At 65.3% G+C, this 438,252-nt stretch carries 446 protein-coding genes, 7 tRNA genes and 3 riboswitches (2 of these 456 running past the window's edge); of the genes, 187 read left to right on the top strand and 266 right to left on the bottom strand.

Annotated features, from left to right (window positions below; translation table 11 throughout):
* The 9 genes from JLK41_RS09065 to JLK41_RS09025 form a co-directional block, all read right to left on the bottom strand.
* On the bottom strand, positions 1-907 hold the 5' end (the start) of the coding sequence (locus JLK41_RS09065; protein ID WP_210390813.1) for a phage terminase large subunit family protein. The gene continues 1,118 nt to the left of window position 1, outside the view; only the first 907 of its 2,025 coding nucleotides appear in the window; the start codon lies at positions 905-907; the stop codon falls past the left edge of the window.
* A complete protein-coding gene (locus JLK41_RS09060; protein ID WP_210390812.1) occupies positions 843-1,352 on the bottom strand; it encodes a hypothetical protein in 510 nt (169 codons plus the stop codon). The genes JLK41_RS09065 and JLK41_RS09060 overlap by 65 nt, the downstream gene beginning before the upstream one ends.
* 125 nt (positions 1,353-1,477) lie before the next feature.
* Positions 1,478-1,822: a phage holin family protein gene (locus JLK41_RS09055; protein WP_210390811.1), complete on the bottom strand. Its 345-nt coding sequence runs from the start codon at positions 1,820-1,822 to the stop codon at positions 1,478-1,480.
* A 615-nt stretch (positions 1,823-2,437) separates the two neighbouring features.
* Entirely contained in the window at positions 2,438-2,803 is a 366-nt protein-coding gene (locus JLK41_RS09050) for a PA0613 family protein (protein ID WP_210390810.1), read from the bottom strand.
* A complete protein-coding gene (locus tag JLK41_RS09045) occupies positions 2,800-5,040 on the bottom strand; it encodes a virulence-associated E family protein (protein WP_210390809.1) in 2,241 nt (746 codons plus the stop codon). The genes JLK41_RS09050 and JLK41_RS09045 overlap by 4 nt, the downstream gene beginning before the upstream one ends.
* Positions 5,041-5,219: 179 nt before the next feature.
* Positions 5,220-5,561 (bottom strand): hypothetical protein, encoded by a 342-nt coding sequence (locus JLK41_RS09040; RefSeq protein WP_210391273.1) that lies wholly within the window; start codon positions 5,559-5,561, stop codon positions 5,220-5,222.
* Positions 5,554-6,114 (bottom strand): hypothetical protein, encoded by a 561-nt coding sequence (locus JLK41_RS09035; RefSeq protein WP_210390808.1) that lies wholly within the window; start codon positions 6,112-6,114, stop codon positions 5,554-5,556. The genes JLK41_RS09040 and JLK41_RS09035 overlap by 8 nt, the downstream gene beginning before the upstream one ends.
* A gap of 204 nt (positions 6,115-6,318) precedes the next feature.
* Positions 6,319-6,840: a phage regulatory CII family protein gene (locus tag JLK41_RS09030; protein WP_047584246.1), complete on the bottom strand. Its 522-nt coding sequence runs from the start codon at positions 6,838-6,840 to the stop codon at positions 6,319-6,321.
* A gap of 429 nt (positions 6,841-7,269) precedes the next feature.
* Positions 7,270-7,497, bottom strand: a complete 228-nt coding sequence (locus JLK41_RS09025; RefSeq protein WP_210390807.1) for a helix-turn-helix transcriptional regulator — start codon at positions 7,495-7,497, stop codon at positions 7,270-7,272.
* A gap of 104 nt (positions 7,498-7,601) precedes the next feature.
* Here JLK41_RS09025 and JLK41_RS09020 point away from each other — a divergent pair, with 104 nt between their 5' ends.
* The 15 genes from JLK41_RS09020 (at position 7,602) to JLK41_RS08950 (ending at position 15,349) form a co-directional block, all read left to right on the top strand.
* Positions 7,602-8,285 (top strand): XRE family transcriptional regulator, encoded by a 684-nt coding sequence (locus JLK41_RS09020; protein WP_210390806.1) that lies wholly within the window; start codon positions 7,602-7,604, stop codon positions 8,283-8,285.
* Positions 8,285-8,731, top strand: coding sequence for a hypothetical protein (locus tag JLK41_RS09015; protein ID WP_210390805.1), 447 nt, complete (start codon positions 8,285-8,287; stop codon positions 8,729-8,731). Before JLK41_RS09020 ends, JLK41_RS09015 begins: the two co-directional genes overlap by 1 nt.
* Positions 8,685-9,317 (top strand): BRCT domain-containing protein, encoded by a 633-nt coding sequence (locus JLK41_RS09010; RefSeq protein WP_210390804.1) that lies wholly within the window; start codon positions 8,685-8,687, stop codon positions 9,315-9,317. The genes JLK41_RS09015 and JLK41_RS09010 overlap by 47 nt, the downstream gene beginning before the upstream one ends.
* 93 nt (positions 9,318-9,410) lie before the next feature.
* Complete coding sequence (locus tag JLK41_RS09005; RefSeq protein ID WP_210390803.1) at positions 9,411-9,632, top strand: hypothetical protein; 222 nt, start codon at positions 9,411-9,413, stop codon at positions 9,630-9,632.
* Positions 9,629-9,919: a hypothetical protein gene (locus tag JLK41_RS09000; RefSeq protein WP_210390802.1), complete on the top strand. Its 291-nt coding sequence runs from the start codon at positions 9,629-9,631 to the stop codon at positions 9,917-9,919. The genes JLK41_RS09005 and JLK41_RS09000 overlap by 4 nt, the downstream gene beginning before the upstream one ends.
* Positions 9,916-10,518, top strand: coding sequence for a hypothetical protein (locus tag JLK41_RS08995; protein WP_210390801.1), 603 nt, complete (start codon positions 9,916-9,918; stop codon positions 10,516-10,518). Before JLK41_RS09000 ends, JLK41_RS08995 begins: the two co-directional genes overlap by 4 nt.
* Positions 10,519-10,526: 8 nt before the next feature.
* A complete protein-coding gene (locus JLK41_RS08990) occupies positions 10,527-10,817 on the top strand; it encodes a phage antirepressor KilAC domain-containing protein (RefSeq protein WP_210390800.1) in 291 nt (96 codons plus the stop codon).
* Between the two features lie 156 nt (positions 10,818-10,973).
* Positions 10,974-11,447, top strand: coding sequence for a hypothetical protein (locus JLK41_RS08985; RefSeq protein ID WP_210390799.1), 474 nt, complete (start codon positions 10,974-10,976; stop codon positions 11,445-11,447).
* Positions 11,444-11,767: a pyocin activator PrtN family protein gene (locus JLK41_RS08980; RefSeq protein WP_210390798.1), complete on the top strand. Its 324-nt coding sequence runs from the start codon at positions 11,444-11,446 to the stop codon at positions 11,765-11,767. The genes JLK41_RS08985 and JLK41_RS08980 overlap by 4 nt, the downstream gene beginning before the upstream one ends.
* A gap of 2 nt (positions 11,768-11,769) precedes the next feature.
* Positions 11,770-11,991, top strand: coding sequence for a hypothetical protein (locus JLK41_RS08975; protein ID WP_210390797.1), 222 nt, complete (start codon positions 11,770-11,772; stop codon positions 11,989-11,991).
* Between the two features lie 84 nt (positions 11,992-12,075).
* Positions 12,076-12,762, top strand: a complete 687-nt coding sequence (locus JLK41_RS08970; RefSeq protein WP_210390796.1) for a hypothetical protein — start codon at positions 12,076-12,078, stop codon at positions 12,760-12,762.
* On the top strand, positions 12,759-12,983 hold the full coding sequence (locus JLK41_RS08965) for a hypothetical protein (protein ID WP_210390795.1): 225 nt from the start codon (positions 12,759-12,761) through the stop codon (positions 12,981-12,983). The genes JLK41_RS08970 and JLK41_RS08965 overlap by 4 nt, the downstream gene beginning before the upstream one ends.
* A 1-nt stretch (position 12,984) precedes the next feature.
* Positions 12,985-13,704 carry a phosphohydrolase gene (locus tag JLK41_RS08960; protein WP_210390794.1) on the top strand — a complete coding sequence of 240 codons (720 nt, stop codon included), beginning with the start codon at positions 12,985-12,987 and terminating at the stop codon, positions 13,702-13,704.
* Positions 13,701-14,444 carry a hypothetical protein gene (locus JLK41_RS08955; RefSeq protein WP_342357369.1) on the top strand — a complete coding sequence of 248 codons (744 nt, stop codon included), beginning with the start codon at positions 13,701-13,703 and terminating at the stop codon, positions 14,442-14,444. Before JLK41_RS08960 ends, JLK41_RS08955 begins: the two co-directional genes overlap by 4 nt.
* Positions 14,441-15,349 (top strand): hypothetical protein, encoded by a 909-nt coding sequence (locus JLK41_RS08950; protein ID WP_210390793.1) that lies wholly within the window; start codon positions 14,441-14,443, stop codon positions 15,347-15,349. Before JLK41_RS08955 ends, JLK41_RS08950 begins: the two co-directional genes overlap by 4 nt.
* A gap of 284 nt (positions 15,350-15,633) precedes the next feature.
* On the opposite strand, the gene JLK41_RS08945 is transcribed toward JLK41_RS08950, so the two are convergent.
* Positions 15,634-15,897, bottom strand: coding sequence for a hypothetical protein (locus JLK41_RS08945; RefSeq protein ID WP_210390792.1), 264 nt, complete (start codon positions 15,895-15,897; stop codon positions 15,634-15,636).
* Between the two features lie 56 nt (positions 15,898-15,953).
* Here JLK41_RS08945 and JLK41_RS08940 point away from each other — a divergent pair, with 56 nt between their 5' ends.
* Both JLK41_RS08940 and JLK41_RS08935 read left to right on the top strand, forming a co-directional pair.
* Complete coding sequence (locus JLK41_RS08940; RefSeq protein WP_210390791.1) at positions 15,954-17,024, top strand: phosphoadenosine phosphosulfate reductase domain-containing protein; 1,071 nt, start codon at positions 15,954-15,956, stop codon at positions 17,022-17,024.
* Entirely contained in the window at positions 17,021-17,308 is a 288-nt protein-coding gene (locus JLK41_RS08935) for a hypothetical protein (protein WP_210390790.1), read from the top strand. Before JLK41_RS08940 ends, JLK41_RS08935 begins: the two co-directional genes overlap by 4 nt.
* Here the strand turns inward: JLK41_RS08935 and JLK41_RS08930 are convergent, their stop codons facing one another.
* Entirely contained in the window at positions 17,309-18,892 is a 1,584-nt protein-coding gene (locus tag JLK41_RS08930) for a recombinase family protein (protein WP_425321857.1), read from the bottom strand.
* A 48-nt stretch (positions 18,893-18,940) separates the two neighbouring features.
* On the opposite strand from JLK41_RS08930, the gene rimO reads away from it, so the two are divergent.
* The 5 genes from rimO (at position 18,941) to JLK41_RS08905 (ending at position 22,893) form a co-directional block, all read left to right on the top strand.
* Positions 18,941-20,275, top strand: a complete 1,335-nt coding sequence (gene rimO / locus JLK41_RS08925; protein WP_210390789.1) for a 30S ribosomal protein S12 methylthiotransferase RimO — start codon at positions 18,941-18,943, stop codon at positions 20,273-20,275.
* Between the two features lie 74 nt (positions 20,276-20,349).
* Positions 20,350-21,063, top strand: a complete 714-nt coding sequence (locus JLK41_RS08920) for an rRNA pseudouridine synthase (protein ID WP_210390788.1) — start codon at positions 20,350-20,352, stop codon at positions 21,061-21,063.
* Positions 21,064-21,106: 43 nt separating this feature from the next.
* Positions 21,107-21,313 carry a hypothetical protein gene (locus JLK41_RS08915; RefSeq protein ID WP_037056885.1) on the top strand — a complete coding sequence of 69 codons (207 nt, stop codon included), beginning with the start codon at positions 21,107-21,109 and terminating at the stop codon, positions 21,311-21,313.
* Between the two features lie 10 nt (positions 21,314-21,323).
* Entirely contained in the window at positions 21,324-22,022 is a 699-nt protein-coding gene (gene tsaA / locus JLK41_RS08910; protein WP_175253527.1) for a tRNA (N6-threonylcarbamoyladenosine(37)-N6)-methyltransferase TrmO, read from the top strand.
* A gap of 97 nt (positions 22,023-22,119) precedes the next feature.
* Positions 22,120-22,893 (top strand): SDR family oxidoreductase, encoded by a 774-nt coding sequence (locus JLK41_RS08905; protein ID WP_210390787.1) that lies wholly within the window; start codon positions 22,120-22,122, stop codon positions 22,891-22,893.
* Positions 22,894-22,947: 54 nt separating this feature from the next.
* Here JLK41_RS08905 and JLK41_RS08900 read toward each other — a convergent pair whose 3' ends face one another.
* Positions 22,948-23,250 carry a putative quinol monooxygenase gene (locus JLK41_RS08900; RefSeq protein WP_037056892.1) on the bottom strand — a complete coding sequence of 101 codons (303 nt, stop codon included), beginning with the start codon at positions 23,248-23,250 and terminating at the stop codon, positions 22,948-22,950.
* A 61-nt stretch (positions 23,251-23,311) separates the two neighbouring features.
* Here JLK41_RS08900 and JLK41_RS08895 point away from each other — a divergent pair, with 61 nt between their 5' ends.
* Entirely contained in the window at positions 23,312-23,725 is a 414-nt protein-coding gene (locus JLK41_RS08895) for a VOC family protein (RefSeq protein ID WP_037056894.1), read from the top strand.
* A gap of 23 nt (positions 23,726-23,748) precedes the next feature.
* On the opposite strand, the gene JLK41_RS08890 is transcribed toward JLK41_RS08895, so the two are convergent.
* The 8 genes from JLK41_RS08890 to JLK41_RS08855 all read right to left on the bottom strand — a co-directional run bounded on the left by JLK41_RS08890 (position 23,749) and on the right by JLK41_RS08855 (position 32,909).
* Complete coding sequence (locus JLK41_RS08890) at positions 23,749-25,698, bottom strand: HAMP domain-containing methyl-accepting chemotaxis protein (RefSeq protein ID WP_037056898.1); 1,950 nt, start codon at positions 25,696-25,698, stop codon at positions 23,749-23,751.
* 319 nt (positions 25,699-26,017) lie between these two features.
* Positions 26,018-27,478 carry a sodium-dependent transporter gene (locus JLK41_RS08885; RefSeq protein ID WP_134678297.1) on the bottom strand — a complete coding sequence of 487 codons (1,461 nt, stop codon included), beginning with the start codon at positions 27,476-27,478 and terminating at the stop codon, positions 26,018-26,020.
* Positions 27,479-27,569: 91 nt separating this feature from the next.
* A complete protein-coding gene (maiA, locus tag JLK41_RS08880) occupies positions 27,570-28,220 on the bottom strand; it encodes a maleylacetoacetate isomerase (protein ID WP_134678298.1) in 651 nt (216 codons plus the stop codon).
* 99 nt (positions 28,221-28,319) lie between these two features.
* On the bottom strand, positions 28,320-29,306 hold the full coding sequence (locus tag JLK41_RS08875) for a fumarylacetoacetate hydrolase family protein (protein ID WP_134678299.1): 987 nt from the start codon (positions 29,304-29,306) through the stop codon (positions 28,320-28,322).
* 78 nt (positions 29,307-29,384) lie between these two features.
* Positions 29,385-30,524, bottom strand: a complete 1,140-nt coding sequence (locus tag JLK41_RS08870) for a homogentisate 1,2-dioxygenase (protein WP_037056909.1) — start codon at positions 30,522-30,524, stop codon at positions 29,385-29,387.
* A 4-nt stretch (positions 30,525-30,528) separates the two neighbouring features.
* Positions 30,529-31,614 (bottom strand): 4-hydroxyphenylpyruvate dioxygenase, encoded by a 1,086-nt coding sequence (gene hppD / locus JLK41_RS08865; RefSeq protein WP_037056912.1) that lies wholly within the window; start codon positions 31,612-31,614, stop codon positions 30,529-30,531.
* A gap of 234 nt (positions 31,615-31,848) precedes the next feature.
* Entirely contained in the window at positions 31,849-32,175 is a 327-nt protein-coding gene (locus JLK41_RS08860) for an antibiotic biosynthesis monooxygenase family protein (protein WP_047587832.1), read from the bottom strand.
* Entirely contained in the window at positions 32,172-32,909 is a 738-nt protein-coding gene (locus JLK41_RS08855) for a CTP synthase C-terminal region-related (seleno)protein (RefSeq protein WP_134678301.1), read from the bottom strand. The genes JLK41_RS08860 and JLK41_RS08855 overlap by 4 nt, the downstream gene beginning before the upstream one ends.
* A gap of 95 nt (positions 32,910-33,004) precedes the next feature.
* On the opposite strand from JLK41_RS08855, the gene JLK41_RS08850 reads away from it, so the two are divergent.
* Positions 33,005-33,868, top strand: coding sequence for a LysR family transcriptional regulator (locus JLK41_RS08850; RefSeq protein ID WP_210390786.1), 864 nt, complete (start codon positions 33,005-33,007; stop codon positions 33,866-33,868).
* A 581-nt stretch (positions 33,869-34,449) separates the two neighbouring features.
* On the opposite strand, the gene JLK41_RS08845 is transcribed toward JLK41_RS08850, so the two are convergent.
* The 6 genes from JLK41_RS08845 to JLK41_RS08820 all read right to left on the bottom strand — a co-directional run bounded on the left by JLK41_RS08845 (position 34,450) and on the right by JLK41_RS08820 (position 39,906).
* Positions 34,450-36,231 carry an ABC transporter ATP-binding protein gene (locus tag JLK41_RS08845; RefSeq protein WP_210390785.1) on the bottom strand — a complete coding sequence of 594 codons (1,782 nt, stop codon included), beginning with the start codon at positions 36,229-36,231 and terminating at the stop codon, positions 34,450-34,452.
* Positions 36,224-36,856: a DsbA family protein gene (locus JLK41_RS08840; RefSeq protein ID WP_150609012.1), complete on the bottom strand. Its 633-nt coding sequence runs from the start codon at positions 36,854-36,856 to the stop codon at positions 36,224-36,226. The genes JLK41_RS08845 and JLK41_RS08840 overlap by 8 nt, the downstream gene beginning before the upstream one ends.
* 3 nt (positions 36,857-36,859) lie before the next feature.
* Complete coding sequence (trhO, locus tag JLK41_RS08835) at positions 36,860-37,798, bottom strand: oxygen-dependent tRNA uridine(34) hydroxylase TrhO (protein WP_047587840.1); 939 nt, start codon at positions 37,796-37,798, stop codon at positions 36,860-36,862.
* Positions 37,799-37,990: 192 nt separating this feature from the next.
* On the bottom strand, positions 37,991-38,938 hold the full coding sequence (locus JLK41_RS08830) for an IS481 family transposase (protein ID WP_210390415.1): 948 nt from the start codon (positions 38,936-38,938) through the stop codon (positions 37,991-37,993).
* A gap of 165 nt (positions 38,939-39,103) precedes the next feature.
* Positions 39,104-39,397, bottom strand: coding sequence for a BolA family protein (locus JLK41_RS08825; RefSeq protein WP_037056937.1), 294 nt, complete (start codon positions 39,395-39,397; stop codon positions 39,104-39,106).
* Between the two features lie 11 nt (positions 39,398-39,408).
* Positions 39,409-39,906 carry a DUF2059 domain-containing protein gene (locus tag JLK41_RS08820; RefSeq protein ID WP_047587844.1) on the bottom strand — a complete coding sequence of 166 codons (498 nt, stop codon included), beginning with the start codon at positions 39,904-39,906 and terminating at the stop codon, positions 39,409-39,411.
* A 275-nt stretch (positions 39,907-40,181) separates the two neighbouring features.
* Between JLK41_RS08820 and JLK41_RS08815 the strand changes: the two genes are divergently transcribed.
* The 3 genes from JLK41_RS08815 to JLK41_RS08805 all read left to right on the top strand — a co-directional run bounded on the left by JLK41_RS08815 (position 40,182) and on the right by JLK41_RS08805 (position 43,282).
* Positions 40,182-41,192, top strand: a complete 1,011-nt coding sequence (locus JLK41_RS08815; RefSeq protein WP_210390784.1) for a DUF2804 domain-containing protein — start codon at positions 40,182-40,184, stop codon at positions 41,190-41,192.
* 85 nt (positions 41,193-41,277) lie between these two features.
* Positions 41,278-42,672: a class II fumarate hydratase gene (locus JLK41_RS08810; protein ID WP_210390783.1), complete on the top strand. Its 1,395-nt coding sequence runs from the start codon at positions 41,278-41,280 to the stop codon at positions 42,670-42,672.
* Positions 42,665-43,282: an NAD(P)H-dependent oxidoreductase gene (locus JLK41_RS08805; RefSeq protein WP_210390782.1), complete on the top strand. Its 618-nt coding sequence runs from the start codon at positions 42,665-42,667 to the stop codon at positions 43,280-43,282. Before JLK41_RS08810 ends, JLK41_RS08805 begins: the two co-directional genes overlap by 8 nt.
* A gap of 422 nt (positions 43,283-43,704) precedes the next feature.
* On the opposite strand, the gene phnP is transcribed toward JLK41_RS08805, so the two are convergent.
* The 13 genes from phnP to phnC all read right to left on the bottom strand — a co-directional run bounded on the left by phnP (position 43,705) and on the right by phnC (position 54,477).
* Positions 43,705-44,454, bottom strand: a complete 750-nt coding sequence (gene phnP, locus JLK41_RS08800) for a phosphonate metabolism protein PhnP (RefSeq protein WP_210390781.1) — start codon at positions 44,452-44,454, stop codon at positions 43,705-43,707.
* Positions 44,445-45,023: a phosphonate metabolism protein/1,5-bisphosphokinase (PRPP-forming) PhnN gene (gene phnN, locus JLK41_RS08795; protein WP_210390780.1), complete on the bottom strand. Its 579-nt coding sequence runs from the start codon at positions 45,021-45,023 to the stop codon at positions 44,445-44,447. Before phnN ends, phnP begins: the two co-directional genes overlap by 10 nt.
* Complete coding sequence (locus JLK41_RS08790) at positions 45,023-46,168, bottom strand: alpha-D-ribose 1-methylphosphonate 5-triphosphate diphosphatase (RefSeq protein ID WP_210390779.1); 1,146 nt, start codon at positions 46,166-46,168, stop codon at positions 45,023-45,025. Before JLK41_RS08790 ends, phnN begins: the two co-directional genes overlap by 1 nt.
* On the bottom strand, positions 46,158-46,874 hold the full coding sequence (gene phnL / locus JLK41_RS08785) for a phosphonate C-P lyase system protein PhnL (RefSeq protein ID WP_047587856.1): 717 nt from the start codon (positions 46,872-46,874) through the stop codon (positions 46,158-46,160). Before phnL ends, JLK41_RS08790 begins: the two co-directional genes overlap by 11 nt.
* A 170-nt stretch (positions 46,875-47,044) precedes the next feature.
* On the bottom strand, positions 47,045-47,854 hold the full coding sequence (gene phnK / locus JLK41_RS08780) for a phosphonate C-P lyase system protein PhnK (protein ID WP_150609004.1): 810 nt from the start codon (positions 47,852-47,854) through the stop codon (positions 47,045-47,047).
* Entirely contained in the window at positions 47,851-48,720 is an 870-nt protein-coding gene (locus tag JLK41_RS08775; protein WP_037057161.1) for an alpha-D-ribose 1-methylphosphonate 5-phosphate C-P-lyase PhnJ, read from the bottom strand. The genes phnK and JLK41_RS08775 overlap by 4 nt, the downstream gene beginning before the upstream one ends.
* Entirely contained in the window at positions 48,720-49,796 is a 1,077-nt protein-coding gene (locus JLK41_RS08770) for a carbon-phosphorus lyase complex subunit (protein ID WP_037057155.1), read from the bottom strand. The genes JLK41_RS08775 and JLK41_RS08770 overlap by 1 nt, the downstream gene beginning before the upstream one ends.
* Positions 49,796-50,407 carry a phosphonate C-P lyase system protein PhnH gene (gene phnH / locus JLK41_RS08765; protein WP_037057147.1) on the bottom strand — a complete coding sequence of 204 codons (612 nt, stop codon included), beginning with the start codon at positions 50,405-50,407 and terminating at the stop codon, positions 49,796-49,798. Before phnH ends, JLK41_RS08770 begins: the two co-directional genes overlap by 1 nt.
* Entirely contained in the window at positions 50,407-50,856 is a 450-nt protein-coding gene (gene phnG, locus JLK41_RS08760; protein WP_150609000.1) for a phosphonate C-P lyase system protein PhnG, read from the bottom strand. The genes phnH and phnG overlap by 1 nt, the downstream gene beginning before the upstream one ends.
* An 11-nt stretch (positions 50,857-50,867) precedes the next feature.
* Positions 50,868-51,590 (bottom strand): phosphonate metabolism transcriptional regulator PhnF, encoded by a 723-nt coding sequence (gene phnF, locus JLK41_RS08755; RefSeq protein ID WP_210390778.1) that lies wholly within the window; start codon positions 51,588-51,590, stop codon positions 50,868-50,870.
* A 20-nt stretch (positions 51,591-51,610) separates the two neighbouring features.
* Complete coding sequence (gene phnE, locus JLK41_RS08750; protein WP_037057140.1) at positions 51,611-52,402, bottom strand: phosphonate ABC transporter, permease protein PhnE; 792 nt, start codon at positions 52,400-52,402, stop codon at positions 51,611-51,613.
* Positions 52,403-52,596: 194 nt separating this feature from the next.
* Positions 52,597-53,598 carry a phosphonate ABC transporter substrate-binding protein gene (gene phnD / locus JLK41_RS08745; RefSeq protein ID WP_037057138.1) on the bottom strand — a complete coding sequence of 334 codons (1,002 nt, stop codon included), beginning with the start codon at positions 53,596-53,598 and terminating at the stop codon, positions 52,597-52,599.
* A gap of 54 nt (positions 53,599-53,652) precedes the next feature.
* Positions 53,653-54,477, bottom strand: a complete 825-nt coding sequence (phnC, locus tag JLK41_RS08740) for a phosphonate ABC transporter ATP-binding protein (protein ID WP_037057134.1) — start codon at positions 54,475-54,477, stop codon at positions 53,653-53,655.
* 386 nt (positions 54,478-54,863) lie between these two features.
* On the opposite strand from phnC, the gene JLK41_RS08735 reads away from it, so the two are divergent.
* Positions 54,864-55,190, top strand: a complete 327-nt coding sequence (locus JLK41_RS08735) for an Arc family DNA-binding protein (protein WP_037057131.1) — start codon at positions 54,864-54,866, stop codon at positions 55,188-55,190.
* A 70-nt stretch (positions 55,191-55,260) separates the two neighbouring features.
* On the opposite strand, the gene JLK41_RS08730 is transcribed toward JLK41_RS08735, so the two are convergent.
* From JLK41_RS08730 to mgtE, 4 genes are all read right to left on the bottom strand, one after another.
* Positions 55,261-56,397 carry a sodium ion-translocating decarboxylase subunit beta gene (locus tag JLK41_RS08730; protein ID WP_037057128.1) on the bottom strand — a complete coding sequence of 379 codons (1,137 nt, stop codon included), beginning with the start codon at positions 56,395-56,397 and terminating at the stop codon, positions 55,261-55,263.
* A 10-nt stretch (positions 56,398-56,407) separates the two neighbouring features.
* Entirely contained in the window at positions 56,408-58,186 is a 1,779-nt protein-coding gene (gene oadA, locus JLK41_RS08725; RefSeq protein ID WP_150608996.1) for a sodium-extruding oxaloacetate decarboxylase subunit alpha, read from the bottom strand.
* A 23-nt stretch (positions 58,187-58,209) separates the two neighbouring features.
* Positions 58,210-58,461 carry an OadG family protein gene (locus tag JLK41_RS08720; RefSeq protein WP_047589573.1) on the bottom strand — a complete coding sequence of 84 codons (252 nt, stop codon included), beginning with the start codon at positions 58,459-58,461 and terminating at the stop codon, positions 58,210-58,212.
* Between the two features lie 482 nt (positions 58,462-58,943).
* Entirely contained in the window at positions 58,944-60,386 is a 1,443-nt protein-coding gene (gene mgtE / locus JLK41_RS08715) for a magnesium transporter (RefSeq protein WP_037057120.1), read from the bottom strand.
* Positions 60,387-60,708: 322 nt separating this feature from the next.
* Between mgtE and JLK41_RS25350 the strand changes: the two genes are divergently transcribed.
* Positions 60,709-61,197: a hypothetical protein gene (locus JLK41_RS25350; RefSeq protein ID WP_244976486.1), complete on the top strand. Its 489-nt coding sequence runs from the start codon at positions 60,709-60,711 to the stop codon at positions 61,195-61,197.
* Between the two features lie 44 nt (positions 61,198-61,241).
* Here the strand turns inward: JLK41_RS25350 and JLK41_RS08705 are convergent.
* The 29 genes from JLK41_RS08705 to gspE form a co-directional block, all read right to left on the bottom strand.
* Positions 61,242-61,318 (bottom strand) — tRNA-Arg (locus JLK41_RS08705).
* Between the two features lie 70 nt (positions 61,319-61,388).
* A tRNA-Arg gene (locus JLK41_RS08700) sits at positions 61,389-61,465 on the bottom strand.
* 110 nt (positions 61,466-61,575) lie between these two features.
* A tRNA-Arg gene (locus JLK41_RS08695) sits at positions 61,576-61,652 on the bottom strand.
* Positions 61,653-61,723: 71 nt separating this feature from the next.
* Positions 61,724-61,814: transfer RNA gene (locus JLK41_RS08690), tRNA-Ser, on the bottom strand.
* Positions 61,815-61,875: 61 nt separating this feature from the next.
* The gene (gene csrA, locus JLK41_RS08685) at positions 61,876-62,061 is read right to left on the bottom strand and encodes a carbon storage regulator CsrA (RefSeq protein ID WP_003244478.1); all 186 of its coding nucleotides are present in this window, start codon (positions 62,059-62,061) and stop codon (positions 61,876-61,878) included.
* 185 nt (positions 62,062-62,246) lie between these two features.
* The gene (locus tag JLK41_RS08680; protein ID WP_047586507.1) at positions 62,247-63,485 is read right to left on the bottom strand and encodes an aspartate kinase; all 1,239 of its coding nucleotides are present in this window, start codon (positions 63,483-63,485) and stop codon (positions 62,247-62,249) included.
* 102 nt (positions 63,486-63,587) lie between these two features.
* A complete protein-coding gene (gene alaS, locus JLK41_RS08675) occupies positions 63,588-66,212 on the bottom strand; it encodes an alanine--tRNA ligase (protein ID WP_210390777.1) in 2,625 nt (874 codons plus the stop codon).
* Positions 66,213-66,495: 283 nt separating this feature from the next.
* Positions 66,496-67,500, bottom strand: a complete 1,005-nt coding sequence (ltaE, locus tag JLK41_RS08670) for a low-specificity L-threonine aldolase (RefSeq protein WP_210390776.1) — start codon at positions 67,498-67,500, stop codon at positions 66,496-66,498.
* 244 nt (positions 67,501-67,744) lie between these two features.
* Complete coding sequence (astE, locus tag JLK41_RS08665; RefSeq protein ID WP_210390775.1) at positions 67,745-68,758, bottom strand: succinylglutamate desuccinylase; 1,014 nt, start codon at positions 68,756-68,758, stop codon at positions 67,745-67,747.
* Positions 68,759-68,825: 67 nt separating this feature from the next.
* Positions 68,826-69,101 (bottom strand): topoisomerase II, encoded by a 276-nt coding sequence (locus tag JLK41_RS08660; RefSeq protein ID WP_210390774.1) that lies wholly within the window; start codon positions 69,099-69,101, stop codon positions 68,826-68,828.
* A 19-nt stretch (positions 69,102-69,120) separates the two neighbouring features.
* Positions 69,121-70,467, bottom strand: coding sequence for an N-succinylarginine dihydrolase (gene astB / locus JLK41_RS08655; protein ID WP_150608984.1), 1,347 nt, complete (start codon positions 70,465-70,467; stop codon positions 69,121-69,123).
* Entirely contained in the window at positions 70,467-71,930 is a 1,464-nt protein-coding gene (astD, locus tag JLK41_RS08650) for a succinylglutamate-semialdehyde dehydrogenase (protein WP_150608982.1), read from the bottom strand. The genes astB and astD overlap by 1 nt, the downstream gene beginning before the upstream one ends.
* 63 nt (positions 71,931-71,993) lie before the next feature.
* The gene (gene astA / locus JLK41_RS08645) at positions 71,994-73,010 is read right to left on the bottom strand and encodes an arginine N-succinyltransferase (protein WP_037048419.1); all 1,017 of its coding nucleotides are present in this window, start codon (positions 73,008-73,010) and stop codon (positions 71,994-71,996) included.
* A gap of 81 nt (positions 73,011-73,091) precedes the next feature.
* The gene (aruF, locus tag JLK41_RS08640) at positions 73,092-74,108 is read right to left on the bottom strand and encodes an arginine/ornithine succinyltransferase subunit alpha (protein WP_150608980.1); all 1,017 of its coding nucleotides are present in this window, start codon (positions 74,106-74,108) and stop codon (positions 73,092-73,094) included.
* Between the two features lie 135 nt (positions 74,109-74,243).
* Positions 74,244-75,464, bottom strand: a complete 1,221-nt coding sequence (locus JLK41_RS08635) for an aspartate aminotransferase family protein (RefSeq protein WP_037048432.1) — start codon at positions 75,462-75,464, stop codon at positions 74,244-74,246.
* 337 nt (positions 75,465-75,801) lie between these two features.
* Positions 75,802-76,782, bottom strand: coding sequence for a transcriptional regulator ArgR (gene argR, locus JLK41_RS08630; protein ID WP_037048434.1), 981 nt, complete (start codon positions 76,780-76,782; stop codon positions 75,802-75,804).
* A gap of 98 nt (positions 76,783-76,880) precedes the next feature.
* Positions 76,881-77,645, bottom strand: a complete 765-nt coding sequence (locus tag JLK41_RS08625) for an ABC transporter ATP-binding protein (RefSeq protein WP_037048436.1) — start codon at positions 77,643-77,645, stop codon at positions 76,881-76,883.
* Positions 77,646-77,673: 28 nt separating this feature from the next.
* Complete coding sequence (locus JLK41_RS08620) at positions 77,674-78,372, bottom strand: ABC transporter permease (protein ID WP_210390773.1); 699 nt, start codon at positions 78,370-78,372, stop codon at positions 77,674-77,676.
* Positions 78,373-78,382: 10 nt separating this feature from the next.
* Positions 78,383-79,072 carry an ABC transporter permease gene (locus JLK41_RS08615; RefSeq protein ID WP_037048443.1) on the bottom strand — a complete coding sequence of 230 codons (690 nt, stop codon included), beginning with the start codon at positions 79,070-79,072 and terminating at the stop codon, positions 78,383-78,385.
* A 186-nt stretch (positions 79,073-79,258) separates the two neighbouring features.
* On the bottom strand, positions 79,259-80,032 hold the full coding sequence (locus JLK41_RS08610; RefSeq protein WP_037048446.1) for an ABC transporter substrate-binding protein: 774 nt from the start codon (positions 80,030-80,032) through the stop codon (positions 79,259-79,261).
* Between the two features lie 475 nt (positions 80,033-80,507).
* Positions 80,508-81,014 (bottom strand): type II secretion system protein M, encoded by a 507-nt coding sequence (locus JLK41_RS08605; RefSeq protein WP_425321844.1) that lies wholly within the window; start codon positions 81,012-81,014, stop codon positions 80,508-80,510.
* 11 nt (positions 81,015-81,025) lie between these two features.
* Positions 81,026-82,165, bottom strand: a complete 1,140-nt coding sequence (gene gspL / locus JLK41_RS08600; RefSeq protein ID WP_210390771.1) for a type II secretion system protein GspL — start codon at positions 82,163-82,165, stop codon at positions 81,026-81,028.
* Positions 82,162-83,136 (bottom strand): type II secretion system minor pseudopilin GspK, encoded by a 975-nt coding sequence (gspK, locus tag JLK41_RS08595; RefSeq protein WP_150608978.1) that lies wholly within the window; start codon positions 83,134-83,136, stop codon positions 82,162-82,164. Before gspK ends, gspL begins: the two co-directional genes overlap by 4 nt.
* Positions 83,133-83,810 (bottom strand): type II secretion system minor pseudopilin GspJ, encoded by a 678-nt coding sequence (gspJ, locus tag JLK41_RS08590; RefSeq protein ID WP_037048454.1) that lies wholly within the window; start codon positions 83,808-83,810, stop codon positions 83,133-83,135. The genes gspK and gspJ overlap by 4 nt, the downstream gene beginning before the upstream one ends.
* Positions 83,807-84,193 (bottom strand): type II secretion system minor pseudopilin GspI, encoded by a 387-nt coding sequence (gene gspI / locus JLK41_RS08585; protein WP_210390770.1) that lies wholly within the window; start codon positions 84,191-84,193, stop codon positions 83,807-83,809. The genes gspJ and gspI overlap by 4 nt, the downstream gene beginning before the upstream one ends.
* A complete protein-coding gene (gene gspH, locus JLK41_RS08580) occupies positions 84,190-84,753 on the bottom strand; it encodes a type II secretion system minor pseudopilin GspH (protein ID WP_179553868.1) in 564 nt (187 codons plus the stop codon). The genes gspI and gspH overlap by 4 nt, the downstream gene beginning before the upstream one ends.
* Before the next feature lie 7 nt (positions 84,754-84,760).
* Positions 84,761-85,186, bottom strand: coding sequence for a type II secretion system major pseudopilin GspG (gene gspG, locus JLK41_RS08575; protein WP_210390769.1), 426 nt, complete (start codon positions 85,184-85,186; stop codon positions 84,761-84,763).
* A gap of 3 nt (positions 85,187-85,189) precedes the next feature.
* Positions 85,190-86,407, bottom strand: a complete 1,218-nt coding sequence (xcpS, locus tag JLK41_RS08570; protein ID WP_210390768.1) for a type II secretion system inner membrane protein GspF — start codon at positions 86,405-86,407, stop codon at positions 85,190-85,192.
* A 120-nt stretch (positions 86,408-86,527) separates the two neighbouring features.
* On the bottom strand, positions 86,528-88,015 hold the full coding sequence (gene gspE / locus JLK41_RS08565) for a type II secretion system ATPase GspE (protein WP_134676203.1): 1,488 nt from the start codon (positions 88,013-88,015) through the stop codon (positions 86,528-86,530).
* Between the two features lie 227 nt (positions 88,016-88,242).
* Between gspE and JLK41_RS08560 the strand changes: the two genes are divergently transcribed.
* Together JLK41_RS08560 and gspD are read left to right on the top strand one after the other, a co-directional pair.
* Entirely contained in the window at positions 88,243-88,893 is a 651-nt protein-coding gene (locus JLK41_RS08560) for a type II secretion system protein N (protein ID WP_244976484.1), read from the top strand.
* Positions 88,894-88,897: 4 nt separating this feature from the next.
* Positions 88,898-90,841, top strand: coding sequence for a type II secretion system secretin GspD (gene gspD, locus JLK41_RS08555; protein ID WP_150608968.1), 1,944 nt, complete (start codon positions 88,898-88,900; stop codon positions 90,839-90,841).
* A gap of 123 nt (positions 90,842-90,964) precedes the next feature.
* On the opposite strand, the gene JLK41_RS08550 is transcribed toward gspD, so the two are convergent.
* Together JLK41_RS08550 and JLK41_RS08545 are read right to left on the bottom strand one after the other, a co-directional pair.
* Complete coding sequence (locus tag JLK41_RS08550) at positions 90,965-92,668, bottom strand: amidase (RefSeq protein ID WP_210390766.1); 1,704 nt, start codon at positions 92,666-92,668, stop codon at positions 90,965-90,967.
* A gap of 146 nt (positions 92,669-92,814) precedes the next feature.
* Positions 92,815-93,006 (bottom strand): hypothetical protein, encoded by a 192-nt coding sequence (locus JLK41_RS08545; protein ID WP_047591223.1) that lies wholly within the window; start codon positions 93,004-93,006, stop codon positions 92,815-92,817.
* Between the two features lie 167 nt (positions 93,007-93,173).
* Between JLK41_RS08545 and JLK41_RS08540 the strand changes: the two genes are divergently transcribed.
* Positions 93,174-93,563, top strand: coding sequence for a GFA family protein (locus JLK41_RS08540; RefSeq protein ID WP_150608964.1), 390 nt, complete (start codon positions 93,174-93,176; stop codon positions 93,561-93,563).
* A 25-nt stretch (positions 93,564-93,588) separates the two neighbouring features.
* Here JLK41_RS08540 and JLK41_RS08535 read toward each other — a convergent pair whose 3' ends face one another.
* On the bottom strand, positions 93,589-94,293 hold the full coding sequence (locus tag JLK41_RS08535) for a class I SAM-dependent methyltransferase (RefSeq protein ID WP_210390765.1): 705 nt from the start codon (positions 94,291-94,293) through the stop codon (positions 93,589-93,591).
* A gap of 203 nt (positions 94,294-94,496) precedes the next feature.
* On the opposite strand from JLK41_RS08535, the gene JLK41_RS08530 reads away from it, so the two are divergent.
* Both JLK41_RS08530 and JLK41_RS08525 read left to right on the top strand, forming a co-directional pair.
* Positions 94,497-95,558, top strand: coding sequence for an AI-2E family transporter (locus JLK41_RS08530; protein WP_134676352.1), 1,062 nt, complete (start codon positions 94,497-94,499; stop codon positions 95,556-95,558).
* A gap of 87 nt (positions 95,559-95,645) precedes the next feature.
* Entirely contained in the window at positions 95,646-96,458 is an 813-nt protein-coding gene (locus JLK41_RS08525; RefSeq protein ID WP_175253418.1) for an alpha/beta fold hydrolase, read from the top strand.
* 124 nt (positions 96,459-96,582) lie between these two features.
* Here the strand turns inward: JLK41_RS08525 and JLK41_RS08520 are convergent, their stop codons facing one another.
* Both JLK41_RS08520 and JLK41_RS08515 read right to left on the bottom strand, forming a co-directional pair.
* Positions 96,583-96,792: a tautomerase family protein gene (locus tag JLK41_RS08520; protein WP_037048481.1), complete on the bottom strand. Its 210-nt coding sequence runs from the start codon at positions 96,790-96,792 to the stop codon at positions 96,583-96,585.
* A 69-nt stretch (positions 96,793-96,861) separates the two neighbouring features.
* Positions 96,862-97,596, bottom strand: a complete 735-nt coding sequence (locus JLK41_RS08515; protein ID WP_210390764.1) for an SDR family NAD(P)-dependent oxidoreductase — start codon at positions 97,594-97,596, stop codon at positions 96,862-96,864.
* A 115-nt stretch (positions 97,597-97,711) separates the two neighbouring features.
* Here JLK41_RS08515 and JLK41_RS08510 point away from each other — a divergent pair, with 115 nt between their 5' ends.
* Positions 97,712-98,632 carry a LysR family transcriptional regulator gene (locus tag JLK41_RS08510; RefSeq protein WP_210390763.1) on the top strand — a complete coding sequence of 307 codons (921 nt, stop codon included), beginning with the start codon at positions 97,712-97,714 and terminating at the stop codon, positions 98,630-98,632.
* A 12-nt stretch (positions 98,633-98,644) separates the two neighbouring features.
* Here JLK41_RS08510 and JLK41_RS08505 read toward each other — a convergent pair whose 3' ends face one another.
* Positions 98,645-98,953 carry a chorismate mutase gene (locus JLK41_RS08505; protein WP_210390762.1) on the bottom strand — a complete coding sequence of 103 codons (309 nt, stop codon included), beginning with the start codon at positions 98,951-98,953 and terminating at the stop codon, positions 98,645-98,647.
* A gap of 102 nt (positions 98,954-99,055) precedes the next feature.
* A complete protein-coding gene (locus tag JLK41_RS08500) occupies positions 99,056-100,756 on the bottom strand; it encodes a sensor domain-containing diguanylate cyclase (RefSeq protein WP_175253416.1) in 1,701 nt (566 codons plus the stop codon).
* A 335-nt stretch (positions 100,757-101,091) separates the two neighbouring features.
* Here JLK41_RS08500 and JLK41_RS08495 point away from each other — a divergent pair, with 335 nt between their 5' ends.
* Entirely contained in the window at positions 101,092-103,140 is a 2,049-nt protein-coding gene (locus JLK41_RS08495) for a TonB-dependent receptor (protein ID WP_210390761.1), read from the top strand.
* Positions 103,141-103,234: 94 nt separating this feature from the next.
* On the opposite strand, the gene JLK41_RS08490 is transcribed toward JLK41_RS08495, so the two are convergent.
* From JLK41_RS08490 to JLK41_RS08455, 8 genes are all read right to left on the bottom strand, one after another.
* Positions 103,235-104,374 (bottom strand): acetyltransferase domain-containing protein, encoded by a 1,140-nt coding sequence (locus JLK41_RS08490; RefSeq protein ID WP_210390760.1) that lies wholly within the window; start codon positions 104,372-104,374, stop codon positions 103,235-103,237.
* An 87-nt stretch (positions 104,375-104,461) separates the two neighbouring features.
* Complete coding sequence (locus JLK41_RS08485) at positions 104,462-104,785, bottom strand: low molecular weight protein tyrosine phosphatase family protein (protein ID WP_134676215.1); 324 nt, start codon at positions 104,783-104,785, stop codon at positions 104,462-104,464.
* Entirely contained in the window at positions 104,782-105,312 is a 531-nt protein-coding gene (locus tag JLK41_RS08480; RefSeq protein WP_150608948.1) for a GNAT family N-acetyltransferase, read from the bottom strand. The genes JLK41_RS08485 and JLK41_RS08480 overlap by 4 nt, the downstream gene beginning before the upstream one ends.
* Positions 105,313-105,334: 22 nt before the next feature.
* Positions 105,335-105,904, bottom strand: a complete 570-nt coding sequence (locus JLK41_RS08475) for a DUF1285 domain-containing protein (protein ID WP_134676217.1) — start codon at positions 105,902-105,904, stop codon at positions 105,335-105,337.
* Between the two features lie 112 nt (positions 105,905-106,016).
* On the bottom strand, positions 106,017-106,619 hold the full coding sequence (locus tag JLK41_RS08470; RefSeq protein ID WP_047591245.1) for a DUF4823 domain-containing protein: 603 nt from the start codon (positions 106,617-106,619) through the stop codon (positions 106,017-106,019).
* A gap of 73 nt (positions 106,620-106,692) precedes the next feature.
* Complete coding sequence (locus JLK41_RS08465; protein WP_210390759.1) at positions 106,693-107,586, bottom strand: radical SAM protein; 894 nt, start codon at positions 107,584-107,586, stop codon at positions 106,693-106,695.
* 98 nt (positions 107,587-107,684) lie between these two features.
* Positions 107,685-108,653, bottom strand: a complete 969-nt coding sequence (locus JLK41_RS08460) for a GTP 3',8-cyclase MoaA (RefSeq protein WP_210390758.1) — start codon at positions 108,651-108,653, stop codon at positions 107,685-107,687.
* A gap of 79 nt (positions 108,654-108,732) precedes the next feature.
* Positions 108,733-109,356 (bottom strand): TetR/AcrR family transcriptional regulator, encoded by a 624-nt coding sequence (locus JLK41_RS08455; RefSeq protein WP_037048515.1) that lies wholly within the window; start codon positions 109,354-109,356, stop codon positions 108,733-108,735.
* A 75-nt stretch (positions 109,357-109,431) separates the two neighbouring features.
* On the opposite strand from JLK41_RS08455, the gene JLK41_RS08450 reads away from it, so the two are divergent.
* The gene (locus JLK41_RS08450; protein WP_210390757.1) at positions 109,432-110,565 is read left to right on the top strand and encodes an aminotransferase class V-fold PLP-dependent enzyme; all 1,134 of its coding nucleotides are present in this window, start codon (positions 109,432-109,434) and stop codon (positions 110,563-110,565) included.
* A gap of 256 nt (positions 110,566-110,821) precedes the next feature.
* On the opposite strand, the gene JLK41_RS08445 is transcribed toward JLK41_RS08450, so the two are convergent.
* From JLK41_RS08445 to JLK41_RS08385, 13 genes are all read right to left on the bottom strand, one after another.
* Positions 110,822-111,604, bottom strand: a complete 783-nt coding sequence (locus JLK41_RS08445) for a TatD family hydrolase (RefSeq protein ID WP_037048521.1) — start codon at positions 111,602-111,604, stop codon at positions 110,822-110,824.
* 99 nt (positions 111,605-111,703) lie between these two features.
* The gene (locus JLK41_RS08440; protein WP_003245164.1) at positions 111,704-112,060 is read right to left on the bottom strand and encodes a PilZ domain-containing protein; all 357 of its coding nucleotides are present in this window, start codon (positions 112,058-112,060) and stop codon (positions 111,704-111,706) included.
* A 125-nt stretch (positions 112,061-112,185) separates the two neighbouring features.
* Positions 112,186-113,178, bottom strand: a complete 993-nt coding sequence (locus tag JLK41_RS08435) for a DNA polymerase III subunit delta' (RefSeq protein ID WP_175253411.1) — start codon at positions 113,176-113,178, stop codon at positions 112,186-112,188.
* Positions 113,171-113,803: a dTMP kinase gene (tmk, locus tag JLK41_RS08430; protein ID WP_210390756.1), complete on the bottom strand. Its 633-nt coding sequence runs from the start codon at positions 113,801-113,803 to the stop codon at positions 113,171-113,173. The genes JLK41_RS08435 and tmk overlap by 8 nt, the downstream gene beginning before the upstream one ends.
* Positions 113,804-113,812: 9 nt before the next feature.
* Positions 113,813-114,868: an endolytic transglycosylase MltG gene (mltG, locus tag JLK41_RS08425; RefSeq protein ID WP_134676222.1), complete on the bottom strand. Its 1,056-nt coding sequence runs from the start codon at positions 114,866-114,868 to the stop codon at positions 113,813-113,815.
* A gap of 3 nt (positions 114,869-114,871) precedes the next feature.
* A complete protein-coding gene (gene pabC, locus JLK41_RS08420) occupies positions 114,872-115,687 on the bottom strand; it encodes an aminodeoxychorismate lyase (RefSeq protein WP_210390755.1) in 816 nt (271 codons plus the stop codon).
* Positions 115,687-116,931: a beta-ketoacyl-ACP synthase II gene (fabF, locus tag JLK41_RS08415; RefSeq protein ID WP_037048531.1), complete on the bottom strand. Its 1,245-nt coding sequence runs from the start codon at positions 116,929-116,931 to the stop codon at positions 115,687-115,689. Before fabF ends, pabC begins: the two co-directional genes overlap by 1 nt.
* A 111-nt stretch (positions 116,932-117,042) precedes the next feature.
* Complete coding sequence (acpP, locus tag JLK41_RS08410) at positions 117,043-117,279, bottom strand: acyl carrier protein (RefSeq protein ID WP_003245177.1); 237 nt, start codon at positions 117,277-117,279, stop codon at positions 117,043-117,045.
* Between the two features lie 196 nt (positions 117,280-117,475).
* On the bottom strand, positions 117,476-118,219 hold the full coding sequence (gene fabG, locus JLK41_RS08405; RefSeq protein WP_037048534.1) for a 3-oxoacyl-ACP reductase FabG: 744 nt from the start codon (positions 118,217-118,219) through the stop codon (positions 117,476-117,478).
* Positions 118,220-118,243: 24 nt separating this feature from the next.
* Positions 118,244-119,182, bottom strand: a complete 939-nt coding sequence (gene fabD / locus JLK41_RS08400) for an ACP S-malonyltransferase (RefSeq protein WP_150608901.1) — start codon at positions 119,180-119,182, stop codon at positions 118,244-118,246.
* 125 nt (positions 119,183-119,307) lie between these two features.
* Complete coding sequence (gene plsX, locus JLK41_RS08395) at positions 119,308-120,318, bottom strand: phosphate acyltransferase PlsX (protein WP_081876437.1); 1,011 nt, start codon at positions 120,316-120,318, stop codon at positions 119,308-119,310.
* A gap of 3 nt (positions 120,319-120,321) precedes the next feature.
* Positions 120,322-120,504, bottom strand: a complete 183-nt coding sequence (rpmF, locus tag JLK41_RS08390) for a 50S ribosomal protein L32 (protein WP_037048542.1) — start codon at positions 120,502-120,504, stop codon at positions 120,322-120,324.
* 13 nt (positions 120,505-120,517) lie between these two features.
* Entirely contained in the window at positions 120,518-121,045 is a 528-nt protein-coding gene (locus JLK41_RS08385) for a YceD family protein (protein ID WP_037048544.1), read from the bottom strand.
* Positions 121,046-121,154: 109 nt separating this feature from the next.
* On the opposite strand from JLK41_RS08385, the gene JLK41_RS08380 reads away from it, so the two are divergent.
* On the top strand, positions 121,155-121,736 hold the full coding sequence (locus tag JLK41_RS08380; protein WP_210390754.1) for a Maf family protein: 582 nt from the start codon (positions 121,155-121,157) through the stop codon (positions 121,734-121,736).
* 59 nt (positions 121,737-121,795) lie between these two features.
* Here the strand turns inward: JLK41_RS08380 and sppA are convergent, their stop codons facing one another.
* The 3 genes from sppA to rluC are packed head-to-tail and all read right to left on the bottom strand — an operon-like array spanning position 121,796 to position 124,404.
* A complete protein-coding gene (gene sppA / locus JLK41_RS08375) occupies positions 121,796-122,773 on the bottom strand; it encodes a signal peptide peptidase SppA (protein WP_037048549.1) in 978 nt (325 codons plus the stop codon).
* Entirely contained in the window at positions 122,763-123,458 is a 696-nt protein-coding gene (locus JLK41_RS08370) for an HAD-IA family hydrolase (RefSeq protein ID WP_047591275.1), read from the bottom strand. The genes sppA and JLK41_RS08370 overlap by 11 nt, the downstream gene beginning before the upstream one ends.
* The gene (rluC, locus tag JLK41_RS08365) at positions 123,451-124,404 is read right to left on the bottom strand and encodes a 23S rRNA pseudouridine(955/2504/2580) synthase RluC (RefSeq protein ID WP_037048561.1); all 954 of its coding nucleotides are present in this window, start codon (positions 124,402-124,404) and stop codon (positions 123,451-123,453) included. Before rluC ends, JLK41_RS08370 begins: the two co-directional genes overlap by 8 nt.
* Before the next feature lie 578 nt (positions 124,405-124,982).
* Here rluC and rne point away from each other — a divergent pair.
* Positions 124,983-128,021, top strand: coding sequence for a ribonuclease E (gene rne, locus JLK41_RS08360; protein WP_210390753.1), 3,039 nt, complete (start codon positions 124,983-124,985; stop codon positions 128,019-128,021).
* A 107-nt stretch (positions 128,022-128,128) separates the two neighbouring features.
* On the opposite strand, the gene murB is transcribed toward rne, so the two are convergent.
* The 8 genes from murB to JLK41_RS08320 all read right to left on the bottom strand — a co-directional run bounded on the left by murB (position 128,129) and on the right by JLK41_RS08320 (position 134,928).
* Positions 128,129-129,148, bottom strand: a complete 1,020-nt coding sequence (gene murB, locus JLK41_RS08355) for a UDP-N-acetylmuramate dehydrogenase (protein WP_210390752.1) — start codon at positions 129,146-129,148, stop codon at positions 128,129-128,131.
* Positions 129,145-129,609: a low molecular weight protein-tyrosine-phosphatase gene (locus JLK41_RS08350; protein ID WP_134676230.1), complete on the bottom strand. Its 465-nt coding sequence runs from the start codon at positions 129,607-129,609 to the stop codon at positions 129,145-129,147. Before JLK41_RS08350 ends, murB begins: the two co-directional genes overlap by 4 nt.
* Positions 129,609-130,373, bottom strand: coding sequence for a 3-deoxy-manno-octulosonate cytidylyltransferase (gene kdsB, locus JLK41_RS08345; protein WP_210390751.1), 765 nt, complete (start codon positions 130,371-130,373; stop codon positions 129,609-129,611). The genes JLK41_RS08350 and kdsB overlap by 1 nt, the downstream gene beginning before the upstream one ends.
* On the bottom strand, positions 130,374-130,559 hold the full coding sequence (locus tag JLK41_RS08340; protein ID WP_003245207.1) for a Trm112 family protein: 186 nt from the start codon (positions 130,557-130,559) through the stop codon (positions 130,374-130,376).
* 20 nt (positions 130,560-130,579) lie between these two features.
* On the bottom strand, positions 130,580-131,584 hold the full coding sequence (gene lpxK / locus JLK41_RS08335; RefSeq protein WP_210390750.1) for a tetraacyldisaccharide 4'-kinase: 1,005 nt from the start codon (positions 131,582-131,584) through the stop codon (positions 130,580-130,582).
* Entirely contained in the window at positions 131,585-132,013 is a 429-nt protein-coding gene (locus JLK41_RS08330) for an ExbD/TolR family protein (RefSeq protein ID WP_037048577.1), read from the bottom strand.
* Positions 132,010-132,642 carry a MotA/TolQ/ExbB proton channel family protein gene (locus JLK41_RS08325; protein ID WP_037048580.1) on the bottom strand — a complete coding sequence of 211 codons (633 nt, stop codon included), beginning with the start codon at positions 132,640-132,642 and terminating at the stop codon, positions 132,010-132,012. Before JLK41_RS08325 ends, JLK41_RS08330 begins: the two co-directional genes overlap by 4 nt.
* A gap of 72 nt (positions 132,643-132,714) precedes the next feature.
* Positions 132,715-134,928: a DNA internalization-related competence protein ComEC/Rec2 gene (locus tag JLK41_RS08320; RefSeq protein WP_210391203.1), complete on the bottom strand. Its 2,214-nt coding sequence runs from the start codon at positions 134,926-134,928 to the stop codon at positions 132,715-132,717.
* A 138-nt stretch (positions 134,929-135,066) separates the two neighbouring features.
* Here JLK41_RS08320 and JLK41_RS08315 point away from each other — a divergent pair, with 138 nt between their 5' ends.
* The 3 genes from JLK41_RS08315 to JLK41_RS08305 all read left to right on the top strand — a co-directional run bounded on the left by JLK41_RS08315 (position 135,067) and on the right by JLK41_RS08305 (position 137,182).
* Positions 135,067-135,591 carry a DUF2062 domain-containing protein gene (locus JLK41_RS08315; RefSeq protein ID WP_150608886.1) on the top strand — a complete coding sequence of 175 codons (525 nt, stop codon included), beginning with the start codon at positions 135,067-135,069 and terminating at the stop codon, positions 135,589-135,591.
* Between the two features lie 40 nt (positions 135,592-135,631).
* Entirely contained in the window at positions 135,632-136,441 is an 810-nt protein-coding gene (locus tag JLK41_RS08310; RefSeq protein WP_150608884.1) for an AraC family transcriptional regulator, read from the top strand.
* A gap of 132 nt (positions 136,442-136,573) precedes the next feature.
* Entirely contained in the window at positions 136,574-137,182 is a 609-nt protein-coding gene (locus JLK41_RS08305; protein WP_210390749.1) for a LysE family translocator, read from the top strand.
* Positions 137,183-137,189: 7 nt separating this feature from the next.
* On the opposite strand, the gene JLK41_RS08300 is transcribed toward JLK41_RS08305, so the two are convergent.
* Genes JLK41_RS08300 through JLK41_RS08290 form a run of 3 tightly spaced genes read right to left on the bottom strand, consistent with a single transcriptional unit; the run spans position 137,190 to position 140,387 of the window.
* Positions 137,190-138,434, bottom strand: a complete 1,245-nt coding sequence (locus JLK41_RS08300; RefSeq protein ID WP_210390748.1) for a lipoprotein-releasing ABC transporter permease subunit — start codon at positions 138,432-138,434, stop codon at positions 137,190-137,192.
* Entirely contained in the window at positions 138,434-139,120 is a 687-nt protein-coding gene (gene lolD / locus JLK41_RS08295) for a lipoprotein-releasing ABC transporter ATP-binding protein LolD (protein WP_371923236.1), read from the bottom strand. The genes JLK41_RS08300 and lolD overlap by 1 nt, the downstream gene beginning before the upstream one ends.
* Before the next feature lie 19 nt (positions 139,121-139,139).
* Complete coding sequence (locus JLK41_RS08290) at positions 139,140-140,387, bottom strand: lipoprotein-releasing ABC transporter permease subunit (protein WP_047589830.1); 1,248 nt, start codon at positions 140,385-140,387, stop codon at positions 139,140-139,142.
* Between the two features lie 234 nt (positions 140,388-140,621).
* On the opposite strand from JLK41_RS08290, the gene JLK41_RS08285 reads away from it, so the two are divergent.
* From JLK41_RS08285 to JLK41_RS08275, 3 genes are read left to right on the top strand one after another with little or no spacing between them, the layout of a single operon-like run.
* The gene (locus JLK41_RS08285) at positions 140,622-141,188 is read left to right on the top strand and encodes a PilZ domain-containing protein (RefSeq protein WP_037049118.1); all 567 of its coding nucleotides are present in this window, start codon (positions 140,622-140,624) and stop codon (positions 141,186-141,188) included.
* Between the two features lie 19 nt (positions 141,189-141,207).
* Positions 141,208-141,516, top strand: a complete 309-nt coding sequence (locus JLK41_RS08280) for a hypothetical protein (protein WP_047589832.1) — start codon at positions 141,208-141,210, stop codon at positions 141,514-141,516.
* Positions 141,513-142,232 carry a glycerophosphodiester phosphodiesterase gene (locus tag JLK41_RS08275; RefSeq protein ID WP_037048598.1) on the top strand — a complete coding sequence of 240 codons (720 nt, stop codon included), beginning with the start codon at positions 141,513-141,515 and terminating at the stop codon, positions 142,230-142,232. Before JLK41_RS08280 ends, JLK41_RS08275 begins: the two co-directional genes overlap by 4 nt.
* A gap of 183 nt (positions 142,233-142,415) precedes the next feature.
* Here the strand turns inward: JLK41_RS08275 and sthA are convergent, their stop codons facing one another.
* The 10 genes from sthA to JLK41_RS08225 all read right to left on the bottom strand — a co-directional run bounded on the left by sthA (position 142,416) and on the right by JLK41_RS08225 (position 152,862).
* The gene (gene sthA, locus JLK41_RS08270) at positions 142,416-143,810 is read right to left on the bottom strand and encodes a Si-specific NAD(P)(+) transhydrogenase (RefSeq protein ID WP_037048600.1); all 1,395 of its coding nucleotides are present in this window, start codon (positions 143,808-143,810) and stop codon (positions 142,416-142,418) included.
* Positions 143,811-143,907: 97 nt separating this feature from the next.
* Entirely contained in the window at positions 143,908-144,138 is a 231-nt protein-coding gene (gene nqrM / locus JLK41_RS08265) for a (Na+)-NQR maturation NqrM (RefSeq protein WP_037048601.1), read from the bottom strand.
* Positions 144,135-145,058, bottom strand: coding sequence for an FAD:protein FMN transferase (locus tag JLK41_RS08260; protein WP_210390747.1), 924 nt, complete (start codon positions 145,056-145,058; stop codon positions 144,135-144,137). Before JLK41_RS08260 ends, nqrM begins: the two co-directional genes overlap by 4 nt.
* A gap of 104 nt (positions 145,059-145,162) precedes the next feature.
* On the bottom strand, positions 145,163-146,386 hold the full coding sequence (gene nqrF, locus JLK41_RS08255; protein WP_037048607.1) for an NADH:ubiquinone reductase (Na(+)-transporting) subunit F: 1,224 nt from the start codon (positions 146,384-146,386) through the stop codon (positions 145,163-145,165).
* Positions 146,387-146,401: 15 nt separating this feature from the next.
* Positions 146,402-147,010: an NADH:ubiquinone reductase (Na(+)-transporting) subunit E gene (gene nqrE, locus JLK41_RS08250; RefSeq protein ID WP_037048611.1), complete on the bottom strand. Its 609-nt coding sequence runs from the start codon at positions 147,008-147,010 to the stop codon at positions 146,402-146,404.
* Complete coding sequence (locus tag JLK41_RS08245; RefSeq protein ID WP_172979207.1) at positions 147,010-147,684, bottom strand: NADH:ubiquinone reductase (Na(+)-transporting) subunit D; 675 nt, start codon at positions 147,682-147,684, stop codon at positions 147,010-147,012. The genes nqrE and JLK41_RS08245 overlap by 1 nt, the downstream gene beginning before the upstream one ends.
* Positions 147,681-148,469 carry a Na(+)-translocating NADH-quinone reductase subunit C gene (locus tag JLK41_RS08240; protein WP_047589840.1) on the bottom strand — a complete coding sequence of 263 codons (789 nt, stop codon included), beginning with the start codon at positions 148,467-148,469 and terminating at the stop codon, positions 147,681-147,683. Before JLK41_RS08240 ends, JLK41_RS08245 begins: the two co-directional genes overlap by 4 nt.
* On the bottom strand, positions 148,462-149,673 hold the full coding sequence (locus tag JLK41_RS08235) for an NADH:ubiquinone reductase (Na(+)-transporting) subunit B (protein WP_037048619.1): 1,212 nt from the start codon (positions 149,671-149,673) through the stop codon (positions 148,462-148,464). The genes JLK41_RS08240 and JLK41_RS08235 overlap by 8 nt, the downstream gene beginning before the upstream one ends.
* 3 nt (positions 149,674-149,676) lie before the next feature.
* Complete coding sequence (locus tag JLK41_RS08230; RefSeq protein ID WP_037048622.1) at positions 149,677-151,014, bottom strand: Na(+)-translocating NADH-quinone reductase subunit A; 1,338 nt, start codon at positions 151,012-151,014, stop codon at positions 149,677-149,679.
* A 381-nt stretch (positions 151,015-151,395) separates the two neighbouring features.
* A complete protein-coding gene (locus tag JLK41_RS08225) occupies positions 151,396-152,862 on the bottom strand; it encodes a glyceraldehyde-3-phosphate dehydrogenase (protein WP_047589845.1) in 1,467 nt (488 codons plus the stop codon).
* Between the two features lie 131 nt (positions 152,863-152,993).
* On the opposite strand from JLK41_RS08225, the gene mfd reads away from it, so the two are divergent.
* Complete coding sequence (gene mfd, locus JLK41_RS08220) at positions 152,994-156,431, top strand: transcription-repair coupling factor (RefSeq protein WP_037048627.1); 3,438 nt, start codon at positions 152,994-152,996, stop codon at positions 156,429-156,431.
* Between the two features lie 11 nt (positions 156,432-156,442).
* Complete coding sequence (locus JLK41_RS08215) at positions 156,443-156,964, top strand: CsiV family protein (RefSeq protein WP_037048640.1); 522 nt, start codon at positions 156,443-156,445, stop codon at positions 156,962-156,964.
* Between the two features lie 61 nt (positions 156,965-157,025).
* Here JLK41_RS08215 and JLK41_RS08210 read toward each other — a convergent pair whose 3' ends face one another.
* The 4 genes from JLK41_RS08210 to JLK41_RS08195 are packed head-to-tail and all read right to left on the bottom strand — an operon-like array spanning position 157,026 to position 160,068.
* Positions 157,026-157,763, bottom strand: coding sequence for an S-methyl-5'-thioinosine phosphorylase (locus tag JLK41_RS08210; RefSeq protein ID WP_037048642.1), 738 nt, complete (start codon positions 157,761-157,763; stop codon positions 157,026-157,028).
* Between the two features lie 10 nt (positions 157,764-157,773).
* Positions 157,774-158,772, bottom strand: coding sequence for a beta-N-acetylhexosaminidase (gene nagZ, locus JLK41_RS08205; protein WP_037048643.1), 999 nt, complete (start codon positions 158,770-158,772; stop codon positions 157,774-157,776).
* Between the two features lie 11 nt (positions 158,773-158,783).
* Complete coding sequence (locus tag JLK41_RS08200) at positions 158,784-159,311, bottom strand: L,D-transpeptidase (protein WP_134676240.1); 528 nt, start codon at positions 159,309-159,311, stop codon at positions 158,784-158,786.
* Between the two features lie 49 nt (positions 159,312-159,360).
* A complete protein-coding gene (locus JLK41_RS08195) occupies positions 159,361-160,068 on the bottom strand; it encodes a TetR/AcrR family transcriptional regulator (protein WP_037048647.1) in 708 nt (235 codons plus the stop codon).
* Between the two features lie 227 nt (positions 160,069-160,295).
* Between JLK41_RS08195 and lexA the strand changes: the two genes are divergently transcribed.
* Complete coding sequence (gene lexA / locus JLK41_RS08190) at positions 160,296-160,910, top strand: transcriptional repressor LexA (RefSeq protein ID WP_037048649.1); 615 nt, start codon at positions 160,296-160,298, stop codon at positions 160,908-160,910.
* Positions 160,911-160,919: 9 nt separating this feature from the next.
* Entirely contained in the window at positions 160,920-161,381 is a 462-nt protein-coding gene (gene sulA, locus JLK41_RS08185; protein WP_037048651.1) for an SOS-induced cell division inhibitor SulA, read from the top strand.
* Between the two features lie 64 nt (positions 161,382-161,445).
* Here the strand turns inward: sulA and JLK41_RS08180 are convergent, their stop codons facing one another.
* The 6 genes from JLK41_RS08180 to fadB form a co-directional block, all read right to left on the bottom strand.
* A complete protein-coding gene (locus JLK41_RS08180) occupies positions 161,446-161,682 on the bottom strand; it encodes a hypothetical protein (RefSeq protein WP_210390746.1) in 237 nt (78 codons plus the stop codon).
* A gap of 80 nt (positions 161,683-161,762) precedes the next feature.
* Entirely contained in the window at positions 161,763-162,281 is a 519-nt protein-coding gene (locus JLK41_RS08175; RefSeq protein ID WP_210390745.1) for a DUF6586 family protein, read from the bottom strand.
* Positions 162,282-162,360: 79 nt separating this feature from the next.
* Complete coding sequence (topA, locus tag JLK41_RS08170; protein ID WP_037048654.1) at positions 162,361-164,967, bottom strand: type I DNA topoisomerase; 2,607 nt, start codon at positions 164,965-164,967, stop codon at positions 162,361-162,363.
* Between the two features lie 242 nt (positions 164,968-165,209).
* Complete coding sequence (locus tag JLK41_RS08165) at positions 165,210-165,452, bottom strand: DUF1653 domain-containing protein (RefSeq protein ID WP_037048657.1); 243 nt, start codon at positions 165,450-165,452, stop codon at positions 165,210-165,212.
* 76 nt (positions 165,453-165,528) lie between these two features.
* Positions 165,529-166,704 carry an acetyl-CoA C-acyltransferase FadA gene (gene fadA / locus JLK41_RS08160; RefSeq protein WP_037048660.1) on the bottom strand — a complete coding sequence of 392 codons (1,176 nt, stop codon included), beginning with the start codon at positions 166,702-166,704 and terminating at the stop codon, positions 165,529-165,531.
* Between the two features lie 30 nt (positions 166,705-166,734).
* Positions 166,735-168,882 carry a fatty acid oxidation complex subunit alpha FadB gene (fadB, locus tag JLK41_RS08155; protein ID WP_037048661.1) on the bottom strand — a complete coding sequence of 716 codons (2,148 nt, stop codon included), beginning with the start codon at positions 168,880-168,882 and terminating at the stop codon, positions 166,735-166,737.
* A 467-nt stretch (positions 168,883-169,349) separates the two neighbouring features.
* Between fadB and JLK41_RS08150 the strand changes: the two genes are divergently transcribed.
* Both JLK41_RS08150 and JLK41_RS08145 read left to right on the top strand, forming a co-directional pair.
* On the top strand, positions 169,350-170,171 hold the full coding sequence (locus JLK41_RS08150; RefSeq protein WP_150608862.1) for a hypothetical protein: 822 nt from the start codon (positions 169,350-169,352) through the stop codon (positions 170,169-170,171).
* Positions 170,172-170,315: 144 nt separating this feature from the next.
* Complete coding sequence (locus tag JLK41_RS08145) at positions 170,316-170,765, top strand: universal stress protein (RefSeq protein WP_037048672.1); 450 nt, start codon at positions 170,316-170,318, stop codon at positions 170,763-170,765.
* 60 nt (positions 170,766-170,825) lie between these two features.
* Here the strand turns inward: JLK41_RS08145 and JLK41_RS08140 are convergent, their stop codons facing one another.
* Complete coding sequence (locus JLK41_RS08140; RefSeq protein WP_037048674.1) at positions 170,826-171,512, bottom strand: DUF6901 family protein; 687 nt, start codon at positions 171,510-171,512, stop codon at positions 170,826-170,828.
* A 17-nt stretch (positions 171,513-171,529) separates the two neighbouring features.
* Positions 171,530-173,455, bottom strand: coding sequence for an ATP-binding cassette domain-containing protein (locus tag JLK41_RS08135; RefSeq protein ID WP_210390744.1), 1,926 nt, complete (start codon positions 173,453-173,455; stop codon positions 171,530-171,532).
* A gap of 234 nt (positions 173,456-173,689) precedes the next feature.
* On the opposite strand from JLK41_RS08135, the gene JLK41_RS08130 reads away from it, so the two are divergent.
* Positions 173,690-175,618, top strand: coding sequence for a transglycosylase SLT domain-containing protein (locus tag JLK41_RS08130; protein WP_210390743.1), 1,929 nt, complete (start codon positions 173,690-173,692; stop codon positions 175,616-175,618).
* A gap of 74 nt (positions 175,619-175,692) precedes the next feature.
* Here JLK41_RS08130 and JLK41_RS08125 read toward each other — a convergent pair whose 3' ends face one another.
* The 3 genes from JLK41_RS08125 to yegS form a co-directional block, all read right to left on the bottom strand.
* The gene (locus tag JLK41_RS08125; protein ID WP_210390742.1) at positions 175,693-176,499 is read right to left on the bottom strand and encodes an MOSC domain-containing protein; all 807 of its coding nucleotides are present in this window, start codon (positions 176,497-176,499) and stop codon (positions 175,693-175,695) included.
* Positions 176,500-176,673: 174 nt separating this feature from the next.
* Positions 176,674-177,606 (bottom strand): chemotaxis protein CheV, encoded by a 933-nt coding sequence (locus JLK41_RS08120; protein ID WP_037048692.1) that lies wholly within the window; start codon positions 177,604-177,606, stop codon positions 176,674-176,676.
* A 98-nt stretch (positions 177,607-177,704) separates the two neighbouring features.
* Positions 177,705-178,619 (bottom strand): lipid kinase YegS, encoded by a 915-nt coding sequence (gene yegS / locus JLK41_RS08115; protein WP_210390741.1) that lies wholly within the window; start codon positions 178,617-178,619, stop codon positions 177,705-177,707.
* Positions 178,620-178,794: 175 nt separating this feature from the next.
* Between yegS and JLK41_RS08110 the strand changes: the two genes are divergently transcribed.
* Complete coding sequence (locus JLK41_RS08110) at positions 178,795-179,493, top strand: pirin family protein (RefSeq protein WP_210390740.1); 699 nt, start codon at positions 178,795-178,797, stop codon at positions 179,491-179,493.
* A 36-nt stretch (positions 179,494-179,529) separates the two neighbouring features.
* Here the strand turns inward: JLK41_RS08110 and JLK41_RS08105 are convergent, their stop codons facing one another.
* From JLK41_RS08105 to JLK41_RS08095, 3 genes are all read right to left on the bottom strand, one after another.
* Entirely contained in the window at positions 179,530-181,113 is a 1,584-nt protein-coding gene (locus JLK41_RS08105; protein ID WP_394346194.1) for an FGGY-family carbohydrate kinase, read from the bottom strand.
* 95 nt (positions 181,114-181,208) lie between these two features.
* On the bottom strand, positions 181,209-182,786 hold the full coding sequence (locus JLK41_RS08100) for a glycerol-3-phosphate dehydrogenase/oxidase (protein ID WP_210390739.1): 1,578 nt from the start codon (positions 182,784-182,786) through the stop codon (positions 181,209-181,211).
* A 2-nt stretch (positions 182,787-182,788) separates the two neighbouring features.
* Positions 182,789-184,384: an FAD-binding oxidoreductase gene (locus JLK41_RS08095; protein ID WP_210390738.1), complete on the bottom strand. Its 1,596-nt coding sequence runs from the start codon at positions 184,382-184,384 to the stop codon at positions 182,789-182,791.
* A gap of 137 nt (positions 184,385-184,521) precedes the next feature.
* Here JLK41_RS08095 and gliR point away from each other — a divergent pair, with 137 nt between their 5' ends.
* A complete protein-coding gene (gliR, locus tag JLK41_RS08090) occupies positions 184,522-185,556 on the top strand; it encodes an AraC family transcriptional regulator GliR (protein WP_152488308.1) in 1,035 nt (344 codons plus the stop codon).
* Here gliR and JLK41_RS08085 read toward each other — a convergent pair.
* The 7 genes from JLK41_RS08085 to JLK41_RS08055 all read right to left on the bottom strand — a co-directional run bounded on the left by JLK41_RS08085 (position 185,553) and on the right by JLK41_RS08055 (position 190,306).
* Positions 185,553-186,161, bottom strand: coding sequence for an HvfX family Cu-binding RiPP maturation protein (locus JLK41_RS08085; protein ID WP_037048706.1), 609 nt, complete (start codon positions 186,159-186,161; stop codon positions 185,553-185,555). The two genes, gliR and JLK41_RS08085, sit on opposite strands and share 4 nt — an antisense overlap.
* 5 nt (positions 186,162-186,166) lie before the next feature.
* The gene (locus tag JLK41_RS08080) at positions 186,167-186,877 is read right to left on the bottom strand and encodes an HvfC family RiPP maturation protein (protein WP_210390737.1); all 711 of its coding nucleotides are present in this window, start codon (positions 186,875-186,877) and stop codon (positions 186,167-186,169) included.
* A complete protein-coding gene (locus JLK41_RS08075; protein WP_134676254.1) occupies positions 186,874-187,716 on the bottom strand; it encodes an HvfB family MNIO-type RiPP peptide maturase in 843 nt (280 codons plus the stop codon). Before JLK41_RS08075 ends, JLK41_RS08080 begins: the two co-directional genes overlap by 4 nt.
* A gap of 16 nt (positions 187,717-187,732) precedes the next feature.
* Positions 187,733-188,026 (bottom strand): HvfA family oxazolone/thioamide-modified RiPP metallophore, encoded by a 294-nt coding sequence (locus tag JLK41_RS08070; RefSeq protein WP_210390736.1) that lies wholly within the window; start codon positions 188,024-188,026, stop codon positions 187,733-187,735.
* A gap of 257 nt (positions 188,027-188,283) precedes the next feature.
* Positions 188,284-188,517, bottom strand: coding sequence for an anti-sigma factor family protein (locus tag JLK41_RS08065; RefSeq protein ID WP_037048717.1), 234 nt, complete (start codon positions 188,515-188,517; stop codon positions 188,284-188,286).
* Positions 188,511-189,113, bottom strand: a complete 603-nt coding sequence (locus tag JLK41_RS08060; RefSeq protein ID WP_037048720.1) for an RNA polymerase sigma factor — start codon at positions 189,111-189,113, stop codon at positions 188,511-188,513. The genes JLK41_RS08065 and JLK41_RS08060 overlap by 7 nt, the downstream gene beginning before the upstream one ends.
* A 71-nt stretch (positions 189,114-189,184) precedes the next feature.
* On the bottom strand, positions 189,185-190,306 hold the full coding sequence (locus tag JLK41_RS08055; protein WP_037049126.1) for a beta-ketoacyl-ACP synthase III: 1,122 nt from the start codon (positions 190,304-190,306) through the stop codon (positions 189,185-189,187).
* A 241-nt stretch (positions 190,307-190,547) separates the two neighbouring features.
* Between JLK41_RS08055 and JLK41_RS08050 the strand changes: the two genes are divergently transcribed.
* The 3 genes from JLK41_RS08050 (at position 190,548) to JLK41_RS08040 (ending at position 193,977) form a co-directional block, all read left to right on the top strand.
* Positions 190,548-192,158, top strand: a complete 1,611-nt coding sequence (locus JLK41_RS08050; RefSeq protein WP_210390735.1) for an FMN-binding glutamate synthase family protein — start codon at positions 190,548-190,550, stop codon at positions 192,156-192,158.
* 8 nt (positions 192,159-192,166) lie between these two features.
* Positions 192,167-192,946 carry a substrate-binding periplasmic protein gene (locus JLK41_RS08045; RefSeq protein ID WP_210390734.1) on the top strand — a complete coding sequence of 260 codons (780 nt, stop codon included), beginning with the start codon at positions 192,167-192,169 and terminating at the stop codon, positions 192,944-192,946.
* Between the two features lie 83 nt (positions 192,947-193,029).
* Positions 193,030-193,977 (top strand): IS481 family transposase, encoded by a 948-nt coding sequence (locus JLK41_RS08040; protein WP_210389071.1) that lies wholly within the window; start codon positions 193,030-193,032, stop codon positions 193,975-193,977.
* Here JLK41_RS08040 and JLK41_RS08035 read toward each other — a convergent pair.
* Both JLK41_RS08035 and pnuC read right to left on the bottom strand, forming a co-directional pair.
* On the bottom strand, positions 193,974-195,005 hold the full coding sequence (locus JLK41_RS08035) for an AAA family ATPase (RefSeq protein ID WP_210390733.1): 1,032 nt from the start codon (positions 195,003-195,005) through the stop codon (positions 193,974-193,976). The two genes, JLK41_RS08040 and JLK41_RS08035, sit on opposite strands and share 4 nt — an antisense overlap.
* Before the next feature lies 1 nt (position 195,006).
* Entirely contained in the window at positions 195,007-195,579 is a 573-nt protein-coding gene (gene pnuC / locus JLK41_RS08030; protein WP_210390732.1) for a nicotinamide riboside transporter PnuC, read from the bottom strand.
* A 141-nt stretch (positions 195,580-195,720) separates the two neighbouring features.
* Between pnuC and JLK41_RS08025 the strand changes: the two genes are divergently transcribed.
* The 4 genes from JLK41_RS08025 to JLK41_RS08010 all read left to right on the top strand — a co-directional run bounded on the left by JLK41_RS08025 (position 195,721) and on the right by JLK41_RS08010 (position 198,965).
* Positions 195,721-196,473, top strand: coding sequence for a tetratricopeptide repeat protein (locus JLK41_RS08025; RefSeq protein WP_134676259.1), 753 nt, complete (start codon positions 195,721-195,723; stop codon positions 196,471-196,473).
* Between the two features lie 148 nt (positions 196,474-196,621).
* The gene (locus JLK41_RS08020) at positions 196,622-198,097 is read left to right on the top strand and encodes a hypothetical protein (protein WP_244976483.1); all 1,476 of its coding nucleotides are present in this window, start codon (positions 196,622-196,624) and stop codon (positions 198,095-198,097) included.
* A complete protein-coding gene (locus tag JLK41_RS08015) occupies positions 198,094-198,498 on the top strand; it encodes a hypothetical protein (protein WP_210390731.1) in 405 nt (134 codons plus the stop codon). Before JLK41_RS08020 ends, JLK41_RS08015 begins: the two co-directional genes overlap by 4 nt.
* A 41-nt stretch (positions 198,499-198,539) precedes the next feature.
* Entirely contained in the window at positions 198,540-198,965 is a 426-nt protein-coding gene (locus JLK41_RS08010; RefSeq protein ID WP_210390730.1) for a hypothetical protein, read from the top strand.
* A gap of 35 nt (positions 198,966-199,000) precedes the next feature.
* On the opposite strand, the gene JLK41_RS08005 is transcribed toward JLK41_RS08010, so the two are convergent.
* Together JLK41_RS08005 and JLK41_RS08000 are read right to left on the bottom strand one after the other, a co-directional pair.
* Positions 199,001-200,284, bottom strand: coding sequence for an FAD-dependent oxidoreductase (locus JLK41_RS08005; protein WP_210390729.1), 1,284 nt, complete (start codon positions 200,282-200,284; stop codon positions 199,001-199,003).
* A gap of 81 nt (positions 200,285-200,365) precedes the next feature.
* Positions 200,366-201,124, bottom strand: a complete 759-nt coding sequence (locus JLK41_RS08000) for an SDR family NAD(P)-dependent oxidoreductase (protein WP_210390728.1) — start codon at positions 201,122-201,124, stop codon at positions 200,366-200,368.
* 120 nt (positions 201,125-201,244) lie between these two features.
* On the opposite strand from JLK41_RS08000, the gene JLK41_RS07995 reads away from it, so the two are divergent.
* Positions 201,245-202,150, top strand: a complete 906-nt coding sequence (locus tag JLK41_RS07995; protein ID WP_134676264.1) for a LysR family transcriptional regulator — start codon at positions 201,245-201,247, stop codon at positions 202,148-202,150.
* Between the two features lie 24 nt (positions 202,151-202,174).
* On the opposite strand, the gene JLK41_RS07990 is transcribed toward JLK41_RS07995, so the two are convergent.
* Complete coding sequence (locus JLK41_RS07990) at positions 202,175-202,600, bottom strand: hypothetical protein (protein WP_037048744.1); 426 nt, start codon at positions 202,598-202,600, stop codon at positions 202,175-202,177.
* Positions 202,601-202,784: 184 nt separating this feature from the next.
* On the opposite strand from JLK41_RS07990, the gene JLK41_RS07985 reads away from it, so the two are divergent.
* Complete coding sequence (locus tag JLK41_RS07985) at positions 202,785-203,051, top strand: DUF2790 domain-containing protein (protein WP_210390727.1); 267 nt, start codon at positions 202,785-202,787, stop codon at positions 203,049-203,051.
* A gap of 57 nt (positions 203,052-203,108) precedes the next feature.
* On the opposite strand, the gene JLK41_RS07980 is transcribed toward JLK41_RS07985, so the two are convergent.
* On the bottom strand, positions 203,109-203,546 hold the full coding sequence (locus JLK41_RS07980; RefSeq protein ID WP_047585016.1) for an HIT family protein: 438 nt from the start codon (positions 203,544-203,546) through the stop codon (positions 203,109-203,111).
* 173 nt (positions 203,547-203,719) lie between these two features.
* On the opposite strand from JLK41_RS07980, the gene JLK41_RS07975 reads away from it, so the two are divergent.
* The 3 genes from JLK41_RS07975 (at position 203,720) to JLK41_RS07965 (ending at position 206,466) form a co-directional block, all read left to right on the top strand.
* Positions 203,720-204,421 carry a glutathione S-transferase N-terminal domain-containing protein gene (locus tag JLK41_RS07975; RefSeq protein ID WP_210390726.1) on the top strand — a complete coding sequence of 234 codons (702 nt, stop codon included), beginning with the start codon at positions 203,720-203,722 and terminating at the stop codon, positions 204,419-204,421.
* A gap of 224 nt (positions 204,422-204,645) precedes the next feature.
* Positions 204,646-205,845 carry an MFS transporter gene (locus JLK41_RS07970; RefSeq protein WP_210390725.1) on the top strand — a complete coding sequence of 400 codons (1,200 nt, stop codon included), beginning with the start codon at positions 204,646-204,648 and terminating at the stop codon, positions 205,843-205,845.
* Positions 205,846-205,908: 63 nt separating this feature from the next.
* Positions 205,909-206,466 carry a COG3904 family protein gene (locus JLK41_RS07965; protein ID WP_210390724.1) on the top strand — a complete coding sequence of 186 codons (558 nt, stop codon included), beginning with the start codon at positions 205,909-205,911 and terminating at the stop codon, positions 206,464-206,466.
* A gap of 48 nt (positions 206,467-206,514) precedes the next feature.
* Here the strand turns inward: JLK41_RS07965 and JLK41_RS07960 are convergent, their stop codons facing one another.
* Together JLK41_RS07960 and JLK41_RS07955 are read right to left on the bottom strand one after the other, a co-directional pair.
* Positions 206,515-207,816 carry an SLC13 family permease gene (locus JLK41_RS07960; protein WP_047585022.1) on the bottom strand — a complete coding sequence of 434 codons (1,302 nt, stop codon included), beginning with the start codon at positions 207,814-207,816 and terminating at the stop codon, positions 206,515-206,517.
* Positions 207,817-207,848: 32 nt separating this feature from the next.
* Positions 207,849-208,670, bottom strand: coding sequence for an amidohydrolase family protein (locus JLK41_RS07955; RefSeq protein WP_210390723.1), 822 nt, complete (start codon positions 208,668-208,670; stop codon positions 207,849-207,851).
* A gap of 179 nt (positions 208,671-208,849) precedes the next feature.
* On the opposite strand from JLK41_RS07955, the gene JLK41_RS07950 reads away from it, so the two are divergent.
* Positions 208,850-209,587, top strand: coding sequence for a GntR family transcriptional regulator (locus JLK41_RS07950; RefSeq protein ID WP_175253371.1), 738 nt, complete (start codon positions 208,850-208,852; stop codon positions 209,585-209,587).
* A 68-nt stretch (positions 209,588-209,655) separates the two neighbouring features.
* Here the strand turns inward: JLK41_RS07950 and JLK41_RS07945 are convergent, their stop codons facing one another.
* The 5 genes from JLK41_RS07945 to JLK41_RS07925 all read right to left on the bottom strand — a co-directional run bounded on the left by JLK41_RS07945 (position 209,656) and on the right by JLK41_RS07925 (position 213,825).
* Entirely contained in the window at positions 209,656-210,966 is a 1,311-nt protein-coding gene (locus JLK41_RS07945; protein WP_210390722.1) for a CitMHS family transporter, read from the bottom strand.
* Positions 210,967-211,123: 157 nt separating this feature from the next.
* Positions 211,124-211,867 (bottom strand): SDR family NAD(P)-dependent oxidoreductase, encoded by a 744-nt coding sequence (locus JLK41_RS07940; protein ID WP_210390721.1) that lies wholly within the window; start codon positions 211,865-211,867, stop codon positions 211,124-211,126.
* Positions 211,868-211,927: 60 nt separating this feature from the next.
* Complete coding sequence (locus tag JLK41_RS07935) at positions 211,928-212,275, bottom strand: hypothetical protein (RefSeq protein WP_047585030.1); 348 nt, start codon at positions 212,273-212,275, stop codon at positions 211,928-211,930.
* 324 nt (positions 212,276-212,599) lie between these two features.
* The gene (locus tag JLK41_RS07930) at positions 212,600-213,130 is read right to left on the bottom strand and encodes a DUF3087 domain-containing protein (RefSeq protein WP_210390720.1); all 531 of its coding nucleotides are present in this window, start codon (positions 213,128-213,130) and stop codon (positions 212,600-212,602) included.
* An 86-nt stretch (positions 213,131-213,216) separates the two neighbouring features.
* Positions 213,217-213,825 carry a DJ-1/PfpI family protein gene (locus JLK41_RS07925; protein WP_210390719.1) on the bottom strand — a complete coding sequence of 203 codons (609 nt, stop codon included), beginning with the start codon at positions 213,823-213,825 and terminating at the stop codon, positions 213,217-213,219.
* A gap of 86 nt (positions 213,826-213,911) precedes the next feature.
* Between JLK41_RS07925 and JLK41_RS07920 the strand changes: the two genes are divergently transcribed.
* Positions 213,912-215,246, top strand: coding sequence for an aminotransferase-like domain-containing protein (locus JLK41_RS07920; protein ID WP_210391202.1), 1,335 nt, complete (start codon positions 213,912-213,914; stop codon positions 215,244-215,246).
* On the opposite strand, the gene JLK41_RS07915 is transcribed toward JLK41_RS07920, so the two are convergent.
* Positions 215,240-216,097 (bottom strand): AraC family transcriptional regulator, encoded by an 858-nt coding sequence (locus JLK41_RS07915; RefSeq protein WP_218875747.1) that lies wholly within the window; start codon positions 216,095-216,097, stop codon positions 215,240-215,242. The genes JLK41_RS07920 and JLK41_RS07915 overlap by 7 nt on opposite strands.
* A 96-nt stretch (positions 216,098-216,193) precedes the next feature.
* Here JLK41_RS07915 and JLK41_RS07910 point away from each other — a divergent pair, with 96 nt between their 5' ends.
* The 3 genes from JLK41_RS07910 to JLK41_RS07900 all read left to right on the top strand — a co-directional run bounded on the left by JLK41_RS07910 (position 216,194) and on the right by JLK41_RS07900 (position 218,915).
* A complete protein-coding gene (locus JLK41_RS07910) occupies positions 216,194-216,712 on the top strand; it encodes a carboxymuconolactone decarboxylase family protein (protein WP_210390718.1) in 519 nt (172 codons plus the stop codon).
* A gap of 17 nt (positions 216,713-216,729) precedes the next feature.
* Positions 216,730-216,984: a glutaredoxin 3 gene (gene grxC, locus JLK41_RS07905; RefSeq protein ID WP_175253365.1), complete on the top strand. Its 255-nt coding sequence runs from the start codon at positions 216,730-216,732 to the stop codon at positions 216,982-216,984.
* A 284-nt stretch (positions 216,985-217,268) separates the two neighbouring features.
* Positions 217,269-218,915, top strand: a complete 1,647-nt coding sequence (locus JLK41_RS07900) for a methyl-accepting chemotaxis protein (RefSeq protein WP_037048785.1) — start codon at positions 217,269-217,271, stop codon at positions 218,913-218,915.
* A 42-nt stretch (positions 218,916-218,957) separates the two neighbouring features.
* Here JLK41_RS07900 and JLK41_RS07895 read toward each other — a convergent pair whose 3' ends face one another.
* Positions 218,958-220,406, bottom strand: coding sequence for an alpha/beta hydrolase (locus JLK41_RS07895; RefSeq protein WP_210390717.1), 1,449 nt, complete (start codon positions 220,404-220,406; stop codon positions 218,958-218,960).
* A gap of 155 nt (positions 220,407-220,561) precedes the next feature.
* Between JLK41_RS07895 and JLK41_RS07890 the strand changes: the two genes are divergently transcribed.
* From JLK41_RS07890 to JLK41_RS07870, 5 genes are all read left to right on the top strand, one after another.
* Complete coding sequence (locus tag JLK41_RS07890) at positions 220,562-220,918, top strand: metalloregulator ArsR/SmtB family transcription factor (protein ID WP_037048789.1); 357 nt, start codon at positions 220,562-220,564, stop codon at positions 220,916-220,918.
* A gap of 9 nt (positions 220,919-220,927) precedes the next feature.
* On the top strand, positions 220,928-222,211 hold the full coding sequence (locus JLK41_RS07885; RefSeq protein ID WP_210390716.1) for an arsenic transporter: 1,284 nt from the start codon (positions 220,928-220,930) through the stop codon (positions 222,209-222,211).
* A 17-nt stretch (positions 222,212-222,228) separates the two neighbouring features.
* Positions 222,229-222,699 carry an arsenate reductase ArsC gene (locus JLK41_RS07880; RefSeq protein ID WP_210390715.1) on the top strand — a complete coding sequence of 157 codons (471 nt, stop codon included), beginning with the start codon at positions 222,229-222,231 and terminating at the stop codon, positions 222,697-222,699.
* 10 nt (positions 222,700-222,709) lie between these two features.
* Positions 222,710-223,399, top strand: coding sequence for an arsenical resistance protein ArsH (gene arsH, locus JLK41_RS07875; RefSeq protein WP_210390714.1), 690 nt, complete (start codon positions 222,710-222,712; stop codon positions 223,397-223,399).
* A gap of 79 nt (positions 223,400-223,478) precedes the next feature.
* The gene (locus JLK41_RS07870; RefSeq protein ID WP_210390713.1) at positions 223,479-224,033 is read left to right on the top strand and encodes a nucleotidyltransferase family protein; all 555 of its coding nucleotides are present in this window, start codon (positions 223,479-223,481) and stop codon (positions 224,031-224,033) included.
* Between the two features lie 737 nt (positions 224,034-224,770).
* Here JLK41_RS07870 and cyoE read toward each other — a convergent pair.
* The 8 genes from cyoE to hrpA form a co-directional block, all read right to left on the bottom strand.
* Positions 224,771-225,727, bottom strand: a complete 957-nt coding sequence (gene cyoE / locus JLK41_RS07865; protein ID WP_047585551.1) for a heme o synthase — start codon at positions 225,725-225,727, stop codon at positions 224,771-224,773.
* Positions 225,727-226,062, bottom strand: coding sequence for a cytochrome o ubiquinol oxidase subunit IV (cyoD, locus tag JLK41_RS07860; RefSeq protein ID WP_037048819.1), 336 nt, complete (start codon positions 226,060-226,062; stop codon positions 225,727-225,729). The genes cyoE and cyoD overlap by 1 nt, the downstream gene beginning before the upstream one ends.
* Entirely contained in the window at positions 226,063-226,689 is a 627-nt protein-coding gene (gene cyoC, locus JLK41_RS07855) for a cytochrome o ubiquinol oxidase subunit III (RefSeq protein ID WP_037048821.1), read from the bottom strand.
* A 2-nt stretch (positions 226,690-226,691) separates the two neighbouring features.
* Positions 226,692-228,680, bottom strand: a complete 1,989-nt coding sequence (gene cyoB, locus JLK41_RS07850) for a cytochrome o ubiquinol oxidase subunit I (protein WP_037048823.1) — start codon at positions 228,678-228,680, stop codon at positions 226,692-226,694.
* A gap of 2 nt (positions 228,681-228,682) precedes the next feature.
* The gene (gene cyoA, locus JLK41_RS07845; RefSeq protein WP_175253360.1) at positions 228,683-229,600 is read right to left on the bottom strand and encodes a ubiquinol oxidase subunit II; all 918 of its coding nucleotides are present in this window, start codon (positions 229,598-229,600) and stop codon (positions 228,683-228,685) included.
* Positions 229,601-230,886: 1,286 nt separating this feature from the next.
* On the bottom strand, positions 230,887-231,462 hold the full coding sequence (locus JLK41_RS07840; protein ID WP_037048830.1) for a DUF6436 domain-containing protein: 576 nt from the start codon (positions 231,460-231,462) through the stop codon (positions 230,887-230,889).
* Positions 231,459-231,722, bottom strand: a complete 264-nt coding sequence (locus JLK41_RS07835; protein WP_037048833.1) for a hypothetical protein — start codon at positions 231,720-231,722, stop codon at positions 231,459-231,461. Before JLK41_RS07835 ends, JLK41_RS07840 begins: the two co-directional genes overlap by 4 nt.
* 77 nt (positions 231,723-231,799) lie before the next feature.
* The gene (hrpA, locus tag JLK41_RS07830; RefSeq protein WP_210390712.1) at positions 231,800-235,843 is read right to left on the bottom strand and encodes an ATP-dependent RNA helicase HrpA; all 4,044 of its coding nucleotides are present in this window, start codon (positions 235,841-235,843) and stop codon (positions 231,800-231,802) included.
* Between the two features lie 215 nt (positions 235,844-236,058).
* Between hrpA and JLK41_RS07825 the strand changes: the two genes are divergently transcribed.
* Both JLK41_RS07825 and JLK41_RS07820 read left to right on the top strand, forming a co-directional pair.
* Positions 236,059-236,361 (top strand): type II toxin-antitoxin system RelE/ParE family toxin, encoded by a 303-nt coding sequence (locus tag JLK41_RS07825; RefSeq protein ID WP_150608788.1) that lies wholly within the window; start codon positions 236,059-236,061, stop codon positions 236,359-236,361.
* On the top strand, positions 236,354-236,644 hold the full coding sequence (locus JLK41_RS07820; RefSeq protein WP_037048838.1) for an addiction module antidote protein: 291 nt from the start codon (positions 236,354-236,356) through the stop codon (positions 236,642-236,644). Before JLK41_RS07825 ends, JLK41_RS07820 begins: the two co-directional genes overlap by 8 nt.
* A gap of 105 nt (positions 236,645-236,749) precedes the next feature.
* Here JLK41_RS07820 and JLK41_RS07815 read toward each other — a convergent pair whose 3' ends face one another.
* A complete protein-coding gene (locus tag JLK41_RS07815; RefSeq protein ID WP_037048840.1) occupies positions 236,750-237,247 on the bottom strand; it encodes an Lrp/AsnC family transcriptional regulator in 498 nt (165 codons plus the stop codon).
* A gap of 134 nt (positions 237,248-237,381) precedes the next feature.
* Here JLK41_RS07815 and JLK41_RS07810 point away from each other — a divergent pair, with 134 nt between their 5' ends.
* A complete protein-coding gene (locus tag JLK41_RS07810; protein WP_210390711.1) occupies positions 237,382-237,867 on the top strand; it encodes a LysE family translocator in 486 nt (161 codons plus the stop codon).
* Between the two features lie 164 nt (positions 237,868-238,031).
* Here the strand turns inward: JLK41_RS07810 and JLK41_RS07805 are convergent, their stop codons facing one another.
* Positions 238,032-239,198, bottom strand: coding sequence for an MFS transporter (locus tag JLK41_RS07805; protein WP_037048844.1), 1,167 nt, complete (start codon positions 239,196-239,198; stop codon positions 238,032-238,034).
* A gap of 95 nt (positions 239,199-239,293) precedes the next feature.
* On the opposite strand from JLK41_RS07805, the gene JLK41_RS07800 reads away from it, so the two are divergent.
* Positions 239,294-240,187 (top strand): LysR family transcriptional regulator, encoded by an 894-nt coding sequence (locus JLK41_RS07800; protein ID WP_210390710.1) that lies wholly within the window; start codon positions 239,294-239,296, stop codon positions 240,185-240,187.
* 38 nt (positions 240,188-240,225) lie between these two features.
* Here the strand turns inward: JLK41_RS07800 and JLK41_RS07795 are convergent, their stop codons facing one another.
* Together JLK41_RS07795 and JLK41_RS07790 are read right to left on the bottom strand one after the other, a co-directional pair.
* A complete protein-coding gene (locus tag JLK41_RS07795) occupies positions 240,226-240,897 on the bottom strand; it encodes a hypothetical protein (RefSeq protein ID WP_210390709.1) in 672 nt (223 codons plus the stop codon).
* A 476-nt stretch (positions 240,898-241,373) separates the two neighbouring features.
* Positions 241,374-241,886: a MarR family winged helix-turn-helix transcriptional regulator gene (locus JLK41_RS07790; protein ID WP_150608780.1), complete on the bottom strand. Its 513-nt coding sequence runs from the start codon at positions 241,884-241,886 to the stop codon at positions 241,374-241,376.
* Positions 241,887-241,971: 85 nt separating this feature from the next.
* On the opposite strand from JLK41_RS07790, the gene JLK41_RS07785 reads away from it, so the two are divergent.
* Together JLK41_RS07785 and JLK41_RS07780 are read left to right on the top strand one after the other, a co-directional pair.
* Entirely contained in the window at positions 241,972-242,874 is a 903-nt protein-coding gene (locus tag JLK41_RS07785; RefSeq protein WP_210390708.1) for a DMT family transporter, read from the top strand.
* On the top strand, positions 242,871-244,043 hold the full coding sequence (locus tag JLK41_RS07780) for a cyanate transporter (RefSeq protein WP_210390707.1): 1,173 nt from the start codon (positions 242,871-242,873) through the stop codon (positions 244,041-244,043). Before JLK41_RS07785 ends, JLK41_RS07780 begins: the two co-directional genes overlap by 4 nt.
* Before the next feature lie 12 nt (positions 244,044-244,055).
* Here JLK41_RS07780 and JLK41_RS07775 read toward each other — a convergent pair whose 3' ends face one another.
* The 3 genes from JLK41_RS07775 to fadD2 form a co-directional block, all read right to left on the bottom strand.
* Positions 244,056-245,741, bottom strand: a complete 1,686-nt coding sequence (locus JLK41_RS07775; protein ID WP_210390706.1) for a methyl-accepting chemotaxis protein — start codon at positions 245,739-245,741, stop codon at positions 244,056-244,058.
* A 313-nt stretch (positions 245,742-246,054) separates the two neighbouring features.
* On the bottom strand, positions 246,055-247,743 hold the full coding sequence (gene fadD1, locus JLK41_RS07770; protein WP_037048860.1) for a long-chain-fatty-acid--CoA ligase FadD1: 1,689 nt from the start codon (positions 247,741-247,743) through the stop codon (positions 246,055-246,057).
* A 404-nt stretch (positions 247,744-248,147) separates the two neighbouring features.
* The gene (fadD2, locus tag JLK41_RS07765) at positions 248,148-249,836 is read right to left on the bottom strand and encodes a long-chain-fatty-acid--CoA ligase FadD2 (protein WP_037048861.1); all 1,689 of its coding nucleotides are present in this window, start codon (positions 249,834-249,836) and stop codon (positions 248,148-248,150) included.
* A 217-nt stretch (positions 249,837-250,053) separates the two neighbouring features.
* Here fadD2 and JLK41_RS07760 point away from each other — a divergent pair, with 217 nt between their 5' ends.
* The 5 genes from JLK41_RS07760 (at position 250,054) to codA (ending at position 255,418) form a co-directional block, all read left to right on the top strand.
* Complete coding sequence (locus tag JLK41_RS07760; RefSeq protein WP_210390705.1) at positions 250,054-251,004, top strand: alpha/beta hydrolase; 951 nt, start codon at positions 250,054-250,056, stop codon at positions 251,002-251,004.
* On the top strand, positions 251,001-251,471 hold the full coding sequence (locus JLK41_RS07755; RefSeq protein ID WP_037048873.1) for a MaoC family dehydratase: 471 nt from the start codon (positions 251,001-251,003) through the stop codon (positions 251,469-251,471). Before JLK41_RS07760 ends, JLK41_RS07755 begins: the two co-directional genes overlap by 4 nt.
* A gap of 207 nt (positions 251,472-251,678) precedes the next feature.
* Positions 251,679-252,950: a cytosine permease gene (gene codB / locus JLK41_RS07750; protein ID WP_037048875.1), complete on the top strand. Its 1,272-nt coding sequence runs from the start codon at positions 251,679-251,681 to the stop codon at positions 252,948-252,950.
* Positions 252,947-254,170: a PucR family transcriptional regulator gene (locus JLK41_RS07745; protein ID WP_210390704.1), complete on the top strand. Its 1,224-nt coding sequence runs from the start codon at positions 252,947-252,949 to the stop codon at positions 254,168-254,170. Before codB ends, JLK41_RS07745 begins: the two co-directional genes overlap by 4 nt.
* Before the next feature lie 12 nt (positions 254,171-254,182).
* Positions 254,183-255,418, top strand: a complete 1,236-nt coding sequence (codA, locus tag JLK41_RS07740) for a cytosine deaminase (protein WP_210390703.1) — start codon at positions 254,183-254,185, stop codon at positions 255,416-255,418.
* 242 nt (positions 255,419-255,660) lie between these two features.
* Here the strand turns inward: codA and JLK41_RS07735 are convergent, their stop codons facing one another.
* From JLK41_RS07735 to ccoM, 4 genes are all read right to left on the bottom strand, one after another.
* Complete coding sequence (locus tag JLK41_RS07735) at positions 255,661-256,512, bottom strand: efflux RND transporter periplasmic adaptor subunit (protein ID WP_047587558.1); 852 nt, start codon at positions 256,510-256,512, stop codon at positions 255,661-255,663.
* Between the two features lie 10 nt (positions 256,513-256,522).
* Positions 256,523-256,726 carry a DUF1656 domain-containing protein gene (locus JLK41_RS07730; protein WP_037048889.1) on the bottom strand — a complete coding sequence of 68 codons (204 nt, stop codon included), beginning with the start codon at positions 256,724-256,726 and terminating at the stop codon, positions 256,523-256,525.
* Positions 256,713-258,701 (bottom strand): FUSC family protein, encoded by a 1,989-nt coding sequence (locus JLK41_RS07725; RefSeq protein ID WP_210390702.1) that lies wholly within the window; start codon positions 258,699-258,701, stop codon positions 256,713-256,715. The genes JLK41_RS07730 and JLK41_RS07725 overlap by 14 nt, the downstream gene beginning before the upstream one ends.
* Before the next feature lie 207 nt (positions 258,702-258,908).
* Entirely contained in the window at positions 258,909-259,025 is a 117-nt protein-coding gene (gene ccoM, locus JLK41_RS25440; protein WP_017361612.1) for a cytochrome c oxidase subunit CcoM, read from the bottom strand.
* Positions 259,026-259,287: 262 nt separating this feature from the next.
* Here ccoM and JLK41_RS07720 point away from each other — a divergent pair, with 262 nt between their 5' ends.
* From JLK41_RS07720 to JLK41_RS07705, 4 genes are read left to right on the top strand one after another with little or no spacing between them, the layout of a single operon-like run.
* Positions 259,288-259,929, top strand: a complete 642-nt coding sequence (locus JLK41_RS07720) for a TetR/AcrR family transcriptional regulator (RefSeq protein ID WP_037048895.1) — start codon at positions 259,288-259,290, stop codon at positions 259,927-259,929.
* Entirely contained in the window at positions 259,919-260,881 is a 963-nt protein-coding gene (locus JLK41_RS07715) for an HlyD family secretion protein (protein ID WP_210390701.1), read from the top strand. Before JLK41_RS07720 ends, JLK41_RS07715 begins: the two co-directional genes overlap by 11 nt.
* Positions 260,874-261,812, top strand: coding sequence for an ABC transporter ATP-binding protein (locus JLK41_RS07710; protein ID WP_197738827.1), 939 nt, complete (start codon positions 260,874-260,876; stop codon positions 261,810-261,812). Before JLK41_RS07715 ends, JLK41_RS07710 begins: the two co-directional genes overlap by 8 nt.
* Positions 261,809-262,894 carry an ABC transporter permease gene (locus JLK41_RS07705; RefSeq protein WP_047592088.1) on the top strand — a complete coding sequence of 362 codons (1,086 nt, stop codon included), beginning with the start codon at positions 261,809-261,811 and terminating at the stop codon, positions 262,892-262,894. Before JLK41_RS07710 ends, JLK41_RS07705 begins: the two co-directional genes overlap by 4 nt.
* 13 nt (positions 262,895-262,907) lie before the next feature.
* Here the strand turns inward: JLK41_RS07705 and JLK41_RS07700 are convergent, their stop codons facing one another.
* Genes JLK41_RS07700 through JLK41_RS07690 form a run of 3 tightly spaced genes read right to left on the bottom strand, consistent with a single transcriptional unit; the run spans position 262,908 to position 263,993 of the window.
* Positions 262,908-263,069 carry a hypothetical protein gene (locus tag JLK41_RS07700; protein WP_167494330.1) on the bottom strand — a complete coding sequence of 54 codons (162 nt, stop codon included), beginning with the start codon at positions 263,067-263,069 and terminating at the stop codon, positions 262,908-262,910.
* Entirely contained in the window at positions 263,066-263,665 is a 600-nt protein-coding gene (locus tag JLK41_RS07695) for an alpha-ketoglutarate-dependent dioxygenase AlkB family protein (protein ID WP_175253339.1), read from the bottom strand. Before JLK41_RS07695 ends, JLK41_RS07700 begins: the two co-directional genes overlap by 4 nt.
* A gap of 34 nt (positions 263,666-263,699) precedes the next feature.
* Positions 263,700-263,993 carry a hypothetical protein gene (locus tag JLK41_RS07690; protein WP_037048908.1) on the bottom strand — a complete coding sequence of 98 codons (294 nt, stop codon included), beginning with the start codon at positions 263,991-263,993 and terminating at the stop codon, positions 263,700-263,702.
* A gap of 324 nt (positions 263,994-264,317) precedes the next feature.
* Between JLK41_RS07690 and rapA the strand changes: the two genes are divergently transcribed.
* Positions 264,318-267,161, top strand: coding sequence for an RNA polymerase-associated protein RapA (rapA, locus tag JLK41_RS07685; protein WP_210390700.1), 2,844 nt, complete (start codon positions 264,318-264,320; stop codon positions 267,159-267,161).
* Between the two features lie 138 nt (positions 267,162-267,299).
* On the opposite strand, the gene JLK41_RS07680 is transcribed toward rapA, so the two are convergent.
* Positions 267,300-268,535: an RNA polymerase sigma factor gene (locus JLK41_RS07680; RefSeq protein ID WP_210390699.1), complete on the bottom strand. Its 1,236-nt coding sequence runs from the start codon at positions 268,533-268,535 to the stop codon at positions 267,300-267,302.
* A gap of 154 nt (positions 268,536-268,689) precedes the next feature.
* Between JLK41_RS07680 and JLK41_RS07675 the strand changes: the two genes are divergently transcribed.
* The 3 genes from JLK41_RS07675 (at position 268,690) to cmoB (ending at position 271,128) form a co-directional block, all read left to right on the top strand.
* Positions 268,690-269,328 carry a lysoplasmalogenase gene (locus tag JLK41_RS07675; protein ID WP_037048916.1) on the top strand — a complete coding sequence of 213 codons (639 nt, stop codon included), beginning with the start codon at positions 268,690-268,692 and terminating at the stop codon, positions 269,326-269,328.
* Positions 269,329-269,419: 91 nt separating this feature from the next.
* Positions 269,420-270,163, top strand: coding sequence for a carboxy-S-adenosyl-L-methionine synthase CmoA (gene cmoA / locus JLK41_RS07670; protein WP_210390698.1), 744 nt, complete (start codon positions 269,420-269,422; stop codon positions 270,161-270,163).
* On the top strand, positions 270,160-271,128 hold the full coding sequence (gene cmoB, locus JLK41_RS07665; protein ID WP_210390697.1) for a tRNA 5-methoxyuridine(34)/uridine 5-oxyacetic acid(34) synthase CmoB: 969 nt from the start codon (positions 270,160-270,162) through the stop codon (positions 271,126-271,128). Before cmoA ends, cmoB begins: the two co-directional genes overlap by 4 nt.
* 3 nt (positions 271,129-271,131) lie before the next feature.
* Here cmoB and JLK41_RS07660 read toward each other — a convergent pair whose 3' ends face one another.
* Positions 271,132-271,416 carry a hypothetical protein gene (locus JLK41_RS07660; RefSeq protein WP_134676303.1) on the bottom strand — a complete coding sequence of 95 codons (285 nt, stop codon included), beginning with the start codon at positions 271,414-271,416 and terminating at the stop codon, positions 271,132-271,134.
* Positions 271,417-271,533: 117 nt separating this feature from the next.
* Here JLK41_RS07660 and JLK41_RS07655 point away from each other — a divergent pair, with 117 nt between their 5' ends.
* On the top strand, positions 271,534-272,418 hold the full coding sequence (locus JLK41_RS07655; RefSeq protein ID WP_134676304.1) for a LysR substrate-binding domain-containing protein: 885 nt from the start codon (positions 271,534-271,536) through the stop codon (positions 272,416-272,418).
* 76 nt (positions 272,419-272,494) lie between these two features.
* Here JLK41_RS07655 and pdxJ read toward each other — a convergent pair whose 3' ends face one another.
* The 12 genes from pdxJ to rpoE form a co-directional block, all read right to left on the bottom strand.
* Positions 272,495-273,241, bottom strand: coding sequence for a pyridoxine 5'-phosphate synthase (gene pdxJ / locus JLK41_RS07650; RefSeq protein WP_037048930.1), 747 nt, complete (start codon positions 273,239-273,241; stop codon positions 272,495-272,497).
* Positions 273,234-273,923 (bottom strand): DNA repair protein RecO, encoded by a 690-nt coding sequence (recO, locus tag JLK41_RS07645; RefSeq protein WP_210390696.1) that lies wholly within the window; start codon positions 273,921-273,923, stop codon positions 273,234-273,236. Before recO ends, pdxJ begins: the two co-directional genes overlap by 8 nt.
* Positions 273,924-273,977: 54 nt before the next feature.
* The gene (gene era, locus JLK41_RS07640; protein ID WP_175253335.1) at positions 273,978-274,883 is read right to left on the bottom strand and encodes a GTPase Era; all 906 of its coding nucleotides are present in this window, start codon (positions 274,881-274,883) and stop codon (positions 273,978-273,980) included.
* Positions 274,870-275,559, bottom strand: coding sequence for a ribonuclease III (gene rnc / locus JLK41_RS07635; protein ID WP_210390695.1), 690 nt, complete (start codon positions 275,557-275,559; stop codon positions 274,870-274,872). The genes era and rnc overlap by 14 nt, the downstream gene beginning before the upstream one ends.
* Complete coding sequence (locus tag JLK41_RS07630; protein ID WP_037049139.1) at positions 275,556-275,933, bottom strand: DUF4845 domain-containing protein; 378 nt, start codon at positions 275,931-275,933, stop codon at positions 275,556-275,558. Before JLK41_RS07630 ends, rnc begins: the two co-directional genes overlap by 4 nt.
* Before the next feature lie 88 nt (positions 275,934-276,021).
* A complete protein-coding gene (lepB, locus tag JLK41_RS07625) occupies positions 276,022-276,876 on the bottom strand; it encodes a signal peptidase I (protein WP_210390694.1) in 855 nt (284 codons plus the stop codon).
* A 6-nt stretch (positions 276,877-276,882) separates the two neighbouring features.
* The gene (lepA, locus tag JLK41_RS07620) at positions 276,883-278,682 is read right to left on the bottom strand and encodes a translation elongation factor 4 (protein ID WP_210390693.1); all 1,800 of its coding nucleotides are present in this window, start codon (positions 278,680-278,682) and stop codon (positions 276,883-276,885) included.
* A gap of 155 nt (positions 278,683-278,837) precedes the next feature.
* Positions 278,838-280,262, bottom strand: coding sequence for a DegQ family serine endoprotease (locus JLK41_RS07615; protein ID WP_037048949.1), 1,425 nt, complete (start codon positions 280,260-280,262; stop codon positions 278,838-278,840).
* Between the two features lie 41 nt (positions 280,263-280,303).
* A complete protein-coding gene (locus JLK41_RS07610; protein WP_037048951.1) occupies positions 280,304-280,750 on the bottom strand; it encodes a SoxR reducing system RseC family protein in 447 nt (148 codons plus the stop codon).
* Positions 280,747-281,709, bottom strand: a complete 963-nt coding sequence (locus JLK41_RS07605) for a MucB/RseB C-terminal domain-containing protein (protein ID WP_037048954.1) — start codon at positions 281,707-281,709, stop codon at positions 280,747-280,749. Before JLK41_RS07605 ends, JLK41_RS07610 begins: the two co-directional genes overlap by 4 nt.
* Before the next feature lie 8 nt (positions 281,710-281,717).
* On the bottom strand, positions 281,718-282,290 hold the full coding sequence (locus JLK41_RS07600) for a sigma-E factor negative regulatory protein (RefSeq protein WP_150608740.1): 573 nt from the start codon (positions 282,288-282,290) through the stop codon (positions 281,718-281,720).
* Between the two features lie 30 nt (positions 282,291-282,320).
* Positions 282,321-282,902 carry an RNA polymerase sigma factor RpoE/AlgU gene (rpoE, locus tag JLK41_RS07595; protein WP_037048967.1) on the bottom strand — a complete coding sequence of 194 codons (582 nt, stop codon included), beginning with the start codon at positions 282,900-282,902 and terminating at the stop codon, positions 282,321-282,323.
* Between the two features lie 507 nt (positions 282,903-283,409).
* Between rpoE and nadB the strand changes: the two genes are divergently transcribed.
* Positions 283,410-285,041: an L-aspartate oxidase gene (nadB, locus tag JLK41_RS07590; RefSeq protein ID WP_210390692.1), complete on the top strand. Its 1,632-nt coding sequence runs from the start codon at positions 283,410-283,412 to the stop codon at positions 285,039-285,041.
* Here the strand turns inward: nadB and JLK41_RS07585 are convergent.
* The gene (locus tag JLK41_RS07585) at positions 284,995-285,462 is read right to left on the bottom strand and encodes a protein YgfX (protein ID WP_210390691.1); all 468 of its coding nucleotides are present in this window, start codon (positions 285,460-285,462) and stop codon (positions 284,995-284,997) included. The two genes, nadB and JLK41_RS07585, sit on opposite strands and share 47 nt — an antisense overlap.
* Entirely contained in the window at positions 285,446-285,700 is a 255-nt protein-coding gene (locus JLK41_RS07580) for an FAD assembly factor SdhE (protein ID WP_037048972.1), read from the bottom strand. Before JLK41_RS07580 ends, JLK41_RS07585 begins: the two co-directional genes overlap by 17 nt.
* Positions 285,701-285,844: 144 nt before the next feature.
* Between JLK41_RS07580 and ygfZ the strand changes: the two genes are divergently transcribed.
* The 3 genes from ygfZ to JLK41_RS07565 all read left to right on the top strand — a co-directional run bounded on the left by ygfZ (position 285,845) and on the right by JLK41_RS07565 (position 288,486).
* Entirely contained in the window at positions 285,845-286,786 is a 942-nt protein-coding gene (gene ygfZ, locus JLK41_RS07575) for a CAF17-like 4Fe-4S cluster assembly/insertion protein YgfZ (protein WP_210390690.1), read from the top strand.
* A 45-nt stretch (positions 286,787-286,831) separates the two neighbouring features.
* Positions 286,832-287,668, top strand: coding sequence for an HDOD domain-containing protein (locus JLK41_RS07570; protein WP_037048978.1), 837 nt, complete (start codon positions 286,832-286,834; stop codon positions 287,666-287,668).
* Between the two features lie 65 nt (positions 287,669-287,733).
* Entirely contained in the window at positions 287,734-288,486 is a 753-nt protein-coding gene (locus JLK41_RS07565) for a substrate-binding periplasmic protein (protein WP_210390689.1), read from the top strand.
* On the opposite strand, the gene JLK41_RS07560 is transcribed toward JLK41_RS07565, so the two are convergent.
* Together JLK41_RS07560 and JLK41_RS07555 are read right to left on the bottom strand one after the other, a co-directional pair.
* Complete coding sequence (locus tag JLK41_RS07560; RefSeq protein WP_037048984.1) at positions 288,472-289,866, bottom strand: sensor histidine kinase; 1,395 nt, start codon at positions 289,864-289,866, stop codon at positions 288,472-288,474. The two genes, JLK41_RS07565 and JLK41_RS07560, sit on opposite strands and share 15 nt — an antisense overlap.
* The gene (locus JLK41_RS07555) at positions 289,863-290,534 is read right to left on the bottom strand and encodes a response regulator (RefSeq protein ID WP_047592876.1); all 672 of its coding nucleotides are present in this window, start codon (positions 290,532-290,534) and stop codon (positions 289,863-289,865) included. Before JLK41_RS07555 ends, JLK41_RS07560 begins: the two co-directional genes overlap by 4 nt.
* Before the next feature lie 259 nt (positions 290,535-290,793).
* Between JLK41_RS07555 and JLK41_RS07550 the strand changes: the two genes are divergently transcribed.
* The 5 genes from JLK41_RS07550 (at position 290,794) to JLK41_RS07530 (ending at position 296,140) form a co-directional block, all read left to right on the top strand.
* Positions 290,794-292,056 carry an OprD family porin gene (locus JLK41_RS07550; RefSeq protein WP_037048987.1) on the top strand — a complete coding sequence of 421 codons (1,263 nt, stop codon included), beginning with the start codon at positions 290,794-290,796 and terminating at the stop codon, positions 292,054-292,056.
* A 32-nt stretch (positions 292,057-292,088) separates the two neighbouring features.
* On the top strand, positions 292,089-293,066 hold the full coding sequence (locus JLK41_RS07545; RefSeq protein WP_037048989.1) for a Bug family tripartite tricarboxylate transporter substrate binding protein: 978 nt from the start codon (positions 292,089-292,091) through the stop codon (positions 293,064-293,066).
* A gap of 102 nt (positions 293,067-293,168) precedes the next feature.
* The gene (locus JLK41_RS07540; protein ID WP_037048992.1) at positions 293,169-293,612 is read left to right on the top strand and encodes a tripartite tricarboxylate transporter TctB family protein; all 444 of its coding nucleotides are present in this window, start codon (positions 293,169-293,171) and stop codon (positions 293,610-293,612) included.
* A 1-nt stretch (position 293,613) separates the two neighbouring features.
* Positions 293,614-295,134, top strand: coding sequence for a tripartite tricarboxylate transporter permease (locus tag JLK41_RS07535; protein ID WP_037048995.1), 1,521 nt, complete (start codon positions 293,614-293,616; stop codon positions 295,132-295,134).
* Positions 295,118-296,140 carry an AbrB family transcriptional regulator gene (locus JLK41_RS07530; RefSeq protein ID WP_037048998.1) on the top strand — a complete coding sequence of 341 codons (1,023 nt, stop codon included), beginning with the start codon at positions 295,118-295,120 and terminating at the stop codon, positions 296,138-296,140. Before JLK41_RS07535 ends, JLK41_RS07530 begins: the two co-directional genes overlap by 17 nt.
* Positions 296,141-296,191: 51 nt before the next feature.
* Here the strand turns inward: JLK41_RS07530 and JLK41_RS07525 are convergent, their stop codons facing one another.
* A complete protein-coding gene (locus tag JLK41_RS07525; RefSeq protein ID WP_047592867.1) occupies positions 296,192-297,073 on the bottom strand; it encodes an RluA family pseudouridine synthase in 882 nt (293 codons plus the stop codon).
* Between the two features lie 124 nt (positions 297,074-297,197).
* On the opposite strand from JLK41_RS07525, the gene JLK41_RS07520 reads away from it, so the two are divergent.
* From JLK41_RS07520 to JLK41_RS07510, 3 genes are all read left to right on the top strand, one after another.
* Positions 297,198-297,866 (top strand): COG3650 family protein, encoded by a 669-nt coding sequence (locus JLK41_RS07520; protein WP_210390688.1) that lies wholly within the window; start codon positions 297,198-297,200, stop codon positions 297,864-297,866.
* 147 nt (positions 297,867-298,013) lie between these two features.
* A complete protein-coding gene (gap, locus tag JLK41_RS07515) occupies positions 298,014-299,033 on the top strand; it encodes a type I glyceraldehyde-3-phosphate dehydrogenase (protein ID WP_037049004.1) in 1,020 nt (339 codons plus the stop codon).
* A gap of 130 nt (positions 299,034-299,163) precedes the next feature.
* A complete protein-coding gene (locus JLK41_RS07510; protein WP_134676314.1) occupies positions 299,164-300,780 on the top strand; it encodes an NAD(P)/FAD-dependent oxidoreductase in 1,617 nt (538 codons plus the stop codon).
* Between the two features lie 18 nt (positions 300,781-300,798).
* On the opposite strand, the gene JLK41_RS07505 is transcribed toward JLK41_RS07510, so the two are convergent.
* The 14 genes from JLK41_RS07505 to JLK41_RS07440 all read right to left on the bottom strand — a co-directional run bounded on the left by JLK41_RS07505 (position 300,799) and on the right by JLK41_RS07440 (position 313,709).
* Positions 300,799-301,182, bottom strand: coding sequence for a hypothetical protein (locus tag JLK41_RS07505; RefSeq protein WP_210390687.1), 384 nt, complete (start codon positions 301,180-301,182; stop codon positions 300,799-300,801).
* Positions 301,179-301,688, bottom strand: a complete 510-nt coding sequence (locus JLK41_RS07500) for a GNAT family N-acetyltransferase (RefSeq protein WP_210390686.1) — start codon at positions 301,686-301,688, stop codon at positions 301,179-301,181. The genes JLK41_RS07505 and JLK41_RS07500 overlap by 4 nt, the downstream gene beginning before the upstream one ends.
* Positions 301,689-301,796: 108 nt before the next feature.
* A complete protein-coding gene (locus JLK41_RS07495) occupies positions 301,797-302,129 on the bottom strand; it encodes a Na+/H+ antiporter subunit G (protein ID WP_037049012.1) in 333 nt (110 codons plus the stop codon).
* Positions 302,130-302,141: 12 nt separating this feature from the next.
* Positions 302,142-302,411: a K+/H+ antiporter subunit F gene (locus JLK41_RS07490; protein ID WP_037049014.1), complete on the bottom strand. Its 270-nt coding sequence runs from the start codon at positions 302,409-302,411 to the stop codon at positions 302,142-302,144.
* Positions 302,396-302,899 (bottom strand): Na+/H+ antiporter subunit E, encoded by a 504-nt coding sequence (locus JLK41_RS07485; RefSeq protein WP_037049016.1) that lies wholly within the window; start codon positions 302,897-302,899, stop codon positions 302,396-302,398. Before JLK41_RS07485 ends, JLK41_RS07490 begins: the two co-directional genes overlap by 16 nt.
* A complete protein-coding gene (locus JLK41_RS07480; RefSeq protein ID WP_175253325.1) occupies positions 302,896-304,401 on the bottom strand; it encodes a monovalent cation/H+ antiporter subunit D in 1,506 nt (501 codons plus the stop codon). Before JLK41_RS07480 ends, JLK41_RS07485 begins: the two co-directional genes overlap by 4 nt.
* Positions 304,398-304,727, bottom strand: a complete 330-nt coding sequence (locus JLK41_RS07475) for a Na+/H+ antiporter subunit C (RefSeq protein ID WP_037049020.1) — start codon at positions 304,725-304,727, stop codon at positions 304,398-304,400. The genes JLK41_RS07480 and JLK41_RS07475 overlap by 4 nt, the downstream gene beginning before the upstream one ends.
* Position 304,728: 1 nt before the next feature.
* A complete protein-coding gene (locus tag JLK41_RS07470; RefSeq protein WP_150608718.1) occupies positions 304,729-307,521 on the bottom strand; it encodes a monovalent cation/H+ antiporter subunit A in 2,793 nt (930 codons plus the stop codon).
* 359 nt (positions 307,522-307,880) lie between these two features.
* On the bottom strand, positions 307,881-308,342 hold the full coding sequence (locus tag JLK41_RS07465; protein ID WP_037049026.1) for an outer membrane lipoprotein: 462 nt from the start codon (positions 308,340-308,342) through the stop codon (positions 307,881-307,883).
* A gap of 114 nt (positions 308,343-308,456) precedes the next feature.
* Complete coding sequence (locus JLK41_RS07460; RefSeq protein WP_037049029.1) at positions 308,457-309,590, bottom strand: glycerate kinase; 1,134 nt, start codon at positions 309,588-309,590, stop codon at positions 308,457-308,459.
* Positions 309,591-309,645: 55 nt separating this feature from the next.
* On the bottom strand, positions 309,646-311,013 hold the full coding sequence (locus JLK41_RS07455; protein ID WP_175253324.1) for a GntP family permease: 1,368 nt from the start codon (positions 311,011-311,013) through the stop codon (positions 309,646-309,648).
* Between the two features lie 175 nt (positions 311,014-311,188).
* Complete coding sequence (locus JLK41_RS07450; RefSeq protein ID WP_175253323.1) at positions 311,189-312,322, bottom strand: sugar diacid recognition domain-containing protein; 1,134 nt, start codon at positions 312,320-312,322, stop codon at positions 311,189-311,191.
* A 97-nt stretch (positions 312,323-312,419) separates the two neighbouring features.
* On the bottom strand, positions 312,420-312,953 hold the full coding sequence (locus tag JLK41_RS07445; RefSeq protein WP_210390685.1) for a ProQ/FinO family protein: 534 nt from the start codon (positions 312,951-312,953) through the stop codon (positions 312,420-312,422).
* A 237-nt stretch (positions 312,954-313,190) separates the two neighbouring features.
* Positions 313,191-313,709: an SRPBCC family protein gene (locus JLK41_RS07440; protein ID WP_037057524.1), complete on the bottom strand. Its 519-nt coding sequence runs from the start codon at positions 313,707-313,709 to the stop codon at positions 313,191-313,193.
* 108 nt (positions 313,710-313,817) lie between these two features.
* On the opposite strand from JLK41_RS07440, the gene JLK41_RS07435 reads away from it, so the two are divergent.
* Positions 313,818-314,708 (top strand): LysR family transcriptional regulator, encoded by an 891-nt coding sequence (locus JLK41_RS07435; RefSeq protein WP_037057526.1) that lies wholly within the window; start codon positions 313,818-313,820, stop codon positions 314,706-314,708.
* A gap of 124 nt (positions 314,709-314,832) precedes the next feature.
* On the opposite strand, the gene pdxH is transcribed toward JLK41_RS07435, so the two are convergent.
* The 4 genes from pdxH to dinG all read right to left on the bottom strand — a co-directional run bounded on the left by pdxH (position 314,833) and on the right by dinG (position 319,747).
* Positions 314,833-315,480, bottom strand: a complete 648-nt coding sequence (gene pdxH, locus JLK41_RS07430; protein ID WP_047591956.1) for a pyridoxamine 5'-phosphate oxidase — start codon at positions 315,478-315,480, stop codon at positions 314,833-314,835.
* A gap of 89 nt (positions 315,481-315,569) precedes the next feature.
* Complete coding sequence (locus JLK41_RS07425) at positions 315,570-316,223, bottom strand: OmpA family protein (RefSeq protein ID WP_037049048.1); 654 nt, start codon at positions 316,221-316,223, stop codon at positions 315,570-315,572.
* Positions 316,224-316,306: 83 nt separating this feature from the next.
* Entirely contained in the window at positions 316,307-317,452 is a 1,146-nt protein-coding gene (locus JLK41_RS07420) for a serine hydrolase domain-containing protein (RefSeq protein WP_210390684.1), read from the bottom strand.
* 150 nt (positions 317,453-317,602) lie between these two features.
* The gene (gene dinG, locus JLK41_RS07415) at positions 317,603-319,747 is read right to left on the bottom strand and encodes an ATP-dependent DNA helicase DinG (RefSeq protein ID WP_037049053.1); all 2,145 of its coding nucleotides are present in this window, start codon (positions 319,745-319,747) and stop codon (positions 317,603-317,605) included.
* A gap of 140 nt (positions 319,748-319,887) precedes the next feature.
* On the opposite strand from dinG, the gene JLK41_RS07410 reads away from it, so the two are divergent.
* Complete coding sequence (locus tag JLK41_RS07410; RefSeq protein ID WP_037049055.1) at positions 319,888-320,352, top strand: CopD family protein; 465 nt, start codon at positions 319,888-319,890, stop codon at positions 320,350-320,352.
* A gap of 40 nt (positions 320,353-320,392) precedes the next feature.
* Here the strand turns inward: JLK41_RS07410 and JLK41_RS07405 are convergent, their stop codons facing one another.
* The 4 genes from JLK41_RS07405 to JLK41_RS25540 form a co-directional block, all read right to left on the bottom strand.
* A complete protein-coding gene (locus JLK41_RS07405; protein ID WP_210390683.1) occupies positions 320,393-321,154 on the bottom strand; it encodes a collagen-like protein in 762 nt (253 codons plus the stop codon).
* A complete protein-coding gene (locus JLK41_RS07400; protein ID WP_037049061.1) occupies positions 321,147-321,452 on the bottom strand; it encodes a DUF1145 domain-containing protein in 306 nt (101 codons plus the stop codon). The genes JLK41_RS07405 and JLK41_RS07400 overlap by 8 nt, the downstream gene beginning before the upstream one ends.
* Before the next feature lie 158 nt (positions 321,453-321,610).
* The gene (locus JLK41_RS07395; protein WP_051800543.1) at positions 321,611-322,345 is read right to left on the bottom strand and encodes a PA1041 family peptidoglycan-binding anchor lipoprotein; all 735 of its coding nucleotides are present in this window, start codon (positions 322,343-322,345) and stop codon (positions 321,611-321,613) included.
* Positions 322,346-322,482: 137 nt separating this feature from the next.
* Positions 322,483-323,109, bottom strand: coding sequence for an OmpA family protein (locus tag JLK41_RS25540; protein ID WP_037049064.1), 627 nt, complete (start codon positions 323,107-323,109; stop codon positions 322,483-322,485).
* A 163-nt stretch (positions 323,110-323,272) separates the two neighbouring features.
* Between JLK41_RS25540 and JLK41_RS07385 the strand changes: the two genes are divergently transcribed.
* The 3 genes from JLK41_RS07385 (at position 323,273) to JLK41_RS07375 (ending at position 325,437) form a co-directional block, all read left to right on the top strand.
* Positions 323,273-323,770: a DUF6231 family protein gene (locus JLK41_RS07385; RefSeq protein WP_210390682.1), complete on the top strand. Its 498-nt coding sequence runs from the start codon at positions 323,273-323,275 to the stop codon at positions 323,768-323,770.
* A 2-nt stretch (positions 323,771-323,772) separates the two neighbouring features.
* The gene (locus tag JLK41_RS07380; RefSeq protein WP_037049069.1) at positions 323,773-324,255 is read left to right on the top strand and encodes a YchJ family protein; all 483 of its coding nucleotides are present in this window, start codon (positions 323,773-323,775) and stop codon (positions 324,253-324,255) included.
* Positions 324,256-324,321: 66 nt separating this feature from the next.
* On the top strand, positions 324,322-325,437 hold the full coding sequence (locus JLK41_RS07375) for a hypothetical protein (RefSeq protein ID WP_210390681.1): 1,116 nt from the start codon (positions 324,322-324,324) through the stop codon (positions 325,435-325,437).
* A 33-nt stretch (positions 325,438-325,470) separates the two neighbouring features.
* Here the strand turns inward: JLK41_RS07375 and JLK41_RS07370 are convergent, their stop codons facing one another.
* Positions 325,471-326,043: a hypothetical protein gene (locus JLK41_RS07370; protein WP_037049073.1), complete on the bottom strand. Its 573-nt coding sequence runs from the start codon at positions 326,041-326,043 to the stop codon at positions 325,471-325,473.
* Positions 326,044-326,235: 192 nt separating this feature from the next.
* Between JLK41_RS07370 and JLK41_RS07365 the strand changes: the two genes are divergently transcribed.
* From JLK41_RS07365 to JLK41_RS07345, 5 genes are all read left to right on the top strand, one after another.
* On the top strand, positions 326,236-326,733 hold the full coding sequence (locus JLK41_RS07365) for an LEA/WHy family protein (protein WP_080756995.1): 498 nt from the start codon (positions 326,236-326,238) through the stop codon (positions 326,731-326,733).
* Between the two features lie 5 nt (positions 326,734-326,738).
* Positions 326,739-326,933 (top strand): SEC-C metal-binding domain-containing protein, encoded by a 195-nt coding sequence (locus JLK41_RS07360; protein ID WP_037049080.1) that lies wholly within the window; start codon positions 326,739-326,741, stop codon positions 326,931-326,933.
* Between the two features lie 7 nt (positions 326,934-326,940).
* Positions 326,941-327,405, top strand: a complete 465-nt coding sequence (locus JLK41_RS07355; RefSeq protein ID WP_037049082.1) for a DUF2489 domain-containing protein — start codon at positions 326,941-326,943, stop codon at positions 327,403-327,405.
* Positions 327,406-327,500: 95 nt separating this feature from the next.
* The gene (locus JLK41_RS07350; protein WP_210390680.1) at positions 327,501-330,014 is read left to right on the top strand and encodes a penicillin acylase family protein; all 2,514 of its coding nucleotides are present in this window, start codon (positions 327,501-327,503) and stop codon (positions 330,012-330,014) included.
* Between the two features lie 324 nt (positions 330,015-330,338).
* A complete protein-coding gene (locus tag JLK41_RS07345) occupies positions 330,339-331,541 on the top strand; it encodes an ISL3 family transposase (RefSeq protein ID WP_179553486.1) in 1,203 nt (400 codons plus the stop codon).
* 33 nt (positions 331,542-331,574) lie between these two features.
* Here JLK41_RS07345 and JLK41_RS07340 read toward each other — a convergent pair whose 3' ends face one another.
* Positions 331,575-332,267, bottom strand: coding sequence for an NUDIX hydrolase (locus JLK41_RS07340; protein ID WP_037049091.1), 693 nt, complete (start codon positions 332,265-332,267; stop codon positions 331,575-331,577).
* 141 nt (positions 332,268-332,408) lie between these two features.
* Here JLK41_RS07340 and JLK41_RS07335 point away from each other — a divergent pair, with 141 nt between their 5' ends.
* The 3 genes from JLK41_RS07335 to nadE are packed head-to-tail and all read left to right on the top strand — an operon-like array spanning position 332,409 to position 335,087.
* On the top strand, positions 332,409-333,053 hold the full coding sequence (locus JLK41_RS07335) for a nicotinamidase (protein ID WP_210390679.1): 645 nt from the start codon (positions 332,409-332,411) through the stop codon (positions 333,051-333,053).
* Complete coding sequence (pncB, locus tag JLK41_RS07330; RefSeq protein WP_210390678.1) at positions 333,050-334,249, top strand: nicotinate phosphoribosyltransferase; 1,200 nt, start codon at positions 333,050-333,052, stop codon at positions 334,247-334,249. The genes JLK41_RS07335 and pncB overlap by 4 nt, the downstream gene beginning before the upstream one ends.
* A 10-nt stretch (positions 334,250-334,259) precedes the next feature.
* Complete coding sequence (nadE, locus tag JLK41_RS07325; protein ID WP_210390677.1) at positions 334,260-335,087, top strand: ammonia-dependent NAD(+) synthetase; 828 nt, start codon at positions 334,260-334,262, stop codon at positions 335,085-335,087.
* Positions 335,088-335,143: 56 nt separating this feature from the next.
* Here nadE and dcd read toward each other — a convergent pair whose 3' ends face one another.
* Positions 335,144-335,710: a dCTP deaminase gene (gene dcd / locus JLK41_RS07320; RefSeq protein WP_013714599.1), complete on the bottom strand. Its 567-nt coding sequence runs from the start codon at positions 335,708-335,710 to the stop codon at positions 335,144-335,146.
* A 301-nt stretch (positions 335,711-336,011) separates the two neighbouring features.
* Between dcd and JLK41_RS07315 the strand changes: the two genes are divergently transcribed.
* A complete protein-coding gene (locus JLK41_RS07315; RefSeq protein ID WP_037049100.1) occupies positions 336,012-336,224 on the top strand; it encodes a cold-shock protein in 213 nt (70 codons plus the stop codon).
* A gap of 380 nt (positions 336,225-336,604) precedes the next feature.
* Here JLK41_RS07315 and apbC read toward each other — a convergent pair whose 3' ends face one another.
* Positions 336,605-337,693, bottom strand: coding sequence for an iron-sulfur cluster carrier protein ApbC (apbC, locus tag JLK41_RS07310; protein WP_037049102.1), 1,089 nt, complete (start codon positions 337,691-337,693; stop codon positions 336,605-336,607).
* A gap of 171 nt (positions 337,694-337,864) precedes the next feature.
* Here apbC and metG point away from each other — a divergent pair, with 171 nt between their 5' ends.
* The 10 genes from metG (at position 337,865) to JLK41_RS07260 (ending at position 348,160) form a co-directional block, all read left to right on the top strand.
* The gene (gene metG / locus JLK41_RS07305; protein WP_210390676.1) at positions 337,865-339,901 is read left to right on the top strand and encodes a methionine--tRNA ligase; all 2,037 of its coding nucleotides are present in this window, start codon (positions 337,865-337,867) and stop codon (positions 339,899-339,901) included.
* A 21-nt stretch (positions 339,902-339,922) separates the two neighbouring features.
* Positions 339,923-340,690 (top strand): DUF4349 domain-containing protein, encoded by a 768-nt coding sequence (locus JLK41_RS07300; RefSeq protein ID WP_210390675.1) that lies wholly within the window; start codon positions 339,923-339,925, stop codon positions 340,688-340,690.
* 124 nt (positions 340,691-340,814) lie between these two features.
* Entirely contained in the window at positions 340,815-341,399 is a 585-nt protein-coding gene (gene rsxA, locus JLK41_RS07295; RefSeq protein WP_210390674.1) for an electron transport complex subunit RsxA, read from the top strand.
* Positions 341,396-341,971, top strand: a complete 576-nt coding sequence (rsxB, locus tag JLK41_RS07290; protein ID WP_134676336.1) for an electron transport complex subunit RsxB — start codon at positions 341,396-341,398, stop codon at positions 341,969-341,971. Before rsxA ends, rsxB begins: the two co-directional genes overlap by 4 nt.
* Positions 341,968-344,619, top strand: a complete 2,652-nt coding sequence (gene rsxC, locus JLK41_RS07285; protein ID WP_244976482.1) for an electron transport complex subunit RsxC — start codon at positions 341,968-341,970, stop codon at positions 344,617-344,619. Before rsxB ends, rsxC begins: the two co-directional genes overlap by 4 nt.
* 136 nt (positions 344,620-344,755) lie before the next feature.
* The gene (locus tag JLK41_RS07280; protein ID WP_037055498.1) at positions 344,756-345,787 is read left to right on the top strand and encodes an RnfABCDGE type electron transport complex subunit D; all 1,032 of its coding nucleotides are present in this window, start codon (positions 344,756-344,758) and stop codon (positions 345,785-345,787) included.
* A 2-nt stretch (positions 345,788-345,789) separates the two neighbouring features.
* The gene (rsxG, locus tag JLK41_RS07275; protein ID WP_047584479.1) at positions 345,790-346,425 is read left to right on the top strand and encodes an electron transport complex subunit RsxG; all 636 of its coding nucleotides are present in this window, start codon (positions 345,790-345,792) and stop codon (positions 346,423-346,425) included.
* Positions 346,422-347,129, top strand: a complete 708-nt coding sequence (locus JLK41_RS07270) for an electron transport complex subunit E (RefSeq protein WP_037055495.1) — start codon at positions 346,422-346,424, stop codon at positions 347,127-347,129. The genes rsxG and JLK41_RS07270 overlap by 4 nt, the downstream gene beginning before the upstream one ends.
* Before the next feature lie 100 nt (positions 347,130-347,229).
* Complete coding sequence (nth, locus tag JLK41_RS07265) at positions 347,230-347,868, top strand: endonuclease III (protein WP_037055492.1); 639 nt, start codon at positions 347,230-347,232, stop codon at positions 347,866-347,868.
* Between the two features lie 112 nt (positions 347,869-347,980).
* Complete coding sequence (locus tag JLK41_RS07260) at positions 347,981-348,160, top strand: PA3496 family putative envelope integrity protein (protein WP_004423730.1); 180 nt, start codon at positions 347,981-347,983, stop codon at positions 348,158-348,160.
* Between the two features lie 52 nt (positions 348,161-348,212).
* Here JLK41_RS07260 and gloA read toward each other — a convergent pair whose 3' ends face one another.
* The 3 genes from gloA to JLK41_RS07245 all read right to left on the bottom strand — a co-directional run bounded on the left by gloA (position 348,213) and on the right by JLK41_RS07245 (position 351,029).
* Positions 348,213-348,605 carry a lactoylglutathione lyase gene (gloA, locus tag JLK41_RS07255; RefSeq protein ID WP_037055490.1) on the bottom strand — a complete coding sequence of 131 codons (393 nt, stop codon included), beginning with the start codon at positions 348,603-348,605 and terminating at the stop codon, positions 348,213-348,215.
* 92 nt (positions 348,606-348,697) lie between these two features.
* Positions 348,698-349,915: an argininosuccinate synthase gene (locus JLK41_RS07250; protein WP_037055488.1), complete on the bottom strand. Its 1,218-nt coding sequence runs from the start codon at positions 349,913-349,915 to the stop codon at positions 348,698-348,700.
* 178 nt (positions 349,916-350,093) lie between these two features.
* Complete coding sequence (locus JLK41_RS07245) at positions 350,094-351,029, bottom strand: flagellar protein MotY (protein WP_037055486.1); 936 nt, start codon at positions 351,027-351,029, stop codon at positions 350,094-350,096.
* A gap of 152 nt (positions 351,030-351,181) precedes the next feature.
* Between JLK41_RS07245 and pyrC the strand changes: the two genes are divergently transcribed.
* The 3 genes from pyrC (at position 351,182) to JLK41_RS07230 (ending at position 353,299) form a co-directional block, all read left to right on the top strand.
* Entirely contained in the window at positions 351,182-352,228 is a 1,047-nt protein-coding gene (pyrC, locus tag JLK41_RS07240; RefSeq protein ID WP_210390673.1) for a dihydroorotase, read from the top strand.
* Positions 352,225-352,899 (top strand): ribonuclease T, encoded by a 675-nt coding sequence (rnt, locus tag JLK41_RS07235; protein ID WP_037055482.1) that lies wholly within the window; start codon positions 352,225-352,227, stop codon positions 352,897-352,899. The genes pyrC and rnt overlap by 4 nt, the downstream gene beginning before the upstream one ends.
* 181 nt (positions 352,900-353,080) lie before the next feature.
* A complete protein-coding gene (locus JLK41_RS07230; protein WP_037055480.1) occupies positions 353,081-353,299 on the top strand; it encodes a bacterioferritin-associated ferredoxin in 219 nt (72 codons plus the stop codon).
* Between the two features lie 107 nt (positions 353,300-353,406).
* Here the strand turns inward: JLK41_RS07230 and JLK41_RS07225 are convergent, their stop codons facing one another.
* Together JLK41_RS07225 and JLK41_RS07220 are read right to left on the bottom strand one after the other, a co-directional pair.
* Complete coding sequence (locus tag JLK41_RS07225; RefSeq protein WP_047584483.1) at positions 353,407-353,775, bottom strand: DUF5064 family protein; 369 nt, start codon at positions 353,773-353,775, stop codon at positions 353,407-353,409.
* Positions 353,776-353,866: 91 nt separating this feature from the next.
* Complete coding sequence (locus JLK41_RS07220; protein WP_210390672.1) at positions 353,867-354,184, bottom strand: DUF2288 domain-containing protein; 318 nt, start codon at positions 354,182-354,184, stop codon at positions 353,867-353,869.
* A 294-nt stretch (positions 354,185-354,478) separates the two neighbouring features.
* On the opposite strand from JLK41_RS07220, the gene JLK41_RS07215 reads away from it, so the two are divergent.
* The 6 genes from JLK41_RS07215 to JLK41_RS07190 all read left to right on the top strand — a co-directional run bounded on the left by JLK41_RS07215 (position 354,479) and on the right by JLK41_RS07190 (position 360,411).
* Positions 354,479-355,600, top strand: a complete 1,122-nt coding sequence (locus JLK41_RS07215) for a branched-chain amino acid ABC transporter substrate-binding protein (protein WP_037055470.1) — start codon at positions 354,479-354,481, stop codon at positions 355,598-355,600.
* 117 nt (positions 355,601-355,717) lie between these two features.
* Positions 355,718-356,641 carry a high-affinity branched-chain amino acid ABC transporter permease LivH gene (gene livH / locus JLK41_RS07210; protein ID WP_037055468.1) on the top strand — a complete coding sequence of 308 codons (924 nt, stop codon included), beginning with the start codon at positions 355,718-355,720 and terminating at the stop codon, positions 356,639-356,641.
* Complete coding sequence (locus JLK41_RS07205) at positions 356,638-357,906, top strand: high-affinity branched-chain amino acid ABC transporter permease LivM (protein WP_037055465.1); 1,269 nt, start codon at positions 356,638-356,640, stop codon at positions 357,904-357,906. The genes livH and JLK41_RS07205 overlap by 4 nt, the downstream gene beginning before the upstream one ends.
* Positions 357,903-358,670 carry a high-affinity branched-chain amino acid ABC transporter ATP-binding protein LivG gene (gene livG / locus JLK41_RS07200; protein WP_037055463.1) on the top strand — a complete coding sequence of 256 codons (768 nt, stop codon included), beginning with the start codon at positions 357,903-357,905 and terminating at the stop codon, positions 358,668-358,670. The genes JLK41_RS07205 and livG overlap by 4 nt, the downstream gene beginning before the upstream one ends.
* A gap of 3 nt (positions 358,671-358,673) precedes the next feature.
* Positions 358,674-359,375 (top strand): ABC transporter ATP-binding protein, encoded by a 702-nt coding sequence (locus JLK41_RS07195; RefSeq protein ID WP_037055462.1) that lies wholly within the window; start codon positions 358,674-358,676, stop codon positions 359,373-359,375.
* 175 nt (positions 359,376-359,550) lie between these two features.
* A complete protein-coding gene (locus JLK41_RS07190) occupies positions 359,551-360,411 on the top strand; it encodes a DUF6279 family lipoprotein (RefSeq protein ID WP_210390671.1) in 861 nt (286 codons plus the stop codon).
* A 16-nt stretch (positions 360,412-360,427) separates the two neighbouring features.
* On the opposite strand, the gene ung is transcribed toward JLK41_RS07190, so the two are convergent.
* Positions 360,428-361,117: a uracil-DNA glycosylase gene (gene ung, locus JLK41_RS07185; RefSeq protein WP_037055458.1), complete on the bottom strand. Its 690-nt coding sequence runs from the start codon at positions 361,115-361,117 to the stop codon at positions 360,428-360,430.
* 140 nt (positions 361,118-361,257) lie between these two features.
* On the opposite strand from ung, the gene JLK41_RS07180 reads away from it, so the two are divergent.
* Together JLK41_RS07180 and JLK41_RS07175 are read left to right on the top strand one after the other, a co-directional pair.
* Positions 361,258-362,070, top strand: a complete 813-nt coding sequence (locus tag JLK41_RS07180; RefSeq protein ID WP_037055457.1) for an HDOD domain-containing protein — start codon at positions 361,258-361,260, stop codon at positions 362,068-362,070.
* A 96-nt stretch (positions 362,071-362,166) separates the two neighbouring features.
* On the top strand, positions 362,167-362,580 hold the full coding sequence (locus JLK41_RS07175) for a PaaI family thioesterase (RefSeq protein WP_210390670.1): 414 nt from the start codon (positions 362,167-362,169) through the stop codon (positions 362,578-362,580).
* A gap of 10 nt (positions 362,581-362,590) precedes the next feature.
* On the opposite strand, the gene JLK41_RS07170 is transcribed toward JLK41_RS07175, so the two are convergent.
* Entirely contained in the window at positions 362,591-363,472 is an 882-nt protein-coding gene (locus JLK41_RS07170; RefSeq protein ID WP_210390669.1) for an AraC family transcriptional regulator, read from the bottom strand.
* Positions 363,473-363,596: 124 nt separating this feature from the next.
* Between JLK41_RS07170 and JLK41_RS07165 the strand changes: the two genes are divergently transcribed.
* The 6 genes from JLK41_RS07165 (at position 363,597) to mmsB (ending at position 370,637) form a co-directional block, all read left to right on the top strand.
* Complete coding sequence (locus tag JLK41_RS07165; RefSeq protein ID WP_037055452.1) at positions 363,597-365,093, top strand: CoA-acylating methylmalonate-semialdehyde dehydrogenase; 1,497 nt, start codon at positions 363,597-363,599, stop codon at positions 365,091-365,093.
* Positions 365,094-365,190: 97 nt separating this feature from the next.
* Entirely contained in the window at positions 365,191-366,438 is a 1,248-nt protein-coding gene (locus JLK41_RS07160; protein WP_210390668.1) for an ABC transporter substrate-binding protein, read from the top strand.
* Positions 366,439-366,444: 6 nt separating this feature from the next.
* Positions 366,445-367,608: an isobutyryl-CoA dehydrogenase gene (locus JLK41_RS07155; protein WP_210390667.1), complete on the top strand. Its 1,164-nt coding sequence runs from the start codon at positions 366,445-366,447 to the stop codon at positions 367,606-367,608.
* Between the two features lie 19 nt (positions 367,609-367,627).
* On the top strand, positions 367,628-368,446 hold the full coding sequence (locus JLK41_RS07150) for an enoyl-CoA hydratase (protein WP_047584493.1): 819 nt from the start codon (positions 367,628-367,630) through the stop codon (positions 368,444-368,446).
* 100 nt (positions 368,447-368,546) lie between these two features.
* Positions 368,547-369,650, top strand: coding sequence for an enoyl-CoA hydratase/isomerase family protein (locus JLK41_RS07145; RefSeq protein WP_210390666.1), 1,104 nt, complete (start codon positions 368,547-368,549; stop codon positions 369,648-369,650).
* A 102-nt stretch (positions 369,651-369,752) separates the two neighbouring features.
* Positions 369,753-370,637 carry a 3-hydroxyisobutyrate dehydrogenase gene (mmsB, locus tag JLK41_RS07140; protein ID WP_210390665.1) on the top strand — a complete coding sequence of 295 codons (885 nt, stop codon included), beginning with the start codon at positions 369,753-369,755 and terminating at the stop codon, positions 370,635-370,637.
* A gap of 99 nt (positions 370,638-370,736) precedes the next feature.
* On the opposite strand, the gene JLK41_RS07135 is transcribed toward mmsB, so the two are convergent.
* A complete protein-coding gene (locus tag JLK41_RS07135) occupies positions 370,737-370,982 on the bottom strand; it encodes a DUF1145 domain-containing protein (RefSeq protein ID WP_037055439.1) in 246 nt (81 codons plus the stop codon).
* A 124-nt stretch (positions 370,983-371,106) separates the two neighbouring features.
* Positions 371,107-372,894, bottom strand: a complete 1,788-nt coding sequence (locus tag JLK41_RS07130; RefSeq protein ID WP_210390664.1) for an alkyl/aryl-sulfatase — start codon at positions 372,892-372,894, stop codon at positions 371,107-371,109.
* Positions 372,895-372,990: 96 nt separating this feature from the next.
* On the opposite strand from JLK41_RS07130, the gene JLK41_RS07125 reads away from it, so the two are divergent.
* On the top strand, positions 372,991-373,911 hold the full coding sequence (locus JLK41_RS07125; RefSeq protein ID WP_037055437.1) for a LysR family transcriptional regulator: 921 nt from the start codon (positions 372,991-372,993) through the stop codon (positions 373,909-373,911).
* A 6-nt stretch (positions 373,912-373,917) separates the two neighbouring features.
* Here the strand turns inward: JLK41_RS07125 and JLK41_RS07120 are convergent, their stop codons facing one another.
* From JLK41_RS07120 to JLK41_RS07110, 3 genes are read right to left on the bottom strand one after another with little or no spacing between them, the layout of a single operon-like run.
* Complete coding sequence (locus JLK41_RS07120; RefSeq protein ID WP_037055434.1) at positions 373,918-374,346, bottom strand: hypothetical protein; 429 nt, start codon at positions 374,344-374,346, stop codon at positions 373,918-373,920.
* A 43-nt stretch (positions 374,347-374,389) separates the two neighbouring features.
* Complete coding sequence (locus tag JLK41_RS07115; protein WP_167494331.1) at positions 374,390-374,542, bottom strand: hypothetical protein; 153 nt, start codon at positions 374,540-374,542, stop codon at positions 374,390-374,392.
* Positions 374,542-374,721: a hypothetical protein gene (locus tag JLK41_RS07110; RefSeq protein WP_037055432.1), complete on the bottom strand. Its 180-nt coding sequence runs from the start codon at positions 374,719-374,721 to the stop codon at positions 374,542-374,544. The genes JLK41_RS07115 and JLK41_RS07110 overlap by 1 nt, the downstream gene beginning before the upstream one ends.
* Positions 374,722-374,924: 203 nt before the next feature.
* A riboswitch (guanidine-I (ykkC/yxkD leader) is annotated at positions 374,925-375,041 on the top strand.
* Between the two features lie 52 nt (positions 375,042-375,093).
* Here JLK41_RS07110 and JLK41_RS07105 point away from each other — a divergent pair.
* The 3 genes from JLK41_RS07105 (at position 375,094) to JLK41_RS07095 (ending at position 378,278) form a co-directional block, all read left to right on the top strand.
* Positions 375,094-376,155: a putative urea ABC transporter substrate-binding protein gene (locus tag JLK41_RS07105; RefSeq protein ID WP_210390663.1), complete on the top strand. Its 1,062-nt coding sequence runs from the start codon at positions 375,094-375,096 to the stop codon at positions 376,153-376,155.
* Positions 376,156-376,328: 173 nt separating this feature from the next.
* Positions 376,329-376,429: riboswitch (guanidine-I (ykkC/yxkD leader) on the top strand.
* Positions 376,430-376,608: 179 nt separating this feature from the next.
* Complete coding sequence (locus JLK41_RS07100; RefSeq protein ID WP_037055426.1) at positions 376,609-377,424, top strand: ABC transporter permease; 816 nt, start codon at positions 376,609-376,611, stop codon at positions 377,422-377,424.
* A gap of 41 nt (positions 377,425-377,465) precedes the next feature.
* On the top strand, positions 377,466-378,278 hold the full coding sequence (locus tag JLK41_RS07095) for an ABC transporter ATP-binding protein (RefSeq protein ID WP_150610223.1): 813 nt from the start codon (positions 377,466-377,468) through the stop codon (positions 378,276-378,278).
* A gap of 409 nt (positions 378,279-378,687) precedes the next feature.
* On the opposite strand, the gene JLK41_RS07090 is transcribed toward JLK41_RS07095, so the two are convergent.
* The gene (locus tag JLK41_RS07090; protein WP_150608660.1) at positions 378,688-379,623 is read right to left on the bottom strand and encodes a hypothetical protein; all 936 of its coding nucleotides are present in this window, start codon (positions 379,621-379,623) and stop codon (positions 378,688-378,690) included.
* On the bottom strand, positions 379,620-380,645 hold the full coding sequence (locus JLK41_RS07085) for an isopenicillin N synthase family dioxygenase (RefSeq protein WP_150608658.1): 1,026 nt from the start codon (positions 380,643-380,645) through the stop codon (positions 379,620-379,622). The genes JLK41_RS07090 and JLK41_RS07085 overlap by 4 nt, the downstream gene beginning before the upstream one ends.
* A gap of 333 nt (positions 380,646-380,978) precedes the next feature.
* Positions 380,979-381,078: riboswitch (guanidine-I (ykkC/yxkD leader) on the top strand.
* Positions 381,079-381,145: 67 nt separating this feature from the next.
* On the opposite strand from JLK41_RS07085, the gene JLK41_RS07080 reads away from it, so the two are divergent.
* From JLK41_RS07080 to JLK41_RS07010, 15 genes are all read left to right on the top strand, one after another.
* Positions 381,146-382,213, top strand: coding sequence for a putative urea ABC transporter substrate-binding protein (locus tag JLK41_RS07080; protein WP_047584504.1), 1,068 nt, complete (start codon positions 381,146-381,148; stop codon positions 382,211-382,213).
* 71 nt (positions 382,214-382,284) lie between these two features.
* Entirely contained in the window at positions 382,285-383,013 is a 729-nt protein-coding gene (locus JLK41_RS07075; protein WP_210390662.1) for an urea amidolyase associated protein UAAP1, read from the top strand.
* 10 nt (positions 383,014-383,023) lie between these two features.
* The gene (locus JLK41_RS07070) at positions 383,024-383,659 is read left to right on the top strand and encodes an urea amidolyase associated protein UAAP2 (protein ID WP_210390661.1); all 636 of its coding nucleotides are present in this window, start codon (positions 383,024-383,026) and stop codon (positions 383,657-383,659) included.
* A gap of 192 nt (positions 383,660-383,851) precedes the next feature.
* Positions 383,852-387,478 carry an urea carboxylase gene (gene uca, locus JLK41_RS07065; RefSeq protein ID WP_210391200.1) on the top strand — a complete coding sequence of 1,209 codons (3,627 nt, stop codon included), beginning with the start codon at positions 383,852-383,854 and terminating at the stop codon, positions 387,476-387,478.
* A 439-nt stretch (positions 387,479-387,917) separates the two neighbouring features.
* Positions 387,918-389,384: a sensor domain-containing diguanylate cyclase gene (locus JLK41_RS07060; RefSeq protein WP_210390660.1), complete on the top strand. Its 1,467-nt coding sequence runs from the start codon at positions 387,918-387,920 to the stop codon at positions 389,382-389,384.
* On the top strand, positions 389,384-389,590 hold the full coding sequence (locus JLK41_RS07055) for a cysteine-rich CWC family protein (protein ID WP_210390659.1): 207 nt from the start codon (positions 389,384-389,386) through the stop codon (positions 389,588-389,590). Before JLK41_RS07060 ends, JLK41_RS07055 begins: the two co-directional genes overlap by 1 nt.
* Before the next feature lie 3 nt (positions 389,591-389,593).
* Positions 389,594-390,286, top strand: a complete 693-nt coding sequence (locus tag JLK41_RS07050) for a pseudouridine synthase (RefSeq protein ID WP_037055403.1) — start codon at positions 389,594-389,596, stop codon at positions 390,284-390,286.
* Between the two features lie 393 nt (positions 390,287-390,679).
* Positions 390,680-391,567 carry an alpha/beta fold hydrolase gene (locus tag JLK41_RS07045; protein WP_210390658.1) on the top strand — a complete coding sequence of 296 codons (888 nt, stop codon included), beginning with the start codon at positions 390,680-390,682 and terminating at the stop codon, positions 391,565-391,567.
* Positions 391,568-391,652: 85 nt separating this feature from the next.
* A tRNA-Gly gene (locus JLK41_RS07040) sits at positions 391,653-391,726 on the top strand.
* Between the two features lie 104 nt (positions 391,727-391,830).
* Positions 391,831-393,047 (top strand): IS3 family transposase gene (locus JLK41_RS07035; protein ID WP_210390657.1). Its coding sequence is split into 2 segments (ribosomal slippage): positions 391,831-392,179 and positions 392,179-393,047, totalling 1,218 coding nucleotides; the frame shifts between segments, so codons are not numbered across the junction.
* 870 nt (positions 393,048-393,917) lie between these two features.
* On the top strand, positions 393,918-394,865 hold the full coding sequence (locus tag JLK41_RS07030; protein ID WP_210389341.1) for an IS481 family transposase: 948 nt from the start codon (positions 393,918-393,920) through the stop codon (positions 394,863-394,865).
* Between the two features lie 179 nt (positions 394,866-395,044).
* Positions 395,045-395,272 (top strand): hypothetical protein, encoded by a 228-nt coding sequence (locus JLK41_RS07025; RefSeq protein WP_210390656.1) that lies wholly within the window; start codon positions 395,045-395,047, stop codon positions 395,270-395,272.
* A 143-nt stretch (positions 395,273-395,415) separates the two neighbouring features.
* Positions 395,416-396,549, top strand: a complete 1,134-nt coding sequence (locus JLK41_RS07020) for a mechanosensitive ion channel family protein (RefSeq protein ID WP_037055395.1) — start codon at positions 395,416-395,418, stop codon at positions 396,547-396,549.
* 408 nt (positions 396,550-396,957) lie between these two features.
* A complete protein-coding gene (locus JLK41_RS07015; protein WP_210390655.1) occupies positions 396,958-398,415 on the top strand; it encodes a high affinity choline transporter 1 in 1,458 nt (485 codons plus the stop codon).
* A 112-nt stretch (positions 398,416-398,527) separates the two neighbouring features.
* The gene (locus JLK41_RS07010; protein WP_134677416.1) at positions 398,528-399,226 is read left to right on the top strand and encodes an endonuclease; all 699 of its coding nucleotides are present in this window, start codon (positions 398,528-398,530) and stop codon (positions 399,224-399,226) included.
* Positions 399,227-399,354: 128 nt separating this feature from the next.
* On the opposite strand, the gene JLK41_RS07005 is transcribed toward JLK41_RS07010, so the two are convergent.
* Positions 399,355-399,552 (bottom strand): hypothetical protein, encoded by a 198-nt coding sequence (locus tag JLK41_RS07005; protein ID WP_210390654.1) that lies wholly within the window; start codon positions 399,550-399,552, stop codon positions 399,355-399,357.
* Between the two features lie 76 nt (positions 399,553-399,628).
* Here JLK41_RS07005 and JLK41_RS07000 point away from each other — a divergent pair, with 76 nt between their 5' ends.
* Entirely contained in the window at positions 399,629-401,149 is a 1,521-nt protein-coding gene (locus tag JLK41_RS07000; RefSeq protein ID WP_037055373.1) for a sigma-54-dependent transcriptional regulator, read from the top strand.
* Between the two features lie 153 nt (positions 401,150-401,302).
* On the opposite strand, the gene sodC is transcribed toward JLK41_RS07000, so the two are convergent.
* Positions 401,303-401,842, bottom strand: a complete 540-nt coding sequence (gene sodC, locus JLK41_RS06995) for a superoxide dismutase family protein (RefSeq protein WP_037055370.1) — start codon at positions 401,840-401,842, stop codon at positions 401,303-401,305.
* 343 nt (positions 401,843-402,185) lie between these two features.
* Between sodC and gcvH the strand changes: the two genes are divergently transcribed.
* From gcvH to gcvT, 4 genes are all read left to right on the top strand, one after another.
* The gene (gene gcvH, locus JLK41_RS06990) at positions 402,186-402,569 is read left to right on the top strand and encodes a glycine cleavage system protein GcvH (RefSeq protein WP_037055368.1); all 384 of its coding nucleotides are present in this window, start codon (positions 402,186-402,188) and stop codon (positions 402,567-402,569) included.
* Between the two features lie 9 nt (positions 402,570-402,578).
* Positions 402,579-405,431, top strand: a complete 2,853-nt coding sequence (gene gcvP / locus JLK41_RS06985; RefSeq protein ID WP_210390653.1) for an aminomethyl-transferring glycine dehydrogenase — start codon at positions 402,579-402,581, stop codon at positions 405,429-405,431.
* A 124-nt stretch (positions 405,432-405,555) separates the two neighbouring features.
* Positions 405,556-406,809 carry a serine hydroxymethyltransferase gene (glyA, locus tag JLK41_RS06980; RefSeq protein ID WP_152488183.1) on the top strand — a complete coding sequence of 418 codons (1,254 nt, stop codon included), beginning with the start codon at positions 405,556-405,558 and terminating at the stop codon, positions 406,807-406,809.
* Between the two features lie 69 nt (positions 406,810-406,878).
* Positions 406,879-408,003 (top strand): glycine cleavage system aminomethyltransferase GcvT, encoded by a 1,125-nt coding sequence (gcvT, locus tag JLK41_RS06975; RefSeq protein WP_037056998.1) that lies wholly within the window; start codon positions 406,879-406,881, stop codon positions 408,001-408,003.
* 90 nt (positions 408,004-408,093) lie between these two features.
* On the opposite strand, the gene JLK41_RS06970 is transcribed toward gcvT, so the two are convergent.
* Positions 408,094-408,708 (bottom strand): NADPH-dependent FMN reductase, encoded by a 615-nt coding sequence (locus JLK41_RS06970; protein ID WP_230622741.1) that lies wholly within the window; start codon positions 408,706-408,708, stop codon positions 408,094-408,096.
* Between the two features lie 42 nt (positions 408,709-408,750).
* On the opposite strand from JLK41_RS06970, the gene soxR reads away from it, so the two are divergent.
* Positions 408,751-409,209, top strand: coding sequence for a redox-sensitive transcriptional activator SoxR (gene soxR, locus JLK41_RS06965; protein ID WP_037056995.1), 459 nt, complete (start codon positions 408,751-408,753; stop codon positions 409,207-409,209).
* Between the two features lie 18 nt (positions 409,210-409,227).
* Here soxR and JLK41_RS06960 read toward each other — a convergent pair whose 3' ends face one another.
* Positions 409,228-409,581: a 5-carboxymethyl-2-hydroxymuconate Delta-isomerase gene (locus JLK41_RS06960; protein ID WP_210390652.1), complete on the bottom strand. Its 354-nt coding sequence runs from the start codon at positions 409,579-409,581 to the stop codon at positions 409,228-409,230.
* 480 nt (positions 409,582-410,061) lie between these two features.
* Here JLK41_RS06960 and JLK41_RS06955 point away from each other — a divergent pair, with 480 nt between their 5' ends.
* A complete protein-coding gene (locus JLK41_RS06955; protein WP_037056988.1) occupies positions 410,062-411,321 on the top strand; it encodes an OprD family porin in 1,260 nt (419 codons plus the stop codon).
* Positions 411,322-411,455: 134 nt separating this feature from the next.
* Here the strand turns inward: JLK41_RS06955 and JLK41_RS06950 are convergent, their stop codons facing one another.
* Positions 411,456-412,583, bottom strand: a complete 1,128-nt coding sequence (locus JLK41_RS06950) for a M14 family metallopeptidase (protein ID WP_210391199.1) — start codon at positions 412,581-412,583, stop codon at positions 411,456-411,458.
* Between the two features lie 144 nt (positions 412,584-412,727).
* Here JLK41_RS06950 and JLK41_RS06945 point away from each other — a divergent pair, with 144 nt between their 5' ends.
* The gene (locus JLK41_RS06945) at positions 412,728-413,264 is read left to right on the top strand and encodes a tetratricopeptide repeat protein (RefSeq protein WP_210390651.1); all 537 of its coding nucleotides are present in this window, start codon (positions 412,728-412,730) and stop codon (positions 413,262-413,264) included.
* Between the two features lie 66 nt (positions 413,265-413,330).
* Here JLK41_RS06945 and JLK41_RS06940 read toward each other — a convergent pair whose 3' ends face one another.
* The 4 genes from JLK41_RS06940 to JLK41_RS06925 all read right to left on the bottom strand — a co-directional run bounded on the left by JLK41_RS06940 (position 413,331) and on the right by JLK41_RS06925 (position 415,778).
* Positions 413,331-413,753, bottom strand: a complete 423-nt coding sequence (locus JLK41_RS06940) for a YybH family protein (RefSeq protein ID WP_210390650.1) — start codon at positions 413,751-413,753, stop codon at positions 413,331-413,333.
* Positions 413,754-413,769: 16 nt separating this feature from the next.
* Positions 413,770-414,558, bottom strand: a complete 789-nt coding sequence (locus tag JLK41_RS06935; protein ID WP_210390649.1) for a DUF899 domain-containing protein — start codon at positions 414,556-414,558, stop codon at positions 413,770-413,772.
* A gap of 31 nt (positions 414,559-414,589) precedes the next feature.
* Positions 414,590-414,952, bottom strand: coding sequence for a YciI family protein (locus JLK41_RS06930; RefSeq protein ID WP_037056978.1), 363 nt, complete (start codon positions 414,950-414,952; stop codon positions 414,590-414,592).
* Positions 414,953-415,061: 109 nt separating this feature from the next.
* Positions 415,062-415,778, bottom strand: coding sequence for a UTRA domain-containing protein (locus JLK41_RS06925; RefSeq protein ID WP_037056975.1), 717 nt, complete (start codon positions 415,776-415,778; stop codon positions 415,062-415,064).
* 316 nt (positions 415,779-416,094) lie between these two features.
* Between JLK41_RS06925 and JLK41_RS06920 the strand changes: the two genes are divergently transcribed.
* From JLK41_RS06920 to JLK41_RS06895, 6 genes are all read left to right on the top strand, one after another.
* Positions 416,095-417,153, top strand: a complete 1,059-nt coding sequence (locus JLK41_RS06920) for an ABC transporter substrate-binding protein (RefSeq protein WP_210390648.1) — start codon at positions 416,095-416,097, stop codon at positions 417,151-417,153.
* 186 nt (positions 417,154-417,339) lie between these two features.
* A complete protein-coding gene (locus JLK41_RS06915; protein WP_037056972.1) occupies positions 417,340-418,146 on the top strand; it encodes an alkaline phosphatase family protein in 807 nt (268 codons plus the stop codon).
* On the top strand, positions 418,143-418,988 hold the full coding sequence (locus JLK41_RS06910) for an ABC transporter permease (RefSeq protein ID WP_047587656.1): 846 nt from the start codon (positions 418,143-418,145) through the stop codon (positions 418,986-418,988). Before JLK41_RS06915 ends, JLK41_RS06910 begins: the two co-directional genes overlap by 4 nt.
* Positions 418,975-419,772 (top strand): ABC transporter permease, encoded by a 798-nt coding sequence (locus tag JLK41_RS06905; protein ID WP_047587654.1) that lies wholly within the window; start codon positions 418,975-418,977, stop codon positions 419,770-419,772. The genes JLK41_RS06910 and JLK41_RS06905 overlap by 14 nt, the downstream gene beginning before the upstream one ends.
* Positions 419,769-420,755, top strand: a complete 987-nt coding sequence (locus JLK41_RS06900; protein ID WP_037056963.1) for an ABC transporter ATP-binding protein — start codon at positions 419,769-419,771, stop codon at positions 420,753-420,755. Before JLK41_RS06905 ends, JLK41_RS06900 begins: the two co-directional genes overlap by 4 nt.
* Positions 420,755-421,408 (top strand): HAD family hydrolase, encoded by a 654-nt coding sequence (locus JLK41_RS06895; protein WP_037056961.1) that lies wholly within the window; start codon positions 420,755-420,757, stop codon positions 421,406-421,408. Before JLK41_RS06900 ends, JLK41_RS06895 begins: the two co-directional genes overlap by 1 nt.
* Here the strand turns inward: JLK41_RS06895 and JLK41_RS06890 are convergent.
* Positions 421,395-422,273, bottom strand: a complete 879-nt coding sequence (locus tag JLK41_RS06890) for a LysR substrate-binding domain-containing protein (RefSeq protein WP_175254368.1) — start codon at positions 422,271-422,273, stop codon at positions 421,395-421,397. The two genes, JLK41_RS06895 and JLK41_RS06890, sit on opposite strands and share 14 nt — an antisense overlap.
* 142 nt (positions 422,274-422,415) lie before the next feature.
* Here JLK41_RS06890 and JLK41_RS06885 point away from each other — a divergent pair, with 142 nt between their 5' ends.
* Positions 422,416-423,258, top strand: a complete 843-nt coding sequence (locus JLK41_RS06885) for a bifunctional allantoicase/(S)-ureidoglycine aminohydrolase (protein WP_037056954.1) — start codon at positions 422,416-422,418, stop codon at positions 423,256-423,258.
* A gap of 190 nt (positions 423,259-423,448) precedes the next feature.
* Here the strand turns inward: JLK41_RS06885 and ahpF are convergent, their stop codons facing one another.
* From ahpF to JLK41_RS06870, 3 genes are all read right to left on the bottom strand, one after another.
* Positions 423,449-425,005, bottom strand: coding sequence for an alkyl hydroperoxide reductase subunit F (gene ahpF, locus JLK41_RS06880; RefSeq protein WP_037056949.1), 1,557 nt, complete (start codon positions 425,003-425,005; stop codon positions 423,449-423,451).
* A 255-nt stretch (positions 425,006-425,260) separates the two neighbouring features.
* Entirely contained in the window at positions 425,261-425,824 is a 564-nt protein-coding gene (gene ahpC, locus JLK41_RS06875; RefSeq protein ID WP_037004971.1) for an alkyl hydroperoxide reductase subunit C, read from the bottom strand.
* A 155-nt stretch (positions 425,825-425,979) separates the two neighbouring features.
* Complete coding sequence (locus tag JLK41_RS06870; protein WP_210390647.1) at positions 425,980-426,942, bottom strand: NAD(P)H-quinone oxidoreductase; 963 nt, start codon at positions 426,940-426,942, stop codon at positions 425,980-425,982.
* 128 nt (positions 426,943-427,070) lie between these two features.
* Between JLK41_RS06870 and JLK41_RS06865 the strand changes: the two genes are divergently transcribed.
* Positions 427,071-429,152, top strand: coding sequence for a carboxy terminal-processing peptidase (locus JLK41_RS06865; protein WP_167494368.1), 2,082 nt, complete (start codon positions 427,071-427,073; stop codon positions 429,150-429,152).
* A gap of 101 nt (positions 429,153-429,253) precedes the next feature.
* On the top strand, positions 429,254-431,011 hold the full coding sequence (locus JLK41_RS06860; RefSeq protein WP_037057446.1) for a bifunctional diguanylate cyclase/phosphodiesterase: 1,758 nt from the start codon (positions 429,254-429,256) through the stop codon (positions 431,009-431,011).
* Here JLK41_RS06860 and JLK41_RS06855 read toward each other — a convergent pair.
* From JLK41_RS06855 to JLK41_RS06825, 7 genes are all read right to left on the bottom strand, one after another.
* A complete protein-coding gene (locus tag JLK41_RS06855; RefSeq protein WP_210390646.1) occupies positions 431,000-431,485 on the bottom strand; it encodes a tetratricopeptide repeat protein in 486 nt (161 codons plus the stop codon). The two genes, JLK41_RS06860 and JLK41_RS06855, sit on opposite strands and share 12 nt — an antisense overlap.
* Positions 431,478-431,843 (bottom strand): hypothetical protein, encoded by a 366-nt coding sequence (locus JLK41_RS06850; protein ID WP_037057444.1) that lies wholly within the window; start codon positions 431,841-431,843, stop codon positions 431,478-431,480. Before JLK41_RS06850 ends, JLK41_RS06855 begins: the two co-directional genes overlap by 8 nt.
* Positions 431,840-432,163: a helix-turn-helix domain-containing protein gene (locus JLK41_RS06845; protein ID WP_175254371.1), complete on the bottom strand. Its 324-nt coding sequence runs from the start codon at positions 432,161-432,163 to the stop codon at positions 431,840-431,842. Before JLK41_RS06845 ends, JLK41_RS06850 begins: the two co-directional genes overlap by 4 nt.
* Positions 432,164-432,306: 143 nt before the next feature.
* The gene (locus JLK41_RS06840) at positions 432,307-432,738 is read right to left on the bottom strand and encodes a YkvA family protein (RefSeq protein ID WP_037057442.1); all 432 of its coding nucleotides are present in this window, start codon (positions 432,736-432,738) and stop codon (positions 432,307-432,309) included.
* 326 nt (positions 432,739-433,064) lie between these two features.
* The gene (bamJ, locus tag JLK41_RS06835) at positions 433,065-433,799 is read right to left on the bottom strand and encodes a BamJ family beta-barrel-assembly machinery protein (protein WP_134677383.1); all 735 of its coding nucleotides are present in this window, start codon (positions 433,797-433,799) and stop codon (positions 433,065-433,067) included.
* A gap of 188 nt (positions 433,800-433,987) precedes the next feature.
* Positions 433,988-434,064 (bottom strand) — tRNA-Asp (locus JLK41_RS06830).
* Positions 434,065-434,079: 15 nt separating this feature from the next.
* Positions 434,080-434,155, bottom strand: a tRNA-Val gene (locus JLK41_RS06825).
* 295 nt (positions 434,156-434,450) lie between these two features.
* Here JLK41_RS06825 and rdgC point away from each other — a divergent pair.
* Positions 434,451-435,371, top strand: coding sequence for a recombination-associated protein RdgC (rdgC, locus tag JLK41_RS06820; RefSeq protein WP_210390645.1), 921 nt, complete (start codon positions 434,451-434,453; stop codon positions 435,369-435,371).
* Positions 435,372-435,453: 82 nt separating this feature from the next.
* Here rdgC and edd read toward each other — a convergent pair whose 3' ends face one another.
* Positions 435,454-437,277 carry a phosphogluconate dehydratase gene (gene edd, locus JLK41_RS06815; RefSeq protein ID WP_175253155.1) on the bottom strand — a complete coding sequence of 608 codons (1,824 nt, stop codon included), beginning with the start codon at positions 437,275-437,277 and terminating at the stop codon, positions 435,454-435,456.
* Between the two features lie 130 nt (positions 437,278-437,407).
* Here edd and gap (JLK41_RS06810) point away from each other — a divergent pair, with 130 nt between their 5' ends.
* A protein-coding gene (gene gap / locus JLK41_RS06810) for a type I glyceraldehyde-3-phosphate dehydrogenase (protein ID WP_175253154.1) crosses the window boundary here: on the top strand, positions 437,408-438,252 show its 5' portion. The gene runs 157 nt beyond the window's last position; 845 of the gene's 1,002 nt are visible here — the first part of the coding sequence; its start codon is at positions 437,408-437,410; its stop codon lies off the right edge, out of view.

Genomic DNA, 438,252 nt, shown 5'->3' with positions numbered 1-438,252 from the left:
GGTCACCGCGCTCGACGGCCTCATACACCGTGCGACGGATGTTCTCTTTGCGCTGGTTGTCGTCCCACATCTCACCGCAGTGAGGGCAGGCATACCGAGCTGTCTCGGGCCTGGCGTAGCCGTACACCTCATGCGGCACGTCACCTTTATCAGGATCACCACTCAGGTAGGTGATGTGCTCGAAGTCGAGCACGTGACTGTCCCCGCAGCCGTGGCAAATGATGGGCAGTACCCGTTGATCGGTCTGCTTCAGCCGCTGCTCGGTTTTCGACAGCCCTTTGAGCGATGGCGTACCGCCGACGACAGTCTTCGACCCAGGGTAGCGCTTGACGCGCTCCTCAAGCAGGCCGATAGCATCGCCCTGCCCCTTCACGTCGTCGCTGGTGTCGTCAGGCTCTTCCACCACGGCTAAGCCAACGCTCGACGTCGACTTCACGTTACCGGGCGAGTTGGACGCGACCAGCTTGAGGAATCCTCCAGGGAAGCCCTTGTGATTCCAGCGGTTGCCGGACTTCTTCGCCGTCTCGACATCCACCAGGCGACCAACTGGCTCGTTCGCACGAATGGCCGGCACCAGCTTCTCATCATGGAAGTTCTTGCCGTCCATTTCCTTTGCGAACAGCACCATGATCGGCATCGGTCGACCAGTGATGCGCTTGAACAGCACCGCGATCATGAAATAGGTCCAGCCGATCTGAGCCGCCTTCATCAGGTCGACTTCTTTGACGTCTGGATCATCCAGGGCAGCAGCAACGCCCAGGAAGTAGGGTGTGTAGTAGAACTCGTAGAGCCCGTGCAGCACACCAGCCTCGGCCGGCAGGTAGAACTCGCTCTCGATGTACTCAGCCGTCGGCTGATCCTTCGGCGGGTTGAACTGCTGGGCCGCGTCCAGCAATACGACGGCCAAGTTTATCCGCATAGCCTGCAATTCGGCTGACTGTAGATCCAGCAATGCGGTTCACCCCGTCGCGGTCGACCGTCACCTGGTGCTCGGCCTCGATCTGCTGGACGATCTTCTCGACACCGCTCTGATACTCGCGGTTGGCGAAGCCTGCCCAGTCCTTCAAAGCCAGCGCAGCGTCTGCAGCCGGTACCAGCGTTCCCAGTTTCTCGTGATATGTCAGGCGCCCATTGGCAGCCTTGACCGTGGATTCTTCAATGCGGGCGTTGTTCAGAGCCTCGACCTGGCTGCCGCCGCGCCCCGCTGCCTTCTCGCGCAGGTCGCGGATGTAGGCGATGCGGATCTCATCGAGGCTCGACACCGTCCAATCGATGTCCAGCGCCTTGAGCACGTCGCGGCAGTTACGCTCGCTCATGTCCAAGTGCTGAGCAATCTCTTTCTGTGAAGGCATGAACGACTCCCAAGCACCGGAATAGACAGGCCCGGAAGCGGAACCCCCTATGCGCCCGTCTATCTGCAAAAACATCGCGGTCTACGTCGCCGCATGGCGAGGGGGTGCCAGGAAGGACCCGCCCCTCACGGCGCATCATCCGGACTGCGCACCTCGCCAACACCCGCACGCTTGGCCAGCCAGCGTTCGTACAGCCCACTGGCTACGTCGGCGCCCATGGTCGCCACCACGAAGCCCACCGCAGCAGCCACCAGCACATGCGCGCCGGCAGCCCAGATCAGGAGCAGCGTGCTAAGCCCGAATACCACCGAAGCCCCAGCACGAAGCACAACCCGATGCACCAGGTCCCAGCCGCGCAGCCCTGCCTTGTCGGCTCGCCACATCTCGCCCGAGAACCCCGCGACAACCGAGATAACCACGACCACCCACAGCGGAAGTTCTGCCAGGGCCTGCTGTTGCTCCTGCGTCATACCGCACCTCGAATAAAACGCCCGACACGTCACCGGGCTGGCCAGCAGCTCTGCCTACCGCCGACACAAACAAGAAAGCCCCGGCAACTGCCGAGGCTCGTGATAGGTAGCCCGTCCCTGGGCAAGGCGCCACGACCACCGGGGCGCCATAAACAAAAAACCCGGCGCGGTGGCCGGGTTTGTTGAGAAGCCGCCTAAGCGCACTTCTTCGAAGATGGCTGATTTATACCCCTCCATTCTCATGGCAGCAAGCGGGACGCCCTGCCACCCCTGCAATCGGCGGCAACGCACCGGAAAAAAACGGACATATACCGAAACTGGCTACAGCGCCGCAGGCCAACGACCTACCGGACTCACTACCGCACCAGCAGGCAGGACGCAAAACCCCCAGCAAAAACAAGGCGCTGCCCACCGTCCCACTTATTTTTAATCTTCTCGTGTATAGAGAGAGATTAATAAACGCTGCGCGTAACGCGCGCGCGTGCTCCTGCCTGCCCGCCTCATGTGCGGGTGTGTGTGGGAGGTGGGACGGAGAGACAAGCCCAGCAGGGGCGCGGGCTGTAGAAGTCCCGCCAGCAAAAACGCGGGCGGGACAAGCCGGGGCGGTGCGACAGATCACGCCGCCCGCTCCAGCAGCATACCTGCAATCGCCACGTGTGCGGCATGCAGATGACGATAGAACTGCGCCTGGCTGCACCGGCACGCCCTGTACTTCTGGCTATCCATTCGATGCGGGTCACGCACCAGGTAGTGCTCACGCACCACCACGGCAAGCTGCGCGTCCAGATGCTTGTTCACGATCAGCTCGATGTCGGCGCTGTACGGCAACAGCATGCGCGACCCACCCCGCGATCCACGGATCAGCTCGCCCTTGCAGTCCATCAACTGCCCCAGCACTGAGCCGCCCGAGCCACCACTAGGCGGCCCGCCATGCATATCCAGCGCCCACAGCTTCAACATGTCATCCATTTCAGGAATCAAAATGCGGTCTCCTGTCGAGGTGGCTGCGGCTTGGCGCCCTTCTTCCACTCGGGCGGCCGCATGTACACATAGCCACGCGAGCCCGTTGGCCTGTCCGGCTTGCTCTGCCGGCGCCGTGGCCACTTGAGCCGATGCATGATCTTGCCCACCCGCATCTGCTCCGGCTTACCCCAATGGCTCGGGTCGATGTTCAACGCCTTCTCAAGGATCTGCGCCCCCGTCACGCTCTCGCCGGCAGTCGGCTGGCTCAGATACGCGATGATGGGTTCCTCCCACATATCCGCCTGATAGCGCTGGTCCTGCTCGACTGCGAACAACTCAGCCTCATCACGCTCCACCCACCAAGGGTGCCCGGCGCGATAACAAGCTACCGCCTCGGCCCAGATCTGATCGCGCTCGGCCCGGAGGCCGTCCAGTGCCACCTTCGTACACATCACCGGCCAGTAACGCCGGTTGCCCGTATCGTCTTTCAGGTATTCATCTTGGTTCGTCGTACCCACGAACACGCACTGGCGCGGCACATCCAGCACCCGTCGCCCATAGCTCTCCCGGTACGTATCCACCGAGGCCGAGAAAAACTGCTTGGCGCGCGTCGACTCTGCCTTGTTGAACGCATCCAGCTCGCCCAGCTCCACGATCCACTTCCCCCGGATCGCCTGATAGCCATCCTTGTCGCCCAGGTTGAACGGCGTATCCATGAACCACAGCCCGCCAAGGATCGACATCGAGGTCGACTTACCCGCGCCCTGGGCACCCTCAAGGATCAACACCGAGTCCGCCTTGCAGCCCGGCTGAAACACCCGAGCCACCGCAGACAACGGCCAGCGCTTACTCACCTTGCGCGCATACTCGCCATCAGCCACACCAAGGTGCCGCTGCAGCCAGGTCTCCAGCCTCGGCGAGCCATCCCACTCCAACCCATCAAGGAACTCGCGCACCGGGTGAAACGCATTGTCATGCGCCACCGCGTTCACCGCCTCCACCACATGCGCAGTCTTCACCCGCAGGCCGTAGGTCTCGGCCAGCCAGTTCATCACCTTGATGTCATCGAGGTCGCTCCAGTCCCCGGCGCTGCCCCCATACGGCGGCGTGCGCAACTTGCGGATCTTCGAGCTGAACGAATCGAACGCAATCACCTTGTTCCAGCGATCATCGTTCCCCAGGATCAACGCCACGTTGTACGGGTGAGCGATCATCCCGCCCTTCTCCGCATACTGCAGCTTCTCCCGCCAGGGCGCGTCAGTGGCAGGCCGCACAACCGCCTCCACCTGGCGCTTCACAGCCTCAAGCCCCTCGGCGCAGTGCAGGTCGTTGAAGTCCGTCCACTTGTCCTCGCGCTCGCTATCGAACACCGGCAGCACAACCCGGCCGCCCGTGATATGCGCCGCGTTCTCGGCCTTGATCCGCCCCACGTTCACCAGCTTGCCCTGAATGACCGTCTTCCAGTCATCGTCAGCGCAGAACACCAGCGGCCGGCCCGGATAGCGCACCCGCAGCCCCTGCGCCACCGGCAACAGGTTGCCCGCATCGAAGCACACCGCCACCGTCAGCGAAGTGGCCATGTACAGGCTTGCGCCCGTCGCGTAACCCTCGCATACCAGAATGGTGTCGCCCGGCTCAGGCTCCGGGCCGAGCAGGTGCACAGCCCCTTCCTTTTCCAGGCCATACGGCCAATAGGTCTTGTTCCGCCCCAGCTTCGGCACCACAGCCGGGAACAGCACCTGCAGGCCGACGATATCCCACGTCTTCACACTGCGCATGGGCACCAGCGCCGTGCCTGACTTACGCTTGTAGCGCAGGCCAAAGCCGCCTACGCGCTTGGCGTCCAGGTACGCGCAGTGCCCCTTCTCCTCCAGATACTTCCAGATGCCAGCGGCACGGCGCGCCGCCGTGCGATGCTTCTTCTGCTCGGCCTCGGCAGCCTTGCGCTGGCCTTCCTCGGCGCGGGCCTTCATGACGGCGCGATCCTCGGCCGAGATCTTGCCGCCCTTCGGCTTGATCTTCTGCCAGCTGCCCTTCTCGCCCGAGCGCCAGTCACCGAAGGCGCCGCAGTAGAAGGTCTCGCCCTTCGAGCCCATATGCTCATAGATCACATACCAGCCCGTCTTTTCCGGTGCCTTGTCGCCCTCGACCTCGCAACGGGTGCGCTTGCCGATCACCAGCGGCGTTTCCGGCTTGAGGTCGCCGGCCTGCAGCTGGGCCAGCACGTCATCGAGTAGTTCGTGACGGTCAGTCATTGAGCACCTCCCTATCAGCGCAGTAGGCACGCCAGTTCGCGGCGTCAACGCGCAGAGACACTTCGCTCTCAAGCCGGGCTTTCTCTTGCTGCGCACGCCTTACGCGCCACTCACACGGCTCAACCAGGTACAGAGCAACGCGCTCATCGTCGCCACATTGGTTCAGGCAGTCGCACTGCTCAGCCATTGGCCACCTCCTCCAGCAGCTTGCGCCGCCACGGGTAGTCCGTGATCTTGCTCAGCAGCACACAGCCCTCATGATGAGTAACCGGCGTGCGGGTCATGTAGGTTTTTTCGCCCGTGCTATCGCGCACGACGATGACGTGATAGCGCCGGCTAGAATCGGACTGCTCCACGCGCTTCGGAGTGAATCGCGACGGCGACCAGTCGCAGGACTCATCAGCAGGGATATGGCCGAACATCGCAGTGCAACGGCCGCAATGCACGCAGTCAGCGCAGGTCTTACCCTCAGGCAGATCCATATCGTCGCCGGTTCTCGGCAGAGGATCACGATCAGTCATTGGCCACCTCCCCATCACCCGCGGCGGCCGGCCCACCAAAGACAGCGCCAGGCGCATCTAACGACTCAAGCATGGAGCGGATCGAGCCGCTGCTACGCAGCGCATCACCTGCAGCCTTGATACAGGCAAGCGTTTGGGCGTGAGGATCAGTGCGACCGCAAGCACAGGCTGAGCACCTAGCTGCGCCCTCATCGAACTCATCGTTCAACCCTTCCTCATGAGCGATCCGGCCATAGTCGGTGTTGTCCCAGGTCGCACCCAAGCCACCGCACTCGCTGCAGCCGCTGCCCAGCGAGCACTGCAGAACGCTGCTGTAGGCATAACTGCCAACCGGGTGGCCGTCCTCGGTTTCATGGCAACCGGAGCAGCTGCGCCAGAAGCCATGCCCCTCGGCCAGCACTTCGGAAACACCCTCAAGCTCGGCCGGGCCGGCGTACAGCTCGTGAACACCTGGGCCGATATCGTCCAGCGTGTCCCATTGACGAATACGCAAGCCGCCATGGGCGCGCTCACGCACCAGGTGCAGCCGCACAACAGGGTTCGCCGCCTTCATCGCCCACCCCCTTTCCGCTCCAGCAGCTGCTGGCAGTCGATACAGGTCACGCAGTCATGCCCTGCCAGCGCCTCACGGCGCGCGAGCGGAATGGCACCACCGCACCAGTCGCACTCAAGCCGATGCACAGGCGCCACATTCACACGGGAAGCGGCGCGGGCCTGTTCGTGTACGGCGTATTCATCCGCCGCGCGATCAGCGTTATCAGCCATCAGCCTGCCCCTCCTCATGCTTGAGGCGCACCGCAGCGCGCAACCGGAACACCGCCTGCAGCATGCGCACGGCCAGCATCTCGAACTGAGCCAGCTCATCGTCATCCACATGGTCATCGGCCAGCGCCTTCGCCAGCTGCTCGCTCAGGTTGTTTTCGCTGCGCAGCATCTCGGTGATGCCCGTCAGCAAGGATTTCGGCGTGTCAGTTTCGTGAAGCTCAGACACATCAACGCCCACCCAGCCAATCGGCTGCAGCAGCGCATCAACAATGCGCGGGTCGCGGGTCAGGTCGAGAATCAGCTGCAGCTCATCGACGTTCACCCGGTGTTTCGGGTTGGCGCCGGTGCGGCTCAGCTTGTGATTGAGGGTCGAGGGGCTGATCACCCCGTCGACTGCGGCAATGGCAGTGGCACCGCCTGGGTAATCGTGCGCCGCGTGGTACAGCGCCTGTTGTAGCGTCAGGATCGAACGCTGGGCGCGCTCGACACTGTTCATGCGTGGTCGGAAAGACATGGACAACTCCCGGAGCCATGCCCGAAGGCACGGGCTCCCTTAGTCAGGTGGTCGCATGCAGCCGGCGAACCGACCGCACCCCAGGCAAGGCCCGTGCTCCGCACAGGCCCTGCCCTCAACAGCCCGCCCGCTGGTGGTGACAGCGAACGGGCAACCCCAGGCATCCCGGCCCAGGTACGGCGCGTGGTGGTGGCACGCGCCAGGAGGTGGCAGCCGCCGGAGCAAGCTGCCATTGGCCGTGGCGAGGCGTGTTGCTATAGTCCTCACCACGGTGCCCCCTCGTCAGGTGGTCCGTAGCGCAACGGCCGTGAGGTCGCTGCAAAGCCTGCTGATCTGTGGTGGAGAGGCAGGCAACACAGAGCCCTAGGGCTCTGGCGGCCACCGCTACAACGGCGGCCGGGAAACAGGGCGCCTAACGGCGCCTTTTTTCTAAGCAGCAGCCGGAATCTGTGCAGGCTCAGGCGGGAAAACGTCATCAAGCGTGCAGCAGGCGCCAAGCTCATTAAGCCCGCGCACAATGGCTCGACACTCAGCCAGCCCAGGCACGCGCCGACCCGCTTCATAGTTGCTCAGGCGCCCCTGCGACCAGCGAAGCTGGTCAACAAGCGCGAGCTGCGAGATTCCAGCAGCTCGACGAATCTCGGAAATGCGGTTCATCTAGCGACCTCCAGTTGGTACGGCAAGAAAACTAACAACGTATCGTTGTTTTTGCAACACGTTTAGTCGTCACCGAATTAAACGGAGCGTGATATTTTTTCGCAATGGAAAGTCTCGGCACACGAATCGCACGCCTGCGAAAGGCAAAAAACCTCTCTCAAACTCAGCTCGGCAACGAGTGCGACTGGGAGAGAGGTCAAGCGCGCGTCAGTAATTATGAAAACGGACTGCGCGAACCCAGCCTGGCCGATCTGCGTACGCTTGCAGCAGCACTCGACGTTTCGCTGATGGAATTGATCGAAGGCGAAAAGATCCAAGCCGCCGAAACACCCGCAACCTATGGTCACGTACCCGACGCCACTGAATACGCACTGGTGCCCCAGTACACGGCACACGGCGCCGCAGGCAATGGCCAGCTAAATGACCACGTTGAAGTCAAAGGCGGCCTAGTATTCAAGCGCGCATGGCTCTCCCGCATGAGCCTCAGAGAACGCAACCTGCACGTGATATATGTCCAGGGGCACAGCATGGAGCCGACCGTGTGCGATGGTGACGTGGTGCTGCTCGACGAAAGCCAGACTCAACCACGAGACGGCCGCATCTTTGCGCTCCGCAAGCCAGACGGCGAACTGATCATCAAGCGCTTGATCCAGTCCCTGACCGGCGGCTGGATCATCCGCAGTGACAACGAAGACAAGCGCGCCTACCCCGACCAACCCGTCTCTGACAGCGACATCGAGCAGCTATCCATCGTCGGCCGCGTTGTATGGCATGGAGGCGCCCTGTAATGGCTCGCATATCCCGCAGCATCAATGAGCAGATCCGCACAGTACTGAGCTGGGAAGAACGGTGGCAAGCAGACGACAAAGGCCTGATCAGCTGCTGGGAGACGGGCCGAGAGCTGGCCAGTGCTAAGCCTGAGCTGGCCGAGGCTGCCCGGAATGGCGAACTTCCTGTTACCCACTGGAAAGGCGGGGTCAGCCGCACCCTCAAGAAGCTGGATAAGTACGGCGCACTGCAGTACCTCGCTCAATGGCAAGGCTTGCGCGGCGAAGATCTCGAGATAGACCCTGCACAAGAAGTGACGATCACCTGTAGCAAAACCAGCATGGTGATCACCTTCACAGCGGATATCAGCAAGCTGATAGACGCCAACACGGACGAAACCGCAGAGGAAGCTGAGCAAGATGGTAGACCTGCACCAGGAATTCCAGAACAGTCGCTGCTTTCATGAGGCTCGCATTGACCGCAGATCAGCCGACGCACTAATCGGCCTGGCAGCAGGCATCACCGCAGACGGCACCATCAACCAGGCAGAGGCCGAATTCCTCAAGCGCTGGATTGAGACCAACCTGAACCACCTGGCCGACCCGGTGGTGAACATCCTTTATCGCCGCCTGGCGGACATGCTCAGCGACAACGTCCTAGACGCGGATGAAGCCGCCGAACTGCTCGACATGCTCCGACAGTTCACCGGCCTGGAACTCAGCAAGGCCCACCCCTTCCAAGCTCCGACCACCCTACCTATCGACCAGCCAGCCCCTAGCCTGTTTTGGGATAGCCGCCTATTCCTGTTCACTGGCGTCATGGCATACGGGCCTCGTAAAGACTGCGAAGCGCTGGTCACCGAGCGCGGCGGCCTAATCGCGCCGAGCGTGAGCAAGAAAGTTCATTACCTAGTGGTCGGCAGCATCGGCAATGACCAGTGGTTGCACAGCAGCTACGGCACCAAGATCAAGAAAGCCGTCGAACTACGCGAGAGCGGCATTCCCCTCGCTATCGTGACCGAGGAGCACTGGCAGAAATCCATATTCGGCTAGCTGTTTTCTCGCAATACAACAATTCGTTGTTGACATAACAACAACGATACGTTTTATTTGCCTCGTCTCTCCACCACAGAGCCGAGGTAAACCATGTCAGCATCTGTTCACGCGCTCCCGTCTTGCCAGGCAGAGCGCATCTTTGAACTACGCCGCGCCGCCGAGGCCACCGGCTGCCAGTTCTCCCGCGTAAAACCCAAGTTCCTGTTCTCCACCGGTCACGTCGACTTCCTGCCCAAGGAAGCCACCGGCCGCCGCTTCACCGTGGCCGATCAGCCGCCCTTCGATCCGAACGATGGAGGGCACGCGGCATGATGCGCACACCAACCCCCCAAGCCGCACACCCGCACCAGCAGCTGCTGAGAACCATCCTGGGCGAGATCAAGCGCCTGCGTGAGTCCAGCAACCGCTTCGTAGTCGAAGATCAGTCAGGCCGCTGCCACGGAATGATCTACGCGGGCTTCATCCTCGGCGCTATCACTGATGACCAATACGACCGGCTTTCCGACCTGACCATCAGCGCGGCCTACTACCGCCGCATGGAGCAGGAGCAGCCGCCCTACACCTGGCTGGTCGCTCCAGACAAGAAGGTGGCCGCATGAACTTCGCCCTCCCCGAAGACAACCTGCTGCGCCTGCTGGCCCAGCTCAACATGACCGGCACCTTCAACCACACCGTTTCGCGCATGCCCTACAGCCGCGAGCAGGTGACGTTCCGCATCCGCATCGAGCGCGGTAACCCGGCGACCGCCGTGCGCATCGAGATGGGCGAGATGGTGCACTGCATGGACGTGAAAACCGACGATCCCGAGAAGCACCTGAAGGTCGCTGACTTCATCGACGCCATTGCCAATGGCCGCGTAGACGGCGGCGAGCCTGCCCCGCCCCGCGTCACTCGCCAGCCCCTGTTGCCCGAGCCGGACGCCCTGCTCTCCACCGACCAGACCAACCGGCTGCGCTACATGGTGCGTCACGGCGGCTTTGCCAGCCTCGAAACCGGCCTGGCGCTGCCCATCAACGTCGCCGTGCACCGTACCCGCCCGGCCGAGGGCGTGACGATCATCGCCAGCATTGGCACCGCGAAGCCACGCACCAAGTGCTTCACCGTTCGCGGCGATCAGCACGAGTGCCTAAAGCGCCTGCTCAGCAGCATCGAGCACCTTCACATCATCGCCACGCCCCAGCGCGCGGCCGCAGCGTAGGAGGTGACATGAGCCATTCACTCAAAGACACCGCCGAGCGCCTGGGCCTCAAGCACCGCGACATGATGAAGCGCATGCGCGAGAAAGGCCTGCTGGACAAGTTCAACCGGCCGGCCAATCCCGAGCTGACCAAGCTCTATCTGGTCACGCGTGAATTCCGCTACCACCACCCGGTGCACGGCGTGCAGTACCCGCGCACCACCCGCGTCACCGATGCCGGTATCCCCTGGCTGGCCGACAAGCTCGGCATCGAGCGCCAGATGCCAGAACCCCAGGCAGATCCGCGCGATGTCGCCTGACACCTCGCTCCGGCCCCGCCAGTACGCCGCTCAGATAGTCGCGCTCAAGAGCAAAGACGAACGCCGCGCGGCACTGGCTGGCGTGCCGGAGCACCTGCGCGACCTCGTGCGTACCCACGTCGAAATCGCCTGGAACCACCCACAAAGGACAGACTGATGGACACCCGACTGATTGAGTCCCTGCTGATCGAGCTGCTGAAGCTCGGCCCCGAGCGCTTCACCCAGGACAAGATCCTGGCCAACCTCACCCTGGCCGCCACCGCAGCCGGCCTCTCCCTCACCACCGAAGGCAGTACCCTGCAGCGCGAACACCTGCAGTTGGCCGCCGCGCTGGAGCACCTGGCCGCCGACCTCGGCAGCCAGTACCGAGCCCGCGCCACGTTGCGCCTCGGCGCCGGCCTGGACGGCATCGAGCTGGGCGCCGTCATCGAGCCGGTGGACAGCACCGCCCCGCTACCGCGCTTTGTCGCGTTCGGCTCCACCGCCCGCGCCACCCTGGCCGGCATCAACGCCGAGCTGCGCAAGACGCTCCAGCCACACACCAAACCAGCCCCGCCACGCATCGCTGGCCGGGTCAGCCTCAAGCGTCTGGCTGACCAGCTCGCTGACGACCAGGCGACTGCCGCATGAGCCAGGCCAACCAGCGCGAGCTACGCCTACTCACCGCCCCGCGCGCGCAGACCGTCGAGCTGCTGTTCCGGGTGTTCGGTGACCTGCTCGTGCCCGTCGAGCGGCTGCGCGCGCAGTACTTCGACAAGCTCAACGACGACAACTTCACCCGCGCCCTGCGCGAGCTGCGCGTGCCGCTACCCGTCACCAAGCTCGACGCCAGCGCCAAGGGCACCAAGTTCGTCGACATCCGCCACCTGGCCGTACTCATCGACACCCAGGCCGAAGCGGCCGACGCCGAGCTAGCCGAGAAGATCAGACCAGCAGAACAGGAGGAATAGCCATGGGATTCATCACCTACGTCATCCGCATGCCCGAGGCAGGCGACAAGAAGAAGGCCATCACCGAAGCCGTACGCGCCCTAGCGAATCAGCACAGCGCCGAGATCACGGGAATCTCGGCCAATGACGAAATGACCCTGGCTGAAATGTACGAGAAGCGACTGAGCGAATGGGACGCAACGGATGCCCGTAAAGAAGCCGAAGCGCTCTGGGCTGAATCCTGATCGCCACACCGAGCAACACCAAAACCACCTGACAGCCGAACCCGCTGCCACCACCAGCGCCCGGCCAACACGAGGAAGACCACCATGGAACTCACCACAGCACAACAGTGCGCTCTGCTTGTCATGCTCGCCACCAGCGCGCTGGCCTGCTTCATCTTCTACAGCATCGGCTTGCGCACAGGCCGCGACGCCGGCAAGAAGCAAGGCGCCGACAGCGCAGCCGCTACCTGGGAAAAGCTGCTGCAAGCCAAGAACGTCGCCAATGAGGATCTGCAGGCCCAGCTCGACGCCCGCACCCGCGAGGCCATGACCCTGCGCAGCAATATCAGATCCGAAGCCGACGACCACGCCCAGGTCGAACGCGGCCTACTCAACCGTCTGGCCGCCACCTCGCCGTTGAGCGATGAAGACCACGCCGTGCTGATCGATGTAGTCGCCAAGCTGGAGCTGGCAGCCGACACCTTCGCCGGACTCAATGCACACGACCACGCCCGTTTCAGCCGCCACCTCCAAGCCCAGGTGCTGGACATGGCCGAGCGCATCAAGAAAGCCCAGGCCAACACCCAGCCCCACCCCGACAGCGAGCTGATCGACTGGCTGGACATGGACGCCGGCTTCAGTTTCGACTTCCAGACCGCCCATCTGTACTTCGACTGCAACCCCGAAGGACTGAATCCGGTCACCAACAGCCTGCGTGAGATCGTGCGCCGGGCAATGGACCAGGCAGCTCGCGAAGACTTCGACGCCGCAGACATGGAGGACGCAGCATGATCCGCCGTCACTTCCCCCTGCTGCGTCTCACGCCCGAGGCGGCCGGCAAGCTACAGCACGACCACAACCGCGCCCTCGCCAAGCTCGCCCAGCTGGAGCGCGAGCACGCCGAGCTGCAGCACCAGATCCGTGCCCAGCTCGGCACCGAAACCCTCTGGAAGCTGCGCACCGACGCCCGCAATGCGGTGCTGCTGGTCGACCTCAAGCAGGAGGCCGCCTGACATGAGCTGGATTCTCACCCAAAGCGCCACCCAGGTGGACATCCTCAAGCCCCAGGCCAAGCAGATCCGCATTGACGACATCTGCCACGGCCTGGCCTTCGTCTGCCGCTTCAATGGCCAGACCCGCCACCACTACTCGGTCGCACAGCATTCCCTGATCGTCGCCGACATCGTGCCGCAGGAGCACAAGCTGGCCGGCCTGCTGCACGACGCCACCGAGGCCTACCTGGCCGACATTGCCCGCCCCATCAAGCTGTTGATGATTGAGGCCGCCGAGCGACGCAACGACGCATGGACCCAGGTACTCAACCTGCACGCCTTGAACGCGCGCGACGCCTGGAGCTATGCCAGCTCGCTGCGACTGTTCAAGGCCGAAGAGTTCAGCGGGCTGTCGCTGCTGATCGACACCTACAAGCAGCTTGAAGAACGCCTGTGGCTGGCCATCTGCGAACGTTTCGACCTTGACCCGGTGCTGCCCGACTGCGTGCACGAGGCGGACATGATCGCCCTTGCCACCGAACGCCAGCAACTCATGCCCCCGCACCCCGAGCCATGGGCATGCCTCGAAGGCGTCGAGCCGCTGAACAAGGCGATCCCCGAGTGGACGCCTACCCACGCCCGCCAGGCCTACCACCATCAGCTGATGGAACTGCTGGCCACCACCCACCGCGCCAAGGCGCACGCCCAGGCCGAGCGCGAGCTGCAGGAGGTGAACGCATGAGCGCTGCCCATGACCCAATGAAGGCGCCTATCAGCCTGCACGGCCTCGGCTTCATTCAGGTGCAGCTCCAGGCCGGCCAGCGCCTGCACGTCTGGCACCCGGAACTGCCGCGCCGTAGCTGCTTCGAGTTCTCTGCCATCCATAGCCACCGATTCGACTTCACCAGCACCGTGTTGGTGGGTACGCAGGTCAATATCGACTACGGCGACATTCCCGAAGGCACCTATCACAACGTGCCGCCTACCCACGTCCTGTACCTGCACGAAGGCCCCCGCTCACCCAGGGGCGGCCGGCCCTGGACTCCCAACGGGAAGGCACACATGAGCGAGCTGGAACGCACCGAGATCCACGCCGGCAGCAGCTATCAGATGAAGGCCTACAGGTTCCACCGAACCGAGCCAGGCGGCGACGGCAAAGTGGCCACCATCATGACTAAGGGCCGGGAAGGTCAGAAGGGCGCGCAGTCGAGTTGCCTGATCGGCATCGAGCCGGACACCGACTTCGACCGTTTCCAGCTCACCCCGGCCCAGCTTTGGGCCTACGCCATCGACGTACTAAGCGGCAGCACCGCCGCCAACCTGATCGCCCAGGCCGAGCTGGAGCTACTGGGCAAGGTCGAACAGATGGCCGCTTACTACGAAGGGCCGAATGGCTTTTTCGACTGGATCGACCAGCAGAGGTCACTGCGCAACGGCTCGACACTGCCGATGCCTGGCGACGCACAGGAGGCCAGGCCATGAGCTGCGAACAGTACATCGCAAAGTCGTTCAGCAAGCGCAACAGCCAGTTGATCGACTACATGAACGACCTGATCGAAGACTACCAACGCCAGGGCTATGTGCTCACCGTCCGCCAGCTGTACTACCAACTGGTAGCCCGCGACGTGATCGAGAACACCCTGCAGTCGTACAAGCGCACCGCCAACCTGATCAACGACGCCAAGCTGGCCGGGCATATGGACTGGGACGCCATCGAGGACCGCACCCGCGAGTTTCTGACCAATCCGCATTGGGACGCCGGCAGCTCCATCCTGCGCAGTGCTGCCCAGAGCTACGGCCAGGACATGTGGGCGAATCAGGAAACCCGCGTGTTCGTGGTGATCGAGAAGGAAGCCTTGATTGGCGTGCTGACCGGCACCTGCCGCAAATGGGACGTGCCCATTCTGGCTGCGCGCGGCTACCCGAGCGGGTCTGTCCTGCGCGGGTTCGCCGAGGACCACCTATTGCCGGCCCTATATGCAGGCCAGCGGGTGCGCGTGCTGCACCTGGGCGACCACGACCCGAGCGGCATCGATATGACGCGCGACCTGATCGAGCGGCTATCGCTATTCACTCGCCACGAGATGGACGATAGCGACCTAGACCGCATCGCCCTGACGATGGACCAGATCGACGAGATCAAGCCGCCAGAGAACCCGGCCAAAACCACGGATTCGCGCTTCGCCGCGTACCGACCCCAGTACGGCACGAGCAGCTGGGAGCTGGACGCACTGTCGCCGCAGTACCTCAACAACCTGCTCGAAGGCCATATCGAAGACCACGTGGACCCGGACGCATGGGCAGAGAAGTCGGCCGAGGTTGACGCCGTGCGCAACGACCTACACCACCTGGCTCGCTCCCAAGAAGAGAAGGAGGCTCGGTCATGACCCAAGCCCCCGCCACCACCGTAGCCACTGCCGTGCGACAGCACGGCGGCGGCCGTCACCCGCTGAACCTGCTGTGCACGGTGCTGGCCGGCCGCCTGCAGGACTCGCGCGGGGGCGCTATAGACCGCCGCGCCGAAGGCGCGACATCATCCAATACCCTGCCCGCCAGCTGCGCAGCAGCTGCACACCCCACGACAGGCGTGCGCCGCGCCCGCGAGTTGAGCCCATCGCTCCGCTCTCAAAGTTGCCAGCACGCGCAGCTTGTCGAGGGGTATACGCCCCCCTCAGTGGGCGTCCCTGAGCTTCCTGATTATCTGTTCGGTAGTCATATCAGCACGCAGTTCCGCACCCTGCTGCTGAGCCAGGATGGCAACAGCCAGCAGCAACTGACCCTGAGCAAACGAGCTGAGCGTTTCCCAGTCCTCAACCAGCGCCCTGAACACTGCAGAGCCAGCAGCATTGAGATCTGTCGGTATAGGCATGGGCGGATTCTGCATCAAGTCGCTCAACGACTCGACCAGAACACGGGTTTTGGTATCTCTGTCCATTGCATCCTGCTCCTGTCGCTGTTCGGAACCATGACTTTAGCAGGGAGAGCCCAGCCATGACCGCCCCAACCCAAATCGACCTGGCCACGGCGATCCGCTGGCCGTTCCACCCGACCGATTCCCTGCAGGGCGATCTGCACAACATCGTCAGCGTCTCGGGCGGCAAGGACTCCACCGCCCTGCTGCTGCTCGCCATCGCTCAGGGGGCGCACAACCTGCGCGCCGTGTTCGCGGACACCGGCAATGAGCACGAGTTGACGCTGGAGTACATCGACTATCTGGAGCAATCCACGGGCGTCACCATCGAACGGCGCCGTGCGGACTTCTCCCGCCAGATCGCCCGCAAGCGCGAGTTCATCGCCACCAAGTGGCGCGACCAGGGTGTGGCAGAAAGCATCGTCGAAGCCGCACTGCAGGTGCTCCAGCCGACCGGAATCCCGTTCCTCGACCTGTGCCTTTGGAAAGGACGGTTCCCCAGCCGCAAAGCCCAGTTCTGCACCGAGGAACTCAAGCGCAACGTCATCATCGAGCAGGTCATGCTCCCCCTGATGGACGGCCAGAACATGATCATGAGCTGGCAGGGCGTGCGCCGCGACGAATCTGACGTGCGCCGCTACCTGGCCGAGTGCGACGAAGTGGGCGGTGGCCTCTACAACTACCGGCCAATCCTCAAGTGGGACGTGGCCGCCGTGTTCGAGTCCCACCGCTACATGGGCATCAAGCCGAACCCGCTTTACACCCTCGGCGCCGGTCGAGTGGGCTGCATGCCCTGCATCAACTGCCGCAAAGGCGAGCTGCGCGATATCGCTGCACGCTGGCCCGAGGTCATCGACCGCCTCGAGCACTGGGAAAACCTCGTGGGCCAGACCTGCAAGCGCCAGGGCGCCACCTTCTTTGCAGGCAGCAATGCCAAGCACCAGCAGGGCTCTATCAAGGAAATGAGCGCACAGCAGATCGTAGATATCGCCAACATCCGCCAGGCCGTTGAGTGGTCGCGCACCACGCGCGGCGGCATCCAGTACGACCTGATCGCCAGCGACGGCGAAGCCGACGCCACTGCATGCAGCAGCGCCTATGGCCTGTGCGACAGCGACTGGCAGCCGGTGAAGATTGAGGAGGCAGCATGAAAGACTCTGTACCAAACCCCGAGCTGCCAGCAGCACGCATCAGCGCAACGGTCAGCACCGGTTTCAGCTGCACCACGGCAGACGGAAAGCCTGCACGCCTGGCCATTGTCGATGAAGCAGGCAACGTGATCGAGGCCGGCGCCAACGTGGCGTGGGCGGCCTGGCGGGTGTGCATCGAGGTGCAGGAGAACTACTGGGAGGGCATGGGCCACCTGGTGGTTCACAGCAGCCCACCCGGCGACCCTGAGCTGGCGGCAATCCTGATCGGTAAGAAAGCCGCCTGATCACCCTCGGCGGTCGCGGCCAGCCTTCCAGGCCCCCGACCGCCGATCAACATCCAGCGCGACACGCTGCCCCGAACGCGACACTAGCACCAAGTGGATCACCTTCGACTTCGGATCAGGCACCACCCCTCGCGTGTAAACCGTAATGCGGCTGAACGTATCGAGCACGAGCTGCCGCAGATGCTCACGCGCCGAGCTATGCACGTCCTGCCCATCAACCGCCAGCTTCCGCCATAGCTCAGAGCCTGCAGGCGTTTGCACTTGCCCCACCAGCGCCTGTTCACGCTCCAGCTGGGTCACCTCAGCCTGTATCCGCTGTAGATCTGCTTCAAGCTCGCGGGCCTTGCGCACAAATGCCAATGGCGCAGCGCCCTGGTCGTCAGCCAACAGCGCCTCGGTAATACGCTGCAGCTGCCGCTCGATGTCCGCTTCCTTTCGCCGACAGGCCTGCAAGCGCTGCCGCACCTGATGACCATCGTCAGCCGGCTCCAGCAGCCGCGACAGGTTCATCTGATCCGAACAGTAGGACAGTAGCGCCTTCTCGATTGGCACAACGCTGCAACTAGCCGACTTACACCCTGCACCATTGCTGTATGACGTGCAGTGCAGGCGCCTATGGCCATCGGCCAGGCTGCCATCATCGCGCTTGCGGCTGACCAGGTTCTGCGCAACCAGGGCAGTGCCGCAGTACCCGCACCAGGTGATGCCAATGCCGGTCACAATACCGACGATGTCGCTGGCACCACGACGACCATGCCGCGTCTCGGTGGCGGCCTGCAGAGCTTCATACTCCACATCGGCAAGCACTGGCGGGTAGTAGCCCTCTAGCAGGTAATCCTCACCATCGAGACTGATGCGCTTCGCCCCTCGCAACGCCGGCAACTTCACAAGACGGTAGATCTGCTGGCCAGAAATGCTCCAGTCCCCCAGGTCATACCCACGCTCAGCCAACTTGCGCACAGCTCGCGTGGCCCCCTCGCCCTGCTTGTACAGCTCAATGGCGTAGCGCACCGCCTCGACGCGCTCTGGTATCAAATGCCAGGCCTGGCCATCCCATCTGAGCCATTGCGGGTCCTGGCCATTTCGGATCAAACCACGGTAGGTGCCAGCCACCCAGCCTTCGCATTGGCGCCTGATCGCAGCCTTGACCCGCTTGCTCTTCGTGTCGGACTCCTCGTGAGCGCGGATCATCACTAGCAGGCTGTAGACCAGGTCCATCGGCTGCGCTTTCAAGCCGGCCCGGTTGTACTCACGCCCATCGCTGGCGGTAACCACCGTAATGCCGGCATTGATGATCTGAGCCAGCTGCGCCTGTGCTTGGATCGGCTCGGCCCGACTCAGTCGGTCAAGCCCCTCTACGATCAACACCGAGCCGTCAGGTATACGTCCCTCGTCGACGGCACGCAGAAACGTACCGAGTGCCCCTTGCTTGACGTGATTCTGGTGGTAAGCCGACAGCCCCTCGTCGCGCAGCGACAATGATTCATCGAGCGTCAGGCCACGATCAGCAGCCCACCGCTGCGCATACTGCAACTGACGGTCGGCACTGCTGCCGGTCGCCTGCCGGGGATCGGAAAACCTCAGATAGCTGTATACTCGCGCGCTAATTTTTGCTCTCTCCCGTGATCAGTGATGACAACTACTCAAACTAAGAAAGCTCCTAGTGTAGGGTTTATTTCCTTAGGGTGCCCCAAGGCGACCGTCGACTCCGAACGCATCCTGACCCAGCTGCGCATGGAAGGTTACGAGATCGTGCCGACCTACCAGGATGCCGACGTGGTGGTGGTCAACACCTGCGGCTTCATCGACAGCGCCAAGGCCGAATCCCTGGATGCCATCGGCGAGGCGATCGCCGAGAACGGCAAGGTGATCGTCACCGGCTGCATGGGCGTGGCCGAGAACAGCATCCGTGACGTGCATCCCAGCGTGCTGGCCGTGACCGGCCCGCAGCAGTACGAGCAGGTGGTCAGTGCGGTGCACGAGGTGATTCCACCGAAAACCGAGCACAACCCGCTGATCGATCTGGTGCCGCCGCAGGGCATCAAGCTGACACCGCGTCATTATGCGTACCTGAAGATTTCCGAAGGCTGCAACCACAGTTGCAGCTTCTGCATCATCCCGTCGATGCGCGGCAAGCTGGTCAGCCGCCCGGTCGGCGACGTGCTCAGCGAAGCCGAGCGCCTGGTCAAGGCTGGCGTGAAGGAGCTGCTGGTGATCAGCCAGGACACCAGCGCCTATGGTGTGGACCTGAAGTACAAGCTGGACTTCTGGAACGGGCAGCCGGTCAAGACCCGCATGCTCGAACTGTGCGAGGCCCTGTCGGCCATGGGTGTATGGGTGCGCCTGCACTACGTCTACCCCTACCCCAACGTTGACGACGTGATCCCGCTGATGGCGGCCGGCAAGCTGTTGCCCTACCTCGACATTCCTTTCCAGCACGCCAGCCCGAAAGTGCTCAAGTCGATGAAGCGCCCGGCCTTCGAAGACAAGACCCTGGCCCGTATCAAGAAGTGGCGCGAGATCTGCCCCGAGCTGACCATCCGCTCCACCTTCATCGTCGGCTTCCCGGGCGAGACCGAGGAAGACTTCCAGTACCTGCTCGACTGGCTGAGCGAAGCCCAGCTCGACCGCGTCGGCTGCTTCCAGTACTCGCCGGTGGAAGGCGCCCCGGCCAACGACCTGGGCCTGGAGCCGGTGCCGGACGACGTCAAGCAGGAACGCAGGGAGCGCTTCATGGCGCACCAGCAGGCCATCAGCTCGGCACGCCTGCAGGCCAAGATCGGCCTGGAGATGGACGTGCTGGTCGACGAAGTGGACGGCGAAGGCGCCGTCGCCCGTTCCTGGGCCGACGCTCCAGAGATCGACGGCAGCGTGTTCATCGACGCCACCAACGTGAAGCCCGGTGACAAGGTGCGCGTGCGCATCGTCGATGCCGATGAATACGACATGTGGGGCGAGCTGGTCTGAGCCTACTGCCTGCAAGCCCCGCTCCGGCGGGGCTTTTTCTTTCTATCTGTCCCCCTCCCTGCCAGAGCCCTGCCATGAGCGAACCTACCCGCCTGTCCAAACGCGTCATCGAACTGTTCGGCTGCTCGCGCCGCGAAGCCGACCTGTACATCACCGGCGGCTGGGTCAGCGTCGACGGCCAGGTAATCGAGGCGCCGCAACACAAGGTGGACGAGCAGCAGCGGGTGGAACTGCTGCCCGGTGCCAGCCTCGATTCGGTCGACCCGGTCAGCCTGCTGCTACATGTGCCGGCCGGTAGCAGCGCCGCCGCACTGCAACACCAGCTCGGTGCCGCCCAGCACTGGGCGGACGACCCGCATGCCCAGCGCATCCTGCACGGTCACTTCCTGCGCCAGGAACAGAGCCTGCCGCTGCAGAACGGCGCCAGCGGCCTGGTAGTGCTCAGCCAGGACTGGCGTGCCCAGCGCAAGCTGCGCGAGGACGGCGCCAGACTGGAACAGGAATACCTGGTCGAGGTCAGCGGCGAGATGCCCGCCAACGGCCTGGAACGCCTGAAGAAAGGCCTGCTGCACAAGGGCGTGCAATACCCGCCGTGCAAGGCCAGCTGGCAGAGCGAGCAACGCCTGCGCTTCGCCCTGAAGAACCCGGCGCCGGATCTGCTGCGCACGCTGTGCACCGCGCTTGGCCTGCAGGTACGGGAGATGAAGCGCATCCGCATCGGCGGCGTGCCGATGGCCAAGCTGCCGCTCGGGCAGTGGCGCTACCTGGGCGACAAGGAACGCTTCTGAGGCCGTGTTAGGCTGTGCCCATCACGCTCTGGAGACCACCATCATGCGTACCCTGCTCCTCATCGCCCTGCTCGCCCTGAGCCTGCCCGGCTTCGCTGCGCCAGCGCCGTTCTTCCTCTGGCAGAGCAAGAGCGACGGCCACCTGACCTGCGCCCAGACCAGCCCGGGCGAAGGCTGGATCCGCTTCACCGGGCCGTTCCGCGATGCGGGCTGCCGGGTGGCATACGACGCCCCGGTCAGCAGGCGCTGAGAGTCGGGCCATGCAGCATCTGGTTTCCCCGGTCGGTATCGTCCACTCCTGCTTCAAGGAAAAGTTTGCCATCCCGCGCCAACCGCATCTGGCCCCCGCTGCGCGCGGCGTGCTGGAGCTGCTGCCGCCCTTCGATCAGGGTGATGCCGTGCAGGGGCTGGAACAGGTCAGCCATGTCTGGCTGCTGTTTCTCTTTCACCAGGCACTGGAAGACAAGCCGCGCCTGAAGGTGCGCCCACCGCGCCTGGGCGGCAACCAGTCGGTGGGCGTGTTCAGCACCCGCGCCACCCACCGCCCGAATGGTATCGGTCAGTCGGTGGTGCGCCTGGAACGGGTCGAACCAGGGCGCCTGCACCTGTCCGGCATCGACCTGCTCGACGGCACACCGGTGCTGGATATCAAGCCCTACGTGCCCTACGCCGACAGCGTGGCCGAGGCGCACAACGGCATGGCCGACGCGCCACCGCCACTGATTCCGGTGGACTGGCAGGACGCCGCCCTGCGGCAGGCACAGCAGCATGCCCTGCGCCTTGGCGAACCCCTGGTGCAGCTGATCGAACAGTGCCTGGCCCAGGACCCGCGCCCGGCCTACCAGCAACCCCAGCCGGACCGGCGCTACGGCGCGCGCTTCTGGGACCTGGACGTGCACTGGCACTACCCGGAGCCGGGGCGAATTCGGGTACTCGATGTGCAGACGGCCGCCACCTGATCAGACACATGAGCAGGCATTTCGGTTGGCAATGATGCCTGCTTTACCTGCTGCAACGCCCTAGGGTGAAGGCCTCAATATCCTGCGAGGCCTTTTCATGCATCCGTACTTTTCTCTTGCCGGGCGTACCGCCCTGGTCACCGGCGGCACCCGCGGCATCGGCCTGATGATCGCCAAGGCCTTCGTCGAAGCCGGCGCCCATGTCTATGTCTGCGCGCGTGACGGCGAGGCCTGCGCACAGACCGCCGCCGAACTGTCGCAGCTCGGCCAGTGCACCGGCATCGCCGCCAACCTGGCCAGCGAAGAAGGCGTGCAGGCGCTGGCCCAGGAGCTGGGCGAACGCATCCAGCGCCTGGACATACTGGTCAACAATGCCGGCACCACCTGGGGCGCGCCGCTGGAGAGCTACCCGGCCAAGGGCTGGGAGAAGGTCATGCAGCTCAACGTCACCTCGGTGTTCGGCTGCATCCAGCAGATGCTGCCCCTGCTGCGCGAGGCTGGCTCGGCAGCGTGCCCGGCGCGGGTGATCAACATCGGTTCGGTGGCCGGCATCAGCGCCATGGGCGAACAGGCCTATGCCTACGGACCGAGCAAGGCCGCCCTGCATCAGCTGTCACGCATGCTGGCCAAGGAACTGGTGAGCGAGCATATCAACGTCAACGTGATCGCTCCGGGGCGCTTCCCGAGCAAGATGACCCGCTTCATCGCCGAGGATGAAGCCGCCCTGGCCGCCGATACCGCCGTGATTCCGATGCAGCGCTGGGGCCGTGAGGAAGAGATGGCCGCCCTGGCCCTGACCCTGGCCGGCAGCGCAGGTGCCTACATGACCGGTACGGTCATCCCCATCGACGGCGGTTTTCACCTGGGCTGAAGGCTGTGCCGGCGGCCGCGCTGCGCATCACGCCCGCGGCTGGCCGTGCGCCCTTCAGCGCGACGGATTGAGCGCCAGCATATCGGCCTCGATAGCGTCCTGACGCTCGATCAGTGGCTCCACCAGCGGGCGGCTGGCCAGGAAATGCGCAGTGTGCGTATGCGCCTGGAAAGCCGCCTCGTCGACATACACCTCGTACAGCCAGACCAGATCGGGATCGCTGCGGTCACGCATCAGGTCGAAGGTCAGGCAGCCCGGCTCATCACGCACCGAGGCGGCGGCATTGACCTGCATGGCAGACATGAACGCGTCGAACCGGCCAGGCTTGAGTCTGGTCTTGAGCAATAGCACGTACACTGCACCCTCCAATATGTTTTATATTTGAAGAATTATTGTATACATAATGGAGTACAAAGAAATGCTCGAACGCCCGTCCCGTCTCAATGGCCTGCGCCACCTGGCCCTGCTGGTACCCAACCTGGAAGCCTGCGAGCGTTTCTATGTGGATGTGCTGGGCATGCAAGTGCTGCACCGCGCCAACGAGGATCTGGTCTACCTGACCTGTGGCAACGACAACCTTTCGCTCGGCCGCGCCTACGCCGAGAGCCATGGCGTGCCGCTGGTCGATCATTACGGTTTCATCGTCGACAGCGTCGAGGAGCTGGATGCCTGGTACCACTACCTCAAGGCCTGCGGCGTGACACTGCTGGACAGCCCGTTCGAGCATGGCGACGGCGCGCGCAGTTTTCACCTGCTGGACCCTGCCGGCAACAAGGTCCAGCCGCTCTATCACCCGGCGATATCGGGCCAGCGCTTCAGCCCGGCCGCCTGATCAGGCAGCCGCAAGCGGGTCACTCAGGTACGGAACTGCCCGACCAGTCCCTGCAGTTCCACGCCCAGGCGCGCCAGCTCGGCACTGGAGGAAGCGGTCTGCTCGGTCGCCGTGGCGCTCTGCTCGCCGATGTCGCGCACCCGGGTGACGCTCTCGTTGATCGCCTCGGCCACCGCGCTCTGCTCTTCGGCAGCCGCGGCGATCTGCTGGTTCATCTGCTCGATGGTGCTGACCGCCTGCGTGATGCGCCCCAGGGCATCCCCCGCCTCGCCGGCCAGCTCCACGGTGCGGCGGGTCAGGTCGCGGCTGCTGTCCATCTGCTGCACGGCGTCCTTGGCCATGCGCTGCAGGCTGGCGATCAGGGTCTCGATTTCCTCGGTGCTGTCCTGCGCACGCTTGGCCAGCGCCCGTACCTCATCGGCGACCACCGCGAAACCGCGCCCCTGCTCGCCGGCACGCGCCGCCTCGATGGCGGCATTGAGCGCCAGCAGGTTGGTCTGCTCGGCGACGTTGCGGATCACCTCCAGCACGCTGCCGATGCGTGCGCTCTCCTTGTTCAGCGCGGCGATGGCCTCAGCGGAGTGCTCCACTTCACCGGCCAGGCTGTCGATCTGCTCGACGGCCTGCTGCACCACGCGATTGCCCTGCTGCGCCTCCAGGTCCGCGTCACGTGCGGCCAGCGAGGCCTGCTCGGCGTTCTGCGCCACTTCCTGTACGGTGGCAGCCATCTGGTGCATGGCCGTGGCGGTCTGCTCGGTTTCCAGCTTCTGCGTCTGCACACCGGCGCTGGTCTGCGCGGTGATCGCCGACAGCTGATCGGCCGCTGCAGCGATCTGCCCGACGCCACCGCCGATGCGGCCCACCAGATTGCGCAGGCTCAGGGTCATGTCCTGCATGGCCGCGAGCAGTTGCCCAACCTCGTCGCGGCGGTCCTGCGGGATGTCCTGGCTGAGGTCACCGGAGGCGATACGCTGGGCGAAGCTCACGCTCTGGCGCAGCGGGCCGACGATCAGGCGGGTGATCAGCAAAGCGGCACAGATACCCAGCACGATGGCCGCAGCGCCCATGACGCCGAGCATCAGCAAGGCGCGCTGGCTGCCACCGAGCATGCTCTGCTCAGCGCTGACCTGGGCCGACTCGGCCAGGTCGACCACCGAGCGCGCACGCTCGATCATGGCCTTCTCGGTCGTATGGTTCTGTTCGCGCAGCTGCTGGTAGTAGAGGAAGGAGCGCTGGTACAGGGTCAGTGCCTGCAAGGCGGTATCGATGGCCGCCTTCTGATCGTCGTTGAGCCAGACGGTGAGGCTGCGGGCGACGGTCTGCAGGTCTTCGCTGACGTACTCCCACTCCTCCAGCGCCTTGGGTGAGCCGTCGATGATGTAGAGGCTTTCCTGGCCGCGCAGATCGAGCATGCGCTTGCTCAGGCCGGAGGCAGTTTCCGCCAGGGTCAGCGGATCGCTGCCGCGCAGCCGGTCACCTTGCAGGCGCAGTTCGCGCACGGCGTCATACATGTCCAGTTCGATCACTTCGAACTGGTCGCGCGCCTCGGCGGCAGCGGTGCGCATGTCCTGGCGGGCCTCGCGCGCCTTGCCCTGCTGTTCGACGTAATTGTCGAACTGCTTGAGGTATTCGGCGGTGGCCTGCTGCATGGTCTGTACGCGGCTGCTTTCCACGCTCTGCTGCGCCAGTTGCTCGAGCATGCCCTGCACCTTGCGCAGGCTCTCGCGCACACGCTCGGCGCTCTCCGGGCTCTGCTCGATGGCGAAGTTGCGCTCCAGACGACGCGCCTGGAGGATTTCCTGATTGACCTGCGCCAGCTGGCCGACCTGCGCGTGCCCCTGGAGCACGGCCTGGACGGCGAGATAACCACTGCCGGTCATGGCGGCGGTGAGCAGCAGCACGAGGCCGAAACCGATGAGGAGTTTCTTGCCCACGGCAAGGTTGGCAAACAGACGCGCGGCAGGCTTGAACATATGGGGGTCGCTCCAGTTCTTCTTATTGCAGCCGCACCTCGTGGGTGCGACCTGATCGACTGAACAGGCAACTGCTGTGCCATGCCGAGAACAACGTATCGGCAGGTACCTGGCACCGCTTGAGTGCTGGCAATTGGCCAAACGAACAGTCTGAGGATAGCCACTGCCCGCTCGCCAGCAGGCGCATTTCGGCAAATATCCGCTTACTGGCGCCGTATAACTGGCGACTTCCCGCCCCCTGCCGCGCGCCATACGGCAAATGAAAAAGGCGCAGCTCCATCAGAAGCTGCGCCTTGGCTGACACCCTACCCGCCTGTGTTCAGCGGCCGGCAAGCACCGGCATCACGCGTGGACGCAATACCTCACCCACCACGGCCAGAGCGCCGATGGCACCGGCGATCCAGTACCACTGCGCGACCGGGTCGAACAGCAGCCAGCCCAGCGCATGCAGGAACACCACCATGATCAGCACGGGGCTGACGTAGCGCACCATGAACAGCCACAGCGCATAGCCGGCCGGCGGCAGGTCGAGCTCATCGCGCATGATCTCGCCGCGCAGCGCATAGCCCGCGAGAATCACCATGAAGATACCGCCCAGGGGCATCATCCAGCGCGAGGTCAGGTAGTCCAGCCAGTCGAAGAAGTTCTTGCCCAGCGGCGTCCAGCCGGACAGCAGGTTGAACGACAGCATCGCCAGCAGGCTGATCAGCAGCAGCACCGCCCCGGACACCAACGCGGCACGCAGGCGGCTGACGCCGTGCTTCTCGTTCAGGTAGGCCACGGTGGCCTCGATCATGGAGATCGCCGAGGTCAGCGCAGCGATCGACACCATGGCGAAGAACAGCACGCCGAAGGCCGTGCCGAACGGCATCTGCTGGAACGCCAGCGGCAGGCTCATGAAGATCAGCCCCGGGCCCGCACTCGGGCTCATGCCGTTGGCGAAGATGATCGGGAAGATCGCCAGGCCGGCGAGCAGCGCCACGCAGGTGTCGCAGATGGCCACCATGAAGGTGGTGCGGGCGATGGACTGGCCGTCAGGGATGTAGGAGCCGTAGGTGAGGATCGCCCCGGAGGCCAGGCTCAGGGTGAAGAAGGCATGGCCCAGCGCCGCCAGCAGCGCTTCGCCCGTGATCTTCGAGGCATCGAAATGGAACAGGAAACCGAAGCCGGCGCTGAAGCTGCCGCTGGTCAGGGCATAGCCGACCAGCACGATGAGCATCAGGGCCAGGCCCGGCATCATCCAGCGCACCGCATTCTCGATGCCCTTCTGCACGCCCTTGGCCACGATCCACAGGGTCAGCAGCGCCACCAGCACGCTCCAGCCACCCAGCTGCCAGGGGTTGGCGTTGTGCGCCTCGAACACCCCACCGAGCGCTTCCACACTGGTGGCCGCCAGGGAGCCGTCGAGCATCTTCCAGGTGTAGGCGAAGGCCCAGCCAGCGACGACCACGTAGAAACACAGGATCATGAAGCCGGCGAGCATGGACATGCCGCCGACGGCCTTCCACAGCGGGCTGCCGTTGTTCTCGCGCACCACGCGGCCGATGGCGTCGATGGGGCTGCCACGGCCACGCCGGCCGATGGCGATCTCGGTCATCATCACCGGAATGCCGATGGCCAGGATGCACGCCAGGTACATCAGCACGAAGGCACCGCCGCCGTACTCACCGGTGATATAGGGGAATTTCCAGATGTTGCCCAGGCCGACGGCCGAGCCGGTTGCTGCGAGGATGAAGCCCCAGCGCGAGAGCCAGAGATTCTTCGGTTTTTCACGAGTCATGCGTCACCTGTTTGTTTTTATCTGTGACGGGATCGGACCCGCCGTGCTTGTGGCACGGCGGAATGCAAGGCTTGGATGAAAGCCGGAGGTGTCACTGAGCGTCGGGCTGCACCTCCGGGGCGGCCAGTCGGAAGGCCTCCAGGGGTTCGCAACGCGCCGCCATGGCGACAATGCGTGGGTACGCGGCAAGGTCACAGTTAAAACGCCGCGCATTATACAGCTGCGGGATCAGACAGGCTTCCAGATAACCCGGATGCGCGCCGAGCGACAGGCGCCCATCGAACGGCGCCAGCCCCTCCTCCACCGCGGCCAGGCCCAGCGCGACCCAGTGCCGGTACCAGGCGTTCTTCGCCGCGTCGTCGGCGCCCAGCTGGTTGCCCAGGTATTGCAGCACGCGCAGGTTGTTCAGCGGATGCACGTCGCAGGCGATGTGCAGGGCCAGCGCCCTGACCTGCGCACGTTCGGCCGGATCGGCGGGCAACAGCGAGGGTACCGGGAAGATCTCTTCCAGGTACTCGAGGATCGCCAGCGACTGGGCGATGCGCACGCCGCCATTCTGTTCGTCGACCAGCAGCGGCAGCAGGCCCTGCGGGTTCAGTGCGCGGTATTCGGCGGCATGCTGCTCGCCACCGTCACGCAGCAGGTGCACCGGCAACTGCTGGCAGGCCAGGCCCTTGAGATTGAGGGCGATACGCACGCGGTAGGCGGCGCTGGAGCGCCAGTAGCCATAGAGTTTCAACATTGCGAATTCCTTTCGAAACGCAACCTGCGTGGGAGCGGCTGCAGCCGCGATTCAACCGAACATCGCGGCGAAAGCCGCTCCTGCAGTCGCGCCGATGGATCAGCGGGCGTCGTAACGCTCCACCACCTGATCGATGGCACCGAAGATGGTCTGGCCGCTGGCGTCGAACATCTCGATGCGCACCCGGTCACCGAAGGCCAGGAAAGGCGTCTTCGCCTCGCCCTGTTCGACGATCTCCAGCATGCGTTTTTCCGCCAGGCAGGAAGAACCGGCGCTGCGGTCGTAGTTCGACACGGTGCCCGAGCCGATGATGCTGCCGGCCCCCAGCGGACGGGTCTTGGCGGCATGGGCGACCAGGGTCGGGAAGTTGAAGGTCATGTCCACGCCGGCGTTCGGCTGGCCGAACAGCGCGCCGTTGATGTGCGACACCAGCGGCCGATGCACCTTGCCATCCCTCCAGCTGTCGCCCAGTTCGTCCGGGGTCACGGCCACCGGCGAGAAGCTCGACGACGGCTTGCTCTGGTAGAAACCGAAGCCCTTGGCCAGTTCGCCGGGGATCAGGTTGCGCAGCGACACGTCGTTGACCAGCATCAGCAGGCGGATGTGGCCCGCCGCTTCGGCCGGCGTGGCACCCATCGGCACGTCGTCGGTGACCACCGCCAGTTCGGCCTCCAGATCGATGCCCCAGGCTGCGTCGGCCAGGCGAATCGGGCTGTGCGGTGGGATGAAGGCATCGGCACCGCCCTGGTACATCAGCGGGTCATGCCAGAAGCTTTCCGGCATCTCGGCGCCGCGGGCCTTGCGTACCAGCTCCACGTGATTGACGTAGGCACTGCCATCGGCCCAGTGGTAGGCACGCGGCAGCGGGCTGTGACAGGCCGCCTGGTCGAAGGCGAAGGCGCCCTCCTCCATACCGTCGTTGAGACGCTGATAGACCGCCTCCAGCCTGGGCCGCAGCGCGTTCCAGTCGTCCAGTGCGGCCTGCAGGGTGGCGGCGACCTGCGGCACGCGCACAGCGCGGCTCAGGTCACGGGAGACCACGACGAGAACACCGTCGCGACCCTGATTCAGTGATGCGAGTTTCATGCTTGCTACCTATTCGTCTGTTGGCGTGCGGGCAGCCCCGCTCCCTCTCGTGGGAGCGGGGCGATCGATGCCCGCCCCTTAACCCTGGGTACCCGGCGCGCGCCAGGAATTGACGTACTCGGGCACGTCCACGGCTGCGGCGGCCTCGCCCACCTCCAGCGCACGACGGGTGTCGATCATCACCGCCACCTCGTCGATGAAGGTCGCCGGATCCACCTGGCTTTTCTTCAGCGCCTTGGGATGCGGGCCATGGGGGAAGCCGCACGGGTGCAGCGTGACCATGCCCTGCTCGATGTTGTCGCGGCTGAAGAAGTTGCCACGGTGGTAGAACAGCACCTCGTCGTAGTCGTCGTTGTTGTGGAAGAACGGCACCTTGAGCGCGCCCGCATCGGACTCCACCGGGCGTGGGGTGAAGGTGCAGATCACGAAACCGTTGGCCACGAAGGTGGTGTGCACCGACGGAGGCAGGTGGTAGCGATGGCTGATCAGCGGGCGTATGTCGCGCCAGTTGAGACGCACCACGGTGTTGTCGCCATGCCAGCCGACCACGTCCAGCGGGTTGTAGGGATAGGTCACGGTACTGATCTGGTCGCGCCGCTTGATGCGGATCTGCCAGGTGTTCTCGTCCTGCTGCGCCTTGAAGGCATCGTCGATGTGCGGATGCTCCAGCACCGCCGGGTCGAAGATCGCCTGCGGACCGAGCAGGCCCTTGTCCGGCAGCTGGTAGGCACCGTCGGTGTTCTCGATCAGCAGGAAGTAGCTCGGCGTGCTCGCCTCGATGCGCCAGGCGGTACCGCGCGGGATCAGCAGGTAATCGCCGTCACGGTACGGCAGATGGCCGAAGTCGCAATACAGGTGCCCGGCCCCTTCATGGACGAACAGCAGCTCGTCGCCATCGGCGTTGCGCACCAGGTGGCGCATGGCGCCGTGGGTACGCCAGACGCGCAACTTGACGTCGGCATTGTGCAGGGTCAGCGGCGCAGCCAGCGGGCAGTCTCGCTCGCTGGGCACCTCGTTGAAGTCGAAGGCGTGCGGGCGCAGCGGCCCTTCCCAGTCGATCCAGCCCGTCGGCGCATGCTTGTGATGCAGGTGCGCGGTAGGGCCGAAGAACCCCTCGCGGCCCATCTCGCGCTCGTAGGTGTCCTGCGGCAGGTCGCAATGCGCCTGCCGCGAACAATCACCCTCACGCAGGGGAAAGCTGATCCATTTGCGGCTCATGGGATCACTCCTCGGCCTTGATCACGCCGCGCCGCAGCTGGTCCTCTTCGATGGATTCGAACAGCGCCTTGAAGTTGCCCTCGCCGAAGCCCTGGTTACCCTTGCGCTGGATGATCTCGAAGAAGATCGGGCCGATCACCGTGTTGGTGAAGATCTGCAGCAGGATGCCGTCATCGCCCGGTGCGCCATCGATCAGCAGGTTCAGCTCGCGCAGCTGGTCCAGTGGCTCGCCATGACCGGCGACGCGGCTGTCGACCTTCTCGTAGTAGGTCTGCGGGGTGGTCATGAAGTCCACGCCATTGGCGCGCAACTGGCGCACGGTGGCGTAGATGTCGTCGGTGCTCAGGGCGATGTGCTGGATACCCTCGCCATGGTATTCGCGGATGAATTCCTCGATCTGCGACTTGTCGTCGGCCGACTCGTTGATCGGGATGCGGATCTTGCCGCAAGGCGCGGTCATGGCGCGGGAGAACAGGCCGGTGAGCTTGCCCTCGATATCGAAGTAGCGAATCTCGCGGAAGTTGGCGATGCGCTCGTAGAAACCGGACCACACGTCCATCTGGCCGCGACGCACGTTGTGGGTCAGGTGGTCGATGCACTGCAGGCCGACAGCATTGTCGTTGGGGCTACGGCCTTCGATGTACTCGAAGTCGACGTCGTAGATGTTCTTGTCGCCATAGCGATCCACGAGGTACAGCAAGGAGCCGCCGATACCCTCGACACAGGGGATGTTCAGTTCGCCGAAGTTGGCGTGACTGCCGACCAGCGTGGCGCCCTGCTGCTCGACGTAGGCAGCCGCCTGAGCCGCATTCTTCACGCGGAACGCCATGGCGCAGGCACTCGGCCCGTGTTTCTCGCCGAAGGCACGGACATGGCCGGTAGGGCTGCCATTGAGGACGATGTTGATGTCGTTCTGCTGGAACAGCCAGACTTCCTTCGAACGATGCTTGGCGGTTTCGGTAAAGCCCATGGCCGTGAACAACTGACGCAGTTGCTCGATGCCTTCGGCGCTCGGCGCGGTGAATTCGACGAACTCGAAACCGTCGGTCCCGATGGGGTTGTGCTGCTCGATCTTGGCCACGGCGTTCATTCTGCCTCCTGATTGTCATTGTTATGGCAAGCGCACGAATGCGTTGCGGACAACCTCATGACAACCGAGCGCAGAGCCGCTCTCAAGATGGCTTGCGGCATCTCGCCGCGGTGGCCGGGTGCAGCAATGGCAATTATTCCTTACAGCCCTGAAAACCTGGCGGGCGAAGCATCCATAGCCCTGTAAAACGTAAGCTTTTCTTTACAGCCTGGCGAGTGGGCTTGCCGCTGGCCGTCAGTCCGGGCGCGCGAAAGCGTAGGCGCGCTCCACCTTGGCCACGCGCGTGACGAAAGCCGAGTACCAGGTGCTGCGTCCCTGCTCGCGGACCTGCGTGTGTTCGGCATGCTCGCGCCAGGCGCGAATGGCCTCCTCGCTCTGCCAGTACGACAGGGTGATCCCCAGCCCGTCGCTGCGCGCCGACTCCACGCCGAGAAAGCCAGGTTGCCGGGCGGCCAGTTCGAGCATGCGTTGCGCCGCCTCGGCGTAACCGGCATCGACCGGCGTCCGCTGCGAGGTGAACATCACCACGTAATAGGGAGGCTCCGGCGTGGCCGCGATCACGAAGCCTGCTCCAGATGAGCCTCGTGCACCGATTGCACGGCACAGGCCCCGACCAGCCCGGCCACCAGCGGCGGCAGGCGCCCTTGCAGCGCGGCCCGCTCGGGCTGGAACAGGGTCGCGATGAAGAACGGATGGTCCTCCAGCTCGATGGCGCGCACCGCGCCGGCCTCGTCATGCCCGGAGGCCTTCAGCGCCTGCGCCATCAGCGGCTCGACGAAGGCATCGACCAGGCCATAACGGCACAGGTACTGCTCGCTGATTTCGCGCACACCGTACAGCTCGGCGATACGCGATCCCGAAACCAGGTGCACACGCTCGCTGACATCCTGCAGGGCACAGGCCAGCGGTGCGATCAACGGCGTCTGCGCCTGCGGCGACAGCTCGGCGTGTTCGGCATCCGCCCAGCCCAGGCGATTGCGCGCGTATTCGAGCAGCGCATGCTGGAAACCGCCGCAGGTGCCGAGGAACGGTACGCCCTGCTCACGGGCGAAGCGGATCGCACGCAATGCCCCATCGGCACTGACATAGGGGCTGCCCGGTACGCACCAGATGCCGTCATAGGTCATCAGGGCCGCATCGTCGACGATGCTGTCGGTGCCCAGCCAATCGTGTTCGACCGCCACGCCCAGGGCTTCGGCAGCTAGCCGCAGCGCCTCGGGAATGGCCCGGTGCGCGGTGATCGCCGCATTGAATTCACCCACCAGGGCGACCCTGACTCGACACTTGCTGTACATGCGCATCTCCCCCTCTTGCATGGCGGTTTACCTGCCACTATAAGAGGGCGCTTACGCAATAATAATTGGCAAACTGACAAGCAGGAATTGCAGCGATGCAATATCAGATCGACCACGCCGACCTTTCCCTGGTACTCGCCCTGGTGCGTGGCCGCTCCCTGGCCCGTGCCGCCGAACTGCTGCAGGTGGACGTCTCGACGGTGTTTCGCGCCGTACGGCGGCTGGAGGCCGCACTGGGCGTGGCGCTGTTCGAGAAAAGCCGGCGCGGCTACGAACCCAGCGAGACCGCGCGGGCCCTGGCCGAGCAGGCCGAGCACGCCGAACAGGCTCTGGACGCTGCCCGCGTGGCCCTGGAACAGGGCAAGCACGTGGTCAGCGGCACGGTGCGCCTGACCTGCACCGACGCGGTCCTGAGCAGCCTGCTGCTGCCGGCACTGGCGCGCTTCATGCCCAACTACCCGGCGCTGTCGCTGGAGCTGGTGACCTCCAACGACTTCGCCAACCTGAGCAGGCGCGATGCCGACCTGGCGCTGCGCCTGACCAACCAGCCACCGGAGCACCTGGTTGGCCGGCGGCTGGCGCAGGTGTCCTACGTGGTCTGCGCACGTGACGACGGGCAGGACCGCAGCGACCTGGCGCGGCAGAGCTGGATCGCCCCGGACGAGTCGATGCCGGACCACGCCACCGTGCTCTGGCGCCTGCGCGAATTGCCCGGGGTCATGCCCAGCTACCGCTGCAGCAGCATGTACGCCGTGTCTCAGCTGACCCGTGCCGGGCTCGGCGTTGCCGCCCTGCCCGACTTCGTCCTGCGCAGCCAGCCCGACCTGCGGGCGCTCAGCGAACCCCTGGCCGGCTGCGACACCGAACTCTGGCTGCTGACACGCCCCGACTGCCGCGCCTTGCGCTCGGTGCAGACGCTGTTCGAGGAACTGGGCAAGGCGCTGAAGAGCAGCGCCTGAGACAAGCACTCGCAGATACCCGCCTGCACCGCACCCCGGATTGCATCCGGGCTACGAAGCGATAGCCCGGATGCAATCTGCGGGGATCGGGTGCGCAAAAGAGCATCGCGGCTGAAGCCGCTCCTACGACGTTCCTGAACGAAACAGAGCAGCCGGACACCCCACGTGGGAGGGGCTTCAGCCGCGACAGGTCAGTGCCCGCGGGTATCTGCCCGCACGGCACCCCGGATTGCATCCGGGCTACGAAGCGGTAGCCGGATGCAATCTGCGGGGATCGGGTGCGCAAAAGAGCATCGCGGCTGAAGCCGCTCCTACGACGCTACTGAACGAAACAGAGCAGCCGGACACCCCACGTGGGAGGGGCTTCAGCCGCGACAGGCCAGCGCCCGCGGGTATCCGCCTGCACGGCGCCCCGGATTGTATCCGGGCTACGTGATTCGAGCCGCGCTGCAGCCCGGATGAAATCCGGGGCCTCAGTGGCAGCGCTCAGTCAACATCGCCCATCTGCAGGAGCGGCTGGGCGGCATTCCGCCGCAGTCGCGAAACCCCGCTTGCTGCACTGCGCACAAAGCTTCTACGGCTCAGCCCTGCTGCAGGTGCCCGTACAGCTTGGCGTACAGCCCGCCCTCGGCGATCAGCTGCTGGTGGTCGCCATCCTCGGCGATGCTGCCACCATCGAACACCAGCACGCGGTCGGCCTGCTTCACCGCACTCAGGCGGTGGGCAATGATCAGCGTGGTGCGCCCCTCGAGGAACTGCGCCAGGGCTTCGTGCAGGGCATATTCGGTCGCAGCGTCCAGCGCCGAGGTGGCTTCGTCGAGGATCACCACCTTGGGCTCGGCCAGCACCATGCGGGCAATCGCCAGGCGCTGGCGCTGCCCGCCGGACAGGCGCACGCCGCTGCGCCCGACCACGCTGTCGAGGCCCTGCGGCAGCAGCGCGATGGTGTCGGCCAGCTGGGCGATACGCAGCGCCTGCCAGCAGGCTTCGTCGCTGCGCTCGCGACCCATCGTCAGGTTGGCGCGCACCGTATCGTTGAACAGCGCCGGATGCTGCAGCACCACGGCGACGTTGTCGCGCACGCAATCCAGGCCGATCTCCTCCAGGCTGCTGCCGCCGAAGCGAATGGTGCCGGCCTGCGCCGTGTACAGGCCGAGCAGCAGCTGCACCAGGGTACTCTTGCCGCCGCCCGAAGCGCCGACAATGGCCACCTTCTCGCCGGGGCCGATGGACAGGTCGAGACGGTCCAGCACCGGTTCGTCACCATAGGCGAAGGTCAGCCCCTGTGCCTTGATGCCGACGGTGTCGCGGCCCTTGAACGGGTCGACCTGGCCGACGTACTGCGGCTCGTCCTGGCGCGCCAGCAGCTCGTTGATGCGCGTCAGCGCACCGCCCGCGGCATAGAAGGCGTACTGCAGGCTGAGCAGCTGCTCGACCGGGCCGATCATGAACCACAGGTAGCTGAACACGGCGAGCATCTGGCCGATGGACAGGTCGGAGAACAGCACGGTGAGCATCGCCGCCGCGCGGAACACATCGATACCGAACTGGAACAGCAGGCCACTGGCGCGGCTGGACGCATCGCTCTTCCACTGCGAGGCCACGGCATAGTCGCGCACCTCGCGGGCACGGCCGCCGAGGCGCCCGAGGAAATACCCCTGGCGGTTGCCGGCGCGCACTTCCTGAATCGCTTCCAGGGTTTCGGTCAGCGCCTGGGTGAAGCGCGAGGTGCTGTCATTCTCCAGTTTCTTCAGGTGCTTGACGCGCTTGCCCAGCAGCACCGTGGCGTAGATCACCAGCGGGTTGAACAGGAGGATCAGCAGCGCCAGCTGCCAGTGCATCCAGATGAGGATGGCCGACGTGCCGACCAGGGTCAGCATCGCCACCAGAAAGCGGCTCAGGGTCTCGCCGACGAACTTGTCCAGGGTGTCCAGGTCGGTGACCAGGTGGGTGGTCACGGTACCACCGCCCAGGCTCTCGTACTCGCCGAGGGAAATGCGCTTGAGGCGCTCGATCAGACGCACGCGGATGCGATAGACGATGTCCTTCGACAACCTGGCGAACAGGCGTGCCTGCAACACGTTGAAGATCAGCGCGGAGCTGCGCAGCAGCAGGGTCAGCAACAGCATCAGGCCGATGTAGCCGGCCGCCGTTTCCCAGCCGGCCGGCAGGAAACGGTCCATCACTTGGAGCGCGGCGTTGCCATCATGCAGCAGCACTTCGTCGACCAGCAGCGGCAACAACAGGGGAATCGGTACGCTGCACAGGGTCGCCAGCACCGCCACCAGGTTGGCCAGCAGCAGCGCCTTCTTGTGACGCAGGGCCAGGCGCCGAATCTGCGCCCAGCTCAACCTATCAGGCATGGCCGGCACGCTCCAGCCAGCGTCCCAGCAGGGGTGACAGGGCTTCCAGCGGCTGATAGCCGTTGGTCAGCAGCGCCAGCTGGCCGTCGCGCTCGGCGAGCAGGGTGGGAAAGCCGGCGATGCCGAGGTCCTGCACCCAGGTGAAGTCGGCCAGGGTGGCATCGTGCATCGCCTGGCTGTCGAACGCCTCGGCGAACTCGATGCGCGGGATGCCCGCCTGCTCCGCCAGTTGCACCAGCACGCCGGCCTGGGTGACATCGGCACCCTCGGTGTAGAAGGCCTGCTGGATCAGCTTGAGCAGTGTCCAGGCACTGTCCGCATCCAGGCTGCGTGCGGTGACCAGGGCGCGACAGGCCGGTTCGGTGTCGTACACCAGCCCTTCCGGCAGACCGCGCTCGAAGTCGAACAGCTGCCCGGTGCTGGCATTGACCGCCTGCCAGTACCCCAGGTAACGCACCCGCGCTGCCGCATCGACCGCAATCTGGTCGCGCCGCAGGCCACCTACCACGATCTGCAGCGCCACACCGGCTGCGGCGGCCTGCTCGGCAAGCGCTTCGGCGACGGGCGCAAAGCCCCAGCACCAGGAACACATCGGGTCCATCACGTAGAGCAGGCGGCTGGTCATGCATCAGGCCTCGTTCAGTTGGCGGGGGTCTCGGCCAATCGGGTGCGGCTGGTTACGCTGACGCGCCAGCTCGATCTGCTTCTGCCGCTCGCGCGCGCCTTCACGGGTCTTCTCCGGCAGCGAGTCCCAGCAATGCGGGCAACTGACGCCAGGGCTGTAGAACTCGGACTGGCGCTCTTCCACGGAAATCGGCGTGCGGCAGGCATGGCACTGATCGTAGTCGCCTTCCGACAGGTCGTGGCGCACGGTCACGCGGTTGTCGAAGACGAAGCAGTCGCCCTGCCACTTGGTCTCTTCCTGCGGTACGTCCTCGAGGTATTTGAGGATGCCGCCCTTGAGGTGGTACACCTCCTCGAAACCTTCGCCGAGCATGTAGCTGGAGGCCTTCTCGCAGCGGATGCCGCCGGTGCAGAACATCGCCACCTTCTTGTGCTTGCTCGGGTCGAAGTGCTGGCGGATGTACTCGGGAAACTCGCGGAACGTCTTGGTCCTGGGGTCGATCGCGCCCTCGAAGGTACCGATCGACACCTCGTAGTCGTTGCGCGTATCGATCAGCAGCACCTCGGGGTCGCTGATCAGGGCATTCCAGTCCTTGGCCTCGACGTAGGTACCGACACGCTGGTTGGGATCGACGCCCGGCACACCGAGGGTGACGATCTCCTTCTTCAGCTTGACCTTGGTGCGATAGAACGGCTGTTCGTCGCAGTAGGATTCCTTGTGATCGATATCGGCCAGGCGGGCATCCTGGCGGAACCAGGCGAGCAGCGCATCGATGGCCGCGCGGGTGCCGGAAACGGTGCCGTTGATGCCCTCTTCGGCGAGCAGCAGGGTGCCCTTGATGCCGTTGTCGAGCAGGGTTTGCAGCAGAGGCTCGCGCAGCGCCTGATAATCCGCCAGGGAGACGAATTTATACAGCGCCGCCACGACGATCTTGTCAGTCATGAACAGTTCTCTCAGTAGTCGCCCACGTAAAGGGCGGACCGGGTGACATGAAAAACGCCGGCATGGGCCGGCGCGGGGGCGATTGTAGCAAAGCGGCCAATCAGCGGGGAAAGTTGGCGACAGGGCGCGACAGCCTGCCGCGTAGCCCGGATGCAATCCGGGAACGCTCGCCGCCCCGGATTGCGTCGTCGGCTAGCTGTGTAAACCCAGTACGTTGTTCAGTGGAAGCGGTGCTCTGCTGATCGGGGGCAGGTATCCGAGGCTGGCGTGCAGTCGGTGCCAGTTGTAGTGATGCAGCCAGGGCAGCAGGTGCGCTGCTCGCTGCTGTGAAGTGTCGTAGCTACGGGCATAGGCCCATTCACGCAGGCTCGTTTGGATGAAGCGCTCGGCCTTACCGTTGGTGCGTGGCGTATAGGGCTTGGTACGGATGTGTTTCAGCCTGAGTCGAGCACACAACCGTTGAAACGCCCGGGACCGATAACAGGCGCCGTTGTCTGTCATGACGCGCCGAAAGCAGATGTTCAGCCCGCGGTAGTAGCGCAGTGCTTGCAGCAAGGCCCGGCAGGCGCTGCTGCCGCGCTCATCTGGATGCAGGCTGGTGAACGCCAGTCGGGGCGCATCGTCGATAGCCACGTGCATGAACTCCCAGCCGGCGCCGTCGGAGCACTGCTGACGGTCGCCAGTGACTCGATGCCCGGGTTTCCAGAAGCGGCCAAGCTTCTTGATGTCCAAGTGCAGGAGATCGCCAGGATTGGCGTATTCATAACGCACCACCACAGGAGCGGGTTCCAGCTCAGCCAGCCGATGAAAGCCGGCCTGCTTGAGGCGGCGGGCCACGGTACTGACGGCCAGGCCGAGTATCTGAGCGATCTGCCGGTAAGTCTTGCGAGAGCGACGTAGCTCGATCAGTTGCTCGACCAGAGCGATTGCCGTGGCATGGGGGCATGAGTGCGGACGTGATGAACGATCCATCAGGCCAATCTCACCTTCCTCACGAAAGCGTTTGAGCCACTTGTAGGCTGTACGCACACTGACGCCAGCGGCTTGTGCCGCATCTTCGACTCGCAGACCGTTGAGCATGCGCTGCACGAGAAGGGCTCGACCTCGCGGGGTAAGACGGGCATGTTTATGCAGGTTCATCCGGGGCTCCTGGAAGGCTGTGTTGGTCGCGCTTCCAGAATTCCGGGAATGCCCCGGATGAACAACCTACTGAGAGATCACAGCTAGCCCGGCATTGACCTGATTGAGCGCAGCGCCGCCCGAGAAATCTGCGGCAATGCTGCTGCAGGTTTCATCCGGGCCAGGTCAATGCCCGCCGCGGCAGGTCGGCGAAGCGGGCGCCGTGCCCTGCGCAGCCCACTCCTCCGGGGTGTAGGTGTGCAGCGCCAGGGCGTGGATCTGGCCCATCAGCTCACCGACCGTGGCATAGACCTTCTGATGCCGCTTGACCGCGTTCAACCCGGCGAACGCCGGGCTGACGATCACCGCCTTGTAGTGGGTTTCCAGGCCACGGCTGTGCATGTGGCTCTCGTCCAGCACCTCGAGGTGCTCGGGCTGCAACCCGGCCAGGGCGGTGACGATCAGGTCTTGCTTGGACATCTTGGGCTCCATCAGGGCTGTTTCGGCAGGCCGAGCTCGTTGCTCATGTCGGCCAGCAGCTTGTTCACTTCAGGCACGGCGGTTTCCAGCTTGCCCTGGGTGATCTGTGCCGATTGCGCCGTCAGCATCGGCATCTTCTGCAACACCTTCTGCCCCAGCGGCGACTCGTAGAAGCGGATCAGCTCCTTGAGCTCCTTCTCGTCGAAGTTGCTGGTGTAGAGCTTGACCATGTCCGGCTTCAGCTTGTCCCAGCCCACGGCCTTGTCCAGTGCGGCATTGGCCTTGGCCTGGTAGCTCTCCAGCACGGCCTGCTTGCCTTCCGGCGCCTGGGCGAAACGCTGGGCGAACATCTGCTGCACCTGGCCATACACCGGCACGGTCAGCTTGTCAGCGTGGGCCAGCTTGAGGAAGCGCTCGGCATCGGCGGCATGGCTGGCGGCATCGGCCATGGCCAGGGACGAGCCGGCGGCGAGCAGTACGGCGGCACACAACTGGTGGAAACGGGGCATGAGAGGTTCCAACGGTGATGAATGAGTCTGGGTAGACTACGGTGCCGGCATTTTGTGCCCTGCGCCGATTTCGCTCAAGCGTCGCGAACTGTGCGCTGGCTCACAGCCGTGTTGCCCACCGGCGCACCCACTGGTCAGTTGCCAAAGTGCCAGTACTTGCTCATGCTTGGGCAGGCTCGGCATTCTTCATGCCTTCAGCCATTATTTATCAAGGCGTGCGCACCCTACGACCCGGCAATTGATCGCCAGCCCGCGCACAAACATGGATGTGCTCGATGAACAGCTTCGCCTCACATGCGCCCTTTCGGCTCCAGCCGCTCTGCGACAGCAAGGGCAAGCTGCTGGACGAAGCCATTGGCTGGTCCAATCGCCCCCTCGTCGACTGCGCCCTGCGGGGCCACGCCGGACGGCGCAAGCGCTGGAATCACTGGTGCATCACCACCCCGCAGTGGATGCTCTCGCTGACCCTGGCCGATCTCGACTACCTCGGCTACGGCGCCGCCTACTTCCTCGACCTGGAAAGCGGCCAGGCAGTGGCCCACACCCAGCTCCGCCCCTTCGCCCTCGGTTGCCAACTGCCCGACCTGCCCCTGGAAAGCCATTCCTTCAGCCACTCCCGGCTGCAGCTGCGCATCGATGAGCACTCCGGCCGCCTGCGCCTGACCGCTGCGGCGCCCGATATCGGTGGCCAGCCCATGCAGGTGGCTCTGGATATCCAGCGCCCGGCCCACCTGGAATCGGTCAACCTGGTCGCGCCCATGCAGAATGGCGGCTTCCACGCCACCAGCCGGCAACTGGGACTGCCCACCGCCGGCAGCCTGCAGCTGGGGCGCAAGCACTACAGCTGCACGCCGGGGCAGAGTTTTGCCGCCCTCGATTTCGGCCGGGGCGTCTGGCCGTTGAACAGCTACTGGCAACGCGCCGCGTTCGCCGCCGCTGGCGGCATCGCCGGCAACTTCGGCTCGGGCTGGCTGGAGCACAGTGGCCTGTCGGAAAACTCGCTGTGGTTCGGCGGCGAAGTGCAGCAACTGGGCAGCCCGATGCATATCGAGCGGACCTCCCACGCGCCCCTCACCCCCTGGCGCCTGGACAGCGAAGACGACCGCGTATCCCTGCGCTTCGCTCCACGCCAGCTGCACAAGGCCTGCCCCAAGATCGGCCCGTTCCATGCCAACACCATCCAGCACTTCGGTCATTTCACCGGCGTGCTGCGCGGGCCCAAGGGCGAGCGGGTGCCGGTGGACGGCGCACTGGGTTGGCTGGGAGAGACTCACGCCCGCTGGTAATCGGGGCGATAGAGAAGTTGCGGAACCAGTCTCCGGCAGCGCGACCTAAACTGCCAGCACCCTCGCATTTGCCCCGGAGAACGCCATGAGCCGCACCGAAACCGACAGCATTGGCCCCATCGAAGTCCCCACCGACGCCTACTGGGGCGCGCAGACCCAACGCTCGCTGATCAACTTCGCCATTGGCCAGGAGCGCATGCCGCTGGCCGTGCTGCATGCCCTGGCCCTGATCAAGAAGGCCGCTGCGCGGGTCAACAGCCGCAACGGCGAACTGCCAGCCGACATCGCCCGGCTGATCGAGCAGGCCGCCGACGAAGTGCTCGAAGGCCAGCACGACGCGCAGTTCCCGCTGGTGGTCTGGCAGACCGGCAGCGGCACGCAGAGCAACATGAACGTCAACGAGGTGATCGCCGGCCGCGCCAACGAACTGGCTGGCGGCCAGCGCGGCGGCAAGACCCCGGTGCACCCCAACGATCACGTCAATCGCGCGCAGAGTTCCAACGACTGCTTCCCCACCGCCATGCACATCGCCGCGGTGCAGGACGTTCGCCATTGCCTGCTGCCGGCCCTGGCCGAACTGCGCGACGGCCTGCAGGAGCAGGCGCAGCGCCACGCCAGCCTGGTCAAGACCGGGCGCACGCACATGATGGACGCCACGCCGATCACCTTCGGCCAGGAGCTGTCCGCCTTCGTCGCCCAGCTCGGCCACGCCGAGGCCGCCATCCGCGCGGCGCTGCCTGCGGTGTGCGAACTGGCCCAGGGCGGCACCGCCGTCGGCACCGGCCTGAATGCCCCGGCCGGCTTCGCCGAGGCGATGGCCGCCGAACTGGCGGCGCTGTCCGGCATGCCGCTGACCAGCGCCCCGAACAAGTTCGCCGCCCTCGCCGGCCATGAGCCGCTGGTGCAGCTTTCCGGCGCGCTGAAGACCCTGGCCGTGGCCCTGATGAAGCTGGCCAACGACCTGCGCCTGCTGGGTTCCGGGCCGCGCGCCGGTCTCGCCGAGGTGCGCCTGCCCGCCAACGAACCGGGCAGCTCGATCATGCCCGGCAAGGTCAACCCGACCCAGTGCGAGGCGCTGTCGATGCTCGCCTGCCAGGTGCTGGGCAACGACAGCACCATCAGCTTCGCTGCCAGCCAGGGTCATCTGCAGCTCAACGTGTTCATGCCGGTGATCATCCACAACCTGCTGCAGTCGATCCGCCTGCTGGCCGACGGCTGCCGCAACTTCCAGCAGCACTGTGTCGCCGACCTGCAGCCGGACGCCGCGCAGATGGCCGCCCACCTGGAGAACGGCCTGATGCTGGTCACCGCGCTCAACCCGCACATCGGCTACGACAAGGCCGCCGAGATCGCCAAGAAGGCCTACAACGAAGGCAGCACGCTGCGCCAGGCCGCGCTGCAGCTCGGCTACCTGAACGACGAACAGTTCGACCAGTGGGTACGCCCACAGGACATGCTCGGAGCCGGCTGGCATGAGTGAGGGCAAGAGCGGCGCAACGCCGCTGGAAGGAGACGGCAAGCGCATCCTGCTGGTTCTCGGCTCGCCGAAGCAGGACAGCCTCTGCCACGCCCTGGCCGAAGCGTTCAGCCACGGCGCACGCGGCAAGGGACACGTGGTGCGCCAGCTCAGGCTCGGGGAAATGCAGTTCGACCCGATACTGCGCGACGGTTATGACCAGAGCCAGAACCTGGAACCGGACCTGCTCGAAGCGCAGCGCCTGATCCACTGGGCCGAACACCTGGTGTTCGTCTATCCCGTCTGGTGGGGTGGCGTGCCAGCCTTGCTCAAGGGCTTCTTCGACCGCGTGTTCCTGCCCGGCTTCGCCTTCAGGTATCGCAATCGCTCGCAGCTCTGGGACAAGCTGCTCAGCGGACGCAGCGCCGACCTGCTGGTGGCCATGGACACGCCGCGCTGGTATTTCCGCTGGATCTACGGCGCCCCGGCGCATCGGCAGATGGTGCGCACCATTCTCGGTTTCTGCGGCATCAGGACCCGTCGCCTGAGCGAGTTCGCCCCGGTGCGGCCATCCACCGAAGAGCAGCGCCAGGGCTGGCTGCGCAAGGCCGAAATGCTGGGCGCCCGAACCTAGGGTGGATGACGCTCCACCCATCCACCACAGCGTTTCACTGCCGGACACCCGCACATCCCCGGATTGCATCCGGGCTACGCGCACGATTTGCGGATGTATCAGACCGTAGGGTGGATGACGCTCCACCCATCCACCACAGCACTTCACTGCCGGCCCCCCATACCTCGCACATCCCCGGATTGCATCCGGGCTACGCGCACGACTTGCGGATGTATCAGACCGTAGGGTGGATGACGCTTCACCCATCCACCACAGCGCTTCACTGCCGGACACCCACACCCCGCATCCCCCCGGATTGCATCCGGGCTACGCGCACGATTTATGGATGTATCAGGCCGTAGGGTGGATGACGCTTCACCCATCCACCACAGCGCTTCACTGCCGGACACCCACACCTTGCACATCCCCAGATTGCATCCGGGCTACAGCACCAGGCCGTCACTGGCCAGGCTGACGCCTGCCGGCAAGGCATCGGGGCGGTCCAGCAGCCAGGCATCGAAGCTGTGACCGATGTGCGTCAGCACCGCATGGGCCGGCTGCAGGCGAGCGATGATCTCCAAGGCACGGGTCAGGTCGTTGTGATTGCGCGGCGCCACCGGTTGCGGCGCGGTGGAGCAATCGAGCACCAGCAGATCCAGCGGCGCCCGCTGCAGCTCGGCGCAACTGGCTTCGGGCACTCCGACGGTGTCGGTGAGGTAGGCGATGCGCCTGCCCTGCCCCTGCAACAGGTAGCCGAAGGTCGGCCTGGAGTGGGTCAGCGGCACGGCAGTGACGGTCAGCTCGCCCAGCTGGCGACGCTCGAAGGCCGCGAAGGGCTGGCTGAAATCGAGGATGCCGGGGTGCTTGTACAGGTCGGCCAGCCCCTCCGGGTCATCCGGGCCATGCACCGGAATCACCAGGCCCTGCCCCCAGCGCAGGTGCAGCAGCCCCTGGGCGTGGTCGGCGTGGTAATGCGTCTGCAGGATGCCGTTGAAGCTGTGCGGCGGAAAGCGCTCGGTCAGGTCGCTCAGGCCGCTGTCGATCAGCCAGCGCTGCGCCCCACATTCGATCAATGCCGAACAGGGCCGGCGGCGGCGTGACGGGTAGACCTGCGCCGCGTCGCAGGCCGCGCAGCTGCAGTTGTACACCGGCACCTGGCGGGCATCGCCGGTGCCGAGCAGGGTCAGGCGCATTGGCGCGCCTCGTCCAGCAGTTGCAGCAGGCGGCTGACGGTCTGTGGCAACGGCCCGGAGTTGTCCAGCACGCAGAGCGGTTGCCCTGAGCCCGCAGCGCCGTCCTGGCCCCCGGCGGCGAAGCTGCGGCTGCGCGCCAGGCGCTGCTCGATCTGCTCCGGCGTCTCCCGGCCACGGGCCAGCAGGCGTTGGCGCAGTACCGACTCATCGACCCGCAGGAGGATCGCCAGCAGTTGCGGGTAGCGCTGACGGGCAGCCTCGAGATGGCCGCGCGAACCGTTGATCAGCACGTCCTGCCCGCTGTCCAGCCAGGCGTCGATCTCAACCGGGATGCCATAGGCCAGGCCGTTGGCACGCCAGCTCAGGGCGAAGGCGCCCTCGCCTTCCAGGCGCTCGAATTCGGCCGGGGTCACGCCCACGGCGTCCTCGCCCACCGACTCGGCGCTACGGGTGATCACCCGCCTGGCGAAACGGCAGCCGTGCGCCTCCAGCGGCGCACGTGCGGCCTGCAACAGGCTGTCCTTGCCCGAGCCCGAAGGCCCCATCAGATAGATCAACCTGCCCTGCATCAGAACACCCTTCGTGCTTGCCGCCATACCTGCTGGATCACCGGCTGTTCGCCATGCGCCCTGGCCTGCAGCAGGTCGGCGCGCAACCCTACGCGAATCTCGCCACGGTCGTCCAGGCCGGCCGCCCTGGCCGGTGCTCGGCTCACGGTGGCGATGGCCGCAGGCAGATCATAGTCGTTGTCCTGCCCCGCCAGCAGCCAGGCGGCGTGCAGCAGGCTGGCCGGATAGTAGTCACTGGAAAGGATATCCAGCACACCGTGACGCGCCAGTTCGGCGGCGGCGATATTGCCGGAGTGCGAACCGCCTCGCACCACGTTCGGCGCCCCCATCAGCACCTTCAGGCCCAGTTGGTGGCTGGCCTCGGCCGCCTCCAGGGTGGTCGGGAACTCGGCGATGGCCATGCCGAAGTCGGCCGACTCCTGCACATGGGCCAGGGTGGCGTCGTCATGGCTGGCCACCGAGATGCCCCGGCCATGGCAGTCCTCGACGATGGCGCGGCGCTGGCGGTCGCTGTACTGGCGCGAATTGGCGATCTGCTCCTGGAGGAACTCCTCCATCTCCGCCGGGCTCAGGTGGTACTTGCCCATGTAGTACTCGCGGTACTTCTCCACCTTGGCGAACTGGCGCTGGCCCGGCGAGTGATCCATCACCGACACCAGCGACACCAGCGGGTACTCCACCAGATCGCGATAGAGGCTCAGCGCATCGGGGTGGCACAGCTCGCAGCGCAGGTGCAGGCGGTGCTCGGCGCGGGTCTGCCCGGCCGCCTCGGCGGCGGCGATGGCCTCGATCATCGCCGGCAATTGCTGCATGCGTCGACCACGCGGGTTGATGTCACCGATGGACAGCGCATCGAACACCGTGGTGATCCCGGCGGCCACGATCTGGGCGTCGTGGGTGAGTACCGCCGACGCCGACGGCCAGTCCACCCCGGGGCGCGGGCTCATGTGTTTCTCCAGGTTGTCGGTGTGCAGTTCCACCAACCCCGGCAACAGGTAGTCACCCCCCAGGTCCTGGGCCTGCGCCAGCTGGCTGGCACCCTCGTCGACGGCGGCGATCAGCCCGTCGCGCAGCAGCACGGAGCCGAGGAACTCGCGATCGGCGGTGACGATGCGGGCATTGCTGAGAATCTGTTCAGACGACATACACGTACTCCGGTTGCGCCGCAGCGGCGCTCATGTCCAGGTAACGATCGGCCACCGCCTCGCGGGCAGCACGGTCGTGGAAGATGCCGATCAGTGCACTGCCGGCGGCCTTGGCCTCTGCGATCAGTTGCAGCACCACCTGGCGGTTGGTCTCGTCCAGCGAGGCGGTGGGCTCGTCGAGCAGCAGCAGCGGCCACTCGACCATGAAGCCGCGGGCGATATTGACGCGCTGCTGCTCGCCGCCGGAGAAGGTACCCGGCGCCAGTTGCCAGAGCGCCTCGGGGATGTTCAGCCGGCTCAGCAGCGCCTTGGCCCGCGCCTCGGCATCGCTGCGCGCCCAACCGCGCGACAGGGCCGGCTCCATCACCACGTCCAGGGTCGAGACCCGCGGGATGACCCGCAGGAACTGGCTGACGTAGCCCAGGCTCTGCCGGCGTACCGCCAGCACCTGGCGCGGCTCGGCGCCGACCAGCTCCACCGCTTCGCCCTGATGACGGATGCGGATGCTGCCGCCGGCAGCCAGGTAGTTGCCGTACAGGGTGCGCAGCAGGGTCGACTTGCCCGCGCCGGACTGGCCGTGCAGCACCAGGCACTCGCCGCCGCGCACGCTGAAGTTCAGGTCACGCAGCACCTGCAGGACGACGCCGTTCTGCTGGTGCAGGGTGAAGGTCTTGCTGAGGCCGGTGACCTCGATCAGGTTGTTCATAAACACCTCGAATACGCTAGGCACGGTCTGCCCCCTCCCCCAGTCGCGGGAGAGGGGAGAAACGCCCATCTGTCGTAGGGTGGATGGCGCTCTATCCATCCACCGGTGGTGATTCGCTGGTGGATGAGAAGAGCGTCATCCACCCTACGTTTCCCCAGTGCGCGGTACGTTCAGGGCTGCAGCACCGACGACACCAGCAGCTGCGAATAGGGATGCTGCGGATCGTCGAGGATCTGGTCGGTCAGCCCCGCCTCCACCACATGCGAGCGGCGCATCACCATCAGTCGGTCGGCGAGCAGCCGCGCCACCGCCAGGTCGTGGGTGACGATCACCACCGCCAGGTCCAGCTCGCGTACCAGGCCGCGCAGCAGGTCGAGCAGGCGAGCCTGCACCGACACGTCCAGCCCGCCGGTCGGCTCGTCCATGAACACCAGGCGCGGCGCGGAGACCAGGTTGCGGGCAATCTGCAGGCGCTGCTGCATGCCACCGGAGAAGGTGCGCGGCAGGTCGTCGATGCGTGCCGGGTCGATCTCCACCTGGCTCAGCCAGTCGAGCCCGGCGGCGCGCAGCTCGCCGTAGTGGCGCACGCCCTGGGCCATCAGCCGTTCGCCGATGTTGGCGCCGGCCGACACCGCCATGCGCAGGCCGTCACGCGGGTTCTGCTCGACGAAGCCCCACTCGGTGCGCAGCAGGGTGCGCCGCTCGGCTTCGCTGGCGCTGTAGAGGTCGAGCCATTGCCCCGTGCGACCGCGATAGCGCACCGCGCCGCGATCCGGCAGGCAGCGCCCGGACAGCAGACTGAGCAAGGTGGACTTGCCCGAGCCGGACTCGCCGACGATGCCCAGCACTTCACCGGGATAGAGGTCGAAGCTCACGCCCTGGCAGCCCTTCTCCGGGCCGTACAGGCGGGTCAGGTCACGCGCCGAGAACAGCGGCTCGGCCGTTTCCAGGGCAGGTTGCAGACGTTCGGCGGCGCTCATTGCAGGCTCTCCTCAGTGCGCTGGCGGCAATAGTCGGTGTCGGAGCAGACGTAGCGTTTGCTGCCGGCGTCGTCGACGATCAGCTCGTCGAGGAACGACTCGCTGCTGCCACAAAACGCGCAGCACTCGTCCCACTGCTGCACGGCGAAGGGGTGATCCTCGAAGTCCAGGCTGACGACACGGGTATAGGGCGGCACCGCGTACAGGCGCTTCTCACGGCCGGCACCGAACAGCATCAGTGCCGGGCTCATGTCCAGCTTGGGGTTGTCGAACTTGGGGATCGGCGACGGATCCATCACGTAGCGCTCGTCCACCGTCACCGGGTAGGCGTAGGCCGTGGCGATGTGGCCGAACGTGGCGATGTCCTCGTACAGCTTCACGTGCATCACGCCGTAGTCCTCCAGCGCATGCATGGTGCGCGTCTCGCTCTCCGACGGTTCGATGAAGCGCAGCGGCTCGGGAATCGGCACCTGATAGACCATGATCTGTCCGGCAGCGAGCGGTGTTTCCGGAATGCGGTGACGGGTCTGGATGACGCTGGCCTCCCGCGTGCGCTCGGTGGTGGCGACGCCTGCGGTACGCGCGAAGAAGCGACGGATCGAGACCGCGTTGGTGGTGTCGTCGGCGCCCTGGTCGATGACCTTGAGCACGTCGTCACGACCGAGAATGGCGGCGGTCAGCTGCATGCCACCGGTGCCCCAGCCATAAGGCAGCGGCATCTCGCGGCCGCCGAACGGCACCTGGTAGCCGGGGATCGCCACGGCCTTGAGCAGGCCGCGACGGATCATGCGCTTGGTCTGTTCGTCCAGGTAGGCGAAGTTGTACGCGGACGCCTCGCGGGCGCCGCTGGTGGTCGAAGGGTTCATCAGCGGTTCTCCTCTGCCGGCGCCTGGCGACGCAGCTTGCGGATCAGTTCCAGTTCGGCCTGGAAGTCGACGTAGTGCGGCAACTTCAGGTGCGAGACGAAGCCGGCGGCCTCGACGTTGTCGCAGTGCATCAGCACGAATTCCTCTTCCTGCGCGGGGCCCTGCACCTCCTCGCCGTACTCGCCGGCGCGCAGGGCACGGTCGACCAGCGCCATGCCCATGGCCTTGCGCTCGGCGTAGCCGAAGGCCAGTCCGTAGCCACGGGTGAACTGCGCCTGCTCGGCGCTCTCCCCGACGAACTGGTTGACCATCTCGCACTCGGTCACTTCGATGTCGCCCAGCGGCACGGCGAAGCCCAGCTCGCCCGGCGTCATCCACACCTCGATGTCACCGATGCGGATCTCCCCGGCGAAGGGGTGGTTGCGCCCGTAGCCGCGCTGGGTGGAATAGCCCAGCGCCAGGAGGAAGCCCTCGTCACCCCGCGCCAGTGCCTGCAGGCGCTCGGCGCGGCTGGAGGGGAACGCCAGCGGCTCGCGGGTGATGTCCGGCACCGGCGCGGCATCGTCCTGTTCGCGTGCCATCAGCCCCTCCTCGGCAAGGAAATCCAGCACCCGCGGGCAGGGCCTCGGCTCGTCCTGCGCGCCGGACGGCGGCGGCGGATACTCGCCCTCGGCCAGCAGCGCGAAGTCCAGCAGGCGATGGGTGTAATCGAAGGTCGGGCCGAGCAGCTGGCCGCCGGGCAGGTCCTTGAAGGTCGCGGAGATGCGTCGCTCCAGCTGCATCTGCGTGGTGTTCAGCGGCTCGCTGGCACCGAAGCGCGGCAAGGTGGTGCGGTAGGCGCGCAGCAGGAAGATGGCTTCCATCAGGTCACCTGCAGCCTGCTTGATGGCCAGCGCGGCCAGCTCTTCGTCGTACAGCGAGCCTTCGCTCATCACACGGGCGACGGCCAGTGGCAGTTGCTGGCGAATCTGCTCCACCTCCAGCTCGGCGATGCTGCTATCACCGCGACGGCGGCTGGCCAGGAGCTGGTGAGCGTTATCGATGGCGCGTTCGCCACCTTTGACGGCGACATACATCAGGCTGCCTCCTCGGTTTCGATCAGCACATGGGTGCTGCGCGGCAGGCCGATGACCTCGGCGCCTGCAGCGAAGAAGCAGTCCAGCCCGCGCGGGAATGCGCTACGGGCCTGGCGCTGCGGCCAGAAGCCGGCCGGCAACTGCAGGCTGACGCTTCGCACGTCCTTGATGCCCGGCCCGCGCCAGCGCAGGGCTGCGCCGGCGTGCAGGTCATCGAGCTGGATCAGCAGCGTGCAGGACTGGTCGGGGTAACGCTCGCTGCCGTTGTCGAAGTCGGACAGGTCGACCAGCTCGCTCTCGTCGAGCAGGGCGAACAGGGCGATCTCGCGGTCGTCGACGATCGGGCAGCCGCAGTGAAAGGCCAGGTTGGCGCGAATCAGCGGCGTATCGAAACGCGGCGCCAGCCACAGCGGCGTGTCGCTGTCGAGAAAGGCCAGGCACAGGCCATAGGTGGCCGGTGCCAGGTCACCGAGTGGGTGAGCGCGATCCATGGTGCGCGGCTGTCCTGGCTCGGCCAGGGCATTGAGTGCGGCGCGAAAACTGACCTGGGCATCCAGCACCGGGTCATCGAAAGCCGGTTGCAGCCAGTGCGAGCTGTGCGGCGTGTTCATCAATCCTCTCCTCTGACCAGGGTGAAGAACTCCACCTGGGTGGTGGCGGTGCGGGCGGCCCGGGCCAGGCGCTGTTCACGCTGCTGGCGGGCCAGGGGTTCGATCAGGTCGCTGAGCCAGCGGGCCTGGTCGCTGCCCTGCAGATGGGCATCGGCCAGGGCCGCCAGCTCGGCGCGGCGCTTGTCGCGGCCGGCCAGGTAGCTGTAGCCGGTACGGCCGTCAGCCAGGCGCACCACGCAGCGCGTGACGGTCATCTCGCCCAGGTTGAAGGCGCTGCCGGTGCCGCCCATGCGCCCGCGCACCAGGGTCATGCCCACCTCGGGCGCGCGGATCAGTTGGTAGGCGCTATCCCTGAGCGCCGCTTCATGGGCATCGAGGGCCTGGCCGGCGCGGGCCAACACCCCCATCCAGCGCTGGCGCGCGACGGTGTTCGAGTCAAGGTCGTTCATGCGGGTCTCCATCAGGTCGCTACCTGGTACTGGAAGCGGTCGGCGCGGCTGCTGGACTGCGCCAGCTCCACCGCTCGACCAGAAGGATCGCGGGACAGGGTGAGCACGCTGAGCAGCGGCGCATGGCGCGGCATCAGCAGGTGCGCGGCCTCCTCGCGGCTGGGCAGGCGCGCGCCGATCAGGCTGAAGGTGCGCACCAGCGGCAGGTCGCGTTCGGCCAGGTACTGGCGCAGCGAGCCACCCTGGTAGCCCGCCAGCAGCGGCGCCAGGCTGGCGCAGAAGCGGTGGCGAATCAGGCTCAGCGGCTGGCCGTCGAGCAGGCGCAGGGTGGCCAGTTCGATCAGCTCGCTGCCATCGGGCAGCTGCAGATGACGGCACTCCTCGCTGCTGCCGGTACGGCACAGGCGCTCGATCAGGCGTGCCTCGACCCGGTGCCCGAGGGCCGACAGCGACTGGCTGAAGGCGCTGCCCGCCTCCACGGGATAGACCAGCGGCCTGGCCAGCACCTGGGTACCCTTGCCCTGACGGCGCAACAGGCGGCCTTCGAGGACCAGTTCGTCCACCGCCCGGCGCAGGGTATGGCGGTTGACGGAAAAGCGCGCGGCCAGTTGCATCTCACCCGGCAGGTAGTCGCCCGGGCTCATGCGCTGCAGTTCCTCGCGCAGCACGCCAGCCAGTTCGCGGTACAGCGGCTCGTTTTGTCTAGACAAGTTCATCGTTCGAAAAGGGCGCACACAGGCGCCCTCCTTCTCCTTCAGATAAAGAGCTTGCGCAGGCGTTGAGAGAGGATGTCGATGGAGCTCACTACCAGGATGATCACGATCAGCACGGCGCAGGTCTGGCCGAACTGGAAGCCGCGGATGGCCTCCCAGAGGATCACGCCGATACCACCGGCACCGACCATGCCGACCACCGTGGCCGAGCGCACGTTGGACTCGAAGCGGTACAGCGAGTAGGAGATCCACAGCGGCAGGACCTGCGGGATGACCCCGAAGATCACCTCCTGCAGCGCGCTGGCACCAGTGGCACGCACGCCTTCCACCGGGCCCGGGTCGATGGCCTCGACCGCCTCGGCGAAGAGCTTGGCCAGCACCCCGGTGGTGCTGATGAACAGCGCCAGCACGCCGGCGAAGGGGCCGAGGCCGACCGCGACGACGAAGAGCATGGCGAAGACCATTTCGTTGATCGAACGGCAGGCGTCCATCACCCGGCGTACCGGCTGGTAGACCCACCAGGGCACGATGTTCTCGGAACAGAGGATTCCCAGCGGGATGGCGCAGACGATGGCCAGTACGGTGCCCCACAAGGCGATCTGTACGGTGACCACCATCTCCTTGAGATAGTGCCGCCAGTTGCTGAAGTCCGGCGGGAAGAAATCGGCGGCGAAGGTGGACATGTTGCCAGCATCGCGCACCAGCGCCAGCGGGTTCATTTCCGCGCCCTGCCAGGACCAGGCAAGCACGGCGAAGAACAGCCCCCAGCCGATCAGCTGCAGCCAGCTGCGCTTGCCATCGGCGATCGGGGTGGCGGTGGTCAATGTAGTCATGGGTAACTCTCGATCACTCATTCAGAACCTGTTCACAACCTGCTGCGCGTCGGCCCTGTTGCTGCAAAACCGGGCTCGTAGTGCTCTCGCCTGTATCTGCGGGGCCGCCATCGGTGTTGCAGGGTGCCAGCTCGCGAGGTGATGGACAGATTCACGGAACGAGCCGCCCCGCCAGGGCGGGACGGCTCTCGGGGTCAGCCGGCGCTGGCGCCACTCTTCTTCTCGAGTTCGGCCATGCGTTGCTGCAGCTTGGCCAGCTCGGCATCCAGCTCCTTGAGCTGAGCCTGCTTGTCGGCCTCGTTGAGCGTGGTGCTGTTGGCCACTTCGGTGCGCTTCTTGAACAGCTCGAGCTGACGGATCGGCAGCAGCTGGTCGTTGTCCGAAGCGCGGAACTGACCCCACTGCAGACCGGCGAGCACCTTCTTCTCCTCCGGCTTGGCGCCGTAGGTCATGAAGAAATTGCGCAGCTTGTCGCGGGTTTCCTGAGGCAGGTTCTTGCGCCAGACGATGGGGTCGGACGGAATCAGCGGCGACTTCCAGATGACCTTCAGCTGTGCGGCCTTGTCCGGTGCGGTGACTTCCAGGCGCTCCATCCCTTCGCTGTTGAAGGTGCCGACATCGACCTGCTTGTTGGCGACCGACAGGGCATTGACCTCATGGCTGCCGTTGAGCGAGCGCTTGAAGATCTTGCCGGCGTCGGCGTTGTTCTGGGCGAACACGTAGTAGCCCGGCACCAGGTAGCCGGAGGTGGAGTTCGGATCACCGTTGGCGAAGGTCAGGTTCGCGGCATTCTTGAGCATGTCCTCGACCGAGTTGATCGGGCTGTCCTTGTGCGCCACCAGCAGGCTGTAGTAGCCCTGGGCGCCATTGGCCGCGACGGTCTGGGCGAAGATCTCGCCACCGGCGCGGTCCACCGCTTCCATGGCCGACTTGTTGCCGTACCAGGCCACGTCGACCTTGTCGAAGCGCATGCCCTGGATGATCCCGGCGTAGTCAGGAGCGAAGAAGGCGTTGATCTTCACGCCAGTCTGCTTGCTCATGTCGGCCAGGAAGGGATCCCACATGGATTTCAGGTTCTGCGAGGACTCGGTGGAGATGATGCCGAAGTTGAGTTCCTCGGCAGCCTGGGCCGAGCCCAGCAGGGAACCGGTTACGAGCGCAGAGGCAGCCAGCACCTGGCCGATGCGTTTGAACATGGAGCACACTCCTGTTGCGGGTTGGCGTTGTTGTTTCGAATGGAGGCAGCGGCGTCAGGCCTTGGCCAGTGCCAGGGGACGCTCCAGAGCACGCGGGCGCTGGCCTTGCGGCAGCAGCAGACTGATGTCGAGGTCGCCGCCGTAGAGGTCGTTGAGGAAATCGGGGTTGAAGTCCTGGGTCGGGCCGTCGAAATGAATGCGCCCGCCCTTGAGGGCCACCGCGCGCTGGCAATAGCGCACGGCGTAGTCGACTTGATGCAGGGTCACCACCACGGTCTTGCCGTCGCGGCGATTGATGTCGGCGAGAATCTCCATCACCTTGCGCGCCGACTCGGGGTCGAGCGAGGCGATGGGTTCGTCGGCGAGAATCACCTCGGCCTGCTGGCACAGCGCTCGGGCGATCGCCACCCGCTGCTGCTGGCCACCGGACAGGGTCGAAGCCCGCTGCGCGGCGAATTCGGCGAGGCCGACGCGCTCCAGCGCGTCCATGGCCCGCTGCTTCTCCTCGGCGCTGAACAGGCTGAGGCTGCCACGCCAGCGCGGCATGCGCCCCAGGCCGCCGAGCAGCACGTTCTGCAGCACGCTGAGGCGACCGACCAGGTTGAACTGCTGGAAGATGTAGCCGATGTCGGCGCGCAGACGGCGCACATCGCCGCTCAGGCGACCTTCGGCCTGCACCTGGCGGCCGAGCACCTCGATGCAGCCATCGTCGCCACGCGCCAGGCCGGCCAGGTGCCGCAGCAGGGTCGACTTGCCCGAGCCGGACGCCCCGATCAGGGCGACCATCTCCCCTGGCTGCACGGAAAGCGCCAGGTCGAACAGGGCCTGCTTGCGCCCGAAGGTCTTGTTGAGACGGTCGACTCGAATGGCTGCGCTCATATGCTGGCTCTCTACTATCATTGTCGATATGAGAAGGCAGCACCCGGCTGCCATCTGGTGTAGACCAAGGTAGCCAGAGCCTGTGTCAGCCCAGTGAACCGGGGATGACAATTGAGTGACCGAAACTTTAAATTTCAAATACCGAGCACAGCACGAACGCGACTTCTGCCGAATACTGCGCAATTCTGACAGTCGGTGCTGGCATAAAGCCTCCACCTGCACCACAATGCGACACGTATTTGGCGTCAAGGAACTGTTCAGATGACCGAATGGTCATAACGACGCAGAACGCGGTACCGGTTGAACGGCTAGTGCGAAACACTGTCAAACCGGTGACAATCTCGACACTGACCACCAGTATCGCTCCCTGAACTAACCGGTAATGTATGCGCCCTATGAAACAGGCTACTTATTCCAGCCGCACGGCTGACAAATTCGTCGTTCGCTTGCCAGATGGCATGCGTGAGCGTATCGCTGACGTAGCACGCAACCATCACCGCAGCATGAACTCTGAAATCATCGCCCGTCTGGAGCAGAGCATGCTTCAGGAAGGCGCTCTGGATGAGGATCTCAGCCTGCGTCTCGACAGCCCCGAGCTGAGCCTGCACGAGCGTGAGCTGCTGCAGCGCTTCCGCCAGCTGTCGCGCCGTCAGCAGAACGCCCTGGTCGCGCTGATCGCCCATGACGTGGAAATGGCCGCTGAAGAAGCCTGAAGCGAACCCATGAAAAAAACCGGCCTTGAGCCGGTTTTTTTATGCCTGCGACACGACGGTCGCCTGTCGGTCAGCCGACGAAGCTGAGCAGCACCCCCGCCGCCACCGCCGAACCGATCACCCCCGCCACGTTCGGCCCCATGGCGTGCATCAGCAGGAAGTTCTGCGGGTTGGACTCCAGCCCGACCTTGTTCGAGACCCGCGCAGCCATTGGCACTGCGGATACCCCGGCCGAACCGATCAACGGATTGACCTTGTTGCTGCTGAACAGATTCATCAGCTTGGCCATCAGCACACCGGCCGCGGTGCCGGCACAGAAGGCGACCATGCCCAGCAGCAGGATGCCCAGGGTCTTGAGCTGCAGGAAGGCTTCCGCCGACAGCTTGGAGCCCACGGTCAGGCCAAGGAAGATGGTGACGATGTTGATCAGCGCGTTGCGCGAGGTATCGGCCAGGCGTTCGACCACACCGCATTCACGCAGCAGGTTGCCGAGGGCGAACATGCCGATCAGCGGCGCTGCGTCCGGCAGCAGCATGCCGATCAGGATGCACAGCACGATGGGGAAGATGATCTTCTCGGTCTGCCCCACCGGACGCAGCTGCTGCATCACGATCGAGCGTTCTTCCTTGGTGGTCAGGGCGCGCATGATCGGCGGCTGCAACAGCGGCACCAGGGCCATGTAGGCGTATGCCGCGACGGCGATGGGGCCGAGCAGGTCAGGCGCCAGCTTGGAGGTGACGAAGATCGAGGTAGGCCCGTCCGCCCCGCCGATGATGGCGATGGACGCAGCCTCCTTGAGGGTGAACTCCATGCCCGGAATACCCAGCGCAGTGATCGCCAGCGCCCCCATCAGGGTGCCGAAGATGCCGAACTGCGCCGCGGCGCCGAGCAGCAGGGTCTTGGGGTTGGCCAGCATCGGCCCGAAGTCGGTCATGGCACCGACACCGAGGAAGATCAGCAGCGGGAAGATGCTGGTCGGCAGGCCCACTTCGTAGATCAGGTGCAGGAACCCCGCGCCTTCGGCCATGTTGGCCACCGGGATGTTCGACAGCAGCCCGCCGAAGCCGATAGGCACCAGCAACAGCGGTTCGAAGCCCTTCTTCACGGCCAGGTAGATCAGCAGCAGACACACCGCGATCATGAAGGCCTGGCCGGGTTCCAGATGGTACAGGCCGGTGCTCTGCCAGAGCTTGAGCAGCTTTTCCATGGCGCGCCCCTCAGCCGATGGTCAGCAGGCTGTCGCCCACCGCCACCGCATCGCCGACCTTGACGTTGACCGCCCCGACCGTGCCGGCCTTGAAGGCGCGGATTTCGGTTTCCATCTTCATCGCTTCGAGGATGATCACCAGTTGCCCCTCCTCCACGGCCTGGCCTGGCTGCACCAGCACCTTGAAGATGTTGCCGGCCAGTGGCGCCGCCTGCGGCTCGCCGGCGCCGGCAGTCACCGCTGCTGCTGCCGGCGCGGCGCTCGACGCGCCACCGACGGGCTTGAGCCCCTCGATGTCGCCGCCTTCGTTGACCTGCACGACGAAGGCCTTGCCGTTCACCTCGACGGTGTAGACCTCGGGCTTGCCCGGCTCGCGGGCCAGGCTTTCCTTGCCGGTCGGCACCGGCTCGAAGGCGGCCGGATTGCCACGGTTCTCCAGGAACTTCAGGCCGATCTGCGGGAACAGGGCGTAGGTCAGCACATCGTCGATGGCGTCGGCGGCGAGCTTGATGCCCTTCTCCTGAGCGATGCCCTTGAGCTCGGCGGTGAGCTTGTCCATCTCGGCGTCGAGCAGGTCGGCGGGACGGCAGGTGATCGCCTCGGCCCCATCGAGCACACGCGCCTGCAACTCGGCATTGAAGGCGGCCGGCGCCGCGCCGTACTCGCCCTTGAGCACACCGGCGGTTTCCTTGGTCACGGACTTGTAGCGCTCGCCGGTGAGCACGTTGATCACCGCCTGGGTGCCGACGATCTGCGAGGTCGGCGTCACCAGCGGAATGAAGCCGAGGTCTTCGCGTACCCGGGGGATCTCGGCCAGCACCTGGTCGAACTTGTCCTGGGCGCCCTGCTCCTTGAGCTGGCTCTCCATGTTGGTGAGCATGCCACCCGGCACCTGGGCGACCAGGATGCGCGAGTCGACGCCCTTGAGGTTGCCCTCGAACTTCGCGTATTTCTTGCGCACCTCGCGGAAATAGGCGGCGATTTCCTCGAGCAGCTCTAGGTCGAGCCCGGTGTCGCGCTCGGTGCCCTGGAACATCGCCACCACCGATTCGGTAGGCGAATGGCCGTAGGTCATCGACAGCGAGGAGATTGCCGTGTCGACGTTGTCGATACCGGCCTCCACCGCCTTGAGAATGGCCACCGAGGACAGCCCCGCCGTGGCGTGGCACTGCATGTGGATCGGGATGGCCAGGCTGCTCTTCAGGCGCGACACCAGCTCGAACGCGGTATAGGGCGTGAGAATGCCGGCCATGTCCTTGATGGCCACCGAGTCGGCGCCCATGTCCTCGATCTGCTTGGCCAGGTCGACCCACATCTGCAGGGTGTGCACCGGGCTGGTGGTGTAGGAGATGGTGCCCTGGGCATGCCGCCCCTGCTGCTTCACGGCCTTGAGGGCCGTTTCCAGGTTGCGCGGGTCGTTCATCGCATCGAAGACACGGAACACGTCGACGCCATTGACCGCCGCACGTTCGACGAACTTCTCCACCACGTCGTCGGCATAGTGCCGGTAGCCCAGCAGGTTCTGCCCACGCAGCAGCATCTGCTGACGCGTATTGGGCATCGCCTTCTTCAGCTCGCGGATGCGCTCCCAGGGGTCTTCGCCGAGGTAACGAATGCAGGCATCGAAGGTCGCGCCGCCCCAGGACTCCACCGACCAGAAGCCGACCTGATCCAGCTTGGGCGCGATCGGCAGCATGTCTTCGAGGCGCAGGCGGGTCGCGAGGATCGACTGATGGGCGTCACGCAGCACCACATCGGTAATGCCGAGTGCTTGTTTTACGGCTGTCATACAGGTACTCCCTCTGAACCTGATCAACCGCGACGCGCGCGGTGCTGGGCAATGGCGGATTGAATGGCGGCCAGCGTCTGCGCATCCGGCTCGTGACTGGCCGGCCTGGCAACGGATACCGGGGTGGGGGCTGCGGCAGCGGGCGCGGCGAAGACGCCGATCATGCGTGACATCAGGCTGACCACGCCGACCAGCAGTACCAGAAAGGCAAACACGAAGCCCATGCCGAACAGCATGAGCTCGACACCCTCGAGAAGAAGTTCACTGGGGGTCATCTTGGCTCCTTTTGGCCAGCAGCTCATGGGCTGCATTCGTTATCGATTAGGAGCGTCCGGGGTCAGCGCCTGGACAGAGCTGCCGAACCTTAGCCTGAAACGCGCGTTTGAGGCAAACCTCCAGACGGCCTGAAATGCCTGATATGTAGTGTTTTTCTCACAAGCACTACCAAAGGAGGAGAAGCGCCCCGAAACGCCGCCTGAACCAGGCCACCCCACCTCCCGCGCCACGCCGGGGATGGACGAGCAGAAGCGCATGACCGAGGTGCAACCCGGGCAGTGCATCGCCGCGCATCCAGGCAGCGACAATCTGACGCCGGGCGCCACTGCCGGCGACGGCCCATGTCAGGCTGCCAGGGGCAGCCAGTGCCTCAGGTCATCGCTCGATGGGAGTGGCAAGCGACTGCCAGGAACGGCAATCGCGGCAGGGGCAGACGGCTCGCAGAACACGAACCGTCCGAATGGCCGGGCGGTGGCGCGATCTACAGCAGGAAGATCGACGCCATGCCCAGGAAGATGAAGAAACCGCCGCTGTCGGTCATGGCGGTGATCATCACGCTGGCGCCCATGGCCGGGTCGCGCCCGAGGCGCGCCAGAGTCATGGGGATCAGCACCCCCATCAGCGCCGCCAGCAACAGGTTGAGCGTCATCGCCGCCGTCATCACCACACCCAGCGACCAACTGCCGTAGAGGGAGTAGGCGACGCCGCCGATCACCCCACCCCAGAGGATGCCGTTGATCAGGGAAACCCCCAGCTCCTTGCGCACCAGCCGCGCGGTGTTGCCGGTGCTGATCTGCCCCAGCGCCATGGCGCGCACGATCATGGTGATGGTCTGGTTACCGGAGTTGCCGCCGATGCCGGCCACGATGGGCATCAGCGCCGCCAGCGCCACCAGCTTCTCGATGGAGCCCTCGAACAGGCCGATCACCCGCGAGGCGAGGAAAGCCGTCACCAGGTTGATCGCCAGCCAGGCCCAACGGTTGCGGACCGACTTCCACACCGAGGCGAAGATGTCTTCCTCCTCGCGCAGACCGGCCATGTTCAGCACTTCGCTTTCGCTTTCCTCACGGATCAGGTCGACCATCTCGTCGATGGTCAGACGGCCGATCAGCTTGCCGTTCTTGTCCACCACGGGCGCGGAAATCAGATCGTAGCGTTCGAAGGCCTGAGCGGCGTCGTAGCCGTCCTCGTCCGGGTGGAAGCTCACCGGATCGTCGGCCATGACTTCGCCGACCTGCTTCTCCGGATCATTGACCAGCAGACGCTTGATCGGCAGGACGCCCTTGAGCACGCCGTCGTAGTCGACCACGAACAGCTTGTCGGTATGGCCCGGCAGCTCCTTGAGACGACGCAGGTAGCGCAGCACCACCTCCAGGCTGACGTCCTCGCGGATGGTGACCATCTCGAAGTCCATCAGCGCGCCGACCTGATCCTCTTCGTAGGACAGGGCCGAACGCACGCGCTCACGCTGCTGCGCATCGAGCGATTCCATGAGTTCATGGACGACGTCACGCGGCAGTTCGGGGGCCAGGTCGGCCAGCTCATCGGCGTCCAGATCCTTGGCCGCCGCGAGAATCTCGTGATCGTCCATGTCGGCGATCAGGGTTTCCCGTACGGCGTCGGAGACTTCCAGCAGGATGTCGCCATCGCGCTCGGCCTTGACCAGCTGCCAGACGGTCAGACGGTCGTCGAGCGGCAGGGCCTCGAGGATGTGGGCGATGTCGGCGGGGTGCACATCGTCGAGCTTGCGCTGCAGCTCGGCGAGATTCTGTCGGTGTACCAGGCTCTCGACCCGGTCATGGTGCTGGCCTTCCTGACGGTGGGTCAGGTCCTCGACCAGCTTGTGCCGATGCAGCAGTTCGACCACCTGTGCCAGGCGATCCTGCAAGCTTTCCTGCGGCTTCTTGGCTTCTACTTCAGTCATAGCGCGCTCCACCCCCAGTTGGCGGGCACGCCAAAGGGGATCAATCAGGTGTTACACGATTGTGCGATGGGAGTATTGAGTAACTACTGGGTAAGTCCATGGTGGTATTCCACAAGCCCCGGCGGGGCTGACGCGGCGAATGATAACACCGCAGAACCGCTTTGTACGTGACAAAAGCGCGGCAAGAACAATTGCTTGCATCGCAAACTTCGATCCCGCGTGAAAACCTGAGTCAGTGACGCCAGTCACTAGGCCCAGGACACCCTGACGAAAGAGAAATAACCGCTTAAGCTGGCCCGGTGAACGTCAAGGAGGACGAATCATGCGAGGACTGCACATCGCGGCGCTGTGCGCTGCCGCCCTGCTCCACCCTATTCAAGACAGCTCGGCCAGCAGCGTGTTCCGCTGCGAAGACAGCAACGGGCAGATCACCTTCACCCGCCACGGCTGCGCCCCCGAGCAGACGCAGTACAGGCAGGAGGTGCGCAACCACTCCCCCGGCAGCGGCAAGCCCATCCCCCTGGCCGTCCCCAGGGCGCGCACCGCGACACCCACGACGCGCTCCAGGGCGCCCGTGATCGTCGGCGAGCAGGATGACGGCTGCGGCAACCTGCTCAGCAGCAGCGAAAAGCGCCAGGCGATCATCCGCCGCGAGGTGCGCAGCGGCATGAGCAGCGCCGACGTGGAAAGCAGCCTGGGCAAGCCGGACAGGATCACCCGGCAGAACGGCAGGCAGCGCTATCACTACCGCGACAAGAGCGGCGACAACCAGCTGATCAGCTTCGACGAGGCCGGCTGCGTGAAGAAATGACGCGCAAAGAAAAAGGGCCTGCATCGCTGCAGGCCCTTTTGGTATGGCGGACTCAGGAGGATTCGAACCTCCGACCGCTCGGTTCGTAGCCGAGTACTCTATCCAGCTGAGCTATGAGTCCGGTCGGTGCTTTTATACCAGATCACCTCTGGTTGACGCATGACCCCGCATCGCTGCAGTGCCATTCGATATGGCGGACTCAGGAGGATTCGAACCTCCGACCGCTCGGTTCGTAGCCGAGTACTCTATCCAGCTGAGCTATGAGTCCGTTGCAGATCACTCGAAAGCCACTGCGCTTTCGTGCGACCTTTGGCGCTTTTAGACCAGATCACCGCTGGTTGAAACAAAATGGCTTGCAGCGATGCAAGCCATTGAATATGGCGGACTCAGGAGGATTCGAACCTCCGACCGCTCGGTTCGTAGCCGAGTACTCTATCCAGCTGAGCTATGAGTCCGGTCGGTGCTTTTATACCAGATCACCTCTGGTTGATTCGCCAGCCCGGCTTGCGCCCGACTCGCTGAATAATGGCGGAGAAGGGGGGATTCGAACCCCCGACACCCTTTTGAGGTGTACTCCCTTAGCAGGGGAGCGCCTTCGGCCACTCGGCCACCTCTCCGCAACACGGGGCGCATGATAAACATGTTTTCCCCGTTTGCAAACAAAAATTTGTAGAAAAATTAGTGGCTTGGTTCGTCACCCTTCTCTTTCTGGATACGTTGGTAGATTTCCTCACGGTGCACGGCAACCTCTTTCGGCGCATTGACGCCAATGCGCACCTGGTTACCTTTCACGCCCAACACGGTGACAGTCACATCATCACCGACCATCAGGGTCTCTCCGACCCGGCGAGTCAGAATCAGCATTCCTTTCTCCTCACGGATTACATTTTCAGGACAACAGTCTGCAAAAAAGAAAATGGTGCCAGCTTCCTGCTTGTTCAAGCCTGGAAACCTCCACCCAAGTATTGACCAGCCCGCGCAGAAAGAAAGTTCCCGCCTGCCAGTCAAAAAAACGAAAGGCGCGGAACCAGCCGCGCCTTTCGGATAGATCACTCGCCCTGTCGAGCCGGGGCGTCGAGCTCGAAAGCCGTGTGCAGTGCACGCACGGCCAGCTCCAGGTACTTCTCTTCGATCACCACGGAAACCTTGATCTCGGACGTGGAGATCATCTGGATGTTGATGGTTTCCTTGGCCAGTGCCTCGAACATGCGGCTGGCCACGCCTGCGTGGGAGCGCATGCCGACGCCGACGATGGACACCTTGGCGATGTCGGTGTCGCCGACCACTTCGCGAGCACCCAGCTCGTCCGCAGTCTTCTGCAGGACGTTCAGGGCATTGTTGTAGTCGTTGCGGTGCACGGTGAAGGTGAAATCGGTGGTGTTATCGTGCGCCACGTTCTGCACGATCATGTCGACTTCGATGTTGGCAGCGCTGATCGGGCCGAGAATCTTGAAAGCCACGCCCGGCAGGTCCGGCACGCCACGGATGGTCAGCTTGGCTTCGTCGCGGTTGAAGGCGATGCCGGAAATGATCGGCTGTTCCATGGATTCCTCTTCATCAAGGGTAATGAGGGTGCCCGGCCCCTCCTGGAAGCTGTGCAGGACGCGCAGCGGGACGTTGTACTTGCCGGCGAATTCCACCGAACGGATCTGCAGCACCTTGGAGCCCAGGCTGGCCATTTCCAGCATTTCTTCGAAGGTGATCTTTTCCAGACGCTGGGCCTTGGGCACCACGCGCGGGTCGGTGGTGTAGACGCCATCGACGTCGGTGTAGATCTGGCACTCGTCGGCCTTCAGGGCCGCAGCCAGGGCCACGCCGGTGGTGTCGGAACCGCCACGGCCGAGCGTGGTGATGCTGCCGTGCTCGTCGACACCCTGGAAACCGGCGACGACGACGACACGCCCGGCCTTGAGGTCAGCGCGAATCTTCTGGTCGTCGATCTGCAGAATGCGCGCCTTGTTGTAGGCGCTGTCGGTGAGGATGCGCACCTGGCTGCCGGTATAGGACACCGCCGGCACGCCGCGCTTGATCAGCGCCATGGCCAGCAGAGCGATGGTCACCTGCTCGCCGGTGGACACCATGACATCCAGTTCGCGCGAGACCGGTTCGCCGTCGGTGATCTGTTTGGCCAGATCGATCAGGCGGTTGGTTTCACCGCTCATGGCGGAAACCACCACGACGATGTCGTCACCGTTCTCGCGGAATTTCTTCACCTTGTCGGCCACCTGCTGGATACGCTCGATGGTGCCGACGGAGGTGCCCCCAAACTTCTGTACGATCAAAGCCATTTCAAAAAGCCGCCTGAATCCTCGAAGGGCGCCCATTAAACCCGCATCGGGTCATACTGCCAAGGCCCGCCGGACGCACTGCGGGCCCCGCTTTCTCACTCGTTACGAAGCCTGCTCGACCAGGGCAGCGGCCAGGGCCAGGGCCTCGTCCAGTTTGCCGGCATCGACGCCACCGCCCTGGGCCATGTCCGGACGACCACCGCCCTTGCCGCCCACGGCTGCTGCGGCCTGACGCATCAGGTCACCGGCCTTGAGCTTGCCGGTCAGGTCCTGGGTGACACCGGCGACCAGCACCACCTTCTCGTCGAACACGCCGCCGAGCAGGATCACCGCGCTACCCAGCTTGTTCTTCAGCTGGTCGACCAGCGCCAGCAGCGCCTTGCCATCCAGGCCGTCGAGACGCGCCGCCAGCACCTTGGTGCCCTTCACGTCCACCGCCGAGGCAGCCAGGTCGTTGCCCGCCGCGCTGGCGGCCTTGGCCTTGAGCTGTTCCAGCTCCTTCTCCAACTGACGGTTGCGCTCCAGCAGTGCGGACAGCTTGTCCAGCACGTTGTCGCGATTGCCCTTGACCAGGGAAGCGGCTTCCTTGAGCTGCTCCTCGGCACCGTTCAGGTAGGCCAGCGCTTGCGCGCCAGTGACCGCTTCGATACGGCGCACGCCGGCGGCCACACCGCCTTCGCTGACGATCTTGAACAGGCCGATGTCGCCGGTGCGAGCCACGTGGGTACCACCGCACAGCTCGACGGAGAAGTCGCCGCCCATGCTCAGTACGCGCACCTGGTCACCATACTTCTCGCCGAACAGGGCCATGGCGCCCTTGGCCTTGGCCGTCTCGATATCGGTGATTTCGGTTTCCACCGCCGAGTTCTCGCGCACCACGCGGTTGACGATGTCCTCGAGCTGCTTGAGCTGCTCGGGCTTGATCGCCTCGAAGTGGCTGAAGTCGAAGCGCAGACGCTGGCTGTTGACCAGCGAGCCCTTCTGCTGCACGTGATCACCGAGCACGATGCGCAGGGCTTCGTGCAGCAGGTGGGTGGCGGAGTGGTTCAGTGCCGTGGCCTGGCGCACCTCGGCCTCGACTTCGGCCTTGACGCTGGTGCCGACGTTGAGTCCGCCGCGTACCACCACGCCGTGATGCAGGAAGGCGCCGCCAGCCTTGGTGGTGTCGCGCACGTCGAAGCGCACGCCGGCACCTTCGAGGTAGCCGCAGTCACCGACCTGGCCGCCGGACTCGGCGTAGAACGGGGTCTGATCCAGCACCACCACGCCCTCCTCGCCCTCGGCGAGGCTGTCGACGGCAGCGCCGGCCTTGAACAGGGCGATGATCTGGCCGCTGCCGCTGGTGCCTTCGTAACCGAGGAAATGGGTGTCGGTGTCGACCTTGACCAGGCTGTTGTAGTCCATGCCGAAGGCGCTGGCGGAACGGGCGCGCTCGCGCTGCGCTTCCATCTCGCGCTCGAAGCCTGCTTCGTCAACCGACAGCTCGCGCTCACGGGCGATGTCGGCGGTCAGGTCGACCGGGAAGCCGTAGGTGTCGTACAGCTTGAACACCACGTCGCCGGGAATGACCTTGCCTTTCAGCTCGGCCAGGTCCTGCTCGAGGATCTTCAGGCCCTGCTCCAGGGTCTTGGCGAACTGTTCTTCTTCGGTTTTCAGCACGCGCTCGATGTGCGCCTGCTGCTGCTTGAGTTCGGGGAAGGCCTCGCCCATCTCGGCCACCAGGGCGGCGACGATCTGGTAGAAGAAGCTGCCCTTGGCGCCCAGCTTGTTGCCGTGACGGCAGGCGCGGCGAATGATGCGGCGCAGCACGTAGCCACGGCCTTCGTTGGACGGCGTCACGCCATCGGCGATCAGGAAGCTGCAGGAACGAATGTGGTCAGCCACCACCTTCAGCGACGCCTCGCCGGCGTTGGCGCAGCCGATGGCCTTGGCGGAAGCGGCCAGCAGGTTCTGGAACAGGTCGATCTCGTAGTTCGAGTTGACGTGCTGCAGCACGGCGCTGATGCGCTCCAGGCCCATGCCGGTGTCCACGCTTGGCGCCGGCAGGGGGTGCAACACGCCATCGGCAGTCCGGTTGAACTGCATGAATACGTTGTTCCAGATCTCGATGTAGCGGTCGCCGTCTTCCTCGGGCGAACCGGGCGGGCCGCCCCAGATGTGCTCGCCATGGTCGAAGAAAATCTCGGTGCACGGACCGCACGGGCCGGTGTCACCCATCGCCCAGAAGTTGTCGGAAGCGTACGGCGCACCCTTGTTGTCGCCGATGCGGATCATCCGTTCGGTGGGAACGCCGACTTCCTTGGTCCAGATGTCGTAGGCCTCGTCATCGGTGGCGTAGACGGTGACCCAGAGCTTTTCCTTGGGCAGTTTCAGCCACTTCTCGGAGGTCAGGAACTCCCAGGCGTAGTGGATGGCATCGCGCTTGAAGTAGTCGCCGAAGCTGAAGTTGCCCAGCATTTCGAAGAAAGTGTGGTGGCGCGCGGTGTAGCCGACGTTTTCCAGGTCGTTGTGCTTGCCGCCGGCACGCACGCACTTCTGGCTGGTGGTGGCGCGGGTGTAGGCACGCTTCTCCAGGCCCAGGAAGCAGTCCTTGAACTGGTTCATCCCCGCGTTGGTGAACAGCAGGGTCGGGTCGTTCGCCGGAATCAGCGAGCTGGAAGCGACACGGGTGTGCCCTTTTTCTTCGAAGAAGCTCAGGAAGGCTTCACGGATTTCTGCGCTTTTCATAGGGGTCATCCACGGAATCAGGCGGCCACGGCAGAGCCGGCGAAGCAGACGACGCGAGAACGTGGCGAGCGACGGTCAGGCAAGGTAGGAAACGACAACGCATGCAACGTCGCCCCATCCGTGGTTGCGGATGCCGAACGAGCATTTCGATGCCGTTTCCAACGCAGCATGGCCGAGCGCGGCCGTTGTCACGCAGTCTGCAAAGGGACGCATTATATCGGTCCATTCGCCCGCGGCTAGTGCCTTGTTGATAGCCGACCGCTATGGGCGGTCGGCAGCAGGATCAATGATCGCGGAAAGCGGCGAATGCCTCGATCACCCGCTCGACGCCCTCGGAACCGACATCCAGATGGGTAACCAGGCGCAGACGCGGCGCCGCGCTGACGACAATGCGCCGCTCGGCCATGAAGGCGCCGACCTGGCTGGCACGCTCGCCGAGCTGCACGTAGACCATGTTGGTCTGCACCGGCTCGACGCTGTAACCCAGCGCACGCAGCGCCTCGCCCAGGTGCGCCGCCTTGGCGTGGTCCTCGGCCAGGCGCTCGACCTGATGCTGCAGCGCATAGAGGCCGGCTGCCGCCAGCACGCCGGCCTGGCGCATGCCGCCGCCGACCATCTTGCGCAGGCGCCGCGCCCTGGCGATCAGCGCGGCGCTGCCGCACAGCACCGAGCCGACCGGCGCCCCGAGGCCCTTGGACAGGCACACCGAGACGGAATCGAAGTGCTGGGTGATCTCGCGCGCCGGCACGCCCAGCTTGACCGCCGCGTTGTACAGGCGGGCGCCATCCAGATGCAGGCTAAGGCCCCGCCGGCGCGTCAGTTCACGCGCCGCCGCCAGGTAGTCGAGCGGCAGCACCTTGCCCTGCATGGTGTTTTCCAGGGCCAGCAGGCGCGTGCGGGCGAAATGGAAGTCATCCTGCTTGATCGCTGCCTCGACCCGGTCCAGGTCCAGCGAACCATCGGCCTCGCCCTCGATCGGCTGCGGCTGGATCGAACCGAGCACGGCGGCGCCGCCACCTTCGTACTTATAGGTGTGCGCCTGCTGGCCGACGATGTACTCGTCTCCGCGCTCGCAGTGCGCCATCAGGCCCAGCAGGTTGCTCATGGTCCCGGTGGGAACGAACAGCGCCGCCTCGAAGCCCAGCTCCTTGGCCAGCCAGGCTTCCAGATGGTTGACGCTGGGGTCTTCACCGTAGACGTCATCGCCCAGTTCGGCGGCCATCATGGCTTCGCGCATGGCGGCGGTGGGTTGGGTAACGGTGTCGCTACGCAAGTCGATCAGGGGCATGGCAGGCTTTCCCGTTCATTGGCGAAAGGGCCATGCTAAAGAGGTCACGAAGGGGGCCACAAGATACAGTTGGCGCAAAATCCGGCGGAACGGCGAGCGAGCCGACTGTCCTTGCTGACAGTCGGCGTGTGGCCAGAGGGAGAGCTGTATCGCGGCTGAAGCCGCTTCTACGGGATGGGGCGTTTGACGCAGGTGCGGCTTCAGCCGCGATGCCACCCGGATACCCAGGCAGCTGGCGCGCTGGCTACACCAGGCTGGCGCCGTCGTCCGGGACGATGAGGATGCCGGCGCGCAGGCCGTTCTTGACCCTGGGATTGGGGAAGATGATGCGGGCGCCCTGCTCTTCCACCAGCCAGCGGGTGTCGGCGATGTCCTCGGCGAGCAGATAGCCCGGCTTGAGCTCGGTGAAGTTCTCGATATCCGCAGGCAGGTGCAACTGGAAGCTGTCGCTGTGCTTGATGATCTCCCGCGACACGGCGAACAGCTGCAAGCCATCCAGGGTCGGTTCGCCGCTGACCACCTCACGCCCCTCGATCAGCGCCTGCAAGGCGTTCTCCAGCAGATCGAGATTGACCAGCTGGTTCTGCCCGAACGCACGCGCCTTGCCCAGTTCCAGGGTAAAGGCCTCGGCCCCGAGCTGCGCATAGGTGTAGGCGCTGAAGGTGATCGACGGCTTGTTCTGCAGCAGCACGGCCTCGATCCCGGCGGCGCGCAGACGCTCCAGCTCTCGCCGCGAATGAGCGCGACCTTCCTGCCAGGGGTAGAGGGCGAACTGCTCGATCTTCGAGCCGCGAATCGCGGTATGCAGGTCGTAGTGCAGGCGCGTGCGGCCCGCTTCCTTGCCGAAGAAGGTGGCCGACAGATGCTCCAGGTCGCAGGCACGAATGGCCTCGAAACCACTGGATTGCTCATGGCGACCGCTGAACAGGCGGTTGATGTCCTGCTCGACGAAACGCTCGCCACGGCGCATGGCCTCGGGATTGCCGAACAGGAAGAGAATACGCGCGGCCGGGCGCAGCTCGTTGCGTGCGATGCCGCGCAGCAGGCGATCGAGCATCTCGATCGGCGCGGTCTCGTTACCGTGAATACCGGCGGACAGCAGCAGGTCGAGGCCGTTGTCACGCGCCGCTGGCGGGGTCACCTCCAGCGCGCCTTCATCCAGCCAGCGCAGGCGCGTGCCATCGGGGGTCAGTTGAATCTTCGCCGACGGCTCGTGGCCGGCCAGGGTCAGTTCAAGCAGTTTGCCGAGGACCAGCATGGCGACTCCTTGCTTTACAGCACTTCGTGCAGGCGCGAGCGGCAGCCGCGCCTACATGGCTCGACGATCAGTGGTGGCAGTCGGGGCCATGGACATGATCTTCATCATCGTCCACCGGCTCCATTTCCAGCTGCAGGCTGACCAGGTTGGTGGCCTGTGGGCGCAGCAGCAGGTTGGCATACTCGGTATCCCCCTCCTCCACGTCGACGCCGATCAGCAACTGATCGCCAACGGCCTGAACCCAGAGTTCCTTGCCCTGCCAGACCACCGCAAAGCGGGTGCAGGACGTCTCCAGCTGGGTGCCGTCGTTATCTTCGAGAATCAGTTGCAGCGCGTCGCTCATAAAATCTCCGGGGTTGGGGTCAGTTCAGTTGGAAAGGATAGACCGAGCCCAGTTTAAGGATCTGCGTCAGTTCATCCAATGCCGTGCGGCATTCGCCGAGCAATTGCGGATCGGCAAGATCGGCCTCGCTCAGGCGATCGCGATAGTGCTTGTCGACCCAGGCCACCAGGGTGTCATGCAGCGCGTGGCTCATCACCACGCCCGGATTGACCGCCGCCAGCTCCTGCTCCTTGAGCGCCACGCGCAAGCGCAGGCACGCCGGGCCGCCACCATTCTGCATGCTCTGCTTGAGGTCGAACACGCGCACCTCGCGAATCGGCCCGCCGCTGGCGGTCAGTTGCTCGAGGTAGCGCCAGACGCTGGCATTGTTGCGACATTCTTCCGGCACCACCAGCAGCATGCTGCCATCGGCGCGCGTGAGCAGTTGGCTGTTGAACAGGTACGAGCGCACCGCATCCTGCACGCTCACCGCCGAGCCCGGCACGCAGACGGCCTGGAAGTTGCCGCCGCGCCGCGCCAGTTTGTCGCCCAGTTCGGCCAGCACCTTGTCGGTCTCGAGGAAGGCGTCCTGGTGGTAGAACAGCACCTCGCCGTTGCCCACCGCGATCACATCGTTGTGGAACACGCCCTGATCGATCACCGCTGGGTTCTGCTGGGCGTAGACCACGCCCGCGTCGCTCAGGCCGTGCAGGCGCGCGACCGCCTGGCTGGCTTCCAGGGTCTGCCGCGCCGGGTAGCGCGCCGGCGCCGGATAGCGCATATCGAAGGCACTGCGCCCGTAGACGAAGAACTCCACGCCGGCGTCGCCATAGCCCTTGCAGAAACGCGTGTGGTTGGCCGCGCCCTCGTCACCGAACTGCGCCACCGCCGGCAACGCCGGGTGGTGGGCGAAGTGCGCGTCGTTGGCGAACATGGCCTGCAGCACGCGACTGGTGGTCGGGTGCTCGATACTGCGGTGGAACTTGCAGTTGAGGTTGGCAGCGGTGAAGTGCACGCGACCATCGGCCGTGTCGGCACTGGGGCTGACGGTGCAGGAGTTGGCCGTCCACATGCTCGATGCCGAGCAGCTCGCCACCAGCAGCGGCATGGCCTCGCGCGCGGCGCGGGCGATGACCTCGGCGTCGCTGCCGGTAAAGCCCAGGCGCCGCAACGCGCCGACATCCGGGCGCTCCTGCGGGGCCAGCACGCCCTGCTTGAAGCCCATGTCCATCAGCGCCTTCATCTTGGCCAGCCCTTGCTTGGCGGCCTCCCTGGGGCTGGATACCACCTGGCTGTTGCTCTGCGATGCCACGTTGCCGTAGGACAGACCGCCGTAGTTGTGCGTCGGCCCGACCAGGCCGTCGAAGTTCATTTCATAGGCGGACATCACAGGGTCACTCCCGGGGTCAGGGTCGCAGGCAGGGCCAGGGTCTCGCTCTCCAGTGACGCCACCGGGTAGGCACAGTAGTCGGCCGCATAGTAGGCACTGGCGCGATGGTTGCCGGAGGCGCCGATGCCGCCGAACGGGGCGCTGCTGGCAGCGCCGGTGAGCTGCTTGTTCCAGTTGACGATGCCGGCACGGCTATGCAGCCAGAACTGCTCGTAGCGGGCCCGCGAATCGGACAGCAAACCGGCAGCCAGGCCATAGGCCGTCGCGTTGGCTTCCTCGATGGCCGCGTCGAAATCGGCGTAGCGGACCACCTGCAGCAACGGGCCGAAGAATTCTTCGTCCGGGCGTTCGGCCACGGCGGTGACATCGACGATGCCGGGCGTCAGCAGTGCCGCATCGGCCTGCGGCTGCGTCATCGCCAGCAGCACGCTGGCGCCCTTGGCCTGCAGATCGGCCTGCGCCTGCATCAGCTGTGCGGCGGCCTGCAGGGAAATCACCGAGCCCATGAAGGGCGCCGGCTGCTCGTCGAAACGCCCCACCCGGATCTGCCCGGCGACCTGCACCAGGCGCGCCAGCAGGGCATCGCCCCAGGCGCCCTGCGGCACCAGCAGGCGGCGCGCGCAGGTGCAGCGCTGACCCGCACTGATGAAGGCGGATTGAACGATGGTGTAGACGGCGGCATCGACATCGGCCACCTGATCGACGATCAGCGGGTTGTTGCCGCCCATCTCCAGCGCCAGGATCTTGTCCGGGCGCCCGGCGAACTGCGCGTGCAGCAGGTTGCCGGTGCGGCTGGAGCCGGTGAAGAACAGGCCATCGATACCGGGATGCCCGGCCAGGGCCACGCCGGTTTCACGGCCGCCCTGCAACAGGTTGAGCACGCCTGCCGGCAGACCGGCTTCGATCCAGCATTGCAGGGTCAGCTCGGCAACCTTGGGCGTCAGTTCGCTGGGCTTGAACAGCACGCAGTTACCGGCCAGCAGCGCCGGCACGATATGCCCGTTGGGCAGGTGCCCGGGGAAGTTGTACGGACCGAATACCGCCACCACGCCATGCGGCTTGTGCCGCAGCACCGCCGTGGCATCGGCCAGCGGACCACTCTTCTCACCGGTGCGCTCGCGATAGCTCTGGATGGAAATGGCCACCTTGTTGACCATGCTGGTCACCTCGGTAGCGGCCTCCCACAGGGGCTTGCCGGTCTCTTCACCGATCGCCCGCGCCACCTCGTCGGCACGCGTCTTCAGGCAGGCAGCGAAACGCTCCAGCACGGCGATGCGCCCGTCCAGCGAATGCGCGGCCCATAGCGAGAACGCGCCACGCGCGGCACTGACGGCCGCATCGACCTGTGCGGCAGTGGCGCCCTGGCCTTCCCAGACGACGGCCTGGCTGACCGGATCGAGCGACTGCAGCGGCTCGCCCTGACCGGGCTGCCACTGACCTGCGATGTAATGAGTGTTCATCTTGTTCTACCACTCCCAGCATTCAGCGGCGGCCGTCGAGAGCCACCGCGCAAAACAGAAATCTCAGCCGTGCGCCGCCAGCGGCACGGCGCGCACCTGATCGCCCGCCGACAGGCGCAGACGCTTGGCCGTCAGCGGATCGACCACCAGGGTGCCGGCCGCCAGGCGTGCCGGCGCGGCGGTGATGCGGCAGTCCTGGCGCTTGCGGTTGTGCACCAGGAAGGGTTCGGCGTCGTCCCCCGGCGTGCCGATGGCCAGCACCAGGTTCTGACTGTCGCGTACGGCGCGGATCTTCGCGGTTTCCGCCTCGATGGCCGGCCCGGCATCGAAGATGTCGACGTAGCCCTGGTAGCTGAAGCCCTCGGCCTTGAGCATGGCCAGTGCCGGCTCGGTGTCCGGGTGCACGCGACCGATCACGCCGCGCGCGTCCTCGGAGAGGAAGCAGGCGTAGAGCGGGAACTTGGGCATCAGCTCGGCGATGAAGGCCTTGTTGCCGACACCGGTGAGATAGTCCGCCTGGGAGAACTCCATCTTGAAGAAGTGCCGGCCCAGGCTTTCCCAGAACGGCGAACGCCCACGCTCGTCGGACACACCGCGCATCTCGGCGATCACCTTGTCGCCGAACAGCTCGCGGAATTCGGCGATGAACAGAAAGCGCGCCTTCGACAGCAGGCGGCCGTTGAGGCCAGTGCGGTAACCGGCATGCAGGAACAGCGAGCACAGCTCGGAGTTGCCGGTCAGGTCGTTGGCCATGAACAGGGTCGGCACCTGGCGATGGATGTTCAGCTCCTGCGAGGCACTGACGGTCAGGCCCACACGGTAGTTGTACCAGGGCTCGCGCAGGCCCACGGCGCCGGCGACCGCCGAGATGCCCACCACCTTGCCGGCATCGTCCTCGAGCACGAACAGGTAGTCGGCATCGGCCCGTTCGGCCTCGCCGCGAAAGGCCTTCTCCGCCCAGCCGACCCGGTGCGCCAGGCGCGCCTCGTTGGCCGGCAGCGTGGTCAGGCCAGCGCCGGTACTGCGAGCCAGGTCGATCAGGGCCGGCAAGTCGGCACTGCGCACGGGACGAACGATCATAAATCCTCCAGATTCCTCGAGAGTACCGACGGCACCCTCACCCGCCCCGAAGGGCGCCCTCTGCTACCGGAGCAGGGCCTGTTAAACCGCGACCAACCTGACGCTGGCACCTTCACCGACGCCCAGTGCCTCGGCCGCCTCGGCACTGAGCAGCACGGGCTTGCCGGGCACCCAGTCGAGATCGGCGACGATGGCGCGGAAATCCTGCAGCTGGCCGTTGCTCACCAGGTACTGGCGCCCGCCGCCCTCGGCCTCACCGATCTTCACCGGCACCAGGCGGCTCTGCGCGATGCTGCGAATGCCCGAAGTGCGCGCGTGCAAGGTCGGGCCACCGTCGAAGATGTCGATGTAGTGGTCCGTCTCGAAGCCTTCACGCATGAGGATGTCGAAGGTGATCTGCGCACGCGGATGCACCTGGCCCATCGCCTCCTGCGCCTCGTCCGAGAGCAGCGGCACGTAGATGGGGTAATGCGGCATCAGTTCGGCGAGGAAGGTGCGGCTTTTCAGCCCGCACAGGCGCTCGGCCTCGGCGTAGGTCATATCGAAGAAGTTGCGCCCGACCGCATCCCAGAACGGCGAATCACCGCCCTCGTCGCTGTGGCCGACGATCTCCACCACCACCGCGTCGGCGAAGCGCTCCGGGTGGCCGGCCATGAACAGCAGGCGACCGCGCGAATTGAGCTCGGCGAAGGCGCTGCCGACCAGCGGCCGCTCGACGTAGAAGCTGGTGAGCAGGCTGTTGCCGGTCAGGTCGTGACAGAGCGACAGCACGTGGATCTTGTTGTGAATCTTCAGCTCGCGCGAGTTGTGCACGAAGGTTTCGTTGCGAAAGCTGTAGAAGGGTTCGGAATAGCCGGCCGACGCGACGATGCCGGAGCAGCCGACCAGGCGACCGCTCGCGCTGTCTTCGAGCACGAAGAAATAGCTTTCTTCACCGTTGAAGCTGACCTCGGCGGCGAAGGACGCCTCCGAAGCGGCGATCTTGTCGCCCAGCCGGCCTGCGTCGTCCGGCAACGAAGTGACCCCCACCGGACTGTCAGCAGCCAGTCGCTGCACATCCGCCAGGTCCGCCATTTGCGCAGGGCGCATCACCAGCATGGGTCACTCCTTCTAAACACAGAATCGTTGCGACAGGCAGGCCGACGACCTGCCCGACGGATCGGCGATGAAACGGGAGGGTCCTGGCCAGCCGCTGTCGCGACCAGCCCCCTCCCGGTATCAGCCCGCAAACACTCAGGCCGCCGGCAGTTTGCTCAGCGCTCGTTCGAAACGCGCCAGGCCTTCCTCGATGTCGGCATCGTCGACCACCAGGCTCGGGGCGAAGCGCACCACATCCGGCCCGGCCTGCAGAATCATCAGGCCTTCGGCCGTGGCGGCGTCGAGCACCTGCTTGGCCTTGCCCTTCCAGGCGTCGTTGAGCACGCAACCGAGCAGCAGGCCCATGCCACGTACCTGCTCGAACAGGCCGTACTGCTTGCCCAGCGCCTCGAGGCGGACCTTGAACCGTTCGCTCTTGGCCTGCACGCCGTCCAGGGTCTGGCGGGTATTGACGATATCCAGCACAGCCTCGCCGACCGCACAGGCCAGCGGGTTGCCGCCATAGGTGGTGCCATGGGTGCCGGGAACGAAGTGCTTGGCCAGGTCGGTGGTGGTGAGCATCGCCGCGATGGGGAAACCACCGCCCAGGCTCTTGGCGCTGGACAGGATGTCCGGCACCACGCCGTAGTTCATGTAGGCGAACAGCTCGCCGGTACGGCCCATGCCGCTCTGCACCTCATCGAAGACCAGCAGCGCGTCGTGTGCGTTGCACAGCGCGCGAGCGCCCTCCAGATAAGCCTTGTCCGCCGGCAGCACGCCGCCCTCACCCTGCACGGGCTCCAGCACCACGGCGCAGGTCTTGTCGGAAATGGCCGCCTTCAGGGCGTCCAGATCGTTGTAGGGGACATGGGTGATGCCCTGGATCTTCGGCCCGAAACCATCGGAATACTTCGGCTGGCCGCCCACGCTGACGGTGAACAGCGTCCGCCCGTGGAAGCTGTTGGTGGCGGCGATGATCTCGTGCTTCTCCGGACCGAAACGGTCATGGGCGACACGCCGGGCCAGCTTGAACGCGGCCTCGTTGGCCTCGGCGCCGGAGTTGCAGAAGAACACGCGCTCGGCGAAGGTCGCCTCGACCAGCTTCTTGCCCAGGCGCAGCGCCGGCTCGTTGGTGAACACGTTGGAGATGTGCCACAGGGTATTGGCCTGCTCGGTCAGAGCCGCGACCAGCGCCGGGTGGCAATGGCCCAGCACGTTGACCGCGATGCCGCCGGCGAAGTCGATCAGCTCTCGCCCGCTCTGATCCCAGACTCGCGAACCCAGACCACGCACGGGCACGAAGGCGGCAGGGGCGTAGTTGGGAACCATGAACTGGTCGAAATCGGCGCGTTGCACCGCATCGTGCTGAACGGACATCAAAGCTCTCCTGATGAGAAGTACCAGTCGCAGACCGGCGACAAAGCGCCCGAAACGACAGGGAATGCAAGGATTGTAGGGACTGAAACGGGGGCGGCATTGCCGCCATGCGACAACTTCTTACAGCGCCACCCCGGGTTTTCCGCGGGTTGTCGCCCAAGCGACAGAAAGCATCGGAAAGGCGCAGTTTAATCGCAGATCGTCGCCCGGAGCACGTGGCCGGAAAAAATCTCCGCAGGCTGACCGGCCGGTATCGACATCCTCGCCGGCGTGGCCACATGAGCACCCGGCAAGCGCCCTGGAGATCGGCCCGGATGCCTCCGGGCGAGCGCCCGTGTCAGCCGCGCTCGACCGGGGTGGAGGTCAGCTCGAAGGGGCTGTTGCTGCGGCGCTGGTTGCGATCGTCACGCGGCGTGGCGCCGAAAAAGTTGCGGTAGGCGCTGGAGAAATGCGGCCCCGAGGAAAAGCCGCAGGACAGGCCGATCTGGATGATCGACTTGCTGGTCTGCATCAGCAGCTGGCGCGCCTTGTTCAGGCGCAGCTCCAGGTAGTACTGGCTGGGCACGCGATTGAGGTACTGCTTGAAGATGCGCTCCAGCTGCCGACGCGAGACGCAGACATGCTGAGCGATCTCGTCGGTGGTCAGCGGCTCCTCGATGTTGGCCTCCATCAGCAGCACGGCCTGGGTCAGCTTCGGATGGCTGGAGCCGAGGCGATTCTGCAGCGGAATGCGCTGGCGCTCGCCCCCTTCACGGATGCGCTCGACCACCAGCTCCTCGCTCACCGCACCGGCCAGTTCGGCGCCGTGGTCGCGCGCCAGCACCGCCAGCAGCAGGTCGAGCACCGCCAGGCCGCCACACGCGGTGAGCCGGTCACGGTCCCAGTCGAACAGGTGACTGGTGGCGATGACCTTGGGGAAACGCTCGGAGAAATCGTCCTGCCAGCGCCAGTGCACCGCCGCACGGTAGCCGTCGAGCAGACCCAGCTGGGCCAGCGGATAGACCCCGGCGGACAGGCCGCCGATCACGCAGCCACCACGCACCTGCTGCTTGAGCGCAGCGGCCAGGCCGGCAGAGACCTGGGCCGGCGGCGTATCGGCCAGCAGAAACAGCTTGTCCAGTCCGTCCAGATGCCCGGCCCAGGGCTCGCCCGGCAGGCGCCAGTCACCCGCGACCAGTGGTTCGGCCTGAAGGAAAACCAGCTCGTACACCACTTCCGGGTGGACGCGCTGGGCGACACGCAAGGCTTCCTCGGCCAGGGACAGGGTCAGGGCCTTGGTGCCGGGCCAGTAGAGAAAGCCGATTCGATGGGGGGTCATGGGTCTATGTTCAGGTTTGCCTTGCACCAGTTCAGGGCGTCTGCAAAAACCGGCAGCGGTCTCGAGCGCACCCTAAAAGGGCAAAGTCTAGCTGCTTATTATTTGAGGCTACCGGAAAGGAACTGCTTGAGACGCTCGGATTGTGGATTGACCAGCACATCCTTCGGACAGCCGCGCTCTTCCACCAGGCCCTTGTGCAGGAATACCAGCTGGTTCGACACCTCGCGGGCGAAGCCCATTTCGTGGGTCACCACCACCATGGTGCGACCTTCGGTCGCCAGGTCCTGCATCACCTTGAGCACTTCGCCGACCAGTTCCGGATCGAGTGCCGAGGTCGGCTCGTCGAACAGCATCACCTCCGGCTCCATGGCCAGGGCACGGGCGATGGCCACGCGCTGCTGCTCGCCGCCGGACATGTGCGCCGGATAGGCATCCTTGCGATGGGCCACGCCCACCTTGGCCAGGTAGTGCTCGGCCTTGTCGCGGGCCTCGGCCTTGCTCACGCCGAGCACGTGCACCGGCGCCTCCATCACATTCTCCAGGGCACTCATGTGCGACCACAGGTTGAAATGCTGGAACACCATGGCCAGGCGCGAGCGCATGCGCTGCAACTGCCTGGCATCGGCGGCGCGCAGCGAACCGTCCTTGGCCGGCACCAGCTTCAGCTCTTCGCCGTTGAGCAGGATCTTGCCGGCATGCGGCTGCTCCAGCAGGTTGAGGCAGCGCAGGAAGGTGCTCTTGCCCGAACCACTGGAGCCGATGATGCTGATCACGTCGCCCGCCTTGGCCGACATCGACACGCCCTTGATCACCTCATGGCTGCCGTAGCGCTTGTGCAGGTCCTGAACTTCGAGTTTGTACATGTTCGGGTTCTCTTGAATCGTCATGGCATCAGCCCTTGCGCGGGGCCATGTAGGCCAGCCAGCGGCGCTCGGCCAGCTTGAACAGGCGCACGAGGATGAAGGTCAGCACCAGGTAGAACAGGCCGGCGGTGATGTAGGCCTCGAACGGCAGGTAGTACTGCGAGCTGACGGTCTTGGCAGCGCCGGTGATGTCGATGAGGGTCACCACCGAGGCCAGGCTGGTGGTGTGCAGCATCATGATCACTTCATTGCTGTACTGCGGCAGCGCCCGTCGCAGTGCCGACGGCAGCAGGATGCGCCGATACAGCTTGCCGCGCGACATGCCCATGGCCTTGGCCGCCTCGATCTCGCCGTGCGGCGTGGCCTTGAGGCTGCCTGCCAGGATCTCGGCCGTGTAGGCGCTGGTGTTGATGGCGAATGCCAGGCAGGCACAGAAGGTGGCGCTGGACAGGTAGGGCCACATGAAACTCTCGCGCACGGCCTCGAACTGGGCCAGGCCGTAGTACAGCAGGTACAGCTGCACCAGCATCGGCGTGCCACGGATCACGTAGGTGTAGAGCCAGGCCGGAAAGTTGACCAGCGCCTGCTTGGACACCCGCATCACCGCCAGCGGCACCGCCAGCAGCAGGCCCACGACCAGGGCGATGAGCAACAGCTTGAGGGTCACCAGCACGCCACCGAAATACAGCGGCAGGCTGTCGAGTACCACGTTGTAATCGAAAAGCATGGTGACTCCCTCAGATCTCGGCGGCTTTGACGCCGACCGAATAGCGGCGCTCGAGATAGCGCAATACCAGCAGCGACACGCTCGTGATCACCAGGTACACCGCCGCCGCCAGGAGAATGTAGGTGAACGGCTCACGGGTCGCGTCACCGGCGCTCTTGGCGCGGGCCATCATGTCCTGCAGACCGACCAGGGAGATCAGCGCAGTGGCCTTGACCAGCACCAGCCAGTTGTTGGTCAGACCGGGAATCGCCAGGCGGATCATCTGCGGCACGAGGATGCGGAAGAACACCCGCAGCGGGCTCATGCCATAGGCCATGCCCGCCTCGCCCTGCCCCTTGGGGATGGCCATGAAGGCACCGCGGAAGGTCTCCGACAGGTAGGCACCATAGATGAAGCCCAGCGTGCCGACACCCGCCACGAAGGGATTGATGTCGATGTAGTCCTCATAGCCCAGCAGCGGGGCGATGCGGTTGACCAGGTCCTGGCCGCCGAAGAAGATCAGCAGGATCAGCACCAGCTCGGGAATCCCACGGATCACCGTGGCGTAGGTCTCGCCCATCAGCGCCAGCCACCTCACCGGCGACAGACGGAAGGCCGCACCGAGCAGGCCGAGCGCGATGGCGACCGCCATCGACAGCAATGCCAGCGACACGGTAAGCCAGGCACCCTCGAGAATGGTCGAGCCGTAGCCTTGAAGCATGCGCCAATACCTCTCAGGCACCACGATGGCGCCATCTAGCACAAAGGAAATTCATGTCGCCCGAGCGACCGACAACGCCTGAGCGCCAGCACGGGCGAGCCGCCAGCCGGTCGCTACAGGATGAACCAAGAAAAAAGTGGCACAACCTCCGGGAAGGTTAGTGCCACTTTGTCCATCTGCGATCGCTTACTCGCCGTAAACGTCGAAGTCGAAGTACTTGTCCTGCACGGCCTTGTACTTGCCGTTGGCGCGAATGGCCAGGATGGCAGCACTGATCTTGTCGGCCAGCGCCTTGTCGCCCTTGCGCACGGCGATGCCCTGGCCTTCGCCGAAGTATTTCACGTCGGTGAAGTCCGGGCCGGTGAAGGCGAAGCCCTTGCCGGCGTCGGTCTTGAGGAAGCCGTCATCGATGTTCACCGAGTCGGCCAGGGTGGCGTCCAGACGACCGGACTGCATGTCCAGGAAGATTTCGTTCTGCGAGCTGTAACGCACGACCTCGATGCCCGCCGGAGCGAACAGGTCGGTGGCGTAACGGTCGTAGACGGACGAGCGCTGAACGCCGACCTTCTTGCCTTTCAGGTCGACCAGCGGGTCCTTGACCTCGGTGCCGGCCTTCATCGCCAGCTTGGCCGGCGTTGCATAGTACTTGCCGGTGAAATCGACGGATTTCTTCCGGTCTTCGGTGATCGACATGGACGACAGCACGGCGTCGAACTTGCGGACCTTGAGGGCCGGGATCAGGCCATCGAACTCCTGCTCGATCCACTTGCACTCGACCTTCATCTCTTCGCACAGGGCGTTGCCGATGTCGTAGTCGAAGCCGGAGATCTGGCCATCGGGAGTCTTGAATGCGAAGGGAGGGTAAGCCGCTTCGATACCGATGCGCAGCGGTTTCTCGGCCATGGCCAGAGGCGACATCAGGGACAGCGCCAGGGCGCCGAGCAGTGCGATCTTCTTCATTCTTTGCTCCTTCGAATTGGGTATGGCATCGATGGCAGTGAGGGGCCCGGGCCTTGTAAGGATTGTAGAAGGCGGTGCAGCGTCATCCGTGTAGGACGAGCGACGAAAGGGCCTTGGCTGGGTGAGCGGCATTCTAGCGGCAGCCAATGAGGCGATATTTCCTTAATGCGACAAGTAATTACAGAAGCACAGGAAGCGCCCGGGGCAGATATTGACAGCTCGCAAAAGGAGTGATCAAGCAGAAAAGGGTAAACGGATAATCTCAGCAAGACTCAGGCCAGAAAGCATCAAACGCCCACAGCATGGGCACTGGAGACGCCGCGCAGTTTTCCCGCACGCCCGCGACGGCACCTTATCGGCGCATCGGCGTTTCCTATGCGCCCAATCGGGTGCGCGATGTTACCTGTCGGGACAACGGGCGTGCCGACTGCGCCATCAAGCCCTGCCGGCACGCGCGAGCGAACCCGCGCCGCCGTCACTCGCCGGCACGCAGGCTCAGCCGCGCCATCACGCGATTCTCCTCGGCGCGGTCCAGCCCGGCCTCCTCTACGCGCACGCCCTGCCCCTCCAGTGTCTCGATCCAGCGCAGCAGCTGGGCAAAAGCCACCGGTTGCAGGTTGACCTGCACGGCGCCGTAGCCCTCGGCATCCAGGCGCTCGATCACCACGCCCTGCTCCGCAGCCGTTGCCGTGACCAGGCCCTGCAGGCGCTCCGGGTCGAGGCTCGCGTGCGGTTGCAGGTCACGCCCGCGCAGCTGTGGCGCACGGCTCTGCAGGTAGGCATACAGCGCTCGCTGCTCCTCGAACGCGGCACGCGCCGCCTGCGCATGGCGCTGCGCGGGCTGCCACAACGCCAGGTAGAACAGCACCAGCAGCAGGAACAGGCCCAGCGCCAGCAACGCCAGGCGATCACGCGACGGCAGCACCTGCCAGCGCTGCGCCAGGGGTGAACGCTGCCAATGCTGCTGCAACTTCTCGCTCATCGCCATGCCGCTCATCCTCCGATCACCACACGTGCGCTGACGCCTTGCGCCTCACGACTGGCCGAGCCCATCTGCACCGACAGACCGGCCTGCTGCAGGCGCTCGCGCAGCCCTTCCAGTTCGGCGAAGCCGGGCGCCTGCAATTGCAATGACAGGTCGCCACGCACCGCGCTGTAATCGAGCTGATTGACCTGCACCTGCGGCTCTCCCTCGGCGTACAGCGCGGCAGACACCTCGCCAAGCAGACCGAGCAGCGCGCTGCCTGCGGTCGACGACTGCGCCAGGTGCTGATCCAGCTGCGCCCTCAGGTTGATCAGCTTGCTGTCCTGCGGAAACAGCTCGCGATACAGCGCCTCACTGGAGGCCGCGTAGGCATCGGCCTCACGCTGCAGGTACCAGCCCTGCGCCAGATTGAACCCCCATTGCAACAGCACACAGAGCGCCAGCACGGCCGCCAGCGGGCGCCAGCGCTGCCAACCGTCATCACCCTGGCGCAGCGCGAACGCCCCCTGAGCCAGGTCGATACCGCCGCCCTGCTCGACCAGCCACAGGTGCGCATCCTCGAGCGGGTGCTGCTCATCGTGCGGCTCGGGCGCCGACTGCTCGGCCGTCGCCCTGACCATTCGCGGCTGCGGGCACGACTCGGCCAGCGCAGACCAGTCGGCGGCCTGTACTGCCAGCCGCCAGGGTGCCTCGCCCCCCAGCACCCAGCGCGACTGCAGCCACAGCAGCTGGCTGCCCTGATGCGGCAGCATGTCGGCATCCATGCGGATCGCCTGCGGCGGTTGCGCGGCGAACAGCGCCAGGCAGTCACGCAGCCAGTCTGCACGCAGCGCATAGACGCGATGACGACCATCGGCCAGTTGCTCGCCCAGCGCCAGATGCATCGATTCGACATCCTCGGCGAGCAGCTCCTCCACCGCGAACGGCAGCGCCTGGCGTACCCAGCGCGCCTTCTGCGTGGGCAATTGCACGGCGCAGGCGGTCACCGCCTCCACCGGCAGCACCAGCTGCCAGTGCGCCGGCAGGTCCGGCAAGGCATCGGCCAGGCTCAGCGTCCGGCTCTCGCCGGGCGTGACCCACTGCACCGGCAATTCCGGCGAGAGTCCCTGGCAGGCCTCGGGCGGCAGAAATATCCATAACGGCTTCATTCTTGTTCTTCCTCAACGGGCTCCGGCGGCATGCCGCCCTGCCCCAGATCACGCGCCAGGACACGAACCTGGCCATCATTGCCGCGCTGCAGCAGGCTGCGCAAGACCACCCTGCGCTCTCCCAGGCTGACCTCGCTGAACACTTCGAAATACTGGCTGCCGACCGCCAGGCCCTGCGCCACCTGCTCCCCCAGCCCGGCAAGCGCAGGCTGGGCAGCGAAGACAGCCGGGCTGGCGTAGCCCTCCGAGCCCCGCGCCGCGATCAGCGACATTGCCGCATCCGGGCTGAGGCCATCGGACAGGGTAGAAAGCACCATGGCGCTGGCGGTGTTGACGTTGAGCAACGTGCCGCTGGGCAGCGCACTGACGAAGGGCAGCAGGCGGCGATAGTCGGCCTCGTCCATCTCCAGCAACAGGCGCAACTCGGAAACGTCACTGATTTCGCGATTGGCGCTGCGATAAGGCGGTGCAGCCAGGAGGTACTGAGCATCCTCGGCGCCGTTGCCACCCAGCGTCTCGCTGTCGCGATCCAGCCAGTCGAGCAAGCGCTCGGCGTAAGGCTTGCCGATGTCCAGGCGCAGCAACAGACGGCGCAAGCGCATGACCGCCAGCTCGTTGGGCCGGCCCTGACTCACCAGGTTATTGAGATTGAAGCGGCCGCTGGGGTCGACGATGCGCACACGCAGCTCCCCGCCCTCATCCAGCGGAAAGGGCGGCAATGGCCTGGCCCAGGGTTCCAGCAGGTGGTCCACCGGTTGCCGCGGATCACCCTGGCGCAGATCCCGTTCGAGCATCGCCTTGGCCAGGGTCTCGCCACCCAGCGCGTAGTGCCAGGCCTGGGTCACGTGCAGCTGATTGGCGCTGCTGCGGATCGACAGCTGCTGACGGGCGATCAACCCGGCACAGACCACCGTGACCACGGCCACCACCAGCAGCACGGTAATCAGCGCGACACCCTGCTGCCGCCTCATGACTGCGGCTCCTCGCCCTGCTCGCCTTGCTCCCCCTGCGGCGCCGCCGGCTGCTCCTGCGCCGGCAGATCCGGCAGGCGCAACAGACGCCGCAACTCGCCATAGCGCCGGTGCTGCAGGCGCAGCTCCAGCGCACGCGGCAGCTCGGTGAACGACGCATCGCCAGTGGCATTGGCCGGCGGCCAATCAGGCTGCCACTGGCCGTCCTTGTCCAGGTAGCGCAGGCTCAGCGACTCGACGCCGTCGAGCGCCTGCTGCACCTGTGGCGCACTGTCCTGGGCACGGTCGAGCACCCGCCAGTAGCGACGCTGCCATTGCTCGCCACTCAGTTGCCAGCGCACCCGCTGCACTTCGGCACGCGGCTGGCCCAGTGGATTGCGCCAGCCGGCACGGCTCAACTCCAGCGCCGTGGCATCGGCCAGGTCGCTGTGCAGCGCCGGCTGCGGGTCGCCAAAGGCATCTCGAATCGGTCGCACCGTGACCTGCCGCAGGTCACGCTCGAACGCCGACAACGCCCGCGTCAGCTCACGGAGCTGACGCTCGTGTTCACGGGTCACGGCATCGGCACTGAGCACGCTGTCGAGCATGCGGTAGGTCGCCAGCCCCAGCAGCGCGAAGATGGCGATGGCGATCAGCAGCTCCAGCAGGGTGAAACCGCGCTGCCCGTACCTCATCGCGGCGCCCCGAGAAAACCGCTGAGGCTGACCACGGCCCGCTCGCGCAGATCACCCCGGGCGCCGCGCTCATCGACCGCGACCCACAGCGTCACGCGACGCATGGCCGGCTCGCTGGTGGCCTCGATCTCGCTTTGCCACGACCAGCGGCGTCCGGCGAACTCCACCTGGCCCTGATCACGGCCGTCGGCAGGCGGTGTTTCGGCCAGTTGCAACTCCGTCATACGGTTGTCGGCCACCCACATGGCCAGGGTCTTGTCCTCCAGCTGGCTGGCGGTGCGCACGCTGCGCGCACTGGCGGTCAACACGCTGGCAGCGACCAGGGCGAAGATGGCCAGGGCCACCAGCACCTCGAGCAGGGTGAAGCCTCGTGCCGATTTCATCCGGCACGCCCCGCGCCCAGTTCCTCGACACGTGGCAGCGTGAAACCGTCGCTGGAGAGCTGCATACGCAGGCCATCACGGCGTCGTTCGGCGAGACGCAGGCGGAACGGGGTCAGCTCGCCACTGGACAGGATCAGCAACTGCGGCGCCGCCGCATCCGCCTCGCCCGGCAGCGCAGGCTCCTCGCCCTCCAGCTCGAGCGTCAGCTCGGCCCACTCCGGCAGACGATGGGCCTGGCGGTCCAGCGCCTGCCATTCGGCGCGTTGCGAGTCGTAGCGCAGCACACGGTAACCTTCGCGGGTAAAGCTCAGGCCATACTCGCGGTTATCCAGCACCGCCTCGTCGAGCAGCACGCCGATCAATCCACTGAGGCGCTCGGCCTCGCCACGCAGTTCACGCGCCGGACCGGCGATGCCCGTGCTGAACACCGCGAGGCCGATCAGGCTGCCGAGAATCACCAGCACCACCAGCAGCTCGATCAGGGTGAACCCGCGCTGGCCATGCGCCGTGAGCGCCAGCGCGCTGCGCGTGCGAGGGCGCCAACAGGTGAAGGCCAGCATCGGCAGGTCAGAGCTCCCAGTTACCGATATCGGCGTTCAACTCGCTGCCGCCCTGCTTGCCATCAGCGCCGAGCGAATAGAGATCGAAGGCCCCCTTGGTGCCAGGCGCCAGGTATTGATAGGGATTGCCCCAGGGGTCGATGGGCAGGCTCTTGAGGTAGCCGTCCTTGTTCCAGTTCTTCGCTGGCGGGTTGCCGCTCGGCTTGCTCACCAGCGCCTCCAGGCCCTGCTGGGTATTGGGGTAGCTGTGATTGTCCAGCCTGTACATGTCCAGCGCGGCACCGATGGCGCGGATGTCGTTCTGCGCGGCAGTGACCTTGGCCTGGTCCGGACGGCTCATCACCTGCGGCACGATCAGCGCCGCCAGAATGCCGAGGATGACCACCACTACCATGATTTCGATGAGCGTGAAGCCCGCCTGAGATTTTCTCACCTGCTATCCCACCATTTGGTTCAAAGAAAGAATCGGCAACAGGATGGCCAGCACGATCACCAGCACCACTGCCCCCATGAAGACCAGCATGAACGGCTCGAACAACCCGACCAACAAGGCGATCTGCGCGCTGAGGTCGTTTTCCTGGTTCTTCGCCGTACGCGCCAGCATCTGATCCAGCTCCCCGGAGCGCTCGCCGCTGGCGATCATGTGCAACATCATCGGCGGAAACTGCCCGGTCGCCTCCAGCGAACGGGTCAGGCTACCGCCCTCACGGACCTTCTGCGCCGCCACCAGCACCTCGGCGCGAATCACCCGGTTGCCGATCACCTCGCCGGCAATCGCCAGCGCCTCCACCAGCGGCACGCCGCTGCGGGTGAGGATCGCCAGGGTCGAGGCGAAGCGTGCGCAATCGGTGGCGCGGCCCACCCCCCCCAGCAGCGGGATGCGCAACAGGAAACGATGCCAGCGCAGGCGAAATGCCTCGTCTCGCAGCGCGGCACGCAAGGCGATAACCGCCAGTACCAGCGCCACCACCGCCAGCAGCCCCCAGGCCTTGACCCAGTCACTCAGGGCGATGAGCCCACGGGTCAGTGCCGGCAGGGTCTGCCCGGAGTCGACGAAGACCTTGACCACGTCCGGCACCACGTAGCCGAGCAGAAAACCGACGATCAGCAACGACGCGCACATCAGGATCACCGGATAGAGCAGCGCCAGCTGCACCTTCTGCCGCGACTGCTGGCGCTGCTCGGTGTAGTCCGCCAACTGTTCCAGCACCGGCCCGAGATGCCCGGCGTGCTCGCCAGCGGCCACCGTGGCGCGATACAGCTCGGGAAACGCTGCGGGAAACTCCTTGAGGCTGGCGGCCAGGCTGTGCCCCTCCAGCACCCGCGCGCGCACCGCCAGCAGCATGCCCTGGATGCGCGAACGGGTGGATTGCGCGGCGGCGGCGCGCAACGCCTCTTCGATAGGCAGCGCCGCCTGGATCAGCGTCGCCAGCTGGCGAGTAACCAGTGCCAGGTCACGTGCCGACAGACCACGGGCAAAGCCCAGGCGCACCTGGCCAGCACCCTGCTCGCGACTGCGCGTGGCCTTGACCTCGAGCGGCGCCAGCTGGCGTTCACGCAGCAGCTGCCGCACCTGCCGAGCACTGTCGGCCTCCAGCACGCCCTTCTGCTGGCGGCCACTGCCGTCCAGGGCGATGTATTCAAAGGCCGCCATCGGCAAACCGCTCCCGTCGTTCCCGTGGAAGCGGCTGGGCGGCATTCCGCTGCAGCCGCGATCCGTGCCGCCCCGCAGCCGAAGCCGCTGCTACAGCCGATGCCCATATCACGCTCGCCATCATTCCTCTCGCGTCACGCGCAACACTTCCTCGACCGTGGTCACCCCTTCCAGCACCTTGCGCCGACCATCGTCGCGAATGCTCGGCCCCAGGGTGCGGGCGTGGCGGATCATGTCCTGTTCGGCAGCGCGACTGTGCACCAGGCTGCGCATGGTCTCGTCGAACACCACCAGCTCGTAGATACCGGTACGCCCACGATAGCCCTGCTGATGGCAGTGCGCACAGCCGCGGGCGTGGTACAGCGTCGGCGCCTGATCGAGCGACGCCCCCAGCAGCGCGCACTCGGCCGCATCGGCGCTGTAAGGCTCCTTGCATGCCGGACAGAGCACCCGCACCAGGCGCTGCGCCAGCACGCCGAGCAGCGATGACGACAACAGGAAGGGCTCCACGCCCATGTCCACCAGACGGGTGATCGCGCCGATGGCACTGTTGGTGTGCAGGGTCGAAAGCACCAGGTGACCGGTCAGCGACGCCTGCACGGCGATCTCGGCGGTTTCCTTGTCGCGAATCTCACCGACCATCACCACATCCGGGTCCTGGCGCAGGATGGCGCGCAGGCCACGGGCGAAGGTCATGTCCACCTTGGTGTTGACCTGGGTCTGGCCGATGCCTTCGAGGTGATACTCGATGGGGTCCTCGACGGTGAGGATGTTGCGCGTGTGGTCGTTGAGGCTGACTAGGCTGGCATACAGCGTGGTGGTCTTGCCCGAGCCGGTGGGCCCGGTGACCAGCAGGATGCCATGCGGCTTGCGCACGGTGTCTTCCATCAGCGCGCGATCTTCGCTGCGCATCCCCAGGTGCTGCAGCGACAGGCGCCCGGCCTGCTTGTCGAGCAGGCGCAGCACCACCCGCTCGCCGTTGGCCGACGGCAGCGTGGACACGCGGATGTCCACCTCGCGCCCGCCCACCTTGAGCGAGATACGCCCGTCCTGCGGGATGCGTTTCTCGGCGATATCCAGCCGCGCCATCACCTTGACCCGCGAGACCAGCAAGGTCGCCAGCTCGCGCTTGGGTTCGAGCACTTCACGCAGGATACCGTCCACGCGAAAACGCACCACCAGGCGCTTCTCGAAGGTTTCCAGGTGAATGTCGGAGGCGTTCTCCTTGATCGCTTCGCCGAGAATCGCGTTGATCAGGCGGATGATCGGTGCGTCGTCCTCCTGTTCCAGCAGGTCCTCGGTTTCCGGCACCTGATCGGCCAGCGACGCCAGATCGAGACTGCCGCCGATGTCCTCGGCCAGCTGCATGGATGCGGAGTCATGCTGATAGGCCGCCCCCAATGCCTGGGCGAACTCGCTGGCGCTCATCGCCTGCAGCGGCAGGCTGCGCCCGGCGAAACGCTGCGCCTCGGCCAATGCCACCGGGTCGCAGCCGAGGCGATAGCCCAGGCCGGCGCGGCCGTCATGCATGACGAACACCACGCCATGGCGCTTGGCGAAGCTGAAAGGCAGGCGGCGCAGCGGAGTGTCGTGCAGCGAAGCGTTCATGCGTGACCTTAGAACGGAGTCTTGTCTCGGTAGCACAGCCTAACCTGACTGTTCGCCCCAATGGGCCACCTCAAGGACGGTCTTTCTTTAACAATCGATCGATTATCTTTAACACATTGCCCAGCACAGCACACCCACCCTATTTGGGGGATGCCAACATCACGCGGGCTGCTATGATCAGCGCGCGACGCCCCGCACATAAGAAGAGCTAGAACGTCGTTTCCGGAGTGATACCTTTGCCCATCTCGGCCCTTTCCCAGCGGCTCAAGGACAATACCCCGAGCCTGATCGGCATGCTCGTGCTGATCGCCCTGAGCGTCAGCCTGGCGTGGCAGAGCGCCGACCTGCTGCGCCTGGTCCGCGGCCAGGTGCAGCCCGCCCCTGAGCAGGCCGACTCCGGCCAGGTGCAGCACGGCCAGGCCCCTGTCGGCCAACTGTTCGGCGCCCCTCGGCAGGCAGATAGCGGCCCGGCGCCGACCACCAATCTGCAACTGACCCTGCTCGGCAGCTTCGTGCACAGCGACCCGCAGCGCTCCAGTGCGCTGATCCAGCCCCAGGGCGAGCATGCCCAGCGTTATGCCGTCGGCATGGAAGTGAGCGATGGCGTGCGTGTGGACGCCATCTATGCCGATCGCGTCGAGCTGCTGCGCAACGGCCGCCGCGAGAGCCTCGGGTTCCCGCGCCAGCAGAGTGGGCAGTACAGCTATACCCCACCGTTCGAAGCGACGCAGGAAGACCCGCAACAACAACTCGAACGACTCGACCAGGACAACCTCGAACAACTGCGCCAGCGCATGCAGATGCTGCGCGAACAGATGGAAGCCTCCGGCACACTGCCCGAAGAAACGCCCCCCGATCAGCCCATGGAAAGCGACTGAACCGATGCCTGTTCTCCGAAGCCGACTGACACTCGCCCTGATAGCCGCCAGCCTGGCCAGCACGCCCTTGCCGCTGCTTGCGCAGATCGAACAGGTGCCCAGCAGCGCTAACCAGCAGGAAGAAAGCTGGACCATCAACCTCAAGGGTGCGGACATCCGCGAGTTCATCGACCAGATCGCCGCCATCACCGGGCAGACCTTCGTCGTCGACCCGCGTGTGAAGGGCCAGGTCAGCGTGGTGTCCAGCACCCCGCTGGGCCTCTCCGAGGTGTACCAGCTGTTCCTCTCGGTGATGGCCACCCACGGTTTCAGCGTACTGACCCAGGGCGACCAGGCGCGCATCGTGCCCAATGCCGAAGCCAAGGCCGAAGCCGGTGAAGGCCGGGCCGCACCGGACCGCCTGGAAACCCGGCTGATCCAGGTACAGCACGTGCCGGTAGCCGAGCTGATCCCGTTGATCCGCCCGCTGGTACCGCAGTACGGTCACCTGGCTGCCGTCACCTCGGCCAACGCGCTGATCATCAGCGACCGCAGCGCCAACATCGCACGCATCCAGGACCTGATGCGCCAGCTCGACCAGAGCGGCGCGCAGGATTTCAGCGTGGTCACCCTGCAACATGCCTGGGTGATGGACGCCGCCGAGGTCCTCAACACCGCCATCGCCCGTGGCCAGGCCAAGGGCAGCGGCGCTACCCAGGTGGTGGCCGATGCCCGCACCAATCGCCTGATTCTTCTCGGCCCGCCGGACGCCCGCGCCAAGCTGGCCGACCTCGCCCGCTCGCTGGATACGCCCACCAGCCGCTCGGCCAACACGCGGGTGATTCGCCTGCGTCACAACGACGCCAAGGCCCTGGCCGAAACCCTCGGGGAAATCTCCGAAGGCTTGAAGAGCCAGGAGACCGGCGAGACCAGCGGCAAGCAGTCGAACATCCTCATCCGTGCCGACGAGAGCCTCAACGCCCTGGTGCTGCTGGCCGACCCGGATCAGGTCGCCACCCTCGAGGACATCGTCCGTCAGCTCGACGTGCCGCGCGCGCAGGTCATGGTCGAGGCGGCCATCGTCGAAGTCTCCGGCGACATCACCGATGCCGTGGGCGTGCAATGGGCGGTGGATGCACGTGGTGGCCGTGGCGGCCTGGGCGGGGTCAACTTCGCCGGTACCGGACTGTCCGTCGGTTCGGTGCTGCAGATCCTGCAGAACGATGAAATACCGGAGAACACCACACTCCCCGACGGCGCCATCATCGGCGTTGGCAGCGACCGCTTCGGCGCGCTGATCACCGCGCTGTCGGCCAACAGCAAGAGCAACCTGCTGTCGACGCCGAGCCTGCTGACCCTGGACAACCAGAAGGCGGAGATTCTCGTCGGACAGAACGTCCCCTTCCAGACCGGCTCCTACACCACCGACGCCTCTGGCGCGGGCAACCCCTTCACCACCATCGAGCGCAAGGACATCGGCGTCACCCTCAAGGTCACCCCGCACATCAACGAAGGCGCCACCCTGCGCCTGGAGATCGAACAGGAGATCTCCTCCATCGCGCCGAGCACCGGGCTCAATGCCCAGGCGGTGGACCTGGTGACCAACAAGCGCTCGATCAAGAGCACCATCCTCGCCGACGATGGCCAGGTGATCGTGCTCGGCGGGCTGATTCAGGACGACGTCACCGAAGCCGTTTCCAAGGTGCCGTTGCTGGGTGACATTCCACTGATAGGCGGGCTGTTCCGCTCCACTCGCGAGTCGCACATCAAGCGCAACCTGATGGTCTTCCTGCGTCCCACCGTGGTACGCGACGGCGCCGGTCTGGCCGCACTGTCCGGCAAGAAGTACAGCGATATCCGCATCATCGGCAATGGCAGCAGCAACGGCGGCCGCCCCAGCATCCTGCCCAGCCAACCTGCGCAACTGTTCGATGGCCAGGGCGCGCCGGCGGTGGACTTGCGCCAGTAAGGGTATCGCCTGCCACGTTAGCGCCGGCAGCTTCTAAGGCCATCGCGGCTGAAGTCGCTCCTACGACCAGCGGTGCCGCCCCCCTCTCCCGCTTGCGAGAGAGGGGCCTCCCGGCACCGCGTATCACCCCAGCGGCGGCGTGCGCGGTGGGACCTGGCGTTTGCTGCCAGTGGACTCGTAAGCAGCCGCCAGCTGCAGCAAAGCCGAGTCGTCATAGGCGCGGCCTGCGAAGGTCAGGCCCACTGGCATGCCGATATCGGCCATCACGCCCATGGGTACGGTCACGGTCGGCACACCCAGGTGACGAATCGCCAGATTGCCGTTGGCCACCCACACGCCATTGCTCCAGGCGATGTCGGCGGATACCGGGTTCACATCGGCATCCGCCGGGCCGACATCGGCAACGGTGGGGAACAGCACGGCATCCAGCCCCTGTTGTGCCATCCAGTCCTCCAGATCGATCTTGCGCGTGTGTTCCAGGCCACGCAGTCCATCAGGCAGCGTGGCGATCTGGTCCCAGGGCTTGATGCCGCGCTTGGCCATCTTGACGTACTCGTCCATGCCCGCCGCCAGGTCGCCCTCGCGATTCGGCAGCGTACCGGGGTCATGCGGGAAGATCTGCGGCCCATCGACATCGGCCAGGCGCTGCAGCTGCGGGTCGCCGTTGGCCTGCAGGAAGTCGTCGAAGGCCCAGCCGCTCAGCTCCCACAGCTCGTCATGCAGGAATTCGGGCGTGACGATACCCCGGTTGAACACCGTCGGTGCCCCCGGGCGATCCCCTTCGCAGTTGGACACCAGCGGGAAGTCCACCTCCACCACTTCGGCGCCGGCAGCTTCCAGCGCCTGGCGGGCCGCCTCCCACAGGGCGATCACCGTTGGCCGGGTGTGGATGCGCTGGCCGGTCGGACCACCGATGCCCGGCGACTCGCTGGTGCCCGCTGCCTCGTCCTTGTTGATGAACATGCGTGGCACACCCAGGCGCTTACCTGCCAGCGCATCGGCCTTGGCTGCCAGCGCCAGGTAGGATTGCGGGCGCACAGCGGAGGCTTTCGGGATCGGCACCCAGGGCTGCAAACGCCACAGGTCGCCACGCGTGTCGGCGTCATCGGCCACCACCACGTCGAGTACCTCGAGCAGGTCGGCCATGGTCCGGGCATACGGCACCACCACGTCCATGGTCGGCGTCAACGGCCAGTTGCCGCGCACCGAGATCACCCCGCGCGACGGCGTGTAGGCGCACAGGCCATTGTTCGACGCCGGGCCGCGCCCGCTGGACCAGGTCTCCTCGGCCAGGCCGAACGCGGCGAAACTGGCAGCGGTCGCCGTACCGGCGCCGTTGGACGAGCCCGAGGCGAACGGCGCCGTCAGGTAATCCGCGTTGTAGGGACTCTCCGCGCGGCCGTATACCCCGCGCTGCATGCCGCCGTTGGCCATCGGCGGCATATTGGTCTTGCCCAGGCAGATGGCGCCGGCGGCACGCAGACGCTCGACGGTGAACGCATCACGTTGTGCCACCAGGTCCTTGAAGGCCGGGCTGCCGGAAGCCGCCGTCAGCCCCTTGACCAGGTAACTGTCCTTCGCGGTATAGGGAATGCCGTCCAGCGGGCCGAGCGTTTCACCACGCGCACGGCGCGCATCCGACGCCTCGGCTTCCTGCAGTGCATCCGGGTTGCGCACGACCACGGCGTTGAGCCGGGTCGCCGTGGCGGGCCCGTCGTAGGCCTCGATACGCGCCAGATAGGCCTTGACCAGTTCGACCGCAGTGGTGCGGCCGGACTCCAGCGCGGCACACAGCTCGGCGATGGAAACTTCGGTTACCTCGATCATGCTGTCATCTCTCGCAGAAGGCGGGACCTGCCAGCAGCATGGCCCCGTTACGCAATACGACGTGTCCACGGTCAATGCTGAAACCGCGACACTCTGCCGCCGATGATACAGGGCAACGGATTGCGACAGGAGCGGACCGGCAGAACTCAGTCTCCGCCGCCGCCACCATCACCGCCACCACAGTCGCCACCGAAATCGCCGAAGAAGCTGCCGCCGCCATCCACACCCGGGCCTCCCCCATCGCCCGAGCGGTTCGCGCCTGAGGACTTCCTGCGCATGGCCCGCAGCAACAGCAGCAGAAAGACGATGAACGCGCCGATCACCAAGTAGAACCCCATCAGCCTGCCTCCATGTCCCTGTTCAGCACTGGATGATAGCCCATGCGCCTGCCCGCTCGGCGGACACGTTGAGACGCTGGTCGCAGAAGCGCCGAGCCATTGCGCACGTCGGTTGCCTGCAGCTTTGCTAGGGTCACAGACGATAGCCAACGAGCGGAGACCCTCACATGCCACAGATCACCGGCGGCTGCCTCTGCGGCCAGGTACGCTTCAGCACCAGCGCCCAACCCTACCGGGTCGGCGTCTGCCACTGCATGGACTGCCGCAAGTACCACGGCGCGCTCTTCCATGCCTCGGCAATCTTTGCCCAGGACGCCGTGACCCTGAGCGGCGAAACCGGCCAGTATGGCGGCCGCCATTTCTGCCCGCGCTGCGGCTCATCGGTGTATTCGCGCACGGCGGATGAGATCGAACTGAACCTGGGCTCGCTGGATGCGCCGGACCAGTTCACCCCCACCTACGAGCTCTGGACCATTCGCCGCGAAGCCTGGCTACCGCCCTTCCCCTTCGCCCGACAGTACCCGCGCGACCGCGAGAGCAGCACCCGCCACGAATAGCGTCGAGCGCTCATGAGCCGTGCCTTCAGGCATCCGCAGCGCGCTGGCAGCCCCAGCCGTGCATCAACCCGGCCTGGAAGAACTGCACCGGCGCCGCGAAGCCGGCGGCCTGGATGATGCCGGCCACCTGCTGCGCCGGCAGCACTGCCACGTCTCGCGCGTAGGCAATGCGTACACGCTCGAGCATCTGCGGCTGAACGCCGGCACCGGACATCAGCGTCATCCAGTTACGCAGCAGCACCTCGTAGGCCGGCGCGTGGATCTCCGCGGCCAGGTCCGCATTGGCCAGCAGACCGCCCGGCTTGAGCCGCTGCGCGATCTGGCGGAAGAAGCGCGTGCGTGCCTGCGGCTCCAGCAAGAATTGCGAGGCCAGGAAGCAGGTCGCGCCGTCATGCAGCGGCTCATCCGCCAGCGTGTCGAGATAGCCCGCATGAAACTCGCAACGATGCGCAAAGCCCTCGCGCTGCGCACGCTGGCGACAGACATCGAGCATCGCCTCGGAAGGGTCCAGCGCCGTGAACCGCCAGCCGGGAAAGCGCGCGGCCAGGTGGCCGATCTCCGCACCGGTACCCGCGCCCACGCAGAGCACCCGCGCATCGGCCGGCAGCTCGGCGAACAGCGCATCGAGCAGCAGATAGAGCGCCTCGCGAATCGGCGCCATCCCAGCCCATTGCTGGTCATAGCCAGCCGCCTGTTGATCGAACAACGCCCTGAGTTCCTCGTCGCGCATGGCAAACCCTCCGTTTGGCCTGATGAATGATCGCGCTCACACCTTCCAGTATCCCAGAGCTGTCAAGCCCCCATGGCCATGCGCCTTGGCGGCAGTCGTACGCAGCCGTGGCAAGGCAGCAAGACCGGTCAACAGTGGATTCGCGGGCACTTTGCCGGCGTTTGCGGGGACTAACTGGCATGCCTCCGCTGAACGAAACCAAGATGCGCAACCCGACCTTCGAACAGAAAGCCTTCATCCTCCTGCTCGCGCTGGTGACCATCGCCTTCTTCTGGATACTCCTGCCGTTCTACGGCGCCGTGTTCTGGGCGATGGTGCTCGCCGTGGTGTTCGCCCCGCTGCAGTCACGCCTCAATCAGCGCTGCAACGGCAGGCGCAACCTGACCGCCCTGCTGACGCTGACCATCTGCCTGCTGGTGGCGATCCTGCCGGTGATCTTCATCACCTCTGCGGTGGTGGCCGAGGGCACCAGCCTGTATGAACAGCTGGAGTCCGGCGAGCTGGATTTCGGTGCCTACGTGACCAGCACCCTGCGCGCGCTGCCGCCGCCCATGCAGGAGCAACTGCAGCGCTTCGGCATCGCCAACCTCGACGGCCTGCGCGAGCAGATATCCAAGGGCGCCACGACCGGTAGCCAGTACCTGGCGACCAAGGTCTTCGCCATCGGCCAGGGCACCTTCGAGTTCTTCATCAGTTTCGGGGTGATGCTGTACCTGCTGTTCTTCCTCCTGCGCGACGGCCAGGAGCTGGTGCGCAACATCCGCGTCGCCATCCCCCTGGCCGACAGTACCAAGCGCCGCCTGCAGATCAAGTTCACCCGCGTGGTACGCGCCACGGTCAAGGGCAATGTCCTGGTCGCCGCAGTCCAGGGCGCGCTCGGTGGCTTCATCTTCTGGGCGCTGGGCATCTACAGCCCGCTGCTGTGGGGCGTGCTGATGGCCTTCCTGTCACTGCTGCCAGCCGCTGGCGCCGGCATCGTCTGGGCCCCGGTCGCGCTCTACCTGCTGCTCAGCGGCAGCCTGTGGCAAGGCATCATCCTCACCGCCTTCGGCGTGCTGGTGATCGGCCTGGTGGACAACATCCTGCGCCCCATACTGGTGGGCAAGGACACCCGCCTTCCCGACTATCTGATCCTCGTCTCCACCCTCGGCGGTCTCGCCCTGCTGGGTCTCAACGGCTTCGTCATCGGCCCACTGGTGGCCGCACTGTTCGTGGCCAGCTGGAATCTGCTGGGGACGAAGAAGAAGGTCAGGTTGCCGGAGTGAAGACATCGTCGCAGTGCGGCCATTCGCCCTGGCGCACAGTCTTCACGACAGTGATAAAAAGGGTTCTCACACTGTCCGGTACTCGAAATGGAATTCACGGAATACGGAACACCTGCTGGCAAACCCGTCGTTTACTTCCATGGGGTGCCCGGCTCACCGTACGAGAGTGCGATCCTCGAGGCACCGGCGCGCGAACTGGGGCTGCGTGTTCTCTGCTTCGATCGCTTCGCTATCGACCGCTCGACAACCGGCACCGACTACTACCGGCAGATCGCCCAGTCGATTGACGAGACCGTGCAGGGCGCCCCAGTCGACTTCATCGCGTTCTCCCTCGGGGCTCATGTCGCACTGGAGGTCAGCGCGCTCATGTCCGGACAGGTTGCTCGGCTGCATCTCGTTGCGGCGGCGGCTCCTCTTGATGCCGGGGATTTCGTCGATGAGATGGCCGGCAAGGCCGTCTTCTCGCTGGCCAGGCACAGCCCGATCTTGTTCCGCTGGCTGGCCAGGTGGCAGGCGCTGCTGGCCAGGCGAGCACCGCACATGCTGTTTCGAATGCTGTTCGCCAGTGCCCGAGGCCAGGACGAAGCGCTGGTGCAATCGCCAGACTTCAGCGTATTCATCCAGCGCGTGCTGCGGCGAGGCTTCGCCTGGGGCGTCACCGGCTACACACGGGATGTTCGGCAGTACCTGCAACCCTGGTCAGCCAATCTCTTCGCCCGCCAGGGAACTGTGTTCCTGTGGCACGGCACGGAGGACAACTGGGCGCCCATCGGCATGGCGGAATATCTGGCCGAGCGCTTTCCGAAAGGGGCACAGGTCGAGCGCCTGGATGGGCTGTCCCACTATTCCTGCCTGTACGCCGCTGCACCGAGAATCTGTGCGCAACTCGCCCACGAGTGACGCCGCTGCGAACGAGCAGCCTGTCTTGTGGCCGTCAGATGAACAGTGCCGGTCATACGACCGGCACTGTCTGCTCGCAGGCGCGCTGGCCAGGACCGCCAAGCTCCTGGCCAGCGCGCCTGGATCACGTCCGGGATAACCCGGCGCGGTACTCGGTGGTGGTGATTCCGGCATAGCCCCAGTTATCGGTGTCGACTTCCTCGATCACGATATGAGTGAGCTCGGGCTTCTTGTTCAGAACGCGCTCCAGGGTCTCGGTGATTTCCTTGATGACCTGGGCTTTCTGTTCGCGGGTGACGCCATCGCGGGTAATGCGTACGCTGACGAAAGGCATGGTGATGCTCCTGTGGTTGGGGAAGGGATCTGCTGGCGGTGGCACGGCAGTGGCCGCGTCATCCGCCCGTTACCATTTGCCGCTGCTCATGCCGCCATCGACCGGCAGCACCACGCCCGTGGTGAAACTGGCGCCAGCCAGGTACAGCACGGCCTCGGCGATGTCTTCGACCTGCCCGATGCGTCCTGCCGGTTGCAAGCCCTTGAGGAAATCATGAGTCGCCGGATCGTGCATCGGTGTCTCGATGATGCCAGGTGCCACCGCGTTGACCTGGATGTTGTGCGGCGACAGCTCCAGCGCCAGTGCGCGGGTGACCTGGTTGAGGCCGCCCTTGATCAGCACCGGCAGCGCGGCGGGCACGTCGATATTGGCCTGCAGCGCGATGGCGGCGGTGATGGTGATGATCTGCCCCTGACGACGCTCGATCATGTGCGTGGCAGCCGCCTGGGAGGCATAGACCACGCCCTTGAGGTTGGTCTCCAGCAGGCTGTCGATATCCTCCGGGCTGTAGTCGAGGAAAGGCTTGGGCAGGAAGAAACCGGCGTTGTTGACCAGCACATCGACCTGGCCGAACGCTTCGATGCCGGCATCGATCAACTGGCGAGCGGTCTGCGGCAGGGCGATATCGCCTGCCACGCCAACGAAACCGGCGGGGCTGCCCAGTTGCGCCCTGGCCTGCTCTAGCCGCTCGGCGCTGCGCGCGTTGCCCACCACATTGAACCCCTGGGCGAGGAAGGCCTTGGCCAGGCCGAAGCCGATGCCGCTGGAGGCACCGGTGATCACTACCGTTCTGTTGTTGCTCATGTCGTTTCTCCCGCTGAGAAGGCGCCCTGGGCGCCGTTGGGAGAACTATATTTTTGCCATGAAAGCAGATAAATATGACTTCAATAACTTCAGTTGATACATGGTGTAATCAATCATGCCGCGCCAATTCGACGATGTACTGCTTGGCAGCATCGAACTGTTCTGCCTCGCTGCCGAGCTGGGCAGTTTCACCGCGGCAGGGCTGGCCGCGGGCGTGACGCCGGCGGCGGTCAGTCGCTCGATCGGCCGGCTGGAGGAACGCCTGGGCTCCAGACTGTTCGTGCGCACGACCCGCAGCATTCGCCTGACCGAAGGTGGCCGTGGCTACTACGAGCAGTGCCGCCAGGCGTTGACCCAGCTGGTCGAGGCGGAGCGCGCGGTCAGCGGCCAGCAGCAGGAACCCTCGGGGACGCTGCGCATCAGCCTGCCCACCACCTATGGGCACCACCGCATCCTGCCGCTGATGCCGGAGTTTCGCCGCCGCTACCCCAAGGTGCAGGTCGATATCCACCTGGGAAATCGCAACATCGACTTCGTCGCTGAAGGTTACGACCTGGCCATCCGCGTGCGCGCGCAGCCGGATTCGAGCCTCATCGCACGGCCGCTGGAAGACGCCCGCCTGGTGGTGGTGGCCACTCCCGACTACCTGGCACGCGAAGGCGTCCCACAGACGCTGGACGACCTCGAGCGGCACGACTGCATTCAGTTCGAGCTGCCCAGCAGCGGACGGCGCATCACCTGGCTGTTCAACGATGACGGCGAGGAGCGGGAGGTCGTCAGCGCCGGGGGCTGCACCTGCTCGGACGATGTGCTGGGTGGCGTGACCCTGGCCAAGCACGGCGCCGGGCTGTTCCAGACCTACCGCTTCATCGTCGAACGCGAACTGGACGAGGGCTCTCTGGTCGAGGTGCTGCAAGCGTTCGCCGGGCACTCGCGGCCCTTCACCCTGCTCTATCCGAGCGGCAGGCACATGCCGTTGCGTCTGCGCGCCTTCATCGATTTCATCATGGACAAGCAGCGCCAGTGGAGCGCCTGAATCTTGCCCGCCTCAGACGGCGCCGCCCTCGGCGCCGAGCGCGGCATGCGTACGCAGTTCCTCGTCGATGAATGCGGCAATCATCGCGCGGTACACCTGCTCGACCACCTCGGCCGAGGCCCCGCGCTCACTGGCGAGCGCCCGCACCTTGGCGATGACCTGCTCGACGCGTGCCGAGGCACGTACATCGGCACTGTCCTTCTTGAACCGCGCCGCCTGCGCGACGAAACCACCGCGCCGGGCGATGAGCTCGACCATGGCGCGGTCGATCTCGTCGATACGCTGGCGCACGTCCTCGAGGGAGCTGCATTGCACGTCCATATGATGATGTCCTGTGGTGATTCACGTCGGGGCCATCACGTTAGTGAGCTGACGGCCAGACGTCCAGCGCAACGCCCTGCGACGCGACACCGACAGCCGGCTTCAATGGTACTCGATGCGGTTGCGCCCGCCGCGCTTCGCGCAGTACAGGGCGATGTCGCTACGTGACAGGGCGGCCTCGACGTTGCTGTCGTTGGCGGTGAGCGATGAGATACCCACGCTGACGGCCAGGAATATCTGCTCGCCGGCATGCAGGATCGGCGTCCTGGCCAGCTCGCTCTGGATGCGGGTGGCGAAATGCGTGGCCTGTTGCTGGTCGGTCTCGCTGAGCACCACGGCGAACTCTTCGCCGCCCAGGCGTCCGGCGGTATCGCTCTTGCGCAGCTGCGCGCAGAGGATGGTGGCGAAGTGGCGCAGTGCCTGGTCGCCGACGTTGTGCCCCCAGCGGTCGTTGATGGTCTTGAAGTAGTCCAGGTCGAACATCAGTATCGCCGCACTCTGGCCCGAACTGCGTTGCAGGCGCGCCAGTTCGATCTCGAGCTGGCGCATGAAGTGACGGCGATTGGCGAGCTGGGTAAGGAAGTCGGTGGTGGCGAATGCCTGCAGCTCGGCCTCGATCTGCTTGCGCTCGGTCACATCGGTCATGAAACCGTGCCAGAGCACGCTGCCGTCGCCCTGGCGACGCGGGCAGGCCTCGACCTCGCACCAGACCACGTCGCGCCCCGGTACCTGCACGCGGAATTCGTGGTGCCAGGGCGTCAGCTGTTCGGCGCAGCGCGTGAAGGTGTCCAGGAAGGCGTCCTGATCATCCGGATGGACGACCGTCGTCAGCGCCTGGGCATCCTGCATCAACTGCGTGGCGCTGAGGCCGCAGATCGCTTGCGCACCGGCACTGACGTAAGTGAAGGCAGGCTCGCCCTGCAGCGGGCGCAGGAACTGGAAGACCATGCCGGGTATCTCGTTGGTGAGGTCCGTCATCAGCTCGACGGTCTGCTGCACCTGATCGGACAACCGGCGTATGGCGGTGATGTCGGTGGTGGTGCCGATCATCCGCAACGGCTGGCCATCGCTGTCACGCTCGACCACCTTGCCACGGCTGCACACCCACTTGTACTGACCATCCCGGCAGAGCAGCCGGTGCTCCACTTCATAGGCCTCGGTGCGGCGCTCGAGGTGCGCCTGGATGGTCGCACGCACGTAGTCGAGCTCGGACGGATGAACCCGCGTGTAGCTCTCTTCGATGCGGTTGCCGATTTCATGGTCGGCATAGCCCAGCAATGCCTTCCAACTGCTGGAGTAGTGAATCTCGCCGCTGCTGACATTGCGGTCCCAGATGCCGGTGCCACTGCCGGCGATGGCCAGCGCCATGCGCCGTTCGCTCTCGCGCAGGGCCGCCAGTTCATGCCGTTGCCTGACGTCCTTCGCCTCCCGCTCCAGCAGATCGAGCGCCAGCCAGGCGAACTCCTGCAGGGCCTGTTCCTGGCTGGCGTCCAGCAGCCGATGGGTCTCATCGAGCAGATAGAGGCAACCGAGCTGCCCGCCCTGACACGCCAGCAACGGCCAGACCACCAGGATGCGCAGGTGTTGGATCTCAGCGAGTGGACCGGCCTCGCGGGCATCCGCGATCTGCCGTCGTTGCGTATCGCTCAACCCGGCACTGGCCCAGATACGGCGCGTGCGCCCCTCGCCCGCGACCAGCACGCAGGCCGGTACAGCGAAGTGGGCACAGATCAGGCGGACCATTCCGTCGAACCGCTCGTCATTGGCGCTGGCAGTTGTATTGATCGACCCCAGGGGCTGCATAGGACGTCTGCTTCGCTTGGACCGCACAAGACATTGATAGTGATACGCCATTAGTGCGCTGGCGTCTAATCGTTCGTCACGCGCCGGCCCGGGGAGCATTCCCGCGCCAGGCACTCGCCGAGTGGCCATGGACGCGGAGCGGCCCCCTGCCCCGAGCAGGAAAGCGCTCTATCTCGGCTATTGCACCGATGCTGGGAGATTCATGGATGGTCGAGCGAAGATTATTTGTTATGGTATAACATCTACATTCGCACACTTCAGCGAACGCACCGAACGGCCCATCCGTGATCGGCCATGCGCACCTCCCTCCCAGAAACGCAGTACTAGGATCCCCGATGAAAACCACCTCGGCCTCCCTCGCCGTTCTGTCGGCGCTGGTATCGACCGACCTCCACGCCGCTCGCCCCAACGACGCCAGCGTCTCCCTCGGCGCCGTCTACGTGACCCCCGAGAAACGGAATGTCCTCGGCACCGAACGCATCCTCACCTCGGTGGACGTGATGGGCAGCGAGCGCATCGAACAACAGAACGTGAGCAACAGCTGGGAACTGCTCGGCCAGATGCCCGGCATCCAGCTGACCGAAACGCGCATGGGCGCCGAGTCTGGCAAGGCGACCTTGCGCGCCTTCAATGGCGAGGGCTACATCAACGGCATCAAGGTGCTGATCGACGGTATCCCGAGCAACGTCAACAGCGGCAACCAGCGCTTCATCGACATGCTGTTCCCGCTCGACATCGACTACATCGAAGTGGTGCGCGGCACCAACGATCCGCGCTACGGCCTGCACAACATCGGTGGCAACATCAACTTCGCCACGCGCCAGGGCGGCAACTACACCGACGGTCGCGTCACCTACGGCAGCTTCGATACCCGGGAGGTGCAACTGGCACTGGGCCGCGAGGAAGGCAACTTCGCGCAGAACTACATCCTCGCCAAACAGGACAGCGAAGGCTTCCGTGACCACAGCCGCTCCAACAAGTACTCGCTGGGAGGCAAGTGGTTCCTCAGCGACGACACGCAGGCCTTCAGGCTCGGCCTGGTCGCCCGCCTCTATCACCACCAGGCCGAAGAGCCAGGTTTTCTCACCGCCAGCCAACTGGCCGCCAGCCGCACGCAGTCAGCGGAGAAGAACGGCAACGACGACAGCGACCGCGACATGAAGCACCTGAGCCTGCATGCCGACGTCCGCCTCGCTGACACACTCGAGCTGAGCAACAAGCTCTACTACAACAGCTACGACGATGACCGCCGGGTAACCTTCAGCGACTACCAGCCCGGCAACGCCCCGCGCCAGCGCCGCCTCTGGAACGAGCGCCAGACAGGTGTGCTGAGCAACCTGACCTGGCGCGCCAATGACCTGCTGACGCTCGACGGCGGCATAAACCACGAGCAGCAGAACAACGAGTACCAGCGCTATCGATTCAACCATGGCGTGCCCACGAACTTCGATGCCACGCCAGCGCGCGTGCAGAATGACGAGCGCTACACGCTGTACAACAGCGGTGCCTACGTGCAGGCGATCATCCAGGCCAGCGAAAAGCTGCAGATCATCCCTGCCTACCGGGTGGACCGGTTCTCCGGCAACAGCGAGATGCCCGGCGGGGTGAAGGCCGAGCTGCAGGACTACGGCTGGATTCGCCAGCCCAAGCTGAGCGTCGTCTACAGCCTGAGCGAGGACATCAACCTGTACGCCAACTGGGGGCGCACCTTCCAGATCCTCACGGGCTCGACCAACCCCGCCTACCTGACCGCCGGACAACCGCGCTACAGCCCGTCGATCAACACCGGCAAGGAAATCGGCATCAAGTTCAAGCCATTCGCGGACAGCGAAGCGCGCATCGCCGTGTGGCAGCAGGACGCCACCGACGAAGTGGCCAACATGCCGGCAACCGGCACCAACGTCGGCCTCGGGGAAACCCGCCGGCGTGGCGTCGACCTGCAGATCAATGCCTCCCTGACGGATCGCTGGAGCGTCTGGGCATCCCATTCCTATCAGGAAGCCAAGGTGATCAGCGCGTACTCCGGCGGTGAATCGCTGGCCGGCAAGGAGGTGTTCTCCACGCCGCGCTACATCAGCAACCTGGGCACCGACTACCAGTTCGACCACGCCTGGCGCATCGGCCTGCAAGCCCGCGCGCAGGGTGACTACTACATCGACGAACACAACGCCCAGGGCAAGTACGGCGGCTTCGCGGTGCTCGATGCCAGCATCCACTACCAGCTCGACGACAGCACCAGCCTCGACTTGCAGCTGAAGAACCTGACGGACCGCGAATACGAGTACGTGTGGTTCGACAACTTCTTCTGGGGCGGTGACGATCAGGCGATGTTCTCCCCGGCACCAGGTCGCTCGGCGTACCTGTCGGTGAACATCAAGCTGTAGCGCCGCGTGCCGGAATCGCCGATCCGCAGGGTCGGCTTGCCGGTGCCTGCGATACGTGCCGCCTCGCACCGCCGCCCGCTGACGGCGTGGGCGATCAGAGATACTTGAGCCAGCGCATGTCCCGCCGCCGCGCCTTGAGCCGGGCGAACCAGCGCGTCGGGGCGAACAGCAGCAGCGCGAGCGCCAGCGTCATGAGCCAGATCCAGTGCACCGCAGCAAAGCCGAAGTAATGGCCCTGGTTGCTCCCCCAGATCGCCAGGGCCGCGATGTAGAGCAGCTTCAACACGTACAGGTGCAGCAGGTAGAAGAACATCGGCGCACTGCCGAACACGGCCAGCGTGCCCACCATGCGCCCGTCGTTGCGCCGCTCGAAGGCCGCCAGCAGCAACAGACCAAGCCCCAGCGTCAACGCCAGGAACAGCAGTGACGGCGGGTACTTGGTGAGGTTGAACAGGCTCATCAGGGTCTGCATGCCCGTCGCCTCGACCGCCCAGGGTTTCTCGCCGTAACCATTGAGCAGACGCAGCACCACGAACAGCCCCAGTGCGGCGCAACCGGCGACGCGCAGGTAGCGGCTCCGCTGCTGCGGCGTGCAGGTGCCGCGAAACCAGGGGCCGAGCGCATAACCCAGGGCGATCACCCCGATCCACGGCAGCAGCGGATAGGACGTGCGCAGGCGCACGGAGTCGGCCAGCTGGATCCAGCCACGCTCATGCAACACCGCCCAGGGAATGTGCAGCGCCGACTGCGGGTCGACATGCAGCCCATCGAGCAGGTTGTGCCCCGCCACCAGCAGCAGCCCCAGGCCCGCCAGCCAGGCCCTGGGCAGCCACAACAGCAGCGCCAGCGCCAGCATGCTCAGGCCGATGGCCCAGATGACCTGCAGGTAGATGACCGTGGGCGGAAACTGGAAGGTCCAGGCAAAATTGACCAGGGTGAACTCCAGCACCAGCAGAAAGAGTCCGCGCTTGAACAGGAAGGCACTGGTCGCCGCCCGGCTCATCTGCTTCTCGCCGTAGAGAAACGCCGAAAGCCCGGTCAGCAGAATGAACACCGGCGCACACAGGTGCGCCAGGGTGCGGCTGAAGAACAGCGCCGGATCGGTGCTGCTCACGTCCATCGGGTCTGCGACCTGCTGATGCAGGTAAAAGGTTTCGCGAACGTGATCGAGCAGCATGAGAAGGATGACCAGGCCGCGCAGGGCGTCGATCGAGTGCAGACGTGAGGAGGACATGGACGGCTTCGGCAGGGGCTGAATGAAACGTAATACTGTAACTTTTCAACCACTCCCGGTGCCAGCGAAACCGTCAGGCCTGCTCGATCAACGCAGCAGTGCCGGTACCTTGCGCTGCAACAGCTCGATCAGCTCTGGCTGCATGTAGGCATAGTCGTCGGGGATATCCAGGCAGATCACCCGCTTGCCCGCCAGCGCCTGCCGGTACTGGCGCGTCAGCTTGCTGCGGTGGTTCTTCTCCATCACCAGGATCACCGTCGCCCAGTCGAGCTGCTCCGCCGAGACGCGCACCTCGGCGTCGGGAGCCAGCCCGGCCGAGTCGGTCTCGATGTCCGGCCAGTCAGCGAATACCCGTTCGGCCGTGGGGCTGCGCAGACGATTGCGGCTGCAGATGAACAAGGCACGGATCACTCGCCGGACACCTGCTCGTAGAGTTCGACCGGTTCCACCTTGCCCTGGCTACCGCAGGCGGCGTGGCCCAGACCGAGGTGACGAAAGCCGGCCTTGAACAGCACGCGCCCGGACTGCGGGTTGCGCGCCAGGTGGCTGGCATGCAGACGGCGCAGGCGCAGGTGGCGAAAGGCGAAGTCCACCAGCGCATTGCACGCTTCGCTGGCATAGCCGCGACTCCAGTACGGTACGCCGATCCAGTAGCCTACCTCGGCCTCGCCACGGCTGATGTCCTTCAGCGCCATGCAGCCGACCAGCTTGCCGCTGTCGGCCTCGGTGATGATGAAGTTGGCCGCAGCTCCGCTGGCCCACTCCTCTGCGCAGCGCTCGATCCAGCGTTGCGCCAGCTCGGGCGGATAGGGATGGGGAATGCTGCGGGTGACGTCGGCGATACGAAAGTCGCCGGCCAGGCGCTGCACCTCGCTGGCATCCTCGGGTTGTGGCGTGCGCAGCAGCAGGCGCTGGGTTGCGATTCGCGGCTCATCCATTTTGCCACCTCGTCAGGACTGTTCAGGCCGGCACGGGGCCGATGGGGTAGAACTGCCCATCACTCCACACGCCCAGCCAGGGCTCTCCGTCGACCTCGCGCTCGACCGCCAGTTCCACCAGCTGGTAGAACACGTTGCGGTGAATCAGCGCCTCGAGGTTACGCCGTACCAGAATGTAGGGCGAGGGCTCGAGTGTCGCAGGATCGATCTCCACGCGAATGGGGTGCTCGGCGCCGCCAACCACCTCATCCTCGACGTTGGTGGTGAAGCGCAGGCGCTGCGACTCGCCCTCCCCCTCGACCTGCAGGGTGACGGCCACGAAGGGCGCATCCTCGACCTGGATGCCGACCTTCTCCACCGGCGTGATCAGGAAATAATCGTCGCCATCGCGGCGAATGATGGTGGAGAACAGCCGCACCATCGGCTTGCGGCCGATTGGCGTGCCCAGGTAGTACCAGGTGCCGTCGCGGGCGATGCGCATGTCGATGTCGCCGCAGAAATCCGGGTTCCACAGGTGCACGGGCGGCAGGCCCTTGCCTTCGCCCTTGGGAATCTGCGCCAGCAGGTCGCCCGCCTTGCCTGGATCGCTCATGCTCTCTCCTCGTCCGTTTCCGCGAACGGTCAAGGATACACCCTGGGGCCGGCTTTGACCTCGAAGGCCTGCGCCTGACTGGCAGGGCGCGCCCGGCGCCCTGTGCAACGGATCAGCGGCCGAGACCGATCAGGCTGCGCGCATAGTCGTGCAGCGGCGGGCCGATCAGGTCCTGGGGCTGGGCGTCATAGAACGTCAGGAAACCGCCACGACTGCGGATGCGCGCGGTGTCCACCAGGTAGCGGGTGTTGGTCTCGATCAGCATCAGCTGGATCGACGCGCGGTCGGTGCCAAGGCGATCCAGCGCCTCCTGATCCGCCCATTCATCCTCGTTGCCGATGCGGTCGTCGCTGTAGGCGAAACGGCTGTAGAGCAGGTAATGGGCGCCTGCCGCACGGGCCTCGGCCATGGCCTCTTCCAGGCCCAGCGGCTGTTTGGCGCGACGCACCAGCGGGAAGTATTCGACGAAGCCCTTGAAGGCCTCCTCCGCCACCACGTTGGGACGCGGATAGCCATGCCCCGGCGGCACGAAATGGCCCTGGGCGATGTAGATGAAGGAGTCCTGCTGCAGGCGCCGCGAGGCCATGCGCTCGGTGCGGCCGTGGTCGAGAACGCCGGCATCGCGCAGGTGGTACTCGGCGCCATCGGCCAGGTCACTCACCTTCATGCAGCCAGCCAGGCCCAGCAGCGCCACCAGTAGAAACAGGTTACGCATGAATCGATCCTCCTCATGCCGGTGACGGAAAACCGGCGGATGAGGCATAGATGCAGATTCTGCGCCAGGCTGTTCAAAGCCCCCGCTGCCACTCCTGGCGCAAGTTCGCCTGCTGCGGTTGCTCGATGGCGCTGCGCACCTGGGCCAGCAGGCGCGCCTTGTCACGACCGAGGTTGCCCTTGAGCACCAGGTAGTTGGAGGCATGATCACTGCGAAACACCGTGTGCTGCAGCTCGAGCCCGGCGAGCAGACGCTCGACCTCACCGAACAGCTGCAACTGGCTCAGCGGGCGGTAATCGGCGAACTGCTCACGAAAGCGCGCCTCGCCCATGGGAAAGCTGACCACCAGGGTGGACAGGTATTCGGGCTGCGCCTCGTTCATCAGTCGCGCCGAATTGTCTGCGTGCTGATCGCTGAGCGCCTGGCCGCCGAGCCCGTTGAGAATCATCACCGAGCGGGTGATGCCGGCCTGGCCGAGCTTGTCCAGCGCGCTGAGGCTGGAGTCGAAGGTTTCCCCCTTGTTGACCCGCGCCAGCACCTCGTCATCGCCGGACTCGCAGCCGACATAGGCCATCTTCAGGCCGGCATCGGCCAGCTCCTTGAGTTCCTCGACCGATTTCTTGCGCAGGTTGCGCGGCAGGCAGTAGCTGGAAACCCGACGCACCTCGGGCATGTGCTCGCGGATGGCCTGCAGAATGGCCAGCAGGCGCCTGGTCGGCAGCACCAGGGCGTCGCCATCGGCGAGGAACACCCGGTTGACGATCAACTGCTCGCCTGCGCGACGGATCTCCTCCAGCACCTGTGCCTCGTCCCGCGCGCGGAATTTCTTCTGCGGAGCGGTGTACATCTCGCAGAAGGTGCACTGGTTCCAGGAGCAGCCGTTGGTGACCGGCAGGATCAGTGACTGCGCCTCGCTCGGCGGACGGAAAACCGGCTCGATGTAATCGATGGGGAAACGGGCAGACATTCGCGGCACACTCGCAAAGGGAAAGCCCGCACAGTCTATATGGCTGCGGCGTGACTGCCGAGCCACGCCGCGCGCAGCGGTTCAGCGGCGGCGGCGTGTCAGCCGCCGATGATCTTCATCACCGTGACGCCACCGGAAAACGCCAGGTCCTGCTTGTCGCCCAGCGCCTTGACCAGCAGCCGCTGCAAGGCCGGCAAGGCCTGGTGACGCGGCTTGTCCAGCAGATCACCGACGAAGTGGCGGTTACTCGACGACAGGCAGCCATGCAACCAGCCGGTGGACGACAGGCGCAGGCGCGAGCAGGTCCGGCAGAACGGCACGCTTTCGTTGGCGATCACCCCGAAATGACCGGCGCCAGGAATGGCATAGCGCATCGCGGTGGCATCCACCGGCGCACTGGCCTGCACGTACTGGTGGCGGCCGCCGATCAGCTCGAGCAACTCGGGCAGCCCCACGAACTGCTGGTTGAAGGCATTGGGGTCGCGCGCCAGGTGGCCCATGCGCATCAGTTCGATGAAACGCAGCTCGAAACCTCGCTCCAGGCAGTACTCCAGCAACGGCAGCACCTGATCGAGATTCTGTCCGCGCAGCGGCACCATGTTGACCTTGATCTTCATCCCGGCGTCACGCGCAGCTTCCATGCCGGCGAGCACCGTGGCCAGGTCGCCGCCCCGGGCAATGCCACGGAACGCATCGGCATCCAGGGTATCGAGCGAGACGTTGAGACGACGAATGCCGCACTCGACCAGCAGCGGCAGCTTGCGCTCCAGCAACTGGCCATTGGTGGTCAGGCTGATGTCGTCGAGGCCGAACTGGCTGACCTGACGCAGGAAGGGTTCCAGGCGCGTGCTGACCAGCGGCTCACCACCGGTGATACGCAGGCGCTCGATGCCGGCGGCTTCGATCAGGTAAGCCACGCCGCGCGCCATGGCGTCGGCAGAGAGTTCGTCCTGTGCGGCGACCAGGCGCTTGCCATTCGGCACGCAGTAGGTGCAGGCATAGTTGCAGGCGGCGGTCAGGCTGACGCGGAGGTTGCGGAAGCGTCTGCCCTGGCGATCGACGATCATGGAGAACTCCAGTGGAGGAATGGGCTGGAGTATATCGCCATGTCGGCCACGGGACATTCCCATGGCCGACATGCAGGGGTCAGGCGTCGCGCTTGCGCTTGTTGCCCATGCGCACGCCGATGTCCATGAGGAACTGGAAGAAGCCTTCCTGATCCTCGAGCACGTTGCTCCAGAACGGCGAGTGATACAGCGCCACGGCGCCGTGCACCAGCGCCCAGGCGGCGCAGTAGTGGAAGTACGGCGGCACGTCTTCCAGCTTGCCTTCGGCGATGCGGCCCTTGATCAGCTGGGTCAGGCGCTCGAAGTTGGAAGCACGGATCTTGTGCAACTGCTCGACCATGTCCGGCACCTGGTTGCCCTTGACCACCTTCTCTTCCAGGCGGTCGAACAACCGGTAGCGCTGCGGATCACGCATGCGAAACTCGAAGTAGGCACGCGACAACGCTTCCTTGTCGCGATCGACATCGGCCGAATGCAGCAGCTCGTTGAGATCACGCTCGTAGTCGAGCATCAGGCGCAGGTAGATCTCCGCCTTGGACTTGAAGTGCTTGTAGATAGTGCCTTTGCCGATACCGACCGCGTCAGCGATCATCTCGACGGTAACGCTGTCTTCACCTTGCTCGAGGAAGAGTTTCAGCGCGGTATCGAGAATTTCTTGTTCGCGGCGACGGAATTCGCGGACCTTACGGGGTTCTTTCTGCATAAAGGGACTACGGGGTCAAAAATCGAAGCGGCCTATTATGCCCAAATGTAGCCAAATTGCACGGATCATCCGACCATGTACGTGTTTCATGATGAGTTTCCCCAGGAAGAAGGGCTGCGCTATCTCAACCATGCGGCGGTCGCACCCTGGCCGAAACGCAGTGCTGAAGCGGTTCGGCGGTTCTCGGAAGCGAACGTGGCCCACGGCGCGCGTGACTATTCCGACTGGCTGAAAGTCGAGCGTAGTCTGCGCGAACGCCTGGCGCGCCTGATGAACGCACCGAGCACAGGCGATATAGCCCTGGTCAAGAACACCTCCGAGGCGCTGTCCTTCGTCGCCTTCGGGCTGGATTGGCGCGCAGGCGATCAGGTGATCATCAGCGACGAGGAGTTTCCCTCCAACCGCATCGTCTGGCTGGCCCTGGCCTCCCGGGGCGTCGAAGTGATCGAGGTCGGCCTGAGCGGCGGCGACCCGGAAGGCGCCCTGCTCGCGGCCATCGGCCCGCGCACCCGCCTGCTCTCAGTCAGCGCGGTGCAGTTCGCCAGCGGCCTGCGCCTGGACCTGCCGCGCCTGGGCCAGGGCTGCCGCCAGCACGGCGTGCTGTTCTGCATCGATGCCATCCAGCAGCTCGGCGCCCTGCCCTTCGACGTGCAGGCCTACGACTGCGATTTCGCCATGGCCGACGGGCACAAGTGGATGCTCGGCCCCGAAGGCCTGGGCGTGTTCTATTGCCGCACGGCGGTACGTGATCGTCTGCAGCTGCACGAGTACGGCTGGCACATGCTGGAACACGCCGGCGACTACACCCGCCAGGATTGGCAGCCGGCGCGCAGTGCCCAGCGCTTCGAATGCGGCAGCCCGAACATGCTCGGCGCCTTCGCCCTCGACGCGAGCCTGTCGCTGCTCGAGGCGGTCGGTATGCAACGGGTCGGCGAATGCCTGGAACAACGCGTGCAGCAGTTGAGCGAGGGCATTGCCAGACTGCCGGGCGCCACGCTGCACAGCCCGCTCGTGGCACAACGCCGGGCCGGCATCCTCAACTTCAGCCTGGCCGGTTGGGACAATGCGGCGCTGTATCAGCGTCTGCGCGAGGATCAGGTGATCTGCGCGCAACGCGGGCTCGGCGTGCGCCTGTCGCCGCATTTCTACACCTCGCAGCGGGTCATCGAGGAGACCCTGAACCTGCTGGCCCAGCTGGCAAAAGGGTGAGGACTCAGCAGCGCCCGGGGTATTCCAAATCTGTTTAAAAAACACACGATTTGCTCTGGACGCCCGGCCAGCTTGGCCAATACTGAAAGTTACTGACGCGCGGCATCTCCCCCCAAGTGCCCCGTCAGCCGAGGTACCGTGGACCGCGTACCTTGATTTACTCCTAATGGTCTTGACCCGGATTCATCCCCCAGAGTCCGGGTTTTTTTTGTCTGGCGTGCGGCCGCCGCGCAGGCGCTCCGGCCAAGCCTCGACCTCAGGCGACGCCGGCCAGCGGGAACAGTCGCTTGAAGTTGCTGGAGGTCTGCTCGGCCAGGGTCTCGTAGCTCACGCCACGCAGCACGGCCAGGTACTCGGCAACCTCGCGCACGTATTGCGGCAGGTTGGGCTTGCCGCGATGCGGCACCGGCGCCAGGTAGGGCGAGTCGGTCTCCACCAGCAGGCGATCGGCCGGCACCTGACGGGCGACCTCGCGCAGCGCTTCGGCATTGCGGAAGGTGACGATGCCGGACAGCGAGATGTAGAAGCCGATGTCCAGCGCCGCCCTGGCCATTTCCCAGTCTTCGGTGAAGCAGTGCAGTACGCCGGCCTGCGGCAGCGCGGCTTCGCGCAGCAGCGCCAGGGTATCGGCACGGGCCTCGCGGGTATGCACGATGACCGGCTTGCCGGTGATACGCGCCGCCTCGAGGTGCAGGCGGAACGAGGCCTGCTGCAGGCCGGCGGACTCGGGCTCGTAGTGATAGTCCAGCCCGGTTTCACCGATGGCCACCACCTTCGGATGCGCCAGTTCGCCCAGCAGCCAGTCGAGTGCTGGCGCCGCGCCCGGCTCCAGGTCCAGCGGGTGTACCCCCACCGAGCAGTCGACATCCGCGTAGCGCTCGGCCAGGCCTTTCACGGTCGCGGCGTTGTCGGCACTGACGCCGATGCACAGAAAATGTCCCACGCCAGCGGCGCGCGCCGCGTCCAGGGCAGCATCCAGCGAACCGCCATGGGCGGCGAGGTCGAGACGATCAAGGTGGCAGTGGGAGTCGATCAGCATCAGGAAAAGCCTCGAGCAGCAAGCTTCAAGCCCAAGTAAAAAGCGAGCGGGAGCGCTGCCGCATTCTTGTCGCTTGTGGCTTGCCGCTTGCGGCTGCTGTTACATCGTGTGGGTCGGGCGGTCGGACTTCAGCGCACCGGCGAGGTAGGTCTCGATCTTGTTGCGTGCGGTGTTGTCACCGTCATTGAACTGCACCCCGACCCCAGCAGCGCGGTTGCCCTGGGCGCCTTTCGGGGTGATCCACACCACCTTGCCGGCGACCGGGATCTTTTCCGGCTCATCCATCAGGTTGAGCAGCATGAACACTTCGTCACCGAGCTTGTAGCTCTTGTTGGTGGGGATGAAGAGACCGCCATTCTTGATGAAAGGCATATAGGCCGCATACAGCACGGACTTGTCCTTGATGGTCAGGGACAGGATTCCGTTACGGGGCCCAAGATTGGGTGGCAGGCTCATCAGCGCATTCCTAGCGTTTATTGCTTAATGGTTGATTCTAGGGCCTGTTCATGCTGCTACGCAAACCAGCGCATGGCCCACAGCCAGCAGAATGTGACGCCCTGCCGAATCCGACGGCTGCCGGGTCAGCCACGCCCCGTGGCAGGTAGCGCGGCCCACTGCACCAGCAGAGCCTCGAGCAGCAGTACGCGATTGAGGTTGGCCTTGCCCATCACCTTCTGCCGCTGCGCCAGCAACCACTCCTGGATGGCCAGCACCTTGTCCTGCGCGGTCTTGTCCGCCAGATATTGCACCACCTTGCGCATGTCGGCCTGGCCCAGCCCCTCCTCGTCCTGGGTCAACTGGTAACGCAGCATGAGCTGCGCCCAGTCGCAGAACCAGTCGAACAGCAGATTCAGCGGCAGCGCGTTCCAGCTCTCGGCCAACTGGCTGGGCGATACCTGCTGCTTGAGCAACTTCTTCACGCCCTCCACCGCCTGGGCGCGCTGCTCGCGCACGCCCTGCGCGTGCATGCGCAGCGCCGCCAGGGGCGAGCCCGCGGCGAGGGTCAGCAGATCGGCACGTTCCTCGTCGCCCTGCTCGGGCAACGCCTGAGCCAGCCAGGCCAGGCTCACGGCCTCGCTCGGCAACGGACAGGCCTGCTGCACGCAGCGGCTCTTGATGGTCGGCAACAGGCGGCTGGGCTGGTGGCTGATCAGCAACAGCACGGTGTTGCCGGACGGCTCTTCCAGGCTTTTCAGCAGTGCGTTGGCAGCATTCAGGTTCATCGCCTCGGCCGGCTCCAGCAACACCACCTTGCGCCCGCCGAGCTGCGCGGTCTGCACCACGAACTCGACCAGCTCGCGAACCTGGTCGACCTTGATCGGCTTGTCCGCCTCCTCGGGTTCGAGGACGAAGTTGTCAGGATGGGTGCCCGCCGCCAGCAGGTGACAGGACTTGCAGTTGCCGCAGGCATCCAGCCCGTTCGGGCTGAGGCACAGCAGCCGCGCCATCAGCCGCTCGGCCAGGGCGCGCTTGCCGATCCCGGCCGGACCATGCAGCAGATAGGCATGGGCATGCTGTGCGCGCCCGGCCAGCTGCTGCCAGAGATTCTCCTGCCAGGGGTAGACCTCAGCCACGGTACGCCTCCAGCAAACTCGGCAACAGGGCATCTATATCAGCCTGTACCTGCGCCAGGCTCTTCCCGGCATCGAGCACCCGATAGCGCTGTGGCGACTGTTCGGCACGCGCCAGGTAGGCGTGACGCACCGACTCGAAGAAACTGCGCTGCTCCTGCTCGAAACGATCCAGGCGACCACGGGCAGCGGCGCGGGCCAGGCCGACCTCCACGGGCAGGTCGAAGATCAGCGTCAGGTCAGGACGCAGCTCACCCTGCACGAACTGCTCGAGCTGCGCGATGCGCTCCGTGGACAGACCGCGCCCACCGCCCTGGTAGGCGTAGGTGGCGTCGGTGAAACGGTCGCACAACACCACACTGCCCCTGGCCAGGGCCGGGCGAATGACCTGCTGCAGATGCTGGGCGCGCGCGGCGAACACCAGCAGCAGCTCGGTATCGGCCGCCATCGGCTCGTCACTCGGCGCCAGCAGCAGTTCGCGAATGCGCTCGGCCAGCGGTGTGCCGCCCGGCTCGCGGGTGAGCAGCACGTCGACGCCCTGCTCGCGCAGACGTTCGGCGAGGTACTCGCGGTTGGTGCTTTTACCGGCACCTTCCGGGCCTTCCAGGGTAATGAACAGACCGGTCACGGATTGCCCTTATTCAGTTTCGGCCGCCGCGCTGGGCGCGGGGCTGGAGCGATAGTCGGCGCGGCGCTTGAGCTGGTACTCGCGCACGGCGCGATTGTGCTCGGCCAGGCTATTGGAGAACACGTGGCTGCCGTCGCCCCTGGCGACGAAATACAGCGACTTGCCTTCACGCGGGTTGAGCGCGGCATGAATGGCCTCGCGGCCGACCATGGCGATCGGCGTCGGCGGCATGCCGTCGATGGTGTAGGTGTTGTAAGGCGTCGGGGTACGCAGATCGGCACGGGTGATCCGCCCCTTGTAGCGCTCGCCCATGCCGTAGATCACGGTAGGGTCGGTCTGCAGCCGCATGCCGATGCGCAGGCGCCGGACGAACACGCCGGCGATCTCGCCACGCTCTTCGGGTACGCCGGTTTCCTTCTCGATCATCGAGGCCATGATCAACGCATCGTAAGGCTCGCGATAGGGCAGCCCCTCCGCGCGCTGCTGCCATTCCTCGGCGAGCACGGATTCGAGGCGGGCATTGGCCTGCCTGAGCAGGTCCTCGTCACTCATGCCACGCACGAAACGGTAGGTATCGGGGAAGAAACGCCCTTCCGGGTTCTGCCCGCCGAGGTCCAGGCGCTCCATCAGCTCGTCGTCGGAGAGATCGGCCAGGCGCTGCTGCAGACGCTCCTGGCGCGCCAGTGCGGCGCGGACCTGGCGGAAGTTCCAGCCCTCGACCAGGGTCATGCTGTACTGCACCACCTCGCCGCGCCGCCACAGGTTCAGCACATCCTGGGCCGTCTGCTCGGGCAGCAGGCGGTATTCGCCGCTGTGCAGCGCCGGAGCACGCAGGTTGAAGCGCCAGTACAGGCGCAGCCAGAAGGCATTGTCGATCACCCCCTCGGCTTGCAGGCGATTGAGCAGGCCGCCGGGTGTCGCGCCCGCAGGCACTTCCAGCAGCAGCTCGTCATTCAGATGCAGGGGTTGCTCGAGCGCCCTCTGCTGTTGCCAGGCGGCAACCACTACCAGCAGCGCAGCCAGTAGCACGCCGCACTCGAGCAGCACCAAGATCTTGCGTAGCACCAGTTATTTACTCAATAGGTCGCGAACGATGGCCTGCAGTTTACGGGTGAGCGGCCCGACCGGCCAGTATCGTTCCTGCAACGCCCGTACCGGCCAGATGCCGTAGAGGCTGTTGCAGAGAAAGACTTCGTCCGCCGCCAGCAGTTCGTCGTAGGAAATGTCCCGTGATTCGATGGGCAGACCGAGGCGCTCGGCCTGATGCAGGATCTCGGCGCGCATCACCCCCGCCACGCCGCAGCGCGACAGCTCGGCGGTCAGCAAGCGCCCCCCGATGACCAGGAACAGGTTGCTGTAGACGCCCTCGATCACCCGCCCCGTACAGTCACGCATCAAGCCTTCGGCGCAGTCGGCATCCTGCCATTCGGCACGAGCCAGCACCTGTTCGAGGCGATTGAGGTGCTTGAGCCCGGCCAGCAGCGGCTGCTCGGCCAGACGGGTCGCGCAGGGGAACAGGCGCACGCCCTGCTCGGCATGCTCGGCTGGGTAGTGCGGCATGGGCGCCGCCTGCAGGATACGCAGAGGCTGGCAAGGCTGTGGCGGCGCATAACCGCGCTGCCCCTGGCCACGGGTAACGGTGAGCTTGGCCACGCCGTCACCGAGCTGCGCGGCGAACGCCTGCAGCTCGTGCTGCATCAGGGTCATGTCGAGCGCGATGGACAGGCGCTGACAGCCTTGCGCAAGACGCGCCATGTGCCGCGCCAGCAGCGCGATCTGCCCGCCACGCACGGCAATGGTCTCGAACAGACCATCGCCGTAAGCCAGGCCACGGTCGCGAACCGACAACTGCTCGCCGGGCGCGCCGTTGACCCAGCTCAGCATCAACCGTGGAACCGACGGAACAGCAGCGAGCCGTTGGTGCCGCCGAAACCGAAGGAGTTCGACAGGGCGATCTCGATCGGCATGGCCTTGGCCTGATGCGCCACAAAGTCCAGGTCGCAGCCTTCGTCCGGCTCGTCCAGGTTGATGGTCGGCGGTGCGACCTGATCGCGCAGCGCGAGGATGCTGAAGATCGCCTCCACCGCACCGGCGGCGCCCAGCAGGTGGCCGGTCATCGACTTGGTCGAGCTGACCGACAGCTGATAGGCATGCTCGCCGAACACGCTCTTCAACGCAGCCGCTTCGGCGAGATCGCCGGCCGGGGTGGAAGTGCCGTGAGCGTTGACGTACTGCACCTGGTCAGCGTTGATACCGGCATCGCGCAGGGCGTTGGCCATGCAGCGGGCAGCACCGGCGCCATCCTCGGGCGGCGAGGTCATGTGGAAGGCGTCACCGCTCATGCCGAAGCCGATCAGCTCGGCATGGATGGTGGCACCGCGCGCCTTGGCGTGCTCGAGCTCTTCCAGCACCAGCGCACCGGAGCCATCGGACAGCACGAAGCCGTCACGGCCCTTGTCCCAGGGACGACTGGCCCTGGTCGGCTCGTCGTTACGCGTGGACAGCGCACGCGCCGCGCCGAAGCCGCCCATGCCGAGGCCGCAGGCCGCCATCTCGGCACCACCGGCGACCATCACGTCGGCTTCGCCGTAGGCGATGTTGCGCGCCGCCATGCCAATGCAGTGGGTGCCCGTGGTGCACGCCGTGGCGATGGCGTAGTTCGGCCCCTGCAGACCCAGGTGGATCGACAGGAAACCGGAAATCATGTTGATGATCGAGCCCGGCACGAAGAACGGCGAAATGCGCCGCGGCCCCTGCTCGTGCAACGATTTGCAGTTGTTCTCGATATTGGTCAGGCCGCCGATGCCGGAGCCCATGGCCACACCGATGCGCTCGCGATTGGCGTCGGTGATATCCAGGCCGGAATCACGCACGGCCTGGAAGCAGGCAGCGAGACCGTACTGGATGAACAGGTCGAGCTTGCGCGCCTCCTTGGCGGAGAGGTACTCCTCGACGTTGAAGTCCTTGACCGACCCGCCAAAACGGGTGGAGTAGGCGGACAGGTCCATGTGTTCGATCAGACCGATGCCACTGCGCCCGGCCAAAATGCCCTGCCAGCTGCTCGGCACATCGTTACCCAGCGGCGACAGCATGCCCATACCGGTAACCACGACGCGTCTACGCGACACAGCAATCTCCTCTTGTTCTACTCAGGCGCTGCATGCGCCCTGCACGTAAAGAAAAGCCGCACGCCTGTTTAGGGCAGTGCGGCTTTTCTCGGTCAGAAAGCTGACGGTGACTTATTGCGCGTGGGCAGTCACGTAGTCGATGGCTTCCTGAACGGTGGTGATCTTCTCTGCTTGCTCGTCCGGGATCTCGGTCTCGAATTCTTCTTCGAGAGCCATCACCAGCTCAACGGTGTCAAGAGAGTCGGCACCCAGGTCTTCGACGAAGGAAGCGCTGTTGGTAACTTCCTCTTCTTTAACGCCAAGTTGCTCGGCAACGATTTTCTTGACGCGTTCTTCGATGGTGCTCATACCTTGTTTTCACTCCTAATTGGACAAATCCAGGCAGCTGGTAGCGGCCAAGTGTATAGAAAGGGTTTTTAGCATTTCAAGCTGAATGCCGGGGAGCCCCCAGGAACACTTCAACGATCTGTCTATAAACCTGTTGCAGCTTTATAACGGATTTTAGACAGCGACTATGACAGTTTTCTGATGGCTCGCGTCACATTCAGCTCATGTACATACCGCCATTCACCGGGATAGTAGCCCCGGTGACGTAACCTGCGCCATCGGAAGCCAGGAAACCGACCACCTTGGCGATCTCTTCGGCCTGCCCCAGACGACCCAGCGGAATCTGCGTCAGCAGCGCATCGCGCTGGGCTTCCGGCAGCTCGCGAGTCATGTCGGTGTCGATGAAACCAGGAGCCACCGAGTTGACCGTGATACCACGGGAACCCACTTCACGCGCCAGTGCGCGGCTGAAACCTTCCAGGCCGGCCTTGGCAGCAGCGTAGTTGACCTGCCCGGCGTTGCCCATGGCCCCAACGACGGAACCGATGTTGATGATGCGCCCGAAACGCGCCTTGGTCATGCCACGCAGCACGGCCTTGGACAGGCGGTAGAGGCTGTTCAGGTTGGTATTGATGACGTCGAACCACTCGTCGTCCTTCATGCGCAGCATCAGGTTGTCACGGGTGATGCCGGCGTTGTTGACCAGGATCAACGGCTGGCCAAGATGTTGCTGGATATGTTCGAGGGTGCTGGCAACGGATTCGTCGTTGCTCACGTCGAGCACCAGGCCGGCGCCTTCGACACCATTGGCCTTCAGGGTTTCGGCAATACGCTCGGCGCCCGAGGCGCTGGTGGCGGTACCGATGACGATGGCGCCCTGACGGCCCAGCTCCAGAGCGATGGCCTGGCCGATACCACGGCTGGCGCCGGTGACCAGCGCGACTTTACCTTGCAGACTCATGTGCTTCTCCTTTCCAAAACCGTTTCAAGCCAGCGCAGCGCGAGCGGCAGCGAAGGCGTCGGGGGTATCCAGGTTGTGGGTATTGATACCCTTGACGCAGCGCTTGTTCAGACCACCGAGCACCTTGCCCGGGCCGCACTCGACCAGATCGGTCACGCCCTGCTCGGACAGACGCACCATGGACTCGACCCAGCGCACCGGGCTGTACAGCTGAGCCAGGAGGTCGGCCTTCAGGGTCGCCAGATCGGATACCACGGCAGCACTGACGTTCTGCACCAGCGGAATCTGCGGGGCCTGCCAGCTCAGCGCCTCGACCGACTCGGCAAAACGCTCGGCGGCGGGTTTCATCAGCGCGCAGTGCGACGGCACGCTGACTGGCAGCGCCATGGCGCGCTTGGCGCCACGTGCCTTGCAGGCCTCGATGGCGCGCTCGACGGCAGCGGCGCTACCGGCAATCACCACCTGACCCGGGGCATTGAAGTTGACCGCGCTGACCACGTCACCCTGCGCCGCCTCGGCACAAGCGGCCAGCACGTCGGCGTCCTCCAGACCGAGAATCGCCGCCATGCCACCCTGCCCGGCCGGCACGGCCTGCTGCATCAGCTGACCACGGCGCTCGACCAGCTTCACGGCATCGGCGAACGCGATGCTGCCAGCGGCGACCAGCGCGGAGTACTCACCCAGGCTGTGACCGGCGACGAATGCCGGCTTGGCGCCGCCCTCGGCCTGCCACAGACGCCACAGGGCGATGGAAGCCGTGAGGATGGCCGGCTGGGTCTTGTCGGTCTGGTTCAGTTGCTCTTCCGGACCTTGCTGGGTCAGCGCCCAGAGGTCGTAGCCGAGGGCTTCGGAAGCCTCGCCGAAGGTATCGAGCACCAGCTTCTGCTGGGCACCGTGATCGGCGAGCATGGCCAGGGCTTGCGAACCCTGACCGGGGAAGACGAATGCGAGGGATGCAGACATGAATAAGTCCCTTGAGTCGAAAAACCAGCGCCAGGCGAGCCTGGCGCAGCAAACTGACAGTTGGATGACAGGCTACGCGCCGCGGTCACATTCCGGCCCCGTCACACAGCGAAAACGCGACGAGTCTACAACAACAAGTCCTCGAGTCGACCATGCAGTCGCTGCGGCAGATTCTCCTGCACCTCGCGCAGCGCGCAGCGAATGGCGCTCTGGAAACTCTCCTGGCCGGCGGCGCCATGGCTCTTCACGACGATGCCCTGCAGCCCGAGAAAACTCGCGCCATTGTGCCGTGCCGGCGCCAGATCGGCCTTGAGGCGACGCAGCAGCGGCATCGCCAGGGCACCGATGGCCTGGGCGAACAGCCCCTCCCTGAACAGCGCCTCGACCCGCCCGGTAACCATTCGCGCGAGGCCCTCGCTGGACTTGAGCAGGATGTTGCCGACGAAACCGTCGCACACCACCACGTCAGCCTCGCCGCGATAGACACCGTCACCTTCTATGTAGCCGACGAAGTTCAGCCCATGCGCCTGCTGCAGCATGCTGGCGGCGAGCTTGACCTGCTGGTTGCCCTTGATGTCTTCCGTGCCGACATTGAGCAGCGCCACCCGTGGCCGCGCGATACCCAGCGTCTCGGCCGCGACCGCGCCCATGATGGCGAACTGGTAGAGGTGCTCGGCGCTGCAGTCGACGTTGGCGCCCAGGTCCAGCAGGTAGCAATGGCCCCGCTCGGTGGGTATCGGACTGACCATGGCCGGCCGATCGATCCCCGGCAGGGTCTTGAGCAGATAGCGCGACAACGCCATCAGCGCACCGGTGTTGCCGGCACTGACGCAGGCGTGCGCCTGACGCTGCCGCACCAGCTCCAACGCCACGCGCATCGAAGCATCGGGCTTGCCGCGCAGCGCCTGAGCCGGACGCTCGTCCATGGCGATCACTTCACTGGCGTGATGAACCTGCAGGCGCGCGCGATCGACGCCGGACTGGCGAGCGAGCTGTTCTTCGATGAGGGGAGCTTGACCGACGAGGGTCAGGTGTAGCGAGGGGAACTCGGCCAGCGCGGAAATGCAGGCCGGAACAATGCAGTGGGGACCGAAGTCCCCACCCATTGCATCAATCGCGATGATCGAGGCGGACAAGGATTACTCGTCAGCGCCCTTGTCGATCACTTTACGACCGCGGTATACGCCTTCCGGAGAAACGTGGTGGCGCAGGTGAACTTCACCGGTGCTCTTCTCTACGGACAGGGCGCTGGCCTCGAGTGCGTCGTGCGAACGGCGCATATCGCGGGCGGAACGGGATTTTTTGTTCTGCTGAACAGCCATAACTCATTAACTCCTAAACGTTTGGGTCACGCTTTAACTGCGCCAATACACTGAACGGGTTGGACCGCGATACCTCGTCCTCGCCCGGCTCGGGCTCATCGAGACCGTCCGGCTGCTGGCAATCACCTGGGGCGTGAGCAGGAACGATCGGCAGGGCGAGAAGCAATTCATCCTCGACCAGACCGAGCAGCTCCAGCGGCTCCTCACCCACTTCCAGCACGTCGTAGCCCTTCGGCAAGGACTGAGTGTTCGCTCCAACCCGGACCACCGCGTATTCACATTCGCTGCGGATGGGTAGCGCGACCAGCTCCAGACAACGCTGGCAGACCATTTTGACCTCAACCTCGAGCTCACTGCGGATTACCACAGTTTTCTGCTCGTCACGCCCGAAGTGAAACTTCGCCTGCACCGCGCCCGCCGTATCGGCAAGCGGGTCGCAGAGACGCGGCAGACTGGCCAGTTCGAGCTGCCCTTCAAGGGTAGCTTCGCGGTCGGCGAGCTTGCGCGGATCAACGTGAGGTGGAATCGGCCCATTCAACATAGGCGCAGCATTCTAGGGATGCACCCTGCCCGTGTCAAAGGAAATTGAGCCTGTATTCACCCAGGCACGACCAGTAGAATTTCTCGCCCACTTATATAAGGAAGAGAACATGCCCGCGCTGCTGCTCGCCTCCAGCTCGCCCTACCGCCGCGAACTGCTCGACCGCCTGCAACTGCCCTTCACCTCGCAGTCGCCGAGCATCGACGAAACCCGCCAGGCAGGCGAAACCGGCATCGACCTGGTCAGGCGCCTGGCCGAGACGAAGGCCCGCGCATTGGCCGACCAGCACCCCGACCACCTGATCATCGGCTCGGATCAGGTCGCCATCCTCAGCGACGGCCAGATTCTCGGCAAACCCCATGACCTGCCAAGGGCCCAGCAGCAACTGCGCGCCGCCAGCGGCAGCAGCGTCACCTTTCTCACCGGCCTGGCCCTGCTCGATACCGGCAGCGGCCGATGCCAGGTCGACTGCGTTCCCTTCACCGTGCATTTTCGCCCGCTCGATGACGGACAGATCCTGCGCTATCTGCAGCGCGAGCAACCTTTCGACTGCGCCGGCAGCTTCAAATCCGAGGGCCTGGGCATCAGTCTGTTCCGCAGCACGCAAGGCGAAGACGCCACCAGCCTGATCGGCCTGCCGCTGATCCGCCTGGTGGATATGCTGCTCAACGAGGGCGTGGAGATACCGTAGGGCGGGTGCAACCCGCCGACCGAGACTGGCGGATTACACCCGCCCTACGGGAGCATTCCTCAGCGCAGCGTCGGCCCCTGGAAGCCCATCCACAGCGCGATGCGATCCGCCACACTGGTACCCAGGCGCTTGGCGAAGCGATCGAACGGCGTGTCCCGCTGGGTGTAGTCGACCATTTCCTTCTCGCCGATCACCTCGCGCGCCACATAGCTGGCACTGCCCAGGGCATCGATCAGACCCAGCTGCAGAGCCTGCTCGCCGGACCAGATCAGGCCGGAGAACAGCTCGGGATGCTCATCCGCCTTGAGTCGCTCACCCCGCCCCTTCTTCACGCTGTCGATGAACTGACGGTGCGTGGTTTCCAGCACGGTCTTCCAGAAGCGTGTTTCCTCTTCCTTCTGCGGCTGGAACGGATCGAGAAAGGCCTTGTGCTCGCCGGAGGTGTAGACGCGACGCTCGACACCCAGCTTCTCCATGGTATCGACGAAGCCGAAGCTGGCCGCCGTGACCCCGATCGAGCCGACCAGACTGGCCTTGTCGGCGTAGATCTCGTCTGCCGCACTGGCGATGTAGTAGGCGCCGGACGCCCCGAGATCACTGATCACCGCGTAGACCTTGGTCTGTGGGTACTCGCCACGCAGGCGACGAATCTCGTCATAGATGTAGCCCGACTGCACGGGACTGCCGCCCGGGCTGTTGATACGCAGGATCACACCCTTGGTGTTGCTGTCCTCGAACGCCGCACGCAGGCTGCCCACCACCTTGTCGGCGCTGGCTTCCTCACGGTCGGCGATCATGCCGCGAATCTCGATCAGCGCCGTGTGCGCCGTCGTGGTCGAGGCCGACTTCAGGTCGAGCGCCGGCAACACCAGCGCCAGCGCACCGAACAGATAGATGAAGGTCAGCAGCTTGAAAAAGATCCCCCAGCGCCGGGACCGACGCTGCTCCTGCACGCTTGAAAGCAGGGTTTTCTCAAGCAGTTTCCAGCTCTTGGCATCCTCGCCCGACGACGACGATGACTTCCACTCATCCGACATGCTCACTCACCTCTGAAGGATGCTGCGCAGGGCGGCCTTCCAGCCACGCGCGCAGCTCATTGAACTCGTTGATTGCCAAACGCGGCGCACATTCACGCAGAACCGACAATGGCTGGGCACCGAAACCGACCGCTACCGCGTCCATTCCGGCATTGCGCGCCATGAGCAGGTCGAAGGTCGAATCCCCCACCATCAACGCCCGCTCGGGCTGCACCCGGCAATGCGCAAGAATCTCGTGCAGCATCAGCGGATCCGGCTTGCTCGCCGTCTCGTCAGCGCAGCGGGTGATGTCGAAGTAGTCCAGCCAGCCCTTGTCCGCCAGCACCCGATGCAGCCCCTTGCGCCCCTTGCCGGTCGCGACCGCCAGACGATAGCCCTGCTCGCGAAAGACTTCGAGCGACTCGCGCACGCCGTCGAACAGCGGCGACGGCTCGGTTTCCAGCGCCAGGTACTGCTCGCTGTAGGCACGCCGAATGGCTTCGATGCGCAACGGTTCATCGAGTTCCGGATAGAGCGTGCCGATCGCCACCCCCAGCTCCAGACCGATGATGCCGCGCACCGCCACATCGCTGCAGCGCGGCACACCGGTGATATCGGCAGCGCGATGCATGGCCTCGACGATGCGGCCGATGGAGTCGACCAGCGTGCCATCCCAATCGAAGACCAGCAGTTGATAGTCAGGCACTCAGACGCTCCAGGGTCCTGGCCCACATCTCGTCCACCGGCGCCTCGAGCTTCAGCACACCGCCATCCGGCAGCGGCACATGCAGCTCGTAGGCATGCAGGAACAGGCGCTTGCCGCCCAGCTCGCGAATCTCGCGCGTGAATTCGTCATCGCCGTACTTGGAGTCACCGGCGATGGAGTGCCCGGCATGCTTGGCATGCACACGGATCTGGTGGGTACGCCCGGTGACCGGCTTGGCCTCGACCAGGGTGGCGAAGTCACCGAAGCGGCGCAGCACGCGGAACAGCGTCAGCGCCTCCTTGCCTTCACCATCGACCTCGACCATGCGCTCGCCGGAACGCAGATTGCTCTTCTGCAGCGGCGCATTGACCTGTTTCTTGGCCGTCGCCCAGTGACCGCGCACCAGCGCCATGTAGCGCTTGTCGACACCATCACCGCGCAGCGCTTCATGCAGATGACGCAGCATGCTGCGTTTCTTGGCGATCATCAGCAGACCCGAGGTATCACGATCCAGGCGGTGCACCAGCTCCAGATCCTTGGCATCGGGGCGCAGCTGGCGAAACGCCTCGATCACCCCATAGTTCAGGCCGCTGCCACCATGCACGGCGATACCCGCCGGCTTGTTCAGCACGATCAGCGCCTTGTCCTCGTAGACGATGGCCGCTTCGAGGCGTTCCAGCAGGCCCTGAGCCAGCGGCTCGGGCTCATCGCGCTCGGCCAGGCGCAACGGCGGCACCCGTACCACGTCACCAGCCTGCAGCTTGTACTCGGGCTTGATGCGCCCCTTGTTCACGCGCACTTCACCCTTGCGCAGGATGCGGTAAATCAGGGTCTTGGGCACGCCCTTGAGCTGTGTCCGGAGGAAATTGTCGATGCGTTGGCCGGCGAGTTCCGGTGCAACCTCGATCAGCTGGACGCCGGAGGTTGGAGAGGCAGGAGTAGTCATCGCGCAATCATAACAATTTTTTATGGAATTGAAGCACTTAATCATTGCTGCTATAGTCGCGAACGCCGCCAAAAGTGGCCTGGCTTGCGGATGATCGCCAAACTTGCCATCCCCTGCCCGCGCAACCCTTTCAGGACGTGAGGCCGTCCGACGGATTGTTCAGTGTTAGAAGGCCGCAAAAGGCCGTGAAGAATTCGGAAACAACGCCTTGAGTATGATGCGCGACTCGCCCAGTGGGGCGGTCGCGGTAACTGACAACCGCTGCGGAATCCGCGCGCGGCACCCGATTTTCAGCGATACGTGTAGGGTGGAGATGTACAACTGTCGGACTGCGTAGCTCATAGCTTGATCAAAGACGCCTCATCTCGTCCGCTTCCGCCAGTTGATTCCTCCTCCTGACTGAGTGCTTTCTGTCACCACAGCAAGCAGGAGACGTCCGTCGCGACCGCGGCCTTCGATGGCCGACCGTCGCTAGACAGTGGAACGATTTACGACCGTTTCTGACGCGCCTGACACCGACTCTGATAGTCGTGTGTGCCTAACGTGGCTTCCGCTAGCCCGGAGCCCATTGGTACCACATGAAAAGAATGCTCATTAACGCGACTCAGCCCGAAGAGTTGCGTGTTGCCCTGGTAGATGGCCAAAAACTCTACGATCTGGACATCGAGTCCGGTGCCCGCGAACAGAAGAAGGCCAACATCTACAAAGGCCGCATCACCCGCGTCGAACCCAGCCTTGAAGCCGCCTTCGTCGATTTCGGTTCCGAACGCCACGGCTTCCTTCCCCTCAAAGAAATCTCTCGCGAATACTTCTCCAAGGCCCCTGAAGGCGGCCGCGTCAACATCAAGGACGTACTCAAGGAAGGCCAGGAAGTCATCGTCCAGGTCGAGAAGGAAGAACGCGGCAACAAGGGCGCGGCCCTGACCACCTTCATCAGCCTGGCCGGCCGCTACCTGGTCCTGATGCCGAACAACCCGCGCGCAGGTGGCATCAGCCGTCGCATCGAAGGCGAAGAGCGCAACGAACTGCGTGAAGCGCTCAATGGCCTCGACGCTCCGGCCGACATGGGCCTGATCGTGCGCACCGCCGGCCTGGGCCGCTCCAGCGAAGAAATGCAGTGGGACCTCGATTACCTGCTGCAACTGTGGAGCGCCATCAAGGAAGCCTCCACCAGCCGCCCTGCCCCGTTCCTGATCTACCAGGAATCCAACGTCATCATCCGCGCCATCCGCGACTACCTGCGCCAGGACATCGGCGAAGTGCTGGTCGACAGCGTCGAAGCCCAGGAAGAAGCCCTGTCCTTCATCCAGCAGGTGATGCCGCAGTACGCCAGCAAGATCAAGCTGTACGAAGACAGCGTGCCGCTGTTCAACCGCTTCCAGATCGAAAGCCAGATCGAAACCGCCTTCCAGCGTGAAGTGAAGCTGCCGTCCGGCGGTTCCATCGTCATCGACCCGACCGAAGCCCTGGTGTCCATCGACATCAACTCGGCGCGCGCCACCAAAGGCAGCGACATCGAAGAAACCGCCCTGCAGACCAACCTGGAAGCGGCCGAGGAAATCGCCCGCCAGCTGCGCCTGCGTGACATCGGCGGCCTGATCGTCATCGACTTCATCGACATGACCCCGGCGAAGAACCAGCGCGCCGTGGAAGAGAAAGTGCGCGAAGCCCTGGAAGCCGACCGCGCCCGCGTTCAGGTTGGCCGCATCTCGCGCTTCGGCCTGCTGGAAATGTCTCGTCAGCGCCTGCGTCCGTCCCTCGGCGAGACCAGCGGCATCGTTTGCCCACGCTGCAACGGTCAAGGCATCATCCGCGACGTCGAATCCCTGTCGCTGGCCATCCTGCGCCTGATCGAAGAAGAAGCGCTGAAGGATCGCACCGCCGAAGTCCGCGCCCAGGTACCGATCCCGGTCGCCGCCTTCCTGCTCAACGAGAAGCGCAACTCGATCACCAAGATCGAACTGCGTACCCGCGCGCGCATCGTGATTCTGCCGAACGATCACCTGGAAACGCCGCACTTTGAAGTCCAGCGCCTGCGTGACGACAGTCCGGAAGCCCTGAGCAGCCAGACCAGCTACGAAATCGCCGCCACCACCGAGGCCGAGGACGCAGCCGCCCACCCCGCCGCCGCCACCCGCACCCTGGTTCGCCAGGAAGCCGCGATCAAGGCCGCACCGCGCAGCAACGCGCCGGTCGCCGCCGAGCCGCAGGCGCAGGCGCCGCTGGCCCCCGTCAGCGCACCGGAGCCGAGCCTGTTCAAGGGCCTGGTGAAGTCGCTGGTCAGCCTGTTCGCCGGCAAGGAAGAAGAAGTCCAGCCGGCGGTGGTCGAGAAGAAGAGCAAGGAGCGTCCGCCGCGCGAAGAGCGTCGCAACGGTCGCCAGCAGAGCCGTAACCGCGGCGGTCGCCGTGGTGACGACGAGCGCAAGCCTCGTGAAGAGCGCGCTCCGCGTGAAGAGCGTCAGGCCCGCGAGCCCCGTGAAGAGCGCCAGCCGCGCGAAGAGCGTGCTCCGCGTGAAGAACGCGCACCGCGCGAAGGCCAGGAGAACCGTCGCGAGCGCAAGCCGCGCGAAGAGCGTGCCCCGCGTGAAGAGCGCGTGCGCGAACTGCGCGAGCCGCTGGACGCTGGCAACGAGCAACGCGACGAGCAGCGCGCCGAGCGCCAGCCACGCGGCGAGCGCCAGGAGCGTCAGCGTCCGCCACGCGAGGAGCGTCAGCCGCGCGCCGAGCAGGCCGAGGCCGTACAGGACGAAGCGCTGCCGAACGAAGAGCAGCTGCAAGACGACGAGCAGGGTAACGCTGAAGGCGAGCGCCCGCGTCGTCGCTCTCGCGGTCAGCGTCGCCGCAGCAACCGTCGCGAGCGTCAGCGTGATGCCGATGGCAACCTGATCGAGAGCGCCGAGAACAGCGAAGCCGCTGGCAACGACGCCCAGGCCGCCCCCCCGGTCGCAGTCGCCACTGCCGCTGCGGTCGTAGCAGAAAGCGTCGACAGCAGCGAAGCCGTCGCCAGCGAAGCGCCGGCCACTGAAGCGCCAGCAGTCGAGGCCGTCGAGGCTGAAGCGCCGGCTGCACAGCCGGTCGAGGCGCCAGCCGAAGCCCCAGCGAGCGACGTGGTCGAGAGCGCTGTGGTCGCCGAAGCGGCGGTCGAGGCAGCCCCTGCTGCTGCAGCCGAAGAGCCGGCAGCCGTCGAAGCACCTGCTGTCGAGCCGGTTGCACAGCCCGAGCCGGTCGTCGAAGCCGCCCAGGAACCTGCTCCGGCAGTAGCCGAAGAAGTCGCTCCGGCAGCGGAAGCAGTCCCGGCCAATGCCACCGGCCGTGCCTCGAACGACCCGCGCGAAGTGCGTCGTCGTCAGCGCGAAGCCGAGCGCCTGGCCCGTGAAGCCGCCGAAGCTGCCGCCGCCGCACCGGTCGAGCAGAACGAGCCGGTAGTCGCGGAAAGCGCCCCGGTTGAAGAGCCGAGCGCCACTGCAAGCGAAAGCGAAGAGGCAGCCCCTGCCGTCGAGCCGAGCGCTGAAGCAGCCCCTGCTGCCAGCGAGCAGGTTGCGAGCGAAGCGGTAGAACAGGCACAGCCGGAAGAAGAAGCGGCCGCAGAGAAGGAGGAGATCAAACCTCAGGTTTGATCCTCCGGCGGTACGCAAAAAGGGGATGCCTAGGCATCCCCTTTTTCATGTCCGCTTTCCGTCACCGCGAGTGAAGTGCCTGGAGCCGCGCGTGCTCCCGGAGCGCATCAGAGAACGTTGGGTTCGATTTCCAGGGCGACGCCGAATCGCGCCAGCACATCACCCTGGATGCGCTGCGCCAGGGCCAGCAGTTGCGCGCCCGTGGCACGGCCATGGTTGACCAGCACCAACGCCTGCAGGCGATGCACTGCGGCATCCCCGTCACGAAAGCCCTTCCACCCTGCCCGCTCGATCAGCCAGCCGGCCGCCAGCTTGACCAGGCCATCGCCCGCCGGATAGCTGACCAGATCGGCGTGCTGCGCACGAATGCGCTCGGCCAGCTCGAACGACACCACCGGGTTCTTGAAGAAGCTGCCGGCGTTGCCCAGCTCGGCCGGATCCGGCAGTTTCTCGCTGCGAATGGCGCAGATCGCCCGACTGACATCGCTCGCCGTCGGCGCCTCGACCCCCATTTCGACCAGGCGCTGACGCACCGGGCCATAGTCCAGACGCAGCGCGGCCTGGCGAGCCAGGCGAAAACGAACGCGCAGGATCAACCAGCGCCCGGCCTCACGCTTGAACAGGCTGTCGCGGTAGGCAAAGGCACACTCCTCCAGCGCGAACTCGCGCAGCTCGCCGCTGTGGCGATCCAGCGCGGTCAGCCCGGCGAACAGGTCCTTGACCTCCACGCCATAGGCACCGATGTTCTGCATCGGTGCAGCACCGACGGTGCCGGGAATCAGGCTGAGGTTCTCCAGGCCGCTGAAGCCCTGCGCCAGGCTCCACTGCACGAACGGATGCCAGGGTTCGCCGGCCTCGGCCTCGACCAGCACCTGCTCGCCAGCATCGTCGAGAACCCGCAGGCCACGACTGGCCATACGCAGCACCAGCGCCTCGACATCGCCCGTCAGCAGCAGGTTGCTGCCACCGCCGACCACCAGCAGGGGCAGGCCCCGTTGTTCGGCCAGGCTCAGCGCCTCGCGCACCTCGGCATCGTCATGCGCCTCGGCGAACAGCCGCGCACGCACATCGACGCCGAAACTGTTGAACGGCTTGAGCGACATGTCGCTCTGCAGGTTGAGTGTCACAGACGCCCCTTGATCTCGATCAGCAATGCATCGCTGGCCTGCTCGATCAGGTCCAGCACCTGCTCGAAGCCATCCTCACCGCCGTAGTACGGGTCCGGCACCTCGTCCAGGGCCAGGTCGAAACGACGCAGGTACAGATCGAGGTCGGCACGGGCGCCGGCCGGACGCAGCGCCTGCAGATTGCGCAGGTTGCTCTGGTCCATGGCCAGGATCAGATCGAAGCGCTGGAAGTCCGCGGCCTCGACCTGGCGTGCACGTTGCGCCGACAGGTCATAGCCGCGACGCTGCGCCGCCTGGCGGGTGCGGCTGTCCGGCGCCTTGCCCACGTGCCAGTCACCGGTTCCGGCGGAGTCCACCTGCACCTGCCCTTCCAGACCGGCTGCGCGCAGCTTGTGACGGAAGACGCCTTCGGCGGTGGGCGAGCGGCAGATGTTGCCCAGGCAAACGAAGAGAACCTTCATCAGGCCCCCAGCAGGTGACGAACCCGTTCCAGGTCTTCGGCGGTATCCACGCCGGCGGCCGGCGCTTCGAGGGCATCGGCGACATGGATCCGCACGCCGTTGTAGAGCGCGCGCAGCTGCTCCAGGCACTCGGTGTCTTCCAGCCAGCACGGGCCCCAGGCGACGAAGTCATGCAGAAAACCGGCACGGTAGGCGTAGATACCGATGTGGCGGCGGTACGGCACGCCTTGCGGCAGCACGTCGCGGCTCCTGGCGAAGGCATCGCGCGCCCAGGCCAGCGGCGCACGGCTGAAGGTCAGGGCCAGACCGTTCTTGTCGGCCACCACCTTGACCACATTGGGGTTGAACAGCGCCGCGACGTCCTCGATCGGCTCCGCCAGCGTGGCGATGCCGGCTTGCGGATTGGCCGCCAGGTTGGCCGCCACCTGATCGATGATCAGCGGCGGAATCAGCGGTTCGTCGCCCTGCACGTTGACCACGATGGCATCGGCGGACAATCCGAGCTGGGTGGCGACCTCGGCCAGGCGGTCGGTACCGGAGTTGTGATCCTCGCGGGTCAGCAGCACCTCGGCGCCGAACGCGGTACAGGCCTCGACGATGCGGGCGTCGTCGGTGGCGATCACCACCCGGCTGGCCGAACTCTTCCGCGCCTGCTCCCAGACATGCTGGACCATGGGCTTGCCGGCGATGTCCTGCAGCGGCTTGCCTGGCAGGCGGGTGGAGGCGTAACGGGCGGGAATGACGACAGTGAAGGCAGCGCTCATTTACTTGTCCAGACGCTCGTCAGTGGTCAGGGTACGGGCTTCGCTCTCCAGCATCACCGGAATGCCGTCGCGAATCGGGTAGGCCACGCCGGCGCCCTTGCTGATCAGTTCGGTCTTGTCTTCGGAGAGCTGCAGCGGGCCCTTGCAGATCGGGCAGGCGAGGATATCGAGCAGTTTGAGGTCCATGACGCAGTCCTTGGATGGGGTTACGAAGACCCCGGTATGAGACGGGTCAGCTCCGCATCCAGCCAGTCGACGAAGGCCTGCGTGGGCACGGCATCGACAGCCAGATACCACCAGTCGGCGGCGGCGAAGGCCCGGCATTTCACCGCATCCTTCTCCGTCATCAGCAGCGGCAGCGATGGCTCGAAGCTGAGCTGCGCCAGATCGTACTGGGCATGGTCGGCGAAGGGGTGCGGAACCGGCCGCCAGTTTAGCGCTTCGAGGGTGTTGAAGAAACGCTGCGGATTGCCGATGCCGGCCACTGCGTGCACCACCTGTCCCGCCGGAAAATGCTCGAGCGCGACGCGCTCGCCGCTGGCCAGGTTGACCAGCGCACTGGGCTGCAGCTGGAACGCGTAGCCGTCGGCGCGATCCGCCTCGGCGCCGTTGTACAGCACCGCATCGACCGCCTGCAGACGCTCGGCAGGCTCGCGCAGCGGCCCCGCCGGCAGGCAGCGGCGATTGCCCAGGCCACGTGCGGCATCGATCAGCACCAGCTCCAGGTCGCGCGCCAGGCGATAGTGCTGCAGGCCATCGTCGCAGAGGATCAGGTCCAGCGGCTCCTCGGCCAGCAGCGCCCGCACCGCACGACTGCGGTCCGGGTCGATCATCAGCGGCACATCCGTGCGCTGCACGATCAACAGCGGCTCGTCACCAGCCTGCGCCGCAGGCTGCTCGGCACGCACACGCCAGGGCAGGCTCGGCGGCGTGGCGCCATAGCCACGGCTGACCACACCGACCCTGAGGCCGCGAGCCCGGCAATGTTCGATGAGAAAGAGGATCAGCGGGGTCTTGCCGGTGCCGCCGACGGTGACGTTGCCCACCACCAGTACCGGCACCGGGGCGCGATAGATGTCACCCTCGCCCGCCAGGAAACGCGCGCGCTTGCCCTGCACCACGCGGCGGTACAGCCACTCCAGCGGGCGCAGCAGCGCCAGCGCCGGGTGGCCGCGGTACCAGGCCTCGAGCAAGCGATCGGCGGCGCTCAATCAGGGCGCTTCCTGTGCTTCCACCGTGGTCATGCGCAGGTGTGCGAAGCCCAGCTTGCCGGCGGCATCCATGGCCGTGATCACCGCCTGATGCGGGGTCTTGCCATCGGCGCTGATGATCAGCGGCAGGCTGTTGTCACCGTCGGACTCTTTCTGCAGCGCCGCCATCAGGTTGCTCAGGTTGCTTTCCAGCAGGGCCTTGCCGTTAACCGAGTAGGCGCCGTCGGCAGCGATCAGCACTTCGACCTGCTTGAGCTCGGTCTGCTCCGGTGGCGTGCCACTGACCGCCTCGGGCAGGTCGACCTTGAGCTGGGTCTCACGGGTGAAGGTGGTGGTGACCACGAAGAACAGCAGCAGGATGAACACCACGTCGATCAACGAGGCCAGGTTGATCTCGACGTTCTCCCGCGGTTTGCGCCGGAATTTCACGCCTTGCCCTCGCCCAGGTCGACGTCACGGTCACCTTGCACCATCTCCACCAGCTTGATCGCCTCCTGCTCCATGCCCACCACCAGCTCGTCGACACGACGTTGCAGGTAGCGGTGGAAGAACAGCGCCGGGATCGCCACGATCAGGCCTGCTGCAGTGGTGATCAGCGCCTTGGAGATACCGCCGGCGAGCATCGGCGCATTGGCCATGCCCGCGCCCATGAAGGAGCTGAAGATTTCGATCATGCCCAGCACGGTACCGAGCAGGCCGAGCAACGGTGCGATGCCGGCGATGGTGCCGAGGGCATTGAGGTAGCGCTCCAGATCATGAATGACGCGGGCGGCAGCCTCTTCGATGCACTCTTTCATGATCTCGCGACCATGCTTGGAGTTGGCCAGGCCAGCAGCCAGGATCTGCCCGAGCGGCGAATGCTCACGCAGCTCCTTGAGCTTCTGGTTGTTCAGTTTCTTGTCCTTGATCCAGCGCCATACCTGGGCCAGCAGATTGGCCGGCGTGACGCGGGCGGGCCGCAGGGTCCACAGGCGCTCGGCAACGATACCGGCAGCAGCGATGGAACAGAGAATGATCGGCAGCATCATCCAGCCGCCAGCTTTGACCAGTTCCCACACGGTAGAGATTCCCCCTCGAAAAAGTGGCGCCACTCTAGCATAGGGTGGGTCACCCGCCGACCGCCGCCGTTCTCATTTTTCCCGCCAGAAGCGTGCCTCGCTTCGCAACCCGCGCGGTGCGAGCCACTTGCCCAGGCGTAGATGCAGCGCACCGGTATACGCGGTGTCATGCACCGCCACGCCCGCCGCCCGGTAACGTGCCAGCACCTGCGGGTGCGGATGGCCGAAAGCATTGTGCCGGCTGCGCGTGATCAGCACGTGCTGCGGCCCGACCGCGTCGATGAAGGGCTGGCTGGAGGAACTGCGGCTGCCGTGGTGCGGAGCCAGCAGCCAGTGCGACGCCAGCGGGAAGCCCGATTGCACCAGTTCCTGTTCGGCCGCGGCATCGATGTCGCCGGTCAACAGCAAGCGCTCCCCCCCAGCCTCCACCTGCAAGACGCAGGAACGCGGGTTGCCTGGCGCCGCCTGCGGCCATTGCCACAACCTGAAGGTCACGCCATCCCACTGCCAGCTGCGCCCGGACTCGCAGGCCTCGGCAGCCAGGCTTCGCGCGAGACGCGCCGGCTCGCCACTGATGACCCGCGCCACCGGCATGCCAGCCGCCACGGCCGTCGCCCCTCCGGCATGATCGTTGTCGGCGTGGCTGACCAGCAGCAGGTCGAGCCGTCGGAGGTTCAGCGCGCGCAGCGACGGCAGGACGATACGTTCGCCGCTGTCGAAGTCACCGAAGCGCGGCCCGGCGTCGTACAGCAGGCTGTGCTCGCGGGTCCGCACCAGAACCGACAAGCCCTGGCCGACATCCAGGACCCAGACGTCGGCCTGCCCGTCCTCGGGTCCTTGCGCCGGTACCAGCAGCGCGGGCAGCAGCAACGCCAGCCCCGGCAAGCGCAGCGGCACGCCGGCAGGCAGCAACAGCAACGCGGCCCCCAGCGCCGCCAACGACCAGACCCACCACGGCAACTCGCTGGGCAGCCAGGCGGGCAACCAGCCGGCGATCAGTCCGAGCAGCGCGAAGAGCAGCTGCAATGCCCCGCCGGCCAGCCACAGCAAGCCCTCGCCGAGCAGAGGTACCGGCAACAGCAGCGTACCGAACAGCGCCAGCGGCACCACCACCAGTCCTACCCAGGGCACGGCGAGCAGATTGGCCAGAGGCCCGCTGCTGCTGACCGGCAGCCCGAGGATCAACATCATCGGCAACAGGCCGATCGCCGTGGTCCATTGCGCACGCGTCAGCCCGCGCCACCAGCCCCATGCCCCCAGCCGCCCGGCAAAGGCCAGCGCAAGCACGGCGACCGCCGAGAACGACAGCCAGAAGCCCGGCTGCAGGGAAGCCAGCGGCTCCAGCAACAGCACCACCAGCAGGGCCGCCAACAGCGGCCAGGCAGGGCCCAGGTGACGAAAGCGCAGGCGCCACAACAGCACCAGGGCAACCATCACGCAGGCCCTGCGCACCGGCACCTCGAACCCGGCCAGCAGGCCATAGATCAGCGCGCCGCCCAGGGCCAGCGCGCAGGCGCAAGGCAACCACGGCAGACGCTGCGGCCAGGAACCGAGCCTGGCCAGCAGCGCCACCAGGCCATAGAGGAAACCGGACAGCAGGGCGATGTGCTGCCCGGAGATGACCATCAGGTGCACGGTGCCGGTGTGCTGCAACAGACGCCAGTCCTCCGCCGTCAGGCCGGAGCCATCGCCGAGCACCAGTGCGGCGATGCCGCCCTGCCGTCCCCAGGCGGGCACCGCCAGCAGGCGCTGGCGCAGGGCGTCGCGCCAGCCGCCCAGGTCAGTGGCTGGGGCCAGGCGCTCACCCGCCTTGATCGTCCCGGTGGCGCCGATGCGCTGGGCCAGCAGCCAGGCTTCGTAATCGAAACGCTGCGGATTGACCAGGCCATGGGGACGCTTGAGATTGACTGCCAGACGCCAACGCTCGCCGGCCAGCACCGGAGGCCCGCCATACCAGGCCAGGCGCATCCTGGCGGGCAGTTCGGCACGCCGTGAACGGGCGTCCTGCAACTGGAAGCGAAGCACACCGTCGGCCGCTTCCGGCAAGCCGACCACCTGCCCTTCCAGCCACAGGGTGCGCCCATCCAGCGCCACGCCCAGGCGATCATCCAGTGCCCATTGCGCGGAGCAGCAGGCCCAGGCCAGCCCCAGCAGGAAGAAGCCCAGGGGATAGCCCCGCGAGAACAGCAGCGCGAGCGCGCAACCGGCCATGAGCAGCAGCACCGCGGCGGACGGCAGGCCCGGCAGAAAGCGCAACGCCAGCAAACCCAGGGCCAGCGCCAACATCCCTGTACGCATCGAGCCTCCCTGCCCGTCGAGCTCAGCCGAGCGCATCCGGCGCTCAACTTAGGTCACAATATGGAAACGCTGACGATGACGAATCCGTGCATAATATCGGCGCTTTTGCCTGCCCAGAGACTCTTCATGCCGCGTCGTTTATTCAAGCGCTACTTGCCCAACCCCGACAGTATCAAGGGTAACAAGTCCCTGCGCTTTCTCGGCAAGCTCATCCACGACCCCAATCTCTGGCACCTCAACCGCCATTCGGTCGCCCGTGGCATGGCCATCGGCCTGTTCTGGGCGATGATCCCCATGCCCATGCAGATGCTGGCCGCCGCTGCGGTGGCGATTCCCCTGCGGGCGAACCTGCCCATTTCCATCGGCCTGGTCTGGCTGACCAACCCGATCACCATGCCGCCGGTGTTCTACTGCACCTACAAGTTCGGCGCCTGGCTGAGCAACTCACCCGCCGTGCGCATGCCCAGCCACCTCAGCCTGGAGTGGATCACTGCCGAGCTGTCGATGCTGTGGAAACCGTTGCTGTTGGGCTCCTTCGTGGCGGGCCTGATCCTCGCCGTACTCGGTTACGTGCTGACCATGGCGTACTGGCGCTGGTGGGTGCAGCGCAGCTGGCGCAAACGCCAGGAACGTCGCCGCCTGCAGCAGTAACCTCAACCAGGCGCAGCATGGCGCCAGGAGACGGATACGCATGAACGAGCCGGGCTTTCGCATACGACGTCTGAGCGGCCTGGGCGTGGAGATCGTCGAGGCCGACTCCGACCGCAGCTTCGCACGCCATATCCACGAACAGTTCGGCATCGGCCAGATCCTCCAGGGCGCCCAGCGCTCGGCCAGCGGCCGGGGCCAGGTACAGGCGCAAGCCGGCGACCTGATCTCGCTCAACCCCGGTGAAGTCCACGATGGCGCACCACTGGGTGGCAACGCCCGGCGCTGGCGGATGCTGTACTTCGAGCCCGAGCGGATCGCCCAGGCCTTCGCCGACATGGCCAGTGACGGCGGCCCGACGCCCAGCGAACTGGCCTATCCGGTGCTGCGCAAGCGCCAGGCCAGCCATGCCTTCGCGGCGCTGTACCGGGCCATCGCCCAGCCAGGCATGCCAGCGGCGCAACTGGCCGGCGAGCAGACCCTGCCGGTGCTGCTCGCGCACCTTCTGGAACAGCGTCCGGGCAAGCCTCTGGCCGCCGGAAACGGTGCCAGCCGAGCCAAGACGCTGATCGACGACGACCCCATGGCACCCCTGACGCTGGCGCTGCTGGCGGAACAGGCGCAGCTCAGCCGCTTCCAGCTGGTGCGCGCCTTCTCCCGCCTGACTGGACTGACGCCCCACGCCTACCTGCTGCAACGACGCCTGCTCAAGGCGCGCCAGCTGGTAGCCGCCGGCCTGCCACTGGCCGAGGCTGCGGCCACTGCGGGCTTTGCCGACCAGAGCCACATGAGCCGCCACTTCGTGCGCTGCTTCGGCTTCACCCCAGGACTGTACGCCCGCCCAGGACGCTGAGCCCCCCTGCAATTTCGTTCAAGATCGTCCGGAACACGACTCGACAGACTGCGGGCTCACTCGTCACAGGGAAAGCCCCATGCACAGCCACGATCGCAACACAGGCCCGAACGACCAGGGAGGGCCTGCGGCATGAGTCTCGAATTTCTTCTCACCTCGCTGCTGGTGGTGGCCTCACCAGGTACCGGCGTGGTCTACACCATCGCCGCCGGCCTGGCACAGGGCTGGCGCGCCAGCCTGGTAGCGGCCTTCGGCTGCACCCTGGGCTGCGCGCCACATGCCTTGGCCGCCGTCAGCGGGCTGGCCGCCCTGCTCTACGCCAGCCCCCTGGCGCTGCAAGCACTCAGTTACGGCGGCGCGCTCTACCTGTTGTGGATGGCCTGGGGCATGTTGCGTGAACAGGGTCCGCTGCGGCTGCAGGCGCATCAGGGCGCACGCTCGAACGCCACGCTGATACGCTCAGGCGTCGCGCTCAATCTGCTCAACCCCAAGCTGTCGATCTTCTTCCTGGCGTTCCTGCCGCAGTTCCTCGAGCCTGGCCAGGCGCATGCCATGCAGCACCTGCTGACACTCAGCGGGCTGTTCATGGCAGTGACCTTCGCCGTATTCAGCGTCTACGGGCTGTTCGCCGCAGCGCTGCGCCAGCACCTGCTGCAGCGCCCGGCGGTGCTGCGCACGCTGCGCTACCTGTTCGCCGTCGCCTTCGCCGTGCTGGCGCTGCACCTGGCCGGGTGGTGGTGAGACAGCCTCACTCGTAGCGCAGGGCTTCGGCCGGCTGCACCTGGGCGGCGCGCCAGGAGGGATAGAGCGTGGCAAGGAAGCTGAGCAGCAGCGCGGCGGAACAGATCAGCGCCACGTCCAGCCACTGCAACTCCGAAGGCAGGCTGCTGATGAAATACACGTCGGAACTCAGCACCTGCTGCCCGGCGAAGGATTCCAGCCAGGCCACCAGCGCACTGACGTTCAGTGCGGCCAGCACGCCGAACACGGTGCCGAACAGGGTTCCGACCAGGCCGATCACCGAACCCTGCACCATGAAGATCGCCATGATCTGCCGTGGCGTGGCGCCCAGCGTACGCAGGATGGCGATATCGCCGCCCTTGTCGGCGACCACCATGATCAGCGTGGCGATGATGTTGAACGCCGCCACGGCGACGATCAGCAGCAACAGCAGGCCGATCATGGTCTTCTCCATCTTCATCGCGCTGAACAGGCTGCCCTGGGTGTGGGTCCAGTCATCGGCGCGGTAGCCACTGCCCAGCTCGGCCACCAGTGCCTTGGACACCTGCGGCGCCTGGTAGAGGTCCTTCAGCGCCAGGCGGATACCCGGCACCGTGCCCTCCGGCAGGCGCTGCATGCTGGCGGCATCGGCGACGTTGATCAGCGCCAGCGAGCTGTCCAGCTCGGCGCCGACCTTGAAGATCGCCGCCACGTTCAGACGCTGCATGCGCGGCGTGACGCCACCCGGTGCGCTGCTCAGCTCGGGAATGATCAGCGTCAGCTTGTCGCCGACCTGCAAGCCGAAACGGCGCGCGGTGATATCACCGATCACCACGCCGAACTCGCCGGGCTGCAGGTTGTTCAGGCTGCCCTGGCGGATGTGGCCGGGCAGGATCGACACCTTGCCCTCCTGCGCCGGATCGATGCCGTGAATCTGGATTGGTTGCATCACCCCACGGTGCGAGAGCATGCCCTCCAGCTCGGCATAGGGCGCAGCAGCCAGCACCTGCGGATTGGCCATGGTCTTGTCCGCCAGCGCCTGCCAGTCGGCCACCGGCTGCTCACCGTAGAGCATGGCGTGCGGCACCATGCCGAGGATGCGCGAGCTCATTTCCCGCTGGAAGCCGTTCATCACCGAGAGCACCACGATCATCGCCAGGACACCCAGGCCCAGGCCGATCATCGAGGTCAGCGAAATGAAGGAGATGAAATGATTGCGGCGCTTGGCCCGTGTGTAGCGAGCGCCGATGAAGATACTCAGCGGACGAAACATCAGATGCTCACCAGTTTGCCGTCCTGCAGGCTCAGCACGCGATCCATCTGCCGGGCCAGCTGCATGTCGTGGGTCACCACCAGGAACGCGGTGTTGGAGTCGCGGCTCAGCTCGCGCATCAGCTCCTGGATACCTTCGGCGGTGTGCTGGTCGAGGTTGCCGGTGGGCTCGTCGAGCAGCACCAGGCCCGGACGGTTGACCAGCGCACGGGCAATCGCCACACGCTGGCGCTCGCCGCCGGACAGTTCGGCCGGCTTGTGATTGAGGCGATGGCCCAGACCGACGCGTTCGAGCAGCTGGGTAGCACGCTCACGCGCCTCGGCGATCGGCGTCTTGCCGATCAGCAGCGGCATGCAGGCGTTCTCCAGTGCGGTGAACTCCGCCAGCAGGTGGTGAAACTGGTAGACGAAGCCCAGGGCGCGATTGCGCAACAGGCCGCGTGCCGTCTCGCTCAGTGCTGACAGCTGCTCGCCGGCCAGCCAGACGCTGCCCTCGCTCGGCGTATCCAGGCCACCGAGCATGTTCAGCAGGGTGCTCTTGCCCGAACCGGAGCTGCCGACGATGGCGACGCGTTCACCGGCCAGCAGCTCCAGCTCCAGACCATCGAGCACGACCACCGACTCGGGGCCCTCGTCGTAGCGCTTGCTCAGGTTGCGGCAGCTGAGCACGGCATTTTGCTGTTTCATGGCGTTCTGACTCATGGACTCACTCATAACGCAGGGCCTCGGCGGGCTGGGTACGCGCGGCGCGCCAGGCCGGATACAGGGTGGCGAAGAAGCTCAGCAGCAGCGCCGCGGCACAGACCATGACCACGTCGGCGCTCTGCAGCTGCGAAGGCAGGTAATCGATGAAATAGACATCGGCGTTGAGAAACTTGATGCCCAGCAGCTTCTCGATGGCAGCGATCAGGCTGCTGACGTTGAGTGCGGCGACGATGCCCAGTAGGGCACCGATGAGGGTGCCGACCACGCCGATGACCGTGCCCTGGACCATGAAGATGGCCATGATCTGCCGTGGCGTGGCACCGAGGGTGCGCAGGATGGCGATGTCGGCCTTCTTGTCGCTCACCACCATCACCAGGGTGGAGATGATGTTGAACGCGGCCACCGCGACGATCAGCAGCAACAACAGGCCGATCATGGTCTTCTCCATGCGGATCGCCTGGTAGAGGTTGCCGTGGGTGCGGGTCCAGTCGCGTGCATAGAAATCGCCGTCGAGGGTCTGGGCGATCTCCCACGCGCTGCGTGGCGCCTGGAACAGATCATCGAACTTCAGGCGCAGACCCTGCACCTGGCCGGGCTGCCAGCGGTGCAGGCGGGCCAGGTCACTGATGTTGGCCAGCGCCAGCGCGCCGTCGATCTCACCGGCGCCGACATGGAAGATACCGGTGATGGTGAAGCGCTTCAGGCGCGGGAACATGCCGGCTGGCGTGACCGTCACCTCGGGCGCGACGAAGGTGATCTTGTCCCCCAGTTTCACCCCCAGCTTGGCCGCCGCCTTGTCGCCGATGACCATGGCGAAATCGCCGGGGCGCAGGCTGTCCAGGCTGCCCTGCTGGAAGAAGCCGTCGATGATCGACACCTTGCGTTCCTGCTCGGGGTCGATGGCATTGATCAGCACCTTCTGCACCTTGCCGTCATGCGTCAGCAGGCCCTGCATCTGGGTGAAAGGCGCCAGCGCCTCGACCCGCGGATGCTGCTTGACCTGGCTCGCCAGGGCCTGCCAGTCGCTGACCGGCGTCGCCGACTCGATGGTGGCATGGGGGATCATGCCGAGTACGCGCGTACGCATCTCATGGTCGAAGCCATTCATCACCGACAGCACCAGGATCATCACCATCACCCCGAGGGTGAGGCCGAGCATGGACGTCAGGGAGATGAAGGAGACGAAGTGGTTGCGTCGCTTGGCCCGCGTGTAACGCGTACCGATGAATACGAACAGAGGTCTGAACATGTCGGAGAGATTCGGGAGAAAGAAAAACGTCCTTGTGGCGGGGCCTGATCAGCGGCCTTACACTCAGAAACAAGTCAAAGTCCGCTGCGCAACGAGCCTGCTGCGTTGAAGTCGACTCGGGGCGCCGGTTTACCCAAGTAAACGGCACGACCTCGGCGACTCTCGCCTTGCATGCATCCAGCTCGCGAGACTTTCAACAGGGTCTTCGACCACCACTGCTTTCATGGGTTCGCCATGTCGACAAACGATGTAGATGATCGCCGCGAATACTATCGCATCGAAGATACGATCGCACTGGAATTCACCCTGCTGGCAGGCGCCGAAGCCCAGGCCAGCGACGAACTTCACGATCCGTCGCCGCTGTTCAACCTGCTCAGCGACCTGCACCTGATGGACTTCGAGTCGCAGCACCTGCTGCGTCACATCAGCGAGCGCGACCGCACCCTGGCCAACTACCTGAAGGTGATCAATAAGCGCATCGACCTGCTCGGCCAGGCCGTGGCGCAAAGCCTGCTGCGCGATATCGGCGCGCCCCGCCAGGTCTCGTTGTCCGAGGGTGGCATCAGCTTCAACCATGCCCAGGCCGTCGCGCCGGGCAGCCACCTGGCGATCAAGATGGTGCTGATGCCCCAGGCCCTCGGCCTGTTGCTGCGGGCCCAGGTCGTGCACTGCAGCCAGCGCGCCAATGGCCAGTACGAGATCGGCACGGAGTTCGAAGCGTTGACCGACGCACAGCGCCAGTTGCTGGCCCGGCATATCCTGCAGAAACAGGCTCTGGAACGTCGCCAGGCCCGCGAATGAACGCCGCCAAGGAATCCCTATGTACCGTCTTGCCCTGCTGATCGCCCTGCTCGCCCCCGTTACCCTTCACGCCGAAACCCTGGCCATTCCCGTCGGCAGCCAGGGCAGCGACATCGACGCCCGCAACCTGCCGAAGCTGGGCGAGTCCAAGCGCTCGGTACTGGAACGCTTCGGCCTCGCGGACGAGGAGCACAAGCCCGTCGGCCAGCCGCCCATCACACGCTGGGATTACCGCGATTTCAGTGTCTATTTCGAATACGATCACGTGATCGACAGCGTGCGCCATCACCAGCCGCGCTCCCCTGACACTGCCAAGGAGCAACAGTGACTCTCATCTACGGCCATCGCGGCGCCAAGGGCGAAGCCCCGGAAAACACCCTCGCCAGCTTCCAGCGCTGCCTGGAGCATGGCGTCAGCCGTTGCGAACTGGATCTGCACCTGTCACGCGACGGCGAGCTGATGGTGATCCACGACCCGACTCTCAAGCGCACCACGGGCCTGCGCGGCAAGGTGGTCGAGCACGATGCCGCCGAACTGGTGAAGTACGATGCGCGCAAGGGCGGCCCGGGCTGGGTGCGCCCCTGCCCGATTCCGCGCCTGGCGGAGCTGTTCGAGCAATGCCCGTTCGAACACTGGCAGCTGGAGGTGAAAAGCGCCTCGAAAGTACGCTCGGCACGCACCGTACTGGCCATCGCCGAACTCGCCGAACGCTTCGGCCTGCGCGAGCGCATCACCATCACCTCCAGCTCGCGCGAAGTGCTCAAGGCCGCTCGCGAGCTGACTCCGCAGCTGCAGGTGGGCCTGGTCGCCGAGTACGCCTGGCTCGACCCGCTCAAGGTGGCGGCGCACTACGACTGCCACCTGCTGGCCCTGAACTGGACGCTGTGCACCCCGGAGCGCCTGCTCAAGGCGCAGAAGCAGGGCCTGCACGTGTCGGTGTGGACGGTCAATGAAGCCGCCCTGATGCGCCGTCTCGCCGACTTCGGCGCCGACAGCATCATCACCGACTTCCCGGAACTGGCGGTACAGACGCTGCGCAGCTGAAGCGTAAGATGGCGGGTTGCACCCGCCCTACATTGAGACCGACATGAAAAAACCGGCCCATGAGCCGGTTTTTTCGTTGCTGCCGCCTGAGACGCTAGAAGCTCTCCCGATTCGGCCAGCGCCACTCGGAAGCCACTACCCAGCCTGACTCCCCGACCGGCTCAGGCCGCCGGCCGGAGCCGCTCAAAAAAGCCGGTTGAGGCCGTCGAACGCTGCGACGCGATAGGCCTCGGCCATGGTCGGGTAGTTGAAGGTGGTGTTGATGAAGTACTTGATGCTGTTGGCTTCACCCTTCTGGTTCATGATCGCCTGACCGATGTGGACGATCTCCGAGGCCTGGTAACCGAAGCAGTGCACACCCAGCACTTCCAGGGTTTCACGGTGGAAGAGAATCTTCAGCATGCCCACCGGCTCGACCGAGATCTGCGCACGGGCCATGCCCTTGAAGAAGGCCTTGCCCACTTCGTACGGCACCTTGGCCTGGGTCAGTTCACGCTCGTTCTTGCCGATCGAGCTGATCTCCGGAATGGTGTAGATACCGGTCGGCACGTCATCGACGAAACGCCAGCTGCCATTGTCGACGATGCTGCCAGCGGCGGAACGGCCCTGGTCGGCGGCGGCACTGGCCAGGCTCGGCCAGCCGATCACGTCGCCCGCGGCGTAGATGTTGCTCACCTCGGTGCGGTAGTACTCGTCGACCTGGATCTGACCACGGCTGTTGACACCGATACCGATGTTCTCCAGCCCCAGCTGATCGGTATTGCCGGTACGGCCGTTACACCACAGCAGGGCATCGGCCTTGATCTTCTTGCCCGACTTCAGGTGCAGGATGACGCCGTTCTCCAGCCCCTCGATGCGCTCGTACTCCTCGTTATGACGAATCAGCACGTTGTTGTTGCGCAGGTGGTAGCTCAGCGCATCGGAGATTTCCGAGTCGAGGAAGCTCAGCAACTGGTCGCGGTTGTCGATCAGGTCGACCAGCACGCCCAGACCGCTGAAGATCGAGGCGTATTCGCAGCCGATCACCCCGGCTCCGTAGATGATCAGGCGGCGCGGGGTATGCCCGAGGCTGAGGATGGTGTCGCTGTCATAGATGCGCGGGTGGCGGAAGTCGACGTCCGCCGGGCGGTACGGACGCGACCCGGTGGCGATGACGACCTGCTTGGCGACCAGTTTCTCCACCACGCCATTGAGGCATACCACCTCGATGGTCTGCTCGTCGGCGAAGCTGGCCGTGCCGAAGTAGGTGTCGATACGGTTGCGTGCGTAGTAGCCGGTGCGCGAGGTGACCTGCTTGGCGATGACCTTCTCGGCGCTCTTCAGCACGTCAGGGAAGGAGAACCAGCGCGGCTCACCGATCTGGCGGAACATCGGGTTGGTGTTGAACTGCATGATCTGCCGCACCGAGTGGCGCAGCGCCTTGGACGGGATGGTGCCCAGGTGGGTGCAGTTGCCGCCGACCAGCGGACGGTTGTCCACCACGGCCACCTTGCGCCCGGCCTTGGCCGCGTTCATCGCCGCGCCCTCGCCTGCAGGCCCAGAGCCCAGCACCACCACATCGTAGTTGTAGACCGCCATGTTTACTCCTTCAGATCAGGCCGGAGCGCTTGTGGCGCACCCTCGGCGGGGCCGGCAGTGGATAACGGCTGCCGGCTGTCAATCCATACCGCCTGGCTCAACGCTTGCTTGCGTCGTAAGCCAGGTCGGTGTTCGGCGCATCGGCCTTGTCGCGGTTGACCTCTTCGCACTTCTCGCGGCTGCCACCACAGATCGAGCATTCTTTCTCGATGCCCAGGTTGGCGATGCCGCCGCAGGAACCGGCGATGGGTTTGCGCCCCATGATCACACCGACGGCCATCATGCCGACGACCAGAACCATGGTCAGAAATACAACCAGAAACGTCATTGCTCATCTCCTGCAGCGAATAGCTGCTCGAATGCGGCCGTGCCATGTGTGACGAAGCCCTCGCCCTCACGCGTCACGAAAAACGCCGCGATACCGTTGCGCTCGGCGAACGCCATGCCGGCGTCGGGCCCAAGCACCATCAATAGGGTAGACAAGCCATCGGCGCGCAAGGTCGATCGGTCGGCCACGGTGACCGCAGCCAGCGTATGGCTGACGGGACGCCCGGTGAGCGGATCGAGCGTATGCGAGTAGCGCTGCCCATTCTCCTCGAAGTAGTTGCGATAATCACCCGACGTGGAGACACCGTAACCATCGAGTTGCAGCACGCGCTGGGCCACGCGCTTGTCGTCACGCGGTGCCTCCAGGCCGATGCGCCAGTGGCTGCCATCGGGCTTGAAGCCAGCCGCCTTGAGCTCACCCGTGGCTTCGACCAGGTAGCTGGTGACGCCCAGCTCGCGCAGGCGCGCGACGATGCGTTCGACCGCATAGCCGGCGGCGATGCTGTTGAAGTCGACCTGCACGTCGGCGTCCTTGCACAGCTGCTCGCCATCAATGCGCAGGTGCTGCTGACCGACGCGCTGACGCACCTCGGCGAGCTTCTCCTCGCTCGGCACGGCCTCGCCCTGCCCTCTCGGGCCGAAGCCCCAGAGGTCGAGCAGCGGTTCGAGGGTCAGGTCGAAATAGCCCTGGCTCTCTTCGTGCAGGCGATCACCGGCGCGCACCAGGTCCAGCACAGCCTGCGGCATGGCCTGACAGGCCCCGGCCGGTGCACGGTTGAACTGCTCGATCAGCGAGTCGTCACGGTAGGTGGACATCTGCAGGTCGATCTCGGCGAGGATCGCCTCGGTCGCGGCCTTGAGTTCGGCTTGTGGCGCGACGCCTTCACTGCGGACGTATTTGATCGAATAGGTGCTGCCCATGGTCGGGCCACCGAACTCTTCGATCCGTTCAGAATGCAAGCAGCCCGTTAGGGCTGCCGCCAGGGCGACAGCGATAACGGGCTGAAGTACAGCTGACCTCATGCTTAGCCGCCGAAGTCGTCGAGGAGGATATTCTCCGGCTCGACACCCAGGTCGGTCAGCATCTTGATCACCGCAGCGTTCATCATGGGTGGGCCGCACATGTAGAACTCGCAGTCTTCCGGAGCCGGGTGGTCCTTCAGGTAGTTCTCGTACAGCACGTTGTGGATGAAGCCGGTGAGGCCGGTCCAGTTGTCTTCCGGCTGCGGATCGGACAGCGCCAGGTGCCACTGGAAGTTCGGGTTCTCCGCCTGCAGCTGGTCGTACTCTTCGTTGTAGAAGGACTCGCGCATGGAGCGCGCGCCATACCAGAAGCTGATCTTGCGCGTGGACTTCAGGCGCTTGAGCTGGTCGAAGATGTGCGAACGCATCGGCGCCATGCCGGCACCACCACCGATGAAGACCATCTCGGCATCGGTGTCCTTGGCGAAGAACTCACCGAAAGGTCCGTACACGGTGATCTTGTCGCCCGGCTTGAGGCTGAACACGTAGGAAGACATCTTGCCCGGCGGCAGATCGTCCTTGCCCGGAGGCGGCGAGGCGATACGGATGTTGAACTTCACCAGGCCGCGCTCTTCCGGGTAGTTGGCCATGGAATAGGCACGGATCACGGTCTCGTCGACCTTGGACACGTACTTCCACTGGTTGAACTTGTCCCAGTCGCCGCGGTACTCCTCCTGGATGTCGAAGTCCTTGTAGTTGACGGTGTGCGGCGGGCATTCCAGCTGCACGTAACCACCGGCACGGAAGTCGACGTTCTCGCCTTCCGGCAGTTTCAGCGTCAGCTCCTTGATGAAGGTGGCGACGTTGGGGTTGGACTCGACGGTGCACTCCCACTTCTTGACGCCAAAGACCTCTTCAGGGACTTCGATCTTCATGTCCTGCTTGACCGGGGTCTGGCAGGACAGACGCCAGCCCTCGCGGGCCTCGCGCCGGGTGAAGTGCGACTCTTCGGTGGACAGCATCTCGCCGCCGCCGGACTCGACGACGCACTTGCACTGCGCGCAGGTGCCGCCGCCGCCGCAGGCGGAGGACAGGAAGATGTTGTTGTCGGCCAGGGTCTGCAGCAGCTTGCCGCCGGCCGGTACCACGATGGTTTTTTCGCCGTTGATCTCGATGCTCACGTCACCGCTGGACACCAGCTTGGCGCGAGCGGCGAGAATGATCAGCACCAGCGCGAGGACGATGGCGGTGAACATGCCGATGGCGAGGAAGATTTCGTAATTCATCTGTTCATCCTTTCCTTACAGCTGCACGCCGGAGAAGGACATGAAGCCCAGCGACATCAGACCGATGGTGATGAAGGTGATGCCCAGACCCTGCAGGCCAGCCGGTACATCGCTGTACTTGAGCTTCTCGCGGATGCCCGCCAGCGCGGCGATGGCCAGCGCCCAGGACACGCCCGCACCGACACCGTAGACGGTGCTTTCGGCCAGGTTGTAGTCACGCTCGACCATGAACAGCGAGCCACCCATGATGGCGCAGTTCACGGTGATCAGCGGCAGGAACACCCCCAGGGCGTTGTAGAGCGACGGCACGTACTTATCCAGGGTCATTTCCAGGATCTGCACGATCGCCGCGATCACGCCGATGAAGGTCAGCAGGCCAAGGAAGGACAGGTCGACGTCAGGCAGACCGGCCCAGGCCAGCGCACCGTCCTTGAGGATGTTGGAGTAGATCAGGTTGTTCACCGGCATGGTGATACCCAGCACCACGACCACGGCGATGCCGAGGCCGATGGCGGTTTCCACCTTCTTGGAGATGGCGATGAAGGTACACATGCCGAGGAAGAACGCCAGCGCCATGTTCTCGACGAACACCGCACGGACGAACAGGCTGATGTAATGTTCCATTAATAGGCCTCCTTGCTGGATACCTGAGGCGCCATCTTGTAGGCATTGGACTCGACCTGGTCCTTCTTCCAGCTACGAATGGCCCAGATGAACAGGCCGATCAGGAAGAACGCCGAAGGCGGCAGCAGCAACATGCCGTTGGGCTGATACCAGCCACCGTCGTTGACCACGGAAAGGATCTCGTAGCCCATCAGCTTGCCGGCACCGAACAGCTCGCGGATCACGCCCAGGGCGATCAGCATGGCGCTGTAGCCCAGACCGTTACCGATACCGTCGAAGAACGACAGCACGGGCGGGTTCTGCATGGCGAATGCTTCGGCACGGCCCATCACGATGCAGTTGGTGATGATCAGGCCGACGAACACCGACAGCTGTTTGGACAGGCTGAAGGCATAGGCCTTGAGCACCTGATCGACCACGATCACCAGGGAGGCAATGATCACCATCTGCACGATCATGCGGATCGAGCCGGGGATCTGGCTGCGGATCATCGAGATGAACAGGTTGGAGAACGCCGTGACCAGGGTCAGCGCGGCAGACATCACCAGCGCGGTCTGCAGGTTGGACGTGACCGCCAGGGCCGAGCAGATCCCGAGGATCTGCAGACCGATGGGGTTGTTGTTGAAGATCGGGTTGAGCAGGACTTCTTTAATAGTCGGCTGCGACATGATCAGGCCTCCCCTGCGCGCAGGTTAGCGATAAACGGACCGAAGCCGTTCTGGCCGAGCCAGAACTTCAGCAGATGATCCACCCCGTTGCTGGTGAGCGTGGCACCGGCGAGCGCGTCGACCTGATGGGTCGCTTGCGGGCTCTGCGGGTCGACACCACCCTTGACGACCTGCACGGCGAGCTTGCCGTCTTCGTCGAACAGGGTCTTGCCCGGCCACTGGCCTTTCCATTTCGGGTTGTCGACTTCACCACCGAGGCCCGGCGTCTCGCCGTGCTGGTAGAAGCCCATGCCGACCACGGTGTTGAGGTCGCCCTTGACCGCGATGAAGCCGTGCAGGGTCGACCACAGGCCGTAGCCACGCACCGGCAGGATCAGGGTTTCCACCTGGCCATCCTTCTCCACCATGTACACGGTGGTGTAACGCTCCTGGCGCTTGATCCCGGCGATGTCCTCGCTACCGCTGAGCACGGTGGACAGCTTGGGATCCTTGGCCGCCTTGAGCGGGTCGAAGGTGATCGGGTCGAAGGCGTCGGAGAACTTGCCGGTTTCCAGGTCCACCAGCTTGGCGGTGATGGCACCGTCGAACACCTGCTTGACCTGGGCCGAAGACATGCCCGGCTGGGCCAGACCGGCGATCGCCAGGATGCTGCGCTGCTTGTCCAGCAGGCGGTTCTCGACCTGGGTCGGCTTCAGTGCGATGGCCGCGCCGGCAACGAATACCGAACACACGAGGCACACCAGCACGGCCACCGTCAGCGTGCGGACGGTGGATTCTTTTTGACTAGACATTGCGTGCCAGCCTCCGCTTGATATTGGCCTGAACGACGAAGTGGTCGATCAGCGGTGCGAACAGGTTGGCGAACAGGATCGCCAGCATCATGCCCTCGGGGAAGGCCGGGTTGACCACACGGATCAACACCACCATCACGCCGATCAGGGCACCGAAGATCCACTTGCCGGTGTTGGTCATGGACGCCGATACCGGATCGGTGGCCATGAAGAACATGCCGAAGGCGAAGCCGCCGACGACCAGATGCCAGTACCACGGCATGGCGAACATCGGGTTGCTGTCCGAGCCAATCAGGTTGAGCAGCAGACTGAGACCGATCATGCCCAGCATCACGCCGACGACGATGCGCCAGGAAGCGATGCGGGTCAGCAGCAGCACCAGGCCGCCGATGGCGATGGCCAGGGTGCTGGTCTCGCCCAGCGAACCGTGAATGGTGCCGACGAAGGCGTCCATCCAGGTGATGCCGTTGTTGATCACGTTCTCGATGCCGCCGGACGCCGCCAGGCTCAGCGAGGTCGCGCCAGCGAAACCGTCGACGGCGGTCCAGACCGCATCACCCGACATCTGCGCCGGGTAGGCGAAGAACAGGAAGGCACGACCGGTCAGCGCCGGGTTGAGGAAGTTCTTGCCGGTACCGCCGAACACTTCCTTGCCGATCACCACGCCGAAGCTGATGCCCAGGGCGACCTGCCACAGCGGAATGCTCGGCGGCAGGATCAGGGCGAACAGCACGGAGGTGACGAAGAAGCCTTCGTTGACCTCATGACGACGGATCGAGGCGAACAGCACTTCCCAGAAACCGCCGACGATGAAGGTCACCGCGTAGACGGGCAGGAAGTAGGCAGCGCCCTGGATGAAGTTGTCCCACAGGCTGCCCGGATCGAAGCCGGCCAGCGAACCGATCAGCGCGAAGCGCCAGCCTTCCTGGGCCGCCAGCAGCTCGGGGCTCTGGGCGAAGATCAGGTTGGCCTGGTAGCCGGTGTTCCACATGCCGAAGAACATGGCCGGGAAGGTGCACAGCCACACGGTGATCATCATGCGCTTGAGGTCGATGCCATCACGCACGTGAGCGGTGGTCTTGGTCACGCTGCCAGGACGGTAGAAGAAGGTGTCGATGGCTTCGTAGAGGGCGTACCACTTCTCGTACTTGCCGCCCTTCTCGAAGTTGTGCTCGATCTTGTCGAGGAATGCACGAATACCCACGGATTAACCCTCCTTCTCGATACGGGCGAGGTTGTCCCGCAGGATCGGGCCATATTCATACTTGCCGGCGCACACGTAGGTGCACAGCGCCAGGTCTTCTTCGTCGAGTTCGAGGCAGCCGAGCTTCTGCGCCATCTCGGTATCACCGACGATCAGGTAGCGCAGCAGCTGGGTCGGCAGGATATCCAGCGGCATCACGGCTTCGTAGTTGCCCACCGGCACCATGGCGCGCGGGCTGCCATTGGTGGTGGTGGTGAAGTTGAACAGCTTGGCGCCGGCCAGTTTGGAAACGAAGATGTTCAGCACCGAGTGCTTGTTCACCCCGGCACGCAGGTAGTGCAGCATCTCGCGGTCATTGCCCTCGCCCAGGCAGGACACCTGGTTGTGGTAGCGACCGAGGAAGGCGAACGCGCCCTGGGCGGTACGCCCACCGAACACGGAGCCGGAAATCACCCGGTTGAAGCCGGGCTTGAGTTCACCAGCGGTGAGCTCTTCCAGGCTGGCGCCCAGGCGGGTACGCAGCAGACGCGGCTGCTCGGCGACCGGACCACCCAGCGCGACGACGCGCTCGACGAACAGCTGCCCCGTGGTGAACAGCTTGCCGACGGCGATCACGTCCTGATAGCCGATCTGCCAGACGCTCTTGCTGGCGCTGACCGGGTCGAGGAAATGAATGTGGGTACCTGGCAGACCGGCCGGGTGCGGGCCGGCGAAGGCCTCGCTCTGCACCTTGGCCAGGCTCTCGCCGGGCAGGCTGACGCCATCGGCCTTGCACAGGAAGACCTTGGCCAGGTTAGCGAGAACCTTCAGGCCATTTTCGAAATCAGCGGCATATTCGCCAATGATCACCGCAGGATCGGCGGCCAGCGGGTGAGTATCGACCGCAGTCACGAAGATCGAACTGGGCACCGCATCCAGGGCCGGCACCTTGCTGAACGGACGGCTACGCAGCGCAGTCCACAGGCCGGACTGCTGCAGGTTCTCGCGAACCTGCTCGTCACTCAGCGCTTCGAGCTGGTCGGCAGCGTACTGGGCGAAGGTTTCCTGCTCGTCGCCGTCGATATCGATGACGACCGATTGCAGGACACGCTTCTCGCCACGGTGAATGGCACTGATAACGCCAGCAGCGGGGGCGGTGTAACGCACGCCGGGTGTCTTCTTGTCGGTAAACAGCAACTGACCGAGCTTGACTCGGTCACCGACCTGCACTTCCATCGTCGGCTTCATCCCGTGATAGTCGAAGCCGATGACGGCGACACTGCGCACGGGCCTTGCGGCCTCGATACGCTGTGTCGGCGCACCCGTTATGGGCAAATCGAGCCCATGCTTTAGTTTGATCATAGGTTTGCCTAACCACTGATTTAGAAAGCTTTTTATAAGACAGGGGGCAACGCCCGCAGACCCAATAGGATCAACCACCTCAGCATGTCGCTGAGGTGCATAAGGGTGCCGGTCCTGGGTAAAAAATCTGCTCGATTATAAAGATGGCCCCCTGGACTGGCCACCCAAGTGCTTGCTTTTTTTGACCCTCCGGTAACAGCAAGCAACACTTCACGTGCCGCCAGGCATCAACCAGACGCAGCGGACAGACGATGTACATACGACCATCGTCCAAGCGCCGCCACCTGCCCCACCCTCGAATACGCGCCGTGAGCAACCAGCCAGCGGCAGCCGCGCATAAAAAACGGGAGCCGAAGCTCCCGTCTTGTCACACCCCGGCGCTTAGCGCGGGAAAGCAGGCGGGTTGACCCCGGCCATGTCTTCCATCACGCGCACCACCTGGCAGCTGTAACCGAACTCGTTGTCGTACCAGACGTACAGAACGACGCGGTTATCGTTGGCGATGGTCGCCTCGGCATCGACCACACCGGCATGACGCGAGCCGACGAAGTCAGTGGACACCACTTCCTGCGAGCTGACGAAATCGATCTGCTTCTGCAGGTCCGAGTGCATGGCCATCTGGCGCAGGTACTCGTTGATCTCTTCGCGGCTGGTGGCCTTCTCCAGGTTCAGGTTGAGGATGGCCATCGACACGTTCGGCGTCGGTACGCGAATGGCGTTGCCGGTCAGCTTGCCCTTCAGCACCGGCAGTGCCTTGGCGGCAGCGGTGGCGGCGCCGGTCTCGGTGATCACCATGTTCAGCGCAGCACTGCGACCACGACGACTGCCCTTGTGGAAGTTGTCGATCAGGTTCTGGTCGTTGGTGTACGAGTGAACGGTCTCGACGTGGCCGTTGACGATGCCGAACTTGTCATTGACCGCCTTGAGCACCGGCACGATGGCGTTGGTGGTGCAGGATGCGGCGGAGATGATCTTGTCGTCCGCGGCGATTTCGCCGTGGTTGATGCCGTGCACGATGTTCTTCAGCGCGCCCTTGCCCGGCGCGGTCAGCACGACGCGGTCGACACCCGGGCACTTCAGGTGCTGGCCGAGGCCTTCGGCATCACGCCATTTGCCGGTGTTGTCCACCAGCAGGGCGTTCTTGATGCCGTACTGGGTGTAGTCGATGGACGCCGGATCGTTGGAGTAGATGATCTGGATCAGGTTGCCGTTGGCAGTCAGGGTGCTGCTGGCTTCATCGATGGTGATGGTGCCATTGAACTTGCCGTGCACCGAGTCGCGGCGCAGCAGGCTGGCGCGCTTGACCAGGTCGTTCTCGGCGCCCTTGCGCACGACGATGGCACGCAGACGCAGGCCGTCGCCACCACCGGTCTTCTCGATCAGGATGCGCGCCAGCAGGCGGCCGATGCGACCGAAGCCGTAGAGCACCACGTCGGTGCCTTCACGGGCAGCGCCGTTCTGCTTGCCCACGACCTCTTCCAGCTCGTCCTTGACGAACTGCTCGACGCCGCGGCCAGCGCCTTCGGCCTTGAACTTGGCAACCATCTTGCCCAGGTCCACGGAAGCGGCGCCCAGCTTGAGCTCGCTCATGGCCTTGAGCATCGGGAAGGTGTCGTGTACCGACAGTTCGGCCTCGTCAGCCAGGCGGTGACGGGCGAAACGGTGAGCCTTGAGGATGTCGATGACCGAACGGTTGATCAGGCCACGACCATAGATCGAGGTCACCACATTGTTGTTGCGATAGAGCTGACCAATCAGCGGAATCATCGCTTCCGCGAGGGCTTCACGATCGATCCATTCACCGAGACACTGGTCGGGCTTCTGAGTCACGGGCAGTACCTTCCACATGTAGGGGCTGAAAAAAGGGGCTACATTATGACGGCGCTCGCGTGCGGGAGCAATGCGCGCCTGTCGCGACTGACATTGACCCCAAAGCCCCGCTACAATTCCCGGCCTTTTGTCACGACCGCGAGCCGCCCGTGTCCGTACTGCGTCTTCCGTCTCTGCCGGCCAGTGCCGGCAAACAGCAATGGGGCAACCTGCCTGGCGCCGCCCTTTCCCTGGCGATTGCCGAGGCCGCCAGCACTGCCGAGCGCTTCACCCTGGTCCTGACCGAGGGCAGCCAGAGCGCCGAACGCCTGCAGGAAGAACTGGCCTTCTTCGCCCCCAGCCTGCCGGTGCTGCATTTCCCCGACTGGGAAACCCTGCCCTACGACGTCTTCTCGCCCCACCAGGACATCATCTCCCAGCGCGTCGCCACCCTGTATCAGCTGCCGCAGCTGAAGCGCGGGATACTGGTAGTGCCGATCAGCACTGCCCTACACCGCCTGGCGCCGAAGAACTTCCTGCTCGGCAGCAGCCTGGTGCTGGATGTCGGCCAGAAGCTGGACGTGGAGCAGATGCGCACGCGCCTGGAGGCCGCCGGCTACCGGTGCGTCGACACGGTCTACGAACACGGCGAGTTCGCCGTGCGTGGTGCGCTGATCGACCTCTACCCGATGGGCAGCGAAACGCCCTACCGCATCGACCTGTTCGATGACGAGATCGAAACCCTGCGCACCTTCGACCCCGAGACGCAGCGCTCGGTGGACAAGGTCGAGTCGATTCGCCTGCTGCCGGCACGCGAGTTCCCGCTGGAGAAGAAGGCCGTCAGCGATTTTCGCGGGCGCTTTCGCGAACGCTTCGACGTCGACTTCCGCCGCTGCCCGATCTATCAGGATCTGTCTTCCGGCATCACCCCGGCAGGCATCGAGTACTACCTGCCGCTGTTCTTCGAGGCCACCGGCACCCTGTTCGACTACCTGCCGGGCGACACTCAGGTGTTCTCGCTGCCGGGCATCGAGAAAGCCGCCGAGCAGTTCTGGCTGGACGCGCGCAACCGCTACGAGGATCGCCGCGTCGACCCGGAGCGCCCGCTGCTGCCGCCCGCCGACATCTTCCTGCCGGTGGACGACTGCTTTGCCCAGCTGAAAAGCTGGCCACGGGTGGTGGCCAACCCCGAGGACATCGAACCCGGTGTCGGCCGCACGCGCTTCGACGCCCGCGCCCTGCCCGACCTGGCGATCCAGGCCAAGGCCGGCGAGCCGCTGGCGGCGCTGCGCCGCTTCATCGAGGAGTACCAGGGCCGTGTGCTGTTCTGCGCCGAATCGGCCGGGCGCCGCGAAGTGCTCCTGGAGCTGCTCGCCCGCCTCAAGCTCAAGCCCAGGGAGGTCGACGGCTGGCCGGCCTTCGTCGCCAGCGGCGAACGCCTGAACATCTGCATTGCCCCGCTGGACGAAGGCCTGCTGCTCGATGACTTGGCGCTGATCGCCGAAAGCCCGCTGTTCGGCCAGCGCGTGATGCAGCGTCGCCGCCGCGAGAAGGGCCGCGAAGGCGGCGACAACGTGATCAAGAACCTCACCGAGCTGCGCGAAGGCGCGCCGGTGGTGCATATCGACCACGGCGTCGGCCGCTACCTGGGCCTGATCACCATGGAATTCGACGGCCAGGCCGCCGAGTTCCTCGCCCTGCAATACGCCGACGAGGCCAAGCTCTACGTTCCGGTGGCCAGCCTGCACCTGATCGCCCGCTACAGCGGCAGCGACGATGCCCTGGCGCCGCTGCACCGGCTGGGTTCGGAAACCTGGCAGAAAGCCAAGCGCAAGGCTGCCGAGCAGGTACGCGACGTCGCCGCCGAACTGCTCGACATCTACGCCCGCCGCGCCGCCCGCGAAGGCTTCGCCTTCCAGGACCCGGCGGTGGACTACGCCACCTTCAGCGCCGGCTTCCCCTTCGAGGAAACCCCGGACCAGCAGGCGGCGATCGATGCCGTGCGCGGCGACATGCTGGCCGGCAAGCCGATGGACCGCCTGGTCTGCGGCGACGTCGGCTTCGGCAAGACCGAGGTGGCCATGCGCGCCGCCTTCATCGCCGTGCACAGCGGCAAGCAGGTGGCGGTGCTGGTGCCTACCACCCTGCTCGCCCAGCAGCACTACAACAGCTTCCGCGACCGCTTCGCCGACTGGCCGGTGAAGGTCGAGGTGATGAGCCGCTTCAAGAGCGCCAAGGAAGTCGAAGGCGCCGTGCAGCAACTGGCCGAAGGCAAGGTGGATATCGTCATCGGCACCCACAAGCTGCTGCAGGACGACGTGAAGTTCCACAACCTGGGCCTGGTCATCATCGACGAGGAACACCGTTTCGGCGTGCGCCAGAAGGAACAGCTCAAGGCCCTGCGCAGCGAGGTGGACATCCTCACCCTCACCGCCACGCCGATCCCGCGCACCCTGAACATGGCCGTGGCCGGCATGCGCGACCTGTCGATCATCGCCACCCCGCCGGCGCGGCGCCTGTCGGTGCGCACCTTCGTCATGGAAGAGAACAAGCCGACCATCAAGGAAGCGCTGCTGCGCGAACTGTTGCGCGGTGGCCAGGTGTATTACCTGCACAACGATGTGAAGAGCATCGAGAAGTGCGCCGCCGACCTCGCCGAGCTGGTACCGGAAGCGCGCATCGGCATCGGCCACGGGCAGATGCGCGAGCGCGATCTGGAACAGGTGATGAGCGACTTCTACCACAAGCGCTTCAACGTGCTGGTGGCCTCGACCATCATCGAGACCGGCATCGACGTGCCCAGCGCCAACACCATCATCATCGAGCGCGCCGACAAGTTCGGCCTGGCCCAGCTGCACCAGCTGCGTGGCCGCGTCGGCCGCAGCCACCACCAGGCCTATGCCTACCTGCTGACGCCGCCGCGCAAGAGCATGACCGAAGATGCGCAGAAGCGCCTGGAAGCCATTGCCGGCGCCCAGGACCTCGGCGCCGGCTTCATCCTCGCCACCCACGACCTGGAAATCCGTGGCGCCGGCGAGCTGCTCGGCGACGGCCAGAGCGGGCAGATCCAGGCAGTGGGCTTCACCCTGTACATGGAAATGCTCGAGCGTGCGGTCAAGGCCATCCAGAAAGGCGAACAACCCAACCTCGACCAGCCACTGGGCGGCGGCCCGGAGATCAACCTGCGCGTGCCCGCGCTTATCCCCGAGGACTACCTGCCCGACGTGCACGCGCGCCTGATCCTGTACAAGCGCATTTCCTCGGCCTCCGACGAAGACGGCCTGAAGGAACTGCAGGTCGAGATGATCGACCGCTTCGGCCTGCTGCCCGAGCCGACCAAGCACCTGATGCGCCTGACCCTGCTCAAGCTGCAGGCCGAGAAGCTGGGCATCACCAAGGTCGACGCCGGACCGCAGGGCGGCCGCATCGAGTTCGCCGCAGAGACCTGCGTCGACCCGCTGACGCTGATCAAGCTGATCCAGGCCCAGCCCAAACGCTACAAGTTCGAAGGCGCCACCGTCTTCAAGATCCAGGTGCCGATGGAGCGCGCGGAAGAGCGCTTCAACACCCTGGAAGCCCTGTTCGAGCGCCTCGCGCCCACCACCTGAAGGACCTGACCATGCGCCCACTGCACCTGATCGCCCTGCTGCTCTGCCTGTTGGCACCGAGCGCTTTCGCCGAACGCCTCTACCAGGTCGAGCTGCTGGTGTTTCGCCAGGCCGGCGAACCCGTGATCGCGCCGAAGATCGCCCCCGACGACTGGGCCGGCACCGCCCTGCCGATCGACGGCAACGAACGCGCCACCGCCCTCAACAACGAGGCCGCCAAGCTCAACCCCGGCAACGGTTATCAGGTCCTGTTGCACAAGGCCTGGAGCCAGACGCTGGGTGGCACCCCGAGCCGCGTCGCCGTCAGCACTGGCGACGGCCACTTCGGCCACTACCCGGTCGAAGGCACGCTGACCTTCACCCAGGAACGCTTCGCCGACCTGGACCTGGAGCTGTGGATCAACCACTTCAGCGCCGACGGCCTGCTCGACAGCAGCGAGCACATGAAAGTCGCCCAGCGCCTGAAGGACAACAGCCTGACCTACCTGGACCACGGCAGCCTCGGCGCGCTGGTACGCATCAGCCCGCTTTGAAGGCATGACGCAAAAGGGCCGCTGAGCGGCCCTTTTTTCATTGCAGCGATCGAGGCAGCAGCTAGGCGCTCAGCACACGCGCCAGCACGCCCTTGACCGTGCCCATCCCCTGCTCCAGCACGCGCTCGATCTCGGCCATGGTGATCAGCCCCGGCGCCTTGCCCGCAGCCGGATTGACCACCAGCGCCAGGCAGGCATAGGGCAGCGCCAGCTCACGCGCCAGGGCTGCCTCGGGCATACCGGTCATGCCGACCAGGTCGCAGCCATCGCGCTCCATCCTGACGATTTCCGCCGCAGTCTCCAGGCGTGGCCCCTGGGTGCAACCGTAGACGCCCTGACTGCTGCAGGCCGCCCCCTCGCTGCGCAGCGCCGCGATCAGGCGCTCACGCAGGGCCTCGTCATAGGGATGACTGAAATCCACATGGGTCACATGCTCCAGCTCACCCTCGAAGAAGGTGTGCGCGCGCCCGGCGGTGTAATCGATGATCTGGTGTGGCACGCAGAAATGCCCGGCGCCCATCGCCGCGTGAATGCCGCCGACCGCGTTGACCGCGACGATGGCACTGGCGCCGACCTGCTTCAGCGCCCAGAGATTGGCGCGGTAGTTGATCTGGTGCGGCGCAATGCGGTGTGGTTGGCCATGACGGGCGAGAAACAGCACGTCGCGCCCGGCATACTCGCCCCGCAGGATATCGGCCGAAGGCGCCCCGTAAGGCGTCTCCACGGAGACCGCCTGACGGATCTCGAGGCCCGGCAACTGGGTCAGGCCAGTGCCGCCGATGATGGCAAGAACGCTCATGGTGCCCTCCTCAATCCAGCAACTGGGCGGTTCTGAGTGCAGCCACTGCCCGCGACCAGCGCGGCGCCTGGCGATAATCGGTGCACGCATGAGCACGCCCGCGCATCCGCTGCAGCCGTTCGGCCGGCTGCACCTGCAGACGCTGCAGCGCGGCGAGGGCCAGCTCGGCCGAGCCACGATCGTTGCACACCAGGCCCATGTCGCAACCGGCGCTGAGCGCCGCCTCGATACGCTTGCCCGCATCCCCGGCGGCATGCGCCCCGGCCATGGACAGGTCGTCGCTGAAGATCACCCCGTCGAAACCCAGCTCACCGCGCAGGATGTCCTGCAGCCAGCGGCGGGAGAAGCCGGCCGGCTGCTCGTCCACCTGAGGGTAGATCACATGCGCCGGCATCACCGCATCGAGCTGGCCGGACAACCGCCGGAACGGCTGCATGTCACAGGCACGAATGTCCTCCAGGCTGCGCTCGTCGACGGGAATCGCCACGTGGGAGTCGGCCTCGGCCCAGCCATGCCCGGGGAAGTGCTTGCCGGTCGCCGCCATGCCCGCCTGCTGCATGCCACGGATGAACGCCGCAGCCAGCTGCGTGGCACGCTGCGGGTCTCCCTCGAAGGCACGACTGCCGACCACCGCGCTGCGCTGATGATCGAGGTCGAGTACCGGCGCGAAGCTGAGATCCAGGCCGACGGCCAGTACCTCGGTCGCCATCAGCCAGCCGCAGTGCTCGGCCAGCTCCTCGGCGTTGTGATTGTCGGCGATGGCGCGCATCGCCGGCAGACGCAGGAAACCCTGGCGCAGGCGCTGCACCCGCCCGCCTTCCTGATCCACAGCCAGCAGCAGGTCCGGGCGCACGGCACGAATGCTCTGGCACAGCTCGCGCACCTGGCGCGGCGATTCGATATTGCGGGCAAAAATGATCAGGCCACCCACCTCGGGCTGGCGCAGCATCTGGCGATCCTCGGCGGTCAGCCAGGTGCCAGCGACATCCATCATCAATGAGCCTTGCATGCAGGTATTCCTTACTGAAAATCGTGGTCCGCAGCCCACTGCGGGCATGGCGCCTCGTCGATACGCACCCGGCAATGCACGGGCACACGCTCGAACAGCGCCAACATGTCGGTATTGCGCAGCCGGACGCAGCCATGAGACAGCGGCGTGCCCATGGGTTCCGTATCCGGCGTGCCATGCAGATAGATATAGCGGCGAAAGCTGTCCACCTCACCCAAACGGTTGCGCCCGGGCTCCAGGCCGCTGAGCCAGAGAATGCGGGTGAGAATCCAGTCGCGGTCGGGAAACTGCTGATGCAGCTGCGCGGACCAGACCTCACCGGTCCAGCGTCTGCCGCGCAGCACGGCGGCCAGCGGCAGGCCAGCGCCGATCTTCGCCCGCACCTGGTGCAGGCCACGTGGCGTGCAGCCGGAGCCGTTGCGCTCACCGGGGCCGTTCAGCGCCGTGGAGACAGGCAGGCGCAGCAGCAGCTGGCCGGCGCCAAGGCCATAGAGGGTCTGGTCAGCGAGAGAGATATGCAGCAGATCGAGATCGGACATGGGCCGCTAGCTTAGCCGAAGGGCCAAGCCAAGCCCACCTGCCCCGGCATCAAACCTTGGGCGTAGCGCTGGGCGTCTTGCTGCGGGGCTTGAGCTGAGCCCCCGCCAGCGCGGGATCGTCCACACCGGAGTCCGAGCGCATGCCGGCGGCCAGGAACGGCACCATCATCCTCATCACCTGCTCGATGGAGGTATTGACGCCGAAATCGGTCTCGGCCATGGCGCGCAGCGCCTTGATCCCGGACATGCTGAACGCCGCCGCGCCGAGCATGAAGTGCACGCGCCAGAACAGCTCCAGCGGCGGGATGCGCGGCGCGGTTTCATGCACCAGCAGCATGTAGCGACGGAACACCTTGCCGTAGACCTCTTCCAGGTACTTGCGCAGGTGCCCCTGGCTCTGGCTGAAGGCCAGGCCGAGCAGACGCATGAAGATGGAAAGGTCGTTGCCGCTGCGCGGCTTGACCGCCAGTGCCTGCTCGACGAGCAGTTCCAGCAGCTCCTCGAGCGTGGCCTGGTTTTCCGTCTTCGCCTGGCGACGGTCGAGTTCCTTCTCCAGGCTGGTACAGAACGGCCCGAGGAAACGCGAGAACACCGCCTGGATCAGCGCCTTCTTGGAGCCGAAGTGATAGTTGACGGCTGCCAGGTTGACCCCCGCCTTGCTGGTGATCAGACGAAGCGAGGTCTCGGCGAAACCTTTCTCCGCGAACAGCTGTTCTGCAGCATCGAGAATGCGTTCAACGGTTTCCGACTGGGCCATGAGCTATCACCTGACAAACACTTGTTTGAAACATACGTTTCAGCGTATCGAAATGTCAAGCCGCATGAGCCGTCTTTTGGCCGGCTGGTCACAGCTTATAACAGCACAGACGTCAATTGACCCGTGCGGGTAACACGCGGCGCGACCGGCGCATGAAAATTGGCCGTTGCCAAGCCCGCCTTACTGTATATAATCCCAGTCACTGTATAAAAAGACAGAGCCCAGCCATGCTGAAACTGACGCCCCGCCAAGCCGAGATTCTCGCCTTCATCAAACGCTGCCTGGAAGACAACGGCTACCCGCCGACCCGCGCGGAGATCGCCCAGGAACTGGGCTTCAAGTCGCCCAATGCCGCCGAGGAGCACCTCAAGGCCCTGGCCCGCAAGGGGGCGATCGAGATGACCCCGGGCGCCTCCCGTGGCATTCGCATCCCCGGCTTCGAGGCCGGCGCAGCGAACGAAGACGAGGGCCTGCCGGTCATCGGCCGGGTGGCCGCTGGTGCGCCGATTCTCGCCCAGCAGCACGTGGAGGAATCCTGCCAGATCAACCCGACCTTCTTTCAGCCCAAGGCCGACTACCTGCTGCGCGTACGCGGCATGAGCATGAAGGACATCGGCATCTTCGATGGTGACCTGCTCGCCGTGCACACCACTCGCGAGGCACGCAACGGCCAGATCGTCGTCGCCCGCATCGACGACGAAGTCACGGTCAAGCGCTTCAAGCGCGAAGGCAACAAGGTCTGGCTGATTGCCGAGAACCCCGAGTTCGCCCCGATCGAGGTCGACCTGGAGCACCAGGACCTGGTCATCGAAGGTTTGAGTGTCGGCGTGATTCGCCGCTAAGGAGACGCCATGCACATGCAGCAGTCGTTCGAACGTTCACAGCTCCCGCTGTTCAACGCCTTTCTCGCCGACACCCCGCACGAGGCACCTGCCGAAGCCGGTGTGGTCGACGATCAGGCATTCAGCGAGCTCGCCCTTCGCGGCACGGCCGGCCACTGCCTGCATTTGCTGGCACCGATCCTCCGTGAACTGAGCCAGAACCAGGATGCGCGCTGGCTGACGCTGGTCGCGCCGCCTGCCAGCCTGACCCAGGCCTGGCTGCGTGACGCCGGCCTGAATCGCGAACGCATCCTGCTGCTGCAGCCACGCCAGGGGCAGGACGCCCTCGAGCTGGCCGAGGAAGCGCTCAAGCTGGGCCGCAGCCATACCGTCATCAGCTGGCTGCATCCTGTCGAGCGCAGCACCCGCCAGCGCCTGGCGCAGGCCGCGCAGACCGGCGGTGCTCAGAGTCTGAACATCAGCCTGGGCTGACGCTTCCCAGAAACGCAAACGGGGCTCCACTGGAGCCCCGTTTTCGTTGATTCATCGCCGTCGATCAGTGCAGGACGCGAGGCTCATCTTCTTCGCCGACGAAGCCGCCCTCGGCCATGCGCCCGGCCATCTGCACACCCACGTTCAGCATGGCCTTGGCCACTTCGATGTGCTGCCCCTGCAGAAAGGCCTTGGCATCAGCGGAGAAGTCCAGAGTGACCAGGGCCTCTTCATCTTCTGCGCGGCGCAGGGCGATACGCCCATCGGGCAGTTCGACGATTTCCAGGAAGGATGTAGGCATGGCTCAGTCTCTGTGCAAAAACACGACATTGTAACAGTCAGTCGGGGTCACCCCCAGCCCACTGGTCCAGTTAAACCCGATCAGCACTCACTGAGGCCTTCGCGGAAACGCAGCACCAGGGTCTTGAGCTGCTGACGCCAGGCGTCGATGTCGTCGACACTCAGCTCCACCGGCTCCTCACCGACACTGACCGCCGTGATCAGCGGCATCGCCGGGTCGACCTTGGCCTTGCGCTCCTCACGCGGCGGCTGGAACAGCGCCGCATAGGCCGCCAGCAGCTGCGCCAGCCAGGTTTCACGCTGCTGCGCCAGCTCGACCAGCTCGGCCAGCTCGGGGCTGGGCGCGCCATCGAGCACCGCCTGCTGGACGAAGGCCTCGACCCGCGAAGGGGCCGCATCGCTCATGCGGTAGTAACCGACGATCTCGTGGCACACGCCGAGAAGCGCGCCATACAGGTGGAACAGCGCCGCCTCGCGCTCGGCCTGCACCAGCGCCTGCACGTTGAACGCGGCGGAGCCTTCGGCCTTGCGCCAGTTATCCAGGGCGATACCGGCGAAGAAGATCTTCTGGTTGGTGCGGGTGTAGATTTCTTTGGCCATTGCGGCGACCTCCACTGCAGATCGAGCCATGGTACGCGCGCCGGCCATTGCCGGCGCGCATTTCGTCAGGATGCTGAACTCAGCGCTTGTCCTCGACCTTCCACTTGCCGCCATCGAAGAAGGCGCGCCAGCCGGTCGGCTTGCCGTCGACCTCGGACTGCACGTACTGCTCCTTGGTCTTGCGGCTGTAGCGAATCACCGCCGGGCGGCCGTCCGGGTCCTTCTGCGGGGCATCGCAGAGGAAGTGGTACTTGGGATCGATCTCCTGCTTGTGCGGCACGATTTCCAGCACCAGCGGAGCACGGGTCTCGCGGTTCTTCGGGAACTGGCTGGCGGCGAGGAAGAGGCCCGAGGCGCCGTCGCGCAGCACGTAGGTGTCATCCACCTTCTCGCACCTGAGTTCCGGCATCTCCACCTTGTCCATCTTCGGCGGTGCCGCCTCGCCGTTCTTCAGCAGCTTGCGGGTGTTCTTGCAGCTGGCATTGGTACAGCCGAAGAACTTGCCGAAACGGCCGGTCTTGAGCTGCATCTCGCTGCCGCACTTGTCGCACTCCAGACTCGGGCCTTCGTAGCCCTTGATGCGATACTGGCCCTGCTCGATCTCGTAGCCGGTGCAATCGGGGTTGTTCCCGCAGATATGCAGCTTGCGGGTTTCATCCAGCAGGTAGGCATCCATCGCCGTGGAACAGATCGGGCAGCGATGCTTGCCCAGCAGCACGCGGGATTCGGACTCGCCCTCGTCGTCCGCGGCGATCTCGTCGCCCGGCACCAGGTTGATGGTGGCCTTGCAGCGCTCCTTCGGCGGCAGCGCATAGCCGGAGCAGCCGAGGAACACCCCCGTGGAGGCGGTACGAATCATCATCGGCCGGCCGCACTCGCGACAGGGGATGTCGGTCAGGGTCGGCTGGTTGGCACGCATGCCACCCTCGCCCGCTTCCGCCACTTCGAGCTTCTTCTTGAAGTCGGCGTAGAACTCGTCGAGCAGATGCTTCCACTCGCGCTCGCCCTGGGCGACATCATCCAGATGCTCTTCCATGGTGGCGGTAAAGCCGTAGTCCATGAGGTTGGCGAAGCTCTCGTCGAGACGCTCGGTGACGATGTCGCCCATCTTCTCGGCGTAGAAGCGACGGTTGTGCACCGTCACGTAGCCACGATCCTGAATGGTGGAAATGATCGCCGCGTAGGTGGACGGACGGCCGATGCCACGCTTCTCCAGCTCCTTGACCAGGCTCGCTTCGGAGTAGCGCGCCGGCGGCTTGGTGAAGTGCTGGCTGGGGTCGAGCTGGATCAGCTTGAGGCCCTCGCCTTCCTTCATTTCCGGCAGTACGTCGTCTTCACCGGGCTTGCTCTGCTGCGGCAGCACACGGGTGTAACCGTCGAACTTGAGGATGCGCCCCTTGGCACGCAGCTCGAAATCGCCAGCCGCCACGGTGACGCTGGTGGACAGGTATTCGGCCGGCGGCATCTGGCAGGCCACGAACTGGCGCCAGATCAGGTCATACAGGCGCTCGGCATCACGCTCCATGCCGGACAGCTGGGTCGGGCGCAGGTTGACGTCGGACGGACGAATCGCTTCGTGCGCCTCCTGAGCGCCTTCCTTGCTCGAGTAGAGGTTGGGCTTGCCCGGCAGGTACTTGTCGCCGTACTCGCTGCCGATGAAGCCACGCACCATCTCCACGGCGTCGGCGGACAGGTTGGTCGAGTCGGTACGCATGTAGGTGATGTAGCCGGCCTCGTACAGACGCTGGGCCATCATCATGGTTTTCTTCACACCGAAGCCCAGGCGGTTGCTCGCCGCCTGCTGCAGGGTGGAGGTGATGAAGGGCGCCGAAGGCTTGCTGCTGGTCGGACGGTCCTCACGCTTGGCCACGCTGTAGCTGGAAGCCTTGAGCTTCTCCAGCGCGGCCATGGCCTGGGCCTCGTTGACCGGCTTGAAGGCCGCGCCCTTTTCGCGCACCACCTCGAAACGCACCTTGGCGTTCTTCGCGGTACCGAGGTCGGCGTGTACTTCCCAGTATTCTTCCGGCACGAAGGCACGGATCTCTTTCTCGCGCGCCACCACCAGCTTCACGGCGACCGATTGCACGCGACCGGCAGACAGACCACGCGCGATCTTCGCCCACAGCAGCGGCGAGACCATGTAGCCCACCACGCGATCGAGGAAGCGCCGTGCCTGCTGCGCGTTGACGCGGTTGATATCCAGGTCGCCGGGCCTGGAGAAGGCTTCCTGAATCGCCTTCTTGGTGATCTCGTTGAACACCACGCGCTTGTAACGGGCGTCATCACCGCCGATGGACTCGCGCAGGTGCCAGGCGATGGCTTCCCCTTCACGGTCCAAGTCGGTCGCGAGATAGATGGTGTCGGCATCCTTGGCCAGACGACGCAGTTCGTCGATCACCTTTTCCTTGCCGGGCAGGATCTCGTACTTGGCCTTCCAGCCATGCTCGGGGTCGACCCCCATGCGCGCGAACAGCTGACGTTTGGCCTTTTCCTTGGGCGACAGCGCCGGGGCTTCGCCGGCCGCCTTGCCGCGCTTGGCAGGCTCCTTGTTGGCGCTTGCCGAGCCACTGGTAGGCAGGTCACGGATGTGGCCGATGCTCGACTTCACCACGTACTGGTTGCCCAGGTACTTGTTGATGGTCTTGGCCTTGGCCGGGGATTCCACGATGACCAGCGATTTGCCCATGGATCAGAAAATTCCTGAATTGCGAAATATAGAAGGCACGGAGCCGAGGGTGTTTACAAAACAGCGAGCGAAGGTCAGGCAAAGCGAAAACAGTCGAGAAAGTGCTGTGTACGAGCTGTACATGAGCATTTTGAGGCTGGTTTCAACGCAGCATGGCCGAGTGCAGCAATTTGCAGACGCCCTCTAAGGCCCCGCTATATATAGTGGCGACCAAGCGAAGGTCAAGCGCAGGGTCTGCGCAGTCAGACTTGATGCGCCCCAATCGGGCTGACTTCAGCCTGAATCAAAGCAAAGCGTGGAACGCGCTTGCCGTCCACCTCGACCTCCTCGCAGAACATGCTCAGCGGTCGCACCCAGAGGCCGAACTCGCCGTACAGCGCCTGGTAGACCACGACCTCTTCCTCGCTCTCGGAATGCCGCGCCACACCGAATACACGGTACTGCGGGCCTTTGTAATGGCGATAGAGTCCTGACTGCAACTGCATTGAAGGGGTTCCCGAAGTGAAAAGCCGTAAAAAGCAAAACCGGGGCACTGGGCCCCGGTTTCGTGTCCGCTAGCGCTTAAACGCGCTCGAAGACGGTGGTGATGCCTTGGCCAAGGCCCACGCACATGGTGGAGACACCCAGGGTGCCGCCGTTCTGCTTCATGACGTTGAGCAGGGTACCGGAGATACGGGCCCCGGAACAACCGAAGGGGTGACCCAGGGCGATCGCGCCGCCGTGCAGGTTGACCTTCTCTTCCATCTTGTCGAGCAGCTTCAGGTCCTTCAGCACCGGCAGGGCCTGTGCGGCGAAGGCTTCGTTGAGCTCGACGAAATCGATGTCGGCCATGCTCAGACCCGCGCGCTTGAGCGCCTTCTGAGTGGACGGCACGGGGCCGTAACCCATGATTGCCGGATCGACACCGGCAACGGCCATGGCACGCACCACGGCCATCGGCTGGATGCCCAGGTCCTGAGCACGCTGGGCGCTCATGACGATCATGCAGGAGGCGCCGTCGGTGATCTGCGAGGAGGTACCGGCAGTCACGGTGCCGCCTTTCGGGTTGAAGGCAGGCTTCAGCGCAGCCAGGCTCTCGAGGGTAGTTTCCGGACGAATGGTTTCGTCGAAATCGTACATCTTGAGGAAGCCGTTCTCGTCGTAGCCTTGCATCGGGATGATTTCATCCTTGAACTTGCCTTCGACGGTTGCCTTGTGCGCCAGACGGTGCGAACGCTCACCGAAGGCGTCCTGCTGCTCGCGGCCGATGCCGTGCATCTTGCCCAGCATCTCGGCGGTCAGGCCCATCATGCCGGACGCCTTGGCGGCGTACAGCGACAGGTGCGGGTTCGGGTCGACACCGTGCATCATGCCGACGTGGCCCATGTGCTCCACACCACCGACGACGAACACGTCGCCGTTGCCGGTCTGGATCGCCTGCACGGCAGTGTGCAGCGCGCTCATGGACGAACCGCACAGACGGCTGACGGTCTGGCCGGCGCTGGTGTGCGGGATCTGGGTCATCAGCGACGCCATGCGCGCGATGTTCCAGCCCTGCTCCAGGGTCTGGTTGACGCAGCCCCAGATCACGTCCTCGACCTCGGCCGGATCGACCTTGGCGTTACGCTCCAGCAGCTTGCTGATCAGGTGCGCGGACATGGTCTCGGCACGGGTGTTGCGGTGCATGCCGCCCTTGGAACGACCCATCGGGGTACGACCGAAGTCGACGATCACTGCATCTCTAGGATTCAGGCTCATAAATTCACTCTCGCTCTAGTCGTTGCGCGCTTAACCGAAGAACTTCTGGCCGTTGGCGGCCATTTCGCGAAGCTTGGCGGTCGGGTGGTACAGCGCGCCCAGGTCGGCGTACTTGTCGGCCAGGGCGACGAACTCGGCGACACCGATGGAATCGATGTAGCGCAGCGCACCGCCACGGAAGGGAGGGAAGCCGATGCCGTAGATCAGGCCCATGTCGGCCTCGGCTGCGGTGTCGACGATGCCGTCTTCCAGGCAACGAACGGTTTCCATGCACAGCGGGATCATCATGAAGTTGATGATGTCCTCGTCGGTGACTTCACGCTCTTCGACCACGATCGACTTCAGCAGCTCGTAGGCAGCCGGGTCGGAGACCTTCTTCGGCTTGCCGCGCTTGTCGGTCTCGTAGGCGTAGAAGCCCTTGCCATTCTTCTGGCCCAGGCGGTCGGCTTCGTACATCACGTCGACGGCGGTCTTGCCTTCCACGGCCATGCGGTCCGGGAAGCCTTCAGCCATCACGTCACGGCCGTGGTGACCGGTGTCGATGCCGACCACGTCGGACAGGTAGGCCGGGCCCATGGGCCAGCCGAACTTCTCCATCACCTTGTCGATGCGCACGAAGTCGACACCGAAGCCCAGCAGCTTGGAGAAGCCGCCGAAGTACGGGAACAGCACGCGGTTGACCAGGAAGCCGGGGCAGTCGTTGACCACGATCGGGTTCTTGCCCATCTTCTTGGCGTAGGCAACGGTGGTGGCCACGGCCACTTCGCTGGACTTCTCGCCACGGATGACTTCGACCAGCGGCATCATGTGCACCGGGTTGAAGAAGTGCATGCCGACGAAGTTTTCCGGGCGCTTGAGCGCCTGGGCCAGCAGGCTGATGGAGATGGTCGAGGTGTTGGAAGCCAGGATGGCGTCCTCACGTACGACGCCTTCCACTTCGGCCAGCACGATCTGCTTGACCTTGGGGTTCTCGACCACGGCTTCGACGACGATGTCGACGTTGCCGAAATCACCGTAGGACATGGTCGGACGGATGGCATTGAGCGCCTCGGCCATCTTCGCCGGGGTCATGCGGCCCTTCTCGACGCGCTTGCCGAGCAGCTTGGAGGCCTCGTTCAGGCCCATCTGGATACCCTCTTCACGGATATCCTTCATCAGGATCGGCGTGCCCTTGGAAGCCGACTGGTAGGCGATACCGCCGCCCATGATGCCGGCGCCGAGTACGGCAGCCAGTTTCACGTCACGCGCGATTTCGTCGTGGTGCTTGGCCTTCTTCTTCAGCTCCTGGTCGTTCAGGAACAGACCGATCAGGCTCTCGGCAACCGAGGTCTTGGCCAGTTTGACGAAGCCGGCGGCTTCGACTTCCAGCGCCTTGTCACGGCCGAAGTTGGCGGCTTTCTGGATCGACTTGATCGCCTCGACCGGTGCCGGGTAGTTCGGGCCGGCCTGGCCAGCGACGAAGCCCTTGGCGGTCTCGAAGCACATCATCTGCTCGATGGCGTTGAGCTTGAGCTTTTCCAGCTTGGGCTGACGCTTGGCCTTGTAGTCCAGCTCGCCGGAGATGGCGCGCTTGACCAAGTCCAGCGCGGCGTCCTTGAGCTTGGCAGGGGCGACGACGGCGTCGACGGCGCCAACCTTCAGGGCGTCGGCAGCCTTGTTTTCCTTGCCCGAAGCGATCCACTCGACCGCGTTGTCGGTACCGATCACGCGCGGCAGGCGCACGGTGCCGCCGAAGCCCGGGTAGATGCCCAGTTTGACTTCCGGCAGACCGATCTTGGCGGTCTCGCTCATCACACGGTAGTCACCGGCCAGGCACATCTCGAAACCGCCACCCAGGGCGATGCCGTTGATGGCGACGACGGTCGGCACGGCGAGGTCTTCGAAATCACTGAAGATCTTGTTGGCTTCCAGGTTGCCAGCCACCAGCTCTTCGTCGGGCAGCTTGAAGTTGTCGACGAACTCGGTGATATCGGCGCCGACGATGAATACGTCCTTGCCACTGGTGACAATCACGCCCTTGATCGAACCGTCAGCCTTGATCGCGTCGACGGAGGCGCGCAGCTCGTTGAGGGTAAGACGGTTGAATTTGTTGACGGACTCACCCTTGAGGTCGAAATTCAATTCGACGATGCCGCTCTCAAGAGCCTTAACCGTGATGGCTTTACCTTCGTAAATCATCAACTGATCTCCACGGTATGGAAGCTGAACAGTACACATCGGAGCCAACCGGCAGGCCTGCCCGCGGCACAGCCGTCGAGCATAGCCCCAATCGGTACGACACACCCGCCGACGCGATATTCGGGCTGTGTTGGCGCGCCTGACCAGGCAAACGCTCAATTCATACGCCCGTTTGATTTGGGTGTGCACACCTTCGGGGAAAAGCCCGCGCTTGTCAATTGGCCTCGTTTCGACGTTTTCCCGACGATTTGCGCAAGCCTGGTCACGCGCGGCCTCCAGCGGGTCTCGATAAATAGCGTCAATATCGCGCCATTGCCGGTGTTTTCGCGTTTGTTGCAGGCAAGCCCGAGTCCCTAGCCAAACGCCGACGCTCCGGGTACAGTCGTCTCGCTTTCGGCTGGCACAGCGCCATCCGTGAGCACTACAACAACAAATCGAGCCCCACGATGGGCCACACGGAGTCGCCAATGTCGAGCCGCCGTTCGCTTGCATTCCCCCTGAGCGCCCTGCTCGTTCTGCTGTTCACGTTGCTTTCCTCTCCCTTGCTCAATGCCGCGCCGGCCGATGACCTGCTGCGCCTGCACCAGCTGCGCCTGGCGATGCAGAAGAGCCTGGGCGACTTCTACATGTACAACGGCATGGAAGGCGACCAGCGCTATGCGCGGATGATCGGCGAATCACTGCAGGACGTGCAGTCGCACCTCAGTGCCCTGGGCGACATGCCCGGCGACGCCAGCAAGGCCCTGCGCGCCCAACTGCTGAGCAACTGGCAGAGCTACCACGCCTCGCTCCAGGCATTGATGGAGGCCATGCGCACCAAGGGCTACACCGACCTGCAGCCGGTTGCCGACCTCGCCGACAGCAATCAGCGCCTGATGGCCATCAGTCAGGAGCTGTATCAGAAGATTCAACAGGAAAGCGGCCACAGCGTTCCGCCGCTCACCCAGAAAAGCCGCGAGCAGAGCCTGCTGATGCAGAACATCGCCCTGGACTATGCCTCGCGCAGCGCCTCGGTCGGCGCCAGCTTCTTCGGCGGTGGCGAGGAGCGGGCAATCGATGAGCTGGCGGGTGAGTTCGCCAGCAAGCTGGACAGTCTCAGCAGCGCGCAGCAGAACACACCGGAAATCAGCGCTGCGCTGAACAGCATCGAGACCAAATGGCGTTACATCGAGAAATCGCTGCGCAACTACAACGAAAATACCGTACCTTTCCTGATCAGCAAGTATTCCGACAGCATCATCGAAGGCCTCGAAGGCGTATCGGCGCAGTATGCCGCCAGCCAGCATTGATGCCCCGCATTCCGGCCTGCCTGGCCACCTCCGCCCGGTGCTCGCACTGGGCTTTTTCTTTTCCCTGCCATGATCGGTCGCCCTATCGCATGCAATGGGGCCATACTTGATACAGCGCTATTTGCCTTTCACGAGGAGTTCACCATGCCCTACCAGCATATTCTGGTCGCCGTAGACCTGACCGACGAATGCGACCCCGTGGTGGTTCGCGCACAGAAACTGGCGCAGGCCAGCGGAGCGAAGATGTCCTTGGTGCACATCGTCGAGCCCATGGCCATGGCCTTCGGTGGTGACGTGCCGATGGACCTGTCGATGCTGCAGCAACAGCAGTTCGAACAGGCTCGCGAGCGCCTGGACAGCTTCTCCGGCAAATACCCCGAACTCGCCGCGGACCAGCGCCACCTCGCCTACGGCCAGCCGCGCCAGGAAATCCACCGTCTCGCCGAAGAACAGGGCTGCGACCTGATCGTGGTCGGCAGCCATGGCCGCCACGGCCTGGCACTGCTGCTCGGCTCGACCGCCAACGACGTGCTGCATGGTGCGCCCTGCGACGTGCTCGCGGTGCGCCTGAAGAAGCCGGAAAAACACGCCTGATCCTGTCTCCCGCGCACATCGCTGAGCCGCGGGAGATCACAACTGGCGGCGCTTCGTTGCTCAGTCGAAGGAATCGCCGGCACTCATGACCAGCGGGCGGATCTTCTGCAGCTGAGTCTCCAGCGATACCGTCATGCTCGACGACAGGGAGAAGAAGGTGAGGAAGGCCTTGAGGTTCGAATCACCCTCGCAGGTGTCGTGGATGCGCTGCCAGAACGCCTGATTGACCAGCTTCAGTTGCTGGAACAGGCGCACCAGTCCCTTGAGCTCCCAGTCGGCCAGACGCCCTTCACGCATGTTGAAGTACTGCCGCGTCAGGTAGAGCGACACCGCGCGCAGGATGAACTCCTGGTTGTTGGCGAACGGCAGATGATGCTGCGCCATGGGCCGCAGGCGCCCCAGCAACGGGCAGGCGCTGGTGGCCATGATCACCCCCAGCAGCGCACGCAGCCCCTCCTCCAGGCCCAGGTGCTTGGTGTACTCGCGCTCCGGCGTGCGAACCCAGACACTGGCTTTCTTGAACGCCGGCAGGCCACGGAAATCCTCGATCACCCGATGCAGGTCGACCGCCGCCGGGCAGTTGCTGAACTGCTCGCGGCTGAGCGGGCAGTTGCTGCACTGCTGGTGCCCGAGACGCGTCCAGGCAGGTGCCTGCTGAGCCTCCTCGGGGTCGTACTCCCGGTTCAGCTCGATCCGATAGCTGAACTGATGATTGTCATCCAGGGTGATGCGGTACTCGATAGCCATGCCTGTTCGTTCCTTCGTCAGCCTTCCAGCTCTGCCCAGCGCTCGATCAACCTGTCCAACTCCTTCTGCAGGTCATCGAGACGCGCCAATACGTCCGTGGTGGTCTGCACCGGCTGCTGATAGAAGCCGGGATCCGCAATCCGTTCCTGCAGCGCGGCCATCTCCTGCTCCAGGGCATCGATCTGCCCGGGGATCGCTTCGAGTTCGCGCTGCAGCTTGTAGCTGAGTTTCTTCTTCGCCGGCTCGCTGCTTTCCTGAACCGGTTGTGGCGCCTCTGCCACCGGTGCCTCGACGACCGCGCTGGCCAGCTCGGCCTTGCCCGACTTGCTCTCGCCGACGCCGAGCAGGCGCGGCGAACCACCCTGGCGCAGCCAGTCCTGGTAGCCACCCACGTACTCACGCACCTTGCCCTCGCCCTCGAACACCAGGGTGCTGGTCACGACATTGTCGAGGAAGGCACGATCGTGGCTGACCATCAGCACCGTACCAGGGAAGTTAAGCAGGACTTCTTCGAGCAGTTCCAGAGTTTCTACATCCAGGTCGTTGGTCGGTTCATCGAGCACCAGCAGGTTGGCCGGTTTGCTGAACAGCTTCGCCAGCAACAGTCGTGCCCGTTCCCCCCCGGAGAGCGCCTTCACCGGGGTGCGCGCCCGCTGCGGACTGAACAGGAAGTCGCCCAGGTAGCTCAGCACGTGGCGGTTCTGCCCATCGATGCTGATGAAGTCGCGCCCTTCGGCGACGTTGTCGATCACCGTCTTCTCCGGCTCGAGCTGGTGACGCAATTGGTCGAAATATGCCACTTCCAGCTTGGTGCCCACCTCGATGCCACCACTGCTCGGCTGCAAGTCACCCAGCAGCAGCTTGAGCAAGGTGGTCTTGCCGGTGCCGTTGGCGCCCAGCAGGCCGATGCGATCGCCACGCTGCAGCACCATGGAGAAATCCCTGACCAGGAAGGGTCCGCCGGCATGGGCAAAACTGACGTTCTCCGCCACCATGACCTGCTTGCCGGACTTGTCCGCCGTCTCCAGCTGGATGGTGGCCTTGCCCTGGCGCTCGCGACGTTCGGCGCGCTCGGCACGCATCGCCTTGAGCGCACGCACGCGGCCTTCGTTGCGCGTACGGCGTGCCTTGATGCCCTGGCGAATCCACACCTCCTCCTGGGCCAGGCGCTTGTCGAACAGCCCGTTGGCAGTCTCCTCGGCAGCGAGCTGCTGCTCCTTGTGCACGAGGAAGCTGGCGTAGTCGCCGTTCCAGTCGATCAGCCCGCCACGATCCAGCTCGAGGATGCGCGTGGCCAGGTTCTGCAGGAAGGAGCGGTCGTGGGTGATGAACAGCACGGCGCCGCCGAAGTCCTTCAGCGCTTCTTCGAGCCAGGCGATGGCACCGATATCCAGGTGGTTGGTCGGTTCGTCGAGCAGCAGCAGATCCGGCTCGGAAACCAGCGCCTGCGCCAGCAGCACGCGGCGGCGCCAGCCACCGGACAGCTCGGCGAGAGTCTTGTCGGCAGGCAGCTGCAGGCGGCTCAGGGTGCTGTCGACCAGTTGCTGCAAACGCCAACCGTCCTTGGCTTCCAGCTCCTGCTGGACGTGCATCAGTTGCTCGAGATCGTCATCGCCCGAGATGTGCTGCGCCAGGTGGTGATAACGCGCCAGCAGCTCGCCGACTCCGGCCAGGCCTTCGGCGACCACGTCGAACACCGTGCGCTCGTCGGCACGCGGCAGCTCCTGCGGCAATTCGCCGATCTTCAGCCCGGGCGCCCGCCAGATTTCGCCGTCATCCGGCATCTGGTCGCCCTTGACCAGGCGCAGCATGCTCGACTTGCCGGTACCGTTGCGGCCGATGATGCACACCCGTTCGCCCCGTGCGATCTGCCACGACACCCCGTCGAGCAGGGGCATGGCGCCATAGGCGAGGGATACGTCAGCGAACTTGAGCAGGGTCATGGGCATCTCCAGAAACAGGGGGCGCATTCTACCCGAGATGCAACCGGGCTGTTGCCGTTTCGCGCCGACAGCGGCATCCACCCGGATGGCGCCCGAGCGCCCCGACGCCGCTTTTTTGCCGCATATGTCCGTCCGGCGCTGCGCCATTCACCCTGCCTCGATGAAGCGCTAAGCTAGACGTATGCAACAACACGGACCGTGTTGCCCAATCACCTGCTTGCCCCTGGATATACCATGCGCAGTCGCTTTCTCTCCGTAATTTCCTGCCTGATCCTCACCTCCGCCGGCGTCGCCAGCGCCGAAGCCGCCAGCCTTGCCCAGCAGCGCCAGTACTACGACGAAGCCAAGCGCGCACTGGCCAAGGGCGACAGCGGTCCCTACCGCACCTACCAGACAGCGCTGCGTGACTACCCGCTGACGCCCTATCTGACCTACGACGACCTGACCAGCCGGCTCAAGTCCGCCAGCACTGCCGAGATCGAGAAGTTTCTCGCCGAGCATGGCGACCTGCCGCAAGCCAGCTGGATGAAGCTGCGCTGGTTGCGCATGCTGGCCGAGCGCGGCGACTGGAAACCCTTTCTCGCGCACTACGATCCGGCGATGAACTTCACCGAACTGGACTGCCTCTACGGCCAGTACCAGATGACCCATGGCCAGGTCGCGGAAGGCAATGCCACGGCCGAGAAGCTCTGGCTGGTGGGCAAGTCGCAACCCAATGCCTGCGACCCGCTGTTCGAGCGCTGGACGGCCAACGGCCAGCTCACGGAGAGCCGCCGCTGGCAGCGCACCAAGCTGGCCGTCGAGGCCGGTAACTACGGTTTGGCCAACTACCTGGTCAAGGGGCTGTCCACCCTCGGCACCCACGGCAAGCTGTTGCTCGAGGTGGCGCAGAAACCGCAAACCCTGAAGCAGACCGCACGTTTCGCTCCGGCCGACGAGGCAATGGGCGACGTGGTCGGTCTCGGCCTGCGTCGCCTGGCCCGGCAGAGCCCGGAAGACGCCCTGCCGCTGCTGGACAACTACGCGCAGCGCATGAAGTTCTCCGAACAGGAGAAGGTCGCCATCGCCCGGCAGATCGGCCTGACCCTGGCCAAGCGCTTCGACATGCGCGGGCTGCAGGTGATGGCCAAGTACGACCCGGAACTGCGCGACAACAGCGTCAGCGAGTGGCGCGCACGGCTGCTGCTGCGTAATGGCCGCTGGGATGAGGCCTACCAGCTGACCCAGCGCATGCCGGCCGAGCTGGCCAGCAGCAACCGCTGGCGCTACTGGAACGCCCGCAGCCTGCAACTGGCCCAGCCCAACAGCCAGCAACCGGCCGTGCTGTTCCAGGCGCTGGCCAAGGAGCGTGACTTCTACGGTTTCATGGCCGCCGACCAGGTCAAGGCCCCCTACCAGCTGAACAACCAGCCGCTGCACATCGACCCCAAGGTCATCCAGAAGGTGCGCAACACGGCCGGCATCCGCCGCGCCATGGAGTTCCACGCCCTGGGGCAGATCGTCGACGGCCGGCGCGAGTGGTACCACGTCAGCCGCCTGTTCAGTCGCGATGAACTGGTGGCTCAGGCACGCCTGGCCTACGACATGGAGTGGTACTTCCCCGCCATCCGCACCATCAGCCAGGCCCAGTACTGGGACGACCTGGAGGTGCGCTTCCCCATGGCGCACCGGGATGACCTGGTGCGTGAAGCGCGACGCCGTGACATCCATTCGAGCTGGGTATTCGCCATCACCCGCCAGGAGAGCGCGTTCATGGCCGACGCCCGCTCCCATGCCGGCGCGATGGGCCTGATGCAGCTGATGCCGGCCACCGCCCGGGAAACCGCACGCAAGTTCGGCATTCCGCTGTCCTCGGCGAAGCAGGCGATCAACCCGGAGACCAACATCCAGCTGGGCGCCGCCTACCTGAGCCAGGTGTATGGCCAGTTCAACGGCAACCGCGTGCTCGCCTCGGCGGCCTACAACGCCGGTCCAGGCCGCGTGCGCCAGTGGCTGCGCGGCGCCAATCACCTGAGCTATGACGTCTGGGTGGAGAACATCCCGTTCGACGAGACCCGCCAGTACGTGCAGAACGTGCTGTCCTACTCGGTCATCTACGGCCAGAAGCTCAATGCCCCCCACCCGCTGGTGGCCTGGAACGAGCGCTTCTTCGACGACCAGTGAAACCGCGTGCGCTGCAAGCCATGAGCGCTGAACACAGCGCGGCGGCTTGCAGCCCGAGGCTCATGGCCTGCGGCTTATTCCAGCACCTCGACCGGCATGCCCACCTGCAGCTCGCCTACGCCGCGCGGTAGCAGGTTCTGACCGAAGTACACATCGCCATCGCGCTCACGGTAGGTCTTCAGGGTGGCCAGCGGTTCACGCTGGGCATGGCGCTCGCCGGTCTGCGGATCGACGGTGGTGAGGATGCAGCGCGAACAGCCCTTGGCCACGTCGAACTCCACCTCGCCAATGCGAATGCGCTTCCAGCTGTCTTCCGCGTAGGCCTCGCTGCCAGTGACCACCAGGTTGGGGCGAAAGCGCAGCATCGACAGCGGCTGGCCGACACGCCGCGACAAGTCGTCCAGCGACGCCTGGCCGATCAGCAGCAGCGGGAAACCATCGGCGAAGGCCACCCGGTCCCCTGGCTGCGCATAGGCGGTATCGACCTGGCGGGTACGCTCGTCCGGCACCTGCACCAGGCGACAGGACTTGCCCAGCAGCGCACTGAGCCAGGCCGCCGCTTCGTCGCCGGCATCCGGCACGCGCAGGCTGTCACGCCAGACGGTCACACCGCGCAACGCCTGATCCGGCTCGGGAAGCGCGACGCTCAGATCCTCGACCCCGGCCGCGCTGAGTGTCAGACCGCCACGACCGTCGTACAGGGCGCTCAGCTGGCTCATCTGCGGCAGCAGGCGTTGCGTGATGAAGCGACCGTTGTCGGCATCGACCACCATCCAGCGGCGGTCGCCATTGAGCCCCAGGCCATCGACCGCGCTGCGCTGCAGCGCCTCGCCGCGCCCGGACTTGAGCGGAAAGCGGTACAGCTCCGAAAGACTCGGCATGGGTCAGCTCCCTGTTGGCAAAACGCCGTTATACGAGCTGACGCCGATGCTCACAAGCACTAGGCTGCAGGAAACAGGGTAAACCCGGGTAGCGGGTTGGCGGATGGGCAGCGTCAGCGCCGGGCAGTCGCCCCGCCCGCGCCGCGACGCAAGGACGAAACCTGGCGTGCAGCCCTAGCGGGGCTCGTCGAGCTCCAGGCGCGTGCGGATCACGTCCACCAACTTGTCCGGCTGGAACTTGGAGAGGAAACCGTCGCAGCCGACCTTCTTCACCATGGCCTCGTTGAAACTGCCGGACAGCGAGGTGTGCAAGACCACGTAGAGGTCCTTGAGGCGCGGGTCGCTGCGAATCTCGCTGGTCAGCCGGTAGCCGTCCATTTCCGGCATCTCGGCATCGGTGAAGACCATCAGCAGCTTGTCGGTCATCACCTCACCGCTGTCGGCCCACTTCTTCAGCAGGTTGAAGGCCTTGAGGCCGTCGCTGGCCATGTGCAGGCGAATGCCCAGCTGGGTCAGGGTGTCACGCAGCTGGCTGAGCGCCACGCTGGAGTCGTCGACCAGCAGGACCTCACGCCCACGCGCCTTCTCCAGCAGCGGGTCGGCCAGCTTCTCGGCCGATACCTTGGTGCTCATCGGCACGATCTCGGCCAGCACCTTCTCCACGTCGATCACCTCGACGATCTGCTCGTCGACCTTGGTGATGGCGGTCAGGTAGTGCTGCCGGCCGGCACCGCCAGGGGGCGGCTGGATCGACTCCCAGTTGAGGTTGAGGATGCGGTCGACGCTGCCGACCAGAAATGCCTGCACGGAGCGGTTGTATTCGGTAACGATGATGGTGCTGCGCTCATCCGGCACCAGCGGGCGCATGCCGATGGCCTGAGACAGGTCGATCACCGGCAGGGTCTGGCCACGCAGGTTGACCACGCCACAGACGAAGCGATGGCGCTGGGGCATCAGCGTCAGCTTGGGCATCTGCAGGACTTCCTGCACCTTGAACACGTTGATCGCGAACAGCTGCCGGCCGCCCAGGCGGAACATGAGGATTTCCAGGCGGTTTTCGCCGACCAGTTGCGTGCGTTGATCTACTGAATCAAGAATGCCGGCCATCATGCGCTCCCGTGGTGTTTAGTGAGTCTAGCCTGCCATTAGGGTTATCGGCGAGCGGCCGGCAGACTGTAGCATTGCTGGCGCTCAGCCATCATGCCTCAGCCCTCTTCACCTGACCAGCGACCGAGTAGCGGGGAATGCTCCGGCAGGTGCAGACGCAGGGCAGCAGGCACCGCGTCGAAACGCAGGCGCTCGCTCGTCATCGGCTCGCCATCGAGGTTGAGGTCGAGCCCCTCGCTGGCCTCGACCTCAACCCAGGGCAGGCGGGCGTTGATCGCCACGCTCTGCAGGCCGCGCATGCCGCCCGACAGGAGGGTGCCCAGGGTCGTCACCACATCCTGCGCGGCCGGCACGATGCAGACGTCCAGCAGGCCGTCGTCGACCCTGGCCTGTGGGCACAGCACATGGCCGCCGCCGGCCTGGCGGCCGTTGCCGATGCCCAGCGCGAGAAACTCCCCCTGCCAGTCGAAGTCAGGCCCGTGGAAGCGCCCCGTGGCGGCGCGCACCTCGGAAAAGCGGCTGAGCCCGGTGAGCAGATAGGCAGCGCCGCCCAGCACCTTCTTCAGTTCTTCCGGCGTATTGGCGGTGACGTTGGAGCCGAAGCCGCCCGTGGCCATGTTGAGGAAGGCACGTTCGCCCGCCATACCGACATCCACGCTCACCGGCTCGACCTCAAGCAGCGCCAGCGCGGCGGCGGGGGCCAGGGCGATACCGGCGGCGTGGGCAAAGTCATTGGCGGTGCCCAGTGGCAGCAGCGCCAGGCTCGCCTCGCTCCGCGCCTTGACCAGCGCCTCGACCACATCGCGCAGGGTGCCATCGCCACCGCCGGCGATCAGCGTCCGATAGCCGGCAGCCAGCCCTTCCTCGACCAGTCGTTCGGCGTCACCGCCTTCCCAGGTCAGGCGCACCGCCAGGTCCCAGCCACGCTCGCGCAGGCCGTTCACCGCCGCCCTCACCTCTTCGTTCAGTGCCTGTTTGCCATGCAGGATCAGCCAGGCCTTGCGCTCGCCCATCGCACTCCTCCTTGAAGGGTTCAGCGAAAGCCTAGTGCTTGGCCTTCGCGAAAATAATCGAATGAATCGATGTTAATGCCAAAAATATTGCGCTTTAAAATCGATTAAACCAAATGGATCATGCCGCCATCGACACTGCCCGGGACTCAGCCCTGGCGTGACAGGAGGATTGACCATGATTGACGTACGTCCGTTCGAACAACTCGGTGGCGCCCACCACGGCTGGCTCAATGCCCGCCACCATTTTTCCTTCGCCGAATACTACGATCCACAGCGCATGAGCTGGGGCAACCTGCGTGTCTGGAACGACGACGAGATCGCGCCGCACTCGGGCTTCCCGCCCCATCCGCATCGTGACATGGAGATCATCACCTATGTCCGCGAAGGGGCGATCAGCCACGAGGACAACCTGGGCAACAAGGGCCGTACCGAGGCCGGCGACGTGCAGGTGATGAGCGCCGGCACCGGGATCGCCCACAGCGAGTACAACCTGGAGGATGAGACCACCAAGATCTTCCAGATCTGGATCCAGCCGACCCAGGCGGGCCTGCCGCCGTCCTGGGGCGCCAGGCCGTTTCCCAAGGGGGATCGCTCCGGAGCCTTCGTCACCCTGGCCAGTGGCTACGAGGAAGATGTCGACGCCCTGCGCATCCGCACCGATGCGCGACTGCTAGCCGCCACGATCAAGGCCGGACAGACTGCCGAGTACAGCCTGCAGCCAGGGCGCAAGGCCTATCTGGTCGCGGCCAGCGGCGCCTTCAGCGTCAACGGCGTGGCCGCCAAGGCACGTGACGGGGTGGCCATCGCCGAGGAAACCCAGCTGCGCGTCGAAGCGCAGGAAGACAGCGAGATCGTGCTGGTGGACGTCGCCTGAGGCCATTCAGGGCGACGCACCTCCCGGCTTGCAGCCCTAGGCCGGATAGCCGGTGATCTTGCGGATGCGCTGGTACAGCGGCCTGAGCTGGCGATACATGCGCTGGTAGACCTGCGTGTAGAGCTGCTCGTAGGTGCGCTGCGCCGCCGGGTCGGGCTCGAAGACCTGGCCGACGCGGGTCATCGCGGCGATGGCGGCCGCATAGTCGGCATGCAGGCCAAGGCCCACGGCGCAGTTGATCGCCGCCCCGAGGCCGCTGGTTTCGTACAGATGCGGGCGCTCTGCCGGCAGGCCGAAGATGTCGGCGGTCAGCTGCATCGCCGCATCGCTCTGCGAACCACCGCCGGACACGCGCAGGCGCCGGATCGGCGTGCCGGCACGTTTCTCGATGCGCTCCTTACCCTGGCGCAGGGCATAGGCCAGCCCTTCGAGGATGGCGCGATACAGGTGCGCGCGCGTGTGCACGTCACCGAAGCCGATGATCGAGCCCTTGGCCTCCAGTCCGGGCTCCCGGATGCCGGGGGTCCAGTAGGGTTGCAGCATCAGCCCCATGGAGCCGGGGGGCACGGCGTTGACCAGTTCGTCGAACAGGGCCTCGGGCGCCACGCCCAGGGCCTCGGCGCGCTGCATCTCGCGCAGGCCGAACTCGCGCTTGAACCAGCTGACCATCCAGAAACCGCGATAGATCATCACCTCGGTATTGAAGTGATCCGGCAGCGCTGCCGGGTACGGCGGAATCAGCGCGATGGTCTCCAGATAACGACTGCGGGTGGTGTTGATGGTCGCCGTGGTGCCGTAGGAGAGGCACGCGGTGCTCGCGTCCAGAGCGCCGGAGCCGAGCACCTCGCAGGCCTTGTCGGCGCCAGCGGCGATCAGCGGCAGCCCCTCGGGAATACCGGTGTGACGACTCGCCTGCGCCGAGATGCTGCCCAGGCGCTCGCCCGGCTTGAACAGCTCGGGCAGCTGTTCCCGGCGTACCGCCAGCGCCTGCCATTTCCAGTCCCGCGGCGCAGCCCAGCACAGGCGCTTGTAGTCGAACGGCAGGTAGGCCACGCAACTGCTGGTCGAGTCGACGAAACGGCCACACAGACGATGGGTGAGAAAGCCCGAGAGCAGCAGCACCTTGTGCGTGCGGGCGGCGATCTCCGGTTGCTGCTGGGCGACCCAGTTGACCTCGGCCTGGCCACGGAAGTGATCGACCGCCTCCTCGGCACGGGCCAGTTTGAACAGCCAGCCCCACGGCCCCTTGATGCGCTCCCGGACCTCGGCGCGACGCTGGTCGAGCCAGAGGATCGCCGGGCGCAGCGGCGTGCCCTGCTCATCGACATGAATGACGCTGCCACGCTGCGTGGTCACCGCCACGCCCCTGATCAGGCTGCGGTCGATGTCCGCCTGCTGCCAGAGCAGCCGACAGGCCTCCCCCAGGCTGGCCCAGTAGTACTCCGGGTCCTGCTCGGCCCAGCCCGGCTGGCTGGAGAAGTACGGGTCGAGCTCCACCTTGCCCTTGGCGAGCAGGTTGCCGGCGGTATCGAACAGCAGCGCACGCACGCTCTGGGTGCCGTTGTCGATGCTCAGCAGGTAGCTTGGTTCGCTCAAGGTGTGATCCTTCTTGTCAGGCATGTGGCTGCGTGGCCGGCTGCATACCGGGCGCGGCTTCTTCGTTTGTCCCGGTTCGCGTCCGGGCTGCCAGCGGCGGCCAGGCCGCCACTGGATGATCAGGCTGGCGGCAAGCTGTAGCAGCGTTGCCAGAGCGCCAGGTAGTTCGCTTGTTCCTGCAGCCAGCGCTCGTCGCTCCAGCCCAGGCGTGGCTGGCACAGCGCACGAATGCGCGGCAGCTCGGCACGCCCGCCTTCGGCCAGCAACAGGCCCAAACGGGTACGGCGCAGCAGCAGGTCGTCCAGGTGCAGCACCAGCTCGCCGTCGGCGGCCCAGGCCAGCTCGGCCCACAGGGTGTCGGTGCCGGCGACGCACGCCTCACCCAGGGCTTCGATCCGCCGCAGCACCTCGCCCAGCTGGCGGCCATGGCGACCAGCCAGACGCCGTTGCTGCGCCGGGCTCAGCGACGCCATGGACGGCAACGCTTCAGCGCGGAACACGGCACAACCGCGGTCGTCAACCGTCTTGCCGACGAAGCCGGCGCAAGCGCGCAGCACCTCCAGCGCCAGCAGCCGGAAGGTCGTCAGCTTGCCGCCGGCCAGGGTCACGCACCCCGGCTCGACCCACAGCGCATGCTCGCGCTTCTCGTCCGAGGGCTTCAGGCCGACGGCGCCGTCACTCACCACCGGACGCACGCCGGCCCAGGTCGCCAGCACGTCGGCGCGGCCGACCAGGGCCTGGGGAAACTGCTGGGCACAGGCCGCCAGCAGGTAGTCGACCTCCGCGTTGCTGATGGCCGCGTCGTCATCCAGCGCCCCATCATGATCCAAGTCGGTGGTGCCGATCACCGTCGCCCCCTCCCAGGGGAAGACGAACACCGGCCGACCATCCTCCGCGTGCATGAAACTGAAGGCGTGGGCCACCGGCAGGCGCCAGCCCGGCAGCAGCAGATGGCTGCCGCGCAGCGGGCGGATCCGCCCATTGCCCGGCGTCCGCAGGCGGTCGGCCCAGGCCCCGGTGGCCTGCGCCACGGCACGACTGCGCAGCGGGTAGCGCGCGCCCGTCTGCGTATCCTCGGCGAGCACACCGACGACCTGGTCCGCCTCGCGCAGCAGCTCGACCACGCGCATGCCGTTGAGCGCCTCGCCACCGTCGCTGCGCGCCTCAGCCAGCACACGTTGCACCAGGCGCGCATCGTCGGTCACCGCGTCGAAGAAACGCGTGCCACCCAGCAGGCCATCCTCGCGCAGGCCCGGCGCCAGGTAGCGCAGTTGCTGCAGCGGGTAGAACAGGTGATTGCGCTTGCCGGCCAGGGCGTCATACAGGCTCAGCAAACCGCCGAAGACCCTGGGGCCGGGAAAGCCGCCACGATAGTGCGGCATGACGAAGCTCAGCGGCTGCACCAGCCCCGGCGCCTCGCCCAGCAGGCGCTGACGCTCGCGTACCGAGTCACGGGTCAGCGCCAGTTGCCCCTTGGCGACATAGCGCAACCCGCCGTGGACCATTTTCGACGAGCGACTGGAGGTGCCCCAGGCGAAATCACGCTGCTCCAGCAGCAGGCAACGCCAGCCACGCCGGGCGGCCTCGCGCAGGATGCCGGCGCCGCAGATGCCGCCGCCGATCACCAGCAAATCCCAGTCGCGCGCCGCCAGCTCGGGCAGGGCACGTTCGCGCCAGGCGGCGTTCCAGGCTTCCATGATCAGTCCTGCAGAAGCACGCCGGGAGCCAGGCGCTGTTCAGGATCGAAATGCGCGGACAGCTTGCGCAACGTGGCCATGCCCAGTTCGCCTTTCTCCTCCACCAGGTACGGCGCATGGTCACGCCCGACGCCATGCTGGTGGCTGATGGTGCCGCGGTTCTCGGCGATGGTGCGGCTGGCTGCGGCCTTCAGGCGCTGCCAGCGCGACAGGGCCTCGGTGTAGTCGCTGCCCGGCCGGAACACATAGGTGGTGTAGATGCTGGAGCCCTCGCCATAGACGTGCGACAGGTGGGTGAACACATGCACGCGTTCGCCATCGCCGACCAGCTCTTCGCGCAGGCTGGCTTCGACCTTGTTCAGCAGGTTGTCGACGTTCGACCAGTCGGTGGCGGTTTCCAGGGTGTCGACCAGATAGCCGCCCTCCCACAGACCGTGGCGCAGGTACGGGAAGCGGAAGCGATTCTGCTCCCACTTCTTGCCCAGCAGGGTGCCGGTGAACACCCCGCCGAAGCCCTTCAGCAGGCGCCGCGCCTGTTTCAGCGAGGCGGCGTTCTGCACACGGCTGCCGGTGACGCCGAAGGTCAGCATGCACTTGCCGTCACGGGCGCCGCGCAACGCCAGGTACTTTTCCAGCAGGGCGATCTGCTGCGGATGCCCGGCCAGCGCCAGCTGGGTACGCGACTCGATGGCATTGGACAGGCGCAGCATGGACAGGGGTACGCGCGCCTGGGCCAGTTGGCGCACGGCGCTCAGTGCCTGCTGCCAGTCGGGCAGGAAGACGCTATAGAAGCGCTCCTGCTCGGCCAGGCGGCTGATGCGCACGCGCACTTCGGAAATCACCCCGAAGCGTCCTTCCGAGCCCAGCACCAGCTCGCGCAGGTCGGGGCCGGCGGCCGAGGCCGGGAAGGAGGGAATCTCCAGGGTGCCGGCGAAGGTTTCCAGCTTGCCGCCGGCGAACAGTTGCTCGATGCGCCCATAGCGCAGGGACTGCTGACCGCTGGAGCGACTGGCCACCCAGCCGCCGAGGGTCGACAGCTCCCAGGACTGCGGGAAGTGCCCCAGGGTGTAGCCGCGTGCGCGCAACTGGCTCTCGACCTGCGGGCCATTGGCGCCGGGGCCGAAGGTGGCGATGAGGCTGTCTTCGTCGATGTCGAGCAGACGCGTCATGCGCTCCAGCGACAGGGTCAGCACGGGGCGCTCGCCGGCTTGCGGATTGATGTGCCCGGCCACCGAGGTACCGCCGCCATAGGGAATCAGCGTGACGTCGTGCTGCTGCGCCCAGGCCAGCAGCTCGCGGATCTGCTCGGCGCTTTCCGGGCAGGCAACGCCATCGGGAAACAGGCCGAAATCCCCGGAGCGCATGGCCAGCCAGTCCGACAGGCTCTGCCCACGGGCGTGGCGCACGCGCATCTCGGCGTCCTGGCTGATCGACGGGTGCGGCGCCAGGCGCGACGGCGGCACACTGGCCAGTACCTGTGCCAGGCTGGCATCGGCTAGACGCTGCCCTGGCCCGATCAGCTCGGCGAGAAACGCCTCGCCATGTGCCGGCAGTTCCACTTCGGTCGACTCGTCACCCCATCCGTTCCAGCGTCGCATTGCGTTCCCCATTCCGATCAGCACTGATGGCTGCCTATACTAGCCAGCCGTCGTCCGCCGTCACTGTCGGATTGTGACAGGCGCTGTCGCCAATCAAGACAGGCAGAGCACCCTTTCACCCAGAACAAGAAGAACCCATGGAAAACCTCGGCTACACCTCGGTTCCCGCCCTGCTCAAGTACCTGCGCCAGGCCGAGCACCTTGGCCTGGACATCGATCGCGCGCTGGCGGCGGCCGGCATCGACGCGCGCGACCTGGCCGACAACGGCAAGCGCATGCCCAGCGAGGTGCATGAACGCCTGCTGGAACACCTGATGAGCGTTTCCGCCGACCCGCTGTTCGGCCTGCACGCGGCGCGCTTCGTGCAGCCGGGTTCCTGGAGCGTGCTCGGTTACATCGCCATGAACTGCGCCACCCTGGGCGAAGCCATGAGCCGTATCGTGCCCTACGAGAAACTGGTGGGTGACATGGGCACCAGCCGTATCGAAGCGGCCGAGGACCATGTGCGCCTGATCTGGAGCTGCCGTCATCAGGGCCCCGAGGTGCGGCGACACATGGTGGAGAACGTGCTCGCCTCCTGGCTGCTGTACGCACGCTGGATCGCCGACTCCGAGCACTCGCCACGCGAGGTGTGGTTCGAGCACGCGCAACCGGCCGGCACCACGCTCGACGACTACCAGCAGCTGTTCGGCTGCCCGGTGCTGTTCGAGCAGCCATGCAATGCGCTGCTGGTGCCGCTGGACTACCTGGGCGTCGCGTTGCGCCAGGCCGACGCCAACCTGCTGCGCACGCTGGAAGAGCACGCGCTGACCCTGATGGCCGGCCTGGACGATGACGAGCCGCTACCGCGACGGGTGAAGAATGCCCTGCGCCTGCTGCTAAAGGATGGTCTGCCACGCAAGGAACGGGTGGCCGAGAAGTTCGACATGACGGTGCGCACCCTGCAGCGCCATCTGCAGCAGGCCGGCACCAGCTACCAGCAGATACTCGACGAGCTGCGTCAGGAGCTGGCCGAGCACTACCTGCTGCGCAGTGACCTGGCGATCCAGGACATTGCCTGCTACCTGGGTTTCACCGAGTCACGCTCCTTCCACCGCAGTTTCAAGAGCTGGACCGGGCAGACGCCGGGGGAGTTTCGCGAGAACCGGCGCCGTGACAACCCGCTCGCCTAGGCGGACGCACGCGGCGTGCGCCACTGCCGCGCCAGCCAGTAATCCAGACTGAACCAGCGCCCCGCCCCACTGAAGAACAGCGCGACCAGCATCACCAGGTAGGTGACGGCGAACTCGATGCCATTGTTCAGCACCACGAACTTGCCGCTGCTCGTCAGCCAGTCATAGTTGCCGTGTTCGCGCAGGATGGCGCGTGCCCGTTCCAGCTTCTGCGCAGCCGCCAGCACGCGTTCGTTGGCGAAGGGCGCGGACGGGTCGGCGATCGCCTGCCAGCCGTAGGGCCAGTGCACCGCACAGATCGCCACCAGCATGGTGACGATCAGCGGAATGCTGATCCAGCGCACCGCCAGGCCGAACAGCAGCAGAATGGCGCCACCGGCCTCGCTCAGCGCCGCGGCCCAGGCCAGCAGCTCGGGGAATGGCAGGCCAAGCCCCCAGTCCGGGTTGCCGAACCAGGCCGCCGTGGCGCCGATATCGGCCAGTTTCTGCGTACCGGCCATCCAGAACACCGGCACCAGGTACAGGCGCAGCAGCAGCGGGCCGAGGAAATCCAGGCGCCGGGAATACTCCAGCGCATCCTGGAAACGATTGAGCAAAGCGATCATGACGGTCAGTCCTCGGTATAGGGAAACCAGATGTCGCGCGCCTGCCAGTCTTCCAGCAGCGCACGGGCGTTAGCGAAATAGCTGCGGTCGGCGGCCAAGCCTGCAGCCGTGGCCAGGGCCAGCTGCGCCTGCAGCGGTGATTCGCCGGCCTGCAGGCGCAGCGCCAGCTGGTAGGCGAAGGGCGTCAGCTGCATGAAGCGCACCTGATCCCTGCCATCCCGCCAGACCAGCAGGCAGGTCGGCTCGCCAGGCGGCAGCGCAGGGCGATGTTCAGCACCGATGCGCTGGACCGGCCACACATAGGCCAGCGGCCAGGCCAGCGGCGACCAGCCGCGTTGCGGCAGCTGCGCCTCGCTGACATCCAGCGCCAGCTCCACCCATTCGTAGTGCGCCAGCTCCAGCATGAACGGCGGGTCGTCAGGCTCAGGGCGGTAGCCCTGCTGCAACCAGGCGATGAACTCCTGACTGATTTCCAGGAAATAGGGGGTAGCGGCACGGTGCTCGGCGAGAAAGCCGCGCACCAGGCGTTGCCAGCGCTCGGCACCGAGCACACCGCGCAGCACCGGAAAGGCACCGCTCACCAGGCTGGCGACATTGTTGAAGAACAGCTCCTCGTAGATCGCCATGCGCTCGGCAGCGATCCCCGGCAACAGCCCGTGCGCATCAGGCTGACGGATGCGCGCGGCGAAATCGCGCTGCAGCTCGATCCCCTTCATGTGCCATACCTGCCGAGAGGTGCCGCGGCCTGCTGCAACGCACGGATATGCGCCAGCTCGGCATAGAGTTCGGCCAGCGGCGGGAAGTTGAAGTCACGCTCCAGCAGCGTCGGTCGCACGCCATGCCGCGCGTAGGTGGCACGCAGCAGGGCCCAGACCGGGTCGATCACCGCGGCTCCGTGGGTATCGATCTTCAGGTCGTCGGCCTGGTCGTAGTGACCGGCCACATGCAGGTAGGCGATGCGCTCGCTGGGCATCGCCGCGATGTAGGCATCGGCATCGAAGCCGAAATTCAGGCTGTTGACGTAGACGTTGTTGACGTCCAGCAGCAGCTGGCAGTCGGCCCGCTCCAGCACCGCGCAGACGAACTCTGCTTCCTCCAGCTCACCCGGCAGGCGTGCATAGGCCGAGACGTTCTCGATGATCAGTGGCCGTTCCAGTACGTCCTGGACGATGCGCACGCGCTCGGCGATGCGCAGCACCGACTCCTCGGAGAACGGCAGCGGCATCAGGTCGTAGAGCTGGCCCTCGTCGGCACAGGCCGACAGGTGCTCGCTGTAGGCCAGCACGCCGTGCGCATCGAGAAAACCCTTGATGGCGTGCAGCAGGTCCAGGTCCAGCGGTGCGAAGCCACCCAGGTTGAGGGAAAGACCATGGCACAACAGCGGCCGGCGCTCGCTCAGGGCCCGCAACTGCTTGCCCAGGCGCCCGCCGACGCCGATCCAGTTCTCCGGCGCGACCTCCAGGAAGTCGGCGCCGCTGGCGGCATCGGCGCTCAGCTCGGCCAGCAGGCCGCGGCGCAGGCCAAGCCCGGCGCCGCTGAGAGGTGCGAGTTGCATGATCCGTCCCTCGCCCTTACTCGCTCTTCTCGCCGCCGCACTTGCCTTCGCCGCATTTGCCTTCGGCGTCAGCCTTCTTCTCGGCACCGCACTTGCCCTCGCCGCACTTGCCGTCCTGATCGGCCTTCATCTCGCCACCGCACTTGCCTTCGCCACAGGAACCTTCCTGGGCCTTCTCGGCAGCTGCCAGGCTGTAGCCGCTGGCCAGTTCCTGCGCGGCGAACGGGTTGCTCGCAGCATGCGCGGTGAACGCCACGGAAGTCAGCAGTGCAGCGCCCAGGGTGGCAGTCAGGGTATTGAGTTGTTTCATGGTGCATCTCCATCGATTCGATTGACGGGGCCGGATTGGCGCCCTCGCAGCAATGGACGAGGCACAGGTGCGGACGTTACAGCGGAGGGTGAAAACTTTTCCCTGGCCGGGAGGCAATGCGCATTGAGCAGGTGCGCGACTGTCGGTTACCGGCTATTCAGGAGGTCGCGGCTGAAGCCCCTCCCACAGCGGCGACGCGGGGGATGGAATGGCGGTGAACGGGAGAAAAGAAAAACCCGGATCACTCCGGGTTCGCTTCAATCGTCGTCGCGGCGCGTCTGCGCCAGACGCTCGGACAGAGCCTCGAGTTCGGGCAGCTCGCCCTCTGGCATCTGTCGGATCACCGCCTGGGTCAACTTCATCTGCCGGATGAAACGCCGGCAGTTACCGCACATGGCCAGGTGCGCGCGCACCGCGATACGCTGGCGCAGGGTCAGTTGGCCGTCGAGAAAATCGCTTGAGTGAGCGACCAGTTCCTTGCAGGTCAGCATTGGCCTGTCTCCTCGAAATGTTCCAGAGTGGCGAAGACTTTCAGGCGTGCTCGATGCAGCAGCACACGCGCATTGGAGAGCGAGATGTCGAGAAGATTACAGATCGCCTCCAACTCCAGCCCCTGCCGCTCGCGCAATATCAGGACGCTGCTCTGCAATTCCGACAGGCTGGTCAGCGTATGCTCCAGGCACTCGCGCAGCTCGTCCTCGGTCAGCAACGCCTCGGGGCTGTCCTGATGCCAGGCGTGGGGCGCCAGCAGCCAGTGGCCATCGTCGGCGAAGCGCTCCTCGCCGATGGTGCCGTGGGGCGCTGGCAGGTCGTCGAGCAGCACCTCGCGACGATTCTGCTTGAGACGGGTCTTGGCGGTATTGGCGGTGATGGTCAACAGCCAGGTCTTCAGGCTGGCACGCCCCTCGAAGCCGCTGAGACTGCGCACCACCGCGAGCCACGCGTCCTGCACCACCTCATCGGCGTGGCGGCTGCCGACGATGGCGTAGGCCACCGCCCGCATCGCGCCCTGATAGCGAGCGACCAGCTCGCGATAAGCCTTCTGCTCACCGGCGAGCAGACGATCCAGCAGTTCGGAATCGGACATAGAACTCCCTAGGATGAAGCCTGAGCGCACGCATGAACGCCCCGCGCGCGTCAGGCATTCTCAAAGAGAGTTCAACGCTTGCGCAAAATTACACTGCCGATCGAATAACCGGCACCGAAGGAGCTTAGAACACCCAGGCTGCCTGCGGGCAGATCGTCCTGGTTCTTGTGCAGGGCGATCACCGAACCGGCCGAACTGGTGTTGGCGTAGGTGTCGAGAATCACCGGCGCCTCATGCGGCTCGGCATCACGGCCCAGCAGCTTGCGAGCGATCAGCAGGTTCATGTTGAGGTTGGCCTGGTGCAGCCAGAAGCGCTTGACGTCGCTGACGTTGAGCTGGTTTTCCGCCAGGTGTGCGGCGATCAGCTCGGCGACCATCGGGCAGACGTCCTTGAACACCTTGCGGCCTTCCTGCACGAACAGCTTGTCGCGAGTGCCCACGCCCTCCTCCGCCGCACGGTTGAGGAAACCGAAGTTGTTGCGGATGTTGTTGGAGAACTGGGTCAGCAGCTTGGTGCCGACCACGTCGAACTGATGCTTGGAGGTGGCCTGGTCGGCACGCTCGATGATCACCGCCGTGGCGGCATCACCGAAGATGAAGTGGCTGTCCCGGTCACGGAAGTTCAGGTGGCCGGTGCAGATTTCCGGGTTGACCATGAGAATGGCGCGGGCCTGGCCGGTCTGGATCGCGGTGGTCGCGGCCTGGATGCCGAAGGTGGCCGACGAGCAGGCCACGTTCATGTCATACCCCCAGCCCTCGATGCCCAGGGCCGCCTGCACTTCGATGGCCACCGCCGGGTAGGCGCGCTGCAGGTTCGAACAGGCGACGATCACCCCGTCGATGTCGGCGACGGTCTTGCCGGCACGCTCCAGCGCCTGCTTGGCAGCGCCCACGGCCATCTCGCAGAGGATGCCCCATTGCTCGTTGGAGCGCTCGGGGATGCGCGGCACCATGCGCTGCGGGTCGAGGATGCCGTCCTTGTCGATGACGAAGCGGCTCTTGATGCCCGACGCCTTCTCGATGAAACCACTGCTGGACTCGCTCAGCGCCTCGACCTCGCCACGGGCGATGGCCTCGGCGTTGTCAGCGTTGAACTGCTGCACGTAGGCATTGAAGGATGCCACCAGTTCGTCGTTGGAAATGCTGTTGGCCGGGGTATAGAGGCCGGTACCACTGATCACGACGTTATGCACGGTCATTCCTCTTCTTGGCCGCCAAGGACGGCCTCAGGCAGTAGGACTGCGACGATTGCGCAGACCAAAAAAACGGGGGATAAGGGCCAAGCTCTGGCGATGGTTGGCTCCGGGCCACTGAGTGTGCCACAGGGCGTGGCCATTCGTCCTCAGCCCTTGAGAGTGTCTATACGGACAAAACATGACCATATATAGCCATTTGGTCTAAAGTCTGGTTTTGTTCCACGTCACGGGAGACCGCATGAACCTGTCCTTGCTCAGCCGCTACGCTTTCTTCGCCTTCTGCGTGCTGTTTACCCTGGGCAGCCTGCCCTTCCTCGATCACGAGTGGCTGTGGCCCTTCACCCTGCTCGGCGCCGTGCTCAGCCTGATCGGTATCGGCGACCTGCTGCAGAAGCGCCATGCGGTGCGCCGCAACTATCCGATCCTCGGCAATATCCGCTACCTGGTCGAGGGCATCCGCCCGGAAATTCGCCAGTACCTGCTCGAAGGCGACGCCGAACAGCTGCCCTTCTCGCGCTCGCAACGCTCGCTGGTCTACTCCCGGGCAAAGAACGAAGGCGCCGACAAACCCTTCGGCACCCTCAGCGACGTCTACCAGAGCGGCTTCGAGTTCATCAGCCACTCCATGCGCCCGGCGCCGCTGACCGACCCCTGCAGCTTCCGCGTGGAGATCGGCGGGCCGCAATGCCGCCAGCCTTACTCGGCCTCCCTGTTCAACATCTCGGCGATGAGCTTCGGCTCGCTGAGCGCCAATGCCATTCGTGCCCTCAACGAAGGTGCGAAGCTCGGCGACTTCTACCACGACACCGGCGAAGGCAGCATCAGCCCCTATCATCGCGAGCATGGCGGTGATCTGGTGTGGGAGCTGGGCAGCGGCTACTTCGGCTGCCGCACCTCGGACGGCCGCTTCGATGCCGAACGCTTCGCTGCCCAGGCCTGCACCCCGCAGGTGAAGATGATCGAGATCAAGCTCAGCCAGGGCGCCAAGCCTGGCCATGGCGGCATCCTGCCCAAGCACAAGATCACCGCGGAAATCGCCAGCACGCGCGGCATCCCGATGGGCGAGGATTGCGTGTCTCCGTCGCGCCACAGCGCATTCTCCACGCCGACCGAGCTGCTGCAGTTCATTGCCCAGCTGCGCGAGCTGTCGGGCGGCAAGCCGGTGGGCTTCAAGTTCTGCCTGGGCCACCCCTGGGAATTCATGGGCATCGTCAAGGCCATGCTGGAGACCGGCATCCTGCCGGACTTCATCGTCGTCGACGGCAAGGAGGGCGGCACCGGTGCCGCGCCGCTGGAGTTCACCGACCACCTCGGCGTGCCACTGCGCGAAGGCCTGCTGTTCGTGCACAACACCCTGGTCGGCAGCAACCTACGCGACAAGATCAAGCTCGGCGCCAGCGGCAAGATCGTCAGCGCCTTCGACATCGCCCGCGTGCTGGCCATCGGCGCCGACTGGGCCAACTCGGCGCGCGGCTTCATGTTCGCCATCGGCTGCATCCAGTCGCAGTCCTGCCACACCAACAAGTGCCCGACCGGCGTCGCCACCCAGGACCCGCTGCGCCAGCGCGCCCTGGTGGTCGAGGACAAGGCCCAGCGTGTCCACAACTTCCACCGCAATACGCTCAAGGCGCTGGCCGAGATGCTCGCCGCCGCCGGCCTCGACCACCCCGCACAGATTGATGCCAAGCATCTGGTGCAGCGCATGTCCGCCACCGAGATCAAGCTGTTCGCCCAGCAGCACGTCTTCCTCGCACCGGGCGAGCTGGTCAGCGGCAAGATCAGCGGCGAGTTCTACGAACGCATGTGGAACATGGCGCGGGCGGACAGCTTCGAACCCGCGCTGGCCTGAGCGACAGCATGCCCGAGCAGCTACTGCACCGACACCAACGCCGCCCGGCACTGACGCCCCTGCGCCTGCTCGGCGCCCTGCTGCTGGCGGTCGGCGTTGCCGCCTTCGCGCAGGAGCAACGCCCGCTGCGGTTCGCCGTCACCGAGAGCTGGGCCATGCCGATGATGCAGATCGTCGACGGCCAGGCGACCACCGGCATTCTCTATGACCTGCAGATGCGCCTGGCACAGAAGGTTGGCCGCACCGCCGAGCTGCTGGTGATGCCACGCCTGCGTGTGCAACGCACGCTGGTTCGAGGCGAAATCGACGTACGCTGCTACGTCAACCCGTCCTGGCTCCAGGAGTCACACCACCAGTACATCTGGAGTCTGCCCTTCATGGTCCAGCACGACCTGATCGTGGGACGCAGCGCCGAGCCCGACTTCGCGCTGGAGAAGCTTAGCGGCCAGCGCCTGGGCACGGTCCTGGGTTTCAGCTACCCCAGCCTGCAGGCGCTGTTCGACAGTGCCCGGATTCACCGTGAGGACGCCCGCACCCAGGCCCTGGCGCTGGAGAAACTCGAGGCCGGTCGCTACCGCTATGCGCTCAGCAACAGCCTGTCCCTGGCCTGGTTCAACCGCCATCGGAGCAAAGCCGAGCAGTTGCACGTGCTCGGCGAAATCAGCAGCGACCTGGTCTCCTGCATCGTTCGTGACGAACCGGACGTACCGACGCAAGCACTCCTGCGCGCCCTGGTGCAGATGAAGCAGGACGGCGAGTTCGACGCCATCCTCGCCCGCTACCGCTAGGTGTGATCTCTCAGTAGGTTGTTCATCCGGGGCATTCCCGGAATTCTGGAAGCGCGACCAACACAGCCTTCCAGGAGCCCCGGATGAACCTGCATAAACATGCCCGTCTTACCCCGCGAGGTCGAGCCCTTCTCGTGCAGCGCATGCTCAACGGTCTGCGAGTCGAAGATGCGGCACAAGCCGCTGGCGTCAGTGTGCGTACAGCCTACAAGTGGCTCAAACGCTTTCGTGAGGAAGGTGAGATTGGCCTGATGGATCGTTCATCACGTCCGCACTCATGCCCCCATGCCACGGCAATCGCTCTGGTCGAGCAACTGATCGAGCTACGTCGCTCTCGCAAGACTTACCGGCAGATCGCTCAGATACTCGGCCTGGCCGTCAGTACCGTGGCCCGCCGCCTCAAGCAGGCCGGCTTTCATCGGCTGGCTGAGCTGGAACCCGCTCCTGTGGTGGTGCGTTATGAATACGCCAATCCTGGCGATCTCCTGCACTTGGACATCAAGAAGCTTGGCCGCTTCTGGAAACCCGGGCATCGAGTCACTGGCGACCGTCAGCAGTGCTCCGACGGCGCCGGCTGGGAGTTCATGCACGTGGCTATCGACGATGCGTCCCGACTGGCGTTCACCAGCCTGCATCCAGATGAGCGCGGCAGCAGCGCCTGCCGGGCCTTGCTGCAAGCACTGCGCTACTACCGCGGGCTGAACATCTGCTTTCGGCGCGTCATGACAGACAACGGCGCCTGTTATCGGTCCCGGGCGTTTCAACGGTTGTGTGCTCGACTCAGGCTGAAACACATCCGTACCAAGCCCTATACGCCACGCACCAACGGTAAGGCCGAGCGCTTCATCCAAACGAGCCTGCGTGAATGGGCCTATGCCCGTAGCTACGACACTTCACAGCAGCGAGCAGCGCACCTGCTGCCCTGGCTGCATCACTACAACTGGCACCGACTGCACGCCAGCCTCGGATACCTGCCCCCGATCAGCAGAGCACCGCTTCCACTGAACAACGTACTGGGTTTACACAGCTAGGCGTCGGCCAGCACCTGCAGCACCTGCTCGACGCGCTGCGCCAGGCTGCCGGCAAGACGCGTGAACGCCAAGCCGCGCTGCTGCAGCGCCTGTTCGTACCACTGGTTCTGGCGCCGCCGGAACGTCTCGTCCTGGCGCGTGCCGTCCTGCACGAAGGGGAAGTCATCGGCGCACAGGAACACGTGGTGATAATGCCGCCGGGCCAGCTGTTCCAGCTCGGCCTCGGCGCGCCCGAACAGCTCACGGCAATAGAACAGCGTGGTCAGTGGCGTGGTGTCGCAGACCAGGTAGCGCTGACAGTGCCCGGCCAGTTCCCGCTCCCGCGCGACCTGGGTGCGGCCGATCCGCAGCAGGTCGTCGTAGCCCAGCACACCGCCCTGCTGCTCCCACAACTCTCGACCGTACTCGGCAGCATGGCGCGTACCCAGCGCCTCGGCCAGCGCCAGGCCGAGGCTACTCTTGCCGGTGGACTCGCCGCCGAGCAAGGCGATGCGCTCGACGAAGTCCGCGTAGACCTGTGGCGCCAGGTACTCGCGCAAACCATGGACATCGGCGCGCAGACGCGTACCGGACACCGGCACCGTGACACGTGCACGGTCGATCTCGACATGCTGCACCGGCCGCCCGAAGCACCTGGCCAGATGCGCAGCGAACCCATCGCCATAGGCTTCGCTGGTGAACACCGCATCCACCGGCCGGCCGAGCACGGCCAGGCAGAAATCGGCGACGAACTGGCGCTGCGCCGCAGCGGGTGCCGATTCATGGGGAAGCTCCGCCAGCGCCACGCCTCGGGCACGCTGCTCATCAACCCAGTCGGCCGTCACCACCCAGCTGCGCAGGTGCGGAAAGCGCGCCTGCAACCAGCGCGCGCGCCGCTGCGGCGCGCAGCCGGGCAACTCCGGGTTCGACCAGCTGAGCAGCACCAGTTGCTGGCACTGCATCTGCGCCTGACGGATCAGCCACTCGTGGCCCAGGTGCAGCGGCGCGAACTTGCCCACCACCAGGCCACAGGCGTATCGCTGGCGCATGTCAGGCCGCCTGCGCCTCGGCCGCCAGTTCACGGCGCCAGCAGTACAGGCCGTACCAGGCGTTGAACCAGAACAGCACGTAGATGAAGGCCGTCAGGTATAGCTCACGCGAGACGAACAGCGGCACCGCCAGGGTGTTCACCAGCAGCCAGCCGTACCAGGTCTCCAGCTTGCGGCGCATCAGCAGCAGTTGCGCCAACACGCTGAAGGTCAGCACCAGCGAGTCGATGAAGGGCGCGTAGGCATCGGTGAAGTGATGCAGCAGCGCGCCGTAGGCCAGGGCGACGACCACCGCGAGCGACAGCGCCAGGCACAGTTCTTTCCAGGATGAGCGAACGATGGGCAGCGCCGTCCCGCTGCGCCCGTACAGCCAGCTCCACCAGCCCAGCAGGCTGGTGGCGATGAAGAACAGCTGCAGGGTGACGTCCGCGTACAGCTGCACGCTGAAGAACAGCCAGCCGAACAGCACGCAGCCGACCAACCCGACGGCCCAGGTGTGCACCGAATTGCGTGCAGCCAGCAACACCGAGAGCAGGTAGAACAGGTTGGCGAAGATCTCCAGCAACGACGGCATGCACGCATCCTCAACGGCAGCGAATCAGCCGCGCAGCCTATCACGTGACGTACCCCACAGCCGTGCATGGATCACCTGACAACCATGGCGATCCATGCTCTGATAGCCGCTCCTCCGCACTCCAAAGGACTGGACCGCACCATGCCCCTGCTCGCCCTGCTGATCATCGCCTGCCAAGTCACCTGCGGCCTCCACGTGGTACGCAGCGGCCAGGATCGCTACTGGCTGTACCTGATCATCGCCCTGCCCGGCATCGGCTGCCTGATCTACTTTCTCGGCATCATGCTGCCGGAGCTGCTCGGCAGCCGCCGTGGCCGCCGCGCGCTCGGCAAACTGCATGACAGCATCGATCCGCAGCGCCACCTGCGGGCCCTGCGCGATGAACTGGAGATTCGCGACACCCGCGACACCCGCGTGAACCTGGCCGACGAACTGCTGCGCATGGGGCAGGCGCAAGAGGCCGCCCAGCACTACCAGCAAGCCTTGCGCGGCATTCACAGCGACGCCCCGGACATCCTCCTCGGCCTGGCCAGGGCCCGCTTCGCCCTGGGCGATTTCGCCGGCTGCCAGGCGAGCCTCGACCAGCTGATCGCGCAGAACCCCGACTTCCGCTCGGCCGACGGCCACCTGCTGTATGCCCGCGCCCTGGAGGCCCAGGGCAACGACCTCAAGGCCGAAGAGGAATACCGGGTGCTCGGCAGCTACTGCACCAGCCCCGAGGCGAACTATCGCTACGCCCTGCTGCTACGCCGGGTCGGCCGCGAGCGCGAAGCCGTCGAACTGCTGGAGCAGATCCAGACCCACGCGCGCCGTTCCGCCCGCCACTACCGGACCCTGCACCAGGAGTGGCTGGAGCTCAGCCGCAAGGCACTGCTCGAGCTGCAACGCGACTGAACGGCTCGCCATTATTTGCGTGCATCGTTCACAAAAAACGGACGTCGCGCGCCGTTGCGCAAGACTTTGCGCATGGGTCATTGGTTAGCATCTGCCGTTGACGAAGGAACCTGCCGGCAGATGCCGGCCGCAGCATGGATGCCACAGGATGAGCGGCTACGTCCCCAATAATCGCAACGAACGTCCGGCTCCGGCACCGGAGCCCTACAACGGCGACTTCGACCGCCAGCCTGCAAGGCAGCTCGAAGGCGCTGCCGCCCAAGCCAACCGCTGCCTGGTCGGGCTGCGTTTCGTCTGGGACAACGGTGAATGCATCGGCGCCAACCTGCCCTATAGCCTCACGCCCAGCAGCGGCGGCGCCGTAAGAGGCAGCCTGGATGCCCGAGGCGGCCTGGTCCAGAGCCTGCCTGCCGGCGAATACGAAGCCCAGTTGCTGGCCGATAGCGACGTCGACAGCGATATCAGCAGCGCTCGCGCCGAGCTGCAGGCCGTACTCGACGAGATCCTCGCGGCGGAGCGCGCCGAAGCCGCTCGCCTGCAAGCCATTCAGGATCAGCGCAGCGCGGTATCCAACTACCTGCATCGACGACTCGCAGCAGGAAAGGGATTCTTCCTTGGCGCCTGGGGACTGCTGAAGACCGTCAAGGAATACTCCGACCTGGTCAACCCGTTCACCATCTTCAGCAACACCCTGCGCAGTGCCTGGCAGGCACGTGCCAGCGAGGGAGAATCCTGGCTGGCCGCCTACAACCGCCAGTTCAGTGCGGAGCAGCACCGTGAGCTGGTCGAAGCCCTGGGCTTCGACCCCAGCAGCATCACCCGCGAACAGCTGGCCGAAGCCTACGAGCTGGCCTGCTTCATCTACGAGGACGATCCCAGCAAAGCCATGCTGGGCCGCTTCGCTGTCGACTATGCACAGGCGCAGAACGCCGAGGAAGTGGCCGAGTTCAGTGGTGGCGTGCTGTTCGAAATCGTCCTCTCCGCCCTGCTGATCGTCTTCACCGCCGGCGTCGGCCTGGCCGCGCGCGGCGCAGCGTCGGTAAGCTATGTGGACAAGCTGACCCGCCTGGGCAACGCCCTGAAGCGCCTGAGCGCCGCGTTGAAGCGTGCAAGAATCAGACGCGGGGGCAAAACGAGGGGGACAGGGACCGGGGCGCGAACGGTTGAGGTGAAACGCCCGGAAGCCATTCGACCTGGAGCACTCGCTGCACCAACCGTACGGAGCTGGGCACATCTAACGCTGAGTGAGAGGCACTTTCCTCACAGGGTGACAATCCCCAAGAAAACTGGAAATACCATGTATACAGTTTCGCCGGAGGAAGTAGCGAAGGATTTACGAGAGATTCACATGAACGGTGAATCCATCCGCCAGGGAGAGTTCTTTCATACGTCCTCAGGCCGGGTGTACGGCCTGCATGAAAACTCAATACATCCAGTTAGCGGGCCAGGCACTGTAAATATCACCTCGGCCGAATACAACGTATTGATAAGCGCCAAGAAGAAAGGCTTGGAGAACGCTAGAAAAACGCTGGATATCATGACTCAGAAAGGGATATTCACCGCTGAACAAAAGGCGCGCACGTCACAACTACTCGACATCATGCAAACACGAGGTATCAAATGAGCAAGTCGATTGACTTATTCATTAGAAGCGCAGTTCCCGAGCAGCAAATAATCACACTACTCAACCAAGGGATCCCCGATGGGGTCGAGTCGCTCGACTATCCCAGGGAGCATGCGGCCATCTTCCTTCAATACGCGGACCACGAGGCCGAATTTCAGCAGAGCCTGGGGCTCTCCTGGGCGTCGGATGAGCTGAGCCTTGACGACGTGCAGCTGGCCATCCAGCTGGCCAGTGCCTTGTCCACAGAGGTCCTGCTGGAACCTGAACACCTGGCTCTGCCTGATGGCTACACCTGGTGCCTGGCGACGATGGACAAGCAACTGTATGCAGTCGACACCATCGACGTCGAAGATGGGATCGCTGTGAAACCGTATGCCCGGAAGATTCTGCTCACTGTCTGAAAGACGCTCACCCTGCTGCCCGGACCACCCGTGACTGGCTCATGACATCCCTCGAAAACGCACTGTCGATGACGGTTCTCGAACTCAGTGACTATGACGAAACCGCAGAGGCCCTGAGTCAGTTGGGGCGGCTGAACAAACAGCTCGCCGAGCAGATGGCACTGGATATCGTTCACCATGACAAGGGCGACGAGCATCTCCAGGCTTCGGCTTTCGAGACCCTGTATTCAATGAGCCTTCACAAAGGGATCGAACTGATCAGGCACCCGCCGGAGCATTTGAACAGCGCCACCCTGAGCGCGATGATCGAATGCACGACCGTAGACTCCGGCATCGCAGCGGAGCACCCTGAAGTTCTCGAAGCGGCAAAGATACTGAAAGAAACCATCCGGCATCTGGACGCTGCAAAAGCCCACCGCATAAAAGACGCCATCGACTGGTTCCAGGAAACCTACCCCGATATCTGATCAGCGCAAGCGCTTCTCTGGCGCCGCGCTGCTGGCTACTCCCACGCCTCCCGCTCGCCCTTCCAGGCATGCAGCGCCCGTTGCTGCGTCCCCTGCCACAGCCAGCCATTGCGTGCGCCCACCAGGGTGCTGACCGCGTGCTGGCGACCGAAGCGATTGTGCCGCGCCAGCATCAGGGCGATATCGCGCAGCACGGCCAAGGTGCCGCTGTTGGACTGGAACAGCGGCGTCAGCAAGCGGCTGGCCTGACGGTAATACCGCAGGTGATCACGACGGGCATCGCCGTAGCCGGCGAACAGCGCGTTCCAGTCGAGCGTCTCCTGGGCCGCATCGGCAGCGTCACCCAGGGCATCGGCCAGGGCGGCGGCATCGACCAGCGCCATGTTCGCGCCCTGCCCCAGTTGCGGGCTCATGGCATGCGCACAATCGCCGATGGCGAGCACGCGAGCGTCGTGCCAGCGCTGCATGCGCACGTCCGCGTAGGCGGCCAGCGTCAGCTGCGCGGGATCGTCGATCTGCTGCAGATAGCCGTGCGCGGCCTCGCCGGCCAGGCTGCATACGCGGCGTTTCCAGGCCTCCAGGCCGTGCTGAAGCCATCCCTGGTGCTCGCTCAGCGGCAGGCTCCAGAACAGGCTGGTCAGGGCACGGCCAGGCGCCTGGTGCGTCGCCCCCGTCGGCATCAGGCCGAACATCTCGCGGCAACCGCGGTACCACTGACGCAATTCCCCGGACTCACCGGACGCCACGGTCGGCAGCATGCTCCACAGCGCACCCCAGGGATAAGGGCGCGCCCATTGGCGCACCTGCATCTGCGCGCGCAGGCTCGAACGCGTGCCATCGGCGAGGATCAGTGCGGCGCAATCGCCCAGGGGCTGCTCGGCGCCCTGCTCATCCTGCCGCACGAGTCGAACATGCCCGGCCGCCTGCTCGAAGCGGCTGACGCTCACGCCGGTTTCCATCTGCACGCCGGCACGCTGCGCGGCCTTGAGCAGGGCCGTCATCAATACGCCACGGTGAATGCCAAGGCCGAAGCTGCCTGGCTGCCAGTCGTCATAGCGGGTATCGAGTATCACCCGCCCCTTGCAACTGGTGCCGTACAGACGGCTGACAGGCGCGCCCAGCGCAGTGCACTCGGCCAGCAGCCCGAGCCGCTGCAGCACCGCCAGGCCGGAAGGCTGCAGCAGGATGCCGGCGCCCACCGGCTGCAGGTGCTCGACCCGCTCCAGCAGGCGCACGGCGAAGCCCTGGCGGGCGAGAAAAATGGCCGTGGCGAGGCCGGCAGTGCCGGCCCCCACGATTGCGATCGGTAGTCCCTTCAAGGCTGTTCTCCCTGTTCTGGCCGGGAGATTCTAACTGCCCCGAGCGACAGCTGGCGGGAACTGCCACGCAAGCGAGATGGTTCAGAGGAACATGCCGCCCGATGCCTCGATGCGCTGACCATTGATCCAGCGGCCACCATCGCCGAGCAGCGCGGCGACGGCGGCGCCGATGTCATCGGGCAGGCCGGCCCGGCCCAGTGCGGTATTGCCGGCGACGAAGGCATTGAGCTCGGAGTTGTCGCGCACCGCGCCGTGACCGAAGTCGGTCTCGATGGCACCGGGGGCCAGCACGTTGGCGCTGATGCCGCGTGGGCCAAGCTCCTTGGCCAGGTAGCGCGTCCACACTTCGATGCCGCCCTTCATCGCCGCATAGGCGCCGTAGCCAGGCAAGGTGAAACGGGCCAGGCCGGAGGATACGTTGAGAATCCGCCCGCCATCGGCCATCAGCGGTAACAGGCGCTGGGTGAGAAAGAACGGCCCCTTGAGCTGGACCTTCAGCAACTCGTCGAACTGCGCTTCGCTGATTTCAGCGAGTGCGGCATGGATGCCGATACCGGCGTTGTTGACCAGAAAATCGAAACGCTCGGCAGCGAAAGTCTCGTGCAGGCCCTGCGCCACGCCCTGGGCGAAGTCGGCGAAGCTGCTGCTGTCACTGACATCCAGTTGCAGCATCAGGGCCCGCCCGCCCTGCGCCTCGATCTCGCCGACCAGTTGCTGCGCTTCCTCGGCCTGGCTGCGGTAGGTGCCGATGATGTCCACGCCCTGCGCCGCCAGGTGCTTGGCGGCACTGCGGCCGAGACCACGGCTGGCGCCGGTGATGAGTGCGATCTTGCGCGTCATGGTGAATCTCCTGTGACAGGTGATGAAGGTTGATCACAGGTTATTGCTCGTACAAATACTGATAAATCCAGAAAAATAGGAAATACTGATCGCCGTCAGCGAACAATCGGGGTTGCCACCATGAACAAGCTGGAGTTGTTGCGCACCTTTCAGCGCGTCACCGAACTGAGCAGCTTCACCCAGGCCGCCGACAGCCTGGGCCTGCCTCGCTCCACGGTATCGGAGCAGGTCCGCGACCTGGAACGCCTGGTCGATGCGCGCCTGCTGCACCGCACCACACGCCGGGTACGTCCGACGCAGGATGGCCAGATGCTGTACGAACGCGCCCGCGAGCTGCTGGCGCAGATGGACGAACTGGAGAACCTGTTTCGCCAGGACGCCCATGCCCTGAGTGGACGACTGCGCGTGGACATGCCCACGGCGATCGCCCGGCGCCTGGTGGCACCGCGCCTCGATGAGTTTCTCGCCCGGCACCCGGCGCTGGAGATCGAACTGGGGTGCAGCGACAGGCGGGTCGATCCGCTGCGCGAGGGCTTCGATTGCGTGCTGCGCGTCGGCGTCAACGAAGATGACAGCCTGGTCGCCCGGCCACTGGGGCATCTGTCCATGGTCAACTGCGCCAGCCCGGCCTACCTGGCCACGCACGGCATGCCCGAGCAACTGGACGACCTCGCCGGACACAGCCTGATTCACTACGTGACAGCCTTTGGCGCACGCTCGGACGGCTTCGAGTTCCAGCGCGACGGCAAGCTGCATTCGCTGGCCATGGCGGGCCGGGTCACGGTGAACAACATCGATGCCTACGAGGGGGCCTGCCTGGGTGGCCTGGGCATCATCCAGGCGCCGCTGGTCGGCATGCGCGTGCACCTGCGGGAGGGGCGTCTGCTGCGCCTGCTGGATGACTGGGTCGCCGCGCCGATGCCGGTGAACCTGGTGCACCCGCACGGGCGTCATCTGCCACGGCGGGTGCGCGCCTTCATGAACTGGCTGGAACAGCTGCTGGCCGAGGAACTCGACGCGGCTTGAACCGCCAGGATCAGGCCTGCCGAGTCAGGGCGTATCGGTGCGGATATCGAAGCCGCCGCGGTTTTCGCTGAGGATGCGCAGATCATGGCTTTCCCCGGCCTTCACCGGCACCGCCACTTCGCGCAACAGGCGGCCCATGCCGCACAGCGTGTCGTCCATCCGGTCCGGGGTGATACCCACCACCCGCGTACCTGCCGGCACCTGGAAGGTCGCGCGCTCTCCGACACCGATACGCGCGGCCACCTGGCGATCAACCTCGATGGCCACGTAGCAGCCACCGCCCATCATCCCGAAATCGCGGGTGACCACGATCTGTCCACCGCTGGCCTGCGTCTCCTGAAAGGCCAGCAGACGATCTTCCGGCACCGGGCGAATGTTTTCCGGGTCACCTCGAAACGACGAACAACCCGCCAGCAACAGCAGCGGCAAAGCGATGAGCATCGAACGCATGAAGCCCTCCATGGGCAAATGAGTGCTGCCTGAGTATTGGGGTTGGCGCGCGTGCGGGCAAGGTATCGATGGCAACGATGTCCAGTAGCACAAGCATCGATTTCTGCAATGAAAAGCGCGGTGTTTTCATGGCTCCCGACCCCAGCGCCACCCTCGACGGCGCCACTGACCGGAGACCATCAGCATGAAAATCGCAGCCATCACCGCCACCCTCATCGCCGCATTCGCCCCCATCGCCTTCGCCAACGAGAAGGCCCCGGCCAACGCCCGGGTGGACGTGAAGCAATACCAGTACGGCATGCAACTGGACATCAACCAGGTCCTGCAGCGCACCGACAACAGCCGCGAGAGCGGTGTCGTGCCCAGCGTCATGGTCTACCGTGACAGCCAGGGCGACGTGCACGCCGTGCGCTTCCTGGAATGGGGCGGCCAGACCAACCAGAACGGCTGATCCCCTGTTGCACGCACGCTGCCCCGGCCGAGTCGCTCGTCCGGGGCAGCGGCCGTTTCAGCCTTGCAGACGCTTGACCAGACGGGCCTGCAACGCCTCGAGCTCGGCCGGATCGGCCTTGCTGGCCGCGTGAATGCCCAGCCCTTCGCCGTCGAAGCGCGGGATCACATGCATGTGGATATGGAACACCGTCTGCCCGGCTGGCGCGCCATTGAACTGCGCCACCTGCACGCCCGCCGGCTGCAGCTCGTCGACGATGGCCTGGGCGACCTTCTTCACCACGGCCATGACCTTGGCCAGGCTGGCCTCGTCGATCTCCAGGATGTTGCGCGCCGCCGCGCGCTTGGGAATCACCAGGCTGTGGCCTCTGGACTGCGGGAACAGGTCGAGGAAGGCCAGCACATCGTCGTCCTCGTACAGCGTGTAGCAAGGCAGGTCGCCGCGAATGATCTGGGCGAAGATGTTCTGCGAGTCGTAGGTACCGTGCAGGCTCATGCCAATGGGCTCCGGGTGAAGGAAAGCTCGCACCATACCGCCTTGCTCGCACACAGGGAACCGGGCAGGATCGCTCGAGTCGATGACTACTAGCAGGCGCATCGATTTCAGTCGCTGTCGCCACTCGTGTTCTGATCGCCCCCCTCTTCAGGCCCATCCGACATGGAACCCACATGACCGACCTCAGCCCATTCCACATCACCCGCAAGTGGCCCGCCCAGCATCCCGAGCGCCTGCAGCTCTATTCGCTGCCTACGCCCAACGGCGTCAAGGTCTCGATCATGCTCGAGGAGATCGGCCTGCCCTACGAGCCGCATCTGGTCAGTTTCGACAGCAACGATCAGCTCAGCCCCGAGTTCCTCTCGCTGTCACCGAACAACAAGATTCCCGCCATCCTCGATCCGGACGGGCCGAACGGCCACCCGCTGTCGCTGTTCGAGTCCGGCGCGATCATGCTCTACCTGGCCGAGAAGACCGGCCAGTTGCTGCCGCAGGACCCCGCCGCCCGCTACCAGGCGATCCAGTGGCTGATGTGGCAGATGGGCGGCCTGGGCCCGATGTTCGGCCAGCTCGGCTTCTTCCACAAGTTCGCTGGCAGCCAGTACGAAGACAAGCGCCCGCTCGAGCGCTACGTCGCCGAATCGGCGCGCCTGCTCGGCGTGCTCGACCAGCACCTGCAAGGGCGCGACTGGATCGTCGGCGAGTACAGCATCGCCGACATCGCCGTGTTCCCCTGGATTCGCAATCTGGTGGGGTTCTACGAGGCAGGCGAACTGGTGCAGTTCGAGCGTTTTGCCAACGTGCGCCGCGTACTCGATGCCTTCCTCGCCCGTCCGGCCGTGCAGCGTGGCCTGAGCATCCCGGCACGCGCCTGAGGGTTGCGGGAGCCGGCCCCACGGCTCCCGTCGCACGCGCACGTGGAAGATTGCCCAGCGGCGTGAGCGCCCGCGTGCGGGATGCACGAGCCACGCGCTGGCGAAAGCCGCAAAAATGCCCAACCACTCGTCTCCGAGCCCCGAAATAGAGCGGTTGCAAATACCCAAGTCGAGCGCTGGGAGATTATAATCCCGGCCCAGCTTCCTCCCCTCCCAGGTTCCGCATGCACAAGCCTTCCTCCGACGCCGCGACGAGTCTGTCGCCGGGCGCGATCCTTCTCATTCAACTTGCCCTGGCCCTCGGCGGCTTCGCCATCGGTACGGGCGAGTTCGCCATCATGGGCCTGATGCCCAACGTCGCCCAGGACCTGGGGGTCAGCGAGCCGCAGGTCGGCCACGTGATCAGCGCCTATGCCCTCGGCGTGGTGGTCGGCGCGCCGGTCCTGGCCCTGCTCGGTGCTCGTCTGCCACGACGCATCCTGCTTCTGCTGCTGATGGGCTGCTTCGCCCTGGGCAACTTCGCCAGCGCCCTGGCACCGACCTACGAGCCGCTGCTGATCTTTCGCTTCATCGCCGGCCTGCCGCACGGTGCCTACTTCGGCGTGGCCATGCTGGTGGCCGCGTCCATGGCCCCGCCGCACAAGCGCGCCAAGGCGGTGAGCCGGGTGCTGGCCGGCCTGACCGTGGCGATTCTGATCGGTAACCCGCTGGCCACCTGGCTCGGCCAGTTCATGAGCTGGCGCTATGCGTTCGCCCTGGTCGGGGTGATCGCCATCACCACCATCGCCATGCTGGCGATCTTCCTGCCGACCGACCCGAACGAGCAGCGCAGCAGCCCCTCGGGCGAGCTGCGCGCCTTCAACCGCGCGCCGATCTGGCTGGCGCTGGGCATTGGCGCCATCGGCTTCGCCGGCATGTTCTGCGTGTTCAGCTACATGGCACCGACCCTGCTCCACGTGACGGGCGTCGGCCCCGGCTGGATTCCGCTGGCCATGGGGGTGTTCGGTGCCGGTTGCATCGTCGGCAACAGCGTCGGCGGCTGGCTGTTCGACCGCCTGCGCCTGCGCGCGGTGGCCTGGATCCTGGCCTGGAGCACCCTGGTCCTGCTGGTCTTCCCCTTCGCCGCACACAGCCTGTGGACGGTACTGCCGGCGATCTTCGCCCTCGGCACCATGATCGCCCTCGGCCCGGCGCTGCAGACCCACCTGATGGATGTCGCCACCGGCGCACAGACACTGGCCGCGGCCTCCAACCATGCCGCGTTCAACGTCGCCAATGCCCTCGGCCCCTGGCTCGGCGGCCTGGCCATCAGCGCCGGCATGGGCTGGACCATCACCGGCTACATCGGCGCCGCCACCGCCATCGGCGGCCTGGCACTGTTCGTCTGGGCGTGGCGGGTACAACAGAAGGACGGCCACATCTGAGAGGTGCACGATGGTGAGCCGGCAGGTATCTTCTAGCCCCCGCCCACCATCCCGTACCGCCCGATGATGACCCCACTGCTGCGTTCCACCCTGTTCGGCACCGCCCTGCTCAGCGCCCTGACGGCTCAGGCCCAGGTGCAGGTCGAAGCCAATGCCGGGATGCTGGCGGCGAAGATTTCCGAGGAGATCGCTCCGGGCGACTACGAGAAGCTGCTCAAGGGCTTGCGCGCCAATCCGGGCCAGTACAAGCGCAAGGTCGTCCTGCTCGACAGCGTTGGCGGCAGCGCACCGGAGGCCATCCGCATGGGTCGCCTGCTGCGGGAAACCGGTTTCGACGCGCTGGTGCCGTCATCCGGCCTGTGCCAGGGCAGTTGCGTCTACCTGCTTGCCGCAGGCCGCAAACGCACCATCAACGGTTACGTCGCCCTGCGTCGCCCGCCCTTCCCGGCCGGTGACTCGGCGCAGGCGCAGGCCGCCCATGGCAACCAGCCACTCAGCCCCGCCCGGTACTTGCGTGACATGGGGATCGACGTGCGCCTGGCGGAGGACATCTACCAGGTCGCCCCCGGCCAGTTGCGCCTGCTGAGCCAGGATGAACTGAAGCGCTACCGCCTGAAGTAGCCTGCGGAGCGCGGCGCCTGAGCGAGGTCAGGCGCCGTTTGGGCGGCATCAGAACAGGAAGGTCAGCGCCAGATTGAACAGCATCGCAGCGACGAAACCGATGGGCGCGGCGCGCAGCAGCAGTTGCGAGAACAGCGTGGCCCGCGTCTTCTCGTCGGTGCAGGAGCCCAGCAGCAGGCTGCCGCCGGAAGAGAACGGCGAGATGGAGGTGGCCTGAGCACCGACCACGATGGCGATGAAGATGATCATCGGATCGATCGACATCGACGCCGACAGCGGCAGCACCATGGGGAACAGCGCCGGCGTCACCACACCGAGGGTACTGGCGAAGATCGACATCAGCGCGGCCACCACGCCGAAGGCCAGCGGCACCAGTACCGGTGGGATGTTGCCGCCGATCCAGGACGCCAGGGCATCGATGGTGCCGGCCTTGATCGCCACGCTGATCAGCATGCCCACCCCGCAGATCATGATCAGCGTGGCCCAGGGCAGCGAGGCGATGGCCTTGCGCTCGTCACCCAGCTTGAGCAGCAGCGCGATCACCGAGAACACGCTGGCGATCAGGCCGATGTCCACCTTGCTGTTGATGAACCTGACCGTGGCGTTGTCCGGGAAGGCCAGCAGCGCCAGCGGTGCGGCGAGCACCAGCGCCATCATCAGCACGGTGAGCAGCAGGGTCAGTTTCTGTTCGCGGTTGAAGGCGTCCGGCAGGTCGGCATTGATCACCGCATTCTTCAGGTTGCGGCCATGGCCACCGAGGAAGACGAACACGGAGATCACCAGCAGCGGGATCACCGCCGTGCTGGCGAAGATCGCCAGTGCGTTGACGAAGGCCTCGCTCTCCGGCATGCCGGCAGTGGTCATCAGGCCACGGAAGATGATGCCGCTCTGGCTGGAGACGAAGTTCGCCCCGCCCAGCGCACCGTAGTTCACCGCCATGCCGCCGAGGATCAGGCTCATGCCGGTGCGCTGGCACAGCAGCAGGGTCAGCGGCGCCATGAAGGCCAGCACGGTGTAGTAGCCCGCGCCCATGGCCGCGATCAGCCCCGAGGTCAGGAAGATGGCATACGGCAGCAGGTGCGGTACGCCGCGGCAGCGATAGAGCAGATGCCCGGCGAGCTTCTCCAGGGTGCCGTTGACCGTGGCGAAGCTGTAGAACAGGCAGACCGAGAAGATCACGAAGAAGATCTTCAGCGGCCACATGCCGATGATCTCGCCCGGGCTCATGCCCATGCCGAAACAGCCCAGCAGGTAAGCGAAGGCGATGGCGAACAGGCCGATGTTGATCTTGGTGGTGTAACCCAGCGCGACAGCGAGAACGATCGCGGCGACGACGAGCAGGCTCATCATGGTTTGACTCCTTGTTGTTCTGGTGCAGGCGGTTACGCGTGGGCGAAACCGAACAGCGTTGCGGGGTTGTCCACCAGAACGCGACGGCGCTCCTCGGGGTCGGGCAGAAGGGCCTCGAGCAGCGCGAACTGCTCATCGTAGCGGGTCTGCGACTCGAACTGGGTATTCGGCCAGTCGCTGCCCCAGAGGAAGCGGCCGACGCCGCCGCAGGCCTCGCGCAGACGCGCCTCGATGGCCCGCGCACGGGCCAGATCGGACTGGCTGCGGTAGGCGGCCGACAGCTTGATCCAGACCGGCGCCTGGCCGAGCAGGTCGAAGAACGGCGCATGCTGCGGCTCATCCAGCTGCACGCTCGCGGCGGGCAGGCCGAAATGGTCGATCACCACGGTCACCCCGGATTCCAGGATCGCCGGTACCACCAGCGCCAGGTCCGCGAAGCCGCGCTGGATCTCCACCTGCCAGCCACGCCGGGCCAGGCGCCGGAACAGGCCGCTCCAGGCCGGGCCGGTGTAGTCCTCCAGCAGCTTGCCGATCAGGTTCAGGCGGATACCGACCACGCCAGCGGCAGCCAGCTCATCCAGTTCACCGTCGCTGATCTGCGCATCGACCACCGCGACACCGCGCAGGCGCTCGGGGAAGCGCTGCAGCGCCGCGACCATGTAGTGATTGTCGGTGCCGAGAAAGCTCGGCTGGATCAGCACCCCGTGAGACAGGCCGCAGGCATCCAGGTGGGCCAGATACTGTTCCACCGTGGCGTCGTAGTCGGGGCTGTAGCGGCGACCGGCAACCATGGGCAGATCACGCCGGAAGATGTGCGCGTGGGTGTCTATGCCGGTGATGACGGCATTGGGCATGGGCGTCACGAAGCGATACCTCTGTCGATTATTGTTCGAGCCGACCTTGGCAGCAGCTCTTTTTATACAGACATTCAGTCATATATATGAATAGATGACTGTATAGATACAGATCGACTGCTGTCAACGCACGGCCCAGTGGTAAAGTGACGACCGGTTGAAATTCGGATTTGAGGTTTATGAGCAGCACGGCTCTGGGACACGACGAACGCCTGCCGCTGTATCAGCGGCTGCGTGACGAGATGCTGGCGAAGATCGCCGCAGGCGAATGGCTGCCGGGCGAAGCCATCCCCACCGAAGCGGAGCTGACCCGCCAGTACGGCGTGGCGGTGGGAACGGTGCGCAAGGCCGTGGAAACCCTGGTTGCCGAGGGCTTGCTGCTGCGCGCCCAGGGGCGCGGTACCTTCGTGCGTCGACCGAACTTCGACGGCTCGCTGTTTCGCTTCTTCCGCCAGGTCAGCGCCAGCGGGCAGCCGCAGGTACCGGAGAGCCGCATTCTCGACTGCCGACTGGCCCCCGCCGATGCCGCCGCGAGCCAGGCCCTGAAGCTGGCCGACGGTGAACAGTGCGTGCACCTGCAGCGTCTGCGCCTGATCGACGGGCGCCCGCTCTTCCACGAGCGCATCTGGCTGCCCGCCTCCCGCTTCGAGGCGCTGCTGAATGTCGCGCCGGCCGACTTCCCGCAACTGCTCTACCCCTTCTACGAACAGCACTGCGGCCAGCGCATCGCCTCCGCCCAGGAGACCCTGACGGTGTCCGCCGCCGACGACGAGCTTGCCGCGACTCTGGACGTCGCCTGCGGCAGCCCCGCCGTGGCCATCGAGCGGACCGCGCTCGGCTACGACCGCACGCCACTGGAATACCGCCTGTCACGCGCGGCGGCGGAGAACTTCCGCTACCAGGTGGACATCAGCTGAGGACAGGGCTGACCGGTGCAACACGCCCAGACCAGCCCGGGCGTGAGTGACGCACGTACCCGACGAGGCTAGAACAGCCCCAGTGCCCAGGCCGCGCCGAACAGCACCAGCGAGAAACCCCACATCCACCACAGCGAGTAGCGGATGTGGCGGCCGAGATCCAGCCCGGCCAGGCCCAGCGCCAGCCATAGCGCCGGCGAGAACGGGCTGATGAAGGTGCCGATGATATTGCCGATGGTCAGCGCATAGACCACGCTGGCGGGCTCGACGCCCTGGCCGCCGACCACTTCCAGCGTCACCGGCAGCAACCCGAAGTAGTAGGCATCGGTACTGAGCATCAGCTCCATCGGCAGGCCGAACAGGCCGAGCACGATATGCATCTGCCCCACCAGCGGCGCCGGCAGCACCTGCGCCAGGTCCTGAGCGATGGAGGTGAGCATGCCGGTGCCGGTGAGGATGCCGAGCATCGAGCCCGCCGCCAGGATGATCATGCCCATGCTCAACGCCGCCGGGGCGTGCGCCGCGATGCGTTGCATCTGCGCCTTGCCGCCGGGGTAGTTGACCAGCAGCGCCAGGCACAGACCGATCATGAAGATGTAGCCCGCCGGCAGCACGCCGGAGAACAGCGCGACCAGCACCGCGAGGAACAGCGCCGAGTTGGCCCACAGCAGGCGGGGCCGCTCCAGCTCGCGCTCCTCGGCTGTCGGCTCGTGCAGGTCACTGCTGGTTTCCACCAGCACGCCTTCGTCGGCCGACCGCCCGGCTGCAATGCGGCGCTGCTCGCGCCAGCCCAGTAGCGCGGCCAGGGTGATCAGCAGCACCACGCCGACGGCCTGAATGCTGATCAACGGACGCCACAGCTCGGTGACTTCGATGCCGGTCACCGCCGAAGCGCGTCCCAGCGGTCCGGCCCAGGGCAGCATGTTGAAGATACCGGCACCCAGCGCCAGCAACAGCAGCATCAGGTAGGGGCTCATGCGCAGCTGCTTGTACAGCGGTAACAACGCGGGAACGGTCAGCAGGAAGGTCGTCGCGCCGGCGCCATCGAGGTGCGCCAGCATGCCGATCACCGCTGTGGCCACGGTCACCGCGATGACGTTGCCACGCGTCAGCCGCACCATGCCGCCGATCAGCGGGCGGAACAGACCGGTGTCCTGCAGCACGCCGAAGAAGGTGATGGCGAACACGAACATGGTGGCGATCGCCGTCACGCGGCCGATGCCATCGGTGAAGAAACCGGAGATGGCCTCCGGGCCGAAGCCGGCAGCCAGTGCTCCCAGCAGCGGCACGACGATCAGGGGCAGGACAGGCGACATGCGCCCGATAAGCAGCAGCACAACCAGGCTGCAGATGGTCAACAGGCCAATCAGGGTCAACAAACGACTTCTCCTCTTTTTCTTGTAGGCACGACAAAGGCGCGGGCGGAGGCTAAGGCGCCAACCTTTCAGCAACCTTTAAGCGCCGTCTCGGAAGAGGAGGAAATGTCAGTGGATATGTCGCCTGACGAGGCGCCACGGCGGGCGCCCCGAAGCCGGCTCACTGCAGGGTGTAGCCCTTGTCCACCACCCAGTCCTGGCCATGCACGCCACTGGCGCCGTTGCCCAGCTGGAACAGCACCACCTCGGCAATGGCCCGTGGCGTGAGGAACTCGCCGTCGACCAGGCGCCGGGTCACCTCGCCGGCCACCCCGGCCAGTGCCTCCTCGGCCAGGCCCAGACTGCTCCAGATCGGCGTGGCGGTTGGCCCTGGCGACACCAGATTGAGCCGCAGCCCTTCGCTGGCGTGCTCCAGCGCCAGGCTGCGGACCAGCGCCGACAGCGCCGCCTTGCTGGCGATGTAGCCGCCCAGCCCGGCAAAGCCGAGCTGGCGCAGGAAGGTACTGATGAACACCACCGAGGCGGGCCTGGCCAGGTGAGGCCTGAGCACCTGGAAGGTGTTGATCGCGCCGGCACCGTTGACCTGCCACTGCTGCTCGAACGCCTGCATGTCGCAACCGGGGGCCAGGCGGGCAATACCGGCATTGGGTACCAGGCAGTCGACCGGGCCCAGGCGCCCGGCGCGCTCGGCCAGGCCATGCAGCGCCTCGATGTCGGTGACATCGCCCGCGCACCAATGCAGCTGCTCGGGATACAGCGCCTGCAATGCAGGCAGACCTCCCAGGCTCCGCGAGAACGCCATGACCCGCGCGCCGCGTTGCAACAGCAACTCACACACCGCCAGCCCGATACCCGAACTCGCCCCCGTGACGACCGCCAGGCGGCCCTGAAAACTCGTATTCATGAAGATCCCCGAAGAAAGAAGAGCGTGAGCGCCGCGCCAGCCGGACGCAGCGCAATCGACTTACTGCGCCAGCAAACGGATGCCGTGCATGTCCACCTGCTGGCCGACGTCGAAACGAGCGTTCGGTGAGCGCACCCACTGCTCACGACCATCCTCATGACGCACCACATAGGCCGTCCCGCTGTGTCCCGTGGCGTCCTGCACCTGGGCGCCGGACCAGCCGCCGAACAGGGCACCGACCACGGCGCCGACCGGGCCGCCCGCCGCAGCGCCCAGCATCAGGCCGGACAAGCCACCGAAACCGGCGCCCACCGAGTTGTCTGCGCGCTCGGCCAGCACCTCGGCGGCCTGCGCGCTACTGACGGCCAGCAGGCCAAGGGAAAGTGCAAGCAAGGCAATGTGTTTCATCTGTGTTCTCCTGTAATGGGCATTGCGCCTGGAGACAGTCAGATTGCGTGCCATTTATTTTTATTAATAAAAACAAATAGATATGAATACAGGTATCTCAATGACAACAAGCGAAGAGAGTCATTGAGACAGCAGAAGAGTCATCCTGACCCAGCAGCGGAAGCCAAGATGACACAGACTGGTGGGAGACGATCAGGCCGGCGCGGGGCGTCGTCGGGTGGTGCATGCGGGCACTGCCTGAAAATCGCCCGCTACCGTCAGGGTGACTGGCAAGGCCAGATCATGGGTAACGCATGGCGAACGCCGTCGAAACAGCGCCACGCCCTACGCCTTGACGGCTTTCACCTGCTCCAGCCATACAGGGTCGAGTCGCGTCTGCTCCAGCTCCAGCCCGCGCTGCAGCATGATGTCCCGATGTGCGTCGATCTCGTGCACCATCTGGCTCAGCTCGCTGCTGTTGCCGTCGAGCTGATGCATCTGGGTCACGCCCAGGTGGTAGAAGCGCAGCAGTTTCATCGCGGTTTCGTCCTCCTGCGCCACCCCTGCCTTGACGTGATGCATGACGTTGGTGATGCGCATCAGGCTGCGCTTGAGCCGCCAGCCATAGACCGCCGCCGCCATCCACTCGCGGTGCCAGAACTGCTGGCGCACCAGCACCACCGTGAGGACGAAACCGAGCGCGACGCCAAGCAGGTTCCAGCGGAAATTGTCGGCAGCGCCCGGCTCGCCGAACAGTTGCACGCTGAGCGTGGCCAGCAACATGGCGAGCGCGACGAAGATCAGCGCGACCAGCGCAGTACTGCGGCGAGTCTGCTGACGGTAGTGCTCGGGACTGATGGGGGTGATTTCGAACATGCGCGAGGGCTCATGAAACTGGGGCGAGGCGCGATGGTACGACAGCTTGCCCGGCCGACACGAATCCCGCGGGCAGCGCGGGCACCTCAGGTCGCGTTCGGCAGGTAGCGCCCGATGGCCGCCATGGCCGTGGCCAGGTACTGCTCCTTCTCGCCCACCGGCGCAATGTAGTGCAGCGCCTCGCGCGCCTGATCGACGCCCGCCAGGCGCGCGGCGATCCAGGCCGCAAGATAGACCGATGCCAGGCAGCCGCCCGCCGTGGCGACGTTCCCCTGAGCGAAGAACGGCTGGTCGAGCACCCTTGTCCCCGCCTCCTGCACCCAGGGCTTGCTGGTCAGGTCGGTGCAGGCCGGCACATCGTCGAGCAGCCCGAGCCGGGCCAGGATCAGCGCGCCGGAACACTGCGCGGCCAGCAGTTGCCGCGCCGGATCGAGACGCAGCTGGGCCAGCAGCGCCGGGTCCGCTACCACATCGCGGGTACGCATGCCGCTGCCCACGATCACCGCGTCGGCCGCGCAGGCCTGCTGCAGATCGATCTGGCCGTCGATCACCAGGCCGTTCATCGATGTCACCCGCGCATCCGGGCTGGCGATGCTGACACGCCAGTCCGGCTGACGAATGCGCTTGAGGATGGCGAAGGCGATCAGCGAGTCGAGTTCGTTGAACGCGTCGAAGGTGAGAATGGCGATGTGCATGGCGACTCCGTCAGTACAGGTGGGTTGCCAGCCAGCTTCGGCGCACGGATCATGACAATCAAATTATTGTCATGGATACAACCGCCATGCCGCTGGCACGCTACAAACAGATCGTCGATCGCCTGGCCGACGACATTCGCCGTGGCGTGCTGGCACCCGGCACGCGCCTGCCCACCCACCGCGAGCTGGCCGCAGACCACGGCATCGCGCTGGTCACCGCCTCGCGGGTCTACGCCGAGCTGCATGCCATGGGCCTGGTCAGCGGCGAAACCGGGCGCGGCACCTTCGTCCGCGAGACGACCCTGGCGCCCGGACACGGCATCGATCAGCAGGCGACCGCCAGCGACCTGCTCGACCTCAACTTCAACTACCCGACGCTGCCCGGCCAGGCCGACCTGCTGCGCCAGGCCTTGCGCCAGCTGGCGTTGTGCGGTGACCTGGACGCGCTGCTGCGCTATCAGCCGCATGCCGGCCGTCCTCATGAGCGGGCGTTGCTGGCCCGTCACCTGAGCAGCCTGGGCCTGCCTGTCAGCGCCCGGCAGGTGCTGATCGTCAGTGGTGCCCAGCATGGCCTGGCGACGACCGTGCAGGCGCTGCTCAGGCCGGGCGACGTGGTCGCGGTGGACGCCCTCACCTACCCCGGTTTCAAGACGGCGGCCGAAGCGCGCGGCCTGGAGCTGCTGGCCATTCCCTGCAGCGCCAGCGGCCCCGACCTGGAGGCGCTGGCGCGGCTCTGCGAGAAGCGTCGGGTACGGGCGATCTACAGCATGCCGACCCTGCACAACCCGCTGGGCTGGGTGCTCGACCTGGCGCAGCGCGAGCGCCTGGTGAAGATTGCCCGGCAGCATGACCTGCTGATCATCGAGGACGCCGCCTACGCCTTCCTGGCCACCTCGGCGCCACCGCCACTGGCCGCGCTGGCGCCCGAACGCACGGTGCATGTGTCCGGTTTCTCGAAGAACATCGCCACGGGCCTGCGGGTGGGCTACCTGAGCGCGCCCGAAGCCTGGGTCGCCGCGCTGGAGCGCAACATCCGTGCGACCACCTGGAACACGCCCGGCGTGATGAGTGCACTGGTCTGCGCCTGGACCGAAGACGGCACGCTGGCCCGCCTGGAAAGCGAGAAACGCCGAGACGCCCAACGCCGCCAGGCGCTGGCTCGACGCATGCTGACCGGCTTGCCCCTGGTGGGGCATGAGGCCGCCTACTTCCTCTGGCTGCCGCTACCGGACGACGTGCGCGCCGATCAGGTGGTTGCGCGCCTGCTGCAGGCGCGCGTCGCGGTATCGAGCGCCGAGCCGTTCAGCACCTCGGAGCAGGTACCGCACGCCCTGCGCCTGGCCCTCGGTTCGCTGCCCCTGGAGCAGTTGCAGACAGCCCTGGACAAGGTCAGGCAGGCCATCGCTCACTTCGCCTACTGAACGCCCTGGCGCAGCCACTCGCTGGGGCTGAGACCGACCTTGCGGCGAAAGGCACGGGCCAGCGCCGAGGGGCTTTCATAACCGACCTCGTCGGCGATCAATGCCATGGGCCGGCCTTCGCGCAGGCGTTTCTGCGCCAGGCTGACGCGCCAGCCGACCAGATAATCCGCCGGAGTGGCGCCGACCACCTGATGGAAGTGCGCGGCGAAGCTGGCCCGCGACATACCCGCCAGCGTCGCCAGTTCGGCCACCGACCAGCCATGCTGCGGCCGCTCGTGCAGTTGATTGAGCGCGCGCGCCAGGCGCGGCTCGGCCAGCCCCGCCATCATCCCGGACGCCAGCTCGCGGCTGTTCATCAGATGACGCAGCAGCTGGATCACCATCAGTTCGAACAGGCGGTTGAGCACCAGCTCGCGCCCGCAATCGTCGCCTGCCGCCTCGGCGAACAGCCAGTCCAGGCAACCGTTCAGGCTCGGCAGCTCGCGCAGGGGTTTGACGATGGCGCCGGGCAACGCCCGCGCCAGCGGGTTGTCGAAACCACCATCGAAGGCCAGGGTCGCGCAGACCAGCTCGGCGCCATCGGCCTCGCTGGCACTCATCCGATGCAGGCGAGGCCGCGCCACCAGCATCAGGCTCGGCTCCTCGAGACGCAGCTCATGGCCGTCGCTGTCGCGAAAGCTCAGGCGCCCCGCCCGCAGCAGATGGATGTGGCCATGCGCCTCGTTGGCGCCATAGCTGTTGGTGCCGCAGAAACCCCCGCGGTGAAAGGTACTGGCATGCAGGTTGAAGTGATGCAGCAGGCTGGACAGGCGATCCACGGGCACCTCGCATTTCTGGACGATCTGTCGCATAAGATCGACGATCTGAATCCGAAAAGCCAGAACGCTCCACTAGCATGGCTCCAGGCTTGAAACACAGGCTCCCCCAACCAAGACTGGAGAATCACCATGACTCGCATCACCGCACTGCCGTTCGAACAGACCGCCGCCAGCGCCCAGGCGCAACTGGAAGGCATCCGCAAGGGGCTCGGTTTCGTGCCCAACACCTTCGCCACCCTGGCCCATGCGCCCGCCGCCCTGAGCGGCTACCTCGCCCTGTCGCAGGCCCTGGGCAAGGGCACGCTCGATGCCAGGGCGCGCGAAGTGGTGGCGCTGGCCAGCTCGCAGGTCAACGGCTGCGAATACTGCCTGGCGGCGCACACCCTGTTCGGCAGCAAGGCCGGCCTCAGCGACGCGGATATCCGCAGTGCCCGCGACGGCGAGCTGGATGTGGTGGCGCGCCTCACCCGGCAGGTCATCGACCACCGTGGCCGCCTCACTGACGCACAGCTGCAGGCCGCACGCCAGGCCGGACTGGCCGACGCGGCCATCGTCGAAGTGGTGGCCAACGTCGCGCTGATGACGCTGACCAACTACCTCAACAACCTGGCCGAAACCGACGTCGACTTCCCTCCGGTCGCGGTCTGATCACCCCGAGGTGCACCATGCAGAACGTAACGCTCTATACCAGCGATCACTGCCCCTACTGCCTCAACGCCAAGGCGCTGCTGAAGCGCAAGGGGGTGAGCTACGACGAAATCGACGTGGGCCGCTCCCCGGGGCGCCTGGCCGAGATGCTGCAACGCAGCAAACGTCGCAGCGTGCCGCAGATCTTCATCGGCCAGCACCACGTCGGCGGCTTCGACGACCTGGCCTCACTGGACCGCGCCGGCCAGCTGGATGCCCTGCTGCAGGCCTGACCCGGAATGCGCCGCAAGCCCTCTTGCGGCGCATTCTGCATCTCCGTCTTGCGGCCTTGCCCCGCTGCACAGGCGCACGCTCACGCCGGCTCGGCGAGTGCACCCTCGCGTGCCACCGCGCAGGTTCCGATCTCGCCTGCCGTCGCCCGCCACGAACGGGCAAACAAAACCTCCCGAACCGCCCTCATGTTCTGTGGCGTCGCGGCCGATACAACAACGGCAATACTGGCCGGTCATGGTGACCGGCTGTTGCGCTGCATATGTTCTCGGACCGGAGCCTTCCCATGCGTCTCGACGCCCTCTCACTGAAAACCCGCCTGATCGTGGCGGTGGCCATCCCCTGCATCGCCCTGCTGCTGGTGGCGCTGACCAGTCTCAACAGCATGTCCAGCATGCACCGCGATACGGAAGTGCTCTACCTGAACACCGCCGCCCCGATGCGTGCCATGGCCGAAGTGGCCTCACGCATCCCGCGCATGCGCGTCGGCCTCGACATGATGCTGCTGCAGGACACGCCGCTGCGTGACGAGCGCGGGGTGAAGTCACGCGTCCAGGATGCGCGCAACGAGGACATTCCGGAAATGCGCGAAGCCATGCGCCAGGCGGTGGCCGCACAGGTCAACCCGGAGCGCAAGGCCCAGGCGCAGCAGCTGCTCGACCAGTTCGAGAGCATGGTCAGCAACGAGCTGAACCCGATGCTCGCCGCCTTCGATGCCGGCGACATGGCCAAGGCCCAGCAGATCTATCGCGACCAGTACGCCAAGACCTACGGCGTGATGCGCCAGGGCGCCAACCAGTTGCTCGACGTACTGCTGCAGCAGGCCGAACAGCAGAACCAGCACAGCGCCCGCAGCTACGACAGCGGCCTGACTCGCCAGATCGCCATCATCGCCATCGGCCTGCTGGTCTCGATGATCATCTCCTGGCTGATCGTCATCCAGCTGCGCCGCCGCGTGGCGGTGCTGCAGAACAGCCTCGGCCAGGCCGCCGACAACCTGGCCCTGAACACCCGCATCGACCTGCCCGGCCAGGACGAGCTGAGCGAGATCGCACGCAGCTTCAACCAGTTCATCGACAAGGTCCACGGCGCCATGCGCGAGCTCGCCGACAACTCGCGCCAGCTGTCGAGCATGGCCCGCGACGTGGCCGAACGCGCCAGCCTGACCCAGAGCAACTGCACCGCGCAGAGCGACCGCACGGTGCAGGTGGCCACTGCCATCAACGAGTTGGGCTCGACCGTCAACGAGATCGCCCGCAACGCCGAGAACGCGGCGGAAGTCGCCCGCGAGGCCACCCAGCATGCCAGCGACGGTGGTGCCGTGGTCGGTCAGGCGCAGCAGCAGGTCGACGCCCTCAACGGCGAGCTGGAACAGGCCGCCCAGGTGATCGAAGCGCTGGCCGCGCAGACCGAGGCCATCAGCACCACGCTCAACACCATCCGCAGCATTTCCGAACAGACCAACCTGCTCGCCCTCAACGCCGCCATCGAGGCCGCCCGCGCCGGCGAACAGGGCCGAGGCTTCGCCGTGGTGGCCGACGAGGTGCGCACCCTGGCCAGCCGTTCGGGTGCCTCCACCGAGGAGATCCAGCAGGTCATCGACCGCCTGCAGAACGAATCACGCTCGGCGGTCGAGGCCATGGCCAAGGGCCGACGCCAGAGCGCCCTGGTGGTCGAGTACGCGAGCAAGGCCTCGGCGGCGCTGGAGCAGATCAACAGCCATATCGGCCAGATCAGCGATCAGAACATCCAGGTGGCCACGGCCACCGAGGAACAGTCCAGCGTGGTGGAAGACATCAACCGCAACATCGTCGACATCAACGAGCTGACCGTCGGCACGACCCATATCGCCGACCAGCTGAGCCAGGCCAGCAGCGACCTGCAGGCGCTGTCCACGCAGCTGGACGGCCTGGTCGGTCGCTTCCGCCTGTAACCCTGCGGCCGGGTGGGCAGCCGGCGCTGTGCACCGCCCGGCCTAACGCAGGCGCTGCTCGATGCGCTGCTGCAGGTAGTCGTAGAAGGGGTTGGATGTCGCCCGCTGCAGGCTGTCCAGCCCCACCACCAGCACGCCGTGCTCACCGCGCGGCGCCAGGGTACCGAGCGAAACGCCATAGGACTCGCCCGCGACCGGGTCGCTGCCGTACAGCGGGTCGCCAGGCGGGAATGGCAGAGCCACGTGCGACAGCGAGAACAGCTGGCTCGGGTACTCGACCCCCAACGCCTGGTGCTCGACCTGCTGGCTGCCGCTGGCCACGCGCCGCGCCTCGACCTCGCGCCCCTGATCGGCGGCCACGCCGACCACCGTCAGGTCGTAGTTGCGCCTGGCCGAGGGCAGCAGCGCCTCGAGCAGGTCGCTCATGTCCGCACGCAGCAACGAACTGGCCGCACGCGAACGGTTGATATCGAACACCACCAGCTCACTGCCGTTGTTCGGCAGGCGCTCGAACAGCTGACGCACCACCGCCGGGGTGCTCACCGTGCTGTCGGCCAGCGACTGGAACGCCAGCACCGGCGGCAGACGCTGCAGGCGGCCGGACGTCTCGGCAGCGTCGAAGGCACGCTGCACCTCGCTGGTCAGCTCATAGGTCTGCCGCGCCGCCTGCACCGGAAAGGAGTTGTACTTGAACGGATTGAACTCCGGCAGCACGTTCATCCATGCCGACTTGGCGAACGCCGGCAGCACCGCAGGCAAGGCCGCCAGCCCGGCATAACGGGCATAGCTGGTGACGCCGATCATCGGCGAGATCAGCACCAGTTGCCGGGGCATGGCCAGGCGCTCGTCCTCCAGCGCCGCCAGGCTGTAGCGCAGCGCCAGCGCGCCGCCATTGGAGTAGCCGAGCAGGTACAGCGGCGCGTCCGGCACCTGACGGCGCGCCTCGCGCACCGCCAGCCGTGTGGCGGCCAGCCACTGCTCCCAGCGGGCATCGGTCAGCGCCGCCGGCACGCTGCCGTGGCCCGGCATGCGCGGCACCACGGCGAGCAGGCCCTGCTCGCTCAGGTGCTGCGCGATATGGCGCAGGCTGTAGGGCGAATCGGTCAGACCGTGCAACAGCACCACCACACCGCGCACCTCGCCCTGCGGCTGCAGGATGAAGGAGCGGTTCCAGTCGTGCGGCAGGTTGCCGGGATACACCGGGCTGTCACTGGCATAACGACTGTAGCGGGCGTTCCCAGCCTGGGTGACCGGCTCGACCAGCTCGCGCTCGAGGCGCTCGAACAGCGCCGCCTCGGCGGCCAGGTAGGCCTGCCAGTCGGCGGCGTCCAGCTGGTCCACATCCAGCTCCTGCGGCACCAGACGGTGCCAGGGTTGCAACTCGGGCAATGACGACAACCCGGCAATGCGCACGCCGAGCAGAGCGACCACGATCAACAGCACCACCACCAGCGTCCAGGCCATAACGTTACGCATGCGCGGTAAACGCATGAGGCGCCTCCCTCGAAAGTATCCAACCGGGAAAATCCGTCCCGGCGACCGGCCCATCGGACTTTAGAGCAAAGCCGGCCTCGACCACCACCGTGGTTGCCCACCACATATGGAATTACGTATATTCGTAAAACCATATATGCGAGACACCGCGCATGCCTGCCCCACTCTCTCCAACCGAACTGTTCAAGGCCCTGGCCGACGAAACCCGCGCGCGCGCCGTGCTGCTGATCGTCGAGCAGGGCGAGTTGTGCGTCTGCGAACTGGTCTGCGCACTGGGCGACAGCCAGCCGAAGATCTCCCGCCACCTGGCGCAGCTGCGCAGCTGCGGGCTGCTGCAGGACCGCCGCCAGGGCCAGTGGGTGTACTACCGCCTCGCCCCGGACCTGCCCCAGTGGATAGGTGAGGTGCTCGCCGCCACCCTGACAGCCAACCGCAGCTGGCTGGAGCAGGACTGCACGCGCCTCGCCAACATGGGCGAGCGCCCTGCCCGCCTTGCCACCTGCTGCTGAGATACCTGCATGCTGATCGCCGCCGCCATCTTCGTCTTCACCCTGATTCTGGTCATCTGGCAACCACGCGGCCTCGGCGTCGGCTGGAGCGCCTCGCTGGGCGCGCTGCTGGCGCTGCTCGCCGGGGTGGTCAGCCCGGGCGACATCCCGACCGTGTGGCAGATCGTCTGGAACGCCACGGCGACCTTCATTGCCGTGATCATCATCAGCCTGCTGCTGGACGAGGCCGGCTTCTTCGCCTGGGCCGCGCTGCACGTGGCGCGCTGGGCCAATGGCAGCGGCACGCGCCTGTTCGCCTTCAGCATCCTCCTCGGCGCCGGCGTCTCGGCATTGTTCGCCAACGACGGCGCGGCGCTGATCCTCACCCCCATCGTCATCTCCATGCTGCTGGCCCTGCGCTTCTCGCCGGCCTCGACCCTGGCGTTCGTCATGGCCGCCGGCTTCATCGCCGACACCGCCAGCCTGCCGCTGGTGGTGTCGAACCTGGTCAACATCGTCTCGGCGGACTACTTCGACCTAGGCTTCGCCCGCTATGCGGCGGTGATGGTGCCGGTCAACCTGGTCAGCGTGGCGGCCACCCTGGGCATGCTCTGGCTGTTCTTCCGCCGCGACATCCCGGCGCAGTACGCGGTGGCCAGCCTCCCGGCACCCCGCGAGGCGATTCGCGACCCACGCACCTTCTTCGTCGGCTGGATCGTCCTGCTGGTGCTGTTGCTCGGCCTGTTCGCCCTGGAACCGCTGGGCGTGCCCATCAGCGCCATCGCCGCCGTGTGCGCGGCGGTGCTGTTCGCCATCGCCGCGCGCGGCCGCCATATCGCCACCGGCAAGGTCCTGCGCGAGGCGCCCTGGCAGGTGGTGATCTTCTCCCTGGGCATGTACCTGGTGGTCTACGGATTGAGCAACGCCGGCCTGACCGCCAGCCTCACCGGGCTGCTCGAGCACTTCGCGCAGTACGGCGTGTGGGGCGCGGCACTGGGCACCGGGCTGCTCAGCGCGCTGCTCTCCTCGATCATGAACAACATGCCCAGCGTACTGATCGGCGCCCTGGCCATCGACGCCAGCCAGGCCAGCGGGGCCGTGCGCGAGGCGATGATCTACGCCAACGTGATCGGCTGCGACCTGGGCCCGAAGATCACCCCCATCGGCAGCCTGGCCACCCTGCTCTGGCTGCACGTCCTGGCGCGCAAGGGCATCCGCGTGACCTGGGGCTACTACTTCCGGGTGGGCATCGTCCTCACCCTGCCGATCCTGCTGCTCACCCTTGCCGCTCTGGCCGTGCGCCTGAGCCTCTGACCTCGCGGAGCCTTCCGATGAAAATCCTCTTCATGTGCACGGCCAACAGCTGCCGCAGCATCCTTTCCGAGGCGCAGTTCAACCACCTCGCTCCCGCCGGACAGCTGGCGGTGAGTTCCGGCAGCTTCCCGCGCGGCGCGGTGCTGCCGCGCACCCTGCTGACCCTGCGCGCGGCCGGCATCGCCACCGAGGGCCTGAGCAGCAAGGGCAACGATGCCTTCGTCGACAGCCCACCGGACATCGTCATCACCGTGTGCGACAAGGCCGCCGGCGAAGCCTGCCCGGTGTACTTCGGCCCGGCGCTGAAGGCCCACTGGGGCCTGGAAGATCCGTCCCACGTGGAAGGCGACGAGGCCAGCATCGACGCCGCGTTCCAGGCCACCCTGGCGCATATCGAACGGCGCTGCCGCGCCTTCCTCGCCCTGCCCCTGGCGGACATGAGCCGCGACGAGCTGCAACAGGCGATCAACCGCATTGGCCAAGAGTGAAGACGCACGCATGAGCGACGACCTGCCCAACCTCGACCTCGACCTGCTGCCGCCCCAAGGCAGCGACTCAGCCCCGGCGCCGCGCATCCTGCTGCTGTACGGTTCCACCCGGCCGCGCTCGTTCAGCCGTCTGCTGGTACAGGAAGCCGCACACCTGCTGCGCCACCTCGGCGCCGAGACCCGCATCTTCGACCCATCCGGCCTGCCACTGCCCGACGACGCGCCGGTGGAACACCCCAAGGTGCAGGAGCTGCGCGATCTGATGCAGTGGTCGGAAGGCCAGGTGTGGTGCTCACCGGAGCGCCATGGCGCCATGTCGGCGGTGTTCAAGGCGCAGATCGACTGGGTGCCGCTGGCCCTCGGCGCCCTACGCCCGACCCAGGGCAAGACCCTGGCGGTGATGCAGGTCTGCGGCGGCTCGCAGTCGTTCAACGTGGTCAATCAGCTGCGCGTGCTCGGCCGCTGGATGCGCATGTTCACCATCCCCAACCAGTCGTCGGTGCCCAAGGCCTTTCTCGAATTCGGCGACGACGACCGCATGAAGCCCTCCCCCTACTACGACCGCCTGGTCGACGTGATGGAAGAGCTGATGCGCTTCACCCTGCTGCTGCGCGAGCACCCGGAACTGGTGGACCGCTACTCCGAACGCAAGGAGTCGGCCGAAGCCTTGATGCAGCGGGTCAACCAGCGCGAGATCTAAAGCGCATGGCAGGCACCTTGCGGCAGAAGCCGGCCCCAGGGTGTGGAGCAGCGACAGGCCGCGCTGCTAGGCTGCACGGATGAACCTGACCACCCGACTCCAGGCGATCATCTGCGCCGACCCGCAGCGCCTGCGCATCCTCCGGCTGGTACGCGAACTCGACCTGCCCGACTGCTGGGTGGCCGCCGGCTTCGTGCGCAGCGCGGTCTGGGATCACCTGCACCAGCGCAGCGACGCGCCGCTGCCAGCGGACATCGACGTGATCTGGTTCGAACGCAGCCAGGCCTCCGCTGCGCGCGATGTCGAACTGGAGAAGCTCCTGCGCCACAGGGACGAAGGACTGCAGTGGTCGGTGAAGAATCAGGCGCGCATGCACCTGCGCAATGGCGACGCACCTTACGCCTCGGCTAGCGACGCGATGCGCTATTGGCCGGAGACGGCGACGGCGGTGGCCGTGCGACTGGATGAGCAGGGAGAGATTGAAGTCGCCGCACCACACGGCCTGGAGGACCTGTTCGGCCTCATCGTGCGACCGGCCGGAAGGTTCAAGGACGAGAAACAGCCGATCTACCAGGCGCGACTGCGCAGCAAGAACTGGCTGGCCACCTGGCCGCAACTGAAGGTACTGCCGTAGGGTGGATCACGCTGCACCGATCCACCGGCTGGTGGATGTAAAGAGCGACATCCACCCTACAGGCTGGCCGCAGCTGAAGGTACTGCCGTAGGGTGGATCACGCTTCACCGATCCACCGGTTGGTGGATGTAAGGAGCGACATCCACCCTACAGGCTGGCCGCAGCCGAAGGTACTGCCGTAGGGTGGATCACGCTTCACCGATCCACCGGTTGGTGGATGTAAGGAGCGACATCCACCCTACAGGCTGGCCGCAGCCGAAGGTACTGCCGTAGGGTGGATCACGCTGCACCGATCCACCGGTTGGTGGATGTAAGGAGCGACATCCACCCTACAGGCTGGCCGACGCTGAAGGTACTGCCGTAGGGTGGATCGCGCTGCATCGATCCACCGGCTGGTGGATGCAAAGAGCGACATCCACCCTGCAGGCTGGCCGCAGCTGAAGGCGCTGCCGTAGGGTGGATCGCGCTTCACCGATCCACCGGCTGGTGGATGCAACGAGCGACATCCACCCTGCAGGCTGGCCGCAGCTGAAGATGCCGCCGTAGGGTGGATCGCGCTGCATCGATCCACCGGCTGGTGGATGCAAAGAGCGACATCCACCCTGCCGGCTGGCCGCAGCTGAAGGTGCTGCCGTAGGGTGGATCACGCTGCATCGATCCACCGGCTGGTGGATGTAAGGAGCGACATCCACCCTACAGGCTGGCCGCAGCTGAAGATGCCGCCCTACCCGTCCCGATCAGATACCGGCGACCACCGCGCAGATGCCCTGCGCGCTGGCGGCGAACTGGCTGCACAGGTGGTTGATGGAGGTCACCAGCACCTGCTCCGGCGCGGAGATGAAGTCCACCGACATCATCACGCTGAGCATGGTGATGGTGACGATGGAGAAGGTGAACAGCTTGCGCGCCCACACCGTATCGTCGACGGCCTTGTATCCCGATACGCCCATCCACAGCCAGTAGGCACCGCTCAGCGCGGCGACCACGAAGTAGCTGTAGCCGGCGTAACCGCTGAGCGTCAGCATCAGGGTCGCGACCACGAAGGCGGCGATGTACAGCACGATCTGCCGCTTGGCAGCCGAGATCCCCTTGATGACGGGCAGCACCGGAATGTTCGCGGCCTGGTAGTCATTGAAACGGAAGATGGCGATGGCATAGGAATGCGGCATCTGCCACAGGCTGAAGATCAACAACAGGATGGCCGCGCCAGCATCGAACTCGTTGCTGACCGCGCAGTAGCCCACCACGGGCGGAGCCGCCCCCGACAGGCTGCCGACCAGGGTGCCGTACACCGAACCGCGCTTGAGCCACAGGCTGTAGAGGCCGACGTAGACCACGAAGCCCATCAGCACCAGCATCACCGCGAGGGTGTTGCTGGCGGCATACAGCACGGCCACACCGGCGACCCCGAGCACGCAGGCATAGACGATGGCGTGCGCAGGGGACACCAGCCCCTGCGCCAGGACCCGGTTGCGGGTCCGCTCCATCTTCTGGTCGATGTCCCTGTCGATGTAGTTGTTGAACACGCAGCCTGAGGCGATCACCAGCGCAACCCCCAGCGCTGTCGCGAGGAACAGCGTCAGGTCGGCATCGCCACGCGAAGCCAGGAAGAACCCACCCGTCACGGAAATCAGATTGCCGAAGACGATGCCTGGCTTGGCGAGGTTGAGGTACTGCTTCAGGAGCGCCAGCATCAGTTGATCATCATGTGATAGTGCATGCTCCACATGATCCAGACCGACAGGCCCACGACGAACGCGATGATCAACACGGTGAAGATCATCGATACGACGTTCCAGCGGCCTTCCGCGTCGGTCTTCATGTGCAGGAAGTACACGAGGTGGACGAGAACCTGCACCAGGCCGAAGATCACCACGGTGATCAGGGTCGCGCCACGGCTCAGGCCCAGCACTTCAGGATGCATGACCAGGGCGAAGGGGATCACGGTAAGGATCACCGAGAGGATGAAACCGCTCAGGTAATCCTTGAAACCCACGGCGTGCGCCGCGTGATTGTCTTGATGAGCCATTTACAGCACTCCCATCAGGTAGACGACGGTGAAGACGCAGATCCACACCACGTCGAGGAAGTGCCAGAACAGGCTGAGCAGTCCGACCCGCGTCTTGTTGGTGTCGGTCAGGCCACGGCTGCCGACCTGCAGCATCAGCACCAGCATCCACAGCAGGCCGGCACTGACGTGCAGACCGTGGGTGCCGACCAGGGTGAAGAATGCCGACCAGTAGGCGCTGGTCTGCGGCCCGGCCCCTTCATGAATCAGGTGACGGAACTCGTACAGCTCGATGCTGATGAAGCTCACCCCGAACAGGAAGGTGATGCCCAGCCAGCGCAGCACCGCGGCCTTGTCGCCCCGGTAGGTGGCGAGCATGGCCATGCCGTAGGTGATGCTGGAGAACAGCAGCGCGAAGGTTTCCACCAGCACCAGGTGCAGGCCCGGACGGAGCATCTCCTTGGCGGTGGGGCCACCGGCGAAGGCGTTGCTCAGCACCGCGAAGGTGGCGAACACCGTGGCGAAGATCAGCAGATCGGTCATCAGGTAGACCCAGAAGCCGAACAGCTTGATGCCACTGCTGTCGTGGTGGTGCTCATGGCCGTGGCCATGAGCGTCATGTGGATAGTGGGGTTCGTATGCGGTCATGGTTATGCCTGTACCACTGCGTTGGCTTTGGTTTGATGGTGCGCCTGCTCGATCCGCGCGATCTCTTCGGGCTGCACGTAGTAGTCGATGTCCTCGTCGTAGGAACGCACGATGAAGCTGACCACGGCACCGACCAGACCGACGATGGCGAGCCACCAGATGTGCCAGATCATGGCGAAGCCGAAGGCGATGACGAACGCCGACACGACCAGGCCGTTGCCGGTGTTCTTCGGCATGTGGATCGGCTCGTAGTGCTCGGGCGCAGGCATCAGCTCGACGCCGTTCTTCTTCGCCTCATAGAAGGCGTCGATCTTGTCCGCCGTCGGGATGACCGCGAAGTTGTAGAACGGCGGCGGCGAGGACGTTGCCCATTCCAGGGTACGGCCATCCCACGGATCGCCCGTGACGTCGACGTTGTCCTTGCGCTTGATGTAGCTGGTGACGAACTGCACCACGGTGAAGACGATACCGATGCCGATCAGCACCGCACCGACCACGGCCACCTGCACCCACGGCACCCAGGCCGGGTTGTCGAAGTGGTTCAGGCGACGGGTCATGCCCATGAAACCGAGCACGTACAGCGGCATGAAGGCGAAGTAGAAACCGATCAGCCAGCACCAGAAGGAGTAACGGCCGAAGCGATCGAGCAGCTTGAAGCCGAAGGCCTTCGGGAACCAGTAGATGATGCCGGCCAGGTAGCCGAACACCGCGCCACCGATGATCACGTTGTGGAAGTGGGCGATCAGGAACAGGCTGTTGTGCAGCACGAAGTCCGCCGCCGGCACCGCCATCAGAACGCCGGTCATGCCGCCGATGGAGAAGGTCACCAGGAAGCCCAGGGTCATCCAGGTCATGGCGTTGAGTTGCAGACGGCCACGGAAGATGGTGAACAGCCAGGTGAAGATCTTCACCCCGGTGGGGATGGCGATGATCGAGGTCATGATGCCGAAGAAGGCGTTGACGCTGGCACCGGAACCCATGGTGAAGAAGTGGTGCAGCCACACCACGAACGACAGCACGCCGATAGCCGCAGTCGCCCAGACCATCGAGGCATAGCCGAACAGGGTCTTGCGCGAGAAGGTCGCCACCACTTCGGAGAACACGCCGAACGCCGGCAGGATGAGGATGTACACCTCCGGGTGACCCCAGATCCAGAACAGGTTGGCGTACATCATCGGGTTGCCGCCCAGTTCATTGGTGAAGAAGTGGAAATCCAGGTAGCGGTCGAGCGACAGCATCGCCAGGGTCGCGGTCAGCGGAGGGAAGGCGCCGCAGATCAGGATGCAGGTGATCAGGATGGTCCAGGTGAAGATCGGCATCTTCATCAGGCTCATGCCCGGGGCACGCATCTTGAGGATGGTGGCGATGAAGTTGACCCCGGTCAGGGTCGTCCCCAAGCCCGATAGCTGCATGCTCCAGATGTAGTAGTCCATGCCCACGCCCGGACTGTACTGGATGCCTGACAACGGTGGATAAGCCACCCAGCCGGTCTTGGCGAACTCGCCCAGGCCCAGCGACAGGTTGATCAGCAGCGCGCCACCGACGAACAGCCAGAAGCTCAGCGAGTTCAGGTAGGGGAAGGCCACGTCACGTGCGCCGATCTGCAGCGGCACGACGATGTTCATCAGGCCGGTGACCAGTGGCATGGCCACGAAGATCAGCATGATGATGCCGTGCGCGGTGAAGATCTGGTCGTAGTGCTCGGGCGGCAGGTAGCCCTGCCCGTCACCGTGGGCCATGGCCAGGTGGGTACGCATCATGATCGCGTCGGCAAAGCCACGCACCAGCATGACCAGCGCAACGAGGATGTACATCACGCCGATTTTCTTGTGGTCCACCGAGGTGAGCCACTCGCTCCACAGGTAGCCCCACTTCTTGAAGTAGGTCACCGCGGCGAACACTGCCAGACCACCCAGCGCGACGATGGCGAGGGTGATCATGATGATCGGCTCGTGATACGGCACCGCATCCAGAGTCAGTTTTCCAAACATATTCACTCCTGCACCTCCGCTGCTTCGCGCATGGCCGTGCTGTGGGAATCCTTCAGGGTCACGTACTGGCCGATCACCTTGTTGAACAGGTTCGGCTCGACCTGGCCGAAGTAGCGGATCGGGTAGATCGGGTAGCGGTGGTTGACCATCTCGCCGGGCTCGCCCACCTGCTTGAACGCCGCGAAGTCCATGACCTCGGGCGACTGCCTGACCTTGTCGACCCACTGCGCGAAGACTTCATCGCTGACCGAGTGGGTGGTGAAGCGCATGGCCGAGAAGCCTTCGCCACTGAAGTTGCCGGACTGGCCGAAGAACTCGCCCTGTTCGTTGGCGATCAGGTTGAGCTGCGTGCGCTGGCCGCCCATGGCATAGATCATCCCGCCGAGCTGCGGGATCGACAGCGCGTTCATCACCGTGTCGGAGGTGATGTGGAAGGTCACCGGGGTCTTCTCCGGGATCACCAGCTCGTTGACCACGGCAACGCCCTGATCCGGGTAGATGAACAGCCACTTCCAGTCGAGCGAGACCACCTCGATGTTGAGTGCCGGCTTGTCCGATTCGATCGGGCGGTAGGGGTCGAGCGAGTGCGAGGTTTTCCAGATGATGACCGCCAGTACCGCGACGATGATCAGTGGAACACCCCAGACGACCAGTTCGATCTTGTGCGAATGTGCCCAGTCGGGCATGTAGGTGGCCTTCTCGTTCGACTCGCGATAACGCCAGCCAAACAGGAAGGTCATGATGATCACGGGTACGACCACGATCAGCATGAGTCCGATGGAGATCAGGATCAGATTGCCCTGTTCGACACCGATCTGCCCTTTCGAGTTGAACAGTGCCCAGTCACATCCACCGAGCGCTGAGCAGGCGATCGCCATCAGCAACCAGCGCACACAACGATGGTATTTCTCTTCTTTCATGTCACGACCTTCAACTGAGTGATGTCCCACATTCGGCTTCAGTCGCCGTGCGGCCCATCGAGCAAAAGGCCGGCAGCGGAAACTCTGAGCTTGAGCATCCGTGCAAGCGAAACGGTAAAACCGTGGGACGGGCGATCTTGAGGGCTGGGGCGCGCCCGCACAATTCATTAGCAACCTACTCATGAGCAAACTGACAGCCTCTTGTCGACATGTTTCGCAACAAATACGCAATATTTTGAAACACCTTGCTGCGAGAACGCAGCAAAGACGCGCAGGGGTGCGACAAATGATCACACCCGCGTTTTAGAGCTGTTTGTCAGCAAATTGACAGGAATCATTGACATGCAAGATGCCGTCAGCCGACGGCGCCACAGCGCTTGACATCGAGGAAATTTCGGAGTTTTCGAGTGCGCACGCGAGGTGCGTCAGCCCTGCAGGAAGCTGGGCCTGGAACGGCGCTCGCATCGAGGGACGGGGACGACTGGCGCGTAGCCCGGATGCAATCCGGGGCCACCACGGTCGGCCAAAAGCATCGCGGCTGAAGCCGCTCCCACGGGACAGCTGAGCGCCTGCAGCCGCCGCTTCAGGCGCGCACCACCGCATGAGCATGCCCCTGTAGCCGCCAAGCACCTGTAGGAGCGGCTTCAGCCGCGATAGCTCTATCTGCCGAACCCGCATGCAAAGCAGGACGCCCCCTGCCCGCCCCGGATTGCATCCGGGCTACGCAATGACAGCCGGCAGGGGCACTTCTGTGAGGATGGCCCCCAGCCACCCAGCACTGGGTGAATATGCAGCCGAACGCCCCCGCAGCCACCACACACCTGTAGGAGCGGCTTCAGCCGCGATCGCGCTACCTGCCCAGCCCACATGCAAAGCATGTACGGACCCCATGCCCGCCCCGGATTGCATCCGGGCTACGCAATGGCAACCAGCCGGGGCTCTTCTGTGAAGATGTCTCAGCCACCCAGCACTGGGTGAACACGTAGCCGAATGCCCCAGCCGCCACCACACACCTGTAGGAGCGGCTTCAGCCGCGATAGCTCTATCTGCCCAGCCCGCACGCAAAGCATGTACGGACCCCCTGCCCGCCCCGGATTGCATCCGGGCTACGCAACGGCAGTTGGCAGGAGGGACTCCTGTGGGAGGGGCTTTTGTGGGAGGGGCTTTTGTGGGAGGGGCTTCAGCCGCGACCAGCCTCACGGCCGGAGCCGAACGCCACCCAAGCCTCAGGATGCCCATTCACAAGCCACCGCTCTACTCCCGGCCCCCGCAGCCTGCCATCGCCACTATTTCCAGGCGCAGTAGCAGCCCACGGCCAGACCGCTGGCCAGCGACACATGGCGCCCCTGGGTCAGCGCATCGAGCACCGGCTCGACGAAGCTGTTGCTGGAATTGCACACCAGCCCCTCGCTGTAGGGACCGGCATAGGCCAGGTTGCCATCGCGGTCCCAGATCGCCAGGGCCGGGCTGGCCGGCAGCGACTCCATGCCCTCGATGCCGGGCAAGGGTTTCATCCGCCCACGCAGGAAGGGCGCGATCTCACCCTTGCTGCCAGGTTTCTGCACGCTGTAGAACTCGACATCGGCATTGCGGTGCAGACCGATCAGGTAACGCAGGTGCGCATCGGTCTCCGCGTTGCAGGGGCAGTCAGGGTCCCAGAAGTGCACCACGCGAATGGGCCCCGGGCCTGCCAGCGAGGCGGGAAGCTTCAGGCCGTCCTGGCTGAAGATCACCGTCTGCTCCGCATAGGGACGCAGGTAGGCGGCGCCGCTGAGCCACCAGATCAGCACCACGAGCCCCAGCGCCAACACGCAGAACCCCACCACGAAGTGCTTGAAGCTCAGACGTTGCAGCAGGCTCATGGCTGATGGCCGAACTTGCGCAGGAACTGCTTTTCCATTTCCTGGCAGCTTTCCACGGTGAAGCTGCGCTCCGTGGCATCGGCGCTCTTCCAGCAGGCTTCGATCGCCTCGCGCTCGGCGGCTTCGATCTCACCATCCTGCGGACGCGTCATGATGTAGATGAGACCGACGAACACCAGCACGACGAACAGCAGACCCGCCAGGAACAGGCCGAGGCAGCCACGACGCCCCAGCCCGACGTTTTCATCATTCACGCTCATGCTTCTCTCTTTGCCAATTCACAGTGGATGCATCCTGTCCGCTCGGCGATGCGGACATCACCGAACGGCACCGAACTTCAACCCTCGACCAGCATCCACTGCTTGTTCAGGCGCTTGTCCGAAACCGCCATTTTCGTCCCCAGCTGCTGGGCGAACAGCGACACGCGGTACTCCTCCAGCATCCAGCGGTACAGCACCAGCTGCGGGTCGCGCTTGCCTTCCTGGAGGTGCTTGGCGGTGCGCGCCTGGTACTGCTCCCAGTAGCCGCTCAGCTCACCGGTCCACACACGGTCGCGCTGCACCTGCGCGCCGACCTTGTCCAGGCGCTGCTCGATGGCCTTGAGGTAACGCGGTACTTCCTTGAGCCACTCGCCCGGCGTTTCACGCACGAAGCCGGCGTAGACCAGGTTGCCCAGTTGCTGCTTGATATCGTTGAGCGCCATGGCCTGGGCCAGATCGATCTTGCCCTTGAAGCGCTTGAGCAGACCGTGGTGCAGCTTGAGAATCTCCAGCGCCAGGCGGGCGATGCGTTCGGCATGCACCGTCCAGTCGCCACGCTTGCGCTCGGCCAGTTGCGCCAGCGCCGCACCGTCGCGCGGCAGCGTTGCCTCGCCGTCGAGGATGCAGGCATCCAGGCTGGCCAGCAGAATGTCCTCGACCAGCGCCTCGACCCGCCCCAGCTCGCGATACAGCAGGCCCAGCTCGGTCAGCCCCGGCAGCTTGCCGCGCAGGAACTTGGCCTGCTCGCTCAGCTGCTGCAGCAACAGACGCTGCAGGGCACGGCGGTGCTGATAGTCGGCCTCGGCCTGGGTCGGGAAGCGCCCTTCCTTGACCACCCCGGTCTCTTCCACCAGCGCCGGATAAACCGTCATGGAAAGCCCGGCAATCTTCTGCTGAGCCTTCTCGGCGACTTCGGCGAAGGCCTTGGCCTCCACCGTCTTCGGCGCCTTGTCCTGCTGCGGGATGGCCAGCGCGGCCTGGCTGGCCTCGGCGAAACGCGCGGTCAGCTCGGCCAGGTCACGGCCCTCGCCGAGGAACTTGCCACGCGCATCGACCACCTCGATGTTCATCTTCAGGTGGTTCTCCAGACTGTCGGCCGCTTCCGCCCAGGCCTCGTCGGAGACCCGCGCGCCGGTCATGCGCAGCAGCTCGGCGCCCAACGCGTGCGGCAGCGAACCCTGACCGAAGTGCAGCTTGTCCAGCGCCGCACCGACGAAGTCCGGCACCGGTACGAAGTTCTTGCGCAGCGCCTTGGGCAGGCCACGCACCAGCGCCACGCACTTGGCCTCCAGCAGGCCTGGCACCAGCCAACCCAGACGCTCGGGCTGCAATTGCGGCAGCAGCGGCGCCGGCACGCGCAGGGTCACGCCGTCACGCGGGTGATTGGGCTCGAAGTGATAGGACAGCGGCAGTTGCAGCTCGCCGATGTGCAAGGTGTCCGGGTACTGCGCGGCGGTCACCTCCCTGGCATCGCGGGCCAGGGCGTCCTCCTCGCGCATGATCAGGAGCTGTGCATCGCTGGCGCTGCCCTTCTTGTACCAGCTCTCGAAACTGGCGGCCTGGTAGATATCCTGCGGGATGCGCGCCTCGTAGTAACCGAACAGGGTCTCCTCGTCAGCGAGGATGTCACGGCGACGCGACTTCGCTTCCAGCTCGTCGAGGCGTTCGAGCAACTGCCGGTTGGCGGTCAGGCAGCGTACGCGGCTGTTGATCTCGCCACGCACCAGGCCCTCGCGAATGAACATCTCGCGTGCCACCGGCGGATCGATGGGGCCGTAGTGCACGGGCCGGCGACCGACGATGATCAGCCCGTAGAGGGTGACCTGCTCGTACGCCACCACCTGGCCGCGCTTCTTCTCCCAGTGCGGCTCCAGGTGGTTCTTCTTCACCAGATGCGCCGCCAGCGGCTCGATCCAGTCCGGCTCGATCTTCGCCACCATGCGCGCGAACAGCTTGGTGGTTTCCACCAGTTCGGCCGCCATCACCCAGGTGGGCTTCTTGCGCCCGATCACGCTGGACGGATGGATCCAGAAACGCCGCTGACGCGCACCGAGGTAGTCGCCCTCTTCGGTCTTCTGGCCGATCTGGCTGAGCAGGCCGGCGAGAATCGCCTTGTGCACGGCGGCGTAGTTCTTCGCCCGTACCGCCGCCTCGCTGGCCTCGGCCTGCTGGCGGGCGATGGCGTTGACGCGGGTGTCCCTGGTCGGCGTCGGGCTTTGAGCCTTTTCGTAGGGTGGATGGCCGGAGCCATCCACCTGGGTGGACGCGTTATCCGCCTTGCGTGCGCCTTTGCCGCTCAACTGCAGGTCACGGGCGATCAGCACCAGCTGCCGATGCGCATCGCGCCATTCGCGCAGGCGCATGTAATTGAGGAAGTTCTTCTTGCACCAGGTGCGTAGCGGGTTGCTGCCCAGCTCCTGGCGTTTTTCCTCGAAGCCGCGCCACAGGTTGATCAGCGCGGCGAAGTCGGAATCCACGTCCTTCCATTGCGCGTGCGCCTGATCGGCCGCCTGCTGACGATCCATCGGTCGCTCACGCGGGTCCTGCACCGACAGCGCGGCGGCGACGATGAGGATTTCCTCCAGGCTGCCCTGCCTGGCGCCTTCCAGCACCATGCGCCCCAGGCGTGGGTCGATGGGCAGGCGCGCCAGTTGCCGGCCGATGGGGGTCAGCTGGCTTTCGCGGTTGACCGCCGACAGCTCCTGCAGCAGGTTGAAGCCATCGCTGATGGCCTTGCCGTCTGGCGGCTCGATGAAGGGGAAGTCCTCGATGCTGCCCAGGCGCAGGTGCAGCATCTGCAGGATCACCGCCGCCAGGTTGGTACGCAGGATCTCCGGGTCGGTGAACTCGGGACGGCCGAGGAAATCCTCCTCGCTGTACAGGCGGATGCAGATGCCCGGTTCGACCCGGCCGCAGCGGCCCTTGCGCTGGTTGGCGCTGGCCTGCGACACCGCCTCGATGGGCAGACGCTGGACCTTGGCGCGGTAGCTGTAACGGCTGATGCGCGCCGTACCGGAGTCGATCACGTAGCGGATGCCCGGCACCGTCAGCGAAGTTTCCGCTACGTTGGTGGCCAGCACCACCTTGCGCCCCGGCATGGGCGCGAAGATCTTCTGCTGCTCGGCCGGCGTCAGCCGCGCATACAAAGGCAGCACCTCGGTAAAACGCAGATTGGCCTTGCGCAGCACCTCGGCGGCCTCACGAATCTCACGCTCGCCGGGCAGGAATACCAGCACGTCGCCCGGGCGCTTGCCGACGCTCTGTTCGTGCGCGGCGATCTCGTCCAGCGCGGCGAGGATGCCCTGGTCGACGGTGAGGTCATCGAGCAGGCTCTCGCCCTCCTCGTCCACCTCGGCCGCCAGCGGCCGATACCAGGTTTCCACCGGGTAGGTGCGACCGGACACCTCGATGATCGGGGCATCGTTGAAATGTTTGGAGAAGCGCTCCAGATCGATGGTCGCCGAGGTGATGATCAGCTTGAGATCCGGGCGACGCGGCAGCAGGGTCTTCAGGTAGCCGAGCAGGAAGTCGATATTGAGGCTGCGTTCGTGCGCCTCGTCGACGATGAGGGTGTCGTACTTTTCCAGAAAGCGGTCGTGCTGGGTTTCGGCGAGCAGGATGCCGTCGGTCATCAGCTTGATCAGCGTGCCGTCCTTGCTCTGATCCTCGAAGCGCACCTGATAGCCGACCAGCTCGCCCAGCGGCGTGCCGATTTCTTCCGCCACGCGAGTAGCGACACTACGCGCCGCCAGACGACGCGGCTGGGTATGACCGATCAGACCATGCACACCCCGACCGATCTCAAGGCAGATCTTCGGCAACTGGGTGGTCTTGCCCGACCCCGTCTCGCCGGCGATCACCACCACCTGACTCTTTTCCAGCGCGGCCTTGATCTCGTCGCGCTTGGCCGCAATCGGCAGCGCATCGTCGTAACGCATCGCCGGGATGCTGCTGCGCCGCGCTGCGACCTTGTCGCTGGACGCCTGAAAACGCTCCAGCCACTGCGCCAGCTTGGCCTCGTCAGGCTGCTTCTGCAGCTCATGCAACTGCCGGCGCAAGCGATGACGCTCGGCGATCATGACGTGGTCGAGATTGTTCTGCAGGGTGGCGATGTCAGTCATCTGGATCGGGGCAATCAGGGCAAAGGCGGGATTGTCGCAGATTCCGCACCTGGACGCAGAGAGCAGGATTAATGCGGGCGGATCGGGGCGCCGTAGGGCCAACGAACAGTCCATCGACCCATGCTGAAACGGCGCCACAACCTACAGCCAGCACTACCCGACGCGGCCAGAGCCTCCACCTTGGCATTTCGTGCTTTATAAACTACATTCGATCCATGCGAAAAATCGAATCCGCCACCTTCAGAAATTGGCTGAAGAAGCTCAAGGACGACACTGGCAAGGCACGCATCGTGGCCCGGATCAACCGGCTGATGGAAGGCTTGCCAGGCGACGTGGCGCCGGTCGGCCACGGCGTCAGCGAACTGCGGATTCACTATGGTCCCGGCTACAGGGTGTATTTCCACCAGCAAGGCGACACGCTGGTGATTTTGCTCTGCGCAGGCGACAAGGGCAGCCAACGCCGCGACATCGAGGCCGCCCAACAGATCCTGCAGACGTGGAGAAAACGAGATGACTGAAACCTTTAGCGACTTCGACCCCGCCGAATACCTCACCAGCCCCGCAGCCATTGCCGAATTCATGAGCGACGCCCTGGAAACCGGCGATGCCGGCTATATCGCCAAGGCGCTGGGCGTGGTGGCACGCGCCAAAGGCATGACCGAGCTGGCCAGAGAAACCGGCCTGTCCCGCGAGCAGCTTTATCGCTCATTCAGCGAGCACGGCAACCCGACACTGAAAACCATGCTTGCGGTGATGAAGGCGCTGGGGATTGAAATGTCTGCGCGCCCACACGCGCGGTAGCTGGAAAAAAATTTGTCCCCTTTTTCCGCACAAGGCGGCACGTGCCACGCGGCAGCTGCCGCCGCCATTGGCGCCGAAGCGCCGTGCTGACGATGTGACCTGCAGTCAGGCCCCGCCGCTGGCCTGCGGCAGATGCCCGAGCGGCAATGCGGTCTGATCCTTGACCGTCGCGATGGCGAAGTTGCTGCGAATGTCGCTGACGCCTGGCAACTTCAGCAGGGATTCCAGCAGGAAGCGCTCATAGGCCCTGAGGTCCTGGACGACCACCTGCAGCAGGAAGTCCGACTCCCCCGACACCAGATGGCAGGACACCACCTCGTGCAACGCGCTGACGGCCTGGCGAAAGGCCGTGGACGTCTCGTCCTGGTGGCGCTCGACCTTGACGCCGACAAATACGGTCAGCCCCAAGCCGATGCCGTCGCGGTCCAGATCGGCGTGATACCCCCGGATGATGCCGGCTTCCTCGAGCAGGCGTACCCGTCGGAGACAGGGCGACGGCGACAACCCCACTTCCTCGGCGAGCTGCACGTTGGTCAGCCTGGCATCGCGCTGCAGGGCCGCCAGTATTCGTCTGTCCAGATTGTCCAGTTTCACAATTGGCATACTCTTAATTTTATATGAACACCATTGGCATGATATGCCAATGATCAAGACTTCGCAGGTCAAATTAGCAACCCCACGAAATCACTCTGACTGTATGCTTTTTTGCCTGGGTCATCGCAGGGTTGAGTGTGAATATGACGAACCTCGAGTTGTTCATCGGTGCATTGGTCGTGGTGTACGTGGTTCCCGGTCCGGACATGGTGCTGGTGTTGCAGACGTCCAGCATGCAGGGTCGCCGGCACGCCGTGGCGACGGCTCTCGGCCTCGCGCTGATCACTGAAGCCTGCTCGCCGTTGCCTGCATCTTCCACCAGGGCCTATGGTGCTTCCGCCTGCCGCGGCCTGCTGACCAACATCAGCAACCCCAAGGCGCTGCTGTTCTGCTCGGTACTTCTGCCACAGTTCGTCGATGCCAGTGCCGATGTGGCCGGCCAGTTCTTCGTGCTGGGTAGCGTGCTGGTGCTGACCGGCCTGCTTTTCGATCTGCTGTACGCCATGCTGGGCGCGGCGCTCGGGCATTGGATGCGCCGCTGCCCATTGCTGCAGGTGGTACAGCGCTGGACCTTCACCACCTTGCTGATGGGCTTCGGCCTGCGCCTGGCCATGGCGACACGGCCCTGATGAACGCCTGGCATTCAGATCGGCAAACGGTGGATGAAAACAGCGTCATCCACCCTACGGCGCCCTCGGGTAGGGTGGACAACGCGAAGCTTGTCCACCGCTCCTGCGCAACGAAAAAGGGGGCAGACCGGTTCAGTCTGCCCCCTTTTCTATCGCCGCCCTTGTTAGGCCAGCGCAGCCGCTCCCGCCCTGGAGCGCCAGGCAAACCCCAGCACCATCAGCAGCCCCAGCCCCGCCATCGCCGCGCCGGCCAGGGAAATCGCCGGGTAGCCCAGCCCGACCTTGATCACCGCGCCGCCCAGCGCCGCGCCGATGGCGTTACCCAGGTTGAAGGCACCGATGTTCACCGCAGAAGCCAGGTTGGGCGCATCCTTGGCTGCCTCCATCACGCGCATCTGCAGCGGCGGCACGATGGCGAAGCTGGCGATGCCCCAGATCAGGATGGCCACGGCAGCCGGCAGCGGCCAGCGCATCAGCACGGTGAACGCCAGCAGCACCAGGATCAGTGCACTCAACGAGACGATCAGGGTGCGGTCTACCGAACGGTCCGCCGCCTTGCCACCCCACATGTTGCCCAGCGTCAGGCCCACGCCGTACAGCACCAGCATGGCGGTGATGAAGGCGGTCGAGGCATGGGTTTCGCTGCTGAGGATCGGTGCGATATAGGTGAATACGGTGAACATGGCACTCGAACCGACCACCGTCAGCGCCAGCGCGGCCAGCACCGGGCCTCGGCCCAGCACGCGGATTTCGGCCAGCACGCCATCGCTCTTCGGCAGTGGCACGTTGGGCAGGGCGAACCACAGCGCCAGCATCGCCAGCACGCCCAGGCCGGTAATGCCCCAGAACGCGGTGCGCCAGCCGAACACTTCGCCAAACCAGGCGGCCAGCGGCACGCCGCCGATGGTCGCCAGGGTCAGGCCCATGAACATCGCCGCCACCGCGCCGGCGCGCTTGTCCGGCGCCACCACGCTGGCGGCGACGATGGAGCCGACGCCGAAGAAGGCGCCGTGGTTCAGCGAGGTCACCACCCGGGCAGTCAGCAGGGTGTAGTAGTCGGTGGCCAGGGCCGACATCAGGTTGCCCAGGGTGAAGATGGCCATCAGGCCGATCAGCAGGTAGCGCCGGGGAATCCTGCCGGTGGTCAGGGTCATCAGCGGCGCGCCGAGCAGCACGCCCAGCGCATAGGCGCTGACCAGCAGCCCGGCGGCGGGAATGGAAACGCCGAGATCGGCGGCGATACCCGGCAACATGCCCATGGGCGAGAACTCGGTGACGCCGATGCCGAAGGCACCGATGGCGAGTGCAACAAGGGGTGGATTGATACGCATGCAAAGGCTCCTCATCTATGCCGCGAATGCTAGGATCCAAACCTTGAACGCGGTAGATGGCATTTCTGGCAAACACCTTTGCTTACGGAGCACAAATGGATTTCAACGGCAGGTCAGGCGAAATGCTCGTGTTCGTCACCGTCGCGGAGCAAGGCAGCCTGTCGGCCGCCGCTCGCGCACTGGGGCTGACACCTTCGGCCGTCAGCCGGATCATCGCGCGCACCGAACAACGGCTCGGCACCCGCCTGCTGCTGCGCACCACCCGCGCGCTCACATTCACCGCCGAGGGTGAAGCCTACCTGCGCGGCGCGCGGCGCATCCTCGCCGACCTGGCGGAAGTCGAAGAGGCCGTTGCCGATCAGGGCGTACCACGGGGCCGCCTGCGTGTGAGTGCAGCCCTCGGCCATGGCCGGATGACCATCGTGCCGCTGGTCGCGGCCTTCATTGCCCGCTATCCGAACATCACCGTCGACCTGTCGCTGGGCGACGAGGTGGTCGACATTCTCGGCGGCCAGGCCGACGTGGCGGTGCGCTTCGGCCACCTGCCCGACAGCCCGCTGACTGCCCGCCGCATCGGTGAAACCGGCCAGGTGGTGGTGGCCTCCCCCGCTTACCTGGAACGCCATGGCACACCGCAGCAACCGGAAGACCTGCTGCAGCACAACTGCCTGCGCTTCAACTTCCGCCGCGCCGAGCCCAACTGGCCCTTCATCCGCGAGGGCCAGGGGTTTTCCCTGAAGGTCTGCGGCAACATCGCATGCAGCAGCGGCGAGGCGCTGGCGCAACTCGCCCGCGAGGGTGCGGGCATCACGCGCATCGGCGAGTTCAGCGTGACCGAGGACCTGCAACGCGGCGATCTCGTGCCACTGCTGCAGGCCTTCAACCCCGGCGACCGGGAACCGATTCACGCAGTGTTCGTCGGTGGCACCGCCATGCCGGCGCGGGTGCGGGTATTCGTGGATTTCCTGGTTGAACAGCACAGCATGTGAACGACGCAAGCGTAGCGAACCAGCGAACCGACGACGACTCAGGGAGCACGGGGCAGCAGCGCTGCTGCCAGCTCGTCCAGATCGACAGAGGCACGATTGAGATAGAACTCGGCTCCGCCGCTGCCAGCGATGCGGCCGTTGGCCGCCTGCTGCAGTAGCGGACGCACGAACAGGTAGCTGGCCCTTATCTTCGTCAACAGCTCGGCCTGATCGACGTGACGCGCAAGCAACGTCTCGAAACGCCGGACGATCGCCTGGTCGAGGTCCCGTGCCCGCTCAGGCGTGAGTGTCAGGCCGCTCTTTCGTGGCAGTGGATACAGCCGAATCTGGTAGTCCAGCAGAAGCGCGGCCAGCGCCTGGCTCTGCACCTGCAGCTCGGCGGCAGCCGGATCAGGCTTCGCACCGGCATAGACGACTGAGACGGCCTGATGCAGTTGTTGCTGATGGTCGAGCAGTTGCTGAATCAGCTCCGGGTAGCGTTCGCGCTCGGCTGCCGGCAGATGATCGAGGGTGTCGAAAACCGCCTTGATGGCCCGCAACGGCTGCGCAAAGGCTTCTGGCTGGCCGAGCTGCACCCAGTAGGTCTCCATCAGGTTCAGATGCTCGTAGGTAGCGCTCAGGCCTCGCGAGTCGGGTCTGCGCTCCGCCGGATTGAAGTAGAGCATCGCACTCGCGCACATCAGTTGGCTGCGACTGAGGATCTCGCTCAAGGTCCCCGCGCTGCGGGCGTCCCCCCAGACCAGCGGACAGATCAGGCATAGCAGCAATAGCAGCGATGGCGTTCGCACAGTCCTTACCCTCGGTTCTTGTTCTTGTGGCGGTCTACGCGCTGCAGCAAGCAGGCCATTGCCGCAGTACGGTGACCAGCAACGCAGCAGGGTTCCTGGATGGACCAGAGGTCACCGACCGATGCCTGGACAATAATTGCGCCCCAAGCAGGCGACATACTCCAAATGAGGGGCGACAGGCCTGTCCCTGGCATGGGGCCAATATTCACGCGGGGTGAGAGTCGGACCTGGACGCCTGCATCGCACAGGGGGCGATCCATGCCGTCACGAGCCTGGATCAGCGGCTCGGCTGACGGAACGCCAGGAAACGGCGGCAGCGTCCCCACGGGCAATTGCCCGGCGCATGGCGACGCGGAATATCACGGGCGCGGGCCCAGGCAGGAGCGCAGCCGCACCACCTAGCCCTGCGCCTCCTCCTCGCGCGCCTTCACCCCCGCCAGCAACTTGCCATGCAACGCATGCAACGTTCGCTGCTCGTCGGCGGTCAACCCTGCAAGCACGCGCTGCAGGTTGGCCACGTGCGCCGTGATGATGCCGTCGATCAGCTCGAAGCCCGCCGCCGTCAGCGCCACCAGGACACCGCGGCGGTCGCTGGGATGCTTGCGCCGCTCGATCAGACCGGCCTTTTCCAGGCGGTCGATGCGGCTGGTCATGCCCCCCGAGGAAATCATCGCGCTCTCGTACAGCGCAGTCGGCATCAACGCATAGGGTTCACCCGAACGGCGCAGGGTAGCGAGCAGGTCGAACTCACCGGCCTGCAGGCCATGCTCGGCGAAGAACGGCAGCAGGTGATCGCGGCTGATCAGCAGGCTCAACTCCCCCAGGCGGCCAATGACGGCCATGGAGAAAGCATCGAGATCGGGTCGTTGCTGCTGCCACTGCTCGGCAGCCAGTTGTGCGCGGTCTTGCATGTCGCCCTCGATTTATCTTGCCATCAAGATACTTTTCAAAAAGAATGTCGCCATCGTAACGTATTCACGCCAAGGAGGCATCCCCATGCCAGGTTCACGCTCCAGATCATTTCTGGCCCTGTCACTGCTGTTCATCATCGGCGCGCTGATGGGACTGACCACCAATCTGGTGAAGATCGCCGGCACGCAGGGCTGGCCACCTCTCGCCTACCTGCTGTGGAGCCTGCTCGGCAGTGGCCTGCTGCTGCTTGCGCTCAGCTGGCTGCGCGGTGAGCGGCCCGGCCTGGGCGCCACCTCGCTGCGCTACTACCTGGCCTCCGGTCTGCTCAGCATCACCCTGCCCAATGGCCTGATGTTCAGCTCGATCCCGCACGTCGGCGCCGGCTTCGCGGCCATGTGCCTGGCCTTTCCGCCCCTGGTTACCTACCTGCTGGCCCTGGCCCTGCGCATGGAGGGCCCCAGCCGGATTCGCCTGCTGGGCATCTGCGTCGGCCTGCTCGGCAGCGTGCTGCTGGCGCTGGGCAAACTGCACAGCGGCGACAGCCCCTACCTGTGGGTGCTGGCGGCGCTCTGCGTGCCGGTGTTCCTCGCCCTGGGCAACATCTACCGCTCCCGCTACTGGCCACAAGGTGCCAGCCCGCTGTCTCTGGCGCCCGGCATGCTGCTCGGCGGCGCCTTGCTGCTGCTCCCCCTGAGCGGGCTGGGGTTCGATCTGCAACCCCGTCTGCACGATGCCACCGCGATCGCTCTGCTGGCCGGACAGATGGCCCTGTTCGCCATGGTCTACGCGCTGTTCTTCGTGCTGCAGAAGCTCGCCGGCGCGGTGTTCCTCAGCCAGATAGGCTCGGTGGCGGCGATCATCGGCGCGGCCATGGCCATCGGCCTGTTCGGTGAGAACGGCAGCCTGTCGATGCTGCTGGCCGCCGTGTGCATCGTCGGTGGCGTGCTGCTGGTCGCCTCGCGCGGTACCAAGGAGGCCCAAGCATGAAACGCCAGGCTCTGTTACTGCTCGCCATCGTCCTGCTCGGCCTCAACCTGCGGCCGGCGCTGGCAGCCATCGGCCCGCTGCTCGACCGCATCCAGCGCGATACCGGACTGGATCACGTCGCCGCCAGCCTGCTGACCAGCGTGCCCGTGGTCATCATGGGGCTCGGGGCGCTGGCCTGCGGCCCTCTGCGCAGGCGCCTTGGCGACAACGGCGGGATTCTGCTCGGTGTGCTGCTGATCGCCCTCGCCTCACTGCTGCGCGGTCTGTTGCCCGCAGCCTCTACGCTGCTCGTAAGTGCGGTGCTGGCTGGCGCGGGCATCGCCTTCGTCCAGGCCCTGCTACCCGGTCTGATCAAGTCGCGCTTCGCCGCCGACAGTGGCCGCCTGATCGGCTTCTACAGCTGCGCGATCATGGCCGGTGCTGCGTTCGGTGCGGCCTTCACCCCCTGGCTGGCCCAGTCGCTGGGCTGGGCCTGGGCCCTGGCAGGCTGGACGCTGCCCGCCCTGCTGGCGGCAGCGGTGTGGCGTCGCGCCGCGCCCTCCACTGGCGCAAGCGCCGTCGTCAGCACCCCGCCACTGGTGACCTGGCGCTGGCCCCGGGCCTGGCTGCTGATGAGCTTCTTCGGCATCGGCACCGCCGGCTACACCCTGGTGCTGGCCTGGCTGCCGCCCTACTACACCGCCCTGGGCTGGAGCGCCCAGGCCAGTGGCCTGCTGCTGGCCGCGCTGACCCTGTGCGAGGTCGTCGCCGGTCTGCTGCTATCCAGCCTGCTGCCGCGCTTTCCTGACCGCCGGCCGCTGCTGGCGGCGGTGCTGCTGTCGCTGCTGGCCGGCCTGATCGGCCTGCAGCTGGCGCCGGAAACCCTGGTGGTGCCCGTCGCCCTGCTCCTCGGTGTCGGTATCGGCGGCCTGTTCCCGCTGTCGCTGGTGGTGGCCCAGGATCACCTGGACGATCCGCGGCAGACGGCGGATCTGCTGGCTTTCGTCCAGGGCGGCGGCTATCTGATCGCGGCGTGCGCACCGCTGCTGGCGGGTCTGCTACGGCACTACAGCACGGACCTGAGCCTGAGCTGGCAGCTGATGGCGCTGGCCACCCTGGTGCTGATGGTCATGGCCGTGCGCTTCAGCCCGCCCCGGCAACAGAGTCCGCTGGACGCGCTGACGGACTGAAGCGCCCGGCGCTCAGACGCGGAACTGGCCGACCAGGCCCTGCAGGCGCCCGCCCAGGCCGTCGAGATCACGAGCGGCCTGCGCGCCCTGCTCCGCATCGCTGGCGACCTCGTCCACCGCGACGGCAATCTGGTGCACGCTGCGGTTGATCTCTTCAGCCACGGCGGTCTGCTCCTCGGCAGCACTGGCGATCTGCGCGTTCATCGAGTTGATGGTGCCGATCAACACCGCGATGCTGTCCAGCGCCTCGCCGGCATGGCTGGCCTGCTCGCGGGTGCTCTCTCCCATCTGACTGGCCCGCTGCATCGCCGCCACGGCCTCGCCCGTGGCATTCTGCAAACGGTCGATCATGCCCTGGATCTCCCCAGTGCTCTGCTGGGTACGGCTGGCCAGGGCGCGGACCTCATCGGCCACCACGGCGAAGCCACGCCCCGCCTCACCGGCTCGCGCAGCCTCGATGGCCGCATTGAGCGCCAGCAGGTTGGTCTGGTCGGCGATCGCACGAATCACCTCCAGCACGCTGACGATGCCCTGTACGTCGCGACGCAGGCTGTCCAGCGACTCGCTGCTGCTGCGCACCTCGCCGACCAGGTCGTGGATGTGGGCGATGCTGCCATCCACCACGCGCTTGGCATCCTGGCCCTGCTGATCGGTCTCGCGCGCCGCCTCGGCGGCACGCTGGGCACTCTGCGCCACTTCGTGGGCCGCAGCGGACATCTCGTTGATGGCGGTGGCGACCTGATCGGTCTCCTGACGCTGCCCGGCCATCGCCTGTTCGGAGCGTTGCGCCTGACTGGACACGCCACCGACCAGACCGAAGAGCTGATCGGTGGTCACCGATACCTGCTGCACCAACGCATGAATCTTGGCGACGAAGGCGTTGAACGAACTCGCCAGCTCGCCCAGCTCATCCTGGCTGGTAACCGGCAGGCGCTGGGTCAGGTCGCCCTCCCCGGCCGCCATGTCATCGAGCTTGCTCTTGATCAGCTGCACCGGCTTGGTGATCGACGCCGCCAGCGGCAGGGACAGCAGGGCCAGCACCAGCAGCAGGCCGATCGCGGAGCCGGCCATGACCATCAGCAGGCGGTCGACGCTGTGCTGGAACTGCGCCCGCGCCGCCTGGACATCCCGCTCGACCCCGTCGAGATTGACCGAGGTGCCGAAGACCATCTTCCACTTGGGCAGGTAGTGCGAGTAACCGACCTTGGCCACCAGCACCTTGCCGTCGCCCAGCACGAAGGCGTAGTCGACGTAGTGGCTGCTATCCATGCCGGCTCGCACCAGCTCGCGAATGGCATAGACGCCATTGGGGTCGCGGTAGCCGCTGAAGTCCTCGCCGATGCGGTCGTTGGTGTTGCCCTGCAGCACGCGATGGACGTTGCTGTCGTAGCCCCAGAAATAGCCATCCGCCCCGTAGGACAGGCGCTTGAGCACCTCCACGGCCTGGGCGCGCGCGTTCATGTCGCCATCGGCGGAGGCCTGGTACAGCGGATCGATCGCGTTGACCGCCAGTTCCACGTACTGCTTGATCTCCGCCTTGCGGTCCGCCACCAGCTTGGCTCGGGTCTGCGCCTCCTGCTGGTCGGCCAGATTGCCGAGGACGACGAACGCGATGGAGCTGAGCAGCAGGGTCAACAGGCAGATAGGACCAAACGCCAGCAGCAGCACTTTGGAACGCAGACGCAGAGAGAAGATCATGGGCAGTACACCTTTACCGGCGCTTTGATGTTATAGAGCCGGCATATTGCCAATATGACGGCGTCAAAAAAACAGAGAAAAGCAAAAACTGGTATGACCAGCCTCGTCTCATAATGGAATGACTATCCCGTATCTGGTCACGGAGTGCCTGATCAGGATCAATGGTCATGCCGGCAGCAGCGCATCTCGCTGGTGCCTGCGATCCCCTCGGGGCGGCCTGCACCGCCGCGTGCACGGCCGGCAGGATTGCCTGCCAGGAATGACGGGCAATAAAAAACCCGCCGTAGCGGGTTTTTCGTTCAACGCGGTCGCGTCACTTCTTGCCCAGTTTCTTCAGCTCTTCGTCACGCAGCTCGCGGCGCAGGATCTTGCCGACGTTGGTGGTGGGTAGCACGTCGCGGAACTCCACGGCCTTGGGCACCTTGTAGCCGGTCAGGTTGGCGCGCATGTGCTCCATCACCTGTTCCTTGGTCAGGCTCTCGCCCGGCTTGACCACCACGAACACCTTGATCGCCTCGCCGGACTTCTCGTCCGGCACGCCGATGGCCGCGCACTGCAGCACGCCCGGCAGGGTCGCCAGGACGTCTTCCAGTTCGTTCGGATAGACGTTGAAGCCGGACACCAGAATCATGTCCTTCTTGCGGTCGACGATACGCAGGTAGCCGTCTTCCTGGATCAGGCCGATATCGCCGGTCTTCAGCCAGCCGTCGGCATCGAGGATCTCGTCGGTCGCTTCCTGGCGCTGCCAGTAGCCCTTCATCACCTGCGGCCCTTTCACGCACAGCTCACCGATCTCGCCGATGGCCAGGTCCTGGCCTTCGTCGTTGATGGTCTTGCACAGGGTCGAAGGCAGCGGAATGCCGATGGTGCCCAGCTGGATGGCGCTGAACGGGTTGACCGTGGCCACCGGGCTGGTCTCGGTCATGCCGAAGCCTTCGCAGATGGCGCAACCGGTGACTTCCTTCCAGCGCTCCGCCGTGGCCAGTTGCAGGGCCATGCCGCCGGAGAAGGTCGCCTTCAGGCTGGAGAAGTCCAGCTTGCGGAAGTCTTCGTTGTTGCACAGGGCAACGAACAGGGTGTTGAGGCCGACGAACCCGGTGAAGCGGTACTTGGCCAGGTCCTTGACCACCGACGGCAGGTCGCGCGGGTTGGTCAGCAGGACGTTGTGGCCACCGATCAGCATCATCGCCATGCAATGGAAGGTAAAGGCGTAGATGTGGTACAGCGGCAGCGGCGCGATCAGCACCTCGCAACCCTCATCGAGGTTGGCGCCCATCAGCTCCTTGACCTGCAGCATGTTGGCGACCAGGTTGCGGTGCGTGAGCATCGCGCCCTTGGCCACGCCGGTGGTACCGCCGGTGTACTGCAGCACGGCGATATCGCCGTTGCTCGGCTTGGCTTCGTTGAAGCTCTGGCCACGGCCCTTGGCCAGGGCGTCATTGAGCTTGATGGCGTGCGGCAGGTTGTAGGCCGGCACCATTTTCTTCACGTGCTTGATCACGAAGTTGACCAGCAGACGCTTGAACGTCGGCAGCATGTCGCCCACTTCGGTGACCAGGACGGTCTTCACCCCGGTCTTCGGCACCACCTGTTCGGCCAGGTGCGCCATGTTGGCCAGGCAGATCAGCGCCTTGGCGCCGGAGTCGTTGAACTGATGTTCCATTTCCCGCGCGGTGTACAGCGGGTTGGTGTTGACCACCACCAGGCCGGCACGCATGGCGCCGAAAACCACGACGGGGTACTGCAGCACGTTGGGCAGCTGCACGGCGATGCGATCGCCCGGCTTGAGGTCGGTGTGCTGCTGCAGATAGGCCGCGAAATCACCGGAGAGCTGGTAGATCTCGCCGTAGGTGAGCGTCTTGCCCAGGTTGCTGAAAGCAGGCTTGTCGGCGAAGCGTTGGCAGGACTCTTTCAATACCGCGAGGATGTTCGGGTACTGGTCGGGATTGATTTCGGCAGCGACCCCAACGGGATACTTGTCCTTCCAGAAGTTTTCGGTCATGGAAGCCCACTCCTAAGCAACAGCTGATCTTCACCGCGCGCAGGCGGTTGTTTGTTGTGTGTTTAGCTCGCTTTCCCGCTGGCCAGGGGCCCGGAAGCGCGCCGAGAGTAGCAGCTTTACCAGAGGCTCACCAGCACCAAGCATGGCCTGCGGAGTCAGAAAAATGACCAGAAAACACCATCCAGTCACAACCAAACTTTCGCTCTGAGAATCGAACAAAGGCCTCTAGCTCGGCTTTTACAGCGCGCAGAGCCTAACCTGAACAGGCGTCAGGCACAGTGCTGGGCTCGACGAAACGAGGCATGCCACCCTGCCGGTGGTTACCAAATCACAACAAATGCTCCGCCGTGCTGGCGGACAGAGGCGGGAAAACCTCTCCCCCGGGCCGGGGGAGAGGTTTCGGCTCAGGCGATGTCGCGCAGCTCGCGACGCAGGATCTTGCCCACCGGCGTCATCGGCAGGGCGTCCTTGAACACGATGTGCTTGGGCACCTTGTAGCCGGTGAAGTTTTCCTTGCAGTAGGCCTTGAGCTCTTCCACGGTCACCCCGCCATCGCGCGGCACCACGAACAGCTTGACCACTTCCCCGGACTTCTCGTCCGGCACGCCGATGGCCGCGCAGCTGGCGACCTTCGGGTGCGCCATGACCACGTCCTCGATCTCGTTGGGATACACGTTGAAGCCGGAGACGATGATCATGTCCTTCTTGCGGTCGACGATGCGCACGAAGCCATCCGGGTCGATCACGGCGATATCGCCGGTCTTGAACCAGCCGTCGGCATCCAGCACCTCGGCCGTGGCCTCCTCGCGCTGCCAGTAGCCCTTCATCACCTGCGGCCCCTGAATGCACAGCTCGCCACGATCGCCCAGGGGCTGCTCGTTGCCCTCGTCGTCGATCACCTTGAACGCGGTACCCGGCACCGGAATGCCAACGGTGCCCAGGCGCGCCTTGTCGCCATAGGGGTTGGTACTGGCGACCGGCGAAGTCTCGGTCAGGCCGTAGCCCTCCACCACGGTGCAACCGGTCATCTGCTGCCAGCGCTCGGCGGTGGCCTTGACCAGCGCGGTACCGCCGGAGTTGGTGACCTTGAGGTGGGAGAAATCGAGGTTCTTGAACTCGGGATGATCCATCAGCGCGACGAACAGGGTATTCAGGCCCAGCAGGGCGGAGAACTTCCATTTGCCCAGTTCCTTGACGAAACCGGGGATGTCGCGCGGGTTGGTGATCAGCACGTTATGGTTGCCGTTGACCATCATGCACATGCAGTTCGCGGTGAAGGCATAGATGTGGTACAGCGGCAGCGGCGCGATCATGATCTCCTGGCCCTGCTTCATCAGCGGCGTGCCGTCCGGGCCGAGCTGCGACAGGCAGGCATCGACCTGCAGCATGTTCGCCACCAGGTTGCCGTGCGTGAGCATCGCGCCCTTGGCCACGCCGGTGGTGCCACCGGTGTACTGCAGCACGGCGACATCCTCGTGGCTGGCGGTGACCGGCGCCAGCGCCTGGCCATGCCCCTGCCTGAGCACCTGCTTGAAGGCGATGGCCTGCGGCAGGTGGTAGTCGGGCACCATCTTCTTGACCTTCTTCACCACGGTGTTGACCAGCCAGCCCTTGAGGCTTGGCAGCAGGTCACCCATCCGCGCTTCGATCAGGTACTCGATCTCGGTGTCCGGCAGCACTTCCTGGACCAGCTTGCCGAACATGTTCAGGTACACCAGCGCACGCACGCCGGCGTCCTTGAACTGGTGACGCATCTCGCGCGCGGTGTACAGCGGGTTGGTGTTGACCACGATGAGGCCGGCGCGCATGGCGCCGAACACGGCGATCGGGTACTGCAGCACGTTGGGCATCTGCACGGCGATGCGGTCGCCCGGCTTGAGGTCGGTGTGCTTCTGCAGGTAGGCGGCGAAGGCAGCGGAGAGACGGTCCAGCTCGGCGTAGGTCAGCGTGACACCGAGGTTGCTGAAGGCAGGGCGGTCAGCGAAACGCTTGCAGGAGCGCTCGAAGACTTCGATCACCGACTTGTAGCTGGACAGGTCGATATCGTTGGGCACGCCAGGGGCGCGTTTGTCGTTCCAGAAATCAGGTTGCATTGTTCTTGTCCTCTTCCCCTGAAGTGATCTGACTGGCCGGAAAGTAGCAGCTTAGAGCTGAACCGCATATAGCTCGAAGGCGTCATTGATGGGCTGAATTTCGCAATAAATGTAGCGATTCGTAACCGATCTTTGGCATTCGCGAATAAACCGCGACGCTTTGCCTGATGACGAGCAAGGTGCACAATGCCGCCAACCTTCGGCACAAGGATTCGCCATGCGCCACGACGCCTTCACCCTCAACGCCAGCGACGGCCTGCCGCTGCACGTCAACCACTGGTACGGCGATGAGCCACCCCGTGCGATGGTCATGCTTGCCCATGGCATGGCCGAGCACAGCCTGCGCTACGAACGGCTGGCCGAAGCCCTGGTGGCGGCGGGCTTCGCCCTCTACGCCCTGGACCAGCGCGGCCACGGCCGCACGGCCGAACGCGGCACTCTGGGGCACTACGCCGACGAGGACGGCTGGAGCAAGGTCGTCGGCGACCTCTCCACCCTCAATCACCACATTCGCCAGCAGCATCCGCACACGCCGATCTTCCTCTTCGGCCACAGCATGGGTAGCTACATCGGCATCGCCTACCTCATGGGCCACAGCTGCAGCCTGCAGGGCGCCGTACTTTCCGGCTCCAACTACCAGCCCGTGGCGCTGTACAAGGCGGCACGCCTGATCGCCGGTTTCGAACGCTGGCGCCTGGGCGCGAAAGGCCGCAGCAAGGTCATCGACCTTCTCTCCTTCGGCTCGTTCAACAAGGCGTTCAAGCCCAACCGCACCGCCTTCGACTGGCTCAGCCGCGACCCGGCGGAAGTGGACAAATACGTGACCGATCCGCTGTGCGGGTTCGTCTGCACCACGCAGTTGTGGTGCGACCTGCTCGACGGCCTGCAGCACATCACGCCCCCCGCCAACCTGGCGCAGATCGATGCCGACCTGCCGCTGCTGGTCATCGGCGGCTCGCGTGATCCGGTCAGCGACGGCAAGCGCCTGGGTGACCTGGCAGGTGCCCTGCGTGAGGCCGGCGTGCGCGACGTACAACTGAAACTTTATCCCGAGGCCCGCCACGAGCTGCTCAACGAGAGCAACCGCGACGAGGTCACCGCCCATCTGATCGACTGGCTGCAACAGGCATTGAGCCACGGTCGCAAGCCCACTCAGGAGTGTTCATGACCCAGGTAACCAACATCCCCTACGAGGCGCTCGAAATCGGCCAGCAGGCCAGCTTCGAAAAGCAGGTGGAAGAACGTGACGTGCAGCTGTTCGCCGCCGTGTCCGGCGACAACAATCCGGTACACCTGGACGCCGCCTTCGCCGCCGAGACGATGTTCAAGGAGCGCATCGCCCATGGCATGTTCACCGGCGCGCTGATCAGCGCCGCCATCGCCTGCAACCTGCCAGGCCCGGGCACCATCTACCTCGGCCAGCAGCTCAAGTTCACCCGCCCGGTGAAACTCGGCGACACCCTGACCGTGAAGCTGGAAGTGCTGGAGAAACTGCCGAAGAACCGCGTGCGCATCGCTACCCGCGTGTTCAACCAGGACGGCAAGCAAGTGGTCGACGGCGAAGCCGAAGTGCTCGCCCCGAGCGCCGAGCAGACCGTGACCATGCCGCCGATGCCGCAGGTGACCGTCGCCTGATCCGCTGCACACTGGTGCGCGGCAGCAGCGCCGCGCACCACTTTTGTTCTACACTCACAAGCCTTGAGCGATCTGACACTCCAGAAGTGCAGTTCCTTGTGCACTTTGCACAAACCCCTTTGACTACCTTGCCAAGCGGCCATGCCCGCTGACTCTGGCACGTCCCCTGCTATCGCCAAGGCCTACCCCCCTACCGGAGCCAGGTCCATGAGCAACGCCACCCCCGATAGCGACTACCCTCTGAGCGAGGTCCCCAGCGGCGCCCGCAAGGGGCTGTTCTCCACCGCCATCCTGCTGTTCGGTTTCACCTTCTTCACCGCCACCATGTTCGCTGGCGGCAAGATCGGCATGGCCTTCGATTTCACCACCCTGCTCTGGGCCGCGGTGATCGGCAACCTGCTGCTGGGCCTGTACGCGGCCGCACTGGGTTTCATCGCCTGCCGCAGCGGCTTGAACTCGGTGCTGATGGGGCGTTTCTGCTTCGGCGAAGTGGGCAGCAAGCTGTCCGACATGCTCCTGGGTTTCACCCAGATCGGCTGGTACGCCTGGGGCACGGCGACCGTCGCCATCGTCCTGGTGAAGATCCTCGGCCTGCCGGAGGGCCTGACCATCCCGCTGATGGTGTTGTTCGGCTTCGGTTTCTGCCTCACCGCCTTCGTCGGCTACAAGGGCCTGGACCTGCTCTCGCGCGTCGCCGTGCCGGCCATGCTGGTGCTGCTGGTGGCGTCGCTGTGGATCGCCACCCGTGACATCGGCGGCCTCGCCGGGCTGTTGGCAGTGGAGCCGTCCGAGAGCATGAGCCTGAGCGTGGCCATCACCCTGGTGTTCGGCACCTTCGTCAGCGGCGCCACCCAGGCGACCAACTGGACCCGTTTCGCCAGAAGCGGCCGCGTCGCGGTGCTGGCCAGCCTGCTCGGCTTCTTCATCGGCAATGGCCTGATGATCGTCGCCGGTGCCTACGGCGCCATCGTCTACCAGCAACCGGACGTGGTCGAGGTGCTGGTGCTGCAGGGTCTGTCCATGGCCGCCGTGATCATGCTGTTCCTCAACCTGTGGACCACCCAGGACAACACCATCTACAACTTCGCCGCCGCCGGCTGCAACCTGCTGCGCACCGGCAAGCGCAAGACCGTGACCCTGGCCGGCGCCGGCATCGGCACGCTGCTGGCCATCGGCGGCATGTACGAACTGCTGATCCCCTTCCTGATCCTGCTCGGCTCGATCATCCCGCCGATTGGTGGCGTGATCATGGCCGACTACTTCTACGCTCACCGCGCACGCTACCCGAAACTGGCCGACGCCCGTCTGCCGGCCTTCAACTGGGTCGGCCTCGGCGCCTACCTGATCGGTGCGCTGAGCGCCTACTTCTCGCCCTGGGTCGCGCCACTGGTCGGCATCGCGGTGGCGGCGCTGGCCTATGTCGCACTGTTCGAGCTGAACAAGGCACTCGCGGGCCGTCAGCAGGTCGCCGGCGCGTGAGCCTGACCGTCGCCGACGTACTCGCCCTGCCGGATCTGGCCAGCATGCGCCTGCGTGCCGGCCAGGCCGGACGCGACAATGCCGTGCGCTGGCCCTACGTGGCCGAGAACGAGGGCATTGCCGACTGGGTGATGGGCGGCGAACTGATCTTCGTCACCGGCATCAACCATCCGCGCGACGAAGCCAACCTGCTGCGCCTGGTGCGCGAGGGCCACGAGCGCATCGTCGCCGGCATGGTCATCCTCACCGGCGCCGAATACATCCAGGCGATCCCGCCCAGCGTGATCGCAGAGGCCGAGCGCCTGGGCCTGCCGCTGATCGAACAACCCTATGCCCTGAAGATGGTGGTGGTCACCCAGGCCATCGGCACCGCGCTGGTCCATGCGCAGCAACTGGGCCGCTCGCGCCAGCACGTGCTGGAGCAGGTGCTCGATGGCGACTACCAGTCGCTGGACCTGCTCCTGCAGCGCGGCGACAGCCTCGGCCTGGCGCTGCACGTGCCGCGTCAGGTGGCGCTGCTGCGCCTCGACGGCAGCGAGCAGCTGTTCGGCGACCTGGCCGGCGAAGACGCCGAGCGCCAGCTGCAGAGCCGCCAGCAACTGCTGCAACGGCGCCTGGAGCAGAGCCTTAGCGAGCGTGGCGAGGCGCTGCCACTGGTCAGCCAGGGCCGACACTGGATCGCCCTGCTGCCCTGCCCCACGCCGCAGGATGAAGCGCGCAACCGCCAGGTGATGACCGCACTGCTCGACGAGCTGCGCCCGCAACTCGGCCCGCTACGGCTGTTTCTCGGCCTCGGCAGCGCCGGCTGCGACGCCCCGCATTTCGCCCAGGGCCTGGGTGAAGCGCGCCAGGCACTGGCCGTGGCCCAGCGTTTCCCGGAGCGCCTGGGGCTGTGCAGTTTCAACGAGCTGGGCGTGCTGGAGCTGCTGGGCGCGATCCGCGATCGCAGCCTGCTCGACCGCTTCGTCGAGCGCGTGCTCGGCCCGCTGATCGGCGACGACTCGCGCCACCAGCCGGTGCTGATGCCGACGCTAGAGGCCTGGTTCGCCGAGAACGGCAACCTGGCCCTGGCCGCGCAGCGCCTGAACGTTCACCGCAATACCCTGAGCTACCGTCTACAGCGCATCGAAGCGCTGACCGGCTGCTCCTTCGACACCCCGCACGACCGCCTGAACATCAGCGTCGCGCTGCTGATCCGGCGCCTGTCGTCGCCTGCCTGAGAGGAACCCAGCATGATCATCCACAACGCCCGCCTGCGTGGCCGCGACGGCCTGTACCGCATCACCCTGAACGGCGCCGAGATCGCCGCCATCGACATCCAGACCGCCAGTGCCACCCCGGCGGCGGACGACCTCGACGCGGCCGGCAACCTGGTGGTGCCGCCATTCGTCGAACCGCACATCCACCTCGACGCCACGCTGACCGCCGGCGAGCCGGCCTGGAACATGAGCGGCACACTGTTCGAAGGCATCGAGCGCTGGGCCGAGCGCAAGGCACTGGTGACCCACGAAGACACCAAGACCCGCGCCAAGAAGACCATCGACATGCTGGTCGACCACGGCATCCAGCACGTACGCACCCACGTCGACGTCACCGACCCGACCCTGGCGGCGCTCAAGGCCATGCTCGAGGTGCGCGAGGAAACCCGCCACCTGATCGACCTGCAGATCGTCGCCTTCCCCCAGGAAGGCATCGAGTCCTACGCGAACGGTCGCGCCCTGATGGAGCAGGCCATCGAACTGGGCGCCGACGTGGTCGGCGGCATCCCGCACTTCGAGAACACCCGCGACCAGGGCGTGTCGTCGATCAAGTTCCTCATGGAGCTGGCCGAACGCACGGGCTGCCTGGTGGACGTGCACTGCGACGAAACCGACGACCCGCAGTCGCGCTTTCTCGAGGTGCTGGCCGAGGAAGCCCGCGTGCGTGGCATGGGCGCGCGCGTCACCGCCAGCCACACCACGGCCATGGGTTCCTACGACAATGCCTACTGCTCCAAGCTGTTCCGCCTGCTGAAGATGAGCGGCATCAGCTTCGTCTCCTGCCCCACCGAGAGCATCCACCTGCAGGGCCGCTTCGACACCTACCCGAAACGCCGCGGCCTGACCCGCGTGGCCGAGATCGACCGCGCCGGGATGAACGTCTGCTTCGGTCAGGACTCCATCGTCGACCCCTGGTACCCGCTGGGCAACGGCAACATCCTGCGCATCCTCGAGGCCGGCCTGCACATCTGCCACATGCTCGGCTACGACGACCTCAAGCGCAGCCTGGACCTGATCACCGACAACTCGGCGCGCGCGCTGACCCTGGGCGAACGCTACGGCCTGGAAGTCGGCCGCCCGGCCAACCTGCTGATTCTCTCGGCACCGGACGACTACGAGATGGTGCGCAGCCAGGGCCACGCCCTGGTGTCGGTGCGTCACGGCAAGGTGCTGATGCGGCGTACCCCGGCCAGCATCGAACGCAGTTGATCACGTTCCTTGGCACGTAGGGTGGATGACGCTCTATTCATCCACCGTCGCATCACCCCGTAGCCGGCCGTCGAGCTAAGCGATCCCCAGGCGACAGGAACAGCCCCCAAGCGGTGGACAAGCTTCGCGTTGTCCACCCTACGGACCCAGGCACGCAGCAGCGGTACCGTGGGAGGGGCTTCAGCCGCGAGTCCCCTTGAAGAGCTCGCGGCTGAAGCCGCTCCTACAATTGCGAGAGTGCCCTACTCCAGCCGTACGCTGGCGGTCATGCCGGCACTCAGGGCGATGTCTTCGGGCAGGCTGGTCAGCCTGATGCGCACCGGAATGCGCTGCGCCAGGCGCACCCAGTTGAAGGTCGGTTCGACATCCGCCAGCAGTTGCCCATCCGGGCTGGCGTTGCGGTCGGTGATGCCACGGCTGATGCTCTCCACCTCGCCGCGAATCTCGTCCGTGCCGCCCATCAGCCAGACCTCCACCGGCGCGCCGACCTGGATGCGCGGCAGCTTGGTTTCCTCGAAATAGGCCTGCACGTAGAACGACTGGGTGTCGACCAGAGCCATCACCGCCTGCCCGGCCTTGACGTAGTTGCCCTGCGCCAGGACCAGGTTGGTCACCTGGCCATCGCGCGGTGCACGCACTTCGCTGCGCGCCAGGTTCAGCTCGGCGATACGCAGGTCGGCCTGCGCCTCGCGGTACTCGCCACGCGCCATCTCGGCGCTGATCTTGGCGTTGTCCAGCAGTTCGGCGCTGATCGCCTTGGCGCCCAGACGCGAGCGGCGCAACGCCTCGTGCTCACGCAGGCTGAGCTGCTGGCGGCGGATGTCCACCACGGCCTGGGCCTTCTCCACTGCAGCCTGGTAGCGATCGCGGTCGATGGTCATCAGCAGGTCGCCGGCCTTGACCTGCTGGTTGTCACGCACCTTGAGCTCGAGCACCCAGCCGGACACGTCCGGGGCGATGGTTACCACATCCGCGCGCACCCGGGCGTCACGCGTCCAGGGCGAATACATGTAGTGCTGCCAGATCCACGAGCCGGCGAAGATCGCCGCCGCCACCATGGCCAGGGTGATACCGACACGAATGGTCGAATGCATGCTTCTCTCCTCAATGCGCCAGGACGGCCATCACGGCCGCCAGGACGCAGACATATAGGGCACAGTCGAACAGGGCCTCGTGCCAGATCCAGCGCGTCAGCCCGATGCGCTGCAAGCCGAGGCGCAACGCGCCGGTCAGCAGCAGCGCCAATACCGCGTAGATCGCCATGGGGCTCAGCAACACGCCGCCCAGCGACCACTCATGCAAGCCCATGGGCTTCTCCTCTCAGGTGACACCACTGGCGCCAGCCGTTCTGCAATTGCGACAGGGCGGCATCGGCCAGGCGCCGTTCGATGCTCGGTGCCAGGGCAGCCAGCGCCTGGCGCAGCTCGGTCGCGGGCGCATCCAGCGCATCCCGACCGCCCGGCGTCGGCCCCCGCTCCAGCACCTCGTCCAGCTGCTGCAGGAAACGCTGTTGCGCCTGCGTCAGGTCGGCGTCGACATGCGCCAGGCAGGCGCGCAGGTGCAGCAACTCGTCACCCAGATCGAGCCCGGCGACACCATCGTCCCAGCGGCTGCGCGCACGGTCCGGTCGTGCCGGGTAGTGCCGCGCCAGCTGCAACAGGCGATCGGCCATGCGCCCGCCGAACCAGTTCTCCGCACGTCCCAGGTCACGCCGGGTCAGGCGGCCGAGGTCGAGCAGGATGGCCTGCATCAGGCGCCGGCCATGCCACACCGGGTCACGCAGGCCGATCAGCTTGAAGGCCAGTACCGCACAGCCGACGCCCAGCAACATGCCGGGGGCCTCGTTGAGGAAGTAGGCCACGTCATAGCCGACACCGGCCGGCGGCAGGCAGAGCACGATCAGGTGCAGGCAGAACGAGGTCGAGGTCGCCGCCAGCGCTGGCTTGGCCATGCCCAGCACGCCGAAGAACAGTGGCACGCCGAGCACCAGGGCGAGCATGGGGAAACCGTCGATCTGCGGCATCAGGATCTGCCCGACGAAGAACGCCACCGGCAGCGCATAGAAAATGCCGCGCAGGAACATCATGCCGATTGCCGGGGCCGCCTCCAGCCGGGCGAACAGGCTGCAGACCACCGCGCCGAGCAGCATCGCACCGATCGCGTGGGTCCAGCCGGTGGCCATCCAGAATGCGGCCAGCGCCAGAAAGGTCAGGCCGCTGCGCGCGCCATAGACCAGCGCGGTCTGCCAGTCGTAGTGCCAGGACAGCGCTCGCGGCGCATCCTCCGGTGCCTGGCCCTGCTCCACCGCCTGCAGCGCGCGACGAGCCTCAGCGACGCGCAGCAGGAGAACGGCCAGGCGCTCCAGGCACAGCTGCTGGGCAGCGCTCAGGGTCTCGTCCAGCGCCGCCTCGCGCAGGCGAGCGAGCAGTTCGGAGAGTTCCCCAGGCTGTGCCTGCAACTGCGTCTGCACCTCCTGCAGCCAGGGCGCGACCCGCTGCGCCTCGTCGGTACCGAGCTGTCGCCATTGCCGTGCCACGCCACGGGCCAGGCGCAGCATACCGAGCAGGTCGCGACTGAGTACGCGCAGGGCGATGGCCCGCTGGCGCCCCCGCTCGCCCTCGAACCAGGCATGTTCGCGCTGGGCGTCCACGGCGACGATACGCGCCAGCACTTCCAGCAGGCCCTGGCGCGAATCGCCCTCCTCCCCGGCCAGGGCCTGGCACACGGCCTTGACGCCGGCCAGCCAGGTGTCGCGCGCCTGCTGCACCAGTTGCCGCTCGACCCGCTGCGGCCAGAGCAGGGCGCTGCTCAGCGTGGCGCAGACCAGCCCCAGGCAGATCTCGGTGGAGCGGGCGATGGCTTCGTCGAAGATCACATGGGGCTTGCCGATGGCCGGCAGGCCGATGATCGCCACCGTGTAGCCGGCCAGAACGAAGGAATAGGCCCAGGCGCTGCGCAGCATGGTCGAAACGGCGGTACAGAGCGCCAGCCACAGGGCGAAGGCAAGCAGGAACAGCCAGGGTGTCTGGGCGAACAGGGCCATCATCACCACGGCCATGAAGGTGCCGACCATGGTGCCGAGCAACCGCGCCAGGCCCTTCTGCACCACCATGCCGGACAGCGGCTGGGCGACGATGAAGGCCGTCATAAGCGCCCATTGCGGCTGTTCGAGGCCGAGCCGCAGCGCGAGCCATAGCGCCAGCCCGCCGCCAAGCAACGTCTTGACGGCGAATTGAACAGCCTGGGCACTGGGCGCCAGGAAAGCCTGCAGGGAATCTCGCATGGACAGGGATTCGGAACGTGACGATTTGAAGATAGACGACGGCTCGAGCGAGCAGCCAAACAAAGCCAATTATTAGCTAGCTATCTAATTTCGTCCAGTCCCCTGCCCAACTTTCCCTGCCAGGAGACCGTCAACCGGAACGACAGGCAAAAAAATGGGCGACCGAAGTCGCCCGAATTGCCTTGCGTGCCCAGTTGACCGGAAGGATCAGCTCTGCTTGCGCTTGTGAGCATCCTTCCAGATGAAGTAACCAACACCCCCGAAGAACGCGACCATCAGAAGAACGGTGCCGACTCCGGCGAGAACCACTGTATCGACGAACATGGCTGCCTCCTGTTGTGCCTGTCTGTCTGGGATGGCTTCACGTTATCAGCGCCAGCCCCGGCACCATTGATCTGGATCAATGCTCGCCACCCCCTCGCCCGACCGTTGCCCGGGAAACTGATCCAGGTCAACGAAACCACCCCGACGCAGCGCGCCAGTGCCCCTTGCAGAGGGCCGGCGCCCCGCTCGCCGACATCGCTGCTTGCGCTTGCACAAAAATTAATTGAGTGTTTAATTAATAATTTTCCAGGACCTTCCAGCCATGCCCCGCCCACGCACTCCAGGCCGTCCCAGCGGTGAAGCGCAGCAGCGTGAACGCCTGCTCGACGCCGCCTGCCAACGCTTCGCCCAGCAGGGCATCCAGGCCAGCAGCCTGCGCGGCATCGCCGAGGCCGCGCAGGTGACACCGGCGCTCATCCACTACTACTTCGGCAACAAGCCCAAGCTGACCCAAGCGGTGATCGACGAGCGCCTGATGCCCGAGTTCGAGCGCCTCGCCGGATGCCTGGAGCAAGCCGGCGATACCCCGCTGGAACAGGTCCGCACGCTGGTCACCGAACTGGCGGCCATCGTGGCGAAACATCCCTGGCTCCCGCAGCTGTGGGCACGGGAAGTGCTCACCGAAGGGGGCGCCCTGCGGAGCCTGCTGACCCAGCGCATCGCTCCCTTGCTACCGCTGCGCCTGGCCCAGCGCTTCGCTGCGGCGCAGCAACGCGGCGAGCTGCACGACGCCATCGACCCTCGCCTGCTGGTGGTCTCGCTGATCGGCGCCACCATGCTGCCCTACGCCGCCGCTCCGCTCTGGCGCGGCATCTTCGCCAGCGCCGAGATCGCCGACCAGAGGATGGTCGAGCACACCCTGGCGCTGTTCGCCCATGGACTGGAGGTGCCCGATGGCCATTGATCGACGACTGCTCTGCCTGCTGCTCGTGCTGCCACTGGCCGCCTGCAACGAACCGGCGCAGCAACCGCTGCTGGGCACCCTGGAGTGGGACCGCATCGGCCTGCCTGCCGAGGTCTCGGAGCGCGTGCTGGAGTGGAAGGTCAGCGAAGGCGAACAGGTCGTGTCCGGCCAGTTACTGCTGGAGCTCGACCCGCGCCGGCTGGACGCCCGCGTCCGTCAGGCCGAGGCCGAGCTGAACCAGGCCAACGCCCGTCTGGAAGAGCTGAGCAACGGCGCACGCATCGAACAGATCCAGGCCGCCAGCGCCAGCCTCCAGCAGGCCAGGGCCGAACGTGACGAAGCCGTGCGCGACGAACGCCGCATCAGCGCCCTGTATGCCCGTGGCCAGGTCGCCGTGGCCGAGCGTGACCGCGCCCGCGCCACCCGCGACCGCCTGGTGGCCGCCAGTGAGGCCAGCGCCGCCCGCCTGCGCGAACTGACCAACGGCACCCGCCCGGAGCAGGTCGAACAGGCCAGCGCCGCCGTCGAAGCCGCCACCGCGCAGCTGGAGCGACTGCGCCTGGACCGCGAACACCTGAGCCTGCACGCGCCGCGCGCCGGCCGCGTCGACGCCCTGCCGTTCCACCCCGGCGATCAGCCACCGATGAACGCGGAACTGGTCAGCCTGCTGGTCGGCGAGGCGCCCTATGCGCGCCTGTTCGTACCCGCCTCGGTACGCCCGACGCTGACCGTCGGCGCTACCCTGCGGGTCCGGGTCGAAGGTCATGAACGCCCCCTGCAGGCACGCATCCGCAGCATCGCCAGCGAAGCCAGCTTCACCCCCTACTACGCCCTCAACGGCGATGACGCCAGCCGCCTGACCTACCGCGCCGAAGCCGTGCTGCTGGGTGACGAGGCCCGCGATCTGCCAGCCGGCCTGCCGCTGCAGGCGGAGCGTAGCGACGATGAGTGAGACGGTGATCCGCGCCAGCGGCCTGAGCAAGCGCTTCGGCGATCTGACTGCCGTCGACGGCCTCGACCTGCGCGTCGAACGCGCCGAGGTATTCGGCTTCCTCGGTCCCAACGGCTGCGGCAAGTCGACCACCATCCGCATGCTCTGCGGCCTGCTGCTGCCCAGCGCGGGAGAGATCGAGGTGCTGGGCTACCGGATTCCGCAGGATGCCGAAGCGCTCAAGCGACGCATCGGCTACATGACGCAGAAATTCTCGCTGTACGAGGACCTGACGGTGGCCGAGAACCTCGATTTTCTCGCCAGCATCCAGGGCCTGGGGCGGGCGCAGGCACGCAGGCGGGTCGCGGAGCTGCTCGAGCGCTACTGGCTGGGCGACCTGCGTGACCGCCTGTCCGGCACCCTCAGCGGCGGCCAGAAACAGCGCCTGGCCCTGGCCGGCGCCGTGCTGCACGAGCCCGACCTGCTGCTGCTCGACGAACCGACCAGCGCCGTCGACCCGCAGTCACGCCGGGAATTCTGGGACTCGCTGTTCGAGCTGGCCGAAGCCGGTACGACCCTGCTGGTCTCGACCCATTACATGGACGAGGCCGAACGCTGCACGCGCCTGGGCATACTCGACAGCGGGCGACTGGTCGCCGACGGCAGCCCCGCCGAGCTGATGGCGCGCCTGCCCGGACAACCGCTGCTGGTGGAATGCGCCCAGCCGCGCCAGGCGCAACGGGCGCTGCAAGGCCTGCCGGCGATCTACGCCAGCGCGCAGATCGGCGCCTCGCTGCGTCTGCTCAGCGCCACCGACGATGCCCGCGAGCAGGTCGAACGGCGTCTGGCCGAGGCTGGCGTGCAGGCAGGGGTCCGCGCGACCGAAGCGAATCTGGAGGATGTCTTCGTCGCTGTGACGCGCCGCCCCGACATCCAGGGAGCGCAGCCATGAACCTGCGTCGACTGGCTGCCATCGTGCTCAAGGAACTGCGTCAACTGCGCCGCGACCGCCTGACCTTCGCCATGATCGTCGGCATCCCCGTCATGCAGCTGGTGCTGTTCGGCTATGCCATCAATCTCGACGTGCGCGGCCTGCCCAGCGCCGTGCTGGATCAGGCCAATACGGCCCATTCGCGCGAAGTGGTGGCCGAGATCGGCGCGAGCCAGGTGCTCGACCTGCGCTACCGGCTGTCGAGCGAGCAGCAACTGCAGACGCTGCTGCGGCGGGGCGAGATCAGCGCCGCGCTGGTCATCCCCGCCGATTTCGAGACGCGCCTGGCCCGCCCCAACCCCGAGCGCACGCCCCTGCAACTGGTGGTCGACGGCTCCGATCAGGTAGTCCAGGCCTCGGCGCGGCAACTGGCGAGCTACCCGCTTCCCGGTTGGCAGGCCACGCCGTCGATGACAGTGGTGAACTTCTACAACCCCGAACGCCTGGCGCCCCTGAACACCGTACCCGGCCTGATCGGCGTGATCCTGACCATGACCATGGTGCTGTTCACCGCCATCGCCCTGGTGCGCGAGCGCGAACGCGGCAACATGGAGATGCTCATCACCACGCCGGTCTCGCCCTGGGAGCTGACGCTGGGCAAGGTGCTGCCGTTCGTCGGCATCGGCCTGGTGCAGGTGACGGTCGTCCTGCTGGTCGGCTGGCAACTCTTCGCCGTGCCGGTGCGCGGCTCGCTGCTGGCGCTGTACGCGGCGTCACTGCTGTTCATCTTCGCCAGCCTGACCCTTGGCGTCTTCATCTCGACGCTGGCGCGCAGTCAGTTCCAGGCGATGCAGATGGCCTTCTTCACCTTCCTGCCGCAGATATTGCTGTCCGGCTTCATGTTTCCCTTCGCCGGGATGCCCAAGGCCGCGCAGTGGCTGGCCGAGGTGCTGCCGCTGACGCATTTCCTGCGCCTGGCACGCGGCATCATGCTGCGCAACGCGACCCTGGCCGAACTCTGGGTGGAGGTGCTGGCACTGAGCGTCTTCACCCTGGCGATGCTGGTGATCGCGGTATCCCGCGTGCGCAAGCGCCTGGACTGAGCAGGCTGGTGGCTCAGCGTTTCTTCGGCTTGCTCTTCGACTTCTTCTTGCCCTTGCCCAGTGGCAGGACCTGCTCGAAGACCTGACGCATGTCGTTGAGGCGCTTGTCATTGAGGTCGTGGATACGCTTGTCGCGCTCGGCGGCGAAGTCGATCAGTTTTTCGTCATTGCTCATAGCGGAAACCGGATCAGGCGAAAGGTCAGATTCAGGCGCGGCGCGCAGGCTTGGCGCGTCTTCGCCACTTGATGTTGCCAATGATGCTGGGTCGGCCCACGCATGACCAGTAGCGAGCCATGCTCCAGGGTCAGCGAATGCTCGATGCGCGTGGCGCCCACGCGGCGCAGGTCGAAGCGCCGGCTGCCGCCCAGGTTGAGCGAGGCGATCAGCGGCTCGCGCCCCAGTTCGGGCTCGGCGTCGCTGTGCCAGCCCATGGAGTCCTGGCCGTCGCGGTAGTAGTTGAGCAGCACGGCGTTGAGCGCCTGCCCCACGTCGGCCATGAGCCGCTGGCGGATGTCGTCGAGCAGCGCCGTCCATGGCAGCGGCTCGTGCACCTTCCCGGAATAGCGATAACGTGCCTCGGGTTCGCCATACCAGGCGGTCAGGCGCGGCGTGCGGTGGTAACGCCCATGGATGAACAGCTCCGGCTGCTGCCAGGGCGTCTGCTCGACCAGCGCCTGCAGCCAGCGCTCGGCCAGCGCCGCGTCCACCCAGCCAGGCAGGTAGTCCAGCTCGGCATCGGCGATGGCGGGTAACGGGTCGGCGAACAGCATGAAGATCTACACGGCAAGAATTGAAAGGAGTGTCTCAGACTTCCACATCCACCCACAGCCCCTGCCGTGGCAGATCACCCAGCGCCTCCTGCATCTCCTCCGGCTCGGCCTCGGCCAGTTGCTCCGGGGTGTAGCCTCGCCGCTGGCGGCGGCGCTGCTCTTCGCGCAGCAGTTCCTCGGCTTCCTGCGGGTGCCGCTTGTCCAGGCTCAGCGCACTCTCCTTGGCGCTCTCCTCGGCCGGGGTTACCGGTGGAATCTCGGGCTTGGGCTTGATCACGTCCTGCGAGGCAGTGACCGGCACCAGGCTGTGGGGGATCGGTGGCAGCATGCAACAGCACCTCCTTTGTAAGGCTGTCGGCCCCGTCATCCGCGACTTTAGCAGGCCGTTGAAAAGCTACCAGCGCTGCCATTGCTGCGTTGAAAACAGGCTCGTGCGCGAGTCCGATCAAAATGCTCATCTACAGCGGGCAAACTCCGCTTCTCGCCTGTTCTTGCCTTGCGCTGGCTGCCTCGCCTGCGTTTTTCGACGGCCTGTCAGCCGGTGCTCACTACACTTTCGACTGACGGGCACTGCGATAGTGCCACGAGCGCTTTGGCCGTGGCGCGGCATCCGTTATCATAGCCGGCTTTTTCACGCGGGAGACAGACAGGCATGGCGCAATATCAACCGGGGCAACGCTGGATCAGTGACAGCGAAGCGGAACTGGGTCTGGGAACCATCCTTACCGAGGAAGGCCGCCTGCTCACCGTGCTCTACCCGGCCACCGGCGAAACCCGCCAGTACGCCACGCGCAATGCCCCGCTGACCCGCGTGCGCTTCGCACCGGGTGACGAGATCACCCATTTCGAGGGCTGGAAGCTGACCGTGCAGGAGGTCGAGGACATCGACGGCCTGCTGGTCTATCACGGCCTCAACGCCCAGCATCAGCCGGTCACCATGCCGGAAACCCAGCTGTCGAACTTCATCCAGTTCCGCCTGGCCAGCGACCGCCTGTTCGCCGGCCAGATCGATCCGCTGTCCTGGTTCGCCCTGCGCTACCACAGCCTGGAACACAACAGCCGCCTGCTGCAGTCGTCCCTCTGGGGGCTCGGTGGCGCCCGCGCCCAGCCGATCGCGCACCAGCTGCACATCGCCCGCGAAGTGGCCGACCGTATCGCCCCGCGCGTGCTGCTGGCCGACGAAGTGGGCCTGGGCAAGACCATCGAGGCCGGCCTGGTGATTCATCGCCAGCTGCTCTCCGGGCGCGCCGGGCGCGTGCTGATCCTGGTGCCGGAAAACCTGCAGCACCAGTGGCTGGTGGAGATGCGCCGCCGCTTCAACCTCGACGTGGCCCTGTTCGACGCCGAGCGCTTCATGGAAAGCGATGCCAGCAACCCCTTCGAGGATTGCCAGCTGGCGCTGGTCGCCCTGGAGTGGCTGAAGGACGACGGGAAGGCCCAGGACGCGCTGTTCGCCGCCGGCTGGGACCTGCTGGTGGTCGACGAGGCGCATCACCTGGTCTGGCACCCGGAGCGCGTCAGCCCCGAATACGCCCTGGTCGAGCAGCTGGCCGAGGTCATTCCCGGCGTGCTGCTGCTCACCGCCACCCCGGAACAGCTCGGCCAGGACAGTCACTTCGCCCGCCTGCGCCTGCTCGATCCCAACCGTTTCCATGACCTGGAAGCCTTCCGCGCCGAAAGCAGCCAGTACCGCCCGGTTGCCGAAGCGGTGCAGGAGCTGCTCGATCAGAACAGCCTCAGCGCCCAGGCACGCGATGCCATCGGCGGCTTCCTCGGCGACGAAGGCCGTGAGCTGCTCGATGCCATCGACGGCGGCGACGACGAGGCCCGTGCACGCCTGGTACGCGAGCTGCTCGACCGCCACGGCACCGGCCGCCTGCTGTTCCGCAACACCCGCGCCGCGGTACAGGGGTTCCCTGAGCGCGAGCTGCACGCCTACCCGCTGCCGAGCCCGGACGAGTACCTCGAGCTGCCGCTGGGCGAGCATGCCGAGCTGTACCCCGAAGTCAGCTACCAGGCCCAGGACGAGATCGAAGACGAGCAGCGCTGGTGGCGCATCGACCCGCGCGTCGAGTGGCTGATCGACAACCTGAAGATGCTCAAGAAATTCAAGGTGCTGGTCATCTGCGCCCACGCCGAGACCGCGCTGGACCTGGAAGACGCCCTGCGCGTGCGCTCCGGCATCCCGGCCACGGTGTTCCACGAGGGCATGAGCATCCTCGAGCGTGACCGCGCCGCCGCCTACTTCGCCGACGAGGAATTCGGCGCGCAGGTGCTGATCTGTTCCGAGATCGGCTCCGAAGGCCGCAACTTCCAGTTCGCCCATCACCTGGTGCTGTTCGACCTGCCGGCCCACCCGGACCTGCTCGAGCAACGCATCGGCCGTCTCGACCGTATCGGCCAGAAGCACCGCATCCAGGTGCACGTGCCGTACCTGGAGAACAGCCCGCAGGAGCGCCTGTTCCAGTGGTATCACCAGGCGCTCAACGCCTTCCTCGCCACCTGCCCGACCGGCAACGCCCTGCAGCATCAGTTCGGCCCGCGCCTGCTGCCGATGCTGGAGAACGCCGACGACGGCGAGTGGCAGCAACTGGTCGACGAGGCCACCGCGGAGCGCATCCGCCTCGAAGGTGAGCTGCACAGCGGCCGTGACCGCCTGCTGGAACTGAACTCCGGCGGCGCCGGCGAAGGCGAGGCGCTGGTAGAGGCGATCCTCGAACAGGACGACCAGTTCACCCTGCCGATCTACATGGAAGAGCTGTTCAACGCCTTCGGCATCGACAGCGAAGACCACTCCGACAACGCCCTGATCCTGCGCCCCAGCGAGAAGATGCTGGACGCCAGCTTCCCCCTCGGCGACGACGAGGCGGTCACCGTCACCTACGACCGCGACCAGGCCCTGGCCCGCGAGGACATGCAGTTCCTCACCTGGGAGCATCCCATGGTGCAGGGCGGCATGGACCTGGTGCTGTCCGGCTCGATGGGCAACACCGCCGTCGCGCTGATCAAGAACAAGGCGCTGAAACCCGGCACCGTGCTGCTCGAACTGCTCTACGTCAGTGAAGTGGTCGGCCCGCGCAAGCTGCAGCTCGGACGCTTCCTGCCACCGGCGGCACTGCGCTGCCTGCTCGATGCCAACGGCAACGACCTGGCGCCGAAGGTCGGCTTCGAGACCCTCAACGACCAGCTGGAAAGCGTGCCACGGGCCAGCTCCAACAAGTTCGTCCAGGCTCAGCGCGACGTGCTGGCCAAGCAGATCAACGATGCCGAGGCCAAGATCATGCCGCGCCATGTCGAGCGCGTGGCGGAAGCCAAGCGGCGCCTGGTCGCCGAGCTGGACGAGGAACTGGCGCGCCTGGTCGCGCTCAGCGCGGTCAACCCCAACGTGCGCGACAGCGAAGTCACCGCCCTGCGCGAACAGCGCGAACAGAGCCTGGCGATGTTCGACAAGGCTGCCCTGCGCCTGGAAGCGATCCGCGTGCTGGTAGCGGGCTGACACGGCCTCGTCCCGGCGCAGGGTGCGCAATGCGCCCCCTGCGCCAGCACACTGGCCCGGATGCAATCCGGGAACGCTCGCCAACATGAGTCCCCGGATCGCATCCGGGCTACGGACTGACTGGCTCTTGGGCGCACCCTAGGGGCAGCCCAACTCCTCCAGCCGCTTCTGCAGAAACTGCCGGTCCGCCCCCTGCTGCGCCAGCGCCAGGGCCTGGCGATAGGCCGCAATGGCCTGATCAGTGCGCCCCAGCCGCCGCAGCAGGTCGGCCCGTGCGGCATGCAGCAGGTGGTACCCATCCAGCTCGCCGCCGGCCAGCAGGCGCTCGACCTCCATCAAGCCGACTTCCTCGCCCTCGTGCATGGCCAGGGCCACGGCGCGATTGAGGGCGACCACCGGCGACGGATTCAGCCGCAGCAGCTCGTCATACAGGCCAACGATCTGCGCCCAGTCGGTCTCTTCCAGGCTGGCCGCCTCGGCATGTACCGCAGCGATCGCCGCCTGCAGGCTGTAAGGCCCGAAGCGGCGGGAATGCAGGGCCTGCAACACCAGCGCCTCGCCTTCGGCGATCAGCTCGCGGTCCCACAGGCTGCGGTCCTGCGCCTCCAGCAGGATCACCTCGCCATCGGCAGCACTGCGCGCCTGGCGTCGAGACTCGTGCAGCACCATCAACGCCAGCAGCCCCTGCACTTCCGGCTCGGGCAGCAGCTCCAGCAACAGCCGGCCCAGGCGGATGGCCTCATCGGACAGCTGGCTGCGGGTCAGCGAATCGCCGGAACTGGCGAAGTAACCTTCGTTGAAGACCAGGTAGACCACCCGCAGCACCGCCTCCAGCCGCTCGGGCAGCTCGTTGCGCCCCGGCACTTCGTAAGGAATGCGCGCGTCGCGGATCTTCGCCTTGGCCCGCACGATGCGCTGGGCCAGGGTCGAGGGACTGGAGAGGAATGCGCGGGCGATCTCCTCGGTGCTCAGATCGCAGGCCTCACGCAGGGTCAGCGCCACCTGCGCGTCGCTGGCCAGCGCCGGGTGGCAGCAGGTGAAGATCAGCCGCAGGCGATCGTCCTCCAGCAGTTCGACCTCCTGCGCATCGTCCTCGCCCGGCACGTCGACCCGCTCGTCCAGGGGCTGGAAGCGGCGTTGCCGCCGCAGGCTGTCGATGGCGCGAAAGCGTCCGGCGGACACCAGCCAGGCCCGCGGATTGTCGGGCACGCCCTCGCGCGGCCATTGCTCCACCGCACTGCGAAACGCCTCGTGCAGGGCCTCCTCGGCCAGGTCGAAGTCACCCAGCAGACGGATCAGCGTCGCCAGCACACGGCGCGACTCGTCGCGGTACAGGCGTTCGATCAGCTCGGTGATGGGGGGCGATATCGACATGCGCGTCTCCAGGGCAGGTGCATACGTTGCCCAATCCTGCCGGCGGCGTCGAGCCTCGGCACGATCCGCCCCTCCATTTGGCACCCGCTGCATTGGCAGCCAGGGTCGCGCTGGGCATAGTCGCGCCATCGAAGATCACCAAGGGAGTCCTGTTATGCGTTGGTTGCTGCTCGGTCTGGCGGGTGCTGCGGTATTTCTCTATGGCCGTGTCAGCGGCGACGCGCAGCTCAGCCTGCTGAGCAAGGGCATCCCGGTCATCGCCCTGCTGTTCTGGCTGCGCCAGGCGCCTCCTGGCACTTACCGTCGCTGGATCGGCATCGGCCTGGTGTTCTCCCTGGCCGGCGACATCCTCCTCGACTGGCCCGGCGACCTGTTCGTGTTCGGCCTCGGCGCCTTCCTGCTGGGCCATCTCGCCTACGTGCGCGCCTACTGCTCCGACAGCCGCCAACCGGCCCTGGCCGCACTGCTGCTGGCGCTGATTGCCGGCGGGGCGATGTTCGCCGTGCTGGCCAGCAGCGGCCTCGGCGAGCTGCTGATCCCGGTTGCCTGCTATGCCACGGTGATTTCCCTGATGCTCTGGCGCGCCCTGGCGCGGATCGGCCACCGCGCCATTGCCGCGCGCTCCGCCGGCCTGGCCGCCGCCGGCGCCGCGTTGTTCGTGATTTCCGACAGCCTGATCGGCATCGACCGCTTCGTCATGAGCTTCGACGCCGCGCCCTACGCCATCATCCTCACCTACTGGCTGGGCCAGTGGGGCATCACCGCCTCGGCGTTCGCCCGCAGCAAGGCCTGACAGCAAGCCCGACGCGCCGTCAGGAAAGCCCTGACGGCTGGGCCGCACTTGGCTAAAATGCCGGCCTTTTCCGCTACCCGTCGCAATCGCCGTGAGCCAAGAATCCGACCGTCTGTTCGCCCAGCCCCTGGCCGATGTGCCCGACTTCGTCTTCAACGAGGACGTCGTGCGGGTCTTTCCCGACATGATCAAGCGCTCGGTGCCGGGCTACCCGACCATCGTCGAGAACATCGGCGTGCTCGCCGGCCAGTTCGCCCAGGCGCATACCACGCTGTACGATCTCGGTGCATCGCTCGGCGCGGTGACCCAGGCGCTGCGCCGGCACGTGCGCAGCGACGGTTGCCGGGTGATCGCCGTGGACAACTCGCCGGCCATGGTTTCGCGTTGCAGCGAATACCTGCACGCCCAAGACGCCATGTTCCAGGAGCTGCTGCCGGTTGTAGTGATCGAGGCCGATATCCTCGCCCTCCCCCTGCAACCGACCTCGCTGGTCACGCTCAACTTCACCCTGCAGTTCATCCCGCCGGAGCGCCGCCTGGAGCTGCTCACGCGCATCCGCCAGGCGCTGCTGCCGGGCGGCGCGCTGATCCTCTCAGAGAAGCTGCGCTTCGAGGACAATACCCAGCACGAACTGCTCACCGAGCTGCACGTTGCCTTCAAGCGCGCCAACGGCTACAGCGAGCTGGAGATCGCGCAGAAGCGCAGCGCCATCGAGAACGTGATGAAACCCGACAGCCTCGAGCAGCATCGCGAACGCCTGCTGGCGGCAGGATTCAGCAAGGTGGTGCCCTGGTTCCAGTGCCTGAACTTCGCCTCCCTGGTGGCCCTGCCATGATGCGCGATCTGGATCTCGACGCACTGCAGGCACAACTGGCCGGCACGCCGCTGCAGGACTGGGCCTGCTCACTGCCCGGCCAGCTCGATGCCAAGCTGGCCATCGGTCATGGCGACCTGGCGCGCTGGTACGGCGCGGTGCAGGCGCTGCCCGCGCTGACGCCGAGCGACATCGAACTCGGCCAGCGCTTCGCGTTCGACGGCCCTTGCGACGAGGCGAGCCGCGCCCAGTTGCAGGGCGCCCTGCAAGGCCTGATTCCCTGGCGCAAGGGGCCTTTCGAACTGTTCGGCGTGCACGTCGACACCGAATGGCGCTCGGACTGGAAATGGCAGCGCGTCGCGCCGCATCTGGACCTCGCCGGCAAGCGCATCCTCGACGTGGGTTGCGGCAACGGCTACTACATGTGGCGCATGCTCGGCGCCGGCGCGGACAGCGTGGTGGGCATCGACCCCAACTGGCTGTTCCTCTGCCAGTTCCTGGCGATGAAGCGCTACCTGCCGGACCAGCCGGCGTGGCACCTGCCGCTGGCCTTCGAGGAGCTGCCAGCCAGGCTGCAGGGCTTCGATACGGTGTTCTCCATGGGCGTGCTCTACCACCGCCGCTCGCCCATTGATCACCTGCTCGATCTCAAGGATGCATTGCTCAAGGGCGGCGAACTGGTGCTGGAAACCCTGGTGGTGGAAGGCGACGTCGAGCAGGTGCTGGTGCCCGAGGACCGCTACGCGCAGATGCGCAATGTGTGGTTCCTGCCGTCGGTGCCGGCACTGGAGCGCTGGCTGCGCCGTGCCGGCTTCGAGGACGTGCGCTGCGTCGATGTCAGCACCACTTCGGTGGAGGAGCAACGCGCCACCGAGTGGATGCGCTTCCAGTCGCTGCCGGAGTTTCTCGATCCGGCTGACCACAGCCGTACCGTCGAAGGCCTGCCGGCACCGACCCGCGCCGTGCTGATCGCGCGCAAGCCCTAACCCTCAGCGTGGCCGGTTGCACCCGCCCTGCGGGCGCAGCCAACGTGCCCGCCGCTGTGCGATCGAGCGCAGCGGTTCAGCCGCCCCCTGCTCGACCACGCCACGGGCGCCGCCCAGACGGATGCGCCCCTCGATGTCCTGGGCCAGCAGGCGGCGCATGCGGCGGCGCCAGAACCAGGCGCCGATCCAGTCGACGATGGCATTCTGCAGGTCCAGTGGCCACATGGCCGGCATGTAGAACTCGGGCATGGCTGGGCGCGGCTTGTCGTGATGGTTCGAACTTTTCATGGCGTTTCCTCCTTCTGCGCTGCCGGGTCGTACCGGGCTTGCGATCAGAATGAAACGCGCCTATCGTTCAAACAAACGACAAATTTCAAATCATCGATTAAGTAACATTTAACGATCATGAACGCGACCGCTCCCCTGTCATTGCCATTGCTGGAAAGCGATGTGCTGCGTACCTTCGTCGCCATCGCCGACAGCGGCAGCTTCACCCGCACCGCCACCCAGGTGTTTCGCAGCACCGCGGCGGTCAGCCTGCAGATCAAGCGCCTGGAGGAAACCCTCGGCCAGCGCCTGTTCACCCGCGAAGCCAGGCGCGTGCACCTGACGGCCGAGGGCGAGCTGCTGCTGGGTTATGCCAGGCGCCTGCTCAAGCTCAACGAGGAAGCGGTAGCGCGCTTCCTGACGCCGACCCTGACCGGCCGCGTGCGCTTCGGCACGCCGAACGACATCGGCGACCGCGTACTGCCCGGCGTCCTGACCCTGTTCGCGCGCAGCCATCCGGCCGTGGAGGTCGAGGTCAATGTCGGGCGCAGCGTCGATCTGGTGGCGAAACTGGATGCCGGCGAGCTGGACCTGACCCTGATCAACGCGGGCAACGATGGTCTGGACGACTCACGCGGTGACGTCATCTATTCCGAGGAACTGGTCTGGGCCGGTCGCGATGGCGGCCTGGCGGTGCAGCGCTCGCCACTACCGCTGGCACTGGCCAACCCGGGTTGTGCCTGGCGCCGGACCGCGCTCGACGCACTGGACCGCCAGGGCCTGAGCTACCGCGTCGCCTATTCCTGCGAGCAGTGTGCCGGCCAGGAGGCGGCGATGACTGCCGACCTGGCCATCGCCCCCTTCCCCCGCAGCCTGGTCAAGCCCCCTCTGCGCCGTCTGGGGGCGGAACAGGGCCTGCCGGCGCTGGGCGAGTACCACATCAAACTGATTCGCGGCCATCAACACAACGACGCCATCGAGGCACTCGCCATGCAGATGACCCAGGCGTTCAGCCAGGGCTGAATCGAACGAAGTGGGAGGCGCCTCAGCGACGACAGGCCATGGCAAGTCGCGGCTGAAGCCCCTCCCACAAATCCCGCTAGCCGCGCTCGGCTGCCGCGACGATCAGCGCCTTCATCTCCGCGACCGCCTGCTTGAAGCCGACGAACAGCGCATGGGCGACGATGGCGTGGCCGATGTTCAACTCGTTGACCCCGGGAATCGCGGCCACGGCTTCGGCGTTGTGGTAGTGCAGGCCATGGCCGGCATTGACGATCAAGCCGTGGTTCAAACCGCAGATCACCCCGTCGCGGATGCGTGACAGCTCCTGGGCCGCCTCCTCCGCCGTATGGGCATCGGCGTAGCGGCCGGTGTGCAGTTCGATGACCGGAGCACCGACGCGCATGGCCGCCTCGATCTGCCGCTCTTCGGCGTCGATGAACAGCGACACCTCGCAACCGGCCAGGGACAGGCGCTCGACCGCCGCGGCAATGCGCGCCTCCTGCCCGGCCACGTCCAGGCCGCCTTCGGTGGTCAGCTCCTGGCGGGTTTCCGGCACCAGGCAGACATGCGCCGGGCGGATCTGCTCGGCGAAACCGAGCATGAAGTCGGTGACGCCCATCTCGAAGTTCATCCGTGTCTGCAGCACATCGGCCAGCACCCGTACGTCACGGTCCTGGATGTGCCGGCGATCTTCGCGCAGGTGCACGGTGATACCGTCGGCACCGGCCTCCTCGGCATCCAGGGCGGCCTTGACCGGGTCCGGGTAGCGCGTACCGCGAGCCTGGCGCAGGGTGGCGACGTGGTCGATGTTCACGCCGAGCAGAATACGATTGGCCTCAGTCACGCTTGGACTCCTTGAGCGTCATGAAAAGTTCGCGGCTGACCAGTGGTCTGCCGCCAAGATGGGGTGCCAGTGCCTGGCGCATCAGGCGCTTGGCGGCAGCCAGCGCACCCGGCGTCTGCCAGTCCGCTTCGGCCATGGCCAGCAACTCGCGGCCCTGGAATACCCCAGGCTGCAGTTGTATCACCTGCACCAGGCCGACGTCCTGCTGCCAGCGGTACAGCGCAGCGGGGTCGATGGGCTGGTCATGCTGATCGCGATCGAGGGCGAAACCATAGCCCAGCTCGTCCAGCAGGCGCCATTCGAATGCGCGCAGCAGCGGCTCCAGGGGCCGGCCGACAGCCAGCGCCTGCAGGGTCAGGCCATAGTGGTCGAGCATCGCGGGGTGCGGATCCTCGGCGGGCAGCAGGCGGATCAGCAGTTCGTTGAGATAGAGCCCGGAGAACAGCGCCTCGCCAGTCAGCAGCAACGGGATGCCGGCGCTTTCCAGACGGCCGACGGTCTTCAGCTCGCCACGGCCACGCAGTTCGAGATCGAGTGGCGCGAACGGACGGGCGATGCTGCCGACCTTGCCGCGCGCGGCTCTCAGTACCGCACGGATGCGCCCCTGAGCGGTGAAGAAATCCACCAGGGCGCTGCTTTCCTTGTAGGGACGGCTATGCAGGACATAAGCGGCAAGGTCCAAGCTGCAAGCCTCAAGCGCGAGCTATGGCGCAGCGCATGGCGTGCAGCCCGCGGCTCAATCCAGGTAGCCCAGCGAACGCAGCGCGCGCTCGTCGTCGGACCAGCCGCCTTTGACCTTGACCCAGAGATTGAGCATCACCTTGGAATCGAACATGGTTTCCATGTCCTTGCGCGCGTCCTGGCCGATGCGCTTGATGCGCTCGCCCTTGTCGCCAATGATGATCTTCTTCTGCCCGTCGCGCTCCACCAGGATCAGGCCGTGGATGTGCAGCACGCGGCCTTCCTGCTTGAACTCCTCGATCTCCACGGTGATCTGGTACGGCAACTCGGCACCGAGCTGACGCATGATCTTCTCGCGGATCAGCTCGGCCGCCAGGAAGCGGCTGGAACGGTCGGTGATCTGGTCTTCCGGGTAGAAGTGTTCGGACTCCGGCAAGCGCTCGCCCACCAGCGCTTCCAGGGTGTCGAGATTCTGCCCCTGCAACGCGGAGATCGGCACGATCTCCGCCTGCGGCAGTTGCTCGGCCAGCCAGTTCAGGTGCGGCAGCAGCTCGCTCTTGTCTTCCAGACGGTCAGCCTTGTTCACCGCCAGCAGGATCGGGCACTTGACGTGCTGGACCTTCTCCAACACCAGCTGGTCCTCGTCAGTCCAGCGCATGCGGTCGACCACGAACACCACGACATCGACATCCTTCAGCGCCGTGGAGGCGCTGCGGTTCATGTAGCGGTTGAGCGCCTTGTCGTTGTGCTTGTGCAAGCCGGGCGTATCGACGTAGACGGCCTGTACCTCACCTTCGGTCTTGATGCCGAGCATGTTGTGACGGGTGGTCTGCGGCTTGCGCGAGGTGATCGCCAGCTTCTGTCCGAGGATGTGGTTGAGCAGCGTCGACTTGCCCACATTGGGCCGGCCGACGATGGCGACGTAACCACAGCGGGTCACGGGTGCATCAGTCATTGCCATTCTCCACCCCGAGGGCGATCAGCGCCGCAGCCGCAGCGACCTGCTCGGCGATACGCCGGCTGCCGCCCTGGCCCAGGGTCTTTTCATTGAGCAGGGACACCTGGCACTCGACCATGAAGGTACGGCAGTGCGGCTCGCCCTGAATATCCACCACCTCGTAACGAGGTAGCTCGCAGGCGCGCGACTGCAGGAACTCCTGCAAGCGCGTCTTCGGGTCCTTGTTGGTATCGACCAGGGTCAGGCCATCCAGCTCACCGGTCAGCCAGTCCAGCACGCGCTCGCGGGCCGCATCCATACCGGCATCCAGATAGATCGCGCCGATCAGGGCTTCCAGCGCATCGGCGAGGATCGACTCGCGGCGAAAACCGCCGCTCTTGAGCTCACCCGAGCCCAGGCGCAGGTATTCGCCCAGCTCGAAACCGCGCGCCAGCACGGCCAGGGTCTCGCCCTTGACCAGACGGGCACGCAAACGCGACAACTGACCTTCGCGCGCCTGCGGGAAGCGCTCGAACAGCGCCTCGCCGGCGACGAAATTGAGAATGGCATCACCGAGAAATTCAAGCCGCTCATTGTTGCGGCCGGCGAAACTGCGATGGGTCAGGGCCAGGATCATCAGATCCTGGTCCTTGAAGCTATAGCCGAGCTTGCGCTCGAGGCGGGACAGATTGGGGCTCACGGCATCCGTACACGAAATTCTTTGTCGAAATTCACCACCAGGTCGAGGTTCTCGATCAGCGGCTCACGTTTTTCATACTTCAGGTGGACCCGGAACTCGTTGTTCTCCACCTTCACTTGCATCACGTCACGCAGGTTCAGATCGCGAATGCTGTTGACCTGCATGCCACGGTCGACGTGGCTGTAGAACTCGCCAACGGTGCGCACTTGCGCAGCCTGGTCGGTCTCCACCGAGGTAATGATCTTTTCCATCGACATGTAGTCGAGATAATGCGGCAGGATCTTGAAACCGGTACTGGCGAAGAACGCCACCACGGCCAGAGCCACCAGCCAGCCCAAAATGGAAAGCCCCTGCTGCGAACGCGCGAAAGTCATGTTCATCCCCCAATAAACGGTCTTGTTGTAGCCTCGTGGCTAGAACTATTTATAGCCTGCGGCGCTGCCTTGAACAGCGCGCCAGTGCTCAATGAATCAGGCCGACCCGCGAGAAGTTGGGCAGATTGCCGGTTTTCGGCTCCGGCCAGCTCATCCAGATGGCGAAGGCCTTGCCGACGATGTGGTCGTCCGGAACCATGCCCCACAGCTCCTGAGGGATGTTGCGATCACGCCAGAAGCGACTGTCGTTGGAGTTGTCGCGATTGTCGCCCATCATGAAGTAGTGCCCTTGCGGCACGACCCACTCACCGCCCGGATCACGCCGCATGCGGGTCATTTCCTTGCGGATGGTGTGCTCGACCTGTCCCAGGCGCTCCTGATAGAGAACCGCACTGCCCAGGCTGCCCGGCTCCTCGCCCAGCAGCTTCTCGGCCACCGGCTCACCGTTGATGAGCAGACGCTTGCCCTGGGTGTACTGGATGCGATCACCCGGCAGCCCCACGACACGCTTGATGTAGTTGATGCTCGGATCGCTGGGGTAACGGAACACCATCACGTCGCCACGCTGCGGGTCATCCACCTCGATGACCTTGGTGTCGATGACCGGCAGACGAATGCCGTAGGCGAACTTGTTGACCAGGATGAAATCGCCCACTTCCAGGGTCGGCTTCATCGACCCCGAGGGAATCTGGAAGGGTTCCACCAGAAACGAGCGCAGCACCAGCACGATGGCCAGCACCGGGAAGAACGACTTGCCGTACTCGACCAGCAAGGGTTCCTTGCTCAGGCGCTCCAGCACCCTGTAGTCAGGATCGTCGACCCGCCCCTGGTACGCCGCAATCGCCGCACGGCGGCGCGGAGCCAGCAGGATCAGATCGATCAGGGCCAGGAAGCCGCAAACGGCAACCGCGATAACCAACAGGAGCGGGAAATTGATCGACATAGAGCCTTAGCTATCCAACCTGAGCACCGCAAGGAAGGCTTCCTGTGGGATTTCCACGTTGCCGACCTGCTTCATGCGTTTCTTACCGGCCTTCTGCTTCTCGAGCAGCTTCTTCTTACGGCTCACGTCGCCGCCGTAACACTTGGCCAGTACGTTCTTTCTGAGTGCCTTGACAGTGGTTCGCGCGATGATCTGGCCGCCAATGGCTGCCTGGATCGCCACATCGAACATCTGCCGAGGAATCAGTTCCTTCATCTTCTCGGCCAACGCACGTCCCTTGTACGCCGCATTGTCACGGTGCACGATCAATGCCAGGGCATCGACCTTGTCGCCATTGATCAGCACATCCAGCCTGACCAGGTTGGCCGACTGATAGCGATCGAAATGATAGTCCAGCGAGGCGTAGCCACGGCTGGTCGATTTCAGACGATCGAAGAAGTCCAGCACCACCTCGTTCATCGGCAGGTCGTAACGAACCTGAACCTGAGAACCGAGGAACTGCATGTCACGCTGCACGCCACGCTTCTCGACGCACAGGGTAATGACGTTACCCAGGTGCTCCTGCGGCACCAGGATGGTCGCCGTCACGATCGGCTCGCGGAAATCGGCGATGGACGAGACATCCGGCAGCTTGGACGGGTTGTCGACGGTGATGGTCTCACCGGTCTTGAGCTCGAGTTCGTAGATAACGCTCGGCGCGGTGGTGATCAGGTCCAGGTCGTACTCGCGCTCCAGGCGCTCCTGGATGATCTCCATGTGCAGCATGCCGAGGAAGCCGCAGCGGAAACCGAAGCCCAGCGCATCGGAGCTTTCCGGTGCGTACTGCAGCGACGAGTCATTGAGGGTCAGCTTCTGCAGCGCCTCACGGAAGTCCTCGAAATCGTCCGAGCTGACCGGGAACAGGCCCGCGTAGACTTGCGGCTGGATCTTCTTGAAACCCGACAGCATCTCGACCTCAGGGGTCGAAGACAGGGTCAGGGTATCGCCGACCGGCGCACCATGAATGTCCTTGATGCTGGCGATGATGAAGCCCACTTCACCAGCCTTCAGATCAGCGGTGGCGGTGTGTTTCGGGGTGAATACACCGACGCTGTCGACCAGGTGCACCTTGCCGGTGGACTTGACCAGGATCTTGTCGCCCTTCTTCACCCGACCGTGACGCACGCGCACCAGCGACACGACGCCCAGGTAGTTGTCGAACCAGGAGTCGATGATCAGCGCCTGCAGCGGCGCCTCGATCTCGCCCTCGGGCGCGGGAATGGTGTGCACCAGGCGCTCGAGCACCTCGTCCACGCCCATGCCGCTCTTGGCGCTGCAGGCCACGGCATCGGTGGCGTCGATACCGATGATCTTCTCGATCTCGTCCTTGACGCGCTCCGGATCGGCCTGCGGCAGGTCCATCTTGTTCAGCACCGGCATGACCTCGAGGCCCTGCTCGATGGCGGTGTAGCAGTTGGCAACCGACTGCGCTTCCACGCCCTGGCCGGCATCGACCACCAGCAGCGCACCTTCGCACGCCGCCAGCGAGCGACTGACTTCATAGGTGAAGTCGACGTGGCCGGGGGTGTCGATGAAGTTCAGCTGATAGACCTTGCCGTCCTGCGCCTTGTAGTGAAGCGTGACGCTGTGGGCCTTGATGGTGATGCCGCGCTCACGCTCCAGATCCATGGAGTCCAGGACCTGAGCCTCCATTTCACGCGCGGTGAGACCGCCGCAGAGCTGGATGAAACGGTCAGCCAGGGTGGACTTGCCGTGGTCAATGTGGGCAATGATGGAAAAATTGCGGATATGACTCAGGTCACTCACAGATCAACACTCGAAGAGGGCACGGGCAAGACGCTTGCCGAAAATAGCCGCGGATTGTACCCGATCCCTCGCAACCACGTCACGTCTGCTGCAGCGCCTGGCGTGCACGCAAAAAGGGCGCCCGAAAGCGCCCCTGTTCAGCCTCGCCAGAAGAGTTACTCCGCCAGCTTGAAGGTGATGAAGCTGGCGCGCCCCTGACGCAGCACGCGCATGGAGACCGACCGGTTCTTCGGCAACTCCTGCGCCACCTGGGTAAAGGTGCTGGTGGAGTCGATGGCCTGGTTGTTCAGGTGCGTGATCACGTCACCCGGACGCAGGCCGATCATCGCGGCCGGACCATTGAGCACTTCCTTGACCACCACACCGCCTTTCAGGTCGAGGCCTTTCTTCTGCTCGGCAGTCAGCTCGACCACCGTGACACCCAGGCGGTTGTTGCTGCGCTCGCCACCCTGAGCAGGGTCGCCAGCGGCCAGCTCCTGCCCTTCTTCCGGCAGCGTGCCGATGGTCACGTTGAGCTTCTTGCGCGAACCGTCGCGCACCACGTCCAGTTGCGCCTTCTCACCCGGCTTCAGGCCACCGACCAGATGCGGCAGGTCCGCGGACATGATGATCGGCTTGTCATTGAGATTGAGGATGACATCGCCAACCTGCAGCCCGCCCTTGTCGGCCGGGCCGTCTTCCAGCACCTGCGCGACCAGCGCACCGGCAGGCTTGTCCAGGCCGAAGGATTCAGCCAGGTCCTTGTTCACCTCCTGGATGACCACACCCAGCCAGCCGCGCGTGACCTTGCCATCCGCCTTGAGCTGGTCGGCGACCTGCATGGCAACTTCCATGGGAATGGCGAACGACAGGCCCATGAAACCGCCGGAGCGAGTGAAGATCTGCGAGTTGATGCCGACGACCTCACCCTTGAGATTGAACAGCGGGCCGCCGGAGTTGCCCGGGTTGATCGCCACGTCGGTCTGGATGAAGGGCACGTAGCTGTCGCTGGGCAGGCTGCGGCCCTTGGCGCTGACGATACCGGCTGTCACCGAGTGATCGAAACCGAACGGCGAACCGATGGCCAGCACCCACTCGCCGACTTTGAGTTCCTCGGACTTGCCCAGGCGCACGGTCGGCAGGTTCTTGCCTTCGACCTTGAGCAGCGCCACGTCACTGCGCGGGTCGGCGCCGATCAGCTTGGCCTCCAGCTCGCTGCGGTCGGACAGGCGCACGATGATCTCATCGGCGTCGGCGACCACATGGTTGTTGGTCATGATGTAGCCGTCCGGCGAGATGATGAAGCCGGAACCCAGCGATTGCGCCTCGCGCTGACGCCCGCCCGGATTGCGCGGCACCTGCGGAATGCTGCGCTCGAAGAACTCGCGGAACATCGGTGGCAGGCCTTCCAGATCGGGCAGCCCGGACTGCCCGGCAACGGCGCGCTCAGGCACCTTCTGCCGCGTACTGATATTGACCACCGCAGGCGAGGCTTCCTCGACCAACGGCGTGAAATCAGGCAGATCGGCCTGCGCCACCAGACTTTGCCCCCACAACAGGGCGGCCATCAACACCGGCACAACGGACTTGATATTTCTCATCGGCTACAACTCCAGATGCAGAATGAAATACACGCAGGAAATCACGGGCTGGCAGCCAGCAATGCGCGCAGGACAACAGGTTGCAATTGGGGATCATCGGCGACCCTGGACGCTCGCCAGCGTACCAGCAGCCAGGAAACGCACAGACCGGCAAGGCCGGAGAGGATGCACAGAGGTTCGGAGAGCCCTGCTGCGTCGGCTGCCAGGGCGGCAGCCATGAGGCCCAGCAAGGGAAGCAGGTAGACAAGCAGAGAGCTGCGTACCAGCAGCTCTTCACGGACGCCGATCACCACGGCGTCACCAACGTTCAGATGCAGCGTGGACAGCGCGCGCACATGACCACGCTCACGGCCCACGCCCAGGCGTTCCATCACGCCCTGCCCGCAGGCAGCATTGGCCGAGCAACTGGAGCAGGTACTCCGGCGTAGCGTCTCGACCCAGACGGCGCCGGGCTCGAGCGCCACTACACGCCCCTGTTCCTCGATCATTGGCTGGCCTGTTCAGGCGCTCCTGTTTCAGACGCGCCCGCGCGCATGGACAGCGCGATGCGCTCGGCAGTCCCCAGGGGAATCTCGCCAACCACCGTGACCATCACGTCACCCGCCTCGGTGCTCATGCGCCGCGACACGGCGACGGTCGGGCCCAACTGGCTGCGCGCGTCTTCGACGACACGGCCGTTCAGCGGCTCGAGAAAGACCGAGAAGCGGGCCAGGCCATCACCGTACATGAGGTAGGCAACGCTGGCATCGGAAGAGGGTTCGTGGCGCAGCTGTGCCATGTTGAGGGTGAAGCCTGGCGGCAGCCAGTCGGAACGCCAGCTGCCTTCGGCCAGGTTGTCGACGGGGCGAATGCGCACCGGACGACAGCGCGAGCTGGGCTGCAGGGCCTCGGCCTCGGGCGTCATGACATCGAGCTGAGTGAACTGGAAACGCTCAAGCAGCTGACCCCGCTCGTTGAGCAGCAAGGACTTCAGCGGCAGACCGGTCTCCCGATCCAGGTGCAGTTCGAAGCCATAGCGGTGCTGATCCTTGGGCGCCAGCACCAGGACCACGGCGCTGCGATCAGCGATGCGTGACTGACCCACGACACGAATGTCGTACCAGTTGCTCAGCTGATCGGCATCCAGGTGGCGAGCGGGCCAGGTCTGGCCTTCGCTGACCTGATCGACCAGCGCACCACTGACGCATTGCGTCTGTCCATCGACCTTCAGCACCTCCTGCGCCGGACCATCCAGCTGCAGAAGGCGCTCACGCACTTGTCCCCCATCCTCCACTTTGTGCCAGACGGCATGACTGGAGAAACTACCGTTACGTTCATAGATAAACGTACCCTGAAAACTTTGCTGACGCTCCGCCTCGGCTAGGCGTCCAAGCAAGTCCTGAACCTCAGAGGCGTGCACCGGCAATGCCAGCAGACCACTGAGCAGACAGAGGGGAATCGCGCGCATGTGACTCCTTAGCGGTTTTCCAGACTGGCGGCCCGGGCGTAAGGCAGAGCGGTTTCACCACCCCCCATCACGGCCTGCTGCGCATGTTGACGCAGGTAGTCGGGCAGACGCTGATCATGCCAGCTTACGGTGCCAACCTTGGCAGGCTCACCGGCTTCCTCGCTGCTGTTGTAGCCGGCGAGCAGTGCAGGCCCCTGGACCTGCGGCGCCGAGAGCACCGGAGAGGCGTCTTGCTGGGCCAGCTGATTACCCGTCAGCTCGTCCTGATTGTAGAAGCGCACACCAGCCAGCACGGCGACCGTCACGGACGCTGCCACGGCGACACGACCGACGCTGCGCCACATAGGGGTCTTGCGCGCCGGAGCCGCTTCGTCGGCCAGCGCTGCGGATACCGCAGCAGCGATGTCCAGCTTCGGCACCAGCACCTCGCGATGCATGGCCGCCCTGGCCAGCTGATAGCGCGACCAGGTGTCACGCAGCTCGCTGCCTTCGCTGGCTGCGAGCACACGCCGCAATTCCAGTTCGTCCGCTTCGTTATCCATCACCGCGGACAGCGATTCCTGCAGGGTTTCACGACTCATGGCGTACCTCTCTTGGCTATCGCCGCTGCCTTAGGCTTCCTGCAACAGCGGTTGCAGGGACTTATCAATTGCCTCACGTGCACGGAAGATCCGTGAACGCACCGTACCCACCGGACATTGCATGACGCTGGCAATGTCTTCGTAACTCAAGCCTTCGAACTCGCGCAGGGTCAGTGCCGTACGCAGGTCGTCCGGCAGCTGGGCGATGGTTCGATGCACGGTGGCTTCGATCTCGTCGCGCAGCAATGCCCGCTCCGGTGACTCGATGTCCTTGAGGCCGTGATCACCATCATAGAACTCCGCGTCATCGCTACTGACATCACTATCTGGCGGCCGGCGACCGCGCGACACCAGATAATTCTTCGCCGTGTTGATGGCGATGCGGTACAGCCAGGTATAGAACGCGCTGTCACCGCGAAAGTTTCCAAGCGCTCTGTAGGCCTTGACGAAGGCCTCCTGAGCGACATCCTGAGCCTCGTGGGTGTCGTGCACGAATCGCACGATCAAACCGAGGATCTTGTGCTGATACTTCAGCACCAACAGATCGAAGGCGCGCTTGTCACCGCGCTGCACTCGCTCGACCAGCTGCTGATCGTCTTCCTGGGTTAGCATGCACTCTCCTCATGACGCTTGGAGGAGGCTTGCGCCCGTAAGCGAATCAGCTTGCCAAGATAGACTCGGGCCTTACGCAAAAGTTCTCCCCTCCAAGCAAGCTTTCCCGCAGAGTTCTCTTCTCTCTGCCAGAAATGGCGCCAGCGGAACCTTTCCGCCAGCGCGAATAATCTTATCGCCGCCCATCCGACCTCCTCGACAATGCTCGGAGGCAGGCACGCGCACGCGTCCTCCCTTACATGGACGACCCTCTATGGAACCTTAACGACTAAGAAAGTTCCCGAGCACTGCGGTCGGTCATAAGGCCTGTTCATAACCTCTCGAGCCAGAGCGCTGCCGGCAGGACAGACGCAGCGGTTCGATTCACTCACCCAAACAAGCGGCCCCAGCGGATCGGCGCCCGCGAAGACCGCATTGCAACAGGGTGATCCCGAGCAGGACTTGGGCGGCTATTGTGCCGTCGCCCCTCTCTATATACTAGGACTCGCTTTCACGCGGAACTCGGACATGAGCTTACATTTCCAGCACGACGTTCTGGTCATCGGCAGCGGTGCCGCCGGCCTGACCCTAGCCCTTACCCTGCCTTCCCATCTGCGCATCGCGGTCCTGAGCAAAGGTGACCTGTCCAATGGCTCGACCTATTGGGCGCAAGGTGGCGTTGCCGCCGTACTGGACGATACCGACACGGTCGAATCGCACGTGGCCGACACGCTCGACGCCGGTGCCGGCCTGTGTCGCGAGGACGCCGTGCGCTTCACCGTCGAGCACAGCCGCGAGGCCATCCAGTGGCTGATCGACCAGGGCGTGCCCTTCACCCGTGAAGACGAAACCGCACTGGAAGACGGCGGCTTCGAGTTTCACCTGACGCGCGAGGGCGGGCACAGCCACCGCCGCATCATTCACGCCGCAGATGCGACCGGCGCCGCGATCTTCAACACCTTGCTGGAACAGGCCCGCGGGCGCTCGAACATCGAGCTGCTGGAACAGCGCGTCGCCGTCGACCTGATCACCGAGCGCAGGCTCGGCCTGGAGGGTGAGCGCTGCCTGGGCGCCTACGTGCTGGACCGGACCCGTGGCGAGGTCGACACCTTCACCGCCCGCTTCGTCATTCTCGCCACCGGCGGTGCAGCCAAGGTCTACCTCTATACCAGCAACCCCGATGGTGCCTGCGGCGACGGCATCGCCATGGCCTGGCGCGCCGGTTGCCGCGTCGGCAACCTGGAGTTCAACCAGTTCCACCCCACCTGCCTGTATCACCCGCAGGCCAAGAGCTTCCTGGTTACCGAGGCGGTGCGCGGCGAAGGCGGACTGCTCAAGCTGCCCAACGGCGAGCGTTTCATGCCGCGCTTCGACGAGCGCGCCGAACTGGCGCCCCGCGACATCGTCGCCCGTGCCATCGACCATGAAATGAAGCGCCTCGGGATCGACTGCGTCTACCTCGACATCAGTCACAAGCCCGCCGACTTCATCAAGAGCCACTTTCCCACGGTGTACGAACGCTGCCTGGGCTTCGGCATCGACATCACCCGGCAAGCCATCCCCGTGGTGCCCGCAGCGCATTACACCTGCGGCGGCGTGGTCGTCGACCGCTGCGGCCGCACCGACGTTCCCGGGCTGTATGCCATTGGCGAAACCAGCTTCACCGGCCTGCACGGCGCCAATCGCATGGCCAGCAACTCGTTGCTGGAGTGCTTCGTCTACGCCCGTTCGGCCTGCAACGACATCGTCGCCAACCTGAACCGGGTCGACATGCCCAGTGACGTCCCCTGCTGGGACGCCAGCCAGGTGACAGACTCCGACGAGGACGTGATCATCGCCCACAACTGGGACGAACTGCGGCGCTTCATGTGGGACTACGTGGGCATCGTGCGCACCAACAAGCGCCTGCAGCGCGCACAGCACCGGGTGCGCCTGCTGCTGGACGAGATCGACGAGTTCTACAGCAACTACAAGGTCAGTCGCGACCTGATCGAGCTGCGCAACCTCGCCCTGGTCGCCGAGCTGATGATCAATTCGGCCATGCGCCGCCACGAGAGCCGTGGCCTGCATTACACCCTGGACTACCCCGAGCAGCTGGCCGAAGCCCGCGATACTATTCTGACGCCGACGCCACAGGCTCAGCCCAGCGCCTGCGACTGAACTTCAGACGCAGGCGCAGGCGTCGATGCTGCTCGGTCGGCAGTGCGTCGCGGGGAATGCACAGCCCGCGACTGAAGCGCTGCCCCGGCAGGCGATAACGCAGAACCACCAGCAGCGGCAGCGCCATGCTGTCCGGGCGCAGCTGCACGGCCTGCCAGGTGCCATCCGCACTCCGCAACGACCAGCCGAATGCATCGCGGCGCACGCCGACGACGCTCTGTGGCGATGACAACAGGATGTGGCGCGGCAGCACCCTGGCCGCATGCACCAACAGCAGCGCGCAGATCGACAGCTTCGACCAGAGCGGCAGGTCGGCCAGCCAGGGCGCCGGCATGGCCAGCGCCAGGACCAGCAGATAGAGCCTCAGCAGCCAGCGTGACGGCCGCCACTGACACTCGAATACGTCACTTGGGTTGGACACGATCCAGGATCATGCGCACCATGCGCTTGAGATCGGCGTCTTCCGGCTCGCCGCGCTGCATGAACCAGCCGAACATGTCCTGATCCTCGCACTCCAGCAGCTTGCGGTAGCGCGCCTGATCCTCGGCATCCAGGCTGGGGTACACCTCCTGGACGAAAGGCACCAGCAGTACGTCCAGCTCCAGCATGCCACGACGGCTATGCCAGAACAGGCGATTCAGTTCAGTTTGCTCAACCATGCAACGGACTCCTCGAACGAGGGCCGCAGTATAACGGCGAATTGCGCCGCTGTTCACCGAGACGAGGCGCAATTGCGCTGACAAGGCCTATCACGCCCTCTATGATGACGCCCCTGACCTTTACCCAGTGATTCGACTTGCATCATGGCCGATAGCGCGTATTTCACCCTCCTCGATCACGAAGGCGTTCTCGCCGTGCGCGGCACCGATGCCGCCAAGTTCCTGCAGGGGCAACTGACCTGCAACCTCAACTACCTCGATGCCCATCTGTCCAGCCTGGGCGCCCGCTGTACGCCGAAAGGGCGCATGCTCTCCAGCTTCCGCATCGTGCCGGTCGCTGACGGCTACCTGCTGGCGATGGCACGCGAGCTGATCGAAGCCCAGCAGGCCGAGCTGCACAAATACGCGGTGTTTGCCAAATCCAAGCCTGCCGATGAAAGCGCGGCCTGGGTGCGCTTCGGCCTGGCCGGCGGGAACGCCGCACTGAGCGAGCTGGGCATCGAGCTCGGCGAGCAGGCGGATGCCGTGGCCAGCAGCGGCGAGTTGCTCGTCGTTCGCCTTGGCGACGGCCGCGCCGAACTCTGGGCGCCGCACGCCGAATCCGAGCGTCTGCTCGCCGTGCTGGGCAAGCACCTGCGCCAGGCGCCGCTCAACGACTGGCTGCTGGCGCAGGTCCGCGCCGGCGTCGGCCAGGTGTTCGGCGCGACGCGCGAGCTGTTCATTCCGCAGATGATCAACCTCCAGGCGCTCGGCGGCGTGAGCTTCAAGAAGGGCTGCTACACCGGCCAGGAGATCGTCGCGCGCATGCAGTACCTCGGCAAGCTCAAGCGCCGCCTGTACCGCCTGCGCCTGGTCGGCGCAGTGCTACCGGCCGTCGGCAGCGAGCTGTTCTCCCCGGTCCACGGCTCCAGTGTCGGAGAAGTGGTGCTGGCCGCGCAGGCTGACGAAGACATTGAGCTGCTCGCCGTACTGCAGGAAGATGCAGTCAATGACGGCCGCATTCACCTCGGCAGCAACGAGGGCCCGGCACTGGCCCTGCTCGACTTGCCCTACCAGCTGGATGCCGACAAGGAAATCCAGCGCTGACTAAACTTCCCGGCGCCACACCGGTTCGCCTAAGAGAGCCTTTTGATGAGCAAGCTTGCCGAAAAAGTCCAACAGGATCTGATCAACGCCATCGAGAACGATGAGCTGGTACTGCCAACCCTGCCCGAAGTGGCACTGAAGGTTCGCGAGGCCGCAGAAGACCCCAATGTCGGTATCCCGCAGATCAGCAAGGTGATCGGCAACGATGCCGCCCTGACCGCGCGCATCATCAAGGTGGTCAACAGCCCGTTGCTGCGCAGCAACAAGGAAATCACCGACCTGCAGATGGCCGTCGCCCGCCTGGGCATCAACTACACCTGCAACCTGGCCACCGGCCTGGCGATGGAGCAGATGTTCCAGGCCACCAGCGACGTGGTCGACCGCAAGATGCGTGAAGTGTGGAACAAGAGCACCGAAATTGCGGGCATCTGCCACGTTCTGTGCCGCCACTACACCCGCCTGATGCCGGACCAGGCGACCCTCGCCGGCCTGGTCCATCAGATCGGCGTGCTCCCGATCCTGACCTACGCCGAAGAACACAACGAACTGCTGGCCGATTCCATCAGCCTCAACCATGTGATCGAGCAGATTCACCCGATCATCGGCGACAAGATCCTGCGCACCTGGGAGTTCCCCGAGCCGATCGCCATCGTGCCCAGCCACTACCTGGACTTCACGCGCAACTCGGCCAAGGTCGATTACGTCGACATCGTCCAGGTCGCGACCCTGCAGAGCTACCTGGGCAGCGAGCACCCCTACACCCAGCTCGACTGGAGCAAGGTGCCGGCGTTCGCCAAGCTGGGCCTCGACCCGCAGGTCGACATGCAGGCCGACGAAGACCTCTCCGCCGCCATGGAAGCGGCCATGGGCATGCTGCAGTAAAAGCATCTCGCCATGGATGGCATATCGCCTCTACACTCAGGTCACTCGCCTGAGGAAGTAGAGCCATGCGTTACGCATTTCTCCTGCTCGTCCTGCTGTTCGGCAACCTCCACGCCGCTGATCGCGTCCGCCTGACCAACGGTGAGTGGCCCCCCTACCTGGGCGAGACCCTTCCCCACCACGGCGTTGCCTCGCGCATCGTCGAAGAGGCCTTCGCCTCGCAGGGCATCACGGTGCAATGGGAGTTCCACCCCTGGGCACGCTCGCTGAAGATGGCCGAGCAGGGCCTGCGCGACGGCAGCGCGGTGTGGCTGAACAACCCACAACGGCAGCAGCACTTCCATGTCAGCGCGCCGGTCGTGGAGAGCGGCTACTACCTGTTCCACCGCAAGGACGACGCATTCGACTGGTCCGACATCGATGACCTGCGCGGCCTGCGCATTGCCGGCACGCGCGGCTACGACTACGGCGACGCCTTCCAGCGTGCCGAAGCGGCCGGCGACCTCGAGGTCATGCGCCTGACCAGTGACGAACAGGGACTACGCCAGCTGCTGGCCGGGCGCGTCGACCTGTTTCCCGTGGACAAGGTGGTCGGCTTCGACCTGCTCTACCAGCACTTCAGCCCGGCCGAGCGCCGCCGCCTGAGCTTTCACGCCAAGCCACTGCGCAGCGACAGCCTGCACCTGCTGCTTTCGCGCGAGGTGCCGGGCAATGCCGAGCTGATGGCGCGCTTCAACCGGGGTCTCGAGCAGCTCCGTGCCAGCGGCAAGATCTCCCAGTACCTGCTGGAGATCCAGCAGCCGCTAAGCCTCTACTAGCAGCGGAAACTCGACCCGCACCAGCAGGCCGTGCGGCCGGGCCTGATGCAGGCTGATGCGGGCCTGGTGGGCACGGCAGATCTCCCCGACGATGGCCAACCCCAGGCCGGCACCATTGCCCTGTGCGCTGCGCCTGTAGAAGCGCTCGAAGACCTTCTCGCGCTCGGCCTCGGGAATGCCCGGACCATCGTCCTCGACCTCCAGCACGGCCGGAGCCACCGCGCGGATCACCAGGTTGCCGCCGGCGGGGGTATGCGCCAGCGCATTGTCCAGCAGGTTGTTCAGCAGTTCGTTGAGCAGGGTCGGCTCGCCATCGATCCAGACCGGCTGCTCGGCCTCCAGCGCCAGCGCCACCCCACGGGCATGCGCCAGCGGCGCCATGGCCAGCGCCAGGTCGCGGGCCAGCTGGCTGAGATCGATGCGCTGCGCACCGCCCTCGGTGATGGCGCGCGCACCACTTTCGATCCGCGCCAGGGACAGCAGCTGATTGGCCAGCAAGGTCAGGCGGTCACCCTGCAGCGCCACCTCCTCCAGCGTCCTGCGCCACTCTTGCGCTTCCTCGGCGCGCAAGCCCAGGGTGATGCGCGCCTTGAGCGCGGCCAGTGGCGTGCGCAGTTCATGCGCCGCGTCGGCGATGAATTGCGACTGACGCTCGAACAGGCCTCTCAGCCGCTCGTTGAACTGGTTCAAGGTCTCCACCAGCGGCAGCACCTCGCGGGGCAAGCCGCTGTCGTGCAGGGGCTGCAGATCATCGCTGGTGCGCTCGGCCACCTCCCGACGCAACGCCTCCAGCGGTCGCAACGCCAGGTTCACCGCCAGCCAGACCAGCAGCAGCGCACTGATCGACAGCAGGCCCATGCGCCACAGCGTCCCCACCAGCAGCTCGCGGGCCATGCGCTCGCGCGCGCCCTGGGTTTCGGCCACGCGAATCTCGGCGATACCGTTCAACTGCGGCTCGCTGACCGGCTGCAGCAGGCTGACCACGCGCACCCCCTGATTGCGGTACTCGGCGTCGTAGAAATGCGCCAGCGCCGGGTAGTCGTCGGTGCGCGGCGTGCCCTTGGGCGCGGCTGGCAGGTCTTCGTAGCCGGATACCTGATGCCCCTCGAGGTCGAGCACCTGGTAGTAGATGCGTCCGGCACTGTCATAGGCGAAGGTGTCCAGCGCCACGTAGGGAATGTTGGCCCTGAGGCGCCCGTCCTCGGCGTAGAGGCCGTCGGCCACGGCACGTGCCGACGCCAGCAGGGTGCGGTCGTAGGCCTCGTCGGCGGCGCGCCGCGCGCTCCAGTAGGCGCTGAGGCTGCTCAGCAACAGGATGACCGACAACAGCAGGGCCAGGCGCCGCAGCAGGCGCCCGCGCAGGCTGAAGCCACGGCTCATGCCTCGACCGCCTCCAGCAGGTAGCCGAGACCGCGGAAGGTGACGATGCGCACGGCGCTGCCTTCGAGCTTCTTGCGCAGGCGATGGACGTAGATCTCGATGGCATCGGGGCTGGCATCCTCGTCCAGACCAAATACCTGCGCGGCCAGCTGTTCCTTGCTCATCACCCGGCCCGGTCGGGCGATCATCGCCTCCAGCACGGCCTGCTCGCGGGCGGTCAGACTGAGCGCCTCGCCCTTCAGGCTGAAGCGCCGCGCCCCGAGGTCGTAGACCAGCTCGCCACAGCGCTGCAGCTGTTCGCCACCCAGCACACTGCGCCGCAGCAATGCCTTGACCCGCGCCTCGAGCTCGCTCAGCTCGAAGGGCTTGGCCAGATAATCGTCGGCGCCGAGGTTGAGGCCATGCACGCGGTCCTTGACCTCGCCACGCGCGGTCAGCATCAGCACCGGCAGGGTCTGCCCGCGATCACGCAAGCGCGCCAGCACGGCAAAGCCGTCGAGGCGCGGCAGGCCGATGTCGAGAATCGCCAGCGCGTACTCCTCGCTCGACAGCGCCAGGTCGGCGGCGACGCCATCGTGCAGCACGTCCACCGTCCAGCCCGCGCCTTTCAGGGCCTGGGCCACGCTTTCCGCCAGTTGCGGATGGTCTTCGACCAGCAGGATACGCACCGCCACCTCCAGCTGCAGCATCGTTAGAGGCGCGCAGTGTAGCGCCCTCGACGCCGCTGTGAATTGCCCAGTTGCCAGGTTTCGTTGCCACCGCCAGCCGCGCGGACGCCCCCGCCAGCACCGCCGGAAAAAACTTTCAGCCATGAAAGCCTGCTGAAAGCTTGCCCTCATAGCATCGCTTCAAGGTGGCTCGATCCACCTGCTCAAGCGACCTTGCAGTGGTGCCAGGTCGCAACAAGAACAAAAACGGAGACCACACATGTACGCAGCCTCACGTCAGGCCCTGCCGCCTGTCCGCCTGCTCTGCCTGGCCATCGCCGCCAGTGCGACCCCGCTCGCCAACGCCGCCTTCATCGAAGACAGCACTGCCAGCCTGACCGCCACCAACATCTACCTCAATCGTGACTTCCGCGAAGGTTCCGGCCAGAACAAGCGCGAAGAATGGGGTCAGGGCTTCCGTCTCGACCTGCAGTCCGGTTACACCGAAGGCACCGTCGGTTTTGGCCTCGATGCCATGGGCCTGCTCGGCCTCAAGCTCGACTCGGGACGCGGGCGCACCGGCACCGACCTGCTGCCGGTGCATGATGACGGGCGTTCGGCCGACGACTTCAGCCGCCTGGGCCTGACCGCCAAGATCAAGGTGTCCGCCACCGAGCTGCGCTATGGCTCGCACGTGCCGGAGCTGCCCGTGGTCAAGGCCAGCGACAGCCGCCTGCTGCCGCAGGTCTTCGAGGGCGGCCTGCTGACCTCCTCCGAACTGGAAGGCCTGACCTTCACCGGTGGTCGCCTGGACAAGGTCATCGACCGCGCCTCCACCGACGACGAAGACCTGGTGCTCAACAGCAAGAACCGCCGCTTCGCCGGTGGCATCCAGGCCGACCACCTGGATCTGGCCGGCGCCGACTACAAGTTCGCGCCCGGCTTTACCGGCCGCTACTACTACGCCGACCTGGACGACATCTACCGCCAGCACTTCCTCGGCCTGCTGACCAGCCACAAGCTCGGTGCCGGCACCCTGAACAGCGATCTGCGCCTGATCTACAGCGACGACACCGGCGCCGCCAAGGCGGGCAAGGTGGACAACCGCGCGATCAACGCCATGCTCAGCTACGGCATCGGTGCGCACAAGTTCGGCCTGGGCTTTCAGGACATGAGCGGCGACACCGGCTTCGCCTACATCGACGGCAGCGATCCGTTCCTGGTCAACTTCGTACAGATCAACGACTTCGCCAACGCCGACGAGCGTTCCTGGCAGGCGCGCTACGACTTCAACTTCGCCAGCGTCGGGGTTCCCGGCCTGACCTTCATGACCCGCTACATCCGTGGTGACGATGCACGCATCGCCGGCAGCGACGAGCGTGGCGGCGAATGGGAACGCGACATCGAGTTCAAGTACGTGGTGCAGAACGGCCCGCTCAAGGACCTCTACGTTCGCGTACGCAACGCCAGCTTCCGTTCCGACTTTGCCCGCGATGCAGATGAAAACCGCGTCATCGTCGGCTACACCCTGCCCATCTGGTAACCCAAAATAAGATTCTCCAGGAGAACCCAATCATGAAATCTGCCCTGACCCGCGCCGCACTGGCGGTTTCCTGCCTGGCCTTCGCCGGCCAGCTGCTGGCTGCCGAACCCAAGCGTCCCGAATGCATCGCACCGGCCAAGCCCGGCGGCGGCTTCGACCTGACCTGCAAGCTGGCCCAGAGCGGCCTCAAGGACACCGGCCTGCTCAAGGCGCCCATGCGCGTCACCTACATGCCGGGTGGCGTCGGCGCCGTTGCCTACAACGCCGTGGTCGCCCAGCGCGCCAAGGACCCAGGCACCATCACCGCCTTCTCCTCCGGTTCGCTGCTCAACCTGGCGCAGGGCAAGTTCGGTCGCTACGACGAACACGCCGTCCGCTGGCTGGCGGCGATCGGCACCGACTACGGCGCCATCACCGTACGCGCCGATGCGCCCTGGCAGACCCTCGGCGAGCTGGTCGAGGCGCTGAAGAAAGACCCGGCCAGCGTGGTCTTCGGCGCCGGTGCGACCATCGGCGGCCAGGACTGGATGCAGACCGCACTGATCGCCCGCGCGGCCGGCATCGACCCGCAGAGCCTGCGCTACGTGGCCTTCGAAGGCGGCGGCGAGACCCTGACCGCGATGCTCGGCGGTCACGTGCAGGTCACTTCCAGCGGCCTGGGCGAAGTCACCCCGCAACTGGCGGCCGGCAAGGTGCGCATCCTCGCCGTACTGTCCGACGAGCGTCTGCCGGGCAAGCTGGCGGACATTCCGACCGCCAAGGAGCAGGGCTACGACATCAGCTGGCCGGTGATTCGCGGCTTCTACATGGGCCCGCAGGTCAGCGACGAGCAGTTCGCCTGGTGGCAGGGCCAGTTCGAGAAGATGCTGGCACGTGACGACTTCGCCGCCCTGCGCGAACAACGTGACCTGTTCCCGCTGTCGCTGACCGGCGACGAGCTCAATGCCTTCGTGCTCAAGCAAGTGCAGGACTACAAGGCCCTGGCCGGCGAATTCGGCCTGGTCCAGTAACACGCCTGTGCAATCCGCGCCCTGCCGAGGGCAGCACTGAGCACCCCACCCGGGTCGTGTTCGGCGCTGCCCTCCGGCCTGGCGCTTCCGAGGTAAATCACCATGTACGTTCGCCTGTTCTCCGCGGTCTGGCTGCTTCTGTGTGCCTGGCTCGCCGTCATTGCCTGGGGCTTCCAGGCGCCTTTCGCCTATGACCCGGTCGGCCCACGGGCCTACCCGCTGCTGCTGCTGGCCCTGATGGGTGCCGGCAGCCTGTGGCTGGTGTTCAAGCCGGGCATGCTCGAACAACGCCTGGACCTTCCCACGGCGCTGCGCAGCGCGCTGTGCGTGGTGGTTCTGCTGGCCTATGCGCTGACCTTCGAGCCGCTCGGCTTCGTCATCAGCACCAGCCTGGCCACCTTTGCCCTGGGCCTGCTGTTCACCGGCCGCCCGCTGCCCTGCGCGGTCAGCGCGGTAGCGATGGGCGTGCTGCTGTACGTGTTGTTCGATCTGCTGCTGGACGTGCCCCTGCCGCTCGGCCTGCTTGAAGCCTTCGTGGAGAGCTGAAATGGAAACCCTTAACTTCCTGATGCAGGGCTTCGGTGTCGCCACGCGCCCGGACAACCTGCTGGTGGCGCTGTTCGGCGCCTTCGTCGGCACCGTGGTCGGCCTGCTGCCGGGCCTCGGCCCGATCAACGGCGTGGCCCTGCTGCTGCCCCTGGCGTTCGCCCTCGGCCTGCCGCCGGAAACCGCACTGATTCTGCTCGCCGCCGTCTACCTGGGCTGCGAGTACGGCGGGCGTATCTCCGCCATCCTGCTCAACGTGCCGGGCGACGCCGCGGCCATCATGACCACCCTCGACGGCTACCCGCTGGCGCGTCAGGGCAAGGCGGGCATCGCCCTGTCGCTGTCGGCGGTCAGCTCCTTCATCGGCAGCATCGTCGCCACCTGCGGCGTGGTGCTGTTCGCGCCGCTGCTGGCGAAGTGGGCCGTGGCCTTCGGCCCCGCCGAATACTTCGTGCTGATGGTGTTCGCCATCGCCTGCCTCGGCGGCATGGTCGGCGACAAGCCGGTCAAGACCCTGATGGCCGCCCTGATCGGCCTGGCCCTGGCCACGGTCGGCGTGGACTCGACCACCGGCGTCTATCGCTTCACCTTCGACAGCGTCAGCCTGTCCGACGGCATCCAGTTCGTCATCGTGGTGATCGGCTTCTTCAGCGTCAGCGAGGTCCTGCTGATGCTGGAGAAGACCCACGGCGGGCAGAAGGCGGTCAAGGCCAGCGGCCGTCTGCTGTTCAACTTCAAGGAGTTCTGCCAGACCTTCTGGACCATGATCCGCAGCGCCCTGGCCGGCTTCGTCATCGGCACTCTCCCCGGCGCCGGCGCCACCATCGCCAGTGCCATGACCTACATGACCGAGAAGCGCATGGCCGGCAGCAAGGGCCGCTTCGGTGACGGTGACCTGCGTGGCCTGGCAGCCCCGGAGGCGGCCAACAACGCTTCGGCCTGCGGCTCGCTGATCCCCATGCTGACCCTCGGCGTACCGGGCTCGGGCACCACCGCGGTGATGATCGGCGCCCTGACCCTGTACAACATCACGCCCGGCCCGCTGCTGTTCGAACAGCAGCCCGACGTGGTCTGGGGCCTGATCGCCTCGCTGTTCATCGGCAACGTCATCCTGCTGGTGATGAACATCCCGCTGGTCGGACTGTTCTCGCGCATGCTCAGCGTGCCGAACTGGGTGCTGGTACCGGCGATCACCGTGGTCAGCATGGTCGGCGTCTACGCCGTGCACAGCACCACCTTCGATCTGGTGCTGATGATCCTCCTCGGCGTGTTCGGCTACATCCTGCGCAAGCTCGACTTCCCGCTGTCGGCGCTGATCCTCGGCTTCGTCCTCGGCGAGCTGATGGAGGACAACCTGCGCCGCGCGCTGTCGATCTCGGCCGGCGACCTGGGCATTCTCTGGGGCAGCCCGATCACCCTGGTGCTCTGGGCACTGGTCGCGCTGATGCTGGCGTTGCCGGGCATCCGCTGGGTGCGTCGTCGCCAACAGATCAAGGCCGGGGCTGATGCCGCTGCCGCGTGATCTCTGGGTAACGCCGCTGGCCGGTGCGGTCGGCGGCTACCTGGCCAGCCTCGCCGGCTGGCCCCTGCCCTGGATGGTCGGCTCGCTGCTCGCGGTGATCGCCCTGCGCTGCCTGACCAATCGTGCCTTCAGCGAACTCCCCGGTGGGCGCAAGACCGGCCAGTGGCTGGTCGCCAGCGGCATCGGCCTGCACTTCACCAGCGAAGTGCTGGAGCAGGTGCTCAGCCATCTGCCGATCATCGTCATGGGTGCCTTCGGCACGCTCCTGCTCAGCCTCATCGGCATCGCCATCCTCCGTCGTGCCGGCGTCGACCGCGCCACCGCGTTCTTCGCCAGCATGCCGGGCGGGGCCAGCGAGATGGTCAACCTGGCCCTGCGCCACGACGCCCAACCGGCACGGGTGGCCGCGGCGCACAGCCTGCGCCTGCTGCTGGTGGTCCTGCTGATTCCGGCGCTGTTCACCTGGGGCCTGCCCGCTGTCAGTGCACCGGCGCGCGCGCCAGTGGACTGGACCTGGCTGATCGTCCTGCTCGCCGCCGGCGCGGTGCTGGCCCTGGGCTGGGGGCGCCTGAAGCAACCCAACCCCTGGATGCTTGGCCCGCTGACCGCCTGCGCCGTGGCCAGCGCCACCTTCGACCTGCACCTGGGCCTGCCGCCAGGCCTCGGCCAGCTCGGTCAGTGGCTGATCGGCAGCGCGCTGGGCTGTCATTTCGACCGCGCCTTCTTCCGCAGCGCTCCCGGTTTCCTGGCCCGCGTACTGCTGTTCACCCTGCTGGCGATGCTGGTCGCCGCTGCGCTGGGTGAAGGGCTCGGCTGGCTGGCCGGCGAGGATCACCTGTCACTGATGCTGGGCATGATGCCTGGCGGCATCACCGAGCTGTGTCTGACTGCCGAGGCCCTGCAGCTCTCGGTGGCACTGGTCACCGCGCTGCAGGTATTGCGGCTGTTTCTGGTGATGTTTCTCGCCGAGCCGCTGTTCAAGCTCTGGTGCAAGCGCCACGTCTAGCCCGTGGTGCTTGCACTGCCGCTTCGCCCAAGTGGCTGCCCCGGCGCCCCGCTACCACTGCAGGTGCAGCTGGCTGTCGAACGTACGGGGCTGACCACTGAGCGGGTCGACGAAACGCAGACCACGGGCCAGCAGCTTGAGCGGCTGGCTGTAGTCATCCGCCTGGTGGCGCGACTCCAGCAGGTGCGGATAGAAGTCGTCGCCAACGATGGGCGCGCCCAGTCCGGCCAGGTGCACCCGCAGCTGATGCTTGCGCCCGGTGACCGGAGACAGGCCGTAGCGCCATAGCGCGCCACGGCGCTCGAGCACCTCGATCCGCGTTTCGCTGTTGGCCTCGCCGGCGACCTCCTGCATGCGGAAGAAGGGCTCGCCGGCGACCATCCGCGAACGGTGCACACAGGGGAACTGCAGATCGGTCAGCGCCGGGGCAATGGCCTCGTAGCGCTTCTCCACCTGTCGCTCGCGAAACAGCGCCTGATACAGCCCGCGGCTGGCCGGGTCTACCGAGAACAGCACCAGGCCGGCGGTCAGCCGGTCGATGCGGTGGATCGGCACCAGGTCAGGATTGCCGGTGCGCCTGATCAGGCGTGCCAGCAGGGTCTGCTCGACATACTCGCCAGCCGGCATCACGGGCAGGAAATGCGGCTTGTCGGCGACCAGCAGGTGCTCGTCCTGCCACAGCACCTGCTCTTCGAAGGGAATCGGCGTCTCGTTCGGCACCTCACGGAAGTAGCGCACCTTGAGGCCGGCGCGATAGGGATGCTCGGCATCGATGGGCTTGCCTTCGCCATCCAGCACGCGGCCACGCGCCATGCGCTGCAGCCACACCGCCCGCTCGATGGCGGGAAAGTGCGCGCACAGGCAGTCGAGCACCGTCGCCCAGTCGCCCTGGGGCAGGTGAAGCGTACTGGGGCGCATGGCAGGGCTGGGCATTACGGGGGCTCGCATCGGTCCGGATGCGGCGAATTAGGCCGCAGTCACCGCGTTCAGTCAAAGCAAACGGCTTGAGCCGGCGTCACGCTGTAGCTATGGTGGCCGCTTCGCTTCGGAGGCCTGCATGTCCATCACCCGTTCCCTGCTCAGCAGCATCGCCCTACTCCCGCTTCTGACCGCCTGCCAGGTCTACACCGGCAAGACGGAAGGCCCGCCACCGGCCACCCGCCTGCAGGGCCAGGTACAACTGGTGAACGGCCAGCTGCTGTTCAGCCCCTGCCAGGAACAGCGCCGCTTCCTCCTGGTCGACGGCGGCAACACCGGCATCGAGCGTGAAGCCAGGCAGCTCGCTGGCGACCAGGGCGAGCTGTTCGCCGACCTGGCCGGCCAGCTGGGCGGCAGCCAGGGCCAAGGCAACGATGGCCGCTTCGAGGTCAGCCAGCTCTACCGCCTGCAGGGTGAGGGCCATGGCTGCGACGACCTCAACTTCAAGCGCCTGACCCTGCGCGCCAGCGGCAACGAGCCGTTCTGGCAGGTGGAGGTCGGCAGCAAGGGCCTGGTGCTCAACCGTCCCGAGCATGAGCCACTGGCCCTGCCCTACCTGGAAGAACAGCTGCCGGAAGGCCGTCTCAACTTCAGCAGCGAGGCCAACGGCCAGCGCCTCGAGCTGTGGGTCGCGCCGCAGCGCTGCGTCGACGGCATGAGCGGTGCGGTGAACCACCTCAGCGCGGAACTGCGCCTGGATGGCCAGGTACTGCGTGGCTGCGCGCACTTCGGGGCCATGCGCAACTGATCGCACCGCCTGCGGCACGGATGCTGACGGCTGAGCGCAGGTCCTGGCTCAGCCGTCAGCCCGTGTGATCTTTTGCCACAATCGAAAGCAGGCGCACCCCGCTCCCTCCGCCTAAGCTCAAGGCAGCATCGCAGGAAGGAGACCACCATGCTACGAGTAGCCCTCAACGGATATGGGCGCATCGGCCGCGCACTCACGCGCGCTCTGGTGCAGCGCGATCTGCAGCAACGCATCCGCCTGGTCGCGATCAACGACCTCGGCGACTACCAGACCCTCACCCACCTGACACGCTTCGACTCCACCTTCGGCCGCTTTCCCGGCGAGGTGGAACTGCATGGCGAGCAGCTGCACCTCGGCGGCCAATCGATCCACCTGCTCAGCGAGCGCGAGGCGTTCAACCTGCCCTGGAACCGCCTGGGCGTGGACCTGGTGCTGGAATGCTCGGGCAAGTTCAAGAAGCGTGCTCAAGCCGAGCAGCACCTGACCGCCGGCGCGCAGCGCGTGCTGCTCTCGCACCCGCTGGAAAGCGCGGACCTGACCGTGGTCTATGGCGTCAACCACCAGTTGCTGAGCAACCAGCAGCAGATCGTTTCCAACGCCTCCTGCACCACCAACTGCCTGGCGCCGCTGGCCAAGGTGCTGCACGAGGCGGTGGGCATCCGCCAGGGGCTGGTCAACACGGTGCATGCCTACACCAACGACCAGAACCTGCTGGACAAGGCCCACAGCGACCTCTATCGCGCCCGCGCCGCCGCGCTGTCGATGATCCCCACCAGCACCGGTGCCGCCCGGACCATCGGCCTGGTGCTGCCGGAGCTGTCCGGGCGCCTCGACGGCCTCTCGGTGCGCGTGCCGACCCCCAACGTGTCGCTGCTCGACCTGACCTTCAACGCCGAGCGTGCGACCAGCCGCGAGGCGATCAATGCCGCGCTGCAGAACGGTGCCAAGGCCATGACGCCAGGCGTCATGGAGTGCAACGAGGCGCCGCTGGTTTCCACCGACTTCAACGCCTACCCGGTCTCCTGCGTGGTCGATCTCAACCACACCCGCGTGCAGGACGACCTGGTCAAGGTGCTGGCCTGGTACGACAACGAATGGGCATTCGCCAATCGCATGCTCGACGTCCTGCTGTACTGGCATCACCTGAGCCGCGACAGCCAGCGCTGAACCTCGCAGCGGCGCTTGCGCCGCTGCGTCCATGGCGTTGCCGGGCGACGACCGGCACACGGCGATCCTGTACAATCGCCGCCCTCGTTACCCCCTGCCGGATCACCACCGGCCCTGCTGGATACCTGCCATGATTCGTCTCACCGAACTGAAACTGCCCCTCGACCACGCCGACGACGCCCTGCGCCCGGCCATCGTCCAGCGCCTGGGCATCGCCGATGGCGAGCTGCTCGCCTTCACCGTGTTCAAGCGCAGCTACGATGCCCGCAAGCGTTTCGGCGACATGCCGTTCATCTACATCGTCGACTGCGAGGTGCAGGACGAAAGCGCCCTGCTCGCCCGCCTCGAAGGTGATCGCCACGTCGGACCGGCACCGGACATCCGCTACCAGCCCGTCGGCCAGGCGCCTGCCGGTGGCCTCGACGAACGCCCCATCGTGGTCGGTTTCGGCCCCTGCGGCATCTTCGCCGCACTGATCCTGGCCCAGGCGGGGCTGCGCCCCATCGTCCTGGAGCGCGGCAAGGAAGTTCGCCAGCGCACCAAGGACACCTGGGGACTGTGGCGCAAGAACGTGCTCGACCCGACCTCCAACGTGCAGTTCGGTGAAGGCGGCGCCGGCACCTTCTCCGATGGCAAGCTCTACAGCCAGATCAAGGACCCGAACCATCACGGCCGCAAGGTGCTGGAAGAGTTCGTCAAGGCCGGCGCGCCGGACGAGATCCTCTACATCAACAAACCGCACATCGGCACCTTCCGCCTTACCGGCGTGGTCGCCACCATGCGCGAGGAGATCAAGGCGCTCGGTGGCGAAGTGCGCTTCCAGGAGCGCGTCAGCGACCTGCTGATCGAGGACGAGCAGCTCAGCGGCGTCGTGCTGGAAAGCGGCGAACAGCTGCGCAGCCGTCACGTGGTGCTGGCCCTCGGTCACAGCTCGCGTGACACCTTCCGCATGCTCCACGCCCGAGGCGTGTTCCTGGAGGCCAAGCCGTTCTCGGTGGGTTTCCGTATCGAGCACCCGCAGTCGCTGATCGACAACGCGCGCCTGGGCAAGTACGCCGGTCACCCGAAGCTCGGCGCCGCCGACTACAAGCTGGTGCACCACGCCAGCAACGGCCGCGCGGTGTACAGCTTCTGCATGTGCCCGGGCGGCACCGTGGTCGCCGCCACCTCCGAGCCGGAGCGCGTGGTCACCAACGGCATGAGCCAGTATTCGCGCAACGAACGCAATGCCAATGCCGGCATCGTCGTCGGCATCACCCCGGAGCAGGACTACCCCGGTGGCCCGCTGGCCGGCGTGGAGCTGCAGGAGCGCCTGGAGTCGCACGCCTATGTGCTCGGCGGGCGCAACTACGAGGCACCCGGGCAGCTGGTCGGCGACTTCATCAAGGGCACGCCGTCCACCGCGCTGGGTGAGGTGCAGCCGTCCTACAAGCCGGGCGTGCGCCTGGGCGACCTGGCGCCGTCGCTGCCGGACTTCGCCATCGCGGCGATCCGTGAGGCCATCCCCGCCTTCGCCAAGCAGATCAAGGGCTTCGACCTGCATGACGCGGTGCTCACCGGCATCGAGACGCGCACCTCCTCCCCCGTGCGCATCACCCGTGGCGCCGACATGCAGAGCCTGAACCTGAAGGGCCTGTATCCGGCCGGTGAAGGCGCCGGCTATGCGGGCGGCATCCTCTCCGCCGGCGTCGACGGCATCCGTGTCGCCGAGGCCGTGGCCAGGGACATGCTCGGGCTGGAGCGCTGAACAGGAGCCCGGCCGGACTCAGCCGGGCGACCTGAAGCGTAGCGCCAGCAGGCATGCCGGCAGCGCCAGGACCAGCACGCCGACAGTGACCACCAGCAGGCTGCGCAGCGGCATGCTGGTGAAAAGGTTGACCCAGTACAGCGTCCACAGCGACAGGCAGACGCAGCAGCCGGCCAAGCCACTGCGTCGGCTGCGGCAACTCATCAGCCAGATCGCGTTGAACAGCGCCAGGGCGGCGAAGAGATACAGCGAATGCTGCAACTGCACGCCGTAGCCGATATCGCGGCGGAGCGTGCCGAGCAGCTGTCGACAGAGCTCGAAGACACCGCTGTAGAGCAGTGCTGCCAGCACCAGCTGCGCGCCGACGAGCAAGGCGATGGCGCCGCCACGCCGCGCGCTCAAGCGTCTTCGGCGCGCAGGCAACAGAGGGTCGAGCGGCGCGAACCGTGCGGACGCCGTTGCGGGTCGGCGTAGGTGAGCAACTCGACGAACCCCGCCTTGCGCATCATCCCTGCCGAGGCGGCATTCTCCTCGTGGCGGTCGATGTAGATGTCGCGCAGCCCATCCTCCAGCAGCCCTTCGACCACGCCACGCAACAGGCGCGAGCCCAGCCCCTGCCCGGCCTGCCGAGCGTGCACCACGGCCTCGCAGATGTAGGCATGCACCTGGTCCGAGCGTGACGGCGGCTGATGCGCGGCGAAGTCATCGGTCAGGCGATGACTGACGAAGCCTTGCAGCACGCCCTCCTGCTCGGCCAGCAGGGCCCTCGTCTCGCCACCTGCGATGGCTGCCAGGTGGGCGCGTACCTCGGCTTCGGGCAAGTGGTTCCAGGGGTTCGGTCCATGCTCCAGCAACAGCTCGCACATGGCCTCGATGTCCGCTGCGGTCGCGGCGCGCAACTGCATCATGATGTTCACCTCGCCTGAGTCAGTGGCCGGCGCCAGGTGCTGCCAGCCAGGGGCTCAGTCTAGGGCCTGCGTGCAAGGGTCTACAGGCACAGTCGCGGGTGAAAACTGTCACTGCTCCCAGGGGCGGCCACGGGTCTGCTCGCTCAGGCGGACCTTCTGCTGCAGGGCCGCCTTGGCCAGCATGTGGGCGCTGACCGGCGCGGTGATGAACAGGAACAGGGTGATGAGCAGTTCATGCAGGCTGATGCCCTGGCCACGCGTCCCGAAGTAGATCAGCGATGCGATGACCATGCCGCCCACGCCCATGGTGGTGGCCTTGGTCGGCCCATGCAGGCGCATGAAGAAGTCCGGCAGGCGGTACAGGCCGATGGCGCCGACCAGGGCGAACAGGCTGCCGAGCAGCAGAAACAGGGCGACCAGGCCCTCGATCCAAGCGTTCATGCTGTCTCTCCTCTACTCGATGATGTCGCCGCGCAGCAGGTACTTGGCCACTGCCACGGTGCCGATGAAGCCCATCACCGCGATCAGCAGCGCCGCTTCGAAATACAGGTCCGAGCCCAGCCAGATGCCGAACAGCACCAGCAGGGCGATGGCGTTGATGTACAGGGTGTCCAGCGCCAGGATGCGATCGGGCATGTCCGGCCCCTTGATCAGGCGGGCCAGGGTCAACACCAGTGCCAGGCCCATGATGGCCAGGCAGATCGGAATCACGTACGCGAGCATGCGAACACCTCCAGCAGTGGTGCTTCGTAACGGGTCTGGATGCTGCGCACCAGCGCGGCTTCGTCATCCACGTTGAGGCCGTGGATCAGCAACGTGCGCTTGTCATCGCTGAGGTCGGCGGAGACCGTTCCGGGCGTCAGCGAGACGATGCTCGCGAGCATGGTCAGCGCCAGCTCGTCGTCCAGCTTCAGGGGCACCTCGACGAACGCCGGGCGCATGCGACTGGCCGGGCCGAGAATCAGCTTGGCCACTTCCAGGTTGGCGACGACGATGTCACCCAGCACGCGCAGCAGGAACAGGCACAGCTTGACCGGCTTGCGCACCTGCGGCGGGTTGATCCAGAACACCTGGCTGACCAGCGGAATCAGCCAGCCGAGGAAGGCCCCCAGCAGCCAGTGGCCGAAGCTGAAGTCGTTGACCAGCAGCAGCCAGACACCGAGCAGGCACAGGCTCAGCAGAGGATGGGGCAGCCAGCGACGCCCGTTCATGCGCCACCTCCGCTGAGCAGGATCATGTGATAGCTCTCCAGGTCATGCAGTTGCGCCACCATGGCGCCGATGTAGTCCAGCGCGGGCGCGGCGCAGGCCACCAGCAGCGGGCTCATCAGCAGCAGGCCGATGGCGGCGAGCAGGCGGCCGTTGTCCAGCTCGGCGCTGTCCAGCTGGCTCAGCCCGACACGCCAGAACAGGGTGCTGCCGGCGCGGCTGAGACTGACCAGGGTCACCAGACCGCCGATCAGCACCACCGGCCACAGCACGGCGGCTTCCCAACCGGACCCTGCCGCCTTGAGCAGCAGCAGCTTGCCGACGAAGCCCGAGAGCGGCGGCAGGCCGGCCACGGCGATGGCGCCGACGAAGAACAGCGCCCCCAGGATGTACGGATTCTGCAGCGCCGGCCCCTGGATCAGCTGCGCTTCCTTGATCCCGCGCTGGCGGCTGACCAGATCGGCGATCAGAAACAGCGCGCCCGCCACCCAGGTACTGTGGATCAGGTAGAACAGCGCCGCCTGCAGTGCCTCGGGGGTGCCCAGGGCCATGCCGGCGAGCAGCGTGCCCACCGACAGCACCACCAGGTAGGCCAGCATGCCCTGCAGCGTCACCGAGGCGAACGCGCCGACGGCGCCCAGCGCCAGGGTCAGCAGGGCCAGCGGCCACAGCCACTCCTGGACCAGGTGCGAGAGGTTGCCGCTCTCGTCCCCGAAGACCAGGGTGTAGACCCGCAGAATCGAGTACAGGCCGACCTTGGTCATGATCGCGAACAGCGCCGCCACCGGCGCGGTCGCCGAGGCGTAGGCACGCGGCAGCCAGAAGTACAGCGGCAGGAACGCGGCCTTGAGGCCGAACACCACCAGCAGCAACATGCTGGCTGCGCCGATCAGCGGCGCATGGTCGGCGCCGGCAGCGGCGACGCGCAGCGACATGTCGGCCATGTTCAGCGTGCCGGTGACGCCATACAGCACGCCCACGGCGATCAGGAAGAACGCCGAGCCGACCAGGTTGAGCACCACGTAGTGCAGCCCCGCGCGCACGCGATCCTTGCCGCCGCCGTGCAGCAGCAGCGAGTAGGACGCGATCAGCAGGATCTCGAAGAAGACGAACAGGTTGAACAGGTCGCCGGTGAGGAACGCCCCGTTGATGCCCAGCAACTGGAACTGGAACAGCGCATGGAAGTTGCGCCCGCGCTCGTCGTCACCGCGCATCGCGTAGAGCACCGCGAACAGCGCCAGCACCGATGTCACCACCAGCATCAGCGCACTGAGGCGATCCAGAACCAGCACGATGCCGAACGGCGGCTGCCAGTTACCCAGGGCATAGACCTGGATCGTGCCCTGGTCGGCCAGCGCCAGCAGCCAGAAGCTCAGCGGCACCAGCAGCGTGGTCACGCCGACCGACAGCACGCGCTTGCGCGGCATGTCCAGGCGAGCGGCCACCAGCAGCAGGCTGCCGGCCAGCAGCGGCAGAAGAATGGGAAGGATCAACGCATGATTCATCGATGCTGCTCCCGGCCATCGACATGGTCGGTGCTCAGTTCACCGACGCTGCGCAGGGCCAGCACCACGACGAACGCGGTCATGGCGAAACCGATGACGATGGCAGTCAGCACCAGCGCCTGGGGCAGCGGGTCGACATAGCGGCTGCCCTGCCCGATCACGCTGGACGCACCGCCCTGCAGGCGTCCCATGGCGAAGAGGAACAGGTTGACCGCGTAGGAGATCAGGGTCAGCCCCATGACCACCGGAAAGGTGCGAGCTCGCAGCAGCAGATACACGCCGCTCGAGGTCAGTATGCCGAGCGCCACGGCAAACAGCGCTTCCATATCAGAGTACCTCCTGTCCGGGCTTTTCCTGGGTCAGCTTGCCCAGGTTGGCGAGGATGAGCAGGGTCGACCCGACCACAGTCAGATAGACGCCCAGGTCGAAGAGCATGGCCGTGGCCAGCTCGATCTCACCCACCAGTGGAATGTGGAAATGGCCGAACGCCGAGGTCAGGAACGGACGCTCGAACAGCCAGCTGCCCGCCCCGGTGGCCGTGGCGATGAGCACGCCGCCACCGGCCATGCGGTGATAGTTCAAAGGCAGGCGCGACTGCGTCCACTGCACGCCGCTGGCGACATACTGCAGGATCAGCGCCACGGCCGTGATCAGGCCGGCGATGAAGCCGCCGCCCGGCAGGTTGTGGCCACGCAGGAAGATGAACACCGAGATCAGCAGCGCCATCGGCAGCAGCACGCGCGACAGCGTGGCGAGGATCAGCGGGTGGCGGTCACGCGCCCAGCTGCGGCCCTCGGCGTCGGCGTTGGGCTGGAACAGGCGCAGGCCGTCGAGCATGGCATAGATGCCCACCGCTGCGATCGCCAGCACGCTGATCTCGCCCAGGGTATCGAAGCCACGGAAGTCCACCAGGATCACGTTGACCACGTTGGTACCGCCGCCACCGGAGACGCTGTTGGCCAGGAAGTAGTCGGCGATGCTCGTGTACGGGCGGGTCAGCACGGCGAACGCCAGCATGGCCACCATCACCCCGCTGCCGATGGCCAGGCTGAAGTCGCGCAGGGCGCGCATGCTGCTGGACTCGACGCGCGTCTGCGCCGGCAGGAAGAACAGCGCCAGCATCAGCAGGATGATGGTCACCACCTCCACCGACAGCTGGGTCAGTGCCAGATCCGGCGCCGAGTAGCGGGCGAAGGCCAGCGCCACCATCAGCCCCACCACGCTGAGCATCACCAGCGCGGCCAGGCGCTGGCGGTGGAAGATCACCGTGGCCAGCCCGGCCATGACCATGATCGCCAGGCCCAGCGCGGTGATGCCATCGATCGGCTGCATCGGCACCGAGCCACTCAGCTCCGGCAGCGGCCCCAGCGCCAGCACCACCACCACGATGGCAGCGCCGAGCAGGTAGGCGATGTAGCGTTGCAGCGAACCGTTCTCCAGGCGACGGGTGAACGCCGTGGCGCTGACGAACAGGCTCATCACCATGCGCTCGAAGACCAGCTTGGCATCCACCCGGGGCATCCCGGCGTACCAGCGGAACAGCGGTTTGCGCAGGGCATAGACGAGAACACCACCCACCAGCGCGACCACGCTCATGATCAGCGGCAGGTTGAAACCGTGCCAGATCGACAGGCTGTACTCGGGCAGGTCGCCACCCAGGGTGGCGGACGCGGCAGAGGCCAGCAGCGGGGCCACGGTGTAGGCCGGCACGACACCGACCAGCAGGCAGAGGAACACCAGCACTTCCACCGGCACCTTCATATAGCGCGGCGGCTCGTGCGGCGGGTACTTCGGCAGGTCGATCGGCTCGCCGTTGAAGAACACGTCATGAATGAAGCGCAACGAGTAGGCCACCGAGAAGACGCCGGCCAGGGTCGCCGCCGCCGGGATCACCCAGTTGAAGCTACCGAGCAGGTGCTGGTGCAGCGTCTCGGTGAAGAACATCTCCTTGCTCAGGAAGCCGTTGAGCAACGGCACCCCGGCCATCGCCGAGGCCGCCACCATCGCCAGCATCGCCGTATGCGGCATGTACTTCCACATGCCGTTGATACGCCGCATGTCGCGGCTGCCGGTCTCGTGGTCGATGATGCCGGCGGCCATGAACAGCGAGGCCTTGAAGGTGGCGTGGTTGATGATGTGGAACACCGCCGCCACCGCCGCCAGGCGCGTATCGAGGCCGAACAGCAGGGTGATCAGGCCCAGGTGGCTGATGGTGGAATAGGCCAGCAGGCCCTTGAGGTCATGCTGGAACAGCGCCAGGGTGGCCCCCACCAGCAGGGTCGCCAGACCGGTCAGGCTGACCAGGTAGAACCACCACTCGGAGCCGGCCAGTGCCGGATACAGGCGCGCCAGCAGGAACACCCCGGCCTTGACCATGGTCGCCGAGTGCAGGTAGGCCGAGACGGGCGTCGGCGCCGCCATGGCATGCGGCAGCCAGAAGTGGAACGGGAACTGCGCCGACTTGGTGAACACGCCCAGCAGCACCAGGATCAGCGCGACCGGATACAGCTCATGGGCACGAATCGCGTAACCGGCTGCCAGCACCTGGGACAACTCGAAGCTGCCGGCGATATGGCCGATCAGCAGGATACCGGCAAGCAACGCCAGACCACCGCCACCGGTGACCGCCAGGGCCATGCGTGCGCCCTTGCGAGCGTCGGAACGTGCCCCCCAGAAACCGATCAACAGGAAGGACGAAAGGCTGGTCAGCTCCCAGAACACCAGCATCAGCAGCAGGTTTTCCGACAGCACCACGCCGAGCATGGCGCCCATGAACAGCAGCAGGAAGCCGAAGAAGCGCCCCATCGGCTCGCTTTTGGACAGGTAGTAGCGTGCGTAGAGGATCACCAGCAGGCCGATACCGAGGATCAGCAGGGCGAAGAGGAAGCCCAGACCGTCGAGACGCAGGCTCAGGTTCAGCCCCAGTTGCGGCAGCCATTCCAGCTTGACGCGCAGGACCTCGCCGGCGAACACGCCAGGCTGCAGGCTGAACAGCAGCACCAGCGCCACCAGCGGCGGCAGCGCGGCGGCCACGGCGCACGCCGAGCGGCCCAGCCGCTCGGCCAGCACCGGTAGAAAAACGCCCAGAAACGGCAAGGCTATGATCAGCGCAAGCGCCATCGGCAAAACCCCTTTAGCAGGCACGCCAGTCGACCACGACCAGCGACGAGAATTGGAGTCGCAACTCCCTGACGGTGACGAACCCCGCACCACAACGAATCAGCTAAGTCGTTGTCGCGACAAGAATAACCGCCGATTATCCATACCTATCGACGCATCGTCATGCATTGAATTATTACTAAACGCACCAGCAGGTGAATACGCGTCTTTCTCTATCACCGCTCTGCGCCGCGCCTATCAGCCGTTGCGGATAGCGATGCGCGCATCGCTGACCCTCGCACGACGGCGCGTCGTCCAGTATGGCAGGCACAAAAAACCGGAGCGGCCCGAGGCGGCTCCGGTCGGTTGAAACGGCGTCCTCAGTGAGCGACGCGGCTGGTTCCGTTGACGGTCATGATGCGCACGCGCTCGCCGACACGGAAGATCTCATTGGGCTCGACTTCCTGCACATAGGCGCGCAGGGTGCCGTCGTCTTCGCGCACGGTGATCTCCACGCCCTGGGTACGGGTCAGGCCTTCCTCTGCGGCTGCACCGAGCAGGCCGCCGGCCACCGCACCGATCACCGCCAGCACGGCGCTGCCGCGACCGCCGCCGAGACCACTGCCGCCAACGCCACCGATCACCGCACCCGCACCCGCGCCGATGGGCGTCTTGGTGCCTTCGATCTTCACCGGTCGCAGCGACTCGATGGTACCCATGCGCACGGTCTGTACCGCGCGCGCCTCGTCACGGCTGTAGGTATCGCCAGTCAGGCTCGATGCGCAACCGCCTAGGGCCAGCAGCGCCGCCAGCGAAGTCATGAGCAGAGTGGGTTTACGCATAGCAATTCCTCCAGAGATATCTCGATCCATTAGACGCCGGGCACGCGCAACTGTCACGGCAAAGCCTGAACAATAGTAGCCTCAGACAGACAGAGTTCAGTTAGGTTCGTGGCGCTACGCCCGCGCCAGGCGCCAGAGCCTGGCGATATCCGTGGTGCGTGCCTGCAGCTCGGCGGCGGCGCCGGCCATGGCCTGCTCCAGCGACAAGGGCCCCGGAGCAAGGCTGAACGCGGCTTCGATGCCGGCGTCATACAGCGCCTGGTAGTCGTCACCCAGGCTGCCGGACAAGGCGATCACCGGCACGCCGGCTGCACGCGCGACGCGGGCCACACCGACCGGCGTCTTGCCGTGCAGCGTCTGCGCATCCATCCGCCCTTCCCCGGTGATCACCAGGTCCGCGCCCTGCACGGCAGCCGCCAGCCCGGACAGCTCGGCCACCAGCTCGATGCCCGGACGGAAGCCGGCCTTGAGGAACCCCCGCGCGGCGAACCCCAGGCCACCGGCGGCACCCACACCGGGGAACTCGGCGTGATCCTCCCCCAGGGTCGACGCGGTGACGCGGGCAAAACGTCCCAGCGCCTGGTCGAGCTGCGCCACATGCTCGGGCGTCGCGCCCTTCTGCGGCCCGAATACTGCAGAGGCGCCCCGCGGACCGCAGAGCGGGTTGTCGACATCGGCAGCGACGTCGATCTGCACGTTCAGCAGGCGCGCATCCAGGCTGCTCAGGTCCAGCTGGTCCAGCTCGGCCAGGGCAGCGCCGCCCGGCGCCAGGTCGCGCCCCTGCGTATCGAGAAAGCGCATGCCCAGGGCCTGCAGCAGGCCGACGCCGGCATCGTTGGTGGCGCTCCCGCCCAGGCCGAGGATGATGCGCGTGGCGCCGGCATCGAGGGCCTCGCGGATCAGCTCGCCGGTGCCGTAACTGCTGGCCAGGCGCGCATCACGCTGCTCGCGCGGCACCCAGTGCAGGCCGCTGGCCGCCGCCATCTCGATGACGGCCGTGCCCTCCCCCAGCCAGCCCCAATGGGCCACGACCGGTTCGCCCATGGGGCCCCGGACCCGGCACTCGCGGCGCTCACCGCCAACGGCGGCGAGCAGCGCATCGACCGTGCCTTCGCCGCCATCGGCCATTGGCCGCAGCAGGCACTCGGCGTCGGGGAATACCTGCTGCCAGCCACGGGCGATGGCCGCGGCGACATCGGGCGCACTGAGACTCTCCTTGAAGGAGTCGGGAGCGATGACGATTTTCATGACTAGAACCTCGGAAGGAGGCGGGTGCGCCGAAGCCACCCGCCGGTAAAGCGGATTACAGCAGAACCAGGCTGAGCAGCCACACCGCTGCCATGCCGGCCAGGCCCTGGATCAGGGTCGCCATGGTCTGGGCGCGATACGCGGTAGCGACTTTCATGCGGCTGAACTGGGTCACTACCCAGAAGAAGCTGTCGTTGGCATGCGAGACGGTCATCGCGCCAGCACCGATGGCCATCACGGTGAGCACCCGGCCCATCTCGCTGTCCAGGCCCAGGTTGCCCAGCAGCGGTGCGACCATGGCCGACGTGGTGACCAGCGCCACGGTCGAGGAGCCCTGCGCGCTTTTCAGCGCGGCCGCCACCAGGAACGGCATGAACAGCCCGATGCCCAGGGCCGACAGGGTGTCGCCCAGGTAAGCGGTCAGCGCCGTGGCCTTGAGCACGGCACCGAAGGCACCGCCGGCACCGGTGATCAGCAGGATCGGCGCCGCTTCCTTGAGGCCGTGGGCGACATGGTCATGGAACTGCTGACGCTTGCCTTCCCCCTTGAGCAGGGTGCAGGCCAGGGCCAGACCGACCAGCAAGGCGGCGACCGGCTGGCCGAGGAAGCTCAGCACGTCGAAGAACGCGCCGGTGCCGAAGGGCTTGCTCGGGAACGCCGCGAGCGAGCCCAGGCAGATCAGCAGGATCGGCACGAAGATCGGCGAGAACGCCTGCCAGGCGCTGGGCAGCTTGCCGTAGCGGGCGCGCAGGGCGTCGAAGTCGACATCCTCGGCGAGCAGCTCGCTGGGCGCCTCCTCCAGCAGCTCCTGGTCGTTCTGCTTGAGGAACCGGTTGGCCCACAGCATGCCGGCCACGGCGGTGACCGCAGCGACCAGCAGGCCGACCAGGATCACCAGCCCCAGGGAGGCTTCGAGGCCCAGGTTACCGGCTGCGGCGATCGGCCCCGGCGTCGGCGGCACGAAGGTGTGGGTGGCATACAGACCGGTCGCCAGCGCCACGCTCATGGCCACCACCGAGACTTTCATGCGCGCCGCCAGGGCATTCTTCAGCGAGTTGAGAATGACGTAGCCGGAGTCGCAGAACACCGGGATCGATACCAGATAGCCGATGATCGACATGGTCAGCGTGGGGAAACGCTGACCCAGCAGACGGATCACCGTCTCGGCCATGGTGATCGCCGCGCCACTGCGCTCGAGGATCACCCCGATGATGGTGCCAAGGACGATGACGATGCCGATGTAGCCGAGAATGCCGCCGAAGCCGGCGGTCATGGTCTTGATGATTTCGTTGCCAGGCAACTGATAGGCGAAGCCGGCGATCAGGGCAGCGGCCAGCAATGCCAGGAAGGGGTGCAGTTTCAAACGGGTAGTGGACAGCACGATGAACGCGATCAGTGCCACCAGAATCAGGACCAGGCCCATGACCAGTCTCCTCATTGTTGTTATGGCGGGCGCGACGCCCGAGTGGAAGTGCCGACAGGCGCCTCATTGTGGCTCAGCCACCACTCCCCTCGCCCTGTGCGCAGGCACCAAAACAACGCTGACGAACCCCAGCGGCCTGTGCGGGCGCACAAAGCCGCATCGCCCTGCCAGCCGCCTATTCGCTCGTCGGCGCCGCGGCCAAGGCCTCCGGCTCCAGCAGGCCCAGGCCCAACGACAGCTGCAGGCGCTGGTCCAGGCGATTGAGGTCCAGGCCGCTCAACTCGGCGATGCGCTCCAGGCGGTAGCGCAGGGTATTGCGGTGAATGCCCAGTTCCTGGGCACAGGTCTGTACCTGACCGTCATGCGCGCACCAGGCCTCCAGGGTGGTACGCAGGGTTCCCTGGGGGTCCTGCGCCAGCACGCTGCGCAAGGGAGCCAGCCAGCCCTGCAACAACCAGCTGTGGCGCTGGGCATACAGCAGCGTCGGCAGGCGTAGCTCGTCCAGGCGCAACAGCCGGCGCTCGGGAAAGCGCGCCTGACCGTAGGCCTGCAGGTCACGCAGGACCAGGCTGGCCTGGCGCAACTCGGCCAGGTCGTGCAGCGGATCGCTGAGCGTCAGGGAACGCACGCCCCACTCGCGCTCGTCGGCCTGGGCCAGCCAGGCCCGGTCATCCCGGCTCGCACTGAACGGCCGGCACCAGAGCAGCTCGTCACGTCCAAGCGGGGCGATCAGGTGATCGTTCTTGCCACCGAGGCTGGCCAGCAGGCGCGCCTGGCGTGGCAGCGGGTCGCCGTCGGCGTCGAGCTGCAGCAGGCAGATCTGCCGCGGCCAGGAGAGCTGCAGGGCGAGGCGCTCGGCATCGGCTTCGAGGCTGGCGAGGCGCAGCTGGGGGTCGAGCAACTGGCGCAGCCAGGCCTCCTGCTGATGCCGCTGCCAATGCCGCTCCGCCTGCAGCACCCGGTGCTCGACGAGCATCTCCGCAGCCATGCGCACCAGCTCGGCGTAGGGCCGCACGAGTTCGGGCTCACCGGTGATGCCGAGCACGCCGATCAGGCGCTCGGCATGCAGCAGCGGCAGGTTCACCCCAGGCTTGACCCCACGCAGACAGGCGGCCGCCTGCGCGTCGATCTCCACCACGCGACGATTGGCCAGCACCAGCTGCGCGCCCTCGTGCCGCGTATGCAGGCGACTGGGGTCTCCGCTGCCGATGATCATCCCCTGGGCATCCATGACGTTGATGTTGTGCGGCAGGATGGCCATGGCGCGGTCGACGATGTGCTGCGCCAGGGTGGAATCGAGTTCGAGCATCGGAAGCGGCCTCACGATTGAGGCCGTCATTGTAGGCACATCAGCGGCGCTTCACGATGCGCCGCAGAACCCGAGGCAAGCTCGGGTTGCCGGAGCTTTACGCCTCGTCAGGCTGCGCAGCGGCCTCGACGGCCTCGACGGCCTCGTCAGCCGCCGGCGCCTTCGCCTTGGCCTGGGCGCGCCGGGCCTCCATGCGCTGCCGCCGGGCCTGCTGCCGGGCATGCAGTGCCTGCGCCGCCGTCACCATGCCGATGGGCTGGCCCTGGAGATCCAGGCGCGGCGCGTTCTCGGTCATCGCGGACCAGTAGCGCCCGCCCCGGCACCAGGCGGCGATGCCCAGCTTGAGCTGCTCGAGGCTGATGCCGAGCAACGCCAGATGCTGCTCGGCATCCTTGAGGATGCCCTCTTTCAGCGGCACCTTGGGCGCTGGATTGACCGGGAAGGCCAAGGGGAAATGCTTCTGCAGTCGCCAGATCGCCTCGACGGCCGGATCCTGCTCGCGTGCCTTGGTTTTCGGTGCCCTGGTTTTCTGCGGTGCCTTGCGCTTCTGCGGCTTGGCACTTTCAGGTTCGGCCTGCTGTTTTTCCGCCCGCAGGCGGTCACGCAGTTCGGCTAATTGTTCAAAACCCATCGTTCGGTTCACAGCGCTCTGGTTGATTCGTGGCGCAAGGGTATCTCATGTGCTCCTCGCATACAGCCCCATTGGCAGCCGGCATGCTCGGCGGTAGCTGTGAAGGCGGAGCGAAATCGCTGGCATATGTGGATAAGGTAGCGCGCAGACCGGCTGCAACCGGCCAATAGCAGTCATTAGGTGTCTACAAATCAAGGGGCCATTCACATAGCGCGCCAAACAAGCGCGCTCGATTCATTAGGCATTTAACGCGTTACGTGCTGCTCCGATAAGGCCTTCCAGCCAGTCCTGATGGCCGTTGATCATCGGATTTGGCTTAGCGCGTGCAAGTTCCAACGCTGGTTCACCCTTCTGGGTTTCCTGAGTCAGTACCCGTACTCGGCCACCAGATAGGTCTTCGACTAGCCAGGCATGATGGACGTCGAGACGGTTCTCGGCCCCTTCTTCACCCGCCCAGCCATGCCATGCAATTCGCCCTGGCTGACCATTGGCCGGCGCAACGTATTCATTGCAGCGTGCCTCGACGGGAAAACCAAAGGTCTCGAAGTAAAAACGTACGCCCTCGGCCAACTGCGGGGCGGCGTTATTGTAGTAACGGACATTTGCCGAATTGGCATAGTAACTAGGCCATTGCGTGGCGATGGCCAGCAGAGGCCAGACCTGTGCGGCACTCAGCCCGAAGACGATGACCTCGTTTGAGGCGAAGTTATCGGTGAAGCCTGGCTCATACCCCTCGGGCCAATGGATGTAATTCATGACGTAGTCCTTTGGGTTGGATGTGGCGCTTGCCACGATTTTGACCAGGGCATGGTGAGCGACGACAATCCATAAGACCAATCGTCATTGGATAGGTTATCCATAAGCATGCGTGATATCAGGAGCCTCGATCTCAATCTGCTCAAAACCCTGAATGCACTGCTTGATGAAGGCAGCGTCACACGGGCAGCCGAGCGCTTAGCACTCACTCAGCCGGCGGTCAGCGGCATGCTCAATCGCTTACGCGATAGCTTCGACGACCCGTTGTTCGTCCGAGCCCAACGCGGCCTAGTACCGACCCCTCGCGCCCAGGCTCTGGCATTGCCGATAAAGCGGATTCTGGGTGAGATCGAGGGAATGCTGCAGCCGGAGGAGTTCGAGCCGGTAAGTGCAAGCTTCACCCTATCGATTGCGGCTACCGATTATGCCCAGCGCACCATCCTGCTTCCTCTGCTCGCGGAGTTGCGCCGACAGGCTCCTGGTATTCGAGTTGCCGCCCGGCCGGTAGACAATCAGCGGGTGCAACAGCAGCTGGAGTCCGGCGAGCTGGACTTGGCTATCCTCACGCCGGAAAGTACCCATGAAGGACTACACGCCAGACATCTTTATGACGAGCAGTATGTCTGTGCAATGCGTAAGGGTCATGCCGCAGCCGGCGGTTTAGATTTAGACCGCTTCTGTGCTTTGGAGCATGTCATCATGTCAATGGCAGGGGACGCTTTTAGTGGGGTGACTGACGAAGCGCTTGCCGCCCTAGGCCGTCAGAGGCGCGTTCTTCTGTCTCTGCCCAGCTTCTTACTGTTGCTGGAAGTTCTGCGCAACAGCGACCTGATTGCCGTTCTCCCTCGTCGGTTGATACAGCCCGGAGACGGCCTACAGATCCTGGAACCACCGCTAACGATTCCCGGTTTTCGTAAGCTGCTGGTATGGCATGAGCGTACCCAGCAACACCCTGCTCATCGCTGGATTCGAGCGTTGCTAGCCGAAGTCTGTAACTGAACGCTATCGGGATCGATTCTGGCTCATTCCCGACAGGCAGCTTTTGGCCGATAGCAGCCCCCCCTCTCCAGACCAAGCGCTTTGCTATTCAGTCAACGAGCCCCGACGCCCTCCCGCGCGCCCCTCAGGGCGCCAGGCGTTCGCGAATCCAGGCCTCGCCCTGCAGGCGGTAGTTGAGTCGGTCATGCAGGCGGCTCGGGCGGCCCTGCCAGAATTCGATGCGCTCCGGCAGCAGGCGATAGCCACCCCAGTGTGGCGGGCAGTGCGGGGCCTGGTTGAGAAAGCGCCGTTCGGTTTCCGCGAGCAGCCCTTCCAGTTCGGCGCGATCACGGATCACCCGGCTCTGCGGCGACGCCCAGGCGCCGATACGGCTGCCCAGCGGGCGCACCTGATAGTAACCATCGGACTCGGCGGGAGTGACGCGCTCTACCCGACCTTCGATGCGCACCTGGCGCTCCAGGCTGGGCCAGAAGAACGTCATGGCGGCGAACGGGCGCGCCGCAAGCTGGCGCCCCTTGGCACTTTCGTAGTTGCTGAAGAAGGTGAAGCCGCGCTCGTCGAGGCCCTTGAGCAGCAATACACGGCAGTGCGGCCGGCCCTGCTCGTCCACTGTGGCCAGGGTCATGGCGTTGGGTTCGACCGGCAGTTGCTCGGTCTTCACGGCATCGTCGAACCACTGACGAAACAGGGTGAAGGGTTCCAGCGGGGCCTGGGCTTCGCTCAGGCCGTCGCGGGTGTAGTCACGGCGCATATCGGCCAGTGTCTGGGTCATGGCAGTTCCTCGGGCGCCTGCCGCAACCCTCGGCGCTGTCGCCAGCGGGTTGCGGATACACCCTCAACAGGTGGGAAATGCCGCCAAGCTTACTCTGACTTGCCCAGTTTTCCTTGATCTGCGGCAGCTACCTTGGGCCCATCCTTCAGGCCGGCCTTGGCCGGCTGGCTGTACTTGGCGATCAGCCCCTGCATGGTGTCACGCGAGGTCAGGAGGATTTCCACACGACGGTTGAGCGCACGCCCGGCTGCGCTGTCGTTGGCGGCACGCGGCATGTCCGACCCCAGGCCCATGACCTGCAGGCGGTTCTGCTTGAGGCCGCTGAGGCGGAAGATGGAGGTCACGGCACGCGCGCGCTGCTGGCTGAGGTCGCGGTTAAGCGAGGCATCACCGCTGCTGTCGGCGTGGCCGAGTATCACCACCGCAATGTCGTTGTCGGCCTCGAGCAGCTTGGCGACCCGGGTGATGGGGCCCAGGCTGGCCGGCAGCAGCATCTGCGGACGGTCCGGGTTGAACGAGCCCTTCACCGGCGCGGTAACGACCAGCAGGTTGTCGCGCCGCTCGAACTCGAATGCGCTGTCCTTGACGGCGTCACGCACGCGCGGCTCGTACTCGTCGAGCCAGGCACGGGTCACCTGCGGTGGCGGCATCACGGCCGCCTTGGCGACCTCTTTCTTCTCCGAGCCCGCGCAGCCGGCAATCAGCAGGCAGCAGGTAAAGGCAAAAATCTTGTTGGCGCGCATGAAGCCCCCGAGGTCGCACAAGTTTCTAATGGTCGGTTTGTTATGGGTGGTACTGAACGAATGGCGCAAGTCTAGCCGCTCGATCAGATACAGTCCGCAACCCGTTGCGCAAGTTTCTGCGCTCGAGGGTCCATCAAGACGAACGGTCCTAGATTATTGATGACGAAGCCGAATGCGAGGTCGCGCTGCGGATCGGCAAAGCCGCTGGAACCGCCGGCACCGGGGTGGCCGAAGGCGCCGGCGCCCATGCCGTAGGTCGCATTGGCCACCTCGGGCTGGTCGAGCATGCAACCGAGGCCGAAACGGGTGCGGGTCAGCAGGGTCTTGTCCTCACCCAGGCTGTGCTCGCGGGTCATTTCGCCGAGCAGCTCACTGTCCAGCAGGCTGCCGTCGAGCAAGCCGGCATAGAAGCCGGCCAGGCTGCGGGCATTGCCGTGGCCATTGGCCGCCGGTTGCTGCATGCGCCGCCACTCCGGCTTGTTGGTGCTGGTCATGATCGACGGCGGATTGGTGAACGAGCGCGTGCTCATGGCGCTGGCATCGCTCATCATCACCTTGAGCAGGCGCTGCGCGGCGGCATCGCCCAGGTTGCCCTTGCCGCGGGCGATGTGCGCGACGCGATCGAACTCGCTGTCGGCCAGGCCGACATGAAAATCCAGGCCCAGCGGCCTGGCGATACGGGCGGCGATGCTCTCGCCCGGGCCACGCCCTTCCACCCGACGGATCAGCTCGCCGATCAGCCAGCCATAGGTGATGGGCGCATAGCCGTGCCCCTCGCCCAACGGCCACCAGGGCTGTTCGGCGGCCAGCGCGGCGGTCATGGTCTGCCAGTCATAGAGGGCTTCGGCCGGCAGCGGCTGGCGCAGCGCCGGCAAACCGGCCTGGTGGCAGAGCAGATGGCGCACGCTGACGCGCTCCTTCCCGGCGGCGGCGAACTCCGGCCAGTAGCGCGCCACCGGCGCATCCAGGTCGAGCTTGCCCTCGCCCACCAGTTGCAGCGCGACGACCGCCGCGAAGGGTTTGGTGCAGGAGAACAGGTTGGCGATGGTGTCGCTGTGCCAGGCCTGCTGGCCGTCCTTGTCCATCACCCCGGCCCACAGGTCCAGCACGGTTTCGCCGCCAATCTGCACGCAGAGCGCCGCGCCGCGCTCCTGGGAGTCTTCGAACAGGCTGGCGAAGGCATCCCTCACCGCCTCGAAACGCAAGTCGAAATAGCCCTGAACCTGCACATCTGTCTCCTTGAACGAAATTGCCTGCATTGTTCCAGCCCCCGCCGCCGTTGGGAACCGCTGGCCGTCGATGTTACGCGGGGCACGCGGGCGACTCGGCGCCGGCCCGGACTCTTCCGGACCCGCGCGCTACAGCCGACAGTCAGGCGCTCACTGGATTTCCCGACGAAAGGGTGGCAAGGCATTGAGAATCGCCTTGCCGTAGCGCTGGGTCACCACGCGTCGGTCCAGCAGGGTGATGGTGCCGCGATCGGCCTCGGTCCGCAGCAGGCGGCCGCAGGCCTGTACCAGGCGCAGCGACGCATCCGGCACGGCGATTTCCATGAACGGGTTGCCACCCCGCGCCTCGATCCATTCGGCCAGCGCGGCCTCGACCGGGTCATCGGGTACGGCGAAGGGAATCTTGGCGATCACCACATGCTCGCAGTAGGCACCGGGCAGATCGACGCCCTCGGCGAAGCTGGCCAGGCCGAACAGCACGCTCTCCTCGCCGGAGTCGACGCGCGCCTTGTGCTTGTTCAGCGTCTCCTGCTTGGACAGGTTGCCCTGGATGAACACCCGCTTGCGCCAGTCACGATCCAGGCCGTCGAACACATCCTGCATCTGCTTGCGCGAGGAGAACAGCACCAGGGTGCCGCGACTGCCCGCGACCAGCGCCGGCAGCTCGCGCACGATGGCTGCGGTGTGCACGGCCGCCTCGCGCGGGTCGGCCTTGAGGTCGGGCACGCGCAACACGCCGGCATCGGCGTGATGGAATGGGCTCGGCACGATGGCGGTGACCGCCACCTTGGGCAGCCCGGCACGCATGCGGTAGCGGTCGAAGGTGCCCAGCGCGGTGAGCGTGGCCGAGGTGACCAGGGCGCCGTGGGCGACGTTCCACAGGTTGCGGCGCAGGGTCTCCGCCGCGAGGATCGGGCTGGCGTTGACTTCGATGTCGAACAGCGCGCCACTGTCGGCCAGGGTCAGCCAGCGCGCCATCGGCGGGCTCTCTTCCGGATCTTCGGCGGTGAAGGCCAGCCACAGCTCCCAGTTGCCCTTGGCGCGCGCCATCAGGCTGCCGAACAGCGGGTACCACTCCTCGGCCTGGTGACTGGCGATGCCGACCGCGCCCTCGCCGTCCATCGCTTCCTTGAGCAACTCGGTGACGCCGGTGAACAGGTCGTTGAGTTTGGAGAAACCTTTCTTCAGTTCCAGCCCCAGCTCGGTCAGGTGCTCCGGCACCACCCCACCGACGAAGCGGTGGCGCGGGCGCTCGCGCCCTTCCATGTCCTCACCGGCCTTGAAGTCGGCGACCTCTTCGCAGGCGCTGAACATGAACTGCTGCTGGCTCTTCAGTTCGCGCGCCAGCTCCGGCACCTGCTCGATCAGCCGGCCCAGGTCGCCCGGCAGCGGATTCTGTGCCAGCAGCTTGGTCAGGTTCTTGTCGATCTGCGTGAGCCAGTCGGCGGTCGAGCGCAGGCGGGTGAAGTGAGCGAAGTGGCCGATGGCCTTGTCCGGCAGGTGATGACCTTCGTCGAACACGTAGATGGTTTCGCGCGGGTCGGGCAGCACCGCACCGCCACCGAGCGCGAGGTCAGCCAGCACCATGTCGTGGTTGGTGACGATCACGTCGACCTTGCCCATGCCTTCGCGGGCCTTGTAGAAGGCGCACTGCTGGAAGTTCGGGCAATGCCGGTTGGTGCACTGGCTGTGATCGGTGGTCAGCTGCGCCCAGCGGCTGTCGTCCAGCTCTTCGGGCCAGCTGTCGCGGTCGCCATCCCAGCGGTTGCCGGCGAGTTTCTCGATCATCGCGGTGAACAGCTTCTGCCCCTGCTCATCGACGTCGATGCGGAAGCCTTCCTCTTCGAACAGCTGCGCCGTGGCGCTCTGCGCGGCGCCGTCCTGCAGCAGGTGATCGAGCTTGGACAGGCAGAGGTAGCGACCACGCCCCTTGGCCAGGGCGAAACTGAAGTTCAGACCGCTGTTGCGCAGCAGGTCGGGCAGATCCTTGTGCACGATCTGCTCCTGCAGCGCCACGGTGGCGGTGGCGATGACCAGGCGCTTGCCCGCCGCCTTGGCCGTGGGAATGGTCGCCAGGCTGTAGGCCACCGTCTTGCCGGTGCCCGTACCCGCCTCCACCGCGACCACGGCGGGATCGCCCAGGCGCTTGCCCTCGTCGTCGCTCCTGATGGTGCCGAGCACCTTGGCGATTTCGGCGATCATCAGGCGCTGACCGTAGCGAGGCTTGAGTGACTTGGCCTCGAGGAAGCGCGAGTAGGCGCCCTGAATCTGGGACTTGAGTTCGGTACTGAGCATGGATTCTGAAACGAAAAAGGCTGGATAAATTTTCAGTATTCGCGGAGCGGCCGCTATCATAACGCGGCAATCGATCTGGCGCAGACTCCCGTGCACATCGGGCAGCTCGAGCCGTCAACCGAACCCTCTGGAGACCCTGCATGACCCCCTACGCCCCACTCTATGCGCTACACCTGCTGGCCGCCGTCATCTGGGTGGGCGGGATGTTCTTCGCCTGGATGATCCTGCGCCCGGCAGCGGTCGACGCACTGGAGCCGCCTGCCCGCCTGCGCCTGTGGCTGAACGTGTTCAAGCGCTTCTTCGTCTGGGTCTGGCTGGCGGTACTGCTGCTGCCGCTGAGCGGCGTGGGCATGCTGCACCTGAGCTACGGCGGTTTCGACGCGGCGCCGCGCTACGTGCACATCATGATGGGGCTGTACCTGGTGATGCTCGCCCTCTTCCTGCGTATCCAGGCCCTGCTGCTGCCGGAGCTGCGGCGCGCGGTGGAGGCCGAGAACTGGCCCGTCGGCGCTGAGGTACTGGGAAAGATCCGCAAGATCGTCGGCAGCAACCTGCTGGTCGGCCTGGCGCTGATGACGCTGGTGGCGATGCGCCCGAGCTTCTGATCGAACGGGCTGCCTGCAGGGCGCAGGCAGCCCGCGCCCCTCAGAAACGAAAGACCTGCACGGCGCCACTGCGCCCTGCAGCGCCGGCGCGCCCCGGCTGGCCGGGGTTGCCGTCGGCGGCGCCATCGACGCCATAGAGCAGGCAGTCCCTGGCCGCGCCACCGTGGCCGGGCCGCCCTGCTGCGCCAGCCACGCCACCCTCGCCGCCGTCGAGCAACACCTGCAGGCGCTCGACCTCGACATAGTGCGGCACTTCCAGCACCACGTTGCCACCCGCCGCGCCGGCATGCCCGTCGGTACCGTCCTGGCCATCGTAGCCGGCACTGGCCTGGCCCCAGGTACAACCACCCGGCTTGCCATGGGCACCGTCGAGCCCGGCGTAACCCGGCGCACCACGACCGCCACGCACGTCCAGGGTCAGGGACTCGAACGTCAGCTTGTGCAGTTTCAGCTTGATTTCCCGCCCAGGCGTGGCGGCCTTGCTGTAGGTGCCTGCGGCGCCCTTGGCGCTGATCCAGGCGCCGGCGCCGACATCGGCATCCTGCACCTCCAGGCGCAGCGGCTGATCGCTCGGCGCCACGCCGATGCGCGCCTCGCGCCCCATCAGCAGGGTGCCGACACGCAGTTCGGTGACCTTCGCCGGAATCATCAGCGTCGCGTGATCGGCGACCTCCAGGCGGTCCAGCTGCAGGGCGGCGCTGGCCACAGGCAGGCGCATCAACGCATTGGCAGGCACCTTGACCTGGTTGTCAGCCAGCGCGACACCCGTGCACAGGCACAGCAACAGGGCGAGCTTACGCATGCGCAGCCTCCTCGACCGAGGCCGTCTCGACGGGAGCGGGCTGCTTCGTCGCTTTCATCGGATACAGGTGGAAGATGCCGAACAGCAGTACCTGCAGCCGGTCACCCCAGGGGTTGGCCCGCCCGACCAGCAGGCCCGCGAACAGCCACAGCTGCAGCGCATGCACGAGCAGCATGGCAGCGGCCAGCACAAGGAGCAGTTGCTCGAACGGTGCACCGAAGCGCTTGGCCAGCGCCGCGCCACACACCACCCAGAACACCAAGACCAGCGCCTTGCCTACGGTCAACAATGACTTCATCCCGCCCCCATGCTCGCGACTTTCTGATAGCGCAGCACGTTAACCGGTCGCAGCGCCGACCACCAGCGGCAAGGGTCTTTTTCCGGGACTTTGTCTGGCGTTGGCCCAGACGGACGTGCCCCCGGGGCGAATGCACCGGGGGCACCAGGTGGTATCGATCAGCGGGAAACGTACAGCTCGACTCGACGATTTTCCGCACGTCCGGCATCGCTGCCGTTGTCCGCCACCGGCTGGCTCTCGCCACGCCCTTCGGTGCTGAGCTTGTCGGCTGGCACCCCCTGAGCGACGAGGAAGTCCGCAACACTGCGCGCACGACGTTCGGACAAGCCCTGGTTGTACGCATCGCTGCCGACGCTGTCGGTGTGCCCGACAACCTTGACCGCCACCAGGTTGGCGCCTGTCAGTCGCGTCGCGACATCCGCCAGCAAACGTTTCGCCTCGCCCGTCAGCTCGGCGGAGTCGAAGGCGAACAGCACGTTGCCCAGATCGCTGAGCACGATGACTTCGTCCTGAGCCTGCGGCTCCATGGGTGGTTCCTCGGCGACACTGGCCGGGTACTGCGGCAGCGGGCAACCGTTGTGGTGGACCGGCGTTCCAGCGGGTGTGCCCGGGCATCGATCACGCCGATCGAACACGCCGTCGTCGTCTTCGTCGCCGTCCTGCGCATAACAGATGATGGTACCCAGTACCGCACCGGCCACGGCGCCGCCTGCTGCCCAGGTAGAACTCTCGATTGCACCAAGGCCGCCACCGGCCAGGGCTCCAATCGCACTGCACAGGGGCCAGTTCCCTTGATTGAGCGGCGCGTCTCCCGTACTGGAAGTCGTGGCACAACCAGAGAGAACACTGCTGACCAAGAGAAAAGGTATGACCTTCAGAAGGTGGGTTCTCATGGTGGTGTCTCCTGTGTACCGGCGTTATGCCGGTATACAGGAGTAAAGACGGCAGGCGGGGATCACACAAGAACGAGCCCGGTCGGTTGCACACCGACCGGGCTCGTTCGCATCTGCCGTCTACGGGGCGAAGCGCCTTACGGCTGAGCTTCGACCTCGGCTTCCACGCGACGGTTGATGGCGCGGCCATCAGCAGAAGCGTTGTCGGCGACCGGGCGGCTTTCGCCATAACCCACGGCTTGTACGCGGCCGGACTCGACACCGTACTGGTTGACCAGCACGTCACGAACGGCACCGGCGCGGCGCTCGGACAGGCCCTGGTTGTAGGCATCGCTGCCCACGGAGTCGGTGTGACCTTCAACCACGGTGCTGGTCTGCGGGTACTGTTTCATGAAGTCGGCCAGCGCCTTGATGTCGCCGTAGCTTTCCTGCTTGACCTGCGCCTTGTCGAAGTCGAACTTGACGTCCAGCTCGACGCGTACGGCTTCGGCCGGCTCAGGCGCCATCTCTTCGACGACGACTTCCTCGACGACTTCGACCTGCTGCGCCTCGGCACCGTGGACCCAGCAATAGGCCGCGCCCATGCCGGCGCCAACCAGCGCACCGCCACCCGCCCAGCTCGAGCTTTCGATTGCCCCTAACGCGGCACCACCCACACCACCGACGGCTGCGCAGGTGGGCCAGTCGGTTTTCTGCAGACCGGCACAACCGGTCAGCAGGGTACTAGCCAGAATCAGGGGTACAGCGTTCCTTGTGATACTCATACTTTAGGTCTCCAATGTTCATCGGCCCATAACCGACTCAATAGTAGTAAAGACACGAGTTGTACAATCCGCCAGCTATAGCGCATAGCACGGATAATTTTCTCTCACTCTAGGCCTGATATCGACACCACGTTAGTCTTTGCAGACTTTTCGAGGAAGTTCGATGACTGCCAGCCTTAGCTCCCGTACTCCACAGCAGGCGATTGCCGCACTGCTAGCCCGTTATACACCCGAGAAGCTGTTGCTGCTCGGTGCCAGCGAGCTACCCGCTGTCGATGCCTTCAAAGAGGCGCATCCGCAGTGTCAGGTCACCACCGCAGCGGCTGCGCCCCTGGCGCCGGAACTGGCCGCACAGCGTTTCGACCTGGCCCTGCTGGTCGACTGCCTGGAGCACTTGCCCATGCGCGACGGACTGCAACTGCTCGGTGGCATCCGCAACCTGAACGCCAGCCGGGTCGCCGCGCTGGTCGATCTGCAGGCGGGCGACTGGCGGGAAACCGACTTCTTCGCCCTGGCCATGCAAGCCAGCGAACAGTTCCAGCGCGAGGGACAGACCCTGCATCTGTTCACCTATGATCTGCTCGATTACAAGCAAGTTCCCGACTGGTTGAACACAAAGTTCTGGGCCAATCCACAAAATTTCGGCAAGTACTGGTGGTGACGATGGACCCACTCGATCCCAACTGCCCATGCGGCAGCGGCAACCCGCTGAGCCAATGCTGTGGCCACTATCACGGCGGTACCCCCGCGCCCTGCGCCGAGCTGCTGATGCGCTCGCGCTACAGCGCGTACGTCCTGGGCCTGGTGGACTACCTGGTGGCGACCACCCTGCCCGCCCAGCAACAGGCACTCGACCGCGACGCCATGGCAGCCTGGAGCGCACAGAGCACCTGGCTCGGCCTCGAGGTGGAGAAGCGCGAAGTGTTCGGTGGCAAGCCCGAGCACGCCCAGGTGACCTTCGTCGCCCGCTGGCACGATGACAACGGCGAGCACAGTCATCGCGAATGCTCGGCCTTCGTTCAGGTCGACGGCCGCTGGTATTTCATCGACCCGACCGTGCCCCTGAAGGCCGGGCGCAACGACCCCTGCCCCTGCCAGGGCGGCCAGAAATTCAAGAAGTGCTGCGCCCCTTTCCTGAGCGCCTGACTGGCGTTCTCCGCGCTTTCTGCTTGAGTTGAAGCGTCCGCAAGGACACTCAACAAGGAGAGAGCCATGCACAAGAAAAGTGGTTTGACGGTCATTCTGGCGAGCCTGCTCATAGGTTGCGCCACTCAGCCCGGCGGGCTGCAGGGGGAATCCGTGGACCTGGGCGACAGCCAGCGCGTCAGCCGGCTGTTCGCCTACCCGAACAACTGCAACGTGATCTGCTATCGCGACTGGACGCTGGAGCAGACCGTCGAGCACTACCTGCGCCAGAGCCTCGATCGGGACGGTTATCCGCAGGCCAGCGTGAACGTGGTCCGCCACGGCGAGCGCATCCTGGCCGACTTCAAGGGTGCTCCCGACGGCTATGGCAAGCCGCTGCAGCAACTGCTCGACGCCGGGGACCTGGCCTACAAGGGCGCCAGCCAGCTGAACAGCGACGGCAAGTGGCAGTACAACTGGTACTTCTTCCTGCCCCTGGGCATGGCACTGGAGAACCGCAAGAGCGTCGAGCTGCTGCACTTCCCGCCAGACTATTCGCTGACCCAGGCGCAGGACTATCTGCGCTCCAACACCACCGATCGCTGGGCGTCGCTGCTCAGCTACAACGGCGTGCCGGTGCAGCAGACGCCGACCTACCAGACCATCGTCGACATCGCGCCCATCGCGGCACCGGCCAGTGCGGGGAGCACGCTGGAAGGCGTGTACAGCTACTTCAATACCTACCAGCAGCGCATGGTCGGCGAGCTCACTGCCGGCAAGGGTGACGGTACCCTCCCCATGGTTGCCTTCGGCAGCCCGGTGCGGAACTGGATCAAGCAGCAGTACGGCGTGACCCTGCCGGTGCTGGGGCTTGGCCAGATCACCTCGGCGCCCGGGCAGCAGACGTCGGTGCTCGGCGCCAACCACCCGAGCTACATCTGGTACGCGGCGGACCCGGACAACAACCAGGGCAGCGAAGCCAAGGCCAACGCCACCGGCATCAAGGTCATGGGGCAGGACCTCAGTGCCGCCTGCTGGCAGGCCGGCATGGGCCAGAACCCGGGCAATGACCCGCAGCAGACACTGACCAGTTGCACCCAGAAATGGCAGGTGACGGACAAGCAGCAGACCTGCGAACTGTTCTTCATCACCGTGCGCAACCTCAAGCCCGAGGACGCCAAGGCCCAGTGCAAGGCTGGCTGAAACGACAGGGCCCGCACATGCGGGCCCATTTCTTCATTCCTGCAGCTTGAGGTGTGACGTATCAGGCGGTGGCGCCGCCGCGTCGGCCTTGGCCTGCCCCATGTCACTGCCCACCGGCGCCAGGCTGAACTGCGACAGGTCCACGCGCGGCGCCTCGGCATCCGGCTTGGCGTCCTGCAGGTCCGCCCCGACCGGGGCGATACCGAAGTCCGGGGCATCCACTTCGCTGAACGCCGCCATGTATTCGTCACGCGGCGCCACCTGCAGCCGCCCCGCCGTGGCCCCGCCGGACGCCGCTGCCGCAGCAGGTGCCGCAGGTGCCGCAGGTGCCGGTTCGGCGGGTGGTGGTGGAGCCAGTTCGACTTCCTCGATCGGCATATCCATGTCGATCACTTCGACACGGGCCCCCGCCCGCTCCAGGGTCGATCGGTACTTCTCCGCCGCCGCAGCGTCGAGGTTGTTCTTGATCACGATGCGACGCCCGGAAAACAGCTGGGCGATCCGCTGGGCATCGGCCTGGAACAACTTGGCCATGTTGGCCTTGACCAGCTCCAGTTGCGCCCCCGGCACCAACTGCCCGGAGAAGGCGATCTCGTAGCGACTCATGGTCACACTCCTGTCCTATTCACGACTCAGTATGGCGCAGGTTGTTTTGCGCTGACACTGCCGGCTTCTCATCCGTGCATCACGCTTTACAAATGTTCAACGGGCAACGGCGGTATCTCCTTGAAAATAATGACTCACCCCAGTTGCAGCCAAGCGCTTGCTTGTTACACTGAGCCGCAATGGGGGTATGAAATGTTTTCTCAGGCGCAAATGATAAGAATTATCAGCCTACTGATGTTTTTTGGCCTTGCTTCAGGCCTCGCAGGATGCTCCACCTGGATGACGGGTGGATTCAAGGACCCGGATGTCCGACTCATCAAGGTGGACGTAATCAAGGCCAGGCTGCTCGAACAAGAGTTCCTCCTGCGCTTTCGCATCGACAATCCCAACAGCGTCAGCCTGCCGGTACGCGGTCTGGAATACGCGGTCACCCTCAACGACATTCCCCTGGCCGACGGTTCCGCCAGTGAGTGGTTCACCGTGCCCGCCAATGGTCATCACAGCTTCGACGTGCCGGTGCGCACCAACCTGTGGCGCCATGTCCGCCAGGTGGTGAAGATGCTGGAAAAACCCGACCAGCCGATCCGCTACAGCCTCAAGGGTGAAGTGAAGACCGGCATGCTCTTCAGCCGCAGCGTGCACATGTCGCGCAATGGCGAGATAATTCCCGGCGATTTCATCCCGGAGTAACCCTCATGAGCAACCAACCCCACGTCCACGGCCCTGACTGCAACCATGACCATGATCACCACGACCATGGCCATGTCCACGGCCCGCATTGCAACCACGGCCATCAGGAGCCGGTACGCAACGCCCTGAAGGACGTCGGCCGCAACGATCCCTGCCCCTGCGGCAGTCAGAAGAAGTTCAAGAAGTGCCACGGCGCCTGAGCCGGGCATGCACGCCGTGACCCTGTCCCTGCTGCTCGCCGGCCTGCTGCTGATCGCCGCCCTGGCCGCCTATGCCTGGCACCTCTGGCGCCGCGTCTGGGCCCGGCAACAGGCCCAGGAGGAGGCTCGCCAGGAACGCCAGGAGCGCCTCGGTGGTGACCTGAACATCCTCGCCAGCAGCCTGCTCGACGAGCAGCTGCCGCTGATCGAGGGCGCCATCCGCATCAAGGTGCTGCTCGACAACTACGACAGCGACCTCAGCAACGACAGCCGCTGCCAGGTGTTCCACCTGCTCTTCGAGGCGACCACCGACGTACCGACCCATGCGGCCTGGAAGGCGCTGGACAAGGAGCAGCGGCGGCGCTTCGAGAAGCGTTTCAACGAGCTGGAGCTGCAGCACAAGGCCGCCGCCCGCACGGCCGCGCGCTGGCTGCTCGATGACGGGCTCAAGCGCGCTCAGCCGAACGCCTGAGCCCTCTTGCCAGGTCGCAACGGCCTCTTTACCTTGGCGACTTCGTGGCCGGTCGACACCCGACCGGCCTCATCCCCTGTCCAAGGATATCCGCCATGCGCACGCTGGCCCGCCTGACCCTTGCCGCATCCCTGACCACGCTCGGTGGCTGCCAGTCACTGCTCAACAGCCGCTATGCCGACAGCGTGCCGCCGACCCGCGGCATCGAGCGCATCCAGGGCGTGGCGGAAAGCGCATCGGTGCGGCGCAATGCCCTCGGCATGCCGCTGATCGAGTCGGGCACCTTTCACGACGCGCTGTTCACCCTGGGCTACGTGCACGCCGGCGACCGCCTCAGCCAGATGGTCGGCATGCGCCTGCTGGCCCAGGGTCGCCTGTCGGAAATGGCCGGCCCGGGCGTGCTGGAGATGGACCGCTTCATGCGTGCAGTCAACCTCAGGAAGAGCGCCGAGCTGCTCTATGCCGACGCCTCGCCGCGCCTGAAACGCTTCTTCGAGGTCTATGCACGCGGCGTCAATGCCTACCTGTTCCGCTACCGCGACCGCCTGCCGATGGACCTGGCGGAATCCGGCTATCGCCCCGAGTACTGGAAACCCGAGGACTCGGTGCTGCTGTTCTGCCTGCTGAACTTCGGCCTGTCGGTGAACCTGCAGGAGGAGATCGCCGCGCTGACGATGGCCCAGCAGGTCGGCGTCGACAAGCTGCCCTGGCTGCTGCCGATCTACCCGGATGAGCCGCTGCCCTTCGCCGAAGCGGAGAAACTCGCCGGTCTCGATCTCAAGGGCCAGCTGCCCGGTCTGCAGGCGATCGCCCGCAGCGCCGCGCAGATCGCCGAGCAGCACATGCTGGGTGTCGCGGCCTCGAACAACTGGGCCATCGCCCCCGAACGCAGCCGTGGCGGCAAGAGCCTGCTGGCCAACGACACGCACCTGCCGCTGAGCATGCCGTCGCTGTGGAATTTCGTGCAGATCCGCTCGCCCAAGTACCAGGCCGCCGGTGTTTCGCTGGCCGGCGTGCCGGCCGTGGTGGCCGGGTACAACGGCAAGCTGGCCTGGGGCATGACCATGGTCATGGGCGACAACCAGGACATCTACCTCGAACGCATCAAGCGCGAGGGCAGTCGCCTGATGTACCAAGCCGACGGCCAGTGGCTGCCGGTGATGGAGCGCCAGGAGACCTTCTTCATCAAGGGCCAGCGCCCCATCCGCGAAACCCTGTACGAGACTCGCAACGGCCCGCTGCTCAACTCGGTACTGGGCGAGCGCAAGCACATGCTGCAGCCCCTGCCCTTGCAGACTGGCTACGGCCTGGCCCTGAAGACCACCCAGTTCGAGCGCGACAAGAGCCTCGACGCCTTCTTCGACCTGTCCCGTGCGCAGTCGGTGGATGCCGCCTTCGAAGCCACCCGGGAAATCCGCGCGATGCCGCTGAACATCGTCTTCGCCGATGCCCAGCACATCGGCTGGCAGGTCACCGGTCGCTACCCGAACCGGCGCGAAGGCCGTGGCCTGCTGCCCTCCCCCGGCTGGGACCAGCGTTACGCCTGGGACGGCTACGCCGATCCGATGCTGCATCCCTACGACCAGGACCCGCCGCAAGGCTGGCTGGGCACCGCCAACCAGCGCAGCGTCGAACCCGGCTATGGCATGCAGCTGTCCAGTTCCTGGTTCTACCCGGAACGCGCCGAGCGCATCGCCGAGCTGGCAGGCAACGGCCGTCACGATGGCCGCAGCATGATCGCCATGCAGTACGACCAGAGTTCCCCGTTCGTCGCCAAGCTGCAGGCGATGTTCAACGACCCGTCCATGCACGAGCCGCTGCGCCAGGCGATCGCCGCGCTGCCCAGCGGCCAGCGCGAGCGCGCCGATGAAGCGCTGCGGCGCCTGCTGGCCTTCGACGGCAAGCTCACCGCCAGCTCGGCCGATGCGGCCGTCTACGGTGCATTCATGCAGGAGAGCGCCCGGCAGACCTTCCTCGACGAGCTGGGCCCGGAAGACAATCCGGCCTGGCAGGCCCTGGTGGAAACCGCCAACCTGTCCTATTCGGCGCAGGCCGACCACCTGCTCGGCCGTCCTGACAGCCCGTTCTGGGATGACATCCGCACCCCGCAGAAGGAAGACAAGCCGGCCATCCTGGCGCGCAGCCTGGCCGCCAGCATCACGCTGCTGGAAAGCCGCCTGGGTAGCGAACGCCGCAACTGGCAGTGGGGCAAGCTGCACACCTACGAATGGGTCACCGACACCACACGCCTGGCGCCCTACATGAGCGCCAGCCAGCGCACCAGCATCAACGCCCTCAAAGGCTACCTGGATCGCGGTCCCTACCCGGCCGGTGGTGACCACGGCACCCTGAACGTCGCGGCCTACCCCTGGGGTCAGGACTTCACTACCTTCCTGATCCCGGCCATGCGCATCGTCGTCGACTTTTCCGCCGATGAGCCGCTGATCGGCGTCAACAGTTCGGGGCAGTCCGGCAACCCGGCCAGCCCGCACTACGCCGATGGCATCGAGGCCTGGCTCAAGGGCGGCTACATGAGCTTCCCGTTCAAGGCGCAGAACCTGGACAAGGTCTATGGCAGCCAGCGTCTGCTGCTGATGCCGGGCAAGTGATGACCGTTCGTCGGCGGGCACTGAACCTTTTCCTCAGCGCCAGACTCTGAGTAATCGACTTACTCCATAGATCATCGATTTGAGGCGCCCCTGGCGCCTTTTCTTTTGCCTGCAGAAAAAAAGATGGCATTTCTGCATCAGTGGATTGAACTTCTCGCTCGAAGCAGGCTCTGAACCTGTGCATCGATTGAAATGCTCCCCTGGCGCCCCTGGCGCCTATTTTTTGGTTCTTCGCGGAGTCTGGGGGAAGAGCGCATTGACAGTCAGGGAAGTGGGTAAATTGGCAGTCGCCAAACGAACCAACCCCCACGCCCTGCTGCCACCGTGCATCCTATTGATCTTGCCCAGTTCTGGCCAGGCTACGCAGTCGTCGCCTGTCGCCCCTCTGCCGACAACATCCTGTTGATCGAACTCAAGCCTCAAGCCGACGCCATCCCCGAATGTGGGCGCTGCGGCCAAGCTTGTCCGCTGATCCACGAGCGCCGACTGCGTCGGATACGCGATCGGGATTTGTTGGATCAGCGCGTTCTGCTCCAGGTGCCTGTGCGCCGCGTTGACTGCCTGCGCTGTGGGCGGGTGACCGAGCGGATCGCCTGGCTGGAGCCGGCGTCACGTCTGACGCGGCGCTTGCAGGCCTGGCTCGAGGCTTTGCTGCAACTGCTGCCGATCAGCCACGTCAGCCGCCTCACCGGCATACACTGGCACACGCTCAAGCAACTCGACAAACGTCGGCTGGATGCCGCCGTCGGCACCTTCGAGCCGGGTGATGTGCGTTGCCTGGTGATGGACGAGTTCGCCCTGCACAAAGGCCATCGCTACGCCACGGTGATCATGGATGCCGAGCGCACGCGGGTGCTATGGGTCGGTCATGGCAACAGCCGCGAGGCGATCCGCCCATTCTTTGAGTTACTGGGCGAGCGCTGCCAACGGATCGAAGCGGTGGCGATGGACATGAACACCGCCTTCGATTTGGAGGTGAAGCGGCACTGCCCTCAAGCCGAAGTGGTGTACGACCTGTTCCATGTGGTGGCGCGCTACGGGCGTGAGGTGATCGACCGTATCCGCGTCGACCAGGCCAATCTCCTGCGCGATGACAAACCGGCACGCAAGGTGGTCAAGCAGAGCCGCTGGCTGTTGCTGCGCAATCGCGAAAACCTGAAGGACGGCCAAGCCGTGCAGTTGCAAGAGTTGCTCGCCGCCAACCAGCCATTGGCCACGGTCTACGTGCTCAAGGATGCGTTAAAGGAAGTCTGGTACGCCCCCAATGTGCGGGAGGGCTGGCGGCGCTGGCGAAGTTGGCTGCGGCATGCTCGGGACAGCGGTCTGGCGCCGCTCCAACGCTTTGCCCGGAATCTGCGCAAATACGCCCGTGGCATCCTCGCAAGCGCCCGCTTCCCCCTGCACACCAGCGTCCTGGAAGGCGTGAACAACCGCATCAAGGTGATCAAGCGGATGGCCTATGGCTTCCGGGACTCTGACTACTTCTTCCTGAAAATCAAGGCCGCCTTCCCCGGGAAAGCGCGATGAACCTATTTTTTTGCCCGCAATCAGGCAAACCCTCTACGCCAGCAGGCTGCGGTCGAAGATGAAGGCCTCTCCCGCCTGCGGACGATGTTCCAGCAGATGCTGTGGCCGCCCCATCTTCGGGTAGTTCTTCTCGCCGGTATCGGCGATCCAGCCCTGCGCCTTCATCCGCTCCAGACGCCCACGCAGGGTGGTGTGCTGCACCGGCTCGCCCAGGCAGGCCTGAAACGCCGCCAGTGCCTCGGTCACGGTGAAGCGTGATACCAGCAGGTACAGCGGCAACGAGCTGTATACCGATTTGCCCTGCAGGCGTTCGGCGGCCAGGCGCACCAGCTGCGCATGATCGAAGGGCAACGCCTGCTGCCCGCTGAGGACCGCCTGCAGGTCGACGAAACGCAGGTCGTCGTCTTCCGGCTCGACGTCCGCCGCCAGCAGTGCCAGGTAGCAGGTGCTCAGCGACCAGCCACGCGGGTCGCGCACGCCATTGCCGACCGTCGCCACCTGCTCCAGGTAGTGCGGCCGCAGCCGCGCCTTGTCCGCCAGCGCCCGCTCGGCGGCGGCATCCAGGCTGGCATCGACGCAGCGACCATTGACCAGCACACCGGGCAACGCCCACTGCCCCGCATAAGGCTCACGCTGACGGCGAATCAACAACACCTGCAGCGCCCCTGCCTCACTCAGACGCAACGCCACGATATCGACCCCGGCAAGAACCTCCACTGCACTCATCCTGTCACCTGCTCCTCCGTGTACTTATTTCATCTTGACCAATAAGGCGGCTTTTTTCACGCGGAAAATCAGATAAACGCTTGACTACATATTTCATCAGATGGAATATGTAGTCACTTACACGCAGAAAGGAGGCACACCATGAAGATCGCCAGCTTCGACGTCGATGCCCAGAAAGGCTTCACCCCGCTGTGCCCCAACGAGCTGCCGGTGCCCGAGGGCGATGCCATCGTGCCGGCGCTCAATCAGCTGGCCGCACGGGCGCAGCTGCGCATCGGCAGCAAGGATGCGCACAGCCCGCAGGCCGCCTGGGTCGTCGACAGCCACGCGGAGATGCTGCGCCCCCTGCCCCTGGCCAATGCCGACCTGACCTGGGTCAGCCACTGCGTACCTGGCACCCCCGGCTTCGAACTGCTCGACGGCCTGCCCGCGCCGCTGGACTATGACTACTTCGTGTGGAAAGGCGTGGAACCGGACCTGCACCCCTACGGCGCCTGCTACCACGACCTGGCCGAGAAGCGCAGCACGGGCGTGATCGAGTTTCTCCAGCACAATGGCGTCGAGCGTGTACTGGTCGGCGGCCTGGCGCTGGATTACTGCGTCAAGACCACCGCGCTGCAACTGCGCCGTGCAGGCTTCGAGGTGATCGTCTACCTGCCCGCCTGCCGCGCCATCGCCGAAGAAACGGCCGTGCCGGCCTGCCGCGCGATGAACGACGCCGGCATTACCCTCGCCGCCAGCCAGGAAGAGCTGGATGCGATCCTGACTCTGGAGACCCAAGGATGAGCGACAGCATTTTCGCCGACCGTATCGTGCAGAACCTGCTCGACACCGACCTGTACAAGCTGACGATGATGCAGGCGGTGTTGCACAACTACCCCAATGCCGAGGTGGAATGGGAGTTCCGCTGCCGCAACAGTGAAGACCTGACACCCTACCTGGCCGAGATTCGCTACCAGTTCGAGCGCCTCAGCGAGCTGAGCCTGACGGTCGACCAGCTGGCCTTCCTCGAGCGCATTCCGTTCATCAAGCCGGACTTCATCCGCTTCCTCAGTTTGTTCCGCTTCAACCTGCGCTACGTGCACACCAGCATCGAAGACGGCCAGCTGAGCATCCGCCTGCGCGGCCCCTGGCTGCACGTGATCCTCTTCGAAGTGCCGCTGCTGGCCATCATCAGCGAAGTGCGCAACCGCTATCGCTACCGCGAAGTGGTGCTGGAGCAGGCCGCCGAGCGCCTCTACGAGAAAATCGACTGGTTGCGCAGCGAGGCCAGTGACGACGAGCTGGCCGGTTTCCAGCTCGCCGACTTCGGCACCCGCCGGCGCTTCTCCTACCGTGCGCAGGAGCAGGCCGTGCGCATCCTCAAGCGCGACTTCCCCGGGCGCTTCGTCGGCACCAGCAACCTGCACCTGGCCCGCGAGTTCGAACTCAAGCCCATCGGCACCATGGCCCACGAATGGCTGATGGCCCACCAGCAGCTCGGCCCGCGCCTGATCGACAGCCAGAGTGCCGCACTGGACTGCTGGGTCCGCGAGTACCGGGGCCAGCTGGGCATCGCCCTGACCGACTGCATCACCATGGACGCCTTCCTGGCCGACTTCGATCTGTACTTCGCCAAGCTGTTCGACGGACTGCGCCACGACTCGGGCGACCCGCTGGTCTGGGCGGAAAAGGCCATCGCCCACTACGAGAAGCTCGGCATCGACCCGCTGAGCAAGACCCTGGTGTTCTCCGACGGGCTCGACCTGGAGAAGTCGCTGCGCCTCTACCGTGCACTTTCCGGGCGAATCCACGTAAGCTTCGGGGTCGGCACCAACCTGACCTGCGACATCTCCGGCGTCGAGCCGATGAACATCGTGATCAAGATGATCGCCTGCAACGGCCAACCCGTGGCGAAGATTTCCGACACGCCCGGCAAGACCCAATGCCGCGACGAGAATTTCGTCAGCTACCTGAAACACGTCTTTCGCGTGACCCAGTGAGGACCCAGACATGAGCAACCGCCAAGCCGAAATCGCCGCCGCCCTCGACGTGGTGCCGCCGTTCGCCGACGACGCCGCGCTGAACGCGGAAATCGAGCGACGCAAGACCTTCATCAAGCACGTGCTCAAGCAATCCGGCCTCAAGGTGCTGGTGCTGGGCATCAGCGGTGGCGTCGACTCCCTCACCGCCGGGCGTCTGGCGCAGCTTGCGGTCGAGGAACTGCGCACGGAAACCGGTGACAGCGCCTACCGCTTCATCGCCGTGCGCCTGCCGCACAACGCTCAGCACGATGAGCAGGATGCCCAGGACTCGCTGAAATTCATCCGCGCCGACGAAGACGACACCGTGAACATTGCCGGGGCGGTCAACGGCCTCGGCGAGCAGGTCACCCACCTGCAGAAGCTGAGCGACGCCCGCCGCGACTTCGTCGTCGGCAACGTCAAAGCGCGCATCCGCATGGTCGCCCAGTTCGCCATCGCCAACGCCAACAACGGCCTGGTGATCGGCACTGACCACGCAGCCGAGGCGGTGATGGGCTTCTTCACCAAGTTCGGCGATGGCGCCTGCGACCTTGCCCCGCTGTCCGGCCTGGTGAAAAACCAGGTACGCGCCATCGCCAGGCACCTGGGAGCACCGCAGCACCTGGTGATGAAGACCCCGACCGCCGACCTGGAAGAACTGCGCCCGGGCAAGCCGGACGAGGAAGCGCATGGCGTGACCTATGCCGAGATCGACGCCTTCCTGCATGGCGAGGCCGTCAGTGACGAGGCCTATGCCACTATCGTGCGCACCTACGACAACACCCGCCACAAGCGTGAGCTGCCTCTGGTGCCCTGAGCAACGGGCAGAAAAAAGCCGGGCAAGCGCCCGGCTTTTTCATGCCTGCGAAAACATCAGGCCTTGGGCAGTGTCACCCCGGTCTGGCCCTGGTACTTGCCACCACGGTCACGGTAGGAGACCTCGCAGGCCTCATCGGACTGCAGGAAAAGCATCTGCGCCACGCCTTCGTTGGCGTAGATCTTGGCCGGCAGGTTGGTGGTGTTGGAGAACTCCAGGGTCACGTGGCCTTCCCATTCCGGCTCCAGCGGCGTGACGTTGACGATGATGCCGCAGCGCGCGTAGGTGCTCTTGCCCAGGCAGATGGTCAGCACGTCACGCGGAATGCGGAAGTACTCGACGGTGCGGGCCAGGGCGAAGGAGTTCGGCGGGATGATGCAGACGTCGCTCTTGATGTCGACGAAGCTCTTCTCGTCGAAGTTCTTCGGGTCTACCACGGCGGAGTGAATGTTGGTGAACACCTTGAATTCATCCGCGCAGCGCACGTCGTAGCCGTAGCTGGAGACACCGTAGGAGATCACCCGGCTGGCGTCGGCGCCACGCACCTGGCGCTCGACGAAGGGCTCGATCATGCCGTGTTCCTGGGCCATGCGGCGAATCCACTTGTCCGATTTGATGCTCATGGCGAAGGGTCCTGAGTGGGCGATTACGAAAAAGTGAGCGCATCTTACCGATGCGCGCGCCACGCATCAAAGATTGCCCGCCGAGCGCTTGGTCATTATTTGCAAAAAAAGCTGCATCGACCATTCGCACTTGGCGATAAAAACACGTATGGTGTGCCCACTGTGCTGCATGTGTCACCGCGAATCGCTACTAGATGCCCAGATTTCGATCCAAACATCGTCCGACTCCTAGTACTCGTTGCACTCAGTCCCGGCCTGGGCTTTTCCAGGGCTGCTATTACTTTTGTTAGGAGACATCAACATGTCCAATCGTCAGACTGGCACCGTCAAGTGGTTCAACGATGAGAAAGGCTACGGCTTCATCACTCCGCAATCCGGTGACGACCTGTTCGTTCACTTCAAAGCCATCCAGGCCGACGGCTTCAAGACCCTGAAGGAAGGCCAGCAGGTTTCCTTCGTGGCTACCCGTGGCCAGAAAGGCATGCAAGCTGAAGAAGTTCAGATCGTTGGTTGATCTGCGCTTTTAAGCTGCTGAAAAGCCCCGCCTAGTGCGGGGCTTTTTTGTGCCTGTTTGTACGCCCTGTGGGAGCGGATCGATGCGCGAGATTCGCGGCTGAAGCCGCTCCTACAAAACACCAGCCCAGGGTGGCTAGGGCGAAGCCAAGGGGGCACAGCCGCTACCCTCTCCCGCTTGCGGGAGAGGGGCTGGGGGAGAGGGTGATGCTGGCGGCGCCGCACTGCGGAAGCACCTACAGTGTTGCCCCCAGCGCCCCGAAGGGATGCGCCGACAAGCACGAGAGCCAAAACCGCTGCGCCGAGCGCCCTCTCCCGCCCTTCGGGCACCCTCTCCCATGAATGGGAGAGGGTCAGCAGATGGCTGCTGCGCAGCCGCTCTCAATCATCACTGATTTCGATGCTCGGCATGCTCGGCTTGCCGGCCTGGGCGATGCGCGCGCCCACCTTGCGTGCCAGCTCCTGATAGATCATGGCGATCTGGCTTTCCGGATCGGCCACCGTGGTCGGCTTGCCGTCGTCGGCCTGCATGCGGATGGCCATCGACAGCGGCAGCGATGCCAGCAGCTCGACGCCGTACTGCGCGGCCAGCTTCTCGCCGCCGCCTTCGCCGAACAGATGCTCGGCATGGCCGCAGTTGGAGCAGATGTGCACGGCCATGTTCTCCACCACGCCGAGCACCGGGATGTGCACCTTGCGGAACATTTCCACGCCCTTGCGCGCGTCCAGCAGGGCCAGGTCCTGCGGCGTGGTGACGATCACGCTGCCGGCCACCGGCACCTTCTGCGCCAGGGTCAGCTGGATGTCGCCGGTGCCCGGCGGCATGTCCACCACCAGGTAGTCGAGCTCATTCCAGGCGGTCTGGGTGATCAGCTGCAGCAGCGCACCGCTGACCATCGGCCCGCGCCAGACCATCGGCGTGCTGTCGTCGGTGAGAAAGGCCATGGACATCACCTGCACGCCATGGGCTTCGAGCGGCACGAACCACTTCTGCTCCTTGACCAGCGGCCGGGTGCCCTCGGCGATGCCGAACATGATGCCCTGGCTCGGGCCATAGATGTCCGCATCGAGAATACCGACCCGCGCCCCTTCGCGGGCCAGCGCCAGCGCCAGGTTGGCAGCGGTGGTGGACTTGCCCACGCCACCCTTGCCCGAGGCCACCGCGATCACGTTCTTCACCCCTTGCAGGGCCGGCACCTGGGCCTGCCCCTGGTGCGAGTCGATCACGCAATCGACCTGCACGCGTGCACTGTCGACGGCGTCGAGGTTCTCCAGCGCCATCTGCAGCATCTGCGCCCAGCCGTTCTTGAACAGGCCGGCGGCGTAACCGAGTTCCAGGCGCACGGAGACCCGCCCGCCCTGGATGTCGACCTCACGCAGACAGCCGGCGCTGACCGGGTCCTGATCGAGGTGGGGGTCGGTGAACTGACGCAGACAGGCTTCGACCGCTTCGCGGGTGACGGCACTCATGCAAGAACTCCAGAAGGCAGGCAGGAAATCAGGGCGTCATCTTAACAGCAGCCACGGGCCGCGAGCGTCACGCCGCGAGCAACAACGACGCTCGTTGTCGCTGGTGGCTTGCAGACTGTCGCTGCTTTATAGTTGCTGACTTCCCTCGTTTTACCAGTGCAGCCGATCACCATGACCGAAGCCCGCAAGATCCTCGTTACCAGCGCCCTCCCCTATGCCAACGGTTCGATCCACCTCGGCCACATGCTCGAGTACGTACAGACCGACATGTGGGTGCGCTACCAGAAACTGCGCGGCAACCAGGCCATCTACGTCTGTGCCGACGACGCCCACGGCTCGGCCATCATGCTGCGCGCCGAGAAGGAAGGCATCACGCCCGAGCAACTGATCGACGGCGTGCGCGCCGAGCACATGGCCGATTTCGCCGAGTTCGGCGTGGCCTTCGACAACTACCACTCGACCCACTCGGAAGAGAACCGCGAGCTGTCGTCCTCGATCTACCTGGCGCTGCGCGACAAGGGCCACATCGCCACGCGCGCGGTCACCCAGTACTTCGACCCCGAGAAGGGCATGTTCCTCGCCGACCGCTTCATCAAGGGCACCTGTCCGAAGTGCGGCACCGAGGACCAGTACGGCGACAACTGCGAGAAATGCGGCGCCACCTACTCGCCGACCGAGCTGAAGAACCCGAAGTCGGCCATCTCCGGCGCCACCCCAGTGCTCAAGGAGTCGCAGCACTTCTTCTTCAAGCTGCCGGACTTCGAAGCCATGCTCAAGCAGTGGACCCGCTCCGGCGCCCTGCAGGAGGCGGTCGCCAACAAGATCGCCGAATGGCTCGACGGCGGCCTGCAGGAGTGGGACATCAGCCGCGATGCGCCCTACTTCGGCTTCGAGATTCCCGATGAGCCGGGCAAGTACTTCTACGTCTGGCTGGATGCGCCGATCGGCTACATGGCCAGCTTCAAGAACCTCTGCTCGCGCCGCCCGGAACTGGACTTCGACGCCTTCTGGGGCAAGGATTCCAGCGCCGAGCTGTATCACTTCATCGGCAAGGACATCGTCAACTTCCACGCCCTGTTCTGGCCAGCCATGCTCGAAGGCGCCGGCTACCGCAAGCCGACCGCCGTCAACGTGCACGGCTACCTGACCGTCAACGGGCAGAAGATGTCCAAGTCGCGCGGCACCTTCATCAAGGCGCGCACCTACCTGGACCACCTGAACCCGGAATACCTGCGCTACTACTACGCCAGCAAGCTGGGCCGTGGCGTCGATGACCTCGACCTGAACCTCGAGGACTTCGTGCAGAAGGTCAACTCCGACCTGGTCGGCAAGGTGGTCAACATCGCCAGCCGCTGCGCCGGTTTCATCCACAAGGGCAACGGCGGCCTGCTGGTCGCCGCCGACCCCGAGCCGGAGCTGTGGAACGCCTTCCGCGCCGCCGCGCCGAGCATCGCCGAGGCCTACGAGGCGCGCGACTTCTCCCGCGCCATGCGCGAGATCATGGCGCTGGCCGACCGCGCCAACGCCTGGATCGCCGACAAGGCCCCCTGGGCCCTGAACAAGGTGGAAGGCAAGCAGGCCGAGGTGCAGGAAATCTGCGCCCTGGGCATCAACCTGTTCCGCCAGCTGGTGATCATGCTCAAGCCGGTGCTGCCGCAACTGGCCGCCGACGCCGAGGCCTTCCTCAATGTCGCCCCGCAGACCTGGGCCGACCTGGCGCTGCCGCTGGCCAACCACCAATTGAACCCGTTCAACCCGCTGCTGACCCGTATCGAACAAGCGAAGATCGACGCCATGACCGAAGCCTCCAAGGAAGACCTGGCCGCCGACGCCGCCAAACCACAGGGCAACGGCGAGCTGGCCAAGGACCCGCTGGCGGCCGAGATCAACTTCGATGCCTTCGCCGCCGTCGACCTGCGCATCGCGCTGATCGAGAAGTGCGAATTCGTCGAGGGCGCCGACAAGCTGCTGCGCCTGTCGCTGGATATCGGTGACGAGAAGCGCAACGTGTTCTCCGGCATCAAGTCCGCCTACCCGGACCCGAGCAAGCTGGAAGGCCGCCTGACCCTGTACGTCGCCAACCTGGCGCCGCGCAAGATGAAGTTCGGCATCAGCGAGGGCATGGTCCTGGCGGCCGGCCCCGGCGGTGAAGACATCTACCTGCTCAGCCCGGACAGCGGCGCCAAGCCGGGCCAGCGCGTCAAGTAAACCACACGTCAGGAGGCCTCGATGAAACCATGGATGGTGGCAACGCTTGCGTTCGTCCTGGCGGGTTGTTCAGACCCGTCGGGCCTGCCGCAGGGCGGCGCCCTGCAGGGCGAACGCAACAAGGCCGACAGCTACCTGGCCTATGAACACCATGTGGCCATCGAACTGCCCGCCGAGCGTATCGGCGAGCGTATCGCGGCTACCCGCGAGGCGTGCCTGAGCGAGCGCTTCGGCGCCTGCAGCCTGATCACGGCGCAACAGAGCAGCGGCCAGGCGCCACGTGGCGAACTGACCCTGCGCATCGTCCCCGATGGCGTCGAGGCCATCACCCAGCTCGCCAGCGCAGACGGTGAACTGACCAGCCGCACCACCCATGCCGAGGACCTGGCCCAGGCGGTTGCCGACAACCGTCGCCAGCACGAGCAGCTGTTGCGCCAGCAGCGCACCCTGCAGCAATTCGAGAAACGCGACGACCTCGCCGTCGCCGACCTGCTTGCCCTGGCCCGTGAACAGGCCGCTCTGGACGTGCAGCTGCAGGCCATCGCCCAGGACGCCGCCCAGCAGCAACGGCGCCTGGACACCAACCTGCTGACCCTGCGCTTCAGCAGCCCCTACGAGCGTTCGCCCCTGGGGCGCATTGGCGAAGCGTTCTCGCGCCTGCAGGACAACCTTGCCGAAGGCACCGCCAACCTGATCGAGTTCATCGGCTATGGCCTGCCCTTCCTCATCGTGCTGTTCCCCCTGGCCCTCGGCCTGCGCAAACTGTGGCGACGCCTCACCCGTCACTGAGTCCAGCTGTGACGAATGGTCGCCAAGTGCAGGCGATTCGCCGCATGCGGCTTGTATGGCCAGGGCTGCTTCCCGATAATAGGCGCCCTTTTCCTAAGGCCTTTGCGCATTCGACGGCAACCCGATGACCGAACTCGTCCTGATCATGGTCAGCGCCATCCTGGTCAACAACTTCGTGCTGGTGCAGTTCCTCGGCCTGTGCCCGTTCATGGGCGTGTCGAAGAAGATCGAAACCGCCATCGGCCTGTCGCTGGCCACCACCTTCGTGCTGACCCTGGCGGCCATGTGCAGCTACTTGGTGCAGCAGTACGTGCTGAAACCGCTGGAGCTGGAGTTCCTGCGCACCATCAGCTTCATCCTGGTGATTGCCGTGACCGTGCAGTTCACCGAGATGGTGGTGAACAAGACCAGCCCCCTGCTGTACCGCGTGCTGGGCATCTTCCTGCCGCTGATCACCACCAACTGCATCGTGCTCGGCGTGGCCCTGCTCAACGCCAACAAGAGCGAGTTCACCTTCATCACCGCCACCGTCAACGGCTTCGCCGCCGGCCTGGGCTTCTCCCTGGTGCTGGTGCTGTTCGCCGCCATGCGTGAGCGCATCGCCATCGCCGACGTGCCCAAGTCCTTCCAGGGCGCAGCCATCGGCATGATCACCGCCGGCCTGATGTCGCTGGCGTTCATGGGCTTCTCAGGGCTGATCAAGCTATGAGCCTGGTCCTGGTCGCGATCGCCGCGCTGCTCGCGCTGTGCCTGATCGCCGGCGCCATCCTCGGCTTCGCCGCCGTGCGCTTTCGCGTCGAGGGCGACCCCATCGCCGAGCAGATCAACGCCCTGCTGCCGCAGACCCAGTGCGGCCAGTGCGGCTACCCCGGCTGCAAGCCCTACGCCGAGGCCATCGCCGGCGGCGACAAGATCAACAAGTGCCCGCCCGGTGGCGAGGCGACCATCGCCGCCCTGGCCGACCTGCTCGACGTCGAGCCGGAGCCACTGGACGCGGTGGAAGGCGAGAAGCCGCAGATGGTCGCCTTCATTCGTGAGGCGGAGTGCATCGGCTGCACCAAATGCATCCAGGCCTGCCCGGTGGACGCCATCGTCGGCGCAGCGCGGCAGATGCATACGGTGATCGTCAGCGAGTGCACCGGCTGCGACCTGTGCGTCGAGCCCTGCCCGGTGGACTGCATCGACATGCTCGAAGTCGGCAGCACGGTGCAGAGCTGGAAATGGGACAAGCCACTGGCGCCCGGCCAGTTGATCGCCAGTGACCGGGAGCAGGCCGCATGAGCGCCGTACTGAAAGACCCCATGAAGATCTGGGATATCCCCGGCGGCATCCATCCGGCCGAGCACAAGGACCTGTCCAACCGCACGCCGATCCAGGCGCTGCCCCTGCCCCGGCGCCTGGTGCTGCCGCTCGGCCAGCATATCGGCGCCGCCGCCGAGCCCTGCGTGATGGTCGGTCAGCGCGTGCGCAAGGGCGAGAAGATCGCCGAGGCCAACGGCTTCGTCAGCGTGCCGCTGCACGCACCGACCTCCGGCACCATCGCCTGCATCGGTGAGCAGCCCTACCCACATGCCTCCGGCATGCTGGCGCCGGCCATCGTCATCGCCAGCGACGGCCTGGATGAGTGGCTGCCACTGACGCCCCCCGCCGACTACCGCAACCTGGAGCCCGGCGAACTGCTGACGCTGATCCGCGAGGCCGGCATCAACGGCCTGGGTGGCGCCGGCTTCCCCACGGCGGTCAAGCTCACTGCGCGGCCGACGCAGAAGATCCACACGCTGATCATCAACGGCACCGAGTGCGAACCCTACATCACCGCCGATGACGTGCTGATGCGCGAGCGCGCCGCCGAACTGGTGGCCGGTATCGCCGTGCTGGCCCACCTGATCCAGCCGGAGCAGGTGCTGATCGGCATCGAGGACAACAAGCCCGAAGCCGCCGCCGCCGTGCAGGCCGCCTGCACCGGGCACGATTTCCAGGTACGGGTGTTCCCCACCAAGTACCCGTCCGGTGGCGAGAAGCAGCTGATCCAGATCCTCACCGGCGTCGAGGTGCCCAGCGGTGGGCTGCCGGCCGATATCGGCATCCTCTGCCAGAACGTCGGCACCTGCGTCGCCATCCATGACGCCGTGCTGCTGGGCAAACCGCTGATCTCGCGCATCACCACGCTCACCGGTGCCGCGCTGGCGCGGCCCGGCAACGTCGAGGCGCTGATCGGCACGCCCGTCCGCGAGCTGCTGGCCTTCGCCGGGCTCGACCAGGGCAGGCTCAATCGCCTGATCATGGGCGGACCGATGATGGGCTTCACCCTGCCCAGCCTCGACGTGCCGCTGATCAAGACCAGCAACTGCCTGCTCGCCAGCACCGCCGAGGAACTGCCGGCGCCAGCGCCCGCCATGCCCTGCATTCGCTGTGGCGAATGTGCCGAGGCCTGTCCGGCCAGCCTGCTGCCGCAGCAGCTGCATTTCTTCGCCCTGGGCCAGGAACACGAGCAGCTCAAGGCACACAACCTGTTCGACTGCATCGAATGCGGCGCCTGCGCCTACGTTTGCCCGTCGAGCATCCCGCTGGTGCAGTACTACCGCGTGGCCAAGGCGGAGATTCGCGAGCTGGAGCAGAAGCAGCTCAAGGCCGAACATTCCAAGCAGCGCTTCGAGCAACGCCAGGAACGCCTGCGCCGCGCCGAGGAGCAGAAGGAAGCCGAACGCAAGGCCCGCGCCGAGAAAGCCGCGCGCGCCAAGGCGGCGCAGGCCGAAGCGCCTCCGGCAGCAGCAGCCTCGCCAGCGGACGAGGCGCTGAAGAAACTCAAGATCGAAGCCAGCATGGCCCAGGTCGCGCTGAAGAAGGCGGAGAAACAACTGGCCGCCCACGACACCACCGAGCTGCAGGCGCAGGTCGCCGAGCTGCGCCGTGCCGCCGAGGCCGCGCAGCAAGCGCTGGCCGAGGCCCAGGCTGCCGCCCCTGCGCCAGCACCGAAAGCCGCTGGCGACGAAGCGCTGAAGAAGGCCAAGATCGAAGCCGCCATGCTCAAGGCCCAGCTGCGCAAGCTGGAGAAGCTCGACAGCCCGGACGACGAACAGCAAGCCGAGATCGCCCGTGTACGCCAGCAGCTGGAAGCCGCCGAGAAGACCCTGGCCGAACTGGACAGCGAAAAGCCCGCTGCCGCCGCCAAACCCGCCGGCGACGACGCACTGAAGAAGGCCAAGATCGAAGCCGCCATGCTCAAGGCCCAGCTGCGCAAGCTGGAGAAGCTCGACAGCCCGGACGACGAACAGCAGGCCGAGACCGCCCGCGTGCGCCAGCAGCTGGAAGCCGCCGAAAAGGCCTTGGCCGAACTGGACAGCGAGAAACCCGCTGCCGCCGCCAAGCCCGCCGGCGACGACGCGCTGAAGAAGGCCAAGATCGAAGCCGCGATGCTAAAGGCCCAGCTGCGTAAGCTGGAGAAGCTCGATAGCCCGGACGACGAACAGCAGGCCGAGATCGCCCGCGTGCGCCAGCAGCTGGAAGCCGCCGAGAAGGCCCTGACCGAACTGGACAGCCCAAAGCCTGCCGCAGCCGCCAAGCCCGCCGGCGACGAGGCGCTGAAAAAAGCCAAGATCGAGCTGGCGATGAAGCGCGCCGAACTGAAGAAGGCCGAGAAGGCCGGCAGCGACGAAAGCGCGCTGCAAGCGCTGCGCGATGCCCTGGCCGCTGCCGAGCAGGCCCTGCATGCCGCCGAGGAGAACTCGGACAAACCGGCACCGCAACTGGTGCGCACCGAGCGCCCCGGCGTGGATGCCGAGCAGAAGGCGCTGAAGACCGAAGTCGCCTTCGCCCGCGCGGACCTGCGCAAGCTCGAACGTGACGACAGCGCCGCAGCCGATGCACTGGAGCAGGCACGCAGCCGCCTGGCCGAGGCCGAACGCAAGCTGGCCGAATACCAGACGTAACGATCGCCCCGGATGACATCCGGGCGACATGACGACAGCCCAGAGCATCCGGGCAACACAGACCACCGTAGCCCGGATGCAATCCGGGGAATGAATACCCACTGCGATCAACTCGAACGCAGTAACAGGAGCGCCGATGGCCCTGCCCCGCATCACATCGCCCCACGCCACGGGCAGCAACCGCACCCAGCAGGTCATGCTGCAGGTGCTGCTGGCCACCGTACCGGGCATCTTCGCCCTGACCTGGCTGTTCGGCATCGGCACCCTGTTCAATCTGGTCTGGGCCAGCCTCTGCGCACTGGGCTTCGAAGCCGCGCTGCTGGCCGCACGCAAGCGCCCGCTGGCGTTCTTCCTCAAGGACTACAGCGCCCTGGTCACCGCCGTGCTGCTGGCCGTGGCCCTGCCGCCCTACTCGCCCTGGTGGCTGACGCTGGTCGCCTGCGGCTTCGCCATCGGCTTCGGCAAGCAGCTCTACGGCGGCCTCGGACAGAACCCGTTCAACCCGGCCATGGTCGGCTACGTGGTGGTGCTGATTTCCTTCCCCGTCGATATGACCAGCTGGCCCGCACCGCACGGCGTCGCCGCGCTGGACGGGATCAAGCACATCCTCGGCCTGGCCAGCCTGCCCGACGGCTGGGCGCAGGCCACCGCACTCGACGCCCTGAAGGTCAACAAGAGCCTGACCATCGACGAACTGTACGCCGGCAACCTGGCCTTCGGTCGCTTCGGCGGTGCGGGCAGCGAGGCGGTCAACCTGGCCTTCCTCGCCGGCGGCCTGTACCTGCTGCACAAGCGCCTGTTCACCTGGCACGCACCGGTGGGCATGCTCGCCGCGCTGTTCGTCATGAGCCTGCTGTTCTGGAACGGCAGCGGCTCCGACTCCAATGGCTCGCCGCTGTTCCACCTGCTCACCGGCGCGACCATGCTCGGCGCCTTCTTCATCGTCACCGACCCGGTATCCGGCGCCACCAGCAATCGTGGCCGGCTGGTGTTCGGCATCGGCGTCGGCGTGCTGGTCTACGTGATCCGCACCTGGGGCGGCTACCCGGATGCGGTGGCCTTCGCGGTGCTGCTGATGAACCTCGCGGCACCGACCATCGACTACTACACGCGGCCACGCAGCTACGGCCATCGCAAGCCCAACAGCGGCTTCAAGCTGGGAGAATGAGCATGCTGCCGGAAATCAGCCGCTCGATGCTGAAGAACGCCCTGGTCCTTGGCCTGTTCGCCATTGCCACGGTGGGCAGCGTCGCCTTGCTGCAACAAGGCACCGCCGAGCGCATCGCCAACGCCGAGCGCGAGGCGCAGGTGCGCGCCCTCGCCGAAATCCTGCCGGCCGGCAGCTACGACAACCACCTGCTGGACAATCGCATCGAACTCGACGCGCCGGAACTGGGCCACCGCAGCCCGCAGTCGGCCTACCTGGCGTTCAAGGATGGCCAGCCCAGTGCGCTGATCCTGCCGGTCACCGCGCCGGACGGCTACAGTGGCGCCATCCACCTGCTGGTGGGCATTTACGCCGACGGTCGCCTGGCCGGCGTGCGCGTGCTCAGCCACAAGGAAACCCCCGGCCTGGGCGATCGCATCGAGCTGGCCAAGAGCGACTGGATACTTGGCTTCGCCGGCAAGTCCCTGAGCGATCCCGACGAGGAAGGCTGGGCGGTGAAGAAGGATCGCGGCGACTTCGACCAGTTCGCCGGTGCCACCATCACGCCGCGTGCCGTGGTCAAGGCCGTGCACGGCGCCCTGCGCTACTTCGCCACCCATCGTGCCCAGCTGCTGGGCCTGACGGAGGATGAACGATGACCAGCTATCGCGACATCACCCTCAACGGCCTGTGGAAGAACAACCCGGCGCTGGTGCAGCTGCTCGGCCTCTGCCCGCTGCTCGGGGTGAGCAACTCCACGGTCAACGCCCTCGGCCTGGCACTGGCCAGCGCCGTGGTGCTGATCTGCTCCAACACCGCCGTGTCGCTGGTGCGTGGCGTGGTCAACACCGCCGTGCGCCTGCCGGCCTTCGTCATGATCATCGCCGCACTGACCACCTGCATCGAACTGCTGATGCAGGCCTACACCTACGAGCTGTACCAGATCCTCGGCATCTTCATCCCGCTGATCACCACCAACTGCGTGATCCTCGGCCGCGCCGACGGTTTCGCCGCCAAGCACGACCCAGCCCGCGCCGCGTATGACGGCCTGATGATGGGCCTCGGCTTCGGCGTGGTGCTGGTGCTGATTGGTTCGATACGCGAGCTGCTCGGCACCGGCGCCCTGTTCGCCAACATGCACCTGCTGTTCGGCCCGGTCGCCGCCGACTGGAAGCTCACCCTGGTGCAGGACTACCGCGGTTTCCTGCTGGCCATCCTGCCGCCGGGCGCCTTCATCGTCCTGGGCCTGCTGATCGCCGGCAAGAACCGCATCGACCAGATCGCCGCTGAACGGGCCAGGGCCGCTGCGCCCGAGGCGCCGGCACAGAGCCGCCGCGTGCGCGTCACCGGAGTCATCGAGTGATGGCGCCCAGGTGAGCGACAAACCCTAGCCCGGATGCAGCAATCCGGGAATGCCGAAACCACCCCGGATTGCATCCGGGCTACGCCAGAAGCCCTGAGCCATGAACGCAGCCAAACGCCTGGAAATCTTCCGTCGCCTGCACGAGGACAACCCCGAGCCGAAGACCGAGCTGGCCTACAGCAACCCCTTCGAGCTGCTGGTGGCGGTGACGCTCTCGGCCCAGGCCACCGACGTCAGCGTGAACAAGGCCACGGCCAAGCTGTTCCCGGTGGCCAACACACCGGAGGCAATCTACGCCCTCGGCGTCGAGGGCCTGTCCGAGTACATCAAGACCATCGGCCTGTACAACAGCAAGGCGAAGAACGTCATCGAGGCCTGCCGCATCCTCATCGAGAAACACGGCAGCCAGGTACCGGACAACCGCGAGGACCTCGAAGCCCTGCCCGGCGTGGGCCGCAAGACCGCCAACGTGGTGCTCAACACCGCCTTTCGTCAGTTGGCCATGGCCGTGGACACGCACATCTTCCGCGTCAGCAACCGCACCGGCATCGCCCCGGGCAAGAACGTGCTGGAGGTGGAGAAGAAGCTGCTCAAGTTCGTGCCCAGGGATTATCTGCTCGACGCCCACCACTGGCTGATCCTGCATGGGCGCTACGTCTGCACCGCGCGCAAACCGCGCTGTGGCGCCTGCCGCATCGAAGACCTGTGCGAGTACAAGGCCAAGACCTCGGACGATTGATCGACCATAGAATCCGGCGATCTTCTGATTGAAAAAATCTTTTTTACCCGCTCAATTTTTGCCGCTATAAGGTGCGCAAATGGCCCCTGGTAATGGGCCTGGAGTGGAATAGATGAGCACAGACAAAGAAGACCTCGAACTGGACGAAGACTTTGTCGCGGACGATGCAGACGATGCCGAGCCTGCGGTGGAAGTTGCCAAGACCAACCTGACCAAACGCCGCATCATCGACAACTTCCTCGAAGAGCGCCGCCTGCACAAACAGCTGGCCGAATACGACTTCGATATCTGAAGCCGCACGAAAAAGCCCCGCAGACGCGGGGCTTCTTTCATCGACGCAGCAATCAGTCGCGACGCGAGGGCGAGAGCAACTCGACCTTGTAGCCGTCCGGGTCCTCGACGAAGGCCAGGATGCTCGTCCCATGCTTCATCGGCCCCGGCTCACGGGTGATCTTGCCGCCACGCGAGCGGATGTCCTCACAGGCCTTGTAGACGTCCTCCACTTCCAGGGCGATGTGGCCGTAGCCGCTGCCCAGCTCGTAGCTGTCGACGCCCCAGTTGTGGGTCAGTTCGATCACGCTGTTGTGGGCCTCGTCGCCATAGCCGACGAACGCCAGGGTGAACTGGCCGTCCGGATAGTCCTTGCGGCGCAGCAGGGTCATGCCCAGCACTTCGGTATAGAAGGCGATGGACTTGTCCAGGTCGCCGACACGCAGCATGGTGTGCAGCAGTCTCATGGCTGTTCTCCTCATCGGCCCGCTGTTGCCGGGCCCAGAATGACGAACCCCGGCGCGTGGCCGGGGTCGTTTGACACGCTGCAAGCAGTCTATCAGAGCAGCTTGCGGCCCTTGCCTGCGGCGATGCGCATGCGCAGGGCGTTGAGCTTGATGAAGCCCGCCGCGTCCTGCTGGTTGTAGGCGCCGCCGTCTTCCTCGAAGGTCGCGATGTTGGCGTCGAACAGCGAGTCGTCGGACTTGCGGCCGGTGACGATGACATTGCCCTTGTACAGTTTCAGGCGGACCACGCCGTTCACGTTGGCCTGCGAGGCGTCGATCATCTGCTGCAGCATGACGCGCTCCGGGCTCCACCAGAAACCGTTGTAGATCAGGCTGGCGTACTTCGGCATCAGCTCGTCTTTCAGGTGCGCCACTTCACGGTCGAGGGTGATCGACTCGATGGCGCGGTGCGCCTTGAGCATGATGGTGCCGCCGGGGGTCTCGTAGCAGCCACGGGACTTCATGCCGACGAAACGGTTCTCGACGATGTCCAGACGGCCGATGCCGTTCTCGCCACCGATGCGGTTCAGCTCGGCCAGCACCTGCGCCGGGCTCATGTCCTTGCCGTCGATGGCAACGATGTCACCGCCGCGGTAGGTCAGCTCGATGTAGGTGGGAACGTCCGGCGCCGCTTCCGGCGACTTGGTCCAGCGCCACATGTCTTCTTCGTGCTCGGTCCAGGTGTCTTCCAGCACGCCGCCCTCGTAGGAGATGTGCAGCAGGTTGGCGTCCATGGAGTACGGCGACTTCTTCTTGCCGTGGCGCTCGATCGGGATGGCGTGCTTCTCGGCATAGTCCATCAGCTTCTCGCGCGACAGCAGGTCCCACTCGCGCCACGGCGCGATGACCTTGACGCCCGGCTTCAGCGCGTAGGCGCCCAGCTCGAAACGCACCTGGTCGTTGCCCTTGCCGGTGGCGCCGTGGGAGATGGCGTCGGCGCCGGTCTCGTTGGCGATCTCGATCAGGCGCTTGGCGATCAGCGGACGGGCGATGGACGTACCCAGGAGGTACTCGCCTTCGTAGATGGTGTTGGCACGGAACATCGGGTAGACGAAGTCGCGGACGAATTCTTCGCGCAGGTCGTCGATGTAGATTTCCTTGACGCCCAGCGCCTGTGCCTTGGCACGGGCCGGCTCGACCTCTTCGCCCTGACCGAGGTCGGCGGTGAAGGTCACCACTTCACAGTTGTAGGTATCTTGCAGCCACTTGAGGATCACCGAGGTGTCCAGGCCACCGGAATAGGCCAGAACTACCTTTTTGACGTCCGCCATGCCATCACTCCACGGGTTGTACGGTAAAACCCGTGATTCTACTGACCCTGCCGGTCAATTTACAGAGGCGCGACAGCTTGTGATGACGAAGCGACGAGGATAAGCGGTCATTTTCCGGCCGTGGACGCCGGCGGCCACCCTCGAGCGGACTCGCGGCCCCGCCGCAGTGCCGCATGCCTCAGGAGGGCGTGCTGCCCGCAGGGTCGGCAGCCGGACTCGCCGGCGTGGTCTGTGGCGCCGCCTCCGGCACGGGCACGCGGTCCAGGCGCAGGGTCGCCCGGCGATTCCTGGCGCGGTTGGCCTCGCTGTTGTTCGGCACCAGCGGATAGCGCTCGCCGTGGAAGCGCACGGTAATCTGCTCGGCCGGGATGCCACCAGCCTTGAGATAGTCCTGCACGGCCAGCGCACGACGACGCGAGAGATCGCGGTTGGTCAGGCGATTGCCGGTGTTGTCGGCGTGGCCGTCGATCTGGAAGCTGTTGATGCTGGGGTCGGCCTTGACGAACTCGAGAACGATGTCGAGCTTGGCCCTGGCCATCGGATCCAGGTCGATGCCGCCGCCGGGGAAACCGATCTGCGCCTGGCGGATCTGGTCGAAGTTGACCGGCAGCAACTTGGCCGTACAAGCCTGGTAGTCATCGTAGGCCTGGTGAAACTTCACCGGCAGCAGGCGCACCTCCAGGCGCTCCCCACCATTGAAGGTACGGTGGCGCACCACTGGGCTGCGCCCTTCCAGCAGGCCACTGAGCAGGCGCGCGCCCTGCTCCTGCGAGGTGTTGAAAGGCACCTCGCCCTGGCCGACGCTGACCACGCCCAGGTTGATGTCCTCGCGTCCGGGCTGCCACGGCGCCGCAGCCGCCAGCAGGGTCGCCGAGCCGGCGCCCATCCAGTGTTCACGGGCCTTCAGGCGGAACGTCACCTGCTCACCGGCGCGGCGCACGAACTCGCCGCTGCCGAAGTTGCTGATCGGCTGGCTCAGGCGGCACTCGAACTGATCACCCTCGACCTTCCACTCCACCTTTTCCAGCCGGGTCTGGAAGCTGATGGCATGCGCCGGCAGGCACAGAGGCATGCCAGCCAGCAGGCTGATCAGGATGAAATAGGGCGCACGCACGGCAGGCTCCAGGGCGGTTCACGGCATTCTCTGCTGATATCGGTCAGCTGCGCGAAAACTTGACCCCCGTGCGTGATTGTCGCGTCGGCGCAAGCGCGAACAGCTGCTTTTCAGGTACCATGCGGCCACGTTTTACCCGCCTGGAAGCCTCCATGTCCGACCGTCTGACTCTTCTGCGTCCCGATGACTGGCACATCCACCTGCGCGACGGCGCGGTGCTGCCACACACCGTCGGCGATGCCGCGCGCACTTTCGGCCGCGCCATCATCATGCCCAACCTGGTACCGCCGGTGCGCAATACCGCCGAGGCCGACGCCTACCGCCAGCGCATTCTGGCCGCACGCCCGGCCGGCAGCCGTTTCGAACCGTTGATGGTGCTCTACCTCACCGACAACACCAGCCCCGAAGACGTGCGCGCGGCCAAGGCCAGCGGGTTCGTGCATGCGGCCAAGCTCTACCCGGCCGGCGCCACCACCAACTCCGACTCGGGCGTGACCAGCATCGACAAGATCTTCCCGGCCCTGGAAGCCATGGCCGAAGTCGGCATGCTGCTGCTGGTGCACGGCGAAGTGACCCGCGCCGAGATCGACGTGTTCGACCGCGAGAAGACCTTCATCGACGAGCACCTGAGCCGCGTGGTCGAGCGCTTCCCGACGCTCAAGGTGGTGTTCGAGCACATCACCACCCGTGACGCCGTGCAGTTCGTCGAGGCCGCCTCGGCCAACGTCGGCGCCACCATCACCGCGCACCACCTGCTGTACAACCGCAACCACATGCTGGTTGGCGGCATCCGCCCGCACTTTTATTGCCTGCCGATCCTCAAGCGCAACGTGCACCAGGAAGCCCTGCTCGACGCCGCCACCGGTGGCAACGCCAAGTTCTTCCTCGGCACCGACTCGGCGCCGCACGCCAAGCATGCCAAGGAAGCAGCCTGCGGCTGTGCCGGCTGCTACACCGCCTACGCCGCCATCGAGCTGTATGCCGAGGCCTTCGAACAGCGTGGCGCGCTGGACAAGCTGGAGGCGTTCGCCAGCTTCCATGGCCCGGACTTCTACGGCATGCCGCGCAACAGCGACAGCATCACCCTGGTGCGCGAAGAATGGACCGTACCGGCCAGCCTGCCGCTCGGCGAGAACAGCGTAGTGCCCCTGCGCGCGGGCGAAACCCTGCGCTGGAAGCTGCTGGAGGCCCAGGCATGAGCGAAGACAACTACGACGACGAACTGGACCCGAGCCTGCCGGCCGGCCCACGCTCGCCGATGGCAGCGCGCTTTCGTGGCTACCTGCCGGTCGTGGTGGACGTGGAGACCGGTGGCTTCAACAGCGCCACCGACGCGCTGCTGGAAATCGCCGCCACCACCATCGCCATGGACGAGACGGGTTTCCTCTACCCGGATCACACCCACTTCTTCCGCATCGAGCCCTTCGCGGGCGCCAACATCGAACAGGCGGCCCTGGAGTTCACCGGCATCAAGCTCGATCACCCGCTGCGCATGGCGGTGAGCGAGGACCATGCCCTGGGGGAAATCTTCAAGGGCATTCGCAAGTCGATCAAATCGGCCGGCTGCAAGCGCGCGATTCTGGTCGGGCACAACAGCAGCTTCGACCTCGGCTTCCTCAATGCCGCCGTGACGCGCTGCGGCATCAAACGCAACCCGTTCCACCCCTTCTCCAGTTTCGACACCGCCACGCTGGCCGGCCTCGCCTATGGCCAGACCGTACTGGCCAAGGCCTGCCAGGCTGCCGGTATCGAGTTCGACGGCAAGGAGGCGCACTCGGCGCGCTACGACACCGAGAAGACCGCCGAGCTGTTCTGCGGCATCGTCAACCGCTGGAAGGAAATGGGCGGCTGGGACGAGTTCGACCACTGATCCCCGCCTCCGTACGCGTATCAAAAAAACCGGCACCTGCCGGTTTTTTCATGCCTGGAAAATGCGCGACCTGCGCCGTTCGTCAGGAGGTGCGAGCATTCGCAATCGATCTTTGACAAGCATTCTCATTAACATTAGTATCCGATTCATCGAACAGAACCACCAAGGCGAGCCTTGCCCCATGTACGTCTGCCTCTGTGAAGGTGTCACCGATACACAAATCCGCGATGCGGTTTACGAAGGCTGCTGCAGCTATCGTGAAGTCCGCGGCTCGCTCGGCATCGCCAGCCAGTGCGGCAAGTGCGCCTGCCTGGCCAAGCAGGTCGTTCGCGAGACCATCGCCGAAGTGCAAAGCAGCCAGGCCTCCCTCGCCTACCCTGCAGGCTTCGTCGCCGCCTGACACAGGCCCCGCACACAAAGAACCGGATCTCAGCATCCGGTTTTTTATGGCCTGTGGTCAGCGAACCGCCGCGTCGGTCGACGCAGATGCCCCCCGTATCCGACGCGCTACAGACCATCACGCTCCAGGTGATCGAAGTTCACCGCATCTCCCGGCTTGGTGTGCAGCTTGGCGCGAATGTCCTCGAAGATCGCGTCGTACTCTTCGTGCTCGCGCATGATCGGGCTGTGGTTGGGGTGCAGGCCGTGCTTGGCCACCAGGCGAGAGATCACGCTGGCGAAATTGAAGGCCGTGTCGCGGTGCATTTCGAAGACTTCCTCGAAGGCCTTGCCGTCGATCTCGCCAGCCAGGCGTCCGTGCAGCATCGGGCCTTCCTGCGCGTCCTGACGCACCTCGTAGTGGAAGTCGATGCTGTAGCCGGGCTGGCCATCCAGACCAGGCAGCCTGCTGCGATGCAGATGACCGGGTTCGAACATGCTTGCTCTCCTTATCGGTTGCGCTGGCAAAGTACCGAGGAACGCGCCCGGACAGTCTAGACCGGGACCTGCAGCGCTGCCGCGCAACATTTCAGTGCAGCGTCGACTGCCCTGCCCTCTCCTGAACCAGCACCCAGGGCGCGACCACCACGGCCCAGAGCTGCGGATCACGCGTCAGCAGATCTTCGGCCTGTGCATCTTCGAGCTTGCTCAGCAGCCCCTGGTTCATCCACTCGGTAACCTTGGCCTGGTCGTTCTCCGCCACGGCCTGCGCGATCGCCACCAGATCCTGCGCCCCGTCGACCCAGAGCAGCGCGCCCCGAGCGAAGAAAGGTTGCAGCTCCTGCCAGGTGATGGCGGCTGTCTCGCCGAGCAGCTTGGCATAGAGGGTGCTAGATTGTTCCGTCATGGTGTGCCCCGTGTCGATGGCGGTAAGTGCAGGCGCGCATGATAACGTCGAGCGTTGCCCTGGCAACTGCGCGACGCTCGCCAGCCGACCCAGGCCACGCCGTTTTTCTATACATTTCTTGCATTTAAGCGACAACCCCGTGTTTCGCCTCCCGCTGCCGGCTTTTCAAGGCGCAAATCCGCGCTCTACACTGTTCCGGTACAGTTGCCGGGGGCATTACCGGGATCAAGGACCCGGTTCTGCAGCTTCGGCCGCAAGAACTACAACAATGAAAAACACAAGACTGGAGCATTCATGAACAAGGCTACTAAGCAGATTTCCAAACTGTTCGCGGCAATGGCACTGGCGGGGGCGGCCAGCTACTCGATGGCAGCCGACACCATCAAGATCGGCCTGGCCGGCCCGGTGACCGGTGCCGTCGCACAGTACGGCGAGATGCAATTCATCGGTGCCAAGATGGCCATCGAGCAGATCAACAAGGCTGGCGGCGTGAACGGCGCCCAGCTCGAAGGCGTGGTCTACGACGACGCGTGCGATCCGAAGCAGGCCGTGGCCGTTGCCAACAAGATCGTCAACGACGAAGTCAAGTTCGTGGTTGGCCACCTGTGCTCCAGCTCCACCCAGCCGGCCTCCGACATCTACGAAGACGAAGGTATCCTGATGATCACCGCGGCTTCCACCAGCCCGGACATCACCGCTCGTGGCTACGAGCTGGTCTTCCGTACCATCGGTCTGGACAGCCTGCAGGGCCCGACCGCCGGTAACTTCATCGCCGACCACATCAAGCCGAAGAGCGTTGCCGTCATCCACGACAAGCAGCAGTACGGCGAAGGCATCGCCACCGCGGTCAAGCAGACCCTGGAAGGCAAAGGCGTGAAAGTCGCCATGTTCGAAGGCATCAACGCCGGCGACAAGGACTTCTCCGCGCTGATCGCCAAGCTCAACCAGGCGGGTGTCGACTTCGTCTACTACGGCGGCTACCACCCGGAACTGGGCCTGCTGCTGCGCCAGACCAAAGAGCGTGGCCTGAACGTCAAGTTCATGGGTCCGGAAGGCGTGGGTAACAAGGAAATCTCGGCCATCGCCGGCCCGGCTTCCGAAGGCCTGCTGGTCACCCTGCCGAAGTCCTTCGACCAGGATCCGAAGAACCAGGCGCTGGTCGAGGCCTTCAAGGCCAAGAACGAAGACCCGAGCGGCCCGTTCGTGTTCCCGGCCTACGCTGCCGTTCAGGTCATCGCTGAAGGCATCGAGAAAGCCGGCGACACCGATACCGCCAAGGTAGCTGCCGCCCTGCGCTCCAACAGCTTCGACACCCCCACCGGCACCCTGGCCTTCGACGAGAAGGGCGATCTGAAGGACTTCAGCTTCGTGGTGTACGAATGGCACCAGGACGGTTCCAAGTCCGAAGCCAAGTAAGCTTCCCGCCTGAACCCAAAGCCCACTGCAGCCTGCAGTGGGCTTTGTTTATTAGAAGAATTCCGGCCTCGCGCTGCGCCACAAGCGCCGCTTTACGCGCTGCCCAGGAGTTAGGCTATGCCTGATCTTTATCACTACCTGCAACAGTTGCTCAATGGCCTGACCATTGGCAGCACCTATGCCCTGATCGCCATCGGCTACACCATGGTCTACGGCATCATCGGCATGATCAACTTCGCCCACGGCGAGGTTTACATGATTGGCGCGTACGTCGCCTTCATCGTGATTGCTGGTCTCTCCATGTTCGGTATCGAAGCCGTACCCGTGATCATGATCGGCGCGTTCGTCGTCACCATGATCGTTACCAGTGCCTACGGTTACAGCATCGAGCGGGTGGCGTATCGCCCCCTGCGCGGCGGCAACCGTCTGATTCCGCTGATCTCCGCGATCGGTATGTCGATCTTCCTGCAGAACGCCGTGCTGCTCTCGCAGGACTCCAAGGACAAGGCCATTCCCAGCCTGCTGCCTGGCAACTTCATCCTCGGTGAAAGCGCCACCAACGGCGTGGTCGTCTCCTACATGCAGGTGCTGATCTTCATCGTCACCTTCGTCGCCATGATCGGCCTGACCCTGTTCATCTCCCGCTCGCGCCTGGGCCGTGCCTGCCGCGCCTGCGCCGAAGACCTGAAGATGGCCAACCTGCTGGGTATCAACACCAACAACATCATCGCCCTGACCTTCGTCATCGGCGCCGCCCTGGCGGCCATTGCCTCGGTGCTGCTGGGCATGCAGTACGGCGTGATCAACCCGCACCTGGGCTTCCTCGCCGGCATCAAGGCCTTCACCGCTGCGGTACTCGGCGGCATCGGCAGCATCCCCGGCGCGGTACTCGGCGGCCTCCTGCTCGGCGTGGCCGAAGCCTTCGGTGCCGATATCTTCGGTGATCAATACAAAGACGTGGTCGCATTCAGCCTGCTGGTCCTGGTGCTGCTGTTCCGTCCCACTGGCATCCTCGGCCGTCCGGAGGTGGAGAAGGTATGAGCACCTCCAGCGTGAAGAACCTCAAATCGGCGATTTTCAGCGCCCTGCTGGTGCTGATCATTGCCTACCCAGTCCTGGGTCTGAAACTCACCACCGTCGGCATCAGCCTGGAAGTGCACGGTGCCACCGCGTTCGAGCTCTGGTGCATCGGCGGCGCTGCGGCGCTGATCTTCGTGTGGCAACTGCTGCGTGATCGCATCACCCCGGCCTGGGCCAAACGACCGAGCTTGCCCAGCGGCGGCCAGGTCGGCAACTTCCTCACCCTGCCCTCCACCCAGCGCTGGATCATCCTGGCCATGCTGGTGGTCGCCCTGGTCTGGCCGTTCTTCGCCAGCCGTGGCGCCGTGGACATCGCCACGCTGATCCTGATCTACGTGATGCTCGGCCTCGGCCTGAACATCGTGGTCGGCCTGGCGGGCCTGCTCGACCTGGGCTACGTCGGTTTCTACGCGGTCGGCGCCTACAGCTACGCGATTCTCTCGCACTACTTCGGCCTGAGCTTCTGGATGTGCCTGCCGATCGCCGGGATGATGGCCGCCCTGTTCGGCTTCCTGCTTGGCTTCCCGGTGCTGCGCCTGCGCGGCGACTACCTGGCCATCGTGACCCTGGGCTTCGGCGAGATCATCCGCATCCTGCTGCGCAACCTCACCGACCTGACCGGCGGCCCGAACGGCCTGAGCATCGCCAACGAGAACAAGCCGACCCTGTTCGGTCTGTCCTTCGAGCGTCGTGTGCCGGCCGACATGCCCACCTTCCACGGCTACTTCGAGATCGCCTACAACTCGCAGTACAAGGTGATCTTCCTCTACCTGATCGCCCTGCTGCTGGTGTTGCTGACCCTGTTCCTGGTCAACCGCCTGCTGCGCATGCCGATCGGTCGCGCCTGGGAAGCCCTGCGCGAGGACGAGATCGCCTGCCGCGCGCTGGGCCTGAACCCCACCGTGATCAAGCTCTCGGCCTTCACCATCGGCGCCAGCCTGGCCGGTTTCGCCGGCAGCTTCTTCGCCGCCCGTCAGGGTCTGGTGACACCGGAGTCCTTCACCTTCATCGAGTCGGCGATGATCCTCGCCATCGTGGTGCTCGGCGGCATGGGCTCGCAGCTCGGCGTGATCCTCGCGGCCATCGTCATGGTGATGCTGCAGGAGATGCGTGAGCTGAGCGAGTACCGCATGCTGATCTTCGGCCTGGTAATGATCTTCATGATGATCTGGCGCCCGCAAGGTCTGCTGCCGATGCAACGTCCCCACCTGGAGCTGAAGCGATGAGCCGCACGATTCTCGAAGTAAGCGGCCTGACCATGCGTTTCGGCGGCCTCCTGGCCGTCAACGGGGTGGGCCTGAACGTCAAGGAAAAGCAGGTGGTCTCGATGATCGGCCCGAACGGCGCCGGCAAGACCACCGTGTTCAACTGCCTGACCGGTTTCTACCAGCCAAGCTCGGGCAGCATCCGTCTCGACGGCGAGGCCATCGAAGGCCTGCCGGGCCACAAGATCGCCCGCAAGGGCGTGGTGCGGACGTTCCAGAACGTACGTCTGTTCAAGGACATGACCGCGGTGGAAAACCTGCTGATCGCCCAGCACCGCCACCTCAACACCAGCTACCTGGCCGGCCTGTTCAAGACGCCCAGCTTCCGTCGCAGCGAGCGCGAGGCGATGGACTTCGCCGGCTACTGGCTGGAGAAGGTCAACCTGGTGGAGTTCGCCAACCGCGAGGCGGGCACCCTCGCCTACGGCCAGCAACGCCGCCTGGAGATCGCCCGCTGCATGATGACCCGTCCGAGCATCCTCATGCTCGACGAGCCGGCTGCCGGCCTCAACCCGCGCGAGACCGAAGACCTGAAGGAGCTGATCGGCATGCTGCGTGACGAGCACAATGTCACCGTGCTGCTGATCGAGCACGACATGAAGCTGGTGATGAGCATTTCCGACCACATCTACGTGATCAACCAGGGCACTCCCCTGGCCGACGGCACGCCGGAGCAGATCCGCAACAACCCGGACGTGATCAAAGCCTATCTGGGGGAGGCGTAATCCATGCTGAGCTTCAACAACGTCTCCACCTTCTACGGCAAGATCCAGGCGCTTCACGATGTCAGCATCGATGTGCAGGCCGGCGAGATCGTCACCCTGATCGGCGCCAACGGCGCCGGCAAGTCCACCCTGCTGATGACCCTGTGCGGCAACCCGCGCGCCACCAGCGGCAGCATCCGTTACCTGGGTGAAGAGCTGGTGGGCATGGACACCCCCGAGATCATGCGCAAGAGCATCGCCATCGTGCCGGAAGGCCGCCGCGTGTTCGCCCGCCTGACCGTCGAGGAGAACCTGGCCATGGGTGGCTTCTTCGGCAACAAGGCAGACAACCAGGAGCAGCTGGACAAGGTCCTGCACCTGTTTCCGCGCCTGAAGGAGCGCTTCGCCCAGCGCGCCGGCACCATGAGCGGCGGCGAACAGCAGATGCTCGCCATCGGTCGTGCGCTGATGAGCAAGCCCAAGCTGCTGCTGCTCGACGAGCCGTCGCTGGGCCTGGCGCCGATCATCATCCAGCAGATCTTCGACATCATCGAGCAACTGCGCGAAGACGGCGTGACCGTGTTCCTGGTCGAGCAGAACGCCAACCAGGCGCTGAAGCTGGCTGATCGTGGCTACGTGCTGGAGAACGGCCATATCGTCATGCAAGGCAGCGGTGAGGATCTGCTCAACGACCCGAAGGTACGCGACGCCTACCTCGGCGGCTGAGCCGGACTGCCGTACCCGAAACCGCCCTCCGGGGCGGTTTTTTCATGCCTGGACGACAGGCCTGCAACGCGCGCGCACCTGCCGGCCAGCGAACTGTTTAGCGGATATGTCCGCCCTCTTGCATCCGCTTCGCCGCGTATTAGTCTCAACGACTCTACCCAGGCGGACCCCGCTCATGCGCAAGTCCCTGCTGCTGTTGCTCGCCCTCACCGTTGCGCTCGGCGCCTGCAGCCGTGCCGGCCTGGCCTACCGCAACCTGGACTGGATCATCCCCTGGAAACTGGGCGACTACGTCGAGCTGAGCCGCGAGCAGAGCGCCTGGCTGGAACCCAGGCTGCAGCAGCACCTGACCTGGCATTGCAGCGTGGAGCTGCCGCACTACCTCGACTGGCTGCAACGCAGCCGCCAGGCCCTGGCCGAGCGCGACGCCGAACTGATGCTCAGCCAGCTGGACGGCTTCGAGCAGGCGATGCAGCGCATCGCCGTGGAAATCACCCCGAGCACCGTCGAACTGCTGCGCGGCCTCAACCCGCTGCAGGTCGAGCGCCTGTTCGCCGAGCTGGAGGAGCAGAACCGGAAGCTGCGCGTGACCTTCCTCGAGCCGCCACTGGACGAGCAGATCAGCCTGCGCGCCGAACGCATGAACGAGCGCCTGCAGCCCTGGTTCGGCGACCTCGAGCCGGCCCAGCGCGAACGGGTACTGGCCTGGGCCCGGAGCCTGGGCGCGCAGAATCAGGTCTGGCTGGACAACCGCCTGGCCTGGCAACAGGCACTGCGTGACGCCCTGGAAGCGCGACGCGGCGACGACTTCGCCGCGCGCATCAGCGCCTTGCTGCAACAGCGCGAACGCTTCTACACCGAGGCCTATCGCGCCAGCTACCAGAGCAACCGCGAGGCCATGGCCGGCATGCTCGTGGATATCGTCGCCACGGCGGACGCGCGCCAGCTGCAACGCGCCGACGAACGCCTGGACGCGCTGCGCGCCGACCTGGCCGCCCAGCAGTGCCGCAGCGATGACACGCTGGCCAGGCGCTAGGCGCTCTGGCAGCGCTTCAGAGCGCGGGCAGGCGCCAGTCGATGGGGGTCATGCCGTTCTGACTGAGGAACTGGTTGCAGCGGCTGAAATGACCGTTGCCGATGAAGCCGCGATGCGCGGACAGCGGCGACGGGTGCGGCGAGCGCAGTACCAGGTGCTTGGTCGGGTCGATCAGGCGCTGCTTGCTCTGCGCATGGCTGCCCCAGAGCAGGAAGACCAGCTTGGGCTGCCGCTCGCTGACCAGCTCGATGACCCGGTCGGTGAAATGCTGCCAGCCCTTGCCCGCATGCGAGCCGGCATTGGCACGCTCCACGGTCAGCGACGTGTTGAGCAGCAGCACGCCCTGATCGGCCCAGCTCTGCAGGTAGCCGTGCGCCGGGATGTCGATGTTCAGGTCGCGCTTGAGCTCCTTGTAGATGTTCACCAGCGACGGCGGCGTCTGCACCCCCGGTTGCACCGAGAAGCACAGGCCGTGCGCCTGCCCCGGACCGTGGTAGGGGTCCTGGCCGATGATCACCACCTTGACCTGCTCCAGCGGCGTGGAGTTGAGCGCATTGAAGATCAGCGGACCAGGTGGGTAGATCTCCTTGCCGGCCGCCTTCTCCGTTCGCAGGAACTCGCCCAGCTCCTTCATGTAGGGCTTGTCGAACTCGTCGCGCAGCGCCTCTTTCCAGCTGGCCTCGAGTTTGATGCGGTCATCGGTCATGCCTGTTTCCTGCCTGAATCCTTACAAGTGCAGGCACGCTAGAGAAGGGGCCAGGGCAAGTCAAGGAAGACGATTGCGGCAAGGCCGGGGATGCTTTGCTAGCCTTTCGAACACAGCCACTGACGAATGAATGGAACTCGATGCCAACCACCACCGATACCTTGCGCCTGGCACTCCTCAACCGTTTTCTCAAGGGCGAAGCCAAGATACCGCAGATGCCGGAGGCCGCCGTACGTATCCGCAAGCTGCTGGACGACCCGCACACCTCGCAGGAACAACTGGCGCGGGTGATCAACGGCGACCCGCCACTGGCGGCCTACCTGATGCAGTTCTCCGCCGCGCCGCTGCTGCGCGGCAACCGCCCCTGCACCTCGCTGCGCGACCTGCTCGGTCGCCTCGGCACCCGCCAGTTGGCCGATCTGGTGCTGGGTTTCAGCCTGCAGCACCTGTTCACCAGCGACGACGCGGCGCTGCAGCAGGCGTTTCGCACGCGCTGGCGCAACGCCCGTGAACGCGCCGCCTACTGCGCCGTACTGGCACAGACCGTCGGCTTCTCCATGGATGACGCCATGCTCGGTGGGCTGCTGCAGGACATCGGCAGCCTGCCCCTGTTGTCGGAGCTGGAACACTGGCCGGAGCTGCCGCGTGACAGCGCCTCGCTGAATGCCCTGTGCGAGCAGCTCTCCGGCGACATCGGCGCGCTGATCCTGACCCGCTGGCAACTGCCGTCGGCGGTCATCGAATGCGCCCGCCTGCATGGCCAGTGGCAGCGCGAGCACGAACGCAGCGCCGACCTGGCCGACCTGGTGCTGCTGGCCAGCGCCCTGCAGTCGGGCAGTACGCCGGATGGCCTGTTGCCGGCCCAGGTCAAGCTCGGACTGGAACGCCCATTGGACGAACTGCGTGCGGAACTGGCCGAAGGCCTGAAACTGTGGAAGCGCCTGCTCGCCTGACGCTCGGTCATGGCGCCTCATCAGATCGGTGGATACAGCTTGCCCAAGCCCAGGGGCAGGTCGAGACTCTCCCGCACACCCCGTGCAGGAGGTCACATGAGCGACTCGAACGGCATCAGCCGCGAGCGTCTGGAACAGGCGCTCGCCCACTCCACCTTCGCCCAGTTGCTCGGCGCCGAACTGCTCGAGTTCGCGCCGGGCCGGGTCTGCCTGCAGGTACCCAGCCGTCCCGACCTGTGCCAGCACCACGGCTACATGCACGGTGCAGTGGTCGGTTTCATGGTCGACAGCGGCTGCGCCTGGGCCGCCGCCTCGATGGTCGGTGACGTGGTCACCAGCGAATACAAGCTCAACCTCCTCGCCCCAGCACTTGGCGAACGCCTGCTCTGCCGCGCGGAAGTGCTCAAGGCCGGCCAGCGCCTGGCGGTCTGCCGAGCGGACGTGTTCGCCGTGAATAACGGCCAGGAAAAGCTGGTGGCTACCGGCCTGGCGACCATCGCACGGGTCTAGCAGGCCGCGACTACCCCAGGTGCAGCGCCCGGTAGTGACTGGGCGCCATGCCCACCACCTTGCGAAACAGACGCGAGAAGTAATAGGCATCCTCGTAACCCAGTTGCTCCGCGACCTGGCGCACCTCGACATCGCCGCGGTCGAGCAGGCGGCAGGCCAGGGCCATCTTCAGCTGGATGAAATCCTGGATCGGCGCATGCCCGGTCAGGGCCCGATAGGTCTTGGCGAAATGGAAGCGCGAGAGGTGGAAGTGCTCGGCCAGCTCATCGAGGTTGAGGCTGCCGTGCAGGTGCTCGCGCATCACCGCGTGCACCGCCTCGATATCCAATACCCGCCCCGACTTGAGATTGACCCGCGCCGGCAGCACCGCCAGCGAACTGAGCATCGCCTGCAGCCGATGCGCTGCATGGATGAATGGCAGCGCGTTCAACCCCTGCCGCTGCAGCCCCAGCAGCGCCTCGAAGTCCCCCAGCAGGCGTGGCTGGACGCCGATGCGGCGCAACGGCTGGCTACCCAGCAGGTCGAGGAAGTCCTGGCTGAGCGCCCCGTCGAAGTGCACCCAGTAGATGGTCCAGGGGGCGTCGGCGTCGGCGCCGTAGGCATGCGCAGTGTCCCTGGGCAGCAGCAGCAGATCGCCAGCACCGACCTCGAATCGTCCATCCTCGCCGTGCAGCCAGCCTTTGCCCGAGCGGCAGTAGATCAGCAGGTCATCCTCCGGCTGCGCCCGACTCATGCGGTGCCCGACCGCTTCGGGGTAGAAACCGATGGCCAGCGGGTAGCAGCCAGCACTCAGCGGATGGCGCGCCAGCAGGCGGCGCAGACGCGGCGGCGTGATGAAGCGTTGCCCACCCAGCGGCAACGGCCAGTTGGAGGTTTCCACGCGCAAGCCCATGCTGATCGCATCCCGAGGCAGTCGACGAATCCCAAGATCGTCCATCCTTCGACCAAGATCGTCAATCCACAAGGCCGTTCCCAGCCGCTATAAAAGACCCGGACAAGAACAACAGGAGGCGAACATGCCCCAGACCCTACCGCAACTGATCGACGGCCAATGGCGCACCAGCCAGGCTCACGAACTGATCGAAGTCACCGACCCGACCACCCAGGAAGTGATCGCCCTGGCGCCCAAGGCCACGGCCGAGGAAATCGAGACTGCGGTAGCCGGCGCACAGCAGGCCTTCCTCGCCTGGCGTGAAGTCCCGGTCTCGGAGCGAGCCCGCCTGATGCTGCGCTATCAGCACCTGCTCAAGGAGCATCACGACGAACTGGCGGAAATCCTCGCACGGGAAACCGGCAAGACCTTCGCCGATGCCAAGGGCGACGTATGGCGTGGCATCGAGGTGGCCGAGCATGCCGCCAACATTGCCAGCCTGATGATGGGCGAGACGGTGGAGAACGTCGCCCGCGAGATCGACACCGCCAGCTGGATCCAGCCGCTGGGGGTGTGCGTCGGCATCACCCCGTTCAACTTCCCGGCGATGATTCCCCTGTGGATGTTCCCGCTGGCCATCGCCTGCGGCAACGCATTCATTCTCAAGCCGTCCGAACAGGACCCGATGACGCCCAACCGCCTGGCCGAACTGTTCCTCGAAGCCGGCGCACCGGCCGGCCTGCTGCAGGTGCTGCATGGTGCACGCGAGCAGGTCGATGCCCTGCTGGTGCACCCCCTGGTGCGCGCGGTGTCCTTCGTCGGCTCGGTGACGGTGGGCCAGCATGTGTATCGCACCGGCACCCAGCACCTGAAGCGCGTGCAGGCCTTCGCCGGGGCGAAGAACCACATGGTGGTCATGCCCGATGCCCCCAGGGACCAGGTCATCAGCAACCTGCTCGGCGCCAGTTGCGGGGCCGCCGGCCAGCGTTGCATGGCGATCAGCGTGGCGGTGTTCGTCGGCGAGGCGAAACACTGGATCGGCGACCTGGCCGAACAGATGGCCGCGCTGCGCCCCGGCCACTGGCAGGACAGCGGCGCCGCCTATGGTCCGCTGATCAGCCCGCAGGCCCGCCAGCGCGTGCTGCGCCTGATCGAGGAAGGCAAGGCCGAAGGCGCCGAGTGCCTGCTCGATGGTTCGCACTGCGTGGTCGACGGGTATCCGCATGGCAACTGGGTCGGCCCGACACTGTTCCGCGGCGTGACCAGCAGAATGAGCCTGTACCGCGAGGAAATCTTCGGCCCGGTGCTGGTGTGCATGGAGGTGGACACTCTGGAAGAAGCCATCGCGCTGATTAACGCCAGCCCCTACGGCAATGGCACCAGCCTGTTCACCCGCTCCGGCGGCGCCGCCCGGCATTTCCAGCATGCGATCGAGGTCGGTCAGGTGGGCATCAACGTGCCGATCCCGGTGCCGCTGCCGTTCTTCTCCTTCACCGGCTGGAAGGGTTCGTTCTATGGCGACCTGCATGCCTATGGCAAACAGGCAGTGCGCTTCTACACGGAGACCAAGACGGTGACCAGCCGCTGGTTCGACGACACAGCGCTGGGCGACGGGCCGAACATGACCATTTCTCTGAAATGAGAACCGGGTAACGTGTCTTTAGACCAATAGACGATCACCTGAACTGGACAAGCGGCGTAAAAGGGTTCTCAGCAGAACAAGAACAAGGAGAACTGCAATGCGCCAACTGTCTGCCATTCTGGCCCTGTGGGCCGCTGTCACCGCCTGTGCGCAGGCTGCCGAGCCGATCACCCTGGGGCTCAACTACCCGCGCACGGGACCGTACAAGGAGGAGGGATTGGCGCAGATGCGTGGAGCCCTGCTGGCCATCGACAAGCTGAACGCCCAGGGCGGCGTGCTGGGCAGGCCCTTGCGCCTGTCCAGCAAGGACACCGCCTCGCGTCCGGCCAAGGCGGTGAAGAACGTCGACAAGCTGGCCGCCGAAGGCGCCGCGATGCTCTTCGGCGGCTCCTCCAGCGCGGTGGCCATCGCCGCCGGCAAGCGCGCCAAGGAGCACGGCCTGCTGTATTTCGGCACCCTCACCTACTCCAACGACACCACCGGCAAGGATGGCCAGCGCTACATGTTCCGCGAGTGCAACAACGCCTGGATGAGTGCCAAGGTGCTCGGCCAGTACCTGAGCAAGACCTTGCCCAACAAGCGCTATTTCTACGTGACCTCCGACTACACCTGGGGCCACACCACCGAGGCCTCGCTGCGGCAGGCCACGGGCACCGACAACGCCGGCCAGCATGCAGGGGTGCGCGTGCCCTTCCCCGGCGCCCGCCTGGCCGACTACCAGGATGCCCTGACCCAGGCCGCCTCCAGCAATGCCGAGGTACTGGCGCTGGTGCTGTTCGGCGAAGACCTGGTGCGCGCCATGCGCATCGCCAAGGACCTGGGGCTGACCGAGCGCATGCAGATCATCGCGCCCAACCTGACCCAGAGCATGGTCGAGCAGGCCGGACCGGACCTGATGCAGGGCGTGATCGGCACCGAACCCTGGACCTGGCGCGTCCCGGCGCTGGAGAAGTCCGCACGCGGCGAAGCCTTCGTGCAGTCGTTCAAGACCCGCTACGAGATGTACCCGTCCAGCTCCGCCGCCTCGGCCTACAGCATCGTCCAGCAATGGGCCGATGCAGCCAAGCGCGCCAACAGCCTGGACAGTGAGGCGCTGATCAAGGCGCTCGAAGGCCACCGCTACAGCCTGCTGAAAGACGAGCAGCAATGGCGCGCCTTCGACCACCAGAACCTGCAGACCGTCTACGCGGTACGGGTCAAACCACGCGAGGACGTGCTCAAGGACCCGCTGAAACAGGACTACTTCGAAATCGTCGACCGCCTCGACGCCAGCACGGCGCTGCCCAGCCTCGCCGAGTGGCAGGCCGAGCGGCGCGCCGGCGGCCAACCCCTGACCTTGCAATGAGATGCCATGGACTTCGAACTCAGTGATGAACAACGCCTGCTGACCGACAGTGCCCGCGCCTTCGCCGCGCGGGAGCTGGCGCCCTACGCCGCCGACAGGGATCGCGACCACCACTTCCCGGTCGAGGTGATCCGCCGTGCGGCCGAACAGGGCTACCTGGCCCTGTACATCGCCGAGGAGGACGGCGGCCTGGGACTGTCGCGTCTGTCCAGCGCACTGATCTTCGAACAACTGGCGGCCGGCTGCGTGGCCACCACCGCCTATCTGACCATCCACAACATGGCCACCTGGATGCTCGCCAGCTTCGCCGACCAGGCGCTCAAGGACGCCTGGCTGCCCGGGCTGGTCAGCGGCCGATCGCTCGCCTCCTATTGCCTGACCGAGCCGGACGCCGGCTCCGACGCCGCCAACCTGCGCACACGGGCGCGGCGTGACGGCGACGACTACCTGCTCGACGGCAGCAAGTGCTTCATCTCCGGCGCGGGGGCCAGCGACGTGCTGATCGTCATGGCACGCACCGGCGAGGATGGCGCCCGGGGCATCTCCTGCTTCCTGGTGCCGGCCGACGCCCCCGGCGTGCGCTACGGTCGCAACGAGGACAAGATGGGCTGGAAGGCGCAGCCGACCCGCAGCATCACCTTCGACGGTGTACGCATCCCCGCCGGCAACCGCATCGGCCCGGAAGGCGAAGGCTTCGTCTACGCCATGAAAGGTCTCGACGGGGGCCGCCTGAACATCGCCAGCTGCTCGCTTGGCGCCGCCCAGGCCGCACTGGAGCAGAGCCTGCGCTACGTCGAGGAGCGCAAGCAGTTCGGCAAGGCGCTGAGCGAGTTCCAGGCGCTGCAGTTCAAGCTGGCCGACATGCTCACCGACCTGACCGCCAGCCGGCAGATGGTACGCCTGGCCGCGCACAAGCTCGATCACGGCCACGGTGAAGCCAGCCTGTACTGCGCCATGGCCAAACGCTTCGCTACCGACCACTGCTTCGGCGTATGCAACGAAGCCCTGCAACTCCACGGTGGCTATGGCTATCTGAATGACTATCCACTGGAGCGCTGGGTGCGCGATGCACGCGTGCACCAGATTCTCGAAGGCACCAACGAAATCATGCGGGTGATCGTCGCCCGCCGCCTGCTGCAGCAGAGCGGCATGCTCGATCGCCTGCTCTGACACCTGCAGGAGCCCCCTCATGACTACCGCAATCGAAACCTACAAATCCGGCATCTTCGACCTGACCCACAAGCTCACCGTTGAGAAGCACGGGCACACCGCGCTGATCACCATCAACCACCCTCCGGCCAACACCTGGGACCGCGATTCGCTGATCGGCCTCAAGCAGGTGGTCGAACACCTCAACCGCGACGACGAGGTCTACGCCCTGGTGGTGACCGGACAGGGGCCGAAGTTCTTCTCCGCCGGCGCCGACCTGAACATGTTCGCCGACGGCGACAAGGCCCGCGCCCGCGAGATGGCCAGGCGCTTCGGCGAGGCCTTCGAGACCCTGCGCGACTTCCGTGGAGTGTCCATCGCCGCAATCAACGGCTATGCCATGGGAGGCGGCCTGGAATGCGCCCTGGCCTGTGACATCCGCATCGCCGAGCGCCAGGCGCAGATGGCCCTGCCGGAAGCTGCCGTGGGCCTGCTGCCCTGCGCGGGCGGCACCCAGGCACTTCCCTGGCTGGTGGGCGAGGGCTGGGCCAAGCGCATGATCCTCTGCGGCGAACGCATCGACGCCGACACCGCCCTGCGCATCGGCCTGGTCGAGCAGGTGGTCGACAGCGGCGAAGCACGCGGCACGGCCCTGCTGCTGGCCGCCAAGGTGGCGCGGCAAAGCCCGGTGGCGGTACGCACCATCAAGCCGCTGATCCAGGGGGCCCGCGAACGCGGCTCGAACACCTGGCTGCCCGAGGAGCGCGAGCGTTTCGTCGACCTGTTCGACGCCGACGACACCCGCGAAGGCGTCAACGCCTTCCTGGAAAAACGCGACCCGCAGTGGCGCAACAAATAAGCGCACAAATAGCTCGTAGGGTGGATGTCGCCTTTCACATCCACCATTACCCCATCCGGTGGATGGATAGAGCGCCATCCACCCTACGCGGGAAAACCTCATGAACCTGCAATTCGAAGAACGCCCCAGCCTGCACGGCTATCGCATCGGCATCGCCAGCCTGGACGCCGAGAAAAGCCTCAACGCGCTGTCGCTGCCGATGATCGAGGCACTCGACGAGCGCCTGAAAGCCTGGGCCGAAGACCCGACCATCGCCTGCGTGATGCTGCGCGGCAACGGCCCCAAGGCCTTCTGTGCCGGCGGCGACGTGGTCCAGCTGGTGCACCAGTGTCGCGAACACCCCGGTGAAGTCCCGCCCCTGGCGCGCCGCTTCTTCGCCGACGAGTACCGCCTCGACTACCGCATCCACACCTTCCCCAAACCCTTCATTTGCTGGGCCCACGGCCATGTGCTGGGGGGCGGCATGGGCCTGATGCAGGGCGCCGGCATCCGCATCGTCACGCCGAGCAGCCGCCTCGGCATGCCGGAGATCAACATCGGCCTGTACCCGGACGTTGGCGGCAGTTGGTTCCTCGCCCGCCTACCCGGCAGGCTCGGCCTGTTCCTCGGCCTCACCGCCGCCAGCATCAACGCCCGCGATGCGCTGGACCTCAACCTGGCCGACCGCTTCCTGCGCGATGACCAGCAGCAGGCGCTGCTCGAAGGGCTGGTGCAGCTGAACTGGCGCGAGCAGGCCCAACTGCAGCTGCACAGCCTGCTGCAGGCCCTGGAGAACGAAGCCCGTGGCGACCTGCCGGCGGCGCAGTGGCTGCCTCGCCGTGAACGCCTCGACGCACTGCTCGATGTCGCCGAGCCAGCCGCTGCGGTCCAGGCCCTCAGCGCCCTGCAGGACGACGACGATGCCCTGCTGGCACGAGCGGCGAGAACCCTCGCCGGCGGTTGCCCGCTGACCGCGCACCTGGTCTGGGAACAGATCCGCCGCGCCCGTCACCAGTCGCTGGCCGACGTGTTCCGCATGGAGTACGCCATGAGCCTCAACTGCTGCCGCCACCCGGAATTTCCGGAAGGCGTGCGCGCGCGCCTGATCGACAAGGACCACAGCCCGAACTGGCACTGGCCGGATGTCGCCGCGATCCCCGCTGCCGTGATCGACGCGCACTTCGCTCCGGCCTGGGAGGGCGAGCACCCGCTGGCGGACCTGTAGCCAGAAGAAACACGTAGCCCGGATGAAATCCGGGGAGGCCGGACCGTCAGCCCCACCCGCACGCCTCGAACGCCGCACGGACAACAACAAGGAGATGCCAGAATGACCCAGATCGCCTTTATCGGCCTTGGCCATATGGGCCTGCCCATGGCTCGCAACCTGCTCAAGGCAGGCTACCCGCTGAAAGTCTTCGACCTGGTGCGCAGCGCCGTCGACACCCTTGCCGGCGAGGGGGCTATAGCCGCTGTCAGCGCCAGCGCCGCCGTCGATCAGGCCCAGGTGGTGATCAGCATGCTGCCAGCCAGCCGCCATGTGGAAAGCCTCTACCTGGGGCGCGACGGCCTGCTCGAGCAACTGCCGGCCGGCAGCCTGGTGGTCGAGTGCTCCACCATCGCCCCGGAGTCCGCGCGCAAGGTGCATGCGGCGGCGCGCGAACGCGGTATCGAGCTGCTCGATGCGCCGGTGTCCGGCGGTACCGCAGGCGCCGCCGCTGGCACCCTGACGTTCATGGTCGGCGGTGCCGCCGAGGCCCTGGAGAAGGTCCGGCCGCTGCTCGCGGTCATGGGCCAGAACATCTTCCACGCGGGCCCGGAGGGTGCCGGCCAGGTCGCCAAGGTGTGCAACAACCAGGTGCTGGCGGTGCAGATGATCGCCACCGCCGAAGCCATGGCCATGGGCGTGGCCAACGGCCTGGACCCCGCCGTGCTGGCCGAGATCATGCGGCAGAGCTCGGGTGGCAACTGGACGCTGGAGAAGTACAACCCCTGGCCTGGGGTGATGGAAAACGCGCCGGCGTCGAAAGGCTACAGCGGCGGGTTCATGGCCGAGCTGATGGCCAAGGATCTCGGCCTGGCTCAGGAAACCGCCAGCCACCATGGCAACAGTGCGCCGATGGGTGCGCTGGCCCTGCAGCTCTACCGCCTGCTGCTCAAGCAGGGCAAGGGCAAGCAGGACTTCTCGGTGGTGCAGCAGCTGTTCGTGGAGTGATGCCCTGCGGGAGCCGGCGTGCGAGTGAGGTCGCTCACCGGCACGTCGTCTCCCGCACGCAGCGCGATCACCTCAGGCGCATCCTCGTCGCGATCGCGCTCAACGCAAGCGCTGCAGGTGCAACAGGCCGAACAGCAGCACCTGCAGGCGCTGCCACCAAGGCCCCGGCAGCCCGTGCAGACGCGCGCGGAACAGCAGCATCTCGGCAACGTGCGCCAGCAGTACCGCCAGCGCCAGCCAGTTGACCCAGGCACCCAGCGGCGCGGCGAAGGGATAGAGCAGGTTGAGCAACGCCACCAGCCAGAACATGGCCAGGGCGCCCTTGGCGAAGGACAGCAGGTTCATCGTCAGTCTCCGAGTGGATGAACCCGGAGTGTGCCGGGCCTGACGCCGTCCGAACGCCCCTCTTTCGACTGGCGTGCCCCTGCCCCAGCGGCGATTCGCCGGGGCATTGCTGCAGCCAGATCGGCTAGCGCAGGGTCAGCCCGAAGGCTTCGTCGGTGAAGTCGAAGCAGCTGAGGAAGCGGCGGATATCCAGCAGGTTGCCATCGACCTTCACATCACCCAGCAGCGCGCCCTTGACCAGGCCACCCTCGCCGGTCAGCAGGGTGTCCATGAAGCTCTTGTCCATCGACAGACGCAGTTCGGTGCCCTCGGGAATGCCCTTGTGCAACTGCGCGACGCCACGCCGTACCTCCAGCGCCCACTGCTCTCCGACATCGGGAAAGCTGAAGCCCAGGGTCATTTCCACATCGCCGGCCTTCTCCGGGTCGATGCGCGTCACCCAGTTCTGCAGGAAGCTCTGCGGGGTGAAGCTGCGCACCATGTCCGGCGAGAGGAACACCTTGCGCATCTCGATCGAGCGCTGGCTGATCTCGTCACCGTCGAGCTTGCCCTCCAGCTCCATGGCGCTCATCAGGTACCAGTTGCGCCAGTTGATGTTCATGCTGGCGTAGCCCAGCTTGCGGAAGCTGCGCGCCTTGATGTCGCGCGCCAGCTGGTCGTCATGATCGACACGGATGGCATAGCCGGCCAGCTCGGCGGCCCACTGGTAATCACCCTTGAGGTAGGCATTGCCGGCCTCCAGCAGCAGCTTCTCGCGCCCGCCCATCATGGCGATCAGGCGCTCGGCCTTCTGCCGTGGCGGCGTCGGGTCGAGGTCCACCGGGTCGCCCTGGAACCAGCCCAGGTAGCCGTTGTAGATCTGCCGCACGCTGTGCTTCACCGTACCGTAGTACTCACGCAGGTAGGGCGTGTAGCCCGCCAGGTGCGGCGGCAGCTTGACCTTTTCCACCAGTTCGTCCGGCGTCAGCCCCTTGTTCATCCAGCGCACGGTCTGGTCATGGATGTAGGCGATGCCGTCGCGGGTCATGCGCAGCACTTCCTCCACCGCGTCCTGACCGCTGACCGGGCGACCGTGCAACGGCACCATGTAGTCGGCCCGGTAGGCGCGCAGCTTGTCCAGGCTGTCGACCCACTGCACCGGGTCGCGGAACTTGGTGCCGCGCAAGGTGTGGATGTTCGGCAGCGTCGGCCCCTGGTCCACCTCGGCGCTGATCAGCACGCGATTGGCCGGCAGGTAGAGCACGATCTCGTCCGGCGCCTCGCTGGGGACATGCAGGAACTGCACGTCAAGCCCGGCGATGGTGGTGTCGAGCTTGTCCGCGAAGGTCACCGTCGGGGCGATGAAGGTGGAAGGCTCCGGAGTGACCAGCGGGCCGATACCGCCGTTCATGTCCTGCTCGTCCTGCGCCTCGAGAAAGGAGCCGAAGCTGTAGGCCGAGCGCACACCGAGAATCGGCCCGACCAGTGCGCCCTGGGCCACGACATTGGCGAGCAGGGTGTCGTGGGCGTAGATCTGCACGTCGCCGGACTCGACCTGCTCGCGCGTGACGAACGCCTGCACGCCGTTGATATGGTCCGGATGGAAGTGGGTGTAGACCACCGCCTTCACCGGCTTGTCGGTGATCTTGCGGAACTCGGCCATGATCTTGCGCGACTCGCTGACCGACTCGCCGGTGTCAACGATGATCAGCCCCTCCGGCGCCTCGATCATCACCACGTTGCCGAGCTGCCAGCCCACGGCGGAATAGACGTTGTCGGCGACGCGGTAGAGCTGCTGGGCGAAGACCTTGGTGTGGGCCGCCAGCTCGGCATTGATGCTGGGCTCGATGCGCTCGGCCGGCAGCTCGGCATTGGCGCTCAGGGGCAGGGAGGCGGCCAGCAGCAGGCCGCTCAAGCGAAGGAATGTGCTCATGGCGATGGACGTCTTGTTGTTGGAGTGCTGGCAGGTTGGCAAAGCCTGTTCGATAATTCCAATGCATTCGAATAAGCAAGTTGATGCACAACACACATGAACGATCTACGCCAGCTTCGCCACTTCGTCGCGCTCGCCGAGCACCAGCACTTCGCCCGTGCCGCTGCTGCCGTGCACCTCAGCCAGCCTGCCCTGAGCCGCAGCATCCAGGCCCTGGAGAGCCAGCTCGGCTGTACCCTGGTGGATCGCCACAACCGTGGCGTCACCCTCACCGCCCATGGCCGGCTGGTGCTGGAGCATGCCCGGCGCCTGCTGGCCGGCAGCCTGGCGTTGAGCAACGCGGTCAACCAGCTGGGCAACCTGCAGGCCGGCGAGCTGCGCCTGGGCGCAGGCCCCTACCCCGCCGCCAGGCTGGTACCGCAGGCGCTCGGCCAGTTGCTGCAGCGCTATCCGCGCGTGCAGGTGAAACTGAACATCGCCAACTGGCTGGAGCTGCGCGACGCGCTGCTGGAGTCGACCATCGAGCTGTTCGTCGCCGACATCCGCGAACTGCAAGGCGATGCGCAACTGCACATCGAGCCGCTACGGGTGCACCATGGCGTACTGTTCTGCCGCCCGGCGCACCCCCTGCTGCAACGGCGCGAGCTGAGCCTCGGCGACCTGCTCGACTTCCCCCTCGCTGGCACGCAGTTGCCGCATGTGGTCGAGCGCAGCCTGAGCGCTGCCAGCGGCCGTCTGCAGCCGCTGAGCGTGGAGTGCGACAACTTTCTGGTGCTCAAGCGCCTGGTCGCGGGCAGCGACGTGCTGAGCATGGCGCCCTGGGACGTGATTGCCGAAGAAGTTCGCAGCGGTCAGCTCTGCCTGCTGCCCATGCAGGCGGAAGGGCTGCACCAGCACTCGGCCTATGGCCTGGTCAGCCGCGCCGGCCACAGCCTGTCGCCAGCGGCGCAGGCCATGGTCGAGGCGATTCGTCGGGTCGATGAGCAAACCCCGCACAGCGAAACCGTGCGGGGCTGAACGGGACTACCAGCGGCGCTCGTTGCTGCGCCGCTGCTCGCTGTAGCTGCGCCCATTGGAGTAGCGCTGCGGGGTGCTCCGTCCGGTGTCCCAGCCGCGCAGGACCTTGACGCCACGCTGCTCCTGGCGCCGCGCGTCGCGCGGCTTGTCATGGCGTGGCTGCTCGTGACGCTTGTAGTCGTCGCGGTAGTGCGGCGCGTAGCCATAGCGTTGACGCGGTTGCGGCGCCGGCACGTAGCGGGGTGGCGCCTGGTACTGGCGACGGCGGTCGTCGTAGTAATAGCGCGACGTCACGTACACCGGTGGCGAATAGTCGTGACGGTAGCCGTTGTAGTAGGCGTGATTGCGGTAGCCGCGATCGTGGTCGTAGCCATACACCGCACAGCCGCCGAGCGGCAGGATCAGCAACGTGGCAAGCAGGATTCTGTAGAACATGGGAGCCTCCACAGGGGAAGCGGGCCAGTGGCCCGGAAGCGGATCAGCAACGACCCTTCTTGGCCTGCCCCGGAGGGCAGTGCGAAGGACCACCACCGTCACCGATATCGACGCCGATACCTGGCAACCGCAGGCTGCAGCCCGACAGACCGATGGCCAGGCTGGCGGCCAGCAACAAGGTGCAGAGGGTTTTCATCAGCAACTCCCCTTCATGCGATGCCCCGGCGGGCAGAAGTAGCCGCCGTTGGAGTGGCCACGGCCATCCAGATCGACACGAATCACGTCAGGGTCACCTACCCGCGCATGCACGCCCGGCGCGCTGAAGCTGCAGCCGCCCAGCAGCAACGCCAATGTCATCACAGTCAAACCACGCATATTGGAATACTCCTCGATTTCCAGAAGACTGCTGGACAGGCAGCGGCCCGGTGGTCACGGCGCTATTCAGCATGACTGTTCGACAATATGGACTGAGTCACGTTCCGTGCAGCCGAGTGACCAGGATCACAGGCTCGTCACGTTCGCTGGCACACTCCTCGCTTAGCATGGCCCGCAGCGGGAAAGCGTGGCGCTGCCTCAACACAATGGCCGACTAGGGTTCCGGCTCGTCCGATGACGAGTGGCTGGTCCGAGAGTGGGCGACCTCATCAGCGGCGGGGAGCCGCGAGGTTACACGGCGGGACAAAAGCCCGGGAGAACGCGCAGCACGGCTGTCTGCTTTCCCGCGTCCGCCAACCAACCGAGGTCCCTATGCCCATTCGCCCGCTACTCACCGCCCTGCTCTGCGCCTGCCTGCTCAGCGCTCCGACAGCCCAGGCCGCGCCGAAAACCTTCAAGCTCTGCTGGTCGGTCTTCGCCGGCTGGATGCCGTGGGACTATGCCGCCAAGCAGGGCATCGTGAAGAAGTGGGCCGACAAGTACGGCATCGACATTCAGGTGCAGGAAGTGCCGGATTACGTCGCTTCCATCGAGCGCTACAGCGCCGGCCAGTTCGATGCCTGCACCATGACCAACATGGATGCCCTGACCATCCCCGCCGCCGCCGGCACGGACAGCACCGCGCTGATCATCGGCGACTTCTCCAACGGTGCCGACGGCCTGCTGCTGCGCGGCAGCGGCAAGAGCATCCGCGACCTCAAGGGCAAGACCGTGCTGCTGGTGGAAAACTCGGTTTCCCACTACCTGCTCAGCCGGGCACTGGAATGGGGCCTGCTGGACGAGCAGGACGTGACCATCAAGCATGTCTCCGACAGCGAGATCGCCGACGCCTTTCTCTCTGGCCAGGGCGATGCGGTGATCACCTGGAACCCGATCCTCTCGGAAATCCAGCGCAAGGCGCAGGTCAGCATGGTGTTCACCTCCAACCGGATCCCGGGCGAGATCCTCGATCTCACCGTGGTCAACAGCCAGACCCTGGCCCAGCATCCCGAGTTCGGCCGCGCGCTGACCGGTGCCTGGTTCGAGACCCAGCGCCTGCTCGGCCTGCCGACGGCCGCCGGACGCGCAGCCCGAGCACAGATGGCCGCCGCGGCGGGTACCAGCGCCGAGGACTTCGAAGACCAACTGGGCACCCTGCGCTCGTTCTATTCGCCACGCAGCGCCCTCAACTTCGCCCGCACCGGCAAGATGCCGGACCTGATGCGACGCGTCGCCCACTTTGCCGATGCCCATGCCCTGCTGGGCAAGCGTGGCCAGGGCCTGACCAACCTGGGTATCGACTTCAGCGGTGAAAAGACCATCGGCAACCCGCAGCGCGTCCTGCTGCGCTTCAACCACGCCTACATGCAGCTGGCCGCCGACGGCACCCTGTAGCGCCCCAGCAGGCGGCACGCCAGCCGCACCACGCACCAGCACGGCGCAGCCTGCCCTCGACGAGCCGCAGCGCAGCGCCAAGCGCCGCACCTTGCGGCGCATGGCACGATGTTCGCTAAGGACATCGGGTGCAGGAACACCCCCGGCCAGCCGGGACCGCGGCACCACAATTTGCAATAGCCGGCTAGGGTTCCGGCTCGCCACAGGCGAGTGACTGGTCCGAGAGCTGGCGACCTCCAGCGAGGTTACACGGCGGGACAAAAGCCCGGGAGAACGCGCCCCATCCGTGGGGAACCGCCGCGAACTCCTGTCCGCCACCGTCAAACTGGAGGTTCATCATGGCTACGCCCCACTCGCACCAGCGGCACCCTGCCGCCTACCGGACACCCGTCAGCGGCGTCGTCGCGCTCTAGCCGTGCCCGCCCTTCGCTACAGGCCCGACGAGGACTCTCCATGCGCCTGATCAACCGCCATCCGGACCGCAGCGGCCGCCTGCTGCTGATCCTGCTGCCCTTCGCCCTGCTGCTGTTCGTCTACTTCAGCACCTCGACCGCACGCCTGGCCGAGAACCCCAACGACAAGCTGCTGCCCAGCGCCAGCCAGATGATCGATGCCGTCGACCGCCTGGCCTTCAGCGAAGACAAGCGCACGGGCAACTACCTGTTCTGGCAGGACAGCGCCTCCAGCCTCACCCGCCTCGCCATCGGCCTCGGCGTGGCGGCGCTGGCCGGACTGGTGCTGGGCATCGCCGCCGGCAGCGTGCCGCTGTTCGGCGCGCCGCTGTCGCCGATGCTCACGGTGCTGTCGATGATTCCCCCCCTGGCCATCCTGCCGATCCTGTTCATCGTCTTCGGCCTGGGCGAGCTGTCCAAAGTGATGCTGATCGCCATCGGCATCACCCCGTGCATCGCCCGCGACATCGAACAGCGCGCGCGGGAGATTCCAGCCGAACTGCTGATCAAGGCTCAGACCCTCGGCGCCAACTCCTGGACGCTGATCCTGCGCCTGGTGCTGCCGCAACTGATGCCACGCCTGTTGATCTCGCTGCGCCTGATGCTCGGCTCCGCCTGGCTGTTCCTGATCGCCGCCGAGGCCATCGCCAGCACCGACGGCCTCGGTTACCGCATCTTTCTGGTCCGCCGCTACATGGCCATGGACGTGATCCTGCCGTACGTCGTCTGGATCACCCTGCTGGCCTGGCTGATGGACCTGGGCCTGCGCCAGGTGCTGCGTCTGTGCTTCCCCTGGCACGCAGGAGGCAAGGCATGACCCTGTTCAGCCAACACATCGTCCCGCTGAGTGAACCCGCCATGAGCGAACCCCGTACCGACGCCAGCCCGTCGCCAGGCGCCTTCATCGAAGCGCGCCACCTGTGGCAGGAGTACGGCGACCAGGTGGTGCTGGAACGCCTCAACCTCAAGGTCGAAGAAGGCGAGTTCTGCACCCTGGTCGGCGCCTCCGGCTGTGGTAAATCCACCTTCCTGCGCATGCTGCTCGGCCAGGAACGCCCCAGTCGCGGCGAGCTCCTGCTCGGCGGTGCCCCACTCCCCAACGAGCCGGACCCGAGCCGTGGCGTGGTCTTTCAGCGCTATTCGGTGTTCCCCCACCTGAGCGTGCTGGACAACGTCGCCCTGGGCCTGGAACTGCCACGCGCACCCGTGCTGGGGCGCCTGTTCGGCGCAGCCAAGCGCGAGGCCCGCGAGCGCGCCGCCAGCATCCTCGCCCGGGTCGGCCTCGGCCATGCCCTGGACAAATACCCCAGCGCGCTCTCGGGCGGCATGCAGCAGCGCCTGGCCATCGCCCAGGCGCTGGTGATGCAACCGCGCATGCTGCTGCTCGACGAACCGTTCGGTGCCCTCGACCCCGGTATTCGCAAGGACATGCACGCCCTGCTGCTGGAGCTGTGGCAGGAAACCCGCCTGACGGTGTTCATGGTCACCCATGACCTGTCGGAGGGCTTCAGCCTCGGCACCCGCCTGCTGGTGTTCGACAAGGTGCGCCACGACCCGCAGGCCCCCAACGCCTATGGCGCGCGCATCACCTACGACATTCCGCTGAACGCCGCACGCCGCGCGCAGGCGCAGCTGCCCAGCGAAGTGGCCGAACGTATTGCCGCACGCTGATCGCCCGCCCCGAAGACGTTGCCGATCAGCCCATCACCGTAGCCCGGATGAAATCCGGGGATTCACCGGGACATCGCCCCGGATTGCATCCGGGCTACACAGCCGAACGCCATACGCTGATCGTCCATCGCTGATGCCGCCAATCGCCCGCAAGCGGGCTCCTACCCCAGGCACGTTGCCGATCAATCCAACACCGTAGCCCGGATGAAATCCGGGGGATTCACCGGGACATTGTCCCCGGATTGCATCCGGGCTACAGCCGAACGCCGTACGCTGATCATCCGTACGAGCCCGCTTGCGGGCGATCCAGCGCGGCTAAAGCCCCTCCCACGAATCGTGGCGGCCCCCGCCCCGTGGGAGGCGCTTCAGCGGCGAGCTTTTCAGCACCGCATCACGCAGGCACCGATGGCTAGCTCAACACCTCGAGATAACGCGCCAGCGTCTCCTGCTCCGTGGCGAACCACTGCTGCGCTTCGCTGCTGCTCGGCGTCGCGAGGTCGGCTCGCCAATCCGGCTCGAGGGTATCGACGATGAAGGTACGCACCCGCGCACGGCCATCCTGCGGATGGTGCAGGTACTGGCGGACGCGCCCCTGCACCGGCGGCTCGAAACCCTCCAGGGTCAGCACCTGCCCAACGCGCGCCGGCACGGTGGACAGTTGCACGCGGTAGTCGCCCTGCGCATCGATGCAGGCCAGCGAGGTTTCGCAGTCGAGCAGCGTCGCCAGGGCCACAGCATCGCCACAGGCCTGCGCCACCCGCTCACGCAATGGCTTGCTCGACGGCCGCGGCTCGAGCGCTCGCCCCTGCACCCAGCCAAGCTGCTCGCCGCAGACGATCAGGCCACCCCCACGGCGCAGCACCTGGCCGGTTTCGCCGTCGCATTCTTCCAGCAGGCGCAGGCCGATCAACGGTCCCCTGCCGGCCTGCAGGCGCCAATCCTCGACATAGGCGCCCGTGGTGCCGAACTCGATCATGCAGTTGCCGATGCGCTGCAGCCGCGCCGGCTCCGGCCAGCGGTTGTGCAACTGCAGCGAGACCCCGCCGCGCCAGCTGAGCATGCCGCCCTCCCAGAGGCTGTCGGCCACCCAGCCTTCGTGATTGGCCAGCACGCGCAGCTCGGCGGCGTCATAGTCCTGCCAGGCGCGCCCCGGCAATGGCGGCCCCTCCGGCAGACGCAAGTCGATGGTGAAGGTGCGGCTCTGCAACCAGTGCACCTGGGTGCGTTCGTCGCTGCGGCCATCGGCGAAACTGATGGTGCGCCGGCGAAAGTGCCCGAGCATCCAGTCCGGCACGCCGCCCTCGACGCGCATCGGGTGGCGTGCCGCCAGTTCGAACAGGTTCATGCCGTCACCTCCCGGCGCCCCAGGCCGAAGCTGGACAGGCCCAGCGTGCCATCGGGGAGCTGCAGCGTGCCGTCCTCCAGGCGCTCGCGCAGGTAACGAAAGGTCTGCGCGGTCTGTGCGAACAGGTGATCGCCGCAGCTCACCGGCTGGTACACCCGCTCACCGCGAGGCGCCAGGCCGGCAATCGGCGCGATGCGCGTCGGGTAGTCGCAGGCGCAGAACAGCGGGAAGGCGAAACGCTCCTCGCAGACCTTGCGCACGCGGTGCGAGGTGGCAACGAACTGGCCGTTGCTGAGTACCTCGAGCATGTCGCCGATGTTGATCACGAAGGCGTCCTCGATCAGCGGCACGTCGATCCACTGCCCGTCGCCGTTGAGCACCTGCAGTCCCTCGGCAGTCGGCAACAGAATGGTGAAGCACTCGTAGTCGGTGTGCGCGCCGATGCCGGGGCGGTCCGCCACCGGGTCAGGGTCGAGCGGATAGTGGATCATGCGCAGCTGGCTGGTGGGGTGACGGGTGATACTGGCGAAGGTGTCCTCGGCCAGCCCCAACGCCAGGGCGAAACCGCGAAACAATGTGTCGCCCAGCGCCAGAGCGGCACGGTAGTAGGCGCTCACCTCGCGCTTGAAGTCGGCCGAGTCCGGCCACTGGGTCGGCCCCAGCAGCGGGTAGACCTGCGCCGCTTCGGTGTAGTCGTAGTTGACGTCGTAGGCTTCCTTGAGGTCCTGGCTGCCGCCGGCGAACTGCTCCTCGCCTTCCGGCACGTAGCCGCTGTGGTTGCTCGACTGACCGATGTAGAAGCGCATCTTTTCCGCCAGCGGCCGGGCGAAGAAGCTGCGCGCCTGGCGGATCAGCCCCTGGCGCAGCTCGCGGGCAATACCGTGCCCGCTGATCTGCAGAAAGCCGACGTCGCGCGCAGCGCGGCCGAGCTCGTCGGCCACGCGCTGGCGTGCGGCCAGGTCGGCACAATTGAGCCCGGAGATATCGACAAGCGGAATGGACGTGAAATGGGTGTGCGCCATGGCAAGCTCCCTTGAACAAGTGAGTTACCTGGTCGTCCAGACAAGCAGCGGAGTCGGGTCGTCCCGAAGGCGCCGGCGAGGCCGCCTCTGCAGCCAGGCTGGTAGCGATTTCCATGCCACCGCGCCGGGGCGCCGGGAAGCGCATTTCACGCGTCGCCCGCCCTCGAACGGTGCAACGGGCGCCGAAGCGGCCCCATCAGGCAGCACCGGTGCCGCCTTGCCCGGCCGCCAACCCGTGGTTCACCGCGTTTACCGACCTGGCACGCAATTCGCTACGACCTCAACGTGCAGGTTCCAACCGGGATTTCCCGGAATCGCGGCACCACAATTTGCGAAATGGATGACTAGGGTTCCGATCCGCCCAGGCGGGTGACTGGTCCGAGAGTCATCGACCTCCGATGAGGTTACACGGCGGGATAAAAGCCCGGGAGAACGCGCCTTTCGAACGCTTCGAAACGTGCCGCGACTCCTGCCCGTACTCATCAAGACTGGAGGTTCCAATGCGCAAGTACCGTCTGCTCTCCTTCGCTGCCGCCGGCCTGGCCGCAGTACTCAGCTTCAGCGCCCACGCCGAGAAGAAAGACAGTTTCAGCGTCTGCTGGACGCTCTACGCCGGCTGGATGCCCTGGGGCTATGCCAGCACCTCCGGCATCATCGACAAATGGGCGAAGAAATACGGCATCGACATCGACGTCGTGCAGCTCAACGACTACGTCGAGTCCATCAACCAGTACAGCGTCGGCCAGTTCGACGGCTGCACCATGACCAACATGGACGCCCTGACCATTCCGGCCGCTGGCGGCGTCGATTCCACCGCGCTGCTGGTCGGTGACTACTCCAACGGCAACGACGGCCTGCTGATCAAGGGCGAAGGCAAGACCCTGGCCGACCTCAAGGGCATGCCGGTGAACCTGGTCGAGCTGTCGGTCTCCCACTACTTCCTCGCTCGCGCCCTGGAAAGCGCCGGCATGAGCGAGCGCGACGTGACGGTGGTGAACACCTCCGACGCCGACATCATCGCCGCCTACACCACGCCCGGCGTGGAGGCCGCCGCCACCTGGAACCCGATGCTGGCGGAAATTCTCGCCCAACCGGGCAGCACCCAGGTCTTCGACTCGTCGAAGATTCCCGGCGAAATCCTCGACATGATGGTGGTCAACACCCAGACCCTGAAAGACAACCCGGACTTCGGCAAGGCCCTGACCGGCGCCTGGTTCGAGATTCTCGAACTGATGCAGGCCGGCACCGCCGAGAGCAGCGAAGCGCTGAGCGAAATGGCCAAGGCCTCCGGGACCGACCTCGCCGGCTACCAGTCGCAGCTGGCCACCACCAAGCTGTTCTACACGCCGCAGGACACCCTGGATTTCATCACCAGTCCGGCGCTGCCGGAGACCATGACCAAGGTCGCCAGCTTCAGCTTCGACCACGGCATCCTCGGTGAGGGTGCACGCAGCGCAGATGCCATCGGCATGACCTTCGCCGGCGGCGTCAGCACGGGCGACAGCGCCAACATCAAGCTGCGCTTCGACCCCAGCTACGTGCAGATGGCCGTCGACGGCAAGCTCTGACGCCATCCCATCGCAACGATGATCAGGCGCCCTCTGGCGCCTGACGCTCCGGCTTTGATCCCGAGGTTCCCATGCACACTGCCCTTACCCTGCGCCCGAGCCTGTACGAAGAGACCGTACCCGGCGGCGGGCATACCTCCTTCATCCTCAAGCGCGGACAACTGCTGCGCATCACCGACATCGAGGGCGGCGCCAACGTCAGCCTGCTGCTGTTCAACGCCGGCGAAAAGAGCGAGCGCCTGAACCTGCCGGACACCCTCAAAGGCCAGCACACCGCCAAGCTCACCGCCGGCCATTGCCTGTACTCGGACATGGGCAGGGTGCTGGCCGCGATCACGGCCGACACCTGCGGCTGGCACGACAGTTTCGCCGGCGTGCTCAACGCCGCCGAGACGCTGGAGAAGTACGGCCAGGGCCGCTACCAGGAACTGCGCAACGGTTTCTTCCGCAACGGCATGGACAACCTGCTGGTGGAGATGGGCAAGTGGGACCTGAACCTGCAGGACCTGCTGATGAACCTCAACCTCTTCAGCCGCGTGGATGTCGACGCCGCCGGGGCCTTCCACTTCCAGCCCGGCAACAGCCAGGCCGGCGACTACATCGAACTGTACGCGCCGATGGACACCCTGGCGGTGCTCACCGCCCTGCAACACCCGATGGACCCGAACCCGCAGTACGCGCCCAAGCCCGTGCAGCTGAGCTGGAGCCAGGTCGCCAGCGACGGCATCAGCGTACTCTGCCGCACCTCGCGCCCGGAGAACGGTCGTGCCTTCCACAACACCGAACGCCAGTACATCTGAGGGTGCCGACATGAGCCTGACCGCAAGCAACCTGCATCCCGAAACCGCCGTCTACCGCCACACCATCCCGGCGGGCGAGCCCTACCTGTTCGAGGTCAGGGCCGGGCAGACCCTGCGCCTGCATGACCTGGAAGGCAACCAGGCGATCGACACCCTGTTCTTCGCCGCCGCCAACCCGCGTGAGCGCTTCGACCCGCAGCGCACCCTGCGCAAGCAGAACCGCGTCTACCTGAGCACCGGCACCGTGCTCTACTCCAACCTCGGCAACCCACTGCTGACCATCACCGCCGATACCTGTGGGCGCCACGACACCCTCGGCGGAGCCTGCGCGCAGGAGAGCAACACCGTGCGCTACGCCCTGGACAAGCGCTACATGCACAGCTGCCGCGACAACTTCCTGCGCGCCAGCCTGCACGACGGCCGCCTGAGCAAGCGCGACATCGGCGCCAACATCAACTTCTTCATGAACGTGCCGGTCACGCCCGAAGGCGGCCTGACCTTCGACGACGGCATCTCCGCGCCCGGTAAGTACGTCGAGATGAAGGCCGAGACCGATGTCATCGTGCTGATCTCCAACTGCCCGCAACTGAACAACCCCTGCAACGGCTGGAACCCGACGCCCGCCGAAGTGCTGGTGTGGGATTGATTGATGCACTCCCCTCTCCCGCTTGCGGGAGAGGGGCCGGGGGAGAGGGTCATGTCATCAACCGCCCCTCTCCCCAGCCCTCTCCCATGAACGGGAGAGGGAGACAAGCCACCCGGATTTTCCGCCACGGACGACCGTGGCGCATGACCAATGACGGCGGGACGGCCCGCCATGACCTTCGAGGGTCACCCCATGTTCGAAAAACTGCTGATCGCCAACCGTGGCGCCATCGCCTGCCGCATCCTGCGCACCCTGCGTGAACTGCAGGTCGGCGGCGTGGCCGTGTACTCCGAAGCCGACGCGGCCAGCCTGCATATCCAGCAGGCCGACGAGGCCTTCTCCCTGGGTGAGGGGCCGGCGACGCAGACCTACCTGGTGGTCGACAGGATTCTCGCCATCGCCAGGGCCAGCGGCGCCACGGCGATCCACCCCGGCTACGGCTTTCTCTCCGAGAACGCCGCCTTTGCCGAAGCCTGCGAAGCGGCGGGCATCGCCTTCGTCGGCCCGACGCCCGAGCAACTGCGCGTGTTCGGCCTCAAGCACACCGCCCGCGCACTGGCCAGCCAGCACGGCGTACCGATGCTCGAAGGCAGCGAACTGCTGGAGAACGTGGCGGCGGCGCTGGCCGCTGGCAAACAGGTCGGCTACCCGGTGATGCTGAAAAGCACCGCCGGTGGTGGTGGCATCGGCATGCGCGTCTGCCGTTCGGCCGAGGAGCTGAGCGACGCCTTCGACGCCGTCAAACGCCTGGGGCAGAACAACTTCAGCGACAGCGGCGTGTTCATCGAAAAATACATCCAGCGTGCCCGTCACCTGGAGGTGCAGGTGTTCGGTGACGGCCAGGGCGAGGTGATCGCCCTCGGCGTGCGCGACTGCTCGGTGCAGCGCCGCAATCAGAAGGTGCTGGAAGAGACTCCGGCGCCGAACCTGCCCGCCGGCATGGCCGATGCACTCTGCGCGGCAGCGATCAAGCTGGCCAAGGCGGTCGACTACCGCAGCGCCGGCACCGTGGAGTTCGTCTATGACAGCGAGGCGCAGCGCTTCTACTTCCTCGAAGTGAACACTCGCCTGCAGGTCGAGCACGGCGTCACCGAACAGGTCTGGGGCGTCGACCTGGTGCGCTGGATGATCGAACTGGCGGCCGGTGACCTGCCGCCGCTGAGCGAGCTGGCCGCCGGGCTGCGCCCCAGTGGACATGCCATCCAGGCACGCCTGTATGCCGAGGATCCGGGCCGGGACTTCCAGCCCAGCCCCGGTCTGCTCACCGCCGTGGCCTTCCCGCCCGCCGATGGCAAGGCGCTGCGCATCGACACCTGGGTCGAGGCCGGCTGCGAGATTCCACCCTATTTCGACCCGATGATCGCCAAGCTGATCGCCTGGGCCCCGACCCGCGCACAGGCCAGTGCCGCGCTGGACCAGGCCCTCGCCGATTCCGTGCTCTACGGCGTGGAATGCAACCGCGACTACCTGCGCCAGATTCTGGCCGACGCCCCCTTCGCCAGCGGCTCACCCTGGACACGCTGCCTGGAAGGCCTGGTCTACCAGGCCAGCACCTTCGACGTGCTCAGCGCCGGCACCCAGACCAGCGTTCAGGACTACCCCGGCCGCCTCGGCTACTGGGCCGTGGGGGTGCCACCCTCCGGGCCGATGGACGACCGCGCCCTGCGCCTGGGCAACAGCCTGCTCGGCAACGACACCGCAGCAGCCGGCCTGGAAATCACCATGAGCGGCCCGACCCTGCGCTTCAATTGCGACGCTGTGGTGGCAGTCACCGGCGCCGATATCCCGCTGAGCGTCGACGGCGCCGCGCAACCGATGAACACGGTCCTGCTGATCCACGCCGGCAGCACCCTGGCCCTCGGCACCATCGCAGGCAGTGGCGCGCGCAGCTACCTGAGCGTTCGCGGCGGCATCCAGGTGCCGGACTACCTGGGCAGCAAGAGCACCTTCACCCTCGGCCAGTTCGGCGGCCACGGCGGCCGTGCCCTGCGCGCCGGCGACGTCCTGCACATCCCGACGCTGAACGAACGCAGCGCAGGCGCACGGCTGCCTGCCGAGCTCTGCCCGGCCCTGCCAGCGCTGCGCGAACTGCGGGTGATCTACGGCCCCCACGGCGCGCCGGAATACTTCACGCCAGCCTATGTCGACAGCTTCCTCGCCACCGACTGGGAAGTGCACTTCAACTCCAGCCGCACCGGCGTGCGCCTGATCGGGCCGAAGCCCGAATGGGTGCGCGACAGCGGCGGCGAGGCCGGCCTGCACCCGTCGAACATCCACGACAACCCCTACGCCATCGGTGCGGTGGACTTCACCGGCGACATGCCGGTGATCCTCGGCCCGGACGGTCCCAGCCTGGGCGGTTTCGTCTGCCTGGTGACCATCATCGAGGCCGACCTCTGGCAGCTCGGCCAGCTCAAGGCCGGCGACAAGGTGCGCTTCGTGCCGGTGGATATCGCCACGGCACGGGAGCTTGCCAAAGCCAGTGCAATCGAGTGCACCACACTCCGTAGGAGCGGCTTCAGCCGCGATATAGCTGGCACACCAATCGCGGATAAATCCGCTCCTACAGGCTCCCCCATCGTGCTCGACCTAGGCGAAGCCGACACCCGCCTGGTCGCGCGCCTGTCCGGCGACACCCACCTGCTGCTGGAGATCGGCCAGCCGGAGCTCGACCTGGTCCTGCGCTTCCGTGGCCACGCGCTGATGCAGGCACTGGAGGCCAAGCGCCTCGACGGCGTGATCGACCTCACCCCGGGCATCCGCTCGCTGCAGCTGCACTACCAGCCGGAAACCCTGCCCCTGCAGACGTTGCTCGACATCGTCGCCGGCGAATGGGACGCGGTCTGCGCCGCGCGCGATCTGCAGGTGCCGTCGCGCATCGTCCACCTGCCGCTGTCCTGGGACGACCCGGCCTGCCAGTTGGCCATCGAGAAATACATGACCACCGTGCGCAAGGACGCCCCCTGGTGCCCGAGCAACCTGGAGTTCATCCGCCGCATCAACGACCTGCCGAACCTCGACGAGGTGTACCGCACCGTATTCGACGCCAGCTACCTGGTCATGGGCCTGGGCGACGTCTACCTGGGGGCACCGGTGGCCACGCCGCTCGATCCACGTCATCGCCTGGTCACCACCAAGTACAACCCTGCACGCACCTGGACGGCGGAGAATTCGGTGGGCATCGGCGGCGCCTACATGTGCGTGTACGGCATGGAAGGCCCCGGCGGCTACCAGTTCGTCGGCCGTACCCTGCAGATGTGGAACCGCTACCGCGAGGTCGCGGCCTTCGACGGCAAGCCCTGGCTGCTGCGCTTCTTCGACCAGATCCGCTTCTACCCGGTATCGGCCTCCGAGCTGCTGCGCATCCGCCGCGATTTTCCGCTCGGCCGCTTCGACCTGCGCATCGAGCACAGCGAACTGGCGCTGGCCGACTACCAGCAGTTCCTCGCGGATGAGGCCGATGGCATCGCCGCCTTCCGCCACCAGCAGCGCGCAGCCTTCGACGCCGAGCGGCAGCGCTGGATCGACAGCGGCCAGGCGCATTTCGAGGTCGAGGAAGCCGCACCGGAGCAGGCGGAAGACGCTCCGCTCGGCGTCGGTCAGCACGCCATCGAAAGCCACGTGGCCGGCAACCTATGGCAGGTGCGGGTCAGCGAAGGCGCGCAGGTTCAGGCAGGTGACGTGCTGGTGATTCTCGAATCGATGAAGATGGAGATCCCGCTGACCGCCCCCATGGCCGGCACCGTGCGCGAAGTGCGCGTGCAACCGGGCTCGCCGGTGCGCGCCGGACAGCGCGTGGTGGTCCTGGACGAAGCCTGAGATTCGCCTCTGAAGCCCCTCCCACAGCGCCCTGTGGGAGGTCTTCCACCACAACCGCCCCCCCCCCCCGCCCCGTAGGAGCGGCTTCAGCCGCGATTCCTCCGCAACCCCGCCCACACGAGCCCCCGTGGAAGAAGCCCCAGCCACAACCTCCCCCCTCCCGTAGGAGCGGCTTCAGCCGCGATTCCTCTCCAAGCCCGCAACACGAGCCACCGTGGGAGGGGCTTCAGCCGCGACCGCCTCCTGGCAATCAACACCATCATCTCCAACCATCGCATCCACTCTCGCAGCCCCCCGCCCCGAACGCGATCCAGAAGCGAAATGCCCGCAACTTCCAGATTTCACCCACACCACCCAACGCTCATCGCCACCGATCACAACTGGCGTTCCCCCCGCCCCGCACGCTAGCATCACGCGATCAGATAGCCCCGGATTACCCATGTCACTGCCTCCCACACGGCACACGCAAGCCTCGTTGGTGTTGTTGCTCCTGTTCCTGCTCGGCAGCGGCTTTCTCACCACCTCGCTGCTGAGCTACTACGCCTCGCGCGACTCGATTCGCGACAGCATCATCAACACCGAGCTGCCGCTGACCTCCGACACCGTCTACTCGGAGATCCAGAAGGACCTGGTGCGCCCTATCCTCATCTCCTCGATGATGGCCCGCGACACCTTCCTGCGTGACTGGGTACTGGCCGGCGAGCAGGACACCGCACAGATGACGCGCTACCTGCGCGAAGTCCAGGAACACTATGGCGCCTTCACCAGCTTCTTCGTCTCCGACAGGAGCAGCACCTACTACCAGTCCAAGGGCGTGCTCAAGCGGGTCAAACCGGATGAACCACGCGACGTCTGGTACTACCGCGTACGCATGCAGCCGGAGCCCTACGAGATCAATGTCGACGTCGACATGGCCAACGCCGACCGCCTGACCATCTTCATCAACTACAAGGTGGTCGACTACGACGGCAACTTCATCGGGGCCACGGGCGTCGGCCTGGCCGTCGATGCGGTGGTCAAACTGATCGACGACTACCAGCAACGCTACGAACGCAGCGTCTACTTCGTCGACACCACCGGACGCATCACCCTTACCGGCGCGCAGGGCGGGCCGCAGGGGGCGAAGGTCGGCGACTCGCTGGCCGACATCCCCGGCCTGAGCGACATGCTGGAGAAGCTGCCCAGTCCGCAGAGCGGCCGCTTCGAGTACCAGGAGCATGGTCGCGAGCACTTCCTCAACGTGCGCTACATTCCCGAGCTGGAGTGGTACCTGTTCGTCGACAAACACGACAAGGCCCTGGCCGGCATCCGCCAGGGGCTCTACATCAACCTGCTGCTGTGCCTGCTGGTCACCGCCATCGTGCTGACACTGGTAAGCCTGGCGATCCGCCGTTACCAGCAGCGTATCGCCGCCCTGGCCACCACCGATGTGCTCACCGAGCTGCCCAACCGCCGCGGCTTCGACATCCTCGCCGAGCAGGCCCTGCAGGAAGCCCAGCGCGAGCAGAGCCCGCTCTGCTCGGTGCTGCTCGACCTCGACAACTTCAAGCTGATCAACGACGAGCATGGCCACCTCGCTGGCGACGAAGTCCTGCAGCGTTTCGCCCGGCAACTGCGTGACAAGCTGCGCCAGTCCGACATCCTCTGCCGCTGGGGTGGCGAGGAGTTCATCCTGCTGCTGAAGAACACCGACCGCCAGGCCGCCCATGACCTGGCCGAAAAACTGCGCCAGCAATGCGCGGAACAGCGCTACGCCATCGCCGGCCAGACGCTGCAGGTCACCGCCAGCCTCGGTCTCAGCCAATGGCAGCCGGGCGAGAGCCTGCATAGCCTGCTCGGTCGCACCGACCGTGCCCTGTACCGCGCCAAGCAATCCGGGCGCGACCGCGTCTGCGTCGAACAGTGATGGATACCCAGCGCTGCCCGCTGTGCGGCAAGGCCAATGATTGCAGCATAGCCGCGGGGCGCAGCGACGAACCCTGCTGGTGCTTCGGGGCGCAGATCGATCCCGCCGCGCTCGAACGTCTGACGCCCGAGCAGCGCGACACGGCCTGCCTGTGCCCGGCCTGCGCCGGCGCACTGGACGCCGCGCAACGCACTGAGCGGGACTGAGCCATGCGCCTGGATCGTTTCCTCAGCAACTTCCCGCGCTTCAGCCGCCAGGACAGCCGCCTGCTGGTCAGCGCCGGACGAGTGCGGGTGGATGGCGCAGTGGTGCGCGACCCGCGCACCGAAGTCCGTGACTTCCAGCGCGTGGAGCTGGACGACGAACTGCTGCAGGCCGGCCGCAGCGCGCGCTACTGGATGCTGCACAAACCGGTCGGCGTGGTCAGCGCGACCGAGCACGACGAACACCGTACCGTGCTCGATCTGCTCGACGAGCCGGACAAGCACGACCTGCACCTGGCCGGCCGCCTCGACCTGGGCACCAGCGGCCTGCTGCTGATCACCAACGATGGCCGCTGGTCACGCCGCATCACCCAGCCGCAGCAGCGCAAGCCGAAGGTCTACCACGTCACCACCGAACAGCCGATCACCGACGAATACGCCAAGGTCTTCGCTCGCGGGCTGTACTTCGCCTTCGAAGACCTCACCACCCTGCCCGCCCAGCTCGAACTGCTGGACAGCCACCGCGCCCGCCTGACCCTGTTCGAGGGGCGCTACCATCAGGTCAAGCGCATGTTCGGTCACTTTCGCAATCGCGTCGTCGCATTGCACCGCGAAAGCATGGGCGAGATCGTCCTCGATCCGCAGCTCGCACCCGGCCAGTACCGCGCCCTCACCGCCACGGAAATCGCCAGCGTCTGATCGCAACGCAGCCGCGAAACCTGACTACCCGACCAACGGTGCCCACAACGGGCGATAAAGATGTGACTCGCCCTTGCATCGCTGCAAGGCAACTGCTTGAATCGCACCATAAGTCTCTAGATGACCAACCGGTCACGACGAGACAAGCCGTGTTTTTTTCAGTTATTGGCGCGCTGCGCCGACTGGATTCCTGCCTGGTAACACCGCTCTCTCCCAGCCTCGAAAAGGCTTGGAGCGTTCGCCTGTTTCGATCCTAACTGATTGAAATTCCTAGACTTATAAAAATCTCCCGCCTGACATCAAGCTGTCACGCTCAGGCGCTTTTCTGACTGCTCAATCAAATGCGAACGGCCGCCCGCTCGCCTTGACCCATTTGCGCCAGGAGGAAACGACATGAGGCCAGAAACCGCAGTCGTCGAGATCAACAGGAAGCACAAGGTTCATACGGAGTTCTACGGCAATCCGGCAGCAAGCAAGACCGTCATTCTGGTCAATGGCTCTCTGGCGACCACGGCCTCGTTCACGCAAACCGTCAAATACCTGCAGCCCCAGTTCAACGTGGTGGCCTTCGACCTGCCCTACGCCGGGCAGTCGAAGCCGTACAACAGCGACTTCACGCCGATCAGCAAGGAGGACGAGGCCGCTATCCTGCTCAAGCTGATCGACCACTACCGCGCCCAGTATCTGATGTCCTTCTCCTGGGGCGGCGTCGCCTCCATGCTCGCCCTGGCCCAGCGCCCTGCCACACTGGAGAAGGCCGCCATCTGCTCCTTCTCGCCGATCCTCAACGTGCCGATGCTCGACTACCTGCAGAAGGGCCTGCGCTTTCTCAATGCCGTGGATCGCGACAACATCGCCCTGCTGGTCAACAGCACCATCGGCAAGCACCTGCCGTCGCTGTTCAAGCGCTTCAACCACAAGCACGTCAGCACCCTGGACGAACACGAGTACCGGCAGATGTACGCACACATCAAGCAGGTGCTGAACATGGAGGCGCACTGCAGCATGGAGTGCCTGCAAGCCATCGACATCCCGCTGCTGTTCGTCAACGGCGACCGCGACGAATACACCTCGGTGGAAGATGCCTGCCTGTTCGCCCAGCACATCGACAGCGCCCAGTTCGCGGTGATCGACGATGCCGGGCACTTCCTCGACATGGAGCACAAGGCTGCCTGGCTGCAGTGCCAACGCGTACTACTGGACTTCTTCAACGCCCCCAGCAAACGCCTGCAACTGCCGGCCAAAGGCGACCTGCGCGACCTCCAGGCCGTCGCGGTATGACGGCCCGCAAGCGCGGAGCGGCTGCATCTGTCGCAACGCTTCGCGCTTCATTTCTGTGCCGAGTTCCGGTATAAAGGCACCCGCTGCGGGTGTCGTATAATGGTAATACCCTAGCTTCCCAAGCTAGAGCCGTGGGTTCGATTCCCATCACCCGCTCCAGACAGTCAAGAAAAGCCCCGTCATCACTGACGGGGCTTTTTCGTTTTTTGTGTCCCGTCCTGAATAAGGTTTACACCTCCCATCCCGATTTTCCGGAGAGCTAGATGGAGCAAGGTGTAAAGCGCACGCAGCGAGATTACTCGCTGTCTTTTAAATTGGCCGTCGTTGATCAGATTGAAAAAGGCGAGCTGACCTACAAGCAGGCCCAGGTACGGTATGGCATCCAGGGTCGATCAACGGTTCTGGTATGGTTGCGTAAGCATGGTCGGCAAGATTGGAGCCAAGGGGCGTCGATCCGGGCCGAGAGGAGTTGCGCGATGTCCGCCCCCAAAACGCTCACTCCAGAGCAGCGGATCAAAGAGCTTGAGCAGCAGCTTGAGTTGATGAGCCAGAAAGCTCATTTCTTCGAGACCGTCGTTGATGTCCTGAAAAAGGACTACGGTGTATCGGTCGTAAAAAAGCGATCCGGCAAGTCCTCTCGCAAGGTCAAGTCGCAGGGCTGAGCATTGCCAGGGCTTGTCAGTTTCTCGGCATCAGTCGGCAGGCTTACTACAAGCGCAACCGAGTGGCTGATAGCAAAGCACGCCAAGCAGATCGGATTGTCGAGTTTGTTCAACAAATCCGGATGCGTCAGCCACGGCTGGGCACACGGAAGTTGCACTATCTGCTGCGCTGCCAGCCTGATAGGCAGGTCCAAGTTGGCCGAGACCGGCTGTTTGAGGTCTTGGGAGAGCGCCGTTTGCTGGTGCTACCCAAGCGGGCGTATCACAAGACAACTCAGAGCTTTCACCGCTTCTATCGTCATCCCAACCGACTGAAGCCAGGCCCGAATCAAATTGTCCCATCAAGGTCAGAGCACGTTTGGGTGGCGGACATCACTTACCTGCCTGCCAGAAGCGGCCCGCTATACCTAAGCCTGGTAACAGATGCTTACTCCAGAAAGATTGTTGGCCATCATGTGCATGAGAGCCTGCATGCCGAATCGGTTGCGCAAGCCTTTAGACAGGCACTGCGCAAACGGCGGCGTCAGCCGTTAGTCCATCACTCAGACCGAGGTATTCAATACTGCTCAGCGCTGTACCAGTCACTGCATGCACGGAACGGGGTGCAATGCTCGATGACTGACGGATATGACTGCTACCAGAACGCGCTGGCCGAACGGATCAATGGAATACTCAAAACAGAGCTGCTGCTGAGCAGTCCAGAAAATCTAGAGCAGGCGAGAACGATGGTTGATGAGGCGGTGCAGATCTACAACACGGAGCGGCCTCACATGGCCCTGAAAAACAAAACGCCCGATGCGGTGCATCGGGCGTTTTGAGGCCTATCGGCCTACCTGAGCAGGTGTAAACCTATTTCAGGACTAGACATTGTGTTTGGCCAGCCTGAGCTCAAGCACTCAGGCTAGAAAAGATGCCGGCATTAAGGTCAGCCAGAGGACAAATCGCCTTCTTTTTTCCCGGATGCCCCTCGACGCACTGACGAAAACCTACCTTCATCCCCCTGTGGCCAGCAGGAAGTAGCTAGACACCGATGTGCCCTAACACACGCCCCAGTGGCGTCGGCCAGAATGAATTGCTAGGCCGCCCCAGGCCTGTGTACGGCCAAGCGTTAACCTACTTTGGGAGAAGGCACTTGGCAGTAATGAATGCTACGGCGCCTGAAAGAGGTACCAGCAAGAGCGTGATCCCAAGCCCACCGAAACGGCACGCGAGCGCCGGCAGAGTGAAGGCATCGCTACAGGCGATACGTGAGATGAAATCCAGATGGCTCGTAACCCACCACAACGTCAGAAATGAGACCAGCAACCCAATGGCCACTGAGACGGCTGTTCTCATCAAAAGCTTGGAGTCGTTCATGTGGTCTGACGTCCGAGATGCAAGGGAAAAGGGATAAAACTGTTTATAGGCAGCTCAGCCGACAACAAAACTAATCGAAGCCTGTCCCAACGCGGCATAGCGATCACCCAGGAAGCAGCTAGATGCTGGTATGCCCGAGCACATCAAGCCAAAAGCGGGTGAAGTATTCGAATGGCAACGCCTGCTCAAGGGGCAGGCTTCAGCCCATCCCAGCAAGCGACGCTAGCCACAGCAGCCAGACATGTCTAGCTGTGATCTCTCAGTAGGTTGTTCATCCGGGGCATTCCCGGAATTCTGGAAGCGCGACCAACACAGCCTTCCAGGAGCCCCGGATGAACCTGCATAAACATGCCCGTCTTACCCCGCGAGGTCGAGCCCTTCTCGTGCAGCGCATGCTCAACGGTCTGCGAGTCGAAGATGCGGCACAAGCCGCTGGCGTCAGTGTGCGTACAGCCTACAAGTGGCTCAAACGCTTTCGTGAGGAAGGTGAGATTGGCCTGATGGATCGTTCATCACGTCCGCACTCATGCCCCCATGCCACGGCAATCGCTCTGGTCGAGCAACTGATCGAGCTACGTCGCTCTCGCAAGACTTACCGGCAGATCGCCCAGATACTCGGCCTGGCCGTCAGTACCGTGGCCCGCCGCCTCAAGCAGGCCGGCTTTCATCGGCTGGCTGAGCTGGAACCTGCTCCTGTGGTGGTGCGTTATGAATACGCCAATCCCGGCGATCTCCTGCACCTGGACATCAAGAAGCTTGGCCGCTTCTGGAAACCCGGACATCGAGTCACTGGCGACCGTCAGCAGTGCTCCGACGGCGCCGGCTGGGAGTTCATGCACGTGGCTATCGACGATGCGTCCCGACTGGCGTTCACCAGCCTGCATCCAGATGAGCGCGGCAGCAGCGCCTGCCGGGCCTTGCTGCAAGCACTGCGCTACTACCGCGGGCTGAACATCTGCTTTCGGCGCGTCATGACAGACAACGGCGCCTGTTATCGGTCCCGGGCGTTTCAACGGTTGTGTGCTCGACTCAGGCTGAAACACATCCGTACCAAGCCCTATACGCCACGCACCAACGGTAAGGCCGAGCGCTTCATCCAAACGAGCCTGCGTGAATGGGCCTATGCCCGTAGCTACGACACTTCACAGCAGCGAGCAGCGCACCTGCTGCCCTGGCTGCATCACTACAACTGGCACCGACTGCACGCCAGCCTCGGATACCTGCCCCCGATCAGCAGAGCACCGCTTCCACTGAACAACGTACTGGGTTTACACATCTAGCCACCCCGTGTCAAAAATGGCGAAGGGCAAGGAAGATTCCGCACTGATCGCGCAAGGCGTGTGAAGTCTCACGTACAGGTGACGACCAGGGGCCTGGAGGATATTCGACGTTGCCAGTCGTCACTGCTGTTTCGATATGATGGCGGCTGTTACCGCATGCCGAGAAATGGAATTCCCTCATGAACGATCGCCAGTTCCTCACCAGACGCAGCATCCATCTGTGCCGTCTGATCCTGCTGACACTGGCCATCTACAGCGGATGCGAGGTGCTCATCGAGCTCTGGCACAACGAATATTCTGCGGCGCGGAGCAATCTCGCAGCGATGATCCTGCTGCTGTTTTTCTGGTCGCTTGAGCCACTGACCAATAGCCTGCAGAAATCCAGTTCATCACCGGAGCAGCGATAGATTCGCGGAGTACGTCCGAGGCGGTCTTGGCATCTGCCATGTCGCCAGGGCTGCTGAGAAGCGACCGCCCTCCCCATTCATGGGAACTTCTGCCCCCCAGGGCCTACAGAAAACTATGTGTCTTTTTCTGGAGGCCCCTGGCGATGGAGCAATGGAATATCTGGCTGGACCAAGAGTTCTGGCTCAACGTGGCGATCGTCGTGGTTGCCACCGCGCTGATCTACAGCGTGTTGCGTACCCTGGTCAGCACGCTGCACAAACGACTCAAGGCCTGGTCGAAGGGGCAGGACGGCAGTTGGCCAAACTTCCTGGCGGCGGTGATCGGCCGCACCAGCCGCTCGTTACTGCTGGCGTTTTCCTTGCTGCTGGCGTTGCGCCTGCCGGAGCTGCCTGACGGCTGGCAGAGCGCGCTGAGTCATACCTGGTTCGTCGCCCTGGCCCTGCAGGTGGCGCTGTGGGTCGATAGCGGCGTGCGCCTGTGGTCGCGCAGTCTGCTGATGAGCAAGAACGGCGGCCACTACAACCCGGTGATGACCACCATCATCAGCATCATGGTCCTGATCGTGGTGTGGTCGGTGATGCTGCTGTCGATCCTGGCCAACCTGGGGGTGGATATCACGGCGCTGGTGGCCAGCCTGGGCGTCGGCGGTATCGCCGTGGCACTGGCGGTGCAGACGGTCCTCAGCGATGTGTTCGCCTCGCTGTCGATCGGCGTCGACAAGCCGTTCGAGATCGGCGATTTCGTGGTCTTCGGCGAGGTGGCCGGGACCATCGAGCACATCGGCCTGAAGACCACGCGCATCCGCTCCCTCAGCGGTGAGCAGGTGGTCTGTGCCAACGCCGATCTGCTGCGCCAGGTGGTGCACAACTACAAGCGCATGGACACACGCCGCATCGTCTTCAAGTTCGGTATCAACTACGACACGCCGAGCGACAAGGTCCGCCAGGTGGCCGAGGCGGTCGGCGATATCGTCCGGGCCACGCCCAAGGCCAGATTCGACCGCGCGCATTTCCTCGGTTTCGACGAAAGCCAGCTAACCTTCGAAGTGGTCTACATCGTCCTGACCTCGGACTACAACCAGTACATGGACATCCAGCAGGAGATCAACCTGCAACTGCTCGATGCCTTGCGCGACCTGGACGTGCGCTTCGCCCTGCCCCGTCGCGACCTGCGCCTGGTGGGCGAACGCACGCCAGTGATCAAGGTCGCCGGCATGCCGCAGCAGGTCGACAACGGTGAGCCCCGCGACGATCAGCGGCTGCCCCGGTTCAGCTAGGCGGTGCGGACAACGGCCCAACTGATGACGCGGGGTGGGCGCGCCAGTCAAGGGGGCCGCCACGCCTGCCCGAGCCTTCGGTGACGGCGACTGGGCCGCTTCGTAAAATATCAACAACGCCTGCCCGGCAGCGCAGCCGCACACCCCTGATTGCCTGTACTCCCCACCCTTGGGGCTCATCGTTTGTCGATTTTCTGCTCAGCAGGCTTTTATCTGTTTGACATATTTTACGTTTTTGGCAGACTGCCCGCCCATTGCGGCAAGTGGCCGCGAACCCGCAGCGGCATCTGCCGTGGCGGTTTTGCTCGCCAGCCGTGACACGCCATGAAAACAACAATTCTGTCGGTCCAGGCGGCCTAGCGGGCACTGCCCACGCCGGACGACGGGCGAGCCACTGGTATCCACCCCATGCTGATCTGGTTTGTTGCGATCTACCTGCTGTTCACCGTCGGTGTCGGCTTCTATGCATCCACCCGTGTCAAGAACGCCAAGGACTTTGCCGCTGGCGGCAGGAGCATGTCCTTCCCCCTGGTCGCGGCCATGGTGTTCGCCACCTGGTTCGGTTCCGAAGCCCTGCTGGGCATACCCGCCACCTTCATCGAAGACGGTTTCGCCGGCATCGTCGAGGACCCGTTCGGCTCCTTCGGTTGCCTGATGCTGGTCGGCCTGATCTTCGCCCGCCCGCTGTACCGCATGAACCTGCTGACCATCGGCGACTTCTTTCGCAAGCGCTACGGCCCGCATGTGGAGATCTTCACCAGCCTGGTGATCATCGGCTCGTACCTGGGCTGGGTGGCAGCGCAGCTGACCGCCCTGGGCGTGGTGTTCAACGTGCTTTCCGACGGGTCCATCAGCACCACGCAGGGGATGCTGATCGGCACCGGCATCGTGCTGCTCTACACCCTGTTCGGCGGCATGTGGTCGGTGGCACTGACCGACTTCATGCAGATGATCATCATCGTCCTGGGGCTGGTCTACCTGACCTGGCTGATCGGCGACATGGCGGGTGGCGCCGATGTGGTGATCAGCCACGCAGCGGCCGAAGGCAAGTTCACCTTCATGCATGCCTTCGAACCACGGGATATCGTTGCCTTCATCGCGGCAGCGGTGACGCTCATGCTCGGCTCGATCCCGCAGCAGGACGTGTACGCCCGCGTCATGTCGGCCAAGACCGAGAACATCGCCGCCCGCGCCTCCATGGCCGGCGCGGTGTTCTACCTGTCGTTCTGCATGCTGCCGATCTTCCTCACCTACGCCGCTTCGCTGATCGACCCGGCGATGGTGCAGCGCTGGCTGGCCGAGGATGCGCAGATGATCCTGCCGCACCTGATCATGGAGCGCACGCCGCTGTTCGCTCAGGTGATGTTCTTCGGTGCCCTGCTGTCGGCAATCATGTCCACCGCCTCGGGTACCCTGCTGGCGCCGTCGGTGACCTTCACCGAGAACATCCTGAAGAACTTCGTGCCGGCGATGAGCGACCGCCAGTTCCTGTTGGCCATGCGTATCAGCGTGGTGGCCATGACCATCGCCACCTCGGTGTTCGCCCTGCACTCCACGGCGAGCATCTACGAGATGGTCGGCAATGCCTACAAGGTGACCCTGGTGGCCGCGGTGGTGCCGCTGTTCGCCGGCCTGTTCTGGAAGCGTGCGACGACCCAGGGCGCGCTATTCGCCATCGGCCTGGGCCTGGCGAGCTGGATCATCCTGGAACTGACCTACCAGGAAACCGACTTCTGGCCGCCGCAACTGGCGGGTCTGCTGCTCAGCCTGCTGGGGATGGTGGTGGGTTCGCTGATGCCGCAGTTCAGCCGTGATCGCGGCGAGAGCGTGCAAGGCATCACAGCGGCAGCCTCGAGCAACGCCTGAAGAGCGCAGGGCCCCTCACTGCATGGAGGGGCCCTTGGCCACTACATAAGCCATTGAAAAACATCGCGTTTAACCTTCCCACGAGACATATCGGCGGCTACTCTGCCGCCCCATGATTCGACGCCTACTCCCCCTGCTCTGCTGTTTCGCCAGCCTCTCCCTCCACGCCGCACCTGCCACCTTTGCCGAGGCCAAGCGCCTGGCCTGGCCGCTGTACGCCAAGCAGTCGACCGAGTTCTATTGCGGCTGCAAATACAGTGGCAATCGCGTGGACCTGCATTCCTGCGGCTACACGCCGCGCAAGAACGCCAATCGCGCTCGGCGTATCGAGTGGGAACACATCGTCCCGGCCTGGGTAATCGGCCATCAGCGCCAATGCTGGCAGAAAGGTGGGCGCAAGAACTGCGCCGCCAACGATACCCAGTTCCGCAAGGCCGAGGCCGACCTGCACAACCTGGTGCCGAGCATCGGCGAGGTGAACGGCGACCGCAGCAACTACAGCTTCGCCTGGCTGCCGCAGAAACCGCACCAGTATGGCCGCTGCCAGACGGTGGTGGACTTCAAGGCGCGCAAGGTGATGCCACGCCCGGCGATTCGCGGAATGATCGCACGCACCTACTTCTACATGGCCGACCGCTACAAGCTGCGCCTGTCGAAACAGGATCGACAGCTCTACCAGGCGTGGAACAAGGCCTACCCGGTAGAACCCTGGGAGCGCCAGCGCAATCAGCGGGTAGCGTGTGTCATGGGTTGGGGCAATTCCCATGTGAGCCAAGTGGACATGAGCCGCTGCGCGCGCAAGCGTACCTAGGTCCTGAAATAAACGCGCCTCCTCGAGGTCGCGCCTGAAGCACTCCCACGCATCTACGCCTCGGTAGCCCAGGTGCCCCCCAGGGACACCGCCTGGCGTCGCTTCCCGGATTACATCCGGGCCAGGGCCTACTCCGCCAAGCGCTGCAACTCGCGCCGCACCATGCTGGCGAACTCCGGGGGACTGAGCTGGTACAGCTCCTGCGCTACCCAGGACAGCCAGTGCCCCTGCAGTTCGGCCTTGCGCGCCAGCAGGCGCCGAGCCTCGGCTTCGGCGCGGGCCTGATGCTCACGGCGGTAATCAGCGCGGCCTGGTTTTTCTGTCATCACTCTGTTGTCCTTTTCCTCAGCACGGGTGGAGCAGGCATAATCGCCGCCTGTTCGCCCATTTCGACCTTCATCAATGCGCATCCACGTCAGCTTCATCGACCGCGTCGGCATCACCCAGGAAGTCCTGGCGCTGCTTGGCGGGCGCAATCTGAACCTCGATGCGGTGGAAATGGTACCGCCGAACGTCTACATCGACGCGCCGACGCTGAGCGCCGAGGTGCTGCAGGAACTGCAGGGCGCCCTGTTGCAGGTGCATGGTGTGCGCAGCGTGGAAGTGGTGGACATTCTTCCGGGACAGCGCCGCCGCCTGCAGCTGGACGCCCTGCTCGCCGCCATGCCCGACCCGGTGCTGGCAGTGGACGATCGCGCCACCGTGCTACTGGCCAACCCGGCACTGGTCGACCTGTGCGGGCGCGCCCCCGAGGGGCAGAGCATCGCCGCGTTGTTCAGTGACGAGGCGCTGCAGCAATCGCTGCTCGGCGCCGGCTTCCACCAGCCGCTGCGCGAGGTGCACTTCGCCGGCCAGCCCCTGCTGCTCGATGCCCAACCGATCACCGAGGATGGCCGTCTCACTGGTGGCCTGCTCACCCTCTATGCTCCCAGCCGCATGGGTGAACGCCTGGCGGCCCTGCATCACGACCACGCGGAAGGGTTCGATTCGCTGCTCGGTGAGTCGGCGCCGATCCGTGCGCTCAAGGCCCGCGCCCTGCGTGTCGCCTCGCTCGACGCGCCGCTGCTGATCCACGGCGAAACCGGCACCGGCAAGGAGCTGGTGGCGCGCGCCTGCCACACCGTCAGCGTGCGTCGCAGTGCGCCCTTCCTGGCACTGAACTGCGCCGCCCTGCCGGAGAACCTGGCCGAGAGCGAGCTGTTCGGCTATGCCCCCGGCGCCTTCACGGGCGCCCAGCGCGGCGGCAAGCCGGGGCTGCTGGAGCTGGCCAACCAGGGCACGGTGTTTCTCGATGAGATCGGCGAAATGTCGCCCTACCTGCAAGCCAAGCTGCTGCGCTTCCTCAGTGACGGCAGTTTCCGCCGCGTCGGTGGCGATCGCGAAGTGAAAGTGGACGTGCGCATCCTCAGCGCCACCCACCGCGACCTGGAGCAGATGGTCACCGAGGGCAGCTTCCGCGAAGACCTGTTCTATCGCCTCAACGTGCTCAACCTGGAAGTGCCGCCGCTGCGCGAGCGGGGCCAGGACATCCTGCTGCTGGCCCAGCACTTCATGGCCCAGGCCTGCGCGCAGATCCAGCGCCTGCCCTGCCGCCTGGCGCCGGCTACCTTCGCCGCGCTGCTGGCCGGGCGCTGGCCGGGCAACGTGCGCCAGTTGCAGAACGTGATCTTCCGCGCGGCGGCCATCTGCGACAGCAACTGGGTGGAGATGGACGACCTGGATATCGCCGGCACCGAGGTGGCACCCAGGGTCGACGGGGAAGTCGGCAGCCTGGAACAGGCAATGGACGACTACGAACGCGCGCTGCTGGAGAAACTCTACGCCAGCCATCCCTCCAGTCGGCAACTGGCCGCACGCCTGGGCACCTCGCACACCGCCATCGCCAAGCGCCTGCGCAAGTACGGCATACCCGGCAAGCACTGAGGCCACGCCCGGCAAACGCAGCGCCCCGCTGGACGAACCAGCCGCCAGCCTCGAACACTGCCTTCTGCTGGATCATGCGGCGCACGGCAGTTGCGCTGCCTGGCCGCGCGCTGACTGGCGCCGCTGACCCAACCTGAAACCGCCCGAGTGCGGTCAGCTGGCCGGTGCCTTGATCACCCCGCAGGCAACGCGTGCACCGCCACCGCCCAGCGGCTGCGGGTGGTCCGCGTGGTTGTCGGAGCCGGCGTGGATCATCAGCGCATGATCGCGCAATGCCTCCAGATGCTCGAGTCGCGGTGCCAGCACCGGCTGGCTGGCACTGCCATCCGCCCCGACGTACAGAGCAGGCAGGTCGCCGAGGTGAGCGTCATCTTCCCAGGGGAAGCCATGGCGCCCGGCCTCGTTCGGATCCCAGTGACCACCTGCGGCTCCGGCCGGTGTCAGCTTGCCGTCCGCCTCCACCGCGTCGCAGCTGGCCTTGGCATGTACATGGAAACCATGGATGCCCGGCTCCAGGCCCTTGAGGTTCGGGGTGAAGACCAGGCCGTGAGCGGACTCGCTGATGGTCACGGTACCCACCGCCGCACCCGGTCCCTTCTCGGTCGCCTGTTGCATGGTCACGGTGATGGTCTCGCTGGCCTGTACGGAGGCGGCACCGAGCAGTGCGAAGGCCAGGGGAATCAGAGGTTTCATGAGGGTTCGAGCTCCTTGTCGATTAACGGTCTGCATAGGGACCTGCCGAGGTGATCAGCGGTTCCGGACAAGCAACGTATCGAAATCATTCCACTGTAACGAATACGCAACAAACAGGCAGAAGCCGCAGTGCGCCTGGCGCGACGCAAACTTTTCCATTTACGACGCGACAATCCGTATCGATAACGTTCCAGAACAACCTAGACCATTTTGCACAAAGCACCAGAAAACAATTTAAATCTTTGATTTTATTGATATTTTTAATACTGGCACTGGCATTGCTAACACTCCATCACCTGCCCGCCACCTAGAAGCGGACACCTTTACCCTTTGAGGAGTTGACATGAGCGAGTTGCGTTTCACCGCCGATCACGAATGGCTGCGTCTGGACAACGATGGTCTGGTAACCGTCGGCATCACCCATTACGCCCAGGATGCGCTCGGCGACGTGGTCTATGTGCAACTGCCGGAAGCCAAGTCCTACGCCCAGGGCGAGGAAGTGGCGGTACTGGAGTCGGTCAAGGCTGCCAGCAACATCGTCATGCCGCTGGACGGCGAGATCGTCGAACTCAACGGCGACCTGGAAGGCAGCCCCGAGCTGGTCAACGAATCGCCCCTGGACAAGGCCTGGTTCTTCCGTATGCGCCTGGCCGACAACGCCGTTCTCGCCGACCTCCTCGACCAGGCCGGCTATGATCGTCTGTTGAATGCCAACGCCGACGCCTGAGTGACCGCCATGACCAAGCTCGATACCCAGAACGAATTCATCGCCCGCCACATCGGCCCGCGCGATGCCGATACGGCTGCCATGCTGCAGCTGCTCGGCTATGACTCGGTCGACGCACTGACCGACAGCGTGATCCCCGAGAGCATCAAGGGCACCAGCATCCTCGGCGAACAGCCGGGTCTGTCGGAAGCCGACGCCCTGGCCAAGATCAAGGCCATCGCTGCACGCAACCAGCAGTTCAAGAACTTCATCGGCCAGGGCTACTACGGCACCCATACGCCGAGCCCGATCCTGCGCAACCTGCTGGAAAACCCGGCCTGGTACACCGCCTACACCCCGTACCAGCCGGAGATTTCCCAGGGCCGCCTGGAAGCGCTGCTGAACTTCCAGACCCTGATCAGCGACCTCACCGGCATGCAGATCGCCAACGCGTCCCTGCTGGATGAGGCCACCGCAGCCGCCGAGGCCATGACCTTCTGCAAGCGTCTGTCGAAGAACAAGGCCAGCAACACCTTCTTCGCCTCCCAGCACTGCCACCCGCAGACCCTCGACGTGCTGCGCACCCGTGCCGAGCCGCTGGGTATCGAAGTGGAAGTCGGCGACGAAGCCGCCATCAGCGATGCCAGCGCCTACTTCGGCGCGCTGCTGCAGTACCCGGCCAGCAACGGTGACATCTTCGACTACCGCGCCCTGGTCGAGCGCTTCCACGCCGCCGGCGCCCTGGTGGCCGTGGCCGCCGACCTGCTGGCCCTGACCCTGCTCACCCCGCCGGGCGAGTTCGGTGCCGACGTCGCCCTGGGCAGCGCCCAGCGCTTCGGTGTCCCGCTGGGCTTCGGTGGCCCGCACGCCGCCTACTTCGCCACCCGCGATGCATTCAAGCGCGACATGCCGGGCCGCCTGGTCGGCATGTCGGTCGATCGCTTCGGCAAGCCGGCCCTGCGCCTGGCCATGCAGACCCGCGAGCAGCACATCCGCCGCGAGAAGGCCACCAGCAACATCTGTACTGCCCAGGTGCTGCTGGCCAACATCGCCAGCATGTACGCCGTGTACCACGGCCCGAAAGGCCTGACCGAGATCGCCCAGCGCGTTCACAGCTTCACCGCCATCCTCGCCCTGGGCCTGACCAAGCTGGGCCACAGCGTCGAGCAGCAGCACTTCTTCGACACCCTGAGCATCAAGACTGGCGCCAAGACCGCCGAGCTGCATGCCAAGGCCCGTGCTGCCGGCATCAACCTGCGCGAGATCGACGCCGAGCGTCTGGGTCTGTCGCTGGACGAAACCACCGACCAGGCCGCCGTCGAGGCGCTGCTGGCGCTGTTCGCCGGTGAGCAGGCCGCCCCTGCCGTCAGCGACCTGGCCGCACAGATCGCCAGCCGCCTGCCGGAAGGCCTGCTGCGCCAGTCGGCGATCCTCGCCCACGAGGTGTTCAACCGCTACCACAGCGAAACCGAACTGATGCGCTACCTGCGCAAGCTGGCCGACAAGGACCTGGCGCTGGACCGCAGCATGATCCCGCTGGGCTCCTGCACCATGAAGCTCAACGCCGCCAGCGAGATGATCCCGGTGACCTGGCCGGAGTTCGGCAACCTGCACCCCTTCGCTCCGGTCGAGCAGGCAGCCGGTTACAGCCATCTGACCAGCGAACTGGAAGCCATGCTCTGCGCGGCCACCGGCTACGATGCCGTGTCGCTGCAACCCAACGCGGGTTCCCAGGGTGAGTACGCCGGCCTGCTGGCCATCCGTGCCTATCACCTGAGCCGTGGCGACGATCAGCGCGACATCTGCCTGATCCCGCAATCGGCCCACGGCACCAACCCGGCAACCGCCTCCATGGCCGGCATGCGCGTGGTGGTGACGGCCTGCGATGCACGCGGCAACGTCGACATCGCCGACCTCAAGGCCAAGGCCGAAGAGCACAAGGATCGTCTCGCCGCGATCATGATCACCTACCCGTCCACCCACGGTGTGTTCGAGGAAGGCATCCGCGAGATCTGCCAGATCATTCATGACAACGGCGGCCAGGTGTACATCGACGGCGCCAACATGAACGCCATGGTCGGCCTCTGCGCCCCGGGCCAGTTCGGCGGCGACGTCTCGCACCTGAACCTGCACAAGACCTTCTGCATCCCGCACGGCGGCGGCGGCCCGGGCGTCGGCCCGATCGGCGTCAAGTCGCACCTCGCCCCCTTCCTGCCCGGCCACGCCAACATGGCCCGCAAGGAAGGTGCGGTCAGCGCCGCGCCGTTCGGCAGCGCCAGCATCCTGCCGATCACCTGGATGTACATCACCATGATGGGCGGCAATGGCCTCAAGCGTGCCTCGCAGATGGCGATCCTCAACGCCAACTACGTCGCCCGTCGCCTGGAAGAGCACTACCCGGTGCTGTACTCCGGTGAAGGCGGCCTGGTGGCACACGAGTGCATCCTCGACATCCGTCCGCTCAAGGACACCAGCGGCATCACCGTCGACGACGTGGCCAAGCGCCTGATCGACTTCGGCTTCCATGCCCCGACCATGTCCTTCCCGGTAGCCGGCACCCTGATGATCGAGCCGACCGAGAGCGAATCCAAGGAAGAGCTGGATCGCTTCTGTGACGCCATGATCGCCATCCGCGAGGAAATCCGCGCGGTCGAGCAAGGCCGTCTGGACAAGGACGACAACCCGCTGAAGAACGCCCCGCACACGGCTCTGGAGCTGGTCGGCGACTGGCACCACGCCTACAGCCGCGAGCAGGCCGTGTACCCGCTGGCGAGCCTGATCGAGGCCAAGTACTGGCCGCCGGTCGGCCGCGTGGACAACGTCTACGGCGACCGCAACCTGGTCTGCGCCTGCCCGTCCATCGAGGCGTACCAGGACGCGTAATGAACCTCCCCTCTCCCGCTTGCGGGAGAGGGGACGGTTCAATGCCAGCCTCCCCTATTTTTCGGCTCCCCTCACCGGGGCGGGCCGGATGCATCCCGAGAAAAACGATAAAGAGGGCCTCACCATGTTCAGCAAGCACGACCAACTGCAGGGTTATGACGATGCCCTGCTCGCGGCGATCCAGGCCGAAGAACAGCGCCAGGAAGACCACATCGAGCTGATCGCCTCGGAGAACTACTGCAGCCAGCGCGTCATGCAGGCGCAAGGCAGCGGCCTGACCAACAAGTACGCCGAGGGCTATCCGGGCAAGCGCTACTACGGTGGCTGCGAGCATGTGGACAAGGTCGAGGCGCTGGCCATCGAGCGCGCCAGGCAGCTGTTCGGTGCCGACTACGCCAACGTCCAGCCGCATTCCGGCTCCTCGGCCAACAGCGCCGTCTACCTGGCGCTGCTCAATGCCGGTGACACCATCCTCGGCATGAGCCTGGCCCACGGTGGCCACCTGACCCACGGCGCCAAGGTGTCGTCCTCGGGCAAGCTGTACAACGCGGTGCAGTACGGCATCGACGAGAACGGCCTGATCGACTACGACGAGGTCGAGCGCCTGGCGCTGGAGCACAAGCCGAAGATGATCGTCGCCGGCTTCTCGGCTTATTCGCGCGTGCTGGACTTCGCCCGTTTCCGCGCCATCGCCGACCAGGTCGGTGCGCTGCTGTTCGTCGACATGGCCCACGTCGCCGGCCTGGTCGCCGCCGGCCTGTACCCGAACCCGGTACCCTTCGCCGACGTGGTCACCACCACCACACACAAGACCCTGCGCGGCCCGCGTGGCGGCCTGATCCTGGCCAAGGCCAACGAAGAGATCGAGAAGAAGCTCAACTCCGCCGTATTCCCCGGCGCCCAGGGCGGCCCGCTGATGCACGTCATCGCGGCCAAGGCGGTGTGCTTCAAGGAAGCGCTGGAGCCTGGCTTCAAGGCCTACCAGCAGCAGGTGATCGACAACGCCCGCGCCATGGCGGCGGTGTTCGTCGAGCGTGGCTATGACGTGGTTTCCGGCGGTACCGACAACCACCTGATGCTGATCAGCCTGGTCAAGCAGGGCCTGACAGGCAAGGCGGCCGACGCGGCGCTGGGCGCTGCCCACATCACCGTGAACAAGAACGCCGTGCCGAACGACCCGCAGTCGCCGTTCGTCACCTCCGGTATCCGCATCGGTACCCCGGCGGTGACCAGCCGTGGCTTCAAGGAAGGCGAATGCCGCACCCTGGCCGGCTGGATCTGCGACATCCTCGATGACCTGGAAAACCCGGCCGTGATCGAGCGCGTCCGTGGCCAGGTGGCCGAGCTGTGCGCCACCTTCCCGGTCTACGCTGACTGATAACCGACGAACAACGGGCCGCGCTGCGGCCCCTACCGGTGCGCTCGGCGCACCCAACAGGAACTCGACATGACCACTGAAACTCTCGCCAAGACTCCGCTGCACGCCCTGCATATCGAACTCGGCGCGCGCATGGTGCCCTTCGCCGGCTACGACATGCCCGTGCAATATCCGCTGGGCGTGATGAAGGAACACCTGCACACCCGTGATGCCGCCGGCCTGTTCGACGTGTCGCACATGGGGCAGATCCTGCTGCGTGGCGAGAACGCCGCGCGCGCCCTGGAAACCCTGGTCCCGGTCGATATCATCGACCTGCCGGCCGGCATGCAGCGCTACGCCATGTTCACCGATGCCAACGGCGGCATCCTCGACGACCTGATGGTCGCCAACCTGGGTGACGACACCCTGTACGTGGTGGTCAACGCGGCCTGCAAGGATCAGGACCTGGCCCACCTGCAGCAACACATCGGCGACCAGTGCCAGATCGAGTGCCTGTTCGAGGAGCGCGCCCTGCTCGCCCTGCAAGGCCCGAAAGCGGTCGACGTGCTGGCCCGCCTGGCACCGGAAGTGAGCAAGATGACCTTCATGCAGGTCGCCCGCGTACGCCTGCTGGGCAGCGACTGCATCGTCAGTCGCAGCGGCTACACCGGCGAAGACGGCTTCGAGATCTCCGTTGCCGTCGAACAGGCCGAAGCCCTGGCGCGCAGCCTGCTGGCCGAAGTGGAAGTCGAGGCCATCGGCCTGGGCGCACGCGACTCGCTGCGTCTGGAAGCCGGCCTGTGCCTGTACGGCCACGACATGAGCAGCGCGACCACGCCGATCGAAGCCAGCCTGCTGTGGGCCATGTCCAAGGTCCGCCGCGAAGGTGGCGAGCGCGCCGGCAACTTCCCGGGCGCCGAACGCGTGTTCGCCCAGCAACAGCAAGGCGTGGCGCGCAAGCGCGTGGGCCTGCTGCCGCAGGAGCGCGTGCCGGTGCGTGAAGGCGCGGAAATCGTCGATGCGGACGGCAAGGTGATTGGCCAGGTCTGCAGCGGCGGCTTCGGCCCGACCCTCGGCGCACCGGTGGCCATGGGCTACGTAGACGCCAGCCATGTCGCCATCGACAGCGACGTCTGGGCCGTGGTGCGCGGCAAGCGCGTGGCCATGAAAGTCGCCAAGACCCCGTTCGTGGCGCAGCGTTACTACCGCGGCTGATCCGCGTCCTGCGCCCTCTTCCGTATCCGGCAGAGGGCCAGTCGCAGAAAGGGAGAGCCCGCCAGGTGCATGTGGCGGGTTTCACCCGCCCTACCCCCTGATCCGCTCATAGGGCACCCGTTCGCGCCCCGCGCGCAGCGTTTGCGCCCACCAGTTCAGCTGCACCAGGGTGTGTGCCAGCGCCGAATTGGCATGCCGGGGTTCGCGCAGCGCGCCGCGCTCATCGAACTGTTCCCAGGCATTGGTGAAGCTCACCGAGCCGCGTACCGTCATCGCGTGCAACTCCGCCAGCACCTGGCGCAACTGCTCCACGGCACGCAGCCCTCCCGACACCCCGCCATAACTGACGAAGCCCACCGGCCGCGCATCCCAGGACGCCGGCACTTCATCGATGAACTGCTTGAGCGCCGACGGATAGCCGTGGTTGTACTCCGGCGTGACGATGAGAAAGGCATCTGCCCGCAACAACTGCTGCAGCGACTGATGACGCTGCTGTGCGGTGGCCGGCGCCTCATCGGGCTGGCGGAACATCACGGCCGGATCGACCAGACTCAGCTCGAACTCGCTGCGTTGTTCGATCTGCTCGCGCGCCCAGGCCACCACCTGGTCGCAGAAGCGCTCCTCACGCACACTGCCGTAGATCAGTACCAGACGAATGCGGTCCTGCATGGGAATACCCTCGGTGTTGTCTATCCAGGCCAGCAAGGGTAAAACCTCAACTTAACATGAGGTCAACAGGATTCTTTCATGACAGCGCCACGCTGCATCCACGAACGCCCGCTCAGCGTCGGCGAGGTCGCCGAACGCAGCGGCGTGACGGTATCTGCCCTGCACTTCTACGAGTCCAAGGGACTGATCCAGAGCCAGCGCAACGCCGGCAACCAGCGGCGTTACCGACGCGATGTGCTGCGCCGCGTGGCGATCATCAAGGTGGCGCAACGCCTTGGTGTGCCACTGGCCGACATCGGCACGGCACTGGACAGCCTGCCCAGCGACCACCTGCCCACGGCCGCCGACTGGCAGCGGCTGTCGGCGCAATGGCGCAACGACCTCGACGCGCGCATCAGGCAGCTGACACGACTGCGCGACCAGCTCACCGGCTGTATCGGCTGCGGTTGCCTGTCGATGCAGGACTGCCCGCTGCGCAACCCCCAGGACACCCTGGGCCAGCAAGGCACGGGCGCACGCCTGCTGGAAGTCGACTGACGGCCTCGCTCGAGCGCACTAGTCGTCCTGGCAGTTGCGCCGGTTGCTGAACAGCTCGCGCTGCATCTCGCGCATGTCCAGGGAAATCGCCGGAACCTGAGGCAAGCGCTGCACCAGCGCACGCACGATGCGGCGCGACAGGGCCCGTTTGTCCTCATCGCTGCGCCCGGACAGCAGGTAGAAGATCAGGTGCACGAAAGGCCCCGGCTCGCCCCCGACGCAATGATGCTCGTGGAGGCTCAGGCGCACCTTGATCTCGTCCGGGCGGAACAGGCCACTGGCGGCCGTCTGCTCATGCACCAGTTGCAACAGCACCTGCGGCGCAATCAGCTCAGCCACCTCGCGGGCCGCTTCGATCAGGCAGTGGGGCATGGGCAAGCGCTCGACATCGGGGAAGTTGTCATACGTTATCACACAACGACATCGATACCAGCAGATTGCCCGAGCCCCCTGGAAAGGCCAGCCCGTACCTGGATAGCGCAGACAAACCGCAAGATACAGGGAGAACGCCCCTCAGACTTTCGTCTAGCCATGCGTTGACAAGCGACAAAAAGGCTGTCGATAATCCGATCAGTTGTATGACGACATATGACAAACAATAACAACAAGAATCAGGGCCAGGACATGACCACTCTCGCCTCTTCCCCAGCACAGCAGCGCCTCACCTGCTCGGCAGCCATCGCCACCACACACCACAGAAGCGGATTCGCCGGAGGCTGACCCCAGCCACCGGCAATGACCGGTCGCTTCAGGCCGGCCTGCCCTGCGGGGCACTTCAACCACCAACCCGACATGCAGGCTGCCACCAGCCAGCAGGGGACGGTTCGTTCAAAAACTGGGAGCACAACAACAATGACTGCACGCAACACCCTTCCCCTGGCGCTGCTCGGCAGCACCGCACTGGCGCTGATCCTGCCTGCCACGACGCATGCCGCCGGTTTCATCGAGGACGCCAAGGTCTCGCTGAACCTGCGCAACTACTACTTCAACCGCAACTACCTGAACGGCACCGACCCGCGGATCCAGGGCGAACGCCAGGGCCAGGCCGAAGGCTGGACCCAGAGCTTCATCCTCGATGCCCGCTCCGGCTACACCGAAGGCACCGTCGGCTTCGGCCTCGATGTGCTCGGCCTGTACAGCTTCAAGCTCGATGGCAACCGTGGCGCCGCCAACACCAACCTGATGCCCATCCATGACGATGGCGAAGCCGCTGACCAGTTCGGCCGCACGGCCGTGGCCGCCAAGGCCAAGATCTCCAAGACCGAGCTGAAGGTCGGCGAATGGTTCGCCGTACTGCCGATCCTGCGCGCGGACGACGGTCGCTCGCTGCCGCAGACCTTTCAGGGTGCCCAGCTGACCTCCAGCGAGATCGACGGCCTGACCCTGTACGGCGGCCAGTTCTGGAAGAACAGCCAGCGTCATGACGCCAGCCGCGAAGACATGTCCTTCGGCGGGGTGAAAGGCGACGACTTCAACTTCGGCGGCGGTGAGTTCCGCTTCAATGACAACCGCACCATGGTCGGCGCCTGGCATGCGCGCCTGGAAGACGTCTACCAGCAGAGCTTCCTGCAGCTGACCCACAGCCAGCCGGTGGGTGACTGGGTGCTGGGCGCCAACCTCGGCTACTTCAACGGCAAGGACGAAGGCGCATCGAAGGCCGGCGACCTGGACAACAAGGTCTACCAGGGCGCGCTGTCGGCGAAGAAAGGCAACAACACCTTCCAGGTCACCTACCAGCGCCTGAGCGGTGACACCAAGTTCCTGCGCATCGACGGCGCCAGCGGCGGCTCGCTGGTCAACGACGGCTACCTGTCGGCCTTCGACAACCCGCAGGAGCGCTCCTGGCAGCTGCGTCACGACTACAACTTCGCCGGCCTCGGCATTCCCGGCCTGACCCTGATGAACCGTTACACCAGTGGTTCCAACATCCACACCGGCGGCCGTACCGACGCCGAGGAATGGAGCCGCGAGACCGAGCTGGCCTACACCATCCAGGAAGGCACGCTGAAGAACCTGAACGTGCGCTGGCGTAACTCCAACGTCCGCCGCGACGTTGGCCAGGACCTGCACGAGAACCGCCTGATCATCAACTACCCGCTGTCGATCCTGTAATTTCCGACGCCTCACTGCGTCCTATCGACTCCTGTGTGTTTACGGCACTTTGCGCCCGTCCTCGTGACGGGCTTTTTTTCATTCATTTCAGGCACTGCAGCGGCGCCGCCCGTGCCGTTCGCCGGCTCCCTCCTTCAGCGCAAGCGTTCGACCATCTGCGCCAGCACCGTCAGCACATCCCGCCCCAGCCTCTTCGAACGGGCGCCATTCCAGCCGGTATGCGGCTGCGGGCTGTCATCGTGATCCTTGAACGGCATCTCGATGGTGAACGACAGGCAGTCGAACGCTTCGCCCACGGCGTTGCAGGCCAGGGTCAGGTTGGCCTGGCCGGGCTGGCTGCGCGGGTAGCCGAAACGGGTCTGGAACTCGGCGCCGATGCCGACCAGACGGCTGCGGAAATCTTCCTCCAGGGCGGCCAGGCGCGGCGTGTAACTCGGGTTGCCCTCGCAGCCGGCCGTGAACACGTGGGGAATTTCCTCGTCGCCATGGATATCCAGGAACAGGTCGACGCCAATGCGCTGCATGTGCTGCAGCACGAACAACACCTCCGGGCTGTGCTCGGAGTTGGCCGACTGCCAGGCGCGGTTGAGGTCCTGCCCGGCGTAGTTGGTACGCAGATGCCCCCGGTAGGCGCCATCCGGATTCATGTTCGGTACCAGGTACAGTTCGGCCTCGGCCAGCAGCGCGGCGATCTCGGCGTCCTCGGGGTCCTGCAGGCGCTCGATCAGCCCCTCCATGAACCACTCGGCCATGTGCTCGCCGGGATGCTGCTGGGCGATGATCCACAGCTTGCGCGGCGCCGCAGCCTGGCCGCCGATACGCAGCAACTGGATATCGCGCCCCTCCAGGCTGCGACCGCAGGCCACCAGCTCGGCACCACGCTCCAGCGCCGCACCGACCAGGCGCTCATGGCGTGCCCGCGGATAGGGTTCGAAGTAGGCGAACCAGGCCTGCTCGCCCTCGGCCTGCAACTCGAAGTGCAGCTGCCCGTCGGCGAAACGCGTGGGTACGCGAAACCAGTGCTGCTGGTCGTAGCTGGCCACGGCCTGGTAGCCGTCCCAGGCCTGGTTGTAGGCCGACTGCCCGGCGTTGGTCAGGCAGAAGCCATGACGCTGGCCGACCTGCAGGCCGTCGACCTGAAAGTGGAACCACTGAAAATGATGGCTGTTGAGATCTGGCCGCATGGCCAGCAATACTCGCTGCGGGTCACTGGAATCGATGACCTGGATATTGCCACTGTCGAAATCCGCACTGATCTTCATGACTGCCTCGCCGACGAAACCGGCCATCAGGATTGCAGCTAGTCGCTCAGGTGTGAAGTCGTCAGTGCATGAACGGTGCGAAGCGAACTATGGTGAACGACTCGGGCCTAACGCCATCACACGTCAAACAAGGAGTCCGCCGCCATGCCCATCTTGCCCCCCTTTCGTCGCGCCGCCGTCGCCCTGCTCGCCCTGGCGCTGCTGGCCGGCTGTGCAGGGCGCAGCCCGGACTCCGGCACCGCCCCAGAGGACTCGCGGATCGGCCAGCCCGCCGCCCAGACGCAGCAGGAGCAGCTGCGCCAGCAGGCCGAGCGCGGCGACCTGGACAGCCAGTTCCAGCTCGGCAGCAGCTATTTCGTCGGCCAGCCGGAAAAGAACCTCAAGCAGGCCGAGTACTGGTGGAAGCGGGCTGCCGACAAGGGCCATGCGATGGCGGCGGTGAGCCTCGCCTATCTCTACACCGGGCGCGACGCGCCAGAGTTCGCCAACCAGCGCGACATGCTCAAGTACCTCAACCAGTCGGCGGCGGCCGGCAACCCCATGGCCCAGCACGTGCTTGGCAACCTCTATCGGCGTGGCGAAGGCGGTGTGCCGCGTGATCCCGACCAGGCCCTGCGCCTGTACCAGAGCGCCTGCGCGCAGGACTACCAGGCCTCCTGCGCGGCGCTGGGCCGGCAGTGAGGCGTCAGCGCCACGCTTCGCCTGCGGGTGTCGCCACGGTGACCGCGCCTGAGCCCGCATGCGGGCTCAGGGCTGCAGATCGAACAGCGCCTTGCCGCTCTCCATGTCGCAGGGTGCGGAGAAGTGCTCGTGGAAGATCAGCCAGCGGCCAGCCTGGCGCCGCAGGCACTGGGTCACGCGCATCCAGCAGGTTTCCAGCTCGCCCTTGTCATTGCTGCCACCGCAGTGCAGCAGGTAATGGCTGACCGCGAGATCAGCGCTGACGTTGAAGCTCGGCTCATGCGGATCGAAGCGCCCCTCGCCGCTGCACATTTCCATGCAGGCCTGCCAATGCGCCTGATACGCCGGGCGCCCCTGGAAGCGCAACGGGCCCACGGCGTCATAGGCGACCACATCCTCCACGTAGTGACTCATGATGCGCGCCACATCCTTGCTGCGGCAGGCTTGGGTCCAGCTATTCAGTGCGTCTTGCAGTTCGGACTGACTCATGACGTTGCTCCTTCGCTCAGGTTCGGGCCTTGTGGGCGCAGCAGTCGTGCACAGGCGCACGCTGCTCGTACTCGTCGTGCAAACGGGTCCAGTCGAGGCCCTTGCCATCCAGATCCGGCATGCCGTCCCAACCCTCGCCGCGACCAAAAGGCGTGAGGTCGAGGAAATGGAAGCTGCCCATCAGCATCTCCACGCCCCGGCCATAACAGGAATAGGTGTGATAGATCTGCCCGCCGTCGCGCAGGAACACGCTCAGTCCGTGCTGCTCGCCCTGGACGTGGTAGCCCTGCCCCAGGCGCAGCAACTCCTCCTTGTCGCGGTAGTTGTACTGCACCGGCGCGACCTGCTCGTCGGTGGTGGCGTGGTAGTCGTAGTTGAAGCGGCTGCCATGGGAGCTGTACCAGGGCAGCGACCAGCCCATGCGTTGCCTGAAGGCTTCGAGATCGGCCAGCGGTGCACGCGAAACCAACACCAGGTTGGTGTCGCGTTGATGCAGGTGGGACTGATGGCCGATGCTGTCCACCAGGCTGGAACACCCGGCGCAGCCCTTGCCACAGTCCATGTGATACATGAAGTGGTAGACGATCAACTGGCTGCGGCCGTCGAACAACGCCTCCAGCCCGACCTCGCCTTGCGGCCCCTGGAAACGGTAGTCCTCCTCCACCCGCACCATGGGCAGGGCGCGACGGGCACGGTTGAGCGCATCACGCTGGCGGGTCAGTGCCTTTTCCTGCTCCAGCAATGCCTTGCGGGCGGCCAGCCATTGTTCACGCGTGGCGACCTCGGGGACAGGGTGACGATCCATGACGGTTCTCCTGTGGCTGAACGACGGTGGCTCAGTGTTGCGCGGCGGGGTCGATATCCAGGTCACGTACCGGTCGCACCTCGACGCAACCGACACGGGCAGCGGGAATGTGGCCGGCGAGCTGAAGCGCCTCGTTGAGATCGCGCGCCTCGATCAGATAGAAGCCGGCCAACTGCTCCTTGGTTTCCGCGAACGGCCCATCGGTGATCGTCAGCCTGCCAGCGCGCATGCGCACCGTGGTGGCGGTCTGCACCGGCTGCAGCGCCTCCGCCGCGAGCATGCGCCCGCTGCCCTGCACCTGCTGGGCGTAGGCGTGGCACTCACTGTCATGGGGGCTGTCGGGGGAGCTGTGCAGCTCCTGCTCATTGGCATAGACGAGGCAGAGGTATTTCATGTCGCGCTCCAGTTCCTTGGCGGTGGGTACTGGATAGTCGAACGCGACGACGCCGTTTCGACAATGGCCGAAAAAACAGCGTCGAAGCCGACGAACGGTCAGGCGCGAACTACTGCGGCACCTCGACGCTGACGTGGATCGCGTCGTGGCGCCAGAACTCCAGGTCGCAGTCGATGATGCGCCCATGCTGGTCGCGATTGACCCGGGTGACCCGCAGCGCCGGGCTGCCTGGCGCCACCCGCAAGCTGGCCGCTGCCTCGGCGTGCAACGCGGTGGGCACCATGTCGAAGCGCACCCGGCCGTAGTGGATGCCGTACTCGCTGGCATACAGGTCGGTCAGCGAGCGCGTCAGGTCGAATTCGAGAATGCCGGGAAAATAGGCCGGGTTCAGGTAATGCTCGACGTACAGCACCAGGCGCCCGTCGATGCGCCGCGCCCGGCACACCTGGTAGACGCTGGACAGCGCCGGCAGCTCCAGCAACTGGCAGACCTGCGCACTGGCCGGCATCAGCCTCGCGCTGAGCACCTCGGTGGCGGGCACCCGCCCCTGTTCGGCGACCATGGCATGGAAGTGGGTGCGGACCAGCGGGTTGTAAGACACCCGCTGTGGAGAAACGAACCAGCCACGGCGCTCCTCGCGATACACCAGCCCCTGAGCCTCCAGCTGACCCAGGGCCTCACGCAGGGTGATGCGGGTGGTGTCGAACAGTTCGCTGAGCTTGCGCTCGGCCGGCAACTTGCTGCCGGACGGCAACAGGCCCCGGTCGATCTGCTCCTGCAATGCGCGGCAGATGATGGTGACCGCTCGCGGCGCTTCATCGCGCATCAATTTCTCCCCTTTTGGACTAGTCCAGCCCCAACACGGGGCACACGTCATTCGCTCGAATGGGTGACAAGACTAGGCAGTCTAGATGACTGATAGATGACAGCTATGCTGCAAGCATGCCGCATGCCACCACGACCTTCGTGCACAACCCGTTAAATCAGTTACTTATCCATGGTCTACGCTTGCTGAGCGCGCCATCCGTACAGGCCTAGACATCTGCAGCTGGCAAACGGACATAAAACTGTCATCGAAGGCGCTTAGATTGGCTCGGGTATTGCTGATCTAGACCAACACACACACCGCAAAGGAGTTTCCGATGAAACAACTGCTGCTGGCTTCTCTGATGGGTTCGGCGATTGCCCTCGCCACTTCCGCCATGGCTGCAGGCACCGACCTGCAAGCGCTGGAAAAAGCCGCTCGCGCCGAAGGCGCGGTCAATAGCGTGGGTATGCCCGACAGCTGGGCCAACTGGAAGGACACCTGGAACGACCTGAATAGCAAGTACGGCCTCACGCACTCCGACACCGACATGAGCTCGGCCCAGGAGATCGCCAAGTTCGCCGCCGAGAAGGACAACGCCACCGCCGACATCGGCGACGTAGGCGCCGCCTTCGGCCCCATCGCCGTGCAGCAGGGCGTGACCCAGCCCTACAAGCCGAGCACCTGGGAACAGATCCCGAGCTGGGCCAAGGATGCCGACGGCCACTGGATGCTGGCCTACACCGGTTCCATCGCGTTCATCGTCAACAAGCAACTGGTCAAGGACGTACCGAAGTCCTGGGCCGAGCTGAAGAACGGCAAATACCGCGTCGCCATCGGTGACGTCAGTGCCGCCGCCCAGGCCGTCAACGGCGTACTGGCTGCAGCCATCGCCAACGGCGGCGACGAGAAGAACATCCAGCCGGGCCTGGACTTCTTCGCCAGCATCGCCGAACAGGGCCGCCTGTCGCTGTCCAACCCGACCATCCAGACTCTGGAGAAGGGCGAAGTGGAAGTGGGCGTGGTGTGGGACTTCAATGGCCTGTCCTACCGCGACCAGATCGACCCCAGCCGCTTCGAAGTGCTGATTCCGTCCGATGGCTCGGTCATCTCCGGCTACAGCACCATCATCAACAAGTACGCCAAGAACCCGAACGCGGCCAAGCTGGCGCGTGAGTACATCCTTTCCGACGCCGGCCAGATCAACCTGGCCAAGGGTAACGCCCGGCCGATCCGCGCCGAGCACCTGACCCTGCCGGCCGACGTGCAGGCCAAGCTGCTGCCCAACGAGCAGTACGCCAAGGTCCAGCCGATCAAGGACGCTGCGGCCTGGGAAGCCACGTCCAAGGCGCTGCCGCAGCTGTGGCAGGAGCACGTCATCATCAACATGGAGTGATAGGTTGAGGCACAGGGTGGACCGGGGCGCGTAGCTGACGCCCCACCCGTACACCATTCGATACCGCGGATGGTGGATGAAAAGAGCGTCATCCCCCCTGCGCACGACAAACGCCGCTCCCTCGGGCAGTACCTGTGGGAGCGGCTTCAGCCGCTAAGCGCTTCCATCGTTTTCAGGATTTCCCCCATGCCTTCCAAGGTCATCCTCGTCGTGCTCGACGGCCTCAGCCATTCGGTCGCACAACACGCCATGGGCCATCTGCATGCCTGGTGCCAAGCCGGGCGGGCGGCCTACTACCGCCTGGACTGCGAGCTGCCGGCGCTGTCGCGCCCGCTCTACGAATGCATCCTTACCGGCGTACGCCCGATCGACAGCGGCGTGGTGCACAACGACGTCTCGCGCCTGTCGCGTGAGCACAGCCTGTTTCATTACGCGCGCGATGCCGGCCTGACGACCGCCGCCGCGGCCTATCACTGGGTCAGCGAGCTGTACAACCGTTCGCCCTTCGTCGCCGTGCGCGATCGCCACAGCAGCGATCCGGGCCTGCCGATCCAGCACGGCCATTTCTACTACGCCGACCACTACCCGGACTCGCACCTGTTCGTCGACGCCGAGAGCCTGCGCCTGCAGCACGAGCCGGACCTGCTGCTGGTGCACCCGATGAACATCGACGACGCCGGGCACAAGCACGGCCTGGACAGCCCGCAGTACCGCAACGCGGCACGCATGGCCGACGTGCTGCTGGCCGACCACCTGCAGAACTGGGTCGATGCCGGCTACCAGGTGCTGGTCACCGCCGACCACGGCATGAACGTCGACCGCTCGCACAACGGCCTGCTACCGGAGGAGCGCCAGGTGCCGCTGTTCGTCATCGGCGACGCCTTCAGCCTCGACGCGGCCGCCCGCCCACGGCAGGTCGAACTGTGCGGCAGCATCTGTCAGCTGCTCGGTGTGCCCCATGACAAACCCTACTGCGCGGAGCTGTTGAAATGAGCGCGCCGTCTTCCCTGCGACGCTGGTTACCGCTGCTGTGCCTGCTGCCTTTCGCCGTGTTCTTCCTGGTGTTCCAGGTCGCGCCGCTGGTGTGGGTGGCGGTCAACAGCCTGAACGGCCCCAATGGCTGGGGCCTGGGCAATTTCGAGAAGATCTTCGCCTCCAAGTTCTACCTGCAGGCGATCAAGCACAGCCTGCAGATCGCCTTCTGGTCGAGCCTGTTCGGCATGGCCATCGCCATCCTCGGCAGCTACTCGCTGCGCCAGGTGGACTCGAAGCTGCGCGACTTCGTCATCGCCTTCTCCAACATGACCAGCAACTTCGCCGGCGTGCCGCTGGCCTTCGCCTTCATCATCCTGCTCGGCTTCAACGGTGCGCTGACCCTGCTGCTGATCCAGGCCGGGCTGATCGAGGGCTTCAACCTCTACTCGAAGAACGGCCTGATCGTCCTCTACACCTACTTCCAGATTCCCCTGGGCGTGCTGCTGCTCTACCCCGCCTTCGACGCCCTGCGCCAGGACTGGCGCGAGTCAGCGGCGCTGCTCGGCGCCGGCACCTGGGACTTCTGGCGCCACATCGGCCTGCCGGTGCTGACCCCGGCACTGCTCGGCACCTTCGTCATCCTCCTGGCCAATGCCCTGGGCGCCTACGCCACGGTGTACTACCTGACCACGGGCAACTTCAACGTGCTGCCGATCCGCATCGCGGCGATGGTCTCCGGTGACATCTCGCTGAACCCGAACCTGGCCAGCGCCCTGTCGATGATCCTGGTCGGGCTGATGGTGCTGATCACCATCGTTCACCAGCTGCTGCTGAAAAGGAGCAACCATGTCACGCGCTGACGCCCCTGCCGCCAGCCTCTACCACCGAGTCGTGGTCTGGCTGCTGTTCCTCATCCTGCTCCTGCCGCTGGCCGGCACCCTGCTCTACTCGCTGTCCACCAGCTGGTCGGCGACCATCCTGCCGGATGGCCTGACACTGAAGTGGTACGCCGCCCTGTGGAGCGACGAGCGCTTCCTGCGTGCCTTCGCCCAGTCGCTGCTGGTCTGCGTCGGCGCCCTGGCACTGTCGGTGGTGCTGATCCTGCCGCTGATGTTCGTGGTGCACTACCACTTCCCCAGGCTCGACACGCTGATGAACGTGCTGATCCTGCTACCGTTCGCGGTACCGCCGGTGGTGTCCTCGGTGGGCCTGCTGCAGCTCTATGGCTCCGGCCCGCTGGCAATGACCGGCACGCCGTGGATCCTGTTCGGCTGCTACTTCACCATCGCCCTGCCGTTCATGTACCGCGCCATCAGCAACAACCTGCAGGCGATCAACCTGCGCGACCTGATGGACGCTGCCCACCTGCTCGGCGCCAGCACCTGGAAGGCGGCCTTTCTGGTGGTGCTGCCGAATCTGCGCAAGGGCCTGATGGTGTCGCTGTTCCTCTCCTTCAGCTTCCTGTTCGGCGAGTTCGTCTTCGCCAACATGCTGGTCGGCACCCGCTATGAAACGCTGCAGGTGTACCTGAACAACATGCGCAACAGCAGCGGCCACTTCAACAGTGCGCTGGTGATCTCCTATTTCTTCTTCGTCCTGGTCTTCACCTGGGCGGCCAACCGTTTGAACAGGGACAAGGCATGAGCTTCCTGAGCATCCAAAACCTGCATAAAAGCTACGGCGACACCCGCATCTTCAGCGACATCAACTGCGAGATCGCCCAGGGCGAGTTCGTCACCCTGCTCGGCCCCTCCGGCTGCGGCAAGTCCACCCTGCTGCGCTGCATCGCCGGACTGACCGGCGTCGATGGCGGGCAGATCATCCTCGGCGACCAGGACCTGGTGCCGCTGACGCCGCAGAAACGTGGCATCGGCATGGTGTTCCAGAGCTATGCGCTGTTCCCCAACATGACCGTGGCGCAGAACGTCGCCTTCGGCCTGCGCATGCAGAAAGTGGCCAGGGCCGAGAGCGACAAGCGCGTGCAGGAAGCCCTGGACATGGTCGAGCTGGGCGAGTTCGCCACACGCTACCCGCACCAGCTTTCCGGCGGCCAGTGCCAGCGCGTGGCCCTGGCCCGCTCGCTGGTCACCCGTCCGCGCCTGCTGCTGCTCGACGAGCCGCTGTCGGCCCTCGACGCCCGCATTCGCAAACACCTGCGCGAGCAGATCCGCGCCATCCAGCAGGAACTGAACCTGACCACCATCTTCGTCACCCACGACCAGGAAGAGGCGCTGACCATGAGCGACCGCATCTTCCTCATGAACGCCGGCAAGATCGTCCAGAGCGGCGACGCCGAGACCCTCTACACCGCCCCCGTGGACGCCTTCGCCGCCGGTTTCATCGGCAACTACAACCTGCTCGAGGCCGATGCCGCCAGCCGCCTGCTGGAGCAGACGGTGAGTTCGCGCGTGGCGATTCGTCCGGAAGCCATCGCCTTCGCCGAGCATGGCATCGGCGCGAAAATCGTCAGCCACAGCCTGCTGGGCAACGTCGTGCGCTACCGCATCGACGCCCGCGGTGTGGAGCTGTTCGTCGACGTGCTCAATCGCTCGGCGGATGAACTCTACAGCTGCGGCCAGCAGGTCAGCCTGCAGATCGATGTCGGCGCAATCCGGGAGGTGGCGTGATGGCCCTGGTCATATTCGATCTGGACGAAACCCTGATCCACGGCGACTGCTCCACCCTGTGGACCGAGGAAATGGTGAAGATCGGCTGGGCCGATGGCGATTCCTTCATCAGCCACGAGCAGGAGCTGATGCGCCAGTACGCCAGCGGGACCCTGGCCATGGAGGACTACATGGCCTTCACCCTGTCGCCGCTGGTCGGGCGCACGCCCGAGGAGGTCGCCCACGTGGTCGAGCCCTTCGTCGAGGACGTGATCGAGCCGATCTTCTACAGCGACGCCAGCCGCTGCCTGGCCCGGCACCGCGAAGCCGGCGACCGCCTGCTGGTGATCTCCGCCTCGGCGCACTTCCTGGTCAGCGCGATTGCCGAACGCTTCGGCATCGGCGAAGTGCTGGCCATCGACCTGGAACAACAGCGGGGCTTCTACACCGGACGCACCGAAGGCGTGCTGACCTATCGCGAAGGCAAGGTGACGCGCCTGCATGCCTGGCTCAGCGAACAGGGCGAGAGCCTGGCCGGGGCCGCCTTCTACTCCGACTCGCGCAACGACCTGCCGCTGCTGCAACTGGTGGAAAAGCCCTTCACCGTCAACCCGGACCCAGTCCTGCGCGCCCACGCCGAACAGGCGGGCTGGCCGATCCTCAACTGGCGCTGAGCGCGCCAGCCGGGGCCTGCATGATCCCTTCGCACGCCTCGATCAACGCCGCCGCCAACTCACGCGCATAACCGGGCAACTGGTTGCGCGCGTGCAGGGCCACTTCCACCGGCGCCACGGCGGCAAAGCCTTCGGTAGCCCCCAGTTCGCGGTGCGCCGCGGTGATCAGGCGGCGCGGCAGCAGGGTCAGGCCCAGGCCGCCTTCGGCCGCCGCGCTGACACCCGGCAGGCTGCTGCTGACATAGGCGATGCGCCAGGGCTTGCCCATGGCATCCAGGGCGTGGGTCATTTCCAGGCGATACAGGCCGTTGGGCGGGAACACCGCCAGCGGCACCGGGTTGCGCGCCAGCACCGGCCGTGCGCGGCTGTCCAGCCAGGCCAGGGGCTCGGCCCAGCTGGCCAGCCCCTTGGCGCTGCCGGCGCGCTGCTTGATCAGCGCCAGGTCCAGCTCGCCAGCGTTGAACGCACGCCACACGTCGTGGCTGAGGCCGCTGGTGATCTCCAGGCGGATGCCAGGGTGCGCGTCGGCGAAATCAGCCAGGTAAGGGGTCAGGCTGTTGGCCGCGAAATCGTCCGGCACGCCGAGACGCACCTCGCCCTCCACCGCACTCTGGCCCAGCGCGAGCAGCGCTTCGTCCATCAGCGCAACGATGCGATTGGCATAACCGAGCAGGCGCTCACCTTCGGTGGTGGTCACCACGTAGCGGCCGCTGCGGTCGAGCAGCTCGGCGCCGATCTGCTCCTCCAGACGCCGCACCTGCTGGCTGACCGTGGACTGGGTCAGGTGCAGGCTGGCCGCGGCACGGGTAAAGCCACCGGTCTGAACCACGGCGAGAAAGCTGCGCAACAGCACGGGATCGAGCATACCGACACCTATCATGAAACCCACTGACAAGGATTCTACTATTTAATTTCCGAATCCAGGCGCAAATTCCTATAGTGCATGGGAGACCGTTTTCCGCGCCGGGTCGATCCCGGTGCCTTTCACCCGCCGAGGCAATCTCTCGATGAGCAAATCGCCCTACTACTACGCCCCGCATGGCGGCCATCCCGGTCAGGAGCAACTGCTGACCGATCGCGCCATGTTCACCGAAGCCTACGCCGTGATCCCCAAAGGCGTGATGCGTGACATCGTCACCAGCCACCTGCCGTTCTGGGACAACATGCGCATGTGGGTCATCGCCCGCCCGCTGACCGGTTTCGCCGAAACCTTCTCGCAGTACATCGTCGAAGTCGCCCCCAACGGCGGCAGCGACAAGCCCGAGCTGGACCCGAGCGCCGAAGGCGTGATCTTCGTCGTCGAAGGCGAGTGCAACCTGACCCTGAACGGCACCCGGCATGCCCTGCGTCCGGGCAGCTACGCCTTCATCCCGCCACAGAGCGACTGGTCGCTGCGCAACAACGGCAGCGAAGCGGTGCGTTTCCACTGGCTGCGCAAAGCCTACCAGCCCGTCGAAGGCGTGCCCTACCCGGAAGCCTTCGTGACCCACGAGCAGGACATCGAGCCGATCGTCATGCCGGGCACCGAAGGTCGCTGGAGCACCACGCGCTTCGTCGAAATCAGCGACATGCGCCATGACATGCACGTCAACATCGTCAACTTCGAGCCGGGCGGCGTGATCCCCTTCGCCGAGACCCACGTCATGGAACACGGCCTGTACGTGCTGGAAGGCAAGGCGGTGTATCGCCTCAACCAGGACTGGGTCGAGGTCGAAGCCGGTGACTTCATGTGGCTGCGCGCCTTCTGCCCGCAGGCCTGCTACGCCGGTGGCCCGAGTCGCTTCCGCTACCTGCTGTACAAGGATGTGAACCGCCAGATGCCGCTGACCCTGGGCGGCCTCAAGCGCTGAGTGCAGGAGTGGCTCTAGCCGCGGGCTGACGAACCGCCGCGGATTGCATCCGGCTACACAACCGTAGCCCGGAGGAAATCCGCGGCATGCAACATGAACACCTGCAGCGTCGGCCGCGAGGCAGTCACCGCAATACGCCCATGACGACAAAGGCCACCCGAGGGTGGCCTTTGTCGTTCCAGCGCGCTGATCAGCTGTGGCGGATCAGGTGATCGAAGGCGCTCAGCGAGGCCTTGGCACCCTCACCCACGGCGATGACGATCTGCTTGTACGGCACGGTGGTGACGTCACCGGCAGCGAAGACGCCCGGCACGCTGGTCTGGCCCTTGGCATCGACCACGATCTCGCCGAAGCGGTTGAGCTCGAGGGTGCCCTTGAGCCAGTCGCTGTTGGGCAGCAGGCCGATCTGCACGAAGATGCCTTCCAGTTCGACCGTGTGCAGCGTTTCGCTGGTGCGGTCCTTGTAGACCAGCGCGTTGACCTTCTGGCCATCGCCCTTGACCTCGGTGGTCTGCGCACTCTTGATCACGGTCACGTTCGCCAGGCTGTACAGCTTCTTCTGCAGCACGGCGTCGGCACGCAGGGTGTCGGCGAACTCCAGCAGGGTCACATGGGCGACGATCCCGGCCAGGTCGATGGCCGCCTCGACGCCGGAGTTACCGCCACCGATCACCGCCACGCGCTTGCCCTTGAACAGCGGGCCGTCGCAGTGCGGGCAGAAGCACACGCCCTTGGCCTTGTACTCCTGCTCGCCAGGCACCCCCATCTCGCGCCAGCGTGCGCCGGTGGAGAGGATCACGGTCTTGGCCTTGAGCGAGGCGCCGTTCTCGAACTGCACCTCGTGCAGGCCGCCTTCGCCATTGGCCGGCACCAGCGCGGAGGCGCGCTGCAGGTTCATCACGTCGACTTCGTATTCCTTGACGTGTTCTTCCAGGGCGCGCACCAGCTTCGGCCCTTCGGTTTCCTTCACCGAAATGAAGTTCTCGATCGCCATGGTATCGAGCACCTGGCCACCGAAACGCTCAGCAGCGATGGCCGTGCGGATACCTTTGCGCGCAGCGTAGATGGCCGCCGAGGCGCCAGCCGGGCCACCGCCGACCACCAGCACATCGAAGGCTTCCTTGGCGCTCATCTTCTCGGCGTCGCGGCTACCGGCCTTGGTGTCGATCTTGGCGAGAATCTCCTTCACTTCCATGCGGCCGGAAGCGAATACCTCGCCGTTCAGGTAGATGCTCGGCACGGCCATGACCTGGCGACGCTCGACTTCTTCCTGGAACAGCGCACCGTCGATGGAGACGTTGCGGATATTGGGGTTCAGCACTGCCATCAGGTTCAGCGCCTGGACCACGTCCGGGCAGTTCTGGCAGCTCAGCGAGAAATAGGTCTCGAACTCGAAGCGGCCTTCGATGGCCTTGATCTGGGCAATGGTATCGGCGTCCAGCTTCGACGGGTGGCCACCGACCTGCAGCAGCGCCAGCACCAGCGAGGTGAACTCATGGCCCATGGGGATGCCGGCGAAGGCGACGCCGGTGTCTTCGCCCGGACGATTCAGGGCGAACGAAGGACGACGGGCATCGCTGCCATCGGTCTTCAGGGTGATCTTGTCGGTCAGGCCGACGATATCGTTGAGCAGGCCAAGCAGCTCCTGGGATTTCGCGCTGTCATCGAGGGACGCGACGATCTCGAACGGCTGGGTGACCTTTTCCAGGTAGGCCTTCAACTGGGCTTTAAGATTGGCGTCCAACATGGCGAACAGTCCTCAGAAACAAAAAATTCGGGCAATAAAATGCCCGGACGGATCGCGCCCGGGCATCGGGCACCACAAGGGCCGGTGATGGCCCAAACAGCGCAGGTAGCAAGTGCAAAACGGGTTTCAGAGCGTCGCGAGCGACGGCCAGGCAAGGCGTAATCCGATGAGGGCGCGGAATGTACCGACGTACATCACAAGCCCGAGTCCGATTACCCCGCTGCCTGGCCGAGCGCAGCAGCTCTGAAGCCGTTCTTAGATCTTGCCGACCAGGTCCAGCGAAGGAGCCAGAGTGGCTTCGCCTTCTTTCCACTTGGCCGGGCAAACCTGACCCGGGTTGGCGGCGGTGTACTGAGCGGCCTTCAGCTTGCGCAGGGTCTCGGACACGTCACGGGCGATTTCGTTGGAGTGGATTTCCAGGGTCTTGATCTGGCCTTCCGGGTTGATGATGAAGGTGCCGCGCAGCGCCAGGCCTTCTTCCGGAATGTGCACGCCGAAGGCGTTGGTCAGCTGGTGGGTCGGGTCACCGATCAGCGGGAACTGAGCCTTGCCAACGGCCGGCGAAGTTTCGTGCCAGACCTTGTGCGAGAAGTGAGTGTCGGTGGTCACGATGTAAACCTCGGCACCCGCCTTCTGGAACTCGGCGTAGTTGTTGGCGGCGTCTTCGATCTCGGTCGGGCAGTTGAAGGTGAAGGCAGCCGGCATGAAGATCAGCACGGACCACTTGCCCTGCAGGGACTGCTCGGTCACTTCGACGAACTCACCAGCGTGGAAAGCGTTGACCTTGAACGGTTGAACTTGAGTATTGATGAGGGACATCTCTGACTCCTTCTGAGGTTTCTGTGAGGGTTGAAAATTTACGGTTGCTATCTTAGCTACCTAACGGAAAAAAGCTTATTGATTACGGCCATGATATCGATTGATTGCACCAATCGATAACGAAGCCCGCGCCAGACGCGGGCTGCAGCCCTGGCTCAGGCCAGGTCGGGATCGATCAATAGCGCCAGTTTACCTGCGACTTGGTTACCAGCGAGTGTCTCGAACGCCACTTCGCTGTCTTTGATCGCAAAAGTGCGCTCCAGTTGCGGCCGCAATCGGCCTTCGGCGAACAGCGGCCAGACTTGCTGCTGCAGGTCATGCAACAGATCCGCCTTGAACTGATCGTCGCGGTTGCGCAGGGTCGAACCGATCAGCTGGATGCGCTTGCCCAGCACCTGCGCCAGGTCCAGCTTGGCCTCGCGCCCGCCCATCAGGCCGATGTTGATCCAGCGCCCGTCACGCGCCAGCAGCTCCAGATTGAGGGCCGCATACTGGCCACCGACCGGGTCGAGGATCACGTCGAACGGCCCGAAATCGCTGAGCGCCTGGAGATCTTCGCCACGCAGCGCGCCGCCCTGGGCGCCGAGTCCTTCACAGTAGGCCAGCCGCTCGGCGGAGCCGACGCTGACCCAGCAGGGGCTGCCGAACGCCTTGCACAGCTGGATCGCCGCCGAGCCCACACCACTGGCACCGGCATGCAACAGAACCTTCTCGCCAGGATGCAGCGCGCCGAGCTGAAACAGGTTGAGCCAGGCCGTGGCATACACCTCGGGGACCACGGCGGCCTCGACCAGGCTGAGGCCCTCGGGCACCGACATGGCATGGCGTGCATCGACCACCACCTCTTCGGCCATACCGCCGCCCGCCAGCAGGCAGCAGACCCGATCCCCCACCTGCCAGGCGCTGCCGGCGCCTACTTCGGTGACCACGCCGGAGCACTCCAGGCCCAGAGCCTGGCTGGCCCCCGGCGGCGGCGGGTAGAGCCCCGCGCGCTGCAGCAGATCGGCCCGATTAAGCCCTGCGGCGGCGACCTTCACTCGAATCTGCCCCGCGTCGCAGGCCTGGGTGGGTTGTTCCAACCACTCCGCACGCCCTTCGACGCCTTGCAATGCCTTCATGCTGCCTCCATAGTGCAAGTGAAACGAGCCTCGCGCCTTGCGCGAGGCTTTCGTCTAGCGCCAACGGAACCTGGCGCCCTCAGATACGGCCTAATATGCGTTATCACCTGCCACTACGTCGAATCCGCATGAAACGCTCTCTAGCAAGTACCGCCCTCGCCCTAGTACTCGGCTTCAGTGCCTTGCCGCTGGCGGCCAAGACCACTCCAGCGACCAGCTGGGACTACCTGCAGCCGGACCGCGATCAGGTGATTGCCAGTCTCAACGTCGTGGAGCTGCTCAAGCGCCACCACTACAACAAGCCGCCGCTCAACGACGAGCGCTCGATCAAGATCTACGACAACTACCTGAAGTTGCTCGATCCATCGCGCAGCTACTTCATGGCGTCGGACATCGCCGAATTCAACCAGTGGCGCAACCAGTTCGACGACCTGCTCAAGAGCGGCAACCTCGAACCGGGCTTCGCCATCTACCGCCGGCACCTGACGCGCCTGCAGGAGCGCCTCGACTTCGCCCTGGCCGAGCTGACCAAGGGTGTCGACAAGATCGACTTCAGCGTCGACGAGGACCTGCAGGTCGACCGTGAGAAAGCGCCCTGGGCGAAGGACCGTGCCGAGCTCGACGACCTGTGGCGCAAGCGCGTCAAGGATGAAGTGCTGCGACTGAAGATCGCCGGCAAGGAAACCAAGGACATCCAGGAGCTGCTGACCAAGCGCTACAAGAACCAGCTCAAGCGCCTCGAGCAGACCCGTGGCGAGGATGTGTTCCAGGCCTACATCAACGCCTTCGCCACCACCTACGACCCGCACACCACGTACCTGTCGCCGGACAACGCGGAAAACTTCGATATCAACATGAGCCTCTCGCTCGAAGGTATCGGCGCCGTGCTGCAGAGCGACAACGAGCACGTCAAGGTGGTGCGCCTGGTGCCCGCCGGCCCGGCGGAGAAGAGCAAGCAGATCGCACCGGCCGACAAGATCGTCGGTGTCGCCCAGGGCAACGACGAAATGGTCGACGTGATCGGCTGGCGCCTGGACGAAGTGGTCAAGCTGATCCGTGGCCCGAAAGGCTCCACGGTACGCCTGGAAGTCATTCCGGCCAGCAACCCGCCGACCGACCAGACCAGCAAGGTGGTCACCATCACCCGCGAGGCGGTGAAGCTCGAAGAGCAGGCGGCGAAGAAGAAGGTCCTGCACCTCAAGCAGGATGGCCGCGACTACAAGCTCGGGGTGATCGAACTGCCGGCCTTCTACCTCGACTTCAAGGCCTTCCGCGCGGGCGACCCCAACTACAAGAGCACCACGCGTGACGTGAAACAGCTGATCGACGAGCTGCGTGCCGAGAAGGTCGACGGCCTGGTCATCGACCTGCGCAACAACGGTGGTGGTTCCCTGCAGGAAGCCACCGAGCTGACCAGCCTGTTCATCGAGCAGGGCCCGACCGTACTGGTACGCAACGCCGATGGCCGCGTCGACGTGCTGGCGGACGAGAACAAGGGCATCTACTACAACGGCCCCCTGGCCGTACTGGTCAATCGCCTCTCGGCCTCCGCCTCGGAGATCTTCGCCGGCGCCATGCAGGATTATCACCGCGCACTGATCCTCGGCGGCCAGACCTTCGGCAAGGGCACGGTGCAGACCATCCAGCCGCTCAATCACGGCGAACTGAAGCTGACCCTGGCCAAGTTCTACCGTGTATCGGGGCAGAGCACCCAGCACCAGGGTGTACTGCCGGACATCGCCTACCCCGATGTGATGCACACCAAGGACATCGGTGAGAGCGCCCTGCCCGCCGCCATGCCCTGGGACAGCATCCGCCCGGCGATCAAGCCGGAGCTGGACCCGATCAAACCGTTCCTCACCCAGTTGCAGAGCAAGCACGACCAGCGCACCGCGCAGGACCCGGACTTCCTCTTCACCCGCGCCAGCATCGACCTGTCGAAGCAGCTGATGGCCGAAACCACCGTCAGCCTCAACGAAGTCAAACGCCGTGCGCAGCAGGCCGCCATCGAGGCCAAGCAGCTCAAGCTGGAGAACGATCGTCGCGTGGCCAAGGGTGAGAAGCCTCTCGCGGAACTGGCCAAGGAAGACGAAGACGCCCTGCCCGTTGAAGACAAGGGCAGCAAGCCGGAAGACGACGCCTATCTGTCCGAGTCCGGCCACATCCTCATCGACTACCTGAGCCTGAACCCGTCCCTGGCCATCCATTGACCAGGGATCAGGGAACGTCATCAAATTGTCATCGAACTGTCGTGAAATGCAGGGGCCGGCTAAAAAGCCGGCCTCTTCGTTTCCGGCAGATCGAGAACACCATGACCGTCACCGAGCAGTTGAGCGCCTTGGGGAACATCCTCGCTCACGGCGACCTCAGTAGCCTGTTCCAGCCCATCGTCTCGCTTTCCGAGCAGCGCATCCTCGGCTACGAGGCGCTGACCCGTGGCCCGTCCAACAGCCCGCTGCACTCGCCCCTGACCCTGTTCGCCGTCGCCCGCCATGCCGGCCGCCTGAGCGAGCTGGAAATGGCCTGTCGCAAGAGCGCGTGCCGGGGTTTCAGCGCACTGGGGCTGGAGGGCAAGCTGTTCCTCAACGTCTCTCCCGAGTCGCTGCTCGACCCCAGCCACCAGCCCGGGCGTACCCTGAAGCTGCTGCAGACCTTCGGCATACCGCCCAGCCAGGTGGTGATCGAACTCACCGAGCAGTCGCCGACCGAAGACTTCGCGCTGCTCGACAATGCCCTGCACCACTACCGCGCCATGGGCTTCTCCATCGCCCTGGACGACCTTGGCGCCGGCTATTCCAGCCTGCGCCTGTGGTCCGAGCTGCGCCCGGACTACGTGAAGATCGACCGCCACTTCATCGACGGCATCCACCAGGACGCGGTGAAGCGCGAGTTCGTCGGCTCGATCCTGAAGATGGCCGAGGCCTCGCGCGCACAGGTCATCGCCGAGGGCATCGAGCTGACCGAAGAGCTGACCGTACTGGCCGAGATGGGCGTCGATCTGGTGCAGGGCTACCTGCTGAGCCGGCCGCAGGAAAAACCGCCACGGGACGCCCGCCAGTTGCTGCCACAACTGCAGAGCACGCAGCACAGCAGCCTCAACGAGGACAACCATGACCTCAGCGCCCTGCTCAACGAGCAACCCGCTGTCGACCAGCGCACCGCCATCGCCGAGGTGCTGGATCTGTTTCGTGCCCAGGCCAATCTGAACTCACTGGCGGTGCTCGACGAGCAGCAACAGCCGGTAGGTATCGTGCACCGCCATTCGCTCTCCGAAGCGCTGCTGAAACCGTTCGCGACCGATCTGTTCGCGCGCAAACCGATCAGCCGCCTGATGAGCCAGGACTTTCTCGCGGTGGAACTGAAGCAATCGCTGCAGAAGGTCAGCCGCCTGCTCACCAGCCGCGCGCGGCAGCGCATCGAAGAGGACTTCATCATCATCCAGGGCGGCCGCTACCTCGGCCTGGGGCGGGTGATCGACGTGCTCAAGCTGATCACCGAACAGAAGCTGCAGCAGGCGCGTCATGCCAACCCGCTGACCCTGCTACCGGGCAACGTGCCCATCCAGCAGTGCCTGAGCCGGCTGCTGCAACAACAGCGGGAAGCGGCGGTGTGCTATGTCGACATCGACAGCTTCAAGCCCTTCAACGACCTCTACGGCTACGCCAAGGGCGACGAGGTCCTGCTGTGCCTGGCACAGTGCCTGAACGAGCGGGTGGACCCGGCGCGCGATTTCGTCGGTCATATCGGGGGCGATGATTTCATGCTGGTGCTCGGCTCGACCGACTGGCGCGAAAAGCTCGGTCGCCTGATCGAGGACTTCCAGAGCCAGTGCCGCCGCTTCTACCGCGAAGAACACCTGCAGGCCGGCTGTTTCGTCGCCCACAACCGTCACGGCCAGCGCCAGGAATACGCCCTGCTGTCGCTGTCCATCGGCGTGGTGCACGTGAGCAAGGAAGACTGCCTGCAGCTCGACGCCTCGCGCCTGGCGGAACTCGCCTCCGAAGCCAAGCGCCACGCCAAGGCCGTGCCCGGCTACAGCCTGCACATCCTCGCCGGATCAGCCAGCTGAAGCCTGCGTCTCCTGCGCCAGTGCGGCATGCTGCTCGGCCAGGGCCCGATCAGGCGTGACGCCCGGTGCGCCGTCGAGATACACCTGGCTCAGGCGCCGCGCTGCCAGCGGATGGCCGGCTGCCAGCGCCATCTCCCACCAGCGCACCGCCTGCACACCGTCCGGCGCCTGTCGCGTGTCACCCTGCAACGCCTGCACACCCAGCTGATAAGCGGCCTTGCCGTCGCCGCCGCTGGCAGCCAGGCGCAACAGCCTCAGCCCCTCCTCGCGCGCACCGAGGCCCTGGCCGCGAAACAGCAGGATATGGCCGTAGAAGCTTTGCGCCGGGGTATCGCCCAGGTTGGCCATGCGCCCGTACTGGCCCTGCATCCACTGCCACAGGCGCGGCTGGCGCAGCGTCCACGACCAGTGGAACAGGCGCCGGGCCAACCAGTAGCCCAGGCGCGCGCGCACCTGCCAGAGCAGCCTAGACATCGACGGGATAGTCGAATTCGAACACCCGGACCACCTCTGCGGCATGCCAGGATGCGGCCGCCACGCCATCGGAGGCTCCGCTGAAGCGCCCCAGGCGCATCACGCAGTCGAAGAAGCCGGTACGCGGCAGACGGCTGGCCCCCTGGCTGATGACCAGCGCGCTGCGCAGTGGCCGTTCGGCACGGGCATCCAGCGCCGCCAGATGCTCCAGTGCTGCGGTCAGGGTCTGCATGGCCGGTGTCGGCAGGTCGAGGCGCTCGATCAGCGCCCGGTAGGTAAGCAGATGGCGCTGCCGGCGCGCATCATCGAGTTCGTCAAGCAACGCCTGCCAGTGTTGGCGACTGATACGTACGCTCAAGACCAGCCCTCCAACCCCAGCGACCATGCCAGGGAGCGCAGGATGGCCGCATCCGGTTGGCGCTCGCCACGCTCGATCATCGCCAGATAGTGCGGGCTGATACCGACACTGCGCGCCAGTGCCTCGGCCGTCAGCCCCTTGCCTTCACGCAGTGCCCGCAGTTGATCGAGCCCGGGTCTCACGGCCTCCGGATCAGGCTGTTCGCGACCGGATTCGACGGCAGGCTGGTGTCCTGCGGCCTGCAGCAGGGCCTGATAATCGGCCCAGGGCAGTACCGCGTACTCCGGCTCACCATCGCGGGCAATGATTTGCACACTCATGAGTCTCTCCGTTGGAAAGCAGGACCGATGGCCTCGATCCTTTCCTTGCAAGCGGCCATCTTAACAGGGCCAAGCCGCCTGGGGCGTGATCCGTGCAGACACTCCACGCAGCGCGCCGCGTCTCGCCACACAGGCGCCCGCGATCAGGAATGCAACGGCTCGGCCGGCAGGTGCTCGATGAGCGCCAGCTTCTCCGGGGCCTGCCTGGCACGCCAGGCCTTGAATGCCTCGAGTTCCCCCTGCCAAGTGCGCATCACCCAGGCCAGCACGGCCAGGTCATCGACGAAGCCCACCCCCACCAGCCAGTCGGGAATGGCGTCCAGCGGGGTGATGAAATACAGCAGCGCGGCGACCACCATCAGCAACGCCTGGCGGCTGATCTGCCGGTATTCCCCCTTGAACCAGGCCAGGCTCAGCGCGCGCAACAGCTGCAGGTCATCCTTCAGCGCGGCGAAGCGCTGGCCCTGCGGGGTGCGCTTGTCACCCAGCGCGCGCAGCAACTCAGGCAGCCGCCCCTCACGAAGAAAACGGGCCGCCAGCGGCAGGTAACGCGTCAGTTTCCACGGGGTTTTCATCGGACCTCCTCGGCAAGCCAGGCGCTGCCTGGGCTTGCTTCGCTTATCCACCGAAGCTGTGGATAAATCTGTGCAAAGACTTTCGACAAGCTTATCAAAGCCCCGTGGCATGGGGCCTTGGCTCAGATCGGGCATTTTTTATACAGCCCATAAAATCCATGAAAATCAACGAGTTGCCGATTGACATGAACAGCTTGCAAGGGTAGCGCACGCTTGTTAGGAACCTTTCCCACAATGTGCATAAGCGTAACACTGCAGGTGCCAGCCAAGGCCCGGAAACGACAACGCCCCGTCAAGACGGGGCGTTGTCATGAAGCCATGCAGTGTTACTGCGCTGCCGGCTCGGCTGGCTCAGCCGGTTCTGCCGCCTGATCCTTGATACCGATCAGCTCCAGGTCGAACACCAGCACCGCGTTGGCCGGAATGGCCGGGGACGGGCTCTGCTCGCCATAGGCCAGCTCGCTGGGGATGTACAGTTTGTACTTCTCACCCACGTGCATCAGCTGCAGACCTTCGACCCAACCCGGGATCACGCCGCCGACCGGCAGGTCGATGGGGCTGCCACGTGCGACGGAGCTGTCGAAGACGCTGCCATCGGTCAGCTTGCCCTCGTAGTGAACGGTCACCACGTCGCTTTCCTTCGGCTGCGCGCCGTCGGTCTTCTTGATCACTTCGTATTGCAGGCCGGACGGCGTGGTCACGACGCCTTCACGCTTGCCGTTCTCTTCGAGGAATTTCTTGCCGGCTTCGGCCGCTTCCTTGTTCAGCGCGGTCATGCGCTCTTGCGCACGGTTCTGCAGGAAGGAGAAGGCCTCGATCATGTCCTCGTCCTTGATGCGCGGCTCCTTCTTCGCCAGCGCGTCTTCGATGCCCTGGGCGACGGCCTTGGAATCCAGATCGTCCATGCCTTCCTCGGACAGACTGCGACCCATGTTCAGGCCGATGCCGTAGGAGGCTTTCTGCGCGGGGCTCTTGAGTTCGACTTCGCTGGTTTGCGAATCGCAACCGGCAAGCACCAGGCCCACCAGGGCAACCGCTGCCGCCAAACGATGCTGTTTCATGCTTGTTCCTTGTAGATGCGCCCGAAGGCCGTCGTGTGAAAGCGCGAGCTTAGCAGTACGCCGCGATCACTGGCTACGGCATAGGAGCCGTGCAATGCGCATAAGTTCAAGCAAACAAAGGATTTTTTCGAAGAGATTCGGCGGGCGCCGAAGCGTTGTCACAGGAGGGGATGAAGCGAGGAGAAGAATGGCGCAGCGGACGGGACTCGAACCCGCGACCCCCGGCGTGACAGGCCGGTATTCTAACCGACTGAACTACCGCTGCGCGTAACTGCGAGATTGGTGGGTGGTGACGGGATCGAACCGCCGACCCTCTGCTTGTAAGGCAGATGCTCTCCCGGCTGAGCTAACCACCCATTCGCTCTCGAAGTGGGGCGCATTCTAGAGAGCGATCCGCACCTTGGCAAGCCCTCTTTGCAAAAAAATTTACCGGCCCAGCAAGAACTTAGGTGAGACCAGCGAATTTTCTCGACGCACCGTGGTCAGGGTTGGCCTGAGCCCGCCAGCGGAGAATAATGCGCGCTCTGTGCCGAGTGGACGAATCCCTGTCCATCACCTTCATCCGTCGCGGTGCGCCTCCTTTCTCATGCGGGAAAGGTTCACGGATGGCGCCACCCCGCGACATCAACACCAATGGAGAGTCACCTGCTCATGTGGTTTCGTAACCTGCTGGTCTACCGCCTCACTCAGGACATCCCGTTCGACGCCGACGCGCTGGAAGCCGCACTGTCCGGCAAACAGGCCCGTCCCTGCGCCAGCCAGGAGCTGACCACCTACGGCTTCACCGCACCCTTCGGCAAGGGTACCGATGCCCCGCTGGTGCATGTCAGCGGTGATTTCCTGCTGATCGGCGCGCGCAAGGAAGAGCGCATCCTGCCAGGCTCGGTGGTGCGTGACGCGCTGAAGGAGAAGGTCGACGAGATCGAGAACACCCAGATGCGCAAGGTGTACAAGAAGGAGCGCGATCAGATCAAAGACGAGATCGTCCAGGCCTTCCTGCCTCGCGCCTTCATCCGCAAGTCCGGCACCTTCGCGGCCATCGCGCCGAAGCAGGGCCTGATCCTGGTCGACAGCGCCAGCGCCAAGAAAGCCGAGGACCTGCTCTCCACCCTGCGCGAGGCCATCGGCTCGCTGCCGGTACGCCCGCTGTCGGTGAAGATCGCACCGACCGCCACCCTGACCGACTGGCTGAAGAACCAGAGTGCCGCCGAGGGCTTCTTCGTGCTCGACGAGTGCGAGCTGCGCGACACCCACGAAGACGGTGGCGTGGTGCGCTGCAAGCGCCAGGACCTGACCAGCGAGGAAATCCAGCTGCACCTGTCCACCGGCAAGCAGGTCACCCAGCTGTCGCTGGCCTGGCAGGACAAGCTGTCGTTCGTGCTCGACGACAAGCTGACCATCAAGCGCCTGCGCTTCGAGGACGTCCTGCAGGAGCAGGCCGAGCAGGACGGTGGCGATGACGCCCTGGCCCAGCAGGATGCCAGCTTCGTGCTGATGATGATGACCCTGGTGGAGTTCCTCCCGGAGCTGTTCACCGCACTGGGCGGCGAAGAGATTCCGCAAGGCATCTGATAACCCGCCGGGTGGATGACGCGTCTTTCATCCACCACCCGGACAGGCGGTGGACACGCTTCGCGTTGCCCACCGCCCCTGTTCAGGTCAAGGATTCGAGGCTCTCGGTGAAGGCGCTGGCGCCCTGCTCCGCCGTGCTGAAGTTGTGACGCATGAAGGCGAACAGCTCGCGCCCGCAGCCACTGGCCGGCGCCGGCCTGGCCGCCAGTTCACGGGAAGCCAGCTCGGCGTCTGCGACTTTCAGGAGCAATTCACCGCTGCGACCATCGACACGCAGCACGTCGCCATCGCGCACCCGCGCCAGCGGCCCGCCGTCGAACGCTTCCGGACACACATGAATGGCCGCCGGGATCTTGCCGGAGGCGCCGGACATGCGCCCGTCCGTCACCAGCGCCACCTTGAACCCCCGGTCCTGCAGCACACCGAGGTAAGGCGTCATCTTGTGCAGCTCCGGCATGCCGTTGCTGCGCGGTCCCTGAAAGCGCACCACGGCAACGAAATCGCGCTCCAGCCGGCCGGCCTTGAAGGCTTCCACCAGCTCCAGCTGGTCCTCGAAGACCAGCGCCGGCGCTTCGACCACCTGGTGCTCCGGCGCCACCGCAGACACCTTCATCACCCCACGCCCCAGGTTGCCCTGCATCAGGCGCAGGCCACCCTCGGCCGAGAAGGGCCGGGCCACCGGACGCAACACGCTTTCCTCGAGGCTCGCACTCGGCCCGTCACGCCATACCAGCTTGCCGGCTTCGAGGAAGGGCTCGCGGGTGTAACGCGACAAGCCGCGCCCGGCCACGGTATTGACCTCTTCATGCAGCAGGCCGGCATCCAGCAGTTCGCGGATGAGAAAGGCCATGCCACCGGCAGCCTGGAAGTGATTGATGTCGGCCTTGCCGTTGGGGTAGACGTGCGCCAGGGTCGGCACCACCTCGGACAGGTCGGCCATGTCCTGCCAGGTCAGCAGGATCCCGGCGGCACGGGCGATGGCCGGCATGTGCAGGGTGTGATTGGTCGAGCCGCCCGTCGCGTGCAGGGCGACGATGGAGTTGACCAGGCAGCGCTCGTCGACGATCTCGCCGATGGGCATGAACTGGCCGCTCTGCCGGGTCAGGCGCGTGACCTGCTGCGCGGCCTCGCGGGTCAGGGCATCACGCAGCGGCGTGCCCGGATTGATGAAGGAGGCGCCCGGCAGATGCAGTCCCATCACTTCCATCAGCAACTGGTTGGTGTTGGCGGTGCCGTAGAAGGTGCAGGTGCCCGGCCCGTGGTAGGCCGCCATCTCCGCCGCGAGCAGCTCGTCGCGGCTCGCCTTGCCCTCGGCGTAGCGCTGCCGCACATCGGCCTTTTCCTTGTTGGACAGGCCCGAGGTCATCGGCCCTGCCGGGACGAACAGCGACGGCAGGTGACCGAAGCGCAGCGCGCCCATCAGCAGGCCCGGAACGATCTTGTCGCAGACCCCCAGGTACAGCGCGGCATCAAACATGTTGTGCGACAGCGCCACCGCGCTGGCCATGGCGATCACTTCGCGACTGGCGATACCCAGTTCCATGCCCGGCTCGCCCTGCGTGACGCCGTCGCACATGGCCGGCACGCCACCGGCGAACTGCCCGACCGAACCCAGCTCGCGCAGGGCCTGCTTGATCTGCTCGGGGAACCGCTCATACGGCTGATGCGCCGACAGCATGTCGTTGTAGGCGGACACGATGGCGACGTTGGCCGCATCCATCAGCCGCAGCGTCTGCTTGTCGTGCCCGCTGCAACCGGCAACGCCATGGGCGAAGTTGGCGCACTGCAGCTTGCCGCGCTGCGGCCCTTCGCTGGCCGCCGTGCGAATCATCTCGAGGTAGCGCTGGCGCGTGGCTCGGCTGCGCTGGATAAGACGGTCGGTCACTTCGACAACACGGGGATGCATGAGGAATCTCCAGGTTAACAGCTAGCGCATATTTATATTTACAACAAAATTCTGCCACTGATTGGGCTTGATTTCCACGGCAACGGGAATAATCTTGTAATTCTAACAACAAAATTACGAGACCCTCACCATGACGCTACGAATCGCCATCAATGGTTTTGGCCGCATCGGTCGCAACGTGCTGCGAGCACTCTATACCCAGAACTACCGCCAGCAGCTGCAGGTCGTGGCGATCAACGACCTGGGTGACAGCGCGATCAATGCCCACCTGCTGCACTATGACAGCGTACACGGGCATTTTCCCGAGGAGGTGCGGGTCGATGGCGAAAGCCTGTGGATCAAGGGTGACCGCATCGCCGTCAGCGCCATCCGCAACCCCGCCGACCTGCCGTGGCGGGCACACCAGGTCGATGTGGTGCTCGAATGCACCGGGCTGTTCACCGAACGCGACAAGGCCGCCGCACACCTGGCAGCGGGTGCGCGCAAGGTGCTGATCTCGGCTCCGGCCAAAGGGGCCGATGCGACGCTGGTCTACGGGGTCAACGACGAGGTCCTGACGCCGGCCATGCAGATCATCTCCAACGCCTCCTGCACCACCAACTGCCTGGCGCCCGTGGCTCAGGTGCTGCAACGCGAGCTGGGCATCGAACAGGGCCTGATGACCACCATTCACGCCTACACCAACGACCAGAACCTTTCCGACGTCTATCACAGCGACCCCTATCGCGCGCGCTCGGCCACCCAGTCGATGATCCCGACCAAGACCGGCGCCGCCGAGGCCGTCGGCCTGGTCCTGCCGGAGCTGGCGGGCAAGCTCACCGGCATGGCGGTGCGGGTGCCGGTGATCAACGTCTCGCTGGTCGACCTGACCCTGCAGGTCAAACGCGACACCGACGCGACCGAGGTCAACGCCCTGCTCAAGGCGGCCAGCGAACGCTCGCCGGTGCTCGGCTACAACGCGCTGCCGCTGGTGTC

The organism is Ectopseudomonas khazarica (assembly GCF_017915135.1).
Lineage (GTDB): Bacteria > Pseudomonadota > Gammaproteobacteria > Pseudomonadales > Pseudomonadaceae > Aquipseudomonas > Aquipseudomonas khazarica.
The sequence above is the reverse complement of the archived record's forward strand: the minus strand, read 5'-3'. Positions and strand labels throughout refer to the sequence as shown.

What these genes read in the sequence shown, in the direction of transcription:
- JLK41_RS09060 (WP_210390812.1), bottom strand. Translation starts at nt 1,352, where the DNA reads ATGCCTTCACAGAAAGAGATTGCTCAGCACTTGGACATGAGCGAGCGT.
- JLK41_RS09055 (WP_210390811.1), bottom strand. Translation starts at nt 1,822, where the DNA reads ATGACGCAGGAGCAACAGCAGGCCCTGGCAGAACTTCCGCTGTGGGTG.
- JLK41_RS09045 (WP_210390809.1), bottom strand. Translation starts at nt 5,040, where the DNA reads ATGACTGACCGTCACGAACTACTCGATGACGTGCTGGCCCAGCTGCAG.
- JLK41_RS09040 (WP_210391273.1), bottom strand. Translation starts at nt 5,561, where the DNA reads ATGACTGATCGTGATCCTCTGCCGAGAACCGGCGACGATATGGATCTG.
- JLK41_RS09035 (WP_210390808.1), bottom strand. Translation starts at nt 6,114, where the DNA reads ATGAAGGCGGCGAACCCTGTTGTGCGGCTGCACCTGGTGCGTGAGCGC.
- JLK41_RS09030 (WP_047584246.1), bottom strand. Translation starts at nt 6,840, where the DNA reads ATGTCTTTCCGACCACGCATGAACAGTGTCGAGCGCGCCCAGCGTTCG.
- JLK41_RS09025 (WP_210390807.1), bottom strand. Translation starts at nt 7,497, where the DNA reads ATGAACCGCATTTCCGAGATTCGTCGAGCTGCTGGAATCTCGCAGCTC.
- JLK41_RS09020 (WP_210390806.1), top strand. Translation starts at nt 7,602, where the DNA reads ATGGAAAGTCTCGGCACACGAATCGCACGCCTGCGAAAGGCAAAAAAC.
- JLK41_RS09015 (WP_210390805.1), top strand. Translation starts at nt 8,285, where the DNA reads ATGGCTCGCATATCCCGCAGCATCAATGAGCAGATCCGCACAGTACTG.
- JLK41_RS09010 (WP_210390804.1), top strand. Translation starts at nt 8,685, where the DNA reads ATGGTAGACCTGCACCAGGAATTCCAGAACAGTCGCTGCTTTCATGAG.
- JLK41_RS09005 (WP_210390803.1), top strand. Translation starts at nt 9,411, where the DNA reads ATGTCAGCATCTGTTCACGCGCTCCCGTCTTGCCAGGCAGAGCGCATC.
- JLK41_RS09000 (WP_210390802.1), top strand. Translation starts at nt 9,629, where the DNA reads ATGATGCGCACACCAACCCCCCAAGCCGCACACCCGCACCAGCAGCTG.
- JLK41_RS08995 (WP_210390801.1), top strand. Translation starts at nt 9,916, where the DNA reads ATGAACTTCGCCCTCCCCGAAGACAACCTGCTGCGCCTGCTGGCCCAG.
- JLK41_RS08990 (WP_210390800.1), top strand. Translation starts at nt 10,527, where the DNA reads ATGAGCCATTCACTCAAAGACACCGCCGAGCGCCTGGGCCTCAAGCAC.
- JLK41_RS08985 (WP_210390799.1), top strand. Translation starts at nt 10,974, where the DNA reads ATGGACACCCGACTGATTGAGTCCCTGCTGATCGAGCTGCTGAAGCTC.
- JLK41_RS08980 (WP_210390798.1), top strand. Translation starts at nt 11,444, where the DNA reads ATGAGCCAGGCCAACCAGCGCGAGCTACGCCTACTCACCGCCCCGCGC.
- JLK41_RS08975 (WP_210390797.1), top strand. Translation starts at nt 11,770, where the DNA reads ATGGGATTCATCACCTACGTCATCCGCATGCCCGAGGCAGGCGACAAG.
- JLK41_RS08970 (WP_210390796.1), top strand. Translation starts at nt 12,076, where the DNA reads ATGGAACTCACCACAGCACAACAGTGCGCTCTGCTTGTCATGCTCGCC.
- JLK41_RS08965 (WP_210390795.1), top strand. Translation starts at nt 12,759, where the DNA reads ATGATCCGCCGTCACTTCCCCCTGCTGCGTCTCACGCCCGAGGCGGCC.
- JLK41_RS08960 (WP_210390794.1), top strand. Translation starts at nt 12,985, where the DNA reads ATGAGCTGGATTCTCACCCAAAGCGCCACCCAGGTGGACATCCTCAAG.
- JLK41_RS08955 (WP_342357369.1), top strand. Translation starts at nt 13,701, where the DNA reads ATGAGCGCTGCCCATGACCCAATGAAGGCGCCTATCAGCCTGCACGGC.
- JLK41_RS08950 (WP_210390793.1), top strand. Translation starts at nt 14,441, where the DNA reads ATGAGCTGCGAACAGTACATCGCAAAGTCGTTCAGCAAGCGCAACAGC.
- JLK41_RS08945 (WP_210390792.1), bottom strand. Translation starts at nt 15,897, where the DNA reads ATGGACAGAGATACCAAAACCCGTGTTCTGGTCGAGTCGTTGAGCGAC.
- JLK41_RS08940 (WP_210390791.1), top strand. Translation starts at nt 15,954, where the DNA reads ATGACCGCCCCAACCCAAATCGACCTGGCCACGGCGATCCGCTGGCCG.
- JLK41_RS08935 (WP_210390790.1), top strand. Translation starts at nt 17,021, where the DNA reads ATGAAAGACTCTGTACCAAACCCCGAGCTGCCAGCAGCACGCATCAGC.
- rimO (WP_210390789.1), top strand. Translation starts at nt 18,941, where the DNA reads ATGACAACTACTCAAACTAAGAAAGCTCCTAGTGTAGGGTTTATTTCC.
- JLK41_RS08920 (WP_210390788.1), top strand. Translation starts at nt 20,350, where the DNA reads ATGAGCGAACCTACCCGCCTGTCCAAACGCGTCATCGAACTGTTCGGC.
- JLK41_RS08915 (WP_037056885.1), top strand. Translation starts at nt 21,107, where the DNA reads ATGCGTACCCTGCTCCTCATCGCCCTGCTCGCCCTGAGCCTGCCCGGC.
- tsaA (WP_175253527.1), top strand. Translation starts at nt 21,324, where the DNA reads ATGCAGCATCTGGTTTCCCCGGTCGGTATCGTCCACTCCTGCTTCAAG.
- JLK41_RS08905 (WP_210390787.1), top strand. Translation starts at nt 22,120, where the DNA reads ATGCATCCGTACTTTTCTCTTGCCGGGCGTACCGCCCTGGTCACCGGC.
- JLK41_RS08895 (WP_037056894.1), top strand. Translation starts at nt 23,312, where the DNA reads ATGCTCGAACGCCCGTCCCGTCTCAATGGCCTGCGCCACCTGGCCCTG.
- JLK41_RS08890 (WP_037056898.1), bottom strand. Translation starts at nt 25,698, where the DNA reads ATGTTCAAGCCTGCCGCGCGTCTGTTTGCCAACCTTGCCGTGGGCAAG.
- JLK41_RS08885 (WP_134678297.1), bottom strand. Translation starts at nt 27,478, where the DNA reads ATGACTCGTGAAAAACCGAAGAATCTCTGGCTCTCGCGCTGGGGCTTC.
- maiA (WP_134678298.1), bottom strand. Translation starts at nt 28,220, where the DNA reads ATGTTGAAACTCTATGGCTACTGGCGCTCCAGCGCCGCCTACCGCGTG.
- JLK41_RS08875 (WP_134678299.1), bottom strand. Translation starts at nt 29,306, where the DNA reads ATGAAACTCGCATCACTGAATCAGGGTCGCGACGGTGTTCTCGTCGTG.
- JLK41_RS08870 (WP_037056909.1), bottom strand. Translation starts at nt 30,524, where the DNA reads ATGAGCCGCAAATGGATCAGCTTTCCCCTGCGTGAGGGTGATTGTTCG.
- hppD (WP_037056912.1), bottom strand. Translation starts at nt 31,614, where the DNA reads ATGAACGCCGTGGCCAAGATCGAGCAGCACAACCCCATCGGGACCGAC.
- JLK41_RS08855 (WP_134678301.1), bottom strand. Translation starts at nt 32,909, where the DNA reads ATGTACAGCAAGTGTCGAGTCAGGGTCGCCCTGGTGGGTGAATTCAAT.
- JLK41_RS08850 (WP_210390786.1), top strand. Translation starts at nt 33,005, where the DNA reads ATGCAATATCAGATCGACCACGCCGACCTTTCCCTGGTACTCGCCCTG.
- JLK41_RS08845 (WP_210390785.1), bottom strand. Translation starts at nt 36,231, where the DNA reads ATGCCTGATAGGTTGAGCTGGGCGCAGATTCGGCGCCTGGCCCTGCGT.
- JLK41_RS08840 (WP_150609012.1), bottom strand. Translation starts at nt 36,856, where the DNA reads ATGACCAGCCGCCTGCTCTACGTGATGGACCCGATGTGTTCCTGGTGC.
- trhO (WP_047587840.1), bottom strand. Translation starts at nt 37,798, where the DNA reads ATGACTGACAAGATCGTCGTGGCGGCGCTGTATAAATTCGTCTCCCTG.
- JLK41_RS08830 (WP_210390415.1), bottom strand. Translation starts at nt 38,938, where the DNA reads ATGAACCTGCATAAACATGCCCGTCTTACCCCGCGAGGTCGAGCCCTT.
- JLK41_RS08825 (WP_037056937.1), bottom strand. Translation starts at nt 39,397, where the DNA reads ATGTCCAAGCAAGACCTGATCGTCACCGCCCTGGCCGGGTTGCAGCCC.
- JLK41_RS08820 (WP_047587844.1), bottom strand. Translation starts at nt 39,906, where the DNA reads ATGCCCCGTTTCCACCAGTTGTGTGCCGCCGTACTGCTCGCCGCCGGC.
- JLK41_RS08815 (WP_210390784.1), top strand. Translation starts at nt 40,182, where the DNA reads ATGAACAGCTTCGCCTCACATGCGCCCTTTCGGCTCCAGCCGCTCTGC.
- JLK41_RS08810 (WP_210390783.1), top strand. Translation starts at nt 41,278, where the DNA reads ATGAGCCGCACCGAAACCGACAGCATTGGCCCCATCGAAGTCCCCACC.
- JLK41_RS08805 (WP_210390782.1), top strand. Translation starts at nt 42,665, where the DNA reads ATGAGTGAGGGCAAGAGCGGCGCAACGCCGCTGGAAGGAGACGGCAAG.
- phnP (WP_210390781.1), bottom strand. Translation starts at nt 44,454, where the DNA reads ATGCGCCTGACCCTGCTCGGCACCGGCGATGCCCGCCAGGTGCCGGTG.
- phnN (WP_210390780.1), bottom strand. Translation starts at nt 45,023, where the DNA reads ATGCAGGGCAGGTTGATCTATCTGATGGGGCCTTCGGGCTCGGGCAAG.
- JLK41_RS08790 (WP_210390779.1), bottom strand. Translation starts at nt 46,168, where the DNA reads ATGTCGTCTGAACAGATTCTCAGCAATGCCCGCATCGTCACCGCCGAT.
- phnL (WP_047587856.1), bottom strand. Translation starts at nt 46,874, where the DNA reads ATGAACAACCTGATCGAGGTCACCGGCCTCAGCAAGACCTTCACCCTG.
- phnK (WP_150609004.1), bottom strand. Translation starts at nt 47,854, where the DNA reads ATGAGCGCCGCCGAACGTCTGCAACCTGCCCTGGAAACGGCCGAGCCG.
- JLK41_RS08775 (WP_037057161.1), bottom strand. Translation starts at nt 48,720, where the DNA reads ATGAACCCTTCGACCACCAGCGGCGCCCGCGAGGCGTCCGCGTACAAC.
- JLK41_RS08770 (WP_037057155.1), bottom strand. Translation starts at nt 49,796, where the DNA reads ATGTATGTCGCCGTCAAAGGTGGCGAACGCGCCATCGATAACGCTCAC.
- phnH (WP_037057147.1), bottom strand. Translation starts at nt 50,407, where the DNA reads ATGAACACGCCGCACAGCTCGCACTGGCTGCAACCGGCTTTCGATGAC.
- phnG (WP_150609000.1), bottom strand. Translation starts at nt 50,856, where the DNA reads ATGAACGACCTTGACTCGAACACCGTCGCGCGCCAGCGCTGGATGGGG.
- phnE (WP_037057140.1), bottom strand. Translation starts at nt 52,402, where the DNA reads ATGACTACATTGACCACCGCCACCCCGATCGCCGATGGCAAGCGCAGC.
- phnD (WP_037057138.1), bottom strand. Translation starts at nt 53,598, where the DNA reads ATGTTCAAACGCATCGGCCAGGTGCTGGCTGCCTCTGCGCTCGTAACC.
- phnC (WP_037057134.1), bottom strand. Translation starts at nt 54,477, where the DNA reads ATGAGCGCAGCCATTCGAGTCGACCGTCTCAACAAGACCTTCGGGCGC.
- JLK41_RS08735 (WP_037057131.1), top strand. Translation starts at nt 54,864, where the DNA reads ATGCGCCCTATGAAACAGGCTACTTATTCCAGCCGCACGGCTGACAAA.
- JLK41_RS08730 (WP_037057128.1), bottom strand. Translation starts at nt 56,397, where the DNA reads ATGGAAAAGCTGCTCAAGCTCTGGCAGAGCACCGGCCTGTACCATCTG.
- oadA (WP_150608996.1), bottom strand. Translation starts at nt 58,186, where the DNA reads ATGACAGCCGTAAAACAAGCACTCGGCATTACCGATGTGGTGCTGCGT.
- JLK41_RS08720 (WP_047589573.1), bottom strand. Translation starts at nt 58,461, where the DNA reads ATGACCCCCAGTGAACTTCTTCTCGAGGGTGTCGAGCTCATGCTGTTC.
- mgtE (WP_037057120.1), bottom strand. Translation starts at nt 60,386, where the DNA reads ATGACTGAAGTAGAAGCCAAGAAGCCGCAGGAAAGCTTGCAGGATCGC.
- JLK41_RS25350 (WP_244976486.1), top strand. Translation starts at nt 60,709, where the DNA reads ATGCGAGGACTGCACATCGCGGCGCTGTGCGCTGCCGCCCTGCTCCAC.
- csrA (WP_003244478.1), bottom strand. Translation starts at nt 62,061, where the DNA reads ATGCTGATTCTGACTCGCCGGGTCGGAGAGACCCTGATGGTCGGTGAT.
- JLK41_RS08680 (WP_047586507.1), bottom strand. Translation starts at nt 63,485, where the DNA reads ATGGCTTTGATCGTACAGAAGTTTGGGGGCACCTCCGTCGGCACCATC.
- alaS (WP_210390777.1), bottom strand. Translation starts at nt 66,212, where the DNA reads ATGAAAAGCGCAGAAATCCGTGAAGCCTTCCTGAGCTTCTTCGAAGAA.
- ltaE (WP_210390776.1), bottom strand. Translation starts at nt 67,500, where the DNA reads ATGCCCCTGATCGACTTGCGTAGCGACACCGTTACCCAACCCACCGCC.
- astE (WP_210390775.1), bottom strand. Translation starts at nt 68,758, where the DNA reads ATGCTGGTCCTCGGCAAACTGCTTGAACTGACCCTGGCCGGCCACGAG.
- JLK41_RS08660 (WP_210390774.1), bottom strand. Translation starts at nt 69,101, where the DNA reads ATGAGCGACGCGCTGCAACTGATTCTCGAAGATAACGACGGCACCCAG.
- astB (WP_150608984.1), bottom strand. Translation starts at nt 70,467, where the DNA reads ATGTCCGCCTATGAAATGAACTTCGACGGCCTGGTCGGGCCGACGCAC.
- astD (WP_150608982.1), bottom strand. Translation starts at nt 71,930, where the DNA reads ATGAACACTCATTACATCGCAGGTCAGTGGCAGCCCGGTCAGGGCGAG.
- astA (WP_037048419.1), bottom strand. Translation starts at nt 73,010, where the DNA reads ATGATCGTTCGTCCCGTGCGCAGTGCCGACTTGCCGGCCCTGATCGAC.
- aruF (WP_150608980.1), bottom strand. Translation starts at nt 74,108, where the DNA reads ATGCTGGTGATGCGCCCTGCGCAAATGGCGGACCTGGCGGATGTGCAG.
- JLK41_RS08635 (WP_037048432.1), bottom strand. Translation starts at nt 75,464, where the DNA reads ATGTCCGTTCAGCACGATGCGGTGCAACGCGCCGATTTCGACCAGTTC.
- argR (WP_037048434.1), bottom strand. Translation starts at nt 76,782, where the DNA reads ATGACCCCCCATCGAATCGGCTTTCTCTACTGGCCCGGCACCAAGGCC.
- JLK41_RS08625 (WP_037048436.1), bottom strand. Translation starts at nt 77,645, where the DNA reads ATGTACAAACTCGAAGTTCAGGACCTGCACAAGCGCTACGGCAGCCAT.
- JLK41_RS08620 (WP_210390773.1), bottom strand. Translation starts at nt 78,372, where the DNA reads ATGCTTTTCGATTACAACGTGGTACTCGACAGCCTGCCGCTGTATTTC.
- JLK41_RS08615 (WP_037048443.1), bottom strand. Translation starts at nt 79,072, where the DNA reads ATGCTTCAAGGCTACGGCTCGACCATTCTCGAGGGTGCCTGGCTTACC.
- JLK41_RS08610 (WP_037048446.1), bottom strand. Translation starts at nt 80,032, where the DNA reads ATGAAGAAGATCGCACTGCTCGGCGCCCTGGCGCTGTCCCTGATGTCG.
- JLK41_RS08605 (WP_425321844.1), bottom strand. Translation starts at nt 81,014, where the DNA reads ATGAGCGAGAAGTTGCAGCAGCATTGGCAGCGTTCACCCCTGGCGCAG.
- gspL (WP_210390771.1), bottom strand. Translation starts at nt 82,165, where the DNA reads ATGAAGCCGTTATGGATATTTCTGCCGCCCGAGGCCTGCCAGGGACTC.
- gspK (WP_150608978.1), bottom strand. Translation starts at nt 83,136, where the DNA reads ATGAGGCGGCAGCAGGGTGTCGCGCTGATTACCGTGCTGCTGGTGGTG.
- gspJ (WP_037048454.1), bottom strand. Translation starts at nt 83,810, where the DNA reads ATGAGGTACGGGCAGCGCGGTTTCACCCTGCTGGAGCTGCTGATCGCC.
- gspI (WP_210390770.1), bottom strand. Translation starts at nt 84,193, where the DNA reads ATGAAATCGGCACGAGGCTTCACCCTGCTCGAGGTGCTGGTGGCCCTG.
- gspH (WP_179553868.1), bottom strand. Translation starts at nt 84,753, where the DNA reads ATGCTGGCCTTCACCTGTTGGCGCCCTCGCACGCGCAGCGCGCTGGCG.
- xcpS (WP_210390768.1), bottom strand. Translation starts at nt 86,407, where the DNA reads ATGGCGGCCTTTGAATACATCGCCCTGGACGGCAGTGGCCGCCAGCAG.
- gspE (WP_134676203.1), bottom strand. Translation starts at nt 88,015, where the DNA reads ATGAACGCTTCGCTGCACGACACTCCGCTGCGCCGCCTGCCTTTCAGC.
- gspD (WP_150608968.1), top strand. Translation starts at nt 88,898, where the DNA reads ATGCCTGTTCTCCGAAGCCGACTGACACTCGCCCTGATAGCCGCCAGC.
- JLK41_RS08550 (WP_210390766.1), bottom strand. Translation starts at nt 92,668, where the DNA reads ATGATCGAGGTAACCGAAGTTTCCATCGCCGAGCTGTGTGCCGCGCTG.
- JLK41_RS08545 (WP_047591223.1), bottom strand. Translation starts at nt 93,006, where the DNA reads ATGGGGTTCTACTTGGTGATCGGCGCGTTCATCGTCTTTCTGCTGCTG.
- JLK41_RS08540 (WP_150608964.1), top strand. Translation starts at nt 93,174, where the DNA reads ATGCCACAGATCACCGGCGGCTGCCTCTGCGGCCAGGTACGCTTCAGC.
- JLK41_RS08535 (WP_210390765.1), bottom strand. Translation starts at nt 94,293, where the DNA reads ATGCGCGACGAGGAACTCAGGGCGTTGTTCGATCAACAGGCGGCTGGC.
- JLK41_RS08530 (WP_134676352.1), top strand. Translation starts at nt 94,497, where the DNA reads ATGCGCAACCCGACCTTCGAACAGAAAGCCTTCATCCTCCTGCTCGCG.
- JLK41_RS08525 (WP_175253418.1), top strand. Translation starts at nt 95,646, where the DNA reads ATGGAATTCACGGAATACGGAACACCTGCTGGCAAACCCGTCGTTTAC.
- JLK41_RS08520 (WP_037048481.1), bottom strand. Translation starts at nt 96,792, where the DNA reads ATGCCTTTCGTCAGCGTACGCATTACCCGCGATGGCGTCACCCGCGAA.
- JLK41_RS08515 (WP_210390764.1), bottom strand. Translation starts at nt 97,596, where the DNA reads ATGAGCAACAACAGAACGGTAGTGATCACCGGTGCCTCCAGCGGCATC.
- JLK41_RS08510 (WP_210390763.1), top strand. Translation starts at nt 97,712, where the DNA reads ATGCCGCGCCAATTCGACGATGTACTGCTTGGCAGCATCGAACTGTTC.
- JLK41_RS08505 (WP_210390762.1), bottom strand. Translation starts at nt 98,953, where the DNA reads ATGGACGTGCAATGCAGCTCCCTCGAGGACGTGCGCCAGCGTATCGAC.
- JLK41_RS08500 (WP_175253416.1), bottom strand. Translation starts at nt 100,756, where the DNA reads ATGCAGCCCCTGGGGTCGATCAATACAACTGCCAGCGCCAATGACGAG.
- JLK41_RS08495 (WP_210390761.1), top strand. Translation starts at nt 101,092, where the DNA reads ATGAAAACCACCTCGGCCTCCCTCGCCGTTCTGTCGGCGCTGGTATCG.
- JLK41_RS08490 (WP_210390760.1), bottom strand. Translation starts at nt 104,374, where the DNA reads ATGTCCTCCTCACGTCTGCACTCGATCGACGCCCTGCGCGGCCTGGTC.
- JLK41_RS08480 (WP_150608948.1), bottom strand. Translation starts at nt 105,312, where the DNA reads ATGGATGAGCCGCGAATCGCAACCCAGCGCCTGCTGCTGCGCACGCCA.
- JLK41_RS08475 (WP_134676217.1), bottom strand. Translation starts at nt 105,904, where the DNA reads ATGAGCGATCCAGGCAAGGCGGGCGACCTGCTGGCGCAGATTCCCAAG.
- JLK41_RS08470 (WP_047591245.1), bottom strand. Translation starts at nt 106,619, where the DNA reads ATGCGTAACCTGTTTCTACTGGTGGCGCTGCTGGGCCTGGCTGGCTGC.
- JLK41_RS08465 (WP_210390759.1), bottom strand. Translation starts at nt 107,586, where the DNA reads ATGTCTGCCCGTTTCCCCATCGATTACATCGAGCCGGTTTTCCGTCCG.
- JLK41_RS08460 (WP_210390758.1), bottom strand. Translation starts at nt 108,653, where the DNA reads ATGATCGTCGATCGCCAGGGCAGACGCTTCCGCAACCTCCGCGTCAGC.
- JLK41_RS08455 (WP_037048515.1), bottom strand. Translation starts at nt 109,356, where the DNA reads ATGCAGAAAGAACCCCGTAAGGTCCGCGAATTCCGTCGCCGCGAACAA.
- JLK41_RS08450 (WP_210390757.1), top strand. Translation starts at nt 109,432, where the DNA reads ATGTACGTGTTTCATGATGAGTTTCCCCAGGAAGAAGGGCTGCGCTAT.
- JLK41_RS08445 (WP_037048521.1), bottom strand. Translation starts at nt 111,604, where the DNA reads ATGCTGATCGACTCCCACTGCCACCTTGATCGTCTCGACCTCGCCGCC.
- JLK41_RS08440 (WP_003245164.1), bottom strand. Translation starts at nt 112,060, where the DNA reads ATGAGCCTGCCACCCAATCTTGGGCCCCGTAACGGAATCCTGTCCCTG.
- pabC (WP_210390755.1), bottom strand. Translation starts at nt 115,687, where the DNA reads ATGCTGAGCTGGGTCAACGGCGCGCCCGGCGAGCAGTTGTCGGTTCGC.
- acpP (WP_003245177.1), bottom strand. Translation starts at nt 117,279, where the DNA reads ATGAGCACCATCGAAGAACGCGTCAAGAAAATCGTTGCCGAGCAACTT.
- fabG (WP_037048534.1), bottom strand. Translation starts at nt 118,219, where the DNA reads ATGAGTCTGCAAGGTAAAGTCGCGCTGGTCACCGGCGCCAGCCGTGGT.
- fabD (WP_150608901.1), bottom strand. Translation starts at nt 119,182, where the DNA reads ATGTCTGCATCCCTCGCATTCGTCTTCCCCGGTCAGGGTTCGCAAGCC.
- rpmF (WP_037048542.1), bottom strand. Translation starts at nt 120,504, where the DNA reads ATGGCTGTTCAGCAGAACAAAAAATCCCGTTCCGCCCGCGATATGCGC.
- JLK41_RS08385 (WP_037048544.1), bottom strand. Translation starts at nt 121,045, where the DNA reads ATGTTGAATGGGCCGATTCCACCTCACGTTGATCCGCGCAAGCTCGCC.
- JLK41_RS08380 (WP_210390754.1), top strand. Translation starts at nt 121,155, where the DNA reads ATGCCCGCGCTGCTGCTCGCCTCCAGCTCGCCCTACCGCCGCGAACTG.
- sppA (WP_037048549.1), bottom strand. Translation starts at nt 122,773, where the DNA reads ATGTCGGATGAGTGGAAGTCATCGTCGTCGTCGGGCGAGGATGCCAAG.
- rluC (WP_037048561.1), bottom strand. Translation starts at nt 124,404, where the DNA reads ATGACTACTCCTGCCTCTCCAACCTCCGGCGTCCAGCTGATCGAGGTT.
- rne (WP_210390753.1), top strand. Translation starts at nt 124,983, where the DNA reads ATGAAAAGAATGCTCATTAACGCGACTCAGCCCGAAGAGTTGCGTGTT.
- JLK41_RS08350 (WP_134676230.1), bottom strand. Translation starts at nt 129,609, where the DNA reads ATGAAGGTTCTCTTCGTTTGCCTGGGCAACATCTGCCGCTCGCCCACC.
- kdsB (WP_210390751.1), bottom strand. Translation starts at nt 130,373, where the DNA reads ATGAGCGCTGCCTTCACTGTCGTCATTCCCGCCCGTTACGCCTCCACC.
- JLK41_RS08340 (WP_003245207.1), bottom strand. Translation starts at nt 130,559, where the DNA reads ATGGACCTCAAACTGCTCGATATCCTCGCCTGCCCGATCTGCAAGGGC.
- JLK41_RS08320 (WP_210391203.1), bottom strand. Translation starts at nt 134,928, where the DNA reads ATGTTGGCGCTGGCCCTGGGTTTGCTGGCGTTGCGCTTTCTGCCGGGC.
- JLK41_RS08315 (WP_150608886.1), top strand. Translation starts at nt 135,067, where the DNA reads ATGCCGCGTCGTTTATTCAAGCGCTACTTGCCCAACCCCGACAGTATC.
- JLK41_RS08310 (WP_150608884.1), top strand. Translation starts at nt 135,632, where the DNA reads ATGAACGAGCCGGGCTTTCGCATACGACGTCTGAGCGGCCTGGGCGTG.
- JLK41_RS08305 (WP_210390749.1), top strand. Translation starts at nt 136,574, where the DNA reads ATGAGTCTCGAATTTCTTCTCACCTCGCTGCTGGTGGTGGCCTCACCA.
- JLK41_RS08300 (WP_210390748.1), bottom strand. Translation starts at nt 138,434, where the DNA reads ATGTTTCGTCCGCTGAGTATCTTCATCGGCGCTCGCTACACACGGGCC.
- lolD (WP_371923236.1), bottom strand. Translation starts at nt 139,120, where the DNA reads ATGAAACAGCAAAATGCCGTGCTCAGCTGCCGCAACCTGAGCAAGCGC.
- JLK41_RS08290 (WP_047589830.1), bottom strand. Translation starts at nt 140,387, where the DNA reads ATGTTCAGACCTCTGTTCGTATTCATCGGTACGCGTTACACGCGGGCC.
- JLK41_RS08285 (WP_037049118.1), top strand. Translation starts at nt 140,622, where the DNA reads ATGTCGACAAACGATGTAGATGATCGCCGCGAATACTATCGCATCGAA.
- JLK41_RS08280 (WP_047589832.1), top strand. Translation starts at nt 141,208, where the DNA reads ATGTACCGTCTTGCCCTGCTGATCGCCCTGCTCGCCCCCGTTACCCTT.
- sthA (WP_037048600.1), bottom strand. Translation starts at nt 143,810, where the DNA reads ATGGCGGTCTACAACTACGATGTGGTGGTGCTGGGCTCTGGGCCTGCA.
- nqrM (WP_037048601.1), bottom strand. Translation starts at nt 144,138, where the DNA reads ATGACGTTTCTGGTTGTATTTCTGACCATGGTTCTGGTCGTCGGCATG.
- JLK41_RS08260 (WP_210390747.1), bottom strand. Translation starts at nt 145,058, where the DNA reads ATGGGCAGCACCTATTCGATCAAATACGTCCGCAGTGAAGGCGTCGCG.
- nqrF (WP_037048607.1), bottom strand. Translation starts at nt 146,386, where the DNA reads ATGAATTACGAAATCTTCCTCGCCATCGGCATGTTCACCGCCATCGTC.
- nqrE (WP_037048611.1), bottom strand. Translation starts at nt 147,010, where the DNA reads ATGGAACATTACATCAGCCTGTTCGTCCGTGCGGTGTTCGTCGAGAAC.
- JLK41_RS08240 (WP_047589840.1), bottom strand. Translation starts at nt 148,469, where the DNA reads ATGTCTAGTCAAAAAGAATCCACCGTCCGCACGCTGACGGTGGCCGTG.
- JLK41_RS08230 (WP_037048622.1), bottom strand. Translation starts at nt 151,014, where the DNA reads ATGATCAAACTAAAGCATGGGCTCGATTTGCCCATAACGGGTGCGCCG.
- JLK41_RS08225 (WP_047589845.1), bottom strand. Translation starts at nt 152,862, where the DNA reads ATGTGGAAGGTACTGCCCGTGACTCAGAAGCCCGACCAGTGTCTCGGT.
- JLK41_RS08215 (WP_037048640.1), top strand. Translation starts at nt 156,443, where the DNA reads ATGCGCCCACTGCACCTGATCGCCCTGCTGCTCTGCCTGTTGGCACCG.
- JLK41_RS08210 (WP_037048642.1), bottom strand. Translation starts at nt 157,763, where the DNA reads ATGAGCGTTCTTGCCATCATCGGCGGCACTGGCCTGACCCAGTTGCCG.
- nagZ (WP_037048643.1), bottom strand. Translation starts at nt 158,772, where the DNA reads ATGCAAGGCTCATTGATGATGGATGTCGCTGGCACCTGGCTGACCGCC.
- JLK41_RS08200 (WP_134676240.1), bottom strand. Translation starts at nt 159,311, where the DNA reads ATGTCCGATCTCGATCTGCTGCATATCTCTCTCGCTGACCAGACCCTC.
- JLK41_RS08195 (WP_037048647.1), bottom strand. Translation starts at nt 160,068, where the DNA reads ATGGCCCAGTCGGAAACCGTTGAACGCATTCTCGATGCTGCAGAACAG.
- lexA (WP_037048649.1), top strand. Translation starts at nt 160,296, where the DNA reads ATGCTGAAACTGACGCCCCGCCAAGCCGAGATTCTCGCCTTCATCAAA.
- sulA (WP_037048651.1), top strand. Translation starts at nt 160,920, where the DNA reads ATGCACATGCAGCAGTCGTTCGAACGTTCACAGCTCCCGCTGTTCAAC.
- JLK41_RS08180 (WP_210390746.1), bottom strand. Translation starts at nt 161,682, where the DNA reads ATGCCTACATCCTTCCTGGAAATCGTCGAACTGCCCGATGGGCGTATC.
- JLK41_RS08175 (WP_210390745.1), bottom strand. Translation starts at nt 162,281, where the DNA reads ATGGCCAAAGAAATCTACACCCGCACCAACCAGAAGATCTTCTTCGCC.
- topA (WP_037048654.1), bottom strand. Translation starts at nt 164,967, where the DNA reads ATGGGCAAATCGCTGGTCATCGTGGAATCCCCGGCCAAGGCCAAGACC.
- JLK41_RS08165 (WP_037048657.1), bottom strand. Translation starts at nt 165,452, where the DNA reads ATGCAGTTGCAGTCAGGACTCTATCGCCATTACAAAGGCCCGCAGTAC.
- fadA (WP_037048660.1), bottom strand. Translation starts at nt 166,704, where the DNA reads ATGAGCCTGAATCCTAGAGATGCAGTGATCGTCGACTTCGGTCGTACC.
- fadB (WP_037048661.1), bottom strand. Translation starts at nt 168,882, where the DNA reads ATGATTTACGAAGGTAAAGCCATCACGGTTAAGGCTCTTGAGAGCGGC.
- JLK41_RS08150 (WP_150608862.1), top strand. Translation starts at nt 169,350, where the DNA reads ATGTCGAGCCGCCGTTCGCTTGCATTCCCCCTGAGCGCCCTGCTCGTT.
- JLK41_RS08145 (WP_037048672.1), top strand. Translation starts at nt 170,316, where the DNA reads ATGCCCTACCAGCATATTCTGGTCGCCGTAGACCTGACCGACGAATGC.
- JLK41_RS08140 (WP_037048674.1), bottom strand. Translation starts at nt 171,512, where the DNA reads ATGGCTATCGAGTACCGCATCACCCTGGATGACAATCATCAGTTCAGC.
- JLK41_RS08135 (WP_210390744.1), bottom strand. Translation starts at nt 173,455, where the DNA reads ATGACCCTGCTCAAGTTCGCTGACGTATCCCTCGCCTATGGCGCCATG.
- JLK41_RS08130 (WP_210390743.1), top strand. Translation starts at nt 173,690, where the DNA reads ATGCGCAGTCGCTTTCTCTCCGTAATTTCCTGCCTGATCCTCACCTCC.
- JLK41_RS08125 (WP_210390742.1), bottom strand. Translation starts at nt 176,499, where the DNA reads ATGCCGAGTCTTTCGGAGCTGTACCGCTTTCCGCTCAAGTCCGGGCGC.
- JLK41_RS08120 (WP_037048692.1), bottom strand. Translation starts at nt 177,606, where the DNA reads ATGGCCGGCATTCTTGATTCAGTAGATCAACGCACGCAACTGGTCGGC.
- yegS (WP_210390741.1), bottom strand. Translation starts at nt 178,619, where the DNA reads ATGGGCGAGCGCAAGGCCTGGCTGATCCTGCATGGCAAACAGGCACTG.
- JLK41_RS08110 (WP_210390740.1), top strand. Translation starts at nt 178,795, where the DNA reads ATGATTGACGTACGTCCGTTCGAACAACTCGGTGGCGCCCACCACGGC.
- JLK41_RS08105 (WP_394346194.1), bottom strand. Translation starts at nt 181,113, where the DNA reads ATGCCTGACAAGAAGGATCACACCTTGAGCGAACCAAGCTACCTGCTG.
- JLK41_RS08100 (WP_210390739.1), bottom strand. Translation starts at nt 182,786, where the DNA reads ATGGAAGCCTGGAACGCCGCCTGGCGCGAACGTGCCCTGCCCGAGCTG.
- JLK41_RS08095 (WP_210390738.1), bottom strand. Translation starts at nt 184,384, where the DNA reads ATGCGACGCTGGAACGGATGGGGTGACGAGTCGACCGAAGTGGAACTG.
- gliR (WP_152488308.1), top strand. Translation starts at nt 184,522, where the DNA reads ATGGAAAACCTCGGCTACACCTCGGTTCCCGCCCTGCTCAAGTACCTG.
- JLK41_RS08085 (WP_037048706.1), bottom strand. Translation starts at nt 186,161, where the DNA reads ATGATCGCTTTGCTCAATCGTTTCCAGGATGCGCTGGAGTATTCCCGG.
- JLK41_RS08080 (WP_210390737.1), bottom strand. Translation starts at nt 186,877, where the DNA reads ATGAAGGGGATCGAGCTGCAGCGCGATTTCGCCGCGCGCATCCGTCAG.
- JLK41_RS08075 (WP_134676254.1), bottom strand. Translation starts at nt 187,716, where the DNA reads ATGCAACTCGCACCTCTCAGCGGCGCCGGGCTTGGCCTGCGCCGCGGC.
- JLK41_RS08070 (WP_210390736.1), bottom strand. Translation starts at nt 188,026, where the DNA reads ATGAAACAACTCAATACCCTGACTGCCACCCTGGGCGCTGCACTGCTG.
- JLK41_RS08065 (WP_037048717.1), bottom strand. Translation starts at nt 188,517, where the DNA reads ATGCTGACCTGCAAGGAACTGGTCGCTCACTCAAGCGATTTTCTCGAC.
- JLK41_RS08060 (WP_037048720.1), bottom strand. Translation starts at nt 189,113, where the DNA reads ATGTCCGATTCCGAACTGCTGGATCGTCTGCTCGCCGGTGAGCAGAAG.
- JLK41_RS08050 (WP_210390735.1), top strand. Translation starts at nt 190,548, where the DNA reads ATGAACCTGTCCTTGCTCAGCCGCTACGCTTTCTTCGCCTTCTGCGTG.
- JLK41_RS08045 (WP_210390734.1), top strand. Translation starts at nt 192,167, where the DNA reads ATGCCCGAGCAGCTACTGCACCGACACCAACGCCGCCCGGCACTGACG.
- JLK41_RS08040 (WP_210389071.1), top strand. Translation starts at nt 193,030, where the DNA reads ATGAACCTGCATAAACATGCCCGTCTTACCCCGCGAGGTCGAGCCCTT.
- JLK41_RS08035 (WP_210390733.1), bottom strand. Translation starts at nt 195,005, where the DNA reads ATGCGCCAGCGATACGCCTGTGGCCTGGTGGTGGGCAAGTTCGCGCCG.
- pnuC (WP_210390732.1), bottom strand. Translation starts at nt 195,579, where the DNA reads ATGCCGTCGTTGCTGGAGATCTTCGCCAACCTGTTCTACCTGCTCTCG.
- JLK41_RS08025 (WP_134676259.1), top strand. Translation starts at nt 195,721, where the DNA reads ATGCCCCTGCTCGCCCTGCTGATCATCGCCTGCCAAGTCACCTGCGGC.
- JLK41_RS08020 (WP_244976483.1), top strand. Translation starts at nt 196,622, where the DNA reads ATGAGCGGCTACGTCCCCAATAATCGCAACGAACGTCCGGCTCCGGCA.
- JLK41_RS08015 (WP_210390731.1), top strand. Translation starts at nt 198,094, where the DNA reads ATGAGCAAGTCGATTGACTTATTCATTAGAAGCGCAGTTCCCGAGCAG.
- JLK41_RS08010 (WP_210390730.1), top strand. Translation starts at nt 198,540, where the DNA reads ATGACATCCCTCGAAAACGCACTGTCGATGACGGTTCTCGAACTCAGT.
- JLK41_RS08000 (WP_210390728.1), bottom strand. Translation starts at nt 201,124, where the DNA reads ATGACGCGCAAGATCGCACTCATCACCGGCGCCAGCCGTGGTCTCGGC.
- JLK41_RS07995 (WP_134676264.1), top strand. Translation starts at nt 201,245, where the DNA reads ATGAACAAGCTGGAGTTGTTGCGCACCTTTCAGCGCGTCACCGAACTG.
- JLK41_RS07990 (WP_037048744.1), bottom strand. Translation starts at nt 202,600, where the DNA reads ATGCGTTCGATGCTCATCGCTTTGCCGCTGCTGTTGCTGGCGGGTTGT.
- JLK41_RS07985 (WP_210390727.1), top strand. Translation starts at nt 202,785, where the DNA reads ATGAAAATCGCAGCCATCACCGCCACCCTCATCGCCGCATTCGCCCCC.
- JLK41_RS07980 (WP_047585016.1), bottom strand. Translation starts at nt 203,546, where the DNA reads ATGAGCCTGCACGGTACCTACGACTCGCAGAACATCTTCGCCCAGATC.
- JLK41_RS07975 (WP_210390726.1), top strand. Translation starts at nt 203,720, where the DNA reads ATGACCGACCTCAGCCCATTCCACATCACCCGCAAGTGGCCCGCCCAG.
- JLK41_RS07970 (WP_210390725.1), top strand. Translation starts at nt 204,646, where the DNA reads ATGCACAAGCCTTCCTCCGACGCCGCGACGAGTCTGTCGCCGGGCGCG.
- JLK41_RS07965 (WP_210390724.1), top strand. Translation starts at nt 205,909, where the DNA reads ATGATGACCCCACTGCTGCGTTCCACCCTGTTCGGCACCGCCCTGCTC.
- JLK41_RS07960 (WP_047585022.1), bottom strand. Translation starts at nt 207,816, where the DNA reads ATGATGAGCCTGCTCGTCGTCGCCGCGATCGTTCTCGCTGTCGCGCTG.
- JLK41_RS07955 (WP_210390723.1), bottom strand. Translation starts at nt 208,670, where the DNA reads ATGCCCAATGCCGTCATCACCGGCATAGACACCCACGCGCACATCTTC.
- JLK41_RS07950 (WP_175253371.1), top strand. Translation starts at nt 208,850, where the DNA reads ATGAGCAGCACGGCTCTGGGACACGACGAACGCCTGCCGCTGTATCAG.
- JLK41_RS07940 (WP_210390721.1), bottom strand. Translation starts at nt 211,867, where the DNA reads ATGAATACGAGTTTTCAGGGCCGCCTGGCGGTCGTCACGGGGGCGAGT.
- JLK41_RS07935 (WP_047585030.1), bottom strand. Translation starts at nt 212,275, where the DNA reads ATGAAACACATTGCCTTGCTTGCACTTTCCCTTGGCCTGCTGGCCGTC.
- JLK41_RS07930 (WP_210390720.1), bottom strand. Translation starts at nt 213,130, where the DNA reads ATGTTCGAAATCACCCCCATCAGTCCCGAGCACTACCGTCAGCAGACT.
- JLK41_RS07925 (WP_210390719.1), bottom strand. Translation starts at nt 213,825, where the DNA reads ATGCACATCGCCATTCTCACCTTCGACGCGTTCAACGAACTCGACTCG.
- JLK41_RS07920 (WP_210391202.1), top strand. Translation starts at nt 213,912, where the DNA reads ATGCCGCTGGCACGCTACAAACAGATCGTCGATCGCCTGGCCGACGAC.
- JLK41_RS07915 (WP_218875747.1), bottom strand. Translation starts at nt 216,097, where the DNA reads ATGCGACAGATCGTCCAGAAATGCGAGGTGCCCGTGGATCGCCTGTCC.
- JLK41_RS07910 (WP_210390718.1), top strand. Translation starts at nt 216,194, where the DNA reads ATGACTCGCATCACCGCACTGCCGTTCGAACAGACCGCCGCCAGCGCC.
- grxC (WP_175253365.1), top strand. Translation starts at nt 216,730, where the DNA reads ATGCAGAACGTAACGCTCTATACCAGCGATCACTGCCCCTACTGCCTC.
- JLK41_RS07900 (WP_037048785.1), top strand. Translation starts at nt 217,269, where the DNA reads ATGCGTCTCGACGCCCTCTCACTGAAAACCCGCCTGATCGTGGCGGTG.
- JLK41_RS07895 (WP_210390717.1), bottom strand. Translation starts at nt 220,406, where the DNA reads ATGCGTTTACCGCGCATGCGTAACGTTATGGCCTGGACGCTGGTGGTG.
- JLK41_RS07890 (WP_037048789.1), top strand. Translation starts at nt 220,562, where the DNA reads ATGCCTGCCCCACTCTCTCCAACCGAACTGTTCAAGGCCCTGGCCGAC.
- JLK41_RS07885 (WP_210390716.1), top strand. Translation starts at nt 220,928, where the DNA reads ATGCTGATCGCCGCCGCCATCTTCGTCTTCACCCTGATTCTGGTCATC.
- JLK41_RS07880 (WP_210390715.1), top strand. Translation starts at nt 222,229, where the DNA reads ATGAAAATCCTCTTCATGTGCACGGCCAACAGCTGCCGCAGCATCCTT.
- arsH (WP_210390714.1), top strand. Translation starts at nt 222,710, where the DNA reads ATGAGCGACGACCTGCCCAACCTCGACCTCGACCTGCTGCCGCCCCAA.
- JLK41_RS07870 (WP_210390713.1), top strand. Translation starts at nt 223,479, where the DNA reads ATGAACCTGACCACCCGACTCCAGGCGATCATCTGCGCCGACCCGCAG.
- cyoE (WP_047585551.1), bottom strand. Translation starts at nt 225,727, where the DNA reads ATGCTGGCGCTCCTGAAGCAGTACCTCAACCTCGCCAAGCCAGGCATC.
- cyoD (WP_037048819.1), bottom strand. Translation starts at nt 226,062, where the DNA reads ATGGCTCATCAAGACAATCACGCGGCGCACGCCGTGGGTTTCAAGGAT.
- cyoC (WP_037048821.1), bottom strand. Translation starts at nt 226,689, where the DNA reads ATGACCGCATACGAACCCCACTATCCACATGACGCTCATGGCCACGGC.
- cyoB (WP_037048823.1), bottom strand. Translation starts at nt 228,680, where the DNA reads ATGTTTGGAAAACTGACTCTGGATGCGGTGCCGTATCACGAGCCGATC.
- cyoA (WP_175253360.1), bottom strand. Translation starts at nt 229,600, where the DNA reads ATGAAAGAAGAGAAATACCATCGTTGTGTGCGCTGGTTGCTGATGGCG.
- JLK41_RS07840 (WP_037048830.1), bottom strand. Translation starts at nt 231,462, where the DNA reads ATGAGCCTGCTGCAACGTCTGAGCTTCAAGCACTTCGTGGTGGGGTTC.
- JLK41_RS07835 (WP_037048833.1), bottom strand. Translation starts at nt 231,722, where the DNA reads ATGAGCGTGAATGATGAAAACGTCGGGCTGGGGCGTCGTGGCTGCCTC.
- hrpA (WP_210390712.1), bottom strand. Translation starts at nt 235,843, where the DNA reads ATGACTGACATCGCCACCCTGCAGAACAATCTCGACCACGTCATGATC.
- JLK41_RS07825 (WP_150608788.1), top strand. Translation starts at nt 236,059, where the DNA reads ATGCGAAAAATCGAATCCGCCACCTTCAGAAATTGGCTGAAGAAGCTC.
- JLK41_RS07820 (WP_037048838.1), top strand. Translation starts at nt 236,354, where the DNA reads ATGACTGAAACCTTTAGCGACTTCGACCCCGCCGAATACCTCACCAGC.
- JLK41_RS07815 (WP_037048840.1), bottom strand. Translation starts at nt 237,247, where the DNA reads ATGCCAATTGTGAAACTGGACAATCTGGACAGACGAATACTGGCGGCC.
- JLK41_RS07810 (WP_210390711.1), top strand. Translation starts at nt 237,382, where the DNA reads ATGACGAACCTCGAGTTGTTCATCGGTGCATTGGTCGTGGTGTACGTG.
- JLK41_RS07805 (WP_037048844.1), bottom strand. Translation starts at nt 239,198, where the DNA reads ATGCGTATCAATCCACCCCTTGTTGCACTCGCCATCGGTGCCTTCGGC.
- JLK41_RS07800 (WP_210390710.1), top strand. Translation starts at nt 239,294, where the DNA reads ATGGATTTCAACGGCAGGTCAGGCGAAATGCTCGTGTTCGTCACCGTC.
- JLK41_RS07790 (WP_150608780.1), bottom strand. Translation starts at nt 241,886, where the DNA reads ATGCAAGACCGCGCACAACTGGCTGCCGAGCAGTGGCAGCAGCAACGA.
- JLK41_RS07785 (WP_210390708.1), top strand. Translation starts at nt 241,972, where the DNA reads ATGCCAGGTTCACGCTCCAGATCATTTCTGGCCCTGTCACTGCTGTTC.
- JLK41_RS07780 (WP_210390707.1), top strand. Translation starts at nt 242,871, where the DNA reads ATGAAACGCCAGGCTCTGTTACTGCTCGCCATCGTCCTGCTCGGCCTC.
- JLK41_RS07775 (WP_210390706.1), bottom strand. Translation starts at nt 245,741, where the DNA reads ATGATCTTCTCTCTGCGTCTGCGTTCCAAAGTGCTGCTGCTGGCGTTT.
- fadD1 (WP_037048860.1), bottom strand. Translation starts at nt 247,743, where the DNA reads ATGACCGAAAACTTCTGGAAGGACAAGTATCCCGTTGGGGTCGCTGCC.
- fadD2 (WP_037048861.1), bottom strand. Translation starts at nt 249,836, where the DNA reads ATGCAACCTGATTTCTGGAACGACAAACGCGCCCCTGGCGTGCCCAAC.
- JLK41_RS07760 (WP_210390705.1), top strand. Translation starts at nt 250,054, where the DNA reads ATGCGCCACGACGCCTTCACCCTCAACGCCAGCGACGGCCTGCCGCTG.
- JLK41_RS07755 (WP_037048873.1), top strand. Translation starts at nt 251,001, where the DNA reads ATGACCCAGGTAACCAACATCCCCTACGAGGCGCTCGAAATCGGCCAG.
- codB (WP_037048875.1), top strand. Translation starts at nt 251,679, where the DNA reads ATGAGCAACGCCACCCCCGATAGCGACTACCCTCTGAGCGAGGTCCCC.
- codA (WP_210390703.1), top strand. Translation starts at nt 254,183, where the DNA reads ATGATCATCCACAACGCCCGCCTGCGTGGCCGCGACGGCCTGTACCGC.
- JLK41_RS07735 (WP_047587558.1), bottom strand. Translation starts at nt 256,512, where the DNA reads ATGCATTCGACCATTCGTGTCGGTATCACCCTGGCCATGGTGGCGGCG.
- JLK41_RS07730 (WP_037048889.1), bottom strand. Translation starts at nt 256,726, where the DNA reads ATGGGCTTGCATGAGTGGTCGCTGGGCGGCGTGTTGCTGAGCCCCATG.
- JLK41_RS07725 (WP_210390702.1), bottom strand. Translation starts at nt 258,701, where the DNA reads ATGCGAGATTCCCTGCAGGCTTTCCTGGCGCCCAGTGCCCAGGCTGTT.
- ccoM (WP_017361612.1), bottom strand. Translation starts at nt 259,025, where the DNA reads ATGTTCGTCGATACAGTGGTTCTCGCCGGAGTCGGCACCGTTCTTCTG.
- JLK41_RS07720 (WP_037048895.1), top strand. Translation starts at nt 259,288, where the DNA reads ATGCCCCGCCCACGCACTCCAGGCCGTCCCAGCGGTGAAGCGCAGCAG.
- JLK41_RS07715 (WP_210390701.1), top strand. Translation starts at nt 259,919, where the DNA reads ATGGCCATTGATCGACGACTGCTCTGCCTGCTGCTCGTGCTGCCACTG.
- JLK41_RS07710 (WP_197738827.1), top strand. Translation starts at nt 260,874, where the DNA reads ATGAGTGAGACGGTGATCCGCGCCAGCGGCCTGAGCAAGCGCTTCGGC.
- JLK41_RS07705 (WP_047592088.1), top strand. Translation starts at nt 261,809, where the DNA reads ATGAACCTGCGTCGACTGGCTGCCATCGTGCTCAAGGAACTGCGTCAA.
- JLK41_RS07700 (WP_167494330.1), bottom strand. Translation starts at nt 263,069, where the DNA reads ATGAGCAATGACGAAAAACTGATCGACTTCGCCGCCGAGCGCGACAAG.
- JLK41_RS07695 (WP_175253339.1), bottom strand. Translation starts at nt 263,665, where the DNA reads ATGCTGTTCGCCGACCCGTTACCCGCCATCGCCGATGCCGAGCTGGAC.
- JLK41_RS07690 (WP_037048908.1), bottom strand. Translation starts at nt 263,993, where the DNA reads ATGCTGCCACCGATCCCCCACAGCCTGGTGCCGGTCACTGCCTCGCAG.
- rapA (WP_210390700.1), top strand. Translation starts at nt 264,318, where the DNA reads ATGGCGCAATATCAACCGGGGCAACGCTGGATCAGTGACAGCGAAGCG.
- JLK41_RS07680 (WP_210390699.1), bottom strand. Translation starts at nt 268,535, where the DNA reads ATGTCGATATCGCCCCCCATCACCGAGCTGATCGAACGCCTGTACCGC.
- JLK41_RS07675 (WP_037048916.1), top strand. Translation starts at nt 268,690, where the DNA reads ATGCGTTGGTTGCTGCTCGGTCTGGCGGGTGCTGCGGTATTTCTCTAT.
- cmoB (WP_210390697.1), top strand. Translation starts at nt 270,160, where the DNA reads ATGATGCGCGATCTGGATCTCGACGCACTGCAGGCACAACTGGCCGGC.
- JLK41_RS07660 (WP_134676303.1), bottom strand. Translation starts at nt 271,416, where the DNA reads ATGAAAAGTTCGAACCATCACGACAAGCCGCGCCCAGCCATGCCCGAG.
- JLK41_RS07655 (WP_134676304.1), top strand. Translation starts at nt 271,534, where the DNA reads ATGAACGCGACCGCTCCCCTGTCATTGCCATTGCTGGAAAGCGATGTG.
- era (WP_175253335.1), bottom strand. Translation starts at nt 274,883, where the DNA reads ATGGCAATGACTGATGCACCCGTGACCCGCTGTGGTTACGTCGCCATC.
- JLK41_RS07630 (WP_037049139.1), bottom strand. Translation starts at nt 275,933, where the DNA reads ATGACTTTCGCGCGTTCGCAGCAGGGGCTTTCCATTTTGGGCTGGCTG.
- lepB (WP_210390694.1), bottom strand. Translation starts at nt 276,876, where the DNA reads ATGTCGATCAATTTCCCGCTCCTGTTGGTTATCGCGGTTGCCGTTTGC.
- JLK41_RS07615 (WP_037048949.1), bottom strand. Translation starts at nt 280,262, where the DNA reads ATGAGAAATATCAAGTCCGTTGTGCCGGTGTTGATGGCCGCCCTGTTG.
- JLK41_RS07610 (WP_037048951.1), bottom strand. Translation starts at nt 280,750, where the DNA reads ATGATCGAGGAACAGGGGCGTGTAGTGGCGCTCGAGCCCGGCGCCGTC.
- JLK41_RS07605 (WP_037048954.1), bottom strand. Translation starts at nt 281,709, where the DNA reads ATGCGCGCGATTCCCCTCTGTCTGCTCAGTGGTCTGCTGGCATTGCCG.
- JLK41_RS07600 (WP_150608740.1), bottom strand. Translation starts at nt 282,290, where the DNA reads ATGAGTCGTGAAACCCTGCAGGAATCGCTGTCCGCGGTGATGGATAAC.
- rpoE (WP_037048967.1), bottom strand. Translation starts at nt 282,902, where the DNA reads ATGCTAACCCAGGAAGACGATCAGCAGCTGGTCGAGCGAGTGCAGCGC.
- nadB (WP_210390692.1), top strand. Translation starts at nt 283,410, where the DNA reads ATGAGCTTACATTTCCAGCACGACGTTCTGGTCATCGGCAGCGGTGCC.
- JLK41_RS07580 (WP_037048972.1), bottom strand. Translation starts at nt 285,700, where the DNA reads ATGGTTGAGCAAACTGAACTGAATCGCCTGTTCTGGCATAGCCGTCGT.
- ygfZ (WP_210390690.1), top strand. Translation starts at nt 285,845, where the DNA reads ATGGCCGATAGCGCGTATTTCACCCTCCTCGATCACGAAGGCGTTCTC.
- JLK41_RS07570 (WP_037048978.1), top strand. Translation starts at nt 286,832, where the DNA reads ATGAGCAAGCTTGCCGAAAAAGTCCAACAGGATCTGATCAACGCCATC.
- JLK41_RS07565 (WP_210390689.1), top strand. Translation starts at nt 287,734, where the DNA reads ATGCGTTACGCATTTCTCCTGCTCGTCCTGCTGTTCGGCAACCTCCAC.
- JLK41_RS07560 (WP_037048984.1), bottom strand. Translation starts at nt 289,866, where the DNA reads ATGAGCCGTGGCTTCAGCCTGCGCGGGCGCCTGCTGCGGCGCCTGGCC.
- JLK41_RS07550 (WP_037048987.1), top strand. Translation starts at nt 290,794, where the DNA reads ATGTACGCAGCCTCACGTCAGGCCCTGCCGCCTGTCCGCCTGCTCTGC.
- JLK41_RS07545 (WP_037048989.1), top strand. Translation starts at nt 292,089, where the DNA reads ATGAAATCTGCCCTGACCCGCGCCGCACTGGCGGTTTCCTGCCTGGCC.
- JLK41_RS07540 (WP_037048992.1), top strand. Translation starts at nt 293,169, where the DNA reads ATGTACGTTCGCCTGTTCTCCGCGGTCTGGCTGCTTCTGTGTGCCTGG.
- JLK41_RS07535 (WP_037048995.1), top strand. Translation starts at nt 293,614, where the DNA reads ATGGAAACCCTTAACTTCCTGATGCAGGGCTTCGGTGTCGCCACGCGC.
- JLK41_RS07530 (WP_037048998.1), top strand. Translation starts at nt 295,118, where the DNA reads ATGCCGCTGCCGCGTGATCTCTGGGTAACGCCGCTGGCCGGTGCGGTC.
- JLK41_RS07525 (WP_047592867.1), bottom strand. Translation starts at nt 297,073, where the DNA reads ATGCCCAGCCCTGCCATGCGCCCCAGTACGCTTCACCTGCCCCAGGGC.
- JLK41_RS07520 (WP_210390688.1), top strand. Translation starts at nt 297,198, where the DNA reads ATGTCCATCACCCGTTCCCTGCTCAGCAGCATCGCCCTACTCCCGCTT.
- gap (WP_037049004.1), top strand. Translation starts at nt 298,014, where the DNA reads ATGCTACGAGTAGCCCTCAACGGATATGGGCGCATCGGCCGCGCACTC.
- JLK41_RS07510 (WP_134676314.1), top strand. Translation starts at nt 299,164, where the DNA reads ATGATTCGTCTCACCGAACTGAAACTGCCCCTCGACCACGCCGACGAC.
- JLK41_RS07500 (WP_210390686.1), bottom strand. Translation starts at nt 301,688, where the DNA reads ATGATGCAGTTGCGCGCCGCGACCGCAGCGGACATCGAGGCCATGTGC.
- JLK41_RS07495 (WP_037049012.1), bottom strand. Translation starts at nt 302,129, where the DNA reads ATGAACGCTTGGATCGAGGGCCTGGTCGCCCTGTTTCTGCTGCTCGGC.
- JLK41_RS07490 (WP_037049014.1), bottom strand. Translation starts at nt 302,411, where the DNA reads ATGCTCGCGTACGTGATTCCGATCTGCCTGGCCATCATGGGCCTGGCA.
- JLK41_RS07485 (WP_037049016.1), bottom strand. Translation starts at nt 302,899, where the DNA reads ATGAACGGGCGTCGCTGGCTGCCCCATCCTCTGCTGAGCCTGTGCCTG.
- JLK41_RS07480 (WP_175253325.1), bottom strand. Translation starts at nt 304,401, where the DNA reads ATGAATCATGCGTTGATCCTTCCCATTCTTCTGCCGCTGCTGGCCGGC.
- JLK41_RS07475 (WP_037049020.1), bottom strand. Translation starts at nt 304,727, where the DNA reads ATGGAAGCGCTGTTTGCCGTGGCGCTCGGCATACTGACCTCGAGCGGC.
- JLK41_RS07470 (WP_150608718.1), bottom strand. Translation starts at nt 307,521, where the DNA reads ATGGCGCTTGCGCTGATCATAGCCTTGCCGTTTCTGGGCGTTTTTCTA.
- JLK41_RS07465 (WP_037049026.1), bottom strand. Translation starts at nt 308,342, where the DNA reads ATGCGTAAACCCACTCTGCTCATGACTTCGCTGGCGGCGCTGCTGGCC.
- JLK41_RS07460 (WP_037049029.1), bottom strand. Translation starts at nt 309,590, where the DNA reads ATGAAAATCGTCATCGCTCCCGACTCCTTCAAGGAGAGTCTCAGTGCG.
- JLK41_RS07455 (WP_175253324.1), bottom strand. Translation starts at nt 311,013, where the DNA reads ATGGGCCTGGTCCTGATTCTGGTGGCACTGATCGCGTTCATCGTGCTG.
- JLK41_RS07450 (WP_175253323.1), bottom strand. Translation starts at nt 312,322, where the DNA reads ATGCTCGAACTCGATTCCACCCTGGCGCAGCACATCGTCGACCGCGCC.
- JLK41_RS07445 (WP_210390685.1), bottom strand. Translation starts at nt 312,953, where the DNA reads ATGGGTTTTGAACAATTAGCCGAACTGCGTGACCGCCTGCGGGCGGAA.
- JLK41_RS07440 (WP_037057524.1), bottom strand. Translation starts at nt 313,709, where the DNA reads ATGAATTACATCCATTGGCCCGAGGGGTATGAGCCAGGCTTCACCGAT.
- JLK41_RS07435 (WP_037057526.1), top strand. Translation starts at nt 313,818, where the DNA reads ATGCGTGATATCAGGAGCCTCGATCTCAATCTGCTCAAAACCCTGAAT.
- pdxH (WP_047591956.1), bottom strand. Translation starts at nt 315,480, where the DNA reads ATGACCCAGACACTGGCCGATATGCGCCGTGACTACACCCGCGACGGC.
- JLK41_RS07425 (WP_037049048.1), bottom strand. Translation starts at nt 316,223, where the DNA reads ATGCGCGCCAACAAGATTTTTGCCTTTACCTGCTGCCTGCTGATTGCC.
- dinG (WP_037049053.1), bottom strand. Translation starts at nt 319,747, where the DNA reads ATGCTCAGTACCGAACTCAAGTCCCAGATTCAGGGCGCCTACTCGCGC.
- JLK41_RS07410 (WP_037049055.1), top strand. Translation starts at nt 319,888, where the DNA reads ATGACCCCCTACGCCCCACTCTATGCGCTACACCTGCTGGCCGCCGTC.
- JLK41_RS07405 (WP_210390683.1), bottom strand. Translation starts at nt 321,154, where the DNA reads ATGCGTAAGCTCGCCCTGTTGCTGTGCCTGTGCACGGGTGTCGCGCTG.
- JLK41_RS07400 (WP_037049061.1), bottom strand. Translation starts at nt 321,452, where the DNA reads ATGAAGTCATTGTTGACCGTAGGCAAGGCGCTGGTCTTGGTGTTCTGG.
- JLK41_RS07395 (WP_051800543.1), bottom strand. Translation starts at nt 322,345, where the DNA reads ATGAGAACCCACCTTCTGAAGGTCATACCTTTTCTCTTGGTCAGCAGT.
- JLK41_RS25540 (WP_037049064.1), bottom strand. Translation starts at nt 323,109, where the DNA reads ATGAGTATCACAAGGAACGCTGTACCCCTGATTCTGGCTAGTACCCTG.
- JLK41_RS07385 (WP_210390682.1), top strand. Translation starts at nt 323,273, where the DNA reads ATGACTGCCAGCCTTAGCTCCCGTACTCCACAGCAGGCGATTGCCGCA.
- JLK41_RS07380 (WP_037049069.1), top strand. Translation starts at nt 323,773, where the DNA reads ATGGACCCACTCGATCCCAACTGCCCATGCGGCAGCGGCAACCCGCTG.
- JLK41_RS07375 (WP_210390681.1), top strand. Translation starts at nt 324,322, where the DNA reads ATGCACAAGAAAAGTGGTTTGACGGTCATTCTGGCGAGCCTGCTCATA.
- JLK41_RS07370 (WP_037049073.1), bottom strand. Translation starts at nt 326,043, where the DNA reads ATGAGTCGCTACGAGATCGCCTTCTCCGGGCAGTTGGTGCCGGGGGCG.
- JLK41_RS07365 (WP_080756995.1), top strand. Translation starts at nt 326,236, where the DNA reads ATGTTTTCTCAGGCGCAAATGATAAGAATTATCAGCCTACTGATGTTT.
- JLK41_RS07360 (WP_037049080.1), top strand. Translation starts at nt 326,739, where the DNA reads ATGAGCAACCAACCCCACGTCCACGGCCCTGACTGCAACCATGACCAT.
- JLK41_RS07355 (WP_037049082.1), top strand. Translation starts at nt 326,941, where the DNA reads ATGCACGCCGTGACCCTGTCCCTGCTGCTCGCCGGCCTGCTGCTGATC.
- JLK41_RS07350 (WP_210390680.1), top strand. Translation starts at nt 327,501, where the DNA reads ATGCGCACGCTGGCCCGCCTGACCCTTGCCGCATCCCTGACCACGCTC.
- JLK41_RS07340 (WP_037049091.1), bottom strand. Translation starts at nt 332,267, where the DNA reads ATGAGTGCAGTGGAGGTTCTTGCCGGGGTCGATATCGTGGCGTTGCGT.
- JLK41_RS07335 (WP_210390679.1), top strand. Translation starts at nt 332,409, where the DNA reads ATGAAGATCGCCAGCTTCGACGTCGATGCCCAGAAAGGCTTCACCCCG.
- pncB (WP_210390678.1), top strand. Translation starts at nt 333,050, where the DNA reads ATGAGCGACAGCATTTTCGCCGACCGTATCGTGCAGAACCTGCTCGAC.
- nadE (WP_210390677.1), top strand. Translation starts at nt 334,260, where the DNA reads ATGAGCAACCGCCAAGCCGAAATCGCCGCCGCCCTCGACGTGGTGCCG.
- dcd (WP_013714599.1), bottom strand. Translation starts at nt 335,710, where the DNA reads ATGAGCATCAAATCGGACAAGTGGATTCGCCGCATGGCCCAGGAACAC.
- JLK41_RS07315 (WP_037049100.1), top strand. Translation starts at nt 336,012, where the DNA reads ATGTCCAATCGTCAGACTGGCACCGTCAAGTGGTTCAACGATGAGAAA.
- apbC (WP_037049102.1), bottom strand. Translation starts at nt 337,693, where the DNA reads ATGAGTGCCGTCACCCGCGAAGCGGTCGAAGCCTGTCTGCGTCAGTTC.
- metG (WP_210390676.1), top strand. Translation starts at nt 337,865, where the DNA reads ATGACCGAAGCCCGCAAGATCCTCGTTACCAGCGCCCTCCCCTATGCC.
- JLK41_RS07300 (WP_210390675.1), top strand. Translation starts at nt 339,923, where the DNA reads ATGAAACCATGGATGGTGGCAACGCTTGCGTTCGTCCTGGCGGGTTGT.
- rsxA (WP_210390674.1), top strand. Translation starts at nt 340,815, where the DNA reads ATGACCGAACTCGTCCTGATCATGGTCAGCGCCATCCTGGTCAACAAC.
- rsxB (WP_134676336.1), top strand. Translation starts at nt 341,396, where the DNA reads ATGAGCCTGGTCCTGGTCGCGATCGCCGCGCTGCTCGCGCTGTGCCTG.
- rsxC (WP_244976482.1), top strand. Translation starts at nt 341,968, where the DNA reads ATGAGCGCCGTACTGAAAGACCCCATGAAGATCTGGGATATCCCCGGC.
- JLK41_RS07280 (WP_037055498.1), top strand. Translation starts at nt 344,756, where the DNA reads ATGGCCCTGCCCCGCATCACATCGCCCCACGCCACGGGCAGCAACCGC.
- rsxG (WP_047584479.1), top strand. Translation starts at nt 345,790, where the DNA reads ATGCTGCCGGAAATCAGCCGCTCGATGCTGAAGAACGCCCTGGTCCTT.
- JLK41_RS07270 (WP_037055495.1), top strand. Translation starts at nt 346,422, where the DNA reads ATGACCAGCTATCGCGACATCACCCTCAACGGCCTGTGGAAGAACAAC.
- nth (WP_037055492.1), top strand. Translation starts at nt 347,230, where the DNA reads ATGAACGCAGCCAAACGCCTGGAAATCTTCCGTCGCCTGCACGAGGAC.
- JLK41_RS07260 (WP_004423730.1), top strand. Translation starts at nt 347,981, where the DNA reads ATGAGCACAGACAAAGAAGACCTCGAACTGGACGAAGACTTTGTCGCG.
- gloA (WP_037055490.1), bottom strand. Translation starts at nt 348,605, where the DNA reads ATGAGACTGCTGCACACCATGCTGCGTGTCGGCGACCTGGACAAGTCC.
- JLK41_RS07250 (WP_037055488.1), bottom strand. Translation starts at nt 349,915, where the DNA reads ATGGCGGACGTCAAAAAGGTAGTTCTGGCCTATTCCGGTGGCCTGGAC.
- pyrC (WP_210390673.1), top strand. Translation starts at nt 351,182, where the DNA reads ATGTCCGACCGTCTGACTCTTCTGCGTCCCGATGACTGGCACATCCAC.
- rnt (WP_037055482.1), top strand. Translation starts at nt 352,225, where the DNA reads ATGAGCGAAGACAACTACGACGACGAACTGGACCCGAGCCTGCCGGCC.
- JLK41_RS07230 (WP_037055480.1), top strand. Translation starts at nt 353,081, where the DNA reads ATGTACGTCTGCCTCTGTGAAGGTGTCACCGATACACAAATCCGCGAT.
- JLK41_RS07225 (WP_047584483.1), bottom strand. Translation starts at nt 353,775, where the DNA reads ATGTTCGAACCCGGTCATCTGCATCGCAGCAGGCTGCCTGGTCTGGAT.
- JLK41_RS07220 (WP_210390672.1), bottom strand. Translation starts at nt 354,184, where the DNA reads ATGACGGAACAATCTAGCACCCTCTATGCCAAGCTGCTCGGCGAGACA.
- JLK41_RS07215 (WP_037055470.1), top strand. Translation starts at nt 354,479, where the DNA reads ATGAACAAGGCTACTAAGCAGATTTCCAAACTGTTCGCGGCAATGGCA.
- livH (WP_037055468.1), top strand. Translation starts at nt 355,718, where the DNA reads ATGCCTGATCTTTATCACTACCTGCAACAGTTGCTCAATGGCCTGACC.
- JLK41_RS07205 (WP_037055465.1), top strand. Translation starts at nt 356,638, where the DNA reads ATGAGCACCTCCAGCGTGAAGAACCTCAAATCGGCGATTTTCAGCGCC.
- livG (WP_037055463.1), top strand. Translation starts at nt 357,903, where the DNA reads ATGAGCCGCACGATTCTCGAAGTAAGCGGCCTGACCATGCGTTTCGGC.
- JLK41_RS07195 (WP_037055462.1), top strand. Translation starts at nt 358,674, where the DNA reads ATGCTGAGCTTCAACAACGTCTCCACCTTCTACGGCAAGATCCAGGCG.
- JLK41_RS07190 (WP_210390671.1), top strand. Translation starts at nt 359,551, where the DNA reads ATGCGCAAGTCCCTGCTGCTGTTGCTCGCCCTCACCGTTGCGCTCGGC.
- ung (WP_037055458.1), bottom strand. Translation starts at nt 361,117, where the DNA reads ATGACCGATGACCGCATCAAACTCGAGGCCAGCTGGAAAGAGGCGCTG.
- JLK41_RS07180 (WP_037055457.1), top strand. Translation starts at nt 361,258, where the DNA reads ATGCCAACCACCACCGATACCTTGCGCCTGGCACTCCTCAACCGTTTT.
- JLK41_RS07175 (WP_210390670.1), top strand. Translation starts at nt 362,167, where the DNA reads ATGAGCGACTCGAACGGCATCAGCCGCGAGCGTCTGGAACAGGCGCTC.
- JLK41_RS07170 (WP_210390669.1), bottom strand. Translation starts at nt 363,472, where the DNA reads ATGGGCTTGCGCGTGGAAACCTCCAACTGGCCGTTGCCGCTGGGTGGG.
- JLK41_RS07165 (WP_037055452.1), top strand. Translation starts at nt 363,597, where the DNA reads ATGCCCCAGACCCTACCGCAACTGATCGACGGCCAATGGCGCACCAGC.
- JLK41_RS07160 (WP_210390668.1), top strand. Translation starts at nt 365,191, where the DNA reads ATGCGCCAACTGTCTGCCATTCTGGCCCTGTGGGCCGCTGTCACCGCC.
- JLK41_RS07155 (WP_210390667.1), top strand. Translation starts at nt 366,445, where the DNA reads ATGGACTTCGAACTCAGTGATGAACAACGCCTGCTGACCGACAGTGCC.
- JLK41_RS07150 (WP_047584493.1), top strand. Translation starts at nt 367,628, where the DNA reads ATGACTACCGCAATCGAAACCTACAAATCCGGCATCTTCGACCTGACC.
- JLK41_RS07145 (WP_210390666.1), top strand. Translation starts at nt 368,547, where the DNA reads ATGAACCTGCAATTCGAAGAACGCCCCAGCCTGCACGGCTATCGCATC.
- mmsB (WP_210390665.1), top strand. Translation starts at nt 369,753, where the DNA reads ATGACCCAGATCGCCTTTATCGGCCTTGGCCATATGGGCCTGCCCATG.
- JLK41_RS07135 (WP_037055439.1), bottom strand. Translation starts at nt 370,982, where the DNA reads ATGAACCTGCTGTCCTTCGCCAAGGGCGCCCTGGCCATGTTCTGGCTG.
- JLK41_RS07130 (WP_210390664.1), bottom strand. Translation starts at nt 372,894, where the DNA reads ATGAGCACATTCCTTCGCTTGAGCGGCCTGCTGCTGGCCGCCTCCCTG.
- JLK41_RS07125 (WP_037055437.1), top strand. Translation starts at nt 372,991, where the DNA reads ATGAACGATCTACGCCAGCTTCGCCACTTCGTCGCGCTCGCCGAGCAC.
- JLK41_RS07120 (WP_037055434.1), bottom strand. Translation starts at nt 374,346, where the DNA reads ATGTTCTACAGAATCCTGCTTGCCACGTTGCTGATCCTGCCGCTCGGC.
- JLK41_RS07115 (WP_167494331.1), bottom strand. Translation starts at nt 374,542, where the DNA reads ATGAAAACCCTCTGCACCTTGTTGCTGGCCGCCAGCCTGGCCATCGGT.
- JLK41_RS07110 (WP_037055432.1), bottom strand. Translation starts at nt 374,721, where the DNA reads ATGCGTGGTTTGACTGTGATGACATTGGCGTTGCTGCTGGGCGGCTGC.
- JLK41_RS07105 (WP_210390663.1), top strand. Translation starts at nt 375,094, where the DNA reads ATGCCCATTCGCCCGCTACTCACCGCCCTGCTCTGCGCCTGCCTGCTC.
- JLK41_RS07100 (WP_037055426.1), top strand. Translation starts at nt 376,609, where the DNA reads ATGCGCCTGATCAACCGCCATCCGGACCGCAGCGGCCGCCTGCTGCTG.
- JLK41_RS07095 (WP_150610223.1), top strand. Translation starts at nt 377,466, where the DNA reads ATGAGCGAACCCCGTACCGACGCCAGCCCGTCGCCAGGCGCCTTCATC.
- JLK41_RS07090 (WP_150608660.1), bottom strand. Translation starts at nt 379,623, where the DNA reads ATGAACCTGTTCGAACTGGCGGCACGCCACCCGATGCGCGTCGAGGGC.
- JLK41_RS07085 (WP_150608658.1), bottom strand. Translation starts at nt 380,645, where the DNA reads ATGGCGCACACCCATTTCACGTCCATTCCGCTTGTCGATATCTCCGGG.
- JLK41_RS07080 (WP_047584504.1), top strand. Translation starts at nt 381,146, where the DNA reads ATGCGCAAGTACCGTCTGCTCTCCTTCGCTGCCGCCGGCCTGGCCGCA.
- JLK41_RS07075 (WP_210390662.1), top strand. Translation starts at nt 382,285, where the DNA reads ATGCACACTGCCCTTACCCTGCGCCCGAGCCTGTACGAAGAGACCGTA.
- JLK41_RS07070 (WP_210390661.1), top strand. Translation starts at nt 383,024, where the DNA reads ATGAGCCTGACCGCAAGCAACCTGCATCCCGAAACCGCCGTCTACCGC.
- uca (WP_210391200.1), top strand. Translation starts at nt 383,852, where the DNA reads ATGTTCGAAAAACTGCTGATCGCCAACCGTGGCGCCATCGCCTGCCGC.
- JLK41_RS07060 (WP_210390660.1), top strand. Translation starts at nt 387,918, where the DNA reads ATGTCACTGCCTCCCACACGGCACACGCAAGCCTCGTTGGTGTTGTTG.
- JLK41_RS07055 (WP_210390659.1), top strand. Translation starts at nt 389,384, where the DNA reads ATGGATACCCAGCGCTGCCCGCTGTGCGGCAAGGCCAATGATTGCAGC.
- JLK41_RS07050 (WP_037055403.1), top strand. Translation starts at nt 389,594, where the DNA reads ATGCGCCTGGATCGTTTCCTCAGCAACTTCCCGCGCTTCAGCCGCCAG.
- JLK41_RS07045 (WP_210390658.1), top strand. Translation starts at nt 390,680, where the DNA reads ATGAGGCCAGAAACCGCAGTCGTCGAGATCAACAGGAAGCACAAGGTT.
- JLK41_RS07030 (WP_210389341.1), top strand. Translation starts at nt 393,918, where the DNA reads ATGAACCTGCATAAACATGCCCGTCTTACCCCGCGAGGTCGAGCCCTT.
- JLK41_RS07025 (WP_210390656.1), top strand. Translation starts at nt 395,045, where the DNA reads ATGAACGATCGCCAGTTCCTCACCAGACGCAGCATCCATCTGTGCCGT.
- JLK41_RS07020 (WP_037055395.1), top strand. Translation starts at nt 395,416, where the DNA reads ATGGAGCAATGGAATATCTGGCTGGACCAAGAGTTCTGGCTCAACGTG.
- JLK41_RS07015 (WP_210390655.1), top strand. Translation starts at nt 396,958, where the DNA reads ATGCTGATCTGGTTTGTTGCGATCTACCTGCTGTTCACCGTCGGTGTC.
- JLK41_RS07010 (WP_134677416.1), top strand. Translation starts at nt 398,528, where the DNA reads ATGATTCGACGCCTACTCCCCCTGCTCTGCTGTTTCGCCAGCCTCTCC.
- JLK41_RS07005 (WP_210390654.1), bottom strand. Translation starts at nt 399,552, where the DNA reads ATGACAGAAAAACCAGGCCGCGCTGATTACCGCCGTGAGCATCAGGCC.
- JLK41_RS07000 (WP_037055373.1), top strand. Translation starts at nt 399,629, where the DNA reads ATGCGCATCCACGTCAGCTTCATCGACCGCGTCGGCATCACCCAGGAA.
- sodC (WP_037055370.1), bottom strand. Translation starts at nt 401,842, where the DNA reads ATGAAACCTCTGATTCCCCTGGCCTTCGCACTGCTCGGTGCCGCCTCC.
- gcvH (WP_037055368.1), top strand. Translation starts at nt 402,186, where the DNA reads ATGAGCGAGTTGCGTTTCACCGCCGATCACGAATGGCTGCGTCTGGAC.
- gcvP (WP_210390653.1), top strand. Translation starts at nt 402,579, where the DNA reads ATGACCAAGCTCGATACCCAGAACGAATTCATCGCCCGCCACATCGGC.
- glyA (WP_152488183.1), top strand. Translation starts at nt 405,556, where the DNA reads ATGTTCAGCAAGCACGACCAACTGCAGGGTTATGACGATGCCCTGCTC.
- gcvT (WP_037056998.1), top strand. Translation starts at nt 406,879, where the DNA reads ATGACCACTGAAACTCTCGCCAAGACTCCGCTGCACGCCCTGCATATC.
- soxR (WP_037056995.1), top strand. Translation starts at nt 408,751, where the DNA reads ATGACAGCGCCACGCTGCATCCACGAACGCCCGCTCAGCGTCGGCGAG.
- JLK41_RS06960 (WP_210390652.1), bottom strand. Translation starts at nt 409,581, where the DNA reads ATGCCCCACTGCCTGATCGAAGCGGCCCGCGAGGTGGCTGAGCTGATT.
- JLK41_RS06955 (WP_037056988.1), top strand. Translation starts at nt 410,062, where the DNA reads ATGACTGCACGCAACACCCTTCCCCTGGCGCTGCTCGGCAGCACCGCA.
- JLK41_RS06950 (WP_210391199.1), bottom strand. Translation starts at nt 412,583, where the DNA reads ATGAAGATCAGTGCGGATTTCGACAGTGGCAATATCCAGGTCATCGAT.
- JLK41_RS06945 (WP_210390651.1), top strand. Translation starts at nt 412,728, where the DNA reads ATGCCCATCTTGCCCCCCTTTCGTCGCGCCGCCGTCGCCCTGCTCGCC.
- JLK41_RS06940 (WP_210390650.1), bottom strand. Translation starts at nt 413,753, where the DNA reads ATGAGTCAGTCCGAACTGCAAGACGCACTGAATAGCTGGACCCAAGCC.
- JLK41_RS06935 (WP_210390649.1), bottom strand. Translation starts at nt 414,558, where the DNA reads ATGGATCGTCACCCTGTCCCCGAGGTCGCCACGCGTGAACAATGGCTG.
- JLK41_RS06930 (WP_037056978.1), bottom strand. Translation starts at nt 414,952, where the DNA reads ATGAAATACCTCTGCCTCGTCTATGCCAATGAGCAGGAGCTGCACAGC.
- JLK41_RS06925 (WP_037056975.1), bottom strand. Translation starts at nt 415,778, where the DNA reads ATGCGCGATGAAGCGCCGCGAGCGGTCACCATCATCTGCCGCGCATTG.
- JLK41_RS06920 (WP_210390648.1), top strand. Translation starts at nt 416,095, where the DNA reads ATGAAACAACTGCTGCTGGCTTCTCTGATGGGTTCGGCGATTGCCCTC.
- JLK41_RS06915 (WP_037056972.1), top strand. Translation starts at nt 417,340, where the DNA reads ATGCCTTCCAAGGTCATCCTCGTCGTGCTCGACGGCCTCAGCCATTCG.
- JLK41_RS06910 (WP_047587656.1), top strand. Translation starts at nt 418,143, where the DNA reads ATGAGCGCGCCGTCTTCCCTGCGACGCTGGTTACCGCTGCTGTGCCTG.
- JLK41_RS06905 (WP_047587654.1), top strand. Translation starts at nt 418,975, where the DNA reads ATGTCACGCGCTGACGCCCCTGCCGCCAGCCTCTACCACCGAGTCGTG.
- JLK41_RS06900 (WP_037056963.1), top strand. Translation starts at nt 419,769, where the DNA reads ATGAGCTTCCTGAGCATCCAAAACCTGCATAAAAGCTACGGCGACACC.
- JLK41_RS06895 (WP_037056961.1), top strand. Translation starts at nt 420,755, where the DNA reads ATGGCCCTGGTCATATTCGATCTGGACGAAACCCTGATCCACGGCGAC.
- JLK41_RS06890 (WP_175254368.1), bottom strand. Translation starts at nt 422,273, where the DNA reads ATGCTCGATCCCGTGCTGTTGCGCAGCTTTCTCGCCGTGGTTCAGACC.
- JLK41_RS06885 (WP_037056954.1), top strand. Translation starts at nt 422,416, where the DNA reads ATGAGCAAATCGCCCTACTACTACGCCCCGCATGGCGGCCATCCCGGT.
- ahpF (WP_037056949.1), bottom strand. Translation starts at nt 425,005, where the DNA reads ATGTTGGACGCCAATCTTAAAGCCCAGTTGAAGGCCTACCTGGAAAAG.
- ahpC (WP_037004971.1), bottom strand. Translation starts at nt 425,824, where the DNA reads ATGTCCCTCATCAATACTCAAGTTCAACCGTTCAAGGTCAACGCTTTC.
- JLK41_RS06870 (WP_210390647.1), bottom strand. Translation starts at nt 426,942, where the DNA reads ATGAAGGCATTGCAAGGCGTCGAAGGGCGTGCGGAGTGGTTGGAACAA.
- JLK41_RS06865 (WP_167494368.1), top strand. Translation starts at nt 427,071, where the DNA reads ATGAAACGCTCTCTAGCAAGTACCGCCCTCGCCCTAGTACTCGGCTTC.
- JLK41_RS06860 (WP_037057446.1), top strand. Translation starts at nt 429,254, where the DNA reads ATGACCGTCACCGAGCAGTTGAGCGCCTTGGGGAACATCCTCGCTCAC.
- JLK41_RS06855 (WP_210390646.1), bottom strand. Translation starts at nt 431,485, where the DNA reads ATGTCTAGGCTGCTCTGGCAGGTGCGCGCGCGCCTGGGCTACTGGTTG.
- JLK41_RS06845 (WP_175254371.1), bottom strand. Translation starts at nt 432,163, where the DNA reads ATGAGTGTGCAAATCATTGCCCGCGATGGTGAGCCGGAGTACGCGGTA.
- JLK41_RS06840 (WP_037057442.1), bottom strand. Translation starts at nt 432,738, where the DNA reads ATGAAAACCCCGTGGAAACTGACGCGTTACCTGCCGCTGGCGGCCCGT.
- bamJ (WP_134677383.1), bottom strand. Translation starts at nt 433,799, where the DNA reads ATGAAACAGCATCGTTTGGCGGCAGCGGTTGCCCTGGTGGGCCTGGTG.
- rdgC (WP_210390645.1), top strand. Translation starts at nt 434,451, where the DNA reads ATGTGGTTTCGTAACCTGCTGGTCTACCGCCTCACTCAGGACATCCCG.
- edd (WP_175253155.1), bottom strand. Translation starts at nt 437,277, where the DNA reads ATGCATCCCCGTGTTGTCGAAGTGACCGACCGTCTTATCCAGCGCAGC.